Below are 454,184 nucleotides of genomic sequence, written 5' to 3'. Positions count from 1 at the left end.
CCTGGCGGCGGGTGTCGGGGTCGAGCTGCCAGATCGCGGCGGCCGACAGCACGCTGCCCTGCGAGTGCCCGGACAGCACGAGCCTGCCGCCGGTCTGCTGGGTCCAGCAGCCGATGCGCCAGGCCAGGTCGGGCACGGCGCGCTCGCTGTAGCAGGGCGGCGCGAAGGGGTGCGCCGCGCGCGGCCAGAAGGTGCCCACGTCCCACAGGATGCCGATGGTGCGCCGGGCCGAGGCGTCCTTGTACGCGCGGCGCCCCCAGGCCAGGAAGGCGAGGAACGCTATGCCGATGAGCCAGGAGCCGAGCGCCTGCACGGTCTCGGCGAAGCCGTCCACCAGCGCGGGCGACCCGTTGGCCGCGCGCCCCGGCACCTCGCCGGTGAGCCACGCGCCGAGCACGGCGAACCCGCCGAGCAGCAGCGTGACCACCGCGAACAGCCACACCAGCCGGCCCGCCGAGTCGGTGAGCCCGGCCCGCGCGATGCTCCCGGCGATGCGCCGGGTCCTGCCCGGGTCGAAGACCCGCACCTCGGGATAGCCGCGCTCCACGTCGGGGGCGATGGCGCGGGCGCGGCGCATGGTGCGGTACGCGAGGAAGCACACCGCCAGCAGCACGACGCCCAGCAGTACGGGGATGGCCGAGGCCTGCCAGGTGAGCACCACCGGCGGCCCGTCGATGCTGCCGGTGCCCGAGCCGGGGGACCCTGGACCGTCCAGCCAGTCCGCGACCCGCTGGGCCACGCCGCCGGACATCACGCCGCCCAGCGCGCAGGCCAGTATCGCCACCGCCGCCGAGCCGAGGCCGCGCAGCGCGGTGCGCGGCACGGGGCGCCGGTGGAACATCAGCAGACCGAGCACGGCGATCCCCGTCACCAGCGCGCCCTGGAGCACGGCGAGCACGCCGAACGTCTCGTCGCCCGGCAGTTCGCCGCCCGCCGAGATCCAGCCGGGCCGCGACCACATGGCGTGCAGCACGGCCAGGAGCAGCACGCCGACGGAGGCGCCGGGCAGCACGCTGACCGCCAACTTGTCGACGGCGTCGTCCGGTTCGCTCTCCTTGCGGCCGCGCCGGCACACCACGTACAGCACGCAGCCCGCGCCCGCGACGACCAGGCACTCCACGAGCCAGCCGGCCACGTCCAGCGCGGCGCTGCCGCCCGGCTTGCGGTCCTGCCGGGTGGCGGCCGCCGCCAGCGCGGCCGCGACGGTGAGGAACCCGGCGGCGGTGTGCGCCGCGCGCAGTCGCGCCACCAGCCGCTTCCCGTACCAGAACCCGGGCAGGCACAGCGCCGGGCGGCGGGCGGCCGCCGCGTCGTCCTCGTCCACCGGGTGCTGGAGCGGCGGCTGCGACTCGTACGCGCACCAGCTCCGGTGCGAGAGCCACCACAGCAGCACCGTCAGCGCGGCCGGGAGCACGGCGGCCAGGGCGAGCCTGCGCCCGGGCTGGCTCCACCAGCCGCCGTGGCCCGCGCCGTCGGCGGCCATGAAGTGCAGCCACCCCCGGTCGGCGAAGCACGCCGTGCTGCCCGCGCACTGCCAGGCGACCAGGTCGAGGGCGACCTCGCAGGCGGCGGCGACCAGCAGCACGGTGAGGCTGAGCGCGATGATCCTGACCAGCACGCCGTGCGCGCGCACGAGGAGTTGGCGCCCGTCGGCAGCGGGGCGTGTCCAGTGCGCGAGGTTGGCGACCATGAACGGCAGCAGGATCAGCCACAGCGCGCGGGCGCCGTTGCCCGAGGTCAGATTGGACCAGGAGTACGCCTCGGGCACCGGCTCCCTGCGGTAGTCCTCGGGCCGCTCCTCGGCGTCCTCGTCGCCGGTGCGCCGGTAGACGGCGGCGGTGCAGTCGCCGCTGATGCGCTTCGGGAAGGGGTCGTCCAGCATCTCGGCGGGCGTGGTGCCGCCGACGCCGTGCACGAGGAGTTCGAGGTTCACGCCGGGAGGCGGACCGGGATCCGAGGTGCCGTCACCGTCCTTGCCCTGTACGGGGGTTGCGGTGCCTCGTACGGGGGCCGCGGCGCTGCTCCGGGCGTCCGGGGCGGCGGCCGCGGTGTCCGGCGAAGCCTCCCCTTCCGCGGCGTGCTCGGTGTGCGGGGCGTGCTCGCCCCGCGTGTGCTCCTGCGGCATGGTGCTCTCCCCCGGTGCCCGATCCTCCGGCCGCACCCAGCATCCAGGCTGGGGCGGCCTCCGCGCATCCCCGCGTACCGAAGCGGGGCCATTTGCGGGGAAAACCTGCCCGTCCTGCGCTGTCGGAACCTCGTGCGAGGATGAACGCGAAGGCCAGGGGCGGTAACCGCGGTACGAAGGGACGACAGCGCGGTGGGCGACAATCAGAACCTGCTCGCGGAGCAGCGGCGGGCCCTCATCCTCGACGAGGTGCGGCGGCACGGCGGCGCCCGGGTCAACGAGCTGACCCGCAAGCTCAACGTCTCGGACATGACGGTCCGCAGGGACCTGGACGCGCTCGCACGCCAGGGCGCTCTGGAGAAGGTGCACGGCGGCGCGGTCCCGGTGGCCGAGGCCAGCACCCACGAGCCGGGCTTCGAGGCCAAGTCCTCACTGGAGCCCACGGCCAAGGAGGACATCGCGCGCACGGCCGCGGCCCTGGTCCAGCCCGGCAGCGCCATCGCGCTGTCCGGCGGCACCACCACGTATGCGCTGGCCAGGCAGCTCACCGACGTCGCCGACCTCACGGTGGTCACCAACTCGGTGCGGGTGGCCGACGTGTTCCACTCGGCGCAGCGCGCGGCGGCCGGGTCCCGCGCCGCGCGGCCCGGCGCCGCGACGGTGGTGCTGACCGGCGGCGTGCGCACGCCCTCGGACTCGCTGGTGGGCCCGGTCGCGGACGCGGCGATCAGATCGCTCCACTTCGACGTGCTCTTCCTCGGCGTGCACGGCATATCGGTCGAGGCGGGCCTGTCCACGCCCAATCTCGCCGAGGCGGAGACCAACCGGCGCTTCGTGGGCTCGGCCCGGCGGGTCGTGGTGGTCGCCGACCACACCAAGTGGGGCACGGTGGGCCTCAGTTCGTTCGCCACCCTGGCGCAGGTGGACACCCTGGTCACGGACGGCGGCCTGCCGGACGGGGCCCGCGCCGAGATGGAGGAGCAGCTCCCCGCGCTGCTGGTCGCGGGCGAGCCGGACCCGTCGGAGTACGCCGCTGAGGAGCACGAAGCGGGCGAGACCGGGGCTTCCGGGACGCCGGGAGAGGGCGCGGACGGGGGCGCGGGCGCAGACAACTGAGGGGCGCGCGGCTAGGGTGTGCGCCCGTCCGCGACCCTGTGCCGCACGTCCGTCCTCAGGAGGAGACCCGATGGTGCGCCGACTGCGTCCCGTGGAGCTGGAGTTCGCCGACACCGCTCCGGTGCGGCTGGCGTTCACCGCCACGCTGCGCTCCAGCCCGGAGGAGGTGTACGTGGCACTGGCCGAGGAGGTGGAGAACACCCCGCGCTGGTTCTCCGCCGTGGCCGAGGCCGTGCCCACGGGCGGCGGCCGCGGCCGCGACGTGAAGCTGCGCGGCGGCGTCCGCTTCTCCGAGACGGTGCTGGCCGCGCTCGCCGTGCAGCGCTATGCGTACCGCATCGACACCGCCAACGTCCCCGGCGTCACCGCCATGCTGGAGGACTGGCGGCTGGCGCCCGACGGCCTCGGCGGCACCCTGGTGCGCTGGACGATGGCGGTCGACGGCGGCCTGCCGGTGCGGCTCGTGCTGCGGCTGGCCAGGCCGGGCGTGGGCCGCTCCTTCCACGACGCGATGCGCGCGCTCGACGCGTACCTGGGCGCCCCGGACACCAGCCGCAGCGGCGGCAGTGGCACCGGCACCGGCACCGCCTCGTAACCGCTATTCGGCGACCGGCTCCGAGGCCGGTGCGCCCGGCCACCGCCCCGTACCCAGGAAGGTCTCGATGGCCTGCGCGTACGGGGCGATGTCGAGGCCCTGCTCGGCCAGCCAGGAATCCGCGTAGTACTTGTCGAGATAGCGGTCGCCCGCGTCGCCGACGAGGGTCACCACGCTGCCCGTGCGGCCCTGTTCGACCATCTCGCCGACGATCTTCAGCGCGCTCCACAGCGCGGTGCCCGTGGAGCCCCCGGCCTTCCGCCCGGTCGCCTTCTCCAGCGCGCGTACGGCCGCGACGCTCGCCGCGTCCGGCACCTTCATCATCCGGTCGACGGCCGAGGTGATGAAGCTGGGCTCCATGCGCGGCCGTCCGATGCCCTCGATGCGCGAGCCGCGCTCGCCGCTGGCGTCCGGATCGCCCTGCACCCAGCCGTCGAAGAGGCAGGAGTTCTCCGGGTCGGGCACGCAGACGCGGGTGTCGTACTGCATGTAGTGCACGTACCGGGCGATGGTCGCCGAGGTGCCGCCCGTGCCTGCCGCGGCGACGATCCACGCGGGCTCGGGAAAGCGTTCGAGCCGCAGCTGCTGGTAGATGCTCTCCGCGATGTTGTTGTTCCCCCGCCAGTCGGTGGCCCGTTCCGCGTACGTGAACTGGTCCATGTAGTGGCCCCCCGACTCCGCGGCGAGCGCGGCGGCGACCTCGTACACCGTCCGCGGATCGTCGACCAGGTGGCAGCGGCCGCCGTGGAACTCGATCAGCCGCGTCTTCTCACTGCTCGTCGTCCGCGGCATCACCGCGATGAACGGCACCCCGATCAGCTTCGCGAAGTACGCCTCGCTCACCGCCGTGGACCCCGAGGACGCCTCGATCACCGGCCTGCCGGGGCGCACCCAGCCGTTGCACAGCCCGTACAGGAACAGCGAGCGCGCCAGCCGGTGCTTGAGGCTGCCCGTCGGGTGCGTCGACTCGTCCTTCAGATACAGGTCGATCCCCCACTGTTCGGGCAGCGGGAAGTTCAGCAGGTGGGTGTCGGCGCTGCGGTTGCTGTCCGCCTGCACCTTGCGCACGGCGTCCTTGAGCCAGGAGCGGTACGCGGGGTCGCTGCGGTCCACGTCGACGGTCGGTACGGCGGAGGCGGGAGAGGTGACGGCCTGGGTGATGGCGGGCTGTGCGCCGGGCGTGCTGCTCACCCCGCGATCATAGGCAGCACATTCGCGCAGTTCGGGGCCTCTGGTCGGCGGCGCGCCTTGCGTGCACACTGCGGACAGGGACTAGGGCGGCCGCACGGGGGTACTTCGGCTGCGATGCGCTGGTGGGAGGTAGACCGTGGCGGAGCCGGAATTCGATGCGGCCGGTGTGCGGATACGGCGGATGCTGCGCTCGCTCACGCGGGGCGGGCACGTGCTGGTGCAGGACGGCCGTCTCGTACTGAGGACCAGTTACGGCAGCGAGATCGACAGCGCGCCGCTGGACGAGGTGCGGCTCAGCGGCTACGGGGCCAGGGACGCGGCGCTGGCCAGCCTGCGCGGCACCCGCTATGTGCTCCAGTTCGGACTGGGCCACCGCGAGGGCCTGTTCAGCGCGGTGCGCACGGCCCGCGCGAAGACCGCGGCCGACCGCGGCACCTTCGGACACTGAGCCGGCGCCTCCGGGCACGGGGCCTGCACATCGGGGAACCGCGCCCGCCCATTCGAACACCGGGTCCGCACCCGCCGCCGCTCCGCGCGCAGCGGGTGGCCCGTTTGCGCGCCTCCGCGGGCCACTTCGCGCCGCACGCGTTACATATGTGGCACCTTTCACGTTTCTCGCCTTCCGGGCCATGATCAGGGGAGCCGCCGTGACCGGTCGTTCCACGCTTCCGAGCCGGCACTGCGCCGTGGAGTTCCAGGCGCTGCCGTCCCGCATCGGACAGATCAGAAGGATCGTGGCCGCCCAACTCCGCTATTGGCGGCTCGATCCGCTCATCGACCCCGCGGCCCTCGGACTGGGCGAACTGCTGGCGAACGTCCACCAGCACACCGGCGCCGACAAGCAGTGCACCGTCGAACTGGTCTACCTCTGGGAGCGCTTGACCGTCTCCGTGCGCGACCACGACCCGCACCTTCCGCAGGTGCGCGTCGCCGATTCGCTGGCGGGCAGCGGGCGCGGCCTCGCCCTGGTGGCCGCGGTCAGCGCGAGCTGGGGCATGCGCGCGCACCACGACGGCTCGGGAAAGGTCGTGTGGTTCACCCTGCCCGCACCGCCGCTGGCGGAGATGCCGGGGGTGGCGGCGGTCGCGGGGGCGGCGAGCGTGGCTGGCGCTTCGGGGGTGGGCGGCACGGCGGGGGTGGCCGCCGCTTCCGGAGTGGCCAGCACGACGGGGGTGGCCGCCGCTTCCGGAGTGGCCGATGCACCCGGAGTGCCCGGAGCGGCTTCGGTGACGGAACGTCACCGGGCGGGTTCTGGCGACGCCCTGACCGCCGATCCGGTGACGTCTCCGGTCACGCACTGCTGACGCCGCGGCCCGGGCGCTGGGAGCCGGAAGCCGGGCGCCCGAGCGCCGCAGGCCGGCCCCGCGCACGGGGCCGGCCGTCTCAGAAGCGGATCTCCACCCCGATGTGCGGGCGCCTGCCGCGCCGCAGCAGCGCGCCGCCGGAGTCCACGACGCGGAACTGCCACCCGTACTTGCGGGCCATCGCCCTCCGCACCCGCGGCAGTTCGCCCTCCATCAGCCGCGCCGTGCCCTCCACCGGCTCGGCGCCCTCGGCGACCCGGCCGCGCGCGTCACACCGGGTGACGGTCACCCGGCCGTCGTTGCGCAGCCGCTTCACCTTGCCGCTGTCGGCGCGCGTCCACACCAGGAGCGCCCCGCCGTCCTCCACGGCCCACACCGGCGTCGCCACCGGAGTGCCGTTCCTGCGATGGGTGACGAGGCTGACGTACCGGCCGCCGGCCAGCTCTTCGGGAACCATGCCCCGAGCGTACGGCCGCTCCCTCACGCCCCGCCGTCCTTGCGGTCCCGCGCGCTCTCGTTCAGCACGGAGAAGCGGCGCCAGTACTCGTCCTCGTCGATCTCACCGGCCGCGAACCGCCGGTCCAGCACCGCGAGCGGACTCTCCTGCCCGCGCGCCGCCCCGGGTCCGCCCCCGGCATACCCCGGCTGCCACGGCGCCGCCCCGCCGAACGGGCCCCCGCGCCGCCCGCGCCACACCGTACGCCGCAGCAGGAACAGCGCCCCGCCGATGACCAACACCCAGGCCAGGGGCGCGAACAGAATCCACGGCCCGGGCCCGCCGCCGTCCCAGTGCGCCAACATGTTCATGAGAGATCAACTCCTCGATGGTCCCGACCAGTTACCCCTGGTCCTGCCACCGAGAGTCACCCGAGGAGGGCCGCCGGGTCGTCGTACGGGGGACGACGGTGCGGGTACGCCGGGGGGAGTAGGCGGGGCGGCGTACGGAGCACCGCTCCCGTTCCGGAGCACCGCTCACCGACTGGAGCGGCGCACACGAGCCGGAGCGCTGCTCATCAAGCGGAGCGCTGCTCACGCGGCGGAGCGGCGCTCGCAAACCAGAGCACCGCTCACGGGCTGGAGCGCCGCGCACAGACGGGAGCACTGCTCGCCAAGCGGAGCGCTGCTCACGCGGCGGAGCACCGCACACACTCCAGAGCACCGCTCACGAAGCAGCGCACCGCTCATGGCCCACCGCAACCGCTCACGCCCCGCCCAACGCCCCCAACGGATCATCCAGCACCGGCTGCCAGGCCAGCTCGGCCGCGCCGACCAGGCCGTTGTGGTTCAGTTCCGCGCCGACGACCGGCACGCTGCCGCTCTGGCCCCAGAGGCTGTCGTCGGCGACCACGGACCGCAGCCGCTCCCCCTCGGTCTCGACCAGCGCGCGGTGGAGGCCGATCAGCACGATGCGGTCGGGGTTGAGGATGTTCACGAGCCCCGCGAGCCCGTGGCCGAGGCGGTCCACGAGGGTGCCGACGGCGCCGCGTACCGACGCGTCCTGCGGATACCGGCCGCTGATCAGCGCCTTCGCCTGGTCCAGCAGCGAACCCTCGGGCCCCGGCTTCTCCCCCGCCGCCTCCAGGAAGGCCAGCGGGTCCGCCTCCACGTCCAGGCAGCCGCGGCTGCCGCAGTGGCAGGGCCGCCCGCCCGGGTCGACGGTCAGGTGCCCCACCTCCAGCGCGAGCCCCGAACTCCCGGTGTGCAGGCGCCCGTCCAGCACCAGCGCGCCGCCCACGCCGCGGTGCCCCGTACCCACGACCAGCAGATGGCGTGCGCCGCGGCCCGCGCCGTGACGGTGCTCGGCGAGGGCGGCGAGGTTGACGTCGTTGGCGGTGTAGCCGACCGCGGGGCTCACGCCGTCGGGCCCGGTGACGCCCGCGTCGGCGAGGCAGCGGGTGAAGATCTCGCGTACCGGTTCGCCCACGTTCCACGCCAGGTGGATGGGGTTGAGAGCAGTGCCCTCTGGCTCCGCGACGGCGGACGGCACGGCGAGCCCCGCGCCCACGCACCGGCGCCCCGTCTCGCGCAGCAGCCGCGCCCCTTCGGCCACCAACTCGCCCAGCACGCCCTCGGGTTCGGGCGGCACCGTGCCGCAGCCCGGCGCCGTGGCCACCACCCGTCCGCCGAGTCCGACCAGCGCCGCGCGGAACCCGTCCGCATGCACCTGCGCCGCCAGCACCACGGGCCCGTCCTCGCGTACGGACAGCCGGTGCGAGGGCCGCCCCTGCGCGCCGACCGAGGCCGTCGGCCGGGAGTCCACGGTGATCAGCCCCAGGGATTCCAGCTCGGCGGCGACGGCGCCTGCGGTCGCCCGGGTCACGCCGAGTTCCGAGGTCAGCACGGCGCGGGTGGGCGCGTGCCCGGTGTGGATGAGTTCCAGTGCCGGACCGAGGGCCGTACGGCCCCTCTCCGGCCTTGTTGTACGCGTCGGGGTCACCGTCCTATTCTCGCTTTGTGCCGACACTGAACAAAATACGGTCGGCGCTGGCCGGTGCAACGGGGCGCGGCAGCGGTGTCCAACTCCCGTCCCACGATCCGGTACTGCGCCGCCTCCGCCTCGCCCTGACCGCCTTCTTCGCCCTGGACGGCTTCCTCTTCGCCGGCTGGGTCGTCCGCATCCCCGCCATCAAGGCGCAGACCGGCGCCTCCCCGAGCGCGCTCGGCCTGGCCCTGCTCGGCGTCTCCGCCGGCGGGCTCGTCACCATGATGCTCACCGGACGCCTCTGCCACCGCTTCGGCAACCATCCCGTGACCGTCGCCTCCGGCATCCTCCTCTCCCTCAGCATCGCCCTTCCCCCGCAGGCCCATTCGGCCCTCGCGCTCGGCCTCGTGCTGCTCGTGTTCGGCGCCGCGTACGGCGGCATCAACGTCGCCATGAACGCCGCCGCCGTCGACCTCGTCGCCGCCCTGCGCAGGCCCGTGATGCCCGGCTTCCACGCCGCGTTCAGCCTCGGCGGCATGATCGGCGCGGGCGTCGGCGGCCTGCTGGCAGGGCATCTCTCTCCGGCCCGACACCTGTCGCTGCTGACCGTGGCCGGTCTCCTGCTCACCGCGGTGGCCGCACCGACGCTGCTGCGGCACCGCAGCCCGTTCGCCGGGATCCCGGAGACCGAGCGCCGCACGGAGGAACGGCCCCACAGCCGTACGATGACCGGCCGCGCCCGCACCCTCGTACTGATCCTGGGCTCCATCGCCCTCTGCACGGCGTACGGGGAAGGCGCCCTCGCCGACTGGAGCGCCCTCCACCTCTCCGGCGACCTGGGCGCGAGCGCCGGGGTCGCGGCCGCAGGGTACTCGGTGTTCGCCCTGGCCATGACCCTCGGCCGGCTCTCCGGCACCGCCCTCCTCGAACGCCTGGGCCCGTCCCGCACCCTGATCACGGGCGGCGCCATGGCCGCCGCCGGCATGCTGCTGGGCGCCCTGGGCCCGAACGTCGGCCTCGTCCTCACCGGCTTCGTCATCACCGGCCTCGGCCTCGCGAACGTCTTCCCCGTCGCCATCGCCCGCGCCGGCGCCCTCGCGGGCCCGGGCGGCGTCGCCGCCGCCTCCACCCTCGGCTACGGCGGCATCCTCCTGGGCCCGGTCGCCATCGGCTTCCTCGCGGACTGGTTCTCCCTGCCTCTGGCCCTGACCACGGTCGCGGCACTCTCGGCGATGGCAGCGGCGGTGGCATTCCTGGTGCGGAGGGCGGCGTTGGCGGAGGGGTGAGGGGAGCGGTGCTCCGGGGTGTGAGCAGCGCTCTGAGGGTGGAGCGGTGCTCTGCGTCGTGAGCAGTGCTCCGCGCTGGGAGCGCTGGTCCATGGCGTGAGCGGTGCTCTCCGTCGTGAGCGGTGCTCCGAGGTGCGAGCACCGCTCCGAAACGGGAGCACTGTGCCAAGCTGCGAGCACTGCTCCACAGCGTGAGCGCCGCTCCAGGCCGCGAGCACCGCTCCCGACTCAGCGCACCGCTCCCCCCGCCCACACTCACCTCAACGTGAGCTCCTTCTTCAGCTCCGCGTCCGCGCTGTCGCCCGCGTAGACCTCGAACACGCCCGGTTCCACGACCAGTTCGCCCTCCGGCGCGTTGGTGTGGAAGCCGAGGTCCTCCGCGCCGAGCTCGAACCGGAGCGTGCGCTTCTCGCCGGGCTTCAACGTCACCCGTTCGAAGCCCCGCAGCCTCCGCACCGGCTGCGCGATGCTGGCCACGACGTCCCGCACATAGAGCTGTACGACCTGGTCACCGGCGCGCCGCCCGGTGTTCTCCACCCGCACGGTGGCGCGGATCTTCTCCTTGCCCTCGCGTACGCCCTCCGCGCTCGCGGTCTCCTTGTCGAGGGCGAGCCCGGAGATGCGGAACGTGGTGTAGCTGAGGCCGTGCCCGAAGGGGAAGAGCGGGCCGTGCGGCAGGTCGAGGTACTTGGAGGTGTACTTCTCCTCCTTCTTGTACGGGCGCCCGGTGTTCTCGTGCGCGTAGTACAGCGGCAGCTGACCCACCGCGCGCGGGAAGGTCGCGGGCAGCTTGCCGCCCGGGTTGACCTGGCCGAACAGCACGTCGGCCACGGCGTTCCCGGACTCCAGGCCCAGGTGCCAGGCGTTGAGCAGCGCCGGCGCGTGCGCGGCGGGATCGGTCAGCACCAGCGGCCGCCCGGCCATCACCACGACCACGAACGGCTTGCCGGTGGCGGCGATTCGGCGGATCAGTTCCTCCTGGACGCCGGGCAGCCTGATGTCGCTGCGGGCCGCCGCCTCGCCGCTCTGCTCCGCCTTCTCGCCGACCACGACCACCGTCTTCTCGGCCGCGCGCGCCGCCGCGACGGCCCGCGCGATGCCGCCGGTGTCCTCGCCGTCGATCTCGCAGCCGCGCGCGTGCGTGACCTTCGCGCCCGGCGCCGCCTTCTTGATCCCCTCCAGCACCGACACCGCGGGGATCTTCGTCGCCATCGGCAGCGACCAGGTGCCGTGCGGCTCCTTGCGGTCGTCGGCGAGCGGGCCGACCACGGCGATGGAGCCCGCACCCGTGTCGAAGGGCAGTGTGTCCTTGTCGTTCTTGAGCAGCACCGCGCAGCGCGCCGCCGCCTCGCGCGCCCGCTTGCGCGCCCCCTCGGTGGGCTCGCCGATCTGCGCCTTCTCGTCCGCGTACGGGTTCTCGAAGAGCCCCAGCCGCACCTTCACCCGAAGGATGCGGGTGACCGCGTCGTCCAGCCGCTTCCGGTCGATCTTGCCCTGTTCCAGCAGCTTCTTGCCGTGCTCGGCGTAGGTGGTGCTGACCATCTCCATGTCGACGCCCGCGCCGAGCGCCAGCCGCGCCGCGTCCGCGCCCCCGGCGGCGACCCCGTGTGGAATCAACTCCTGTACGCCGTTGTAGTCGCCGACCACGAAGCCGTCGAAGCCCAGCTCCTCGTGCAGGATCTCGGTGAGGGTGTGCCGGTTGGCGTGCGCGGGAACGCCGTTGACCGTGTTGAACGAGGCCATCACCGTGGCCACCCCCGCCTCCACGGCCGCCCGGAACGGCGGCAGCGCGACATCGCGCAGCCGTCTCTCGGAGAGGTCCACGGTGTTGTAGTCCCGGCCGCCCTCGGGGAAGCCGTAGCCGACGAAGTGCTTGGCGCAGGCGGCCAGCCGGTCCTTCGCCGCGTAGTCGGCACCCTGGTAGCCGCGCACCTTCGCGGATGCCAACTCCGCGGTCAGGTACGGGTCTTCGCCGTTGCCCTCGGCCACCCGGCCCCAGCGCGGTTCGTGGCTGACGTCGGCCATCGGCGCGAACGTCCAGTGCACTCCCCACGAGCGCCCCTCCTTCGCGCTCACCTCGGCGTCGGCCGTCACCACGCCGGGATCGAAGCTCGCGCCCTGGGCCAGCGGTACGGGGAAGTTGGTGAGGAACCCGTGGATCACGTCCAGCCCGAAGATGAGCGGTATCCCGAGCCGCGACTCCTCAACGGCTATCCGCTGGAGGTCGTTGCACTCCTTCGCACCCGCGATGTTGAGCACCGATCCGAGGCGGCCCCGCGCCGCGGCCTCGCGCGCCTTCTTGTTCTGCCCGTCACCGGGACCCGTCGCCGGGTTCCAGGTCATCTGCTGGAGCTGCCCGAACTTCTCCTCCACCGTCATCCGGCCCAGCAGCCCGCGTACCTTGCGCTCGGTCTTCGGGTCCCGCTTCTTCGGGGTACGCGGGGTCCGTTCGGCCGTGCGCGCCGCGGAGGCGGCGGTTTGCCCCGCTTCCGCCGCGTACGCGGTGCCGGCCGCGGCCCCCGGCAGAACGGCGCCGGACGAGGCGAGGACCGCGGCCCCCGCCGATGCCTTGAACACACTGCGACGGCTGACGTTCCCGGCCACGTGAGTCTCCTTTGACAGGTGCCTGAGGCGTCTTGAGTGAGCGCAGTCAATCCCCGTGTGCAGAGTGCGGTCAAGAGGTGAACACGCGGTAGATGTACGGACTTTGGCGCGGCAACGCGCCTTCATGTCCTGAACCAGACGGCCGCCCTCGCCCCCGAACCGTCCCTGCGTCGGCGGTGTACGTCCGCGCCGCGGCGGGGAAACCCGCAGCAGGCGTGCCCACGGGAGGGAACATGCCCCAGCACCGAACCGGCCCGAGCACTCAGGCCGAACGCGACGCCACCACCGTCGAGATGGTCTACGCCCTGGTCACCGGCCTGGCCCTGGCGGGACCCGCCTTTCTCGCGATCCTCCTGTTCCCCCGCCTGACCGGCCTCCCGCCGGGCCCCCTCTGGCCGAAGGCGGCACTGTGGACGGCCGCGCTGATCTTCACCGCCCGCGTCGTCCACGTACTCCGCCGCTGGCATCGCGTACGGCGAGAACACGGGCCCTGGGACGATGAGTCGTGAGGCGTACGGAGTAGGCGACGGAACGTGAGTCGTCAGGCGTACGGAGTGACCGGCGGGGCGTGAGTGGCGGGACGCGAGTGGCCAGCGGGACGTGGGTGACGGGTTCCGGTCAGCCGAGCCAACCGGGGCGCACGAGCCCCGACTCGTACGCCAACACCACCAGTTGAGCGCGGTCGCGCGCCCCCAGCTTCACCATCGTGCGGCTGACGTGCGTCTTCGCGGTGAGCGGCGAGACCACCAGCCGCCGGGCGATCTCCTCGTTGGAGAGGCCCAGGCCGACGAGGGCCATCACTTCCCGTTCGCGCTCGGTCAGTTCGGCCAGGCCCGCCGCGGCGGCCGGCTCCTTGGAGCGCGCGGCGAACTCGGCGATCAGCCGCCGCGTCACCCCCGGGGACAGCAGCGCGTCGCCGCCGACCACCGTCCGCACGGCGCGCACCAGCTCCTCCGGTTCGGTGTCCTTGACCAGGAACCCGGACGCCCCGGAACGCAGCGCCTCGAAGACGTACTCGTCCCACTCGAAAGTGGTCAGCATGACCACCCTGACCTCCGGGAGCGCCGGGTCCTCCGTGATGCTGCGGGTGGCGGCGAGGCCGTCGACCAGCGGCATGCGGATGTCCATCAGCACGAGGTCGGGAACGAGCCGGCGCACCAGTTCCAGCGCCTCTTCCCCGTCCGCCGCCTCGCCCACGACCGCGATGCCGTCCTGTGCGTCGAGCAACGCCCGGAACCCGGCCCGCACCAATCCCTGATCATCGGCCAGCACCACCCGGATCACGACGCCTCCCCCGCCTCACCTGCGGCTTCAGCGCCGGAACCGCTCCCGTTCCGGCGCGCGTCCCGGCCAGGGCACGGCTCCGCTTGCGCGCCCGAGCCCGGACTCATACCCGTTTCCCCAACCGGTTCCGTGCCCGGCGACGTCAGCGGCAAGCGCGCCATGATCCGGTACCCGCCGTCGCCACGTGGCCCCGCCTCCACGCCGCCGCCCAGCGCGGAGGCCCGCTCACGCATGCCGACCAGCCCGTTCCCGCCACCCGTTGGCCCCTCACCGTGCGCGGGCCCGTCGTCCTCGACGACGAGCACCAACTCCGATCCTGCGTACCGCAGTTGAACCTCCGCGGTACGCGCCGCCGAGTGCCGCACCACATTCGTCAGCGCCTCCTGCACGATGCGGAACGCCGCGAGATCCGCGCCCGGCGGCAGCGGCACGCGGTCGCCGTCCACCGAGGTCCGCACCCTGAGCCCGGCGTCCGCCGCCTGCGCGGCGAGCTCGGGCAGGCTGTCCAGCCCCGGGGCGGGCGCGCGGGGCGCCTCACCGGGCGCCCGCAACGAGTCGAGCACGTGCCGCACCTCTCCGAGTACTTCCTTGCTCGCCGCCTTGATCGTGGTCAACGCCGTACGGGCCTGCGCCGGATCGGTGTCCAGCAGCGCGAGCCCCACCCCCGCCTGAACGTTGATCACCGAAATGCTGTGCGCCAGCACATCGTGCAGCTCGCGCGCGATGCGCAGCCGCTCCTCGTCCGCCCTGCGGCGCTCCACCGCCTCCCACTCGGCGCGGCGCCTGAACCTCATCTCCCTGCGGGATCTGACCAGTTCCCCCACGGCCACGATGACCAGCACCCATGCGGCGACGGCGATTTCGGAGCCCCACCCCTCCGGCCCGTCACCCGCCGGCGGCAGCCACGGATACAGCCAATGCCGCACCGCCATCTGCCCTGCCCACAACAGCCCCGCCGCGGCCCACGCCGCGACCCGGCAACCGGCGGCCAGAGCGGCGACGCAGGCGACGGCCACGCTCAGGAAGACCGGCCCGTACGGGTAACCGGCGGCGAGATACACCAGCACGACCGCCGCGGTACCCAGGACCACCGTGCGCGGGTAACGGTGCCGCAGCACCAACAGCAACGGCCCCGCCACCACCAACGCCAGCGCGAACGCGTCCAACGGCTGCCGCACGCCGGCCTGCCGCACCGCGGCCATGTGCGTACCGCCGAGCTGCAACGCCAACACCAGTACCGACGACACCACCGGCCACCGCCGCCCGGCACCGCCCCGCCCCAACTGGCCCCAGGGCGGCGACCCCTGGCCCCGATGCGCCGACGATCTCGTACCGGAAGACGCGCTCGGCGAAGAGAACCCGGAGGAGGCCACAGCACCCGGCCGGCACGGAGAACCGCCCCTCCACCGCGGCAACCCACCGTGCAAGCGGAACCAGGAGCCGGGAGACATACCGTCACGCTAGCCCCGTACCAAGCCGTACGAGTCACCCGAGAGCAGTGCTCACACATACTCCCCGAGGAGTACGCGCCGACCCCGCCCCCTCATCACGGCGGGCCTCACTCGGCCGAGCGCTCCACCAGCCCCACGCTCCGCGCGAGCCCGACCACGGCGTGCTCGAAGAACGCGTCGCGCGAGCCGATCACGTTCTCGAACTGCCCGAAGAGCTCAAAACTCACCAGCCCGAACAACTGCGCCCACGCAGCCACCATTTCGACCCCCGAAGTGGCCGGCAACTCCACCCCGAGCCCCTCCAGCAGCCGCGCCGCGTCCCCCTGCAACTCCCCGGCCGTGGCCTCCCCCGCCGCGGTCTCCAGGAGCACGCCCTCGGCCTGCGCGTCCTTGAGCACCGCCAGCATCGCCAGCCCCACGCGTGCGGCGGGCCCGGTCGTCGACTCGGGCGCCGTGTACCCGGGCACGGGCGAACCGTAGATCAGCGCATACTCATGCGGATTCCCCAACGCCCACTTCCGCACCGCCCGGCAGATCTCCTGCCACCGCGCCACATGCGAGTCTCCTTGCGACTCGGACCGCTTCAAGGCCCGCTCGGCCTCGGCCCCGACGGCGTCGTAGGCGTCGATGATCAACGCGGTGAGGAGTGAATCCCGGTTGGGGAAGTACCGGTACAACGCCGAGGACACCATGCCGAGCTTCCGCGCGACGGCACGCAGCGACAGCTTCGCCGCCCCCTCCTCGGCAAGCTGATGCCGGGCCTCGTTCTTGATCGCGACGGCGACTTCACCGTGGGCCCGTGCCCTGGCCCCCTGGAGCTTGCTCATGCGCAGCAGTCTGGCAGGCCGCGCGAGCAGCGACCAAGAGTGAGAGCGGGGATCTCGTTTGTGAGCACTGCTCTCGAAGTGGAGCGACGGCCCGATTGAGGTGCAGTGATCCGGAGCGAGAGCACTGCTCTCGTTTTGGAGCACTGCTCTTGCCTCGGGCCGCGCGGAGTGCAATGGTGGACGTACGCGAGAGCAGTGCTCTCGTTTGAGATCACCGATCACGATGTAGATCAGTGATCACGAGTACCGACAGCGGCACCACTCAGCACGAAGCGAACGCTCCACGGCGCGGGCGCCGCGCCGGGCTCCCCGGACGGCAAAGCGTCATATGGCTACAGCGACATAGCGCCCCAGCCGCGCCGCACCAACCGTCACCCTGCTTCCACCGACCCGAAGGACCGCCACCGATGTCCACCGAACACGGCGCACCGCAGCAACAGCACGTTCTCCGTCCCGGCTGGCTCACTCGCAACGTCCTCAACCGCGCCGTCGGCTGGCTCTCCCGGCGCGGGGTGTCCCTCGCGGGAGCGCGGGAGTTGTGGGTGCGCGGCCGCAAGAGCGGCGAGTGGCGGCGTACTCCCGTGAATCCGCTGCTCCACGAGGGCGCCCAGTACCTCGTCGCGGCTCGCGGCAATGTGCAGTGGACCCACAACATGCGCGCGGCCGGCGGCGGTGAACTCCGGCTCGGCAAGCGGACGGAACCCTTCACCGCCGTGGAGGTACCGGACGCCGAGAAGCCCGACATCCTGCGCGCCTACCTCGCCAAGTGGGGCTGGGAGGCGGGGGCGTTCTTCGAGGGCGTCGACGCGAAGGCGTCGCGCGAGGAGCTGGCGGCCGCCGCGCCGCGTCACCCCGTCTTCCGGATCACGCCGACGAAGGCGTCCAGCTGACGAAGGCGCCCTGCTGACGTACGCGAGCAACTCCCGCGTGCACCGTCGCAGTTGAACACCCCAGGTCACAGCCCTGCACGGCGCCGTTGTCAGTGGCGGGTGGCAGCATTCCGGTCATGACGCCACCGATCCCGGAGAGTTGGGAGCGCGTCGAGCGATGGCTCGCCGCGCACGCGCCCGCCACCCACTCCGCCCTGCTGCCGCCCGCGACGCCCGATGAGGTCGTCGCGGCGGAACGGGCGATAGGCATGGCGTTCCCGGAGCCGCTGGTGGAGTCGCTGCAGCGGCACAACGGTACGGATCGCGGGAGCCTTCCCGGTCTGCTGCCGCCGTTCTGGTCGCTGCTCGGTACCGAGGAGATGGCCGAGACCTGGCGGATGCGCACCAGGATCTACGAGGAGTCCACGCCGGAGCATGAACGGGCCGAGGAAGAGGCCGAATCCGAGGCCGCTCTGGGGCCGTGGTGGCACAGACAGTGGATACCGTTCGCGGAGGACGGCGGCGGGGACGAACTGGTCCTGGACCAGCGCCCCACCGCCCCGCTCCCCGGCCGCATCGGCAGAGCCGATCACGAGCAGGGCTGCCGCTTCCTGCCGCATCCCATGTGGGAGTCGCTGCCCGCACTCTTCGCCGCTACCGCCACCGCCCTGGAGACCGGTGAGGCCGTGGGCTCGTACGAACCGTTCGTCACCGCAGACGGGGAGCTGGACTGGGACATACCCTGACCGCCCCGCGCCCGCACCCGTGGTCCCCGTACGGGGCGATGGGCCCACCGCCCCGCGTACCGCTGCCTGTCGCTACGTACCGCTGCGGTCCAGCGTGTTCAGGGCCCGGCGGGCCATCGGGCTGGTGCGGACGATGTCCGCGAGCGAGGAGACGCCGCGGGTGAAGTCGGCGAAGACGTTCCAGGCCGGCCGGAAGCCGCTTATCGCCGCGTGCAGCAGGCCGGGGCGGCGGGTGAAGACCCCCATCATGCGGCGTCCGACGCCCATCTCGACGCCCAGTCCCGCCTTGATGGCGAAGGCGTAGTTGAGGGCCTGGCGCCGTGCGTCCACCGCGTCGTTCGCCTCAGCGACGCGTACCGCCCACTCCCCCGCCAGCCTGCCCGACCGCAGCGCGAAGGAGATGCCCTCCCGGGTCCACGGCTCCAGCATTCCGGCGGCGTCTCCGCAGACCAGCACGCGTCCGCGCGACAGCGGCGAGTCCTCGGTGCGGCAGCGGGTCAAGTGGCCGGAGGAGATGCTCGGTTCGAAGCCGGAGAGGCCGAGCCGGGCGATGAAGTCCTCCAGGTAACGCTTCGTCGCCGCTCCTTCGCCCCGCTCGGAGATCACGCCGACGGTGAGGGTGTCGCCCTTGGGGAAGACCCAGCCGTAACTGCCGGGCAGCGGGCCCCAGTCGATGAGCACGCGGCCCGCCCAGTCGTCGGCGACGCTGCGCGGTACCGGGATCTCGGCCTCCAGCCCCAGGTCGACCTGGTCCAGCTTGACCCCGACGTGCGCGCCGATGCGGCTCGCGCTGCCGTCGGCGCCGACCACGGCGTGCGCGAGTACGGTCTCGCCGCTGTTCAGCACCACGGCCGCGGTGCGCCGGTCGGGTACGGAGCTGCCGTGCTGCTCGACGCGGGAGACGGTGACGCCGGTACGCACCTGCGCGCCCGCCTTCTCCGCGTGCTCGACCAGCTGCTGGTCGAATTCCGGCCTGTTGATCAGCCCGAACAGCATCCGGCGCGAACGCCGGGTGCGGGCGAAGCGCCCGTTCAGCGAGAAGGTCACGGCGTGCACCCGGTCCCGCAGCGGGAGTTCGAAACCAGGCGGCAGCGCGTCCCGCGAGGGACCTATGATCCCGCCGCCGCAGGTCTTGTACCTCGGCAGCTCCGCCTTCTCCAGGAGCAGCACGCTCCGCCCGGCGGACGCCGCGGCCTGGGCGGCAGAGGCGCCGGCAGGGCCCGCGCCCACGACGACGACGTCCCAGACCTCCGGCTCGGCGCCGCCGTCTCCGGCCCCGCCGGTCTCGGTGCGCTCCTCCGCGTCCCCGGCGTCCGCCGCGTTCCGCTCCGCACCCCGGTCATCGCCCCCGGCTGCGTATTCGCTGCTCACGATGTGCTTCCGCTCCCGCTCTCCCGCTCGCTTGGCTTGGCCGTCCGAATCCTACGGCTCGCCCGTTGCGCGAACCGCTGTGGGAGGATCGTCGGCGTCCTTCGTACGCATCTGTCCCGCACACGGCACACACGACGGCGACGCACGGCGGCACACATCGCGGGTGTGCACCGTCCGCTCGCCGCAGTGGTGACCGCCCCGGAGCGGAGCACCGCTCTGCGAACAGAGCACTGCACCGCGAGCAGAGCACCGCTCCATGAGTGGAGCATCGCTCTCTCCGTGGAGCAGTGCTCCGTGAGCAGAGCAGCGCTCCGTGGCCGGAGCCTCGCTCCGCGACAGGAGCACCGCCCAGTGAGTGGAGCACCGCTCTGCGACCAGAGCAGCGCTCCACGACCGGAGCAGTGCTCCGCAATGGGCGCACTGCTCCGCGTCGCCCGTGGAGTGCCGGGTGTCGGGTTCAGCCGCGTACGTCCGTCCAACGTCGTGTCTTACAGGAGCGTTCCCATGCCGACCGTCGCCGAGGCCGTCGCCGCCCTCATGCCCCGCGCCCGGGAGGAGCTGGCCGAACTGGTCGGTTACCGCTCGGTCGCTGACGCGGAGCAGTTCCCGCGCAGCGAGTGCGAGGGTGCGGCCCAATGGGTCGCCGACGCGCTGCGCGCCGAGGGTTTCGAGGACGTCGCGCTGCTGGACACCCCCGACGGCACGCAGTCCGTGTACGGCGTGCTGCCTGGTCCTGAGGGTGCGCCGACCGTGCTGCTGTACGCGCACTACGACGTACAGCCGCCGCTGGACGAGAGTGCGTGGGTCACTCCGCCGTTCACGCTCACCGAGCGCGAGGACGGGCGCTGGTACGGGCGCGGGGCGGCGGACTGCAAGGGCGGTCTGGTCATGCACCTGCTGGCGCTCCGTGCGCTGAAGGAGACCGGCGGGATCCCGGTGACCGTGAAGGTGATCGCGGAGGGCTCGGAGGAGCAGGGCACCAGCGGTCTCGAGCAGTATGCGGAGGAGCACCCCGAGCTGCTCACCGCCGACACCATCGTGATCGGCGACGCGGGCAACTTCCGTGTGGGCCTGCCGACGGTGACCGCGACGCTGCGCGGCATGGCGATGCTCCGGGTGAACGTGCGGACCCTCGAAGGGAATCTGCACTCCGGCCAGTTCGGCGGCGCTGCCCCGGACGCGCTGGCGGCGCTGATCCGTACTCTCGACTCGCTCCGCGGTCCCGACGGCGGCACCGTGATCGACGGTCTCGAGAGCAGTGCTCACTGGGACGGTCTGCAGTACGCGGAGGGCGACTTCCGCCGGGACGCGAAGGTGCTGGACGGGGTGGAGCTGACCGGTTCCGGGTCGGTCGCCGACCGCATCTGGGCGCGGCCCGCAGTGACGGTTCTGGGCATCGACTGCCCGCCGGTGGTCGGCGCTACGCCGTCGGTGCAGGCGGGGGCGCGGGCGCTGGTGAGCCTGCGGGTTCCGCCGGGCGCCGACGCGGCGAAGGCCGCCGAGCTGCTGACCTCGCACCTGGAGGCGCACGTTCCGTGGGGTGCGCGGATCGAGGTGGAGAAGGTGGGCCAGGGCCAGCCGTTCCGCGCGGACACCGGAAGCCCGGCGTACGCGGCGATGGCGGAGGCCATGCGGGAGGCGTACGACGGCGAGGAGATGCAGGTCGCGGGGCAGGGCGGGTCCATTCCGCTCTGCAACACGCTCGCGTCGCTGTACCCGCACGCCGAGATCCTGCTGACGGGTCTGAGCGAGCCGGAGGCGCAGATCCACGCGGTCAACGAGAGTGTGTCGCCGCAGGAGTTGGAGCGCATGTCCGTTGCGGAAGCACTGTTCCTGCGCGCCTACGCCCGCATGGACTGAGCGCGTACTGAACCGGGCGGCGGCACGGCGCACGCCGCCGCCCGCCGCGCGCCCCGCCATGCGAGGGCGCCCCTTCGCCTCTTCGTCGCGCGCGCACGGGTCAGGAGAGGTACCCCTCCACCTCGGATGCGGGCCGTACGGCGGCCTCTTCCGGATCCTCGCCGTATTCGATCTTGGCGTTGCGCTGCCGCAACAGGTCCCAGCACTGGTCGAGTTCGCGTTCCAGCGCGTCGAGCCTGAGCCGGTCGGTGGACGAGGCGTCGAGGTCGTCCTCGGCGAGCTGCTCGCGCAGCCTGCGTTCCTCGTCGACCAGCTCCGTCACGTGGTCCAGGATGCGCCGCCGCCCGCCGGTGGCGGCGTCGCCGGTCTTCTCGGAGTCCACTGGTGTGCACCTCCTTGTGCCCCTGCCCTCCCTCCACCGTAGGGAGGGCGCCGCGGCCTCGCGATCCGGCCGCACCGAGCCCGGGGAACACGCCGATTCCGGCAGGGAGCACGCCGCTTCCGCGCCGCAGGAGGTCAGCCCACCGGGACGCCCGCCTCCAGGTACAGCGGGCGTCCCGCCCCGCGGGCGCGCAGTGCGCAGCGCAGCCGCTCCAGCCGTACGGGGGGCAGCAGCCCGGCGGCCTCGTTCTCGGTGACGAAGCGCCAGTCGCGCAACTCGGCTCCGGGGAGCAGCAGTTCGCCGGCCTCGGCCGAGCCGAGGTGACCGCCGTCGAACAGCAGCCGCAGGCCGCCGTAGCCGGGCGGGTGCGGGGGCTCCCAGTCGGCGACCAGCAGGCGGGGTTCCCGCTCCAGCCGCAGGCCGAGTTCCTCGGCGACCTCGCGCACCCCGGCGCGGGCCGGCGCCTCGCCCGGCTCCACGACGCCGCCCGGGAACTCCCAGCCGGGCTTGTACGTGGGATCGACCAGCAGCACCCTGTCCCGCTCGTCGAAGAGCAGCACGCCCGCGGCCACCGTCTCCGCGGTCGGCTCGGGGGTCTGCACGATGTCCACCGTCCCGGCGCCCTCGCGTATCGCCTCGGCCAGCCGCTCGGCGGTCTGCCGCGGGGTGGCCCCGGAAGCGTCCACGGTGTGCGCCTCGGCGGTGATCCAGTCCAGGGCCGCGCGGTACGGCGGGATGTGTCCCAGGCACCAGGTGCGTACCGACTCCCCCTCGGCGGCGGCCCGTTGCTCTATCCGCTCGTGCAGGATCGTTTCATCGGCGTGCAGCAGGAGATGCCGTACCTCGATCCTGCGGGCCGCGAGGGCGCCGAAGATCTCGTCGCGGTATTCCTGCCGCAGCAGCGTCATCGGTACGACGAGCGGCCCCGGCACCTCGGTGAGCAGGGCCGCCGCGGTGTCGGCCACGAGACGCCGCCAGGCGGGCAGGTCCTGGAAGTCGTCGACCTGGCTGAGGCGTTCCTTGGGGAGCATCGCTCTCAGGCCCGCGCCGATCAGTTCGGGGTCGAAGAGCGTGCTGCCCGGCAGGAGTTCCAGCAGTTCCTCCGCCGCCGTGGTCTTGCCCGCTCCGAACGCTCCGTTCAGCCACACGATCACGGTCAGTTCCCCCTCTTCCGCCGTCGCCCCCGTTCACGTGCCCGCTCAACCCTGCCACGGAAACGCGCCGGGTAGCCTCCGTCGCAATCGGACGGGCAGCGCCGCGAACTGCTGTGACGGGCGGCAGACGGCGGCAGGAGAGGGAACCGAGAGGCGGGGCGTATGCGCCCGGCGTACGCCCCGACCGGCCCGGATTCGGCTGGAGGAGCCGGGCGCGGGGCTGTCCGATTGCAGCGCCTCGCGGTGCACGGTGGCGGCCCGACGGGCAACGCGGCGGGATCCGGCGTGGAGCCGGGGCGGAGCCGTCGCCCTTCCCGGCCCGAGCGGGTCAGCCTGTCGCGGCGTGGTCCGGGTGCCAGGCCGGGTCCCTGCCCGTCACGCCGAGCAGCCGGTCGAAGGTCGGGGCGTCAGCGGGTATCGGCAGCTCCTCTCCGAACACCCCCATCTTCCGCCCGGTGGGAGCGAGTTCGGCGAAGGTGGGTGTCACCTCGGCGACAGCGTCCTCGTCGGGGGTGAAGGGCTGTCCGGTGGCGCGCGCCAGATCCCAGGCGTGCACTGTCAGATCTCCCAGCACCATGTGGGCCACGGTGCGCTGCGGCAGACCCATGCCGCCCGATATGCCCTCCAGCGCGTCCGGAGCCGACCATGCGCGGGCCAGCATCTCCGTCTCGGCGCCGAAGCGCCCGCGCCAGTCCCCTTCCAGGTAGTCAGGGGTCACGGAGAAGTCCACTGCCTCCTTCGCCGCGAGCGACTGGAAGCCGACCACCACGTGGAAGAGGTGGTTGAGCAGGGCGCGCACGTCGTACGCACCGCACGGTGTCGCCGACACCAACTGGGCGTCGCGCACGCCCCGTACGACCGGGTCCGCGGCGCGGGCCGCGGCGGTCAGCAGCCCCGGGATTCGGGAGTCCTCGTTCACCATGCCCGGAACGCTACGGAGCGGCAGCGGCACGGCGATTGAAGAAACGCGACAGACCTCGAAGCCGCGGGCCCGGCGATCACGGACCCCGCAATCAGGCCTCGCAATCACAGACCCCGCAATCGCGGATCCCACAGCCACGCGACGCGAACCACACCCGCCCGGAGGCAACCCCGGCGCAGGCGCGGAAAATCGGCCGAAGCCGCATCCCCGCAGGTCAACCCCCATTGTCAGTGGCCGCCCGTAGTGTCCTTCGCATGGAACGGGCAAAGCGGGGCCCCATGAGCGGGCCGATGCGGGGGCCGCGGCGCGATACGCGGGGCATCGTGGATGCGGCAGGGCTGCTGGCGCGGGTGCGCTTCCGGCGGAGGCTGCCGGAGAGCGCGGCACTGCGCCCCTATGTGGAGCACTACTGGCTGATCGACTGGGAGTTGGAGGAGCCCTACGTCACCAGGGTGCTGCCGCACCCTTCGGTGAATGCCGTCTTCTCCGACCTGGACGGCGCGGGCCCGGTGGGCGAGGTCGCCGGCGTCGGGCGCGGACTGTTCTCGATACGGCTGGCGGGGCGGGGGCGGGTGTCGGGGGTGCAGTTCCGCCCCGGTGGCTTCCACCCGTTCCTCAGGCCGCCGAGTCCGGTGTCCGGACTGACCGACCGCCATGTGCCGTTCGGCGAGATCTTCACCGGCACGGCGCCCGACACCCCGGCCAGGGTGCTCGCCCCCGGCGACGAGGGGGCACGCATCGCGGCGCTGGACGGAGTGCTGCGTGAGCTGCTGGCCGCCGGGGCCGGGCCCGACCGCCGAGTGCCGTATGTGATCGGGCTGTTGGACCGCATACGACACGACAGGTCGGTGTGCCGTGTCGCGGACCTCGCCCGCAGGGAGGGGCTGTCGGTGCGGGGGCTGCAACGGCTGTTCGCGGAGTACGTGGGAGTGGGGCCGAAGTGGGTGATCCTCCGCTACCGGCTCCAGGAGGCTCTCGAACGGGCCGCGCCCGGACACAAGGTGGACTGGGCGCGACTGGCGGCCGACCTGGGCTACAGCGACCAGTCCCACCTGATACGGGACTTCACCAGCACGGTCGGCACAGCTCCCTCCGACTACGCCGCCTGCGCGGGCCCCGCACCGCACGTCACACGGAACGCGACACCGGGGCTCACGCGGACCGCGACACCGGGCACCACACCCGGGACCGCAGCCGCCAGCGCAACCGCAACCGCTTCCTGAGCCCGGGCAGACCCGCCCCGGCCCGGAAGCCCGAAGCAAGACGCAGGACACAGATCTCGGGGCTCAGTTCTCAGGACTCAGGGCCAGGTCTCAGAGCTCAAGGCCCAGGCCTCAGGCCTCAGGCCTCAGGACCAGAACGCAACCAAGACCAGAACGGAGCACTCAACCGAACGACTCAACAGCCCAGCTTCAGGAATCCACCGCGTCGAGGCAGATCGCCGCCGCCCCCACGAGCCCCGCATCGGTACCGGTCTGGGCCGGGGCGAGTTCCAGCCCCCGCACGAAGGAGAGCGTCGCGTACTCGTCGAGCGCGGCCCGCAGCGGAGCGAACAGCACCTCGCCCGCGTTGCCGACCCCGCCTCCGATCACGGCGATCTCGATCTCGACCAGCGTGGCCGTCGCGGCGATGCCGGCGGCCAGGGCGCGGGCCGCGCGCTCGAAGGACGCCGCCGCAGCGGAGTCGCCGTTCCGGGCCGCGGCGGCGACGGCCGCGGCGCTGGTGTCCCCGTCCGGGCCCGGCCGCCAGCCGTGGTCCAGGGCGCGGCGCGCGATGTTGGGGCCGCTCGCGATGCGTTCCACGCAGCCGCGGCCGCCGCAGGGGCAGAGGTCGCCGTCCATCTCGACGCTGATGTGGCCGATGTGTCCGGCGTTGCCGGTGGGGCCGGTGAAGGGCTTGCCGCCCAGGACGAGCCCGCCGCCGACGCCGGTGGAGACGACCATGCACAGGGCGCCGTTGCGGCCCCGTGCCGCGCCGTGCCAGTGCTCGGCCGCGGTCATGGCGACGCCGTCGCCGACGAGGGTGACGGGGAGCGCGCCGGTGTGGTCGCGCACCCCGGCGACCAGGGGGTAGTCGCGCCAGCCGGGGATGTTGACCGGGTTGACGGTGCCGGCCTTCGCGTCGACGGGGCCCGCGCTGCCGATGCCGACGGCCCGTACGCGGGGCCACTCGGGGGCGGCGGTGAGCTCGTCGAGCACCTCGCCGACGGCGCCCATGACCTGGTCGCCCGGGGCTTCCCGCGGGGTGGGGCGGCGGGAGCGGACGAGGAGTTCGCCCGTGCCGTCGACCAGGGCACCAGCGATCTTGGTTCCGCCGATGTCCAGGGCGGCGACGAGGTCGGTACGCATGGTCGTAGGGTCTCCTGAGGACGGGCCGTCCGCTCCCCCGGTGGGAGCGGAACACCGGGCGCTCACGCACGGGTACCCACCCAGGGGATCTCCTCCGTGCGGCAAGGCCCCAGCATGCCCCTCCCTGACAACGTTGTCCAGCCGCGTGCCCTCCGGGCTATGCTGCTGCGTGCGCCCCGCGCCCGGCCCGGTGTCCCGCAGCCGTCCGGCAGGGGCTGCCGCCGTTCCGCCCGTAGCTTTCCGATCCCGTAGCGTTCCGTCCGCGCCTGCCCGCCGCTCGTTCGTACGACAAGGACTGGTCTTCGTGGCCGATACCGCCCGCCCCGTCACGCGCCGCACTCCCGAGCACCGGTACGGCAACCGGCCCACGATGAAGGACGTCGCCGCACGGGCCGGCGTCGGGCTCAAGACCGTCTCCCGCGTGGTGAACGGGGAGGCCGGGGTGTCGCCGGACACCGAGCGGCGGGTGCAGGAGGCGATCACGGCGCTCGGCTTCCGGCGGAACGACAGCGCGCGGGTGCTGCGCAAGGGCCGTACCGCCAGCATCGGGCTGGTGCTGGAGGACCTGGCCGACCCCTTCTACGCGCCGCTCAGCCGCGCCGTCGAGGAGGTCGCGCGGGCGCACGGCGCGCTGTTGATCAACGGGTCGAGCACCGAGGACCCGGAGCGGGAGCGGGAGTTGGTGCTCGCGCTGTGCGCGCGGCGGGTCGACGGGCTGATCGTGGTGCCGGCCAGCGAGGACCACCGCTATCTGGAGCCGGAGATCGCGGCGGGCGTGGCCACGGTGTTCGTGGACAGGCCGCCGGGGCGGATCGACGCGGACCTGGTGCTCTCCGACAGCTTCGCCGGGGCCCGCGAGGGCGTGGCGCATCTGATCGCGCAGGGGCACAGGCGGATCGGGTTCATCGGTGACCGCGCCGGGATCCACACGGCGGCGGAGCGGCTGCGCGGTTACCGGGCCGCCATGGAGGACGCGGGGCTGCCGGTCCACGCGTCGTGGGTGGCGACGGGTCCGACCGATCCGGAGCGGGTGCGGGCCGACGCCGGGCGGCTGTTGTCGGGGGACGAGCCGGTGACGGCGCTGTTCGCGGGCAACAACCGGGTGACGGTGACCCTGGTGCGGGTGCTCGCGGAGAGCGCGGAGCGGCGGGCGCCCGTGGCGCTGGTCGGGTTCGACGACTTCGAGCTGGCCGATCTGCTGTCGCCTCCGGTGACCGTCGTGGCGCAGGATCCGGCGGGGCTGGGGCGTACGGCCGCCGACCTGCTCTTCCGCCGGCTGGACGGCGCCGCGGACGCGCCCCGCAGGATGGCGCTGCCGACCCGTCTCATCCCGCGCGGCTCGGGCGAAGTGCCGCCCGCCGGATGAGGGTTGGGCGCGGGCCCCGTACGGCGGAGGCGGTCAGCAGACCGGGAGGCCCGGGACCGGCTGGTCGTTCTCGCCGCCCTTGAGGTAGACGTCGCTGATGAAGACGCCGGTGTTGCCGTTGTCGTCGTCGGTCTTCGCCCACCACACGTTGGTCCAGCGGTCGCTGGTCTCGCGCTGCGGCAACTTGGCCTGGCAGTAGAAGTAGTTGGTGCCCTTCTTGAGGGTGCCGACGGGTTTGTGGGCGGCGTCGTACGAGGTCACGGACTGCCACACCTCGCAGTTGTGCTTCCCGCCGCCGGCCGGGCGGCATCCCCCTGCGGCCGGACCGGCCCGGTGGCCGGTGTCCGGGGGACTGCCGCCGGGCCGCGGTGCACCGCTGGGGGCGCCGGAGGGAGTGGAGGTGTGTTCGCCGCTGTCGGGGGCGAGGACCGCGTACGCCGTACCGGCACCCGCCAGGGCCGCGACGGCGACGGCCGCGGCCAGCAGCATCCGGCGCTTCCCGCGGCGCCCCTCCCCCGGGGCGGCCCCGGGGATGGCCCCGGACGCGGGCCGGCCGGACGGCCCGCCGACGGAGCCGCCAAGGGGACCGCCGGTACCCGGATCACCGGTGACCGGACCGCCGGCAAGCGGATCACCGGCGACCGGACCGCCGACGGTCGAAGCGTCGGCCCGAGCCCCGGCCCCGGCGCGCGGGCCGGTCTCGGGCAACTCCGTTGCCGGGTGCGGGGCTTGCTGCGGAACGGGCGGCGGCCCGAAGACCCCGGCCTGCCCCGAGGCCGAATCCGCACCTGGGGACGAAGCCGAAGCCGGCCCCCGGCCCGGCCCCACCCCCTCACCAGGAACGAAGCCCGCCCCGCGCCCCAGCCGGACCGTGTCGGGCGAGTGCGGCAGCGGCGTACCGGCGGCGACGGCGGAGAGGAGGGCCGCCGCGCGCTCGGCCCCGGGGCGGTGCGCGGGGTCCTTGTGCAGGAGCTCGGCGAGGGCGTGGCCGAGGGGCCCGGCGCGGCGCGGTGCGGGCAGCGGGTCGGAGACGATCGCGGTGAGGGTGGACCAGGTGGAGGTGCGGCGGAACGGGGAGACGCCCTCGACCGTTGCGTAAAGGGTCGCGCCGAGCGCCCAGACGTCGGTGCCGGGGCCGGGGGGTTCGCCGCGTGCCTGCTCGGGGGCCAGGTAGTCGAGGGATCCGACGAGTTCGCCGCTCGCGGTGAGCCGGGTGGCGGCGCCGTCGTCGGGGTCGTCGACGGCGGCGATGCCGAAGTCGGTGAGGACGACGCGGTCGGGTCCGGCGAGGAGGATGTTGCCCGGCTTGACGTCGCGGTGCAGGACGCCGGCGCGGTGCGCGGCGGCGAGCGCGTCCAGCACGCGGGCGCCGACGGCGGCCGCCTCGGCGTGCCCGAGGGGGCCGCGGTCGCGGAGGAGGTCGTCGAGCGAGGGGCCCTCGATCAGTTCCATGACGATGACGGGGCGGCCCTCGTGCTGGTCGATGTCGTGCACGGCGATCACGCCGGAGTGCCGTACGCGGGCTGCGGCGCGGGCCTCGCGCTGCATCCTGGTGCGCAGGTCGGCGAGTTCGGGGCCGCCCGCGTCGGTGAAGGTGCGCAGTTCCTTGACGGCGACGTCGCGGCCGAGGCGTTCGTCGCGTGCGCGCCAGACCACGCCCATGCCGCCGCGGCCGAGCCGCGCGGTCACCCGGTAGCGGCCCGCGAGGAGCCTGCCCGTGCCGTCGCCCGCCGGCCCCTGCGCTCCCGGCTCCCCCGTGTGCTCCCCCGGTGTGTGCACTGCGTTCCCCTCGTCGGCTCGTCGGCTGTGTACGGCCGTTCGTCGCCTGTGACCGGGCACAGCCTACGGGGGTGCGGAGGCGCGCGTGACCACCGCGGGACCGGGTCGTGGGGTTCTGCGCGGCATCTTCACGGGCGTACGCCGGGGGCGGGCGGCGCACGCGAACGGCGACGCCCGGGCCCCTGCGCGGGGCCCGGGCGTCACACGGGAAAAGCGGGAAAGAGGGGCCGGCGGAGCCCCGGGAGGTCAGGCCGTGGGGCGGCCCGCGAGATTGTCCAGGTCGGCGCGGGTCATGCCGGAGAGCTTGGCGACCTCGCCGACGGCGAGGGCGCCGCAGTCGATGCCGCGCAGCAGGTAGTTGCTGAGCGCCTTGGCGGTGGCGGGCTCGTCCATGACGTCGCCGCCGGCCGCGCCCACGTAGGCGGCGAGGCGGGCGGCGGCCTGCTCGAAGCCCTCGCGGTAGAAGGCGTACACGGCGGCGTAGCGGGTGGGCAGGTGGCCCGGGTGCATGTCCCAGCCCTGGTAGTAGGCGCGGCGCAGGGAGCGGCGCACCAGGTCGTGGTGGAGCTTCCAGGCGCGGTGCACGTTCTCGCGGGAGCCGACGGGGAGGACGTTGGTGGAGCCGTCGGACAGCCGGACCCCCGTACCGGCGGCCGCGACCTGCATGACGGCCTTCGCGTAGTCGGCCGCGGGGTGGTCCATGGCCTGGTAGGCGGCGCTGACGCCGCAGGAGGCGCTGTAGTCGAAGGTGCCGTAGTGCAGCGAGGTGGCGCGGCCCTGGGCGGCCTCGATCATGGGCGCGACGGTGGCGCGGCCGTCGGCGCCGAGGATGGACTGGGTGGTCTCGACCTGGATCTCGAAGCCGATGCGGCCGTTCTCCAGGCCGCGGGCCTTCTCGAACTCCTCGCACAGCCGCACCATCGCGAGGACCTGCTCGGGGTAGGTGACCTTGGGCAGGGTGAGGGTCAGCCCGTCCGGGAGGCCGCCGGCCTCCATCAGCCCGGTGAGGAAGATGTCGAGGGTGCGGATGCCGCGGTCGCGGACGGCGGCCTCCATGCACTTCATGCGGATGCCCATGTACGCGGGCGAGCCGGGCTGTCCGCAGGCGGCGGCGACCAGGCGCGCGGCCTTCGCGGCCGCCGCGTCCTCCTCGGCGTCGGGGCGGGCGCCGTAGCCGTCCTCGAAGTCGATGCGCAGGTCCTCGACGGGCTCGCTGCGCAGCTTGTCGCGTACGCGGTCGTAGACGGCGCCGGCGAGCTCGCCGTCCATGCCGGTGGCGGCGGCCAGCGAGGCGGCGTCGGGGGCGTGCTCGCCGAGCAGCGCGAGCGCCTGGTCGCCCCACTCGCGGACGGTGTCCTCGGTGACCACGTCGCCGGGGACGTAGACGGTGTGCACCGGCTGCCGGGTGCCGGGGTCTCCCGGGTACCTCCTGGCGAGCTCGGCGTCGACGGGGGCCAGGCTCGCCCCGATGTCCTCGCGGACGTGGTGCGCGAGGGACGTCGTCACCGTCTGCTGCTCGTTCACGCTGCACTCTCCTTGCTCGTGGGGGCCGTTGCGCCGGCCGTTCGGCGGCCGGTCCGGCCGCCCTGCGACGGATTCGCGGAACATCCCGGTTTTCCGTTCCCCGGAATCCATCATTCGCATAGCGAAGTTATCCGTGCCGCTTTCCCCGGTCAACACCCCTTTTCCGCCGGAGGCCGTGACATACGCCCGCAGGCCCGCGAACCCCTCGTACGCAGGGCCGCGAAGCTTCCGTACGAGCGCCGGCGAGGCCCCCGTACGCACACCGCCCCCGCACACCAGCAGGTGCGCGGGGGCGGGGCGGTGGACCGGAGGGCCGAGGACGGCGTGCGGGTCAGCCCTTGCGGGTCTTGACCTCTTCGGTCAGGGCGGGCAGGACCTCGAAGAGGTCGCCGACGATGCCGTAGTCGACGAGGTCGAAGATCGGCGCCTCGGCGTCCTTGTTGACCGCGACGATGGTCTTGGAGGTCTGCATGCCGGCCCGGTGCTGGATCGCGCCGGAGATGCCGGCGGCGACGTAGAGCTGCGGGGAGACCGACTTGCCGGTCTGGCCGACCTGGTTGGAGTGCGGGTACCAGCCGGCGTCGACGGCGGCGCGGGAGGCGCCGACGGCCGCGCCGAGCGAGTCGGCGAGGGACTCGATGACGTGGAAGTTCTCCGCGCCGTTCACGCCGCGACCTCCGGAGACCACGATCGCGGCCTCGGTCAGCTCGGGACGGCCGGTCGACTCGCGGGCCGCGCGGGAGACCACCTTGGTGCCCTGGGCCAGCTCGCCGAAGGAGACGGAGAGCTGCTCGACCGTACCGGCGGCCTGGGCGGCCTCCGGAGCTGCCGAGTTGGGCTTGACGGTGATCACCGGGGTGCCGTTGGTGACGCGGGACTTGGTGGTGTACGCGGCGGCGAACACCGACTGCGAGGCGACCGGGCCCTCGTCGCCGGGCTCCAGGTCCACCGCGTCGGTGATGATGCCGGAGCCGATGCGCACCGCGAGGCGGGCGGCGATCTCCTTGCCCTCGGAAGAGGAGGGGACCAGCACGGCGGCCGGGGACACCTGGTCGTAGGCGGCCTGCAGGGCGTCCACCTTCGGCACGACGAGGTAGTCGGCGAACTCGGGCGCGTCGGCGGCCAGCACCTTCGTGGCGCCGTACTCGCCGAGGGTCTTGGCGGCCTCGTCGGCGCCCGGGCCCAGGTGCACGGCGACCGGCTCGCCCACGCGGCGGGCGAGGGTCAGCAGCTCGAGGGTGGGCTTGCGGACTGCTCCGTCCACGTGGTCGACGTAGACAAGGACTTCAGCCATGGTTCTTCTCCTGCCGGGAAAATGGGAGCGGTTGCGCGGGCGTGACTACCTGCGGGATCAGATGAACTTCTGGCCCGCGAGGTACTCGGCGAGCTGCTTGCCGCCCTCGCCCTCGTCCTTGACGACCGTGCCGGCGGTGCGCGCCGGGCGCTCGTTCGCCTCGTCGACCCTGGTCCAGGCGCCCTCGAGGCCGAAGTCGTCGCCGTCCAGGTCCAGGTCGTCCAGGTCCAGGGACTCCACCGGCTTCTTCTTGGCGGCCATGATCCCCTTGAAGGAGGGGTAACGGGCCTCGCCGGACTGGTCGGTGACCGAGACGACGGCCGGCAGCGCGGCCTCCAGGTGCTCGGTCGCGGTGTCGCCGTCGCGGCGGCCGTTGACCTTGCCGTCGGTGACGGACACCTCGGAGAGCAGGGTCACCTGCGGCACGCCCAGGCGCTCGGCGAGGATCGCCGGGAGCACGCCCATGGTGCCGTCGGTGGAGGCCATGCCGCAGACGACCAGGTCGTAACCGGTCTTCTCGATGGCCTTGGCGAGCACCAGCGAGGTGCCCATGGCGTCGGTGCCGTGCAGGTCGTCGTCCTCGACGTGCACCGCCTTGTCCGCGCCCATCGACAGCGCCTTGCGCAGCGCGTCCTTGGCGTCGTCGGGGCCGACGGTGAGCACGGTGATCTCCGCGTCGTCGGCCTCGTCGGAAATCTGCAGCGCCTGCTCCACCGCGTACTCGTCGAGCTCCGAGAGCAGGCCGTCGACCGACTCGCGGTCCGTGGTCAGGTCATCGGCGAAGTGCCGGTCGCCGGTGGCGTCGGGCACGTACTTCACAGGGACAACGATCCTCAAGGTCACGCCGGCTCTCCTACGCATCGTCCTACGGCTCCGGTCCCCGGGGGACCGCTGCTTTGCCGTCCACAATATTACTCGTCAGTACACTCGGCTCGTTCCCCGGTTTCAAGGCCGGTGAACTGTGACCTTGCCAACGCGCGGAAAACCTGCTGAGTGCCCGGGCCGCCCGTGTGCCGCCGACCCTGCGGCCACTCAATCACGCAGCGCGTTGAAGCGCCCACGGTGATACAGCAACGGCCGTGCGCCGTCGGTCGATTCGCCCTCGCTGACCTCGGCCAGCACGACGCGGTGGTCCCCCGCCGGCACCCGCGCCACGACCTTGCACACCAGCCACGCGACGGTGTCCTCCAGTACGGGCACGCCGTGCGGTCCGGTGCGCCAGCGCGTGGGCGGGGCGAAGCGGTCGGCGCCGCTGCGCGCGAAGGTGGCGGCCAGCTCGCGCTGCTCCTCGCCGAGCAGGTGGACGCCCACGTACTCGGCCTCGGCCAGCGTGGGCCAGCTCGAGGAACCGGTGCCGATCCCGAAGGACAGCAGCGGCGGCTCGGCGGCGACGGAGGAGAGCGAGGTGGCGGTGAAGCCCACGGGTTTCCCGGCCGGCGCGGCGGCCTGCGACCCCGGCTGCGCGCCGGTCCGTACGCCGCCCGCCGCGGTGATCACCGCGACGCCCGCGGCGTGCTGGCGGAACACCGCGCGCAGCAGGCCGCCGCGCGGGTCCGCCTCGGTCTTCACGGGGCTCTCTGCTGTGCTCACCGGCTGCTCCCTGGCCACATAGCGTCACCCTGACGATACGGATCACTCTGCGTCAAGCCCGCTGCGCAGGATGCGAGGGGGCTCACGCCGTGCGGCATGTGGGCGGCCCGCGCCGATATGCGCAGGGGCGATGCGTGTACGGGGCACGCCTCGGCCGAGCCGCGTACGGGGTCCGCCGCCCCCGCATCCCGTACGGGCACATCCCGTACGGGGCTCACGCGACCGCCTCGCCCAGCGCGGCGATCACATCCGCCTTGCGGGGCTGGCCCGTCGCGCGGCGCACGACCCGGCCCCCGGCGTCGAGGACGAACACGGTGGGGGTGCTCTCGATGCGCAGCGCGCGCACCAGGGCGAGGTGCTCCTCGGCGTCCACCTCCACGTGCCGTACGCCCTCGACCATGGCGCTCACCTCGGCGAGGGTGCGGCGGGTCGCGCGGCAGGGCTGGCAGAAGGCGCTGGAGAACTGCACCAGCGTCGCCCGCTCCCCCAGCCGGTCGGCGCCGATGTCCCCGGCGGCGATCCGCTCCCCGCCGTCGCTGTGCGTGTGCACCCTCAACCTCCGTCGTGCTCTTCGCCGTTCATGCCGTGCTCTTGGCAGCTCAGGCCGTGCCTTCGCGGTTCATGCCGTACGGGACGGCGTACGAGTCGGCCTCCGCGCGCGGGCGCCCGTGCCCGCTCCTGTGCAGCGTTCGCGTGCGCGCCGTGATTCCCGGCGGCGTGCGCACGGAGCCCAAGGTCACGTGATGAGGATCTCCCCATCGGGGACGCCGGGAGGTAGCGCTCCGGCGGGCGGGTCGGGAACCATCTGCGGAAGCCCGAAGTTACGGATGCGTAAGTCCTGTGCGCCTGGCACGGCCGCGGCGCGCGAACGGGCAACCGGCGGGAGGACCCTCCGGGCGACGAGAGGAAGGGACTCCGAGATGGCTGAGCTCGTGTATCCACCGGTGATCGGGCTGGCCCGCACCTGGTTCAAGGCGCTGGACCTGCGCTTCGACATGCACGGCACGGAGCATGTGCCGCACAAGGGCGGCGCGGTCCTGGTGAGCAACCACATCAGTTATCTGGACTTCATCTTCACCGGCCTCGCCGCCCGCCCCGCCAAGCGCCTGGTGCGCTTCATGGCCAAGGACTCGGTGTTCCGGCACAAGGTGTCGGGCCCGCTGATGCGCGCCATGAAGCACATCCCGGTGGACCGCTCGCAGGGGGAGAACGCCTACAAGCACGCGCTGAAGGCGCTCCGTTCCGGGGAGATCATCGGGGTGTTCCCCGAGGCGACCATCTCCCGGTCGTTCGCGCTCAAGGAGTTCAAGACCGGCGCGGCCAGACTCGCGCAGGAGGCCGGGGTGCCGCTGGTGCCCATGGCCCTGTGGGGCACCCAGCGGCTGTGGACCAAGGGCCACAAGCGGGACTTCGGCCGGCACCACATACCGATCGGCATCCGCGTCGGCGAGGCCCTGCGGCCCGCGCGCGACGAGCCGGCGCCCGCCGTCACCGAGCGGCTGCGCGAGCGGGTGCAGGAGCTGCTGGAGTCGGCGCAGCGCGCGTATCCGGTGTGCACGAAGTCCGAGGGCGAGCGCCCCTGGTGGCTGCCCGCGCACCTGGGCGGCAGCGCCCCGACCCCGCACCAGGCCCAACTGCTGGACGCGGGGCGGTAGTCGGGGCGGAGCCCGGCTCTGCGAGAGGTCTGCGAGAAGGCGGGCTGTTGAACGGCCTCAGCCAGCGCCCATCTCCTCGCGGAGGGCGGAGACGAAGCCGTCGACGTCCTCCTCCGTGGTGTCGAAGGAGCACATCCAGCGCACGTCCCCTGCCGCCTCGTCCCAGAAGTAGAAGCGGTAGCGCTTCATCAGGCGCTCGCTGACCTCGTTGGGGAGGCGGGCGAAGACCGCGTTGGCCTCGACGGGGTGCAGGATCTCCACGCCGTCGACCGTCTTCACGCCCTCGGCCAGGCGCTGCGCCATGGAGTTGGCGTGCCGCGCGCTGCGCAGCCACAGGTCCCCGGCGAGCAGGGCCTCCAACTGCACCGAGATGAAGCGCATCTTGGAGGCGAGCTGCATGGACAGCTTGCGCAGGTGCTTCATCGCGGGGGTGAGGTCGGGGTCGAGGACGACGACGGCCTCGCCGAAGAGCATGCCGTTCTTGGTGCCGCCGAAGGAGAGGATGTCCACCCCGGCCGCGTAGGTGAAGGCGCGCAGCGGCACGTCCAGCGCGGCGGCCGCGTTGGCGATGCGGGCGCCGTCCATGTGCACCTTCATGCCGTGCGCGTGGGCGTGCTCGCAGATCGCCCGGATCTCCTCGACGGTGTAGAGGGTGCCGAGCTCGGTGTTCTGGGCGAGCGAGACGACCTGCGGCATCGCGCGGTGCTCGTCGTCCCAGCCGAAGGCCTCCCGGTCGATGAGCTCGGGGGTGAGCTTGCCGTCCGGTGTGGGCACGGTCAGCAGCTTGAGCCCGCCGACCCGCTCCGGGGCCCCGCACTCGTCGACGTGGATGTGCGCGGTGTCCGCGCAGATCACCGCGCCGCGGCGGTCGGTGAGCGCCTGGAGCGAGACGACGTTGGCGCCGGTGCCGTTGAAGACCGGATACACCTCGGCGTAGGGGCCGAAGTGGCTGCGTATCAGGTCCCGCAGGTGCTCGGTGTAGGCGTCGCCGCCGTACGCGGTCTGGTGGCCGCCGTTGGCGAGGGCCAGGGCCTCCAGGATCTCCGGGTGCGTGCCCGCGTAGTTGTCGCTGGCGAAGCCCCGCACCCCGGGGTCGTGCCGGCGCCTGGCGTCGGTGGCGGCGGGTCCCCCGGCCTTCAGGGCTTGGCCATTTCGGTGTTGTGCGTCTCGGGCTTGGGCGTCAGCCACAGGCGGTTTCCGTTCACTTCCTCGGTGGGCTTGCTCCACGTGCCGGCGATGGCCTCGGCCAGATCCTTCACATCGGTGAATCCGGCGAACTTGGCGTTCGGCCTGTCCGCGCGCATCTGGTCGTTCACCAGCGCCTTCACCACCAGGATCGCAGCGGCTGCGGGCGGGCGGCCCTCGCCCCCGGCCTTGCGGAAGGCGTCGCCGAGGGCCAGCGTCCACGCCTCGGCCGCGGCCTTGGAGGCGGCGTACGCGGCGTTCCCCGCGGTGGGCTTGGAGGCGCCCGCCGCGGAGATGAGCAGGTAGCGGCCGTTTCCGCTGCGCTCCAGCGGGCCCTGGAAGGCGAGCGAGGTGTGCTGCGCGGTGCGGATCAGGAGCTTGTGCAGGGTGTCCCAGTCGGCCAGGTCGGTCTCGGCGAACTTCGCCGAGCCGCGCCAGCCGCCCACCAGGTGCACAAGCCCGTCGACGCGCCCGAACTCCTTCTCCGTACGCTCGGCCCAGGCCCGCGTCGCCGCCACGTCGAGCAGGTCGACGGTGTCCCCGACGACGGTGGCGCCGCCGTGTGCGAAGCGCGCCGCGTCCACGGACTCCGCCAGGCGCGCGGGGTCCGCGTCCGAGGCGATGACGGTGGCGCCCTCCTCGGCGAGCTTCATCAAGGCCGCCTGGCCCGCGGGGCCCCCGGCCCCGGCGACGGCGATCACGGCGCCCTCCAGGCGGCCCTTGCCGTTGCCCTGGTAGCCCTTTGCTGTCGTGCTGGTCATGTCGGTCATCTCCTCGTGCTCCGTACGCGCTTCCCTACCCGGCGGGCCCGGGCCGCAGCCCTGCCCCGCGGTCTCAGGCCGCGGCCGTCACCGGGCTGTCGGCCGTGATGCCCCGGGTGGAGGCGATCACCGTGCGGAGCTTCTTCGCGAGTGCCTCGTAGAACATGCTCAGCGGAAATTCGTCGGGCAGCACCTCATCCACCAGTTTCCGCGGCGGCAGCGAGGTGTCCAGGGCGTCGGGGCCCTTCGCCCAGACCGATCCGGGGTGCGGGGCGATGTAGGAGGAGACCAGTTCGTACGCCTTGAACCAGTGCACCAGCTTGGGGCGGTCGATCCCGGCGCGGTACAGCGTCTCGATCTCCTCGCGGAGCGCGACGGTCATCTCGCGGGCCCGCTCCCAGTCGATGCTGAGGGTGTTGTCGGTCCAGCGCAGCGCGTCGTGCTGGTGCAGGTACGCGAAGAGGAGCTGGCCGCCCAGGCCGTCGTAGTTGCGGTTGCGCTCGCCGGTGACGGGGAAGCGGAACATCCGCTCCAGCAGCACCGCGTACTGCACGTCGCGGCCCTGCGGGTAGCCGTCGGCCTCCAGCCTCACCGCCTCGTGGAAGGCGGTCAGGTCGCAGCGCAGCTCCTCCAGGCCGTACATCCAGAACGGCTGGCGCTGCTTGATCATGAACGGGTCGAAGGGCAGGTCGCCGTGGCTGTGGGTGCGGTCGTGGACCATGTCCCAGAGCACGAAGGTCTCCTGTACGCGCTGCTGGTCCTCCAGCATCTCGCGCGCCGAGGCGGGGAGTTCGAGTCCCATGATGTCGGCCGCCGCGTTGACCACCCGGCGGAAGCGCGCGGCCTCCCGGTCGCAGAAGATGCCGCCCCAGGAGAAGCGGGCCGGCGCCTCGCGCACCGCGATGGTCTCCGGGAAGAGCACGGCCGAGTTGGTGTCGTAGCCGGAGGTGAAGTCCTCGAAGGCGATGCCGCAGAACAGCGGGTTGTCGAAGCGCGTGCGCTCCAGCTCGGCCAGCCACTCCGGCCACACCATGCGCAGCACGACCGCCTCCAGATTGCGGTCCGGGTTGCCGTTCTGCGTGTACATGGGGAAGACGACCAGGTGCTGGAGCCCGTCCTCGCGCCGCTGCGCGGGCTGGAAGGCGAGCAGCGAGTCGAGGAAGTCGGGCACGCCGAAGCCGCTCTCGGCCCAGCGGCGCAGGTCCTGCTGGAGCGCCTCGTGGTACGCGGCGTCGTGCGGCAGCAGCGGGGCGAGCTCGGCGACGGCCTCGCACACCCGGTCCAGCTCGGCGCGGAGCGCCTGGCGGGTGGGCGCGCCCTCCGCCTCGAAGTCCACGGAGCCGTCCTTGGACTGCGCGGGGCGGATGGCCTCGACGGCCTCCTTGAGCGTGCGCCAGGCGGGGTGCTCGACGACACGCTTGCCGATGACACGGGACGAACTCGGCTCGATAACGCCTACCGGCGGAAGATTTTCCGTCATCACTACCCCTCCACAGGAGAACCTCGCGTGCCAGAACCGTAGCCATACGAGGTTCCCCCGCTCAAGGGGAGATCACGGGAAATTATCCGTCGGTTTCCCGGTCATCACCGGCAATCTTCCTGTCCTTTACGGTCGCGGCGATCGTCTGTCCGACGTACCTCTGGGCCTCGGCGGACTCCTCCAGCAGCTCGGGGAACCCGAAGAAGCCGTGGAACATCCCGGGGAAACGGCTCTCTTCGACCGGCACCCCCGCCTCCCTGAGCCGGTCCGCGTACGCCCGCCCCTCGTCGCACAGCGGATCGCAGCCGGCGGTCACGACGTGCGCCGGAGGCAGCCCGCGCAGATCGGCCCTGAGCGGGGCGGCGTACGGGTGCGCCGGGTCGCCGTCCGGGCCGAGGTACTGCTCCTGGAACCAGCGCAGGGCGCGCCGCGTGAGGTAGTACCCCTCCCCGTTGGCCCGGCGCGACGCGGTGTCCTCGCGGGTGTCGGTCACGGGGTAGATCAGCACCTGGAGCGCCGGTGCGGGACCGCCGCGGTCGCGGGCCATCAGCGCCGCGACGGCCGCGAGGTTGCCGCCCGCGCTGTCCCCCGCGACGACCAGGGCGCGCGGGTCGCCGCCGAGCGCTCCCACCTGGCCGGCGGCCCAGCACAGCGCGGCGTACGCGTCCTCGGCCGGCGCCGGGAAGCGGGCCTCGGGCGCGAGCCGGTACGCGACGGAGACCACCACGGCGCCGGACTCCCGGCACAGCGCGCGGGCCGCGCGGTCGTGGGTGTCCAGGCCGCACAGCACGAAGCCGCCGCCGTGGAAGAACACGACGGTGGGGCGCGGGAGCCGGGCCTCCGCTCGCGCGCGCTCCGGCCGGTAGATGCGTACGGGCAGGTCGGGGGCGCCCTCGGGCCCGGGTATCGCGGTGTCGGCGACCTCGCCGACCGGCGGCGGGTCGGCGGGCCGCTCCGGCGCGGACGCCAGGATGCGGCGGGCCTCGGCCGCGTCCGTGACCTCGCCGCCCACGTCGGGGAACGCGTCGGTGAGCGCGGCCATGACGGCGTACGCGGCCGGGGACATCCGTTGCCGGGGCTCGTCGACGGCGGTCACGGACGGCCCCCTCCCCGGGCGGGAAGTGCTCCTTCGGCAGCGGACCGCACCCCTTGCGGCCTGCCCGGATCCTCGTCGCGGAAGTGCGGGATGACCTTCTCCCCCCACTGCCTGATCGTCTCCATGCACGCCTCCTGCGGCACGGTGCCCATCTGGATCAGGCACATGACCTCGTCGGCGCCCGCCTCCCGCAGCCGCTCGACGTACGCGATGGCGTCCTCCGCGCCGCCGTACGCGTGCTCGGCGCGGAACGTGGCGGTGGAGTTGGCGCTGACCGGGATGTTCTGCTCGTGCAGCCGCGCAGTCACCTGCTCGGCGGCCTTGCGCATCTCCTCCGCCTCGTCGGCGCCCTCGACCACGGCCTCGTCGGGGACGCCGCCGCCCCCGTACCAGTGGCTGATCGCCTGCGCGAAGAACCGCTGACCGCGCACGCCCACCTGCCGCGCGCGCTCCGCGTCGTCCAGCACGATCGTCGGGCACAGCACCGAGAAGTGGTCGTTGACCTCGGTGGACACGAAACGGTCGGCCCCGCGCCCGTCCCGCGCGGCGTCGTACGCGGTCCGCATCTCGGCCACCGAGTCCGGTCCTGCGAATCCCATCACCAGCGCACCCACCCCCAGCTCGGCCGCCTGCCGCAGCGTCTCGGCGCGGCTGCACGCCAGATACAGCGGCGGGTGCGGCGCCTGCGCGGGGCGCGGCAGGACCGGGTGCGGGTCGATGTCGAGGAGGTCCCCGTGGTGTTCGAGCTCGTCCTTCTGCCAGGCGGCGCCGATGATCCGCAGCGCCTCCTCGACCTCCTGAGCGGTGCGCTCCCTGTCCACCCCGCACAGCGAGGTCTCCTGCAGCGTGCCGCCGCGCCCCGCGCCCAGGTCGAGCCGCCCGCCGGAGAGCAGGTCGAGGGTGGCGGCGCGCTCGGCGACCCGCGCCGGGTGGTTGAAGTGGAACGGCATGCAGACGACGCCGTGCCCGATGCGTATGGTGCTGGTCCGCGCGGCGACCCAGGTCAGGAAGATTTCCGGGGCGCTCATGTGCGCGTACCACTTGAGGGAGTGATGCTCGACGGCCCAGATCCGGTCGAACCCCATCCGCTCGGCGTACACGGCCTGTTCGACGCTGTCGCGGAAGAGCCGGTGCTCGCGCTCGACCGTCGGGTCGGCGAGCTGCGCCTCGAAGATCATGGAGAACTTCACGCCTGACAACACCTCCTGGCGATGTCCCAACTCGGTGTTCCTATTTGAAATATGACTAGTAGTCAGGTCGAGAGAAGGCAAGACATGCGACGCCAGCGCTCCGAGCGCACCGAGGAACCGCGCCCGCCGGCCGAGCGGCTCCCGCCGACCGCCTGGGCCGTGCTCGGACTGCTCTCCTTTCCCGGCGAGCGCACCGGGTACGAGCTGAAGAAGTGGGCCGACTCCTCGCTGCGGTTCTTCTACTGGTCGCCCGCGATCAGCCAGATCTACGCCGAACTGCGCAGGCTGGAGGGCCTGGGGTACGCCGCGTCGCGCCGCGCCGACCCCGAGGAGCCGCGCGCCAAGCGCCGGTACGCGATCACCGCGGAGGGCCGCGCGGCGCTGGCGCGCTGGGCGGAGGAGGACGACCCCGGCCCTCCGGTGCTCAAGCACCCGCTGGTGCTGCGGATCTGGCTCGGCCACCTCTCGGACCCCGAGCTGCTGCGTACGCGGATACGCGCGCACATCGACCGCACCCGCGGGGAACTCCGCGAGGTGCGCGAGGCGTTGGACCGTGCGGCGGAGGGCGAGGCGTGGGCGCACCCGCGCGTCGCGCTGCGCTGGAGCGAGCGCCAGCACGCGGCCGAGCTGGAGCTGGCCGAGGCGATGCTGGAGGACCTGGACGCGTTGGAGGGCGAGCCGCCGTCAGCCCTGCGGGACGGCACACCCACCGAAGGGTGAGGGAACGCGTCGGCGCGTCACACCGGCGCTATGACAACGCCCATGAGTTTCAAGGGAGTTGTCATCGCAGCCTTGATCACAGGCTTCGTCCTGGGCGTGGCCAACACGTCCCGCGCCGCCGACACCCGCGCCCACGCCGTGGGCGCCTCCCCCGCCCAAGCTGTGGGCAGTCGTTCCGCAGGGGCGGAACGGGCGGGCACAGCGGACCGCAGCCCCGGGCACCCACGCCCCCACGCGCCCGCGGGGCAGACACGGCCGCAGGCCACCGCACATCCACCCGCCGTTCACCAGCCCCCGCAACACGCCGGATAGTGTCTCCCCACGCGCCCACAACAAGACCCGCACGAAAGCGAGCCACCCTTGTCACTCCTCACCGTCGGCCACCGCGGCGTCATGGGGGTCGAGCCCGAGAACACCCTGCGCTCCTTCGTACGCGCCGAACGCGAAGGACTCCCCTTCATCGAGCTGGACCTGCACCTGAGCAAGGACGGCGCGCTGGTCGTCATGCACGACGCCGACGTGGACCGCACCACCGACGGCAAGGGCCCGATCGGCGACTTCACCCTCGCCGAGCTGCGCGAACTCGACGCGGGCGAGGGCGAGCGCATCCCCGTCTTCGAGGAGGTGCTGGACGCCGTCTCGGCCCCGCTCCAGGCGGAGATCAAGGACCGCGCGGCGGCGCGCGTGCTGGCCGGCGTGATCGAGGAGCGCGGGCTGCACGAGCGGATCACCGTCATCTCGTTCCACGACGAGGCCCTGCGCGAGACCCGTTCGCTGCTGCCCGACATCCCCCTCGTACTCGTCGCGGGCAAGTCCTCGCCGAGCGTGCCCGACCGCGCTCAGGAGGTGGGCGCGGGGATGGTCTCCTGCGAGCTCAAGCACCTCACCGAGGAGATCGTCGGCCGCTGCCACGAGGCCGGGATCAAGGTCATCAGCTGGACAGTCAACACCGAGGACGAGCTGGCCCGCGCCCGCGAGCTGGGCCTGGACGGCGTGGTCACGGACATGCCGGAGATCCACCGCGCCGCGTCGGCGACCGCCTGAGCGGCACGGCCCGGCCGCCCCGGCGGTTCAGTCCCGTCAGCCCAGCCGCTTGACCAGCAGCTCGAAGGCCAGATCGTCGCGCTGCGGGATGCCGAAGCGCTCGTCGCCGTACGGGAACGGGATCAGCTCCCCCGTGCGTACGTAGCCGCGGCGCTCGTACCAGGCGATCAGGTCATCGCGCTGCCGGATCACCGTCATGTGCATCTCGGGCAGGCCCCACTCCTCGCGCGCGACGCGCTCCGCCTCGGCCAGCACCCGCTTGCCGAGGCCGCCGCCCTGCGCGGTGGGGCGCACCGCGAACGTGCCGAAGTAGGCGTGTTCCCCGCGGTGTTCGATCTGGCAGCAGGCGACCGTCTCGCCGTCCAGCTCGGCCACCAGCAGGCGCCCGTGCGGCGCGCTCACCACGGCGGCGATCCCCTCGGGATCGGTGCGCTGCCCCTCCAGCAGGTCCGCCTCGGTGGTCCAGCCGGCCCGGCTAGCGTCGCCACGGTACGCCGATTCGACGAGCGCGACGAGTGCGGGGATGTCCTCCTCGTCCGCCGCGCGAAAGGCGGGGACCGCGGTGGCGGAGGGGGTCGGGAGCTGCGCGTTGTCCATGGTGAGCGAGGGTAACCCGGCTTCCTGTGACGCCGGTCCCGGGCCTCGTTCCCCGCCTGCGGCTCTCGTACCACGCCTGCGGCTCTCGTACCGCGCCTGCGACTAGGGTCCGGAGCATGGTGAACGTACTGAGCAGCAGGGTTCTGCTGACGCCCACCGACCCCGAGCGGTCCAGGGCGTTCTACGGAGAGAAGCTGGGCCTCTCGGTGTACCGGGAGTTCGGCGAGGGCCCCGAGCGCGGCACCGTCTACTTCCTCGGCGGCGGGCTGCTGGAGGTCTCGGGCCGCGCGGAGGAGCCGCCCGCGCCGGGCATGCGGCTGTGGATCCAGGTCCCCGACGCACAGCAGGCGCACGGGGAGCTCGCGGGCGCCGGTGTGGACGTCCTGCGGCCGCCGAAGAAGGAGCCCTGGGGCCTGATCGAGATGTGGATCGCGGACCCCGACGGGGTGCGGATCTGCGTGGTGGAGGTGCCGGGCGACCACCCGATGCGCTACCGCCCCACCGTCTGAGCCGCACCCTCGGAAAGCCCCCGCACCGGTCCCGTGGCCGGCCGTACGCCGCCGCCGTGACCAGCGGTGCGCCCTCGCCGTGCCGCCGTTGCGCGGGCGCGCGCCCCGCCGCCACGCGACCGGTGCTCCCCCGTTGCGCCCGTGCGCTCCCGTGTGCGGAGCGGAGGCGGGCATTCTCCCCTCGGAGACGAACGCGGGGAGGTTGGCGATGCACGGCCCGGCGACGGTCGGCTGGCTCCTGGTGGCGCTCTGTGCGCTGACCGGCGTCTCCTGTCTGCTGCGGGCGAGGGGGGCGGTGGCCCCGCAGCGGAGGGCGGCCGGGAGCGAGGCCCTCATGGGTTTCGGTATGGCGGTGATGGCAGTGCCCGCCACACCGGTACGGACCGCGCCCCCGGCCGTGTTCGCCGCACTGTTCGCCGCCGCTGCCGCATGGGAGCTGGTGCTCGCCCGCGAGCACTTCTCCACGCGGCGGGGATCCGGGCACCACATGCACCACCTGCACCACGCGCTCGGCGCGCTGGCCATGGTCTACATGGCGCTGGCGATGCCCGGCGCAGGCGCAGGGCACCACCACGCAACGACCATGGAAACGGCGGGAGTTCCCCTGCTCACGGGCGCGCTGCTGGCGTACTTCGCGGCGTACGTCCTGGGTACGGGGGCGAGGCTGATGACCCCTGGCGGGGCCGTGCCGGGAGCGGGCGGCACAGCGTCGGCCCCGGACACCCGCCCCGGCACCGGCCGCGTACGGGACGAACCGGCGTTCGCGCTGGCCTGCCGACTGGCCATGGGGACCGGCATGTTCGCGATGCTGGTGACGCTCTGACCCCCGCACAGGAGCGACAGGCTCCCGCTCCTGTGCGGAGGTGAGAGCGGAACCGGCGCAACGGGGCCGGCGAACGGGGCCGGCTGAGCGGAACCGGCGGAACAGCACCAGCGGAACGAGCCCGGCAAGGGCACACGAAGACCGACTCGGGGGGGCCGGGGGGGGGCAGGCCTGGTACCGGTTGGGGCAACACCAGGGTGGCTTACGTCACTTCTGCGCGAAGAGGCGTACCGCCCGGCAGCGCGGGCCTCATAGTGTGGCGCCCATGATGGTCCCCCTGGCACTGATGCTTCTGGCCGGGCTGGCCGCCGCCGTCGCACCCCGGGTGCTCACCCGCTCCTCCTGGCCCGACCGCGAGCCCGTGCTCGGCCTCTGGGTGTGGCAGTGCGTCGTCGCGGGCGTGCTGCTGTGCTGCGTACTGGCCATGGCCCTGTCTGCCGCCGTCGCCTGGCAGGCCGTGGGGGAACACGTCTTCGCGCCCGCGCCCCGCGGCGTGATGGAGGCGTACGCGCCCGGGACGCACGGTCGCTGGGCCGGCGCCCTCGCGGTGCTGCTGGCCTGCGGCGGCGCGTGGACCGGCGCGATGCTGCTGCGCGAGGTGCGGGACGCGCGCACGCGGCGGCGGATGCGCCGCGCCGAACTCCGCGCACGCTCGCCCCGCCTGCCCGGCGAGGAGCCCGCCTCGGAGGAGCGTCTGGTGGTCCTGGAGGGCGCGCGCCCCGACGCCTGGTGGCTGCCGGGCGGCGCGCCCCAGCTCGTGATCACGACGGCCGCGCTGCGGCGGCTCAAGGGGCGGCAGCTCGACGCCCTGGTCGAGCACGAACAGGGCCACGCGCGTGCCCGCCACGACTGGCTGCTGCACTGCTCCTCGGCGCTGGCGGCCGGGTTTCCCCGGGTGCCGGTGTTCGCCGCGTTCCGCGACCAGGTGCACCGGCTGGTGGAGCTGGCGGCCGACGACGTGGCCTCGCGGCGGTACGGGCGTCTGACGTTCGCCCTCGCGCTGGTCGAACTGAACGAGGACCGCGGCGTGTTCGGCCCCTGCCCCTCACCCCTGGCCCAGGTGCCGCAGCGCGTGCACCGGCTGCTCGCGCCCGCGCCGCGGCTCCCCGTGGGACGGCGGCTGCGGATGACGGCGTGCGCCGCGCTGGTCCCGGTGGTCCCGCTGCTGGTCACCTTCATCCCGGGGCTCTCGGCGCTGCACTGAGAGCAGTGCACTCCGTTGGGAGCGCTGCACTCCGTTGAGAGCGCCGCTCCGCGCTGAGAGCAGCGCACTCCATTGGGAGCGCTGCTCCCCGCTGAGAGCAGTGCACTGGGCTGAGAACGCCGCACTTCGCCGAGAGCGTTGCTCCGCACTGAGAGCGCTGCTCTGAGCCGAGAGCACTCCTCCGCAATGAGAGCACTGCTCCGCACAGAGAACACTGCACTCCGCCGAGAGCATTGCTCCGTGCTGAGAGCGCTGCTCTGAGCCGAGAGCGCTGCGCTGCCCACTCCCGGAAGGCAGCCACACCCGCGGGCCGCACACTAGGATCACCGCATGCCCGGCCCAACTCCCCCACGTGCCGCGCCCCTCCTTCTCGCCGCGCTCCCCCTCGCAGCACTGTCCGCGTTCGTGCTCCTCTGCGCCGCCGCCGGATGGCAGCCGCTCATGGAGCTGGACCGCACCGTCGCCGTGCGCCTGCACGAAGAGGCCCTCGCGCACCCGGGGTGGACCCGTACCCACCGGGTGCTCACCGACTGGGTGTGGGACCCGCTGACCGTGCGGCTGCTGCTCGCGGCCGCCGCGCTCTGGCTGCTCACGCGCGGCGAATGGCCCCTCGTGCTGTGGATCGCCGCAACGGCCCTGGTGGCGGCGGGAGTTCAGCAGGGGCTCAAGGCCGCGCTCGGGCGCGACCGCCCGCGCTGGAGCCAGCCCGTCGACTCCGCGCACTATGCGGCGCTGCCCTCGGGGCACGCCATGACCGCCGCCTTCGGCTGCGTACTCCTGCTGTGGCTGGCGCACCGCGCCGGGCTCTCCGCCCGCGTGCGACGGCTCGCGCTGGCCGCCGCCTGCGTCTCGGTCGCGGGGGTCAGCCTCACCCGCGTATGGCTCGGCGTGCACTGGGTGAGCGACACGGTGGCCGGCGCCCTGCTCGGCACCGCGCTGGCGCTCGCGGCGGCCGCCGGGGGCAACGCCCTTGCCGCGCGTCGGCATTGGCAGGCGCACAGCGATCCCGGCAGTATCCGGGCATGACGATCAAGGGCGTGCTCTTCGACTTCTCCGGAACGCTGATGCACATCGAACCGGCCGAACACTGGCTGCGCGCCGCGCTGGAGCGCACCGGACTCACCCTGCCCGAGGGCGAATTGGCCCGGTACGCGCAGGAGCTGGAGGAGGCGGGCGCGCTCCCCGGCGGCTCCACCCCGGCCCATCTGCCGCCGGACCTGCGCGAGTTGTGGGAGGTGCGGGACCGCGACGCGCGCCGCCACCGCGAGCTGTACACCGGGCTCGCCCGCCGGGTCGCGCTCCCCGACCCCGCGCTGTACGACGCGCTCTACGACCGCCACAAGCTGCCGGACGCCTGGGAGCCCTACCCGGACGCGCGCGCCGTGCTGGAGGAGCTGCACCTGCGCGGCGTTCCCGCGGCCGTGGTCAGCAACATCGGCTGGGACCTGCGCCCCGTCTTCCGCGCGCACGGTCTCGCTCCGTACGTACGGGACTACGTGCTCTCCTACGAGCTCCACGTGCAGAAACCCGAGCCGGAGATCTTCCGCGCCGGGTGCGCGGCGCTCGGCCTCGGGCCCGAGCAGGTCCTGATGGTCGGCGACAACGCCCGCGCCGACGGCGGCGCCACCGCGCTGGGCTGCGCCTTCCACGAGGTGCCGCCGCTGCGGCCGCAGGAGCGCCCTTCGGCACTGCGCCCGGTGCTCTCACTGGTGCCCTGAGCCGCCGCCCGGCCGCCCGGCCGCTCGGCAGCCGGTCCCGGCAGGCCGGTCTGGGCGATCCCCCGCATCGCCCAGCAAAAACATGTCGCCGCAGGTCACGTGCTATGCAAGGCGCGGGGGGTCAGCAAAATGCCAGCATCAGCACGGAGTCAGCACCTTGGCCACCACTCTCGCCCGCGGCATGGGAACCTTCTTCAAGAAGTGCGACTGCACGAAGCCCACCAAGTGCCCGCACCCCTACACCATCCGGTACCGGGACGCTACCGGCAAACAGCGCGAAGAAGGCGGATACAGGAATCAGGACGCCTCGAAGGACCGCCTCATAGAACTTCACGACGAGCGCAAGAACACTCCGGCTGACGTTGCGGAGCAACGTCAGGAACTCGGTGGCATGCGCTTCGACAAGTTCGCCGAGTCCTGGCTGGGCAAGCAGCGCCACCTCGCCGACGGGTCGCTGCGCGTCATCCTCCCGGCCCTGGAGGGCTGGATCCACCCGCGTCTGGGAAGCCGGCGGGTCAACACCTTCACGCCGCGCGTGGTCGACGAGTTCCTCCTCGACCTGGAGCGGGAAGGCGCCAGCGAAGCTACGCAGAATCGTTCCTTCAAGGTCCTCAAGCGCGTGCTCATCTCCGCATACGAGCAGGGCGCGACACACGGGGATCCGATGCGCGGGGTCGTTGAGCCGCAATACGACCCCGAACGCCCGATCATCCCGACATACGAGGAGAAGCAGCACCTCCGCGACAACGGCGATGAAGACATACGACTCGTCATGGACGTGATGTCGGGATGCGGGGCACGCACGGCCGAAGCCTGCGCCGTCAACATCCACAACATCGTGGCCGACGACGTCTACCGAGTGACGGAACAGATACACAACAAGCGGGTGGAGCGAGCACCGCTCAAGCACCGGAAAGCGGGAGACTTCCGCGAGACTCCGCTGCCGGCCCAGACCCGGAACTCGATCCTCGCCTACTACGAGAGGAACGGGGCAGACGAGGACGGCTTCCTGCTGCGGACTCTCCACGGGAACTACTGGAGCCACGACATCACCCGGTACAGGTGGCTCAAGGCCCGCAAGGCATCTGGCGTCTCAGCCGACATGCGGCTGTACGCGATGCGCCACTACTTCGCCTCCAACTGCCTGTCACGGGGGATCCCGATCACCGACGTCGCCGAGTGGATGGGCCACAAGTCCATCGAGGTCACATTCAAGCTCTACCGACACCTCATGCCGGGTTCCATCACGAGGGCCGCCCTGGTGTTGAACGAAGGTCTGTGACTCGCACCGCAACGTCAACTGTGCTGCACCCTGCCGCGTGCAACCGGCCAACGGTTCCGGTACCGACCCGCGGCATTATCAGCGAATCCCGGCCAAGCCAAACCGTCAGCCGCGTGGACACTCTCCCTCGTCCACCTGCTCGACCCGAGGATCGCCCGTGACAGCACAGTTCATGAACGCCAAGCAGACCGCCGAGTACCTGAACATGTCGATCACCTGGGTGTATCGAGACGCACCAACCGCGGGGCTTGTGCCCTACAAGTTCGGCCAAGGACGCAACGCCAAACTGCAGTTCAGGATTGCCGATGTGCAGATGTGGGCGCGGCAACAGAAGCTCACCTGACAAAGAGCTACTTCAGCCACCAAGCAGGCCCGGGGCGACGTTTGCCGTCTCAGGCAGCAGCCGGCAAGTGGAGCGCAGCGAGGACAAACGGACAGCGTGCCCTGCCCGGCTGCTCGGCTGGGCAGGGCACGCCGTCCGTACTGTCAGGGTCGCCGCTTCAAGCTCTTACAGTGGAGTAAGCGCAAGTCCCGCCTTCCAATTTCGATGCGCCAACTATTAAGCAGTGCCGTCACGAGCCAGCGCTCGACGCGTGCGGAAAGATCACCCCACCCCAGCACGACCTCCTAAATGATCTTGAGGTGCCCACAGGCACGGCTGGGCGGTGTGCGGCCCACTGAACCTATCCGCCCGTAGCAAAGTAGCTTCTTGGCCAAAACCAACCTGAAGCACGACAGCAAGGCATCTGCCGACCCAGCAGTCGTCGGATCACCTCCGCCTGCGCAGAGAACACAACGACCGCGTCCCCACCGAGTTTGTGGCCGCCGGTTTACCTCCACCTGCGCGGAGAGCGCCCGGCGATCTGCTTTGCGGGCACGAACAGCAGCGGAACACCTCCGCCTGCGCAGAGAGCGCGCGGCTCACTGCACTACGAGGTCGGTGAAGAACGGATCACCTCCGCCTGCGCGGAGAGCACGCAATCGCCTTGCCCCACTTCGTGCCGGTGATCGGATCACCTCCGCCTGCGCGGAGAGCACCGCGACCAACGCGTCCACGTCCACCGCCAGCCCGGATCACCTCCGCCTGCGCGAAGAGCACGCGGGCGTCGCGGTGCGCGGCGTGGATCGCGGCGGATCACCTCCGCCTGCGCGGAGAGCACGCCTATCACAGCCGGGTCGAGCGCTCGAAGAACGGATCACCTCCGCCTGCGCGGAGAGCACGACACCCGCAGCAGCCTGCCGAGTTCGCTGTGCGGATCATCTCCGCCTGCGCGGAGAGCACTCCACGTAGCAGATCGACGGCGGGCCCTCGCTCGGATCACCTCCGCCTGCGCGGAGAGCACGTCCTCTCCCCGCTCCAGGCGCAGGAAGAGGTCGGATCACCTCCGCCTGCGCGGAGAGCACGTGCAGGTGAGGGTGAGGCGCTGCGCGAGAAGCGGATCACCTCCGCCTGCGCGGAGAGCACGCAGGCGCATGCTGCTCAGCCCACGCCGTGGCCGGATCACCTCCGCCTGCGCGGAGAGCACATCGCAGGCCACCGGCTTTCTTCCCTGGCCCACGGATCACCTCCGCCTGCGCGGAGAGCACAGGTGGTGGAGAAGGCGCTTGTCGCTGAGGGCCGGATCACCTCCGCCTGCGCGGAGAGCACGGGGGTGGCTTGAGCCTGTGGCGCTCCCCCTTCTGGATCACCTCCGCCTGCGCGGAGAGCACCCCGCCCTCCAGGAGTCCGTGCGTGACCGCAGCGGATCACCTCCGCCTGCGCGGAGAGCACTACATCGGCGCCGTCCGGGTCGCCCCGAACAACGGATCACCTCCGCCTGCGCGGAGAGCACACCGGGCCCTTGCCGGGCTGCCGCTGAGGCGGCGGATCACCTCCGCCTGCGCGGAGAGCACGCCGCCGTCACCCGCCGATCGCGCCGAACGCCGGATCACCTCCGCCTGCGCGGAGAGCACGTAGAAGCCGCCCTCTGCCTGTTCGTCGGCGCCGGATCACCTCCGCCTGCGCGGAGAGCACCGCAGCATCATTTCCCGGAAGGCGCGAAAATCCGGATCACCTCCGCCTGCGCGGAGAGCACCTCACCCGCAAGTAAGCAACAGCTCGCAGGATCGGATCACCTCCGCCTGCGCGGAGAGCACGAACACCGGTCTGCTGGAGCCTGGCGCACCACCGGATCACCTCCGCCTGCGCGGAGAGCACCAACTGAATCACGACCTCGGTGAGGCCTTCTACGGATCACCTCCGCCTGCGCGGAGAGCACGCATGAACGGGACCGCGGACCGAACGGACCGGCGGATCACCTCCGCCTGCGCGGAGAGCACGCCGACCTGCGACGACAGATCGACGCAAAGGACGGATCACCTCCGCCTGCGCGGAGAGCACCAGCCGTGCCGACCCGCCAGCGCGTCAGCCTGCGGATCACCTCCGCCTGCGCGGAGAGCACGGAACGTTCAGGCAGACCACGTATGAGGAGTTCGGATCACCTCCGCCTGCGCGGAGAGCACCTCCAGGGTGGCCCGGTGCGCGCGGGCGCTGTCGGATCACCTCCGCCTGCGCGGAGAGCACCTGTAACCCGGAACAATGCCACCGTTGGCAAACGGATCACCTCCGCCTGCGCGGAGAGCACCCCTCCTCGCTCAGCGCCGCCTCCAGCAGCTCCGGATCACCTCCGCCTGCGCGGAGAGCACATCGCCGAGAGCGCGTCAGCGCCCTGGTTGTTCGGATCACCTCCGCCTGCGCGGAGAGCACGCCGCCGCCGGAATCGAGCTGACCGCCGACGACGGATCACCTCCGCCTGCGCGGAGAGCACACCTCGCCGCCGTCGCCGGACTGAGCAGGCATCGGATCACCTCCGCCTGCGCGGAGAGCACGGCACATCCGCGCGGGTGAGTGGTCGCTGCGCTGGATCACCTCCGCCTGCGCGGAGAGCACGACCCGAAGCAGGGCCAGGATCTCGGCGAGATCGGATCACCTCCGCCTGCGCGGAGAGCACTGGGCCCGCTCCCTGCGCAAGGCTGACCCGTCCGGATCACCTCCGCCTGCGCGGAGAGCACGGGGGTCGGAGCAAGTTAGTGGGCAAGGTGACCGGATCACCTCCGCCTGCGCGGAGAGCACCCGGCCCGGGTCCGCATCCGCTACCCCGCGCACGGATCACCTCCGCCTGCGCGGAGAGCACTGCCGCTCTTCCGCGCTCACGTCCTCGGTGACCGGATCACCTCCGCCTGCGCGGAGAGCACATTCGTGGCGGTGGCACAGCACACCTTTGGCACGGATCACCTCCGCCTGCGCGGAGAGCACACTTCCCGACCTGCACTTCTACAAGCCCTTTGCCATGTTGTTATCAACCTCCCGGGCAGCCAGCAGTCCAGCCGCCTCAACGTGCCGCGTGCTACCAGTTATCACATTTCCTCCAGTAACTTCTGCAAGATCCTGGTCTGTTCGTTGTCAGTGCTGGATGCTCTGATGGGCGCGTTACCGAGAGCGCTAGTGGGGGATCAGTGCGTGGGGTTGCAGGTGTTGAGGTTGATTGTCGGCTCTGGGGCAAGGAATCGGGGCTGGTTCGGCAGTACCCCGTGGTGTGCCATCTGGTGGATACCGCTGCGGTGGCCGGCGCGGTGTGGGACGCGCTGCTGCGGCAGGGGGGAGCCGACAGCCTGGCGGAGCAGGCTGGGTTAGGGCCGGACGATCTGCGGGAGTCCGTGTGCTTCTGGGGCGGCTTACACGACGTAGGGAAGATCAGCCCTGACTTTCAGCAGAAAGTTCCGCGCCTCTACCAGCAGTTGAGCCAGGCAGATCCCTCCTACAGCACGATGGCGTATGAGCGCCCCGAGATCCATCACAGCGAAGCGTCCCAGTGGGCGCTCACGCCTCTGCTGGTGGAACTCGGATACGCCACGGGGAAGTCGGCCCGGCGCCACGCGGCGCATCAGGTGGCGCAGATGCTGGGTGGGCATCACGGGCACTTCTGGCCCGCGATGGGGAGAGGTGAGCTGGCACAACCGCGGCGTGTTCGGCCTCGGCTCGGCACGGGCGTGTGGGAGGAGCAGTGCCATCGGCATGTATCCGTTCTGCACCGGCTGACGGGCGCCAATCCGCTCACCCGGATGTTGCCGACCACGGTGTCCGTGCAGATCTCGGGGCTGATCGTGGTGGCCGACTGGCTGGCGAGCCAGGAGCCGTTCATCAGTGCACGTCAGCCACCAGATCATTGGGACCCCACGTTCGCGGAGCTGGAGGCGCACTGGGAGCGCGCGGCGGCGGACGCGCCCAAGTTGGTGCGGGATGCCGGGTTAGGGCAGGCCCGGTGGGTTGAAGGTGTGTCGTTCGGCAAGCGGTTCGGGTTCGAGCCGAATCCTCTGCAGGCGTCGCTGGCAGCCGAGTTGCCGTCCTTGGTGAAGGGGCCGGGGCTGCTGTTGGTGACCGCGCCGGCGGGCGACGGCAAGACCGAGGCCGCGCTGGAAGCGGCCAACCTGATGGCGAAAGCGTCGAGAGCGGCCGGTATGGGGTTCTCGCTGCCGACCATGGCGACGGCGGATGCGATGTATGAGCGCGTAAAGACGTACGCGCACCGTGCCTTGGAAGAGGATGCCTCGCTGACCCGCGTACACAGCATGGCCTGGTTGGCGGAGGAGTCCGATGGGGAGGCTGCCGCGAAGGTCGCAGGTGCTGGGCGGACGGTGTCCGATGAGGACTCCTCGGTGGAAGCCTCGACCTGGCTGCACGGAACCCGTCGTGGCCTGCTGGCTCCCCTCAGCGTCTTCACCATCGACCAGGGGCTGACCGCCGTTCTGCCGGTGCGGCACAACGCGCTGCGGTTGCTGGCGCTCTCGCGCAAGGTCCTGGTCGTCGATGAAGCACACGCTTATGGGCCGTGGATGCATGCCCTGCTGATCCGGTTGCTGGAGTGGCTCGGAGCTCTCGGGGCGCCGGTGGTGGTGCTGTCGGCGACGCTCACGGGCAAGGTGTCCCGGTCCCTGGTCGCCGCGTACCTGCGCGGGTGTCAGCCCCACGCGGAGGCGCTCCCCGCGGCGGACGCACATGAGATCAGCTATCCCAGATGGCTGTGGGCCGGCGCGGACGGCACGGTCAGTCGGCCGCGCTCGGTGCGCAGCCAGCGTCAACACCGGCTGCGTATCCGAAGCGAGCCGGTGCGCCGGGGTGTTGCGGTGTCGGAACCTGAGCACCGTTCGGCCGTGATCAAGCGGCTGCTGGAGCCGGCCGTCTCCGGCGGCGGATGCGTGCTGGTGTGCTGCACGACGGTCGCGGAAGCGCAGGAGACCTGGCGGGAGTTGAGGGAGTGGTTCCAGGCACGGGAAGCGGAAGGGGAGCGCGTACCGCAGCTCCACCTGCTGCACTCGCGCTACCGGGCCGCAGACCGCGCAAGGCTCACGAAGAGCTGTGAGTCGGCCTTCCGCAAGGAAGGGCCACGGCCGCCTGAGGGCGCCGTGCTGGTGGCCACCCAGGTCGTCGAGCAGTCCTTGGACCTCGACTTCGACCTGGTGGTCAGCGACCTCGCCCCGATGGCGCAGCTCCTCCAACGCGCCGGCCGCTGCCAGCGCCACCGCCTGCACGAGGAGGTACCGGACCCGCATGCCTCCTTGCGACCGGCCTGGATCGCCGCGGACTCGCCGGGCGGAGAGCACGTGGTCGACATGGTCGTCCTGGACCCGGTCGGTGAGGACGGCACTTTCGAGCGGCCTGCATGCTGGGGCGCGGTGTACGACGAGGGTCTCCTGCGGCGCACCAGCGCGCTGCTCGCCGGGCAGGCCGGCGGGACCGTTCGCGTCCCCGAGGATGTGCAGGGCCTCGTCGAAGCGGTGTACGCCGAGGACTTCGCGCGCCTGACAGGCATGTCCGAGGCGGAGGAACGGGCGCTGGTGACGGTGGACGCGGAGCGGCTGGCGGACGAGGCCACGGAGGCGCAGTTGGCCGCCATGGTGCGCATTCCTGCTCCTGCGGACCTGGGCAACGATCTTCACCGACTGAGCGTGACCTCGGTCCCGGTTGACGAGTCGCTGATCGCGACGCGGCTGGGCGCCGACTCGGCGCGGCTGGTGTGCGTGTACGAGCAGCCGGGAAGCCGATGGACGCTGGATGAGGCGGGCTCCGTACCGGTGCCGGGCTTGGACGACCGAGCCGTTGTGACCGCTGCCGCCGCCCGGACCATCGCCGCATCCGTGATCCCAGTGCCGGGAAGCTGGGTCGGCGAGGGCGCCGAGCTGATGGATCTCCCCGACGCCTGGCGCGCGAATTCCACACTGCGCGGCTGGTCGCTTCTGCCCATGAAGCGGGACAGCGAGGGTCGTTGGCGCGGTCGGCTGCGGCCAGGACTGGTCGGGTACGGCCATTCGGGTCTCTTACCGATGTCCGATTCCGCGGAAGGCTAGCGTCGTCCGTCTCGCAAGCCGTCACCCTCGCTCTCGCGAGGATCTCAAGGCGTCGCGCTGACCGACGTCCGCGGCTCACCCCCGCATCTGCGAGGACAGCGTGAGCGTACCCGTCCCACCGTGCTTCTCACCGTACGGAAGGCACACGTACATGCCTGCGAACCCCCGATATCTCCTGACCACCGAGCCGTGGATCGGCGTCCGCTGGATATCCGCGGCCTCCGGGCCTCCGGCGCTCGGCTTACGCGACGTCCTGGCCCGCTCCCATGAGATCGCCGCCCTCACCGTGGCTCCGCCGCCCGCCCTGGCAGCGCTGTATCGGATCCTCTACGCCGTCACCGCACGCGTCGCCGGCCTCGATGAGGCCTGGGACGGCCGGGACGACTGGCTGAACCGGCGCGAGGACGTGCTGGAGAACGGCATCGACCCACAGCGGGTGGACGACTACTTCGCACCGCGCGCGGAACGCTTCGACCTCTTCGGCCCGCGCCCGTTCCTCCAGGACCCGCGGCTGGCGGAGGAGTGCTCGAAGACTGCTGGCGTGAACAAGCTGATCTACGGCCGCGCGGCGGGCAACAACCAGGTCTGGTTCGGGCACCACCGGGACGCCAGCCCGCACCGGCCCTCCTCCCCCGAAGCCGCGCTGAACTTGCTGATCTGGCTCTACTACGGGCCCTCCGGCCGCTGCGCCACCCGCACGGTCAGCGCCACCAGCGCAGCCGACGTCTCCGCCGGACCGCTGCGCACCAGCCTCTCCTACCACCCCGAAGGCACCAGCCTCCTCGAAACTCTGCTCGCCGGTCTGACGCCACCGGAGAGCACCGTGCGGCGCGATGACGACCTGTGCCCGTGGGAGCTCGAAGACCTGCCGAACCCGCTCAAGCCGCGGTCCGAGGCCACCGGCATCTGCGGGCGCCTGACCGGAGGCTGGCAGCACGCGCTACTCCTGGTCCCCGACAGCGACGGTCAGAAGGTCCAGGACGCCTACATCACCTGGGCCCGCCGCACGAAGGCTCCGAGGACCGACGACACCTACCTGATCTGGCAGACGAGCCAGCAGAACAACAACTACCCGCGCCCCGCCGACTCGGGCCGCGCCCTGTGGCGAGACCTCGACGCACTCCTGCTCACCGAGACCAGCGGCTCCAGCAAGCCACAGCGCCCCGCCGTACTCGCCAGCACCGCCGAACTGGAGGAGATCCTCGACCGGTTGGCCCTGCGCGCCCTGGGTTTCGAGCAGGACGGGAAGACCAAGGACGTCCAGTTCGTCTCGGCGGTCACGCCCGCCGTCCTGGGAGCCATCGAGGAACGTGAGCCCGCCACCGCCCGCAGCATCGGCGACCTCCGCAAGACCGGCGAGCTCTACGGAAACCGCCTGGTGTGGGCCGTGAAGCGTGCCTGGGCTGCCCTCACCGACACCTCGACGGCCGACTGCGCATGGTCCGAGCAGGCCAAGGCGCTGTACTGGCCGGACGCAGAAGAGCAGTTCTGGGCCCGCGTACGCGACCGGAACTTCGAGGGGGCCTGGCGCGACTTCCGCCGCCTGGCCGAGGTCCACTTCGACGCCGTCACCCGCGACGCCCCGCTGACCCCTCGCGCCGCGAAGGCCGTGGAGAGCGCCCGTCTGGAGCTGTACGGCGGTCGCGCCAAGCGGAAGCCCGCCGCCACGGCGCGCTGACGCCGACCGCGGTCTCCCTCACTCACCCCCATCTCGAAGGGATGGACTCCCATGCCTGACCCCGCCACACCCACCGCGCCCGCCTCCGCTGCCCGGGCTCCCTCCGACGCCTACCGGCACGCCGAGAAGTTCGTGAACTGGGTGTACGACCAGTGCGAGGACCCGGGACGCCGGGCAGCCCTGCGAAGTGGCCTCGGTCATCCGCTGGACAAGTGCCGGCGCATGCACGCGGTCATCGCCCACCGCGTCCCCCGGCAGTACGGCGAGCCCACCGAGCGCGCCTACTACGCGATCGCCGCCATGGTCGCCTCGCTCCCGCCCGCCGCACGCCGAAGTACGGCAGCCGGAAAGCCGGCACAGGCTGACACCGCCCGGAACCTCGGCCGCTGTCTCGCCGACAGTCAGGTGCGGCAGACCACGGCGGAAGCGCGCCTGAGTCTGCTGTCCCGGCAGAGCCTGGCCGGTCTTCACCGCCACCTGCCGCCCACCGTACGGATGTTGGCCGACCGCCCCGGGGCCGTCGACTTCGCCCAGCTGCTGTTGGACCTCATCCGCTGGGACAAGCGCCGGGACCAGGTTGCTCGTTCCTGGCTTCAGACGTACTACCGCGCGGCCTTCGAGGCGGAGCGCAAGGCCGCACAGGAAGCCGACGAGGGCGAGGCACCGTCCGCTCCCGCCCACGACGCGGACAGCGGCACCGCCGAACCCGCCAACTGACCACCGACAGCCGATTCTCGGAGCACTTCCCTCAGCCAAAGGAGCACCACCGCCATGACCGCCATCGCCGGCCGCTTCATCGAAGCGCACATCATCCAGGCCGTGCCGTACGCCAACCTCAACCGCGACGACACCAACTCCGTCAAGACCGTCGAGTTCGGCGCCGCCAACCGCACCCGGGTCAGCAGCCAGTCGTGGAAGCGCGCCATGCGCGTACGCCTGCAACGGCACCTGGGCGAGGAGGCCATGCGCACCCGCCGCCTCGCCAGCCGCATAGAGCGCCACCTGGTCGACGACCGCGGCTGGCCGCAGGAGTTGGCCTCCCGCGCGGGCCAGCACATCGTGGTCGCCAGCAGCATCGACGCCGAGCCGCCCAGGAGGGAGGAGGGCGACACCGCCTGGACGACCACCGCCATGGTCTACGTCCCCGACACCGCGGTAGCCGAGCTCGCCGACCTCGCCGAGGAGCACCGCGAGGCCCTGGAAAACGCCAAGGGCAGCAAGACCCTCAAGCAGAAGGACGCGCTCGTCCCCACCGACAAGGTCGATAACGTCCTGCGCTCGCGGAACGGCGTGATCAACCTCTTCGGCAGGATGCTCGCCCAGGTCGGCGAGGCCAAGGTCGACGGCGCCGTTCAGGTCGCGCACGCCTTCACCACGCACAGCACCGACACTGAGATCGACTACTTCAGCGCCGTCGACGACGTCACCGCCGACTGGGCGGACACCACCGGCAGCGCCCACATGGGCCACGCCGAACACAGCGCCGGCGTCTTCTACCGCTACGTCGTCCTCGACCTCGACGACCTGCTGCACAACCTCGGGGGTGACATGGACGCCGCACGCCGCCTCGCCACCGGCTTCCTCGAAGCCGCCCTGCTGTCCCTGCCGCAGGCCAAGAAGAACAACACCGCCGCCCACACCATCCCCGAGCTGGTGCACGTGGCCGTTCGCAGCGACCGCCCCGTCTCCTACGCCTCCGCCTTCGAACAGCCCGTCCGGCACGGACGGGATGGCGGCCACACCGCCCCCTCCATCAAGGCGCTCGCCGAATACGCCGACGCCGTACAGCGCGTGCTGGGCGGCGACCACGCCCTCTACAGCGCCCACACCTCCCTCGTCACCAAGGACATCACCGGCCTCGGCGACCACATCGACTCCTTCGAGGACCTCACCTGCGGCGCCGTCGACGCGGCCCTCACCCCCGCGCCCGCGGAGCAGCCAGCATGAACGACAACTCCTCCCCGCAACAGCGCGGCTTCCTGATACAGCTCGCCGCCCCGCTCCAGTCCTGGGGCGAACGCTCCCGCTTCGTCCACCAGCGGGACACCGCCGCAGCACCCACCCGCTCCGGCCTGATCGGCATGCTGGCCGCCGCACACGGCCGCCAACGCGAGGAACCGTGCGAGGACTTGGCTCCCTTACGTTTCACCGTGCGCCTCGACCGCCGCGGCACCCACCTGCGGGACCTGCACACCGTCGGCGGCGGCATGCCCCGTCACCTCACCGTGGCCACCGCCGAGGACAAGCGCCGCAGCGGTGACAAGGCGACCCTGCTCTCCCACCGCTTCTACCTCCAGGACGCGGTCTTCACCGTCGCCGTCACCAGCGACGACACCGCCCTCCTGGAGCGGTGCGCGGCCCGGCTGCGCAGGCCGCGGTGGGCGCCCTACCTCGGACGACGGTCCTGTCCGCCCAGTGGCCCGCTGGTGCTCACGAAGGTCACCGCGGACGCCGCCACCCACCTGCTCCACCTCCCCCTCGCCCGTACGGCGCCGCGGCCGGGCTCGAGACAGCAGGACTCCACGGTCTCCGTCGAGTTCACCACTGACGCCCCGCTCAGCAGCCTGCTGCTCGAGTCCTGCGGCCAGGGGGAGACGGTTGCCGGAGAGGCCCAGGACGACCCGATCTCCTACTTGCCGCTGGATCGCCGCTACCGCACGCGTCCGGTGCACCGCAGCACTCTCCACCGCCCCGCCGGCCAGTGCGGCGGCCTCGGCACCGACTACCTCAACCGCCTCAGTACCTACCTCACCGACAACGAACTGGGGGTGTCCTCTTCATGAGCCCCGCCCTGTGGGTCACACAGATCCTCCCGGACACCCGGGCCAGCAACGACGCGCAACGCGACGTCGAGAACGCCGTCGACCTGCACCGCAGCGTGATGCGCCTCTTTCCCGACGGCCTCGGCGACACCGCCCGCCAGACCGCCAGCGTCCTCTTCCGCCTGGACGAAGGCCCCGCAGGACACCAGATCCTCATCCAGAGCGCCGTCGAACCCGACCTCACCCGCCTGTCTCCCGGCTACGGGAAGGCGCGTACGAAGGAACTCACCCCGCTGCTGGCCGCATTGCGGCCCGGAGCGCTCGTCCACTACCGGATCACGGCCAACGCCACCCGGAAGCTCGGCAAGAACACCACCGCCGGCCGCCCCAAACAGCTCGTCCCGCTGCACGGGCAGGAAGCCGAGGAGTGGTGGCTCCGCCAGGCCGAACGCGCCGGGCTGCAACCGCGCACCGTCCAGAACACCGCGCTGAGCGACGCCACCGGCCGCCGCCAGGGCCAGCACCGCATCACCCACGCCCGGACCCGCTTCGACGGCCTGGCCGAAGTCCACGACGTCGAAGCGCTGACCGAGCAGATCGCCACCGGCATCGGCCGCGGCAAGTCCTACGGGTGCGGCCTCCTCAGCGTCGCACCCGCCCGGTGAACCACCGCGCGTACGGCCAGGCGCGTCGCCGCCTGGCCGTACCCACCGCCGCCATGCTGCCGCGGGTCGGCGACAGCCTCTCGTTCCTCTACCTGGACATCGCCCGCGTCGTGCAGGACGACACAGGAGTCGACGCCGTCGTGGAGACCCCCGACGGAGAACAGCGCATCCCCCTGCCCACCGCCGCCCTCAGCTGCCTGCTCCTCGGCCCCGGCGTCTCCATCACCACCCGCGCCCTGACCACACTCGCCCGTCACCGCACGACCGTCATCTGCACAGGAAGCGCCGGAGTGCGCTGCTACAGCAGCACCACCCCCGACGCACAGCCCAGCACCTGGCTTGAGACCCAAGCCGCCGCATGGGCATCGCCCGAGAGCCGCGCCCAAGTCGCCCATCGCATGTACCGGATGCGCTTCGGAGACACCGCACCGGCCGACTCCACCATCGCCCAGCTCCGCGGTCTCGAAGGCCAGCGGATGAAGGGCTTCTACCGCACGCTCGCCGCCCAGAACGGCCTACGCCCCTTCAAACGCTCCTACGACCCCGCCGACTGGGACAGCCAAGACCCCGTCAACCAGGCCCTCTCAGCGGCCAACACCTGCCTGTACGGCATCACCCACGCCGCGCTCGCCGCCATCGGCTGCTCCCCAGGGCTGGGCTTCGTCCACAGCGGTACATCCCACGCCTTCGTCTACGACATCGCCGACCTCTACAAGAGCGAACTGACACTCCCACTCGCCTTCTCACTCCACCGCTCCACCGACCCCGAAGGCGACGCACGCCGCTCGTTCCGCGACAACCTGCGGCTCTTCAAACTCCTCCCGCGCATCGTCGCCGACATCCAGAACCTTCTGGAACCCGGCGCGGGCGCGACCCCGGACGATGTCGAAGAAGCCACCGAAGAACTGGTCCACCTCTGGGACCCCAGCGCCGGCCTCCTCGGCGGAGGCGTCAACTACGGCCGCGAGGAGGACTGAGCGATGGCGACCATGACCGTCATCGGCACCACCGCCGTCCCAGACCACGTACGAGGCGCCCTCAGCCGCTGGATGACCGAGACCATGCCCGGCCTCTACGTCGGCACCCTCTCGGGCCGCGTCCGCCACGAACTCTGGGAAGCGGTATCCGCAACGGTGGGCTCCGGCGCCGCGGTACTTCTCCACCCCCAGGCGAACGAGCAGGGCTATGAGATCCGGACCGCGGGCGAACGCAGGCGCCGCCCCATTGACTTGGACGGTTTGGTCCTGGTCGCCATGAATCCCATGGAGGTCGATAACGAAACGGCAAAGGGGGTGTAGGAGCGCAGGTCGGGAAGGGTGCTCTCCGCGCAGGCGGAGGTGTTCCGGGTCCGAGCGTGTTCCGGTTCTGATCCGGTGGGTGCTCTCCGCGCAGGCGGAGGTGTTCCGTTCCCCTCGGTGAACGCGCGCACATCCGCCGTGTGCTCTCCGCGCAGGCGGAGGTGTTCCGAGTCCCGCACTGAAGACGTAGAGACCAACTCAGTGCTCTCCGCGCAGGCGGAGGTGTTCCGGTGCCGCCGGAGGTTTTTCGGGGGGTTGGCCGGTGCTCTCCGCGCAGGCGGAGGTGTTCCGGCGACCGAGGACCAGGCGCAGGCCCTCGGCGTGTGCTCTCCGCGCAGGCGGAGGTGTTCCGGTCAACCTCCGCAAGCGTCAGCGACCGGCGCCGTGCTCTCCGCGCAGGCGGAGGTGTTCCGAATCCGTGATCCAACGAGCCCCGGAGGGCAGCGTGCTCTCCGCGCAGGCGGAGGTGTTCCGGTGCGTTCGGTGAGCGCGTCGGACTCGATCAGGTGCTCTCCGCGCAGGCGGAGGTGTTCCGTCCGCGGAGCAGGAGTCGGTGCTGGAGGGCTGGTGCTCTCCGCGCAGGCGGAGGTGTTCCGCCCGGCGTGGCCCTGGCCGCCGCCGCAGGCGAGTGCTCTCCGCGCAGGCGGAGGTGTTCCGCCCGGCGTGGCCCTGGCCGCCGCCGCAGGCGAGTGCTCTCCGCGCAGGCGGAGGTGTTCCGGTCACGCTGTGGTGGTCCTGGAGCGGGCCCACGTGCTCTCCGCGCAGGCGGAGGTGTTCCGGAGCACACCATGGCCCGCCAGGCACTCACCGAGTGCTCTCCGCGCAGGCGGAGGTGTTCCGGCCGCGATCGTCGCCGAGCAGCACCGGGTGTGGTGCTCTCCGCGCAGGCGGAGGTGTTCCGCCGAGTTCGCCCCGTGCGGGCCGGACGGGCAGGTGCTCTCCGCGCAGGCGGAGGTGTTCCGTCCTCCATCGTCCTTTCGATGCGTCTTACGATGTGCTCTCCGCGCAGGCGGAGGTGTTCCGATGCGTCCATAGGTCAAGTTCTTGTATGGATTGTGCTCTCCGCGCAGGCGGAGGTGTTCCGTCGGGCCGCCTGCGGGCGAGTAGCCGAGGAAGGTGCTCTCCGCGCAGGCGGAGGTGTTCCGGCGGAGCAGGCTCTCGCGGCCGCGGGCATGGGGTGCTCTCCGCGCAGGCGGAGGTGTTCCGGCGACCTCGCGCGCGGTGTCGACGAGGCCCTGGTGCTCTCCGCGCAGGCGGAGGTGTTCCGCCGGGCACGAAGGCGACGCCGAAGGGCCACCGGTGCTCTCCGCGCAGGCGGAGGTGTTCCGCACCGGGGGGCGTGTTGCCAGGGGTTGAATGTGTGCTCTCCGCGCAGGCGGAGGTGTTCCGTGGGACGAGTGGCCGCGCTGGCTGCGGGAGATGTGCTCTCCGCGCAGGCGGAGGTGTTCCGGTGGCGATCCTACGTAGCGCCTTCTCGTCCAGGTGCTCTCCGCGCAGGCGGAGGTGTTCCGCAATCGCGGCTGCGGCCAGCGGACCGTGGGCAGTGCTCTCCGCGCAGGCGGAGGTGTTCCGCCATGCTGGACGTGGTGGAGGACCAGCCTGCGGTGCTCTCCGCGCAGGCGGAGGTGTTCCGCAGACCCTCCCCCGCCCCAGCCTGCGTTTTTCGTGCTCTCCGCGCAGGCGGAGGTGTTCCGTCTGGGATGTGCGCGGTTCCATCGATGTGCCGGTGCTCTCCGCGCAGGCGGAGGTGTTCCGCTGTATTTCACGCTGGTCGGTGCCGTCTTCTAGCGCTCTCCGCGCAGGCGGAGGTGTTCCGTGACCTTGTTCGGCTCAACCTTGGGCGGCTGCGTGCTCTCCGCGCAGGCGGAGGTGTTCCGTCGCCAGCCGAGCCCACGGCACGTACCACGCCGTGCTCTCCGCGCAGGCGGAGGTGTTCCGTTGATCCGGACTGACGGCTCGATTTGTCGGCTGTGCTCTCCGCGCAGGCGGAGGTGTTCCGGGACTCCAGGCGCAGCAGGACAAGATCGAGGCGTGCTCTCCGCGCAGGCGGAGGTGTTCCGGTGACGGTCACCGACACGTGCAGGAACTCCGTGTGCTCTCCGCGCAGGCGGAGGTGTTCCGTGCGCTCCCGGGCGGGAGCTGTAAGGGCTCTAGTGCTCTCCGCGCAGGCGGAGGTGTTCCGACGCTCATCTTCGACTCCGTATCGAGCATCTAGTGCTCTCCGCGCAGGCGGAGGTGTTCCGGCGGCCGGGGCCATTTTTTCGGTGACGCCGAGGTGCTCTCCGCGCAGGCGGAGGTGTTCCGGACACCGGGCGCATCACCGCCCCCGGCATCTCGTGCTCTCCGCGCAGGCGGAGGTGTTCCGGTCCGGTTGCGGTACAGCGCGCCCCCGGCCTCGTGCTCTCCGCGCAGGCGGAGGTGTTCCCTGGACTACCAGAACGACGTGCGGCCGATGGTCGTGCTCTCCGCGCAGGCGGAGGTGTTCCGGTCCGGTTGCGGTACAGCGCGCCCCCGGCCTCGTGCTCTCCGCACAGGCGGAGGTGTTCCGCTCAACCGCTGCCCCGAGTTCGGAACCGGGGAGTGCTCTCCGCGTAGGCGGAGGTGTTCCCGTGGTGGAATCCAATTACCGATCTTTTCCGGCGGTGCTCTCCGCGCAGGCGGAGGTGTTCCGCCGAGGGTGAGCCCGTCGTCTTCGATGTGGATGTGCTCTCCGCGCAGGCGGAGGTGTTCCGCTGCTCGACACCGCGGCCACCGTCCGCTTCTTGTGCTCTCCGCGCAGGCGGAGGTGTTCCGCTCGGCTTGAACCACCCGGCCTCTTTGGCGGCGTGCTCTCCGCGCAGGCGGAGGTGTTCCGCGGTCCATTCACAACATCATCCCTCTCCTCATGTGCGCTCCGCGCAGGCGGAGGTGATCCGCGATGCCGGACGCCACGGTGACTGTGAAGGCCGTGCTCTCCGCGCAGGCGGAGGTGTTCCGACCCCGGACACAGGGCCCGCGAAGCCCGATCCGTGCTCTCCGCGCAGGCAGAGGTGTTCCAACGGCTCGTTCGACGACGTGCTGGTCCCATTCGGTGCTCTCCGCGCAGGCGGAGGTGATCCGTGGAGGAACAGGTCGTGGCGCTGATACTCCGGGTGCTCTCCGCTCAGATGGGGTCATCACCAGTCCTGGTGGCTCCGCAACACGCGGGACTCATATCGCCGGTCATGCCAGCGTCGGGGCCCTTATCGGCCCTGGAGGACTCCAATCCATGGACCATGGTGCTGGCAGTCGTAACCGAGTTTGGTGAACAACGCCCGAGCACCCAGAGACGCGTACCACTTGCACACCACCGTTACCCGTGTACCGACCCACCCGTCACGCACCCGGGGAAGGGAAGCTGGCCGCTCCTCCCTCTGGCCGGAATACGTTCCCAGAGATTCCGATTGTGCTGGGGCAGGAACAGCGCACGAGCGGGGAGAGGCATGAGCGACCTGAAGGTCTTCCGGGTCAGAGAGGGCCGGGCGACGGAGATTCCGGGGGCTTCGGTGGCGGTGGAGCGGGAGCTGCAGTCGCTGATCGAGGCCAACATGGAGGCGATGCTCGGGATCCGGTTCCTGGCCACGGAGTACCGGACCGGTCGGCACCGGGGGCGGGTGGATTCGCTCGGGCTGGATGAGAGCGGCACTCCGGTGATCGTGGAGTACAAGCGCTCGCGGGATCAGAACGTCATCAGCCAGGCGCTGTCGTACCTGGTGTGGCTGCGGGATCACCACCACGAGTTCGAGCGGCTGGTGGCCGACCGGCTCGGGCCGGAGGCGGCCAGGACGGTGGACTGGAGCAACCCGCGGTTGGTGTGCGTGGCGGGGGAGTTCACCTATCACGACACGGTGGCGGTGGAGGAGATCGGTCGCCGGATCGATTTGGTCTCCTACCGGGTCTTCGATGACGTCCTCACGCTGCAGGTAGTCGCCTCCGTCGCCGGGGCCGGAGGGGCTTCCTCGCGGCCGAAGGCTGCGGCGGCGTCACAGAAGGCGGACCCGGTGCCGGCGGTGGGCGTGCAGCAGCGGCTGGAGGGGGCTCCGGCGAAGGTGCAGGAGCTGTTCGCCGCGGTCGATGAGCGGCTGTTGCTGCCGGAGGGGGCGTGGATGGAGCCGCAGCAGCATTACCTGAACTACCGGCGGTTGCAGAAGTTCGCCTCGGTGCGGGTGCTGCCGCGCAAGGAGGTCGTGGCGGTGAATCTGAAGCTGAACCCGAAAAAAGTCCAGTTGGAGAAGGGGTTCACCCGGGACGTGACCGGGATCGGCCGTCTCGGGATCCCGGGGGTCGAGGTGAGCCTGCGCTCGCACGCCGACCTGGAGCGCGCCGAGGAGCTGATCCGGCGGAGCATCGCCGCTTCCTGACCACCGCACGCGAAGGGGCGGTCGCATCCCCGTATCGGGGTGGGCGACCGCCCCTTCGTGCGTTCTGTCCTCTTCTACTGCCTCTCGCCACGGGGGTCACTCCTCGGGTCCGGCGAGGTCGAAGTCGTCCTGGGTCAGCTCGTCGGCCATACGCTGTTCGGCGATCTGCGCGTAGTGGTCGGACAGTTCGATGCCGACGAACTGCCGCCCCTCGCGCAGCGCGGCGACTCCGGTGGAGCCGGAGCCGGTGAAGGGGTCGAGGACGGTGCCGGCGGGCGGGCAGATCTTCACCAGTTCCTGCATGACCTCGACGGGCTTCTGTGTGATGTGCACCCGGTCCTTGCGCGGCTGGCTGGCGGCGTAGAGGCCGGGGAGGTAGACGGGGTTGCGCTCGGCGTCGACCGCTCCCTTAGTGCCCCAGACGATGTACTCACAGGACTGCTTGAGGCGGCCCTTCTGCGGGCGGGAAACCGGCTTGTGCCAGGAGGCGATGCCCCGGAAGGTCCAGCCGGCCGCCTGCAGCGCATCGCTAGTGGTCGAGAGCTGGCGCCAGTCGGAGAAGACCAGCGCGGTGCCGGACTCGACGGTGGCCCGGTAGGACTCGGTCAGCAGCAGCGTCAGCCAGTACCCGTAGGAGCGCTGGTCGCGGTTCTCGCCGGGGAAGTTGGCGAGGTTGTGCTCGGCGTCCGCGGCGGTGTACTTCGCCCGCGCGGTGCGGCCGGTGCGCTCGGCGCTGGTACGTCCGCCGGAATTGTAGGGCGGGTCGGTGATGAGGGCGTCGACGCTGTCGTCCGGAAGGCGGGACAGGACGCTCAGCGCATCGCCTCGGTACAGGGTGTAGGGCATAACGGGGGTTCTCTCTCAGGAAGCGGTGCACGCCCGGACGGCCCAACCGGGCAGGGGCGTGTCAGGGAATTGCTCGCCGAATTGCCCTCGGTGTTCGGGGACTTTGGGGTCGATGCGCGCTGAAGGGTAGTGCGGGGTTCCGGCCGCACCAAGCCAGCAGCGGCCCTTCGTGCGGCGCCTAGGTCGGCTCGTTTGGTGCGGCCGGAATTCGTCTCTACAGTCTCGGCCACGCTCATCGGGAAGGAGCCCCCTCCGTCCCGGTTGAGCTGTGCTGATGTGTGTTTTCCCGTCCAACGGGCGGGGTGTGTCAGCGTTTTGCCTACCGTCTCCTGACTGGGGAAAGGCGTCTGTGGAATGTGGCGCGTGAGATTACCAGCGCGGCTTGCTGCCGCTCTTTACTGAAGCGGAACGGTGGCCGGGATGAGCAGGTCCCGGCCACCTGACCGCCGCCCCACGGGGATTTCGGATTCTTGACCGGCGCGGTGCCGGTGGCCTTTTCGACGAGAGCGCCCGCAGCGCGCCGCCTACGCACAAGGAGTTGCCGATGCGGCATCCCCTGGCACGCCCGGCGCCATGGCCGGGCCCGCGATACGCCCCTCGTCCCGCGTCCGTGCCGGGCTCGTGAACAAGACCGTGCTGCTCGTCGGCGCAGTGGTGTGCGCGCCGATGCTGCTGATCGCGCCCCTGACGATGGCAATTGCTGGTGCGCACAGCGCCGAGTCGGCCTGTAAAAGACGATGCGGGCGGCGGCGTTGACGCTGCGGCGGTCGGCAAGCAGGTGCGCTCGATCCTCGACGGCGGCAAGGCCGGTTCGGTTCGCGTCTCCGGTCTCGATGCCCCGAAGGAGCAGGTTCCAAATGCGAAGAAGATCCAGGCCACTGGTGTCGCGCTGAAGGTTCCGGCCCGGGGGCAGGTGGTCGCGCTGGCCACGGCCCTGCAGGAGTCGGGGCTGCGGAACCTGTCCTACGGCGACCGGGACAGCAGTTGCCCCTGGCCGGCTGGGTGAGCGGAGCGGCTACGCCGCCGGGCGGTAGCTGACCACCCTGCACTGCCTGCCTCCCCAGAAGTCCCCCGAGCCCTGCGAGAAGTCGCTAGCCTTGCCGCACTTGACGGTAGCGTTCGGGTAAGAATCGTTGCCGCCGGAGCTCGTTTCCTGCATCGCCTCATGAGCGTTGAACGTGGTCGGGGCGTATTCGCTTGATTCCGGCCACGCGGGACCGCCGCTGCAATGCAGACCGTTCATCAAGCCCTTTTGGTTCACGATGACCGTTTTGCAGTTCACTGTGCGTTCTGCGGCAGCGGCGGGGGTGGTGGTGAGGGCGATGCCGCTGGCGGCGAGAGCGAGGGTGGCTGTGATGGTGGCAGTGCGCTTGATGTTCACGGGGTTCCTTTTCGCATTGGCTGGTCGCAGGGCAGCGAGTCCAGCGCGTGTGGCGTCGACACCCTGTTGACGTGATGCGGCGAGCTGCTGGCCGGCATCGAGTCCGGGATTCACCCGGGGCCAGGGGAAGTTCAGTGACGTCGCGGACTCCCCCAGGAGTGGAGGCCCGGATTTGGGGAGCTTGTTCCTGTTCCTTGGGTGATCTCCTTCCCACTGGAGCGGCACCGGGTGTGCCGTCTCGCCGGAGGGGTTGCCCGCCCAGCCGGGAGCCTCCTCAATTCTTCGGGAGAAACCGCACGTTCGGGTGATTCCTCTTCCAGGCTCGGGGGTGCCTCTATGTCTTTCGTCAAGGCGCCCGGGTTCGGTTTGGGATGGTTTGACTTGCTGGGGTCATGCGGCGAGTTCGACGTCCTTGGGGACGCGGGGTTCGTAGAAGGTGCCGTCGCGGAGCATGGCGAACAGGACGCTGATGCGTTGGCGGGCGAGGCGGAGGAGGGCTTGGGCGTGGGTCTTGCCGCGGGCTCGCTGGCGGTCGTAGTAGGCGCGGGAGGCCGGGTCGGCGTTCATGCAGGCGAAGGCGGAGAGGAACATCGCCCGTTTGAGCTGCCGGTTTCCGCCTCGGGGTGCGTGTTCGCCGTGGATGGAGGTGCCCGACGACTTGGTGGTCGGGGCCAGTCCGGCGTAGGAGGCGAGGCGGGCGGCGGTGGGGAAGCTGGTGCCGTCGCCGACGGAGACCAGCCAGACAGCGGCGGTCCTGACGCCGACGCCGGGCATCGACGTCAGGACCGGGGAAGAGGGTGAGCCTCCAGCAGGGCGTTGATCTGGGCTTCCATCGCCCGGCGCTGGGTGTGGACGGCGGCGAGCGAGGCGGCCAGCGAGGGCACGAAGATGTCGAGGGTGCCGGTCCCCGGGACCACGACGGTCTGCTCGTCCAGTGCGTCGAAGACATCGTCGATCAGCCGCTGGGCCATGCGCGGGGCTTCGGGCGGATCAGCTCCACGAGTCTGCGGCGGCCGGCTTTGCGCAGGGCGGACGGGGAGCCGTAACGCTCCAGCAGCCAGGTGACGGCCTGGTGGTCGAGGCGAGGGCCCAGGACACGCTCCAGCGAGGGATGGAACTGGGTGAGCAGGCCGCGTATCCGGTTGCTGGTGCGGGTGGCCTCGGCGGCGAGGTCCTGGTCGAAGCCGACGAGGACGGTGAGGTGGGCGATGATCTTGTCGGTCAGTTCCAGCGAGCGCAGGGCGTGCGGCATCGTGCGGGCCGCGTCCGCGATCACCGCGGCGTCCTTCGCGTCGGTCTTGGCCTCGCCCGGGTAGAGGTCGGCGATCCGGCGCATGGCGAGTCCGGGGAGGTAGGCGACCTTGCAGTCCGCGTCGCGGGCGACGGTCAGCGGGAGGGCTCCGACCGAGGCGGGCTGGTCCACGATCACCAGGAGGGTGCCGAACTTCGCGGTCAGCTTGTCGAAGACGGCCCGCAGCTTCGGCTCGCTGTTGGGCAGCTGCTTGTCGAAGACCCTTTTGCCGGCCGGGGTCAGCCCGTGCCCGTGGTGAGCACTCTTGCCGACGTCCAGGCCGAGGAACACGCCCACGTCTTCGATCTCGAACATCGCGTCCTTCCCAGGGGTGTTGACGGTGCCGGCCTCGGCAGTGGTGTCGTACCCGCGCATCCACGTTATGCAGACCTGCCATCCGAGAGCTGTCCGGCATTGCGCCGGACCGGGTGGCGGCCGGACCTCTGATCAGCGTCTCCGACGGCACCTCCCGGGCCCGGTGACACCCCCCAGGCCATGCCTTCGACAGGGAGCAACAGTCATGCCGGGCACGGAGGCCAGCGGTCCCGTTGCAGGACCGCGGAAAACATAACGGGGCGTGCTTGGCTGGGACGTTGGGGAAGCGACACGGGGGACGACGGGCAACGTGCCGTACGACGAGCCTCTACCGTGCCAGTCCCATCACGCCTTCCTGGCCCAGTAATCCGTCAGCATCTCGCCCGGCCATGCGGGCTCGTGGACCTCCCCGCGCGGCCCCATCTCCGCGAACCAGGGCGACAGGTCGTAGATCTTCGTTCCGACCACGGCGTCCAGGTCGGTCACGTGCAGCCTGAGCCCGTCGGCCTTCAGCAGCCGCGGGAAGCTCTGGGCCAGTTGGTTGGGCCGACGGTGGTTGCGGTGTGCGAAGGTTCCGGTCGCCGGCCACTGCGGGTTCCCGCGCGGGCTGCGGGCGTGGTACTCGACGTCGTCGGGTGATGCCTGGTCGAAGTGCCATACGACGACCAGGTGGGAGAACTCCTCCAGGCCCTGCACGGAGTCGAGGGGGAACTGCTCGTCGAGCTGGATGACCGACTCGACGCCTCCCCAGTAGTCGTCAGCGACCTCGGTACGGCCTGCGACAACTTCCCCGATCGGCTTGATCTCCATAACCATGGCCCGGCCCTTCGGTTGAGTCTCGATGACGCGGATGATCAATCTACTTGGGCCAGGTACGCGGCTGCACGGGCGTCGAGCACGCCCAGTGCGGGGATGCCGCGCTTGCGGTAGGGCGACAGAAGCTGCCGCATGTCCACGACCGTCTGACGGGCGCGTCCCGAGTAGATCCCGTCCTCCATCGCGTCCAGGACGGTCGTCCACGTGGCACAGGCTTCTTCGACGCTGCCCTGTGCGATCTGCGCGGCGCCCATGTATCCGAGCGTGACCGCGTGCGTGCGCCGGAAGGCAGCTCCGCGGGTCCGTACGGAGCGGCGGAACTCCTTGATTGCGCGCTGGTGGTCCCCGAGGTCCCGGACGGTGCACGCGGTCTCGTGCGCGAGCGACGCCTCGCCGAAGAAGAAGGTCCGGTCCGGCTCCCTGATCCCGTCGTGGGCGTTCGACAGGTCGTCCTCGGCGCGAAGCAGCGCCTTCGCCGCCTGCTGCTTGTGGCCGTTCGCCGCGAGAGTGCGGGCGTACACCACGCCGAGGAGTGCCCTCTCGCGGGGTGTGGCCGCCGCGTACCGCTCGCCGTGCACCGAAGCCTGCGCGATCTGGAGGGCGTCACGGCGGAAGCCCAAGTCGAGCGCCTGGTGCGCCATAGCGCGCAGGATGTGCCCGCTCAGGGGCGCGTCGCCGGAGCGGGCCGCGAGCTTCACCGCGGTGTTGAAGCGGCGGAGCGCGACGGCGTGCTCGCTGTTGTCGAAGGCCATCCAGCCGGACACGTAGGCGAGTTCGGCCGAGGCGGAGAACATCGCGCGCCGGGTCGCGTCGTCGGCGAAGCCGCCCCTAAGGAAGTCGTGGGCATCGTGCTTGAGGTACTCGTCCACCGCCCGCCGGCCGTGGCCGCCGCCGCGCCGCTGGTCCATGCGCGAGAAGGCCAGGGTCAGCTCTCGTACCGTCTCGACGTCTCCGTGTCCGACACGCTTGCCCGTGGACGGCTCCTCCGTCGGCGGCCTGGACATCTCTTCCCACCAGGTTTCGTCCGGCAGGAGCAAAGCCGCCGCGGAGTAGACGCCACTCGCCAGCAGGCCACGCCGGTCCGTGTCCACTCCGCTCTCCAAGTCAGTCAGCGCGATCAAGGGATCGACGCGCCAGTCCAGCGCCCCCTGCGCTGGTGAGGTGGAAGCTGCGAACCCGGCCTCTTCCGGCGTGATCTCACGCTTCAGCCGGCGGGACAGCGCCTGGCACAAGATAGCTGGCGCGACTCCTGTCGGCCGGACGCCCGCCACCCACATGCTCATGTGAGAGCGGCCGACCGTGGAGTTCTCCAGCACCTTGCCGTTCAGCGTCTCAGCGGCGACCCGGTTGTACGCGGCAGCCGCCTGTGCCCGTGACCAGTCAGCTTCCAGGAAGAGCTGGGCCAGCCGCTCGTTCCTCTGTCGCGCCATCTTGCTTCCCTGCCAGCGAACTGATCTTTGACCACGTTGACCGACCCGTCCCGGATCGTCGCGGCCGGCGAGTACCGCTCCAACGTAGAGCTGAACTGCTCGCGGACGCAGCGGAGATGACTGAGCATCGCCCCTGCGAGCGGTCAGGCGGTCGGACGGATCATCACGGTGAGGCGGGGTGAGGCCGGAGACGGCTGGCTGTGACCGATGTCCGCGTACCCCCACGACCGATACAGGTCGTGGACCTTCCCGTCCCCGGCTGCTTCGTTGACCATGAGCGTCACGTGCGGCTCGTCACGGCCTGCGAGGAGCGCGTCGTGGATGTTCCGCGCTACTCCGGTGCCGCGCCACGCGGGGGAAACGCCGATCTCCTTCAGCGCCAGGGCTGCACGCGCCGTGTACTTCTCCTCCGGCGGCGGGCTGGTGCGCTGCCAGTACCGGTCGCCTTCCTTGATGGTGTTGCCGTAGGCGTAGCCCACCGGTTGCTCGCCGTCGTAGGCGAGCACTGCCTGGAAGCCGGGTTCGGCGCCGTGCCGGTCCAGCCGCTCGCCGAAGGAGGAAACCGCGTAGTTGGCCAAGTGCAACAGCGGTGCCCGTACTTCGGCATACACATTGAGCAGGTCGGCGCGGACGGCGTCCAGTTCGGTGAAGGAGCGGAGGTCGATGGCGGGTGCCGAGGTCATGCGTGGGGCCTCCAGGCGGCGGTGTGCTCGGTCCAGGTACTCGCGCTGGTGCTGCCCGGGGCGGTGGCTCGCAGGGCAGCACCGAACTCCTGAAGCATGCGCGATACACGGGCGTGATGGGTAGCCGCCTCCTTCGTCACGTTCATGGCGGTGGCGGTGGCGGTTTCGACGTCGCCCTGGGCGAGCTGCGCCTGTGCAAGGCGGCTCGTGGCGATGGCGCGTGAGCGCTGCATATGTCGCCGGAGTACGGCCAGGCATCGGTGCGCGTGGTACTCGGCGGTGGACCAGTCGCCTGCGGCGAGGTGGGCGGTCAGGGCGAGCGAGTGGAGCTCTGCCTCGTCGTAGAAGGCGGTGAGCCATACCGGCCGGGACTCGTCTCGAGCCGCTCGGCTCATGGCTTCATGCGCTTGATCGAAGGTGCGGGGCAAGCTTCGCCGCTCGTGGGCGACGCCTTGGATGGCCATCTGACGGGCCATGCCGAGCGAGGCGAACATCGGGTCGCGTCGGGTGATGTGCAGGTTCCGCGCGACGTCGTTGGCAGCTCGCGCATCGGCCGGGCGCCCCATGTGCCGGTAGAGGCTGCCGGCGTGCGACCAGATGCGGAACTTGATGGTCTGGTCGCCGGAGAGCTCGGCCAGGGCCTGGGCTTCCCGCATGTGGGCGATGGCGTCTTGGAAGCGGCGGCCGTCGATGGCAGCCCACATCGCCGACGAGCGGAACGAGGCCGCGGTGGCGTACAGATGGCTCCGAACTCGCTGGGTGGCGCTTCCGGAGTTCTGGAGGTTCAGAGCAGAGTCGGCCAGGTCTACGGCCCGCTTCTCGATGTCCAGCTGTCCGCCGCGCTGGTGATCGCTGGCGACCACAGCGGCGAACTTCTCTTGCAGACGTCCGACATCGCTCATGCCGATCCTGCGCGTCGAGGCGCCTGCCGGTGCGGCGGCAGCCACGGCCGCCGAGACAGTTCCGGCGACGAGGGTGCGGCGGTACATGGGGTCCTCCTGCGGTGGGGCTGCCGTGGGTGAGGAGCGGCCCCGTGGCACGAACCCTAAGTCGACGGCGGACAACCCCGAGATGTCCTCCAGGACCCTTCGCGTCGCCGTGTTGGGCCATCGGACCCGCCCGGATCGCCACTCCCGGACGTGACGGCCGTCGTACGTCCCGGGTCTGCCGGTGAGGTCCTCAAGGGCTGAATTAACGGCCCTGGCCAGGCTGTTGGCGCTGTGCTGATGGTTTTCCATCCACGCTTCAAGAGCCTCGTTGCGCGTGGTGCCCATGACCGCACCGTAGACCGTCGCGCACGCACAGCAAGGTAAAGGAGTTACCAAAACCCCCTAGGTCGCACATCGCGGTTCTCTGCTTGGCCCCCTAACCAGCCGCTGTTGGGGCGGAGTTATCTGTTCCACGAGACGCCGGGCTGCTCGCGCACCCCTCGCAGACCGTCGTGACGGTGCGCACGAGAGCGAGCCGACGACGAACCACAAACGATCTTTGACCACCTTGACCACCTCCAAGCCCTTGTCCCCATGCCGATTGCACCGGCTAAGCGGTTCGCTCTTGTAGGTAGGCCAACTCCACGACGGGCGGGAGTACCCCACATGAACTCCTCCACTGGCAGCTCCAGTGCCGTGTGCCCGACCGACGTCAGCCAGCGTCGGCGACGGGCCGCAGGTGCCGTGCGCCACGAGAAGGCCGTGCACCGCGCGCTGCCCTGGACCGTCCACCTGGGAGGCTCCCGATGACCTCGGCCACAGCAGCAGTCGCACCAGTTGCGGCGCAGCCGCTGCCGCAGACGTCGCGCGCCTTCGAGGTGGCCTTCGCCCCGGCCCGGCCCCGGGTCGGGCACATGCGCCGGATCACCAGGGCGTACCTGGGTCTGTGGGATGTGGCCAGCCCGGTAGCCGAGGATGTGGTGCTCGCCGTCTCCGAGTTGGTGACCAACGCCGTCGAGCACGGCTGGGGAGACGTCGCCCTGCGAGTGCAGCACACCGACGAAACGCTGCGCGTCACGGTCACCGACGGAAGCCCGGCCCCGGCCAACCTGCGTTCCGCCGACGACGACGACGATTCCGGCCGCGGTCTGCTCCTCGTCGCCGTCCTCGCGCACAAGTGGGGCATCGGCGACAACGGCAGGACCACCTGGTGCGAGTTCCGCGCTCCTGCGAGTAGGCCGTGATGATCGCGACCAAGCGCGAGAGCGCGGCGGTGATGGCCGGGCAATGCTCCGCCGACGAAATGACGGCCGGCATGGTTCTCTTCGGCCTGCGTCGCTCCCTCACCCGAGAGGCCGTAACCGACGAGCTTTATGACGACCTGGACGCCGGTCTCGGCGAGGGGGCGAGGCCCGCCGCGGACGAAGTCGCGGCCATCGCCGACCGGTTGCGGACGGCCACGACGGCGCTCGTGCAGATCGTGCCCCACCTCGTTGTGCCGTACCCGGTCGACGAAATACGGCGCGTGATCAACCTGAGCAGTTCAGCAGCCGGCACCAGACCAGGCCCGCGGGCATCTCGTCCGTTTCGCCCTGGCCATCCTCGCGCTCCTCGACCTGATGGGGGATGCCGCCGCATGACGCGCTCGATCGCGCCCCTCCGAGGTCGCCGAAACGGTCGGGGCTCTTCACGAGCACCGGACCGCGCAACCGTGGGCTGCGTCGCCTTCGGCCTGCTCCTGCTCCTGCTCATCTCCACAACGCTCGTCGCCGACGAGGTTCCGTGGTCGCGCTGACCATGAAGGGAAGCACCGTGCAAAGCCCAACCAGCTCCACACGCGCCGCCGTTGGTAGCTGCTGCCTCGGGGAGTCGTACCGGTTCCGCGAGTACGCCTTCGTCCGAGACGACGAGCCCGACGCCGAACCCACGATGTTCGCGGTGCAGTGCTGCGTGTGCCGCGAGCAAAGCGAGTTCAGCGAAGACCCCGAGGACGGGTCGAGTTGGGGCCTCGACCACCTCGAAACCACCCGTAAGCACTTCACGTACCGGCTGCTGCGCACCACGCCCGTACGGGCCGCACCCGGAGCCTGGCTGTGAAGCCGCCACGCACGTGTCGTGCACTCCATCCCGGCCGACGACGCTCTACGTGCCCGCCTCGGACTGCCCTAACTCCCCCAAAGCCCCCGCCCCTTGTCGCGGTCGACACGTCGAGGCTCCCCCGAATCTCGGCCTCCCGCGGCATGGGGCGGGCACCACCCGACCCCGACCAGAAGGAGAGCAACGTGCACCACGACACCGATTTCGTCAGCCCGCCGGCACTTCGCCTCGGGTGCCTGGCACTGATCACTTCTCCGGCGGGGGTGCTCCTCGTAGAGAAGCGGTACAAGGAGGGGCCCGAGGCATGGGGGCTGCCCGGCGGCTGCGCCCACCTGAACGAGGAACCCCGCGAAGCAGTGCGGCGTGAGGTCCACGAGGAGACCAGCTTCGACGTCAAGCCCGACGCCCTGCTGGTCATCCACTGGATGCCGGCCACCGGCACGGCGTCAGCGGGCATCAACGTGGTCTTCGACTGTGGGGATCTGTCCCACGACCTTCCCCCACGGCTGCCCGCCGAAGAACTCAGCTCATACCGCTACGTACCCGAGGCCGAGCTCGATTCTGTCGCGGCCCCCTACACGGCGTGGCGCGTCCGAGCCGCGCTCGCCGCCCGCGCCGGTGACGCCGTCGAGTACCTCACCGGACACCCCTCCCACTGACCGGCCCTCGCTCACCGGAGCCACAGCCATGCCACAGAAGCGCCCTGAGCCCGGAAGTCACCAGCAGTGGGCACAGCACCACGCCCAACAAGGCGGGAACGACCACCGCAACAGCGGCATCAGCGCACGCTACGAAATGCGCAAATCCAACGTCGAGGGCAAGAAAGCCATGAAAGAGAACAAGGAGAAGAACGCGAAGGCGAAGAAGAAGCGATGAGGCTCCGGCGACCGCGGCCACGGCCGCCGGAGCAGAGCGCCGTCAGACCAAAACCCATCGACCTGAGAAGACGCAATGAGCGACTTTATCGACTGCCTAAAGCTGTGGCTCGGGGAACCCTCCCGCCGCGCGCTCCGCGCCCTGGGACAACGTCTCAACGCGCTGCTGTCCCGGCCCACACCACCCACCGCCCACGAGGTGCTGCCCGCCCCGCCTCCGCCTACCTACGCACGCCGCCCGCTGCCGCCGCACCTACGCGCACAACAGCAGCCCATCAACGGACACACCCTCGACATGCTGCGTCCGTACGTACGCGAGCGGCACACCACCGCGGCCACGGCGCGGGAGTCTGCGTGATCTGCCCGCTGTGTACGCACGACATGGAGCAGCTCAGCGGCGACGTCTTCGAGTGCGAGGGCGACGCCGTGCTCTTGTGCCTGCGCACGTCGCCCCAGGGGCGACGCCTGGCCCTGATCGTGCCGGACGAGCAGACCGCACGCGCGGCCAAGCAGAACTCGCTGTGTCCTCGCCACGATCACGGACACGTCCGCCGCAGACCCGCACCGCCTGTTTCCACGCACACGGGTTGGGGCGCCCCCACGCTCCTGCGCCCCAGATAGGGCGCAGGTCGTAACCCCCGGGGCCCCGCCGGTTGAAGAGGACAGCACCGTCCGGGCCCCGGGCACCACTTCCCGACGCACAGAGCGGCATGTGCACCACCGGGCTGGCGACGGGATGCGGAGAAGTCACGCAAGGGCCAACGAGAAGGGAGGAACGTCATGGAACTCGATGTTTGCGAGCCGGACGATACCTACGCCGCTCCCGTGCTGGTGGAGCTGGACACGGTTCCCAACATCACCTTCGGCAAGTACGCCGAGGACACCCAGGACCAGGACCGCTACTTCGAGTAACGCGCCAAGCGGGGCCCCGGGGTGCCCGGGACCCCGCCCCGCCCTTCTGCCGGAAGGTGACGACATGCCGCTCACCATCAGTAGCCATGCACCAGACGCACCTGGTCACCCCCTGTGGTCTGCTGACGAACCCCCGCTCGTCACCGGGACAGGCGAGACCTGTCGGTTGGTGAACGACGGCCCGCTTCGCCTTGTTGTCGCCGGGCACTGCTATGCCCACGACCACGAACTGCGCCGAGCGCTCACAGCAGTTCGTGACCACGACTGGGCGGCCCTGACGGTCTGGCCTGGCAGCTACTGGGTCGTCGCGGACGACGGCGAAACCACTGCCGTGCTCACGGATCTCGCCGCAACGCGCCCCGTGTACTACGCCAGCGGCTCTCGCACAGCCTGGTCAACTTCAGCCAGCTCCCTGGCGCACCGCCTGGATGCAGGAGTGGACTACTCCTCCCTCGCCGCCCGTTTGATCTGCCCCACAGTCCCGGAGATCTGCGGCCAGAGCACCACGTTCCTCGGCATACAGCGGCTACCCGGAGGCCACGCACTGACGATCAGCCGCAACGGTGGCAGGCGCATCGTTGCCTACGAGCGGCGCCGCACCCTGCCGTTCGACCAGGCCGCCAGTGAACTGCGGGAGAGCCTGCTCGAAGCGGTTCGGCGCCGAACGGACTCCACCCCGCATGTCACCGCGGACTTCTCCGGCGGGCTGGACTCCACCAGTATCGCCCTGCTCGCTCTGCGAAGCGGTTCGAAGCTGGTGGCCGTGAACCACCACCCCGAGGGCGTCAGCGACAACGACGATTTCGTGTACGCCCAACGGGCCGCCGCCGACCAACCCGGGCTCACACTCCGTACGGTTGGCGACAACACGGGGCTCTTCTTCGATGACCTGGACTCGGCTCCCTCCACCGACCAGCCCTTTCCGGACGCCGCGCGATGGCGGATGCGCTTCGCCTACCAGCGTCACTGCGCCGAGGAGGGCAGCGAGCTGCATCTGACCGGCTCTGGTGGAGACACGCTGCTGACCGCCTCCCCGTACTACCTGGCCGACCTGACGGGAGCAGGTCTCCGACATTTCCTGGAGCACTGCCGGATGCGCGCCCGGCTCCGCCACTTCCCCGTGCACACCGTGGCGACCACCGCCGCGCTCACCTCCCGCACGAGCAACGCGACAGCCCTTCACCAACTGGCCCGAGACCTCGCGGCCGGCATCCCTGTACCGCCGCCGCACCGCGCCGCCAAGGAGAGCCTGGGCTGGATGCGGCTGTCCGGTGCCCGTTCCTGGCTGACTCCTGATGCCCGCCACCACCTCAGCCGGAAGTTCGAGGAGGCCGCCCGGGAGAGCGCCGTGCCCCGGAGTGAAACGAGCCGTCATCGACATCTGGCCGAACTCCACGAGTTCGGCTCCTGGGAAGCCGAGCTGCGCACGCAAGCTCAGGGCATGGGCATCCCGCACCACGCACCGCTGCTGGACACGACGGTCGTCCGAGCAGCCCTCGCCGTACCGGTGGCGGAGCACGCTTCTGTCACGGCGCAGAAGCCTCTGCTGGGCACGGCCCTGAGCGGACTCGTTCCTGAGTGGCTGCTCCAACGCACCACCAAAGGCGCGTACTTCGGAAACGCGTACACCGGCCTGCGTCGCAACGCCGACGCGGTGAGGGAGCTCTTGCTCGACAGTCGCCTCGCGGCCGAAGGCTGGATCAACGCCGACACCGTACTCGCCGAGGTCGACCGGCTCACCGCCGGAGCGGCCGGAAAATGGGCCGCCCTGGAAGCGGTCGTCACCACGGAGCTGTGGCTGCGCCAGCACGCGGACTCCGGAGGCGCCCATGCGTGACCTGACACCGTCCCCCACGGTCTACGCCACAGTGACCGAGCGAGGGGCGATGCTGCTCGACATCCGCCGGCGAGGTCGCTGGTACGCGCTGTCTGCGTCCGGAGCACTGTGGTGGCGACACCTGGAGGCCGGTCTCACCGTCGATGAAGCCGCCGCCCGAGTAGCCGAACAGTACGGAGTATCCGCGGAACGAGTGCAGAAGGACATGCACCAGCTCGCGCACGACCTGCGTAACCGCAAGATACTTCGACCCACACGCAGGGGGCGGCAGCGGTGAGCATTCCCATGGCAACGCCATCGGGCCAGCACTCCCGGCCTGCCCTTCCGGACGCGTTGTCCGCCCTCCTGGCAGTCATGGTCGCCGTGACGCTGGTGAAGGTCTCCCCCTTGCGTGCGACGCTCGCGATCGTCGGGTTCCTCAAGCGAACCACGCGCCGGACAGCCCGCGTCAGCGACGCCCGAACAGCGGTCGCAGCCCGGGACTGGGCCGTGCGGTACTTCCCTGGCCGCGCCGCCTGCATGGAACGTTCCCTTGCCGCTTTCCTGGTCTGCCGCGCGAGGGGACGGGCGGTGGACTGGTGCCTGGGCTGCCGTTTCGACCCCTGCGAAGCCCACGCCTGGATCGAGACGGAAGGCGAGGCCATCGGCGAACCCGTCAGCCCCGACCGCCCCCTGTACGTAACCATTCGAGTCTGAGGAAGGCCCACAACCCGTGACAGCAACAACCGAGGACCTGGTCGCCCAGGCCACCCACGAACTGCCCCCCGCTCTCTTTCACGGAGAGGACGGCCGCGCGGTTCGCCCCTGCACTCCGCCGGAGACGACCACCCGCCATCTCCGGATGCTCGACCTCGCGCCTGGGCAGCGCGTCCTGGATATCGGGCTGGGCTCTGGCTACTCCGCGGCGCTGACCGAACGCATCACCGGACCCAACGGGCGGGTCATCGCGATGGAGATGAACGCCGAACTGGCCGAGCGCGCCAGCGTGCTGTTCACCGAGAACGGTCTCGATGTAGACGTCCGGGTCGGAGACGGCATGTTCGGGTGCCCGGAGGAAGCGCCGTTCGACCGGATCCTCGTCGGCGCCACACCGCCGCACATCCCGGCCGCCTGGCTCGAACAGCTCCGTCCGGGAGGCGTGCTCCTGTGCGGGGTACGGATCTCCCCGCTGCCCGGCGCCTATGCCATCGCACGCATCACGGTGGACGAGCACAGCAATCCCGACCAGGTCGAGGCGCATTCCGGGGGCTACACCCCCATGACCACGGACGTGAAGCACACCGTGGACTCGTACTTCGAAGACGGCACATTCCTGAGCACCCTGGCACCCCGGTCAGAGGCGGAGCATCGGGCACTGGCCCACGCCTTGACCGATCAGCCTCACACGGAGCCGTCCCAAGTAGGGGGCCAGGAAGCCTTTCTCCACTTCAAGAACTGGCTCATCGCCGAAGAGCCAGACGGGCTGATGGAGGCAAGTACCCGACACGGCCCCGGGATCGGCCTGGGACACCTGGACGAAACAGGCGCTGCGGCGGCGTATGTGACGCCAGACCTCCTGGTGACTGACCATGAGAGGTCCGAGTCGGCTCGAACTTTGCGCGACCTTGTCGACCACTGGCACAGCCAGGGGGCCCCCGAGACGAGCAGCTTGTGCGCAGCCCTCAACCGCTACGACGAGGCATGGAGGATCTCCGTGACGAGGTGATCTCCCCCTGGTATCAGGGGAAGACGCTGCCGCAGATCACCCTCCGACCGGCGCCGTACATCCGTCCGGAGCCGCCACCACCGACGTCGTCCACGTTGGCGGCACCTCGGCACGGATGCGCCAGCTCATCGGGTCAGGGTCGGTCGAGGCGGAGTCGTCGGGCGACGTCCCGGAGCGGGCGGTTGTGGGTCCAGGCGTGCAGGCGCAGGTGCAGAAGTGCCTGGTCGATGGTCACCCCCAGTTGGAGGGTGAGCATGCCGGCGGCCTGGTGGACCTCGGCCCGGTGCAGGTCCAGCACGGGGTCGGGGCTCGGGGGCTGGGTGAGGGTGGCGGTGGGGGTTTGCAGCAGGAGGTCCAGGGCCACGCGGGCGAAGGCGTGGACGTCACCGACCTGCTCGGGCGGGAAGGAGCCGGGTTCCCTGCGGCAGCCGGTGAGCACGCCGACGACGGCCGCCCCCAGACGCAGCGGGGCAGCGATGATGCCGCGCACGGCCGTGTCGTGGGCGGCGGGAGCGAGGACGGGCCAGCGCTCGTAGCTGGCGGTGAGATCGGAGGCGCTGACAGTGTGGCCGGTGTGCGCGGCTTCCGGGGTGGGGCCCTCGCCGAGGGTGTACTGCAAGTCGTCCACGGCTGCTCCGAGTTGGTTGGCGGGGTCGGCCCACAGCAGTTCCAGGGAGCCGCTCGCGGAGAGCATGCTGAGGGTGACGGCATCCACGCGCAGAAGCGGTGCGATGGTGGCCGCCGAGGCGGCGGACAGGTCATGGCCGGTGCGTGCGGAGTCGTTCAGGCCGCTGAGGACGGCGGCCAACTCGTTTGTTGGCATGAGGGACACCCCCCCGGGCGTCGGAGTACGGGGCCCGGGACCCGCACGGGGCTGCATCAGGGTGACCTGTCGAGTGCGGCTGGAGGGTTGCCTCGCGCGATTTGGGTGGCCAGTTCGGTCAGGTGCTGCTGGTGGGAGCGTGCGTGGCCGCGAAGGCGGGTGAAGGCCTGGTCCACCTCGACGTCGAAGCGCTCGGCGAGTATTCCTTTGGCCTGCTCGATGACCAGGCGGCTCTCCAACGCCGTCCGCAGCTGGCTGACCACCTTCTCCCGCGAGCGCAGCTCGTGCTGCTGGGCGAAGGCGGAGCTGGTGGTGCTGGCCAGGACCCGGGCCAGGCGCAGGTCCCGTGCGCTGAGGTAGGGCGGGGTGGACATGAGCAGATTGGCGGCGCCCAGGGGCAGGTGCGGGGTGTGCAGCATCACCGCGGCCACCGCGGTGATGCCGGCCTCGCGGGCGCGGGGTACGAAGCGCGGCCACCGCTGATACCCCGTCAGGAAAGTCAGCATCGAGTCAGCATGAGTCCTGCCAGACCTGGTTTCAGCCGACCACACATGCACCGCGCAAAGATTACGAGATACGCACTCTGACCAGCTAAAATGCTGGCCACAAGCCTAGGCCGCAACAGAGCCCTGAGCCGGTCTGGGCGATCCCCCGCGTCGCCCAGACCGGCGGTCGCAGTGGGCACTCGCCGGTACCGACGGGTAGGCCCGAAGCCGGACTGTGTGTAGTGCCCGAGGCCGGGCTGTGTGCGACTGCCCGGGGCCGAGCTGCGTATATTGGCTGTGGGCCAGTCAACGCAGGAGTACAGCATGTCCCCTCGAAGCGCCTCGGTCAATGAAGAGTTGCGCCGCCGATCGCGCGAGCGCCTGCTCCAGGCGACCGTCGATCTCGTCGGCGAGCGCGGTTACGAGGCGACCACGCTCGGGGACATCGCTGACCGCGCAGGCAGCGCCCGCGGCCTGATCTCGTACTACTTCCCGGGCAAGCGGCAGCTCTTCCAGTCTGCCGTCCACCGGCTGATGCATCTGACCCTGGACGAGGCGCTGCACCGCGCGCCCCTGCCCGAAGGCCCGGAGGCGGGGCAGGAGTCGCTGGCCCGCGCGATCGACGCGGTACTGGGCCTCGCGCGGGACCGCCCCGTACTGATGCGGGCGCACATGGCCGGGATACTCCACGCCGAGCAGGGCTTCGTGCAGTGCGACGAGCAGCAGCGGCTGGCACACCTGCTGAGCAGCACGGTCACGCGGTACGGCTCCCCCGACCCGGAGACCGACTACCGGCTGCTGCGCGCGCTGCTGATGGGCGCGGTGGTCGGGGTGCTGCTGCCGGGCGCGCCGATGCCGGTGGAGCGGCTGCGGGCCGAGCTGTTCGCGCGGTACGGACTGCGCTGGGAGCTGGGCATGCCTCCGGCCTCCCCGCCGGAACGCCCTGGCAAGAACGCCGGAACGGTCGGCCGCAGCCGCGAACTGCCAGGTCAGCGCGAGCGGCTGGAGGACGCGGAGAGCGGCGCTCCGGAGGGCCCGGCGGCAGGCGGCCCGGCGGAAGGTCCGGCGGATGGAGCGGACGCGGTGGCAGACGGTCCGGCGGATGGAGTGACCGGGAGCGCGCGGTCGGACGAGGGTGCTCCCGGGCGCTGACCTCACGCTCCTGCGCGGGGCCGCCGGAGACCGCGCCCCCCGCAGCACGCCCGGCGGCTCCGGATCCTCCCGCGGCGTGCCGCGCGGTGCCATCCTGGAAGGCCACCGGCCCTCCGCGGGAAGGAGCACGCCGTGCCATCCGCGCCCACGCCTCCACTGCGCGTCGCCGTCGTCGGATCGGGCCCCAGCGGTGTGTACGCCGCGCAGGGGCTGGTGGAGCGCGGGGGTGAGCTCGGGGTCCCTGTCGAGGTGGACGTGCTGGACCGGCTGCCGTGCCCGTACGGGCTCGTGCGGTACGGCGTCGCGCCCGACCACGAGAAGATCAAGTCCCTGCAGCGGAACCTGCGCGGGGTGCTGGAGCTCCCCGGCGTGAGGTTCCTCGGCAATGTGCAGGTCGGCGAGGGCGGGGTGCCGCCCGCACGGCTGCTGGAGCTCTACCACGCGGTGGTCTACTGCGTCGGCGCGGCCACCGACCGGCGGCTGGGCATCCCCGGCGAGGAGCTGCGCGGCAGCCACTCGGCGACCGAGTTCGTGTCCTGGTACAGCGCGCACCCCGATGCAGCGCGCACCTCGTTCGGCCTGGACGCGCGGCAGGCGGTGGTGATCGGCGTCGGCAACGTGGCGGTGGACGTCGCCCGCGTCCTGGCAAGGGGCGCCGACGACATGGTCCCGACCGACATGCCGGCCCGCGCTCTGGACAGCCTCGCACGGAGCACTGTCACCGAGGTCACGATGGTGGGGCGGCGGGGCCCCTCGCAGGCCAAGTTCACCACCAAGGAGCTGCGCGAACTGGGCGCGCTCCGGGAGGCGGCGGTGGACGTCCGGGAGGACGAACTCGCCCTGGACCCCGGATATGTGGACCCCTCAGGGCTGTCGGGGCCCGCGCGCAGGAATGTGGGGGTGCTGCGCGAGTGGGCGGCCTCAGCCGAGTGCGGCGGCTGGGGCGGCGCTCACGGAGGCTCCGCGCGTCGCCTCGCGCTGCGGTTCTTCCTGCGCCCCGTGGAGATCCTCGACGACGGCCGCGGCGCCGTCGCCGGCGTCCGCTTCGAGCGCACGCTGCCCGAGGAGGGCCCGGACGGCCCCGGCTCGGGCGGTACGGGCGGCGTACGGGGCACGGGAACGTACGAGGACGTGCCCGCACAGCTCGTGCTGCGCTCGGTCGGCTACCGCGGAGTGCCGTTGCAGGGGCTCCCGTTCGACCCGCGCACGGGCACGGTGCCGCACGCCGGGGGGCGGGTGCTGCGGGACGGCGCGCCCTCGCCCGGCGAATACGTGGCGGGCTGGATCAAGCGCGGGCCGACCGGAGTGATCGGCACCAACCGCCCGTGCTCCAAGGAGACCGTGAGCTCGCTCCTCGCGGACGCGCCCGAGCTCATGCGCGCGGCGGGTCCGCTGGAGCGCGATCCGCTGCCGGCCCTGGAGGCGCTGAACGGCGCACGCGGCGGACCGCCCGTGGACTGGGCCGGCTGGCTCGGCATCGAGGAGGCGGAGGCGGCGCTCGGCCGCGGCCTCTCCCGCAACACGGTCAAGATCCCGGACTGGGAGGGGCTGCTCACCGCGGCGGCGGCCGGAGCGCGCAGCTAGCGTCCGACGCGGGGGGGCGCCTCCATGCCGTGTGACCTGCGGCGATGCCGTCTCCAGGGCGATTGTCAGTGGCGGGGTGCAGACTTTCGCTTACTCGGACAATGACGTCTCGGAGGCGGTGACCGCAAATGTCGGACGTACTACTCGCGGTGGGCACGCGGAAGGGCCTGTTCCTGGCCCGCAGGCCGGTGGGCGAACGGGCCCGCGACGGCTGGGAGTTCACAGGCCCCCACTTCAACGCGCAGGCCGTGTATTCGGTCGGCATCGACACCCGCCGCCCCGGCGCCCCGCGCCTGCTGGCCGGAGGGGACAGCGCGCACTGGGGTCCCTCGGTGTTCCACTCCGACGACCTGGGCGCGACGTGGACCGAGCCGGGCCGCGCCGCGGTGAAGTTCCCCCAGGACACCGGGACTTCACTGGAGCGCGTATGGCAGCTCCAGCCGAGCGGGGCCGACGAGCCGGACGTGGTGTATGCGGGCACCGAGCCCGGCGCGCTGTTCCGCTCCGAGGACGGCGGGGAGAGCTTTGCGCTGGTCCGGGAGCTGTGGGAGCACCCGACCCGCACCGAGTGGGTGCCCGGCGGAGGCGGCCTCGGGCTGCACACGGTGCTGGTCGACCCGCGCGACTCGCGGGCGGTCACGGTGGCGGTCTCCACCGGCGGGGCCTACCGCACCGGCGACGGCGGCAAGAGCTGGGAGCCGTGCAACCGCGGGGTGCAGGCGGCGTTCCTCCCGGAGAGCATGCGCTTCCCGGATTACGGCCAGTGCGTGCACAAGGTCGCCCGCGACGCCGAGGACCCCGACCGCCTCTATCTCCAGAACCACTGGGGTGTGTATCGCTCCGACGACAACGCCACTTCCTGGACGTCGATCGGCGACTCCCTGCCCTCCGACTTCGGCTTCCCCGTGGCCGCCCATCCGCGCCGCGGCGGAGTCGCCTACATCTTCCCGCTCAACGCCGACTCGGACCGGGTGCCGGCCGGGCACCGCTGCCGGGTGCACCGCACCGAGGACGCGGGCACCACGTGGGAGCCGCTGGGCACCGGCCTCCCGGAGAGCGCGCACTACGGACCGGTGCTGCGGGACGCGCTGTGGACGGACGACGCCGACCCCGCGGGCATCTACTTCGGCAATCGCAACGGCGAGGTCTTCGCCAGCGCCGACGAGGGCGAGAGCTGGCGGCAGCTCGCCGGACACCTGCCGGACGTGCTCTGCGTACGGGCGGCGGTGGTCGACTGAGGACGCCTTCACGGAACGGCGGCCCCGGGGCGGCGGGGAGCGCACAGGAAAGCGGCGGGAACGGACAGGAGAACGGGCAGGAGAGGAGGCGCGGAGGGTACGAGGCGATCGCGGCCGGAGACGGGCGGGGACGGCGCGTGGGCACCGCGCCTGAGCCAGTAGAGTGACCGGCCGTGGCTGCACGACCGTTGAACGAAATCGTCGAACCGGGCTGGGCCAAGGCCCTGGAGCCCGTTGCCGAACGCATCGCCTCGATGGGCGACTTCCTGCGCGCGGAGATCGCGGCGGGCAGAACCTACCTGCCCGCCGGGGAGAACGTGCTGCGCGCCTTCCAGCAGCCCTTCGACGAGGTGCGGGTCCTCGTCGTCGGGCAGGACCCGTACCCGGCACCGGGTCATGCGGTGGGCCTCTCGTTCTCCGTCGCGCCCGAAGTGCGCCCGCTTCCCGGCAGCTTGGAGAACATCTTCCGGGAGATGCACAACGACCTGGGCCTGCCCCGCCCGTCCAACGGCGACCTGACGCCGTGGACCCGGCAGGGCGTGCTGCTGCTCAACAGGTCGCTGACGGTGGCGCCGCGCAAACCGGCCGCGCACCGCGGCAAGGGCTGGGAGGAGGTCACCGAGCAGGCGATCAAGGCGCTGGCCGCCCGCGGCAAGCCGCTGGTCTCGGTGCTGTGGGGGCGGGACGCGCGCAACCTGCGCCCCATGCTGAGCAGTTACCCGGCCGTGGAGTCCTCGCACCCCTCGCCGATGTCGGCGGACCGCGGGTTCTTCGGCTCGCGCCCGTTCAGCAAGGTCAACGAGCTGCTGGCGCAGCAGGGCGCGCCGCCGGTGGACTGGCGCCTGCCATGACCGCGCACCGCCCCGGCGGCGGCGCCGGCGGTCCCGGCGCCTGGGTGCTGGGCGTCGACTCCGGCGGCTCGGGCCTGCGGCTGGCGCTGGCACGCGCGGGGGCCGGGCCCTCGGAGCCGCCCGTGGAGTGCGGCTCGGTCGCGCTGACCGAGCCGGTGCGCACCGGTCCCGCGGGCATCGAGGCCGCGCACATGCTGGAGCAGGTGGTGCCCGCCGCCCGCGCGCTGCTGGAGGCTGCGGGGGCCGGAGAGCCGAGCGCCGCGTGCGTCGGCGCCGCGGGAATGGCGGCACTCGGTGACGATCTCCGGGCGGCCCTTCCCGGCGCGCTGGCGCGGGAGCTGGGGGTGCGGCGTACGGCTCTGGCGGCGGACGCGGTCACCGCGTACGTGGGGGCGCTCGGCGAGCGGCCCGGCGCCGTGCTGGCCCTGGGCACCGGCATGATCGCGCTCGGCACGGACCTGCGGGAGTGGCGGCGGGCCGACGGCTGGGGGCACCTGCTCGGCGACTGCGGCAGCGGCGCGTGGATCGGGCGGGCCGGTCTGGAGGCGGCGCTGCGCGCGTACGACGGGCGCGAGGGCGGTTCGGCGGCGCTGCGGGAGCGGGCCGAGGCGGTGTTCGGGGCGCCGCTGAGCGGGCTGCCCGCGCAGGTGTATCCGCGGGACGACCGTGCGGCGGTGCTGGCCTCGTTCGCGCCGGAGGTCGCACGGTGCGCGGAGGGCGGCGGGGAGGCGGGGGCTTCCGACACAGGTACGGGGCCCGATCCCGTGGCCGTCGGCATTCTGGCGACGGCGGCCAGGGAGATCGCGGTGAGCGCGGCGGCGGTTTGCCCGCGCGAAGAGGTTGGAGGGGTTCAGCCCGCGGTCGCGGCGACCGGCGGTCTGCTGCGCCTCGGGGACGCACTGCGCGCGCCGCTGGAACGGGAGTTGGCTGCGCTGCTCCCCGGGGTGCCCAGGGTGGCGGCCGAGGGCGATCCGCTGCACGGCGCCCTGGTGGTCGCCGCGCGGCTGTCGCAGGGGGCGCTGCGGCTGCCGGACGGTTCCGGTCTGCTGAGCGTCCATTGACGGGACCGCACAGAAGCGCCCGTTCGACGCGCGGTGCGAAGCGGACATTCCCGGACTGCTCTCCCCCGCGAGAAGTATGGAATGCGTCAAGGCATTAGCATGCGGGCGCATGAGCTCCCCCACTGGGCCGGACAATGGCCTGCCCGTACGAATGCCACGGCCACGCCAGCCCGGACGGCACCGCCGGCCGGAGCCTGTCGTCGCCCCTGAGAACGCACCGGCGCTGGTGCTGGCGGTCCCCGGCGCCCCCTCCTCCGCCACCCGCGGCATCGCCGAGGAGACGCTGAGCATAGCCCGCTCCGAGCTGCCGGGCCTGGACGCCCGCATCGGCTTCGTCGAGGGCGGGGACGAGGAGTTCCCCGCGCTGGACGCCGTGCTCGGCCGGGCGACCTCCGAGCGTGCCGCCGCCGTCTCGCAGGACGCGGCCGGCACCGGTGAAGCGCAGGCCGAGGACGGTCCGACGGCCGTCGTCGTGCCGCTGCTGGCCGGGCCCGACGCCGCGAGCGTCCGGCAGATCCGCCAGATCGTGCTGAACAGCGGTCCCGGCGCCGAGCTGACCGACGTCCTGGGCCCGCACCCGCTGCTCGCCGAGGGCGTGCACGTGAAGCTGTCCGAGGCCGGGCTCGCCCGCGCGGACCGCGCCCGCCTGTTCACGGTCGCAACGGCCGCGGACGGGATCGTGCTCGCGGCCGTCGGCGGCGAGGAGGCCGTGCAGGCCGCCGGGATCACCGGCATGCTGCTCGCGGCCCGGCTCGCCGTGCCGGTGCTCGCCGCGGGGCTCGACGAGGAGGGCGCGATCGCGCGCACCGCGGACCAGCTCCGCGAGTCGGGTTCGCAGCACCTCGCGGTCGCCCCGTGCCTGATCGGCCCCGAGGTGCCGGAGGGCCTGCTGGAGGCGGCTGCGCAGGAGGCGGGCTGCTCCACGGCCGAGCCGCTCGGCGCGTACCCGGCGGTCGGCAAGCTCGTGGCCTCCACCTACGCGGCCAAGCTGGGCATCGCGCAGTCGCAGTCCCAGCAGGGCATGCCGGTGCGCTGACGCACCCCGGCCGCACGGGCGGCGCGCTGTCGCGGTCCCCGCGCACAGGCGCCGCCCGGCCGCGCACCCTCACCTCGTACGACGCGGCCCGTACGCCCCGTTCCGCGCGCCTCAGTCCGCACGCCTCAGTCCGTACGACACAGCCCGCACGGCTCAGTCCGCTCGGCTCGTACGCCTCAGCCCGTGAACACCACGCAGGACGCGGCGGGAGCGGTCACCGAACCGGCGCGGCGCGGCGCCCCCGTGTCCGCGTCGAGGGCGAACCAGGTGACGTCGCCGGAGCGCTCGTTCGCCGCGTACAGCCAGCGGCCCGTGGGGTGCAGGGCCAGCGCGCGCGGCCAGTGGCCGCCGCAGGGGACGCTGTCCGTCAACCGCGGCAGTCCTTCGCCCTTTCCGCTCTCCGGCAGGGCGAACGTGGAGATGCTGTCGTGTCCGCGGTTCGCCACCCACAGGAACCGGCCGTCGCCGGACACCACGATCCCCGACGGGAAGTTGGCCTCGCCGGGCTCGCCCTCGGGCAGTGCCGGGACCGAGCCGGCCGGCTCCAGTACGCCGTCGGCCGCGTCCCAACGCAGCGCCGTGATGGTGGAGTCCAGCTCGTTCGTCAGGTACGCGCGGGTGCCGTCCGGGTGGAAGACCAGGTGCCGCGGCCCCGAACCAGGCGTCAGCGCGACCTCGCGGTGGAGCCGGAGTTCCTGCTGGTCACCGCCCAGTTCGTAGATCCACGCCGAGTCGGTGCCCAGGTCGGCGCAGAGCAGCCAGCGGCCCGAGGGGTCGGGCACGACGGCGTGCGCGTGCGGGCCCTCCTGCCGCTCCTTGTCCGGCCCCGAGCCCTCGTGCTGGTGGGTGGCGGCCTGCGTACCGAGGCTGCCGTCGGCGCGTACGGGGAGGGAAGTGACGTTCCCCGAGGTGTAGTTGGCGATGAACAGCCGTCCCCCGGCGAGCGCCAGGTGGGTCGGCGCGTCGCCGTGCACGGGCACCGGCGCGCCCAGCAGTTCCGGGCGCCCCTCCTCGCCCGTGCCGCTCAGCGAGAATGCCGCGGCGGCGCCCGATTCGGTCTCGCTGACGGCGTACAGGAGGCCGTCGCCCATGGCCAGGTAGGAGGGGTCGGGCACGGCGGTCTCCGTATGGTGCCGCGGGGTGAGCGCGCCCGTGGCGGGGTCTGCGTGCGCCGCCGTGACGCCGCGGCCGCCGGCCGAGGTGAAGGAGCCGATGAAGGCCCCGTTGGTCAAGGCCCCGTACGCGTGCTGTCCGCTCTCGTCGCTCACCGCAGTGCGTCCCTTCGCCGACGTGTCCTCGTCCGTCGTGGCCCGTGACAGCAGGGCCGCTGCGCGCGACGTTAGCAGCGCGTTCCCCGGCCGCGTGCTCCCGCGCGCGGGAGCACGCGGAGGCGGTCACGCGGCGGTGAGCGGCGCCCCCGGTTCGCTGTGCACGGGCGCGGCGAGCGCGCCCAACGCCGTTTCCAGCCCGTGCAGATGGGCCAGCGCGCGCTCGTGCGCCGGGTGCCCCTCGGCGCGGTGGGCGGCGGTTCGGTGAGCGGCGGACCGGTGGGCGGCGGCGCCCGGTGCCTCCGCGAGACGCGCCGCGGCTTCCCTCCGTACGCCGTCGCCGCGCAGGCCCTGCGGGGAGACGAGGCCGTGCACCGCGGCCTCCACGCGTTCGCAGGCGGCGGTGAGCCGCGCGTCGTGCGAGGCGTACGGGTCGGCGGCGACGCCGGCGAGGCCGCGCACCTGGCGCGCGCAGTCGTCGAGCAGCGCGAGCACCGTGCGGGCCCTGGCCTTGCGGGCGCGCAGCGGGCTGAGCGGGTGCACCAGCGGGGCGAGGGACATGCGCACGCGGCCGAGGAGCAGTTCGAGTTCGGCGATGCGCGGCGCGGGATCGGCGCTCTCGTCCCCGGCGATGCGCCGGGCGGCCTCGCGGGTGCAGTCGTGCACGCAGTGCACCGCGCGCCGTATCCACGCGTCGGTGGCCTGGTGCGTGGTGACCGGCAGCACCACGGCCACGGCCAGCACGGCGCCGAGCGCGCCCACGGCGGTCTCCTGGATCCGCAGCGCGAGCAGCCCCGGGTGCAGCACGCCGAGCAGCCCGTACAGCACGCCGACCAGGACGGTCACGAAGAACATCATCCAGCTGTAGGAGAGCGGCGCGCTGTAGAAGATCCCGAAGACGCAGACCGCGGCGACCGCGGCCGTCGGCCAGGTCGCGCCGTCCAGCGGCACCGCGATGAGCAGCCCGGCGGCGATGCCGGTGACGGTGCCCAGGACCCTGCGGAAGCCGCGTACGAGGGTCTCGCCGCGGGACGCGGTGTTCACGAAGATCCACCAGGTGGCGCCGACCGCCCAGTACCAGCGGTCGGGCGAGAGCAGCTGGCCCGCGGCGAGCGCGAGCGCGGAGGCCGCCGTGACCTGCCAGGCCAGCCGCGTGCTGGGCCTGCGCAGGCCGCTCGCCGCCTGCGGCGCGGGCTGCGCGGGCGGCGGGGTGCGGCGCTCGATGGGCCAGAGCGCGAAGCGCACGAGCGCGGCGGCGGCGAGCGCCAGTGCCGAGGCGGCGTACAGGAGCGGCAGTTGGGCCGGGGTGGAGTGCAGGAACTGGGCGGCGAAGAAGTTCATGAACGCGTAGATGCCGAGCGCGTTGCCGCGCGGGCCCCACCGCCTGGCGTACGCGCCGCAGAAGACGACCAGCAGGAACGCGGCGTCCCGCGCGGGCGCGTACCCGTGCAGCGCTGCCGCCAGCGCCAGCGCGGGAAAACCGGCCGCGGGGAACAGCGCGGTGCTGAGCGCCTGCCCGCGCACGGTGGGATCGGCGACGGTGAACAGCGCGAGCAGCGCCACGAGCCCCGCGGTGATCACCGCGTCCAGGGGCATCCCGGCGAGGGCCGCGGCGGTGACCGCGAGGCCGATGCCGAGCACGGCGCGGGTGGCCACGCGCAGCCGCAGCCGCCCCGGGTCCGGCGCGATGAACACCTTCTTCAGCACTGCTCAACCCCTCCCGACGTACGTGCACGATCTGGAACGAACCATGACGAGACCGGCAAGACCGTAATGACCGCTCAATCCCTTGATGACCGGCATGGGCCGACATGAAAAAGGCGCCGCGGAAGCTCCGCAGCGCCATCGACCCCGGCAAGTGTACCGCTATCCGGAATCGCGCCCCGGAAACCGGATTCGATCACCTCCTTCGCCGCCCCGGTCCGCCGTCTTGGCACCCTGGTGACCATGAACGACTCCCCCGCTCCCGCCGCCGTCCTCTTCGACCTCGACGGCACCCTGGTCGACAGCGAGCCCAATTACTACGAGGCGACCCGCAGGGTGCTCGCGCTGCACGGCGCCGACGGCTTCACCTGGGAGGACCACACGCGGTTCATCGGGATCGGCACCCGCGAGACGCTGGAGACGCTGCGGCGGGAGCGCTCCCTCGCGGCCTCGCTGGAGGAGCTGCTGCACGAGAAGAACCGCAGCTACCTGGAGCTGGCCCGCACCCGCACCGAGGTCTTCCCGCAGATGCGGACGCTGGTGGAGCTGCTGGGCGCGGGCGGGCATCCGATGGCGGTGGCCTCGGGGTCCTCCCGCGCGGCGATCGAGGCCGTGCTCTCGGGCACCGGGCTCGACGGCGCGCTGCGCACGACGGTCTCCGCCGAGGAGGTCGGCGCGGGCAAGCCGGAGCCCGACGTGTTCCTGGAGGCGGCGGCCCGGCTCGGCGTGGAGCCCGGGCGCTGCGTGGTCCTGGAGGACTCCCCGCCCGGCGCGGAGGCCGCGCGCCGCGCCGGCATGCGGTGCGTGGCGGTGCCGTACGTGCCGGACACGGTCGGCGACCCGGCGTTCGCCTCGGCCGGGCTCTTCATCGAGGCGGGGCAGAGCGGGGTGGACGCGCGGCGCGTGTACGAGTGGATCGCGGGGGTCTCGGGGGCCTGAGCTGGGGGTTCGCTTCTCGGCTGGCGTACGGGGCGGCGTACGGAAGCAGCGGTACGGGAGCAGTCGTACGCGCGCGGGCCCGCTCTAGCGGCGGCGGGGCTTTCCCGGCCTGCCGCCGGGCCTGCCGGGCTTGGCGCCCTTGCCGGCGCGTGCGCCGCCGCCCGCGCCCTTGCCGCGCGCGGGCTTGCCCTGGGCGGGCTTGCCCTGCGTGGACTTCCGCGCGCCGCCCTGCTCCTGCTTGCCCGGCTGCTTCCCCTTGGTCTTGGAGGGGTTCGTCTTCGCTTGGCCGGCCTTCGGCCGGGCGGCAGCGGCTCCCGCGCGGCCGCGGGTGCTGTTGACCGTGCGGCCGCGGACGATGCCGATGAAGTCCTCGACGTGGTCCGTGGTCCTGTCCTCGCGCCAGGCGAGCGCGACGCCGGACTGCGGGGCGTCCGTGACGGGGCGGTACGTCAGGTCGCGGCGGTGGTGGAGGCGGGCCAGCGACTGCGGGACCACGAGCAGGCCGATCCCCGCGGCCACCAGCTCGATCGCGTCGCCGGTCGTGGCCGGCCGCTCGAAGGCGGGCTCGCCGGGCGGGCTCTCCCAGCCGAGGGTGTCGTCGAGCGGGTGCAGCACGACCTCGTCGTCCAGGTCCTCGCAGGTCACCTCGTCCGCGGCGGTCACCAGATGGTCCTTGGGGACCACCACGACCGTGGTCTCGGTGTAGAGCGGGATCGCGCTGAACACCGTGCGGTCGACCGGCAGCCGCACCAGCCCCGCGTCGGCGCCGCCCTCCTCCAGCACGCCCGGCGCCTCGGCCGCCGGCAGGGAGAGCAGCTCCAGCGGGGTGCCGGGCAGCCGCTCGTTCCAGATCCGCGCCCACTTGCCGGGCGTCACGCCCGGGACATAGGCGAGCCGGAACGACGGGGAAACCTCCGGTTCAGTCACCCCTCAAGGCTAACGGTCCGCGGCGACACCCCTGGTCGGAGGCCGGTCGGGGCCGGCCGGGGCCCTGCCGGCGCGTGGTCGGCGGCACCGCGCACGGTCGATACCCTGGATGTCATGACGTCGCAGCAGAACACCCAGACGATGAAGCCCGCGACCGCGGCGAAGAAGCTGGGCGTGTACCTCCCCGCCACCCCCGCCGAATTCCAGGAGGGCGTCGTCTCGCGCGCCGAGCTGAACGCGCTCCAGTCCGATCCGCCCGAGTGGCTGCGCGAACTGCGCCGCAACGGCCCGCACCCGCGCCCCGTCGCCGCCGACAAGCTCGGCATCTCCAATTCGGGTCTCACCCGGAACGGATTCACCGAGCCGCTCACCACCGAGCAGATCGAGGCGCTCAAGGCGGAGCAGCCCGAATGGCTGCGGCAGGAGCGCGCCACCCAGGCCGAGGTCCGCAAGGAGACGGTCCGCCTCAAGGAGAAGCGCAAGGAGAAGCAGCGCGAGCAGGAGGCGGAGGACGCGGACGGTTCACGCCCGCGCCCCTGACGCCCGATTCCTCATTCCGTGCGGCCGCGCTCCTGCGAGGCCGCACGGCAGCTTTCCGCTCCCTTGCATTTCCTCATCGCGGCCAGCCTGTCGTGGAGGGCCGCGCGCTGTTTCTCCGTGAGGGAGTCGGCGCGGTTCTCCAGCTGGTACGGGTCGGAGTCCAGCGCGTAGAACTCCCTCTCCCCGTCGGCGTATTCGACGTACAGCGCGTCCGCCGTCCTGAGCGCCTCATAGCTCGGCGGGTCGCCGGTGTTGCGGGGCGCCGCATCCGGGTCCCCCTTCTTCACCGAGGAATGCCGGTGCTCGACGAGCACCGCGTCCCTCCAGTCCTTCTCCCGTTGTCCGCGCAGCAGTCCGGCGAGGCTCTGCCCGTCGGCTTCGGTATCCGGCTTCAGGCCCGCGAGGTCCTTGAAGGTCGGAGCGAGATCGGTGTTCTCCGCGAATTCCGATACGCGCCCGCCGGCCGGGACACCGGGCCCCGTCACCGTCATCGGCACCCGGATATCGGTGTCGTACGCGGTCTGCTTGCCCTGCCGCAGACGGTGTTCGCCCATGTGGAACCCGTTGTCCGAGCCGAACATGACGTACGTGTCGTCCGCCAGCCCCTTCTTCTCCAGCTGGTCCCTGAGGCGCCCGATCATCGCGTCCACGGCCTGCACGGAGCGGACACGCTTGGCATGGGTGCGGTCCATCCGCTTCTTCTCCGTCGCGTTGAGCGGCGTCAGGTCCCGCTGCCATTCCGGCGCGTTCTCTGTGGCCTTGTCGTACGCGGGAGTGCGCGGCGCCTTGAGCCCGGGGAACTTGCCCTTGTCCCGGGGCGCCGGAGTGGCGGGCCCGTGCGGGGCGAAGGTCGACATCTGGAGCATGAACGGCTTCTTCTTGCGGGCCGAATCGTCCACGAAGGACGTCGCCTTACGGGAGAGGACGTCCGTCAGATAGTCCTCGGGGTCGTTCCCGTAGTGCTTCACGCGGCCGTTCTCGTTGAGGTCGTAGTTGTATTCCGAGTACGCGTCACCGGCCACGTCCCACTCGTTCCAGCCGGACGGCACGGACCCCCGCTTCTTCGCCTCCGGCTGGTAGCCGTTGAGGTACTTCCCCATGAACCCCGTGCGGTATCCGGCCTTCTGGAGCGCGGGCGCGTAGCACTCCTTCTCGTTGCCGTTCTTGAGGAACGCCTTGTAGCCGCCGTCGTCTCCCCCGTTGGTGAACACCCCGGTGTTGTGCGGGTATTCGCCCGTCAGGATCGACGAACGCGAGGGGCAGCACAGCGAATCCGTGGCGAAGAAGTTCGGGAGTTCCGTTCCCTCTTTCTGCATCTGCCGCACGTGCGGCATGTACTTCACGAGGTCGGCCGACAAGTCGTCGGTCAGTACGTACACGATGTTCGGCTTGTGCTGCCCTCCCGCCGTGCTGCGCGCGGCCGTCGAGGTGGCTCCCGACGCGTCGTCGTCCGGCCATGCCGAACACGAACTCAGCAGCGCACAGAGCAGAGCCGCGCAGAGTGCGGCGACGAGTGTGCGATGGCGCATGACGCTCCTTCCTTCCGTTTCGCGGCGCGATTCACCGGAAGGTAGAGAGCGTCTTTGTGATTTCCTTGTGGGCCGCCCCGCGCACCGCGAACCGCAGCTCGACCCGCGTACCCCGGCCACCCGGCCCGTCCCCGATGCGCAACTCCGCGCCGTGCAGCGCGGCCTGCTGCGCGACGAGGGTGAGCCCCAGTCCTGAACCGCTGCTCCCGGGCCCGCGCCGGAACCGCTCCAGAACACGGGGCCGCAGGTCGGCAGGGATGCCGGGCCCCTCGTCATCGACCCGGAGCACCAGGCACTCCGGGTCCTCCCCGGCGCTCAGCGACACGCGCACCCGAGCCTCACCGCCCCCCGAAGCACCGCCGTCCGGACTGCCGGTGTCCGAACCCCCGCCGCCCGGACTGCGCCCGTGCGCCAGGGAGTTGGCGAGGAGGTTGTCCAGCAGGGTGCGGAGGCCCGGTTCCCAGCCGTGCACCACCGCGCGCCCCGGAGCGGCTTCGATCGTGAGGGAGGCGCCGGGGGCGCGGCGGCGCGCGTCGGCGACGGCGGCCTCGGCGACCTCGGCCAGGTCCACGTCGGACAGCGCCCCGTCCTCCACGAGTTCGCCCCGGCCCAGTTCGCGCAGCATCACCAACAGGCCGAGCATCCGCTCGTGTTCATGGCGCAGCTCCTCCGCGACCTCGCGCAGCTCCTCGGGGTCCAGGTCGGGGTGCTCGGCGAGGATGTCGAGGTTGGTGCGCATGCTCATCATGGGCGTGCGCAGCTCGTGCCCGGCGGCCGAGGCGAAGGTGCGCGCCGTCTCCAGCGCCTCGCCCGTACGGGCCACCTGCTCGTCGTAGCGGGCCAGCACCGTGGTCAGGGTCGCGGCCAGGTCGTCCACCTCGCTGATCCCGGTCGGGGTGTGGGTGAGCCGCGCGCTGCCCCGGTGCGGGTCGAGGCCGCCGGCCCGCCGCTGCAGGCTGCGCAGCGGGCGGCCGGCCCGGGAGGCGGCGGCCCAGGCGAGCAGCGCGGACACCGGCGCCGCGGCCAGCGCGACGCCGAGCACCCGGCCGCGCACCGAGGCGATCTGCTCCCGGCCGGCCGAGTCCGGCAGGAACAGCCACAGCCGCCCGTGCACCCCGGGGTGCGGCCCGTTCAGCGGCCGGGACAGCACCCGCCAGCTCTTCCCCTCCTCTCCGCCGCCGTTTCCCTGCGTCCCCTCGTCCGTTCCCTTCTCCCGCACGGTGACCGGCTGCGGCGCCGTACGCGGCAGCCGTACGCGCTCGTCCGGCTGCGGGCCGCCGGACACGGCCCCGTACGGGCCCTGCACGCGGACGCCCACGTCCAGCGCCGCGCCGAACATCTCGCGCTCGCGCCGCTGCGCCGCCACGGGCTTGCCGTCGGCGGTGACGCGCAGCAGCCTGCGCGCGTCCTGGCTCACGCTCCTGGCCCGTTCCCGCAGATGGGCGTCCTGCCCGTCGTGCAGGTCCTGGGCCACGAGCAGTTGGATCAGCCAGCCGCAGGCGAGCACGAGCAGCGGCACGCCGAGCCCGGCGGCGAGGGCGATGCGGGTGGACAGCTTCACGACCACGCCCCCGCACCGGCACCCGCACTCGCACCCGCGTCGGCGCCGGAGTCCGACGCCCCGCCCCCACGGGCGTGTTCCTCCTCATCGCGCAGTACGAAGCCGACTCCGCGGACCGTGTGCACGAGCCGGGCCCGCCCGCCCGTCTCGGTCTTGCGCCGCAGATAGCTCACGAACGTGTCCACCGCGTCGCTGCGCACCTCGGCGTCGTACCCCCACACCAGCTCCAGCAGCCGGTCGCGGCCCAGGACGATCCCGGCGTTCCTCGCGAGCACCTCCAGCAGCGAGAACTCGCGGGGTGTGAGGTCGAGTTCCCGCCCGTCCAGGAGCGCTCGGCGCTCGGCGGGGCGCAGGGTCAGCCCACCGGCGCGCACCGCGGCGGCGCGCGCGTCCTGCTGCCCGGCCTCGGCGGGGCGGCGGCGGAGCAGCGCGTTCAGGCGGAGCACGAGTTCCTGGAGCGCGAACGGTTTGACCAGGTAGTCGTCGCCCCCGGCCTGGAGTCCGGCGATCCGGTCGGCGGTCTCGTCGAGCGCGGAGAGCATCAGCACCGGTACGTCGTCCGCCTCGTCGCGCAGGGTCCTGCACACCTCGATCCCGCTGACGTCGGGCAGCGAGACGTCGAGCACGACCGCGTCCACGCGGCGGCGCCGCACCTCCTCCAGCGCCCGCATGCCGCATGCGGCGACCTCCACGGAGAACCGGTTCAGCCGCAGTCCCCTGCGCAGCGACCGCAGGATCGCGGCGTCGTCGTCCACGACGAGCACCCGCCGCCCGCCGATCGCCCCCTCATGTCCGCTCCCCTCATCGCCGCTCCCCTGGCCGGCCCCCTCGTGACCGGCCCTCGCGCGCGGTGCCATGCGCCCTCCCTGCCCTCGTCGCGTCCGTGCTCACGGAGGGGGACGACACGACACCGCCCCACGGCTCCCGTGCGGGTGCCGTGGGGCGGATGTGCGGGGGCGGGCGCGTACGGCCGCCCGGGGCGGCGCGGGCTCAGGCCACGGGCGCCGGGTACGTCGGGTACTCCACCCCGGACACGTACTGCACGACGCGCACGACCTGGCAGGAGTAGCCGAACTCGTTGTCGTACCAGAGGTAGAGGATCGCGTTGTCGCCGTCGACCTTGGTGGCGCCGGCGTCGACGATCGAGGCGTGGCGCGAGCCGATGAAGTCGTTGGAGACCGCGTCCGGCGCGCTGGTGAAGTCGATCTGCCGCTTGAGCGGCGAGGTCAGCGACACGTCGCGGAGGTGGTCGAGGACGTCCTCGCGGGTGGTCTCGCGCTCCAGCTGGAGGTTGAGGATCGCGATGGAGACGTCGGGGACCGGGACGCGGATCGAGCTGCCGGTGATCTTCGCGTCGAGGTCCGGCAGCGCCTTGGCCACGGCGGAGGCGGCGCCGGTCTCGGTGATGACCATGTTGAGCGGCGCGGAACGGCCGCGGCGCTCGGACTTGTGGTAATTGTCCAGCAGGTTCTGGTCGTTGGTGAACGAGTGGACAGTCTCCACGTGCCCGCGCAGCACCCCGTACTCGTCGGCCATCGCCTTCAGCGGCGGCACGATCGCGTTGGTGGTGCAGGAGGCGCAGGAGAGGATCTGCTCGTCCGGCTTGATGGTGTCGTGGTTGACGCCGTGGACGATGTTGGGGACGTCGCCCTTGCCGGGTGCGGTCAGCACCACCTTGTCGATACCGGGGCGCAGGTGCTCCGAAAGGCCCTTGCGATCGCGCCACTTGCCGGTGTTGTCGATGAGGATGGCGTCCTTGATGCCGTACGCGGTGTAGTCGACCTCCGAGGGGTCGCTCGCGTAGATCACCTTGATCTCGTTGCCGTTGGCGTTGATCGTGCTGTTCGCCTCGTCAACGGTGATCGTGCCCTGGAACTGGCCGTGGATGGAGTCCCGGCGCAGCAGCGAGGCGCGCTTGACGATGTCCTGGTCGCCACCGCCCCGTACGACGATGGCGCGCAGTCGCAGGCCGTTGCCGGAGCCGGCCTTCTCGATGAGCAGGCGGGCGACCAGGCGGCCGATGCGGCCGAAGCCGTAGAGGACGACGTCGCGGCCGTCCTGGCACTCGATCTTGTTGGCGCCGGTGGCGCCGGCCACGGCCTCGGCGGTGAACTCCTCGGCCGACAGGCCGCGGTCATCGGCTCGGTGCGCCTCCGCGAGCAGGCCGATGTCGATCTGGGAGGGGCCGATGTCCAGGGTGGTGAGCGCCTTCAGGAACGGCAGGGTCTCGGTGACAGAGAGCTCCTCGCCGGCTATCTGGCGCGCGAAGCGGTGGGTCTTCAGGATGCTGACCACCGACTTGTTCACCAGGGAGCGGCTGTGCAGCAGGACGGTGACGTCCCGCTCGCGGTGCAGCTTCCCGATGAGCGGGATCATCGACTCCGCGATCTCCTCGCGGTTCTTCCAGTTGGTGAACGAGTCGTCGTTGACAGTCACAGGGCAGACACATCTTTCGAGCTAGGCGGTGCTCACATGTTAACCGCACGAGATGTCTGATCGATCAGGCGGCTCGGGGCTTCCGGTTTCCGGGCGCTGACCAGGGCGAACGCGTTCCCGGGAAGGCCCGTGCCGCGCTGGCCCCGCTCCCCGGCCCCGCTCCCCGCCCGCCGCCTCGACCCCCGTTGTCAGTGGCTCCGCCTAGCGTGAGCACCATGACCGTCCTCGAGATCCCCCAGCGCCGCGCCCGGCTCGGACTGCGGCACCGGCTCGCCCCCTCGGCACGCGCGGCGCGGACCGAGGAGGCCGCGGCCCCGCTGCTCGGGCTGCACGCGACCGACTCGCCGAGCGTGCTGCTCTCCGCCCTGGCCAGGCTGAGATCGCCGTCGGTGGGCGATGTGGAGCGCGCGTTGTACGAGGACCGGGGCCTGGTGCGGATGCACTGCATGCGGCGCACGCTCTTCGCCGTGCCCCGCGAGCTGGTGCCGGTGCTGGAGGCGTCCACGGCGCGGGAGATCGCCGCGCGGGAGCGGCGCGCCCTGCTCAAGGAGCTCGCCGGTGCCGAACCCGCCTGGGACGAGGCCCGCTTGGACGCCGCGGCCCGCAAGGCGGAGGCGCTCCTCGCCGAGCGCGGCGAGCTGCCCCTGCGCGAACTGACCGCCGCCGTCCCGGAGTTGTCCGCCACCCTGGTCGTCGCCCCGGGGAAGAAGTACGCCTCGCGGGTGAGCGTCGGCAGCCGGGTGGTGCGCCTGCTGGCCATGGAGGGCCGCATCCGCCGCGGCACTCCGGTGGGCGGCTGGACGGCGGGCTCCTTCCGCTGGTTCGTGCCGGACGGCCCGGAGGGCAGGGCCGAATCGTCGGCCGAGGGGGTACGGGACGATCCGCGGGCCGCGAAGGCGGAGGTGGTGCGGCGCTGGCTGGACGCGTTCGGGCCCGGCACCGAGGCCGACCTCAAGTGGTGGACGGGCTGGCCGGTGCGGGACGTGCGCACCGCCGTCGCCGACCTCGGCACGGAGCTGGACACCGTGGAGCTGGAGACCGCGCCGGGCCGGCGCACCGCGGGCTGGGTGCGGGCCGGCGACACCGAGCCCGTCGCTGAGCCCGAGCCCTGGGCCGCGCTGCTGCCCGCGCTCGACCCGAGCACCATGGGCTGGCGCGACCGCGACTGGTATCTCGACCCCGGCCACGTGCCGCAGCTCTTCGACACGATCGGGAACGCGGGGCCCACCGTGTGGTGGAACGGCGAGATCATCGGCGGCTGGGCCCAGCGCGCCGACGGCGAGATCGTGTGGCGCCTGCTCGCCGACCGGGGCGCGGAGGCCGAGGCCGCGGTGGCGGCGGAGGCGGACCGGCTGAGCGGACTGCTCGGAGAGCTGCGGGTGCAGCCCCAGTTCCCCAACCCGCTCGGGGCGGAGCTGGCGGGGACGGGGGCGAGGGTGCGGTGAGTGGGGCGGCGCCTGGGGTGGGGTGGCGCCTGGAGTGGGGGTGAGGGCGCCGTCGGGGCAGGCTTGGCGCATGCGTCGCGGCGGGGGCAGGTCCAGTGCATGCGCCGGTCCGGCTCGCGGAGAGGCCGCGCCACGTGGTGCTCGCGGAGAGGCCGCGCCACACGGTGTTGCGCGGCGCGGCCTCCTTGCCCGTTCTCCTCGTGCGGGTCAGGGCGTCGAGGAGCGCCCCGCCTCGGGATCGGCCGGTCCCGGCCAGTACGCCGGATAGGCGCCGGCGGGCTGCCTTCCGCCCTCCGGTCCGGCGCCGACCAGCCCCGCCGCGTCGGCGAACGCGCCGCTCGGCGGCGGGGTCACGGACTCGACCCCGTCCTCCGACCCGGCGGCCTCCACGACCCGGGGCTCGGCGACCGGTGCCTCCACGAGGGCCGGCTCGGTGAAGCCGGCCTCCGCTTCCCCGGGACCGCCCGCCATGACCCGCTCCATCGGCGCCCCGGTGAACAGGTCACGGAAGGCCACGGCCTCCCCGTACTCCCCCACCAGCCGCTGCGAGTTCTCCTGCGCGAAGCACACACCGGCCTCCCGCATCGACGTGCCCTCGCCGTCGGCCCGGGTCATGAGGTCCCGGACCAGCGGGCGGATCTGCGCGGAGAGGCGGCTGCACGCGCCGGCGGGGCTGACCACCTCGCCGAGGATGACCCACCAGGCCCCGGCGGCCGCACCGGTGTTGGCGATGAAGTCGGGGACGACCGCGACCCCGCGCTCCAGCAGCCGCCGCTCGGCCTCCGGGGTGGTGGGCACGTTCGCCGCCTCCACCACGAGACTGCCGCGGACGCGCTCGCAGTTCTCCTCGGTGATCGCGTACGAGACGGCCGCGGGCACCAGCACGTCCGCCTCCTGGTCCAGCCAGGCGTCGCCGGGGAGTTCCGCGTCGTCCTCGCGCAGCGCCGAACGGTCGATGACCCCGCTCGTGGTGCGCGCCGCGAGCAGAGCCTCCACGTCGAGGCCGCGCTCGGTGTTGAGGATGAGGCCCTGCACGTCGGTGATGCCGACGATCTTCACCCCGGCCCGCGCGAGGTACAGCGCCGTGGAGCCGCCCATCGCGCCGAAGCCCTGGACGACCGCGCGGGCCGACGGGGCCCCGATGCCCCGGTGCTCCAGTGCGGCGAGGGCCGCCTCGGCCACGCCGAAGCCCCCCACCAGTTCCGACAGTTTCAGCCCCTCCGTACGCGTGGCGAAGGCCTGCCGGATGCGTGCCCGCACATCGGCCTCCGCGGGCGAGCGCACCACCGCGGCGTGGAAGGAGGTGTCGCCGAGGCCGACCCGCGCGAAGGACTGATCGAGGCGTTCCTGCTGGGTGCCGAGGTCGCCCGCGGTCACCCAGAAGCGCTCCAGCATCGGCGTGACCGCCTGCAGGAAACGCTCGCGCACCCCGTCGGCGCGGGGATCGGCGGAATCGAAGTCGATTCCGCCCTTGGCGCCGCCGACGTGAATTCCGAACGCGCCCATCTTCAGGGTCATCTCGCGGGCGAGTTCGCTCACCTCACCCAGGGTGCAGCCGGGGCGCATGCGGAGACCGCCGGTCGCGATGCCGGTCACGAGCTGGTCGATCACGACGTACCCGCGTGCCGAGGTCTGGGAGTCACGCCAGGTGACCTGCAGGAAAGGTTCATGCTCAAGAACCTGCAACGGCGTCTGGACAGCAATTTGCGTCACTTGGCACTCACCCTTTCCGGTCTCCGATAGGCGCGTTCACATACGCGCAGTACTCACACCGGCCTGACCTGGAGGCACCGACGGACTCACCACTCGAGAACCGCACGGCGAATTCCCGCCAATTAAGGGGGAAGCCGGGCGCCTCTCGGGGAGAGACGGACGGTACGAAGTACGGGCAGGACGGAATACGCCCGCCGGGGGCGTTCGCTGTGTCACTTCGAGAGGCAATTCACGGGAATACGCAGAGAACGCATGTGATTGCGTCTGCGTAGCAGCCACTGTGAGACCACGGACACCCCTTGTCAAGGCGGACGTTGGGGCGGGTCCACGCGGGTTTCCGACCCCCGCGCTCCTAATTCGAACACAAGGAAAATGGGGATCCGCGCACCGTGTTTCGCGCAGGTGACGCGGGAAGGCCGGACGCCCGTATTCCGGACGCCTTCGAGGCGCTCGTTCCGGGAAAGGAGCGCCCCGGCGCGACTCACCCCGGAAACCTGAGCCGCGCCTTCCGCTCGGAGTTACTCATCGGTCGTCTCCGCCGGTGTTCGTATCCGCGGCTTCCGGGTTCCGGCGGCGAAGCGGATGAACGCCGGGCCGGAGAACGGCCGGAGACCGATCACGGCCGTCACCGTGTCTACGGCGTCTACGACGCCCCGGCGCCTCCGGAACCTATGCGCCGCGCCCCGCACGGCACTTCATCAGCGGCTGGATGCGCGTGCCGAAGTTCTCGATTCCTTCGACGAAGTCGTCGAAGACGAGCATGATGCCGTCGGTTCCGGGCACTGCGGCGACCTCGTCCAGCATCCGCGCGACGGTCTCGTACGAGCCGACGAGCGTGCCCATGTTGAGGTTCACGGCGCCCTCGGGTGCCGCGATGGTCCGGGCGGTGGCCGAGGCGTCGTCCGTCGCGTCCGCGTCCGTCTCCCCCGCCATGTACGCGAGCGCGGCGTGGTCGGCGTTGTCGTGGTAGTCCTGCCACTTGGCGCGGGCGGCCTCGTCGGTCTCGTCGGCGATGACCATGAACAGGGTCATGGCGCCGACGTCGCGGCCGCTCTCCCGCGCGGCGCCGGCGAGCGCCTCGGTGGTGTCCGTGAGCGCGAGCGGCGTGTTCACGCCGCGGCCCAGGACGAAGTTGTAGTCGGCGTGCTCGGCCGCGAAGGCCATGCCGGTGCTGCTCTGACCTGCGGCGACGATGTCTATATGGCCGTTGGCCGGCCGCGGCGAGAGCACGCAGTCGTCCATCTCGTAGAAGTCGCCCTTGAAGTCGCTGACGCCCTCGCTCCACAGCTCCTTCATCACGGTGACGTACTCGGCGGCCCGGTCGTAGCGGTTGCCGAAGTGCTCGTCGCCGGGCCACAGGCCCATCTGCGCGTACTCGCCGGGAGCCCAGCCGGTGACGATGTTGACGCCGAACCGCCCCGGAGCGATGGAGTCGACCGTGGCCGCCATGCGCGCGACGATCGCCGGCGGCAGCGCGAGGATCGGCGTCGACGCGTACAGCCTGATCCGCTCGGTCACCGCGGCGAGCCCCGCCATCAGCGTGAACGACTCGGCGCAGTGGTCCCAGAACTCCGTCTCGCCGCCGAAGCCCTTCAGCTTGATCATCGACAGCGCGAAGTCGAGCCCGTGCTCCTCGGCCTTCTGCACCACGGTCTTGTTCAGCTCGAAGGTCGGCATGTACTGCGGCGAGCTCTTCGATATGAGCCAGCCGTTGTTGCCGATGGGGATGAAGACGCCGATGTCCATGCCGCTCCTCAACAGGGGTCACTCAGTCCGCCGGGAGACGCCTCCCGCGCCCGCGCCGTACGGTCGCACGGCGGCCAAGATCATAAAGGCCCTGGTTGACGGGCGGTCAGGAGGGCGGACCCGTCGTGTGACATGGGTGTTCGCGGGGCCCGGCCGCGACGGCCGGGCCCCGGGAGTGCCGGACGGAGCGGGGATCAGGAGCAGGATTCAGGAGCAGCGCCAGACGGCGGGGAATCGGGGGTAGGTGGTGCCGACCGGGGCGTTCGCGCCGCCCAGCGTCCCGTCGTCGCCGAGGGTGTAGAACTGGCCGTCGCCCTTGACGGTCGTCAGGGTGGAGGCGCCCTGCCACAGCTTGGCGGAGTGGGACTTGGCCGAGGAGCCGAGAATCAGACCGGTGCTGTTGACGTCGCTGGTCCCATAGCCGTCGGGCAGCCGGCTGGGGCGGCCGTCCTTGCCCCATGCGACGGCGAAACGGCCGAAGTCAGCGGTCTGGCCGTCACCCACCACCGTGCCGCCGGAGATCGACGAGATGGTGGAGTTCGTCGCCCCGGCCGGCATCGCGAGGGCCTTGGCGACTCCGCCCTTCCAGAGGTAGGCGCGAGTGGTTCCCTCGACGTCGGACACCGCCGTCACCGCGACCGTGCCGTCCGTGTCGACACCCTCGACGCGGCTGCCGACGGGGAACCCCGCCGGCTGGGTCACGGTCCCCGGCTTGTCGGCGGGCCAGAAGTAGGCCGTGCGGTGATTGGGGTCGTCGCCGTAGATGTCCCCGTTCGCGGTGATCGCCCGCGCCACGACGTCGTGTGCGCCCTCGGGCACCGGCAGCCGCTCCAGCTTGCCGTTGCTGGAACGGAACGGGAAGTTGTTCCCCATCGGCCAGCCCTCGCTGGACCCGGTGAGCTTCCAGCCGTATCCGACCACGGTGCCGGAGGCGTTCATGTCGTTGACGCCCAGGATGTAGTCGGCGTCAGGGACGGTCCCGAGGTCGGTGACCTTGCCGTCCGACCAGAGGGCCGCGTGCTTCTTCGTAGTACGGCCGGAGACCGGATACTCGATCTCCCCCGCGAAGAGGTCCGTACCTGCCGTCGCTGTGACGGCACCGGCGGTGGCACCGCTCGGCACGGGCATCTGGCTGGGCCGATAGGCGCAGGTCTGCGTCGCCGCGCCCGCCGAGGGGGCGAGGCCGATGAGTCCGGTGACGGCCAGTGCGGTGGTGGCCAGCGTGGCGGCGGCCGCTCGGGCGAAGCGTCTCTTGTAGCGCATGACTTCCTCCGTGAAGGTGGGGAACTACCCGCCGCGGAGGCTTCGCGCCCGGCCCATATTTCGTCTCTCCCCATGCCGTCGCACCTGTACGAAGCCCCATACGCCGCCCCGCAGGCCCGCGCGCCTCCCTCCGTACGAAGGGAACGGACCGGCGCCGCCGCTCGGCGCGAACGGCAAAGGGGAGGGCGGGCAGCCGAGGCTGCCCGCCCTCCCCCTCATGGCAGGTGTCAGTCGGTCATCGCGACCAGGATCCGCCGCGGCCCGGTGAAGGGGCGGCGTCCGTGGGCGACCAGGACGTTGTCGATCAGGAGCACGTCACCGGCGTGCCAGTCGACGTTCACCGCGTTGTCCAGACCGCGGTCGCGCACCTGGATGACGTACTCGTCCGGAATCGGCCGCCCGTCGGCGAAGGCGACGGACTGCGGCAGCTCTTCGACCGGCATGATCTGCGCCAGTGCCTTCGCGGTCTCGTCGCCGAGGGCCGCCGGGTGCCCCTGGTCGGACTGGTTGAACCAGCCCTCGGTGCCGGTCTCCGGGTGCCGCAGGGTCGAGGGGCCGCCGTGGGAGACCCGCAGCGTGCCGTCCGTGCGCCAGCTCCACTCGGAGCCGGCGTCCTTCAGACACGCCTCGGCCTCGTCGCGGTCGTCGGTCTCGAAGGTGTCCTGCCAGCTCTTGCCCAGGCCCTTGCCGCCGTGCAGGTTCTGCGAGTACCGCACGCCGCCCTGGTAGGCCTCGCGCACCTCGTCGTCGAGGGAGTTCAGCCACAGTTCGGCATCGAGGACCGGGGTGGCGCCGCCGGTCTCCGGAGCGACGTCGCAGAAGAACATCAGCCGGGTCGGCCAACTCGGCGCGTACGACATCTCGTTGTGCAGCCGTCGCCGAGCTCCTCCAGGTACGCGACGAGGCCCTCCGGCGTCGCGGGTGCGCCCGCATCCGACGGCCTGATCTCAAGTGGCGTCCAGGCGCCGTGTGCTTGCATGTACGGGGGTCCTTCCAGGGTTGACGCGGTACTGCGGGACGGCGTCAGCCGATCGCGCTCGCGGGCAGGTACGAGGCGAAGGTCGGGGTGGCGAAGAAGGCCCGGTAGGAGCCCGCCGCCCACAGGGAGCCGTCGGGGGCGCCGCTGAGCGACGACACGCTGCTGATGTCCTCGTAGTCGGTCTTGGGGTCGAACGGTGACGCGATGGTGTCCCAAGAGCGGCCGTTCCAGCGCAGCACACCCGAGTGGCCGCTCCGCTGCTCCAGGCTCAGGCCCGCGTACAGCTTGCCGCCCGCCCAGGTGAGCTCGGTGACGCCGTACACCTTGGGGAGCTTCACCTCGGCGCTGGTGTCCCAGGAGCTGCCGGTCCAGCGCAGCACCTTCGTGCCGGCCGCGGCCCACACCTCACCTGAGGCGTTCGCGGTGATCTCTGATACCCCTCCGGTGCCTGCGGGGAGCGGCACCTCCTTCCAGGAGCTGCCGTTCCAGCGCATCACGATGCCGCGGCAGCGGCTGGTGTCCTGGCCCTCGCAAGTCTCGCCGGACGCCCAGACGTCGGTGCTCGACACGGCGTGGATGTTGCCCAGAAGGGTGCGGCCGCCCTTCGCCTGAGGCAGCTTGGTGATCTTCCAGTCAGTGCCGTCCCAGCGGCCGATGACGCCCGCCTGGGTCGGTGTGGTGGTAGTCCACTGGGTCTCGCCAGCCGCCCACACCTCCTTGGCGGAGAGCGCCTTGACGGAGTTGAACGCCACGGTCTTGTCGGCCGGGGAGCGGTCCTCCCAAGCGGTGCCGTTCCAGTGATTGGCGATGGTGGGCGTGGCCGCCATGCTGCCGATGACCCAGAGGTCCTTGGCAGAGGTGGCTGTCCACCGGTCGTCCCCGTAGGTGTCGAGCGACTGCGTCTTCCGCGGGAGGGGAATCTGCTTCCAGGCGGTGCCCTCGCGCTGCCAGTACGTGGAGAACTCGCCGGACCCCGGGTCGCCCTGCGGGAAGTAGCCACCGCGGGCGAAGACGGTGCCGTCGGCGGCCGGCAGGAAGGCGTCCATCCAGTTGTTGCTGTTCGGGTCCGGAACGGGTTGCCACCCTCCGGCCGCCGTGGCGGGCGCCACGGCGATGCCGACGGCCACACCGGTACCGGTGAGCACTACGGCCGCCCGACGCAGCCAGGATCTGGCGCGCGTACGGCGGTGGGCTTGGTTGCTGCTGCTCACTGTGCACTCCAAGAGACAGGGCCGGTCAGGCATGACCCGAACGGCCGTGATGAAGGGGGTGGTTCGGGATTGCGGCGGCAGGGGCTGCACGGCACGACGTCCGTACCGAAGGCGCCGAGCCTCCCGGCGACGCATGAGCCGACCCGGCCGAGGCCGGTCACGCCGGGCTCGGTGGGGAATTCCCCGGCGGGGACCACCACGGGGCCACGGAAACGCAGCGGCTCGGCCACCCGGCTGTTCTGGGGCATCGCACGCTCCGTATGAGTCGGACACCGGCTCCGGCCAGCCCCCGGCGCGGTCCCGGCACGGAGGCGCCGGACCGGAGGCTGGCCCAGTCTCGGAGCGGGCGCCATATTTGCCCTATACCGCCCCGTGGAGGCCCGCTGCGGTGGGCCAGGATGCGTGAGGCGTTCGGCCTGACCTCCGCGTTCGGCGAGATCCACAGCACGTGCCCGGCCAGGTCGGTCACGGCCCGCAGGTTCACGCCGTGGCGACAGTGATTGCGCGGACGCACCAGAGCGACGAGCGGGCATCGGTGCGGCTCGGCCGACGGTGAGGGTGCACAGCGCGAGGGCGACAGCGCTGCGCGACTGTGCGATGTCGCTCCCGGCGGGCTCGGCGGGCCCGGCGCCCACGATCGCGCGGGACCGAGGGGCCGGGGGGCACGCTGCCGCGCCGATGCCTGGAAGGGTGAACGGCCGCGTCGGGAACATCTCGCCCGGCCGACGCGGTTGCATCGGCCGAGGGGCCGGTGCCGCGGGCGGGGAGTACGGAGGCCATGAGGTCGTCCGTGCCGCCAGGATCCGGGCCCCGGGGTCGCGGCACGTCCACCGCGTACTCGCACCAGACATGTTTCCGCAGGAGGAACCCTTCATGACCGACCGACCCTTGACGCTCATGGCCGTGCACGCCCACCCCGACGACGAGGCCACCAGTACCGGAGGGGTCCTCGCGCGGTACGCGGCGGAAGGCGTACGCACGGTTCTCGTGACGTGTACCGACGGCGGTTGCGGTGACGGACCGGAGGGCGTCAAGCCGGGCGATCCCGGGCACGACCCGGCGTCCGTCGTCTCGATGCGCCGTAAAGAACTGGAGAAGAGCTGCGACGTTCTGAAGGTCAGCGACCTGGAGACGCTGGACTACGCCGACTCCGGGATGATCGGCTGGCCGAGCAACGAGGCCCCCGGATCCTTCTGGCAGACGCCCGTGGAGGAAGGCGCCGCCCGACTCGCCGATCTCATGCGGCACTACCAGCCCGATGTGGTCGTCACCTATGACGAGAACGGTTTCTACGGCCACCCCGACCACATCCAGGCCCACCGCATCACCATGACGGCGCTGGAGATGACCGGGCTGACGCCGAAGGTGTACTGGACGACGATGCCCCGCTCGGGCATGCGGCGGTTCGGCGAGATCATGCGCGAGCTCGGCGAGGACATGCCGGAGCCGGACCCTGCCGAGGAGGCCGCGATGGCCGAGATCGGCCTCCCCGACGACGAGATCACCACGTGGGTGGACACCACCGCGTTCAGCGACCAGAAGTTCGACTCCCTGGCCGCGCACGCCAGTCAGGGCGAGAACATCTTCTTCCTCAAGATGGGCAAGGAGCGGTTCGGCGAGCTGATGGGCATGGAGACCTTCGTACGGGTCAAGGACGCCACCGGCGCGCCCGTACCCGAGAACGACCTCTTCGCCGGCCTGCGCTGACCCGCTCGCCCTGGCTGAGGTTCTTGCGCGTGGGTGTCGCCGTTGGTGTCCGGGACCTCCGTCCGAGGGGCGCCCACCCCGGCTTCCCGTGGAAGCCGGGGTGGGCAGACCTCTCTCCTCCTCGCGGCCGCCGCTCCTCGCGGCTACGGCGCCATCTCGTACGTTCCGGACAACGCCTCGACGCGTGCCCAGACGCGTGCCGAGCGGGCCTCGTCGGCGACGGGGCGCCGGACCGCCTCCAGGGCCCAGCGCTGCTGTTCGGCGGTGGCGGAGTCCTTGCCGTGCAGCTCGACGGCGTGCGCGGAGAAGTCGCGGATCAGCACGCCGAAGAGCTCGTCGAGCACATCGTGTTCGAGGCCGGTCAGACGGGCCTGCTCCAGGATCAGCTGTCCGTGCACGACCAGGGCGAACAGCTGGCCGACGGCGAGCAGAAGGTCGAGGTCGCGGCTCTGCTCCTGGTCAGGCGCGGCGGTGGTGACGAAGTCGCACAGGGCGTCCGCCTGTTCGCGGAAGCGGGCGACGTTGGGCATGTCGGCGTACGCGTCGTACGCGGTGCGCCAGTCGTGGAAGCGGATGGAGCCCAGGCCACGAGCCGCGCCCTGCCGGAAGAGGAAGTCGTCGTCGGCCGCGTCCAGGCGGGTCGGTACGGGCTCGTACTCGGCCGTGTTGAGGAGGTGGTTGCCCATGAACTTGAGGATCAGCGCCAGGTTGACGTGGACCGTGCCCTCCAGCTTCGGCAGGCCGCGGATCTCGACGGCCGCCTGCGCGAAGTAGTTGTCCTTCTCGAAGCCCTTGGCGGCGATGACGTCCCACATCAGGTCGATGACCTTCTCGCCCTCGGTGGTCACCTTCATCTTCGTCATCGGGTTGAAGAGCAGGTAGCGGCGGTCGTCGGGTCCCGCCGAGCGGAAGTAGTCGACGGCGCGGTCGCTGAACAGCTTCATCCCGACGAGGCGGACGTACGCGTCGGTCAGCTCCCGGCGCACATGCGGGAAGGCGGTGACGGGGTTGCCGTAGAGGACACGGTTGTGCGCGTGGGTGACGGCCTCGTACATCGCGTGCTCGCAGATGCCGATCGAGGCGGTGCACAGGTTGAACTTGCCGATGTTGACGGTGTTGAGGGCGGCGTCGAAGGCGGCACGGCCGGTGTGCAGCACGTCGTCGGGACCGACGGGGTAATTGTCGAGCCGGAACTCGCTGACGTACTTGGAGGAGTCGACGACGTTCTTCACCAGCTCGTACGCCTCGTGGCGGCTGTCGGCGGCGAAGAAGACATAGCCCTCGGGCCCCTCGACATCGGTGCGGCGGCCGAAGACGGAGACAAGGCCGGCGGCGTTGCCGTTGCCGATGTAGTACTTCGAGCCACTGGCCCGGAAACCGCCGTTGCCGTCGGATTCGAGGAGCATGTCGGTGGAGTAGATGTCAGCGCCGTGGCTCTTTTCGGACAGGCCGAACGCGAACACCTCACCCTGGGCGAGGAGTTCGGCCGCCCGCGTACGGGCAGCGGCGTTGTCGCTCTGCCAGACCGGGCCGAGCCCCAGGATCGTGACCTGCCACGCGTACCAGTAGTCGAGCCCGTAGAAGCCGAAGATCTCGTTGAGGGCGGCGATCCTGGCCGTGTCCCACCGCATGTCCCCCTGCTCCGCCGCCTGCCCGCCGGCGGCGGCGGAGGCGACAGTGGCAGGAGTGAGGAAGGTGGCGAACAGCCCTTCCTTCGCCGCGAATTCGAGGAAATCCGCCAGCCAGGCGCGGGAGCGGTAGTCCTCGATCAGACGGCGCTTGCCGCGGTTCTCGAACCAGTCGACGGTGGCGCGCAGCAGCCTGCGGGTCTCGGGGTCGAAGTGGGTCGGATCGTACGTACGCGGGTTGAACAGCAGCGGGTCAGCCATGGGTGTGCACCTCTCCGGCTCGGGAATTGACATGCTCGGGAGTTGACATGGGGAAAGGGAAAGCTCGGGCGGACCGCGGGGCGGCGCCCCCGCCGGGGCGCCTGTACGCGGGACCGGTTCAGCGCTCGGCGGCGAGCCGGTGCAGCGTGGCGAGCACGTCGTCCAGCCAGTCGAGCGTCATGCGCTCGTACGCGATGCCGCCGCGCAGCACGACGTGTTGGAGCTGCTGCCCGGCGTCGGATGTTCCGGGGGCGTCGGGGCCGGTGAAATCGCGCCGCTCCCCCGCGAGGTAGTGCGCGAGCCGGCTCTCGTGCGCCCGGCGGTGCCGCTCCACCTCGCGGATCAGCGCGGCCGGGTCGTCGAAGGCCGCGCCGCGGATCTTCACGGCGAGCTCGTGCCGGACGCTCTCCGGCTCGATCGGCTCGTGCAGCCACTGGGAGAGGGCGGCCCGGCCGGGGGCGGCGACGGAGTACTCCCTCTTGTCGGGCCGGGCCTGTTGCGTCACCTCGCGAGCGTCGATCCAGCCGTCGCTCTCCATGCGCTTGAGCACGCGGTAGATCTGTTGATGGGTGGCGGTCCAGAAGTAACCGATCGAGCGGTCGAAACGCCGGGCCAGCTCGTAGCCGGAGCCCGGCTTCTCCAGCAGCGAGACGAGAATCGCGTGGTCAAGCGCCATGCCCGCATCCTCTATGCAACTTGTTGCATAGCCAAGCGGAGCCGGCCGGCTGAGACACAGCTCACCCCGGCCGACGGCGCTCGGCTCCCCTCACCCCAGGAAGCTGAGCCGCACCTTCCGCTCCGGGTTGTCCCCGTTGGTGTCGACCAGGCACACGGACTGCCAGGTGCCCAGTTCCAGGCGGCCGCCGATCACGGGGAGGGTCGCGTGCGGCGGGACGATCGCCGGGAGTACGTGGTCGCGGCCGTGGCCCGGGCTGCCGTGCCGGTGCCGCCAGCGGTCGTCGGCGGGGAGCAGGTCGCGCAGCGCCGCGAGCAGGTCGTCGTCGCTGCCGGCGCCGGTCTCGAGGATCGCGATCCCGGCTGTGGCGTGCGGGACGAACACGTTGAGCAGGCCGTCGCGGCCGTTCGCCGCGCGGCCGAGGAACTGCTCGCACTCGCGGGTCAGGTCGGCGACGGTCTCGCCGGAGCCGGTCGTGATCCGGAGTACGTGGGTCTGGAGTGCGTCGGTCATGCCCCCATCCTCTCTGCCGCGCGGGTCCGGGCGCGCCCGGGAAGGCACGGCGCTGCGCGATGGTTAGTAGAAACATGAACGATGTTGCGGTGGTGGTCATCGGTGCGGGACAGGCCGGCCTCTCGGCCGCGTACCACCTGCGGCGTACGGGATTCGTGCCCTGGCGCGACTTCGTCGTGCTGGACCACGCGCCGGAGCCCGGCGGCGCCTGGCAGCACCGGTGGCCGACGCTCACCTACGGCCGGGTGCACGGCATGCACGCGCTGCCCGGCATGGAGCTGACCGGCGCCGATCCCGAAGCGCCGTCCTCGGAGGTGATCGGCGGCTACTTCGCGCGCTACGAACGGGCCTTCGCGCTTCCCGTACGCCGTCCCGTGCACGTCAGCGGCGTACGGGAGGCCGGCGACGGGCTCGCGTACGGGGACGGACCCGCGAGCGGGGGCGGGCGGCTGCTCGTGGAGAGCGACGCCGGTACGTGGCGGACGCGGGCCGTGATCAGTGCGACCGGCACCTGGGACCGCCCGTTCTGGCCGCGCGTACCGGGCCAGGAGGCGTTCGGCGGGCGGCAGTTGCACACCGCGCAGTACCCGGGCCCGCACGCGGACGCCTTCGAGGGCAAGCGGGTCGTGGTCGTCGGCGGCGGCACCTCGGCGGTGCAGCATCTGCTGGAGGTCGCCGAGGTCGCGGCGGACACCGCGTGGGTCACGCGCAGGCCACCGGTGTTCCGCGAGGGCCCCTTCGACGAGGAACAGGGCAGGGCCGCCGTGGCCATGGCCGAGGAGCGGGTGCGGCAGGGGCTGCCGCCGCGCAGCGTGGTGTCCGTGACGGGGCTGCCGATGACCGAGGCCATGCGCAGGGCGCGGGAGCGCGGGGTGCTGGAGCGGCTGCCGATGTTCGAGCGCCTGGTGCCGGACGGTGTGGTCTGGGCCGACGGCACGCGCTGGCGCGCGGACACCGTCCTGTGGGCGACCGGCTTCCGGCCGGTGACCGCGCATCTCGCCCCGCTGCGGCTGCGCGAGGCGGGCGGCGGCATCCGGCTGGAGGGCACGCGCGCGGAACGGGACCCGCGCGTGCATCTGGTCGGCTACGGCCCCTCGGCCAGCACGATCGGGGCGAACCGCGCGGGCCGCGCCGCCGTGCGGGACATCCGCGCGCTCCTCAACTCCCGTGAACCGTACGGCAGTTGTCCGGGAACGGGCGAACACGGGAGCGGAAATTCGCCCGAACGTATGGCCGTTGCGGAGAAAGTTGCGCGGTAACTGTGTGCTGACAGATGCTTACGGGGCGCAAGCGGCGGGCTGCAGACCGCAGTTGGCGCCTCCCCCTCATGTCCCTTGAGGGCCGGAGTGTTGTCCCACACTGACCATGCAAGGAGAACGCACCACCATGGACCTCATCACCAACGCCCTGGCAGCCGTCGTCCACTTCGTGGGCCTGCTCGTCTGAGGCATTGAGCCACTGAGGCACTGAGGCGTCACGCGAAGACGCCAGGGCGCATGTCCCCCGGCGCCGACCCTCCCCGTCCCACGGAGGGTCGGCGCCGTCGCCTTGTGCGGAGCACCGCTCACGAAGCAGAGCACTGCTCCAACTACGGAGCACCGCTCACGACCCAGAGCACCGCTCCACGCTTGGAGCATCGCTCCCAGGGCAGAGCACCGCTCCCGTTGCGGAGCACCGCTCCCAGACCAGAGCACTGCTCGCGACCCAGAGCACCGCTCCACCCCCGGAGCACCGCTCCATGCAACGCCCCTCAATCCCTCCGCGCCATGCTCGAATCCCGTACCACCAACTCCGGCTGGAGCACGATGCGTTGGTGCTGGTGGCGGTCCGCGTCCTCGCCCGTCTCCTCGATGAGGAGGTCGGCGGCCGCGCGGCCCATGCGGTAGGCGGGCTGGCGCACCGAGGTGAGGGGCACGGCCGCCGCCGCGGCGAACTGGATGTCGTCGTAGCCGACCAGCGCCATGTCCTCCGGGACCCGCACCCCGGCCCCGTACAGCGCCTGGAGCACGCCCAGCGCGAGCAGGTCGTTCGCGCAGAAGACCGCGGTCGGGCGGGGTGACATGCCCAGCAGCCTGGCCCCCGCGTCGCGCCCCGCCGGCACGTCGGTGCGCTCGGCCTCCACCTGGCGCAGCCCCTCCTCGCCGAGACCCGCCTCGCGGAGCGCGTGCAGGATGCCGGTGCGCCGGTCGCGGCACTGGTTCAGGTGCATGGGGCCGCTGACGTACACGATGTCGCGGTGGCCCTGTTCCACCAGGTGGCGACCGGCGAAGGCGCCGCCGGCCACGTCGTCAACCGAGACCGAGCAGCCCTCGGCGCTGGGCGCGACCCGGTCGACCGAGACGTGCGCGATGCCGTGCCGGCGGAAGTCGGCCAGGTTGTCGCCGCTGCTGTCGGTGGGGGTGATGAGCACGCCGCGTACCCGCTGCTCGGCGAAGAGGGAGAGGTACTCGGCCTCCTCCGCCGGACTCTGCGCGCTGTTGCACAGCATCACGCCGAGGCCGGCGTCCCTGGCGGCCCGTTCGGCGCCCGAGGCCACGTCGACGAAGAAGGGGTTGGCCATGTCCAGCACCAGCAGCGCGATGATCCGGCTGCGCCCGGCGCGGAGCTGGCGCGCCGACTCGCTGCGTACGTAGCCGAGCTGCCGGATGACGGCCTGCACCCGGTCGCGGGTCACCTCGGCCACCATCTCCGGCCTGTTGATGACGTTGGAGACGGTGCCGACCGAGACCCCGGCCGCCCGTGCGACGTCCTTGATGCCCACCATGCTTGCCACGACGGCACATGCTACGCAGCCGCGCACCGCGGCGACGACGGCGACCGGGGGCCGACCGGCCACGACGCGTGCGCGGGCGGCGCCTTCACCGGGTGCGGGCGCGGTTCAGCGCGCCGCCTCGGGGGCCGGTGCGGGGGCCTCCGCCTCCTCGCGGCGCCACCCGTACCGCTCCTCGATCTCCTCCAGCGTGCGGCCCCGGTTGTCCGGCCCCCACAGCACCCCGATCACGCCGCTGACCAGCAGGAAGCCCATGAGGATCAGGGCCAGGTTCTGGAACCCGGTCGCGGTGATCACCGGCACGAAGAAGCTCCAGAAGCCGAGCGCGATGCGGACGACCGCGAACACCAGGCCCTGCGCCGAGCTGCGCAGCCGCGCGGGGAACAGCTCGGAGGACCAGAGCTGGAAGAAGTGCTGGGCGCTGAAGCTCATGCCGATGTTGACGAGCAGGATGTACGCGAGCGCCGTACCGGTGTCTAGAGCCATCAGCGCGATCACCGCGAAGCCCGCGAGCTGCACCAGGATGCTGATGCCGAACAGGGCCCGCCGGTTCACGCGGTCGGCGAGGAGCATGAAGACGGCTCCTGTGCCCAGCACCTGGACGCCCCAGCCCAGTACCGACAGTCCCACGCTCATGGCGTCCGACTGCGAGCCGAAGGTCTTGAGGAGGTAGGGCTGGTAGAAGCCGTTGGTGCCGGCCATGAGGTTCCAGAAGAGGTACACGCCGGTGCACACCGCGATCGCCTTCACCGAGCGGCGGTGCAGCAACTCCCGCATCTGCCCGAGGAATCCGGGCTCGCCGCCGGCCGCGGGACCGGATCCGGCGCCGACCCCGGACCCGGTCCCTGCCCCTGCGCTCCCCTCCGCCCGCGCCGCCCGCGCCGACTCCCACCGCGCCGACTCCGCGATCGAGCGGCGCCCCAGATACGTCAGCGCCGCGAGCACCAGCAGGTGCAGGAAGACCAGCCGTACGCCGAGCATCCCCAGCGGCTGCACCAGCAGGCCGAGGGTGAGCACCACCATCGGGCCCGTGCTCCACAGCAGTTGCATGACGCCGCCGGTCGCGCCGCGTTTGTCGTCCCTGGCGGTCTCGCTCATCATCGACCAGCTCGCCGGGACGTCGCTGCCCACGGCCAGCCCGACGATCACGTACCCGACGAAGAGCATCCAGCCGCTGACCGCACCGATCAGCCAGAGCGTGCCGAACATGTAGACCAGCAGGTTGCTGGTGAACACGCGCTTGCGGCCGTACCTGTCGCACAGGTAGCCGCCGACCAGCGCGCCGATGCCGGCCGAGATCGCGTTGGAGCTGATCGCCCCGAGCAGGCCGACGGCGGTGCCGCCGAGGCCGAACTCCTGGGCCCACAGAGCCAGTCCGGCGGATCCGGCGACGATCGACCCCGCGTCGATGTAGCCGCCGAGCCCGGAGACCAGCGTGGTGCGCCGCCGCATGCGGGCGGACGGCGCGGTGACGGATGCGCTCATCGGGAACTCCCGGGAGGAGGAGGGGGAGGTACGGGAGCCGGCTGGGCGGAGACGCTAGAGCGCTCCGTTGAAACGTGTCAATGACTTGAACGCGACCCTCTCGTACGGCATCAGACCGCCAACAGCCCGAAGCCTCCGGAGGGTTGACGCTCCCCCACGCCCCGCATAGCGTCCCGCATGAATCGATTCATCAGGGAGGCTTCCATGCCATCGCCCCAGGTCCCGGCGGCGCAGGCCGCAGCGGTGAAGGCCGCGCTGAGGACGCAGCGCATCGAGACCCCGTCGTGGGCCTTCGGCAACTCCGGCACCCGCTTCAAGGTCTTCGCCCAGCCGGGTGTCCCGCGTACCCCGCAGGAGAAGCTGGACGATGCTGCGCGGGTGCACGAGCACACCGGGGCCGCGCCCGCCGTGGCGCTGCACATCCCCTGGGACCGGGTGGAGGACTACGCCGCGCTCGCCGCGTACGCCAAGGAGCGCGGGCTCGACATCGGCACCGTCAACGCGAACGTCTTCCAGGACGACGACTACAAGCTGGGCTCGGTCGCCCACCCCGACGCCTCCGTACGCCGCAAGGCGCTGGACCACCTGCTGGAGTGCGTGGACGTCATGGACGCCACCGGGTCGCGCGATCTGAAGCTGTGGTTCGCGGACGGCACCAACTACCCGGGCCAGGACGACATCAGGGCGCGCCAGGACCGGCTGGCGGAGGCGCTGTCGGAGGTGTACGCGCGGCTGGGCGCGGGGCAGCGGATGCTGCTGGAGTACAAGTTCTTCGAGCCGGCCTTCTACTCCACGGACGTGCCCGACTGGGGCACCGCGTACGCGCACTGCCTCAAGCTGGGCGAGAAGGCGCAGGTGGTGGTGGACACCGGGCACCACGCGCCGGGCACCAACATCGAGTTCATCGTGGCGCTGCTGCTGCGCGAGGGGAAGCTCGGCGGCTTCGACTTCAACTCCCGCTTCTACGCGGACGACGACCTGATGGCGGGCGCGGCCGATCCCTTCCAGCTCTTCCGGCTGATGTACGAGGTGGTGCGGGGCGGTGGGTACGGGGAGCACACCGCGTTCATGCTCGACCAGTGCCACAACATCGAGCCGAAGATCCCCGCGGTGATCCGCTCGGTGATGAACGTGCAGGAGGCGACGGCGAAGGCGCTGCTCGTGGACCGCGAGGAGCTGGCGGCCGCGCAGCGCGAGGGCGATGTGCTGGGCGCGAACGCGGTGCTGATGGACGCGTACGGCACCGATGTGCGGCCCTTGTTGGCCGAGGTGCGCGAGGAGATGGGCGCCGCCGCCGACCCGCTGGCGGCGTACCGGGCCTCGGGCTGGGCCGAGCGGATCGTCGCGGAGCGCAAGGGCGGGCGGCAGGCCGGATGGGGAGCGTGAGCGCGATGGGCGACGGTACGCGCGAGGAGGCGCTGAACGCGCAGGTCAGGGCCCTGTTGGAGCGTTCGCACCGGCTCGGTGCCGATCCGCGGAATACCAATTACGCGGGCGGCAACACCTCGGCGAAGGGCGCCGCCGTCGACCCGGTGACCGGGCGGGACTGCGAGCTGCTGTGGGTGAAGGGTTCGGGCGGTGACCTGGGAACGCTCACCGAGGGCGGGCTCGCGGCGCTGCGGCTGGACCGGCTGCGGGCGCTGCGCGAGGTGTACCCGGGGGTGGAGCGCGAGGACGAGATGGCCGGCGCCTTCGACTTCTGTCTGCACGGGAAGGGCGGGGCCGCGCCGTCCATCGACACCGCGATGCACGGTCTGGTGGGGGCGGCCCATGTGGACCATCTGCACCCGGACTCGGGGATCGCGCTGGCCTGCGCCGCGGACGGCGAGAAGCTGACGGCCGAGTGCTTCGGGGACGCGGTGGTGTGGGTGCCGTGGCGGCGGCCCGGCTTCCAACTGGGCCTGGACATCGCGGCGGTGAAGGAGGCGAACCCCCGGGCGATCGGCTGCGTTCTCGGTGGCCACGGCATCACGGCGTGGGGCGACACCAGCGAGGAGTGCGAGCGCAATTCGCTGTTCATCATCCGCACCGCGGAGTCCTTCCTCGCCGAGCGCGGCGGGGAGGAGCCCTTCGGTCCCGTACGGGAGGAGTGGCGTCCGCTTCCGGAGGCGGAGCGGCGGGCGCGCGCGGCGCACCTCGCGCCTGTCGTGCGGGGGTTGGCCTCGACCGACAAGGCGCAGGTCGGGCACTTCACCGACTCCCATGCCGTGCTGGACTTCCTCTCCCGTACGGAGCATCCGCGGCTGGCGGCGCTGGGGACCTCGTGCCCCGACCACTTCCTGCGGACGAAGGTGCGGCCGATGGTCGTGGACCTGCCGGCGGACGCGCCGCTGGAGGACGTGGTCGCGCGGCTGCGGGAGCTGCATGCGGCGTACCGGGAGGAGTACCGCGACTACTACGACAGGCACGCGTCGCCGGACTCCCCCGCGATGCGGGGCGCCGACCCGGCGGTGGTCCTGGTTCCCGGGGTGGGCATGTTCACCTTCGGGAAGGACAAGCAGACGGCTCGGGTCGCGGGCGAGTTCTACGTGAACGCGGTCAACGTGATGCGCGGCGCGGAGGCGGTCTCCTCGTACGCCCCGATCGGTGAGTCGGAGAAGTTCCGCATCGAGTACTGGGAGCTGGAGGAGGCCAAGCTGCGGCGTATGCCGGCGCCGCGGCCGCTCGCGGCGCGGGTGGCGCTGGTGACCGGCGCGGGCTCCGGGATCGGCCGCGCGGTCGCGCACCGGCTGGCCGCCGAGGGCGCGTGCGTGGTCGTCGCGGATGTGAACGCGGAGAGCGCGGGCACGGTGGCCGAGGAACTGGGCGGGCCGGACACGGCAGTTGCGGTCACCGCGGACGTGACCGACGAATCCCAGGTCGCGGCGGCACTCCGTGAGGCCGCGCTGGCCTTCGGCGGGGTGGACCTGCTGGTCAACAACGCGGGGATCTCCCTCTCCCGCCCCCTGCTGGAGACCACCGCCGAGGACTGGGACCGGCAGCACTCGATCATGGCCCGCGGCTCCTTCCTGATGTCGCGGGAGGCGGCGCGGGTGATGACGGCGCAGGGCATGGGCGGGGACATCGTGTACGTGGTGTCGAAGAACGGCGTGTTCGCGGGCCCGAACAACATCGCGTACGGCGCGGCGAAGGCGGACCAGGCGCACCAGGTGCGGCTGCTCGCGGCGGAGCTGGGCGAGCACGGCATCCGCGTGAACGGGGTCAACCCCGACGGCGTGGTACGGGGTTCCGGGATCTTCGCCGGCGGCTGGGGCGCGCAGCGGGCGGCGGTGTACGGGGTGCGGGAGGAGGAGTTGGGCGCGTACTACGCGCAACGCACCCTGCTGAAGCGCGAGATCCTCCCGGAGCACGTGGCCAACGCGGTCTTCGCCCTCACCGCCGGCGACCTGTCCCACACGACGGGCTTGCACGTGCCGGTGGACGCGGGGGTGGCGGCGGCGTTCTTGAGGTGAGCGACCGGGCAGCCCCTGTCCCCCTGCGACAGGGCAACACGTGTTCCGCCGCAGCGGAAGGCGACCACGGCGTAAGCCGTCGGCGGTCACGGCGCAAAGCCCCCACCGGACGCGCCCCACCACAGGCAGCCGCAGGCGCGGAGCGTCGGAGGCAGCCCCGCACGTCACAAGGGGCAAGCGACCACCCACCCGCCTCCCGCCGCGGCGGGAGGCGACCGCATCGGCAGCCGTCGGCGGTCGGTGGCCGAGCTGCGGCGCGCCCGCAGAAAGAAGGTGCGCGCGACGCGCACCCGGACGAAGTCGAGTCAGGAGTGGAGACGGCGTGGAACGTCGTACGAACCCTCATCGGTTCGCGGCTGTGGACCTCGGGGCGTCGAGCGGACGCGTGATGGTGGGGCACGTGGCGCCCCACACGCTGGAGTTGGAAGAAACGCACCGCTTCCCCAACCGCCCGGTCAGAGCAGGCGGCACCCTCCACTGGGACATCCTCGCGCTCTACGCCGGCGTGCTCGACGGGCTTCGCGCGGCGGGCCCCGAACCACTCGGCGCCGTGGGGATCGACTCGTGGGCCGTCGACTACGGACTCCTCGACGCCCGCGGCGCACTCCTCGGCAACCCGGTCCACTACCGCGACACCCGCACCGAGGGCGTGGACGCCCGGGTCGCGGAGGAGTTCGGCGCGCGCGAGCTGTACGCCGCGACCGGCATCCAGCGCATGCCGATCAACACCCTGTACCAGCTCAGGGCCGCGCACGGCACACCCCAACTCGACGCCGCACAGCGCCTGTTGATGATCCCGGACCTCATCTCGTACTGGCTCACCGGCGTACAGGGCACGGAGCTGACGAACGCCTCCACGACCCAGCTCGTCGACCCCCGCACCCGGCGCTGGTCGGAGCGCACAGCGGAACCCCTGGGCATCGACCTGTCGCTGTTCCCTCCCCTGCGGCAGCCCGGCGAGGCAGCCGGGCACCTGCTGCCCGAGGTGCTGGAGGAGACCGGGATGCGCGGTCCGGTGCCGGTGACCGCGGTGGGCTCGCACGACACGGCCTCCGCCGTCGCCGCCGTACCCGCCGAGGGCACCCGCTTCGCGTACATCGCGACCGGCACATGGTCACTCGCGGGCCTCGAACTCGACGCACCGGTGCTCACGGAGGAGAGCAGGCGCGCCAACTTCACCAACGAGCTGGGCGTGGACGGCACGGTCCGCTACCTGCGCAACATCACGGGCCTGTGGCTCCTTCAGGAGTGCCTGCGCGAATGGGGCGGCCGGCACACGCTGGACGCCCTGCTGCGGGAGGCCGCCGCGCTGCCGCCGCTGCGCTCGGTGGTGGACGCGGAGGACCCCGCGTTCCTGCCGCCGGGCGGGATGCCGCGGCGCATCGCCGAGTTCTGCCGCCGCCGCGGCCGGCCGGAACCCCGTACGGAGGCGGAGACGGTCCGCTGCGTACTGGACTCCCTCGCGCTGGCGCACCGCCGCGCGATCACCGAGGCGCAGCGGCTCGCGGGCCGGGACGTGGACGCCGTGCACATCGTCGGCGGCGGCGCGCACAACGCCCTGCTCTGCCGGCTCACGGCCGACGCCTGCGGGCTCCCGGTGGTGGCGGGCCCGGCGGAGGCCGCGGCCTTCGGCAACGTACTGATCCAGGCGCGGGCGCACGGCGCGCTCCACGGCGATCTCGCGGACCTGCGTGCGCTGGTGCGGGACACACAGCCGCTGGGCAAGTACGCTCCCACCGGCGATCATGGAAGCCCGGCCGCCTGGGCACGCGCCGCGGCGGCGGCCGGAGAGCCGGGCGGCGCTGGGGAGTTGGAGGTCCTGTGCGGGTAGCGCTCTTCGTGACCTGCGTGAACGACACGCTCTATCCGCGTACCGGGCGCGCGGTGGTCGCCATGCTGGAGCGGCTCGGCGTCGAGGTGGACTTTCCGCAGGCGCAGACGTGCTGCGGCCAGCCGCAGTTCAACACCGGGTACAGGAAAGAGACGGAACCCCTGGTGCGCCGCTATGCCGAGACGTTCGGCGGCTACGACTACATCGTGGCCCCCTCCGGGTCGTGCGTGGCGATGGTGCGGGACAACTACCCTCGCATCGACCGCGAGGGCACGGCGGACGTGGTGGCGCGGACGTACGAGCTGACCGAGTTCCTGACCGACGTGCTGGGCGTGACCGACGTGGGCGCCTACTACCCGCACACGGTCACGTACCACCCGACCTGCCACGGGCTGCGGATGCTCGGGCTCGGCGAACGCCCTCGGCGGCTGCTGGAGGCGGTCAAGGGGCTGGAGCTGCGGGAGCTGGAGGGCGCCGAGGAGTGCTGCGGCTTCGGCGGCACCTTCGCGGTCAAGAACCCGGACGTGTCGGCCGCGATGGGCGCCGACAAGGCCCGGCACATCGAGGAGTCCGGAGCGGGCGCGGTGTGCACGGCCGACAACTCCTGCCTCATGCACATCGGCGGGACCCTCTCCCGCCGCGGCTCCGCTGTGCGCCCCGTGCACATCGCGGAGATCCTGGCGAGCACCGAGGAGGCCGTGCTGTGAGCGGTACGTATCTGGGCATGCCCGCGTTCCCCGAGGCGGCGGCGAAGGCCACCAGGGACCCGCAGCTCCGCGGCAACCTCCAGCACGCCACGCACACCATCCGCGCCAAGCGCGCGCAGGCGGTCGGCGAACTCCCCGACTGGCAGGCGCTCCGCGCCTCGGGCGCCGCGCTCAAGGAGCGCACGCTGCGCCATCTGGACGTCTACCTGGAGCAGTTGGAGTCCGCCGTGACCGCCGCGGGCGGCCATGTGCACTGGGCCGCCGACGCCGAGGAGGCCAACCGGATCGTCGCGAACCTCGTACGGGAGACAGGCGAGAGCGAGGTCGTCAAGGTCAAGTCGATGGCCACCCAGGAGATCGGCCTGAACGACGCGCTCGCGCGCGAGGGCGTCCACGCGTACGAGACCGACCTGGCCGAGCTCATCGTCCAGCTCGGCGACGACCTCCCCTCGCACATCCTGGTACCGGCGATCCACCGCAACCGCGACCAGATCCGCGACATCTTCCGCCGCGAGATGGGCCGTTGGGGCCGCGCGGCGCCCGAGGACCTGAGCGACGATCCGCGGCAGCTCGCCGAGGCGGCGCGGCTGCACCTGCGCGAGAAGTTCCTGAACGCGAAGGTCGGCATCTCCGGCGCCAACTTCATGGTCGCCGACAGCGGCACCCTCGTGGTCGTCGAGTCGGAGGGCAACGGCCGGATGTGCCTGACCCTCCCGGAGACCCTGATCTCCGTCGTCGGCATCGAGAAGGTCGTGCCCACCTGGCAGGACCTGGAGGTGTTCCTCCAGCTCCTCCCCCGCTCCTCGACGGCCGAGCGGATGAACCCCTACACCTCCACCTGGACCGGCACCACGGACGGCGACGGCCCGCAGACCTTCCACCTGGTGCTGCTCGACAACGGCCGCACCGACGCGCTGGCCGACACCGTGGGCCGCCAGGCGCTGCGCTGCATCCGCTGCTCGGCCTGCCTCAACGTCTGCCCCGTGTACGAGCGGGCCGGGGGCCACGCCTACGGCTCGGCCTATCCGGGCCCGATCGGCGCGATCCTCACGCCCCAACTGCGGGGTACGCAGACCGAGCTGGACGCCTCGCTGCCGTACGCCTCCTCGCTGTGCGGAGCGTGTTACGAGGTGTGCCCCGTGGCCATCGACATCCCCGAGGTGCTGGTGCACCTGCGCCAGCGCGTCGTGGAGGGCGGCCCGGCGACCGTGCGCGGGCAGCGGACCGTGATCCGCCCGGCGAAGGGGCACGCGGCCGAGCGCGCCGCGATCCGCGCCTCCCGCTGGGCACTGGACCACCCTGGGGTGCTGCGTACGGGCCAGCGGGCCGCCGGAAAGGCGCGGCGGCTGGTGCCCAGGCGGCTGCCCGGACCCGGCAGGGCGTGGACGGACAGCAGGGATGTGCCGGAGGTGCCGGAGGAGTCGTTCCGCGACTGGTGGCGGCGCACGCGGGGCACCGGCGGCGAGGGAACCGGCGGCAGAGGCACCGGCGGCGGCACTGGCGGCGAGGACGGCAACGGCCGTACGGGAGGCGGGAAATGAGCAGCCGCGACGTGGTGCTGAACCGGGTGCGCCGGGCCCTCGCCGACGTGCCCCGCGAGGAGCGCGCCGAGGACCACGCGGTGCCCCGCGACTACCTCCCGGTGCACGGCGAGCGCACCCCCGCGCAGACGGCCGGCCTGCTCGCGGAGAATCTGGCCGATTACCGCGCCGTGGTCCACCGCACGAGCACCGCACAACTCCCCCATCTGCTGGGGCAGTTGCTGAGCGAACGCGGCGCACGCAGCGTGCTCCTGCCGGAGGGGCTGCCCGGCGAATGGCTCACCGACCTGCCCGGTGACCTCGAACGGCTCCCCGACTCCCTCGAGTACGGGCCGCACGACCTGGACGCCGTGGACAGCGTGCTGACCGGGTGCGCCGTGGCCATCGCCGAGACCGGCACCGTGGTGCTCGACGCGGGCCCGGGCCAGGGGAGGCGCCGCGTCACCCTCGTACCCGACCACCACATCTGCGTCGTGCGGGTGCCGGAGCAGGTCGCGGGCTCGGTCCCCGAAGGGCTCGCGCGGCTCGACCCGGCGCACCCGCTGACCTGGATCTCGGGGCCCTCGGCCACCAGCGACATCGAACTGGACCGCGTGGAGGGCGTGCACGGCCCGCGCACCCTGGAGGTCGTGCTGGCCGGCGAGTGACGCCGGCCGCGATGCTGACCGGGCCCCGTGCGCCACGGTGGACGGCGCACGGGGCCCGGCGGCCTCACGGCGGGGATCTTCGGAGTACGGAGGTGCGGCGCGCCCTCAGGGGTGCGGTCCGCCGCGCGGCCCGGGGCCGTCCGGCGGGCAGAGCATTCGCTCCACCCGGGCGCGCAGCGACTCCCCGCCGCCGTTCTCGGTCACGGCGCCGATCAGCGCGGCCGCCAGGTCCCGCAGCTTCACGTTGGTGTTCTGCGAGCCCCAGCGCAGCAGCGTCCACGCCGCGTCGGCGTCTATCCCGTACACCGCCATGAGCACGCCGCGCGCCTGGTCGATGGCCTCCTGGCTGCGCCGGGCCGCGGTGATGCTGCGGTCCGAGTGCTCCTTGATGTCGCGCGCGACCGGCTCCGTCAGGTCGATGAAGAAGCCGCGCACGGCGGCGACTTGGCCGTCCTCGACGCGCTGCCCGTCACCCGCCACCACGACGCGCCGCTCGCGGCCGGCGACGTCCAGCAGCCGGTGATACAGGCTGAACGGGTCGCCCTGCTCAAGGCCCCACCGGAAGACGCTGGCCGCCCGCGCCTTGTCCTGCGGATGCAGGTGGGACATCAACAACTCGGTACTGGGCTCGACTTCGCCCGGTTTGAGGCCGCACAACCGGTAGACCTCATCGGACCACCACCATCTGCCCTCGGCCACCAGATAGCGGTAAACACCCACCGGCTGCCCGGTCTCGCCGGACGGCAGCCTTGTCTGCTCGCGCATGGACTCCTACCCCTGGACGCTGCGCCCCGGGGCAGATGACGAAGGGAGGTGTGGACACTCCCCCTGCCCGAGGGCACGACGAAACAGGCACGGACGCCCACTGCCAGACACCCAAGCCAACTGAACCAACTCGGAGATCACACGCTGCCAGACACCCGAGGTGCTGTCCACTTCGCCGACAGTACGAAGTTGCTGCTCAGCCACGTGCAAGGGCACATGCAGCGGCACATGCGCGCGGTTTGTGCGGGGCGCGGCGAGGGCACCCGGGACCCTGCCGCGGCACCTCTGCGGCGCCCTGCGCGCGGACCGCCGGCAGCGGTACACCGGCAGGGCAGCGGAAGGGAGAGACATGTCGTCACCGTCCCCGCAGACCCGTGCCGGGTCTCCCGAACTCCGCACCGCCTCCGGTGAACTCGCCGAGGCGCTGCTGTTCGCCGAGTCGGTCGAGGAGGCGCTCCAGCACGTCGCGGAGACCGGCGCCCGCACCGTGGGGGACGGCGTCCTGTGCAGCGTCACGCTGCGCCGCGAGGGCAGGCTGACCACAGCGGGCTCCTCGGCCCGGCTCGCCGAGCTGCTGGACGAGACGCAGTACGGCCTGAAGGACGGGCCCTGCGTGCAGGCCATGGACGAGCGCACCGCGGTGTACGCGGAGGACCTGGAGCACGAGGGGCGCTGGGACGAATACCCCGCGGCCGCACGCGAGTTCGGGGTCGCGGCGGTGTACTCCCACCCCCTGGCCGTCGAGGTGGACAGCGTCGGCGCGCTGAACTTCTACGCCTTCCGCACCGATGTGCTGGACGCGGAGCGGCGGAGGGTGTGCGACGGCCTCGCGGAGAACGCCTCGCTGCTCCTCCAGGCCACGATGCGCAATGTGGACCGGGCAGCGCTGGCCGACCAGATCCACGACGCGCTGCGCCACCGCTCGTACATCGACCAGGCCGTCGGCATCGTGATGGCGCGCCAACGCGTGGACGCCGAGGCCGCGTTCGCCGTGCTGCGGCGCAACTCCCAGCAGCGGAACGTGAAGCTGCGCACCGTCGCGCTGCGGATCATCGAGTCCGCGACGGGACGCCCGGCCAAGCCGCTGGGCGCCTTCCGCAAGCCGGGCGATCCGCCGGCCGACGCCTGAGGACGACGCCTGAGGCCGACGCCTGAGGAACGGGGCACGGTACGGGGTCTGGCACGAGGTCCGGTACGGGGTCCCGTACGGGGTACGGCCCCTGGAAATACGGTTGCACCGTGCAGCTAGTGTTGCCCGCACGAGCCCGCAGGTCCCGTATTCCCCAGGGAGGCAGCCATGGCCCCGTCCGCCGCTTCCGGCGAACCGTCCTTCTCCGCGTCCGGGGACGGCCCCCCGGTCGCCGCGCTGGAGGGCGTCGGCGTGCGCCGCTACACCACGGGCCAGGTGATCCTCGACGGCATCGACTGGAGCGTGCGCGCCGGGGAGCACTGGGCGCTGCTGGGCGCGAACGGCGCGGGCAAGACGACGCTGCTCAAGATGGTCGGCGCGACGATGTTCCCCACCACGGGCACGGTGTCGGTGCTGGGGCACACCCTGGGCAGGGTGGATGTGCGGGAGCTGCGCGCCCACATCGGCCATGTGTCCGGTGCGCAGCGGGTCCCGCAGGACGCGACCGGGCTCACCGTGGTGCTCACGGGCGCCACCGGTACGGTGCAGCCGCTCTGGAAGAAGTACGACGAGGCCACCAGGGAGCGGGCGCGCGCGCTGCTGGCCGAGCTCCAGTGCAAGGAGCTGGCCGACCGCGAGTACGGGGTGTGCAGCGGGGGCCAGCGTGCGCGGCTGCTGATCGCCCGCGCGCTGATGCCCGATCCCTCGCTGCTGCTCCTGGACGAGCCGTTCAACGCGCTGGACCTGCCCTCGCGCGAGGACCTCATCGACACGCTGCGGGAGCTGGCCGCCGGGCCCCGCGGGCTCTCCACGGTGACCGTCACCCACCACCTGGAGGAGCTCCCGCCCACCACGAGCCACGCCCTCCTCCTCCGCGAGGGCCGCGTCCAGTCGGCGGGCCCGGCGGAGGAGGTCTTGACCAGCACCTCCTTGACCGAGTGCTTCGGCCGCCCGATCGAGGTGTCCCGTCACGAGGGGCGCTGGCAGGCGCGGTCCGCGCTCTAGCGCCTGTCGGGCTTTCCGATTGCGCAGCACCTGTTGAGCTTTCCGATTGCGCAGCGCCTGTTGAGCTTTCCGCTCTGACCGCCGGCCGGGCCCGCTTCTGGCTGCTTCCCGCCGCGGCGGGATTCGGGTGGGTGGTTGCGCCCGACTTGTGAGTTACGGCCCGCCCTCCGACGCTCCGCGCCTGCGGGCGGGCCTTCTCCGGTCTGCGGCGTCCCCGGAGAGTCGCGTACGAGCCGTCACGCCTGGTCTGTGGGCCCGCGCCCCGCGTGGGTTCGCGCCTCACCAGGGCACCCGGGCCCCATGACAAGCACCAAACGCAAGAACGCCCTCGCCACGTACAACGCCAAGCGCCGCTTCCAGAAGACCCGCGAACCCAAAGGTGAGCAGGCCTCGGAAGAAGGCTTCCGCTTCGTCGTCCAGATCCACGCCGCCACCACCACCCACTTCGACTTCCGCCTGGAGGCCGACGGCGTGCTCAAGTCCTGGTCCGTGCCGAAGGGCCCCTCCACCGACCCCCAGGACAAGCGCCTGGCGATGCCCACGGAGGACCACCCGCTGGAGTACCGCGATTTCGAGGGCGTCATCCCGGAGGGCGAGTACGGCGCCGGCACCGTGATCGTGTGGGACGAGGGCACGTACCGCCCCCTCTCCCACGACCGCGACGGCGACCCCGTACCCCTCGCCGAAGCCCTGGAGAAGGGCCACGCCAGCTTCTGGCTGGACGGCTCCAAGCTGCGCGGCGGCTACGCCCTCACCCGCTTCCGCAGCGGCGACGGATCCGGCGGCGGCAACGACCGCGAGGCCTGGCTCCTCGTGAAGGAGGACGACGCCCGCGCGGGCGGCCGCGGCGCCCCCGACCCGGCCCGCGCCCGCTCGGCCCACACCGGCCGCACCCTCAAGCGCGTGGCCGAGGAGGAGGGCGGGGACGAGAAGCAGCGGAAGGGGAAGGGCCGGAAGCAGCCCACGAAGGGACCGAAGGGCTCGAAGGGATCCTCCTCATGACCCGCACCGGCGACCTCCTCGCCTCCCTCCCCGCGCACCACCAGCGCCTCGTCCGCGAAGCCCCCTCCGGCGCCCGGCTCGCCGAACGCCCCATGCTCGCCGAGCTGAGCGACCGCAGGGACTTCTCCTCCGGCGGCTGGATCTTCGAGCGGAAGCTGGACGGCGTACGCACCCTGGCCGTTCGCGAGGGCGAAAGGACCCGCCTGCTCTCGCGCAACGGGATCGCGCAGAACGGCACCTACCCCGAGATCGCCGAGGCCCTGGCGGCGCAGGACTGCGCGGACTTCACCGTGGACGGCGAGGTGGTGGCCTTCTCGCACGGCCGCACCGACTTCGCCAGACTCCAGCAGCGCATGCAGCTCACCGACCCGGACAAGGCGCGCGCGAGCGGGGTCGCCGTCACCTACTACGTGTTCGACCTGCTGCGCCTGGACGGCTGGGACCTGACGCGCCTCCCCCTGCGCACCCGCAAATCCCTGCTGCGCGCGGCCCTCGGTTTCGGGCAGCCGCTCCGCTTCACCCCGCACCGCAACCAGGGCGGGCAGCAGGAACTCGACGCGGCCTGCGCACGCGGCTGGGAGGGCCTGATCGCCAAGCGCGCCGAGGGCCGCTACCGGGCCGGCAGGTCCCCCGACTGGCTGAAGCTCAAGTGCGAGGGCGGCCAGGAGCTCGTGATCGGCGGCTTCACCGAGCCGGCCGGCAGCCGCATCGGCTTCGGCGCCCTCCTGGTGGGCTATTACGAGGAGGGGGGACGGTTCCGGTACGCGGGCAAGGTCGGCACCGGCTACGACCAGAAGACCCTGCGCGCCCTCCGCTCCCGCCTCGACGGCCTGGAGACGGACCGCTCCCCCTTCGCCGACCGGGTGCGCGAACGCGGCGCCCACTGGACCGAGCCGGCCCTCGTGGCGCAGATCGGCTTCACCGAGTGGACCCGCGACGGCATGCTGCGCCACCCCCGCTACCTGGGCCTGCGCGAGGACAAGAAGCCGCGCGACGTCGTACGCGAGGTGCCGCGCGAGCGCGCGGGCTCCGGCGGCTGAACGGGGCGTCCGGAAGCCGGAGTTGTCCGCACCGCGCCCCACCACGCCCCCGCCGCGTCCCCAACGCACCCTCACGTCCCGCTCTGTGCCCCATACAGAGGAAAAAACCCTATTGCCCGCTTTCCCTCTCCGTACTTTCTGTGAAGCTGAAGACGCTCGTGGTGATCGTCCCCTGCACAGGAGTACCCCGTGGTTCTGTCCATCTCCGGCGTCGTGCTGCTCGGCGTGATCGTCTTCCTCTTCTTCCGCAAGGACGGCCTGAAGCCCTCCCACGCGATCATCTGCGCGCTGTTCGGCTTCTACCTCGCCGGCACCGCCATCGCGCCCAGCATCAAGGCGGGCGGCGAGAGCCTGGCCAGCCTGCTGGGCGGCCTCAAGTTCTGACCGTCGCTCGTCCCTGAGGAGGCAGCATTGGGGCTCTGGCCGCTTCCCCGCACCGGCCTGGCACCCGGGGGAACGCGCTGGTCGCAGGCGCGCGACCTGTTCCGCACGGGGGCCGTCGGCGCCCGTGACGTCTTCTTCCCGCTGCTCGTGCTGGGCCGCGGCGCCGGGCGCCTGACGCTGCTGGCCAAGGAGACGTGGGCCCGCACACCCAAGGAGCGGCGTGGTCCCGCGCTGCTGCTGGGCGCGGCCTGCCTCCTGGTGCTCGGGCTCACTCCGTACGGGCCCGCCGTCGGCACGATCGCGCTGGTGGTGGCCGCCGCCTGGCAGGGCTGGGAGCGCGCGGAGGCCCCGGCCGAGGAGGAGGACCCGGGGCCTGGGCCCGAGCAGACGGCCCGGCTCCAGGCGGTGTACGAGGCGCTGGTGCCGTACTTCGCCGTGCCCGAGGACTCGGCCGCCGAGCCGCTGTACGCGCCGGGCGGGGACTGGACGCGGGCGCTGGAGGAGTTCGAGTTCACCGACGAGGGGCGCATCCGGCGGCTGCGGCTGCGCTACCCGGCCTCCTTCCGCGACGGCGAGCAGGCCGAACGGCTGCGCGTGGAGCGGCTGTTGAGCGGCAAGTCGGGCCGCGGCAGGGAGTACCGCTTCGACTGGGACGAGGAGCGCAACCGGCTGGAGGTCACCGTGCTCGGCCCCCTGCCCGCCGGGGTGAGCGCGCAGCGCTTCGTGACCGGGCCCGGCGAGGTCCTGCTCGGCTTCACCGACGCGGCCGACGTGCACCGCACCGTTCCCGTGCTGGTCGACGGCGCCCCGGTCGACCTCCCCCCGGTGCTCTGGCGCACCGGCAGGCGCTCGACGGAGCCGCACCTGCTGGCCATGGGCACGCCGGGCGGCGGCACCAGTTCGCTCCTCCGCTCGATCGCCCTCCAGGCGCTGGAGCACGGCGACGTGGCGGTCGTGGACGGCGGCGGCGCGGGCGAGTTCGCCTGCCTCGCGGGCCGCGCCGGGGTGCTCGCGGTGGAGTCCTCGCTGGTGGGAGCGCTGGCCACGCTGGAGTGGGCAGTACGCGAGACCGAGCGGCGGCTCCTGGAGGCGAGCCGGGCCCGGCAGGCGGGCGAGCAGCCGGCCGACCACGTACGCCGCCCGCTCTGGCTGCTGATCGACCGCCCCTCGGTGCTGAGCCAGCTCGCCGCGGCCGAGGGCAGGAGGGACCCGCAGGACCTGCTCCAGGTGCCGCTGCGGCACGGCCGCGCCGCGGGGGTGACGGTGGCGGTGGCCGAACAGTTCGAGGGCGCGGACGGCCTGGGCGAGGCGGTGCGCGCGTACACCAGGGCCCGCGCCGTGCTGGGCGCTGTCACCCCCGAGGAGGCGCGCGCGGTACTGGGCGAGGCCCCCCAGTCCGCCCCCGCCGACGACGTCTCCCCAGGCCGCGGCTTCGCCCGCCTGGGCCAGGGCCCGGTCCTGCGCATGCGCTCCCCCGCGACCCCCGACCCGTACGACGAGGCGGCAACGGCCCACGAACGCCAGGCGGTAATGGACCTCCTGCCCCCGCGTACGCACTGAGCGGCGAGCCGTCACTCACAAGCCGGGCACAACCACCCACCCGAATCCCGCCGCAGCGGCAAGCAACCACCCACGCAAGTGGCCGGCGGTGCTCGAGTGTCCGCAGGTCGCCGCAGACCGGAGAAGGCCCGCCCGCAGGCGCGGAGCGTCGGAGGGCGGGCCGCAACTCACAAGTCGGGCGCAACCATCCACCCGAATCCCGCCGCAGCGGGAGGCGACCCACAGCGATCCGGACCGGCGGTCAAGGCGCAAGCCGCCAAGCACACTTGGGGCGAAGCCCCAAGAGAAGGGGCCGCAGGCCAACGGGCAGCCACCAGCGCAGAGCAACCACTCACGCGACGTACGTGCGCGGCTCCTCAACCCCCCGCACGAGCCCCGCCGCCGAGGCCAGCCGCCCCGCCGCCTCCCGCGCCAGCGACTCGCCGATGGTGAACGGCAGCCGTACGAAGCCCTCGAAGGCGCCGTCCACCCCGAACCGCGGCCCGGACGGCACCCGCACCCCCAGCCGCTCCCCCGCCTCCGCGAGCCGCGAGCCCGAGAGGCCGCCGGTGCGGGTCCACAGCGTGAGGCCGCCCGAGGGCACGGTGAACTCCCAGTCGGGCAGGTGCTCCCGTACGGCCTCGACGAGACCGTCCCGGTTGGCGCGGGCACGCTCGCGCCGCACCTTCAGCGCCGCGTCCCAGCCGCCGCCCGTCATCAGGTCGGCCACCGCGAGCTGCTCCAGCACGGGGCTGCCCAGGTCGGCGTACGCGCGCGCGGCCACCAGCGCGCGGATGATCTCCGGCGCGGCGCGCACCCACCCGATCCGCAGCCCCGCCCAGATCGACTTGGACACCGAGCCCACGGTGATCACGGTCGCGCCGCCGGGGTCGAACGAGGCCACGGGGCGCGGCAGTTCCGCGCTGCCGGGCTCGGCGTCCAGCGGCAGGTCGGCCATGGTCTCGTCGGCGACCAGCACGGTCCCCGAGGCCCGCGCGGCCGACACCAGCTCGCGCCGCTGCCCGTCGGGCACCAGCGCGCCGGTCGGGTTGTGGAAGTCGGGAACGGTGTACGCCATGGCCGGCGCCGCGTCCCGCAGCACCCGCCGCCACGCGGGAAGGTCCCACCCCGCGAGCCCCTCGGCCATCGGCACGGGCACGAGCCGCGCCCCGGCGTCCCGCAGCAGGTGGAGGATGTTGGCGTACGAGGGGTGCTCCACCGCGACGCGCTCCCCGTGCGGCGCGTGCAGCCGGGTCAGCGCGGCCGCCGCGCCCATCGCGCCGGTGGTGATCATGATCTGCTCGGGCATGGTCGGCACCCCGCGCGCGGTGTAGCGGTCCGCGACGGCCTCGCGGAGCGCGGGCAGCCCTGCGGGGTAGTCGCCGTGGGTGTGCGCGTAGGGGGGCAGGGCGCCCAGCGCGTTGCCGAAGGCGGTGGACAGATGCGGCTCGGGCGCCGGCAGCGCCGCACAGCCCAGGTCGATCATGCTGCCCGCGGTCTCCGGGGGCAGCGGGTCCAGGCCGCGGGTGGGCAGCGGATTGCCGGCCGGCACGGCGGTCCAGCTCCCCGAGCCGCGCCGGGACTCCAGGAAGCCGTCGGCCCGCAGCGCCTCGTACGCGGCGGCCACGGTGGTGCGCGAGACGTGCAGCGCGGAGGCGAGTTCGCGCTCGGCCGGCAGCCGCGTGCCGACCGGCACCCGGCCCTCCAGGATCAGCAGCCGCACGCCGTCGGCCAGCGACCTGTAGGCCGGAACCCTGCGCGCCGGGCGGGACTTCGCGGCCCCGGCGGGCACCCCGTCGACCCCGGCGCCCTCCTCCTCGGGGCGCTGCGAGGACAGCAGGCGGGCGAGCTGCGCCGCCCCCATCACCGAGATCCACTGAGACATCGCCGGGGTCCACCTCTCCGTGATTGGCCCTCGTAACGCCGGTTGGCCTGCCACAGACTGGCACGCCATGCCGGATTGGCGCCAGGAGAGGCGGCGGAACGTGACACAAGAGGAAACCGGACACCCAGCGGAAGACCCGGCCGGGGAACGGCACTTGGGAGAATCCGCGCGGCGAGGCAGACAGCCGCGCACGCCGCGGGGCCGCAGACTCCCGCGCAGACTCGTCCAGCTCTACGCGGGCCTCCTCCTGTACGGCGCGAGCGCGGCCCTCATGGTCCGCGCCGACCTGGGGCTCGGCCCGTGGGACGTGTTCCACCAGGGCGTCGCGCGGCACACCGGGCTCTCCATCGGCATCGTGTCGATCATCGTGGGCGCGCTGGTCCTGCTCCTGTGGTGGCCGCTGCGGGAGCGGCCAGGGCTCGGGACGGTCTCCAACGTGCTGCTGGTAGGCCTGTCCCTGGACGCCACGCTCGCCCTCGTACCGGCGCCGGACTCGCTGTGGCTGCGGGGCCCGATGACGGCCGCGGGCATCGCGCTGAACGGCGCGGCCACCGGCCTCTACATCTCGGCCCGCTTCGGCTCGGGCCCGCGCGACGGCCTGATGACGGGGCTGCACCGGGTGACGGGGCGCTCGATACGGCTGGCCCGCACGGGGATCGAGATCGCGGTGCTCGCCTGCGGCTTCCTGCTCGGCGGTTCGGTGGGCGCCGGTACGGTCGGCTACGCGCTCGCGATCGGCCCGCTGTCGCAGCTCTCCCTGCGCCTCTTCGCGATACCGGGGTACGCGGCCGTGACCGCGGGTGATGAGGGGGACGGGGCCGGCGCGGAGCGCGGAACCCCAGGCGGGGATCCCCGCGAGGAGTCCGGCGGCGCCCCGGGGAAGGCCAGGCCGAGGGCTCAAACAGGCCCCGGATTTAACGCCGGAGGCGGTGGCCCGCTAGGGTAACCCCTTGGCCCCGCCGGGTGGACCGTTACTGCACGCCTCAGAGATGCGAACGCAGGGTGACATCTCCCGCTAGCTGTGACAAACAGGACACCCGTGGGTACCGCATATTCGACGAAGCGGCGGCACAACGGAAGGCGGCGGCGCACAGCGTCACCCCAGGGGGCGGCGATGGGCGTCGGTGAAGTCAGCGGCGCACAACGTCACCAATCAGTGGGCGGTGGCGAGTGTCAGGTGGGCGCATGTCCCGATACGGGAATCTTCACCCCCGACCGGACGTTGACCGGATGACGACGACAGCGACACCTGTCCTGTGGGCGACAAGCCCGGGAGGCACGATTCATGAGTGAGCGAGCTCTGCGCGGCACGCGACTCGTGGTGACCAGCTACGAGACCGACCGCGGCATCGACCTGGCACCGCGCCAGGCCGTGGAGTACGCATGCGAGAACGGCCATCGGTTCGAGATGCCGTTCTCGGTGGAGGCCGAGATTCCGACCGAGTGGGAGTGCAAGGTGTGCGGCGCCGTTGCCCTCCTGGTCGACGGAGAGGGGCCCGAGGAGAAGAAGGGCAAGCCCGCGCGTACGCACTGGGACATGCTCATGGAGCGGCGTACGCGTGAGGAGCTGGAGGAGGTGCTGGCCGAACGGCTGGCCGTTCTCCGCTCCGGCACGATGAATCTCGCCATCCACCCGCGTGACGGCGAGAACGACAAGAAGAAGTCCGCCTGACGGCACGCACCGGGCCGCGCTCCGGCGCGGAAGCGGAGCGCCGGCCCGTGGGACGGCATCGCGAGCCCGTAAGACGGTGAGCAGCGAGAAGGGCCCGTGACCTGTGGTCACGGGCCCTCTCGTCGTGCCTTCCCGCGCCCCTCGGGCCCCTCTCGGGATCCTCGACCGCGGGCGCCTCACTGCTTGGGCGGCTCGTCCTCGCGCACGACCTCGCCCTGCACGACCTTGCCGTCCTGCTGGTGGATGCGGAACTGCTCCTCCATGGTGCGCGCCTGCTCATACGCCTCGCCGAGGGAGCCGGGCTCGAAGCCCTTCGCCGCCTTGCGGCCCACGGCGCCGCGCGCCGCGCGGGTCAGCAGCCGCGAGGTGGGCGGGAAGAGGAGCAGCAGCCCCGCGGCGTCGGAGACCAGCCCGGGCACCATCAGCAGCAGACCGCCGAGCATCGCCTGCGCGTTGCCGCCCCTGCGGCCCTGCTCACCGGCCTTGCCCGCGGCCTGGTCCGGGTCGCCCCCTGCGGCCTGTGCCTGGGCGCGCTGCACATTGTCCGAAAGCTGACGCCAGGCGCGGCGCCCCGCGCGCTTGATCGCCACGGCGCCCAGCACGAACCCGGCGGCGATCAGCAGGAAGACGGTCATCCCGCCGGCCGCCTCGGCGACCAGCGTGAACAGCCAGATCTCCAGCACCACCCAGGCGGCGACGGCCAGCGGCAGGAAGGTGCGGAGCCGCGAGCGGCGCGGGGCACCGCCCGCCGGTCCGCTGCCGCCCTCGCCGGCGGACTGCCCGCGGTCGCGAGCGGGCTCGTACGGGTACGGTGCGCGCGTCGTCATGCCTCAAGTGTGCCTGCGGCCGAGAAGTTTCTTCACCCGGCCCTCGACGCCCCAGGCGGTGACGCGCCACAGTGCCTCGGCGACGATGTCCCGGCTCATCTTGGAGTCGCCGCGCTCGCGCTCCACGAAGGTGATGGGGACCTCGACCACGCGGTAGCCGGCGTGCACGGCGCGGCGGGCGAGGTCGACCTGGAAGCAGTAGCCCTGCGAGGCGACGGCCTCCATGCCCAGGCCCTCCAGGGTCGCGGCGCGGAAGGCGCGGTAGCCGCCGGTGACGTCCCGGATCGGCACGTCCAGCAGCAGCCGCGAGTAGGTGCTGCCGCCGCGGGAGAGGAACTGGCGCGAGCGCGGCCAGTTCACGATCCGCCCGCCGGGCACCCAGCGCGAGCCCAGCACCAGGTCGGCGCCCCGGAGCGCGGTCAGCAGCCGGGGCAGCTCCTCGGGCTGGTGGGATCCGTCGGCGTCCATCTCGACCAGGACGTCGTAGCCCCGCTCGATGCCCCAGCGGAAGCCGGCGAGATAGGCGGCGCCGAGGCCCTCCTTGCCCTGCCGGTGCAGCACGTGGACCTGCTCGTCCTCGGCGGCGAGCTCGTCGGCGATCTTGCCGGTGCCGTCCGGGCTGTTGTCGTCGGCGACCAGGACGTGCGCCTCGGGGACGGCCGAACGCACCCGCGTCACCACGGGCTTGATGTTGTCGGCCTCGTTGTACGTCGGGACGATCACCAGGGGCGTGCCGAGCGGTCCGTGCTCCGGGCGCTGCTGCTGTCCGCCGTCCGTCACTGCTGCTGCCCCTCACTCCCCGGCGCCTCCGGGGTCCCCGTCCGCCGTGTCCTGCGGCCGGCCAGCCATGCTCCGCCGCAGGACAGGATGCCCACGATAGCGAGCGTCCACTCGGGAGCCGCGCCGACGCGGTCGGCCACGGTGATGTCGTCCCGCAGCGGCAGCCTGGCGCTCAGCACGTCCCGCGTGAACTCCTTCGTACGCTGGTGCACCGTCCCGTCCGGGCCGACCACCGCGCTGATCCCGCTGGTCGCCGCGGTGACCACGGCCCGCCCGTGCTCCACGGCGCGCAGCTTCGACATCACGAGCTGCTGCTCGGGCTGGCCGGTCCGCCCGTACGTGGCGTTGTTGGTCTGCACGACGAGGGCGCGCGCTCCGGCGTTCACCGTCTCCCGGGGGATCTCGTCGTACGCCACCTCGAAGCAGATCACGTCGCCCAGCCGCGCGGGCCCGGTCTGCAGGACGCCGGTGTGCTGCCCGGGGTAGAAGTCGCGGGGCACGCGCTGGAGGCGGGTGATGACCTTGCTGAGCTCGGCGCGGAAGGGCACGTACTCGCCGAAGGGCACCGGATGCTGCTTCGTGTACGAGGCCCCGGGACCCTTCTTGGGGTCCCACACGATGCCCTGGTTGAGCACGTAGCCCTGCGAGCCCGGCTTGTCGACCAGGGCGCCGACCAGCACGGGTACGCCGATGGCCCTGACCGCCTCGTCGATGCGCTCGCGCGCCTCGGGGTACTGGTAGGGGTCCAGGTCCGAGGAGTTCTCCGGCCAGATGACCAGGTCCGGCTTCTCGGCCTTGCCCTCCCGCACCTTCTTCGCCAGGTCCAGGGTGGCGTCGACGTGGTTGTTGAGGATCTTCATGGGGCGGCCCAGGAAGTCCATGCCGGCCTGCTCCACGTCGCCCTGCACGACGGCGATGTCCGCGTGGTCGTCGGCCTGGGTCGGCACGGGTACGGCGAAGCCCGCGGCGGTGACGACGGCGGCGAGCACGAGGGGGCCTGCCGTACGGGTCAGGGCCTTGCGGCCGGTGTGCGGGCGGTCCGCGGACTCGGCGTCCGTGTGCGGCTCGCGGTCCGCGTGCGGCCCGCCGCCCGCGTGCGGGCGGTCCGCGGTCTCGGCCTCCGTGTGCGGCCCGCCATCCGTGTGCCGCTCGCCGTCCGTGCGCCGCCGGTCCGCGCGCAGGTGCCACGCGGCGAGGGCCGTCGCGGCGAGCAGCGTGCCGGTGAGGGCGACGGCGAAGGTCACCAGCGGGGCGCCGCCGAGCGCGGCGAGCGGCGTGTAGGGGGAACCGGTGTTCGCGAACGCGAGCCTCCCCCACGGGAATCCGCCGAACGGCACCCGGTCCCTGGCCCACTCCTCGGCCACCCACAGGCAGGCACCCCACAGCGGCCACAGCGGCAGCCGCTGGACGACGCTCAGCGCGGCGCCGAGCGCGGCGAGGAACAGCGCCTGGAGGAAGGCCAGGCCCAACACGGCGTCCCAGCCGACCACATGGAGCCACTTGAGCAGCACCACGAAGAAGGGCCAGCCGAACGCGAGGCCGAGCCAGGCGCCGCCGCGCTTGCTGCGGCCCCGGGTGAGGAGGGCCAGCGCCGCGACGGCGAGGAGGGAGAGCGGCCACACGCCGTACGGCGGGAAGGCGAGGGCGAGCGCGACGCCGGCGAGCGCGGCGGCGCCGGTACGGCGCGCGAGCGCGGCGCGGCGGCGGCGCGGTCCCGGCGTCGCGGCGGGGGCGGCGGGGGCGTCCGCCGGGGCTGTGGTGTCGGAGCCCGTAGCCAAGGGGGCCTTCCTCCAGGTCAAGCAATAGTGCCCTGACGGTACAACGCCCCCGTACGAAACCGCCCCCGCACCCCACGACCACGGCACGACCGCTGCCCGCGCTCTAAGGTGTGGTGGCCGCGTGCCGCGCCGCCTCCCCCTCCACTGAGGTGTGGGCGTGCGTTCCGCCGGGGCGGAACGGGCGGGCACACCGGGACCGCACCCGCGAAGGGAACGCACCCCCGCACCCAGCCCACGCGCTCGCCGCGAGCGTTCACGGGGCTGCGCCCCGGACCCCGTCAGGTGCGTGGTCGCGCAGGAGCAGGGGGCGCAAGTCCGGTTGTGCCCACCCGTTCCGCCCCGACGGAACGACTGCCCACAACCTCGTGGGGGGGGCGCCCAGCCGGGACTGCAGCACGCGACCTCGTATGGGGCACGGGGTGGGCAAAGCCCCAAGCTTGACCGTCACACACCACCTCGTGCGGGGCGCGGGGTGGGCAAAGCCCCAAGCTTGACCGTCACTCACAGCCCTGTGGGACGGGCGGGCATGGAGACCAGCCCGCAACCTGGCGCGGAGGCCCGGGCGAAGCCCCAGGCTGAGCGCAGCCTGCAAGCTCGTGCGCGGGTGGCGAGTGGGCGCGGCGTGCACAGGAGGCGCGGCCGCGCGCAAGAGGTGCGGCCGCGCAGAAGGAGGAGGGTGCGGGTAGGGGCCCGGGTGCTCTTCGGGCCGGCCTGGGAACCGCTGGCTGCGGGTCGACCGAGAGCCGTTGTCTACTGAGCGTCCGGGCCCCACCCGGGTCGCACCTGCCGGCCGGCGAAACCTTCCGCCCCCGTGCCGCGGGCGCTGGACCTGGCTCCCAGCGGTGGTGAACCGGTGCGGCACACCACCCCATGGCCCAGCGGCGTTCGACGACTGCGCGGAGTTCTGACCGGTCGGACGTCCTGTGGTGGACCCGGCCGAACCTACCCGCCCAGTGGCGTCGGCTGTCAACAGCCCTGTGGCCTGCGGCGTTTCACGAAATCAGCAGGTCAGTGCGGAGGGCAGGGCGGGGCCGCGACAAGCCGAGGGGACGTCGTTCGGCGTATGGAGAGCGCCCCGGATCACTCGTTCGGCCGCGCGTACACGGTGCGCCCGCCCACCATCGTCCGCAGGCAGAGCGGGAGTTGACGGCCCGGTGTCAGGTCGGGCAGCCCGGGCGTGCCGGAGCGCGGGTCGGTGGACCAGTTGGCGACCCGGGAATCCGGTGTCTGTACGACGAGTTCGCCGGTGTGCCAGAACGCGAGGTCGGCGGGCGCGCCCGGCGCCAGCACCCCCGCGTCGTCCCGCCCGATGGCCCGCCAGCCGCCCCGGGTGTGCGCGGTGAAGGCGCCCCGTACGGAGATCCGGTGCTCGGGCGTGCGGTGGAATGCGGCGGCGCGCAGCGTGCCCCACGGGTCGAGCGGGGTGACCGGGCTGTCGGAGCCGAGGGCCATGGGCACGCCGGCGCGCTGAAGTGCCGCGTACGGGTTGAGGGTTCGGGCGCGCTCGCGGCCCAGGCGTTCCGCGTACATGCCGTCCTCCCCTCCCCACGCGGCGTCGAAGGCGGGCTGCACGGAGGCGGTGAGGGCGAATTCGGCGAAGGCCGCGACGGTGCCGGGCTCCAGCATCTCGGCGTGCTCCACGCGGTGCCGGGCCGCGCGGACACGGTCGGTGCCGACCCGTTCGGCGGCGGCCCGGACGCCGTCCGTCACGGCGCGCAGCGCGCCGTCGCCGATGGCGTGGAACCCGGCCTGGATGCCCGCCTCGGTGCAGGCGGCGACGTGCGCGGCGATGGCGTCGGCGTCGAGGTAGGCGGTGCCGGTGTGGCCCGCGTCGGCGTACGGGCCGCACAGGTGTGCGGTGTGCGAGCCGAGGGAGCCGTCGGTGAAGAGGTCGCCGGCCGCGCCCAGCGCGCCGAGTTCGCGGATGCGACCGGCCTCCTTGGGGTCCGTGAGGGGCTCGGCCCAATAGCCGTACACCCGCGGCCCGTTGCCCTCGGCGGCGAGCGCGAACAGCTCGGCGAGGTCGTCCTCGCTGGAGATGTCGGGGCCCGCGCACTCGTGCAGCGCGCCGATGCCGACGGAGGCCGCGTGCGCGAGCGCCGCGCGCTGGGCCTCGGCGCGCTGGGCGCCGCTGAGGCTCCCGAAGGCGGCGGCGCGCACGGCGTGGTGCGCGTCCCGGGTGAGCGGCTGCCCGTCCTCGTAGCCGTCCTTCGAGGTCACACCGGGCACCTGGTCCAGCAGCGCGGTGGTGGCCAGGGCCGAGTGGACGTCGACGCGGCTGAGGTAGAGGGGGCGGCCCCCGGCGGCCTCGTCGAGTTCGGCGCGGCTCGGATGGCGGCGCTCGGGCCAGCCTGCGGTGTCCCACCCGGTGCCGAGCAGGACGCGGTCGGAGGGGCGGGACGAGGCGTACGAACGCACCCGGTCCAGTGCCTCGGCGAGGCTGCGGGCGCCGGACAGGTCGAGCCCGGTGAGCGCGAGGCCGGTGGACGTGGTGTGCACGTGCGCATCAGTGAACGCCGGGGTGACGAGCGCGCCGTCCAGGTGCACCACCTCGTCGACGCCGTCGGCGAAGGAGTCGGCCGCGCCCTCCGAGCCGACCCAGGCGACGCTGTCGCCCTCCACCACGAGGGCCGTGGCGAACGGGTCGGCGGGGCTGTGCACCTCGCCGCCGCGGAACAGCGTGGTGCGGGGCCGGCTCTGGTCGGGGGCGGTGCGCTCACTCATGGGACAAGTTTCCCGCTCCGCGCCCCGGGTCCTGTGAGCGGGGTCAGATGCGCGGCGGCCGTGCCTCGTACGGGGTCGAGAGCACCACCGTCGTGCGGGTGGAGACGCCGGCCAGCGAGCGGATGCGGGCGAGCAGGTGCTCGAGCTCGATGGGAGTGGCGACGCGGACCTTGAGGATGTAGTTCTCGTCCCCGGCGACGCTGTGGCAGGCCTCGATCTCCGGGACCTCGGCGAGCCGGTCGGCGATGTCGTCCGGCGCGCTGGGGTCGAAGGGTTTGACGGAGATGAACGCGGTGAGCGCCAGGTCGATGGCCTCGGGGTCCACCAGCGCGGCATAGCCGCGGATCACGCCGCGCTGTTCCAGGCGGCGGACGCGCTGGTGCACGGCCGAGGTGGACAGGCCGGTGGCCTTGCCCAGGTCGGTGTAGCTCATCCGCCCGTCCTTGACGAGCAGTTCCACGATCTGTCGGTCGAGATCCTCCACGGCGCAGAAACCTACAGGGGTTTCCGGCGCTCGGCACAACCGGTGCGGGATGCCGTACGGGCGCGCCGTACGGGCCGCGGCGCTCAGACCGCGGCCAGCGCCACCTCGGTCGACTTGAGCAGCGCGGTGACCGGGGTGCCGGCCGCCAGGCCGAGGTCGGCGACGGCGTCCCTGGTGACGGCCGAGGTCAGCTCGCCGCCGTCCACGGAGACGCGGACCGCGGCCATCGCGCCGCCGGTGTCCACGGAGGCGACCGTGCCGGGGAGGCGGTTGCGGATGCTCAGCCCCTCGACGGCCCCGGTGGCGAGGGACACCTCGGTGGACTTCACGAGGACCCGTACCGACGAGCCCTCGGCGAGGCCCAGGTCGCGCGCGGACTCCAGGGTGATCGCCGCGGTGATCTGCTGCCCGCCGGAGAGGCGGACCAGGACGGTCGCCATGACCGCGCCGGACCGCACGCCCGTGACGGTGCCGGGGAGCTGGTTGCGGATGCTGAGGCGGGAGCCGGAGGCGGAATCGGGGGCGGATCCTGAGCCGGCGTCGGGGCGGGGGTTCATGGGGCACCTCAAGTACGGGGTGGAGGGCGGATGTTCGGGACGGGGCGGCGGGAGCGGCGTGCTCCCACACGCGGGAGCGCGCCCTAAATGCCCGGCTTTACCCGCGTAAGCCTAGTGGCCGGACGGGCGTGGCCGGCGCGGCGCGCAAGGGCCTTGCCGCTGACGCCTCTTGGGCGTTCCTCCAGCGGTGACCGGCGAGTCCGGCAATTGCCATGTCGCATCGCCCAAGACGCTTGCACCTGCGAGGACGGCGGCCGTAACTTGTCGCAAATGCAGTCCTACACAATCGGGCAGGCGGCGCGGCTGCTGGGCGTCAGCCCGGACACCGCGCGCCGCTGGGCGGACGCCGGCCGGGTCGCGACCCACCGCGACGAGAGCGGGCGCCGCCTGATCGACGGCCGGGACCTGGCCGCCTTCTCCGTGGAGCTCGGCCAGGGCGGGCAGGGCGCCGAGGAGGAGGACGTCTCCTACACCTCGGCGCGCAACGCCTTCCCCGGCATCGTCACCGCCGTACGGCTCGGCGACGTGGCGGCCCAGGTGGAGATCCAGGCGGGCCCGCACCGGCTGGTGTCCCTGCTGACCAGGGAGGCCGTCGAGGAGCTCGGGCTGGAGGTCGGCACGCAGGCCACCGCCCGCGTGAAGTCGACCAACGTGCACATCGACCGCGCCTGACCGCCCCGGCTCCGGCCCGTACACCGGGTTCCGGCCCCACCAGGGCTTCCGGCCCGTACGACGGCGCCGGCCTCCGCCCCCGTACGCCGGCCCCGTCCCGTACGCCGGCTGTCCCCGCACCCGCGGTGCCGTCCGTCCGCGGCGCCGCCGCCCTTCCGCAAGCGACGCCCCACCGCACCTCCGGCGGCGCGCGCCGCCCGCACACCAGGAGTCCCACCGATGCCCACGTTCCTCACCCGCCGCCGTACCGCCGCCGCCGTCGCCGCGACCGCCCTGCTCCTCCCCCTCACCGCCTGCGGCGGGGGCGAGAAGGACAAGGGCGCGGGCGAGGGCGGCAAGACGCAGCTCACCGTGCTCGGCGCGTCCTCGCTGACCGACGTGTTCAAGACGGCGGGGGCCGCGTACGAGAAGAAGCACCCGGACGTGAAGCTGAAGTTCTCCTTCGCCGGGTCGCAGGAGCTGGCCGCGCACGTCAAGCAGGGCGCCCCCGCCGACGCGCTGGTCACGGCCGACACCAAGACCATGGACGGTCTGAAGTCCGACACCGGCAAGCCCTCGGTGATCGCCAAGAACCGGCTGGTCATCGTCACCGGCAAGGGCAACCCGAAGAAGATCGAGGACCTGAAGGACCTGGGCGCCGACAGCAAGAAGAAGCCCAAGGTCGTGCTGGCGGCGCCGGAGGTCCCGGTGGGCCGCTACACCCAGCAGGTGCTGGACAAGCAGAAGATCAAGGTGAAGCCGGTCTCCGAGGAGCCGAACGTGCGGGCCGTGCTCAGCAAGGTCGAGCTGGGCGAGGCGGACGCGGGCGTCGTCTACCGCACGGACGCGGAGACGGCGACCAAGAAGACCGAGTCGGTACGCATCCCCGACGACCAGAACAACGTCGCCTCGTACCCCGCGGCCACCCTCAAGCAGTCGGAACACGCCAAGCAGGCGGACGCGTTCGTGAAGTGGCTCGGCACGCCCGAGGCGCAGAAGATCCTCCGGGACGCGGGCTTCCAGAAGCCGTGAGCGGTGGCGCGGTGCCGCACCGGCCCTGAGCGCCTGCGCGGCACCGCGCCCCACCGTGGCACCACCGCGAGCACACGACGGGATCCCCGATGCGAAACACCCTGCGCCAGCGCGTACCCCGCACCCCCGTTCCCGGCGCGCGGGCGCCCGTGGCGCTGGCCGTTCCCGCGCTGCTGGCCGTGGCGTTCCTGCTGCTGCCGCTCGCCGGGATCCTGGCCCGCACCTCGTGGGGCGAGCTGGGCGCGCATCTGACCAGCCCCGGGGTCACCGAGGCGCTGCGGCTCTCGCTGCTGACCTCGCTCTGGGCGCTGGGGCTCTCGCTGCTGCTCGGGGTGCCGCTGGCGTGGCTGCTGGCACGCGTGGACTTCCCCGGCAAGACGCTGGTGCGGTCCCTGGTGCTGCTGCCCATGGTGCTGCCGCCGACCGTGGGCGGCGTCGCGCTGCTGCTCGGCTTCGGGCGGCGCGGGCTGCTGGGACCGTGGCTGGAGGACACCTTCGGGATCGTGCTCCCCTTCCACACGTCGGGCGCCGTGCTGGCCGCGACCTTCGTCGCGATGCCCTTCCTGGTGATCAGCCTGGAGGGCACCCTCGCCGGGTTGCGTCCCGCCTACGAGGAGACCGCGGGCTCCCTGGGGGCGTCTCCCGTACGGGTCTTCCGCACCGTCACGCTGCCGCTGGTGGCGCCGGGGCTCGCCGCGGGCGCGGCGCTGACCTGGGCGCGGGCGCTGGGCGAGTTCGGCGCGACGATCACCTTCGCGGGGAACCTCCCCGGCACCACCCAGACCCTGCCGCTCCAGGTCTACCTGCTGCTCCAGGACGACCCCGAGGCCGCGACCTCGCTGTCCCTGCTGCTGCTCGCCGTGGCGATGGCCGTGCTGGTGTGCCTGCGGGGGCGGTGGGCCGGGGCTGCGGGGCGCGCGCCCGGGGCCGGGCGGCGGCGGTCGGCGGGGGCCGCGGCCGATGAGGCCGGGGACCCGGGCGCCGGTTCCGGTGTCGCGGGGCCGCACGAGCCCGAGCCGGCGGACGTACCCGGGGACGTGCCCGGTCCTGGGGAGCGGTGGGCGCTGCACGCCGAGGTGAGCGGCTTCAACGAGCTGACCCTCGACGCGGATCCCGGCACCACGCTCGCCGTGGTCGGGCCCAACGGCGCGGGCAAGACCACGCTGCTGCGCGCGCTGCTCGGGCTCACCACGCGGTCCCGCGCCCGACTCCGGCTCGGGGAACGGGAGGTGACGTCCCTTCCCCCGCACCGCAGGGGCGTCGCGTGGGTTCCGCAGGACGGCGCGCTCTTCCCCCATCTGAACGCGCTGTCCAACACGGCGTACGGGCTGCGCGCACAGGGCACGCCGCGTGCGGCCGCGCGCCGGGAGGCGCAGGCGTGGCTGGACCGGCTCGGCGTGGGGCACCTGGCGCACCGGCGGCCCGCGCAGCTCTCCGGCGGGCAGGCCCAACGGGTCGCGCTGGCACGCGCGTTGGCGGCGCGGCCGCGGCTGCTGCTGCTCGACGAGCCGCTGGCCGCGCTGGACCAGACGACGCGGGCGAAGGTACGGCACACGCTGCGGCGGCACCTGGAGGGACTCGGCGGGGTGTGCCTGCTGGTCACCCACGATCCGGTGGAGGCGGTGTCGCTCGCCGACCGCGTGCTGGTGCTGGACGGGGGCCGCACCCTTCAGGACGCGCCGCCGGCCGAGGTGGCGCGGCATCCGCGTTCGCCGTGGGTGGCGCGGATGCTGGGCAGCAATGCGCTGACCGGGCACGGCACTTCGGGTGGTTCGCTCGATCTGGACGACGGGGGGACGCTGCTCGTCGCCGACCCCGTGGAGGAGGGGGCGCGGCTCCTGTCCGTCGTGCCGCCCGAGGCGGTGTCGGTGCACCGGGAGCGGCCGGCGGGCAGTCCGCGCAATGTGTGGCCCGGCACGGTACGGGAGATCACCGCGTCGGGGAGCAGGCTGCGGCTGCTGGTCGCCGTGGCGCGGGGCCCCGTCCTGGTCGCCGAGATCACCGCCGCCGCGGCGGCCGAACTGGCCCTGGAGGAGGGCAGCTCGGTCTACACGAGCATCAAGGCGACGGAAGTGACGCTGGTCGCGTTGTAGGCGCCGCACCCGCAACCACCCTGCCGGCGGGGTCACGGCAGGAAGCACGGGGCGTACGCGCCCCGCGCACCGTGTGTGAGGAAGGCCACACACATGCATCCGTGTGCATAGGAGTGCGGCGATTATGCGCGAGACGCGGAGGGAAGTGCTTGCTGTGGCCGGGCGCACGATCCCGGCCGGTTCACCCGAGGGGGATTGCATGCGCACCGAAAAGCAGTCCGGGAAGCAGTCCGGCCGAAACAGGGAGCGGGACATTCAGGACGCCCTTGAGGCTCAGGAAGCGGAAGAGCCCGACGAACCCGAAGCGCTGGAGGCGCTGGAGATCGAGTCGTACGACATCTACCGGGTGAACTGCCCGGACTGTGCCCAGCCCATCGCGCTGCTGGCCGAGGAGGAGCACCTCCCGCAGCACGCGCTGTGCGCCACGCCGTGGAACCCGTTCGGCCCCGTGGTCTGCCGCGGCTCGGGCCGCCCGGCCGCCGAGGCCGCCCCGCTGGATGTGGCAGACGGTCAGGAGGCCGATGTGGCCGACCTGTTGACGCTTCCCGAGGGCCTGGACTGGCGGATGCAGCCGTTCTCGCACGCGGGCGGCTTCGCCCCGGACCCCGTGCGCCCGCCGCGTGCCGCACGCCGCCGGATCGCCGCGCGGCAGGGATAGGCCGCACCGCAGGACGGACAGTCGGCCGGGTAGCACGGCCGGCCCGTTGAGCCCCCGGCCCGCCGGGGGCCTCACCTCATCGACGACGGCCCGCGGGTACCGGTGTCACCAGTACCCGCCTCACCAGTACCGGCCGTCCAGCATCGCCTCCAGCGAGGCCCGATGCATGATCAAGTCGTCCGGATCCTCCGGGACTTGGGCCTCGCCGAAGTGGATCCGGCGGCCCGCTATCCGCAGCATCACGACGGCGTGCCGCAGCGCCGCGTACAGCGTGTGGAAGTCCATCGCGCGCGGCGTGCGGCCGGTCAGCGCGGCGTAACGGCATTCCACCGCGTCCCGGCGCAGCAGCTCCGGAAGCCCCCGCTGCCCCATGCTCTCGGTCAGGTCCTGGAAGAACCGGTGCAGGTAGACCATCCAGGCGAGGTCCAGTTCGGGCGGCCCGAGCGTCGCCATCTCCCAGTCGAGCACCGCGACGGGCGCGAAGCCTCCGCCCGCCTCCTCGCCGCCCGCCGCATCCCCGTACACGACGTTCCCGATCCGCGCGTCGCCCCAGCACAGGACCGGATCGCCCTCCTCCGCCGGCCAGTTGGCCTCGAGCCACGCGAAGGCGCGCTCGATCAGGGGTGAGCGCGGGCCCTCCCGTACGACCCACTCGTAGTAGGCGCGCTGTTCCGCGACGTGCCGCCGCAGCAGGCTGCCGGTGCCGGGAGGTGCGAGGAACTCGGCCTCGCGCGCGGGCACTTGGGTGTGCAGGCGTACCAGCAGGCCGACGCTCGCCTCCTCCAGCCGCGCCCGCTCGGCCTCGCTCGCGGAGTGCAGCCAGTTGCCCTCGTACGTGTAGGGCATGATGTCCGGCGGCACGCGCCCGTGCACGCGCTCCATCACGAAGAAGGGCGCGCCCAGCACCCGTTCGTCCTCCTCCAGCCACAGCACCCGGGGCACCGGGAGGTCGCTGCGCTCCGCGACGAGGCGCAGGGTGCGGTACTGGCGGGCCATGTCGTACGAGGGGAAGACGGTGTACGCGGCCGGGTCGGCGGCCAGCCGCAGCGCGCACCCGCTCACCGGCGCCTCCGGGTGGCCGAGCCCGAACAGCACGGTCTCGCTGGACATGCCGTTGCTCTCGGGGATGTCGGGGTCCAGCGCGCGGGCCCCCGGCAGCTTCCGGTCGAGCCACGCGTCGAGGCGGCGGGCGAGCTCGTGCGGGTCGCGGGTGCTGGTACGGGGCCGAGGGGCTGTCGTCACCGGCTCTCCTCCTCCGCCGGGGCCACCGAGTCGTACCCCGTGAAGCCGCTCGGGTCGTGCCGCCCGAAGCTGCCGTGCTCGAACAAGCCGTATCCGGTGCGCCCTTCGAGGGTGCAGCGGGCCGCGTGGTCGGTGACGCCGTACGCGGCGCGGGGGTGCGCGGCGGGATCCGACAGGTCGTAGGCGCGGCGGTCGGTCCAGCCGTGGCCGCGCCAGGTGCCGTGCTGCCAGTCGGCGGGGTCGGCCGGCGGATATCCCGCGCCGATCGCGAGGGGTACGGAGGTGAGGGTCTCCACGCCGAGTTCGAGGGGTTTGCGGTCGGGGCGGGTGAGGTGCACGACGGCGCGTTCGGGGTGGCGGGTGCCGGGGCGGTAGCCGATCTCCGGGTGCGGCCAGCCGAGTTGGGTGTCGCGGCGGCCCTCGCGTACCTCCACGGCGTCGGAGAGCGTGCGGTGCCCGTCGGCGTCCTCCTGGACGATCACCATGAGGAAGCGGTCGTCGAAGCGGACCGGGCACCAGACCCAGTGGAAGCCCTCGGGCGGTTCCTCGGCGGCGCGCCCGCCGTCCTCGCCGGGGATCGGGCGGGTGCCCCAGCTCCGGTCCCGGGTGCCGGTCCACTCCCCCGCCGTCACCGGGATCTCCGTACCGCCCGCGCGTATCCGCCCGCCGACCGTGCCCGCCTGCACGAAGCGGCGGCCCTCCAGGATCAGCCGGTCGCCGCGGCGCTGGGTGTGGTGCGGCTCCCACAGGGGCGGGAAGGCGGCGTCCCAACTGAGGTCGAAGGAGAGCGAGTCGGGCCCGTCGGGGTCCTCGGGGTCGGGGGCGCACTCCAGGCGGAAGCGGCGCAGCGGCTCCTCGACGGTGATCCGCAGCGGCCCGGTCTCCATCCGCATCCGGTCCTCACCGAGCGCGTCCGAGGCGCGCACGGCCAGCAGCCGGTCGCCGGTGCGCAGGACGGCGTACGCGTCGATGACGCCGGTGTTGGGGTACACCCCGAGCCCGGCGATCAGCAGGAACCGTCCCGCGTGGTCGAAGAGATGGAAGATGCACCGGTCGTAGGCGTTCCGGTCGCCGGTGGCGACGTGCCGCATCGACAGCGGCACCTGGTGCACGGGGTACTCGTCCAGCGCGACGGGGCGCTCGTCCACGGCCACGGCTGCCTCCTGGAGGTCGGGCGGAGCGAGGGGCATGTGACGGTACGTCAGGGAGCGTGCGGGGGCCAGGGATGCGGCGCGTCCGCCGGCCGGTCTTCGGGGGAGCGGCTTGTTCGTTTCGCGGCTCGGCCCGGTGGGGGCCAGGGATGCGGGCCTGCGGGGGCGTAAACCGGTTGCCGGGTCGCGTACGGCGGCCGAGGCTCGGGGCATGGGTGACGGAGCGGCGGGCGTGGCGGCGGATGTGGCGGTGGTGGGCCTCGGGCGGCGCGGGCTGCAGCTCGCGCGGTGGTGCGCGCGGGTCGGGCTGCGGGTGGCGTGGCTGTGCGAGCGGGACGGTGCGGCGCTGGAGCGCGCCTCCGCCGAGTTCCCCGGGGCGCGTACGGCGCGGGACTGGCCGGAACTGTTCGCCCCGGCGGAGCGCGGCGAGCTCGGCGGCGTGGTGCTGGCCAACGACTTCGACGCGCACGCCGCGCCCTCGATCGCCTTCCTGGACCGCGGCGTCCATGTGCTGAGCGAGTGCGCCGCGTGCGCGGACGCGGAGGAGGGCGGACGCCTGCTGGCCGCCGTCGCGCGCTCGACGGCGAGCTGGTCCTTCGCGGAGAACTACGTGGCGCACCCGCACGTGCGGCTCATCGCCTCCGCACTGGCGGCGGGCGAGGCCGGGGCGCCGCGGCTCCTGGAGTGCGACTACCTGCACGGACTGTCGGAGGCGGCGCTGCGGGACATGACAGGGGACCCCGGGCACTGGCGCGGCCGGATCGGACCCACCGCGTACTGCACCCACACCGTCACCCCGGTGCTGGACGTCACGGGCGCCCGGCCCGTCGAGGTCACGACGCACCCCGTGGACGGCGGCGAGCGGCCCGCGGCCGTGGTCATGGCGCTGCGGCTGTCCGGCGGCGAACTCGCCCTGCTCCGCCAGACCTTCCTCCAGGGCGAACCCGACAGCCACTGGTCGTGGCTGTCCGTGCGCGGTACACGCGGCCTGGTCGAGTCGGTGCGCGCGCCGGGCGCCGGCGCCTGGTCGGTGCGGGTGCGCAACGAGCCGTGGGCGCACGGGGGTTCGCTGCGCGACGAGGTGCGTACGCCGCCGGAGCTGCGGCTCGGGGGCGCGCCCGTGGAGCGGATGGAGGAGGGCACCGCGCTGCTCGTCGACGCCTTCCGGCGCAGCGTGACGGAGGGCGCTCCCCCGCGCGTACCGGCGGGGACGGCGGTGGCGGCGACGCTGGTGGGGCCGGCCGCGGCGGAGTCGCTGGCGCGGGGGTCGGTGCCGGTGCGGGTTCCGGAGGCCGCGGTGTCGGCGCGCGGCTGACGGGCACGGGGCCGGGGCGTCGGCACACGGCCCGGGGCGCCGACGCGCAGCCGACGGTCACGTTATGGGCGCGCGCACCAGGGGACCCGTTCGCGTGGGAGGTGATGAGCCGTGCCGAATCCCGGTGACAGCAGCCGCGAGGAGGAGCCCGAGGAGCAGGTGTCAGCCGAGCAGACGCACTCGGGTGCCGAGGTGCCCGGCGAGGGCGAGGCGGCGGACAACGTCCGCGAGGCGCTGCGTCCCAAGGACCCCGACGAGGAGGTCGAGGACGCGCTCGGCGCCCCGCCCGAACCGCCCGGCGAGGACGAGCGGGACTCGGCCGGCGACCAGCCGGGCGAGCCCCCGGACTGACGGGAGGCCCACCATGGCCACGCAGCAGAAGCAGACGAAGTCGCAGTCGCAGAACCGCAAGCAGCAGCAGAGCGCCGAGACCATCGCCGGGCGGCTGCTGCGCCGGCACGGGACCACGTACGCGGCCGAGGCCGGCATCACGCTGAAGAACACGCCGCAGCCGCTGTACCGGCTGCTCGTGCTCTCGATGCTGCTCTCGGCGCGCATCCGCGCCGACATCGCGGTCGCGGCGTCCCGCGCGCTGTCCGATGCCGGCATGAAGGACGCCCGCTCCATGTGCGACGCCACCTGGCAGCAGCGGGTGGACGCGCTCGGCGAGGGCGGCTACCGGCGCTACGACGAGCGCACCGCGACGATGCTCGGGCAGGGCGCCGAGCTGCTGCTCGACTCGTACGGCGGCGACCTGCGCAAACTGCGCGAGGACCCGGCGCCGCACAAGCGGATCGGGGAGGTGCCCGGCATCGGGCCCACCGGCGTGTCGATCTTCCTGCGCGAAGTGCAGGACGTGTGGCCGGAGTTCAGGCCGCACATCGACAAGAAGGCGCAGCAGGGCGCGCAGAAGCTGGGCCTGCCCACGAGCGAGAGGTCCCTGGCGAACCTGGTGCCGCCCGAGGACACGGCCCGCTTCGCCGCCGCGCTCGTACGCGCGGCCCTGCACTCCGAGGTCGTGGACGACGTACGGGGCTGAGCAGCCGGTGAGGGGGCACGGCGCGCGGCGGCGGAGCAGAGCGGCCCCGCCGCCGCGTCCTCGCGAGGCCCTTCTCGCGAAGCCCTCCTCACGAGGCCCTTCCCGCGAAGTCCCTCACGGGCGCGCGGCCCTCAGTGCCGCTCGGGCCCCAACAGGTTGCGGGCGACCACCATGCGCTGGATCTGGTTGGTGCCCTCCACGATCTGGAGGACCTTGGCCTCGCGCATGTACCGCTCGGTGGGGAAGTCGGCGGTGTAGCCGTAGCCGCCGAGGAGCTGGACCGCGTCGGTGGTGACCCGCATCGCCGTGTCGGTGCAGAACAGCTTCGCCATCGCGGCCTGCTGCGCGAACGGCCGCCCCGCGTCCCGCAGCCGCGCGGCCTCCAGCAGCAGCGAGCGTCCCGCGGCGATCTGGGTGGCCATGTCGGCGAGCATGAAGCGCAGCCCCTGGAAGTCGGCCAGCGGGCGGCCGAACTGCTCGCGCCCCTGCACATATCCGTGCGCCTCGTCGAGTGCCGCCTGCGCCAGGCCCACCGCGCACGCGGCGATGCCGAGCCGCCCGGAGTCCAGCGCGGACAGCGCGACGCTGAAGCCCTGCCCCTCCTCCCCGATGCGGCGTGCGTCCGGCACCCGTACGCCGTCGAAGTGGAGCTGCGCCGTGGGCGAGCCCTTGAGGCCCATCTTCCGCTCGGGCGGCGCCGCGGTCAGGCCCTCGGCGTCCCCCGGGACCAGGAACGCGGTGATCCCGGACGCGCCCTCGCCGCCGGTGCGGGCCAGCACCGTGTAGAAGTCCGCGATCCCGCCGTGGGTGATCCACGCCTTGGTGCCGGAGAGCACCCAGTCGTCGCCGTCCCGCACCGCGCGGGTGCGCAGCGCCGCGGCGTCGGAGCCCGAGGTGGGCTCGGACAGGCAGTACGCGCCGAGGAGTTCGCCGCCGAGCATGGCGGGCAGGTGCTCGGCGCGCTGCTCCTTGCCGCCGAACGCCGCGAGCGCGTGGCAGGCCAGCGAGTGCACGCTCACGCCGAGCCCGACGGTGAGCCGCGCGGCGGCCAGTTCCTCCAGCACCTGCACGTACACCTCGTACGGCTGCTCGCCGCCGCCGTACTCCTCCTCGTACGGGAGGCCGAGCAGTCCCGAGCGGGACAGCAGCGCGAAGATCTCGCGCGGGAAGTGCCCCTTCTCCTCGCCCTCGGCGGCGGTCGGGGCGATCTCGCGCTGGGCGAGGTCGCGCACCAGGTTCAGCAGATCCCTGGCCTCCTCGGTGAGCAGTCGGCGCTCCACCGGGCGCGGGCCGTACTCGGTCATGCGGCGCTCTCCTTCTTCCGGGCGCTGCGGCCGCGTCGCCGGGGTGGGGCGGCTCGGCCGTCGTGTCGCTGCCGTTGCCGCGATGCTGCCGCGCCGGGTCACGGCGGCGGCCGACCTGCGGCGGTGGCGTCGGTGAGTATGCCCGATCGGCGGTGTGCCGTCACCGGAGAGCGGGGTTCCGCGACCGAGACGTGACCGCGCGAGAGCACTGCTCCGGGTGGGGGCGAGCGACGGGAGAGCACTGCTCCAACGGGCGCCGGAATGGCCGGAATTGCTGCTTCCCTCGCGGAGCACCGCTCTCCTCATTTTGGTGCAGACCATTGACGTACTGGTCTAGTCCTTCTAGGTTCCAGCGGCATCGCACGGCATGCACCGCTCCATTCGTCCCCCACACCACGAGGAGACCCATGCCCAGATCCGGTACCTCCGGCAGACAGGGCCGCTCCGGCGGCCCGGCCTCCCCACGGCGCGCGGCTGCCCGGCGAGGGCGCGGGCCGCTCGCCCTGCTGGCCGCCGCCGTCACCGGCGTGCTGGCCGCGGGCCTGCTCGCCACCGGCGCCTTCGCCGGCGAGAGCGGGAGCAGTGCTCACGCGGCGGAGCAGCAGCCGCGCGCCGCGGCGGGCAAGGTGGTCGGCTACTTCACCAACTGGGGTGTCTACCAGCGCAATTACCACGTCAAGAACATCGAGACCTCCGGCTCGGCCGGGAAGCTGACGCACATCAACTACGCCTTCGGCAACGTCCAGGGCGGCAAGTGCACGGTGGGCGACGGCTACGCGGACTACGAGAAGGCGTACACCGCCGACCAGTCCGTGGACGGCAAGGCCGACACCTGGGACCAGCCGCTGCGCGGCAACTTCAACCAGCTGCTCAAGCTGAAGAAGAAGCACCCGAACCTAAAGGTCCTGTGGTCCTTCGGCGGCTGGACCTGGTCCGGCGGCTTCACCGAGGCGGCCAAGAACCCGGCCGCCTTCGCCGAGTCCTGCCACGCGCTGCTGAACGACAAGCGCTGGGCCGGGCTGTTCGACGGCATCGACATCGACTGGGAGTACCCCAACGCCTGCGGCCTGACCTGCGACACCAGCGGCCGGGACACGTACGCGAAGCTGATGAAGGCGGTGCGCGCGAAGTTCGGCGGCAAGCTGGTGACCTCCGCGATCCCGGCCGACGCCTCGAAGGGCGGCAAGCTGGACGCGACGGACTACAAGACGGCGGCCCAGTATGTGGACTGGTACAACCCGATGACGTACGACTACTTCGGCGCCTGGGACGCGAAGGGCCCCACCGCCCCGCACTCGCCGCTGACCTCGTACAACGGCATTCCCAAGGAGGGGTACGACACCACCGCCACCATCCAGAAGCTCAAGGGCATGGGCATTCCCTCCACCAAGCTGCTGCTCGGCCTCGGCTTCTACGGGCGCGGCTGGAACGGCGTGACCCAGGCGGCCCCCGGCGGCAGCGCGAGCGGTCCGGCGCCGGGCAAGTACGAGCAGGGCATCGAGGACTACAAGGATCTCAAGGGCCGCTGCCCCGCGAACGGCAAGGTCGGCGGCACCGCGTACGCGCACTGCGGCCAGCAGTGGTGGAGCTACGACACCCCGCAGACCATCGGCGAGAAGACCGGCTGGGCCGCGCAGCAGGGCCTCGGCGGCAGCTTCTTCTGGGAGCTGAGCGGCGACACAGCGAACGGTGAGCTGATCAAGTCCATCAAGTGAGAACCCTCAGGTGAGAACCATCGGGTAGCGGGCCTTCGGGGGTCCCGCGGGGCTCCGCAGAGGTCACGGAGCCCCCAGGGAGGGTCCGGGCCGGGCGGCGCGCGGGGTGCGCCGCCCGGCCGTTCCGTTTCCGGGGCCGTTCCCGGGCCGTTCCCGGGAACGGCCGTCGGGGCCGCTGTCGTACGTCGCTAGAAGCCCAGGTCGCAGCAGGCGTCGCGGCGCAGGCGGCGGCTCGTCTCGCGCCACGCGCCCGCCGCGCGGGCCTCCGCTTCCTTCGGTTCGGGGTAGGAATCGACCAACTCCCGCTGGGTGACCGGCAGCCCGCCGCGCAGCACCGAGGACGTCCGTACGAGGGTGTCGAAGTCGGCGAAGGGGTCGCCGTCCACCACCGTGAGATCGGCGAGCCTGCCCTCCTCGACGGTGCCCAGGTCGCGTTCGGCGCCGAACACCCTGGCGGGCAGCACCGTGGCGGTGCGCAGCGCGGCGGCCGGCGAGAGCCCGGCGCGGTGCAGGCCGCGCAGCGCCATGTGCAGGTGGAGGCCCGGCGGCACGATGGGCGCGTCGGTGCCGAGCGCCACGAGCCCGCCGGCGGCGAGCACCCTGCGGTAGAACCCCGTCTCCCGGTCCAGCGTGGCCAGTTGGTCCGCGCTCGGCGGCTTCGCGGCCAGCTCGTTCACCGCCTGCCTGTCCCAGGGCGGGAGGATGCGGGTGACGCGGGGGTCCTTGGCGAGCTCGGGCTGCGCGCCGACCAGCGGCGCTGCGGTGAACGGGGTCGCGATCAGCCGGAATCCCAGGCCGCGGCCGGTGTAGATCTCCTCGACGTCCTGCTCGACCCGCCCCGTCGCGGTCGTCGCGTGCCCGAACTCCAGACGCTGCGTGGCCTGCAGATGCGAGGTCAGGTCCTGCCCGAGCTGGATGCCGGGCGAACAAAGGTGCCCGCCCGTGCGCACCCCCAGCTCCTCGTGCGCGAAGCGCGCGGCCTCCGCCATGATCCAGCCCGGCGCGCGCACGTACGTCTTCACGAAGTCCCAGTCCAGCGCCCTGCCGCGGTCGAGGCTGCGGCGGAGTCCGGCGCGGGTGCGGTGCGCGCGTCCCATGCTGTACGCGACCCGGGCGCCGTCCAGCAGTTCCCCGGTGACCAGCATGCGCGGCCCGGCGAGGCCGCCGTCGGCCAACGCCTCGCGGAGCCGGGCCTGTTCGTACGCGAATCCGCCGAGCGAGACGTTGGTGGTGATGCCGTACGCGAGCATCGCGGCGCCGATCCTGGCGCCGTAGACGTTGTGCCAGGGATGCATGTGGCTGTCCCACAGTCCCGGGAGCACCGTGGCGTGGGAGGCGTCGACGCGGCGGGCCGCGGGCCGTCCGGCGCGGTGCCGGGCCACCTCGGTGATGCGGCCGTCGCGCACCAGGACGTCCACGTCCTCGCGGGGGTGCTCGCCGTGGCCGTCCCACAGGCGTCCGGCGTGGACGACGGTGTCGCGTGTACGAGACCTGCGGTATTCGAGGGGGAACCGGATCGTGCGGGTGCGGCCCGGGCTGCCGTCGCCGCCGATCTCGGTCATGCGGAGAGCACCGCTCGCAAGGTGGAGCAGTGCTCTCGAATCGCCGGACCAGGAGGGGTGGTCGGCCGCGCCCTCGGTGAGCTGCCGCGGCTCGCCGTCCGGGGTGCCGTCCTTGCGCACGGGGAGCAGCCACAGCGCGGACTCGGCGACGAACGCCATCCACCGGCCGTCCGGCGACCACACGGGGCCGGCGTCGTAGCGGTCGGAGAGCGAGAGGTGCGGTGCCGGGGCGTGCAGCCGGTCCTTTCCGGTGGCCGTATCCACGACGCGGATGTGGTTGTAGCCCTCGCGGAAGCGGTTGTTGAGCCGGTTGCGGTCGCACAGCGCGAGATGCCGGCCGTCCGGCGACCAGCTCGGCCTGCCGGGCAGCCCGCCGGTGCCCATCGGCTTGGCGAGGGTCCGCTCCGCGCCGCTCGCCAGGTCCCGTACCAGCAGATTCCCCGTCAGATCCAGGCAGGCCAGCCGCTCGCCGTCCGGCGAGAGCACCGGGAAGACCCGGCCGCCCTTCGCCAGCACGGTCTCCTCGCCGGTGCGCACATCGCGGCGGCGCACCGCCAGGAGGCCGTCCTCGGTACCCCTGTCATCGGAGTAGAGCAGTGCTCTCCCGTCCGGTGTCCAGGTCGGCCCGTACAGATAGCGGGTGCGCTCGGACCGCACCAGCTTGCGGGGGCGGCCGCGGCCCGAAGTGTCCGCGACCCAGAGCGCGTTGAGCGCGGCGAAGGCCACCCGGCGCCCGTCGGGCGAGAGCACCGGCAGATGCACGCCGCGCACCGGCCGCGCGCCGTCCGGCTGGAACGCGTAGTCCTTCACCCTGTAGCGGGGCCGGTCGAGCGGCAGCGTGCCGTGGAACGGCAGGGTCTCGGCCCCGCCCGGGCGCTCCGGGTCGAGCACCCGGAACCGCCCGCCCACCGTCAGCAGCAGCCGCTCGCCCTTGCCGTCGGCGCCGCGTACCCAGCGAGGGGGCACCGGCTGCACGTCGCCCTCGACGCGCACCGGTTCGCCGTCCACCAGGAGGGTGCAGCTCGCCGCGGGCGCGTCGGTGGTGCGCAGCAGCGCGAGCCGTCCAGAGGGCGCCACCGCGGGCGTCATGAGCTGCGCCTTCGCGGTCTCGGTGTATTCGGTGCGCACCTCGCCCCGCCCGTCGGCCGGCACGGAGGCGAGGGTGCGCGCGCTGAGCTTCGGCCCCTCTGGACCTGCGCCGGGTGTGCCGCGCACGAACAGCAGCCGCCTGCCGTCCGCCGACCACGCCGGGTCGAAGTCCTCCCAGGGCCCGTCCTGGTGGGGGCCGTCCTGCCCCGGCAGCCCCGTCACGCGCGTGAGCCGGCCGGTGCGCACGTCCAGCACCCAGATCCGGTACGGGCTGCCCGTAACCGGGTCGCCGCCCCGTTCGGAGGCGAAGGCGATCCGCGCGCCGTCCGGCGACCACGCCGGGCCGCGGTCGTCCCAGGGCCCGTCGGTACGCTGCCGCAGCCCGCCGCCGTCCGGGCGCAGCGTCCAGATGTGGAAGCCGCCGCCCTTGTACGCGCACACCGCGAGGGTCCTGCCGTCCGGGGAGAACTGCGGGCGCGTGGGCTCCAGTTCGGGGCTGGTCAGCGGGGTGGCGGGGCCTCCGCCACGGGGGAAGGACCAGAGCGTGTTCTGCACCTCGGCCACCACGCGGTCGCCGGACGGCGCCAGGGTGGCCGCGCCGTTGGTCGCCGCCGTGAACGAGAGCGAGGCACCGCGCGCCCCGGCCGCCGCGGCACGCTCCAACCCGGGCAGCACGCCGGTCGCGGCGCCCGTTGCGGCCACGGCGGTGACGGCGGTGGCTGACTGGAGGAGACGGCGCCGGGAGAGAGCGGTGCTCTGGGGTGTGAGCGGTGCTCTGGTGGTGGGGTCGGCAGTGGGGTCGGCTGTGGGGTCGCCGGTGGATTCGGGGCGGGGCTCGCGCTCGGGGCCGGCTTCGCCGGCGGGAGCGGCAGCGGAGGTGTGCTCGGAGTCGGGTCTGCCGTACGGGGCCAACGATCCTCCCGGTGCTGAGGAGTTGCACGGAACGGAACATGACGGACGAGCCGGCCGATCCTCCCACGAGATGCCGCGTACAGGTCAATGGCGCGCGGTGTGCGGGTACCGGAGTGGAGGGACGTGGTGCTGGTCGGTGCCGGCCGCGTGCTGCTGGTCGGCACGGTGACGGCTGGCTCCGCGCGGCGATCGCGTGACGCCGGCCGGCGCCGCACCGCCCCGTACCGCGTGGCGCTGGTGGACCGTGGGCCGCCGCCGAGGAGAGGGTGACGGGGTCGTTCCGTCCCGTACGCACCACGGACCCGAGGAGCAGCACCGCATGAAGACCACCACACTCGGCGCCACGGACCTGAAGGTCTCCCGCATCGCCTACGGAACCTGGCAGCTCGGCGGCGAATGGGGCTCCTTCGACGAGGACGCGGCCGTCGCGGCGATCCGGCACGCCAGGGAACTCGGCGTCACCTTCTTCGACACCGCGCAGGCCTACGGCTTCGGCGCCTCGGAGGAACTGCTCGGCAAGGCCCTGCGCCCCGAACTCGACCACGACAGGGACAGCGTCGTCCTCGCCACCAAGGGCGGGGTTCGCCCGGACGGCGGCGGCCGCGACGCCTCGCCGGCCTTCCTGCGCGACGGGGTGGAGAAGAGCCTGCGCGCGCTGGGCGTGGACACCATCGACCTGTACCAGGTGCACTGGCCCGACCCGAAGGTCCCGCAGGCCGAGACCGCGGGCGCGCTCCAGGAGATGGTGGACGAGGGCAAGATCCGCTACGTCGGCGTCTCCAACTACGACGTGGAGCAGATGCGGGAGTTCGCCGCGGTGCGCCCCGTCGACACCCTCCAGCCCCCGTACCACCTCTTCCGCCGCGGCATCGAGAACGAGGTACTCCCCTACACCCGCGAGCACCGCATCGGCGTCCTCGCCTACAGCCCCCTCGCCAGCGGCCTGCTGACCGGCCGTTTCGACGAGAACACGACGTTCGAGGACAGCGACTGGCGCAGCAAGGCCACGGCCTTCACCGGCGAGGCGCTGCGCCGGAACCTGAGCGTGGTGCGCCGGCTGGAGGAGTTCGCCGCGGCCCGCGGGTACGGGGTGAGCCAGCTCGCCATCGCGTGGGTGCTGGCCCGCGTCGAGGTGGCCATCGTGGGCGCCCGCAGCGCCGCGAACATCGAGGCCAGCGCCCGGGCCGCCGACATCGCCCTGACCGAGGACGAGGTCACCGAACTCGACCGCCTCGCCGACGAGGGCGTCCCGATCGAGGGGGCGAGCCCGGAGGGGGTGGCTTAGCGGAGGAGCGGTGCTCCGGGATCGGAGCGGTGCTCTGCGAGGGGAGCGCTGCTCTTAGAGCGGATCAGCGCTCCGGGGGCGGAGCAGCGCTCCCGAACCAGAGCACCGCTCTACGGCCAGAGCGACGCTCCGCGACCGGAGCAGTGCTCTCAATCCAGCGCACCGCTCTCCCCCACCACGGCCCGGCTCAGTTCAGCGTTTCCGGGTCGGGGCCGACCCGCTCGCCTGTCTCCAGCTCCGCCAGTGCGGCCATGTCGGCCTCGTCCAGGGTGAAGCCGAACACGTCCAGGTTCTCCTTGATCCGGGACGGGGTGACCGACTTGGGGATCACGACGTTGCCGAGTTCGATGTGCCAGCGCAGCACCACCTGGGCGGGGCTGCGGCCGTGCTTCTCCGCCGCCTTGAGCACCGCGGGGTCGTCCAGCACGCCGTTGTTGCGGCCCAGCGGGGACCAGGCCTCGGTGGCGATGCCGTGCTCGGCGTCGAACGCGCGCAGCTCGGCCTGCTGGAGGCGGGGGTGCAGTTCGATCTGGTTCAGCGCGGGGACCACGCCGGTCTCCTCGAACAGCCGCCGCAGGTGCGCGGAGTGGAAGTTGGACACTCCGATGGCCTTCGCGCGGCCCTCCTCGTGGATGCGCTCCAGGGCGCGCCAGGTCTCCACGTACAGGTCGCGGCCGGGGGCGGGCCAGTGGATCAGGTACAGGTCCACGTAGTCCGTGCCCAGCCGGGCGAGGGAGTCGTCGAAGGCGCGCAGTGCCGCGTCGTGGCCCTGGTCGGTGTTCCACAGCTTGGTGGTGAGGAAGATCTCCTCGCGCGGGATGCCGGAGGCGGCGACGGCCTGGCCGGTGCCGCGCTCGTTCTCGTACAGCGAGGCCGTGTCGATGCTGCGGTAGCCGGCCTCCAGGGCCGTGCCGACGGCGGTCCTCGCCTCCTCGTCGGGTACCTGGTAGACGCCGAAGCCGAGTTGGGGCATGGTGCGGCCGTTGTTGAGCGTGATGGCGGGAACAGTGCTCACCGTTGTGTTCCTCGTTCTCTCTTTCGGTGGTGCCGTCTGCCCCCGCCACCCTAGATCTCCGCTGCGTACGCCGCCCTGGCGCCCGCCGCTCCGCCGCCGCGTGGAAGAATGCGGTGCTCACGACCATCGCCGGGCGGCGGAGGTCAGGAAGCCGGTGCGAATCCGGAACGGTCCCGCCACTGTGACCGCGGCGCCGGGGGCTCACCCCGCGGCGCCACGGGAGTCAGACACTGCGCCGCCGCCTCAGCACCGACCAGGGGACGCGGATTCCCCCGGAGGAGGCACGCCATGTCATGGGCACCCGCAGCCCAGTGCAGACGCAGCAGCGACACCCGCGCGCCCGAGCACAGGCCCCGGACACGGCGCCCCCGAATAGGCCGTACGCTGCGCGTTTTCGCCGCGCTCGCCGTGCTGGCCCCGCTCGCCGCGTGCGGCGGCGCGAGCAGCGGCAGCGACAAGGGGGAGAACGGGGCGACCCCGGAGGGCTTCCCGTACACGGTCACGAACTGCGGTGTGAAGACCACCTACCAGCGGCCTCCCGAGCGCGTGGTGACCCTCAACCAGCACACCACCGAGATCATGCTGGCGCTGGGCCTGCAGAAGAAGCTGGTCGGCACGGCGTACCTCGACGACAAGGTCCTGCCGCAGTACGCCAAGGCGTACAAGGGCGTGAAGGTGCTCAGCAAGAAGTACCCGTCGCTGGAGACGCTGCTCGGCGCCAACCCGGACTTCGTGTACGGGGGTTACACCAGCGCCTTCGACCGCACCGAGGGCCGGGACCGCGCCTCGCTGAAGAAGAGCGGCGTGAACACCCGTCTCAATGTGGAGCAGTGCTCTCATGGCGCGGTCGGCGTGGCCCAGCTCCGCGAGGAGATCCGCGAGACGGCCCGTACCTTCGGCGTACCGGAGCGCGGCGAGAAGCTCCTGGCGCACTACGACCGGCAGCTGGCCGGGGTGAAGCGGCACCTGGACGGCAAGCGCAGCCCCTCGGTCTTCGTGTACGACAGCGGGGACAGCTCCGCGTTCACCGCGGGCGGCGCGGGCATCGGCAACGACATCGTGAAGCGCGCGGGCGGCCGGAACGTCTTCGCCGGCATCGGCAAGCCCTTCTCCGACGTCTCATGGGAGAAGGTGGTGCAGCGCAAGCCCGAGGTCATCGTCATCTACGACTACGGCGGCACCCCGCTGAAGGAGAAGAAGCGGAAGCTGCTCACGGATCCGGTGCTGAAGGACGTCCCGGCGGTGAAGCACAAGCGGTTCGCCGTGCTGCCGCTGTCCTCGGCCGTGCTGGGCGTACGGATGCCCGACGCGGTGGACGACCTGGCGCGCCAGATACACCCCGACGCGTTCGGCAAGGGCGCTGACGGCGATCCCTCCGCCCCGAACACGCCCTCCCCCGACGGGAAGCACACGGGCGATTCCGACTCCGCCTCGAACAAGGGGAGTTGAGCTTCGTGCCGCTGAAGACCCCGCGCAGGCCCACGGTGGCGGGCGCAGGGGCGGTGACGCATGCCGCGGCGGGTTCCGCCGTGCCGTCGCGCCGCCGCTTCCCCCTCGCCGTGGCCGTACTCCTCGCCGTGCTCGCCGCGGCGATGCTCGCCTCCCTCGCGCTGGGCGCCGTGACGGTGCCCGCAGGCGACGTCCTGCGGATCGTCACGGGCGAGGCGCCGCCAGGCCCCTTCACCACGATCGTCCGGGACGTGCGGTTGCCGCGCGTCCTGCTCGCGGCGGTCGTCGGCGCGGGCCTCGCGGTCGTCGGAGCAGTGCTCCAGGCCCTCGTACGCAATCCCCTCGCCGACCCCTTCCTGCTCGGCATCTCCTCGGGCGCCTCGACGGGCGCGGCCCTGGTGGTCGTGCTCGGCGTCGGCGCGGGCGCGGTGAGCATGCCGGCGGGCGCCTTCGCCGGTTCGCTGGTGGCGCTGGTCGCGGTGTACGCGATGGCGCGCCGGGGCGGAACGATGACCACGGGGCGGCTGGTGCTCGCGGGGGTGGCGGTGCAGTACATCCTGTCCGCGCTCACCAGCCTGATGCTGGTCACTTCGGCGCGCGCGGAACACATGCGGGAGATCCTGTTCTGGACCCTGGGCGGCCTGGGCCAGGCACGCTGGGACAGCCTGCCGCTGCCCGCGGTGACGCTGCTCGCCGGCCTCGTCCTGCTGGTGCTCCTGGCCAGACCGCTGGACCTGCTGCTGGCCGGTGAGGAGGGCGCGACCGTGCTGGGCCTGGACACGGGCCGGTTCCGCGCCGCGGCGTTCCTGCTCGCTTCGCTGGTCACCGCGGTACTGGTGTCGGTCAGCGGAGCCATCGGCTTCGTGGGCCTGATGGTGCCGCACGCCGCGCGCATGGTGGTCGGCGCGGGGCACCGCGCGCTGCTGCCGGTCACCGCGCTGGGCGGCGCGGCCTTCCTCGTCCTGGCCGACCTCGCGGCCCGCACCGTCGCCGCCCCGCAGGAGATCCCCGTCGGCGTGCTGACCGCGCTGACCGGGGGCCCGTTCTTCCTGTGGCTGCTGCGCCGCAGCACCCGTACGGAGGGGATCGCATGACGCATACCAGTGAGCAGCACTTCAGTGAGCACCGCTTCAGTGAGCAGCGCTCCGGAACCGGAGCAGGCGTCACAACCGAGAGCACCGCTCCCGCCGCCGCACCCCGCGCGGACACCCGCCCCGCTCCCTCCGCCGAACTCTCCGTCGAGAACGTCACGTTCCGCACCCGCGAGGGCCGCGCCCTCGTGGACTCCGTGTCGCTGCACGCGCGCGCCGGGCAGACCGTGGGCGTGGTCGGCCCCAACGGCAGCGGCAAGACGACCCTGCTCCGCTGCGTCTACGGGACCCTGGCCCCGGCCGGCGGCCGCATGCTGCTGGACGGCGAGGACCTGACGGCGCTCGGCCCCAAGAGGCGGGCGCAGCGGGTGGCGACGGTGCCGCAGGAGGGCGGCGACGGCTTCGGCCTGACGGTGCGGGAGATCGTCGCCATGGGCCGCTCCCCGCACAAGCGCTTCTGGGAGACCGACGGCGCGGAGGACGCGGAACTCGTACGGGACGCCCTCGCCCACGTCGGCGCCGACTCCCTCGCCGAGCGCCGCTTCGGCGACCTCTCCGGCGGCGAACGCCAACGCACCCTGGTCGCCCGCGCGCTGGCCCAGCAGCCGGCCCTGCTGGTCCTGGACGAACCGACCAACCACCTGGACGTCCGCTACCAGTGGGAGGTCCTCTCCCTGGTACGGAATCTGGGCACCACCAACCTGATCGCCCTCCACGACCTCAACCTGGCCGCGTACTACTGCGACCTGCTCTACGTCCTCGACGCCGGCCGCCTGGTCGCCTCGGGCCCGCCCGCCGAGGTGCTCACCGAGGAGCTGCTCGCCGAGGTGTACGGGGTCGGTGCCGAGGTGACACAGCACCCCCTCACCCAGGCCCCCACGGTGGTGTACCTCCCGCCGGGGATCACGCCGCGCGCGACGAGCACCGCAGATGCGGCGGCCCGGGGAGGTGAGAGCACTGCTCCGTGACCAGAGCACCGCTTCCGGGGCGCAGCACCGCTCCGAAGTGGAAGCGCTGCTCCAGTCGTTGGCCGCTGCTCACGGCCCCCGCTATCGCCTCCTGCCCGGCCCTCCTCCGCCGGGCGAGGCCGGTGCGTGGCTGCGGGCCGACCGGCTGTTCTCCCCCGACTCCCCGGAGCTGGTCCGCCTGTTGGACAGCGAGTATCACGGGAGCGGGCACCGCACGGAGCATGCCGCCGCGCTGACGCTGATCGCGGTGTATGCGGGCTGGGTGACGGCGGCGGGGGTTCTGCAGTGGGCGCTGGACGGCAGGGTTCTGGATCTGCGTCCGGAGAATGTGCTGGTACGCCCCGCGGGGCCGGAGGGGCACGGCATCGCGGGGGTGCGGATGTATGCGCCGCGGCTGGTGGAGCCGGGCCGGGCCTCGGTGCACGCGACGGTGCTGGGCGGTCATCTACTGCCGCTGGCCGAGGCGTTGCACCGGCGGACCCGCGCGGGGCTGCGGCAGTTGCGCGGCGGGGTGGCCCACGGGTGTGCGACGGCGCTGTGTGCTTCGGCGGCGCCGGTGGAGGAAATGGCCGTGCGGTGGAGGGAGTTCGCCGGGGATGCGCCCGGCGGGCTGGCGGGGCTGGGGGACGTGGAGCGGGTCACCCGTTCAAGCCCGTCGCCGGGGCGCACGTCCCGACTGGTCTATCTGCGGCGTACCTGCTGCCTCTTCTACACCAGCGCCGAGGCGGTGCGGTGCGCGAGTTGCTGCCTCACGCCGCGCGAGGAGCGGCTGCGCGCGTACGCCGCACGCACCTGAGCGCGCAGCGCGAAGCCACCACGGCGCGACAGGAGATGACAGCGCCAAGCCACCACAGCGCAACCGGACATCACAGCGCCAAGCCACCACAGCGCAACGCGACATCACAGCGCCACGCCACCACAGCGCAACGCGACATCACAGCGCGAAGCAGAAAAGCGGAAGCCACCGCAGCACGCGGCCGCCGCGCCCGCCCTTCGGCCCGGACCTCCCGGCTACTCCGGCCAGGGCGAATCCCGTACGACCTCGACGAAGTCGCCGCGTACGAAGCCCGGCAGGAAGTGGTGGAGCACATCGGCCTTGACGTTGCCGAAGGTGGTCTCCGGCTTGGGCGCCGTGCCCTCGGTGAAGGCCTCCAGGATGCGCCGCTTGAAGTCGGGGCGCGGGTGCAGGGCCGTGACCTCGGCGCGGTCGGTGTCGCTGATGTCGTCGTATCCGATGCCCAGCACGTCGTACTCGACACCGGCGGTGACCAGCGCGACCTCGGGTTCCATGAACTCGGGGATGCCCGGCGTGGTGTGCAGCGCGATGGCGGTCCACACGCGCCGCACGCTGTCCTCGGGCACTCCGCGTGCCTGAAGAAAGGCGCGCGCCTCGTCGGCGCTGTCCACCTCGAAGCGCCGCCCGCTGTCGTGGAAGCGCTCCCCCAGTCCCAGATCGTGGAACATCGCGCCCACGTAGAGGAGTTCGGGGTCGTAGCTGAGCCCCCGGTTGCGGCCCTGGAGGCTGGCGAACCAGTAGACCCGGCGCGAGTGGTGGTAGATCAGGTCGCTGGTGGTGTCCCGCACGAGTTCGGTGGCCTCGGCGGCCAGTCTGGTGTCGGGCACGGACACTCCGGCGGCGACGGCTGTCGCCTCCGGCTTCTCCGGCGCCGGCTGCCTGTGAGGCGTCTCCTGCTGTGGCACGAAGGCTCCTTCGTCCTCTCCGCGTACGGGACCGGCAGTCACACTGCCGCCCCGGAGCGGGAAGGACAAGGAGCCTTCGCGCGTGCGTGCCGCCCGCCGCCCCGCGTACGTACGGGCTGGTGATCCCCCGTACGGGCGGGGCGGCGGGCGGCACGCGTCGCCGGGATTCCGCGCCTCGGGCGGAACCGCGTCTCGAGCGAGGCGGCACCTCGGACGAGGCGGCGCCTCGAGCGAGACCGCGCCCCGGACGAGGCCGTAGGCGGCGCCTCAGGCGGCGGAGTTGAGCGCCGCGGCGGTGCGCACGACGCGCTCGGCCTGGATGCGGGCCGCGGTGCGGGTGGTGTCGTCGACGGGGTTGTTGCCCTGCGCGTCGACGTGCGAGGTGCCGTACGGGTTGCCGTCGGCGAACTTGGCCTGGTCGGTGTAGCCGGGGGCGACGAGGATGCCGCCGAAGTGGTGCACCGAGTTGTAGAGCGCGAGCAGCGTGGACTCCTGGCCGCCGTGCTGCGTGGCGGAGCTGGCGAAGCCGGAGTAGACCTTGTCGGCCAGCTTGCCCTGCGCCCACAGGCCGCCGAGCTGGTCGATGAACTGCTTGAGCTGCGAGGCGATGTTGCCGAAGCGGGTCGGCGAGCCGAAGATCACGGCGTCCGCCCACTCGATGTCCTCGGGGGTGGCGTCCGCGATGTGGGCGCTGGCGCGGACGTTCTCGGCCCACGCGGGGTTGGAGTCGATGGCGGCCTGCGGGGCCAGCTCGGCGGCCTTGCGGAGGCGCACCTCGGCGCCGGCCTTCTCGGCGGCCTGCGCGAGCTCCTTGGCGATCTCGGTGTTGACGCCGGTCGAGGAGTAGTAGACGACGGCGAGCTTCACTGCGGGGGCGGGGGCGTTCATGTCGTCGGTCTCCGATCCGTTGCCTGCGGTGTTGCGGTTGCGGCTGAAGATGCCCATGTCTGGTGTTCCTTGTTCACGGGTCCCGGTGCTGCGGCGGCGGCCTCTGGGAGGGACCGGCCGCGACCGGATTTAGTTGAACCGTAAACCACATCGACGCAGTAGTCCAATGCTCAACAACATTCACCGCCGTCGCAGCCGCTCACGCGCGCCGGGATGCGGCGGGGACGCGCCGGTCGCAGCCTGGGGACATGACCCCTCCGATAGTCGTGCACCCGCCCTCGCCCGGCGGCGGGCGGCAGGTCACGGCGCACGCAGAGAATCTGGGAATCGCCCACAGCGTGCGGGAGGTCGAGGAGTTCCTGCGGCGGGCCGGACTCCCGCAGGAGCGGATCCAGCTCGACGACCCGTACCTGATCGAATGGCGCGGCGGCGGTCCCGGCATCTGGACAGCGGAGAGCTGACCAGCATCGACGGCCGTTACGCAGGCGGCGCGCGCCGGTCACCTCCGGGCCGCGCCGCTCGTCGGTACGACCCGGAGGGGCGAGTCACCGTAACGCCGCGGTCACGGACAGTGCTATCGGTGAATCGGCCATACACCGTATGAAACCCAGCCATCACCGCGATCCCCGCCATCCCTCTCCGAACCGGAGAAATGGGCGCGGCCAGGGGTGCCACGGGAGGGCGGGGTTCCCGTGGGGACGCCGAGCGCCTAGCGTCGCCGCGTGACCGAGCTGCTGCACCTCACCGAGCGCGAACTGTGGGACGCCGCCCGAGAGAAGGGCACCTACGAGATCTCGACCCGCGGCCGGACCCTCCAGGAGGTCGGCTTCATCCATGCCTCGCTGCGGCACCAACTCCCGGGCGTGGCACGGAGGTTGTACGGGGACGGCGCGGGTCCCGGCGAGCTCGTGGTGCTCGTGATCGACAGCGAGCTGCTGCCCGTGCCGGTCGTCTACGAGCCGCCCGCGCCCGGCCTGGAGGACTTTCCGCACCTCTACGGCCCGCTGCCGGTGGAGGCTGTCGTACGGGTCGAGCCCTGGAACCCCGGCGCCGACCCGTAAGGGCACCCGTAGGGGCACCCCGTACACACGGATCCGGCTCCGGACGCGAATCCCCGAGTGCGGCTGCCTCGGGGTCGTCCGGAGCCGGATGGCGGTGCCCGGCCGGCCGGGCCGGTGCTGCGGCCGGTCAGAGCACCTTCGCGCCGCCGTTCCCCTGTGCGGAACGGGGCCGGTGCGCGGCGTTGGAGCGCCGCGACTGCGGCGGGCGGGTCAGCGCGAGCTGCCCCATGTACTGGGAGAAGCAGGCCAGCGCGGCGAGCGGCGGCAGTGCCGCGACCGCGACGCCGACCAGCGTCTTGGGCGCCTCGCTGACGCACAGGCCGACGGCCAGCGCGGCGCAGAGCACCACGAGCGCCCAGGCCCGCAGCGCGCGCTTCCGGTGGAGGGTGGCGCGCAGGATCGTGAAGTACGCGACCAGCCACGGCGCGAACAGCAGCAGCGGCCAGCACTCGGCGACGCCCGGCGTGGACGCCTCGGAGGCCGCCTCCTCAAGACGCCCGTAGGAGACGACCGCCCCGAAGATGCTGACCGAGATGACGACCAGCGTGGTCAGGCAGGCGAGTACGAAACTGGTGGTCTTGAGCCAGTTCTCCTTGGACAGGAGCCGCGGCGGGCGGCGGTGCGACTGCGGCTGCCCCCTGGACTGCGAGGGAATGCCGGGCGCCGGTTCGGCCGAGGCCGCGAGGAGCACGGTGAGCTCGTCGTCCAGATTCAGCACCTCATCCGCGGGGTCCACCTCGCCCTGCGGAACCGCGTCCCGGAATTCGCCGGTGAGCGGCACGTAAACGGATGTTGCATCCCCCTCGCTAGACATTTCCCACGCTTTCGCTGTTCATGGAGCCCGATCGGTTCAGTCGATGGTGAAAACCATCCTGGATGTCCTGGATCTCACCGTAAAAGGAATCGAGGAGATCCGCGCAGATACCCTTTGCGGCGGGAGCCGGCTGTGCGGTGCTCGCCGCGTATTCTCTTTTCTCGTCGCACGGTCCGGCGTCCGCCGGGGTGCGGCCCTGTCTCTGCGTCACCCCCGGTCAACGACGTCAGCACTGGCCCGCGTTTCCCTCCAGACGGGTGAGCGGGCGACTCGTACGACGTGACAAGGGCCGAGCCGAACCGGTTCTTCATATGGTGTAAGAGGGCCGCTCAGGTCAATAAGCCCCTTGTCGTATCCGCGGGAAGGCCCACGAAAGCGCGGGCGCCCGGTGTGCATCGCCGGGCGCCGGGGAGCCGGCTCGCGGCTGATATCCCCCGTAAGGCCGCGAACAAACCCTTTCCCTATTTCCCCATCAGCCGCGACGCGTCGTGCACAGCCCGCTTTCCCACGCCCACGCCGCGATCTCCACGCGGTTCCGCGCGGCGAGTTTGCGCTGCACATTGCCGAGGTGGGTCTTGACGGTGGAGAGGGTCACGTAAAGCTCGGCGGCGATTTCGTCGTTGGTGCGGCCACGGGCCACGAGGCGTACGACGTCGCGCTCCCGTTCCGTCAGGGGCTCGGAGGGGGCCGCGGCCCCGGAGGCGGCGGGCTGCTGCTCCTGCCGCGACGGCGGCGACGGCTGCTGCTGCGGCTCGGACATGTGCTGGAGCAGGCGCACCGTGATGGCGGGCGAGATCATCGAGGTGCCCTTGGCCGCGGCCCGCACCGCCTCGGTGAGCAGCGCCGGCGAACCGTCCTTGAGCAGGAACCCGCAGGCGCCGTTGCGCAGCGCCCGGTACACGTACTCGTCGAGGTCGAAGGTCGTGGCGATCAGCACGTGCAGCGGGCCGGCGACGCCGGGCCCTGCCAGCTCCCTGGTGGCCTCCAGGCCGTCGAGCTCCGGCATGCGGATGTCGAGGAGGCAGACGTCGGGGCGGTGTGCGCGGGCCAGTTCGACCGCGGTCGCGCCGTCGGCCGCCTCGGCGACGACCTCGATGTCCGGCTGGGAGTCGAGGATCATGCGGTAGGCGGACCGGATCATCTCCTGGTCGTCGGCCATGAGCACCCGGATCGTCATGCCGTCCATGATGGCAGCGCCCCCTCCGCCGGGGTCCGCGCCGGGGTGCGCCGTGCGGTCGTCGCCCGGCACTACGCGGCAGGGTCCGTCGCCTGCGCCTCGCGCAGCGGGAGTCGAGCGGTGACCTGCCAGCCGCTCGCCTCGCTGGGGCCGGCACCGAGGGTGCCCCCGACCGCCTCGACGCGTTCGGTGAGGCCGAGCAGCCCGAACCCCTCCCTGCCCTTAGGGGATTCCGTACGGGACTCGGCCGATCCCGTACGGGATTCCGCTTGACCCGTACGGGATTCCGCCCGCCCCCTACGGGATTCCGCCTGCCCCGTACGGGACTCGCCCCACCCCGTACGGGCATCCCGCTCCGCCGCGCGGCCGTCGTCGGTGACGGTGATCTCCATGCGGTCGCGTTCGCCGGGGCACAGGCGTACGTCCACGTCGACGCGGCCCACGCCGGCGCCGTGCTTGCGGACGTTGGTGAGGGCCTCCTGCACCACGCGGTGGGCGGTCGTGGTGATCTCGGGCGGCAGGGCGCGGTCCTCCAGTCGCGGATCGAGGGTGAGTTCGGCGGCGGGACCGCCTCTGGAGAACTCCGCGACCAGGGGGCGCAGCCTCCCGAGCGTGCCGCCCGGCCGGGTGTCGGCCCCGGCGTCGGGCGTGCGCAGCACGGAGACCATGCTGCGCATGGAGTCCATGGCCTCGGAGCCCGCGCCCTCGATGCGGGCGAGCATGGCGTCCAGGTCGGCGGGGGCCGGGGCGTTGCCGGAGGCGGTGGCGAAGCGTACGGCCTTGGTCTGCGCGACGATCGCGGTGACGTGGTGCGCCACGAAGTCGTGCAGCTCGCGGGCGTACTCCAGGCGCTGGTCCTGCCGGTCGGCGAGCATCTGCCGCTCCCGCACGGTGTCCAGGAGCCGCAGATACAGGCCCAGGACGAGGGCCAGGATCGCGGCGGCCAGGATGAGCGGGGCGAGGAAGGTGCCGGCGGCGCTCCACTCGCTCTCCCGGAGCCGCAGCAGGAGCATCCCGGCGTCCAGGGCAGCGGCGAAGGCGGCGAACGCGGCGCCCAGCAGCGGCAGTTGGCGCACCGAGCGCGTGACGAGGAGCAGCAGCACGCACATCTCGGTCATGCCCGGCGTGGTCGCGGGCCGGTGCACGGCCTGCGTCATGGCGGCGCTGACCGCGAAGGAGACGGTGAGCGCCGCGGCCAGGACGCGCGGGAAGTACGGCCGCGGCGCGGCGAGTGCCGCGGCGCACAGCGCCCCCGAGACCACGAGCACCGCGGCGACCGGGAGGTCGCCCGCCTCCCCGGCCTCGGCGACGAGCAGCGCGAGGACCGCGGCGGGGGCCAGGCCGAGCAGCGGGCGGCGGAGGGCGGGAGGGAGCGCGAGACGGTCCCGGAACGTACGGATCATGGGACTTCACGGTACGGCGGCGCGGCCCCGTACACCTCGGCCGTTCGGCCGACCCGGCCGCCGGTGAGGACGCTTCCCGGCCCTCACCGGCCCACTCCGGTCGGCAGTTCGGCTGATCCGCGAGGGGCCGCTCGCGGACGAGGATCGGGGCGCGGCTCCCGAGCGGGCCGCGGCACGCACGCGGCGGCACGCCGCGCACCCGCCCCAACTCCCGTGGAAGTCGGCCATGTTCGTCACCGCCCTGCGCTCCCTGCGCGCCCACCGCGTCCGGTTCCTGCTGCCCGCCCTGGCCGTCGTGCTCGGGGTGGCGTTCACCTCGGGTTCGCTGCTCTACACCCAGTCGGTGCGCGCCGCGCTCGCCGAGGCGCGGTCCGCCGCGCAGCCCGACGTGTCGGTGGCGGTCCAGCGGGATGAGGGCGGCGCGTCCTCCCAGAACACCCCGGGGGGCGCCGCATCCTCCCCGCCCGCGCTCGACAAGCGGCTGCTGGATCGGCTGCGCACGGTGCCGGGGGCGGCTGCCGTACGGGGTTCGGCCGAGGGAGCCGCCTTCGTCGTCGGCCGGGACGGCGAGCTGACCGGGCCCCGCGAGAAGGCGGCCGGCGCCGGCTACACCGCGTCGGAGGACGGCGCGGACGCGCGGTATCCGCTGTCCGCGGGGCGCGGCCCCCGCACCGCCGGCGAGATCGCGCTCGACGCGCGGACCGCGCGGCGCACCGGCCACGCGGTCGGCGACCGCGTACGGGTCGTCGTGGGCGGCGAGGCCCGCACCGCCCGGCTGGTCGGCACCGTCACCGCGCACGATCCGCGGCTGGTGTCGGGCGGCACGCTGACGCTGTTCGACGCCGCGACGGCCGAGCGGTACTTCGCGGGCGGAGCCGGTACGTACACCGCCCTCACGCTCACCGCGGAACGCGGCACCTCCGATGCCCGACTCGCCCGCAGCGCACAGTCCGTACTCCCGGACGGGCTGCGGGCCGTCACCCGGAAGGCGCTCGACGCGGAGGCCGGGGCGGGCGCGGGCGGCGAGCAGGACAAGATGGCCACCGTGCTGCTGAGCTTCGGCGCTGTGGCGCTGTTCGTCGCCACCTTCCTCGTCGCCAACACCTTCAGCATGCTCAGCGCGGCGCGCGCCAGGGAGCACGCGCTGCTGCGGGCCGTCGGCGCGGGCCGCTCGTACGTGCTGCGGCTGGTGCTCACCGAGGCCCTGATCGTCGGCGCGGTGTCGGCGGCGTGCGGCCATCTGCTGGGCATGGGGGTGGCGGGCGTGCTGGCCCGGCTGTTCGGGGCGACGGGGGCCGGGGAAACGGGCGTTCCGCTGCGCTTCCTCGCGCCGGAGCCGCTCGCCGCCGCCTTCGGCGTCGGCATCGTGGTCAGTGCGCTCGCCGCGTACCTTCCGGCCCGCAAGGCCGCGCGCGTCCCGCCCGTCGCGGCGCTGCGCGGCGGGGAGCCGCCGGCGCCCGCCCCGCTGCGGCGGCGCAATGCGGCGGGCGCGGCCGTCACCGCGCTCGGGGTGCTGCTCACGGCCGCGGCGTCGGGCTCCGACGACCCGGGCGTCGTCATGATGGCCGGTGCCGTGCTGATGACCGGGCTCATCCTGCTCACCCCGGCGATCGCGCTCGGCGCGACCCGGCTGCTGCGCCGCCCGCTGACCCGGGTCGCGGGGGTGCACGGCACGCTCGCCGTGGAGAACGCGCGCCGCAACCCGCGCCGCACGGCGGCCACTTCGGCCACCCTCATGATCGGCCTCGCGCTGGTCAGCGCCGCGACGGTCGCGGCCGGCTCGCTGGGGCGCGCCGCATCGGACGAGGCGCGCCGGTCGATGGTCTCCGACCTGCGGGTCACCCCGGTCGACTTCGCGGAGATCGGCGCGGGCACGGCGGAGCGCATCGCGAGGCTGCCCGGCGCCGAGGCGGTCACGCCCACGGTGAGCACGCTGGTGAAGCTGCGGGGCGGCGGGGCGGAGCACGGGGCGGGCGGCGACTCCGGGGGCGGCTTCCTGGACGCGACGGCGGTCAACCCCCGTACGGTCGCCCGCGTGGCCCACCTCCGCACCGTGGAAGGCGACTTGGGGCGCCTCGGCCACGGCGTCGCCGTCACCCGCGAGGAGGCCAGGGCGCACGGCTGGCACGTGGGCTCCCGCGTGAAGGGGACCGTCGAGGGCACGGGTACGCGGATCGGCCTGCCGGTCGTCGCGGTCTACGAGGGGCCCGAGGCGCTGGGCCCCGCGCTGCTCCCGGTGGGCGCGCTCCCCCGTACCTACGCCGGCCCCTCCGAACAGGGCCCGACCCTCGACTCCGTCCTGGTCAAGACCCAGGCGGGCCGCACGGCCGACGTCCAGGACGAGATCCGGCGCGCGCTCGACAACCCCGCGCTGCTGGTCCAGGACCGCGCCGACGCCGGTACGGAGGCGGCGCGCCCCTTCACGCCGCTGCTGAACATCGTGTACGCGCTGCTCAGCGTCGCCGTCCTGATCGGCTCCCTCGGCGTGGTCAACACCATGGCGATGGCGGTGCTGGAACGCGTCAGGGAACTCGGCATCCTCCGCGCCATCGGCCTCGACCGGAAGCGGATCGCGGCCGTACTCCGCCTCGAATCCCTCCTGATCTCCCTGCTGGGCGCGGCCCTCGGCGTCACGTCCGGCACGCTCCTGGGAGCGGCGGCCGTGGCCGGGCAGGACGGCGCTCCCCTCACCGTCCCGTGGGCGAGGCTGGCGCTCTTCTTCGCGCTCGCCGCGACGATCGGCGTGCTGGCGGCGGCATGGCCGGGCAGGCAGGCGGCGCGTGTGCCGCTGGTGCGCGCGGTGCAGGCGGACACGGATTAGGGGTGGTGCCGGGGCGGGTCAGGGCTGGTGTCGGGGCGGGGATTCGGGCGCCCTACCGGTCCCCCGCCCCGCTCCGTACTGTGCTGCCGGTGGACTCCTACGCTGACTTAGCGCGGTACTACGACCTCATCATGACGACCGGTTACTACGACTACGAGGCGTACGCACAGGCCCTGTCGGCCCGCTTCGGCCCCGGCGACGAGGTGCTGGAGGTCGGCGTGGGCACCGGGCTGGTCTGCGAACGCCTCCTCGGGCACGGTGCGGCCGGGCCGCGGCTCACCGGCGTCGACCACACAGGCGACATGGTGGCCCTGGCGCGGGAACGGCTCGGCGACCGGGTGCGGCTGGCCGTGCGGGACATCCTGGACCTGGCGTGGCCGGAGCGGTTCGACGCGGCCTACTCGGTGGGCGGCGTCTGGTATCACGTGCCGGACGGCGACGGCATCGCCCTCGGCAGCCACCTCCTCGACGAGGAGGACAACGTCAGGGGGCTGAGCAACCTCGCCGCCGCGCTCCGCCCGGGCGCCGCGTTCCTGATCGCCGTACAGCCGGCCCACCGCCCCTACGACCGGCCCCTGCCCGGAGGACTGCGCTACGAGCAGCGCGTCCAGTCCGACGGGCCCGGCCTCTACACCAAGGACTATTACGTGCACCGCCAGGACGGCACCACAGCGGCCCACCAGCGAAGCCCCTTCCGCCTCTTCCCCCGCGAACACGCCGAGGACCTGCTGAAGCAAAGCGGCTTCAGCCCCGGGGGCCCCGAGACCACGACCGCCGATGCACTGCTCCGCACGTACATCCGCGTCTGACCGCACACACACGGGGCCCCGGCCTTCACCCCGTGCCGGAGCCACTCCCCCAACACGGGGCAGCCTCAGAGCACTCCCACATCCCTCAACACCCGCTCCTGCGCCGCGTTGATCTCCAGCGGGAAGTACAGGTAGCAGACGCCGCCCGTGCCGGAGACGACCTTGCCGTCGGCGTTCTTGCGCTTGGTGCGGAGCCAGATGTTCTCGAACTCGCGGCGCTTGTAGACGCGGCGTACCGCCTTGTTGCTCGGTGAGGCCGGGTCGTTGGCGATGACGTCGCCGCTCTTCGTGAAGCCGATGACCGTCATCAGGTGGCCGGCCGTGCCGTAACCGGCGCCGGTGAGCTCGGACTTGACGAAGGACTGGGACGTTATGACCGGGATGCGCGCGGCGATCAGCCGTTCCGCGTCGTCGAGGCTGCCCAGCCGGGTGACCACCGCCTGCATGTCCCGGTAGGTCGCGGCGTACGCGGCGTTGAAGGGCCAGTTGCCGCAGCCGTCGTACTGGTAGTCGAAGGTGTAGCGGGCCGCGTGGCACACCTGCGGGTCCTCGTAGGAGGGGTTGACCCAGGCGAGGTCGGCCGCGGTCGGCTTGCGGCCCCAGGACTCGATGATCATCTGCGAGGAGGTGGGGCTGCACCAGGCCTCGCCGCCGTTGTCGTACTCGGGGTACTGGCCCTTGTGGATCTCCTGCGAATAGCGCGGCACGGTGAGCTCGACGCCGCGCGCCGCACCGGGCTTGGAGGCCGGAACGGTGAAGCGGTCGGGGACGTCGGAGGTCATCGCGCCCAGCCGCCAGACCGTGGGGGTCGCGCCGCCGCCGGGCGCGCGGAGCAGCGTCACCCGCAGCCGGTACGTCCGCAGCCGCAGCCCGCTCGCGAGGTCGTCGATGGCGAAGGTGTCGGTGGAGATGCTGCTCTTGCCGTCCTTCTGCCCGTCGACGGAGGTGCGCCGCGGCACGTCCTTGCCGTCGCCCGAGGTCCAGATGCCCATGGTGTACCAGGGCGTCTTCGCCCCGTCGGAGTAGGCGCCGCTCAGCTCGACCTTGATCCAGGTGCCGGCGGGGGTGTGCGCGTTCCAGGACGCGATCAGCTCCCCCGCGGGTACGGAGGGCGTCTGTTCGCGGGAGGTCCAGGTGGCGTACTCCCACCGGTCGGTGCGCTTGGTGTGCGGGTCGCGGTATTCGGTCGTGCCCGCCGGTGTGCCGATCACGATCCCGGCGCGGCCGTTGTTCACCGCGCGGGTGCCGGAGTGCTCGCCCGACTGCCAGTCGCCGCGGCTGCTCCAGGCGTGGAAGGAGACGTGCGCGGGGCCGCGGCCGCCGGCGCCGCGCTCACCGCCGTGTTCCGGCATGCCTTCTGACCTGCCGGAACGCCCCGGACCTCCGGCCGCGAACGCCGGGGCAGCCGCGGTGCCCGCCGCCACCGCGACGGCGGCGGCCAGCACGGTGCGGCGGGTGGCGGATCTGTGATTCATGGCGAGCTCCCCGAGTCGGATGTCCCGCGGGCGCCAGCCGGAACGCGGGGCCCGGCGCGCACGGATACGAAGCTGGTTGGCGGGGGCAGGTGCACGTCACGCACACCGCCGTCCCCCAACTATCCCCGCTGCGGGGCCTGCGCGAACAGAGCCGCGCGCCCTCGGCGTGCCCCGCGCGCCCACCCGCGCCACCGGTGCCGGGATCCCGCGCGGGTCCGTGCGCGGGGGCGCCGTACGCTGGGCCGCGATGTCTCCCGCCCGGCCCCACCGGCCCGCCGCACCAGCCGCCTCCTCGGAAACCGCGGCACCCTCAGCATCCCCCGAAACCTGCGAACCCTCCGGAACCTGCGAACCCTCCGCACCCCCGGCGCCGGAGGGGACGCCCCCGCACACCGGCACGTCTCCCGGACTCCGTAGGGAATCCGGGCCCGGAAACGTACGTGCGCTGGCCGCGCTGCTGAGCGTGCTGCCGCCGTCGCTCGGCCCCGTACGGCTGGTCGGCGTCGACGGGCACGCGGGGTCAGGGAAGTCGACGTTCGCCGACCGGCTGGCGTCCGCGCTCGGCGGCGCCCCCGTGCTCCGCCTGGACGACCTGGCCAGCCACGACGCGCTGTTCGGCTGGACGGAGCGGCTGCGCGGGCAGGTGCTGGAGCCGCTGGGGCGGGGCGAGCCCGCGCGGTACGAGGTCTACGACTGGGTGCGCCGCGGCTACCTCGCCGAGGGGGTGCTCCCGCCCGCCCCCGTCGTACTCCTGGAGGGCGTCGGCGCAGGTCGGAGCGGTGTGCGGCCGCATCTGGCATGCCTGCTGTGGATGGACATGGACCGCGAGACGGCGCACGCGCGGGGCATGCGGCGGGACGGGCCTCAGTTGCGGGAGTTCTGGGACGGCTGGACGCACGCCGAGCGTACGCATTTTGCCGAGGACCCCTCCTCTGCTCATGCGAATTTTCTGGTGCGGGAGTGCCCCGAGTGCACCGAGGGGTACGAGATCCGGGAGGGACCGGAGAGGCACCCCTGAGCGCCCCTGAATCTCACCCTGAGTGACCTGCCGCGCTGCGCACCGCGACGCCCAACACCCCGCCGTCCAGAGCCGCTTGACCCGGCACCCGTACAGGAATTACGTTTCCAACAAGCGGTCTGCACAGGCCGCATGGACGCGAAGCCCCCGGTTGTTCCCCCGTGACCGGGGGCTTCGTTCTGCCCCGACGCGGCCCCCGCGGCGCCGCCGCGGACACCGGCGACGGCCGCACGCTCACCGAGGGTCACCGCCGGGGCCCCGCCCGTCCCGCCGCGAGCGCCCGCCCCTTCCGCACCCTGCCGCACGGCGCCCCGCCGCGCGCCCGCAAGGGGCCCGCCGCGCTCTTCGGCGCCGGAGGATGCGCAGGTACGATGCGAACCGGTGCGGGGAGCCGGGCGGGCGCACTCCGGCGCGGCCCAACTCCCGGCCCGGGCAGGGAGGTTCGTTCCGCCCGGGACCCGGGGTAGCCGTAGGGGTAGCGGGACCGGAAACCGCGGTAAGCCGTGGGAAAGGGGCGGGCGGCCGTCGGCACTGGACGGGGGGACGTTTCGTGGGAGACGTGATGGACTTCGGCAGGCAGGACACCCCGGGCCTGCACGCCCCGGCCGACCTCGCCTGGCTGCGCGGCGTGGACGCCTACACGGTGGGCGGATACGCGCAGGCCGAGGAGGAGTTCCGCACCGCCGTGCGGCTCGACGCGGGCATGGCGGACGCCTGGCTGGGCCTGCACGCGCTGCGCGCGGACACCGCGACCGCGCTGCTGCGGATGTACCACGCGCGGGACCGCTTCGGCGAGCAGCGCGCCCGGCACGGCCGCACCCTCAACTCCTGGTATTGGCTGGGCTGGTGGGTGCAGCCGGTGCTGGAGACCGAGCGGGACCTGTTACTGGCCCACGCCTCGCACTGGCTGGACGGCCGGCACGTCGCGGAGCTGGACCGCGCGCTCGCCGACTGCCCGCCGGTGGACACCGACGCGCAGGTGCGCTTCCTGCACGCGTGCCGCGCCTATCTCGCCAAGGACTGGGAGCGCCTGGTCGCGCACACCGAGCCGCTGGTGGGCGACCCGCTGCTGGGCATCGAGGCGGGCCTGTTCGCGGGCATGGCGCGGGTGCGCCTGGAGATGTACGGGCAGGCCGAGCCGCTGCTGGCGGCCGCGCTCATGCGGTGCCGCAGCGAGCAGCCGCAGCGCAAGGAGCTGCGCTACTGGCTGGCCCGCGCCCGCGAGGGCACAGGACGCAGCGCCGCGGCGCTGCCGCTGTATCGCGCCGTCCACCGCATCGACCCCGCCTTCATGGACACCGCGGCCCGGCTGACCACGATCGCCGAGGGCGACGGTCCCGGGGACGCGGGCGACCTGGCGGCCGCGGTGACGGTGGGCACCGGGCCCGGCACCCGCGGCGGCCCCGACGGCCGCGACTCCGGCCTGGACGAGGCGGGTACGGGGCCGGGCTCAGGGACGGGTACGGGTTCCGGTACGGGGACGGGCGCGGGCAACGGTGCGGGGTCAGGGCCGGACTCGGCGCAGGACGGGCCGGCCGGTCCGGGGTATCCGCAGGGGTTCCCCGGCGACGGTTTCGAGGGCCTGGACGGGCTGGGCGACGCCACGGAGGGCTCCGACCCCGAGGTGGACCCCTCGGCCGACACGCTCCGGCTGGAGGACACCGGGGACCCGGCGGAGCCGCCCCGGCTGGACGCCGACGCGCTCCGCGCCCGGCAGGTGCCGCGCGCCGACGGCGGCGACCGCGCGCTGGCCGGGCCCTCCGACCCTGCGCTGCTGGCCCAGGCGCTGGACGAGCTGGAGCGGATGGTCGGCCTGGAGCCGGTGAAGCGGCAGGTGCGGGCCCTGTCGGCGCAGTTGCACATGGCGCGGCTGCGGGCCAGGCAGGGGCTGCCCGTGCAGCCGCCGAAGCGGCACTTCGTCTTCTCCGGGCCCTCGGGCACCGGCAAGACGACCGTCGCGCGGATACTCGGCCGCGCCTTCTACGCCCTCGGTCTGCTCGGCGGCGACCACCTGGTGGAGGCCCAACGGGCCGACCTGGTGGGCGAGTTCCTCGGGCAGACGGCGGTGAAGGCGAACGAGCTGATCGACTCGGCGCTGGGCGGCGTGCTGTTCGTGGACGAGGCGTATGCGCTGTCCAACAGCGGTTACAGCAAGGGCGACGCGTACGGCGACGAGGCGCTGCAGGTGCTCCTCAAGCGCGCCGAGGACAACAGGGACCGGCTCGTGGTGATCCTCGCGGGCTACCCCGAGGGCATGGACCGGCTGCTCGCCGCCAACCCGGGGCTCTCCTCCCGCTTCACCACCCGCGTCGACTTCCCCAGCTACCGCCCGCTCGAACTCACCGCCATAGGCGAGGCGCTGGCGGCCGAGAGCGGCGATGTGTGGGACGAGGAGGCGCTGGAGGAGCTGCGCAGCATCAGCGGGCACGTGGTGGACCAGGGCTGGATCGACGAGCTGGGCAACGGCCGCTTCCTGCGCACCCTGTACGAGAAGAGCTGCGCCTACCGCGACCTGCGCCTCTCCGGCTATCCGGGCCCGCCCTCGCGCGACGAGCTGGCGACCCTGCGCCTCCCCGACCTGATGCAGGCGTACGGAGAGGTGCTCTCGGGCCGCAACCCCATGGACCCGCCGGGGTCCTGAGACGCCGCCCCTGGGGGATGTGCCGTCCCCTAAGGGGCGTGGCCTGAGGTGACATCCCCTACGGGGTGAGCGCCTTGTGGGCGGGGTCGCGTACCTCGCCCACCAGCATCTCCAGTACGTCTTCGAGCGCCGCGACGCCCCGTACCCTGCCCGTCTCGTCGGCCACCGCCGCCAGGTGGCAGGCGGAGGCGCGCATCGCGGAGAGCGCGTCGTCCAGCGGGAGCGCCGCGCGCAGCGTGGCCATCCGGCGCCACAGGTGCGCGGGGACGGCGCTCTCGTCGTCGTCGAGGTCGAGCACGTCCTTCACGTGCAGATAGCCCAGGAAGGAGCCGGCGCCGCGCTGCTCGGGCGCGCAGACGGGGAAGCGCGAGTAGCCGGTCTTGACGGTGAGTTCGGCGATCTCGCGCGGGGTGGCGGCCGGGCTGACGGTGACCAGTTCGCCGCGGTCCACGAGCACGTCGGCGAGGGTGCGGGAGCCGAGCCGCAGCGCGCCCGAGAGGCTCTGCTGCTCCTCGTGGTCGAGCAGCCCGGCCTGCCGCGAGTCGGCGACGATGCGGGTGAGCTGCTCGCTGGTGAAGACGGTCTCCACCTCGTCCTTGGGCTCGACCCGCAGCGCCCGCAGCACGAGCGCCGCGGCCGCGCCGAACGCGGCGATCACCGGCCGGGTCACCCGCGCGAAGGCCACCAGCGGCGGGCCCAGCCACAGGGCCGCGCGCTCGGGTGCGGCCATCGCGAGGTTCTTGGGCACCATTTCGCCGATGACGAGGTGGAAGAAGACCACCACGGCGAGCGCCACCGCGTACCCGGCGGGGTGCACCAGCGCCTCCGGCAGCCGGATGACCTGGAACAGCGGCTCCAGGAGGTGCGCGATCACCGGCTCGGCGACGGCGCCGAGGGTCAACGAGCAGATCGTGATGCCGAATTGGGCCGCCGCCATCATCCGCGGCAGGCTCTCCAGGCCCTCCAGCACCCGCCGGGCGCGTGCGGCGGTGCCCCGGGTGTGCGGTCCTGCCGCGAGGGGTTCGATCTGGCTGCGGCGTACCGAGACCAGGGCGAACTCGGCGCCGACGAAGTAGCCGTTGCCCAGCACCAGCAGCGCGGCGAACAGCAGTTGCAGCAGGCTCATCGGACCCACGCCTCCTCCGTGGCCGTCGCGGGCGAAGGCACCGCGGCCGGTGCGCGCGCTATCCGCACCCGCTCGGCCCTGTGGTGAGCGACCAGCCGCACCCGGAGCTGCCACGCGTCGGTCCCGTCGGGCCCCGCGGCGAGCCGCACGGTGTCGCCCGCGACGGGGATGCGCCCGAGCAGGTCGGCGACGAGCCCGGCGACGGTCTCGTACGGGCCTCCGGTGGCGTCCAGGCCGATGCGGTGCAGCGCGTCCACCCGGCAGCCGCCGTCCGCCTCCCAGGCGGGGCGCCCGTCGGACTCCGGTGCCACGGGCGCGAGTTGGGGCGCTCCGTTGGTCCCGTACGCGCCCCAGGTGCCCCAGGCGCCCATCTCCTCGTCGTGCTCGTCCCTGACCTCGCCGATCAGCTCCTCGACGATGTCCTCCAGGGTGACGACGCCCGCGGTGCCCCCGTACTCGTCGACGACGACGGCCATCGGCTGCTCGCTGCGCAGTCGCTCCAGCAGCGGCCGTACGGCGAGGCTGCCGGGCACCAGCAGCGGCGGGCGGGCGATCTCCCCGGCGGACACCCGCAGCCGCTCGTGCACCGGCACGGCGAGCGCGTCCTTGAGGTGCACGACGCCGGTGATCTCATCGAGCCGCTCGGGGTAGACGGGGAAGCGCGAGAGGCCGGTGGCGCGGGTGAGGTTGACGACGTCCTCGGCTGTGGCGGCGGTCTGGAGCGCGCACACCCGCACCCGCGGCGTCATCACGTGCTGCGCGGTCAGCCCGCCCAGCGAGAGCGTGCGCACGAACAGGTCGGCTGTGTCCTCCTCCAGGGCCCCGGCGCGGGCCGAGTGCCGGGCGAGGGAGACCAGTTCGCCGGGGCCGCGCGCGGAGTCCAGCTCGTCGGCCGGCTGCACGCCCAGGGCCCGTACGACGCGGTTGGCGACCGCGTTGAGCAGGGCGATCACGGGGCGCAGGGTGCGCGCGAACAGGCGCTGCGGGCGGGCCACGAAGCGGGCGACGGCCATCGGTCTGGACACCGCCCAGTTCTTCGGCACGAGTTCGCCGAGGACCATCTGCACGGCGGAGGCGGTGAACATGCCCACCACGACGGCGACTCCGCCCACCGCGCCCGGGGGCAGCCCGGTCGCGGTGAGCGGGGCGTGCAGCAGGTGCGCGAGCGCCGGTTCGGAGAGCATGCCGACGACCAGCGAGGTGAGGGTGATGCCCAGCTGGGTGCCGGAGAGCTGGAAGGAGAGCTCGCGCAGCGCGGCGGCCACCTCGCGGGCGCGGCGGTCGCCCTGGGCCGCGGCACGCTCCGCCTCGGGGCGCTCGACGGTGACGAGGCCGAACTCGGCGGCCACGAAGAAGCCGTTGGCGAGGATCAGCAGGAAGGCCGCGGCGAGCAGCAGCAGAGAGAGGGTCACGGGGCTTCACCCCGGCGGCGCCGATGAGGGCCGGACGCTCCGTCCATCGCGGGGAGGGGTCACTCCTCGGGTCGCAGGGTCCCGCCGTGCGGGGTGCGGGCGGGGTGCGGCGGTGCGCCGCGGCACCAGCGTACTGAGTTGTCCCGGGCGGCCAACCCCGGGCGGGCGGCCGCGCTATGGTGCCCCGCCCGCGCGCGGACGCGCGTGACGGGGCAGACGGTGACGTAGGAGAGGTACGCCGTACGGGGCCGGGACCCGGCGGTGCTCAGCCCTCGGCGGCGTTGCCGTAGCGCTCGGCCAGCGCCCGCAGCGCGCGGGCGTCCGCGATGGCCTGCTCCTTGGCGATGCCGGGCTGGATGCCCATGGCGGGCAGGCTCGTGCCGTCGGCGAGGTCGAGGTACACCCAGGGGTCGCCGGGACGCAGATTGACCTTCAGCACCTCCGCCCAATCGAGACGGCGCGTGGTGGTGAGGTTGACGACGGTCACGCCCTGCTCGTCGGCCGTGACGTGCGGGCGGCTGAGCAGCCCGAGCACTCCGAGGAACAGGAACGCCGTGACCACGAAGCTGGCCCGCTCCCCCAGCCCCGCCTTCGGCAGCAGCACGGCGAGCGCCGCGACGACGACGAAGACGGCGACGCCGACGGAGAGCAGCACCACGCGGGTGCGGGTCGGCCGGAAGGTGACGGGGAGGGCGGGCCGCCCTGCGGAGTCTGCGGATTCAGCGGTCACGGTCGGTCCCGTACGAAGAGGCTGGCGGTCGCGGTCCTGGCCGGCCGTCAGAGGCGGCAGGCGTGGATGCCGGTGGTGAGGATGGCGCGGGCGCCCAGCGCGTACAGGTCGTCCATGATCCGCTGGGCCTCCTTCGTCTTCACCATGGAGCGCACCGCGACCCAGCCCTGGTCGTGCAGCGGCGAGACGGTCGGCGACTCCAGGCCCGGGGTGAGCCCGACGGCCTTCTCCAGGTGCTCGGCGCGGATGTCGTAGTCCATCATCACGTACTCCCGCGCGACGAGGACGCCCTGCATGCGGCGCAGGAACTGCTGCACCTTGGGGTCGTCCTGGTCGGCGTCCCTGCCGCGGATGACCACGGCCTCGGAGTGCAGGATCGGCTCGCTGATGATGTCGAGGCCGGCGTTGCGCAGGGTGGTGCCGGTCTCCACGACGTCCGCGATGATCTCGGCGACGCCGAGCTGGATGGCGGTCTCCACGGCGCCGTCCAGGTGCACGACGGAGGCGTCCACGCCCTTGTCCTTCAGGTGCTGGGAGACCAGCCCGGAGAAGGAGGTGGCGACGGTCTTGCCGCCGAACTCGCTCACGTCCTTCGCGGTGCCGGGCAGCGTCGCGTAGCGGAACGTGGAGGAGGCGAAGCCGAGTTGGAGGATCTCCTCGGCCTGCGCGCCGGAGTCCAGCAGCAGGTCGCGCCCGGTGATGCCGATGTCGAGCTTGCCGGAGCCGACGTACACGGCGATGTCGCGGGGGCGGAGGAAGAAGAACTCGACCTCGTTCTCGCTGTCCACGAGGACGAGCTCGCGGCGGTCCTTGCGCTGCCGGTAGCCCGCCTCATGGAGCATCGCCGACGCAGGCTCGGACAGTGAACCCTTGTTGGGGACGGCGATGCGCAGCATGGGGTGAGCTTCCTTCGTTCGCGGGGATTGCGGTGTACGGAAAACGCGGCGGGCGGTGACGCCCGACAGGACGAGCGGTGCCGCTCAGAGGTGAGCGTATACGTCGTCGAGGGAGATGCCGCGGGCGACCATCAGCACCTGGAGGTGGTACAGGAGCTGCGAGATCTCCTCGGCGGTGCGGTCCTCGCCCTCGTACTCGGCTGCCATCCACACCTCGGCCGCCTCCTCGACGACCTTCTTGCCGATGGAGTGCACGCCCTGGCCGACCAGTTCGGCGGTGCGGGAGGTGATGGGGTCGCCTGAGGCGGCCTTCTGCTGGAGCTCGCCGAAGAGCTCCTCGAATGTCTTCTGGGCCATGGTGCTCCAACCCTACGTGGTCGCCGGCGGCCGCTAACGCCAGGGTTCGGCCACGGTACGCAGGGTGGTGGCGGTGGCCACGGCCGCGGTGACCGCCTCGTGGCCCTTGTCCTCGCTGGAGCCCTCGATGCCCGCGCGGTCCAGGGCCTGCTCCTCGGTGTCGCAGGTCAGGACGCCGAAGCCGATGGGCACCCCGGTGTCGACCGACACCTGGGTGAGGCCCTGGGTGACGCCCTGGCACACGTAGTCGAAGTGCGGGGTGCCGCCGCGGATGACCACGCCGAGGGCCACGATCGCGTCGTATCCGCGGTCGGCGAGGACCTTGGCGACCACGGGCAGCTCGTAGCTGCCCGGGACGCGCAGCAGCGTCGGCTCGTCGATGCCCAGCTCGCGCAGCGCGCGCAGCGAGCCGTCGACGAGGCCGTCCATCACCTGCTCGTGCCACTGCGCGGCGATGACCGCGATCCGCAGGTCGCCGCAGTTCTTGATGGAGAGTTCGGGTGCGCCCTTGCCGCTCACGTCGGTTGTGCCTCTCGTGCGTACTGCGGTGCCCGCAGTGGTTGTCGGGGGTACGGGTGGATCGCTGGATCACATGGGGGTTCAGTATCGGTGCGGTGCGGTCACTGGCTGCCGCAGGCCGAGGTGTGTCCGTCGTCCAGCCAGGGCAGCTCGTGCCCCATACGGTCGCGCTTGGTACGCAGGTAGCGGATGTTGTGCTCGCCCGCCTGCACGGGCATCGGCTCGCGCCCGGTGACCCGCAGCCCGTGCCGCTCCAGCGCCTCGGACTTCTCCGGGTTGTTGGTCAGCAGCCGCAGCGAGCGCACCCCCAGGTCGCCGAGGATCTGCGCGGCGGCCGCGTAGTCCCTGGCGTCGGCGGGGAGGCCCAGCTCCAGGTTGGCGTCGAGGGTGTCGCGGCCGCGCTCCTGGAGCTCGTACGCGCGCAGCTTGGAGAGCAGCCCGATGCCGCGGCCCTCGTGTCCGCGCAGGTAGAGGACCACGCCGCGGCCCTCCTCCTGCACGCGCTCCATCGAGGCGTGCAGCTGGGGCCCGCAGTCGCAGCGCTGCGAGGCGAAGACGTCGCCGGTCAGGCACTCGGAGTGGACCCGTACGAGGACGTCCTCGCCGTCGCCGAGGTCCCCGGCGGCCAGCGCGATGTGCTCGACGCCGTCGGCGGTGGAGCGGTAGCCGTACGCGCGGAAGTCGCCGTACTGGGTGGGCAGCCGGGTGCTGGCCTCGCGGCGCACGGTGGGCTCGGCGAGGGTGCGGTAGGCGATCAGGTCCTCGATCGAGATGATCGCCAGGCCGTGCTTGCGCGCGAAGGGCACCAGCTCGGGCAGGCGCAGCATGGTGCCGTCCTCGCCCGCGATCTCCACGATCGCCGCGGCCGGCCGCAGCCCCGCCATCCGCGCCAGGTCCACGCCGGCCTCGGTGTGCCCGGGGCGCGCCAGCACGCCGCCGTCCTTCGCCCGCAGCGGGAAGGCGTGACCGGGGCGTACGAAGTCGGCGGGGCGCGACGCGGGGTCGGCCAGCAGCCGGATGGTCGCGGCGCGGTCGGCGGCGGAGATGCCGGTGGTCACGCCGTGCTCTCCGGTGGCGTCCACGGAGACGGTGAAGGCGGTGCCCATGGACTCGGTGTTCTTCTCCACCATCTGCGGCAACTGGAGCCGGTCGATGTCGGAGGACTCCATGGGCGTGCAGATCAGCCCGCGGCACTCGCTCATCATGAACGCGACCACCTCGGGCGTGATGGTCTCGGCGGCGACGACGAGGTCGCCCTCGTTCTCCCGGCTCTCGTCGTCGACGACCACGACGGGGCGGCCCGCCGCGATGTCCGCCAGCGCCCGCTCGACGGGGTCGAGGGCCAGGTCCTCGCCGGGCGCCTCCGGGGGCAGCTCCCCGGCCGTGGCGTGCCAGTTGCCGTGCAGCGCGGTCATGCTGCTGCTCCTTCCGGTACGGGCTCCTGCGCGGAGCCCTGGGCGGCGTCGATGCGGGAGCGCAGCCACCAGGCGCGCAGCCCCCACAGGACGAGGCCGAGGTAGACGACGTACACGAGCCCGGAGAAGGCGAGCCCGCTGGCGAAGGCGAGCGGGACGCCGACCAGGTCGACGAGGAGCCAGGCGAACCAGAACTCCACGAGTCCGCGTGCCTGCGCCACCATCGCGGCGAGCGTGCCGACGAAGATGTACGCGTCAGGCCACGGGTTCCAGGAGAGCGCGGGGACCAGCGCGAACAGGCCGCCCACGGCGAGGGTGCCGAGCGCGGTGCCCGCGGCGAGCAGCCCGCGCTCGCGCCAGGTGGCGAAGCGCACGGCGACCGAGCCGTCCTGCGCCTGCCGGGTGCCCCGGGTCCACTGCCGCCAGCCCCACAGGGCGACGACGATCACCAGGAGCTGCTTGCCGACGCCGCCGGCGAGGTGCGCCGAGGCGTACGCGCTGATCAGCACGAGTCCGGAGAGCAGCTGGGTGGGCCAGGTGAGCACGGAGCGCCGCCAGCCGAGCGCGAGGGCGATCAGGCCGACGGTGTTGCCTATCGCGTCCGACCAGATGACGTGCTGGCCGAAGGCGGTGAAGGCCTCGGCGTTGAGCCAGTCGAAGGCGGTCACCTCGCCGCCTCTCCGGTGCGGCCGAGCAGCCGCTCCACGTACTTGGCGAGCACGTCGGCCTCCAGGTTGACCCGGTCGCCCGGCTGCTTGGTGCCGAGCGTGGTCAGGTCGAGGGTGGTGGGGATGAGGCTGACGGTGAGGAAGTCGTCGCCGGCCTCCACGACGGTCAGCGAGACGCCGTCGATGGTGATGGAGCCCTTCTCGACGACGTATTTGGCCAGCTCGGGCGGGACCTGCACGCGTACGGTGCCGTCGGCCGTGCGCTCGGTCAGCGTGCCGGTGCCGTCCACGTGGCCCTGCACGAGGTGGCCGTCGAGGCGGCCGCCCAGCGCCATGGGGCGCTCCAGGTTGACCCGGGAGCCCACGTCGAGGTCGCCGAGGCTGGAGCGGGACAGGGTCTCGGCGATGACGTCGGCGGTGAACTCGCCGCCGCCCACCTCGGTGACCGTGAGGCACACGCCGTTCACGGCGATGGAGTCGCCGTGCTTCGCGTCGGCGGTGACCTTGGGGCCGCGCAGCCGGAAGCGCGCCGATCCCTCCAGCCTCTCGACGGCGGTGACCTCGCCCAGCTCTTCGATGATTCCGGTGAACACTCAGGACTCCTCGGTGGCGGTGGTGGAGTGGGCCGCGGCGGCGGGACGGGCCGCGTCGGCGGGGACCGCGGTGATCCGCAGGTCGGGCCCGATACGCACGGAATCGTTCACATGCAGCCGCAACGCCTGCGTGATGGTGCTGATTCCGGCGGGGCCGAGCGCGGCCGGACCCTCTCCCAGCAGTACGGGGGCGATGTAGCCGGTCACGCGGTCCACGGCGCGGGCCGCGACGAAGGCTCCGGCGAGGGTGGGCCCGCCCTCCAGCAGGACGGCGAGCACGCCGCGCTCGTGCAGGGCCTCCAGCAGCGCGGGGATGTCCAGCCCCGGCCCCTCGGCCGCGCGCGGGAGGCGCACGACCTCGGCGTCGTCCTCCAGGTGTGCGGCGTCGGCGTCCTCGGCAACGGCGATGAGGGTGGGCGCGATGTCGTCCAGTACGCGGGCGCCGGGCTGTACGGCGGTGGCGGAGGCGTCCACCACCACGCGGAGGGGCTGGACGGCGCCGGGCACGTCGCGCACCGCGAGGTGCGGGTCGTCGGCGCGGGCCGTGCCCGCTCCGACCACGACGGCGTCGTGCCGGGCGCGCAGGCGGTGCACGTCGGCGCGGGCCTCGGGGCCCGTGATCCACCGGCTGGAGCCGTCGGCCGCGGCAGTACGCCCGTCCAGGGTGGCCGCGTACTTCCAGGTCACGAGGGGGCGACCGCGGGTGACCGAGGCCAGCCACGCGGCGTTGACGGCGGCGGCCTCGTCGGCGAGCAGCCCGTTCTCAGTGTCGACGCCGGCCTCGGCGAGGGTGCGGGCGCCGCCGCCCGCTGTCGGATTGGGGTCGGCGAGCGCGTAGACGACGCGGGCGACCCCGGCGTCGATCAGGGCGCGGGAACAGGGGCCCGTGCGGCCCGTGTGGTTGCACGGCTCCAGGGTGACGACGGCGGTGCCGCCGCGTGCGTCCTCGCCGGCCTCGGCGAGCGCGTGCACCTCGGCGTGCGGGCCGCCGGCGCGCTGGTGCCAGCCCTCGCCGACGGCGCGGCCCGCGCTGTCGAGGATCACGCAGCCCACGACGGGATTGGGGCTGGTGGAGCCCTGGCCGCGGTCGGCCAGTTCGACGGCGCGACGCATGGCGGCCTCTTCGGCCGGTACGGGGGCGCTGGCCGCCGGAGCGGGTGCGGCGTTGCTGGCCACCGGGTCCTCCTGCCTCTTCGGGCACGGACTCCGGGGCGCTTTCGGGAACTCGCGGGGTACGGGTGGGGGCTGGGCCGCCGGTGAGCTTCTCGCTCCGCGGGTGCCGCCCTCTGGGGAACGGTCACCTCCGGCCGGCCGGGAACCCTCCCGGCCCGCCGCGCACTGCCTCCCATCCGGACTTTCACCGTCGGTCCAGGAGTTTCACCTGGTCAACCGCTCGCTGGCTGCGAACGGGTCGCGGACTGTAACCGCCGGTTCGGACTTTCACCGACCCCGGAGTGCGCTGCGTTCTGATCTGCGCCCAGTCTGCCACGCCGACCGGAAGATGATGCAGCCGGTCTTTGTGCCCTGGCTCACAGGGGCGCGACGGGCGCCCGTCATATCGGGCCTTGAGCGCAGTGTGCGCAAACCATTGACCTACTGGTCCAGACCAATTAACTTCTGGCGCACCTCCGAGGAGCACGGCCCGCGGCAGCGGGCCCCGCACGGCAGTTCGGCCTTCTTCCTTCATCCACTCCGTACGGAGGTTCCGTCGTGTCTCTGCGATTACCCCTGTTCGCCACCGCCGCCGCCACCGCCGCGGGGCTCGTCCTCGGCGCGCCGGCGGCCGTGCCCTCCCAGGCCGCGCCCGCTCCCGCGGCCGCGCAGGACCAGTCCGCCTGCCGCCCGGACGGCCTCTACACCACGCCCGGCGTGGACGTCCCGTACTGCACCGCGTACGACGCCGACGGGCGGGAGAAGCTCGCGAACGGGCAGAAGCGCCGCACCATCGGCTACTTCACCGGCTGGCGCACAGGCAAGGACGGGCAGCCCGCCTATCTCGCCTCCGACATTCCGTGGGACAAGGTCACCCACCTCAACTACGCCTTCGCGCACGTGGGGAAGGACAACCGGATATCGGTTGGGGCGGACGGCGAGAAGAATCCGGCCACCGGGATGACCTGGCCCGGCGTCGCGGGTGCCGAAATGGATCCGGCCCTGCCCTACAAGGGCCACTTCAACCTGCTCAACAAGTTCAAGAAGCAGCACCCGGACGTCAAGACGCTGATCTCCGTGGGCGGCTGGGCCGAGACCGGCGGGTATTTCGGCGAGGACGGCAAGCGGGTCGACTCCGGCGGCTTCTACTCGATGGCCACCAACGCCGACGGCTCGGTCAACGCCGCAGGCATCGACGCCTTCGCCGATTCCGCCGTGGACTTCGTGCGGAAGTACGGGTTCAACGGCGTGGACATCGACTACGAGTACCCGACCAGCATGAAGGACGCGGGCAACCCGCTGGACTGGCCGCTCGCCAACGGCCGCAGAGCGGGCCTGGTCAAGGGCTACGCGACCCTCATGAAGGCACTCCGCGAAAAGCTGGACAGGGCAGGAGCCGCCGACGGCCGGCACTATCTGCTGTCCGTCGCCGCGCCCTCCTCCGGATATCTGCTGCGCGGCATGGAGACGTACCAGGTGCAGAAGTACCTGGACTACGTGAACATCATGAGCTACGACCTCCACGGCGCGTGGAACGAGCATGTCGGCCCGAACGCGGCGCTGTTCGACGACGGAAAGGACAGCGAACTCGCGGGCGCGGGGGTCTACACGACGTCCCAGTACGGCGGAATCGGCTATCTCAACACCGACTGGGCCTACCACTACTTCCGCGGCTCCATGCCCGCAGGACGCATCAACATCGGACTCCCCTATTACACAAGGGGGTTCAAGAATGTGACCGGCGGAACGGACGGGCTGTGGGGCAGGGCCCCGGCCACGGAATGCCCCGCGGGGTCCGGGCTCACCAAGTGCGGTGACGGCGCCGTCGGCATCGACAACCTGTGGCACGACAAGGACACGAACGGCAAGGAGTCACCGGCCGGTTCGAATCCGATGTGGCACGCGAAGAATCTGGAGAAGGGCGTCGTCGGCGACTACGCGAAGCAGTACGGATTCCCCGCCGACACCAAGCTGACCGGCACCTACGCGCGCAAGTACGACGCGACGCTCAAGTCCCCGTGGCTGTGGAACGCGGAGAAGAAGGTGTTCCTCTCCACCGAGGACGAGCAGTCGGTGGGCGCCAAGGCCGACTACGTCGCCGACCGCGGCATCGGCGGCGCGATGATCTGGGAGCTGGCCGGCGACTACGAGTGGAACGCCGCCAAGGGCCAGTACGACCAGGGCGACACGCTCACCTCGCTGATGCACGACAAGTTCAGCGCGGCATCCCCGTACGGAGCGAAGCGGGCCACCATCGCCATGCCGGACAAGGCGGTCGACATCGGCGTGGACTTCGGGCAGTTCCCGCTGGGCGACAGCAACTACCCCATCAGCCCGAAGCTGAAGATCACCAACAGGACGAGGACGACGCTGCCCGGCGGCACGGAGTTCCAGTTCGACTACGGCACCTCGGCGCCGGGCAACGCCAGGGACCAGTCCGGGTTCGGCGCCCGCGTCATCCGCAGCGACCACTCGGCGCCGAACAACATCGGCGGCCTGAAGGGCGATTACCACCGGGTCTCGCTGAAGCTGCCCTCCTGGCAGTCGCTGGCCCCCGGCGCCTCGGTCGACCTGGACTTCGTCTACTACCTGCCGGTCTCCACGCCCTCCAACTGGACGGTCACGATCGGCGGCACCACGTACGCGCTCGCCGGCGACCACGCTCGCGGCACGACCGTGGTGGAGCCCGGCGACGGCTCCGGCTCGACCACCGGCGGCACCACGGGCGGCACGACGACCGGCGGCACGACGACCGGCGGTACGAGCACCGGCGGGACCAGCACAGGCGGGACCAGCACAGGAGGCACGGGTACCGGCGGTACCACGACGGGCGGCACCACCACGGGAGGCACCGTGACAGGCGGCACGAGCAGCGGGACGACGACCGGCACGACCACCGGGACCACCGGCGGCACCACCACCGGCGGCCAGTGCTCCGTCGCCGAGTGGGACAGGGCGAAGGCGTACTCCGGCGGCAGCCAGGTCGCCTGGCAGTCCCGCCTGTGGAAGGCGAAGTGGTGGACCCAGGGCGAGGAGCCGGGCACCACGGGAGAGTGGGGCGTGTGGCAGGAGACCGGCACCTGCTGACCGCTCCCCCTTCCCCTTACGGGGCGCCCCTCCACCCCTGGGGCGCCCCCTAAGGCCGCTGCCCCACCCCCGTCAGCAGCTCGCGCACCCGGCCGCCGCCCGGTGCCCGGCGCGCGAGGGTGGGGGTCTCCCCCTCCCGTACGTTCCGCAGTCCGGCGAGGAACTCGCCCACCGCGTCCTCGGCCGACCAGCGCGGTGACCAGCCCAGTTCGCGGCGCGCACGCGAGGTGTCCATCAGCGGCAGCCGCAGCACCGCGTCGAACAACTGCGGCGAGGCGGGCAGCAGATGGGCGTGCCACCCGGCGGCCAGCACGGACCGCACGGTGCGCGCCGGCAGCCGCAGCACCCGCGCGCCGTCCAGCAGCCGGGACAGCACGGCCGCGTCGATCACCGGCTCCGCCGCGAGGTTGTACGGGCCGTGCGCGCGCCCGTCGGTCGCCGCCGTGCAGTAGGCGGCCGCCGCGTCGTCCGCGTGCAGCGCCTGGAAGCGCAGTCCGGGGAGGTCGGGCACGGCCGGTACGACGCCGGGCCGCACCAGCCGCCCCGGCACGAACGGGCCCGCGAACAGCCGCCGTTGCTCGGCAGCGGCCTCCTGCTGGAAGAGGAAGCCGGGCCGCATGCGCACGACCCGCATGTCGGGGTGCTCGCGCTCGTACGCGTCCAGGCAGCGCTCCAGGTACGCCTTCTCGCGGGTGTACGCGGCCTCGGGCCAGCCGTCGGTCGGCCAGTCCTCGGTGACCTCGCGGTCCTTGGGGCCCGGCGAATAGGCGCCGACCGAGGACGCGTACACCAGCGCGGGCACGCCCGCCTCGGCCGCGGCGCGGAACACCCGGAGGCTGCCGAGCACGTTGGTGCGCCAAGTGACGGAGGGCGCGTGGGTCGGCTGGAACAGCCAGGCCAGGTGGATCACCGCGTCGGCGCCGCGGAAGAGCGCGGCGAGGTCGGCCGAACCGCCCATGGCCCCGTCGCTCTCGCCCGTGATGTCGGCGCTCACCCACGTCGTCTTGGCGGGCGTCCACTCACGCGGCACCCGGCGCGCGAGCCCGAGGACCGAGCCGACCCGGGGCTCGGCGGCCAGTGCCCGCAGCACGCTGGTGCCCGCGTTGCCGGTGGCGCCGACCACCACGATCCGCAGGCCGTTCCCGGTACGGCCGGTGTCGCCGCCGGTGTCGCCGCCGTCGTGCGCCGCGGGCGGTCCTGGAGTGGCCGGATGGGACATGGCGGTGCCTCCGTTCCTGGTACTGCGGTAACCCGTCCCGCGCGTGCGCGGTGCCGCGCCCCGGGTTACCGCCCGGCTCACGCGGAAACGGCCCCCTCCGTACGCGTCCCCGTACGGGATCCCCTACGGGGACGCGCGTCGGCCGCGCCGGCGCGGGGAAGGGAACGCCGGACGGGCGTGCGACCGCGCACACGGGGAGGGGCCGGGATGCGGACACCGCGGGACGATGTGGCGCGGGCGCGGATCGCCGTCGCGGTGGTCTTCGCGGTGCACGGCACGGCGAGCGGCACCTTCGCCACCCGCGTCCCCTGGATCCGCGACCACCTGGAGCTCGGCCCCGGCGCGCTGGGCTTCGCGCTGGTCTTCATGACGGCGGGCGCGACGGCCGCGATGCCGCTGGCCGACGGCGTCACGCGGCGGCTCGGCCCGCGCCGTTCGCTGACCGTGCTCTCGCTGGGCTGCTGCCTCGGCCTCGTACTGCCGCCGCCGGCCCCGGCGTTGGGCGCGCTCTGCGCCGCGCTGTTCCTGTACGGGTGCGGGCTCGGCCTGCTGGACGTGGCGATGAACGCGCACGGCGTGCGGGTCGAGGAGCGCATGGGCCGCTCGGTCATGTCCGGGCTGCACGGGATGTGGAGCGTGGGCGCGCTCCTGGGCGGCCTGCTCGGCGCGCTGGCGGCGCACGCGGAAGTGGACGCGCGCCTCCACTTCGCCCTGCTCGCCCCCGTACTGGCGGCGGTGGCGGCGACGGCCGCGCGGTGGGCACCGGACGTACGGGACTCGGATGTACGGGAGCCGGATGTACGGGAGCCGGATGTACGGGAGCCGGATGTACAGGATGCGGCGGAGGTTCCCGGCGGGAAGCAGGCGCGGGGGCTCGCGCGCCGCCTCGCCTCCCTCGTCGCGCTGCCAGGACGCGGCGCGCTCGCCATCGGGCTCGTCGGCTTCTGCGCGGTCTTCGCCGAGGGCGCCTCGATGGACTGGTCCGGCATCTACCTGCGCGAACTCACCGGCGCAGGACCCGGGTTGGCGGCCTCCGCCTACACCGCCTTCGCGTGCACGATGGCGGCGGCGCGGCTCACCGGCGACGCGGCGGTGCGGCGCTTCGGCCCCGTACGCACCGTGCGGGTGTGCGGAGCGCTCGCCGCTTCCGGCGGCGCGCTGGTGGTCGCGGCCCGCACTCCCCCGGCCGCGGTCGCGGGCTTCGCGCTGATCGGGGTCGGCATCGCGGTGGTGGTCCCGCTGTGCTTCGCGGCGGCGGGCCGCGCGACCGACGCCGGCGCCGGGCCGCGTACGGGCGAGGGCGGCGCCGAGCCCCGTACGGGCGACGGCGGGGGCTCGGCCGCGCGGGCGATCGCCGGCGTGGCCACCCTCGCGTACGCGTCCGGGCTCGCGGCGCCCGCGGCGGTGGGCTGGATCGCCCAGGTCACCTCGCTCTCGGTGTCCTTCGCGCTGGTCACGGCCCTGCTGCTCGGGCTCGTCCTCGGCGCGGGCGCACTGCGTGCGGGGCCGCGCACCGGACGGCGCTCAGGACCCCGTACCGGACCGCGTACCGGCCCCCGCACCGCTCGGCGGCGTGCCCGGAAGCGCGAGGCGGGACCGTGTCCGGCGCGCTCAGCGGGGCGCGCTTACGATATTGCGGACCGTTGACCTGCGGCCTCCCTCCCCCGGCCGCCCCTCGCACGGCAGCGGCCCCTCTACCGAGATCTGGAGCACGACATGAGCGGCGGCGGCCTGGGCCTGCGCTGGAGAGTCCACGGAGACGGCCGGGTGCCGCGTCCCGGCGCCGTGGTGCGCCCCGACGAGCGGCTGTCCTGGCCGCGCACGGCGGGGCTGGGCGCGCAGCACGTGGTCGCGATGTTCGGGGCGTCCTTCGTGGCGCCGCTGCTCATGGGCCTGGACCCGAATCTCGCGATCATGATGTCCGGGATCGCGACCATGATGTTCCTGCTGCTCACCCGCGGAAAGGTGCCCAGCTACCTGGGGTGCAGCCTCTCCTTCGTCGGGGTCGCGGCCGTGGTGCGCGCGCAGGGCGGCGGCAGCGCGGCGGTCACCGGCGCCGTGCTGGTGGTCGGCGTGGCGCTGGGCCTGGTGGGGCTCGCGGTGCGGCAGTTCGGCGCGCGGATCATCCACGCCGCGATGCCGCCGGTGGTGACCGGCGCCGTGGTGATGCTCATCGGCTTCAACCTGGCGCCGGTGACGGCCAAGACGTACTTCCCGCAGGACCAGTGGACCGCCCTGCTCACCATGCTCTTCACCGGGCTGGCCGTGGTCTGCCTGCGGGGCTTCTGGTCGCGGATCGCGATCTTCCTCGGCCTCGTCTTCGGGTACGCCGTCTCCTGGCTCTCGGACGCCGTGCTCGGCAAGATCCACTCGCCGGACGGCAGCGGGAAGACCGTGGACCACTGGCGGCTCGACCTCTCCGGCGTACGGGACGCGTCCTGGGTCGGACTGCCCGACTTCCACGCACCGGCCTTCCACTGGTCGGCCGTGCTGGTCGCGCTGCCCGTGCTCATCGCACTGATCGCGGAGAACGCCGGGCACGTGAAGGCGGTCGGCGAGATGACCGGCGACCCGCTGGACGACAAGCTGGGCACGGCCATCGCGGCCGACGGCGCTGGCACGGTGCTCTCCACCGCCGTGGGCGGCCCCGCCACCACCACGTACAGCGAGAACATCGGCGTCATGGCCGCCACCCGCGTCTACTCGACCGCCGCCTACTGGGCCGCCGCGGTCTTCGCGCTGCTCTTCGGCCTGTGCCCGAAGTTCGGCGCGGTGGTCGGCGCGATCCCGGGCGGCGTGCTCGGCGGGATCACCGTGATCCTGTACGGGATGATCGGGCTGCTCGGTGCGCAGATCTGGACCAACAGCGGCGTGGACCTGCGCAATCCGCTGAACCTGGTGCCCACGGCCGCGGGCATCATCATCGGCGTCGGCGGCGTGACGCTGAAGTTCACCGACACCTTCGAGCTCAACGGCATCGCGCTCGGCACCATCGTGGTGCTCACCGGCTACCACGTGCTGCGCGCGCTGGCGCCCGCGCACATGCGGGAGCAGGAGCCGCTGCTGGACGAGGGCACGAGCGGGTACGACCCGGACGAGGAGGCCGGGGGCGAGGAGGCCGAAGGCGAGGCCGGCTCCCCCGGTCACGGCGGTGGCGACACACGGTGACGCGCGCCGTCCCCCGTCCGTGGGCCCGGCGGGCCCGGTTCCGGGCGGTGCGGCGGGGGCGGTGTCAGGCTGCGGTGCATGACGTCAGCCGAGCAGGCTCCCGAACGGGAGCGGCATGCCGCGGATGTGGGCGAGATCGTGGGGCGCATGGCCGCGCTCGGCGCCGGGCTGCCGGAGCGTGACGGTGTCGCGGTCTTCAACCGCGTGTACCTGTCGGTGACGCGCGAGCTGGAACGGCGCCTCGCCGCGCACTGGTTCGGGAACGCGGGCGCGGCGGCCGAGCTGGGCTCGCGCTTCGCCCGCTTCTACCTGGACGCGGTGCGGGCCTGGGACCGGGGCGGCAGGGTCAGCGCGTGCTGGCTGCCGCTGTTCCAGTTGCGGGCACACCCCGGGGTGCGCCCCCTGCAGTACGCGCTGTCGGGGATCAACGCGCACATCGGGCACGACCTGCCGCTCGCGCTGGTGGAGACGTGCCGGGCGCGCGGGTGCGAACCGGAGTCGCTGGAGGGCGACTTCGAGCGGATCGGCGAGCTGCTGACCGGTCTCGAGGAGCGGATCAGGGAGGACCTGATGCCGGGGCCCGACCTGCTGGACGTCGCCGATCCGCTCACCCACCTCGTCGGCTGCTGGAGCCTGGAGCAGGCGCGGGAGGGGGCGTGGGGGGCGTTCCGCGCGCTGTGGGGGTTGCGGGGGCTTCCCGAGCTGGCCGAATCCTTCGCCGGGCGGTTGGACGCGACGGTGGGGCTGGCGGGGCGGTTTCTGTTGACGCCGCTGCCTTGACGCGCCGCGCGCGGGCGCGGCTTGCGTACGCGCGCGGCCCCGCGCGTAGCCGAAATGCGGCGGTCTCGTGAAGGCGGCATTGTCAGCCGTCGCCGGATCGCCTTGCATGGGCCTGATCCGCGGAGTCTGGCGCGGAAGGCGGATGTTGATGGAGGAGCGATGGCACTGCGACTCGGCCTCGGACTGCCGCAGACCGGCACCTACGACCTGACCCGCGATGTGACCGCGGCGGCCCGCGCCGCGGAGGAGACCGGCTACGACAGCGTGTGGGTGCTGGAGCGGATCATGCGCCCCGAACAGCCGGTGGACGACATGTACCTGATCCCCGGCATGCCGTGGGCCGACTACTTCCGCGCCGTCGCCGACCCCCTGGTGACCCTCTCCATGGCCGCGGCCGTCACCGAACGCGTGCGGCTCGGCACCTCCGTGCTCGTCGGCCCCCTGCACCAGCCGTTCCTGCTCGCGCGGTCGCTGGGCAGCCTGGACGCGGCCAGCGGCGGCAGGGTTGTCGCGGGGCTCGGCACGGGCTGGTCGCGCGACGAGTACGCCGCGGCCGGCGCCGACCACCAGGGCAGGGGCCCCGCGCTGGACGAGCTCCTCGACGTGTGCGACCGGGTGTGGGGGCGCGACCCGGTCCCCGCGTACGAGGGCAAGCGCACCCGCTTCAACCCCGCGGCGATCGGCCCCAAGCCCGCGCACCGCATCCCGGTGCTGCTGGCCGGCGGCAACGACCGCGCGCTGCGGCGGCTCGCCAGGCGCGCCGACGGCTGGCTGCCCTCGTTCGTGACGAACGAGCAGGTGGCGCAGATCAAGGGCAGGATCGCGACGCTGGCCGCCGAGTACGGGCGCGCCGACCACCGGTTCACCGTCACGGTGCGCGCCGCCGTGCAGCTCGCCGAGAAGCCGGTCGACGGCGAGCGGATGACGTACACGGGCAGCCTGGAGCAGATCGTGGACGACCTGCGCGGCGCGGCCGCCGTCGGCGTCGACGAGGTGCTGCTGGACGCGCAGACCGACTCGGCCGACGCGACGGAACTGCTGGAGAAGGCGCGGCTGCTCTACACGGCGGCGAGGGAAGCGGGCGTGTAGCAGCGGGTCCCGGGTTCTCGCGCAGAACGAGAACCCGGGACCCGCCAACCGGCCTCAGCCCTCCGGCGGTTCAGTCCTCCGGCGGTTCAGTCCTCCGGCAGTTCCACCGGCGCGATCGCCTCGTACACGTCCCCCGGGCCCGGGTTGGAGGCGTCGGTGCCGCCGCCGAGCTGGTGCATCACGCCCCACACGGCGTTGAGCGCGGTCTGCACGGCGCCCTCGGCCCAGCCCGCCGTCCAGGAGATGTCGTCCCCGGCGAGGAAGAGTCCGCGCCGGTCGGCGGGCAGCGTGTCCTGCATGAAGTGGGTGAACAGGCGCCGCTGGTAGCGGTAGTGCCCGGGCAGGTTCGCCTTGAACGCGCCCATGAAGTACGGCTCGTTCTCCCAGGACACGGTGACCGGGTTGCCGGTGATGTGCTTGCGGATGTCGACGCCGGGATAGATCTCGCCGAGCGACTTGAGCATGACCTCCATCCGCTCGTTGGCGTCCAGCGGCAGCCACTTGAGGCTGTCGTCGCACCAGGTGTAGGAGAGGCAGATGCTCGCCGGGCGGTCCGGGCCGCCCTCGTCCAGCAGGTAGGTGCCGCGCGTCATGCGGTCGGTGAGCGTCATGCTCATCGTGTCCCGGCCGGTGGCAGGGTCCTTATCCAGCCAGAACGGGCGGTCCACCGGGACGAACAGCTTGCTGGACTCCATGTAGTGGGTCCGCTCGACGGCCGTCCAGTGGTCGATGGGCAGCAGCGCGTCGTCGCACTCGATCTTGCTGAGCAGCATCCAGGACTGCGCCGTGAACACGGCCGCCTTGTACGTGCGGATGTCGCCGTCCGCGTCGGTGACCGTGATCCGGTTGCCGGCCGTGCGGTGCAGCCGGGTCACAGCTCCGCGCGGCGCGCCGTCCACGTGCAGGTCGGCGAGGGAGGTGCCCTGCGCCCAGTAGGTGATCTTCTCGGGCGCGCGCTCCCACATCCGCAGCGGGAGCTGCTGGCTGCCGCCCACGACGGAGCGGTGGTCGTCGTCGGCGCCGGTGTAGACGACCCGCAGGATCTCCAGGATGGAGTTGGGGAAGTCGGTGTCCCAGCCGCCGGTGCCGAAGCCGACCTGCCCGAAGATCTCCCGGTGCCGGAAGGAGGCGAAGGCCGGGGAGTCGCAGAGGAAGCCGTAGAAAGTCTGGTTGTCCAGCTTCTCGACCAGCGGGGCCCACAGTTCGCGGATGCGGTCCACGTCCCGCTCGCGTATCGCGCGCTGCATGGCGGCGAAGTCGGCGCCCTCCTCAAGGCACGCGTTCCACGCCTCCATGACCTGGTGGTAGACCTCCGGCAGGTCCTCCAGCTTCTCCGCGTAGCTCGGCTCGCCCTTGAGGTCCACGACCGTCGAGGGGGTGTCGGGCGCGAGCGGGTTGGGGAACGGCGTGGTCTCCAGGCCGTTCATGTCGATGTAGTGCTGGAGCGCCGTGGAGGACGGCGGGAAGCGCATGGCGCCCATCTCGGCCGCCAGGCCGTCCTGTTCGGCGGTGGTCTCCGCGCCGTCAAAGCGGGTGGTGCGCAGCCGCCCGCCGAGCTGGTCGGCCTCGTACACGACGGGCCTGAGGCCCATCTTCATCAGCTCGTACGCGGTGACCAGCCCGGACAGGCCGCCGCCGATCACCGCGACCTCGGTGCCGTGCTCGGTGGCCGGCACGGAGCCGAGCCCCGCGGGGTGCGCCAGATAGTCGTCGTAGGCGAACGGGAAGTCGGGGCCGAACATGGTGACGGGCGGGGCCTCTTGGGCCTCGGCGTGCTGTTCGTCGTGGACGGCGGACGGCACGGTGGACGTCATGGCGCGCTGTTCTCCTTGCGGAAAGGGGTGGTGCGGTGAGGGTGGTACGAGGGATGCCCGGCCGGTCAGGCGTGGAGGGCTCAGGCGCAGAGGGCTCAGACGTAGAGCTCCGGGCGGCGGTCGGCCAGGTACGGGTTGGCCTCGCGTGACCGCTTCAGCGCCTCCGGGTCGGCGTCGGCGACGAGCAGTTCCTCTTCGCGGCCGCCGCGGGCCGGCTCCTCGCCGTCCGGCGTCGCGAGCACGCTGAGCCCCGCGAAGTCGAACTCGCCCTCGGGGCCCGTGCGGTTGGCGTACGCGATGAAGAGCCCGCTCTCCCAGGCGCGGGCCGGCACCAGGCTGCGGGGCACGAAGTCGTACGGGCGCATCAGCGCGGTGGGCACGGCCAGCAGCTCCGTACCGGCGAGCGCGTGCGCCCGCACCGCCTCGGGGAACTCGACGTCGTAGCAGATCAGCAGCCCGACGCGGACGCCGTCGAGCTCGGCCTGCACGACGAGCTCGTCGCCGGGGGCGAAGTGCTCGGTCTCGTAGCCGCCGTACAGATGGGTCTTGCGGTACGTCGCGAGGCGGCTGCCGTCGGGGCCCGTGAGCTGCACGGAGTTGAAGACCCGCGCGCCGTCCCGCTCGGGGAAGCCGTACGCGATCGCGAGGCCGTGCCGTGCGGCGATGTCCGCGACCTGCTCGGCGCAGCGTCCGTCGGCTGGCTCGGCGAGCTCGTGGACGCGCTCGCCCAACGCGTAGCCGGTCAGCGAGAGTTCGGGCGTCACGAGGAGCCGCGCGCCGCGGGACGCGGCGCGCGCGGCGATGCCGTCGAGGCCGGCGAGCCCGGCGGGACCCTGGTACAGGGCGGTGCGGAACGGCGTCGTGAAGCGCGGCATGGGACCTCGGGCAGGGGTGATCAAGGCGTGTTCTGGGGGACGTTGAGACAGTACGTTTCGGCGCGAGCGGGCGACAAGACGCGGATGTTGCGGGTCGGGGCCCTGTTTGTTGCGCGTCTGCGCGCAGGAACGGCGATCCGTTGCGCCTCGGTCACCCGTCCGGAACCTCAAGGGAGCCATAAGGGGCCCTGAAGATCATCTGTCGTGGGGCCGCGGGCGGCGCGGCGGCGCACATGATGTGCGGTGCCCGGAACACCCCGACCCCCTGGAGGCCCCCGATGCCCCCTGCCCGCACGCGCCGCTGCTGCCCCGGATGCGGAGCCGACCTGGGCGCCGGGGAACGGGAGTCGTGCGGCTGCGCCGGACCCTTCCCCACCGAGCGGTTCGACCCCATGCACATCCGCCCCTACCTGGCGGTCGGCGACGGCGAGGAGGCCGCGGTGCCGCCGCCGGAGGACCGCGCCATGCCGGAGCCCGAGCTCGCGGGCCCGGTGTGCGCGGCCGGGGACGAGCGCCTGCCGCCCCGCGCCGGTGCCAGGAGACGGCCCCGTACGCGGCGTACGCACCACCGCCCCGCGCTCGCGGCGCTCGCCGCCCTGGCAACCGTCGCTGCGCTGGGCGGCGTACTGCTCGCGACCCATCGCGAGCCCGTGAGGGAACAGGCGCTCCCCCAGGCGCCGGGCCCCGCCCCGGCGACGGAGCCGCACGGGCCGCACGCCTCGGAGTCCCCGCGCGCCGATCGCGGCGGGGACCGCGAGGCCGCGCGCTCCTCGGAGCGGCCGCGGCATAGCTGGCACAAGCGGGACCGCCGCGAGGAGCGAGAGCGGCGGGAGGAGCGGGAGCGCCGGGAGGCCGCGGAGCGGCAGGACGCCCCGGACCGCCCGGAGGCCCCGGCCGCCGCGCTGCCCACCGCGCGGCTCCAGGTCGGCGACCGCGGCGCCGACGTCGACGCGCTGCAGCGGCGCCTCAAGCAGGTGGGGTTCCTCGACCCGGACACCCCGGAGAACGGCTTCTTCTCCACCACCGTCCAGGAGGCCGTGTTCCGCTATCAGGTGGCGCGCGATGTGCACGACGGCATCGACGGCGTGTACGGGCCCAACACCCGCAGGGCGCTGGCCGGTTCGTAAGGCCGCTGACCCGGGCGTGGCTCAGCCAGGGGAGCCCGAGGAGTAGCGGCGCAGCAGCGGCGAGAGCACCAGCACGGACTTGGTGCGCTCCACGAAGGGCTCCCCCGCGATCCGCTCCAGCACCCGCTCGAAGTGCCGCATGTCGGAGGCGAAGACCTGCACCAGCGCGTCGGCGTCCCCGGTGACGGTGGAGGCCGAGGCGACCTCGGGGTAGCGGCTGAGGGCGCGGTGTATGTCCTCCGGCGAGGTCTTGGAGCGGCAGTACATCTCGATGTAGCCCTCGGTCTCCCAGCCGAGCGCGGCGGGGTCGACCCGCACCGTGAAGCCGGTGATGGCGCCCTGCTCCCGCAGCCGGTCCACCCGGCGCTTGACCGCGGGCGCCGAGAGGCCCACCTCGGCGCCGATGTCGGCATAGGTGCGGCGGGCGTCCTCGGCGAGGGCGTGGACGATCCGTTCATCGAGTTCGTTCAGCGACACGCCCCAGTACACCATGTGCGGGTGCGCACCCACCCGCCGAGGTGCGCCCGGCGCCGGGGTCCCTAACTGCGCCATAAGTCCAGCTCAACGGGGCCGAAGGGGGCCGTTCCCCGGGAGTCGTCGCGGCTAGGTTCATGCACCGGCCACCGCAACCCCCACACTCCGGAGGACCCCCATGCCGCACCTCTCGCACCGCGCAGCGGCCCTCGCCGCAGGGGCCGCGCTCGCCGCCTCGGCCGTGCCCGCCGCCACCGCCCGGGCGGCCGACGGCGGAGACGGGGGAGACCACCACGTCGCGGGGAAGCGGCGGGTCGCCGTGGCGATGGTCGACTTCACCGACAGCAGGCTGAGCGCGCCGGAGAAGTTCCGGAAGACCCTGGAATCGCGCTACTTCGGCAAGAGCGGCTCACTCGACGCCTACTACGGCGCCGTCTCGCGCGGCACGGCCCGCTTCGTACCCGCTGACCAGGGAAACACGGTCACGGGGCCGCTCCGCCTCCCCATGTCCGTGAAGGGGTGTGACACGGCGAAGATGGAGAAGCTCACCAAAGAGCAGCTCGCCGAGCGGGGTGTGGGCGAGGACGACTACGACCACCTCTCGATCGTCTTCCCCGCGAAGGACGCCGGGTGCGGCTGGGCCGGCCTGGCCGGCGTGCAGGGCGGTACGAGCTGGATGCCGGACGACATGTCGCTCGACGGCCTGGTCCACGAGATCGGTCACAACCTCGGGTTCAGCCACCACATGCGCCTCGACTGCCCCGCGAGCGGGAAGCTGGAGGGCTGCCGGGAGACCGGGGACACCAGCGGCAAGACGCCCATGGGCGGCGGGGGCGCGGCTGCCGGGCCGGCCTCGCCGGAGATGGCGCACGTCGGCTGGTTCGGCAAGGGCCAGCGGGTACGCGCCTCCGGCTCCGGTACGTACGCGCTGCGCCCCCTGCACGGCGGCGGGAACGGGACCCGCGCCGTCGAGGTCCCGCTGACCGGCGGCGACAGCCTGATGCTCGAACTGCGCGCGGCGAACCCGGACAAGGGCCTCGACAAGAAGGTCAAGGGCGTCTTCGCGTACCGGGTGAAGGACGGCGACTACACCAAGTCCACGCTGGTGGACACCGGTTCGGGCGGCTCGGGCGACTCCTCCGGCACGCTCGGCGCGCTCCGCTCCGGGGACGCCGTGACCTCGGGCGGCACGCGGGTGAGCGTGGCCTCCGTACGGGACGGCTCAGCGTCGGTACGGGTGAGCGGCGCGGCGGCCGCGCAGTCCGCCGGCAGCGAGTCCGCCGGCGCCGAGGGGGCGCACCCGCAGGGCGGGCGGGCGCGGCTCGCCGAGACCGGCGGCGGGTCCTCGCGGGACGGCTCGGTGCCGCTGACCGCCGGGGGCGCCGTGCTGCTCGCCGCGGGCGCGGGCTCGCTGGCGTACGGGGCGAGGCGGCGGCGCGCGCGGGGCGCCCACCGGGGTTGAAGCCGGGCGCCCACCGGACGTGAGCCGGGGCGGAACGCACGACGGCGGGGCCGGTCCGCGAAGGACCGGCCCCGCCGTCGTGTGTGTGCCCTGTGCCGCTACGCGTCGGCGGTCGCCGGCTCGCCGCCCTCGCCCGGGCCGCCCTCGCCGCCGTGGCCGGGGTCGTCGTTGAGGCGGGAGCGCCGGATGCCGTACCCGAAGTACACGGCGAGCCCCGCCGCCATCCAGACGCCGAACACGATCCAGGTGGGCGTGTCCAGGCTGCCCATCATCCACAGGCACAGCCCGAAGCCGATCAGCGGGAAGACCGGCACGAGCGGCACGCGGAAGGTGCGCCGCATGTGCGGGCGGGTGCGCCGCAGCACCAGCACCGCGATGTTGACCAGCGCGAACGCGAACAGGGTGCCGATGCTCGTGGCGTCGGCGAGGCTGCCCAGCGGGACGGCGGCCGCGAGCAGCCCGCAGAACAGCGAGACGATCACGGTGTTCGCGCGCGGCACGCCGGTGCGCGCGTTGACCTTGGAGAACACCTTCGGCATGAGCCCGTCGCGGGACATCGCGAAGAGCACGCGGGTCTGCCCGTACAGCACGGTCAGCACCACCGAGGCGATGGCGATCACCGCGCCGAAGGCCAGCACCACCGGCCAGAAGCCCTGGCCCGTGACGCCGTGCAGGATGCCGGCCAGCGCGGCCTCGGTGCCCTTGAACTTCTGCCAGGGCAGGGCGCCGACGGCGACGGCGGCGACCAGGCAGTAGAGCAGGGTGACGATGCCGAGCGAGAGCAGGATGGCGCGCGGCAGGTCGCGCTGCGCGTCCTTCGCCTCCTCGCCCGCCGTGGAGGCGGCGTCGAAGCCGATGTACGAGAAGAAGAGCGTGGCGCCGGCGGCGCTCACCCCGGCCATGCCCAGCGGCATGAAGGGCGTGTAGTTCCCGGCCCTGATGCCGGTGAAGGCGACCGCGCAGAACAGCAGCAGCGCGGCGATCTTGATGGTCACCATGATGGCGTTGGCGCGGGCGCTCTCCTTGGCGCCGCCCAGCAGGAACACCATGGCGAGCAGCACGACCAGCAGCGCGGGCAGGTTGAAGAGCCCGCCGTCGCCCGGCGGCGCCGCGACCGCCTCGGGGATGGTGATGCCGAGCGTGCCGTGCAGCAGTTCGTTGAGGTACTGCCCCCAGCCCACCGCGACGGCGGCCACCGAGACCCCGTACTCCAGGAGCAGGCACCAGCCGCACACCCAGGCCACCAGCTCGCCGAGGGTGGCGTAGGCGTAGGAGTAGGAGGAGCCGGAGACCGGGATGGTGCCGGCCAGCTCGGCGTAGGAGAGCGCGGAGAAGAGCGCGGTGAGCCCGGCGATGAGGAAGGAGACGATCACCGCGGGGCCCGCGTCGGGCACGGCCTCGCCCAGCACCACGAAGATGCCGGTGCCCAGGGTCGCGCCGACGCTCAGCGTGGTGAGCTGCCACAGGCCCAGCGACCTGCGCAGCGAGCCGCCCGCGCCCTGGCCGCCCTCGGCCACCAGGCGCTCCACGGGTTTCCGGCGCAGCGGCCTGGCCACGCGGCCTCCGCCTCCCGGCTCCGAAGCGGGCGGTGGGGTGGACGGGGCGGCGCCATGGTCCAGCACGTGCGGTCTCCTTGCTCGTACAGCGCCGCACAGCACCGTGCGGCGGTCTTACCGGTGAGCGGCCCCGGGCCCCGGCCGCGAGGGCGGGGGCGGCCGGGGCCGGGAGCGTCAGCGCGAGGATCGTCGCGGTGGGGTCGCGAGGAAGATCTCAGTGATCGCGTATGACGCATGACTGTACGAGCAGCGCACAGCGCCGGGTAACGGGGGGTTGTTGCGTGTGCCCGTCGATCCGTTGCGCGGATCGCCCCGGAGCGCAAGATCCTTTACGTCGCGGGGACCGCCCGCGCCCACATCCCGTCGTCCGTGAGATAGCCGTCGATCCTCAATCCCGCCTGTTCCAGGGCGTGTTGGAAGTCCTCGCGGGACAGCCAGCGGGAGTAGAAGGTCTGCGTCCAGCGTTCGCCGCCGCGCTCGTAGCCGACCACGTTGCGGACGACCCCTTCGCCGAGGTTTTCCACCTCTTCGACCGAGACGACCGTCCCGCTCTCGTCCGTACGCAGAAGGCCCGGCTTGCGCCGTTCGGGGTGGTGGTCGCTCTCCCGCTGGAGGACCACGCAGCCGTCCGCGGCGACATGCCGGGCACATGCGAGCAGAAGCCGCGAACGGCCCTCCGGATCGGCCGTGTTGATCAGGAACGAGGTCAGGGTCACCACGTCGAAGCGCTCCCCCAGGTCCAGGTCCTCGATGCCGCTCAGCACCGTGCGGACGCCGGGCGCCCGCTCCGCCGCGCGCTCCAGCATCCCCGCCGACTCGTCCACGGCGGTCACCTCGAAGCCGCGCGCCACGAGCGGCCCGGTCATCCGGCCCGCGCCCGCGCCGAGCTCCAGCAGGGTGCGCGCGCCCGGACCCGCGGCGGCCGCGATGACCTCGGGTTCTCCGCTGTCCTTCAGCCCCGCGTACATCTCCACCGCGCAGCCGTCCGGGGTGATCTCCCCGCGCCCGGTGCCGGTGTGCTCCTCCCGTTTGAATGCCGTCATGGGCCGATCCGAGCACAGAAAACGGGCCGCGGGGAGGGTGAGGACGGCGTTCCGTCCGCACCGGGCCCGCGGCCCGTGCTGAGTGCTGGGTTGCTGGGTGTCAGCCGGGTGTCACCGGCTCGCGCGCTGTGTCACCAGCTCGCGTACGGCGTCACCAGCTCGCGTGGAGCGGCTTGGTCACCAGCTCGCGTGGAGCGGCTTGCCCTCCGCGTACCCGCTGGCGCTCTGCACGCCGATCACGGCGTGCTCGGCGAACTCCTCCAGGGAGCCCGCGCCGGCGTAGGTGCAGGAGGAGCGGACGCCCGCGATGATCGAGTCGATCACGTCCTCGACGCCGGGCCGGGCCGGGTCGATGAACATCCGCGAGGTCGAGATGCCCTCCTCGAACAGGGCCTTGCGGGCGCGGTCGTACGCCGACTCGTCGCTGGTGCGGTTGCGCACGGCGCGGGCCGAGGCCATGCCGAAGGACTCCTTGTAGAGCCGCCCGTCGGCGGTCTGCTGGAGGTCGCCGGGCGACTCCTGGGTGCCGGCGAACCAGGAGCCCACCATCACGTTCGAGGCGCCGGCCGCGAGGGCCATCGCCACGTCGCGCGGGTGCCGCACGCCGCCATCGGCCCACACGTGCTTGCCGTACTTGCGCGCCTCCTCGGCGCACTCCAGCACCGCGGAGAACTGCGGGCGGCCCACGCCGGTCATCATCCGCGTGGTGCACATCGCGCCCGGACCCACACCGACCTTGATGATGTCGGCGCCCGCCTCGATGAGGTCCTTCACGCCCTCGGCCGCGACGATGTTGCCCGCCACGACCGGGACCTGCGGGTCCAGGGCCCGTACGGCCTTGAGCGCGTCGATCATGCGCTCCTGGTGGCCGTGCGCGGTGTCCACGACGAGGGTGTCCACGCCGGCGGCGAGCAGCGCCTTGGCGCGGCCCGCGACGTCGCCGTTGATGCCGACGGCGGCCGCGATGCGCAGCTTGCCGTCCGCGTCGACGGCCGGCGTGTAGAGGGTGGCCCGGAGGGCGCCCTTGCGCGTGAGGATGCCGACGAGCCTCCCGTCGCCGTCCACGGCGGGGGCGAGCTTGCGGTGCGCCGCGTCCAGCCGGTTGAAGGCCTCGCGCGGGTCGATGTCCGCGTCCAGGACCAGCAGCTCGCGGGACATCACCTCGGAGAGCTGGGTGAAGCGGTCGACCCCGGTCAGGTCCGACTCGGTCACCACGCCCACCGGCTTGCCCTCCACGGTGACGACGCCCGCGCCGTGTGCCCGCTTGGGCAGCAGCGAGAGCGCGTCGGCGACGGTCTGGGTGGGGGCGAGGGTGATGGGGGTGTCCAGCACGAGGTGGCGCTGCTTCACCCAGTGGATGACGTCGGTGACGACATCGAGGGGGATGTCCTGGGGGATCACCACGAGCCCGCCGCGGCGGGCCACGGTCTCGGCCATCCGGCGTCCGGCGATGGCGGTCATGTTGGCCACCACCAGCGGGATCGTGGTGCCGGTCCCGTCCGGGGTGGAGAGGTCCACGCCCTGCCGGGAACCCACCGCCGAGCGGTTGGGCACCATGAAGACGTCGTCGTACGTGAGGTCGTACGGGGGCCGCTGCTCATTCAGAAAACGCACGTACTTGAGTCTCCCACGCCAGGCCACCGACACGAGAACGTACGTTCCACCAGAGGGGCGGCCGCCCGCCTCGTACGATCCCACGGCCCACTGCCGTGGAACGCGCCCGCAGCGGCTGGCGGGCCCCGTGCGAGACCCGCGCCGGAACGCCCCCGCCGCGGCAGCCGTCGCAGAGCTGGGGCGGAGGTGCTGAGCGGCGCTGGTGTGCGGGGAACTCTCAGCGTGTGGTCGGCGTTACGGAGAGTGCGAAGACTCTAGGCAGAGGTGGGAGGCGGCGGTAGGTTGCGCCGTCTCGCGGCACCGCGGGTGTGCCGCAGGGGGATGGACGCAGGACGAGGGGGCGCGGAAGTGCGGGACTTCGGGCTTCCACCGCTGGTGGACCCGATCCGCTCGGGTGGTCTGGCGGACGCGGTGTTCGAGAACGCCGCGCGGGACCCCGGCATGCCGCAGTGCGCGGTGCGCGAGCGGGACGGCGGCTGGCGGGAGATGACCGCGGGTGCCTTCGGCGACGAGGTCCTCGCCCTGGCCAGGGGCCTGCTGGCCTCCGGCGTCGGCTTCGGCGACCGCGTCGCGGTGATGTCCCGCACCCGCTACGAGTGGACGCTGTTCGCGCACGCCCTGTGGTCGCTGGGCGCCCAGGTGGTCTCCGTGTATCCGACCTCCTCGGCCGCGCAGCTGCGCCGGGTGCTCGGCGATTCGGGCGCGAGCGCCGTGGTGGTGGAGAGCGAGGACCACGCCATGACCCTCGGCACGGCCTGCGACGACCTGCCCGCGCTGCGCAGGCTGTGGCAGCTCGACGCGGACTGCCTCGGCGAGCTGCGCGCCGCGGGCCGCGACGTCCCGGACGACGCGGTGCACCGGCTTCGGCACGCCGTGACCCCCGGCAGCACGGCGGCCGTCGTGCACACCTCGGGCACGACGGGCGAGCCGCGCGGCTGCGCCGTGCCGCACTCGGCGCTCGCCTTCGAGACCGACACGCTGCTGGCCGGCTGGCGGCACCTGATGGCCGCGCAGGACGAGCAGCCCTCGCTCCTCAACTTCCTGCCCATGTGCCACGTCTACGGACTGATGGTCTCGGTGCTGTCGGTGCGCGGCGGCATCCTGCTCGGCCACCAGCCGGAGACCACCCCGGACGAACTCCTCACCGCCCTGCGCTCGTTCCGCCCCACCTGCGTCTTCGCCGTCCCGTATCTCTTCGAGAAGCTGTACGGGAAGGCGCGCTCCGCCGCGGCGCGCGCCGGCCACCTGCGCGGCTTCGAGCGCGCCGAGGAGGTCTCCGAGCTGTACGCACGCGCCGTCGAGGACCACGCGCTGGGCCACGGCCCCGGCCCGGGGCCCCGGCTGCGCGCCAAGCACGCGCTGCACGACCGCCTGGTGCACCGGCGGCTGCGCGAGGCGCTGGGCGGGCGGGCGCGCCATGTGGTCTCCGGAGGTTCGCCGCTCAGTCGCAGGATGGGGCTGCTGTTCGCGGGCGCGGGGATCACGGTGTACGACGGCTACGGACTCACCGAGACCACAGCCGCCGTGACCGCGCAGCCGCCGGGACGGCCGAAGTTCGGGACGGTGGGCCGCCCGATGCCGGGGGCCTCGCTGCACCTCGCAGAGGACGGCGAGATCTGGGTGAGCGGCGCCATGCTGTTCTCCGGGTACACCGACGGCGGCGCCGACGGCCCGCGCGACGGGTGGCTGGCGACCGGCGACACCGGCGAGTTCGACGAGGACGGCTATCTCGTCATCACCGGGCGCAAGAAGGACGTGATCATCACCAGCGGGGGCAACACCGTCTCCCCCGCCGTCCTGGAGGAGCGCCTGCGCGCCCACCCGCTCATCTCGCAGGCCCTGGTCGTGGGCGACGGCAAGCCCTTCGTGGGCGCGCTCATCGCCCTGGACCCGGACGAGCTGGCGCAGTGGGACGGCGCCGTCCCCGACGAGATCGAGCGCCAGATCGGCCGCGCCGTGATGGCCGCCAACGCCTCGGTCTCGCGCTCCGAGCAAATCCGCGCCTTCCGCATCCTGCGCCGCGACTTCACCGACCACCCCGAGCTGCTCACCCCGTCCCTCAAGCTGCGCCGGGACGCCGCGGCCAGGCACTTCGCCACCGAGATAAGGGCGTTGTACGAGCGGTAGGACACCGTACGAGGACAAGGCACCGTACGAGCGCGAGGGCACCGTGCGAGTGCGAGGGCACCGTGCGAGTGCGAGGGCCGCGTACGGGCGCGAAGGCCGCGCACGGGCGGCTGGACGTCGTACGGGCGACCAGGCGCCGTACGCGTGCCGAGCACCCCGCACATCCCGCGCGGCACGCCCCGCGCGGGCCGCACCGTAACAGCGTCCGGCGTGCCGGTGCCGCTCTTTGTCAGGGGATGACGAAGGGCCGCCAGCCGTGCCCCGTAAGGCAATAGCGTCCCTGCGCATTCCGGAGGCGCGTGTGGCCTCCGGCCCGTTTTCCGGGATTCCGGGAGGGAGCAGGCGTGCGGTCCGTCATCGGCAGGTATCTCGTCTCGGGGCGCGCGATCGGCACGGCGCTGGTCGTGATCGCCCTGGTGGCGACGCTGACCGCGCTGCTGCTGCCGGCGCAGACGTTCACCGGCAACATCTCGGCCACGGCGGCAAGGGAGGGCTGGCAGGACGACGGGGGCGGCACCGTCAGCACCCCGTACGGCCCGCTGTCCCCGCTGGACCGCGACTTCGTACGGAAGGTGCGGCTGGCCGGGCTGTGGGAGCTGCCCGCGGGGCGGCAGGCGCAGGAGCGCGGCGGCCGCGCCTCGGTGCGCGAGGCGGGCGACCACCTCGTGTCCGGGCACACCGAGCTGGACCGGCTCGTGGTGCAGGACGCGCGCTCGCTCGGCGTGACGCTGCCCAACCAGCCCAACGCCCAACAGCAGGGGTTCCTCGCCCAGTTGGAGACGGCGCGCGGCGGCGCGTACGACCGGCTCTTCGCGAACCTGCTGCGCCGCGCGCACGGCAAGGTCTTCGGCCTGATCGGCCTCGTACGCGACCGCACCAGGAACGCGATGGTCCGCTCGCTCGCCACCCGCGCGAACGCCGTGGTCCTGGACCACATCACGGTCCTGGAGAGCACCGGGCTCGTCGACTTCGACGCCCTCCACCCGGACCGGAACTGACCGCCTCCGAACGGACCGGATCAGGCCCGACCCGGCCCGAGACGCAGAAAGGCAGCGCGACATGACAAGGCAGGCCCACAAACGCTCGCGCCTCACCAGCACGCCAGCGGCGATCGCCGCGGCGGTGGTCCTCGGCGCGACCGGCATCACGGCGCTGGCCGTGAACGCCTCGGCGGGACCCGGCGGCCCGCGCACCGCTGAGCAGGCGGAGCAACCGGGGCCCGCAGCGGCCGCGTCCACCGTCGCCTGCCCCGATGTCGGGCTGCGGCTCGACCGGGTGCCCCGGGGCGCGCGCACCGAGGTGGCCGAGGGGCTGGCGGCGCTGGACCGGCAGGTCGCGGGCGCCTACGAGAAGGTGAGCGGGGGCGGCGGGGGCCACGTCCACGGCGGCTCGGGAGGGGGCGCCGGCACCGGCTCCGGCGCGGACCCCGGCGCCGTGCTGGCGGCGTTACGGCAGCAGCGCGAGCGCACCATAGGCGGCATCGAGGACGCCGTCGCGAAGAACGGCGCGCCGCGGCCGAGCGGTCTGAGCGGGATGAGCGCGTGCGGGATGCGGCAGGACGGGACGGCCCGTACGACGGCTGACGCCACCCCTTCTGGTGGCGGCGGGCAACAAGGACAGCAGGGCCGGCAGCCGCAGCAAGGCGGCCCCGTCGCCGGGGACTTCGTGGACATCCGGCAGGTCCAGCCGAACGTGCGGAAGCCGCAGGACCAGCGGGGCGCCTCGAAGGGCACCTTCACCTCCTCCTGCGGCCGCAACGAGAACGGTCACTTCAACTCCGACAACGTCATCGTCGCGCCGGGCGTCAGCAACGGCGCGCACCACCTGCACGACTACGTGGGCAACACCTCCACCGACGCCTTCTCCACCGACCAGAGCCTGGCCGCCGCGGGCACCACCTGCACAGACGGCGACAAGTCCACGCACTACTGGCCCGTACTGCGGGCGCTGGACGGCAAGTCGGACGCCGGGGCGCACGACGGGAACGTCGGCTCCGTGCTGCGGCCAGCGAGCGTCACCCTGACCCTCAAGGGCAGCCCGGCGGGCAAGGTGACCGCGATGCCGCGCTTCCTGCGCATCATCACCGGCGACGCGAAGGCGTTCACCAACGGCGTCGCGAACGCCAACGCCTCCTGGAGCTGCGAGGGCTTCGAGAACAGGCAGCTCAAGGACGAGTACCCGCTCTGCCCCCGGGGCAGCAGGGTCGTGCGCACCTTCGCCTTCCAGAGCTGCTGGGACGGCAAGGACACCGACAGCGGCAACCACCGCACCCACGTGGCCTTCGCCCGCGAGGACGGCACGTGCCCCGACGGCTTCCGCGCGATCCCGCAGCTGCGGCAGCGCATCACGTACGACGTACCGCGGCGGGGCGTGCCGGCGCAGACCCCGTTCGCGGTGGACAGCTTCCCCGAACAGCTCCACAAGCCGGTCACCGACCACGGCGACTTCATCAACGTGATGTCGGACGCCCTGATGAGGAAGGCGGTGACCTGCATCAACAGCGGGCGCAAGTGCGGCTGACGGCGCGGGCCGCCCACGGGGGAGGGCCCCGGCGCACGGTTCCGGATCCGTGCGCCGGGGCCCTCCGGCTGCCCGGCCCCGGGGGGCCCGCTCAACACCCGCGGCTCAACTCCCGCGGCCTCAGAGCCCGTTCACGCGCGCCTCGTGGGCCACGCCGAGCGGGAGCGTTCCCGCGCCGGTCACCAGGGCGCGGGCGCGGCGCCCCGCGCGTGAGCGGCGGCGGCGCACCTCGGCCAGCAGGCGCCTGCCGCGCAGGGTCATCTCCATCTCGAAGCGGGTGCGCGGGTCGCGCAGCGAGGGTCCGAAGAGCTTCTCGATCTGGCGCAGCCTGTACCGCACCGTCTGCGGATGCACCTGCAGCGTCCGCGCGGCCTCCGGCGCCCCGCCGCCCTCCAGCCAGGCGAGCAGGGTCACTTCGAGCCGTTCGCTCTGCCGCGGGGTCAGCCCGTCCAGCGGCGCGAGCCAGCGCGCCGCGAGCGCGCGGGTCAGCGACTCGTCCTGGAGCAGCAGCAGCCGCGAGAGGTGGTCGTCCACGAACTGCACCCGGGCCTCGCCCCGCCCGGCGCCCGCCGCCCCCTCGTTCTCCTCGGGCGCGATCTCCAGCAGCCGCCTGGCCCACCGCAGCGAGGAGGCGGCGTCGTTGAGCGGTACGACGTGTCCGACGGCCGCCCTCCGCCCGCGCAGCAACCCCTCAAGGGCGGCCGTCCCCTCGTACTCCCCGGGGTCGGGCACCAGCAGGCACACCTCCCCGTCGAAGGGGCCGACCAGGGCGTTCCCCAGCGCGGCGGCGAGCTGCGGCACCTCGCAGGGCGAGGCCAGCGCGACCGCCCGTACGGTGTCGGGCAGCGGCCAGCGCGCGGCCCTGGACAGCTCGGACAGCGACAGCGGCGAGGAGGCGCGCTCATCGATGAGCGCGGTGAACAGCTGGCGCCGCGCCCTGTCGATCGGCACGGCGGGGGCGAGCGCGGCGGCGGGCAGCGGCAGCGCGGGCGGCGCGGCACGGACCGCGCCCTCGGGCCCCCGGCCGTCCCCCTGGGAGGCGGCCTCCCCGCCGGACACGCCGCACCGCTTGTATCCGAGCGAGGACAACAGCGCCTGTTCCAGCGCCCATTGGAGGTCGTCCCGCTCGATGTCCTGCGCCTTCAGGATGGCGGGCAGGGCCGGAATGCTCTGCTCCAGCTCCACCGCGACCCGGCCGGCGAGCGAGGGGAGTTCCTTTCTCAGCACCCGGGTCCACTCCCCTCGCGGACGTGACCAGATGCGGTTCAGAAGGTCGCACATCTCTACCTCGTTCCTGCCGGCGCGTGCCCGCCGGCACGGGGTGTACGGGCCCGCGGTCGGACGGTCCCCCTGCTTCCCCTGGGGTGGGCATCATCCGCAGCCGTGCTGTGCGGCGGGGACGGCAGTACGGGAATTTGTCACAGCGCGATAAATCCTGGAGGGCTCTGCCCGTATTCGGCGATGCTTCTGGGCCTCCGGCCGCCGCGCACCGACCGCACAGACCACCGACCACCGCGCGGGACCGGCCGCCCCTCGCCGCCAGGTGCCCTCGCCCCGGCGCGTGCCGCGGCGGCCAGGCCGCCGTCACGGAAGCACCGGTGCCCCGATGCCCGAGCACACCCCCCACCGCAACGACCCCGCACGCCCCGAAGGGCCCGCCGCGGGCGCCGCCTCGCGCTCGCACCGCTACCGGCTCCCCGTACGCGCCTGCCCCGCGCGCCGCCAGGCCGCCTTCGGGCTCGGCACCGCGCTGGCGCTGTTCCTGTGCGTCAGCCGCGGTTCGCTGGGCCGCTTCTGGGCGTTCCTCGACTTCGGCGCGGGGGTGCTCGCGCTGGTCGCGCTGACCGCCACCGTGCTGTGGGGGCTCGCCGCCACCGACCGTACGGTGCTCGGCCCCGGACACCGGCTGATCGCGCAGGCCGTGCACCGCGGCACGGCCGTCGCGGGCCTCGGCTTCCTGGCGCTGCACATCTGGGTGAAGGTCGCCGAGGGCTCGACGGGCGCGGCCGCCACCGCCGTCCCGTTCACCGACCCGGCGCGCCCGCTGCTCGTCGGGCTGGGCTCGCTGGCCGGCTACCTGTTCCTCGCCGTGTCCGTCACCGGCGCGGTGCGCGGCGCCTTCGCGCGCAGCGGGCGCTCCCGCTGGTGGCGCGCGCTGCACATGGGCGCGTACGCGGCCTGGGGCATGGCCCTGGTGCACGGCCTCAAGGCAGGGCGCGCGGCGAGCCTCTGGGTGACCGCGAGCTATGTGCTGTGCCTGGCCGCGGTCGCCGGTGTGCTCGCGCTGCGGCTCGCTCCCGCACGGAACACGCCCGGCGCCCGCGACACCGCCCGCGCTCCCGCACCGCCCCGTACGCCGCGTACGCGTCCGCTCCGCATGACCCGCATGACCCGCATGACCCGCATGACCCGCATGCCTCGTCCGCCGCGCGCCCTGCGGCTGCCGCGCCTGCCGCGTCCGCGGCGGGTCCCGCGCGTCCCGCGTGCGTACCGCACTCCGGAAGGAAAGCAGCAGTGACCTCCGTCGTCCCCGCCTTACGCACCGAAGCCCCACGCCCCGAAGCCTTACGCACCGAACCGGCCGCCCCGCCCGGCGCCCCCGCAGGCCCGGGAGACCAACAGGCCCCGCGGCTGGCCGTGTTCGGGCTGCCGCGGCTGCTCGCCGGGCTGGGCGAGGGGGTACGCCTCGACCGGGTCGGCCACCTCACGGTGCACGGCTCCCTCCCCCACCTGCCGCCGGGCGAACTGGCCGAGCTCGCCGAGAACATCGCGCTGCGCGGCCGCGGCGGCGCCGGTTTCCCGTTCGCGCGGAAGCTGCGCGCGGTGTACGCGGCCGCGGCCCGGCACCACGCGGGAGGCCGGCAGGGAAACGGGGGCCGCGGCACCGGCGGTCGGGGGAACGGCGGTCGCGGCAACGGCGTACGGAGCAACGGCGGGCGGGCCAGGCCGGAGCGGCACACCGCCGTGGTCGTCAACGCCACCGAGGGCGAACCGGCCTGCCTCAAGGACACCGCGCTGCTGCTCTACGCACCCCATCTCGTCCTGGACGGCGCCCTGTTGGCGGCCCGGGAGCTGGGCGCCGGCGAGATACGCGTCGGGGTCACCCGCGAGGACACCGAGCGCTCGGTACGCGCCGCCGCAGCCGAACGCGGCCCCGAGGGCGTGCGCACGCGCGTCACCCGGCTCCCCGAGCGCTTCGTCACGGGCGAGTCGTCCGCGCTGGTCAACGGCCTGAACCAGCTCCCGCCGCTGCCCTCGGGCCGGGGCGTGCGCAGCAGCGAGAGCGGCCTGTACGGGCTGCCGACCCTGCTCTCCAACGCCGAGACCTTCGCGCAGCTCGCGGTCGCGGCCCGGCTCGGGGCGCTGGAGTACCGCACCGCCGGGCTGCCCGACGAGCCGGGCACCGCGCTGCTCACCCTCGCGGGCGGCCGCGTGCTGGAGGTCCCCTACGGGGTGCCGCTGCCGCATGTCCTGGGCATCTGCGGGCTGCACCCCGGACAGGGCGTACTCGTCGGCGGCTATCACGGCACCTGGCTCGGCCCGCAGTCCGCCTGGCGGGCCAGGGTCTCCCGCGAGTCCCTGGAAGGGTTCGGCGCGACGCTGGGGGCGGGCGCCGTGCTGCCGCTCCCCGAGGACACCTGCCCGGCGGGCGAGGCGGTACGGGTGGCGCACTGGCTCGCGGCGGAGAGCGCGGGACAGTGCGGCCCGTGCGTCCTGGGGCTGCCCGCGCTGGCCGGAGCGCTGGCCGAAGTGGCAGCGGGCGGCGGGCAGTCGGGCCTGGAGGCGGTACGGGAGCGTGCCGCGGCGGTGGTGGGGCGCGGCGCGTGCGGGCATCCGGACGGCACGGCGCGCTTCGTGGCCTCGGCGCTCTCGGCGTTCCCCGGAGAGTTCACCGAGCACGCGCTGGGGCGGGGCTGCGGACGGCCCGTACGGGGTGTGCTGCCGCTTCCCGGAGCCGGGGCACACTCCGGGCCCGCGACGACGGGCGGCCCGGCGACGGACGGCGCGGTACCGGCCGGCCCCGGCGCCCCTCCCCCGCCCCGGGAGCGGCTGGTCGTGAACTGGACCCTGTGTCAGGGCCACGGGCTCTGCGCCGGCGTGCTCCCCGAGGCGATCACCCTGGACGAGGACGGCTACCCCACGCGGGGCAGCAACGAGGTGCCCGCGCACCTGCGCCGGGACGCGCAGCGTGCGGTACGCCGCTGTCCCGCGCTGGCACTGCGGCTGGAGGACTGAGCCGGGGCGGGGGGCGCCTTGTGAGCTGGCAATCGATGTCCGGGCCGGTGGCGGGCCATAGCGGAAGGCCCCGTACACCCCGCTGATAACGTTTGCCCACGCCCGGCCGTCCGGCCCTCCACCCGTCGGCGGCGGCGTTGACCTTCGCAGCACCGCATCAGCCAGAGGAACCCGTACATGCCCATCCCCAAGGCAGAACTCCACCTCCACATCGAAGGCACCCTCGAGCCCGAGCTCGCCTTCGAACTGGCCGCACGCAACGGGGTCGAGCTGCCCTTCGCCACCGTGGACGAGCTGCGCGCCGCCTACTCCTTCACCGGCCTCCAGTCCTTCCTGGACCTCTACTACCGGATGATGTCGGTGCTCCGCACCGAGCAGGACTTCGCCGACCTCGCGGACGCCTATCTGGCCCGCGCCGCCGAGCAGGGCGTGCGGCACGCGGAGATCTTCTTCGACCCGCAGGCGCACACCGAGCGCGGCGTCGGCATCGACGTGGTGATCAACGGCCTGTGCCGCGCGCTCGACGTCTCCGAGGAGCGGCACGGCGTCAGCACCGGGCTCATCCTGTGCTTCCTGCGCCACCTGCCGGCCGAGCAGGCCATGGAAACGCTGCGCAGCGCCGAGCCGTACCTGCACAAGATCACCGCGGTGGGCCTGGACTCCAGCGAGGCGGGCTTCCCGCCGGAGCTGTTCACCGAGGTGTTCGCCGAGGCGCGCGCGCACGGGCTGCGGTGTGTGGCGCACGCGGGCGAGGAGGGGCCCGCCGAGTACATCAGGTCGGCGCTGGACGAGCTCCGGGTGGAGCGCATCGACCACGGGATCCGCTGCCTGGAGGACCCCGAGCTGGTGGCCCGGCTGCGTGATGAGCGGATGCCGCTGACCGTGTGCCCCTTCTCCAACGTCCGCCTCCAGGTCGTCGACGACCTCGCCGACCACCCGCTGCCGAAGATGCTGGCCGAGGGCCTGATGGTGACGGTCAACTCGGACGATCCGGCGTACTTCGGCGGCTACGCCGACGACAACTTCCGCGGCGTCGCCGAGGCCCTCTCCCTCACCCCCGAGGACCTCCGCACGCTGGCCGAGAACTCCTTCAACGCGGCGTTCCTCCCGCCCCAGCTCCGAGAGAAGTACCTGACAGACCTCAAGACCCACACCGCCTGACCATCCCTCAACGCCCGCAGCCCACACAGGGTTTGCGGGCGTTGCTGTGCCCGACCGGGGCATTGCCCACCCACCACTTCCTGCACGAGCACTCCCGTACGGGGTTGCGGGCCGCAGGCCCGGCTGGCCGCTCCCCCCCCCCCCGAGGTTGTGGGCAGTCGTTCCGCTGGGGCGGAACGGGTGGGCACAACCGGACTTGCGCCCCCTGCTCCCGCGCAACCACCCACCCAACGGGGCCCGGGGCGCAGCCCCGTGAACGCCCGCGCCGAGCGCGTGCGTCGGGTGCGGGGTGGGGTCGGCCTCGCGGCTGGCGGTTCCGGTGTGCCCGCCCGTTCCGCCCCGAGCGGAACGCACGCCCACACCTAGGAGCGGGGGGGCGGCAAGGCGCGCAGCGGCCGCGCGGCGCCACCACACCCGCGCCACGGGGGCACCCCATACGTACGCAAGCCCACCCCCGTTCACCCCTTAGCACGTTCGGACAATCCCCCACCCCCTCCTCCCGCCCCGGCACAGACTGCCGAACCACCCCACCAGCAGGAGGAGTCATGAACGTGCCCCACCGCCCCCTCCCCCTCGCGGCCGCCGCCGCATGCGTTCTGCTCGCCACGGCCTGCGGCTACGGCGGCGGCAGCGGCCAGCACGACCAGAGCGTCCGCCCCGCAGGCGACGCCAGCAACGCGGACAACGGCTACGGCACCGGCTACGGCACCGGCTCGACCCCCCAGAAGACCGCCGCCATCCTCACCACCCGCACCGACCCCCGCCTCGGCAAGCTCGTCACCGACGACGACGGCCGCACCCTCTACCGCTTCGACAAGGACACCGCGCACCCGCCCGCCTCACACTGCGCGGGCTCCTGCGCCTCCGCCTGGCCCCCCGTACCGGCGAAGAACGCCGAGCCCGCGCACGGCATCGCGCCCGAAGCCCTCGGCAAGGTCCGCCGCAAGGACGGGAGTTGGCAGCTCACCCTCGGCGGCTGGCCCGTGTACCGCTACGCCGAGGACACCGCGCCCGGCGACACCAAGGGCGAGGGCGTGGGCGGCACCTGGCACGCCCTCTCCCCCACCGGCGCCAAGGCCAAGGCGGGAGCCCCGGCCAAACCCACCGCGCAGTTGAGCGCGGTGGACAACCCGGCCCTCGGCAGGATCCTCGCCGACGCCGAGGGCCGCACCCTCTACCGCTTCGACAAGGACTCCGCCTGGCCCATGAGGTCCCGCTGCACGGACGCCTGCCTCAACACCTGGAAACCCGCGGCCCCGGTGGACGAGTCCAAGCTCAGCGGGGTGACGAGGAAGGCGGTCGGCACGTACCGAAGGGCCGACGGGACACGGCAGTTGACGATCGACTGCTGGCCGGTCTACTGGTTCACCGGCGACACGCGCCCCGGCGAGACCCGCGGCCAGAACAAGATGGGCCTCTGGCACGCCGTCACCCCGGCAGGCAAGAAGGCCAAGGGCAACGGCACCGGCACCCCGTCCGAAGGCACGGGCAACGCCATGACCGGCGGCGGTACGGCGTACTCGAGCGGAACCACGTACTGACGCCGGCCCCGGGCAGCCCTCACCCGGCCTTCACCCGGAAAGCTGCGACGAAGACGAGGACGGCGAGGACTCCGCCGACTCCCTCCCCTGCGGCACGGCGCCCGCCCCGTCGCCACCGCCCGCCCGCTTCTCCTCGCGCCGCGACCGCGACAGCAGACGGCGCCCGCCTTCCACGGCGGGCGCCGTCCAGCGCGCGGCGAGCGGTCCCGCTATGACCATCAGCAGGACGTACGCGGTGGCCAGCGGGCCGATCTGCGGCTCGGCGCTCACCGCGAGCCCGGCGATCACGATGGAGAACTCGCCGCGCGCCACCAGTGCGCCGCCGGCCCGCAGCCGCCCCCGCGAACTGACGCCCGCGCGGCGCGCCGCGTACCAGCCCGTCACGATCTTCGTCACCACGGTCACGACACACAGCAGCGCGGCCGGCAGCAGCACCGGCGGGATGTCCACGGGGTTGGTGTGCAGCCCGAAGAACACGAAGAAGATCGCGGCGAACAGGTCCCGCAGCGGCGTCATCAGCGCACGCGCGCTCTTCGCGGTCTCCCCGGACAGCGCGATGCCCACCAGGAACGCGCCCACGGCCGCCGACACCTGGAGCTTCTGCGCGATGCCCGCCACCAGCAGGGTCAGCCCGAGGACGACCAGCAGCAGCATCTCCGGTACGTCGGAGCTCACGGCGCGGCTGATGATCCGTCCGTGCCGCAGCGCGGCGTACAGCACCAGGCCCACCGTGCCCAGCGCGATCACCAGCGTGACGCTCCCGCCCGCGACGCCGACGCCCGCCAACAGGGCGGTCAGCAGCGGCAGATAGACCGCCATGGAGAGGTCCTCCATGACGAGGACGCCCAGGATCACGGGCGTCTCCTTGTTGCCCAGCCGCCCCAGGTCGGTGAGGACCTTGGCGATGACGCCCGAGGAGGAGATCCACGTGACACCGCCGAGCGCCACGCACGCCGCGGGGCCGAACCCGAGCAGCACGCCCGCGACCGCGCCCGGCACCGCGTTCAGCAGGAAGTCCACGATGCCGGACGGGTATTGGGTCTTGAGGCTGGTGACCAGCTCGGACGCGCTGTACTCCAGGCCGAGCAGCAGGAGGAGGAGGAGCACCCCGATCTCGGAGCCGACTTCGATGAACTCCTCGCTGGCGTTCAGCGGGAAGAGGCCGCCCTGCCCGAACGCGAGCCCGCCCAGCAGGTAGAGCGGGATCGGCGACATTCCGATGCGCCCGGCGAAGCGGCCGACCAGGCCCAGGCCGAGGATCACGGCGCCAAGTTCGATCAGGAGGACGGTGGAGTCGTGCACGTTGCTGGACCTGCCCCTTCTCTGCGGCGCCGGCCCCCGGTGGGGCGCCCTAGACGCCGCTGATGATACGGGTCAGCTCATCCACGCCTTCACGGGTCCCCACCACGACCAGCGAATCGTCCGCCTCCAGACGGAAGTCGGGGGTCGGCGAGGGCACCGGTCCGGTACGCCGCAGAACCGCCACGATCGACGCTCCGGTGAGGGTGCGCGCCTTGGTGTCGCCCAACGGCCGCCCGCGGTACGGGGATTGCTTGGTGACCGCGATGTGCTCCGTCACCAGGTCGATGTCCAGGTCCCCTGTGCCCAGGCTGTCCACCGCCTCGTTGCGCGAGGGCTCCAGCAGGTCGGCCAGCGAGGCCGCCTCGTCGGAGTCCAGCGGGACGGTGGCCTGGCAGGCGTCCGGATCGTCCGGCCTATAGAAGCCGAGGAAGCGCCGGCCGTCCTGATGCGCGACGACGGAGATGTGCCGCCCCGCTCGGGTGGCGATGTCGTACTGGGTGCCGACTCCCGGCAGCGGGGTGCGCTGCGTGCTCATGGCTCCCTGTCCCTCCTCGGACGCTGTGCGCGGTTCTGCGGCCGCGGTTTTCCCCGCGCAAAGGTTCCGCCCGGGGCCCACGCGGGGCACCGGGCGTTCAACGGCGGGGGTTCCGGCCGCAGATGAGCGTAACGTGCCCGCTCCCGCGCCCTCTCACGCCCCGGGGAACCGGGGGTTCCGCCTCTCCGGAGCCGGGCTCCCACAGGGCCGCTCCCGCGGAGCCGAGCCCCCGCGGGCCCCGCCGGGGCGCTCAGGCCCCGTCGGGATCCGCGCGCTCCAGCGCGGGCTTGGGCCCCGGCTGGAACTCCTGGAGCAGATAGTCGGCGGCCGCCGTGTCCGTCACCAGGCTGGTGACCAGCCCGGAGCGCAGCACCGCGCCGATCGCCGCCGCCTTGCGCTGGCCCCCCGCGATGGCGACCACCTCGGGGACCCGGCGCAGCCGCTCGGCCTCCACGGTGATGCACCGCTCCCCCAGGTCCCGCCCGATCCTGCGGCCCTCGGCGTCGAAGAGGTGCGCCGACATCTCGGCGGCCACGCCCAGCGAGGAGTAGTGCTCGCGCTCCTCGTCGCTGAGCATGTCGTGCACCGTGGAGATGCCCGGCTCCCAGGAGCCGATGGACACCGCGGCCACGGTCACCTTGTCGAAGTACTCGAAGGCGCGGGCGATCCCGGTCTGGCTGCGCAGCGCGGCCGCCGTACCGGAGTCGGGGAGCAGCATCGGGGCGTAGATGGGGTGCGCCTCGCCGCCCGCGACCTCGGCGGCGCGGCGCACCGCCTCGACCGAGCCGCGGTCGGCCGTGCCCGCGTCGTACACGCCGGTGAGCTGGACCACCGTGCAGGGCGGCAACTGCCGCAGCGCGGCGGCCATGTGGATGGTGGAGCGTCCCCAGGCGAGGCCGAGCACGTCCCCGTCGGTGACCAGTTCGCCGAGCAGGTCGGCGGCGACCTCGCCGAGGTTCTCCGGGTCGGCGCCGTCGTCCTCGTTGGACGGCTCGGCCGGCGACTCGACGACCACGACGTGCCGCAGTCCGTACCGGGCGCGCAGCGCGTCGGAGCGCTCGGCGTCCAGCTCCGCAGGGACCCGGATGTCGATCCGCACCAGGTCGCGTTCGAGGGCGGTCTCCAGGACCCTGGCCACCTTGAAGCGGCTCACGCCGAACTCGTCGGCGATCTGGATCTTGGACTTCCCCTCGAGGTAGAAGCGGCGTGCCATCGCCGCCGCCTGCATGAGCTCGGCGGGTCCCATTCGCGTGGTCCGACCCGACGACACCGCACTCACCTCACTGTCTTGCGTTCATGCGCCGCAGCGCTGGGCGTTCATCCTCGCAGATCCGGCGTGTCCCCGGCCCCCATCGTGCACGGTGCACACATGGTGCGCGCGAGTGCGGCACGGGGTGCGCGCGGCTGCGGTCAGTGGGCGCATCCCGCGCGCCGTCCCGCCTCCTCCGCCTGCTTGCGCAGCGAGCGTACGGCCGCAGCGGGGTCATCGGCCCCGTACACGGCGGAACCCGCGACGAAGACGTCGGCGCCCGCCTCGGCGCACTGCTCGATGGTCGAGGCCGAGACCCCGCCGTCCACCTGGAGTCCCATGCTCAGGCCGTGCTTGTCGATCAGTGCGCGGGTGCGGCGGATCTTGGGCAGCATGATGTCCAGGAAGGACTGCCCTCCGAAGCCCGGCTCCACGGTCATGATCAGCAGCATGTCGAGCTCGGGCAGCAGGTCCTCGTACGGCTCGATGGGCGTGGCCGGCTTGAGCGCCATCGCGGCGCGGCCGCCCTTGGCCTTGATCTCCCGCGCGGTGCGCACCGGAGCCGCGGCGGCCTCCGCGTGGAAGGTGACCGAGGAGGCGCCCGCCTCCACATACAGCGGGGCCCAGCGCTCCGGGTCCTCGATCATCAGGTGGCAGTCCAGCGGAATGTCCGTGGCCTTGTGCAGCGCCTCGACGACGGGGGCTCCGAGGGTGAGGTTGGGGACGAAGTGGTTGTCCATCACGTCCACGTGGAGCCCGTCAGCGCCCTCCACGGCGCGCGCCTCCTCGGCGAGGCGCGCGAAGTCGGCGGACAGGATGCTGGGGTTGATCTGAGGCATGGCTCCAGTATCTCGCTTCGTCGGGGAACGGTCGGTGAACGGTGGGGGACGGTACGCAGCCGGCGCCGCCTCCGCGGGGCGCGGGACCCGCGCGGTCTCCGGCGCGGTCAGCCGCCGGGCCGCCGCAGCAGCGCCAGGTACATCGCGTCGGTGCCGTGCAGATGCGGCCAGAGCTGTACGTCGGGGCCCTCGCCCAGGTCCGTGACGCCGCTCAACAGGGGCCGCGCGTCGAGGAGTTCAGCGCCGGTCTCCTTGCGCAGGTCGTCGACCACGGCGCGGGTCTCGGCCAGGTGCGGCGAGCAGGTCGCGTACCCCACGACCCCGCCGGGACGCACCGAGGCCAGCGCCTCGCGCAGCAGCCCGCGCTGGAGCGGCGCGAAGCCGTCCAGGTCCTCGGGCCTGCGCCGCCAGCGCGCCTCGGGCCGCCGGCGCAGCGCGCCGAGCCCCGTGCACGGGACGTCGACCAGCACGCGGTCGAGACTGCCGGGCCGCCAGGCCGGACGGGTGCCGTCGGCGGTGACCACCTGGTACGGGCCCGGGTTGCCGGCGAGCGAGCGGGCGACCAGCTCAGCGCGGTGCGGCTGCTTCTCGGCCGCCAGCAGCGCCGCGCCCCGTTCCGCGGCCAGCGCGCCGAGCAGCGCCGCCTTGCCGCCGGGCCCGGCGCAGCCGTCCAGCCACCGCTCGTCGGGGCCCTCCAGCGGCGCGTCGGCCAGCGCCATCGCCACGAGCTGGCTGCCCTCGTCCTGCACACCGGCGCGGCCCTCGCGCACGGCGTCCAGCGCTCCGGGCTCGCCGCCCTCGGCCATCCGCACCGCGTACGGCGACCAGCGCCCGGGCTCGGCCTCGCCGGTCAGCAGCTCCTCGGTGGTGGCCCGCCCGGGCCGCGCTACCAGGGTCACCCGGGGCCGCTCGTTGTCGGCGGAGAGCAGCGCCTCGATGTCCTCGCGGCCGCCGCCCAGCGCGTCCCACAGCGCGCCGACCACCCAGCGCGGATGCGCGTACCGGATGGCCAGATGTTCCTCGGGGTCCTCCTCGTACGGCGGGGTCACGCGCTCCAGCCAGCCGTCCAGGTCGTCCCGCGAGATCTTGCGCAGCACCGCGTTCACGAACTTGGCCCGCCCCTCGCCGACCACGGCCCGCGCCAGGTCGACGGTCGCGGACACGGCGGCGTGCGTGGGGATGCGGGTGCCGAGCAACTGGTGGGCGCCGAGCGTCAGTACGTCCAGCACGGGCGGGTCGATGTCGCGCACGGGCCGGTCGGTGCACTCGGCGATGACCGCGTCATAGGTGCCCTGCCAGCGCAGCGAGCCGTAGACCAGCTCGGTCGCGAGGGCCGCGTCGCGCGCGTCGAGCCGCCCCTTGTCCCGCTCCTTGCGCAGCAGCGGGGGGAGTACGAGGTTGGCGTACGCGTCCCGCTCGTCCACGGCGCGCAGCACGTCGAAGGCGAGCCCGCGCACGGGGTCCTTGCGGGGACGGTTCCTGCGCGCGTTGGGGGGCGCGCCACGGCGCGGCTGACCGCTCACTGCTGCCTGCTCACGACTGGTTGCTCACTGCTCAAGGTGCTCCGCTCAAAAGATGACGTTCCCCAGCGTACGCCCCGGTCCGCGGGCGTTTCGCGGCGCCCGTGCACCGGGGTGCGGGCACGCGCCACGCGGAGGTCACGCCGGGTCGGCGCCCAGCACCTCGCCCTCCGCGACCCGCACGCCGCGGGCCCAATCCGCCGCCGGCATCGGCTTCTTGCCCTGCGGCTGCACCCATTCGAGGGCCACGGGGTGCGAACCGGTGCCCACGTGAACGGAGTTCTTGCCCGCGACGACCTCGCCGGGCCCGGGCAGCGCGCCCTCGTACCCGGGGGCGAGCGAGAGCGTCCGCACCTTCAGGCGCTGGCCGCGGAACGTCGTCCAGGCGCCCGGCGCCGGGGTGCACCCGCGCACCAGCCGGTCCACCCGCAGCGCGGGCGCCGACCAGTCGATCCGCGCGTCGTCCACGGTGAGCTTCGGCGCGATGGACACGCCCTCCTCGGGCTGCGGCACCGCCTGGAGCGAACCGTCCTCGATCCCGTCCATCGTGGCCTTGAGCAGCCCGGACCCGGCGAACGCCAGCCGCGTCAGCAGGTCGCCGCTGGTGTCCGTGGGCCGCACCTCCTCGGTCAGCACCCCGTACACCGGCCCCGAGTCGAGGCCCTCCTCGATCTGGAAGGTGGTCGCGCCCGTCATCTCGTCGCCCGCGATCAGCGCGTGCTGCACCGGCGCCGCACCGCGCCACGCGGGCAGCAGCGAGAAGTGCAGGTTGACCCAGCCGTGCCGCGGAACGTCCAGCGCGACGCGGGGCAGCAGCGCCCCGTACGCGACGACCGGGCAGCAGTCGGGGGCGATCTCGCGGAGCCGGGCGAGGAAGTCCTCGTCCTTCGGCTTGGCGGGCTTGAGCACCTCGACGCCCTCCTCCTCCGCGCGCTGCGCGACGGGGCTGGGGACCAGGTGGCGGCCGCGCCCCGCGCGGGCGTCGGGCCGGGTGACGACGGCCGCCACCTCGTGCTGCTCCGAGGCGAGCAGGGCGTCGAGTGCGGGTACGGCGACCTCGGGGGTGCCGGCGAAGACGAGCCTCATCGGTGGCGAACTACCTCTCACGAAGCCGCGGTCGGCGGCGGCTGCACCCGCGCGGCGGCGCCTGGCCGCGCCGGCAACTGGGGCCTGGGAAAACGCCAGTTTACGGTCCGTCACGCCGTCGCGCCCGAGGGGGCGTACGCCGTGGTGCGCGCCCCAGGAACGGCCCCTCACACGCCCCCATACCGTGACCAGAGGGACCGTTATGCCGTTGGTCAAGGGAGATTGACCGAATCGGGCCGCTCGACGGCCCCGACCGTCATGGACGTCATAGACGTCACAGACCTTTTATTCGCCGGTTCGAGAGGCTTGTTCATGGCCGACCACGCAACCCACGACGCCCAGGCGAGGGCCAGCCTGCATCTGCTGGTGCGGGACATCGAGCGGGTCCGGCGGCAGGTGGACGCGCTGCGCACGCTCACCGCCCAGCTCGGCAACGTCTACCGCCCGCGGCGCACCGGCCCGTCAGCGGGCTTCGTCGTCTACGGACGCGCGCCAGCCCCGACCGTGCGGCTCGCGCAGGAGCTGCGGGACAGCGTCGAGACCCTGGTGACAGCCGCCGTGGACTTCGACCGCTCGCTCGGCTTCTCCTGGGACGCGGTCGGCTCCGCGCTGGGCGTCACCAAGCAGGCGGTGCACCGCCGCTACGGATCACGCCGCGGTACGGTCCGGGAGCCCGTGCACGAGGGCGAGGAGTCCGTCACCCCGCACGAGGGCACCCCGACGACCCCGGCGCCGCGCGCCCCTTCGGGACTGCCGCAGCCGCCCTCCGTCCCGGCGGCCCGCTCGGTGCCGGGCCGGGCCCCGGCGCCCGCGCCCTCCTCACCGGCCGCCCCCGCCGAGCGCCCCGCGCCCGAGCGGGAGCCCCGACCGGGGGTCTTCCCCGGTCCCCGCAACGGCTGACCCCTCCACGGCCGTTGCCCCGCCGCCCGGCACGCCCCCTCGACGGGCGTCCGGGCGGCGGTTCTGTTTCCGGGCCGGTGGCCTCTGCTTCCGCGCCGACGGTCGCGGGCGTCCGTCGGTCCGGCTCGGGCTTCATCACGGCAGCTCGGCCCCCGCCCGCCGCCCCGGCCCGCGCGGCAGCGCGACCGCTCAGCCGATGTCCGGCGGGTCGATCCGGATGTGCACCGCCGGGCCCTCCCTCCGTGTGAGGCGGGCGACCTGGGCCGTCTTGAGCGCCGAGGCCAGCGCGGCGCCCCTGCCCTGCGGCACCCGTACGAGCGCGCGCTCCCACGTCTCCCCCGGCGGCGGGTCGCCCGTCCTGCGCGGACGCCCGGCCTCCGGTACGCGCATCGGCACCGGGCCCAGGACCTCGGCCTCCGGCGGCAGTTCGGCCCCGGCCCTGTCCAGCAGCTCGGCCACGGCCTCGGGCGGCCCGGAAACGGCGGCCATCCGCGACACCGGGGGGAAGCCCAGCTCGGCGCGCTCCGCCAGCTCCCGCACCGCGAACCCCGCCGGGTCCCAGCGCACCAGCGCCTGCACGGGGCGCTGGTGCGGCTCGGCGACGACCACGACGGTGCCGCCCCAGGGCTCCGCGCCCTGCCCCCGTACCAGCGCCGACGCGCTCAGCCAGCGGCGCAGCGCCTCCTCGCCCGCGCGCAGGTCGGGCCGCCCGAGCAGCGCCCAGGCGTCGAGCAGCAGCGCGGCCGCGTACCCCTCGCCCTCGGCGACCGGCTCGGCGCCCGGCGTGGAGACCACGATCGCGGGGCGGTCGGGAACGGACTCCAGCACATGGTCGCGCCCCGAGGTGCGCACCGGCACCGAGGGGAACGCGCGTCCGAGCTCCTCCGCCGTACGCCGCGCCCCGAACACCTGGCCGCGCAGCCGGAAGCCGCCGCACTCCTGGCAGTGCCACTCCGGCTCGTGCCGCGCGCACCAGCCGCACGTCAACTCGCCCTCGGGGCCCGAGGCTTCGAGCGGCCCCGCGCAGTGCCGGCAGCGGGCCGGGGCGCGGCAGCGCTCGCAGGCCAGCCGCGGTACGTAGCCCCGGCGCGGCACCTGGACCAGCACCGGACCGTGCTCCAGCGCGTCGCGCGCGGTGCGCCAGGCGATGCTGGGCAGCCGGGCGCTGTGCGCGGCCGCGTCCCGCTCCTCGTCGCGCTCGACGAGCGTGCGCACCGCGGGCGCCGCCGTGCGCAGCGTCTCCCTGCCCGCCGCCAGCGGCCCGGCCCACCCCGTCTCCACGAGCTGGGCCGCCTCGACGGTGCACCCGTGCCCGCCGAGCAGGAACCCCGCGTGCTCGGTGACGGCACGCTGGAGCAGCACCTCGCGGGCGTGCGGCTGGGGCGCGTGGTCGTCGCTGTGCGCCGCGTCGCCGTCCTCCCAGATCGCGGCGAGCCCCAGGTCCCGCACGGGCGCGAACATCGCGGCGCGGGTGCCGACCACGGCCCGTACGGAGCCGCGGCTGACCGCGAGCCAGCGGGCGTACCGCGGCTCGGGCCCCGAATCGGCGGTCAGCAGCACGTGCCGGCCCGTGCCGATGAGCTCGGTGAGCGCGGCGTCCACGCGCTGCGCTGCCCGCCCGTCGGGCAGCACGGCGAGCGCCCCGCGCCCGGCGGCGAGGGCCGCGGCCATCGCGCGCGCGAGCTCCTCGGGCCACCCGGGCCCCGGCACCGCGGTCCACACGGCGCGCGGGCTCTCCCCGCGCGCCAGGGAGTCGAGGAAGGCGGGACCCTGCGCATACCGTTCCCAGCCGCCGGGCTCCGGCGCCGCGGGCGCGGGCTGCGGGGGCGGCGAGGCCCGCTTCTCGGCCCGCGCCACGCGCGGCGGCACGGCTAGCTGTACGACGTCGGCCAGCGATCCCGCGTACCGGTCGGCCACCGCGCGGCACAGCTTCAACAGCTCGGGCGACAGCACGCGTTCGGGCGAGAGCACCTGCGCGAGAGGGGCCAGCGCGCCGGAGAAGTCGCTCTCCTCGCACCGCTCCACGATGAACCCGTTGATGAGCCGCCCGCCCTCGCGGCGCCCCTCCTTCTCCCCCGCGCCGAACCGCACCCGCACCCGCACCCCGGGCTGGGCCTCCTCGTCCATGGCGGCGGGCACCGCGTAGTCGAAATACCGGTCGAGGTGCAGCACGCCCTTGTCCACGAGCACCCGCGCCACGGGCCGTGTCTCCGCGAGGGCCGCGCCCCGCCACGTACGCGGCTTCGCCTTGGGCGCCTTCCGCCGCCGCACGGTCTCCCGGATCAACGCGAGCTGCTCCGGCTCCCCCTCCACCTGCCCGTTGTCGCTGCACACAGCACAAGTCTTAACAGACCCCACCGACAGCCCCGCACCGCAAGGGTCCGCCGGAGGAAGGCACTCTCGACACCCGCTCCACGGAGGGAGAGGGTGCGGCTGTCCCCAGAGAGGAGCCGGACCCGTTGAACGAACCCACGGCGGATATGCTCGACCGGGAACAGCTGGAGCAACTGCACGCCGCCACCCTCAAGGCCTCGGAAGCGTGCCTGGAGCTGAAAAAGCTGTGCGCGGCCGTCCTCGTCCCACTGGAAGCACTGGTGGCGGCGTTCAACGACAGGAAACCAAGTCTCTCCTTGTTCGCCGCCGGGATCCTCGTCATAGCGGCGTTCTGGATAGCCGACAGCTTCAGCTATTTCTACCAACGGAAACTGAGGGGATCGATGCACCACATCTGGCAGAGGCGCGCCCAGCGCTGCGCTGAGCATTACCCCCACGTCCCGGCCCCGGGCGAAGTCTCCCCGGCCCGCGCGGCGTTCAACGCCTCGATGGTCTACTACCTGGCGCTCGGCACGCTGGTCTGCATCGCGGCCGCGTGCTACTCGCTGGGCTGGTCGGGCTGAGGCAGGCGCGCAGTGCGAGTGTTCGTCAGCTATGCACGGGCGGAGAATCCCCGCGGCCGACTCCTCGCCATCAAGCGTGCGTTGTCCTCTCTGGGACAGGTGTACATCGACGATCTCGAGGAGCACGACCCCGGCGCCGACAGGACCGCGACCGTCATGAACGCGCTCACTCGCGCCGACCTCTTCGTCGCGGTCCATTCGCGGAGTTATCTGCGGACTGAATGGACACGTCTGGAATTCCACAAGGCGCAGGAATCCGGAAGGGAAATGCGCGCCCTCATGCCTGACATGTCATGCGTGAACAGCGACTCCGCAAGCTGGCCGTGGCCTGCACAGGAAGCCGCCGAAGGCTCCAAGTCCGGGGCGCCCAGCGGCACTTGACCGCCAGCCCCCTCACACCCTCACTCCCCCAAAGCCCCCCGCACCACCCCCGCCACCTCCTCCGCCCGCTCCGCGCTCTCGTAGCGCCCCCTCGGCCAGAGGAAGCCGCGGAGGCCGTCCTTTCGGTTTCGGGGGATCACGTGGAAGTGGAGGTGGGGGACGGACTGGCTGATGGTGTTGTTGGCCAGTACCAGGGAGCCGGCCGACTCCATGCCGCGCTGCACCGCGCCGGTCAGCCGTTGTACGCGGGCGAAGAACGGGGCGACCTCGCCGGGCGGCAGATCCACAAGCGTCTCGGCGTGCTCCCGGGGGACGACCAGGACGTGGCCGGGGAAGAGCGGGCGGGTGTCGAGGAAAGCGACCGCGTGCTCGTCCTCGTACACCCGGTACGCGTTCGCGCGGCCCGCGACGATCTCGCAGAAGACACATGGCGCAGCATTCACGGCACCAGTGAAACCCCTCACCCGGCCCCGCGGCACCCGCACACGGCAAGCCCGCACAACTCGACAGACCCGCACACGAAGAGCCCGCGCAACGGCCGAGGCCCGGCCTCCCCGCCGTGACGGGGAGGCCGGGCCTCGGCTAAGCGTGCGCGGAGGACGCGAGGACGGACGGGCTGGTATCCGTCACGCGCCACCGCCGCAGCGGACTGCTCAGAGGCCGACGGCCTTCTTCAGCGCGTCGACGCGGTCGGTCCGCTCCCAGGTGAAGTCCGGCAGCTCACGGCCGAAGTGGCCGTACGCGGCGGTCTGGGAGTAGATCGGGCGCAGCAGGTCCAGGTCGCGGAGGATCGCGGCCGGGCGGAGGTCGAAGACGTCCGAGATGGCCTGCTCGATCTTGGCCACGTCGACCTTGGCGGTGCCGAAGGTCTCGACGAAGAGACCGACCGGCTCGGCCTTGCCGATCGCGTAGGCGACCTGCACCTCGCAGCGGCTCGCGAGGCCGGCGGCGACCACGTTCTTGGCGACCCAGCGCATCGCGTACGCGGCGGAGCGGTCGACCTTGGACGGGTCCTTGCCGGAGAATGCACCGCCACCGTGGCGGGCCATGCCGCCGTAGGTGTCGATGATGATCTTGCGACCGGTGAGGCCGGCGTCGCCCATCGGGCCGCCGATCTCGAAGCGGCCGGTCGGGTTGATCAGCAGGCGGTAGCCCTCGGTCTCGAGCTTGAGGCCGTCCTCCTCGAGGAGGCGCTTGAGCTCGGGCTCCACGACGTACTCGCGGATGTCGGGCGCGAGCAGCGAGTCGAGGTCGATGTCCGCGGCGTGCTGCGAGGACACCACGACGGTGTCCAGGCGGACCGGCTTGTCACCGTCGTACTCGATGGTGACCTGGGTCTTGCCGTCGGGGCGCAGGTAGGGAATGGTCCCGTTCTTGCGGACGGCGGACAGGCGCTCGGAGAGGCGCTGCGCGAGGGTGATCGGCAGCGGCATGTAGACCGAGGTGTCGTCGCAGGCGTAGCCGAACATCAGGCCCTGGTCGCCCGCGCCCTGCTTGTCGAGCTCGTCGTCGTCGCCCTCGACGCGCTTCTCGTAGGCGGTGTCGACGCCCTGCGCGATGTCGGGCGACTGCGCGCCGATGGACTCGGAAACGCCGCAGGAGGCGCCGTCGAAGCCCTTCTTGGAGGAGTCGTAACCGATCTCCAGGATCTTGTTGCGCACGATCTTGGAAATAGGCGCGTAGGCCTGCGTCGTCACCTCACCGGCCACGTGCACAAGGCCGGTGGTGATCATGGTCTCGACGGCGACCCGGGACTTCGGGTCCTCCTTCAGAAGCGCGTCGAGAATCGCGTCACTGACCTGGTCAGCGATCTTGTCAGGGTGACCCTCGGTCACAGATTCCGAGGTGAACAAGCGGCGGGACACATCGCTCCCTGTGGTTGCAGCGGCTGCTGGCTGAACAAAGGCGGACCGGCGTTGGGATCGCGGTCAGCCCTGCCCCGTAGGCCCGACCCGTGGGGTCCGGCTGCGGGGGCCTGACTCAACGGCTTCCCGATCACGGTCCGCCGCCAGTTTATCCATCTCCACCCGCATCCAATCACGTCCGCCCTCGGCTTGGCAGGGGTACGACCTGCGCATCCCGCGCCAGCTCCGCACGAAGCCGACACGGATTCCACAACGAAGCGCGCTCAGGAAGGGTGATTTGTCCGGATCTTGCGGACAGCAATTTTTCAGAACCCGATCCCGCGCAAAGCCAGGTCAGCGGGGGTCAGGAGGTCGCCAGACGACCCGAGACGAGATCCCAGACGGTGTCGGCGAGCGCCTCCTTCGGACCGTGCGGCACGGCCGTCTCGGATCCATCAGAACCGATGACGAGCGCTTCGTTCTCTTCCGACCCGAAAGTCTTGCTTTCGCCCACTTCGTTGACGACGAGGAAGTCGCAGCCCTTGCGCTCGAGCTTGGCCCGCCCGTTCGCCAGCACGTCGTTCGTCTCGGCCGCGAAGCCGACGATGACCTGCCCGGGATTGGGGCGTTCCGCTGAGATACCCGCGAGGATGTCCGGATTCCGTACGAGAGCGACGGGTTCGGGCTCCGTGCCGTCCTTCTTCTTGATCTTCCCGGTGGCGTACTCGGCGGGCCGGAAGTCCGCCACGGCCGCGGCCATCACCACCGCGTCCGCGTCCGCCGCGGCCTTCGTCACCGCCTCCTGGAGCTGTACGGCGGTGCCGACCCGCACCACGTCCGTACCGGCGGGAGCGGGCAGCTCGCTGTTCGCGGTCACCAGCGTGACCCGGGCGCCGCGCGCCACGGCGGTGCGCGCCAGCGCGTAGCCCTGCCGCCCCGTGGAGCGGTTGCCGAGGAAACGGACGGGATCCAGCGGCTCGCGGGTGCCCCCGGCGCTGACCACCACGTGCCGCCCGGCGAGGTCGGCGGCCGCGCCCTCGCCGCCCCGGGCCAGCACCCTGCGGCAGGTCTCGAAGATCGCGTCGGGCTCCGGGAAGCGGCCCTTGCCGGTGTCCACGCCGGTCAGCCGCCCCACATCGGGCTCGATGACCACTGCGCCGCGGCGGCGCAGCGTGGCGACGTTCTCCTGGGTGGCCTGGTGCTCCCACATCTCGGTGTGCATCGCCGGGGCGAAGACCACGGGACATCGGGCGGTCAGGAGCGTGTTGGTGAGCAGGTCGTCGGCCAGCCCGTGCGCGGCCTTGGCCAGCATGTCCGCGGTGGCGGGGGCGACGACCACCAGGTCGGCGTGCTGCCCGATGCGCACGTGCGGGACCTCGTGCACCTGCTCCCACACGTCCGTCGAGACGGGCTTGCCGGAGAGCGCGGCCCAGGTCGGGGCGCCCACGAAGTGCAGCGCCGACTCGGTGGGCACGACCTGTACGTCGTGTCCGCCCTCGGTCAGCCGCCGCAGCAGCTCGCACGCCTTGTAGGCGGCGATGCCGCCGCTGACCCCCAGAACGACCCGCGGCTTCTCCGTACGGCGCACGGCCTGCTGCTCCATCGCTGGCTCGCCTCTCCCCTGGTGTTCGGTTTCCTTCACATGACACACCACGGGCCCGGCAGTCGCGCTGCCGGGCCCGTGGTGTGTGCGGTGCTGGGTGCGCCTGGCGGTCTGCCTACTGCAGGCCGGCCGGGGCGGCGGGGGCGACCGGCGGGGCCTCGACGGCCTCCGAGGTCAGCAGGCCCGCGTTGATCTCGCGCAGCGCGATCGAGAGCGGCTTCTCGTGGACGTGGGTGTCCACCAGCGGACCCACGTACTCGAGCAGGCCCTCACCGAGCTGCGAGTAGTACGCGTTGATCTGGCGCGCGCGCTTGGCGGCGTAGATCACCAGGCTGTACTTCGAGTCGGTGGCCTCGAGCAGCTCATCAATCGGCGGGTTGATGATGCCCTCGGGCGTCGTGATGGAAGAGGACACGCTCTGCCTTCCGGAGGGTGGGGTCGAGATCTGTGCGGGGGATCGCGGCGGTTCGGGGAGAAGAGATCCGGGAACCTGAGCCGTAATCCGCTCAGATCGTGATGATCAATTGATTCGCATCAAGGCTAGCAGTTCGGCGCTGACACCCTCGACGGAGGTGTTGACAAGAGTGGTGTCGAACTCCGACTCGGCCGCCAGCTCGATCCGGGCGGCGGCGAGCCGGGACTCGATCACCTCGGGGGCCTCGGTGCCCCGCCCGGTGAGGCGGCGCACCAGCTCCTCCCAGCTCGGCGGCGCGAGGAAGACGAGCTGCGCCTCCGGCATGGCCTCCTTGACGAGCCGGGCGCCCTGGAGGTCGATCTCCAGCAGGACCGGTTCGCCGCGGTCCAGGCGCTCCTGGACGGCCTGGCGCGGGGTGCCGTAGCGGTTGCCGGCGAACTCGGCCCACTCCAGCAGCTCGCCATTGGCGATCAGCTTGTCGAATTCCTCGTCGTCCACGAAGAAGTACTGCACTCCGTGGGTCTCGCCCGGACGCGGTTTGCGGGTCGTGGCGGAGACCGAGAGCCATACCTCGGGGTGTGCCTTGCGCATGTGCGCGACGACCGTGCTCTTGCCGACCCCCGAAGGGCCGGAGAGCACGGTCAGACGCGGTGTGCCAACCGGGGGTTCGGGGGTTTCCCCCCGGGAGACTGCGGTACTCATGCAGCGATTATCCCGGTTATGGAGAGTGCCCTGCCACCACGGGTCGGCGGGCCGTTCCCGCGGGCCACGGGCCGCCGACTCATCCGGCGGACGCACCGCGGATCACGCCTTGGCGCTGTTTCCGAACTCGCGCTCCAGGGCGGCGATTTGGTTGGAGCCGAGGCCGCGCACCCGGCGGCTCTCGGAGATCCCGAGCCGCTCCATGATCTGCTTGGCGCGGACCTTGCCGACGCCGGGGAGCGATTCGAGCAGGGCGGAGACCTTCATCTTGCCGATGACGTCGTTCTCCTGGCCCTGCTTGATGACCTCGTGGAGGGAAGCGCCGGAGTGCTTCAGCCGGTTCTTGACCTCGGCGCGCTCCCGGCGAGCCGCGGCGGCCTTTTCGAGCGCGGCTGCGCGCTGTTCAGGGGTAAGGGGCGGAAGAGCCACGCCTACGTCACCTCGGATGTCGAACTGTCGGATATGGATCGGGAGGAACCTAGTAGCCCCGCACCCTGCGGAGCAACGAGCAACGCAGCCAGTCGCGGTGCTCTCGACGGAGACTAGCGGGCATGAGGCCCGTAGTCAGCGAGAACAAGCGAAAAGTCCTGGTCAGACTCCGCTGACAGCGACATTTACGGACATACCGGCGAGGATTTTCCGGTTTCCGCTTCCGCCGCGGACTTCCCCACGGGCCGGTGCACGGCGTCGTACGGAGTGCCGTACCGTCGTCCGTACTGCCGTGCGTGCGGCCCCCGTTGCGTAGTCAGCCCTCCACCGCCGCGCGCACACCGTCCGCGAACCGCCGCGCGGAATCGCGCATGCCGCCAACATCCGGGCCGTGCTTGAGGATTCCGCGGCTGACGCTCGGCACGACCTGCCGCACCGCGTCGCCGAACACCGCGGGCAGGTCGGCGGGGGTCGCGCCCTGGGCGCCGATCCCCGGCGCGAGCAGCGGGCCGTTGATGTCCAGGCGTACGTCGAGGTCCCGCAGCACCCCGCCGAGTGTGGCGCCCACCACGGCGCCGAACGACCCCATGGGGCGGGCTCCCCCGTTCGCGTCCGCGAGGTGGTCCAGGACGGTGGCCGCCACGCTGCGTCCGCTCTCCGTGCGCACGGCGTGCTGCACCTCGGCGCCCTCCTTGTTGGAGGTGAGCGCGAGCGCGAAGAGGCCGCAGCCGTGCTCCCGCGCGCGCTCGGCGGCGGGCTCCAGCGAGCCGAAGCCGAGGTAGGGGCTGACCGTGAGCGCGTCGGAGAAGAGCGGCGAGGAGGGGTGCAGGAAGGCGTCGGCGTAGGCGGCCATGGTGGAGCCGATGTCGCCGCGCTTGGCGTCCATCAGCACCAGCGCGCCCGCGGCGCGCGCCTCCTCCACCGTGCGCTCCAGCACGGCGACGCCGCGCGAGCCGAAGCGCTCGAAGAAGGCGGCCTGCGGCTTGAGCACGGCGACCTCGCCGGCCAGCGCCTCGACGGTCGTACGGGCGAAGCGCTCCAGGCCCGCGACGTCGTCGCCCAGGCCCCAGTCGGCGAGGAGCGAGGCGTGCGGGTCGATGCCGACGCAGAGGGGGCCGCGCTCGTCCATGGAGCGGCGCAGGCGCGCGCCGAAGGGCTCGGGAGCGCTCGCTTCGGGGGAGGTCACGGGGCGGTCACCTTCCTGTGCTCGGCGCCGACGGCCTCGGCGAGGGTGGCGTACGGGCTGGCCGCAAGGCGCGCGGCGAGGCCCTTGTGCACGGCGCGGGACCAGAACGGGCCCTCGTAGATGAACGCGCTGTAGCCCTGGACGAGGGTGGCCCCGGCGAGGATGCGCTGCCAGGCGTCCTCGGCGTTCTCGATGCCGCCGACGCCGATCAGGGTGAGGCGGTCGCCGACGCGCGCGTACAGGCGTCGCAGCACGTCGAGGGAGCGCTGCTTCAGGGGCGCGCCGGACAGGCCGCCGTTCTCCTCCAGGACGGCGGGGTCGGCGACCAGGCCCATGCCCTCGCGGGCGATCGTGGTGTTGGTGGCGATGATCCCGTCGAGGCCGAGTTCCACGGCGAGGTCGGCGACCGCGTCCACGTCCTCGTCGGCGAGGTCCGGGGCGATCTTGACCAGGAGCGGGACGCGGCGCCCTGTCACGGTGCGGTCCGCTGCTTCCCGTACGGCGGTCAGCAGGGGGCGCAGGGACTCGGTGGCCTGGAGATTCCGCAGTCCGGGTGTGTTGGGCGAGGAGACGTTGACGACCAGGTAGTCGGCGTGCTCGGCGAGGCGCTCGGTGGAGGTGACGTAGTCGCCGACCGCCTCGGCCTCCGGGACGATCTTTGTCTTGCCGATGTTGACGCCGACGGTCGTGGGGAACACCGGGCTGCGCTCGGCGAGCCGGTGCGCGACCGCGGCCGAGCCCGGGTTGTTGAAGCCCATGCGGTTGATCAGCGCGCGGTCGCCGACCAGGCGGAACAGGCGCTTGCGCGGGTTGCCGGGCTGCGGGTGCGCGGTGACCGTGCCGATCTCCACGTGGTCGAAGCCGAGCATCGCCATGCCGTCGATGCCCTCGGCGGCCTTGTCGAACCCGGCGGCCAGGCCGAAGGGCCCGTGCATGCGGCGGCCCAGCGCCTCGACGCGCAGCTCCTTGTACCGGGGCGCGAGCAGGGCGGCGACGAACGTGCGCAGCACGGGGACGCGGGCGGCCCACCTGATCCAGGAGAAGGCCAGGCGGTGCGCCCGCTCGGGGTCGAGCCGCCGGAAGACGGTGCGGAAGAAGAGGGAGTACATGCGTGTGTGGGCCTTCTGCTGGAAGGTGCGGTCCATGGGCGGAGACTGTCGCTCGTACGCCCTTCGGGCGTGTCCTCGAGCGCCGGACGAGCTGATCCCCCAGCCCGTCCGGCGCTCGGAAGGCCCGTCAGCCCTCGCGGGCCGCGGTCAGGCGCTCGGCGTGCGCCTGGAGCGACTTCACATCGACGTCGCCGCGCGAGAGCGCGTCGACGCCCTGCACCGCGGCCGCCAGCGCCTGGACCGTGGTCAGGCACGGGACCGCGCGGGCCACGGCTGCGGTGCGGATGTCGTAGCCGTCGAGCCGGCCGCCCTCGGTGCCGTACGGGGTGTTGACGATCAGGTCGACCTGGCCGTCGTGGATGAGCTGGACGACGGTCTTCTCGCCCTGCGGACCCTCGCCCTCGCTCTGCTTGCGCACCACCGTGGCGTTGATGCCGTTGCGCTTGAGAACCTCCGCGGTGCCCGAGGTGGCCAGCAGCTCGAAGCCCATGGCGATGAGCTCGCGCGCCGGGAAGATCAGCGCGCGCTTGTCGCGGTTGGCGACCGAGACGAAGGCCCTGCCCTTGGTGGGCAGCGCGCCGTAGGCGGCGGCCTGGGACTTGGCGTACGAGGTGCCGAACACCGAGTCGATGCCCATGACTTCGCCGGTGGAGCGCATCTCCGGGCCGAGCACGGTGTCCACGCCGCGGCCCTGCACATCGCGGAAGCGTGTCCAGGGCAGGACCGCCTCCTTGACCGAGATCGGCGCGTCCATGGGCAGGTCGCCGCCGTCGCCCGACTTCGGCAGCATGCCCTCCTCGCGCAGCTCAGCGACGGTCGCGCCCAGCGAGATGCGGGCCGCGGCCTTTGCGAGCGGGACGGCCGTGGCCTTGGAGGTGAACGGGACGGTGCGGGACGCGCGCGGGTTGGCCTCCAGCACGTACAGGATGTCCCCGGCCATGGCGAACTGGATGTTGATCAGCCCGCGCACGCCCACACCCTTGGCGATGCCCTCGGTCGAGGCGCGCAGCCGCTTGATGTCGTGGCCGCCGAGGGTGATCGGGGGCAGCGCGCACGCCGAGTCGCCGGAGTGGATGCCGGCCTCCTCGATGTGCTCCATCACGCCGCCGAGGTAGAGCTCCTCGCCGTCGTACAGGGCGTCCACGTCGATCTCGATCGCGTCGTCCAGGAAGCGGTCGATCAGCACCGGGTGCTTGTCGATCAGGCCCGCGTGCCGGGTCAGGTAGGACTCCAGCGCCTGCTCGTCGTAGACGATCTCCATGCCGCGCCCGCCGAGCACGTACGAGGGCCGCACCATCACCGGGTAGTTGATCTCCGCGGCGATGCCCTTGGCCTGCTCGAAGGAGTACGCGGTGCCGTACTTCGGCGCGGGCAGCCCGGCCTCCTCCAGGACCCGGCCGAAGGCGCCGCGCTCCTCGGCGAGGTTGATCGCCTCGGGCGAGGTGCCCACGATCGGCACGCCGTTGTCCTTGAGGTCCTGCGCGAGCCCGAGCGGGGTCTGGCCGCCGAGCTGCACGACGACCCCGGCGACGGGCCCGGCCGCCTGCTCGGCGTGCACGATCTCCAGCACGTCCTCCAGGGTGAGCGGCTCGAAGTAGAGCCGGTCGGAGGTGTCGTAGTCGGTGGAGACGGTCTCGGGGTTGCAGTTGACCATGACGGTCTCGTAGCCGGCGTCGCTCAGCGCGAAGGAGGCGTGCACGCAGGAGTAGTCGAACTCGATGCCCTGGCCGATGCGGTTCGGGCCCGAGCCGAGGATGATCACCGCGGGCTTCTCGCGCGGCGCGACCTCGGTCTCCTCGTCGTAGGAGGAGTAGAAGTACGGGGTCTTCGCGGCGAATTCGGCGGCGCAGGTGTCCACCGTCTTGTACACCGGGCGCACCCCGAGGGCGTGCCTGACCTCGCGTACGACGTCCTCGCGGAGCGAGCGCAGGCCGGCGATCTGGGCGTCCGAGAAGCCGTAGCGCTTGGCCTCCGCCAGCAGCTCGGGGCTGAGCTCGGAGGCCGCGGCGATCTCGTCGGCGACCTCCTTGATCAGGAAGAGCTGGTCGGTGAACCACGGGTCGATGTGCGTCGCGTCGAAGACCTCCTGCGGGGTGGCGCCCGCGCGGATGGCCTGCATGACGGTCTGCACGCGGCCGTCGGTGGGGCGCTTCGACTCCTCCAGCAGCGCGGCCTTGTCGCCGGGCGTGCCGGTGAAGTCGAAGGAGCTGCCCTTCTTCTCCAGGGAGCGCAGCGCCTTCTGGAAGGCCTCGGGGAAGTTGCGGCCGATGGCCATGGCCTCGCCGACCGACTTCATGGTGGTGGTCAGCGTGTTGTCGGCGGCCGGGAACTTCTCGAAGGCGAAGCGCGGCGCCTTGACCACGACGTAGTCGAGGGTGGGCTCGAACGACGCCGGGGTCTGCTCGGTGATGTCGTTCGGGATCTCGTCCAGCGTGTAGCCCACGGCGAGCTTCGCGGCGATCTTCGCGATGGGGAAGCCGGTGGCCTTGGAGGCGAGCGCCGAGGACCGCGAGACGCGCGGGTTCATCTCGATGACGACCACGCGGCCGTCCTTCGGGTTCACCGCGAACTGGATGTTGCAGCCGCCGGTGTCCACGCCGACCTCGCGGATCACGGCGATGCCGATGTCGCGGAGCACCTGGTACTCGCGGTCGGTGAGGGTCATCGCGGGCGCGACGGTGATGGAGTCGCCGGTGTGCACGCCCATCGGGTCGAAGTTCTCGATGGAGCAGACGACCACGACGTTGTCGTTCTTGTCGCGCATCAGCTCCAGCTCGTACTCCTTCCACCCGAGGATGGACTCCTCCAGGAGCACCTCGGTGGTGGGCGAGAGCGTGAGGCCGGTGCTGGCCATGCGGCGCAGCTCGTCCTCGTCGTGCGCGAAGCCCGAGCCCGCGCCGCCCATGGTGAAGGAGGGGCGGACGACCACGGGGTAGCCGCCGAGCTCCTCGACGCCCTTCATGACGTCGTCCATGGAGTGGCAGATGTAGGAGCGGGCCGACTCGCCGTGACCGATCTTCTTCCGGACCTCTTCGACCACGTCCTTGAACTGGTCGCGGTCCTCGCCCTTGTTGATCGCCTCGACGTTGGCGCCGATCAGCTCGACGCCGTACTCCGCGAGGGTGCCCGCGTCGTGCAGCGAGATCGCCGTGTTCAGCGCGGTCTGGCCGCCGAGGGTGGGCAGCAGCGCGTCGGGGCGCTCCTTGGCGATGATCTTCTCGACGAACTCCGGGGTGATCGGCTCGACGTAGGTGGCGTCGGCGATCTCCGGGTCGGTCATGATCGTGGCCGGGTTGGAGTTGACCAGGATCACCCGCAGGCCCTCGGCCTTGAGGACCCGGCAGGCCTGGGTGCCGGAGTAGTCGAACTCGGCCGCCTGGCCGATGACGATCGGCCCGGACCCGATGACCAGGACGGACTGGATATCGGTGCGCTTAGGCACGCTGGGCCTCCATGAGCTGTACGAAGCGGTCGAAGAGGTACGCGGCGTCGTGCGGACCGGCCGCCGCTTCGGGGTGGTACTGGACGCTGAAGGCGGGCTGGTCGAGGAGCTGGAGCCCCTCCACCACGCTGTCGTTGAGGCACACGTGGGAGACCTCGGCCCGGCCGTACGGGGTGGCGCTGGCGCCGTCGAGCGGGGCGTCCACGGCGAAGCCGTGGTTGTGCGCGGTGACCTCGACCTTGCCGGTCGTGCGGTCCTGGACCGGCTGGTTGATGCCGCGGTGGCCGTACTTGAGCTTGAAGGTGCCGAAGCCCAGCGCGCGCCCGAGGATCTGGTTGCCGAAGCAGATGCCGAACAGCGGCGTCTTCTTCTCCAGCACGCCCTTCATCAGCGCGACGGGGTGCTCGGCGGTCGCCGGGTCGCCGGGTCCGTTGGAGAAGAACACGCCGTCGGGCTGCACGGCGTAGATGTCCTCCAGCGAGGCGTTCGCCGGGAGCACGTGCACCTCGATGCCGCGCTCGGCCATGCGGTGCGGGGTCATGCCCTTGATCCCGAGGTCCACGGCGGCGACGGTGAAGCGCTTCTCGCCGATGGCCGGGACCACGTACGCCTCGTCCGTCGCCACCTCGCCGCACAGGTCGGCGCCCTTCATCTCGGGCGCGGCCTTCACCTTGGCGAGCAGGGCCGCCTCATCCGCAAGTGCGTCACCGGAGAAGATCCCGACCCGCATCGCCCCGCGCTCGCGCAGGTGCCGGGTCAGCGCGCGGGTGTCCACGCCGCTGATGCCCACGACGCCCTGGGCGTCGAGCTCCTCGTCGAGGGTGCGCACCGAGCGCCAGTTGGAGGGGATCCGTGCGGGGTCGCGTACGACGTAGCCGGACACCCAGATCCGCTCGGACTCGGGGTCCTCGTCGTTCACGCCGGTGTTGCCGATGTGCGGGGCCGTCATCACGACGACCTGGCGGTGGTACGAGGGGTCGGTCAGGGTCTCCTGGTAGCCGGTCATGCCGGTGGAGAACACGGCCTCGCCGAAGGTCTCCCCCACCGCGCCGTAGGCACGGCCGCGGAAGGTGCGGCCGTCCTCCAGGACAAGGACTGCTGGAGCCTTCGCGGCTCCCCTGGCGGAGGTCGTCATCGTGCGCCTTCCTGATCGTGCTGCTTCTCGTGGATGGGGGTGGGGCCGGGGTTTTCGCCGGAGACGCCGTCGGAGTCTTCGGAGGCGCCGGCCAGGGCGTTGATCCGCTCGACCCATTCGGGGTGCTCGGCAGCCTTGTCGGAGCGGAAGCCGGAGTCGAGCGCGCGCCCGCCGTGCTCCCAGGTGATCACCAGGAGCCCGCCCTCGGTGAGGACCTTGCCGGCGATCCCGGTCTCCAGGCGCGCTCCGCGCAGCTTCCCGGCGGGGACGAAGAAGTCGGAGGCGCCGGGCCGTACGACGCCGACGCCCTCCTCCGTGAGGGTCACCTCGGCGCGGCTGCGCACCCCGAGGCCGTGCGCCACGATCCGGTCCAGCCACTGACCCGCGCTGGTGGAGCCGTGGTACCGGCCGGTGAGGGTGAGCAGCGCGAGACCTGGGTCGGCCGGCGCCTGGGGCAGCTCGGGCAGGTCGCCCTGGAGGGTGCCGCGCCACTTCCAGCCCTGGCGCATCAGCCAGTACAGCAGCGCGATGAAGAGCAGGAGCCCTACGACCCAGCCGGCCCGGGCCGCCCAGTCGGTGACCTCCTGGGACCGCTGCTGTGCGGCGAGTTGGTACAGGTGCGGGGAGTTCAGAGAGATCACGCCAAGTTTCCGTTCACGACCGTCGCCCGGCCCCGCAGGAAGGTGTGGGTGATGCGCCCCGGCAGCTCGCGGCCCTTGTACGGGGTGTTGCCGCTGCGCGAGGCGAAGCCCGCGGGGTCCACGTGACCACGGTAAGCCGCGTCGCTGAGGACCAGGTTGGCGGGCTCACCCGGGGCGATGGGCCGCCCCTGCGCGCCGAGCCGGCCGATCGCGGCGGGCCGGTGCGACATGCGGTCGGCCACCTGCGCCCAGTCCAGCAGGCCGGTGTCGACCATGGTGTGCTGCACGACCGAGAGCGCCGTCTCCAGGCCGACCATGCCCATGGCCGCCGCGCCCCACTCGCAGTCCTTGTCCTCGTGCGGGTGCGGCGCGTGGTCGGTGGCGACGCAGTCGATGGTGCCGTCGGCCAGCGCCTCGCGGAGCGCCATGACGTCGGCCTCCGTGCGCAGCGGCGGGTTGACCTTGTAGACCGGGTCGTAGCTGCGGACGAGCTCGTCGGTCAGCAGCAGGTGGTGCGGGGTGACCTCTGCCGTGACGTTCCAGCCCTTGGACTTGGCCCAGCGGACGATCTCCACCGAGCCCGCCGTGGAGAGGTGGCAGATGTGCAGCCGGGAGCCGACGTGCGCGGCGAGCAGCACGTCCCGGGCGATGATCGACTCCTCGGCGACCGCGGGCCAGCCGCCCAGGCCCAGCTCGGCCGAGACGATGCCCTCGTTCATCTGGGCGCCCTCGGTCAGCCGCGGCTCCTGCGCGTGCTGCGCGACCACGCCGTCGAAGGCCTTCACGTACTCCAGGGCCCGCCGCATGATCACGGCGTCGTCCACGCACTTGCCGTCGTCGGAGAAGACCAGCACCCCGGCGGCCGAGTCGTGCATCGCGCCCAGCTCCGCGAGCTGCTTGCCCTCCAGGCCCACGGTCACGGCGCCGACCGGCTGCACGTCGCAGTAGCCGTGCTCCTTGCCGAGCCGCCAGACCTGCTCGACCACGCCGGCCGTGTCGGCGACCGGGAAGGTGTTGGCCATCGCGTGTACGGAGGTGTAGCCGCCCTTGGCCGCCGCGCGGGTGCCGGTGAGCACCGTCTCGGAGTCCTCGCGGCCGGGCTCGCGCAGGTGGGTGTGCAGGTCGACCAGGCCCGGGAGCAGGATCTGCCCTTCGGCCTCGACCACGTGCGCGTCCCCGGCGTCGAGCCCGGCGCCGACCTGGGCGATCGTCCCGCCCTCGATCAGCACGTCCTGCGGCTCCCCGCCCAGCGGCCTCGCGCCGCGGATCAGTGTCTTGCCGGGCGTCTTGTCGGTCTCGCTCATGTCAGTCGTTCTCCTCGGTACGGGCGGCGGCGGGGACGGAGACGGCGGGTTCGGCGCCGCCCAGCAGCAGGTACATCACGGCCATGCGGATGCTCACGCCGTTGGCCACCTGCTCCACGGCGGTGCACCGCGGCGAGTCGGCGACCTCGGCGGTGATCTCCATGCCGCGGTTCATCGGCCCGGGGTGCATGACGATCGAATGCTCGGGCATCCGCGCCATCCGCTCGCCGTCCAGGCCGTACCGGCGGGCGTATTCGCGCTCAGTGGGGAAGAAGGCCGCGTTCATCCGCTCCCGCTGCACCCGGAGCATCATCACGGCGTCGGACTTGGCGAGTACCGCGTCCAGGTCGTAGCTCACCTCGCAGGGCCAGGTCTCGACACCGACCGGCACCAGCGTGGGCGGCGCGACCAGGGTGACCTCGGCGCCCAGGGTGCTCAGCAGGTGCACGTTGGAGCGGGCGACCCGGCTGTGCAGGATGTCGCCGACGATCGTGACGTGCCGCCCCGCGAGGTCCCGGCCCTCCTCGCCCACCAGGCGGCGGCGCATGGTGAACGCGTCCAGCAGCGCCTGCGTGGGGTGCTCGTGCGTGCCGTCGCCGGCGTTGACCACCGAACCGCCGATCCACCCGGAGGTGGCCAGCCTGTGCGGGGCGCCGGACTGGCCGTGCCGGATGACCACGGCGTCGGCGCCCATGGCCTCCAGGGTCAGCGCGGTGTCCTTGAGGGACTCGCCCTTGGAGACCGAGGAGCCCTTGGCGGAGAAGTTGATGACGTCGGCCGACAGCCGCTTGGCCGCCGCCTCGAAGGAGATCCGGGTGCGCGTGGAGTCCTCGAAGAAGAGGTTCACGACGGTGCGCCCGCGCAGCGTGGGGAGCTTCTTGATCGGCCGGTCGGCGAAGCGTGCCATCTCCTCGGCGGTGTCGAGGATCAGGACGGCGTCGTCGTGGGTGAGGTCGGCGGCCGAGATGAGATGACGCTTCATCTGCTCTTGCCTGTGCCTTCCGTGCTGGTGTGGCGGGATGGAGTTCTCCCGCGGTACGTGCCGCGGGTGCGGGCATGCGGGGGCGCTGCGGGACCCACGGGTCCCGGGGTGCCCGGGGGAGCCGCTTACTGACCGGCCTGCGCGGGGCGGGTGGTGTCGCGGCCGGTGTCCTCGCGCTCGCCGAGCAGCACGCCGTCGTGCCCGTCCTCCTCGGCGAGCTGCACCTTGACCGTCTCGCGCAGCGAGGTGGGCAGGTTCTTGCCGACGTAGTCGGCGCGGATGGGGAGTTCGCGGTGCCCGCGGTCGACCAGCACGGCGAGCTGCACCGCGCGCGGCCTGCCGATGTCACCCAGCGCATCCAGTGCGGCACGGATCGTGCGGCCGGAGAAGAGCACGTCGTCGACCAGCACGACCAGCCGTCCGTCGACCCCGTCGCCGGGGATCTCGGTGCGGGCCAGGGTGCGAGCGGGACCGAGACGGAGATCGTCCCGGTACATCGTGATGTCGAGGGAGCCGACCGCGGCGGGCTGCCCGGTGATATCGGCGAGCTTGTCCGCCAGACGGCGGGCGAGATGCACCCCGCGGGTGGGGATGCCGAGGAGCACCACGTCGTCGGCGCCCTTGGCGCGTTCGACGATCTCGTGGGCGATGCGGGTGAGCACGCGCGCGATGTCCGGAGCCTCCAGCACGGGGCGGGCTTCGGACCGGGAGCGGGCGCTGCCGCTGTCCATAGTGGCCATGAAAAGGGGACCCCCTTCCCCGCCTCACGGGACGGGCGTTAAAGGACGTCTGAGCTGTCGACCGACAACCGTACCAGGACGGTCACCGCCAGCTCCGAGGGGGCTTACGGGTGGGGCTGGTGGGGCCGGATCCCGCTCGGCTTGACGCGGCACATTACGCTGCGTAACATCACAGTGAGTTACGAAGCACGCGGCCCAGCCGCATGCGTCCCAGCGTCCGGGGAGCCTTATGTCCAGCGAATACGCCAAACAGCTCGGGGCCAAGCTCCGCGCCATCCGCACCCAGCAGGGCCTCTCTCTCCACGGTGTCGAGGAGAAGTCCCAGGGCCGCTGGAAGGCGGTCGTGGTCGGCTCGTACGAGCGCGGCGACCGCGCCGTGACCGTGCAGCGTCTCGCCGAGCTGGCGGACTTCTACGGCGTGCCGGTGCAGGAGCTCCTGCCGGGCACGACGCCGGGCGGCGCGGCCGAGCCGCCGCCGAAGCTGGTCCTCGACCTCGAGCGGCTGGCCCACGTGCCGGCCGAGAAGGCGGGCCCGCTCCAGCGGTATGCGGCCACCATCCAGTCGCAGCGCGGCGACTACAACGGCAAGGTCCTCTCGATCCGCCAGGACGACCTGCGCACCCTCGCGGTGATCTACGACCAGTCGCCCTCGGTCCTGACCGAGCAGCTCATCAGCTGGGGCGTCCTCGACGCGGACGCCCGCCGCGCCGTCGCCCACGAGGACGCGTAGCGGCCTGCCGGCCGCGAGCCACCGAAGAAACGTACCGCCGCCCTCGTACGGAGCCCGCCCGGGTCCCGTGCGGGGGCGGCATTGTCTTTGCGCCCAATTCCCGAGCCCCGTACGAGAGTTCACGTACCCCGTACGGGAGTCGGGTGACCGCACAGAAACGCCTTGGGCCCCGCGCGAGTGCGGGGCCCAAGGCGTGAAGCGCCGGTCCTACCGGCGGAGGGACGGCTTGAGGTCCTTCAGGCGGGCCAGCAGGCCGTTGACGAACGACGGGGACTCGTCGGTGGAGAACTCCCGCGCGAGCTGCACCGCCTCGTCGATCACCACCGCCTCCGGGGTGTCCTCCGACCAGATCAGCTCGTAGGCGCCGAGCCGCAGGATGCAGCGGTCGACCACCGGCATCCGGTCCAGGGTCCAGCCCACCGCGTACTGCGAGATGAGCTCGTCGATGCGCGGCGCGTTGGCCGCATACCCCTCGATGAGCTCGACCGCGTACTCGTTGACCGGGGGCTGCCTGGGGTCCTCCCTGGCGTGCGCGAGCCAGGAGTCCAGGACGTCGGTGACCCGCGCGTCCCGCTGGTCCGCCTCGAAAATGATCTGGAAGGCACGCTTCCGTGCCTTGCTGCGGGCAGACACGGTTAGCCGCTCACCCGGCCGAGGTACTCGCCGGTGCGGGTGTCGACCTTGATCTTCTCGCCGGTCGTGATGAACAGCGGGACCTGGATCGTGTAGCCCGTCTCCAGCTCGGCGGGCTTGGAGCCGCCGGTGGAGCGGTCGCCCTGCACGCCGGGCTCGGTGTGCTGGATGGTCAGCTCGACGGCGGCCTGGAGCTCGACGTTGAGCACCTCGCCCTCGTGCATGGCCACCGTCGCGTCGAAGCCCTCGACGAGGTAGTTCGCCGCGTCGCCGACCGTCTTGCGGTCGACGTGGAGCTGGTCGAAGGTCTGCATGTCCATGAAGACGAACATCTCGCCGTCCATGTACGAGAACTGCATGGTGCGTCGGTCCACGGTGGCCGTCTCGACCTTCGTGCCCGCGTTGAACGTCTTGTCGACGATCTTGCCGGACAGGACGTTCTTCAGCTTCGTACGGACGAACGCGGGGCCCTTGCCGGGCTTGACGTGCTGGAACTCGACAACGGACCAGAGCTGGTCGCCGTCGAGCTTGAGCACCATGCCGTTCTTGAGGTCGTTCGTGGATGCCACGGTCGCGGAATCTCCTGAGACTGCTGCTGCGGAACCAAGGACGTGCCGCCCGCGCACCCGTGAGGGGCTAGAGAGCGAGCAGCTCCTTGGTCGTGATGGTGAGTAGCTCGGGTCCGCCGTCCGCCGCGGGGCGGACGACGAGTGTGTCGTCGATCCGGACGCCGCCCCGGCCCGGGAGGTGGACCCCCGGTTCGACGGTGACCGGCACACAAGGGTCCAGTTTACCCATGGCGGCAGGAGACAGCCGAGGGTCCTCACCGATTTCCAGTCCCACCCCGTGGCCCGTGGCCGTGCCCAGGGACTCCGCGTACCCCGCCGAGTCCAGCACCTGCCGCGCCGCGCGGTCCACATCGCGGCAGGCGGCGCCGGGCAGCAGCGCCTCGCGGGCCGCGCGCTGCGCGCCGAAGACCAGCTCGTACAGCTCGATCTGCCAGTCGTCGGGAGCGGTGCCGATGACGAAGGTGCGGCCGATCTGGCAGCGGTAGCCGCGGTAGTTGGCGCCCAGGCGCACCGAGAGGAAATCGCCCTCCTCCACGCGCCGGTCGGTGGGCAGATGACCGGGAATCCCCGAATTGCCGCCCGTGCCCACGGAGGTGGGGAAGGCGGGGCCCTCGGCGCCGTGGTCGATCAGGCGCCGCTCCAGCTCCAGCGACAGATGCCGCTCGGTGCGGCCGACCAGGATGGACTCCAGCAGCTCGCCGAGCGCCTGGTCGGTGATCTCGGCGGCGATGCGCAGCGCGGAGATCTCCTCCTCGTCCTTGATCACCCGCTGCTGCTCGACCCCGCCGCCGAGCCCGGTGAGGCGTACCCGGGGCGCCACGGAGCCCAGCGCCCTGTGCCTGGCCACCGTCAGATGGTGCTCCTCGACGGCGAGGCAGTGCGCGCCCGCGCGCTGCGCGAGGTCGGCCGCGACCACCGCCGCGTCCCCGTCGGGCGCGGCGACCTGGGCCGCGCGCAGCTCGTCCCCCGGGTACGAGCCCCCCGTCGAGGGCGCGTCGGCGCGGGCCGAGACGAGCGTGTCCTCCCCCTCGGGGCCGAGCAGCAGCGCGCCGTCGAGCGGGCGCCGGCCGGTCAGATAGTGGATGTTCGCGGGGCGGGAGACCAGGACGGCGTCGGCGGGCCCGCCCTCGGCCGTGCCCGCGGCGCAGCGCTCGCGGAGCCGGTTCCTGCGGGCCACATGCACGTCTGACATAGGGCCGAGGGTACGTAGCGGGGGCGCCGGCGGCCGGTACGGGAGGGCCGAGCGGGCGACGGGGTGTGTCGCGCGGGGGCCACGCGGTCAGGAGCAGCGCCGGCCGGTGCGGGTCCGCGCGCTCACCAGGCGGGCGGGCTGGCCAGGCTGCGGGCCACCACGTCGTCGAGCATCCGCGCCGTGGTGGCCACGTCCTGGCGGGAGTTGTCGATGATCGGGAGCCCGGATCCGTACCACCCCGCCATCCGCCCGTGGATCGCGGCGACCTCCTCGTCGCTGAGGCGGCGGTTGCCCGAGCGCTCGGCGTTCCGCTCCAGCACGACGTCGAGCCCGGGGAGCAGGACGACGGGGATCATGCCGGGGCCGACGTGCCGCTTCCAGCCGCCCAGGCCGACGACGGGCCGGTCGGGGAAGACCGCGTCGTCGAGCACGCAGGAGATCCCGTTGGCGAGGAAGTTGCGCGCCGCGAAGCCGCAGGTGCGGCGGGCCAGGCGGTACTGCGCCTCGGAGTGGTCGTTCCACCCCGCCTGCGGGTCTGCGAAGCCCGAGCGCACCCACTCGCGTACGTCGTCGAGGCTGATGTGCGCGGTGGGAACGGCGCGGTGCGCGGCCCAGTGCCGGGCCACGGTGGTCTTGCCCGCGCCGGCCGGGCCGATCAGCAGGACCGCCACCGCGGCGCGGGTGGCGTCGAGTTGGGCCGGGTCCTCGGCCGGTGCCGGTATCTCCACCGGGGTGCCGCTGGGCAGCCTGATGTGCCCGGTCGTCTCCGAGGGCCCCGGGGCCTGGCCGGGCGGCGGAGGCGGGACCGAACCGCCCTGCGCGGGGTGCTGCGCCGGATGCTGCGCGGGCTGTGCCGGATGCCCGGGCTGCTGCCGGCCCGGGTGCGCGGGCTGGGAGGGCTGCGCGTGCGGCGGCCCCGCGGGCGCGGGCGGCGGCGCGGCGGGCTGCGGCGGGGCCTGCGGGATCGGGGGCGGCTGGGCGGGGCCCGTGCCGTGGCCGTACGGGGGCTGGGCTGAGGCGCTCCAGCCGGGGGGCGGCGGCAGTGCCGGGAGCTGCGGGAGCGTCCGGCTGTAGCCCCGGCGTCCGTGGGGGACGGGCTGCTGCGCCCCGTACTCCTGCATCCGGCTCCCCACTCCGTCCCCTCGCGCCCGCGGTGGCCCGCGCGGCGCGCCGCTGCTCTGCCTGTGGTCGTCCGAGAGTAACGGACAGTACCCTCACCGGGTCCACGGGACGGCAACGGACGGGCGGCGCGAGAGGTGCCCGACTGCCGCGGGGCGGGCGGGTGTTGGGCTGGTCACGGGGGTGGAGTGGGAGCTTCCCCGGGCGCACGCGAAGCCATGTGCGGTACGCGGACGAAGCGGCGCAAGGCACGCAGCGTGGCGGGTGCGCGAAGCAGCGCCCCGGCCCTCATCGGGGGCCGGGGCGCAACCTCGTACGGGAACCGGAGATCAGTCGGCGATCTCGGCGTGGGCCGCGAGCAGCATCGCCGGGTCAGGGCCCTCCAGGACCGAGGGCTTGGCGAGGCCGTTGAGGACGATGAAGCGCAGCAGATCGCCGCGGGTCTTCTTGTCGACCTTCATGGTCTCCAGCAGCTTGGGCCACTGGTCGCCGCGGTAGGTGACCGGCAGCCCGACGGAACGGAGCACCGCGCGGTGCCGCTCGGCCGTCTCCTCGTCCAGGCGCCCGGCGATCCGCCCCAGCTCGGCGGCGAAGACCATGCCGACGGAGACCGCGGCGCCGTGCCGCCAGTTGTAGCGCTCGTTCTTCTCGATGGCGTGCGCGAGGGTGTGCCCGTAGTTGAGGATCTCGCGGCGCCCGGCCTCCTTGAGGTCGCCGGAGACCACCTCGGCCTTCACCCGGATCGCGCGCTCGATCAGCTCGGCGGTGTGCGGCCCCCCGGGGCTGCGCGCCCCCTCGGGGTCGGACTCGATCAGCTCCAGGATGCCCGGGTCGGCGATGAAGCCCGCCTTGATGACCTCGGCGAGCCCGCCCACGTAGTCGTGCACGCCCAGGGACTCCAGCGCGGCCAGGTCGCACAGCACGCCGGCCGGCGGGTGGAAGGCGCCCACCAGGTTCTTGCCCTCGGCGGTGTTGATGCCGGTCTTGCCTCCGACCGCGGCGTCGACCATGCCGAGCACGGTGGTGGGCACGGCGATCCAGCGCACCCCGCGCAGCCAGGTGGCCGCGACGAAGCCCGCCACGTCGGTGGTGGCCCCTCCCCCGACGCCGACGATCACGTCGCTGCGGGTGAACCCGGTCTGGCCCAGGGCCTTCCAGCAGTACTGGGCGACCTCCGCTGTCTTGGACTCCTCCGCGTTCGGGAGCTGGATCGCGATGGCCTCGTACCCCTGCGCGGCGAGGTCGTCGCGCAGCACGTCGCCGGTGGAGGCCAGCGCCTCCGGGTGGAGCACCGCGACGCGCTTGGCCTGGCTGCCGACCAACGACCCGAGGTCGCCCAGGAGTCGGTGTCCCACCAGCACGTCGTACGGTGCGGTCCCGTCCGTGCCGCCCACGGTGATGCGGGTCGGCGCTGCGGGCTCGGTGGACTCGGCGGTCATGACTGCTTCAGCTCCAGAGCTTCGAGGATTTCGTCCGCGATGTCGTCGGGCGTGCGCTGCTCGGTGTCCACCACGGCGCGGGCCACCTGCACGTACAGCGGGCGGCGCTCGTCCATCAGCTTCCGCCACTGCTGCCGGGGGTTGATCATCAGCAGCGGGCGCGGCGCGTCCAGGCCGACCCGCTTGACCGCCTCGGCCACCCCCATCTCCAGGAAGATCACGGGGTGCCCGGCGAGCAGCTCCCGGGTCTCCTCGGCGAGGACCGCGCCGCCGCCCAGGGCCAGCACCCCGTCGTGCTCGGCGAGTGCGGTGCGCACCGCGTCCCGCTCCAGGGCGCGGAAGTGCTCCTCGCCCTCCTCCAGGAAGATGTCCGAGATCGGCTTGCCCGCCGTGGCCACGATGTCGGCGTCGGTGTCCCGGCAGGTGAGGCCGAGCCGGGCGGCCAGCGCCTCGCCCACGGTGGTCTTGCCCACGCCCATCGGGCCGACCAGCACCACCGCCGGGCCCATCAGCGGATCTCCAGGTTGTCCAGGTAGCCGGTGACGTTGCGGCGGGTCTCGGGCACGCTGTCGCCGCCGAACTTCTCCGCCACCGCGTCCGCCAGCACCAGCGCCACCATGGCCTCGGCCACGATCCCGGCAGCCGGCACCGCGCACACGTCCGAGCGCTGGTGGTGGGCCGCGGTGGCCTCGCCGGTGGCCACGTCCACGGTGGCCAGCGCGCGCGGCACGGTCGCGATCGGCTTCATCGCGGCCCGCACCCGCAGGAGTTCACCGGTGGAGAGCCCGCCCTCGGTGCCGCCCGAGCGGCCCGACGTACGCCGGATGCCCTCGTCGGTCGAATGGATCTCGTCGTGCGCCTGCGATCCGGGCACCCGCGCCAGGTCGAAGCCGTCGCCCAGCTCCACGCCCTTGATCGCCTGGATGCCCATCAGCGCGCCGGCGAGACGCGCGTCCAGCTTGCGGTCCCAGTGCACGTGCGAGCCCAGGCCCACCGGCACGCCGTGCGCCACGACCTCGACCACGCCGCCCAGGGTGTCGCCGTCCTTGTGCGCCTGGTCGATCTGCTCGACCATCGCCGCGCTCGCGTCCGCGTCCAGGCAGCGCACCGGGTCAGCGTCCAGGGCCTCGACATCGCCGGGCTGCGGCACCCGTCCGTACGGAGCCTTCGCGGCGCCCAGCTCCACCACGTGCGAGACCAGCTCGATCCCGGCGGTCTCCTTCAGGTAGGAGCGGGCCACCGTGCCCAGCGCCACCCGCGCGGCGGTCTCCCGCGCGCTCGCGCGCTCCAGCACGGGGCGGGCCTCGTCGAACCCGTACTTCTGCATCCCGGCCAGGTCCGCGTGCCCGGGGCGGGGCCGGGTCAGCGGCGCGTTGCGCGCGAGCCCGTCCAGCTCGTCCTGCGGGACCGGGTCACCGGACATGACCTTCTCCCACTTGGGCCACTCGGTGTTCCCCACCATGATCGCGACCGGGGAGCCGAGGGTCAGCCCGTGCCGTACGCCGCCGAGGAAGGTGACCTCGTCGCGCTCGAACTTCATCCGGGCACCGCGCCCATAGCCCAGCCGCCGCCGCGCCAGCTCATCGGCCACCATCTCCGTGGTGACCGGGACGCCGGCGGGAAGACCCTCCAGCGTCGCCACGAGTGCGGGGCCGTGCGACTCCCCCGCCGTCAGCCAGCGCAACCTGCTCAACGGTGCTCCTCGAATCCGCGCGCTTCAGCGCCCATGTGCCTGTACCGGCATGTTCCGGTGCCGCCGATCCTCCCATGTCCGCGCGCCGTGCCCTGCGGCGGTCCACCACACGGACGGGAACGGAACGGGGCACTGCGGAGGGGTACGGGGCAGGCTCGGGAACCTCAGTGCACCCGCTCGCGCAGCGCCCGCTCCCCCGCCGCGCGCATCGCCGCGACCGGCGCGGGCCCGCGCCCCGTCATCTGCTCGACCTGGAACACGGCCTGATGCACCAGCAGGTCGAGCCCGTTGGCGACCGGCGCCCCGCGCTCCTGCCAGGCGGCGGCGAGCCGCGTGGGCCACGGGTCGTAGAGCACGTCGAAGAGGGTGCCTGGCCGCTCGGGCACGGCCCCGGCCAGCGCGTCCGTCGAACCGGCTGGTGTCGTCGCGATCACCAGCGGCGCGCTCAGCGCCTCGGCCGCCTCGGCCCACGCGGCGGTGCGCAGCCGCACCCCCAGCCGCTCGGCCCAGCCGTGCATCTCGCGCGCCCGCTCCTCGCTGCGTACGTACGCGGTGACCTCGCCCTCGCACACCCGGGCCAGCGCCGCCAGGGCCGAGGAGGCGGTGGCGCCCGCGCCGAGCACCGCGGCGCTCTCCACCCGCGTCACGCCGCGCTCCTCCAGCGCCGCGACCATGCCGGGGATGTCGGTGTTGTCGCCGAGCCGCCGTCCGTCCTCGGCGAAGACCACGGTGTTCACGGCCTCCACGGAGGCGGCCGCTGCGCTGATCTCGTCCAGCAGCGGGATCACGGCGCGCTTGAGCGGCATGGTGAGGGAGAGCCCGGCCCACGGTTCGCCGCCCTCGCGCTCGCGGAGGAGCCCCGCGAAGAAGTCCGCGAGCCCGGCCTCGTCCACCTCGTACCTGCCGTACGACCACCCGCCCAGGCCCAGCTCCGCATAGGCCGCTGCGTGCAGTTCGGGCGAGAGCGAATGGGCGATGGGCGAGCCGAGCACCGCGGCGCGCCCGCTCTCGCGCGGGGACCTGGGGGCTCGGCCGGTGGGCTGCTGGGGCATCAGCCGCCGTTCTCCTCACATGAATCCGGCACGCGGCGCGCTGCCGCGCCGCGTGCCCTCTGCTGCTGACTGCGTACTGCTCGCTGCGTACCGCCGACTTCCGTCGGGGCTGGGGGCTACTGCTGCTGGCGCTGTTCCCGGTTGAACTCCTGCACGTTCCTGTCGTGCTGCGCCTTGCTGGCGGTGAACCGGGTGTCACCGGCCTTGACCGTCACGAAGTAGAGCCAGTTGCCCTTGGTCGGCTTGAGCGCCGCCTCGATCGCCTGGTGGCCGGGGTTGTCGATCGGCCCGGGCGGCAGGCCCTTGTGCTTGTAGGTGTTGTACGGCGAGTCGAGCTGGGTGTCCCCTGTGCTGGTGTTCAGGGTCGAGCGGCCCAGCGCGTAGTTGATCGTCGAGTCGAAGCCGAGCGCCATGTTCTGGTCGATGCGGTTGTAGATGACCCGCGAGACCTTGCCGAACTCGTCCTTCTGCTGGGCCTCGGCCTGAATCAGCGAGGCCACCGTGATGATCTTCCGGGGCGAGGTGCCGTGCTTCTTCGCCGCCGCCTCCAGGCCGACCCGCGCGTACTCGGCCTCGGCGCGCTTGACCATCTGCCGCAGCACGTCGGCCGGCTTGGCGTTCTTGCCGACGCTGTACTTTGACGGGAAGAGGAAGCCCTCCGGCTTCCCGTGCGCCCACTCCGGCAGGCCCAGGTCGGCGGTCTTCGCCGTCTTCTCCGTGGTGCCCCCGGAGACGCCGATCTTCTTGTCGATGAGCTGGTACACGGCCTTGGCCCGCAGGCCCTCGGCGACGATGAGGCCGTTCTGACTGGAGGGGTCCAGCATCAGGTCGACGGCGCTGGCCCCCGACATCTCCTTGCGGAGCGTGTACGTGCCCGGGTGGATGCCCTGCGCCTTCTTGTTGGCGTTCGCCGCCTCGACGAAGGCGCCGCCGCTCTTCACCACGCCCTTGTTCTCCAGCACGGTGCCCATGTCGGCGAGCGCCGCGCCGTCCGGGATGTCCACCTGCACCTCGCCGGTGCCCGAGCCCTCGTAGTCGGGCGCGGGCGCGAAGTGCGAGGCGTAGAACTGCCAGCCGAACCAGCCGACGGCGCCGACCCCGCCCGCGATCACCAGCGAGACGAACAGGCAGGCGCAGCCGTTCTTCTTTTTCTTGGTGTCGCCCCTGCGGGTCCGGCCGTCCTTGCGCCCCTTCTTGCCGGGCCGCTCGCGCTCGTCCTCCTCCTCGGCCGCGCCGGAGAAGAAGGCGCTCTCGCCCTGGTCGGGCCCCGGGTCCCAGCCGGTCTCCGGGTCGGGTCCAGGACCCGCGTACTCCTGCGGCCCGGGCGGCACCGGGGCCTGATGCTCCCTCAGGTGCTGCGGCTGCGGCGGCGGATAGGCCTGCTCGGTGGCGTAGCCGTCCGGATAGCCCGCGTCGGTGACCGGGCCCTGGTAGACGGGCATCTCCGCGGTCCCGTACGGATCGACGGGCGGCATCCCGTACGGGTCGGTGGCGGCCGGTCCGCCGTACTGCGCCTGCGCGACGTACTCCGCGCCGCCCGGCTGCCCGGCGCCGAACGCCGGGTCGTAGCCGCCCTGGACGTAACCGCCCTGCGCGCCGCCCCAGCCGCCGTAGGGATCCTGCTGCTGGCCGTACTGCGCCGGGTACTGCTGAGGGGGGTACTGCTGCTGCCCCGGGTGCGGGTCGTACTGCTGCTGGCCGACCTGCTGGGGGTCCCAGTCACCGCCCTGGTAGGCGGCGGGCTGGCCGCCGTCCCATCCCTGCTCCCCGTACAGCGGGTCCTCGGGATGCCACGGTTGGGAGCCGGGTCCCCGGCCGTACTCAGTCATCGATCCCCTTGTGCCGCGAGGCGGCAGCCGGTCGCGTCGCGAGGCGCGGCGTCCGTGCCACCCGCCTGTGCGATCCGCGTTCGGACCGCTGCCGTGTCGCGCGGAACGTTACCGCACCGCGATCAGACAACCACCTCGACGCACTGCCCCGGAGCGGCCCCGGACACCCGTTCGGTCTCCAGGGCGCTCTGCAGGATGACCACGGCCGCTGCCTGGTCGATGCGGGACCGGCCCTTCTTGGAGCTGACTCCCGAGGCCCGCATCGACTGCGCCGCTGTGACGGTGCTCATGCGCTCGTCGACCAGCCGAACCGGCACAGGTGTGATCTTTTTCGCCAATTCCTCGGCGAATCCGCGCACTTTGGCCGCGGCCGGGCCCTCGCCCCCCTTGAGGGAGCGCGGGAGCCCGACCACCACCTCGATCGGCTCGTACTCCTCGACCAGCGCGGTGAGACGCCGGTGCGCGGCGGGCAGGTCGCGCCCGGGCACCGTCTCGACCGGAGTGGCCAGGAGCCCGTCGGGGTCGCTGCTCGCGACCCCGATCCGGGCGTCGCCGACGTCGACCGCCAGCCGCCTGCCGCGCCGCATCAGCGGGCCTCGGCGACCAGTCGCTCGACGGCCGCGATGGCCTCGGGCACGGCCTCGGCGTTCTGCCCGCCGCCCTGCGCGACGTCCGGCTTGCCGCCGCCACCGCCGCCGAGCGCCTTCGCGGCCGTACGCACCAGGTCGCCGGCCTTCAGGCCGCGGTCGCGCGCGTGGTCGTTGGTGGCGATGACGGTCAGCGGGCGCCCGTTGGTCACGGTGAACAGGGCGACCACGGCGGGCCGCCCGCCCGTGATGCGCTGCCGCACGTCCAGCACCAGGGTGCGCAGGTCGTCCGCGGTCGTGCCGTCCGGCACCTTGGCCGCGGCCAGCGCGATGCCGTGCACGTCCTTGGCGTCCTCGGCGATGCCGGCGGCGGCCTGGAGCACCTTCTCGGCGCGGAAGCGCTCGATCTCCTTCTCGGCGTCCCGCAGCTTGGTGAGCATCCCGGACACCTTCTCCGGCAGCTCCTCGGGGCGGCCCTTGATCAGCTCGCTGAGCTGGGAGACCACGGTGTGCTCGCGCGCGAGGAACTTGTAGGCGTCCACGCCGACCAGCGCCTCGACGCGGCGCACGCCGGAGCCGATGGAGGACTCGCCGAGCAGCTTGACCAGGCCGAGCTGCGCGGTGTTGTGCACGTGGGTGCCGCCGCACAGCTCCTTGGAGAAGTCGCCGATGGTCACGACGCGCACGGTGTCGCCGTACTTCTCGCCGAACTCGGCGAGCGCGCCCTGCTTGCGGGCCTCGTCGATGCCCATGTACTCGGACTGCACGTCGAGTTCGCGGCTGAGCACCTCGTTGATGCGCTGCTCCACGTCGGTGAGCACACCGCCGGGCACGGCCGAGGGCGAGCCGAAGTCGAAGCGGAAGCGGCCCGGCGAGTTCTCCGAACCGGCCTGCGCGGCCGTCGGGCCCAGCGCGTCGCGCAGCGCCTGGTGGGTGAGGTGGGTCGCGCTGTGCGCGCGGGCGATGGACCGGCGCCGGGTCACGTCGATCTCGGCGTACGCGGAGGCGCCGACGGTCACCTCGCCGACCTGGACGACGCCCTTGTGCACGCTCACGCCGGGCACCGGCTGCTGCACGTCGCGGACCTCGATCACGGCGCCGCTGTCCAGCCTGATCTTGCCGGTGTCGGCGAGCTGGCCGCCACCCTCGGCGTAGAAGGGGGTGCGGTCGAGCACGACCTCGACCTCGTCGCCCTCGTGGGCGGCGGGCGAGGTGACGCCGTCCACCAGCAGGCCGACGACCGCGGCCTCGTTCTCCGTACGGGCGTAGCCGGTGAAGTCGGTGGCGCCCGTGGAGTCGGCGATCTCGCGGTAGGCGGAGAGGTCGGCGTGGCCCTGCTTCTTGGCCTTGGCGTCGGCCTTCGCGCGCTCCCGCTGCTCCTTCATGAGCCGCCGGAAGCCCTCCTCGTCCACGGAGAGGCCCTGCTCGGCCGCCATCTCCAGGGTGAGGTCGATCGGGAAGCCCCAGGTGTCGTGGAGCAGGAACGCCTTGTCGCCGGGCAGCACGGAGGAGCCGGCGGTGCGGGTCTCCTCGACGGCCGTGTCCAGGATGTTGGTGCCGGCCTTGAGGGTCTTGAGGAAGGCGGCCTCCTCGGCGAGGGCGACCGTCTCGATGCGCTTGCGGTCCTCCTCCAGCTCCGGGTACTGCGGGGCCATCGCCTTGATGACGGTGTCCGTCAGCTCGGCCACGGTGGGCCCGGTGGCGCCGAGAATGCGCATGTTGCGGATGGCGCGGCGCATGATGCGGCGCAGCACATAGCCGCGGCCCTCGTTGCCGGGGGTGACGCCGTCGCCGATGAGCATGATCGACGTACGGATGTGGTCGCCGACGACGCGGAGCGAGACGTCCTGCTCCTCGGTGTCGCCGTAGCGCACGCCGGCGAGCTCGCCCGCCTTGTCGATGATCATGCGCGAGGTGTCGATCTCGTACATGTTGTGCACGCCCTGCAGGATCATCGCCAGGCGCTCGAGGCCGAGCCCGGTGTCGATGTTCTTGCTGGGCAGCTCGCCGAGGATCGGGAAGTCGGTCTTGGACTCGCCGGGGCCGCGCTCGTACTGCATGAAGACCAGGTTCCAGATCTCCACGTAGCGCTCGTCGTTGACGGCCGGGCCGCCCTCGGCGCCGAACTCGGGGCCGCGGTCGTAGTTGATCTCGGCGCACGGGCCGCAGGGGCCCGGGACGCCCATGGACCAGTAGTTCTCCTCCATGCCCAGGCGCTGGATGCGCTCGGCGGGCACGCCGACGACGTCGCGGAAGATGCGCTCGGCCTCGTCGTCCTGCTCGTAGACGGTGACCCAGAGCTTCTCGGCGTCCAGGCCGTAGCCGCCGTCCTCCACGGAGGAGGTCAGCAGCTCCCAGGCGAACTTGGCGGCGCCCTCCTTGAAGTAGTCGCCGAAGGAGAAGTTGCCGCACATCTGGAAGAAGGTGCCGTGCCGCGTGGTCTTGCCGACCTCTTCGATGTCCGGCGTGCGCACGCACTTCTGCACGCTGGTGGCGCGGTTGTACGGCGGCTTGACCTCGCCCAGGAAGTAGGGCTTGAAGGGGACCATGCCCGCGGGGACCAGAAGCAGCGTCGGGTCGTCCGCGATCAGCGACGCCGACGGCACGACGGTGTGCCCCCGCTCCTCGAAGAAGCGCAGCCAGCGGCGGCGGATTTCAGCCGACTCCATCAGTGGTCCTCATTCCGGTCGTAGTCGTGGACATAGGTGTGGGTGCCCAGTTCGGCCCTGCCGGGCTGGGCGGGGAGCTGCGAGCGCTCGGGCGGAGCCTGCGCGGTCAGGCCCAGCGCGTCCTTCAACTCGGTCTCGCGCTGGGACATTCCGGCGCGTACGTCGAGTGCGAAGTGCTTCAGCCTGTGGCCGCCCTCGACGGCCTTGTCCGCGGCCCGCACGGCGAGCGCGTCGGGTGCGAGTGCGCGGATCTTGCGCTGGACCTTGGTGGTGGCCCACACGCCGGCGGCGGCGCCGGTGGTGAACCAGAAGGCGCGGCGGAACATGGTGCGGATCAGCCCTTTCCGCGCTTGCGGCCTGTGCGGCTCTTCCGGGAGGCGGGGACCGTGCGGCTCACCACGACGCGGCGCGAGGGCACCGATTCGGCGGGCGCTCCCGCCTGCTTGCGGCCGAGCGCCCTGCGCACTCCGTAGCCGAACGCGGCGACCTTCACCAGCGGACCGCCGAAGGCGGTGGAGACGGTGGAGGAGAGCGCCGAGGCGTTGGAGGTGACCTCCTGGACATCGGTCGCGATGGCGTCCACCCGGTCGAGCTGGGACTGCGCGGACCGCACGGTCGCCGACGCCTCTCCCAGCAGGGGGACCGCCTGCTCCGTCACGCCCGTCACCAGCTTGGTCGCCGCCTTGAGCGTCTGCGCGAGCCTCACCAGCACCACGGCGAGGAACGACACCAGGATCGCCCAGAAGACGGCCACCAGGAGACCGGCCACTTCTCCACCGGACACGCTGCACCGCTTCTTTCGGATTGGTCTTGGGTCTAGGGTCTCGGGTCTTGATCGGCCGCCCTGCGACGGCCCCGGCCTCCGGTACGCGTCGGAACCGGCCGCCGACTGCCGCGCGGACCGGCTCCGTTCACCGCTGCCGGAGCGGCAGGTACCGACCTTATCGCGCCGCGCCCGCGCGCCCGTACCCGATTCCCACCGGGGCGCCGCACGCGCCGGACGCCGTCCGCGCGGGTCCGTGCGCGGGCCGCGCGCAGGCCCGGGCGCGGGCCCCGGAGGGCGCGATTGTACGGTGTGCGCACCGGCAAGTACGCTCCGTGTCTCATGGGACCCTCTGAGCGCTCCGGTTCCACGGAACAGGACCCCACCGCGGACTCGCGCACCCCGGGAAATCTGCCCGCTTCTCTGAATCGCTTCATCGGCCGCGAGGCCGAACTGGCCCGCCTCTGCGCCGCGTTGGAGGCCGAACGGCTGGTGACCGTCACCGGCGTGGGCGGCGTCGGCAAGTCCCGGCTCGTGCTGCACGCCGCCGAACGCGTGCAGGATCGCTTCTTCGACGGTGTCTGGCTGGTCGACCTCTCCGCGCTGCGGGACGAGGGCCTGCTGGACTACGCCGTGGCCGAGGCCCTGGGCCTCTCGGACAGCTCGGGGCGGTCCCCGCGCACCGTGGTCCAGCGGCACCTGCGCGACAAGCGGGCACTGCTCGTGCTGGACGGCTGCGAGCATCTGGCCGCCGAATGCGCGGAGTTGACCGACACGCTGCTGCGCGGCGCCCCGGGGCTGCGGGTGCTGGCCGCGGGCCGCCGCCCGCTGGAGCTCGTCGGGGAGCGGCTGCACACGCTGGCGCCGATGCCCGCCGACGAGGCCGTCGCGCTGTTCACCGAGCGCGCCGTGGCCGTGCTGCCGGACTTCACGGTCTCGGGCGCGGCGGACCGGGGCGCGGTCGCCGAGCTGTGCAGGAGGCTGGACGGCATCCCGCTGGCCCTCGAACTGGCGGCGGCGCAGCTCCGCGCGCTGTCCGTCGAGCAGATCGCGCACCGGCTCGATGACCGCTTCCGGCTGCTGACCGGGCAGAGCAGGAACGCCGTGCCGCGCCACCAGACGCTGCGCACCGCGATCGGCTGGAGCCACGAGCTGTGCTCGGACCCCGAGCGGCTGCTGTGGGCGCGGCTCTCGGTGTTCTCCGGCGACTTCGACCTGGAGGCCGCCGAGTACCTGTGCTCCGGCGGCCCCGAGCTGCCCGTGGAGGAGGTCCTGCCGGTCCTCGCGCAGCTCGTGGCCCAGTCGGTGGTCGTACGGGACGGCCGCGAGGGACCCTCGGGCCAGGCGCGGTACCACCTGCTGGACACGGTCCGCGAGTACGGCGCGCAGTGGCTGGAGGAGCTCGGCGAGAGCGAGCGGCTCAGGCGCCGGCACCGCGACTGGTATCTGGGGCTGGCCACCTGGTGCGAGCTGGACTGGTTCAGCCCGCAGCAGGCGGAGGTCGCGGCCCGTCTGGAACAGGAGCTGCCCAATCTCCGGCAGGCGCTGGAGCACAGCCTCGTCTGCCCGGAGGAGGCGCACCTGGGCCAGTACCTGGCGGGCACGCTCTGGTTCTTCTGGATCGGCTGCGGGCGCCTCACCGAGGGGCAGCTGTGGCTGGACCGCGCGCTGGCGATGGAGGGCGAGCAGCCCGAGGCGCGGGCCAAGGCGCTGTGGGTCTCCGGTCTCGCCTCGGTCGTGCGCGGGGACACCGTGTCCGCGCTCGGCACCCTGCACGAGTGCCTGGAGCTGGCCGGCGAGGAGGGCGACGAGACGGCGGCGGCGTACGCCACGCAGATGCTGGGCTGCCTCGCCGTGGTCGGCGACGACATGGCGCGCGGCAAGGCGCTGCTCGGCGACGCGCTGGACCGCTTCCGCGCGCTGGGCGAGCTGAACACGCTGGTGATCCTCGCCCAGGTCGAACTGGCCATGGCGCACGCCTTCGACGGCGAGCTCGACCAGGCCCTGGCGCTCGGCGAGGAGGCCCGCGACATCGCCGCGGAGAGCGGCGAGCGGTGGGCGCTCTCGTATGCGCTGTACGTGCTCGCGTACACGTGCATGGGCCGCGGGGAGCCGGAGCGCGCGCGGCGGCTGAGCGTGGAGTGCCTGGCCATCAAGCGGGAGCTGCACGACGTGCTCGGCATGGCGATGGCACTGGAGCACCTGGCCCCGCTGACCGCCGAGCACGAACCGGCCCGCGCGGCCGAGATGCTCGGCGCGGCGGTGACCGGCTGGCGCACGGTCGGCACCCGCCGCTTCGGCTCCCGGTACTTCGCGAGTGCGAGCGCCGGGTGCAGGGAGCGGGTGCGCGAGGCGCTGGGCGAGGAGGCGTACGAGCGCGCCTACCGGCGGGGCGTGGAGACCGGCCTGACCGCGCTGGTCACCCGCGAGATCAGCGAGTGCTTCGCGGACGCCGCGCACCGGCTGGGCCCGGAGGCCCCTGCGGGGGCGCAGCAGCGCGGCCGTTCCACGCGCGGTTCGGCGGGGCGGCTGCCCGAGCAGCACGCGGACTCGGGCGACCCCAGGGAGCCCGCAGCGCCGCCGCCCGCGGGCGGGGAGAGCGGCGGCGGCACGGGCTGAGCGCCGGGCTCACGAGGACCGTCGCGAAGGCCCCGTACGGGAGTGGGGTTTCCCGTACGGGGCCTTCGCGTGTGGAAATGCCGAGGGGCACGGCCCCCGGGTGCGGCAACGCGGCCGGGCCACCTCATCAGCGGGTGCTGAGGGTGGCCTACAAGGCGTCGCGCGCCTGCGCGGGTCAGAAGACCCGCGGAAACCCGGGGAGGTCCGTGCCCCGTGCCGGACGAACCGGCGTGCCGGCCGAAGCCGGCGAAGATGCCGGAGGATTCCGGCGGATGCGGCTCAGCGAGCGTAGTACTCGATGACGAGCTGCTCGTCGCACTGCACCGGAATTTCCTTCCGGTTCGGCTTCCGGTCCAGGCGGAACGCGAGGGCCTGGAGGTTGACCTCCAGGTAACGCGGGGTCTCGCCGTCGGGCGCATAGCCACCCTCGCGGGCGACCTGGAAGGGGTGCTTGTTGCGGCTGCGCTCGCGCACCATGATCACGTCGTCGGGACGCACGCGGAAGGACGGCTTGTCGACCTTCCGGTCGTTCACCGAGATGTGACCGTGCACGACCATCTGACGGGCCTGGTAGATGGTCCGGGCGATGCCGGAGCGGAGCACCAGGGCGTCGAGGCGCAGCTCCAGGTCGACGACGAGCGCCTCGGAGGTCTTGCCCTCCGCCTTGCGGGCGCTCTCGTACGCCTTCCGCATCTGGCTCTCGCTGATGTCGTACTGCGCGCGCAGACGCTGCTTCTCGAGCAGACGGACCTTGTAGTCACTGTTCTGCTTGCGGCCGCGGCCGTGCTCACCCGGGGGGTAGGGACGCTGCTCGAAGTACTTGACGGCCTTCGGGGTCAGCGCGATGCCGAGGGCACGCGACTTCTTGACCTTGGGACGCGACTGGTTCACGTTGAACGGACCTCCGTGTAAGTTAGGTGAGCCTTACCTTAGTCGAGGAGATCGCATGTTTCGACCTGGGATTCCCCTGCCCGGCACGGATGCCGAGGGGGATCAGCCGCGTCCCGTGGAAGACGCCCGGCAACCGACCGCTGCCGAGCGCGTACGAACCCTCGTGCAGTCCAGCGTATCTGCGTCGCTGACCATTCCGGGAACCGACGTCCCACAGGCGACCCCCGACCCGCTCGGCGCCGGAAACCCGGAGGCACGTGCCGTGACCCCCGAGGGAGACGTGCTGTTGCTGGTTCCGGCCGCCTCACCAGCGGCTCGGGCAGCCGCCTACGCGCAGGACGACGACGTCACAGCCGTGATGGAAGTCACGGACGTCGCCCCCGTCGCGGTCCCCCACAGGGTGCGCGGACGGGCCTGGGTCGCGGGCTGGCTCACGCCCGTGCGGAACGGGGACAGGCCGAAATGCGAGCGCCTCATCGCCGAGCAGTGCCCCGAGCAGCCCGCTCCCGACGTCCCGTGGATGCTGCTGCGCCTGGAGGTCGGCGAGGCGTACGTCGACGATCTGTGGGGCGAGGAGCAGGTGGAGCCCGAGGAGTTCGCGGCGGCCGAGCCCGATCCGCTGGCCCGGCACGAGGCGGAGCTGCTCCAGCACCTGTCGGCCGCGCACGACGGGCAGGTGCGCAGCCTGTGCTCGCTGCTGGGGGACGAGGACGCCGTGTGCGGGGTCCGCGACCAGGTGGTGCCGCTGGCGCTGGACCGGCACGGGATGCGGGTGCGCTTCTGCGGCCGGGCGCAGTGCTTCGACGCGCGCTTCGAATTCCCCGAACCGGTGGGCGACGTGGCCCAGTTGAGGCGCGCCATGCACGCGCTCTTCGAGGCCGCGGCCGAGGAGGGGTGAGGAGCCGGGCGCGGGAGACCGCCCGCGCGAGTGCCGGCACGGAAACTGTCCGCTTACGGACCACGGCCCGCACCCGCGTACGAGACCGGAGCCCGGCGGAGCGCACCGCACCGCATTCCGCCGGGCTCCCGCCCTACTCCGCCGGGCTCTCGCCCCGCAGCCGGGCCCGCACGCGCTCGGCGACCTCCGCGTAGCGCGCCTCGGCCCCGTACCTCGTGGGCTCGTAGTAGCGCTTGCCGTGGATCTCGTCCGGGGCGTACTGCTGCGCGGCGATGCCGCCCGGGAGGTCGTGCGGATACTGATAGCCCTGGCCGTGGCCGAGCTTCTGAGAGCCCTTGTAGTGGCTGTCGCGCAGATGGGGCGGGACCGGACCCGCCTTGCCCGCGCGCACGTCCGCGAGGGCGGCGTCGATCGCCATGTACGCCGCGTTGGACTTGGGCGCGAGGGCCAGCGCCACGGTGCACTGGCCGAGCGTGATCCGCGCCTCCGGGAAACCGATCATGGCCACGGCCTGCGCGGTCGCCACGGCGGTCTGCAGCGCGCTCGGGTCGGCCATCCCGATGTCCTCGCTCGCGGAGATCATCAGGCGCCTGGCGATGAACCGCGGGTCCTCCCCCGCCTCGATCATGCGCGCCAGATAGTGCAGCGCGGCGTCCACGTCGGAGCCGCGGATGGACTTGATGAGGGCGCTGGCGACGTCGTAGTGCTGGTCGCCGTCGCGGTCGTACTTCACCGCGGCCCGGTCGACCGCCTCCTCCAGCGTGCCGAGGGAGATCTCCTTCTCCCCCTTGGCGAGCGCGGAGCCCGCGCCCGCCTCCAGCGCCGTGAGCGCCCGCCGCGCGTCGCCCCCGGCGATCCTCAGCAGGTGCTCCTCGCCCTCCTCAGGGAGCGACACAGCGCCGTTGAGACCCCGCTCCTCCTCGACCGCGCGGCGCAGCAGGTCGCGGATGTCCTCGTCGGTCAGCGGCTCCAGGGTGAGCAGCAGCGAGCGGGAGAGGAGCGGGGAGATCACCGAGAAGTACGGATTCTCGGTGGTGGCGGCGATGAGGGTGACCCAGCGATTCTCCACAGCGGGAAGCAGGGAGTCCTGCTGGGCCTTGCTGAAGCGGTGGATCTCGTCGAGGAAGAGGACCGTGTCCTTGCCATACGCGCCGGAGGAGCGCTTGGCGCCCTCGATGACGGAGCGCACCTCCTTCACGCCAGCGGTGATCGCGGAGAGCTCCACGAAGCGCGCGTCGGTGGCCTGGCTGACGACATACGCCAGGGTCGTCTTGCCGATGCCGGGCGGGCCCCAGAGCAGCACCGAGGAGGCGCCGGCCGGGCCCTTGCCGCCCTCCCCCACCAGGCGGCGCAACGGCGAGCCCGGGCGCAGCAGATGCTGCTGCCCCACGACCTCGTCGAGGGTGCGCGGACGCATCCGCACGGCCAGGGGGCTGGCCGAGGGGTCCTGGCCCTGACGGTCCTCGGCGGCTGCGGTGAACAGGTCGGGTTCCACGCCGGAAACCCTAAGTCAGACCACTGACAACCGAAGCGGGCCGGGGATCACACCCCGGCCCGCGGCCCCGTGTTCGGCTCCGAAGTCGGCTCCGGGCTCGGCTCCAGCTCAGGCGGCCGACCGCCTCAGCTCGTCCAGAAGTTCCACCAGCGGGTCAGGATCAGCATGCCGATGATGCCCATGTGCAGCACCGGCATCACCCACGGGAACTCCTCGAAGAACCCGCGCACCCCGCGCGGCGTCGGCAGGAAACCATTCTTCACGTTGTGCGCCGTCACGTACCAGAACATGACGATGGTGGCCGCCCACGCGAGGCAGCACCACAGGCAGAGGGCGTTGATGTTGTACAGCGACTGGTACATCAGCCAGGTGCAGAAGCCGACGCCGAAGAGGGTGCCGGCGTTGAAGGTGAGCCAATACCAGCGCGGGAAGCGGGCGCCGGTCAGCAGGGTCACGCCCACGCAGACCACGATCGCGTAGGCGACCAGGCCGATCATGGGGTTCGGCGCGCCGAAGGCGGCCGCCTGGTCGCTCTTCATGACGCTGCCGCAGGAGACCACCGGGTTCATGCTGCACCCGGGCTTGAAGTTGGGGTCCTCCAGCAGCTTGAACTTGTCGAGCGTGATCACCCAGGAGGCCAGGATGCCGGCGGCCGCCGTGACGATCAGCATCCACGCGAAGGCGCGCCCCGTGCCGGCCGAGGCTCTGACGGTGGCCGCCGGGCCTGAGCCTGTACGTGTCTCGTCCCTCGGTGCCGTGGTCGCCATAGCCCTGCTCGTCCTGTCGTCTCGGTCCTCCGCACGGGCCGCGCAGCCGCGCCCTGCGGAAACATGAATGGTCCCTGGTGCCGCCAATTGTGCACCAGGGACCACTTTCTCAGCCGTGAATCACCCGAGCCGGGACCGCACTTCGGCCACCACACGATCGAGTGCCACCGGGTCCTGCTCCCCGCTCTCCAGGTCCTTGAGCTGGGCCACACCCTCGGCGAGGTCGCGCTCGCCGATGAGCAGCGCGAAGCGCGCGCCGGAGCGGTTGGCGGACTTCATCGCGTTCTTCATGCCCTTGCCGCCGTACGCGAGGTCGGCGGCGACGCCCGCGCGGCGCAGCTCCGTCACGGCGCCGAAGACCGCGCTCCGCGCCTCCTCGCCGATCGGGACGGCGAACACGTCGGTGGCTGAGGGCACTTCGAGCTCCACGCCCTCGGCCTCCAGCGCCAGCACCGTACGGTCGACGCCCAGCGCCCAGCCCACGGACGGCAGCGCGGGGCCGCCGATCATCTCGGAGAGGCCGTCGTAGCGGCCGCCGCCGCCCACGGCGGACTGCGAGCCGAGGCCGTCGTGGACGAACTCGAAGGTGGTGCGGGTGTAGTAGTCCAGCCCGCGCACGAGCTTCGGGTCGTCCTCGTACGCGACGCCCGCCGCGGTCAGGAGCTCGCGCACCTGCTCGTGGTACGCCTTGCAGTCCTCGCACAGGTGGTCGCGCATCATGGGCGCGCCGGTGAGCTGGCTCTGGACGCTCTCGCGCTTGTCGTCGAGGACCCGCAGCGGGTTGATGTCGATGCGCTTGCGGGTGTCCTCGTCGAGGTCGAGGCCGCGCAGGAAGTCCTGGAGCGCGGCACGGTAGACCGGCCTGCACTCCTTGTCGCCCAGCGAGTTGAGCAGGATGCGGAAGTCCTTCAGGCCCAGCGAGCGGTACGCGTCGTGCGCCAGGATGATCAACTCGGCGTCCAGCTGCGGGTCCTCGGCCCCGATGGCCTCGGCGCCGACCTGCGAGAAGTGCCGGTAGCGGCCCTTCTGCGCGCGCTCATAGCGGTAGTAGGAGCCCGAATACCAGAGCTTGACCGGCAGGTTGCCGCTCTTGTGGAGGTTCGCCTCCAGGGCGGCGCGCAGCACGGAGGCGGTGCCCTCGGGGCGCAGCGCGAGCTCGTCGCCGCCCTTGGTGGTGAGGGTGTACATCTCCTTGGTCACGATGTCGGTGGACTCCCCGACACCGCGCGCGAACAGCTCGACGTTCTCGAAGCCGGGGGTCTCGACATAGCCGTACCCGGCGCGGCGCAGCGGCGCCGACAGCCCCTCGCGCACGGCGAGGAAGCCGGCGGAGCGCGGCGGGATCAGGTCGTAGGTGCCCTTGGGGGCCTTGAAGGTGCTCACGGAAACTTCGTCACATTCCTCGTCGCGGGGCGGCGTCGGCGTCCGCCGCTCCCGGGCCTGCGGCCACCTGCCGCATGAACGGATTGGTGGCGCGCTCCTGGCCGATGGTGGTCTGGGGGCCGTGCCCTGACAGCACCACGGTCTCGTCCCGCAGCGGCAGGCACACGCGCGCCAGCGACTGCAGGAGTTCGGCGTGGTCGCCGCCCGGCAGGTCGGAGCGTCCTACGGAGCCGGCGAACAGCAGGTCGCCCGAGAAGAAGACAGGCGGGACATCCGCCTGTTCGGGCATCCCGAAGGTCACCGACCCCTTGGTATGGCCCGGCGCGTGCGCCACGTCGAATTCGAGCCCCGCCAGCTCCAGCTTCGCCCCGTCGGTGAGCGTCTGTACGTCGTCCGGCTCGCCGACCGTGAGCTCGCCCATGAGCGGCTGCCCGATGCTGCGGCCGAGGGCCTTCTCGGGGTCGCTCATCATGTAGCGGTCCTCGGGGTGGATCCAGGCGGGCACGTCATGCGCCCCGCACACGGGCACCACGGAGGCGACATGGTCGATATGGCCATGAGTGAGGATCACCGCTACCGGCTTGAGCCGGTGCTTGGCGACGGCCTCCTGGACGCCCTCGGCGGCCTGGTGGCCCGGATCGATGATCACGCACTCCTCACCCGCGCCCGGGGCGACCAGATAACAATTGGTCCCCCAGGCCCCGGCGGGGAACCCGGCAACGAGCACGATCGTCCTTCAGTCGTCCGACAGTAGGGGTACGGCGGTTCTGCGAGGTCACAGCCTACCGGCGGCGGTCCGGGCGCGGCGAACCCGTTCCCGGCGCCCGCACCGCGCTCCCGCGCCCGCACACGGCGCCGTGCCCGGCACACCGCTCCGGCCTCGGAGGAGGGCCCGTGGAGAGAACGAGAGACCGCAGGAAGCGGCTGGCCCGCGAGAAGTTCGAGCGCAGGCGGCAGCGGGAGGCGGAGCGCCGCCGCAGGTTCCGCGCGCGCGGCATCGCACTCGCCGCCGTGCTGGCCCTGCTGGCCGCCGCCTGCGCCGTGTACGCCGCGACGGGCGGCTTCGGCGCGTAGCCGGCACACCCGCGTACGGGCGCCTCGTCCGACTCCCCTGCCGTGTGCGGCACTTGGCCGCCGTGCCCGGCCGCGTACGGACGGCGGGAGCGGGCGCGCGGCGCGGGAAGGGCGGGGCCGGCGGGAACACGGCGCCGGCTTCCGGAGTTGTCGCCGTCCGGGCGGTGCCGCGCGAGCCCTGACCGGGTGCGACCGGCGCGGCGTGTGTCCGGGCGAGCACCGCGTACGAACCAGAAATTTCGCCCCGGCCGGATGCGGACAGCGGTGCCACCGGTCGCCTATGTTGGCCTAGACGAGAACTGTGGACGATGCCGGGGGCCCGCGGACCGCACAGCACAAGGCTGTGGCGGGCCGCCGCGACCCCTCACGAGCATCATGTGGAGGAGGCGCTGTGAGCAGCGACCCGTGGGGCCGCGTCGACGAGGCGGGGACCGTGTACGTGCGTACGGCGGACGGCGAGAAGGTCGTCGGCTCGTGGCAGGCGGGCTCCCCCGAAGAGGCGCTCGCCTACTTCAAGCGCAAGTACGAGGGCCTGGTCGTGGAGATCGGCCTCCTCGAACGCCGCCTGAAGAGCACCGACCTGTCCGCCAAGGACGCCATGACCGCCATCGGCCACCTGCGGGAACAGGTGGACGAGCACCACGCGGTCGGCGACCTGGACGCGCTGCGCGCGCGGCTGGACAAGCTGGTCGAGGCGGTCGAGCAGCGCCGCGAGGAGCGCAAGGTCCAGAAGGCCAAGCAGTCGGAGGAGGCCAGGGGTGCCAAGCAGGAGCTGGTCGCCGAGGCCGAGGAGCTGGCGCAGAGCGAGCAGTGGCGCGCGGCGGGCGAGCGGCTGCGGGCCCTGGTGGAGACCTGGAAGGGCCTGCCCCGCCTGGACCGCAAGACCGACGACGAGCTGTGGCACCGCTTCTCGCACGCCCGCTCGGCGTTCTCCAAGCGCCGCAAGGCGCACTTCGCGCAGCTGGACGCGCAGCGCGAGGAGGCGCGCAAGCGCAAGGAGAAGCTGGTCGCCGAGGCCGAGGCGCTCTCCGACTCGCGCGACTGGGGCCCGACGGCCGCCAAGTACCGCGAGCTGATGCAGGAGTGGAAGGCCGCGGGCCGCGCCCAGCGGGAGTACGAGGACGATCTGTGGCGGCGCTTCCGCGGCGCCCAGGACGTCTTCTTCCAGGCGCGCGGCGAGGTGTTCGCGGAGCGCGACGCCGAGCAGCGGGAGAATCTGACGCTCAAGGAGGAGCTGGCCGCCGAGGCGGAGAAGCTGCTCCCGGTCACCGACCTCAAGTCGGCCCGCGGCGCGTTCCGTTCGATCAACGAGCGCTGGGACGCGATCGGCCACGTGCCGCGCGACTCCAAGGCGAAGATCGAGGGCCGGATGCACGCGGTGGAGCGCGCGATCCAGGAGGCCGAGGAGGCCGAGTGGCGCCGCACCAACCCGGAGGCGCGGGCCCGCGCAGCGGGTCTCACCGGCCAGCTCCAGGACGCGGTGGACAAGCTGCGCGCGCAGGCCGAGCAGGCGCGTTCGGCGGGCAACACCGCGAAGGCGGAGAAGCTGGAGAAGGAGCTCGCGGGGCGCCAGCAGCTTCTGGACCAGGCGCTGAAGGGCCTGGAGGAGTTCGGCGGCTGACACCCCGCCGCATGTGTGTGGCATGAGTTGAGCCCCGGCGCCAGGCGCCGGGGCTCAACTCATATGCGGCTGAGGGTGTTTCAGGCGGGCTTCAGGAGGGCCTGCGTGCCGAGGTCACCCGGTAGACGTCGTAGACGCCCTCGACTCCCCTGACCGCCTTGAGGACGTGGCCCAGGTGCTTCGGGTCGCCCATCTCGAAGGTGAAGCGGGAGGTGGCCACCCGGTCACGGGAGGTCTGCACCGCGGCGGACAGGATGTTGACGTGCTGGTCGGACAGGACCCGCGTGACGTCGGAGAGCAGCCGCGAGCGGTCCAGCGCCTCGACCTGGATGGCGACCAGGAACACCGATGACTGGGTGGGCGCCCACTCGACCTCCAGGATCCGCTCGGGCTCCTTGGACAACGAGTCGATGTTCACGCAGTCGTTGCGGTGCACGGAGACGCCGTTGCCCCGCGTCACGAAGCCGATGATGGGGTCGCCCGGCACCGGCGTACAGCAGCGGGCCAGCTTGACCCACACGTCGTCGACGCCCTTGACGATCACTCCGGGATCGGTGTGCGCGCGCCGCTTGGTGCGCTTGCGCGCCGGGGGCGAGGTCTCGGCCAGGTCCTCGTTGGCCGCCTCCTCGCCGCCGAGCGCCTGCACGAGCTTCTGTACGACGCTCTGCGCGGTGACATGGCCCTCGCCGATCGCCGCGTACAGCGCGGAGATGTCCGGATAGCGCATCTCGTGCGCGAGCGTGACCAGCGAGTCGCCGGTGAGGATGCGCTGGATCGGCAGGTTCTGCTTGCGCATGGCCCGCGCGATGGCGTCCTTGCCCTGCTCGATGGCCTCGTCGCGGCGCTCGCGGGTGAACCAGGCGCGGATCTTGTTGCGTGCGCGCGGCGACTTCACGAAGCCGAGCCAGTCGCGGGAGGGGCCCGCACCGGGCGCCTTGGAGGTGAAGACCTCCACCGTGTCGCCGTTGTCGAGGGTCGACTCCAGCGGCACGAGGCGGCCGTTGACCCGCGCCCCTATCGTGCGGTGGCCGACCTCGGTGTGCACCGCGTACGCGAAGTCCACCGGCGTGGCCCCCGCGGGCAGCGCTATGACGTCGCCCTTCGGCGTGAAGACGAAGACCTCGTTGCGCGAGAGGTCGAAGCGCAGCGACTCCAGGAACTCGCCCGGGTCCTCGGTCTCCTTCTGCCAGTCGAGCAACTGCCGCAGCCAGGACATGTCGTTGACATGGTCCTTGTCCTTCTCCTTGCCGCTGCCCTTGGGCGCGTCGGTGCGCACCTTGGAGGCGCCGGCCACGGCCTGCTGCTTGTACTTCCAGTGCGCGGCGATGCCGTACTCCGCGCGCCGGTGCATGTCGAAGGTGCGGATCTGGAGCTCGACGGGCTTGCCACCAGGGCCGATCACCGTGGTGTGCAGCGACTGGTACATGTTGAACTTCGGCATCGCGATGTAGTCCTTGAACCGCCCCGGAACGGGATTCCAGCGGGCGTGCACGGTGCCGAGTGCCGCATAGCAGTCGCGGACGGTGTCCACCAGGACGCGGATGCCGACCAGGTCGTAGATCTCCGCGAAGTCCCGGCCGCGGACGATCATCTTCTGGTAGACGCTGTAGTAGTGCTTGGGCCGTCCGGTGACGGTGGCCTTGATCCGCGCGGCGCGCAGGTCGGCCTGCACCTCGTCGGTGACCACGGCCAGATACTCGTCCCGCTTGGGGGCGCGCTCCGCGACCAGCCGCACGATCTCGTCGTACATCTTGGGGTAGAGGATCGCGAACGCGAGGTCCTCCAGCTCCCACTTGATGGTGTTCATGCCCAGCCGGTGGGCCAGCGGGGCGAAGATCTCCAGGGTCTCGCGGGCCTTCTGCTCCTGCTTCTCGCGGCGCAGATAGCGCATGGTGCGCATGTTGTGCAGCCGGTCGGCGAGCTTGATGACCAGCACCCGGGGGTCCTTGGCCATCGCGACGACCATCTTGCGCACGGTCTCGGCCTGCGCGGCCTCGCCGAACTTGACCTTGTCCAGCTTGGTGACGCCGTCCACCAGGAGGGCGACCTGGTCGCCGAAGTCCCGCCGGAGGGTGTCGAGTCCGTACTCGGTGTCCTCGACGGTGTCGTGCAGCAGGCCCGCCATCAGCGTCGCCGGGTCCATGCCCAGCTCGGCCAGGATGGTGGTGACCGCGAGCGGATGCGTGATGTACGGATCGCCGCTCTTGCGCTTCTGGCCGCGGTGCCAGCGCTCGGCGACCTGGTACGCGCGCTCGATCTGGCGCAGCGTGGAGGACTCGATCTTCGGGTCGTTGCTGCGCACTATCCGCAGCAGCGGCTCCAGCACCGGGTTGAACGGGCTGGAGCGCTGGACCCCGAGGCGCGCGAGACGGGCCCGCACGCGGTTGGAGGACCCGGAGCGCCCCGAGACGCCGGACACGGCGCGGGCCGGCGCGACCCGCTCGCGGGCCGCGGCGGCGGAAGCGGAGCCCGAGCCGGAACCCGAGCCCGTGGCGGAGGCGGTCGCGGAGTCCGTCCCCGGACCGCCGCCCTTGCCGTCGGAGCCCTTGCCATCGGGACCCTTGCCGTCGGAGCCGTGCGCGCCCGAGCCGTTGGTGGCGGGATCTGCGGGGGTGGAGCCGGTGCGGGAGGCGCCACCGCGGGAGTCGCGGGACGTCGCGTCCCCGGCCGCCGCGGCGGAACCGGTGCGGCCTTTCTCCTGGCGCTGGGCGGCGCTCAGCGGCTGGGCCTCGTCTGGCAAGAGCACTCCTCGTTGGACCCCAGGTCGGACTGCCATGGTATCGACATCGGCCATGGCCATGGCGTCGACCGGGTTTCCGGCCGTTATACGACGGCCACCCCGCGCAACGCACGGGGTGGCCGCTCTATGCCCGCCGGGGGTCTTCCCCCTGGGGCTTCACACCGTGACCAGCGCCTCCAGCGGCGCACCGTCCAGGGCGCCGGAGACCCTGCCGCGGCCCGGCAGGAAGCCGAGCTCCATCAGCACGGCCAGGCCCGCGACCTGTGCGCCGGCCCGCCGGATGAGCTGGAGCGACGCCTCGGCCGTGCCGCCGGTGGCGAGCACGTCGTCGATGACCAGCACGCGGTCGCCCGGCGCCAGGTCCTCGGCGTGCAGCTCTATCTCGGCGCTGCCGTACTCCAGGTCGTAGGACTGCGACAGGGTGGCGCCCGGCAGCTTGCCCGCCTTGCGCACCGGCAGGAAGCCGACGCCGGCGCGGACCGCGGCGGGCGCGGCCAGGATGAAGCCGCGCGCCTCCAGACCGGCCACCTTGGTGGCCCCGTACCGCTCGCACAGCTCCGCCAGCACGCCGGTCAGCGCGCCGAACGCGACCGGGTCGGCCAGCAGCGGCGTGATGTCCTTGAACGTCACGCCCCGCTGCGGATAGTCGGGCACGTCCCGGATGCGGCTGACCAGGAGCTGCCGCACCTCCTCGGTCACGGGTCCGTCCTGACCCGCGGCCTGACTGCCGGTCTCCACCGAGCTCACCCGGCTCACCTGCGCTTTCCTGAAGAGCCGCGGTCGCTGCGGCTGCGCGAGACGGGCTGGCGGCGCGGTCCGCGGGTGGCGCCCGCGCCCGCCGTCGCCGCGCCCTCGGGAGCCTCGTCCTCGGGCTCCTCCTCGTCCTCGTACCGCTCGTCGTCGCCGTACGTGGTGTACGAGGGAGCGTGGCCGCCCTCGGTGCCCTCCTCCTTGGCGCGCTTGGCCAGCACCCGGCGCTTGAGCGCCTTCATCTGGGGCTCGCGCTCCTTGAAGTCGGCCACCAGCGGGGTGGCGATGAAGATCGAGGAGTACGCGCCGGCCGCGAGGCCCACGAAGAGGGAGAGCGCGATGTCGTTCAGCATGCCGCCGCCGAGCATCCCGCCGCCGATGAACAGCAGGCCCGCCACCGGCAGCAGCGCCACCACGGTGGTGTTGATCGAGCGGACCAGGGTGCCGTTGATCGAGCGGTTGGCGATCTCGCTGTAGGTGCGCCGGGTCTGCTTGGTGACGTTCTTGGACGCTTCCTTGAGGCCGTCGAAGACGACGACCGTGTCATAGAGCGAATAACCCAGAATCGTCAGCAGACCGATCACCGTGCCGGGTGTCACCTCGAAGCCCACCAGCGCATAGACGCCGACGGTGATCGTGATGTCGTGGATCAGCGCGATGAGGGCCGCCAGTGCCATGCGCCACTCGAAGGCGATGGCCAGATAGATGACCACCAGCACCATGAAGATGCCCAGGCCCAGCCAGGCCTTGTTCGCGATCTCCTTGCCCCAGCTCGGGCCGACGAGCTGGGTGTCGATCTTGTTGGCGTCGACCTTGAGGTCCTGGGCGATCTGCTCCTTGACCCCGGCCGAGGTCTTGGTGCTCACGCCGGAGACCTGGATGCGCATCTTGCCGCCGCCGGTCTGCTGGACGATGGCCTGATGGCCCGACGCCTTCTCCGCGATGTGCGTGGTCTGCTCCACGGACGCGGAGGTCTTGGGCGTGGTGAGGACGGCGCCGCCCTCGAACTCGATGCCCATGTTGAGGCCGCGCACCGCGAGGCCGACGATCGCCGTGATGGTGATCAGGATGGAGACGCCGTACCACAGCTTGCGGTGGCCGATGAAGTCGTAGCCGACCTCACCGCGGTAGAGCTTGGCGCCGATGCTTCCGAGCCGCGACATCTCAGGCCTCCTTCGGGTCGGAACCGGCGGTGGGGCGGCCGCGGCCGCGGCGCAGCGGCGGCTTCGCGCCGAGCCGCTTGGGGTCGAGCCCCGACCAGGGGTGGCCGCTGGCGAAGAACTTCTTGCCCGCGAGGATCGTCATCAGCGGCTTGGTGAAGAAGAACACCACGACGACGTCGAGCGCGGTGGTCAGGCCCAGCGTGAACGCGAAGCCCTGCACCTTGCCGACCGTGACGGCGAACAGCACCGCGGCGGACAGGAACGACACGAAATCGGACACCAGGATGGTGCGCCGGGCGCGCGGCCAGGCACGGGCCACCGCGGGCCGCAGGGTGCGGCCCTCTCTCACTTCGTCACGGATGCGTTCGAAGTAGACGATGAAGGAGTCCGCGGTGATGCCGAGCGCAACGATCGCACCACACACCGCCGGCAGGTTGAGGGCGAAGCCCATCGCCGGACCGAGCAAGGTCATGATCGTGTACGTGAGGATCGCGGAGACCAGCAGGCTGAGGATCGCGATGAAGGACAGCCCGCGGTAGTACGCGATGAGGTAGACGATCACCAGCGCGAGGCCGATGGCGCCCGCCACGAGACCGGCGTGCAGCTGGTCGCTGCCGAGCGCCGGGGTCACCGTGGTGACGTCGGACTTCTCGAAGGTCAGCGGCAGCGCGCCGTAGGAGAGGACGTTCGCCAGCTCCTCGGCGGACTCCTGGGTGAAGCTGCCGGAGATCTCGGCGCTGGAGCTCAGCTTCGACTGGACGGACGGGGCGGAGACCACCGAGCCGTCCATCACGATGGCGAACTGGTTCTGCGGCTGCTGCTTCTTCATCAGCTTGCCGGTGATGTTGCTGAACTGCTGCGAACCGGTGTCGTCGAAGTTCATGTTGACGATCCACTGGCCGCGCTGCGGGTCCATGGTCGCCTTGGCGCTCTTGACGTGCTTGCCCTGCACCGCCGTCGGGCCGAGGACGTACTTGGCCTTGAGCTTCTGGTCGCAGGCGACGACCGGGTCCTCCGGCTTGGCGTTCGCGGCCTTCGTGCCGGCCTGCCCCTTGGCCTTCTTGGTGCTGCAGTCGAGCTGCTGGAGCTCCTTGTTGAGCTTCGGCGAGACTCCGGGGGCCGCGGGCTGCTGCGGCTGCGACGGCGGCTGGGTCGGCTGCTGCTTGCCGCCCTCGCCGGGCTTCGGCGTGGGATCGGCGGCCGGGTGCGCCTTGACGCCGTCGGTGACGGCGCGGCCCTGCGGAGCCGAAGAGCCCTTCTCCTGCTTCTCCTTGGAACCCGTCCCGGTGGACGGGGAGGAGCCGGGCTTCTGCGGCTGGCTGGTGGAGGGGGCGGCGGTCAGCACCGGGCGGAAGGCCAACTCGGCCGTCGTACCGACCTGTTGCTCCGCCTGCTTGGAGTTGGTCCCCTTGGGGATGTTGGCAACGATGTGGTCGCTGCCCTGGGTCTGGACCTCCGCCTCGGACACGCCCAGACCGTTCACCCGCTGATTGATGATGCTCACAGCGGTGGCCATGTTGGTCGGGTTGATCGCGTTCGGCTTACCCGGCTGGTTCTTGGCCGCCAGCGTGATGCTCGTACCGCCCGCGAGGTCGATACCGAGGCGCGGCGTCTTGGTGCCGGAGACGAACATCCCTCCGACAAGGGCGGCCATGACGATTGCGATCAGCGTCAGGGAGCGCCATGGCTTCCCCTGGGCGCCCGGGGCCCTGCGGCCCTTTTTCGGTGCTGCCACCTTCTCGTCTCTCCCTGTCCAACCGCCGGTGCCGGCCTAGGACTCGGGCCGGACACCACGCGGCGCGCAAAGTGGTCTGCGGACGTGCTTCGCCGCCGGGTCGGGTCAAGACCCGGCGGCGCCGACCTTACTTGGCGTCGGATTCACCGTCCCGCTTGGCGTCCTTGGAGTCGGCGGAGTCCGCCTCATCCTGCGAAGTCTCCTTCTCCGCGGGCGTGTCGGCGTCCTCGTCCCCGGAGGACTTGGTGAAGTCCGGCTTGCCGCCGGCGGGCTCGTCCTCGGGCTCGGCCTCGGTCAGGGAGGAGGCGTCGTCCGGCACCACGGGGGCGTCGGCGCTCTTGAGGTCCTCGGCGCCGCCGTTGAGGATGCGGTCGAACTCGGCGGACTCGAGGACCGCGCCGATGGCGTTCTTGGCGAACAGCGAGTGCACGCCCGGGGCCACCTCGAGGAGGACGGTGTCGTCCCGCACCTCCTTGACGGTGGCGTACATGCCTCCGATCGTGCGCACCCCCGTGCCCGGCTGCATCGACTCGCGCATGTTCGCGGCCTGAGCCTGCTTCTTCTTGGCGGAGCGCGTCATCAGGAACATGGCCCCGATGAGCACGATGAACGGGAGGAGAGTCACGACATTATTCACGGCGGAAGAGTTTCCTTCGCACGACCGCGGACTGCGGCCTGGTCTTCGGGGTAAGGGGCAAGCCGTCCTGGACGGATGGCGTCGGCGGAGTCTAAGCGAGCTCTCGCCACTGCAACAACGTCAAGCATGGCACTGGGGTTCCTGACCCGTCTCGCCTCCGCGCCGCCGAATTCCGCCGGTCACAATCCAAAAAGACCGGCTTGTCCGGAACCTCCCGTTCCGCCGGGGCCCTTCGACTGCGGCGGTACGAGGTCCATGTGCGCCCACGCGGCGGGTGTGGCGACCCGGCCGCGCGGAGTGCGCGCCAGCAGCCCCTCCCGTACGAGGAAGGGCTCGGCCACCTCCTCGACCGTCTCGCGCTCCTCCCCCACCGCGACCGCGAGGGTGGACAGGCCCACGGGGCCGCCGCCGAACAGCTTGAGCAGCGAGCCCAGCACCGCGCGGTCAAGACGGTCGAGGCCGCGGCCGTCCACCTCGTACACGTCCAGAGCACGCGCGGCGATCTCGCGGTTGATTTCGCCGTCGGCCTTGACCTGCGCGTAGTCCCTGACCCTGCGCAGCAGGCGGTTGGCGATGCGCGGGGTGCCGCGGGACCGCCCGGCGATCTCGGAGGCGCCCTCGGCGTCGATCCGTACGTCCAGCAGCCCCGCGGAGCGGTGGATCACCTGCTCCAGCTCGGCGGGCTCGTAGAACTCCATGTGCCCGGTGAAGCCGAAGCGGTCGCGCAGCGGAGGCGGCAGCAGGCCCGCCCTGGTGGTGGCGCCTACCAGCGTGAAGGGCGGCAGCTCCAGGGGGATGGCGGTGGCCCCTGGACCCTTGCCGACGATCACGTCGACGCGGAAGTCCTCCATCGCCATGTACAGCATCTCCTCGGCGGGCCGGGACATCCGGTGGATCTCGTCGAGGAAGAGCACCTCGCCCTCCTGGAGCGAGGAGAGGATCGAGGCGAGGTCGCCCGCGTGCTGGATGGCGGGCCCCGAAGTGATCCGGATCGGGGCGCCCATCTCGCTCGCGACGATCATCGCGAGGGTGGTCTTGCCCAGCCCCGGCGCACCGGAGAGCAGCACGTGATCGGCGGTGCCGCTGCGCTGGCGGGCCGCCTGGAGCACCAGGCCGAGCTGCTCGCGGACCTTGGGCTGGCCGACGAAGTCGCCGAGCTCCTTGGGGCGCAGCGCGGCCTCGACCGCGCTGTCCTCGCCGTCCGCCTCGGCGCCGACGAGCCGCCCGTCGGCCTCCGCTTCCTCGGCGGTCCCCTCGTCCCTGGTCATCTCGTGCGCCTCCCGGCGTGGCTTGGTACGTGGCTGCGCGGCGGCCCGGACGGGCGGCTCAGCGCGCCTTGTTGAGTGTCTGGAGCGCGGCGCGCAGGAGCTGCGGCACCGGCGGTTCGGCGCCCTCGGCCGCCGCGGCCTCGGCCTGCGGCGCCACCGCCGAGACGGCCTCGTCGGCCTCGCGGGTCGCGTATCCCAGGCCCAGCAGCGCGGAGTGGAGCTGATCGCGCCAGCCCGCGCTCACGGCGGTGCCCACGCCCTGCGCCGCGGAGTGCGCGCCCGTGCCCAGCGGCTCGCCGAGCCGGTCCTTGAGCTCCAGCAGGAGCTTCTGCGCGCCCTTCTTGCCGATGCCGGGGACCGCGGTGAGGGCCTTCTCGTCGCCGGAGGAGACGGCCTGGCGCAGCGCGTCGGGCGCGTGCACCGCGAGCATGGCCTGGGCGAGCCGGGGCCCGACGCCGCTGGCGGTCTGGAGGAGCTCGAACACCTGCCGCTCGTCGTCGTCCGCGAAGCCGTACAGCGTCAGCGAGTCCTCCCTGACCACCAGCGACGTGGCCAGCCGCGCGTCCTGCCCGGTCCGCAGCTCGGCGAGGGTGCCCGGGGTGCACTGCACGGACATGCCGACGCCGCCCACCTCGATCACCGCGGAGTCGGGGGCGAGCGCGGCGACGGGGCCGCTGACGAACGCGATCATCGGTTGCCCTTTCTGGAGGGTGCGGGCCCGGAGGCGGAGGGCTTGGAGGCGGACGGCTTGGAGGCGGAGGGGCGCGGGGCCTTCCCTGCGGCGGGCCGGCCCTTGCCGGTGGCGCCCGCCGTGCGGGAGGGCTGCTGAGCGGCGTGCGCCGCGTGCAGTTGCTGGAGCTTGGTGAGGCGCTGCTGCGCGGGGGCGCGCCAGATGTGGCAGATGGCCAGCGCGAGCGCGTCGGCCGCGTCGGCCGGCTTGGGCGGCGAAGTGAGCCGCAGGAGCCGGGCGACCATGGTGCCGACCTGGTCCTTCTCGGCGCGGCCCGTGCCGGTGACGGCGGCCTTCACCTCGCTCGGCGTGTGCAGCGCGACGGGCAGCCCGCGGCGCGCGGCGCACAGCATGGCCACGGCGCTGGCCTGCGCGGTGCCCATCACCGTGCTGACGTTGTGCTGGCTGAACACCCGCTCCACGGCGACCGCTTCGGGCTCGTGGGAGTCCAGCCACTCGTCCATGCCGCGCTCGATCAGCACCAGCCGCTCGGCGATCTCGGCGTCCGCGGGCGTACGGATCACGCCGACTCCCGCCATGGTCAGCGGGCGCCCCGCGGTGCCCTCCACGACGCCGATGCCGCAGCGGGTCAGGCCCGGGTCGACCCCCAGCACACGCACCGCTTCCCTCCCCTGCCCGCCGCGCGGGCGCCGCTCACCTCGGTCAACTGTTCCTGTGTTCCTGCAGGTTAGCGGCCACTGCCGACAACAGGCCGACGGGGACACGCCCCGCCGGCCTGTGGAGAGAAGGCTCGCAGCTCACATCGCCGGGAAATCCCCGCCGGGGAGAGTCCCTCAGGCGTCGACCTTCGCCATGATCTCGTCCGATACGTCGAAGTTGGCCCAGACGTTCTGCACGTCGTCGCTGTCCTCGAGGACGTCGATGAGCTTGAAGGTCTTGCGCGCGCCCTCCTCGTCCAGCGGCACCTGCACGCTGGGGAGGAAGCTGTTCTCGGCCGAGTCGTACTCGATGCCCGCGTCGACGAGCGCGGTGCGCACGTCCACCAGGTCGGTCGCCTCGCTGATCACCTCGAAGCTCTCGCCGAGGTCGTTGACCTCCTCGGCGCCCGCCTCCAGGACGGCGCCCAGCACGTCGTCCTCGCTCAGGCCGGTCTCGCCCTTGGGGACGATCACGACGCCCTTGCGGTTGAAGAGGTACGCGACCGAGCCGGGGTCGCCCATGGAGCCGCCGTTGCGGGTCATGGCGACGCGGACGTCGGAGGCCGCGCGGTTGCGGTTGTCCGTGAGGCACTCGATCAGGAACGCGACACCGTTGGGGCCGTAGCCCTCGTACATGATGGTCTCGTATTCCTTGCCGCCCGCCTCGAGACCGGCGCCGCGCTTGACCGCGCTGTCGATGTTCTTGTTGGGGACCGAGCTCTTCTTCGCCTTCTGGATGGCGTCGTAGAGGGTCGGGTTCGCGGTCGGGTCGGCGCCGCCCATGCGGGACGCGACCTCGATGTTCTTGATCAGCTTCGCGAAGAGCTTGCCGCGCTTTGCATCGATCACGGCCTTCTTGTGCTTGGTGGTTGCCCACTTAGAGTGGCCGGACAAGGCTGCGCTCCTTCAAAGTCACCAACAGATTCGACGCGGAGATCCTACATCCAGCAACTCAGCGTGCTGACGCGACTATCTCCGCGAACAGCGCGTGCACCCGGTGGTCGCCTGTCAGTTCCGGGTGGAACGAGGTGGCGAGCAGATTCCCCTGGCGCACCGCCACCGGGTGCCCATCGTAGGAGGCCAGTACCTCGGTGCGGGCACCGGTCGACTCCACCCAGGGTGCGCGGATGAAGACCCCGCGCACGGGTCCGCCGGGCACTCCGGCCAGGTCGAGGTCGGCCTCGAAGGACTCGTTCTGCCGCCCGAACGCGTTGCGGCGCACGATCATGTCGAGGCCGCCCACGGTCTCCTGGCCCGAGCGCGGGTCCAGGATCTTGTCGGCGAGCATGATCATGCCCGCGCAGGAACCGTAGGCCGGCATCCCGCCGCGCACCCGGGCGCGCAGCGGCTCCAGCAGGCCGAAGGCCGCGCAGAGCTTGGACATCGTGGTGGATTCGCCGCCGGGGATCACCAGCCCCTGCACGGCCTCCAGCTCCTCGGGCCGGCGCACCTGCCGCGCCTCGGCTCCGGCCGCCTCGAGCGCGGCGAAGTGTTCGCGCACGTCGCCCTGCAGGGCGAGCACGCCTACGACGGGTGCGTCATCTGTGGTGGTCTGGCTGGACACTCGGGACTGCCTCTCCTGCGTACCGCGTACGGGCGGCCCGTGCGCGCTGCACGGGCCGCCCCCTCACAACGTCCGGTTCACCAGCCGCGGCCGGCGTAGCGCTCGCTCTCCGGGAGGGTGTCGCAGTTGATGCCGACCATGGCCTCGCCCAGGCCGCGGGAGACATCGGCGATGATCTTCGGGTCGTCGTAGAAGGTGGTGGCCTTCACGATGGCGGCGGCGCGCTTGGCCGGGTCGCCGGACTTGAAGATGCCGGAGCCCACGAACACGCCCTCGGCGCCGAGCTGGCGCATCAGCGCGGCGTCCGCGGGGGTGGCCACGCCGCCGGCGGAGAACAGCACGACCGGGAGCTTGCCGAGCTGCGCGACCTCCTTGACCAGCTCGTACGGGGCACGCAGCTCCTTGGCGGCGGCGTACAGCTCGTTGTTGTCGAGGACGGTGAGCTTGCCGATCTCGTTCTTGATCTGCCGCATGTGGCGGACCGCCTCGACGACGTTGCCGGTGCCGGCCTCGCCCTTGGAGCGGATCATGGCCGCGCCCTCGGCGATGCGGCGCAGGGCCTCGCCCAGGTTGGTGGCGCCGCAGACGAAGGGGGTCGTGAAGGCGAACTTGTCGCTGTGGTTGACCTCGTCGGCCGGGGTCAGCACCTCGGACTCGTCGATGTAGTCCACGCCGAGCGCCTGGAGGATCTGGGCCTCGACCTGGTGGCCGATGCGGGACTTGGCCATCACCGGGATGGAGACCGCGTTGATGATGCCGTCGATCATGTCCGGGTCGGACATCCGGGCCACGCCGCCGTCCTTGCGGATGTCGGCGGGGACGCGCTCCAGGGCCATCACCGCGACGGCGCCGGCGTCCTCGGCGATCTTCGCCTCCTCCGGAGTGACGACGTCCATGATCACGCCGCCCTTGAGCTGCTCGGCCATGCCGCGCTTGACGCGCGCTGTGCCGGTCTCCGGGGTGGCGGCGGACGGAGTTGCGGGGGACGTGTCGGACACGGTGCGACCTCACTCGACGGAAGCGTTGTAAGAGGGCCCCTGGAGGGGCCACTGCAAAGGTCGCCGAGGTCGCCACCCTGGGAAAAGGGCCAATTCCCTCCCGGTGGCTCCTCCAAGGCAAGCCACCACAGGAGCGGACCGCGGCGCGAAGCGTCGCGGGGAGCGCTCGCAAGGCACGAGGGGGAAGCAACCACCCACCCCCATCCCGCCGCAGCGGAAGGCGACCGGAAGCGGGCCCGACCGGCGGTCACAGCGCAAAGCACCCAGAAAGCGCCTCCTAGTCCCGCAGGGCGAGCTCCTCCGGCGGCTCGTCGTCCATCTCGAACGCGAGGGGGAACTCCGCGTGCCCCGCGAGCCGGAACCACCGCACCTTGCGGTGCCGCCGCAGCGCACGCGCGGCCCGCACCGCGTCGTTGTGGAAGCGCCGCGCCATGGGCACCCGGCGCACGGCGGCCGCGAGTTCGGCCGCCGTCTCCTCGCCGCCCGGCGCCTGGCGCACCGCGTCCACCTGCGTACGCTCGGCGAACACGGCGCGCAGCGCCTGGCTCAACTCGCTCTCGGCGACCTCGCGTTGCTCCTCCTCGGCCTGCCGCGCGTCGTGCGCCGCCTGGTAGAGCACGATCGAAGCGGCCGGGTCGAGCACGCCCGAGGTGGCCAGCTCCTGCGCGATGGAGGCGCGGCGCAGCAGCTGGGCGTCCATCGCGGCCTTGGCGGCGTCGATCCGCGCGTGCAGCCGGTCCAGGCGGCCCGCCGTCCAGCTCAGGTAGACGCCGATCAGCAGCACCGCGACGGCGAGCAGGATCAGGGTGGTCGTGGTGGGCATCGGTACGGGGCTCCGTAGAAGTTACGTAGGCGGAAGGCGACCCACAGCCAGAAGCGAGGAATCACGCAAAGAGGACCAGAAGCTCATCGGCGAATCGGCGGCGAAGCCGCCAAAGCCGCCTAGTCGCGCGCCAGCCGCAACCGCGCCCGCAGCCCCGTGCGTTCGTCGGGGGCGACCGAGGCCGCGCCGTCCGCCACGGTCTCGTACACCGCGAGGATGTCCGCGCCCACGGTGGACCAGTCGAAGCGGCGTACATGGCGCGAGCCGCGTTCGCGCAGCTCCGCGAGGCGCTCGGGCTCGCCGAGGAGCCGCGCCGCGGTGTCGGCGAGCGCGCCCGCGTCCTCGTTGGCGAACAGCTCGCCCGCCTCGCCCTGGTCCAGCACCTGCACGAACGCGTCCAGGTCGCTGGCCAGCACCGGGGCTCCGGCCGACATGGCCTCGACGAGGATGATGCCGAAGGACTCGCCGCCGGTGTTGGGCGCCACGTACAGGTCCACGCTGCGCAGCAGGCGGGCCTTGTCCTCGTCGCTGACCATGCCGAGGAACTCGACGTTGTCGCGGACCTCCTCGGGCAGGCTCTCCCGCGCCTCGTCCTCGTCGCCGCGCCCCGCGACCAGCAGCCGGGTGCCCGGCTGCTTCTTGACGATCTCGGGGAACGCGCGCAGCAGCACGGGAAGTCCCTTGCGGGGCTCGTCGATCCGGCCGATGAAGCCGATCGTGCGGGCGCCCTCGCGGCCCTGCCACTCCTCGCGCGGCTCGGCGCCCGAGAAGAAGCCCACGTCCACGCCGTTCGGGATCACCACCGCGTCCCCGCCCAGGTGCTCGACCAGGGTGCGGCGCGCGTACTCGCTGACCGCGATGCGGGCGCTGATCTTCTCCAGCGCCGGCTGGAGGATCGGATACGCCGCGATCATCGCGCGGGAGCGCGGGTTGGAGGTGTGGAAGGTCGCCACGATCGGGCCCTGCGCCGCCCAGCAGGTGAGCAGCGCCAGCGAGGGCGTACCGGGCTCGTGGATGTGCAGGACGTCGAAGTTGCCGTCGTGCACCCAGCGGCGCACCCGCGCCGCCGACAGGAAGCCGAAGTTGAGGCGCGCGACGGAGCCGTTGTAGGGCACGGGCACGGCGCGGCCGGCGGAGACCACGTACGGCGGCAGCGGGGTCTCGTCGTCGGACGGCGCGAGGACGGAGACCTCGTGGCCGCGCCGGAGCAGATGCTCCGCCAGGTCGCGGACGTGGAACTGGACGCCCCCCGGAACGTCCCAGGAGTACGGGCAGACGATGCCGATCCTCACGCGGTGCCCCCCTTGTCGGGCCGTCTCGCGCCCGCTCCCCCGGCTCGCGAGTCCAGATCGGCGAGCCACAGGCGCTGCAACATGTGCCAGTCCTGCGGGTGCTCGGCGATGCCCGCGCCGAACGCGTCGGCCATGGACTGGGTGACGGCCGACGTCTTCTCCTTACGGCTGCCCGATTCCGGGACCTCGACGGCGGGGTGCACCCGCGCCTTCATCACGGGCGATTCGTCGTACCAGAGGGTGACGGGCAGCAGTGCGGCCCCGGTCTGCTGGGCCAGCATGGCCGGTCCCGCCGGCATGCGCGCCACGTCTCCGAAGAAGTTCACCTCCACGCCGGAGGAGGACAGGTCGCGGTCGGCGACCAGACATACGAGCCCGCCCGCGCGCAGCCGCCGGGCCAGGGTGCCGAAGGCGGAGGCCCCGGCGTGCGGCAGCACCTCCATGCCCAGGCTCTCGCGGTAGGCGACGAACCTGTCGTACAGCGACTCCGGTTTCAGCCGTTCCTGGACGGTGGTGAAGGGGAGCTTGAGCTCGGCGGTGACCCAGGCGCCCGCGAGGTCCCAGTTGGCCAGGTGCGGCAGCGCGATGATCGCGCCGCGCCCGGAGTCGACGGCGTCGGTGATGAGCTCGGCGCCCTCGACCGTCACGCCGCTGCGGATGCGCTGCTCGCTCCAGGTGGGGAGCCGGAAGGACTCCATCCAGTAGCGCATGTAGGAGCGCATGCCCGCCCGGGACAGCTCGGAGAGCTGGGCGGGCGTGGCGTGCGGCACCACGCGGCGCAGGTTGGTCTCCAGGCGCCGTACGCCGGTGCCGCGGCGGCGCCAGGCGGTGTCGGCGACGGTGCGGCCGAGCTGCTGCGCCGCGGGCTCGGGCAGCTTCTTCACTCCGGCCCAGCCCGCGCCGTACAGCGCGTCGGTGAGCCGGTCCTGTGCGGTGCTCATGCGGCTCCCTCCGCCTCTGCGGCCTCCCGGCGCACGGTCACCACGCGCTGTCCGAGGGTGATGAAGCTGCCGATCGCCACCACCCACAGGGCGATGGGCAGCAGGATCTCGATGTAGGGCACCCCGAACTTCGCGAAGCCGGCGAAGCCGGTCAGCACCAGTGTGATCACGAGCCGTTCGGAGCGCTCGACCAGGCCGTTGACGTTCACCGGCAGGCCGATGCTCTCGCCGCGCGCCTTGGTGTAGGAGACGACCTGGCCGCTGGCGAGGCAGAAGATGGCGACCGCGCACATCAGCACGCTGTCGCCGCTGCCCGCGTACCAGAGCGCGATGCCGCCGAAGACCGCGGCGTCGGCCACCCGGTCGAGGGTGGAGTCGAGGAAGGCGCCCCACTTGCTGGACCGTCCGAGCTGGCGCGCCATGTTGCCGTCCACCAGGTCGGAGAACACGAACAGCGTGATGACGACGGTGCCCCAGAAGAACTCACCCAGCGGGTAGAAGACCAGCGCGCCCGCCACCACACCGCCGGTGCCGATCAGCGTGACGGTGTCGGGGCTCACTCCCCAGCGCAGCAGCATCGCCGCGAAGGGGGTGAAGACACGCGTGAAGAAAGCACGCGCGTACTTGTTCAGCATGGTCGTCCCACGGGTCGAAAACGGGCCGGTGACGGTGCGGTCACCGGCGGGCCCATCGTAGCCAGGCGGCCCGCGCCGGCAGCGAACGGATCGCTGGGCGCGGGCCGCACCGGGCGTGCCGGGGCGTTACCGGTGGTGACGCTCCACGGGCCCGCGCGGTTGTCACCGGTCGTCGCCGGTGGCCGCCCGCGCCACCCGGGTCACGGCCCGCACCTCCCGCGGGCCCGCGCCACCCGTGCCTCCCGGGTGCTCGGCCCGCCGCCGGCCCGCCGTCAGCCCGCCGCGTACACGTCCTCCGTGTAGCGCCCCTCGGCCGTGAGCTCCTGGAGCCACTGCTCGGCGTGCTCCTCGGTGCTCTCCGGGTGCCGCTCGCGGTAGAGCGCCCGGAGCGCCGCGCGCACCCCGGGGGCCATGCGGGAGCCGTCGCCGCAGACGTACACCCGCGCGCCCTGTTCGAGGAGGCCCCACACCATGCGCCCGTCAGCGGCGATCTGGTGCTGGACGAAGCGCACGCCGTTCCGGGGCTCTTCGCTGTAGGCGGGCCGCACGCTCACCGCGCCGGCGCGCTCGGCCGCGCGCAGCTCGTCGCGGTGCAGGAAGTCGTCGTCCGGGCCGTCGCAGCCGAAGAAGAGGAGCGCGGGCGCGAGTTCGGCGCCCTCCTCGCGGAGCGCCCTGCGGTCGGCGACGGCCCCGCGGAAGGGCGCGAGCCCGGTGCCGGCCGCGACCATGATCAGCGGGGTGTCCGCTGCGTGCGGCACCCGGAACGCCGCGCGGCACGGCTGCACCCGCGCCCACACCGTGTCCCCGGGTGCGAGGCGCGCGAGGTGTCCCGAGCTGGTGCCCGCGTACGTTCCCCTGCCCGACCGCGCGGGGGCCTCCAGCACCGAGACCATCAGCTCGGCGTGGCCCGGCGAGGTGCGCGGCGTCGAGGACACCGAGTAGTGCCGGGTGCGGAGCTGCGGGAAGAGCCCCAGCAGCCGCGCCCAGTCCAGGGATTCGCGCAGCGCCGGGTGGTCCTCGATCAGGTCCAGCAGTGTCCGGTGGTCGGCGGCGAGCGCGTCCGGGTCCCCGGCCAGCGCCTCCAGCGCGGCGCGCTCCGGCGGGCACGGGTTGGCCGCGGCCAGCTCCGCGACCTGCGACGCCGTGGGCCGCTCCTGCAACTCCAGGTGCCGGCCGAGCAGTTCGCGCACGCTCAGCGGCCGGTCGACGGGCAGCGCGTTGCGCCCGCTCGCGCGGATGTCCAGGACCGTGTCGAGGTCGGCTCCCAGGACCTTCGCGGCGCGCTCCACCAGCTCGGGCGCGTTCTCCGGGAGGACGGCCAGGTGGTCCGCCGTGCGGTAGGCGGTGCCCTCCGGCAGCTCCAGGCGCAGCAGCCGCTTGCGGCGCGGATAGCCGGGCGCGGTCAGGTCGCGCGCCTCGGTCACGGTCATGGGTACGAGGCCGTGCCGCGCCGCGAGGGCGTCCCGCTCATCGCCGCCCGCGCGCTCGGTGACGGTGTAGACGGGCCCCTCGTCCTGCGCCGGAGCGGGAGCGCCCACCGCGTCGGGGTCCCCGTACGCGCGCAGCAGCGCCGCGCGGAAGTCGGCGGTGAAGCCGCGCACCGCGCCCTCCAGGTCGCCGGAGGCGTCCGCCTCGCCGCGCGGCAGCAGCCGCTCGCCGCCCAGCTCGGCGAGGCGGTCGTCGAGCAGCGTGGGAACCCGCTGGTAGGTGGCGGCCCAGGTGCGGTCGCCGACCCCGAGCACGGCGTACGGGACCCCGTCGGCCGCCCCGCCGTCCGCGCCCTCCAGCCAGCGCACGAAGGCGGCCGCGTCGTCGGTTGGCCTGCCGTTGTACGAGGCGGCGACGAGCAGCACGGGCCGGTCGCCCGGCAGTCCGCCCGCGTACGCGTCGAGCGGCGCCGTCTCGGTGGCGCAGCCCGCCTCCTCCGCGGCCCCCGCGAGGCGCTCGGCGAACTCCCTGCACGTCCCGTAGTTGCTGCCGTGCAGCACCAGCAGACCGGTCCCCGGGAGCACCCGTACGGGAAGGCCCTGATCCGCCTCCGGGGTCTCCCCCTCCGCCGGGCTCGCGGGGCCCACCGGCAGCGTGGCCAGCGCGCCGCGCACCGCCGCGCGGTCCTCGGGGGTGCGGCGGGTGAGCGCGAGGGTGAAGCCCTCGGGCTTGAGGGTCAGGGTCTCCTTGATGCGCAGTCGGTAGTCCGCGTGGTCGCCGAGCCGGTAGCGGTGCACCAGCATGCCGAGCAGCATGGTCGCCTCGTGCAGCGCGAACTGCCGGCCGATGCAGGCCCGTTCACCGGTGCCGAAGGGTTTGTACGCGTGCACCGGGCGGGCCTCCTCGGCCTCCGGGGCGAAGCGCGCCGGGTCGAACTCCTCCGGGCTCTCGCCCCACAGCGCCGCCCTGTGCAGCATCGTCGTCTGCACCAGCACGGCCTGCCCGGCGCGCAGCGGGATGCGCCCGCCCAGCAGGGTGTCCTCGCGCGCCTGGCGTCCGAAGCCGGGCGCCGTGGGCCACAGCCGCAGCGCCTCGTGCAGCACCTGCCGGGTCCAGCGCAGCTTCGCGACGTCCTCGAAGGACGGCTCGGGCCGCTCCGTGTCGCCCCACAGCGCGTCCGCCTCGCGCTGAACGAGACGCAGCACCAGAGGGTTCTTGACCAGGTAGTAGAGCGCGAACGACAGGGCGCTGGAGGTCGTCTCGTGCCCCGCGATCAGGAAGGTGATGACCTGGTTGCGGATGTTGGCGTGGTCCAGGGTGCGGCCGTCGGCGGGGTGCGGGGCGTTCAGCATCAGCCCGAGCAGGTCGTCCTGCGGGCCGCCGCCTCCCTCCGTACGGGCCGCCTCCGCCGTACGGGCCGCCTCCGCCGTACGGGCCGCGACCACCTCGTCCACCACCGAGGCCAGGTAGTCCGCGTCCGCGCGGAAGGCGGCGTCCTCCGCCGCGAAGTCGCCGTCAGGGGCGCGGCCCAGCCGGTTCATGCTCCACTCCAGGCAGCGCACCATCGCGGACACGAAGGGGTGCGGCTCGTCCCGGCCGAAGGACCCGAAGTCGTAGCCGAATCCCGCCAGTCCGATGGTGTCCAGGGTCATCCGCGTCATGTCCTCGGACACCTCGACGGGCACGCCGCCGGCGGCCCGCGCGTCCCAGGACTCCAGCACCCGGTGCGCGACCTCCAGCATCACCGGGTGGTACGTGCGCATCGAGCCCAGCGCGAAGGCGGGCATCAGGATGTCGTGCGCCCTGGCCCAGTTGGGCTCGTCGTTGTACGCGGTGAAGAGCCCGTCGGCGGCGAACTCCCGCACGTTCTCCAGCGCCGGGCCGACCGCCTTCGCGAAGCGCTCCTCGTCGCACAGCTCGTCCACCAGCTCCGGGTCGCTCACGAACAGCGCGTCGCGCCCGTGCAGCCGCCGCACGAAGGCGCCGCCGTGCTCTCTGGCCAGCGCCATGCCCTGCTGCACGGGGGTCGCGGTGGGCCCGGTGGCGGAGATGTCGACGACGGGAACGGCCCCGCCGTGCGTCTCCTCCTCGGTACGGACGCTGGCATCGCTCATCGCCGAACTGCCTTCCTGCAAGGGGTGATCGGGCCCGCGCGGCCCTCCCCCACAGCGTCACCCCCGCCGCCCCCGCTCCGGGCGCACGGCACTACATGATTGTGTAGTAACCGGCGGACACACCGACCTTGTGCGGGCACCCCCGCGATGCCCTGCGCGCCCTTGCCCCCGCCCGACCCCTCTTGACCTGTACGCACGGAGGTGCCCTTGCCCGCGCCATGGCCGTACGGAGAGACCGGTGACACCCGCGAGGACGCGGTGCTCTGGCGCAACCGCTTCCTGCTGGTCTTCGACCGCGTGCAGAGCCCCCTCGCGCTGTGCTGCCTCGACGGCACGATCCTGCACGCCAACCCCGCGATGGCCGCGGAGTGGGGCAGCACGCCCGGACAGCTCCCGGGCCGCAACGCGCTGGAGCTGTTCAGGCCGCGCGAGACCGGACAGCTCGAACGCCTCACCGAGGCCCTGCGCCTGGGCCGCCGCTCCCGCTACCCGCTCGCCGTCCGCTGGCACACGGGGCGCACGGGCCCGAAGACCGGTCCCGACCCGGGCTCGGGCACCGACTCCCACCCCCACGCGGGACAGCGGCAGGGCGAGCTGACCGTCGACCCCGTCAGCGAGGCCGCGTACGAACGCCCCTCCCTGCTCCTCCAGTTGCGGGTGCGCGAGCCCGCCGAATCCGCCAACACCCCGCGCACGCCCGCCGCCTCCCCCGTCGAGGCCCGCATCCTCGCCCTCGCCGCGGCGGGCGAGACCACCCCTGCCGTCGCCGCCGCCGTCGGCCTCACCGCCGACGGCGTCAACTACCACCTGACCCGGCTCTCCCGCCGCTGGCAGCTCAAGGGCCGCACCGCGCTGGTCGCCCGCGCCTACGCGCTCGGCGTCCTCGACCCCGCCGCCTGGCCCCCGCGCCCGGGACCCGCGGGAGGCGCGACGGGGGACGGCTGAGACCCCGCGCCGCCCACCGGCCGCCCGCGGTGCGATGTATGGACGCCTCATGGCAGCGGTGGAAAGCTCGGAGGAACCGCGAATTTCGCAACAGGGCCGCACGAGCCCCGCCCCGCAGAGCACTCCCCGAGGGCGCCGCAGACCGGCCCGTCCGAGAACGGCGAAGCCGAACATCCCGTACGCACCGAACGGAAGGCGGGACACATGGGCGACAAGGCGAGCAGCACGCAATCCGGAGCCGCCGGCAGGGCAGCCGCGGCCGACCACCCGTCCTCGCTGCGGAACGTGGTGCTGGTCGGCCACAGCGGCTCGGGCAAGACCACCCTGGTCGAGGCCCTCGCGCAGACCGCGGGCGCGACGCAGCGCGCGGGCCGGGTCGAGGAGGGCGGCTCGCTGTCCGACTACGACGAGATCGAGCACCGCCAGCAGCGCTCCGTACAGCTCTCGCTCGTCCCCGTCGGCTGGGACGGCGTCAAGATCAACCTGCTGGACACACCCGGCTATGCCGACTTCGTCGGCGAGCTGAGGGCCGGTCTGCGCGCGGCGGACGCGGCCCTCTTCGTCATCTCGGCCGCGGACGGCGCGGACGGCGCGACCAAGCTCGTCTGGGACGAGTGCGCCGCCGTCGGCATGCCGCGCGCCATCGTGATCACCCATCTCGACGCCGCGCGCGCCGACTTCCGCGAGATGACCGAGGTCTGCCGCCAGACCTTCGGCGGCGACGACCCGGACGCCGTCATCCCTCTCTACCTCCCGCTGCACGGCACCCCGGGCGCCGACGGCCACGCCCCCGTCGAGGGCCTGATCGGCCTGCTCTCCCAGCGCCTGTACGACTACTCCTCGGGCTCCCGCGCCGAACGGGCCCCCGACGACGGCCGCCTCCCCCTCATCGAGGAGGCACGCAACCGGCTCATCGAGGGCATCATCGCCGAGAGCGAGGACGAGACCCTCATGGACCGCTACCTCGGCGGCGAGGAGTGCGACCTCAAGACCCTCATCGCCGACATGGAGAAGGCCGTCGCACGCGGCGTCTTCCACCCCGTGCTGGCCGCGGCCCCCGCACCCGAGGGCGGCAAACAGGGCCTGGGCACCGTGGAGTTGCTGGAGCTCATCACCGGCGGCTTCCCCACACCGCAGGAGCGGGAGATCCCCGAGGTGACCACGCCGCAGGGCAAGCCGCGCCCCGCGCTCGCCTGCGACCCGGCGGGACCCCTCGCAGCCGAGGTGGTCAAGACCTCCTCCGACCCCTACGTGGGACGGGTCTCCATGGTCAGGGTCTTCTCCGGGACGCTGCGCCCCGACGAGACCGTGCACGTCTCCGGGCACGGCCTGGAGGACCGCGGACACGAGGACCACGACGTGGACGAGCGCGTCGGCGCGCTCTCCGAGCCCTTCGGCAAGCAGCAGCGCCCCCTCGCCAAGGCCATCGCGGGCGACCTCGCCTGCGTCGCCAAGCTCAACCGCGCCGAGACCGGCGACACCCTCTCCGCCAAGGACGACCCGCTGCTCATGGAGCCCTGGTCGATGCCCGACCCGCTGCTCCCCGTCGCCATACAGGCGCACAGCAAGGCCGACGAGGACAAGCTCTCGCAGGGCCTGTCCCGGCTGGTCGCCGAGGACCCCACGATGCGCCTCGAGCAGAACCAGGACACCCACCAGCTCGTCCTGTGGTGCCTGGGCGAGGCCCACGTCGACGTCGCCCTCGAACGCCTGCGCAGCCGCTACGGCGTACGCGTGGACACCGTCCCGCACAAGGTGTCCCTCCGCGAGACCTTCGCCGAGCAGTCCTCGGGGCGCGGACGGCACGTCAAGCAGTCCGGCGGACACGGCCAGTTCGCCATCTGCGAGATCACCGTGGAACCCCTCCCCGAGGGCTCCGGGATCGAGTTCGTCGACAAGGTCGTGGGCGGCGCCGTGCCCCGCCAGTTCATCCCCTCCGTGGAGAAGGGCGTGCGCGCACAGGCCGCCAAGGGGCTCGCGACCGGCTACCCCCTGGTGGACATCCGGGTCACCCTGCACGACGGGAAGGCGCACTCCGTCGACTCCTCCGACGCCGCCTTCCAGACCGCCGGGGCGCTCGCCCTCCGCGAGTGCGCCGACGGCGCCCGGCTCCACCTGCTCGAACCGGTCGCCGAACTCTCCGTGCTGGTCGCCGACGACTACGTGGGAACGGTCATGAGCGACCTGTCGGGACGCCGCGGCCGGGTCTCCGGAACCGAACAGATCGCCGGAGGGAACACCCTGGTCCGCGCCCAGATCCCGGAGATCGAGATCAGCCGCTACGCGGTCGACCTCCGCTCGCTCTCGCACGGCACGGGCCGCTTCAGCCGCACGTACGCCCGCCACGAGCCCATGCCGCAGCAGCTCGCGGCCAGGATCCTGGAAGCGGCGGATGACGCCGGCTAGCCGGCACTACCCTGGAGGAACACGCCGCCCGGCAGCGGAAACCGGGCAAGGACTGGTACAAGAGGTGTGCCGGCCACGGCAGTTGGGCAGTGGCTGCGGGGCAGTCGTGCATGCCGGACTCCCCTTGGCCGGCGCACACGCACCAGTGCACAGGGAAGTGGGGGCTCAGTGGCCGGATTCGACGATCGCAGCGGCGTGGAGGCGGCGGCCGACTTCCGGCCGGGCGCCCAGGTCCCGCTGTCCGGTGCGGGCGGCCAGACCGCCGCGACCCAGGCCCTCGCCTCGGCCGCGTACCGGGACGGCCCGGTCACCGCCCTGGTGGAGGCCAACCCGGAGGCCGGGGTCAAGAAGCCCTGGCTCTCCCTCTTCGAACCCAATCTCGGCGAGGCCTTCTCGCGCGCCGTCCAGGTCCGCCTGCTCGGCGGCGCGCGCAAGGCCCTCATCCAGTCCTTCGGCATCGAGCCGCAGACCGTCGTCGAGCACTGCCTCGCGGCCAACCGCGTGCGCAAGGACCGCGACCTGCGGCTGACCATCCTCATGGCCGTCTTCGGCCTCGCCTTCCTGCCCGGCGTGCTGCTCTGGCTCCTCGCCTTCCAGCTCCGCCGCGCCATCGCCGGCTCCCAGGACAAGCGGGCCGGCGCGCTCGGCATGGCGGCCATGCTCGCCGTCGCCGGGCTCGCCGTGCTCATCGTGGTCAAGCTCCCGGTCACCGGCGTCCTCGGGATCTACCTGCGGGCCATGCTCATCGCCCCGGTCCTCGGCTGGCTGTGGGCGAAACGCATCTGCGAGAAGTACGCCAAGGACCTGCGCGCCCGCTGGGAGTCCCTGCTCGGCGGCGGTGGCGGCGTCGGCGCCAAGATCCCCGAGGCGGTCCCCCAGGACCCCAACGACGCGGGCGCCGAGCGCATCCGCCTCGGCCTCGCCAAGCTCGGCGCCGAGCAGGCCAGCAACCTCGTCTACTACGCGGGCCCCAAGGGCATATTGGGCATGGGCACCCGCTGGGGCAGCTGGCAGCTCGCCGAGGAGCTGATCCCCAAGGACCCCGAGGGCGACATCGACGGCTTCCGCAGCTGGGACGTGATCCGCGCGATCCACGACCAGCTCCGCCTCCTGGAGCGCGGCCCCCTGCACACCGGCGGCTTCCCTCCCCCCTCCATCCGGCACTGGGTGGTCTCCCCCATCCCCGAGGGAGCCAAGGGAGTCAGCCGCCCCGAGGGCCAGGAGGTCGAGGGGTATCAGATCAAGGAATTCGAGATCCAGCGGATCTGCAACGAGCAGCAGTTCGGCAGCGGAAACCGCCACTACCTCGGCGTCCAGTTCGTCCTCTGGGACGGCCAGCTCGTCATAACGCTCCTGATCACCGTCACCGTCCTGCACCACACCCTGCGCATCGAGATCACCGGACACGCCCTCGGCCCGGTGCACGGCCTGTTCACCACCAAGCCCTCGCCGAAGACCAAGGAGGTCTCCAAGAGCGTCAAGTTCTGGGAGACCAAGTCCGTCTCGCTGCCGCTCGTCGAGCCCCGCGAGGTGGTGCGGCTCGCCGTGCGCGCCCCCTTCACCTGGTTCCCGCCGGTGCTGGACTTCCTGGGCGGCAAGCTGTCCCTGCCCGAGCCCTTCGGGCTGCGCCACGCCTGGGCCGACAAGCCCTGGCGGCACCGCTTCATGGCGGACGACGCGCTGCGCGCCGCGACCCCGGTGCTGCGGGTGGTGCACGACGCCGCGATCCGCGTGCTGGACCAGCACGGCTGCGACACCGAGAAGTTCGGCTCCCGGTCCTCGGTGCTCAGCGGCATGGTGCAGGGCGCCGAGCCGCGGAAGGCGGACGCGTACGACGCCTGAGTGCTCATCCGCGTACGACGTACGAACGCACCGTGGCCCGGCGCACACGCGCCGGGCCACGGGTCTGTCTGCGTGTCTCCGCCTGCTTCAGCCCTGCGGCCAGGCGGCGGCCAGCATGCTGCGGGTGTCCGCGAGGAGCTGCGGCAGCACCTTGGTGTGGCCGATGACCGGCATGAAATTGGTGTCACCGCCCCAGCGGGGCACCACGTGCTGGTGCAGGTGAGCGGCGATCCCGGCGCCCGCGACGGAGCCTTGGTTGAGGCCGATGTTGAACCCGTGTGCCCCCGAGGCGGTGCGCAGCGCGGTCATGGCCTGCTTGGTGAACTCCGCGAGCTCCAGCGTCTCCTCGGGGGTCAGGTCCGTGTAGTCGGCGACGTGCCGGTACGGGACGGACATGAGGTGGCCGCCGTTGTACGGGTAGAGGTTCAGCACCGCGAAGACGTGCTCGCCCCGCTGGATCACGAGCCCGTCCTCGTCGCTCTTCGACGGGATGGTGCAGAAGGGGCAGCCGTCGTCCTGCTCGGGGCCGCTCGGTTTGTTCTCGCCCTGGATGTAGGCCATCCGGTGCGGCGTCCACAGCCGCTGGAAGGCGTCCGGCGTCCCGACCCCGATCTGCTGCTCCGGCTCGCTCGTCATGACGGCCAGCTTAAGCGCCGTCCGCCGCAGGACACGAAGAGGGGCGGCCCTTGATCGGACCGCCCCTCTTCCGTACGGATTCCCGGCGGAATTCCGCTACGGGACCGTCACACCTGCTCGCGGCGCTCGACGACCTCGACCAGCTTCCTGATCGCCTCGTCCTTCGGGATCCCGTTCTCCTGCGAGCCGTCCCGGTACCGGAAGCTCACCGCGCCGTTCGCGATGTCCTCGTCTCCGGCGATGATCATGAACGGAATCTTGCTGCGCTGAGCATTGCGGATCTTCTTCTGCATCCGGTCAGACGACGAGTCCACCTCGACCCGCAGCCCCTGGGCCTTCGCGTCGCGCGCGAACTGCTCCAGGTACGGCACGTGGTCGTCGCCGATCGGGATGCCGACCGCCTGCACGGGGGCGAGCCACGCCGGGAACGCGCCCGCGTAGTGCTCCAGCAGCACGGCGAAGAAGCGCTCGATGGAGCCGAACAGCGCGCGGTGCAGCATGACCGGCTGCTGCCGGGAGCCGTCCGCCGCGGTGTACTCGAGCCCGAACCGCTCCGGCTGGTTGAAGTCGACCTGGATCGTCGACATCTGCCAGGACCGGCCGATCGCGTCCTTCGCCTGCACGGAGATCTTCGGCCCGTAGAAGGCCGCGCCGCCCGGGTCGGGCACCAGCGGCAGCCCCTGCTTCTCGGCCGCCTGGCGCAGCGCGTCGGTGGCCTCCTCCCACGCCTCGTCCCCGCCGATGAACTTGTCCGACTCGGGGTCCCGGGTGGAAAGCTCCAGCTCGAACTCGGTCAGGCCGTAGTCCCGCAGCAGGTCGAGGACGAAGGTGAGCAGGTTGTCCAGCTCGCCCGCCATCTGGTCCTTGGTGCAGTAGATGTGCGAGTCGTCCTGGGTGAAGCCCCGCGAGCGGGTCAGCCCGTGCACCACACCGGACTTCTCGTACCGGTACACCGTGCCGAACTCGAAGAGGCGCAGGGGCAATTCGCGGTACGAGCGTCCGCGCGCCTTGAAGACCAGGTTGTGCATCGGGCAGTTCATCGCCTTGAGGCGGTAGTTCTGCTCGTCGAATTCCAGCGGCGGGAACATGTTGTCCCCGTAGTTCGGCAGGTGCCCCGAGATCTCGAAGAGCTTCTCCTTCGAGATGTGCGGGGTGTTCACGAACTCGTAGCCCGCGTCCTCGTGCCGCTTGCGCGAGTAGTCCTCCATCACCTTGCGGACGACGCCGCCCTTGGGGTGGAAGACCGCGAGCCCGGGGCCGATCTCCTCGGGGAAGGAGAACAGGTCCAGCTCGTTGCCCAGCTTCCTGTGGTCGCGCTTCTCGGCCTCGGCGAGGAACTCCAGATACGCCTTGAGCTCGTCCTTGGTCGGCCACGCTGTGCCGTAGATCCGCTGGAGCTGCTTGTTCTTCTCACTGCCCCGCCAGTACGCGGCGGCCGAACGCATCAGCTTGAACGCCGGGATGGTGCGGGTCGTGGGCAGGTGCGGGCCCCGGCACAAGTCCTTCCAGCACAGCTCGCCGGACTTCGCGTCCACGTTGTCGTAGATGGTCAGCTCGCCGCCGCCGACCTCGGCCGAGGCGCCCTCGGCCGCGTCGGCCGCGTTGCCCTTGAGCCCGATCAGCTCCAGCTTGTACGGCTCGGCCGCCAGCTCCTCGCGGGCGTCGTCGTCGGTGATCACCCGGCGCTCGAAGCGCTGCCCCTGCTTCTGGATCTGCTGCATCTTCTTCTCGATGCGCTTCAGGTCCTCGGGGGTGAAGGGCTCCTCGACGTCGAAGTCGTAGTAGAAGCCGTCCTTCACGGGCGGGCCGATGCCGAGCTTCGCGTCGGGGAACAGCTCCTGCACGGCCTGCGCCATCACGTGCGCGGTGGAGTGCCGCAGGATGTCCAGACCGTCCTCGCTGGTGATGTCCACCGGCTCGACCGCGTCACCGTCGGCGACCTCGTACGCGAGGTCCTTGAGCTCGCCCGCGACCCGCGCGGCGACCACGGAGCGCTCGCCGTCGAAGAGAGCGGCCGCCGTAGTGCCCGTCGTCACCACGCGCTCTTCCCGCTCGGAATCGCGTTGGATGGTCACACGGACATCAGACACCGGTCTCTCCTGACTGAAGCTTCTGGAATGCGCCGACGACGATCGTTCAGCGCCTCCGGAATCGTACCGAGCCCGCGCCCCGCGGCGCGAAACGGTTACCGGGACTCCGTACGCCGCTCCGCCTCACCCCTCCCGCTGCACCCCGCCCAGCGCGCTCCCGAAGCCGTCCAGCCCCTCCCCCAGCGCCGCGAGCAGCCGCTCCCGCGCCCCGCCGTCGGCCGGGACCGGGACGGGGGCCACCCCGTGCGCGCCGGTCAGCCGCCGGAATCCGCCGCGGCTCTCCAGCCGCCCGCCGATGCTGATCGGCAGCCCGGACAGGTGCGCGTACGCCGCGATCCGGTACGCCTCCTCGTCCAGCCCCGCGCGCACCTGCGCCACCTCGGCCCCCGCGAGCACCCGCAGCCGTACGGCGCCGGGCCCGGCGGGAGCGGAGCGCCGCAGCCGCACCACGGCGCCGGTCAGCCGCACGGACACGGAGGGCTCCTCGCGCACATACCGCTGAGCCGCCTGCTGCAGCGCGGGCAGATCCCCCGGCGTGAACACCACGGGCTCGGGCCGCGGCGGGCACCCCTCCGGCGCTCCGGCCTGCCGCGACCAGCCGAGCGTGATGCGCACCCCCTCGGTGCCGTGCACCAGCTCCCGTACGGCCTCGGCCAGTTCGTGGCAGGCGCCGGCGGGTACGGCGCGGTCGAAGGGCGTGTGGGTGCCGCTGGAGCGGTGCGCGGTGACGGCGTGCCGCAGCGCGTGCAGGCCCTGGTAGAGCGCGACGGTGCCGTCCTGCCTGATGGCGGCCGGGAGGTGCGCGGCGAGCGCGCGCCCTCCGGCGGCGGCCGCCGGCTGCCCGGACAGCTCGTCGAATTCGGCCCGTTGGAGATAGGACTCGGCGTGCCCGGCGTAGCGCGCCCCGTAGAAGCCGGCCCGGCTGCGGGCGGCGAGCGCGCCGGCCCTGAGCATGGCGGCCGCCGCGTGGTGGAGTCTCTGGCGCGCGTTCCACACGGCGGTCCTGTTCCCGGCGGGCATCTGGCGCCACCAGTGGATTCCGTCGCTGTGGCCGTTGCTGTGGGCGTCGGTACGCACGTCGCTCCGCATGGGCGCCTCGTCCCCTCCCGCTCCCTTCCCCTCTCCTGACCCGGTGAACTCGCCTGCAAACCGGCCCGGTTGAAGCGCGCGGAGGCACGGACGGAGCACGGGCGGAAGGGAGCGGGAGACGGGCGCGGCGCACACGAAGAAGGGGCCGGTCCCGTGGACCGGCCCCTTCCGGAGGGTGGGCGATACTGGGTTCGAACCAGTGACCTCTTCGGTGTGAACGAAGCGCTCTCCCGCTGAGCTAATCGCCCCTCGCGTGTGTCCGGCGCTCTCGTCGCCGCGGCACGTGCAGAACAATACAGTGCCGCTCACCCATCATCCAAACTCCTTGTCGTTCCGCCGCCGTCCCGGCTCAGGAGCAGCCGCAGTCCGCGCTGTCCTGAGCGCATCATCAGGGCGTGGTTGGCGAGGAAGAGCGGCCGCCCCGGCAGCGCCAGCAGCCGCAGCAGCGGCTTGCGCACCTCGACCTGCTGCTCGTAAAGCACGCTGCTGCCGCGGCTGTTGGGCAGGATCGTCCAGCGCGCCCAGCCCTCCAGGTCGCCGCTCATGGCGATCTCCAGCACCCGGGTGCCGGGATCGCGGCGTACGGCGTGTGCGGTGACGGTGAGGTCGTACGGCAGCACCGACCTGAAGCGGGCCCGCCCGTGCTCCTCGCCCAGCCCGGTCACCTCGCGCACCTGCGGCCACCAGCTCGGGTATTCGGCGGCGCGCTCCAGCACGTCGTAGACCCGGGAGGGCGCGGCGGGCACCCGCCACAGACTCCGGAAGCGGTAGTGGTGCCGCCCCCTGACAGTGCCTCTCATGCACCCGACGCTACGACACGGGACCGCGCACGTCGCCCCGGAGGCCGCACGTTTCCCGCGCGCTCAATTCCCGCACACGGCGGGGCCGTTGAACCGGAATGCGGCCGTCATCGCGCATAGGGACCCGCGTCGGCGCACAAAAAGAACCGGCCCCGGGAATTCCCGGGGCCGGTTTGCCGGTGGGCGATACTGGGTTCGAACCAGTGACCTCTTCGGTGTGAACGAAGCGCTCTCCCGCTGAGCTAATCGCCCGGCGCGCGGACAACATTACCGCATGTCAGAGGGTGCTCATGACCGCGCCTTGAGCTCCTCCTTACGGGCGGCCTTCCTGGCGGCCCGCTCGGCCCGGCGCTTCTTGACCCACTCCGTCCACTCCTGGAGCTTCAGCTTGGTCCAGCGCAGCACGCGCTGCGCCCAGGGGAACTCGGTGGCCCAGACCCCGATGCCCGCGAAGATCACCAGCCATCCGGGGCCGGGAAGCGGCAGCATGATCACGCCGCCCACCACGATGGCCAGCCCGATCAGGAAGATCACGACCTGCCAGCTCAGGTGCAGCGGCCTCGACGCCTTGATGAACCGCGGCGCCCGGGAGCCCAGCGGCTTCTCGCTACTCTCCGCACTCATGTGAGCCAAGGTACCCGAACCGCTCTCCGTCACCGGAATGGCCGTACTACACAAATGCATCCTCGGCCGAATGAAGGACTGCATCTCTCCCAAATCGGTCAGAGGGGTTTACAACCGACGCGTAGGTGGCATCTCGATTTCGCCGACGTGCGAATCCCCGAGCGCACACTGAGCGAAAGGCCCTGGCGCTTATGAACACCACGGTCAGCTGCGAGCTGCACCTGCGCCTCGTTGTTTCGAGCGAGTCGTCACTGCCTGTACCCGCGGGCCTGCGGTACGACACGGCCGACCCGTACGCCGTGCATGCCACCTTCCACACCGGTGCCGAGGAGACCGTGGAGTGGGTCTTCGCCCGCGATCTCCTGGCCGAGGGGCTGCACCGGCCCACCGGCACCGGAGACGTCCGGGTCTGGCCATCCCGCAGTCACGGTCAAGGAGTCGTCTGTATCGCCCTCAGTTCCCCCGAGGGCGAAGCACTGCTTGAGGCACCGGCCCGTGCCCTGGAGTCGTTCCTCAAGCGCACCGACGCGGCCGTGCCGCCCGGCACGGAACACCGACACTTCGATCTCGACGCGGAGCTCTCACACATCCTCGCGGAGAGCTGAGGGACTCCGGCCCGCCACTGCCGTCCGGCTCGGGGCGACGGCAGCGGCGCGGTGGCCGGCCACCGGCTACGGCGGCGCCGTTCCCGCATCACTGGTGCGGGAACGGCGCCGTCGCGTGCGCAGGCGACTAAGCTCGGGCGCCCGGAACCTATGGCTGCCAGGAGCGAGCTGTGCAGATCAATCACGACACCCGGTGCGCGCTCGACGATGTGGTCGACCTGCTGAACACGGAGGCCGACGGGGAGGACAGCCCGGACACCCTGGTCTCGCTGCCGGACCTGGTGGCCTACGTGGAGCGCAACGACGTGAGCGGGGTCGGCGAGGTCACCGAGGCGGATCTGCGCGCCGTACGGGCCGTGCGCGAGCGCTTCGCGCGCCTCTTCGCCGCCGAGGACGACCGTACGGCGGCCGAGCTGATCAACGCGCTGGTGGCCGAGGCGGGGACGACCCCGCAGCTCACCGACCACGACGGCTACGACTGGCACGTGCACTACTTCGCGCCGGACGCCTCGCTGGCCCAGCACCTGGCGGCGGACGGCGGCATGGCCCTGGCGTTCCTGGTGGTGGCCGGGGAGCGGGACCGGCTGCGGCGGTGCGGGGCGCCGGACTGCGGCCGCGCCTTCGTGGACCTGTCCCGCAACCGCTCCCGGCGCTACTGCGACAGCCGCACCTGCGGCAACAGGCTGCACGTGGCGGCCTACCGGGCGCGGCAGCGGGAGTCCTCGGCGCAGAGCTGAGCGGGCGCTGAGCGGGCCTCACGAGAACGTACGCGGCGCCCCTGCGCGCGGCTCAGAGGAACAGCAGGTCGTGGGCGCCCGTGACGGCGAGCAGGACGGCGATCACCGCGAGGAAGAGCATCAGCGGGGGCTGGGAGAGGGCGAAGAGGCAGCCGCGGGCCTCCGGGTCCGGGAGGGGCAGCGGGGCGGGCGGCGCGGGCGCGGGCTCGGGAAACTCGAGCGGGGTGTTCGGCGTCGTGTCCATCTCGTCGTGATGATGACGCAGCCGGCAGCCCCGAAGCGCTCAACACACCCTCGGCGGGGCGGAGTTCCCCACATCTCGTGGTTCCGCCGGAACGGGCTGGACCCGCGGCCCCGGCCGTGCCCTCGGGAGCTTTTCCGCCCGAAGGCGGCCTCAGATGCCGTGCTTCTTGAGGATGGCCTCGATGTCGGAGAAATCGTCCGGATCGCCCTTGGACGCCGGGGCGGACGAGGCGTCCTGCTGCGCCGGCTTGCTCCTGCCGAGCGCCGGGGCCGAGGCTCCGGGCGCGGCGGGCTGCTGCGGCGCGGCCCCGGCGGCGCGGCGCTCCTTGCGGGAGGGGCGGCCGGAGCGCCGGGAGGCGGCGCGGGAGACCACCCACAGCACGACGGCGACGGCGAGGACGCCGAAGCCCGCCCAGACGGTGGGCTTGAGGACGAGGTCGGAGGCCCAGCCGCCGACCGCCCTGCCGATCTTGCCGCCGAGGCCGATCAGGCCGGCCATCGCCAGGCCGACCGGCAGCAGCGCGTACGCCGCGATGCGGGTGGCGGCGGTGTACCGGCGGCGGTAGGCCGTCAGGAAGGCGACGGCCAGGCCCGCCGCTGAGAGCGCGGCGCAGACGGTCGTGGTGAGCATGTCTCCATCGTGCACCGTGCGGGGTGGCGCGGGCCATGCCCGCACGCCCGTATCCGGGAGATCTCAGGGTGGGGGCTCCTCCCCGGGGCTGAGAGACTGTCGGTCATGAACGACTCCCCCTCGACTCCCGCCTCGCCGGCCCCGTCCCCCTCCTCGACCCCTCCGGTGCTGGACTACTGGTGCGAGCTCCAGTGCCCCGACTGCCACCGCGCGCAGGACGACATCCGCGCCCTGCGCGAGCGGTACGGGACGGCGCTGGAGATCCGGCTGCGGCACTTCCCCCTGGACAAGCACAAGTACGCGTACGCCGCGGCCCAGGCCGCCGAGGAGGCGTACATGCAGGGCAAGGGCGACACCTTCGTCGAGGCCGTGCTGGAGCGCACGCACGAGCTGGCGGAGCGCGGCGAGCAGGTCCTGCTGGAGGTCGCGGGCGAGCTGGGGCTGCGGACCGCCGAGTTCGAGACGGCGCTGATCGACGGCCGGCACCTGCTGATGGTGGACGCCGACCACGCCGAGGGCACGGCGCTCGGCGTCAAGGGCACGCCCACGTATCTGATCGGCGGCGAGCTGCTGGACGGCAGCCGGAGCCAGGACGGGCTGCGGGAGCGCATCGAGGAGATCGCGGACGGTCTGCTGGGCCGCTGAGGCCCGGCGGGCGCCCGGGGGGGCTGGCCCGCGTCAGAGGAGCGTTTTGTACAGGTGGTGCTCGACGGTCCGGTAGCCGAGGGAGGAGTAGAGGCCGAGGGCCGGGACGTTGTCGCTGTGCACGTTGAGCCCGAGCACCCGGGAGCCCGCGGCGTGCGCCTCGCGCTCGGCCGCCAGCAGCAGGGTGCGGCCGTGCCCCTCGCCGCGCCGCTCCTCGGCGGTCTCGACCCCGTACACCCAGGCGTCCGCGTCCTCCCTCGGCGCGGAGGCGGGGGTGACCCAGAGGGTGCCGACGGGCTCGCCCTCGTGTTCCAGCACGCGCAGCGCGGCACCGGCAGTTGACGGGCCGTCAGGCAGATGGCTGCGGTGTGCCGCCGCGGCCTGCGCCGCCGCTTCCTCCCGCGTTACGCCGCGCGCGGTGAGCAGCCGGATCTGGACGTCCCGGTCGCGGCTGCGCCACACGTCGAACTCGGCGTCCGTCATCGTGCGTACGACGCTTCCCCGCGGCAGCTCCGGCGGCTCCCCCGTCAGGTCCTTCAGCATGTTGCGGCTGCGGGGCAGGTAGCCCAGGGCCTCGGCGAGCCGCTGCGCGGGCACGGCGCCCTCGGCGACCGAGGCCTCCACGCGGCGGCAGCCCCACCCGCGCAGCACCTCCTCGGCGGCCAGCGCGGCGACCGTGCCGCGGCCCCTGCGGCGCTCACCCCGGTCAACGGACAGCCGGACGATGCGCCCGGCGACGGGCCCCGCGCGGCCGTCGGTGGAGAGCTCGACGAGGCCGACGGGGCGGCTGTTGACGCAGATGTCGTACGCGCGGGTGCGAGCACCGTCCGCACGGCGTTCCTCGGGCCCGCTCGGGCGCAGCGTGGTGGTCACCGCACGAGTGTCACCGGCGGCGCCGCCGCGCGTCACGCGATTTGCGAAGCGCTCGCGGGCCGGTGCTCACGGATCCATGTCGGCGGCGGCGCGCTCCTCGAAGGCGCGCATCGCCTTGGTCGTCACCGGGCCCGGCGCCGAGGGGAGCCGGCGTCCGTCGACGCGGTGCACGGCCTGCACGTCGCGCAGCGTGGAGGTGAGGAAGACCTCCTCGGCGCGGTCCAGCACGTCCAGCGGCAGCGCGGTCTCGCGGGCGCCGGTCCACTCGACGGCCAGGGCGCGGGTGATCCCGGCCAGGCAGCCCGAGTCGAGCGGCGGGGTGTGCAGTTCGCCGTCGAGCACCACGAAGACGTTGGAGCCCGTGCCCTCGCACAGCTCCCCGCGGGTGTTGGCGAACAGCGCCTCGGTCGCGGCCTCTTGGCGTGCGCGCGCGAGGGCGACCACGTTCTCCGCGTACGAGGTGGACTTGAGGCCCGCGAGGGCGCCGCGCTCGTTGCGGGTCCACGGGACGGTGATCACGGAGGTGCTGTCGGGGCGCCGGGCCGCCTTGCCGAGCGCGACCACGAGGGTGGTGCCGGCCTCGCCGCGGTCCGAACCGAGCGGCGAGAGCCCGCCGGTGTAGGTGATCCGCAGGCGTCCGCGCTCCATCGGGTTGGCCTCGATCACGGCGGCGCAGGCGCGCCGCGCCTCGTCCAGGTCCGGCTCGGGGAGCCCGAGGCCGGCGGCCGAGCGCGTCAGCCTGTCCAGGTGGCGGGTGAGGGCGAAGGGGCGCCCCTCGATGGTCTTCACGGTCTCGAACACGCCGTCGCCGACGGTCAGTCCGTGATCGAGCACGGAGACGCGGGCGCTCTCCGCGTCCTGGAGCCCGCCGTCGACCCAGATCCTCACTGCGGTGTCCTTCCGCCGTCCTGCGTGGTGTGCGTCCCGTGCGTGGCCGCCGCCGCGGCGGCGCGGTCCGCCTCGTACGTTCCCGACGCTACCGCGAGCAGTCTGGACGCCTTGAGTTCGGTCTCGGCCCACTCGCCCTCGGGGTCGGAGCCCCAGGTGATGCCCGCTCCGGTGCCGAAGCGCAGCGCGGGTCCGCCGGGCACGTCCCGCTCGATCCAGAAGGTACGGATGCCGACCGCCAGCTCTCCGGTGCCGCGGTCCGCGTCGACCCAGCCGACGCCGCCGCAGTACGGGCCGCGCGGCGCGGTCTCCAGGTCGCCGATGATGCGCAGCGCGCTCGACTTGGGCGCCCCGGTGACCGAACCGGGCGGGAAGGTGTGCTCCAGCAGCGCGGGCCAGCCGCTGCCGGCGGGGAGCTCGCCGCTGACCGTGGAGACGAGGTGCACGAGCCCGGGGTGCTGCTCGATCGCGCAGAGCGCGGGGACGGTGACGGATCCTGTGGCGCAGACCCTGCCGAGGTCGTTGCGGACGAGGTCCACGATCATCACGTTCTCGGCGTGGTCCTTCTCCAGCAGCTCCTCGGCGGTGCGCGCTGTGCCCTTGATGGGGCCCGAGGAGACGGTGGGCCCGTCGCGGCGCACATACAGCTCGGGCGAGGCGGTGGCGACCTCGACGCCGTGCGCGGGAAGCCGGACGGTGCCCGCGTACGGGGCGGGGTTTCCGCTGGCCAGCAGGGCAGTGAGGTGGTCGATGTCGGAGTGCGCCGGGTCGGGGTCGGGGAGCGGCGCGCTGAGCACCCGGCACAGATTGGCCTGGTACACCTCGCCGCGGGCGATGTGCTCGCGTATCCGGCGCACGCCCTCGGTGTATCCGGCGCGGTCCAGCGAGCTGGTCCAGGCGTCCCGCGCCGGACCGCGCCAGCGCACGCCGGGTGCGGACGGGGCGGGGGCGGGCCGTACGTCGCCGAAGCGCGCGCACATCAGGCCGCCCTCGAAGTCGGCGACCACCGCCCACCAGCCCGCCGATTCCAGGGCGGCCGGGTCGCTGGTGACGTCGCGCAGGTCGGTGGCGAGCAGTCCTCCGAACCTGGCGAGCGGGGCTGTGTCGTACACGCTGACGAGTCTATTGGTGCCCGGGGGCGGCCGGTTGGGGGGAGCCTCGGGACTGCCCTGGGAGGACGTCGAAGGGTGGTCGCGCCGTCGCGCAGCGGACACTTCGCGGCCACGCTGCGGAAACGGAATTTGAGCTGAGACCGGAATCCGATAGAGTTCAACACGTCGCCGGGACGCAGCAGCGCCCCGGACACACGACACAAGCGGACGTAGCTCAGTTGGTAGAGCGCAACCTTGCCAAGGTTGAGGTCGCGAGTTCGAGCCTCGTCGTCCGCTCAGAGTGGGGGTCTTCGGATCCTTGCCCTGGTGGAGTGGCCGAGAGGCGAGGCAACGGCCTGCAAAGCCGTCTACACGGGTTCAAATCCCGTCTCCACCTCTCCGGACGATTAGCTCAGCGGGAGAGCGCTTCCCTGACACGGAAGAGGTCACTGGTTCAATCCCAGTATCGTCCACTGGTCCGCAAGGACCCTGCGCGGTTAGCTCAGCGGGAGAGCGCTTCCCTGACACGGAAGAGGTCACTGGTTCAATCCCAGTACCGCGCACGCGAGGCCCCTCCGGGGGCCTTCGATATGAGAGATCCCGGACGATTAGCTCAGCGGGAGAGCGCTTCCCTGACACGGAAGAGGTCACTGGTTCAATCCCAGTATCGTCCACGCCACTTCGGGGCCCCGGCCGTCAACGACGGCCGGGGCCCCGTTCGTTGTGTTCTGAAGCGGCACGAGTCCTGGGGAAACGCGAGGGCCGGGCGGCTCCCCAACCGCCCGGCCCCGATGCCGTCCGCCGCACCCCCGTCCCCACGGGGCTGTGAGCCGGATGTCCCCGGCCCGGGCCGCTCTCCCGGGCCCCGGGGCGCCGCTCAGCGCCCCAGCATTCCGGCCACGGACGACGCCTGTGTGATCAGCACCTGCACCGCGCCGAAGGCGACGAAGAGGATCACTGCCAGCGGGATGACCATGGCCGCGGCGACCAGCGGGTGCCGGCGGCCGCCGGGCCGGGTACCGAAAGCGGCGATCGCCGCAGCCAGCCTTCCGTGCTCCCGCGCCGCGGTGCGCCCTGCTGTGTGCGCCATGGTCCGCTCCCCGTCTTCTGTGTGGCGCGGCGGGCGGGTGACCTCGGGGGACGAGAGTTTCGCCCGCCGCTTGACCTCCACACTAGGCGCGCGCGTGTGCACCGACGTCATGCCGTCGTACCGACTGCGGGGCCTCCCCCAGGAGGACCCCCGCTCCGCGCATCTACTCCCCAGGGTGGAGTCCGGGCGCTCCCTCTCAGGGGTGTCCCTGAGAGGGTCCCGGGCGCGGCGGCGGGAGCCCTGCTCAGCGCGCGGGCTGCGGGCCCTCCTCCTCCCGCGGCACGGGGTGCTCGACCAGGGCCAGGACGCGGTTGGCCATGAAGCGCGCGGTGCGCACCACGGAACCGCTCCTGGTGACTTCGCTCACTTCGACCACCCCGCGCCGGACCTGTGTCTCCACCCTGCGGCCCGCCCGTGAGGCGGTCACCTCGTATCTGCGGGTGGTGTCTCCGGCATCGACCACTATCTCCACCCAGTCGCCCTTCACTCCGTCAATCCCCCTTCCCCTGCGGGGTCTTGGTGTCCGTGAGGGCCGAACACGCGCGGCATGTCCGCTTCCCTGACCCCGTTTCACCAGGGTCGCACCAGGGACTGACAATCCGTCCGGCGCCGCGCGTGCGGCCTGTCGTCGCGACGCGGCGGCAGTCCGTAAGCTGTGCCTCGTCAGACGGACCGGCAACGGAAGGGGCCTCCTCGCCGGAGGTGGGGCCTCCCACCGGAGGTAGGGGAACGACATGGCGATGATGCGGCTCCGACGCGAGGACCCGCGTGTCGTCGGCGCGTTCAGGCTGCACCGGCGCCTGGGGGCCGGCGGTATGGGCGTGGTCTACCTCGGCTCCGACCGCCGCGGGCAGCGGGTCGCGCTGAAGGTGATCCGCCCGGATCTGGCGGAGGACCAGGAGTTCCGCTCGCGGTTCGCGCGCGAGGTGTCGGCAGCCCGGCGGATTCGCGGCGGCTGCACGGCGCGCCTGGTGGCCGCGGATCTGGAGGCGGACCGTCCGTGGTTCGCCACCCAGTATGTGCCGGGTCCCTCGCTCCACGACAAGGTCAGCGAGGGCGGCCCGCTGCCGCCCTCGCAGGTCGCCTCGATCGGCGCCGCGTTGGCCGAGGGCCTGGTGGCGGTGCACGAGGCCGGTGTGGTGCACCGCGACCTCAAGCCGTCCAACATCCTGCTCTCCCCCAAGGGCCCGCGCATCATCGACTTCGGCATCGCGTGGGCGACGGGGGCGAGCACCCTGACCCATGTGGGGACCGCCGTGGGCTCGCCCGGGTTCCTGGCGCCGGAGCAGGTGCGCGGGGCTCATGTGACGCCCGCGACCGATGTGTTCGCGCTCGGTGCCACGCTGGTGTATGCGGCGACCGCCGACTCCCCCTTCGGCCAGGGCAGTTCCGATGTGATGCTGTACCGCGTGGTGCACGAGGAGCCCGAGCTGCGGGCCGTGCACGCCGCGCTGGCGCCGCTGCTGCACGCGTGCCTGGTGAAGGACCCCGAGGAGCGGCCGAGCACGCTGCAACTCTCGCTGCGGCTCAAGGAGATCGCCGCGCGCGAGGCACGCGGGCTCCCCGAGCCGTCCAGCGGCGGATCTTCCTCCGGCGGCGGTGCGGCCGCCAGGACCGGCCCCGGCACCGGGACGGACCGTTCCTCCGCCCAGCGGCGCGCCGAGGAGCAGCACACGGAGCGGCAGACGGCGCGCCGCGGCGAGCGGGAGCGCGCCGGCGGCCCGGCCTCCTCGCCGCGCGCCTCCTCGCCCCGTACGGGTTCCGGCGCGGGGAAGGGGCAGAGCCGTCCCTCGGGGAAGCGGCCGCCGGTGCGGAGCGGCACCGGGTCCCGTACGGGATCGCGGCCCGGCTCCCGTACGGGTACGGGGCGGCGTCCCGGGCCCGACCGGCGCCTGATGCGGCAGCGGCTCGTGGTGTTCGTGGTGGTCACGCTGCTCGTGGCGCTCGGCATCGCGGCGGCGCAGGGCTGCCAGGGCCCGGCGAAGGGCATGGGCGGAGGTCATGTGCGCGTGCACGGCGCCTCGGCGGTGCATCTGACGCAGCAGCCGTACGAGGGCACGGAGTAGGGCGGTCCCCCGCTGAGGGCCGGCCCTCAGAGCCGCCTCTCAGGGATGTCCCTCGGGGTGCGCCAAGACGGCTGTCGGCAGCGGCTGTTGGAATCTCGGGGTGATCCCGTACGGGATGCCGTACGGGATGCCGTACGGGACCTCGTACGAAACCCCGTAAGGGACCTCGTGCCGGACCCCCTAAGGGCTCAGCGTGTCACCGCGTAGAAGGCGACCGCTGCCGCTGCCGCGACGTTGAGGGAGTCGACGTCGTGGGCCATCGGGATGCGGACCCACTCGTCGGCCGCGCGCAGGGCGCGGGCCGAGAGTCCGGTGCCCTCGGCGCCGAGCATCAGGGCCGTACGGGGCAGGTCGTCCGTGACGGCGTCCTCGATCGGCACGGCCTTGGGGTCGGGGGTGAGCGCGAGGAGGCTGAAGCCCGCGTCGCGTACCGGGTCCAGCGCGTGCGGCCAGCTCTCCAGGCGGGCGTAGGGCACGGCGAAGACGGCGCCCATGGAGACCTTCACGGAGCGCCGGTAGAGCGGGTCGGCGCAGTCGGGCGTGAGCAGCACCGCGTCCATGCCGAGGGCCGCGGCGCTGCGGAAGACGGCGCCGATGTTGGTGTGGTCGTTGACTGTCTCCAGCACCGCCACCCGGCGCGCGGTGCCCAGGAGTTCGCCGGGTGTGGGCAGCGTCTTGCGCTGCATGGAGGCGAGGGCGCCGCGGTGCACGTGGTAGCCGGTGACCCGCTCGGCGAGCTCGGGGCTCACGGCGTACACCGGGGCCGGGACCTCGTCGATGACGTCCCGCATCACATCGACCCACTTGGAGGAGAGCAGCATCGAGCGCATCTCGTAACCGGCGTGCAGGGCGCGGCGGATGACCTTCTCGCCCTCGGCGATGAACAGGCCCTCGGCTGGCTCCCTGGTCCGTCGGAGCTCGACGTCGGTCAGCCCGGTGAAGTCACTCAGCCGCGGGTCTTCGGGGTCGGTGACGGTGATGAGGTCGGCCACGGGTGGATACTGCCCTCTCCGGCGTGAACTTCCAATGCTCTTCCAACGCCTGTGTTACCGGCGGGTGTTGCCGCCGGGGCCCGCGTCCTTACGAGGCGTCCGGGGCCGGTGTCAGGGCGGTAGGCGTGCCCGCGGCGACCACGTCGCCGATCACGATGACGGCGGGCGGGCGCACGGCCTCGGCCTTCGCCCGCTCCCGTACGGTGCCGAGCGTGGCGTCCACCCGGCGCTCGGTGGCCATGGTGCCCTCCTGCAGTATCGCGACCGGGGTGTCGGCCGGGCGCCCGTGCCGTACGAGGGTGTCGGCGATGGCGCCGATGTTCTCCACGGCCATCAGGAGGACGAGGGTGCCGGTCAGCCGGGCCAGCGCGGGCCAGTCCACGAGGGAGCGCTCGTCGTCGGGCGCGACGTGTCCGGAGAGCACCGTGAACTCGTGGGCCACCCCGCGGTGGGTGACCGGGATGCCCGCGGTGGCGGGGACGCTGATCGCGCTGGTGATGCCGGGGACCACGGTGACCGGGATGCCCTCGGCGGCGAGCTGCTGCGCCTCCTCCATGCCGCGCCCGAACACGTACGGGTCGCCGCCCTTGAGGCGCACGACGGAGCGGCCGGCCCTGGCGTGCTCGACCAGCGCGTCGTTGATCTTCTCCTGGGCCATCGCGCGGCCGTACGGGATCTTCGCGGCGTCGATCACCTCGACGTGCGGCGGGAGTTCGTCCAGCAGCTCGCGCGGGCCGAGCCGGTCGGCGACCACCACATCGGCGGCGGCCAGCAGCCTGCGCCCGCGCACGGTGATCAGGTCGGGGTCGCCGGGGCCGCCGCCGACCAGGGCGACGCTGCCGACGCGTCCGGTCTCCTCGTCCTGCGGGCGGATGCGCTGGCGCGGGGCGCTGAGGCGGCCGTCCTGGAGCTGTTCCACCACGGCGTCCCGGAGCGCCGCCGCACGGCGCGGGTCGCGGCCCTGCGCGCCCTCGGTGAGCACGGCGACGGTCACGTCGTCGCTGCGGCCCGTTGCCGGGGTCCAGGCGCTGGCCGCCTCGGCGTCGTCGCTGCGCACGCACCACACGCGGCGGGACTCGGCCTCGGCGGAGACGGCGTCGTTGGTGGCCGGGTCGTCGGTGCCGACCAGGGCGTACCAGGCGCCTTCGAGGTCGCCCTCCGCGTACCGCCGCCGCTCCCAGGCGAACTCGCCCGCCTCCGCCATGGCCTCGACGGCCGGGGTGGTCTCCGGGGAGATCAGGGTGATGTCGGCGCCGGCAGCCAGCAGCGCGGGGAGCCTGCGCTGCGCGACGGTGCCGCCGCCGACCACGACGACCCGGCGCCCCGCGAGGCGGAGGCCCACGGGGTAGGCGGGGTGCTCGGTCCCGCGCTGCTGGTCGGTCTGCGGTGTCTGCGGCGTCGGCGTCTGGCTCATCGGGCGTGCGGCTCCTTGTGCGCGGGGGCCGCTGCGGCGGTGGAGCGGCGGGGACTGTTCGATTGCGGACGCCGCGCGGCGCGGGGCGTTCACGGCGTTCACATGGTGTTGCCGGACACTTTAGGCGGCCGGTGCGCGGGGTGCTGTTTCGAAGATCACGGATTCACATGGCGCGGGCCGGTCATACGTGGTCCGCACGAGGGCGGACCGGTGCGCTTCACGAGGGCGGGACCGGTACGACTCCGGTCCCGCCCTGTCGGCCCGTACGGGGCTTCAGCCCTTCTCGGTCACTCCGGCCGAGTCGAACGTGGCGACCTCGTGCATGGCGCGCGCCGCGCTCTGCACCATCGGGAGCGCCAGCAGCGCGCCCGTACCCTCGCCGAGGCGCAGGTCCAGGTCGACCAGCGGGCGCAGGCCCAGCTTGGTGAGCGCGGCGACGTGGCCCGGCTCGGCGCTGCGGTGGCCCGCGATGCAGGCGGCCAGCGCCTCGGGGGCCAGGGCGCGGGCGACCAGCGCGGCCGCCCCGGCGCTCACGCCGTCCAGGATCACCGGCGTACGCAGCGAGGCGCCGCCCAGGATCAGGCCGACCAGCGCGGCGTGCTCCAGGCCGCCGACGGCGGAGAGCAGGCCGATGGCGTCGGCCGGGTCGGGCTTGTGGAAGTCGAGGGCGCGGCGCACCACCTCGACCTTCCGCGAGTGCGTCTCGTCGTTGATGCCGGTGCCGCGCCCGGTGACCTCGGCCGGGTCGGTGCCGGTGCAGGCCGAGATCAGCGCGGCGGACGCGGTGGTGTTGGCGATGCCCATCTCGCCGGTGAGCAGCGCCTTGTTGCCGGCCGTGACCAGGTCGCGGGCTGTCTCGATGCCGACCTCGATCGCCTGCTTGACCTCCTCGCGGGTGAGCGCGGGCCCGGTCGTCATGTCGGCTGTGCCCGCGCGCACCTTGCGCGGCAACAGGCCAGGGGTGGCGGGGAGTTCGCCCGCGACGCCCACGTCCACGACGCAGACCTCGGCGCCGACCTGGTTGGCGAAGGCGTTGCACACGGCGCCGCCGCCCAGGAAGTTGGCGACCATCTGGCCGGTGACCTCCTGCGGCCACGGGGTCACGCCCTGCCCGTGCACGCCGTGGTCGCCGGCGAACACCGCGACGGCCGCGGGCTCCGGCACCGGCGGCGGGCACTGCCGGGACAGGCCGCAGAGCTGCGCCGAGATGATCTCCAGCATGCCGAGGGCCCCGGCCGGCTTGGTCATCCGCTTCTGCCGCTCCCACGCCTCGCCGAGCGCCTTGGCGTCCAGCGGGCGGATGGCGTCCACCGTGTCGGCGAGCAGGTCGTGCGGGTCGGCGCCGGGCAGCACGCGGCGGCCGTACGACTCCTCGTGCACGACCCAGGAGAGCGGGCGGCGCTTGGACCAGCCCGCCTGCATCAGCTCGGGCTCGGGCGGGAACTCGTCGACGTAACCGACGCAGAGGTACGCCACGACCTCCAGGTGCTCGGGGAGTTCGAGCGAGCGGACCATCTCGCGCTCGTCGAAGAAGCTGACCCAGCCGACGCCGAGGCCCTCGGCGCGGGCGGCGAGCCAGAGGTTCTCCACGGCGAGCGCCGACGAATACGGGGCCATCTGCGGCTGGGTGTGCCGACCGAGGGTGTGCCGACCGCCGCGGGTGGGGTCGGCGGTGACCACGATGTTGACCGGGGTGTCGAGGATGGCCTCGATCTTCAGTTCCTTGAACTGCTTGGCCCGCGCCTTCGGCAGCGACTTCGCGTACGCCTCGCGCTGGCGGGTGGCCAGCTCGTGCATCGCGCGCCGGGTCTCCTCGGAGCGGATCACCACGAAGTCCCAGGGCTGCGAGTGGCCCACGCTGGGCGCGGTGTGCGCGGCCTCCAGAACGCGGAGCAGCACCTCGTGCGGGATGGGGTCGGGCCGGAAGCCGTTCCTGATGTCGCGCCGCTCGCGCATGAGCCGGTGCACCGCTTCGCGCTCGGCCTCGGCGAAGCCGGGGGCTGGGTCGGTGGTGGGGAGCGGGCGCGGCTCGGGGGCCGCGGTCGCGTCGGGGTCGGCGTCGGCGTCGACGGGGTCGGCCGTCGCGTCGGCTTCGGGGTCGGTGTCGGCGGACTCCGCCGTGGGCTCGGGCGCCTCGCCGGAGTCTGCGGGCTCTGCGGACTCGGCGGATTCGGCGGGAGCATCGGCCTCGGCCGATTCCGTGGGCTCCGGCGTCGTGCCGGTCTCCGCCGTGCCGGAGTCGCCGGTCTGGCCGGACTCGTTGGCCTGGCCGTTCTCGCCGGCCTCCAGGGTGCCGGTCTGCTCCGAGGGCTCCGCGGGCTGTGCGGGTGCCTCGTCCTGGGCGGTCACGGCTTCGGGGGTCTCGCCCCCGGGCGTCTCCGCTGCGGGTGCCTCCGCGGTCGCCTGCTGCGGTACCGCGGTGCCGGCGGGCGTTTCGCCGGGGGTGGCTGCCGCTGCGGGAGCCTCGTTCTGGGTCGCCTCGTTCCGGTCCACGTCTTCCTGGGCCGCCTCGCCTTGTGCCGATTCGCCCTGGGGCGTGTCTTCCTGGGGCGCCGCCTCGCTCTGCGCCGTTTCCTGCTGGGGAGCCGCTGCTTCGTGTGCTGCGGGCTCGTGCGCCGCCGCCTCGTCCGTCGTGTCGGAGGGGGTGGCGGCCGCGTCTGCTGCCGTGGATCCGCCCTCGTCGGCGGGCTGTTCCGCCGTGGTGCCGGCGGAGTCTGCCGCGGCTTCCGCGTGCTCCTCGCCGGAGGGTTTCTCCTCGGGGGCCGCGCTCTCGCCGTCGGCGGGCCGCGTGTCCTCCGGTGCGGCGGGTACGTCCTCGCCGCCCGCGGTCGCGGCGTTCTCCGGCTCCGCGCTCGGCGACTCCGTGCTGCCGGGCGCCGTGTTGCCGGCGTCCGCGTGCTCGGAGTTCACGTGCCCGGAGTTCGCTTCCTCGGAGCTCGTGTTCTCGTCGGCGGACCGCTCCTCCGGGGTCTCCCCCGCTGCCTCTTCCGAGGAGGCCGGCGCCGACTCCTGTGCTGCCTCGGTCACTTCGGCCGCGGGGGTCCCGCCGTCGCCGACACCGTCGGGGGACGGCACGGCTTCGCCGGCCGAGCCGTCCTCGACTATCGGTACGGGATCCACGCCCTCAGCGGGCACCTCCCGCTGAGCGGCGTCCCCTTCGGGCGCCTCGGCGGCCGGCTCCTGCTCCGGAGCCTCGGCCTCCGTACCCTCGGCGGCCGGAGCGGCGTCAGCGGCACCGGCGTCCGCCTCGGAGCCGGCGTCGGTGTCGGTGTCGGTGTCTGCGGGGGCATTGGCGTGGGCGCCGCCCTCGGCGTCGGCCGAAGTCCCGGCGGGTGCCTCGGAGTCCGACGGGGCCGCGGGCTCCTCGGCCGGGGCCGCGTGCGCGCCGCTCAGCTCGGCCGCCACCGCGGCGGACACCTCGTCGGCCGAAGCCTCGGTGGCCGGGGAGCCGGTGGCCGCGCCGGCCTCCGTACCCTCGGCGGCCGCCTCGCCCGCGGTCGTACCGGCACCCTGCGCGGGCGCCTCCTCAACGGGCGCCTCCTGCACGGCCGTCTGCACCGCGGCGTCAGCCTCCGTCACCTGCGCCGACTGCTCGGCCTGCGGCGACTGCTCGGCATCGGCAGGGACCTGCCCGGCTTCCGCGGAGACCTGCTCGGCGTCGGCCGCCGGAGCCTCCCCCGCCTCGGCCGGGAGCTGCCCCGCCTCGGCCGCGCCCTGCTCAGCGCCGACCGCACCCTGCTCGAGACCGGCCGGCCCCTGCTCGGTCTCGGTCGCCACCAGTCCGGCGTCGGCCGAAACCTGCGCGCCCTCGGCCGGGCTCTGCTCGCCCCCGCCCGGGACCTGTTCGGCCTCCGGCGCGGGCATGGGACCTGCCGTACCGGGCGCCGGCTGCTGCGCGGGCATCGCGCCCGCACCCGCATCCGCCGGCACGCCCGCATCCGCCGACTCGGCCGTGTCCGTCTGGGCGACCGTTTCTGCAGGGGAGAACCGCTGCTCCGCGGCGTTCCACTCTTCGCGCTGCTGCGGGAGTTCGCCGAGCTGCGGGCCCGGCAGGGGGCCCGGGTCCTGCGGCGCGCCGTCCAGGTATTCGGGACCGCCGGCGGGCGGCGCCCCGGGCTGCGGCGTCTGGGCCGGAGCGGGCGCGGGGCCGCGGTCGGAGAGCGGGCGCACGGTGCCGGACTGCTCGGGCACGGGCGGGCCCAGGTGCAGCGGGCGGCGCGGGGTGTGGCCCGAGGAGTCGGGGCCCGGTGCCGACTGCTGGGGCGTGCGCACCGCGCCGTAGTCGATGGCGCCGGAGTCGCGGCCGTCGGTCTCGTGCGCGCCCGGGGTGTGGGCGTGCCGCCCCTGCTGCGGCATCGGCCCGCCGTACGGCTGCGCCTGCTGGGGCTGCGGGGCCTGCTGCGACTGCTGTGCCTGCTCGGGCTGCTGCGCCTCAGCGGCCTGCGCGGGCTGCGGGACCTGCTGTGCCTGCGGAACCTGCTGCGGCTGCGGCTGGGGTTGGGCCTGTGCCTCGGGGAACTGCTGCGGCTGCTGACCCTGCTGGGACTGCTGGGGCTGCTGCCGGGTGGCCTGGTGGCCGCCCTGCTGGGGCTGGAGCTCGCCCCACGCGCCGTGCGCGCCGGGCATCAGCAGTTCGTCGTCGCCCTCGGCGGGCTCAACGGTCTCGACGGTCTCGGGGAAGGTGTAGGTGCCGGGGACCGGAGCGCCAGGGTGCCCGTGGCCCTCCGGCTGCGCGCCTGCGTTCTCCGGCTGTCCCTCGCCAGGGACCTGGCCGGTGTCAGTCATGCGTACCCCTCGCCCATCGTTCGTGCTCCTGCCAACGCGGTCCGCTGCGTGCCTCCGCTGCGCCATCCGGACAGCGACGGCACCAACTGGAAAAAGGGACGAACCGTCAACACCGAACGGCGGCACAGCGATCCATCAGCCTACCCGTCGTGGAGTGCCGCGCAGGCCACGGGTGGGCGACAAACCGCAGTTCGTCGGGGTTCGTCACGCAGCGAATCACACGCGGATCAGAGAGATTCAGATCCGGACACCGGAGAGCAGGAAAACAACGGCGCGTTCACTTTCCACCCAGTCACCGGAGTTGTCCCCGGTGTCCAGTTCGACGGTCTGGAGCAGGGCGCACTCGACCGCGTACCCCCCGTCGGCGAGGGCGCGCCCCAGGGTCTCGGCCTCGTCGCGGGTGGCCGCGTGCGTGACGATCCGGCCGGGTCTGCGGTCGGCGACGGCGGCGACCGTGCGCACTCCCCCGCCCCCGACGCGTACGACGTCCGGCTCGGGCAGGTCCTCCAGGACCTGGGGCGCGGCGCCGTGCACCGTCTGGAGCTGGACCCCGAAGCGGCGCGCGGTCGCGCCGATCCTGGCGCAGCCGTCCAGGTCCTGGTCGACGGCGATGACGGCGGCGCCGAAGCGCGCGGCCTCGACGGCGAAGGCGCCGGTGCCCGCTCCGATGTCCCACACGAGGTCGCCCGTGCGCGGTCCGAGGCGGGCGAGTTGGGAGGCGCGCAGCGTGGGCGACTCCCCCGGCCTGGTGCGGAGCCTGAGGACCATGGTGTCGTCGCCGCCCGCGTCGGGGATGGCGTACCGGGCGTACTCGGCGGCCGACAGCGCCCAGCCGCGCGGCTCCCGCGGATACCAGGGCTCGCTGCCGGAGAGCCAGCCGGTCTCGCGGCCCGCGGGGTGCCGCTCGGCGGTGCGCACGCCGGGGCCCCCGCCGCCCGCGACGATCACGACGTTGGGGTCGCGCCAGCCGTGGTCCTGGACCTTGTCCGAGGTGATGACGGTGATCTCCTCGGTGTCGGTGCCCAGCGCCTCGCAGATGACGAAGGTGCGGTGCACGGGCCCGAGCAGCAGCGCGAGTTCGGCCGGTCCTGCGCCGGGCGAGGTGAGTACGGCGACCTTCGGGTAGGCCCGGCAGACGTTGACGGCGCGGCGCAGGGTGCGGGAGGTGGCGGTGACCACGCGGGCGTCGTCCCAGGGCATCCCGGCGCGCGCGAAGGCGGCGGCCACCGAGGAGACGGCGGGGACGACCTCCACCTCGAGGCCGTACTCCGGGGCGCGCAGGGTGCGGACGACGCCGAAGAAGCCGGGGTCGCCGTCGGCGAGGACGACCGCGCTGCCGCGGTGCCGCGCGATGCGCCGCGCGGCGACGGCGACGCTGCCGAGGCGTACGCGTTCGGCGCCCGCCGGCAGGTCGGGGAGCTCCAGGTGGTGTGCGGCGCCCGCGACGAGCGTGGCGGCGCCGAGGGCTGACCGGGCGGCGTCGGTGAGCGGCGAGCCGTCCCAGCCGATCACGGTGACACGGTCGGCCATCGGCTGAACTCTCCAGGGCGGATCGCTGGTCGGGGGCTCACCGAGAGTACCCCCGCGACCCGATGGTCCGGACCGCGGCTCCCGTTGTGCCCGTTTTGCGGGCGCTTGCCGGGGCTTTCGGGTGCTTGCCGGAGCTTTCGGGTGCTTGCCGGGCGGCTGCGGGCGGTGCGTCAGTCCCAGTCCGGGTACGCCGCGTAGCCGCCGGCCTCGGTGAGCTGCTCGCTCACCCCGTCCAGGTCCTCGGGCAGCAGGCTCCACACGATGAGGTCGGTGCGGATGTCGGCCCAGCCGCCGTCCTCGGTGCGGGTGCGCGCTATCCACGCGTTGCGCAGCACGCCCTCGCTGATGCAGCCGAGCTTCTGCGCGACCTGCTGCGCTGCGGTGTTGTCGGCCGCCGTGCGCAGCTCCAGGCGCTCGAACTTCCGGTCGTGGAAGAGCCATTGGGAGAGCGCGAGCATGAACTCGGAGGCGTAGCCCTCGCCGCGCGCCCAGCGGGCGGTGACGTAGGAGGCCTCGGTGGCGAGGATGCGCCAGTCGGTGCGGGCGAGTTCGACGACGCCGACAAGGCGCTGGGTGAGGAACTCGGTGACGGCGAGCACGATCCCCTCGCCTCTCGCGCGCACGCCGGGCGCGCGGCGCAGGACGAAGTCCCGGGCCTCGGCCTCGGTGTAGGGGTGGGGCACGGACGTCCACGCGGTGACCATGTCGTCGGCCATCATCTCGACGAGCGAGGGGATGTCCGCCTCCTCGAACGGGCGCAGCACGAGGCGGTCCGTGCTGATCGAGATGTCCGGGAAGGAGGAAGTCATGCGCCGCTCCGTACGGGGGTCGGGGGCCTGTGGGGGTCGGGAAGCTGTGCACAGCATGCAGCATCGGCCGGACATCACGAAGCGCCGGGCCCCCTTCGCGAGGGGCGCCCGGCGCTGCGAAACGACTTGTCGACACGGTGACTTGAGCCGCTCAGGACCCAACTTCCGCTGTACGGCGGCGAGGTGTGCCGTACGGCGGTGTGCCGCGCGGCGTCAGTCCTTGACCGGCCCGAAGGAGGGCACGATGCCGCCATCGTACTTCTTCTCGATGAACTTCTTGACCTCGTCCGACTGCAGGAGCTTCGCGAGCTTCCTCACCCGCGGGTCGTCCTGGTTGCCGTCCTTGACCGCGAGGAAGTTGGTGAAGTCGTTGTCCTTCTCCTTCTCCACGGCGAGGGCGTCCTTGTTCGGGCTGAGGTGGGCCTCCAGCGCGAAGTTGCCGTTGATGACCGCGGCGTCCACGTCGGTGAGCGAGCGCGGCACCGAGGGCGCCTCGATCTCCTCGAACTTGAGGCCCTTGCGGTCGGCGATGTCGTCGAGCGAGGCCCCCTGTCCTGCGCCGGGCTTCAGCTTGATCAGGCCGGTGCGGTCGAGGAGCTGGAGGGCGCGGCCCTCGTTCACGGAGTCGTTGGGCACCGCGACGGTCTGGCCGCTCTTGATCTGCTTGAGGCTCTTGACCTTCTTGGAGTAGAGGGCCAGCGGCTCCAGCTCGACGTTGGCGACCGGCCTGATGTGGGTGCCGTTCTTCTTGTTGAAGTCGTCGAGGTAGGGCTTGTGCTGGAAGAAGTTGGCGTCGACCTCGCCGGACTCGGTGGCGTTGTTGGGCACCACGAAGTCGCTGTACTCCTGCACGTCCAGCTCCAGGCCCGCCTTCTTGGCCAGGTGGTCGCGGACGTACTCCAGGATCTCGGCGTGCGGGACAGGCGAGGCCGCGACGGTGAGCTTCTTGTCGTCGCCCTGCGCGCTGAGCCCGTACCCGAGCAGCCCGAGCGGCACCACGATGGCGGCGCCGAGGGCGACGCCCCGCTTTCCGCCGAGCTTGCCGAGGCGCCCGGCGGGCTGCGCGGAGCGGTCCTTGCGGGTGAGGCCGCGGACCACGAGGTCGCCGATGAGCTGTACGAGGGTGACGAGCACGATCAGCAGCACCACGGTGGCGATCATGACGCTGGTCTCGAAGCGCTGGTAACCGTGGTTCAGGGCGACCTGGCCGAGCCCGCCGCCGTTCACGATGCCGGCCATCGCGGAGTAGCCGATCAGCACGATGACGGTGGTGGTGAGGCCCGCGATCAGGGAGGGCAGGGACTGCGGGAGCAGAACCTTGCGTACGACGGTGCGCACGTTGCCGCCCATGGACTGCACGGCCTCGACCAGACCGTGGTCGACCTCGCGCACGGAGGTCTCCACCAGCCGCGCGAAGAACGGGATCGCGCCGACCGAGAGCGGTACGACGGCGGCCGTCGGGCCGATGAAGCTGCCGACCAGCAGCCGGGTGAACGGGATCAGCGCGATCATCAGGACCACGAAGGGCAGCGAGCGGCCGATGTTCACGACGGCGCCGACGGCCTTGTTCACCGCGGCGTTCTGCAGCAGGCCGCCGCGGTCGGTGAGGACGAGGACGAGGCCCAGCGGCAGTCCGCCGATCACGGCGATCAGGCTGGAGAGGCCGACCATGTACAGGGTCTGCAGCGTCCCGTTGGTCAGCAACGGCTGTATCTCGGACCAGCTCACTTGGCGGCCTCCTTCACCGGCTCGGGCGCGGCGGCCGCCGCGGCGTCGGACCCGGCCCCGGCGACCTCGACGGTCAGGCCCTGCTCGCGCAGGTAGCCGATGGGCACGACGTTGTCGTCGTAGGTGCCGGGAAGCTGGATGCGCATCCGGCCGACCTGGCGGCCCGCGACGGTGTCCATCGCGGCGCCGAGGATCGAGACGTCCACGTTGTACGTCCTCGCGAGCTGGGAGATGACCGGCTCGGAGGTGTTCTCGCCGTGGAAGGTGATGTCCACGACCGTGCGGCCGTCCACGGAGCCGTCGGCGCCGACCGGGAACAGCTCGCGGGCGAGCTCGGACCCCGGGGTGGCCAGCAGCTCGGAGAGGGTGCCGGACTCCACGAAGCGGCCCGCCTTCATCAGCGCGGCCGAGTCGCAGACCTCCTTGACCACCTCCATCTCGTGGGTGATCAGCAGCACGGTGAGGCCGAGCTCGCGGTTCAGCTCGCGCAGCAGCTCCAGCACGGAGCGGGTGGTCTCCGGGTCGAGCGCCGAGGTGGCCTCGTCGGAGAGCAGCACCTTCGGGTCGCCGGCGAGGGCACGCGCGATGCCGACCCGCTGCTTCTGGCCGCCGGAGAGCTGCGCCGGGTAGGAGCGCGCCTTGTCGGCGAGTCCGACCAGGTCCAGGAGCTCGAGCGCCTTGCGGGAGCGCTCCTTCCCTGAGTGGCCGAGGATCTCCAGCGGGAGCTCGACGTTGTCCTGCACGCTCCGCGAGGAGAGCAGGTTGAAGTGCTGGAAGACCATGCCGATGCGGCTGCGCGCGGCGCGCAGCTCGGCCCCGGCGCGCTGGGCTCCCTTGGACTCGTTGCGCACGAGCGCGGTGAGGTCCTGGCCGTCGACGGTGACCGTGCCGGAGGTGGGGCGTTCCAGCAGGTTCACGCAGCGGATCAGGGAGGACTTCCCGGCGCCGCTCTGTCCGACGACGCCGAAGACCTCGCCCTCGCGGACGTGCAGATCGACGCCGTCGAGGGCGGTGATCTCCCGGTCTCGGGTGCGGTAGACCTTCGTGAGGTCCGTTGTCGTAATCACAGGATCACTGGGTTTCCGTCACTGTGGGGACTGTTGGCGCGCGGCCCGGCTGCTGTGCGCAGCCGTCGTACCGCGCTGGGCGGAAGGTTCAGGTCAAAGTTCCGGGCGCAGCCGCACACACGCGCCGGGGAGGCGGGCGGTGCGGGGTGCTGCGCTCAGGGGCGAGCGCGGGCCAGGGGCTCGCTTCGGGGCGCGAGCCGGCCGCGGCTGCTCAGGCAGGGGCCCTCAGCGGGCACACATTCGCCGGCAGCGGCAGGGCGTGCGAGGTGCGGCTTTGAGGGCGGCAGGGCACAGACAGCGAGCGCCGGGCGTTGCCATCGCCTCGGGCGCGAAGATGCGGTCGCTCGTCCTGTGCATGCTGATCAGTAAACCAAAGGGAAAGCCGTTGCCGAAGCCCGGTGTCCAGTTCGGCGTCCGCATGGTGGACGCCGGGCCTCGCGCCCCGTGCGTACGACGGGGCTCAGGCGCCCGCGGTGATCTCGATGCCGTCCGCCGTGACCTGGGCGGTCACTCCGGAGAGATCGTCCACGACCGCGTCGGCGCTCAGCTCGTCCGCGGTGTGCGTTGTGGCCAAGGCCACTGTCCACATTCCGGCCGCGCGCCCGGACCGCAGCCCTGCGGGGGCGTCCTCGAAGACGACGCAGCGGGCCGGGTCCACGCCGAGCTTTCGGGCGGCGAGCAGGTACGGCTCCGGGTCGGGCTTCCCGTGGGTGATGTCGTCGGCGGCTATGACCAGCGGCGCCTCGATGCCGAGGTGGGCCAGCCGCGCCTCGGCCAGCGGGCGGGTCGCCGAGGTCACCACGGCCCAGCCGCCCTCCGGCAGGGAGGCCAGCAGCTCGGCGGTGCCGGGCAGGGACACGACGCCGCCGTTGGGCACGTCCTCGATCTCCAGGCGCTCGATGTGCGCCAGCGCCTCGGGGACGCGCTCCTCGGGGAGCACGTCGCGGATGATGTCGGCGGCCGTGCGCCCGTGCAGTTCGACCTGCGCGAACTCCTCGGCGGGTATGCCGTTCTCCTCGGCCCAGCGGGTCCAGCAGCGGTCCACGGAGCCCAGCGAGGAGATGAGCGTCCCGTCGTTGTCGAAAAGCAGCGCGTCGGCCTCAATGTTCATGAGAGGGAAGGGTACGGCGCATACGGAATCGGCGGCTCCGCGCGGGGGCCCAGGCAAAGGGGACCTTCGTCCCCTCATAGACTCGCCCCATGCTCACGCCCCTGACGGTCGCCCTCGCCGTGGCCGCGCTCGCGCTGGCCGCCTGGTGCGGCTGGGCGGCGTACCGCGATCAGCCCACCAAGGACTGGCACTTCATCGGCATGGCCGTGGTGTCCGTGCTCGCGCTGGCGCAGACCGTGATCGGGATCGTGGCACTGGTACGCGGCGAGAAGCCGGACGAGGGCGCCGTGATCTTCATCAGCTACCTGCTGGGTGCGCTGGCCTGCGTACCGGTGGTGGGCCTGATCTCGCTCACCGAGCGCACCAAGTGGGGCTCGCTGATCGTGGTGGCCGGCGCGGTGGTGCTGGCGGTGCTGCAGGTGCGGCTGTACGACATCTGGGGAGGCGGAGCGGGTGCTTGAGAAGGACGCGGCGGCGGGGAGCGGTCCCGCGCGGCAGGGCATCAACACCGGCCCGGGGAAGCTGCTGGTCACGCTGTACGGCATCGTCACCGTCGGCGCGCTGTCCCGCTCGGTCTACCAGGTCACGACGCGCTTCCACGAGGCACCGCTGGCGTACGTGCTCTCCGCCGTGGCCGCCGTGGTGTACACCTTCATCACCCTCTGCCTGGTCAAGGGCGGCGAGGGCGCACGCTTCACGGCCCGGATCTGCTGCGGTCTTGAACTGATCGGCGTGCTGACCGTGGGCACCTGGACGCTGGTCGACTCCTCCGCGTTCCCCGACAGCACGGTGTGGTCGGACTACGGAATGGGCTACCTGTTCATCCCGGTGATCCTGCCGGTGACGGGGCTGCTGTGGCTGCGGCGCTCTCGTACAGAGGGCTGACCCCGCGTCCCCGGCCGGGGGTACGGGGGTTGCCCCCGGAAGAAGGCAGCATCCCGGTGATCCTGCCCGTGACGGGGCTGCTGTGGCTGCGGCGCTCCCGTACGGAGAGCTGAGCAGCAACCACAGCAGCCGAACGACCGTCAGGCGCTCGTCGCGTACGCGCTCTCGGCGACCGCCTCCTTGGCCATGGCGATCAGCGTCACCTGGCGGTCCTTCTCCGTGCCGACCGGCGCGTAGCCGCTCTTGCGGTAGAGGCGCAGATTGCCCTCGCTGCGGTTGCCGGTGAGCAGGTGGAAGCGCTTGGCCGAGCGGTCCTCGGACGCGCTGCGCTCTATGGCGGCCAGCAGCCGCCCGCCGAGCCCGTGCCCCTGGAGCCGCGGGTGTACGCAGAGCCTGCTGATCCGCGCGGTGCCCTGCTCGTCGACGGCGGCCCGCACCGAGCCGACCACCTCGTCACCCAGCCGGGCCACGAGCACGCATCCCGCGGCCAGTTCGCCGCGCAGCGCGTCGAGCGTCTGGGTCAGCGGTGCGATCGCGTAGTCGCCGTACTCCTGCGCCTCGGTCTGGAAGCACAGGTACTGCAGCTTCAGAATCTGCTCGGCGTCCCGCTCGTCCGCCGCTGAGATGGTCACGCTCATGCCCATGTGCGCACGCCTCCCACTCCGTGTGCGCCCGCGGCGGGAGATGACAGAGGGTGGCCCCGCCCGCGGGCTGTCTGCCCTGAAAGCGCCGATTGCTTACCGCACCATTCCCCCGAGTTCAGCCGGAGCAACCTCCGCCGTCAGCATTCTGCGCAGGCAGCCCAGGCAACGGGAACGCACCGGACCCACGCTGCCCTGTGAGATTCCCAACTCGCGCGCCACCTCCGGATATGTGGGGTCACGCCGGGAGAGCAGCGCGCCGAGCACGGCGGGGCAGCGCCCGGGCAGCCGCCCGATGGCGCCGGTCAGCGCGCGGCTGCGCTCCGCCGTGAGCAGCCGGTCCTCGGTGGGGTGCGGCATGTGGGCGCGGTCCAACTCCCACTGCGGCAGCGGCAGTTCGTACGGGCTCCCGCTCCTGGCCTCCCGCGCCTCGGCCCGTACGGCGGCGAGCACCCAGCTCGCGGGGTCGGGCGGCGGGCCCGCGGCACGTGACTGCTCCAGCCAGCGCAGCCACACGCCCTGGCTGAGGTCGGACTCCTCGGTGCCGGTGGCGGCCGCCTCGGCGGCGCACTCCGCGGCGAGCAGCCGCCCCAGCCGGGCGGGGATCGCCTGAGCTTCTGTCATGTCCGGCGCGACGCCCGGGCGCCACGGGCCGGTTTCCGTGCGGGGCAGGGGTCACGCCGTCGGGTGATCCCGGCCCCGTACGGGAACCGCGCGGGCCATCGCGCCGTCAGGGAACGGCCGCGGGGTCTCAGTCCCTGAACTCCTCCGCGGCGAGCAGCGCCGAGTCCGGCATGTCGGAGAAGAGCGCGTCGATGCCGGTGGAGAGGTACATCTTCAGCGCGCCGAAGGCGTCGCCGAACGCGTTGGGGTCCTCGCCGCGGCGGAAGTTCTTCGGCAGGAAGCTGTTCTCGTTCCGCAGCGTGTACGGGTGCACCAGCAGCCCGGCCTCGTGCGCGTCCTTCACCACGGCGCTCGGCTCGGTCGCGTTGCCGTCCTTGTCGCGCGGGACGATCACGTCCAGCACGGGGCCGATGCCTGCGGCGAACCGGGAGATCCAGCGCAGCCCCTCCGGCGTGACCAGGTCCTTCACGGTGCGCTTGTCGCCCGCCTCGGTGAAGTCCCAGGGGCGGGTGTCCAGCGCGTCCATCAGGAAGATGCCCGGGTTGTCCACGAGCTTGTCCAGCTTCTGGATGCTGCTGGGCTCGAAGGACTGGAGGAAGACGGGCGAATCGCGACGGTGCAGGCCGTGCTTGCGCAGGATGGCCGCGAGCTTCGGCTCCAGTTCGAGACCCGCCTTGCGGAAGTAGGTGGGGTGCTTGGTCTCCACGTACAGCCAGACCTTCCGGCCCCGCCTGCGGCCCTCGCGCTCGGCCCAGCGCAGCACCTCCTCGAAGGTCGGCACGTCCCAGCGGCCGTCGTAGAGGGTGTTGTGCTGGCGCTGCTTCGGGATGCGCTCCTTGGCGCGCAGCGTCTTGAGCTCGGCGAGCGTGAAGTCCTCGGTGAACCAGCCGGTCAGCTTCACCCCGTCGACCGTCTTGGTCGTCTTCCGGTCGGCGAACTCCGGGTGTCCGGAGACGTCCGTCGTGGCGGTGATGTCGTTCTCGTGCCGGCAGACGAGGTGGCCGTCCTTCGTCGGTACGACATCCTGCTCGATGATGTCCGCGCCCATGTCGAGGGCGAGTTGGTAGGAGCCCAGGGTGTGCTCGGGGCGGTAGCCGCTGGCGCCGCGGTGGCCGATGACCGCGGGCACCGGCAGTCCGCGCGGCCCCCGCGGGTGCGAGTCCCCGGCGCCGCCGCCCTTGTCCGCGGCGTACGCGCCGCTCAGCGAGCCGCCGCCGAGCGCGACGCCGGCGCCTGCCGCCGCCGCCCCGAGCAGGGTTCTCCGTCCCGGATGCCGCTTCTCTGCCATGCGTACTCCTCGCTCGCTCCGTCGTGGCCCGCGCGGGAGACAAGATCACCCCCGCCGGGACCCGCATCGTAAGCGGACCTTCGTTCGGGCCGGGAGGCAGCCGCGGGACATCGGCCCGAACTCAGGGGGAACCCGGAGTGACGCGGCCCACGTGGGACGGCGCCGTACGCCGTGCCCGCGGCGGCCGCGTCCGAGGTGAGCGGCCGTCCCGCCGGGCGGCATCCGACGCAAGGCGGATGTTATGCACGTCAAACCTGCGTATCGGGACGATGAACCCGGTGTGCGACCCGCCGGTAGCGGCGAGTATCGTCCCCACCTGCGCACTCGGGTGCGCGTCACCGTCACCGACCGGAGGATTCCGTTGTCCCGTTTCCTGCTGATCAAGGCTTTGCTCGGCCCGCTGCTGCGCGTGCTGTTCCGCCCGCAGGTCGAGGGAGTGGAGCGCATCCCGGGCTCCGGGCCCGTGATCCTCGCGGGAAACCATCTGACCTTCATCGACTCGATGATCCTGCCGCTCGTGACCCACCGTCAGGTGTACTTCATCGGCAAGGACGAGTACGTGACGGGCAAGGGCCTCAAGGGGCGGCTCATGGCGTGGTTCTTCACCGGGGTCGGCATGATCCCGGTGGACCGCGACGGCGGGCGCGGCGGGGTCGCCGCGCTCTCGACGGGGCGCCGGATCCTGGAGCAGGGCAACATCTTCGGCATCTACCCCGAGGGCACCCGCTCCCCCGACGGGCGCCTGTACCGGGGCCGCACGGGCATCGCCCGGCTCGCGCTGATGACCGGCGCGCCGGTGGTGCCGTTCGCGATGGTCGGCACCGACGCGGTGCAGCCGGGCGGCAAGGGCCTGCCGAGGATCGGCCGGGGCCGCCGCATCGAGGTCCACTTCGGCGAGCCGCTGGACTTCTCCCGCTACGAGGGCATGGACCGCGACCGCTATGTGCTGCGCGCCGTGACCGACGAGGTCATGAGCGAGGTCATGCGGTTGTCGGGGCAGGAGTACGTGGACATCTACGCGACGAAGGCCAAGGCTGCTTGACGCGCCTTTGCCGTCTGGCGAAGAGCGACCGCCGTCGCCGCTGGGCCGGCTGTCTCGTGTCGGTGTAACGCCCCGTTGGGTGACGGGAGTTGCGCCGCGTTGAGACCGCCGGTCCGTTTTCGTGTGGGCGCTTTTCGCTGCGGCGGGTGTGGGTGTGTGGTCTCGTCCGTCCCGTGCGTTGCGGGCCGCCCTGCGACGCTCCGCGCCTCCGGGCGGCCCTCCGGCTGGACTGTGGCCGAGGGCCTTGCGGTTCAGTCCTCCTCCGGGACCTCGCCCAGTTTCTGGTTGCGCAGCAAGTACCACGCCGCCGCCGATGCCGTCAGCAGGATCAGCGCTCCGGCGCCCGACGCCACGCGCAGGCCGCCGGTGAAGGCGTCCTGGGCGACCGTCAGGAGTTCCGTTCCCAGGCGTGGGGGCAGGGTTTCCGCCGCGTGGGCCGCGCCGCCGATCGAGTCGTGGGCCGCGGCCGACACCCGGGCCGGTACGCCGTCCGGCGTGGTGAACTCGCGGTAGAAGCCGTTCACGACCGAGCCGAGCAGCGCGATGCCGAGGGCCGCGCCCAGCTCGTACGCCGTCTCCGAGACCGCCGAGGCCGCGCCCGCCTGCTCCTTCGGCACGCTGGAGAGGATCACGTCGGCCGTCACCGTGAACGCGAGCCCTGCGCCGACGCCGACCACGAACAGCACGCTCCCCAGCAGCCAGTACCCGGTCGTGGTCTGCAACGTGACACACGCCGCGAGGGCCAGGCCCACCGCGGCGAGCCCGCCCGACACGGCGCCCCGTACCGAGAAGCGGCGCGCGATCCTCCCCGCCACCAGGCCCGTGGTCACCGCGCCCAGCGCGGCGGGCAGTTCGGCGAGGCCCGCCTCGAACGGCGTGCGCCCCTGCACCAGTTGCAGGAACTGGGACAGGAAGAAGACCAGCCCGGAGAGCCCGAGGATGGTCAGCAGGTCGGCGATGATCGCGCCGGAGAACCCGGGGTTGCGGAACAGCCGCATGTCCAGCAGCGGGTCGGCGAGCCGCAGTTGCCGGCGCACGAACCAGGTCATCGCCGCCGCGCCGAGCACCGCGGCGGCCAGGATGTCCCAGCGGGGACCGTAGGCGGCGAGCTCCTTCACCGCGTACACCAGGGCGATGATGCCGACCATCGAGAGGCCGACGCTGCGCAGGTCCCAGGGGCCCGGGTTCGGATTGCGGGACTCCGGCAGGAGCTTGGCGCCGACCAGCACGAGCAGCGCCATCACCGGCAGGTTGATCAGGAAGACGCTGCCCCACCAGAAGTGCTCCAGCAGGAAGCCGCCCACGACGGGACCGACCGCCGCGCCGGCCGAGGCCATCGCGCCCCAGATGCCCACCGCGAGGCTGCGCTCGCGCGGGTCGTGGAAGATGTTGCGGATCAGCGCGAGCGTGGAGGGCATCAGGGTCGCGCCCGCGACGCCGAGCAGCGCGCGCCACACGATCATCGAGGCCGGGCTGCCCGCGTACGCGGTGAGCGCGGACACGATGCCGAACACCACGGACCCGGTGAGCAGCAGCTTCTTGCGCCCGACGCGGTCGCCGAGGCTGCCCATGGAGACCAGCAGGCCCGCGATGACGAACGAGTAGACGTCGCCGATCCACAGGAGCTGGGTGCTGGAGGGCTCCAGATCCTCGCTGAGGTACGGGGTCGCCAGGCCGAGCACCGTGGCGTCGACGCCCACCAGCAGCACGGCCAGCACCAGCACCGCGAGCGCCAGCCAGCGCGCGCGGGCCGAGGGGGCGTGTGGGGAGGAGGGGGCGACGGGTGTGCGGGTGCTCATCGTTCTTCCGGAGTGGTCGAAGGAGTTGAAGGGGCCGAAGGCGTTGAAGGGGTCGATGGGGGTGAAGGGGCCGGGGAGGTCGGAGGGCCCGGGCGGGCGTGCGTACCGCTGGAGGCATCCGTACCGCGGCGTGCGCCGCCCAGCAGCAGCTCGGCGGCCATCCGGGCGGCGTCGCGCGCCGCGACCCTGCCGTCCTGCACGGCCCACGCGGCGCCGCCGATCAGCGCGTACAGCGCCTCGGTCAGCCACGCCGAGGTGAGGTCGATGCGGAACTCGCCCTGCTCCTGGCCGCGCCGGAAGAGGGCGCCGATGCGCTCGTCGATGCGCTCCCAGCCCTCGTGGACCTCGCCGGGCTCGAAGAGCTGGTTCTCGGTGAGGAGGAAGGCGAGGAAGTCGGCGACGGGCTGCACCTCGGTGATCAGGCGGCGCACCGCGTCCTCGGCGCCGCCCTCCTCGACGCGCGCGGCGTCCAGCACGTCGTTGAGCCGCCGGATGCCGAGCTCCTCCAGGGCGCGGACCAGCGCCTCCCGGCCCGCGAACAGGCGGTGCAGGGTGGCGCGGCTGATGCCCGCGTACCTGGCGATCTCGTCGGTGGACGCGGTGGGCTTCTTGGTCAGCAGCTCCGCGGCCCGCGCGAGTATGAGGTCCCGGTCCATGAGACCAGGCTAGTTCATATGAGACAGAGTCGTCTCACGAGGCCCGCCCGGCCGCCTCCGAGTGCCCCCGGGCCCCGCGGACACACCTGCGCCCCGGGGTCCGGAGACCCCGGGGCGCAGGACACGGGTATGCGGCGTCAGGCACGTGTGGGTACGCGGTGACGCGCGGCGTCAGTCACGCCAGGCGCAACTCCCCGCCGTCGCCCCCTGCTTGATCAGCTCCTCGGCCTTCTCCGACGGCAGCACCCCGGTGTTCCCCTTCACGCACACCGCGGCGCGGTCCGCGTACCCGGCGACGTCCAGGAGCACCTGGTCCCAGTGCCGGTACTGCACGTCGTGCCCGGTGTCGGCGTACGAGCGGACCGTGGGCCTCTGTGCGAACGCCCTGTTCCACAGCGCCTGGGTGGCGGGCGGCACGGTGGTGTCCTTCTTGCCGGTGTAGACGTACACGGGCTTGTCGAACTTCTTCAGGTCGGGGCCCGGACGCTGGCAGTACAGGTTCTGCTCGTGCACCTGCGGCGCCGGGTCGCCCTTCTGTCCGCGCAGGTAGTAGGTCCGCGCGCCGTCCTCCTCGGCGTTCTCGGTGAAGCCGGGGATCTTGTGCACGGGGCTGCTCTTGTCGAAGCCCCACCACTTGCGCGGGTCGGTGATCTGCCCGGCGACCTGCTTGCGCTGCTGTTTCTCGGGCAGGCCGCAGAACTTCGCGTCGTTCGGCCCGTACGGGGGCAGCGCGGCGGCCAGGTGCAGCGCGGAGACGCGCCCGGGGTGGTCGGCGGCGAGGTGCGCGGCGTAGGGGCCGCCGCCCGAAATGGCGATGACCGGGGCCTTCTTGATGCCGAGCCGGTCGAGGACGGCCTGCACGTCGTCGCTGTAGTCGTGGAAGCCGAGCTTGCCGTCGTACTCCGTACCACCGAAGCCGTTGCGCTCGACGGAGATGAGCCGGACGCCGAGATTCTGGCGGGTCGTGCGCAGGTACTCGGTCATGCCGGAGGCGCGCGCCGTCGTGCCGGTGCCGCCCATGAAGAGAACGGGCCTGGCCCCCTTCTCGCCCGTGTCGCTGTAGTGCACGGTGCGGCCGTCGCGCTTGACCTGGTGGACCGGCGGGCCGAGCGAGTCGAAGCTGTTCTGCACGACCGGCTTCGGCTTCTTCTCGCCGACGGCCGCCGTGGCGCCGAACGCGCCCGCTCCTCCCGCGAGGACCGCGGTGGTCAGGACGAGACCCAGGGTGGCTTTGGAGCCCTTCTTCATCTTCTGTTCTCCAGGTGTTGCTCGGGGGCCACCGGCACCTTCCCCGGAACTCCGTTGGCATGCACACCAATTGATCTGCACGGACTTGCACTGAGACGCGCGAAAGGTCCGGTTTCCCGCGCGTACGGGGGTACGCGCGGGAAACCGGACCCGGTCCGCTGGACGGGCGTTCAGCTCATCGGCGGCGTGATGCTCCGCTCCTCGGCCCATTTGTGCTGGCCGGCGAGATCGGCCTTCACCTCGGCGAGCTGCGCGGCGACCGCCGAGGGCGCGGTGCCGCCCCGGCCGTCGCGGGAGGCGAGCGCGCCGGGCACGTTGAGCACGGTGCGCACCTCGGGGGTCAGATGCGGCGAGATCTGGGCGAACTGTGCGTCCGTGAGCTGGTCGAGCTCGATGCCCTCGCGCTCGCAGACCTGCACGCACTCCCCCGCGACCTCGTGCGCGACGCGGAAGGGCACGCCCTGCCGCACAAGCCACTCGGCGATGTCCGTGGCGAGCGAGAACCCGGCCGGCGCCAGCTCCTCCATGCGCTCCCGGTTGACGGTCAGCGTGGCCATCATGCCGGTGAACGCCGGGAGCAGGATCTCCAGTTGGTCGCAGGAGTCGAAGACCGGCTCCTTGTCCTCCTGGAGGTCCCGGTTGTACGCGAGCGGGAGCGCCTTGAGCGTGGTCATCAGCCCGGTGAGGTTGCCGATCAGCCGGCCCGACTTGCCGCGCGCCAGCTCGGCGATGTCCGGGTTCTTCTTCTGCGGCATGATCGAGCTGCCGGTGGAGAACGCGTCGTGCAGCGTCACGAAGGAGAACTCCTTCGTGTTCCAGATGATGACCTCTTCGGCGATCTTGGAGAGGTCGACCCCGATCATCGCGGTGATGAAGGCGAACTCGGCGACGAAGTCCCGGGACGCCGTCCCGTCGATGGAGTTGCCCGAGGAGCCACGCTCGAAGCCCAGCTCGGCGGCGACCGCCTCCGGGTCGAGCCCCAGCGAGGACCCGGCCAGCGCGCCCGAGCCGTACGGGGAGACCGCGGTGCGCTCGTCCCACTGCCGCAGCCGCTCCGCGTCGCGGCCCAGGGCCTGCGCGTGGGCGAGCACGTGGTGCGCGAAGAGCACAGGCTGCGCGTGCTGGAGGTGGGTGCGGCCCGGCATCGCCACGTCCGGATACGCCTCGGCGAGAGAGACCAGCGCGTCCTGGAGTTCGGCGAGGAGCCCGCCCAGGATGCGCGCGTGGTCCCGCAGATACATCCGGAACAACGTCGCGACCTGGTCGTTCCGCGAGCGCCCCGCGCGCAGCTTGCCGCCGAGGTCCTGGCCGAGCCGCTCCAGCAGCCCGCGCTCCAGCGCGGTGTGCACGTCCTCGTCCGCGACGGTCCCGGTGAAGGTGCCCTCGCGTACGTCGGACTCCAGCCGGTCCAGGCCCGCGATCATGCGCCCGAGCTCGTCCTCGGTGAGCAGTCCGGCCTTGTGCAGTACCCGGGCGTGCGCGCGGGATCCGGCGATGTCGTACGGGGCGAGCCGCCAGTCGAAGTGGACGGAGGCCGACAGCTTCTCCAGGGCGGCCGAGGGGCCGTCGGCGAACCGGCCGCCCCAGAGCCGCACGTCCTGATTGGTGTCGTCGCTCACTGTGCCTGGTCCCGCTTGGCCGCGATCTTGCTGCTCATGCCGAAGATCTCGATGAAGCCCTTCGACATCGACTGGTCGAAGGTGTCGCCGGTGTCGTACGTGGCCAGGTTGAAGTCGTAGAGCGACTGGTCGGACTTCCGGCCGGTGACGACCGCGCGGCCGCCGTGCAGGGTCATCCGGATGTCGCCGGTGACGTGCTCGTTGGCCTCGTTGATGAAGCCGTCGAGCGCGCGCTTGAGCGGGGAGAACCACAGGCCGTCGTAGACCATCTCGGTCCACCGCTGCTCGACCTGCCGCTTGTAGCGGGCGAGCTCGCGCTCGACGGTGACGTTCTCCAGCTCCTGGTGCGCGGTGATCAGCGCGATGCCGCCCGGGGACTCGTACACCTCGCGGGACTTGATGCCCACGAGCCGGTCCTCGACCATGTCGATCCGGCCGATGCCCTGGGCGCCGGCCCGCTCGTTGAGCTGCTGGATCGCCTGGAGCACGGTGACCGGCTTGCCGTCGATCGCGACCGGCACGCCCTCCTTGAAGGAGATGACCACCTCGTCGGCCTCCCGCGGGGTGGCCGGGTTCTCGCTGTACTCGTAGACGTCCTCGATCGGGGCGTTCCAGATGTCCTCCAGGAAGCCGGTCTCCACCGCGCGCCCGAAGACGTTCTGGTCGATGGAGTACGGCGACTTCTTGGTGGTCGCGATGGGCAGGCCCTTCTCCTCGCAGAAGGCGATGGCCTTGTCCCGGGTCATGGCGTAGTCCCGGACCGGCGCGATGCACTTCAGGTCGGGCGCGAGGGAGGAGATGCCCGCCTCGAACCGCACCTGGTCGTTGCCCTTGCCGGTGCAGCCGTGCGCGACGGTGCTCGCGCCGTGCTTGCGGGCCGCGGCCACCAGGTGCTTGACGATGGTCGGCCGGGAGAGCGCCGAGACCAGCGGATAGCGGTCCATGTAGAGCGCGTTGGCCTTGATCGCCGGGAGGCAGTACTCCTCGGCGAACTCGTCCTTGGCATCCGCGACCTCGGCCTCGACCGCACCGCAGTCGAGCGCGCGCTTGCGGATGACGTCCAGGTCCTCGCCGCCCTGGCCGACATCCACGGCGACGGCGACGACCTCGGCCCCGGTCTCCTCGGCGATCCAGCCGATGCAGACGGAGGTGTCCAGGCCGCCGGAGTAGGCGAGTACGACGCGCTCGGTCACGGGGTTCTCCTTACGATGCATACGCTGATGGGTATAAGTATGCACTCCACTGCATGCTTCGTCAACGCGGTCCCCGGGGGGCACAGGCGCGCTCAGGGGCGCTCAGGAGTCCGCGTCGCGCGCGCCCTGCTCATGCAGCAGCTCCACGAGCACGCTCACATGGCTGTGCCCGACATCCTTGGTCGCCGTGAGCAGCGTGAGGGTGCCGCCGTCGCCGGCCCGCGCGTACAGGGTGCGCAGCGCCAGGTCGCCCTCCTCGGTGGACAGTTCGGCGCGGTAGCGCTCCGCGAACTCCTCGTACTTCTCCGGGTCGTGGCGGTACCACTTGCGCAGCTCGTCGGAGGGGGCCACCTCCTTGTCCCACTCGTCGAGGCGCGCGTCCGCCTTCGACAGTCCGCGCGGCCACAGCTTGTCGACCAGCACCCGCACGCCGTCGGCCGCCGGGTCCGGAGCCTCGTACACCCGCTTCGTGCGCACCTTCGGCGCCCTGCCGCCCTTGCGCTCGCTCTTCTCGGCCATGCCCCCAGCGTGCGGCGGCCGACGGCACGACGCACACCGGATGCGGGCGCTTTCCCTCACGGGGTTCGGCACGGGATTCCGTACGGGGATCGGCGCGGTTTCCCGTACGGGGATCGGCGCGGGATTCCGTACGGGGTCCGGCCCGGCGTTCCCTGCGGGGTCCGGCTCGGGGTCCTCTGCGGAGCCCGGCTCGGGGTTCCCTGCGGGGCCCGTGCGGGCCGGATGACGAGACGCGCTTGCGTGGGCGTGGGCCGGAGGCGTTGTATCGCGCGGTGCGATCCGAACAGACGAACAGCGACAGAGCCGAGTCCACGCGGGCGGAGGCGGAGGCGGAAGCGCCGGACGGCGGCGACGAGCGGGCCGCGCGGCGCGCGGTGACGGTCTTCCCCGTACTCGTCCTCCTCGCGGGAGCCCTGGGCCTGCTGGCCCCCGGCACCTTCGAGGGCGGCGCCGACGCGGTGCCCTATCTCCTCGGCGTGGTCATGTTCTGCATGGGCATCACCATGACGCCGCGGGACTTCCAGGGCGTCGCGAAGCGGCCGTGGGCGGTCGCGCTGGGTCTGGTCGCGCACTACGTGATCATGCCGGGGCTCGGCTGGCTGGTCGCGCACCTGCTGCATCTGCCGCCGCAGCTCGCCGCGGGCGTGATCCTGGTCGGCTGCGCGCCGAGCGGTACGGCCTCCAACGTCGTCACCTATCTCGCGCGGGGCGACGTGGCCCTGTCGGTGTCCGTCGCCACCGTGTCCACGGTCGTGGCCCCGCTGGTCACACCGCCGCTGACGCTGCTGCTGGCCGGGGAGTACCTGCCGGTGGACGCGGCCTCCATGGTCGGCGACATCCTCAAGACGGTGCTGCTCCCCGTGCTCGCCGGTCTCGTCGTGCGGCTGGTCGCGGGGCGCTGGGTGACCAGGGCGCTGCCCGTGCTGCCGTGGCTCTCCGCGCTCACCATCGCGGTGATCGTCGCGGTCGTGGTGGCGGGCAGCGCGGACGCGATCAAGGGCGCCGCTGGTCTCGTGCTGCTCGCCGTGGTGCTGCACAACGGGCTCGGGCTCGCGCTGGGCTACGGCGCGGGCAAGGTCGGGCGCCTGGGGAAGCCGGCCAGCCGCGCGATGGCCTTCGAGGTCGGCATGCAGAACTCCGGCCTCGCCGCGTCCCTGGCCACGGCCCACTTCAGCCCGCTGGCCGCGCTCCCCGCCGCGGTCTTCTCGGTCTGGCACAACGTCTCGGGCGCGATCGCGGCGGCATGGATGGCCCGCCGGTCGTCGCGCGCGGGTTGATCCGCCGCACACGGGGTTGAGCAGCCCCGCGTTGGTTCTCTCGCAACCCTGAGCGGTCACCAGGCAGCGCCCCCTCTCCGCCGCGCACCTCCTCCTGCCGTGGCGTGGAACACCCCTGCCCGCCGCAGCGAGGCGCAGGCGGAGCGCCACCGGCCGGCGGCCGGCGCGCGACGCGCGGCCACCGCCGACCGCCACCGCTGGGCGACTTCCCGCTGCGGCGGGCAGGGGTTACCGGCGCCGTCGCGCCACGGCAGGGGGCGGTGCCACGGCACGGAGCGGTGGCCCGTCCTCGCAGCCGGGGGAAAAGCCCACGCGGGCCGCGTGTCCCACCTACGATCAGGTGCATGTCGCGCCAACACCCCCACACACCCAGCACGTTGGCCATACCGGGCACCGCACTCGCCCTGGTCCTCACCCTCACCTCCTGCGGTGGCGGGAGCACGTCCGCCACCGACAGCACCGGTAAGAAGCTGGAGAAACCCTCGCTCACCGTCGCGGGGCTCCCCCTCACCGACGGCGCTCCCCTGCACATCGCGCAGGAGCGCGGGCTGTTCAAGAAGGAAGGGCTGGACGTGCGCATCCAGCCCGTGCAGCAGAGCATCCAGGCGCTGCCCGCACTCGCCAAGGGCCAGGTGGACGTGGTCTCCTCGGCGAACTACGTGACCATCCTCCAGGCCGCGGAGAAGCACACGCTGGAGCCGCGCATCCTGGCCGACGGCGCCACGGTCGCCCCGCACATGATGGACGTACTGGCCCTCCCGGACTCGGGGATCAAGGACGCGAAGGACCTCAAGGGCAAGAAGGTCTCCGTCAACATCCTCAACAACATCCAGTCGCTCACCCTGAACAGCATCCTGGACGAGCAGAAGGCCGGCAGGCCCTCGTACCGGCAGATCCCCTTCCCGCAGATGGGCGTCGCCCTGGAGAAGGGGCGGGTGGACGCGGTGCACGCCTCCGAACCCTTCGCCACCGACATCAAGGAGAAGCTCGGGGCCAGGACGGTCCAGGACGGCGGGGCCCCGCCCGCGAAGGGGCTGCCGGTCAGCGGGTATGTGAGCACCGCGAAGTTCGCCGAGCGGAATCCCCGTACGGCAGCCGCCTTCCGGCGCGCTATCGAGAAGGCGCAGGCCATCGCGGCCAAGGACCGCAAGGCTGTGGAGAAGGTCCTGCCCTCGTACGCGAAGATCCCGCCGGACCGGGCCCGCGCCATCGCGCTGCCGGACTATCCGACGGCCACCGACCCGGCGCGGCTGGACAAGCTGGGCGAACTGATGGCGGACCAGGGCCTGTTGAAGAAGCAGCCGGACACGGCGAAGCTGCTGCCCCGGCCCGCGATGTGACCCCGGCATGACCACGCCCACGCGGAAGCCCCCGGGCCGCCGGGAGCGGCTGCTGCTCGGCGCGGGCGGCGTGCTGGTGGCCTTCGGCGCGTGCGAGGCGCTGGGGCGGTCCGGGATCGTGCGGCGCGAGTATCTGCCGCCCGCCTCCGACGTGGTGGCGCGGGCCGCTGAGTTGGGGGGCGACCCGCTGTTCCTCCAGGGGCTGCTGGCGACGCTCGGCGCATGGGCCGGCGGGCTCGCGCTGGCCTGCGCCCTCGCCGTACCGGCCGGACTGCTGCTCGGCAGCGTGCCGTGGGTGAACGCGGCGGTGCGCGCGATCGTCGAGTTCCTGCGGCCCGTGCCGTCCGTCGCGCTGATCCCGCTGGTGTCGCTGCTGCTCGGCAGCGGCGCCCAGATGAAGATCACGCTGATCGCGTACGCGTCCGTCTGGCCGGTGCTGTTCAACACCGTGTACGGACTCGGCGAGACCGATCCGGTGGCCCGGGAGACCCTGCGCGCCTTCGGCTTCGGGCGCGTGCAGGTGCTGCTGCGCGCGGGGCTGCCGCAGGCCGCGCCGTTCATCGCGGCCGGGGTGCGGATCTCCGCCGCCGTCGCGCTGATCCTGGCCGTGGCCAGCGAGATCCTGGCCGGGTTCGGCGAGGGCCTGGGCATCTTCATCGCGCAGGCCGGCAACGCGACCGACGGCGCCCGCGACGTGCTGGCCGGTGTGGTGTGGGCGGGCGCACTGGGCCTGCTGGTCAACTTCGCGCTGGGCGCGGCCGAACGCCGCGCGTTCCCGTGGGCGCCGGAACACCGCGCGCGAGCCGCGCGGAAGACCTCACGGGTGCCCGCGTGATCCGCCGGTTCGCGCTCCGCTGGGGCGTGCTCGCGGCCGCCGTCGCGGTGTGGGAGTTCGTCGCGCGGCGGCACGGCAGCGTGTTCTTCCCGCCGCCGTCACGGATCGCCCGCCATGCGTACGAGCTGTGGTTCTCCGGACCTCCCGCGCGCCTCTTCCTCACCGATGCGGCGGTCGGCAACGTGCTGCCCAGCCTCGGCCGCATGGCCGCCGGATTCGCGCTCGCCTCGGCCGCCGGGATCGCGCTCGGGATCGCGCTGGGGCGCTCGCCCCGGGTGTACGCGGCCTGCGATCCGGTCCTCCAGTTCGCCAGGGCGGTGCCGCCGCCCGCGCTGGTGCCGGTGTTCGTGGTGCTCTTCGACTTCGGTACGCCGATGCAGCTCGCCTCCATCGTGTTCAGCGCGGTGTGGCCCGTGCTGGTCAACTCCGCCGAGGGCGCGCGGGGCGTGGACCCGCTGCGCCTTGAGGTGGCGGCGGCGCTGCGGATGACGGCGGCCGCGCGGGTGCGGCTGCTGATCCTGCCCGCCGCGCTGCCCAGGATCTTCGCGGGGCTGCGGCTGAGCCTGTCGCTCTCGCTGATCCTGATGGTCTTCTCGGAGCTGCTGCCGGGTACGGCCGACGGCATCGGCTTCACGCTGACCGACGCCCAGACCCGTTCGGACCTGCTGACCGTGTGGGCCGCGATGGTGCTGCTGGGCGCGCTGGGACATCTGCTCAACTCCGTACTGCTCGCCGTCGAACGGCGCACGCCCGCGCTCCGTGCCCGGCCGGGAGGGATCTGAAGTGACCGCGCAGAACACCCCGTTGAACACCCCCATATCGCAAATTCCGCCGACCGTGCGGGAAGCCGTCGTGGAGCTGTGCCGGAGCACCGGCATGACCACCGTGTTCGGCAATCCGGGCTCCACCGAGCTGCGGATGTTCCGCGACTGGCCCGGGGACTTCCGCTATGTGCTCGGGCTCCAGGAGTCCACCGCCGTGGCCACGGCCGCCGGGTACGCGCTCGGCACAGGCCGCGCCCCGCTGGTCAGCCTCCACTCGGCGGGCGGCGTCGGGCACTCGCTGGGCGCGGTCTTCAATGCGTACCGCGACCGCGTGCCGCTGGTCATCGTCGCCGGTCAGCAGTCCAGGGCGCTGCTCCAGCTCCGCCCCTTCCTCGGCGCCGACGAGCCCGCCAGCTTCCCCCGGCCCTATGTGAAGTGGAGCCTCCAGCCCGCGCGGGCCGAGGACGTGCCCGCCGCGCTGGCCGAGGCGCACAGGCTCGCCATGACGCACCCGCGGGGGCCCGTGTTCCTCTCCGTGCCCGAGGACGACTGGGACCGCCCGGGCGAGGTGCCCGCGCCGCGCACCGTGCACGACGGCTTCAGCGCGGACCCCGAGGCGCTCGCCGCGCTGGGGCGGCGCCTGGACGCGTGCGAGCGCCCCGCGCTCGTGGTCGGCCCCGGGGTGTCGGACGAGCGGGTCGATGACGCGGTACGGGAGTTGGCCGAGCGCACCCGCGCCGCGGTGTGGATCAGCCCGATGTCGGGGCGCTCGGGCTTTCCCGAGGACCACCCGTACTTCCAGGGCTTCCTGCCGCCCGTGCCGGGACAGCTCGCGCGCCAACTCGCCCCGTACGACGTGGTGGTGGCGCTCGGCGCCCCGCTGTTCACGTACCACGTGCACGCGGAGGGAGCCCATCTGGAGGCCGGCACGGAGCTGTTCCACCTGGACTGCGACCCGGAGCAGGCGGCCTGGCTGCCCACGGGCACCAGCCTGATCACGACCCTGAGCCCGGCGCTGCGCACCCTGAACGGGCTGGTCAAGCAGTCCGACCGGCCCGCGCCCGGGAGCCGCGTCCTCCCCTCCCCCGCCCCGCGCCGCACCACCGGGGCCGCAGGCCCGGCGCCCATCACCCCCGAGCAGGTCATGGACGCGCTGCGGCAGCGGATGCCGTACGGGGCCGTGCTGGTGGAGGAGGCGCCCAGCCACCGGGACGCCCTGCACGCGCGGCTTCCCGTCACGGTCCCCGGCGGCTTCCTCACCACCGGGAGCGGCGCGCTCGGCTGGGGCCTGCCGCTCGCGGTGGGCCGCGCCCTGGCCGCCGCCGAACACGAAGGGAGCGAGCGCGTGGTGTGCGTGCTCGGCGACGGCTCCGCGCTCTACTCGGTGCAGGCGCTGTGGACGGCGGCCCGGCACCGCGCGCCGGTCAGCTACGTCCTGCTGGACAACGAGGGCTACGGCGCGGTGCAGGCGCTGGGCCGCCGCATCGGCCTGGACGCGGTGCCCGGCACGGACATCGGCGGCATCGACTTCGCGGCGCTGGCCCTCTCCATGGGCTGCCCCGCCGAACGGGCGGCCGAGGCCGGCGAGTTGGACGCCGCGCTCGACCGCGTACTGGCGCAGGACGGCCCGACCGGACCGCGCCTGCTGCACGTACGCGTGGCCCCCGGCGAGGACACGCTCTACGAGGGCGGGGAGGAGTGAGCCGGGTGCTGCTGGAGTTCGACGGGGTCAGCCACCGGTACGGCGGCCCCGGCTCGCCCGACGTCCTGCGGGACATCGGTCTGTCCGTGCCCGAGGGCCAGTTGCTGAGCATCGTGGGGCCCTCGGGCTGCGGCAAGTCCACGCTGCTGCGCTGCGCCGCGGGCCTGCTCACGCCGTACGCGGGCGAAGTGCGGCTCGGCGGGCGCGCGGTGACCGGGGTGCCCGACCGGCTCGGCGTGGTGTTCCAGGACTACGCGCGGTCGCTGTTCCCCTGGCTGAGCGTCCGGGACAACGTGGCCGTGCCCCTGCTGCGTACGGGGACCGGACGTGCGGCGCGGCGCGCCGAGGCCGCGCGGATGCTGGAGCTCGTGGGGCTTCCGGAGGTGGCCCGGCGCTATCCGTGGCAGTTGTCCGGCGGGATGCAGCAGCGCGTGGCGCTGGCCCGCGCGCTGGTGTGCCGGCCCGAACTGCTGCTGATGGACGAGCCGTTCGGCTCCCTCGACGCGCAGGCGCGCGAGGACCTGGAGGACCTGCTGCTGCGCGTGCACCGCGCCGAGGGCGCCACGATCCTGCTGGTCACCCACGACATCGACGAGAGCGTGTACGTGGGCGACCGTGTCGCGGTCCTCTCCCCCGGGCCGGGCCGCGTACGGGCCGACCTGGAGGTGCCGCTGCCGCCCGACCGCGACCAGATCACCACCAGGGCGCACCCCTCCTTCGTGGAGCTGCGCGCCGAGGTGGGGCGGGCGGTGCGGGCGGCTGCGCCGCGGGACGGCGACGGGCCGCGGGGCGACGCGAGCGGCGATGGAGCGCGGGGTGACGCGGGCGCGCCGGGCGGCGGAGGGCCGCTCAGCGCTCGTTCTGCGCCAGATTGAGCAGGTGGTCGGCGAGCGACTGTCCGCCGTCGGGTTCGCGGCTGATCAGGAGCAGGGTGTCGTCGCCCGCGATGGTGCCCAGGATGGCGTGCAGCTCGGCCTGGTCGATCGCGGAGGCGAGGAACTGGGCCGCGCCCGGCGGGGTGCGCAGCACCACCAGGTTCGCCGAGGCCTCGGCGGCGATGAGGAGTTCGCCGGCGAGGCGCCGCATCCGCGCCTCCTTCGCCGATTCGCCGAGCGGCGCCTGCGGGGTGCGGAAGCCGCCCTCGCTGGGAACCGCGTAGATGAGCTCGCCGCCGGTGTTGCGGATCTTCACGGCGCCGAGCTCGTCCAGGTCGCGGGAGAGCGTGGCCTGGGTGACGGTCAGCCCGTCGTCGGCGAGCAGGCGCGCGAGCTGGCTCTGGGAGCGCACCGGCTCGCGGTTGAGGATGTCCACGATCCTCCGGTGCCGCGCCGTCCGCGTCTGCGGCACGGCGGGACCCCCCGGCTGCGTCCCGTTGGCCTGCTCCTGCTCGCTCATCGCCCCGGTTCCCCTTCGGCTCGTGATTCTGCGCAGGCGGCGTCGAGGATTCCGGGCAGGGCCCGCAGAAGGGCGTCCGTCTCGTCCTCGCCGGCGATCAGCGGCGGTGCGAGCCGGATGACGTCCGGGGCGACCGCGTTCACCAGGAATCCCGCATCCTGGGCCGCCTGCTGAGCCCGCGCTGCGACGGGCTCGGTCAGGAGGATACCCAGCAGCAGCCCGGCGCCGCGTACGCCCTTCACAACAGGGTGGCCCAGGGCCGTGATTCCGTCCCGCAGCCGGGCCCCGGTGCGCTTCACGTGGGAGAGCAGGTCCTCGTTCGCGATGGTCTCCAGCACCGCGAGGCCCGCGGCGCAGGAGACCGGATTGCCGCCGAAGGTCGTGCCGTGCTGTCCGGGCGTGAACAGCTTCGCAGCGTCCCCGAAGGCGAGGGTCGCGCCGATGGGCAGCCCGCCGCCGAGGCCCTTGGCCAGGGTGATCACATCCGGCTGCACGCCCTCGGCCTGGCACGCGAACCAGTGCCCCGTGCGCCCGATGCCGGTCTGCACCTCGTCCAGCACGAGCAGCGTGCCGGTGGCCTCGGTGATCTCGCGGGCGGCGGCGAGGTAGCCCTCGGGCGGCGCGATAACGCCGTTCTCGCCCTGCAGCGGCTCGACGATGAACAGCGCGGTCTCCTCGGTGACCGCGGCGCGCAGCGCCTCCACGTCCCCGTACGGAACGTGCGTCACCTCGCCCGGCAGCGGCGCGAAGGGCTCCTGCTTGCCGGGCTGCCCGGTGAGCGCGAGGGCGCCCATGGTGCGGCCGTGGAAGCCGCCCTCGGTGGCGACCATGTGCGTGCGCCCGGTGCGGCGGCCCAGCTTGAACGCGGTCTCGTTGGCCTCGGCGCCGGAGTTGGAGAACAGCACCCGCCCCTCGGGCCGCCCGGCCAGCTCCAGCAGCCGCTCGGCGAGCGCGACGGGCGGCTCGGCGATGAACAGGTTGGAGGTGTGCGCCAGCGTGGCCACCTGGTCGGAGACGGCGCGGACGACGGCGGGGTGCCCGGTGCCCAGCGCGTTCACGGCGATGCCGCCCACGAAGTCGAGGTACTCGTTGCCCTCGGCGTCCCACAGCCGGCAGCCCTCGCCGTGCGTGAGGGGGATGCGCGGGGTGCCGTAGTTGTCCATCATGGCGCCCTGCCAGCGCGTGGCGAACGCCGCGTTGCCCGTGGTCCCCTGCGGGTTTCCGGTCCCGGTGCTCATGCGCTGAGCTTCCCCTCGTTCGTCGCGCCCACGGCGTCCGCGGCGTCTGCAGTATCGGCGGCGTCGGGCACGACCATCGTGCCGATGCCCTCGTCGGTGAAGATCTCCAGCAGGATCGAGTGCTGTACGCGGCCGTCCAGCACCCGCGCGTTGCCCACGCCGTTGCGCACCGCGTAGAGGCAGCCGCGCATCTTGGGCACCATGCCGCTGGCCAGGTCGGGCAGCAGCCGCTCCAGCTCGCTCGCGGTGAGCCGGCTGATCACGTCGTCGCTGTGCGGCCAGTCCTCGTACAGCCCCTCGACGTCGGTCAGGACCATCAGCGTCTCCGCGCCGAGCCCGGCGGCGAGCGCGGCCGCCGCCGTGTCCGCGTTGACGTTGTAGACGTGGTCGTCGTCGGCGCTGCGGGCGATGGAGGAGACGACCGGGATGCGGCCGTCGTCCAGCAGGGCCTGTATGGCGCCGGTGTCCACGGACGCGATCTCGCCGACCCGGCCGATGTCCACCCGCTCGCCGTCCACCGTCGCGTAGTGCTTGGTGGCGGCCATGATGTGCGCGTCCTCGCCGGTCATGCCGACGGCCAGCGGGCCGTGCTGGTTGAGCAGGTTCACGAGCTCGCGCTGCACCTGTCCTGCCAGCACCATCCGTACGACGTCCATGGTCTCGTCGGTGGTGACCCGCAGCCCGGAGGTGAACTCCGAGGCGAGGCCGAGCCGTTCGAGCTGCCGGCTGATCTGCGGGCCGCCGCCGTGTACGACGACGGGGCGCAGGCCCGCGTGCCGCAGGAACACCACGTCCTGCGCGAAGGCGGCCTTCAGCTCCTCGTCGACCATGGCGTTGCCGCCGAACTTGATCACCACGGTCTTGCCGTGATGCCTCGTCAGCCAGGGCAGCGCCTCGATGAGGGTCTGCGCCTTGGGGAGGGCGGTGTGCCGCCGGGTGCCCTTGGGGTTGCCCATCTCACCGCTCGTGTCGTCGCTCATGAGCTGTACGCGCTGTTCTCGTGGACGTAGTCGGCGGTCAGGTCGTTGGTCCACACGACAGCCGACTCGGTGCCGGCCGCCAGGTCGGCGGTGATCTCGACCTGCCGGTAGCGCATGTCCACGCCCTCGCGGTCCTCGCCCACCGAGCCCTTCCTGCACACCCACACGCCGTTGATGGCCACGTTCAGCTCGTCGGGGTCGAAGGTGGCCGAGGTGGTGCCGATCGCGGAGAGCACCCGGCCCCAGTTGGGGTCCTCGCCGTGCACGGCGCACTTGAGGAGGTTGTTGCGCGCGATGGTGCGGCCCACCGTCACCGCCTCGTCCTCGCTCGCGGCGTTGACCACCTCGATGCGGATGTCCTTGCTGGCGCCCTCGGCGTCCCGGATGAGCTGCTGCCCCAGGTCGTCGCAGACCTTCCGCACGGCCTCGGCGAACTCGGCCTCGTCCGGCGCCACGTCGCTCGCGCCCGAGGCGAGCAGCAGCACCGTGTCGTTGGTGGACATGCAGCCGTCCGAGTCGACCCGGTCGAAGGTCGTGCGGGTGGCCTCGCGCAGCACCCGGTCCAGCCCCGCTGAGTCCACGTCGGCGTCCGTGGTGATCACGACCAGCATGGTGGCCAGCCCCGGCGCGAGCATGCCCGCGCCCTTGGCCATGCCGCCCACGGTCCAGCCCGCCGGGCTCTCCGCGACCGAGGTCTTGTGCACCGTGTCGGTGGTCTTGATGGCGAGCGCGGCCTTCTCCCCGCCGTGCGCGGAGAGCTGCCCCGCGGCCTTGTCGATGCCGCCCAGCACCTTGTCCATGGGCAGGAGTTCGCCGATCAGGCCGGTGGAGCAGACCGCGACCTCGCCCGCGCTCTGGCCCAGGGCCTCGGCGGCCTTCTCCGCGGTGGCGTGGGTGTCCTGGAAGCCCTTCGGCCCCGTACAGGCGTTGGCGCCGCCGGAGTTGAGCACCACGGAGGTGACCGCTCCGCCCTTGAGCACCTGCTCGGACCACAGGACCGGGGCGGCCTTCACGCGGTTCGCCGTGAACACGCCCGCCGCGGCGCGGCGCGGCCCCTCGTTGACCACCAGCGCGAGGTCAGGTCCGCCGCTGTCCTTGATTCCCGCGGCGATGCCCGCCGCGGTGAATCCCTTCGCCGCTGTCACGCTCACGGTGCGACTCCGATCGTGGAAAGCCCGGTGGCCTCGTCGAGGCCCAGGGCGATGTTCATGCTCTGCACCGCGCCGCCCGCGGTGCCCTTGGTCAGGTTGTCGATGGCGCTGATGACGACCGCGCGTCCGGCGTCCGCGTCGTAGGCGACCTGCAGATGTACGGAGTTGGAGCCGTACACCGAGGAGGTGGCCGGCCACTGGCCCTCGGGCAGCAGGGTCACGAACGGCTCGTCCTGGTACGCCTTCTCGTACGCGGCGCGCAGCTCGGCCGCGCCCACGCCGGGCAGCGCCTTCGCGCTGCAGGTGGCGAGGATGCCGCGGGACATGGGCGCGAGGGTCGGCGTGAAGGAGACGGACACCCGGTCCCCCGCGGCTGCGCTGAGGTTCTGCACCATCTCGGGGGTGTGCCGGTGCACGCCGCCCACGCCGTACGGGCTCATCGAGCCCATGACCTCGCTGCCCAGCAGGTGCGGCTTGAGCGACTTGCCCGCGCCGGAGGTGCCGGTGGCGGCGACCACCACGGCCTCGTGCTCCACCAGCCCCGCGGCGTACGCGGGGACGAGGGCGAGCGACACCGCGGTCGGGTAGCAGCCGGGGACCGCGACGCGCCGGGACCCCCGCAGCGCGTCCCTGGCCCCCGGCAGCTCCGGAAGCCCGTACGGCCAACTGCCCGCGTGCGGGCTGCCGTAGAACTTCTCCCAGTCCGCCGCGTCGGTGAGCCGGAAGTCCGCGCCGCAGTCCACGACCAGCACTCCGTCACCCAGCTCGGCCGCGACTCCGGCGGACTGCCCGTGCGGCAGCGCGAGGAAGACCACGTCGTGCCCGCGCAGCGCGTCGGCTGTGGTCTCCTCCAGCACGCGGTCGGCGAAGGCGGCGAGGTGGGGCTGCAGCGCGCCGAGGCGCTGCCCCGCGTTGGAGTGCCCGGTCAGCGCGCCGACCTCGGCCTCCGGGTGCCCGGCCAGCAGCCGCAGCACCTCACCCCCGGCGTATCCGCTCGCCCCTGCCACTGCCACACGCACTGCCATCGAAGCCTCCTCGTCGATGGCATGACTATACGTATCGCAGTAGCTTTATGCAACGGCATCCCGAGAGGCCCCAGGAGCCCCGGGGCTCACCCCGCCCGCGTTGACATGCAGCCGCGCGGTTGCCATTTTTGATTAGGCAGCCATTTGGCTGCATGTATGGGACCGCGCCGGGCGGCGCGTGCGTATCCGGGATGGCGAAGAGATGGACGAGGTCTTCAGGGCGCTGGCCGACCCCGGCCGCCGCCGGCTGCTGGACAGTCTGAACGCGCGGAACGGGCAGCGCCTCCGGGAGCTGTGCGACGAGCTCGACATGGCCAGGCAGTCGGTCAGCAAGCACCTCGCGGTGCTGGAGGCGGCGAATCTGGTCACCACGGTCCGCAGCGGCCGGGAGAAGCTGCACTACCTCAACGCCGAGCCCATCAACGCCATCGCCGAGCGCTGGATCCGCCAGTACGACCGCGAACGGGCCGGCGCGCTCGCCGACCTGAAACGAGCATTGGAGCAACCCCCCATGTCCGAGGACACGAGCGGGACCGCCCCCGGGGACACCGGCGACGGCACGGAGTTCGTCTACACCACGTACATCGCCACCACCCCCATGCGGCTCTGGGAGGCGCTCACCGAGCCGGCCTTCACCCGGCGCTACTGGGGCGTGGCCTTCGAGACCGACTGGCGGCCCGGTTCGCCGCTCGTCTGGAACGAGGCGGGCAGCGGGCCCATCGAGCACCCCGAGCAGGTGGTGCTGGAGGCCGAGCCCGGCAAGCGGCTGTCCTACACCTGGCACACCTTCACCCGGCAGTGGGCCGAGTCCGTCGGGCTCGACGAGGAGCTGCGCGCGAAGCTCGCGGCCGAGCCGCGCTCGCAGGTCACCTTCGACATCGAGCCGGTCGGCGAGGGCGGCGAGATGGTCAAGCTCACCGTGGTGCACGGCGGCTTCGGGCCCGACAGCACCGTGCGCGAGATGTGCAGCGGGGGCTGGCCCGCGATCATCTCCAGCCTCAAGTCCCTGCTGGAGACGGGCGAGCCGCTGCCGGAGGGCTGAGCCGACGCGGCGCCCCTGCCGCGTCCACCGGCTCCGGGGGGGGAGCCCCCTTCTCAACGTCCCCGCCGCGCCCTACTGTCCGGGGCATGGCCACCGCAGCCTCTCTCTTCGCCCCGCGGTCACCCGGCTTCGTCGCCGATCCCTATCCGGCGTTCGCCGCACTGCGCGAGCGTGGCCGCGTCCACTTCAACGAGCCGACCCGGCAGTGGCTGATCCCGCACCACGCGGACGTCGCGGCACTGCTGAGGGACCGGCGCCTCGGCCGCACCTACCGGCACCGCTTCGCGCACGAGGACTTCGGGCGTACGGCGCCGCCCGCGGCACACGAGCCGTTCCACACCCTCAACGACAACGGGATGCTGGACCAGGAACCGCCCGACCACACGCGGGTGCGGCGCCTGGTCTCCACGGCGTTCACCCCGCGCAGGGCCGAGCGGCTGCGCCCGTACGTGGAAGGACTGGCCGCGGAGCTGGCCGACGGACTGCTCGCCGCGGGCGGCGGCGATCTGGTCGCCGACTTCGCCGAGCCGTTCCCCGTCGCGGTGATCGCCGAGCTGCTCGGCGTGCCCGCGGCCGACCGCCCGCTGCTGCGCCCCTGGTCGGCCGCCATCTGCGGGATGTACGAGCTCAACCCCGGCGAGGAGACGGCCGAACGCGCCGTGACCGCCTCCCGCGAATTCTCGGACTACCTGCGGGAGTTGATCGCCGCGCGCCGCGAAGCGCCCGGCGACGACCTGGTCAGCGCCCTGATCGCCGCGCACGACGAGGGCGAGCGGCTGTCGGAGCAGGAGATGGTGTCCACCTGCGCGCTGCTCCTCAACGCGGGCCACGAGGCCACCGTGCACTCGATCACCACCGGCTGGTGGCACCTCCAGCATCACCCGGACCAGCTCGCCGCCCTGCGCGCCGACCCGGACCTGATGCCCTCGGCCGTCGAGGAGCTGCTGCGCTACGACACCCCGCTCCAGCTCTTCGAGCGCTGGGTGCTGGAGGACATCGAGGTGGGCGGCGTACGGATTCCGCGCGGCGAGGAGGTGGCCATGCTGTTCGGCTCGGCCAACCGCGACCCCGCGGCCTTCGACGGCCCGGAACGCCTCGACCTCGCCCGCCCCGTCAACCCGCACCTCTCCTTCAGCGCGGGCATCCACTACTGCCTGGGCGCGCCCCTGGCCCGGGTCGAACTCGCCGCCGCCTTCGACACCCTGATCCGCCGGACCGCTCACCTGCGCCCGGTCTCCGGCACCCCGCGCTGGCGCCCCAACTTCGTGATCCGCGGGATGGAGCGGCTGCCGGTCACCTGCTGACCACCACTCACCGGGCGCCCGCGCCGCAGCTCACCGGGCGCCCGCGCCCGCGGCGAGGTAGTCCCCGAAGGTCACCGTGCCGACCGCGCGGTCCGGGCACAGATTGACACCGCGCCGGAAGGCCGCTGCCGCCTTGCCCGGCAGCGGAAGGGGTACGTAGCGGCCCCGCGCACCCGTGGCGCGCTGTGCCATCGCGGTCAGTTCGCCCAGCGTGTAGATCTCGGGCCCGCCCATGTCCGGAACCCGGCCCGCGGGCGGCCCCTGCGCCAGCTCCGCGAGCCTGGCGGCCACTTCGGACACCTCGACGGGCTGGAAGCGGAACCCCTTCGCCCCCACCACGACCGGCAGCCGCCGCTGGGCGCTGACCAGCCCCGCGAGCAGGTCGTGGAACTGGGTGGCCCGCAGGACGGTCCACGGGAGGGGCGAGGTCGCGATGAGGCGCTCGGCCGCGTACTTCGCGCGGTAGTAGAAGAACGGGTTCCGGTCCACGCCCACGATGGAGATGTAGACCAGGTGCGGCAGCGCGGCCCCGCCGCGCCGCGCCGCGCTCTCCGCCGCCTCGATCAGCCGCCGGGTGCAGGCCACCTCGTGCCGGGGCGAGGTCGCGCAGTGCACGATCACCGAGACGCCCTCGACGGCGGCGTCGAGGCCCTGCCCCGTGGTGAGGTCGGCGACGGCCCACGCGTACGGCCGCTCGTCCTCCGCGCGCCGCGGCCGCCGGCTCATCACCCGTACCGCGGCGCCGTCGGCCAGCAGCCGGTCCACGAGCGGCCGTCCCAGCGTGCCCGTGCCGCCCGTGACAAGAACGGTCCCCTCGGCCATGGCCCCTCCTCGCGGGAAGACGACTCAGGACAGCTTGCCACCGGAGGGCCGCCGCGGCCCGTGGCGGAGCGCCCGCTTGCCTTGGAGCGCGCTCCAAGTCGTAGCTTCACTGCGTACGGAAGACGTACGGAAACCCGCCCCGCCGCACCCCGGAGAAGACCATGACCTCCTCGCTCCCCACCCGCCGCCTCGGCGCCCTCGAAGTCTCCGCGCAGGGGCTCGGCTGCATGGGCATGAGCCACGGCTACGGCAGCTCGGACGACGCGCAGTCGGTCGCGACGCTGCACCGCGCCCTCGACCTCGGCGTGACCCTCCTGGACACCTCCGACTTCTACGGCGCGGGCCACAACGAGGAGCTGATCGGCCGCGCCCTGGCGGAGCCCCGGCACCGCGAACGCGCCGTGCTGGCCACCAAGTTCGGCTTCGCCAACGCGCTCGGCGAGCCCACCGCGATCCGCGGCGACGCGGCGTACGTGCGCCAGGCGTGCGAGGCCTCGCTGCGCCGACTCGGCGTCGACCACATCGACCTCTACTACCAGCACCGGGTCGACCCCGAGGTGCCGATCGAGGAGACCGTCGGCGCCATGGCGGAGCTGGTACGCGAGGGCAAGGTCCGGCACCTGGGGCTCTCGGAGGCGGGCGCCGAGACCATCCGCCGGGCCCACGCGGTGCACCCCATCGCCGCGCTGCAGAGCGAGTGGTCGCTGTGGACGCGGGACCTGGAGGACGGGATCGCGCCGCTGTGCCGGGAGCTGGGCATCGGCCTCGTACCGTTCTCGCCGCTCGGCCGCGGCTTCCTCACCGGCCGCTACACCAGCGTCGACGGGCTGGCCGAGGGCGACATGCGCCGCAACCAGCCGCGCTTCGCCGACGGCAACCTGGAGCGCAACCTCGCCATCGTGGAGCGCCTCGACGCGCTCGCGGCGGAGAAGGGCGTGACCGCCGGGCAGCTCGCGCTCGCCTGGGTGCAGCACCGGGGCGAGGACGTGGTGCCCATCCCCGGCACGCGCCGCGAGAAGTACCTCGCCGAGAACCTCGCGGCCCTGGACATCGCCCTCACCCCCGAGGAGCTGGCGGGCATCGAGTCGGCCGCGCCCCGCGAGGACGTCGCGGGCGACCGCTACGACGCCAACAGCGCCGCGTACGTGGGCCGTTGATCCGGCGGGGGGGGGCTCACCCCTCCAGGCTCAGGCTCCAGTCACCCGGCCGCCCGGTGAGGGTCGCCGTGGAGAGCGGCTGGACGTCGAGGTGCCAGTACGCGTGCGGCGGCGCGCTCAGCGCGTAGCAGAGCGCCGCGCGCACCACCGAGGGCTCGGCGACCGCGACGGCCCAGCCGTCATCGCCGACGGGCCGGGTGTCGAGCCAGCCGCCGATGCGCCGTATGAAGGCGAGCAGGGTCTCCCCGCCGTGCGGCGCGGCGCGCGGATCGGCGAGCCACTGGCTCACCGCTGCCGACTCGGACTCGGCGACCTCCGGCAGCGTGCGGCCCTGCCAGCGGCCCATGTCGCAGTCGCGCAGGGCCGGTTGGGCCAGCGGGGTCAGGCCCAGCACCTCGCCGGTGTCCCGGCAGCGCGGCGCGGGCGAGCAGTAGCGCAGCTCGGCGGCCGCCAGATGCGCGTACGCGGGCACCTTGCGGCGCACCGCGTCCCAGCCCACCGGGTCCAGCGGCCGCTCGTCGCCGAAGCGCACGTCGAGCACGGCGGAACTCAGGGCGGCGGCGACCAGCGTGACGCGTGAGCGCATTGAGGGATCGTAGAGCGCATACGCCCCCGTGTTCGATAGTCGGCGGAGAAATCGGTGCGGGCCCTGGACGCCCGTACGGGGACGGGGCGCCCGCACCGCTCCGCGCTGGACACCCCTGGCCTGCCCGTACGCCGTTTCCGCGCCGCGTCCACGTACCGTCTACGCCCTCCCGTAGATCTCCTCGTACGCGGTACGCAGGCGGCGCACCCCCTCGGCCACGTCCTGCTCGGCCGCCGCGGGCGCGAAGGTGATCCGCAGGTGCGGGGCCGGGGGTTCGGCGGGGAAGTACGGGGCGCCGGGCGCGACGGCGACCCCGGCCCGCATCGCGGCGGCGACGAGCACGCGCTCCTCCACGCCCTCGGGGAGCCGCACCCACAGGTGGTAGCCGCCGCGGGGCGCGTGCGCCAGGTGCAGCGCGGGCAGTTCACGGGCCAGCGCGGTGAGCATGACCTCGCGCCGCTGCCGCAACTTGCCCGCGACGGCGCGCAGATGGCGGCCCCAGGAGGGCGAGCCGACGAGTTCGAGCGCGGCCTCCTGGAGAGGGCGCGGCACGAAGAAGCTGTCCACGACCTGCACCGCGCGCAGCCGCTCCAGCACGGGCCCGCGCGCGGCGAGCGCGCCCACGCGCAGGCTGGGCGAGGCGGGCTTGGTGAGCGAGCGCACGTGCACCACCACGCCGTCCGGGTCCTCGGCGCGCAGCGCGGGCGGCAGCGGCCCGGCGTCCTCGTGCCCGAGGTGGCGGGCGAAGTCGTCCTCGACCACGAAGGCGCCCGACTCCCGCGCCACGCGCAGCACTTCGGCGCGCCGCTCGGCCGACAGCACGGCGCCCGTCGGATTCTGGAAGAGCGGCTGGCACACGAAGACCCGCGCCCCGCTCCCCCGGAACGCCGCCTCCAGCAGCTCGGGCCGCACCCCCTCGGCGTCCACCGGTACGGGCACGGGGCGCAGCCCCGAGGCGCGGGCGGCCGCCAACGTGCCGGGATAGGCGGGCGATTCGACCAGCACGGCCGCGCCCGGCGCCGCGAGCGCCCGCAGCGCGGTGGTCAGCGCGCTCTGGCCGCCCGCCGTGATCAGTACGTCGGAGGCGTGCACCGCGCCGGAGTGACCGCCGATCTCCCGCGCGAACCAGCCGCGCAGCTCCCCCACACCCTCAACGGGCGGCCTGCCCCAGGCGCCCGGGCGCCGCGCGGCCCGCGCCATCGCGGCGGCCAGTGCGCGCTCGGGGCGCCAGCTCTCCGGCAGATAGCCGCCGTTCAGCTCGATCACGCCGGGCGGCGGAACGGTGAGCGTGGCGCTCACCCCCTGCGCGTCCACGCTGCGCGGCACCTGGTCGCCCGACGGGTCGGCGCTCAGCGCCACCTCCTGCCACGAGGTGTCGCCCGCGGGCGTCCGCTCCGGGTGCGGCTCGGCGCGGTAGGCCCCCGAGCCCGGGCGGGTGACCACGAGGCCCTCGGCGGTGAGGGTGGAGAGCGCGCGGGAGACGGTGACCGGGCTGACCCGGTACCGCTCCACGAGCGCGCGACTCGACGGCAGCTTCTCTCCCGGGGAGTAGCGGTCGAGATCCCGCCGGAGAGCGGTGGCCAATTCACCCACACTGCTACGCTGTTGCATGACAGCACAGGATAGCGCTACCGATCAGACACCGATAGCGGTTCCCCTCCCGGAGAGCGGGAAGGCACCTCGTACGGAGCGCGCCACGGCTCCCGAGGGCTCTCCCGGGGGCTCCTCCGCGACCCCGCGCGGCGGTCTGCTCGCCGCCGCCCTCGGCGTCGTCTGCTTCTCCCTCACCTTCCCCGGCACGGCCTGGGCCCTGGAGGGCTTCGGCCCCTGGACCTCGGTCACCCTGCGCACCGTGACCGCCGCCGCGGCCGCCGCCGTCCTGCTCGCGGTGCTGCGGGTGCCGGTGCCCGCGCGCCGCCACTGGCCGGGGCTGGCCGTGGCCGCCTCCGGCGTCGTGGCCGGCTTCCCCGTGCTGACCACCCTCGCGCTGGAGACCTCCAGCACCTCGCACGCCGCCGTGGTGGTGGGCCTGCTCCCGCTGACCACCGCCGTCTACTCCTCGCTGCGCACCGGGGCGCGCCCGTCCCCCGCGTTCTGGGCCGTCGCGCTCGCGGGCGCCGCCGTGGTGGTGGCCTTCGCCCTGTACGAGAGCGGCGGCGCTCCCACCAGGGCCGACCTCTACCTCGGCGGGGCGCTGCTGGTGTGCGCAGCGGGCTACGCGGAGGGCGGCCGCCTCGCCCGCGAACTCACCGGTCTCGAGGTGATCGGCTGGGCCCTCATCGGCAGCCTGCCGCTCGCCGTCCCCGCCGCGGCGCTGGCCCTGTGGGCCGAGCCCGTGCACGTCACCCCGCACGCGGTCGCGGGCCTGCTGTGGGTGTCCCTCGGCTCCACGCTCCTGGGGCTGCTGCTCTGGTACCGGGGCCTGGGCACCGCCGGCGTGGCCCGCGCCGGGCAGGTCCAGCTCGCGCAGCCGCTGCTCACCCTGGTGTGGTCGGTGCTGCTGCTCGGCGAGCGCCTGTCCCCCGCGGCGCCGCCCGCCGCGCTCGCCGTGCTGGTGGTCATCGTCCTCGTACAGCGCACCAAGGCCTGACAGGGCGCGAAAGGGGTCAACCCCGGCGGCCCGCCGTAGACTTGCCGCACGGCTCGATACGCCGTACCCATGGGAGTACGGCACTTCCGACCTGCACCTGCACCCTGCGGACAGGAGGGCAGTCCTGATGCGAGCGAATACGGGCGACCATCTGCTGATGCACGGCCGGGTCGTCGGACAGCACGACCGTGTCGCGGAGATCGTCGAGGTTCTGGGGCCCGACGGCGAGCCGCCGTACCGGGTGCGCTTCGAGGACGGCCACGAGACGGTCATGTCCCCGGGCCCCGACACCGTCATCAAGGAGCCGCACACCCGCGGGGAGCCGTAAGCGCGAGCGCGCGCCCACGGCACCTCGGAGGACGGCCGCCGCCCCGCGTACGGGGTGGCGGCCGTCCTGTGTGTGGGGGGCCGGTGCGCGTGGGCCGGTGTGCGGGGTTCGCGTACGGCTTGTGTACGGGATTGCGTGCGGGCTCGCGTTCGCGGGCCCGGCGGGTTCCCGTACGGCGCCTCGTACGCCCCATGGGGCACACTCCACACCCGCTCCACACGCCGGTGCGACCCGGAGGTAACGTCTGGCGTCGGGGCGGCAGAACCCGTGCGGCGACGGCGCCGCGGCGGGGCCGCCGGGACCGAGGACCAGCGAAAGGCACGAGGTGACGGACTCTATTGCCGACGTGGAACGCGTCGGAGTGGTGGGAGCCGGCCAGATGGGTTCGGGCATTGCCGAGGTGTGTGCGCGGGCCGGACTGGAAGTCATGGTCGCCGAGACCAACGGCGAAGCACTGGAGCTGGGCCGCACCCGGCTGGTGAACTCGCTGGACAAGGCGGCCGAGCGCGGCAAGCTCACCCGCGAGGAGAGCGACGCGGCGCTGAACCGGCTCAGCTTCACCACCGACCTCGGCGACTTCGCCGACCGCGATCTGGTGATCGAGGCGGTCATCGAGAACGAGCAGGTCAAGACCGAGATCTTCCAGGTTCTCGACCAGGTGGTGACCCGGCAGGACGCGATCCTGGCCTCCAACACCTCCTCCATCCCGCTGGTGAAGCTGGCCGTCGCGACCTCCCGTCCCGACCAGGTCATCGGCATCCACTTCTTCAACCCGGCGCCCGTGCAGCAGCTCGTCGAGCTGATCCCCGCGCTGACCACGGGGGACGAGACGATCAAGCGCGCCGAGGCGGCCATCGGCGGCATCCTGGGCAAGCACACCATCCGCGCCCAGGACCGCTCGGGCTTCGTGGTGAACGCGCTGCTGATCCCGTACCTGCTCTCCGCTGTCCGGATGTTCGAGTCCGGCATCGCGAGCCGCGAGGACATCGACAACGGCATGGAGATGGGCTGCGCCCACCCCATGGGCCCGCTCAAGCTCTCCGACCTGATCGGCCTGGACACGGTCGTCTCGGTGGCAGAGTCGATGTACGCCGAGTTCAAGGAGCCCCTGTACGCGGCGCCCCCGCTCCTCCAGCGCATGGTCGAGGCAGGCCGCCTGGGCCGAAAGACAGGCGCAGGCTTCTACGCCTACAACTGAGCCCCCGGCTCGATCCCGGGCCCCGACAACCTGCTGCACGCAGGCGGTTGGGGCCCTTTTTCATGCCCGGACGCCGGCCCGCGCACACTGATTGAATACGAAACAGTCACGAATCGAGCATGGGCCCCGCTCGCCCCTTTCCTTGGCAATTCCGGCGTATAGCATCCTGCTTCGCTCTTATCCCAAGGGGGGATCTGCCATGACAAACCAGCAACAGCCGCCATTTCAGCCGCAACAGCCGTATCAGCAGCAGTACCCGCAGCAGCCTCAACAGCCGTTCGGGCAGGCTCCGTTCCAGCAGCAGCCCTTCCCGCCGCAGCCGCCGCAGAAGAAGTCGGGCGCGGGCAAGAAGGTGGGGCTCGGGTGTCTCGGCGTCGTCGCCGTGTGCGTCCTGATCGGGATCGGCAGCGCGGCGATGTCCGGCGGCGGCGAGGACGGCGATGCCACCGCCTCCACGTCGGAGGCGAAGGACGCCGGTCAGAAGGCCGAGAAGCAGAGCCAGGCGGACCAGTTCAAGGCGTACGTGAGCAAGAACGGCTCTCCCGCCGAGAAGAAGGCCGTCGCGCACGTGACCAAGGTGCAGGGTGCCGGCGAGCAGAACGACGTGCTCGACGCCGCCGACATCTACACCGACTACGCGGGCGGCCTCACCGGCGCGCACACCGGCGAAGGCAAGCTCCTCGCCTCGGCCTTCGCCGACTGGAAGGACAGCGAGAACGGCCTGGTCACGGTCTACGACAAGGACGGCGAGATCCTGTCCAACGGCAACTTCTGACGGGCGCGCGCCGGCCCGCCCTCAGCTCACCGTCGCCGTTCTGTCCGGGGCGGTGCACGGCGAAGGGGGCGGGGTGTGGGCCGGCGGATTCTCGTTGCGCAGGAGGAGCAGGGCAGCGTCGTCCGTGAAGTGATCGCCCGTGTGGGCGCGCAGGGCCGTTCGTACGGAGGCGATCACGGCCGCGGGGCAGGGCGCGGAAGCCAGGGCCGCGCGGAGCGTGGCGGCCAGGTCGAAGTACGTGCCGCGCGCGTCCCTCGCGTCCTCGGCCCCGTCGGTGTGCAGGAACAGCGCGTCGCCCGGCGGCAGATGGAGGCGCAGCGGCGCGGGGAGCGCGGCGGGGAGCGGGAAGAGGCCGAGCGGCGGCAGCGGTTCGGCCTCGGAGGCCGTGCCGCCGACGCTCGCGCCGCCGTCCGCCGAGAGGCGGTAGGGCCACGGGTGGCCGCAGTTGTGCGCGGCGACGGTGCCGTTCTCGCGGGCCTCCAGCAGCAGGACGGTGACGAAGTCCTCCGACACCGCCTCGTCGGCGCCCGTCCCATCCGCCCCCGCCCCGTACGACCCCGCGCCCCGCACCCGCAGATGGCGCCCCAGCCCGCGCTCCAGCCGGCGGAGCAGACCGTCGAGCTCGGCCTCGTCGTGCGCGGCCTCGCGGAAGGTGCCGAGCACCGCCGACACGGTGTCCAGCGCCGCCAAGCCGTGCCCGCGCACATCGCCCATGATCACCCGCACCCCGAACGGCGTGGCCACCGCGTCGTACAGATCACCGCCCACCTCGGCGCCCCGGGTGGCCGAGAGCTGGCCGGCGGCGACCGCGTACCCCTCCAGGCGCGCGGGCGGCGGACGCAGCAGGACCTCCTGCGCTGCGGTGGCGACCTCGCGCGCCCGGCTCAGCTCGCGGGTGAGGCTGCTGCGCCGTCGCGCGGCGAGATAGCTGGCGACGACGACGCAGAGGATCGCGGCGCAGGTGCCGAATCTGCTGCCCGTACCGATGTCGGCCGAGTCGCTGTGGAGCCAACTGACGTGCCCGGCCAGCGGGTTGAGCGGATAGAGCGCGAACAGGGCGCACGCGCCGCCGAACACCACCCCGCGCCGATGCCCCGTACCCGCGCAGGAGACGGCCGGCGTCGCGGCCAGCAGCGGGACCAGATTGACGTGCAGCGGCACCACATAGACCCAGGTCAGGATCGCGAGGACCCACAGCACGGGGGCCGCGAAGGGCAATGCCCTGCGGGCCGCGCACCCCCCGTGACCGCTTCCCGCCATCGCGCCGAGCCCCGTTCCCTCTACATCGCCGACCGTGACGATGGTGACCGAGCCATGGCCCAAGCCTCTGCCCGTCGTGGCCCCGCTCACCCGAATGAGTGAGCAGGGAACAGTGATCGGGGAACGGCACCCCGGAACGCACGAAGCGCGCGGCACCACGCCGCGCGCTCCGCACTCGTACGAGGCCGACGGCCGCTCTCGCAGCCGACACCCGCTCAGGCAGCTCAGGCCCCCCGCAGCACCGCCCCGGTCCGCTCGACAGCGGAGGCCACCGCGGCGTCGCGGGCCGCGCTCGCCTCGTCCGCCTTCAGCGTCCGGTCGGGCGCGCGGAAGCGCAGTGCGTACGCCAGGGACTTGCGGCCCTCGCCCACCTGCTCGCCGGTGAAGACGTCGAACAGCCGCAGCGATTCGAGGAGTTCACCCGCGCCGGCACGCAGCGCCGACTCCACGTCGGCGGCGGGCACCGAGGTGTCGACGATCAGCGCGACGTCCTGCGTGGCCACCGGGAACGTGGACACGTGCGGGCCCTCCACGACCCCGCCGCCCGCGCGCTCCACCACGTCGAGGTCGAGCTCCATCGCGGAGGTCCGCTCCGGCAGGCCGAGGGCCTTGAGCACCCGCGGGTGCAGCTCGCCCGCGTGGCCCGCGAGGGTGCGCTCGCCGTCGACCGTGACGTACAGCGCGGCGCAGCGGCCCGGGTGCCACGGCGCGTACTGCGCGCTCTCCACCGTGAGCTCGGTCCGCGCCTGGCGCGCGACGGTGCGCGCGGCCTCGACGGCGTCGGCCCATCCCGCGGTGCGGCCCTCGCCCCACCAGCCGGCGCGCTCACGGGAGCCGGAGAGCACCGCTGCGGCGTACCGCGGCTGCTCGGGGAGCGCGGCGTCCATCGCCGCGATCTCCTCGTCGGTCGGGCGGCCCTCGACGCTGAGCCGCACCGGGTCCTTCTCCTCGCCGGTCGGCAGGAAGACCAGGCCGGTCTCGAAGAGGGCGAGGCCGCCGTCGGCGCTGCCCCGGCCGTCGTTCCGCCGCAGCGCGCCGAGCAGGCCGGGCAGCAGCGTGGTGCGCAGCGCCGGCTCCTCGTCGGAGAGCGGGTTGACCAGCTTGACCGTACGGCGGCGCCGGTCGCCCGCGTCCAGCCCGAAGGCGTCCCACGAGGCGTCCCCGATGAAGGGGTAGTTGAGCACCTCGGTGTACCCGGTGCCGGCCAGCGCGCGGCCGACCCTGCGGTGCAGCCGCTGCCGCTCGGTCAGGCCGCGCCCGGCGGGGGGCTTGGGCAGCGTGGAGGGCAGGTTCTCATAGCCCTCAAGACGGATGACCTCCTCCGCGAGGTCGTTGATCTCGCGGAGGTCGGGCCGCCAGGACGGCACCGTCACGGTCAGCTCGTCCTGCCCGTACACATCGCAGCCCACGGCCTGGAGGCGGCGCACGACGGTCTCCCTGCCGTACGCCACGCCCGCGACCTTGTCCGGGTGGTCGGCGGCCATCTTGACCGTGTGCGGCCCGGACGGCGCGGTCACCTCGGTGACCCCGGCCTCGGCCGTGCCGCCCGCGAGCAGCACCAGCAGGTCGACGGTGCGCTGCGCGGCGGCAGCGGCGGCCTGCGGGTCGACGCCGCGCTCGAAGCGCCGGGACGCCTCGGAGCCGAGCCGGTGCCTGCGGGCCGTACGCGCGACCGAGACCGAGTCGAAGTGCGCGGCCTCCACCACGATGTCGGTGGTCCCGCGCCACTCCCCGGTCTCGGGGTCCTGCACGGGGTCGGCGATCTCGCTGTTGGCCCCGCCCATGACGCCGGCCAGGCCGATCGGGCCCGCGTTGTCCGCGATGACCAGGTCCTCGGCGTCCAGCGCGCGCTCGGTGCCCTCCAGGGTGGTGAGCTTCTCGCCCTGCTCGGCGCGGCGGACCGTGATCGGGCCGTCGATGCGGCTCTGGTCGTAGGCGTGCAGCGGCGAACCGAGCTCCAGCATCACGTAGTTGGTGATGTCCACCGGCAGCGAGACCGGGCGCATCCCGGCCTTCTGCAGGCGCCGCTGGAGCCAGATCGGCGACTTCGCGTCGGGGCGCAGCCCGGTGACGGTGCGCGCCGTGAAGCGGTCGCAGCCGCGCGGGTCGGCGACCTTGACCGGGTAGCCGAAGGAGTTCGGCGCGGGCACGTCCAGCAGCGCCGGGTCGCGGAGCTGGAGCCCGTACGCGGTGGCCGTCTCGCGGGCGATGCCGCGCATGGACAGGCAGTACCCGCGGTCGGGCGTGACGGCGATGTCCAGCACCTCGTCGACGAGCTCCAGCAGCTCGATCGCGTCGGTGCCGGCCTCGTGCTCGGGCGGGAGCACGATGATGCCGTCATGGTCGTCGCCCATGCCCAGCTCGGCCGCCGAGCAGATCATGCCCTCGGAGACCTTGCCGTAGGTCTTGCGCGCGGAGATCTTGAAGTCCCCGGGCAGCACGGCGCCGGGCAGGACCACGACGACCTTGTCGCCGACGGCGAAGTTCCGCGCGCCGCAGACGATGTTCTGCGGCTCGCCGGTGCCGTTGGCCTGGCCGACGTCCACCTGGCAGTAGCGGATCGGCTTCTTGAACTCGGTCAGCTCCTCGATGGCGAGCACCTGGCCGACCACGAGCGGGCCCTTGAGCCCCGCCCCGAGCTGCTCGACCGTCTCGACCTCGAGTCCGGCGGCGATCAGCTTCGCCTGGACGTCGCGGCCGGTCTCCCCCTCCGGCAGGTCCACGTACCCCCGGAGCCACGAAAGCGGCGCCCGCATCAGATCTCCATCCCGAACGGCCGGGTGAAGCGCACGTCACCCTCGACCATGTCTCGCATGTCCTCGACGTTGTGGCGGAACATCAGCATCCGCTCGATGCCGAACCCGAAGGCGAACCCGCTGTAGCGCGCGGGGTCCACCCCGCAGGCCGTCAGCACGCGCGGGTTGACCATTCCGCAGCCGCCCAGCTCGATCCAGCCCTCGCTGGAGCAGGTGCGGCAGGGCCGCTCCGGGTCGCCGACGGAGGCGCCGCGGCAGGCGAAGCAGACCATGTCCATCTCGGCGGACGGCTCGGTGAAGGGGAAGTACGAGGGCCGCAGCCGGGTCTCCAGGCCCTCGCCGAACAGCGCCCGCACCATGTGGTCGAGCGTGCCCTTGAGGTCCGTCATGGTCAGGCCCTCGTCGATCGCGAGCAGCTCGACCTGGGTGAAGACCGGGGTGTGCGTGGCGTCCAGCTCGTCGGTGCGGTAGACCCGCCCCGGGCAGATCACGTACACCGGCAGCTCGCGCTCCAGCAGGGAGCGGATCTGCACCGGCGAGGTGTGAGTGCGCAGCACCACGCCGCTGTCCTCCTCCTGCTTGCCCTCCTGGGGGCTCTGCACGAAGAAGGTGTCCTGCATGGAGCGCGCCGGGTGGTCGGGGCCGAGGTTGAGCGCGTCGAAGTTGAACCACTCCGTCTCCGCCTCGGGGCCCTCGGCGACCTCGTACCCCATCGCGACGAAGACGTCCTCGATGCGCTCGGAGAGCGTGGTCAGCGGGTGGCGGGCGCCTGCCGGGGTGCGGTCGTACGGCAGCGTGACGTCCACCGCCTCCTCGACCAGCACCCGCTCGTCGCGCTCCCGCTCCAGCTCCTCCTGGCGCAGCTTGAGCGCCTTGCTCACGGCGCCGCGTGCCTGGCCGACGCGCTTGCCGGCCTCGGCCTTGGCGTGCGGCGGGAGGGCTCCGATCTCACGGTTGGCGAGGGCCAGCGGGGAACGGTCGCCCGCGTGGGCCGCCTTCACCTCGCGCAGCGCCTCGAGATCCGCCGCGCCGGCGATGGCGGAGATCGCCTCGTCCTTGGCCCGGTCGATCTCTTCCGGTTTCAGTGCCTCGACCTCAACTGGGTCGTACGACTTATTGGGTGCCGACATCTCTTCCCGTGCTTCCGATTGGCTTGGCTGCGCGCCCTGCTCACACGTCCCGGCGCCCGGCCGGTGGTGCCGGACGATGCTGCGTGGTGCGATGCGAAAGGTGCCAAAGGTCGAGTCTAAAGGGACGCGTGGATTCCCTTGCACGGCCCTTGCGCGGGGCCCTGCGCGCGGGCGGAACAGGGCGCCCGTTGCGCCGCCCGCGGCCGCCGGTGAAGCCCGTGAGCGCCGCTCAGGCCATGAAGGCCGGTGCGCTCACGGGCAGGGTAAATCGGAACCTGGCGCCGCCGGCGCCGGGTGCGCGGTCCACCGTGATGGTGCCGCCGTGCGCCTCGACGATGCCCTTGACGATGTAGAGCCCCAGGCCCGTGCCGCCGCGCTTGCTGCCCCGCCAGAAGCGGGTGAAGACGCGGGTCATGGACTCCTCGGGGATGCCGGGCCCCTCATCGCTCACGGTCACCGCCGTCCCCTCGTCGCCGTTGCGCGTGGGTGCCGGGGCCACCTCGATGGTGACGGTGCCCTCGCCGTGCCGCACCGCGTTCTCCAGCAGGTTGCCGAGCACCTGGTCGATCTTGTCGGGGTCGGCCCACAGCTCGGGCAGTCCGTCGGCGATGTGCGTAGCGAACCGCCCGGCGGGCTGTCCGGCCGCCACGTGCGCCTCGACGTGTCGGGCCACCGCGGCGGCCAGATCGACGAGCTGGCGGCGCACCTCCAGGCGCCCCGAGTCGATCCGGGAGATGTCCAGGAGCTCGGCTATGAGCCGGGTCACGCGGTTCGCGTCCGCGTCCACGGTCTCCAGCATCAGCCGCTTCTGGTCGTCGTTGAACCGTTCCCACTTCGCGAGCAGCGTCGCGGTGAACCCCTTCACCGACGTCAGCGGCGACCGCAGCTCGTGCGCCACGGTCGCGATCAGCTCCGCGTGCCCGCGCTCGGTGCGGCGCCGCGCCTCGGTGCCCCGCAGCCCGACCACGAGCCGCTGCACGGGCCCGCAGGGCCGGGAGCGCACATAGCGCGCGGAGACCAGCACCTCGCGGCCGCCGGGCAGCAGCAGATTGCGCTCGGGCTGCCCGGTGCGGGTGGCCAGGCCGCCGTACGGATCGGTGAGCCGCCACCAGCGCTGGCCCTCCAGGTCCTCCAGGGGCAGCGCGCCGTCGATGGGGCGGCCCAGTGCCTCTTCGGGGGTACGGCCCGTGATGCGCGCGGCGGCGGCGTTGAAGCAGATGACCCTGCCGGTGCTGTCGGCCACCACGAGGCCGTCGGGAAGGTCGTCGGGGCCGATGCCCAGATCGCCGGGGTGGGGCGTCAACTCGCCCTGCTGCGGCGGGAGTCCGGCGAGCGCCTCGGCTCCGCCGGGTGCGGGGACGCGGCCTCCGGGCGGGCAGGGGGCGGCGGTGGGCAACCCGTGTGCACGCGCGTCGCTCGTGCCGACATCCATGCCCGTCGCACCCCCTTTTCGGGCTCCGCTCCCCCGGGCAGGACACCCTACTAGCTCGGGGTGACGGAACGGCACCCTCCACCGGAGCGCTGGGCACGGGCCGATGCATAGAGGCAAACGGCGGCAGCGGTGGCGAGGTTGAGGCTCTCCGCGGCGCCGTGAATCGGAACGCGCACCACCGCATCCGTGAGTGCGCGGGTCTCCTCCGGCAGCCCCCACGCCTCGTTGCCGAACACCCAGGCGGTGGGCGCCCCCATCCGCCCGGCGTCCAGCTCCTCGTCGAGGTCGCCCTCGCCCGCGCCGTCGGCGGCCAGCACCCGCACCCCGGCCTCGCCGAGCCCCCGCACGGCCTCCTCCACCGGCACCCCCACCACGACGGGCAGGTGGAACACCGAACCCACCGAAGCCCGCACCGACTTGGGGTTGTAGAGGTCCACCGAGGCGTCGGTGAGCAGCACGGCCTCGGCGCCCGCCGCGTCGGCGCAGCGCAGCACCGTACCGGCGTTCCCCGGGTCGCGTACGTTGGCGAGCACGGCCACCAGGCGGGGCCGCTCGGACAGCACCTCGCCCAGCGGGCGGTCGACGAACCGGCAGACCCCGACGAGCCCCTGCGGCGTGACGGTCTGCGCCAGCGAGGCGACGGTCGCCTCGTCCGCGAAGTGCACCCGCGCCTCCGCCCCGTACGCCGCCTCGACGATCTCCGGGTGCCGCTCGGCCGCCTCGACCGTCGCGAACAGCTCCAGCAGCGCGGGCCCCTCGGCGTCCCGGAAGCGCGCGGCCTCGCGCACCGCCTGCGGTCCCTCGGCCAGGAAGCGCCGCTCCTTGGCGCGGAAGTTCCGGCGCAGCAGCCGCCTGGCGGCGGCGACGCGGGCTGAGCGCGGGGAGATCAGTTCGGGGGTGGCCATGGGCGGTCGGCTCGCTCCTGGTTCGGTACGCGTGCGTACGGCAGGCGGGTGGACGAACGGGCGTCGGAACATGCGAAGGACCCGCAGGCCAGGCTGCGGGTCCTCACGTCACGCGCGGGGAAGAGCCGGTCAGGCGGCCTTCGGGGCGTTGACGTCGCTCGGCAGAGCCTTCTGCGCGACCTCGACGAGCGCGGTGAACGCGGCGGCGTCGTTGACCGCGAGCTCGGCCAGCATCTTGCGGTCGACCTCGACGTTGGCGGCCTTCAGACCCTGGACGAAGCGGTTGTAGGTGATGCCGTTCGCACGGGCGGCGGCGTTGATCCGCTGGATCCAGAGCTGGCGGAAGTCGCCCTTGCGCTTCTTGCGGTCGTTGTAGTTGTAGACGTAGGAGTGGGTGACCTGCTCCTTCGCCTTGCGGTACAGACGCGAACGCTGGCCGCGGTAGCCGCTGGCCTGGTCGAGGATCGTCCGGCGCTTCTTCTGTGCGTTGACTGCCCGCTTGACGCGTGCCACTTGATAACTCCTTGTAGGCGGGGGCCGGAGGCGCGCTGCGCGCTACGGCCCGGAACGAATGGGGTCCCGGTCGTGCGGGGTCTTACTTGCCGAGAAGCCTCTTCATCTTCTTGGCGTCTGCCGGGGCCATCTCGGTCTTGCCCTCAAGGCGACGCGTCAGCGTCGACGGCTTGTGCTCGAGAAGGTGGCGGCGACCGGCACGCTGGCGCATCACCTTGCCGGAGCCGGTGACCTTGAAGCGCTTGCGGGCACCACTGTGCGTCTTGTTCTTCGGCATGTCGCCGTTCTCTCCTCGTCGATGGGTCCCGGCACGGCTCGCCCGGAAGCGGGCATGCCGGAACTCACGGTGGTTCGGTTGGTTTCCCGGGGCGGGGTGCCCCCGGAGGGGGCTCACGCCTCGGCGGGCTCCTCGGCCGGCTCCTCAGCAGCGGTCTCGCCCTGCTGACGGGCCTCCTTGCGAGCAGCCTGGGCCTCGCGGGCCTCGGCCATCGCCTCGGTCTTCTTCTTGTGCGGACCGAGAACCATGATCATGTTCCGGCCGTCCTGCTTCGGGTTGGACTCGATGAAGCCGAGGTCGGAGACATCGTCCGCGAGCCGCTGCAGCAGCCGGAAGCCCAGCTCCGGGCGGGACTGCTCACGACCGCGGAACATGATCGTGATCTTGACCTTGTCACCCTGCTTGAGGAACCGGACGACATGACCCTTCTTGGTGTCGTAGTCGTGCGGATCGATCTTCGGCCGGAGCTTCATCTCCTTGATGACCGTGTGCGCCTGGTTCTTGCGCGCTTCACGGGCCTTCATGGCCGACTCGTACTTGAACTTTCCGTAGTCCATGAGCTTGCAGACCGGCGGACGTGCGTTCGCCGCCACCTCGACCAGGTCGAGGTCGTACTCCTGCGCAAGCTCCAGGGCCTTGGCAAGCGGCACGATGCCGACCTGCTCGCCACTGGGACCGACGAGTCGCACCTCGGGGACGCGAATCCGGTCGTTGATGCGGGGCTCGGCGCTGATGGGGCCTCCTCGGGTGCACCGCGCGGCCATCTGGCGAACGGCCGCACATGAGTCTGTTAATGGTGACCACCGAGCCGGACGCGAAAAACGCCCCGGACGGGACACATGCGGGGCTCCAATCGATCCGGAGCACCGACGCGTAACCGCGGGGCGCAGCCTGACCAGTGACCCGCGGCCCCACGGGGCCGTCAGGTGGGAAGTCGGAGCCTCCACTTGTGGGCCTTCGACGGGATCGCGCGGGAGAGCGCGGCTGTCTCAGGCCGGTCGATGTACCAGCATACCAGGGCCGGGGACCAGTCCCCACGGGCATGACGCCACCGGCCGGGGCATAGGCTGGGGCGCATGAGCGACGCCGCACCCTCCGGCCACTCCGGCCCCTCCGACACCACCGAGTCCGCAGCACCCTCGCAGGCAGCGGCGCCCGACTTCGACGGCATGACCCGCGACATCGCGGACGTACCCGCGGTCGAGGTCATCACCACCGTAGCCGTCCACCTGATGAGCTCCGCCGCGGTCAACCTCGGGCTGGCCGAGGAGGGCGAGCAGCACAAGGACCTGGACGAGGCGCGGAAGCTGATCACCGCGCTGGCGGGTCTTGTCACCGCGGGCGCCACCGAGATCGGCTCGTACCACGCGGCGCCGCTGCGCGACGGGCTCAAGTCGCTGCAGCTCGCCTTCCGCGAGGCCTCCGTTGTGCCGGACGAGCCGGGGCAGGGCCCCGGCGAGAAGTACACCGGGCCCGTGCACGGCTGACCGCCGCACCGCCCCTCCGACGTCCGAGGTTCCCGAGCCCGCTCAGCGCTTCGCCTGGGCGGGCTCCGCGTTGGCGAGGGCGTCCTCCGCCGGCACCTGCGGGTGCGTGAGCCGGTGCAGGCCCGCGGCCAGTACGCCGCCGACCAGCGGCGCGAGGATGAACAGCCAGATCTGCGCCAGTGCGTCGGCGCCCGCGAAGAGCGCGGGGCCGATGCTGCGCGCCGGGTTCACCGAGGTGCCGGTGAGCGGGATGCCGACGAGGTGGACGACCGCGAGGGCCATGCCGATGGGCAGGCCGTCGAAGCCGACCACGGCCACCTTGTGGGTGACCGACAGCACCACGTAGACCAGCATCGCGGTGAGCAGGATCTCGGCGACGAAGGCGCCGAAGGCGTTGATGTGCACGGTGGAGCGGTCGCCGAAGCCGTTGGAGCCGAAGGCGCCGTCCGTCTGCAGGCCCGGCACCTGCTTGGCGACCAGGAACAGCAGCAGGGCGCCGATGATCCCGCCGACGACCTGGGAGATCCAGTAGCGCACGGCGGTGTTCAGGTTCATGCGGCCGGCGACGACCATGCCGAGGGTCACGGCCGGGTTCACATGGCAGCCCGAGATGGGGCCGATCGCGTAGGCGAGGGCCAGCAGGGTGAAGCCGAAGGCGAGGGCGACGCCGAGGGTGCCGATGTAGGTCATGCCCAGCACGGCGGAGCCGACGGCGATGAAGACCAGCGCGGCCGTGCCGACCAGCTCGGCGGCGTACGGCTGCGGGCGGCTCTCCGCGTCGAAGAGCAGCGAGGCGGCCTCCGCCTTCCGGTCGCTCATCGACTTCTTGGGGTCGTTGGTGTCCGACGACTGGGACGTCATGGGTCCTCCCGTGGCGCGTGATGCTCACGTGGGTACGTGGCCGAGTGTCCGCCGCGGGTGGGCGGGACGCACGTCAGCGAGCGGGAGGCTCCGGTACGAGGCGGATCAGCGCAGGTAGAAGGCGTTCTCCGGGAGCCGGGTCTCGGGCGGGAGCAGGGCCAGGGACAGGCCGCGCTCCAGGCGGGAGCGCAGCGCCTCGTTCTCGGCGAGCGCGGTGGCGAGGCGGCGCACGGTGCCGCGCGCGTCCGCCTCGGGTACGAGGGCGAGCGCGAGGGTGGCGTCCGCGTCGGAGCCGCCCGGCGCGAGGTGGGCGCCCGCGACGTCAGGCTCGGCGGCCAGCATGCCGTGCAGCGCCTCGGTGACGGCGGGGTCGGTGAGCGGGCTGGTGCGGTTGCGGCCCTCGGCGAGCGCGTACAGGGCTGGGCCCGTGAGCTGGTACGGGACCGGGCCGGCGAGGTCGAGGACCAGGGTGTCGGCGCCCTCGTGGGCCAGGGCCTGGAGCGCCTGGTGCAGCGGGACGGCGACCGGGCGGGCGTCCTCGCGCCAGCGGGCGAGCGCGTCCGTGGAGGTGAACGCCGGCAGGGCCTTGCGGCCGCCGGGGGCCGTGAGGGTGGGGACCGCCATGTCGCTGCTCTTCTCGCGGCGCAGGCCGGTCTCCTCGTCGGTCTCCTCCTCGCCGAGCACGGCGACCACGGGGACCAGGAGGCGGGCCGTGCGGAGGGCCGTGAGGACGCGTTTCTCGGCCGCGTCGTCGTCCTGGTTCGCGTTCCAGGTGGTCAGGGCTTCGGCGAGAGCGGGGTCGGCGGAGCCGTCGTCCTCGGCGAAGGGGGAGTCGGGGATGTTCTTGAGCGCCACGTGGGTGAGCGTACCGGCGCGTGCGTGGTTGGCCGGGTTCGGGTCGGGGCTTCGCCCCTGACCCTGGATTCGGGGCTTCGCCCCGGGCCCCTTGGGTGCGTGGCTGGGCGGGTGCGAAGGCTTACGTTCCGGTGTGCCCACCCGTTCCGCCCCTTGCGGAACGACTGCCCACACCTCGGTGCGGGGGGGGGCGGGAGGCAGGCCGCGGTCAGCGGAGCTTGGTGCGGTGCAGTGCTACCGCTGCCGCGATCAGCAGTGTCCCCGTCACCGCTGCCACCAAGGCCGGCCAGGCGCTGTCCGGGCCCGGGCCCTTTCCGAAGTACTGGGTCTTGTAGTGGAGTTGGGCGGGGGCCTGGGCCCTCGGCTTCATGTGGGCGCCCACCTCTATCGCGGCCGAGGCGTCCACCACTCCGGTGCCCAGCGCGTCGCTGCGGCCGCCCTCGGGGGTGTGCGCCGCGGTCTCCGCGAGGAGCTGCTTGATCTGGGCCGGGCTCAGGTCGGGGTGGGCCGCGCGCACCAGGGCCGCTGTCCCCGAGGCGACGGCGGCCGCCGCGCTGGTGCCCCAGCCCTCGTAGTAGCGCCGGTCCGGGTCGGCGATCAGCACGTCCTTGCCGGGGGCGGCGAGCGTGGCGTACCAGCGGCGGGTCGAAAAGGAGGCGCGCGCGCCGTACTTGTCGACCGCGGCGACCGCGATCACGCCCGGATAGGCCGCCGGGTAGGAGATGTGGTCGCCCTTCTCGCCGCCGTTGCCCGAGGAGGCGATCACCACGGCGCCCTTGCGGAGCGCGTAGCGGACCGCGGCGTCCTCGCGCGCCTCGGGGTGCGCGGAGGAACTGTCGTCGCCCAGCGAGAGGTTGATGACGTCGGCGCCGTGGTCGGCGGCCCAGCGGATGCCCTGCGCCAGGGCGCTGCCGCGCTTCTCGCGCGCCTTCTCGCGCTGCGGGTCGCTCTCCTCCAGGAGCACCCGTACGGGGAGGATGCTGGCCTCGGGCGCGATGCCCATCACTCCGGCCTTGCCTCCCTTGCCGTGCCCGTGGCCTGCGACGATGCCCGCCATCGCGGTGCCGTGCCGCGCCCAGGGCCGGTCACCCTTCTTGGCGCCCATGCGGACGAAGTCCTTGCCCTTCTCGGCATTGCCCTTGATGTCGGGGTGCGAGGTGTCGACGCCGGTGTCGAGTACGGCGACGGTGACGCCCTTGCCCTTGGTGGTCTTCCAGGCGTCCCGCGCGTTCACGGCGTCCAGCGCCCACTGCTGCTTCTGTACGCCCTCGCCCTCCGCGTACGCGGTGCCGGCCGTGGCGGTGAGCGGGGCGACGGTGAGCAGCGGGGCGGCGAGGAGTACGAGCGCGCGCTGGGCCGCGCGGCGTGCCGCGGCACGCGAACGGGGGCGCGGGCGGGGGCTGTTCACCTGTCCTCACTTCCGGATGCGGGGTTCGTCCGCGCGCGCAGGCCGCGTTCGACGAGCTCGGCTATGCCGCGGGCGTCGTGGCCCAGGCCGGCCTGCGCCGCGGCGGAGTTCTCGCCGCGCTCGGTCGCCTCGGCCGCCGCCTGCGGGTCGCTGACCACGCGCCCGTCGGCGAACCCGGTGACCGAGTAGACGACGACGGGCGCCTCGGACATCGGGCGGATGCTCCAGCTCGCGCGCTGCGCGTCGCCGAAGTCGGCCGCGAGGGTGCCCCGCGCGGCGTACGGGCGGGGCATCAGGTCGCTGCGCCGGCCCAGGTCCTCGCGCGTGAAGCGCTGCCGCAGCGCGCGCATGCGGGCCTCGTCGGCGCGCGTGAACAGCAGGCCCACGGTGGTGACACTGGTGCTGGTCTCGTCCGCGTACGTGGCCCGCACCAGACGCTGGCAGCCGACCGGCGAGAGCGCCTCGGCGAGCAGCGGGTCGAAGGCGTGGGTGCAGGTGCTGTCCGGCGCGACGGCGACCCGCACCCAGCGGCGGTCGGCGCCGCCCGGGCCCGCGCCCGTGCCGTTGAGGGTGCGCGGGAAGAGCTGGTCGACGGGGAGGGTCTCCCACATGCCGCGGATGTGGTCGAAGTCGCCCTCGGCCGCGGCCTCCTTGGACTCGGCCGACATCCAGGCACCGACCCCGGCGCCGCCCAGCAGCCCTATGCCCAGGACGAGGCAGGCCGCCATGGCGACGGCGCGCGGCGCGGGCCGTTGCCGCAGGGCCGCGGCGAAGCCGCCGGTGTGGCGCGTGGCGTCCTGCGCGGGGTCGGGGGTGACGCCTGGTGGCGTGCCGGGCGCGGTGCCGGGCGCCGCGAACCGGCCCGTGTCGCCGAACGCGGGGAACTGCCCGGTGTCGCCGGGCGCGGGCGGCACGGGAGGCACCGGCGGCGTGGACGGAGGCGCCGTCGGCGGCGGCGTGGGGCCGGACGGCGTTGTGGCTCCGGGCGGCGGCGTGGCGGGCGGCAACGGCTGGGCCCTGACGCCCGGTTCGCCTCCGGGGCGGCGCGGCGGGAAGGAGGGGTACGGACCGCCGGGCGGCGCACCGTCGCCCCGCCGCGCCTCGTTCCCCTGCTGCGGTACGCGGGGCCGCGCCGGGGACTGGGGCTGGGACTGGTTCTGGGCCCCGGACTGCTGCGCGGGCTGCGGCGGTGCGGGGCGGCGCGGGTCCTGGGGCGGGCCGGGCGTGCCGTACGCGGGGGTCTTCCGTTCCGCCTCGCGCGGCGCGGAGGACGTACGCGACGTGCTCGACGCACGCGAAGCTTGCCCGGAATGAGGCGGGTTGGGGTCCTGTCCACCCTGCGGGGAAGCGGGGGGCTGCGCGCCGGAGTCCGCGCCCCGGTCCTTGTCCGTGCCCGTGGCGTGCGGCATGGGAGGGGTGGGGCCTTCTTTCCTGGGGGCGGTGGACGGGGCGTCCTGCCGCGCGGGTTTCTCGGCGGGGGCCTCGGAGGAATCGGGCGCATCCGAGGACTTCGGCGACTTCGAGGACTTCGGCGACTTCGGAGAATCCGCGGGCTCCGGAGCGGAGCCGGTGCTCTCGCCCTCACCGGAGCCGGAGCCAGAGCCGGAGGCGCCACTCGTGGCGGAAGCCGCAGACGCGCCCGAACCCCTCGCAGCACCCCGCGTGTTCGAGTCGCCCCCACCCGTGGCGGGCGGGCGCGAAGGGAGCGGCGGCGCCGCGGGGCGGGGAGGGTGGGCCGGTGGCGGGGGCACATGCGTGCGGTCGGCGTCAGTGCTCATCCGCGCCCCTCCCCCGCGCAGGGCCACCCCACACGAATGCCTTACGGGGCAGGCCGGTTCGTATCGGACAAACACGCCGCCGGCCGGTCGCACAGCGTGCGGCGTCACTCTACGGTGCGAACGGCCCCGCACGGCAACCCGAGCGAATCCCCCGCCCGAATCCCCCGCCGGAGAGTCCGCGGCGAAGGGGTGTGCCGGTGAGCGGGGGTCTGGCAAGCTGCCGACGTGTTCGACTCCAGCATCGATCTCGCCGCCGACCGGGCCCGTTACGACCGGGCCACCGCCCATGCCGAGGCGCCGCTCGCCGTGGTGGACCTCGCCGCCTTCGACGCCAACGCGGACGCCGTGGTGCGCCGCGCGGGCGGCAAGCCGGTGCGGATCGCCTCCAAGTCGGTGCGCTGCCGCGCCCTGCTGGAGCGCGCGCTGGCGCGGCCCGGCTTCAACGGGGTGATGAGCTACACGCTCGCCGAGTCGCTGTGGCTCGCGCGCTGCGGGGTGGAGGACGTGCTGCTCGCGTACCCGTCGGCCGACCGCTCCTCGTACGCGGAGCTGGCCTCTGACCCCAAGCTGGCCCGCGCGGTGACCGTGATGGTGGACGATCCCGCGCAGCTCGCGCTGATCGACGCGGCGCGCGACGGCGGCACCGAGGAGATCAGGGTGTGCCTGGAGCTGGACACCTCGCTGCGGCTGCTGGGCGGCCGCGTACGCATCGGTGCCCGGCGGTCCCCGCTGCACTCCCCCGCGCAGGTCGCCGAGATGGCCAGGTCGGTGGCGCGCAGGCCGGGGTTCCGGCTGGTGGGGCTGATGGCGTACGAGGCCCATGTGGCCGGTGTGGGCGACGCGGTGCCCGGCAGCCCGCTCAGGTCGGGCGGCGTGCGGCTGATGCAGGCGGCGGCGCGGCGCGAACTGGCGGCGCGGCGGGCCTCCGTGGTGCGCGCGGTGCGGCAGGTGGCCCCCGACCTGGAGTTCGTGAACGGGGGCGGCACAGGGAGCGTGCAGCACACGGCGGCCGAGGAGGCGGTGACCGAAGTGGCGGCGGGCTCCGGGCTGTTCGTGCCGCACCTCTTCGACAACTACCGCTCGTTCACGTCCCGTCCGGCCGCGCTCTTCGCGCTGCCCGTGGTGCGCCGGCCCGGCGTGGGCGTGGTCACGGTGCTCGGCGGCGGCTATCCGGCCTCGGGTGCGGCGGGGCGCGACCGGCTGCCGCGCCCGTATCTGCCGGCGGGTCTGAGGTTCGATCCGCAGGAGGGCGCGGGCGAGGTGCAGACCCCGCTGCTGGGCCCTCCGGCCGACGACCTGCTCGTGGGCGACAAGGTGTGGTTCCGCCACGCGAAGGCGGGCGAACTGTGCGAGCGCTTCGCGCAGTTGCGGCTCGTCGAGGACGACAGGGTGACCGGCACGGTGCCGACGTACCGGGGCGAAGGGCACACCTTCCTCTAGCCGCGCCGGACCCGTACCGCCTCACGGCGAGGGCCTGCGGCGACCCCCTCACAGCAACAGCAGCAGCGTGCCCACCAGGATGGCCGCGGCGAGGATGGCCGCTCCGGCGATCCCCGCCACCCTGGGCCCCCGCACCCCGGCGGGTGTGCGCGTGTGCACCGACCAGGCGGCGCCGTCCCACCAGCGCTGACTGCCGGGGGCGCCGGGGTCGGGGTACCAGCCGGGCGGCGGGGGCATGCTCATGCAGGGGAGCGTACGGGACCCCTCGGAGGTCAGCCGTGGACGGTGTCCTTCTGGTCCCGGACGACCGAGCCGTCAGCGCGGTGCATCGGCTGCTCCGAACCGTCGGGAGCCGTCCAGCCCTTGGTGGCGCAGGGGTAGCTGCCCTTCATGCGGGGCTTGGGCTCGATGAACATCGGGTTGACCACCCAGCGGCCGTCGGCGTTGTCGTACGCGCGGCACATCAGCTCGGTCTCGTTGCGGTTGAGCACCTCGTGCGCGCCGGTCGCGTCGGAGACGAAGGTGACGTCGGTGTCCGCGTCGCCGCCGCCGATCGCGATGCGGTGCGCGGGGTCCTGCTTCTTCCAGGCGTCGGCGCCGTGGATGCCGAAGACGTCCTCGTTGAGGCGGCAGCGCTTGCCGTCCCGGTACGGGATGGCCTCGCCCTGGCCGTCCGCCACGTCGCCGCAGCCCTGCGTGCGGGTGGTCATGCGGCCCTGCTTGTCCGTGATGCTGCGGATGGCGAGGGTGTGGTCGCGGTCGAAGCCGAGGGCCGGGGACCATGCCTCGGTGACCGGCTCGGAGCCGGCGGAGACGATGTAGACGTCGAAGCCTGCCGCGCGCAGGGTGCGCACGAGGTCCTTCTGCTGCTCGTAGTAGCGCACGTACGCGGGCACGGTGTGGGTGCCGACCTTGCGCTTGCTGCCGATGGGGGCCTTCAGCGCCTCGGTGCGCGCGATCGAGGCGTACGTACGGACCTCGTCCTCGGTGTGGCCCGCGAAAAGCTGGGGAATCCAGGCGTATTCGGGCACCGTGCGGCGGTGGTTCCACTCGCCCTCGAAGGCGTCGTCGCCCGCCATGGTCTTGGCCTCGCTGCGGATCTCCATGATCTCGTCGGTGCAGCGGGTGTTGTCCGAGGTGTTCAGCGGCTCGCCCACGGGGACGTCGGTGCCGCACGCCTTGGTGAGGGCGCGGGCCGCGTCCTTGGTCATCCACTTGCTGGTCTTCTGCCAGTGGGCCGGGCGGAGGATCTTGTCGTGCCGGAGCGCCCAGGTCAGGGTGGCGTCGGTGATGTCGTTCTTGGTCATCGTGTTGTCCCAGTCGAACGCGGCGACCGGGCGGTCCTCGCCCCGCGAGAAGGAGTGCGAGCACGTGCCGCGCTCGTCGATGACGCGCTGGAGCCTGTCGCGGTTGTCGCCGTGCCACTTCAGGTGGTGCGAGAGCTGGGGGCAGTGGGCGTCGTGCGCGGGGGCCCGGTCCTGCGCGGGCTGACCCGCGGCGACAGCGGTGCCCGGGGCCAGCGCCGCGGCGGCGGCCAGCGCGGTGACGAGGGCGGTTCTGCTGCGCATGGAGGTCCTCTCTCCTGGCGGATCACGTGCGAGGGGCCGGCGCCGCGTGCGGCACCGGCCCATACATGTTTGTACATGTGCACGCTACAACGCGGTAGGTGTGGGCTACAGCGGTGTCACGTACGCGTTCGCGATGCCGCCGTCGACCAGGAACTCGGAGGCGTTCACGAACGACGCGTCGTCGCTGGCCAGGAACGCGACAGCGGCCGCGATCTCCTCGGGCTCGGCGAAGCGGCCCACCGGCACGTGCACCAGGCGGCGCTGGGCACGCTCCGGGTCCTTGGCGAACAGCTCCTTGAGCAGCGGGGTGTTGACCGGGCCCGGGCACAGCGCGTTGACCCTGATCCCCTCGCGCGCGAACTGCACGCCCAGCTCCCGCGACATCGCCAGCACCCCGCCCTTGGACGCGGTGTAGCTGATCTGCGAGGTGGCCGCGCCCATCACGGCCACGAAGGACGCGGTGTTGATGATCGAGCCGCGGCCCTGCTCCCGCATGTACGGGAGCGCGGCCTTGCAGCACAGGTAGACCGAGCTGAGGTTGACCCGCTGCACCCGGTCCCAGGCGTCGATCCCGGTGTCCAGGATGGAGTCGTCGTCGGGCGGCGAGATTCCCGCGTTGTTGAAGGCCACGTCCACCGAGCCGTACGTCTCGTACGCCGTGCGGAACAGGGCCTCGACCTGCTCCTTGTCGGTCACGTCCGTCTCCACGAACAGGCCGCCCGTTTCCTCTGCGGCGGCCTTTCCGCGCTCGGTGTCCACGTCGGCGCAGACCACGTTCGCGCCCTCGGAGGCGAGGCGGCGGGCCGCGGCGAGCCCGATGCCGCTGCCCGCGCCGGTGATCACGGCGGTGCGTCCGGGGAGGCGGCGGCAGATGACGTCCTGCGGGGTGCTGGTCACGGCTGCTCCTCTGTGCTGGCGGTGCTGGGTGCGGTGCTGTTCGGCGCTTCGGTGCTGATGAACACGTTCTTGGTCTCGGTGAAGGCGGAGAGCGCGTCCGGGCCCAGTTCGCGGCCGAGGCCGGACTGCTTGTAGCCGCCGAACGGGGTCGAATAGCGCACGCTGGCATGGGAGTTGACGGACAGGTTGCCCGCCGCGACGGCCTGCGCGACGCGCAGCGCGCGCCCCGAGTCGCGGGTCCAGAGCGATCCGGAGAGCCCGTAGTCGGTGGCGTTCGCGAGCCGTACGGCCTCCTCCTCGTCCTCGAAGGGCAGGACCACGGCCACAGGGCCGAAGATCTCCTGCACGGCGGCGCGGTCGTCCGGCTTGCCCTCCAGCACGGTGGCCGGATACCAGTACCCGGGCCCCTCGGGAACGGTCCCGCGCAGCAGCGCCGGAGCGTCCTCGGTCACGAATCCCCGTACCCGCTCCCGCTGCTGGGCCGAGATCAGCGGCCCCATGGCGGTGTCCTCGTCGGCCGGGTCGCCGGCGCGGAAGGCGTGCAGCGCGGGCTCCAGCAGCTCCAGGAAGCGGTCGTAGGCGGAGCGCTGCACCAGGATGCGGCTGCGCGCGCAGCAGTCCTGGCCCGTGTTGTCGAGGAAGGAGGCGGGCGCCTGGGCCGCGGCGAGCTCCAGGTCGGCGTCGGCGAAGACGATGTTGGGGCTCTTGCCGCCGAGTTCGAGGGTCACCCGCTTCACGGTGTCGGCGCAGCGGGCCATGATCTGCTTGCCCACGGCGGTCGAACCGGTGAAGACGACCTTGGCGACGCCGGGGTGGTCCACCAGCGCGGCGCCGGCCACCGGGCCCTCCCCCGGCAGCACCTGGAACAGGCCCTCGGGCAGGCCCGCCTCCCGCCCCAGTTCGGCGAGGCGGAGCGCGGTGAGCGGGGTGGTCTCGGCGGGCTTGAGGAGTACGGCGTTGCCCGCGGCGAGTGCGGGGGCGGTGCCCCATGCGGAGATCGGCATGGGGAAGTTCCACGGCGCGATGACCGCGACGACGCCGAGGGGTTCGGCGAAGGTGAGGTTCACGCCGCCGGCGACCGGGATCTGGCTGCCGGTCAGCCGCTCGACGCCGCCCGCCGCGTACTCCAGCAGGTCGCGCGCGTTGGCGGCCTCGCCCCGCGCGTTGCCGACGGGGTGGCCCGCCTCGCGGACCTCCAACTGGGCGAGCTCTTCCAGGTGTTGGTCCACCGCGTCCGCGAAGCGGCGCAGCAGCCGCGCACGGTCGGCGGGCGCGAGCGCGGCCCACTCGCGCTGGGCGGCCGCTGCCCGTACGACGGCGGCGTCCACCTCGGCGGGGGTCGCGGCGGGGACGGTGGTGATCAGTTCCTCGGTGGCCGGGTTGACGACGGGGAGCCCGGCGGGCTCCCGTTCGGCGTGCGGGTGCGGCAAGGGATGTCCTCGTTCGCTCGGTACGGGGCGTTGTGCGGGGAGAGCGCGCCTCTACATGCGCTCGAAGGACCGGAAGCGCTCCCAGTCCGTCACGGCGGTGTCGTACGCCTGCTGCTCGATGCGCGCCATGTTGCCGTAGTGCGCGACGACCTCCTCGCCGAAGGCTTCGCGGGCCAGGGCGCTGCGCTCCCACAGCTCAGCCGCGTCCCGCAGGCTGCCCGGTACGTGGGCGGCCTCGCCGGTGTAGGCGTTGCCGGTACACGCCTCGGGCAGCTCCAACTCGCGCTCGATCCCGTGCAGTCCGGCGGCGATCATTCCGGCGACGGCGAGGTAGGGGTTGACGTCGCCGCCCGGTACGCGGTTCTCCAGGCGGTGCGCGGGGCCGTGGCCGACGACGCGGTAGGCGCAGGTGCGGTTGTCCGGGCCCCAGGCGACCGCGGTGGGCGCGAAGGAGCCCGGCTGGAAGCGCTTGTAGGAGTTGATGTTCGGCGCGTACAGGAGGGTGAGTTCGCGCAGCGCGGCGAGCTGTCCGGCCAGGAAGTGCCGCATCAGCGGGGACATGCCGTACGGGTCCTCGTGGCCCTCGTCGGCCAGCACCGGGCGGCCCGCCTCGTCCCGCAGCGAGAGGTGGATGTGGCAGGAGTTGCCCTCCCGCTCGTCGTACTTGGACATGAAGGTGAGCGCCCTGCCCTCCTGGGAGGCGATCTCCTTCGCGCCGTTCTTGTAGACGACGTGCTGGTCGCAGGTGGTGAGCGCGTCGTCGTAGCGGAACGCGATCTCCTGCTGCCCGAGGTTGCACTCGCCCTTGGCCGACTCGACCGTCATGCCGGCCGCGCCCATCTCGTTGCGGATGCGGCGCAGCAGGGGCTCGACGCGGCCGGTGCCGAGGATGGAGTAGTCGGTGTTGTACTGGTTCACCGGTGTCAGCGCCCGGTAGCCGCCGTCCCAGGCCTGTTCGTAGGTGTCCTGGAAGACCATGAACTCCAGCTCGGTGCCCGCGTACGCGCTCCAGCCGCGCTCGGCGAGGCGGCCGAGCTGGCGCTGCAGTATCTGCCGGGGCGAGGCGGCGACCGGCGAGCCGTCGTGCCAGGCCAGGTCGGCGTTGAGCATCGCGGTACCCGGGTTCCACGGGACGCGGCGCAGGGTGCCGGGGTCGCCGTGCATGGCGAAGTCCCCGTAGCCGCGCTCCCAGGAGGACATCTCGTAGCCGCCGACGGTGTTCAGTTCGACGTCGACGGCGAGCAGGTAGTTGCAGCCCTCCGCACCGCCGTCCAGTACCTCGTCGAGGAAGAAGGGCGCGGCGAACCGCTTTCCCTGGAGGCGGCCCTGCATGTCGGTGAAGGCGAGCACAACGGTGTCGATCTCGCCCGCGTCGACGAGTCTGCGCAGTTCGTCGACGGAGAGCGGGGGCGTGCGGTCTGCCACGGTAGGTCTCCTGCCTCCTGTCGGTCCGCGGGAAGCCATAAGGTAGTCCCGCGAACCATTGGCAGGGAAGGGCGCGCGCAGAATGCGCCGGAAGAGGGCCGGATGCGGGCTGCCGGAGGGCCGGATGCGCGCCGGACACGGGCCGGAAGAGGGTGTGATGAGCGACAACCGCAGCGACTACCGCGCGGCGGACGACGACCGCGTCGCCACGGTGCTGCGCCCGGTGCACGCGGGCAACGGCTTCGAGCAGGCGCTGGAGCAGATACTCCGGGTCATCCGGCTGGGCCTCGTACCGGTCGGCGAGCGCCTGCCGTCCGAGCGGGAGCTGTCCGAGCGGCTGGGCATCAGCCGGGTGACGCTGCGCGAGGTGCTCAAGGTGCTCACCGAGCAGGGCCTGGTGGAGAGCCGCCGCGGGCGGTACGGGGGCACCTTCGTACGGAGCGCCGTGGCGGGCGATCCGGTGGCCGCCGACGAGGTGGAGGACGCGCTGCGGTTCCGCGAGGTGCTGGAGGCCGGCGCGGCCGAACTGGTCGCGGCGCGCGGCCTGTCCGACGACGAGGCCAAGCGGCTGCGGGCCGCGCTGGACGCCACCGGCGACGCGGCGCCTGACGACTACCGGCGGCACGACACGCTCTTCCACCTCGCGCTGGTGGAGCTCGCCGGTTCGCCCTCGCTGACCGAGCAGTACGCCTCCGTACGGGCCCGGGTGAACGATCTCCTGGGCCGCATCCCGCTGCTCGTGCGGAATCTGGAGCACGCGCAGGCGCAGCACTCCGCGCTGGTCGACGCGGTGCTGGAGGGCGACCCCGAGGGCGCGCGGAAGCTGATGAGGGAGCACTGCGCGGGGACGGCGGCGCTGCTGCGGGGGTTCCTGACCTGAGCGCGGGAAGCGCGGCGGCCGCCCTCCGCGTAACGGCCCTTTTACGTCGCGGGGGTTGCGCGGGCACGTGCGGCGGCACAAAGGTATGGCGGCACACCAATGCCCCCTGGCAGGAGTGGCCATGACAGAAAAGACCGATGCGGCGCGAGGCGGCTCCCCCTCCCCCTCCGCCCCTTCCTCCGACGACGCGTATCTGGAGCGGCGCACGCTGCGCCGGGGCAGCGCGGGCTGGCTGCTGCTGACCGGGCTCGGGGTGGCGTACGTCGTCTCGGGCGACTACGCGGGCTGGAACTTCGGCCTCGCACAAGGGGGGTTCGGCGGGCTGGCGATCGCCACCGTGCTGATGGGCACGATGTACGCCTGCCTGGTCTTCTCGCTGGCCGAGCTCTCCTCCGTACTCCCCACGGCCGGCGGCGGCTACGGCTTCGCGCGGCGCGCGCTGGGCACCTGGGGCGGCTTCCTGACGGGGACCGCGATCCTGATCGAGTACGTCCTCGCGCCCGCCGCGATCTCCGTCTTCATCGGCGGGTACGTGGAATCCCTCGGCCTGTTCGGGCTGGAGTCCGGCTGGCCGGTCTACCTGGCCTGCTTCGTGGTCTTCATCGGCATCCATCTGTGGGGCGTGGGCGAGGCGCTGCGGTTCAGCTTCGTGGTGACGGGGATCGCGGTGGCGGCGCTGCTGGTGTTCGCGGTGGGCGCGCTGAGCTCCTTCGATCCGGGGTCGCTCACCGATGTGCCGGTGGACCGGGGCGCGTTCGGGTCCTCCTCCTGGCTTCCCCTGGGCCTGCTGGGGATCTGGGCGGCGTTCCCGTTCGGCATGTGGTTCTTCCTCGGGGTGGAGGGGGTGCCGCTGGCGGCCGAGGAGACCCGCGATCCGGCGCGGACGCTGCCGCGCGCGATGGCGTTGGCCATCGGGATCCTGGTGCTGCTGGCCCTGCTGACGCTGCTGCCCGCGGCGGGGGCCGGCGGCGCGAGCGCGATCAAGGACGCGGACAATCCGCTGGTCGCGGCGTTGCAGGCGGCCTCGGGCGGGCATCCGACGACGCTCAGCAGGATCGTCAACTACGCGGGCCTGGCCGGGCTCGTGGCCTCCTTCTTCTCCCTGATCTTCGCCGGTTCGCGGCAGCTCTTCGCGCTCTCCCGGGCCGGCTATCTGCCCCGCTTCCTCTCCCTCACCAGCCGCCGGAAGGCGCCGTACCTGGGGCTGCTGGTGCCGGGCGCGCTCGGCTTCACGCTGGCCGCCGCGTCCGGGGACGGGGCGCGGATGCTGAACATCGCGGTGTTCGGCGCGTCCATCTCGTACGTGCTGATGTCGCTCTCGCACATCGTGCTGCGCCGCCGCGAACCGGGGCTGCACCGGCCGTACCGTACGCCGGGCGGCGTGCTGACCTCCTCGGTCGCGTTCGTGCTCGCGTGCGCGGCGGTGGTCGCGACCTTCCTGGTCGACCCGGTGGCGGCGGGCATCGCGCTGGGGTTGTACGTGGTGGCGGTCGGCTACTTCGCGCTCTACAGCAGGCACCGGCTGGTGGCGGCGGCGCCGGAGGAGGAGTTCGCCGCGCTGGCCGAGGCGGAGGCGGAGCTGGAACGTGAGTGAGAGGCAGGGCGCTGTGGGCAAGCCGTTGATCGGTGTGAGCACGTATCTGGAGGACAGCGCGCGGTGGGGTGTGTGGGACCTGCCCGCCGCGCTGCTGCCCGCCGGGTATCACCAACTGGTGCAGCGGGCGGGCGGGTTGGCAGCGCTGCTGCCGCCGGACGCGCCGGAGGAGGCGTCCGCGGCGGTCTCGCGCGTCGACGGGCTGGTCATCGCGGGCGGCCCCGATGTGGATCCGGCGTGTTACGGGGCCGAGCGCGCCCCCGAGACGGGACCGCCGGCGCCGGCCCGCGACGCGTGGGAACTGGCGCTGATCGACGCGGCGCTGCGGCGGGGAGTGCCGGTGCTGGGGATCTGTCGCGGGATGCAGTTGCTCAATGTGGCGCGGGGTGGGTCGCTGGTGCAGCACCTCGCTTCGGTGGACGAACACCGCGGTACGCCGGGGGTGTTCGCGTCCCATGTGGTGAAGCCGGTCCCCGGCACGCGCCTCGCCTCGATTCTGTCGGACCCGCTTCCCGTTCCCACCTTCCACCACCAGGCGGTGGACAAGGTCGGCCACGACCTGCGGGTATGCGCGTACGCGGAGGACGGCACGGTGGAGGGCGTCGAGGCGGAGGGCGCCGCTTTCGTGTTGGGCGTCGAATGGCACCCGGAGGCGGGCGAGGACTTGCGCGTGATGCGAGCGCTGGTAGAGGCCGCCGCCAGCTAGCCTCCACCAAGGTGTGGGCGCTGCGCGCCGCGCCGCCTCCCCCCCACTCCGGTGTGGGCGTGCGTTCCTCCCCCAGCTACCGCTGGGAGGTGCCCCCTGGGGCGGAACGGGCGGGCACACCGGAACCGCCAGCCGCGAGGCCCCCGCAACCCCGCACCCAAGTCCTGCGCTCGCCGCGAGCGTTCACGGGGCTGCGCCCCGAACCCCCGTTTGCAGCGTGGTTGCGCAGGAGCAGGGGGCGCGAGTCCAGTTGAGCCCACCCTCCCCCAAGCTCTCCGGCTCCGCTCCGAGCAGGGAGGTACCCCCTCGCCCCGACGGAACAACTGCCCACAACCTCGCGGGGCGGCAGGAGCACGCCGGTCGGGATGCTCGCTCGACGCGAGGCCGACGGAAGCGCTCCGCGGTCAGCCAGAGAGCTCGCCGGACTTCACACCGGCGATGAAGCCCGCGAACGAGCCGGCGGGAAAGGCCAGGACGGGACCCGCCGGGACCTTGCTGTCACGGACCGGGACGACACCTGTCGCCGCGGCCGACGCAGGCGACCACTCCAGACAGTTGCCGCCCTCCGCGCTGCTGTAGCTCGACTTGACCCACTGGGTCGGCCCGGTCTTCACGACAGTGTCTCCATCTGCTCAACGATCAGGCGCGCGCTCTCCCTTGGGGAAAGTACGGACGGAAGCGCTCCGTGGTCAGCCGGAGAGCCTGCCGGACCTCACACCGGCGATGAAGCCCGCGAACGAGCCGGCGGGAAAGGCCAGGACGGGACCCGCCGGGACCTTGCTGTCACGGACCGGGACGACACCTGTCGCCGCGGCCGACGCAGGCGACCACTCCAGACAGTTGCCGCCGTCTTGGCTGCTGTAGGTCGACTTGACCCAGGAGTGGTCTGCGGGCGGGGTCACTATGCCTCCATGAGCTCTCTGATCATCTGGGCGGACGCGTCACGCGACAGCGCGGAAGCCGTGAGGACATCGTAAGACCGCGACAAGTGCCGGACGTCTGCCGGTTCTTCGATGATGGCACCAGACCGGACCCCCTCGGTGTAGACGACCGTAGCGCCGTCCGCAGTGGTCAGGATCGACATGGCGCCGTCCATGAGCCCGTGGGTGCCCGCTGACAACGGCAGGACCTGGAGAACCGTGGTCGGCCTGGCGGTGTGTTCCAAGAGCGACGCCAACTGCTCTCGCATGACCGCTTCGTCTCCCACCTTCCGGCGGATGACCGACTCGCAGACGATCACAGAAGTGTCCGGCGGCGAGCCGCCCTCGAGCATCTTCTGCCGCGCCATGCGGTTTCCGACCCTGGTGGCCAGCTCCTTGTCGCTGGCTCGCGGGTCGCCCTCGCGGAAGAGGGCCCAAGCGTAGGCCGGAGTCTGGAGCAAGCCCGGTACGACCGTGGGAGACCACTCCGCGATCGCGACTGCCCGGGGCTCGAGTTCGATCCGCCGCCGTGCGTGCGCGGGGAAGGACTGGGCGGTGATCTCCGCATGCAGCCGCTTGAACTTCCCGTCCGTTGCGAAGACTTGGTCCAGAAGCGGAGGGAGCGCCGGAGGAATCGGGCCCTCGCACCGCTCCACCCTCGAGATCGTGCTCTTCGAAGTCCGCGTCATCCGGGCCAGGTCGCCCTGCGTCAGCGCCCTCTCCGGATACAGCTCGCGGGCGCTCCTGCACTCCTCCGCGAACCGGCGGCGCGGGTCCTCCTCGTCTTCCGGAACACCGCTGCCTCCCACCTCTGCGCTCACAACTCCCCCTGCCCGCGCGCCTGGTCACGCGTCGTGACACGTCCGTTTTTAGCGGTCAGCGGCCCGTGCATATGCCACCAGGCCCAAATCCCAGGTTGGGCGCCAAAACGCTCCCAAGCGTAGCGAGCCATGCCCCACCCTTGTGACCAGTCGACCGCACAGCGTGAGCGCGCGGTCGCGACTGCCCGGCGCACGCCGGAGGGAACGAGACCCAACGAGCAGCGGGAGATGGAGACATGAGCGATCCGGCCGAGGCCAACGCGACGCAGGCGAACGAGACAGAGGCGGACGAGGCCATGAACGAGCTTGGCAGCGCCCTGCGCCTGAACGGCATCACCTTGCCGAGCATGCGGGTATGCCCGACCGTGCTCACCGGCTCTCCGCCGCTGGTGGACATCGGCTCGGTGAACATCGAGACGGTACGGAGACTGACCGAGGCACTGCGCGAAGCGGCTGGTGGTGGCCGTGCTGCCGGCGCGTGAGCTGCTGCCGGTGAAGGGCTGCGACGTCTGTCTGCGGCTGGCCCTGGACCTGGCCGACGCCAAGGCCGCCATGAACGGCGGCCGGGTGGCCGACATCGCGCCGCGATTCCGGAGACACCTCAAGGAGCCGCACGAGGCCACCTGACCTGACGGACAAGGACGAGCCGGTCAGTGTGCCCTGGTCAGGCTCAGCAAATCGCGGGCCGGCCCCGCAGGCCGGTGGGCGTGGGGCCACACCGCGCGGAGCTCGCGGTGCAAGGGAGCCGAGGCCAGGGGGACCTCCAGGAGGCGGCGGGCCGAGAGCTCCTCGCTCACCGCCAGCTCGCTCAAGACCGCAGGACCCGCCCCGCTCACCACCGACGCCTTCACCGCCGTCGTGGACGACAGCTCGAGAAGGGGCGGCGCCAAAGCCCCGTAAGCGGCCTCCAAGACCTGCCGCGTACCCGACCCCTCCTCGCGCAGGATCAGCGGCGTACCGGCGACCTCCTCGGCGGAGAGCGGCGCGCGCCGCCGCGCCCACGGATGACCCGGCGCGACCACCAGCAGCAGCCGGTCGTGTGCGACGACCACGCCATCCAGGCCGGACGGCGTGTCCAGGCCCTCGACGAAACCGAGGTCGGCCTCCCGCGCGCGCAGCCGCTCGGCGACCTCGGCCGAGTTGCCGGCCAGCAACTGCACGGCGGTGCCCGGACGTTCGGAGCGCAGCGCGATCAGCCACCCCGGCAGCAGGTACTCGGCGATCGTCAGGCTCGCCGCCACCCGCAGCCGCGAGTCGCGGCGGTCGCGCAGCGCGCTCGCCCCCGCGTCGAACGCCTCGGCCGCCTCCACCACGCGCCGCGCCCAGTCCGCGACCAGCGCGCCGGGCTCGGTCAGCCGGGAGCCGCGCGGCGAACGGTCCAGCAGCGCCACGCCCAACTGCCGCTCCATCGACCGCACCCGCCCGCTGGCCGCGGGCTGGGTGATGCCCAGTTCGCGCGCGGCCCGCCCGAGGCTGCCCAACCGCGCGACGGCCAGCAGCAGTTCGAGCCCGGCGAGGTCCGGCACCCGGTCGGCCAGTCGCGGCACGGGCCCGCCGTTCGCGCCGCCGTCTCCCACACCGCTCACCCCGCGCTCACCCACTCTGCTCGTCGGCCACCAGCACATGATCGGCGATGCCGACGATCAGCACCCTGGTACCGGGCTCCAGCGCGCGCCAGCGGTGCTCGACGCCGCCCGCGCAGTAGAGGGTGTCGCCGCGTTCGAGCCGGTACACGGAGTCGCCGGCCTCCACCTCGGCCGCGCCGTCGGCCACGTACATGACCTCGTCGTTCGGATGCCGGTAGACGCGCTGCCCGTCGTGCGCGCCGGTGAACTCCAGCGCGTGGAGCTGGTGCCGGCCGCGCACCAACGGCCGCATCCGCCCCTCAGCGGGCCCCTCAGCCGACGCGTCGCCGTCCCTCTCCTCCACCGCTGCGGAATCCGCCCGTACGACGTCGACCGGGCGCGGTCCGGCCGAGGCCGCGAGGAGCTGGACGGCCGTGGTCTCCAGCGCGTCCGCGATGCGCTGGAGCGAGCTCATGCTCGGGCGGGCGCGGCCGTTCTCGACCTGGCTGAGGAAGGGCACGGAGAGGCCCGAGCGCGCGGCCACCGAGGCGAGGGTCAGCTCCAGGGCGCGGCGCCTGCGCCGGATGCCGGGCCCGACGGCGGGCGCGTCCCCGTCCTGCGGCTGACCCACTTCGCTCTCCCTGTGCGTGCGGTGACCGGCGTCGGCTTCATGAGCTCTTAACAGTTCAGCCGTGGTCCCGAGCCTATCGCGGTGCTTAAGGTCTTCGACGTCATCAAAGAAAGTTTGACAACGACAGCAACAACGACAGCGACAGCCAGTGACGGGAGCAGCAGCACATGGGAGCCGTGGACCAGAATCTCCGCCGACGCCGGGGCACGGGACTGATCGCGCTGGACGAGGACGCCTCGTACGGCGGCTACACCCTCTTCGCGCCGCTGACCGGCACCGGCGAGGTGTATCTGACCGACATACGCGGCGAGGTCGTGCACGAGTGGCACTTCCCCGTCCGCCCCGGCAGGCACGCGCGCATCCTGCCCAACGGCAACCTCGCCTACAACGGCGTACTGCCCGACGAGCCCGCGCTGTTCCCCATGTGGCACAAGTACCGCGGCGGGATCATGCAGGAGGTCACGGCCGACGGCGAGGTCGTGCGCGAGCACCGGGACAGGTGGCAGCACCACGACGCCAACCACCTGGGGGACGGGCGGATCCTGTACGCCGCGCTGGAGCCGCTGACCGGGGCCGACGCCGCTGCCGTACGAGGCGGGGTGCCGGGCTCGGAGCCGGACGGGACGGTGTGGGCGGACACCATCAAGGAGGTGGACGCGGACGGCCGCACGACCTGGGAGTGGCGGGTGGCCGAGCACCTGGACCGGGGCGGGTTCCCGCTGCACCCGGACTACTCGCGCGAGCACTATCCGCTGGTCAACTCCGTCGCCGAGCTGCGCGACGGGAACATCCTCGCCAGCCTGCGCAGCGCCTCGGCTGTGATCGTCATCAGCCGGGAGACGGGCGAGGTGGTCTGGCGTACGGAGCCCGGCACCGTCTCCCAGCAGCACCACCCCACCGAGCTGGAGAACGGCAACTTCCTGGTCTTCGACAACGGCGTCTTCCGGCCGGGCTGGGACGTCCCGTTCTCGCGCGTGATCGAGGTCGAGCGGGCGAGCGGGAAGATCGCGTGGGAGTACCACGACCCGGCGCGCGAGGCGTTCTTCGCGCCGTTCATGGGCAGCGCGCAGCGCCTGCCGAACGGCAACACGCTGGTAACCGACTCCCCCGCAGGGCGGCTCTTCGAGATCACCGCGGACGGCTATCTGTGCTGGGAGTACGTGGTCCCCTACTTCGGCGGCTACCGCGAGGCCGAGGTGCGCAGGCTCTTCCCCGCCGAGCCGAACGCGGTCTTCCGCGCCTACCGCTACTCCGCCGCCGAGCTCCCCTGGCTGGACACCTCCGGCACGTCAGGACCGCCCCGCGTCGTGCGCATACCGAAGGGATGACCCCGGCATGCCGTCCTCTCCCACCCCGGCGCCCTCCGCCGAGCCGGGCGCTGAAAGCCCAACCGCCGCCCCCGTACCACCCGTCGACCAGCGGCTCCCCCTCGTACGCCTCCTGCCGCTGGCCTTCCAGCACCTGCTGGCCGGCGTCGCGGCGCCGGTGTCCTCCGTCGCGCTGATCTCCGCCACCCTGCGGCTGCCGCCCGGGCGCACGGCGGCCCTGCTCAGCGCGACGCTGGTGCTCTGCGGGCTGGGCGCGCTGCTCCAGTCGCTGGGCGTACGGGCGCTCCGGGTCGGTGCGCGGCTGCCGTTCCTGATGCTGCCCGGCGGCGCGGCGGTGGCCGTCTTCCTCCAGATCGCCGAGGCGCACGGAGCGGCGACGGCCTCCGGTTCGGTGCTGATCGCGGCGGTGTTCCTGCTGCTGGTGCTGCCGTTCTACGGGCGGCTGCTGCGCTTCTTCCCTCCGCTGGTCATGGGCACCACCGTGGTGCTGATCGGCGTCAACATGGTCAAGATCACGGTGCCGCTGCTGGCCACGGGCCCCGGGCTCGCGTTCGGCACGCTCGGCGTGACCGCGCTGTTCTTCCTCGTGCTGCGCGGCGTGTGGCGGCAGATGTCGGTGCTGTTCGGAATGGCGGGCGGCACGGCGCTGGCGGCGCTGAGCGGCACGGGCTTCGACATGCGGGGCGGCGAAGGTGCGGGGCTGCCCGCCGTCTTCCCGTACGGGACCCCGCACTTCGACCTGCTGGCCGCGGTCCCCCTGCTCGTGTTCGCGCTCGCCTCGCTGGCCGAGGCGACCGGGCAGACGGTGCTCAACAGCGAGGTGGTGGGCCGCACTCCTGATCCGGTACGCGATGTGCCCCGCACCGCGCGGGCCGACGCCGTCCTCTCGCTCGGCGCCGGCGTGTTCGGCACCTCCCTCATGGTGACCAGCGCGGAGAACATCGGGATCGTCCAACTGACGCGGGTGCGCTCCCGGTTCGTGACCGCGGGCGCCGGGGCGCTGCTGATCGTGTGCGGGCTGCTCACGCCGCTGACCCGGGCGCTGGCCGCGATACCCGAGCCGGTGGTGGGCGCCGCGGGGCTCGTCATCTACGCGGTGATCGCGGTCATGGGCATCGGCATGCTGAGCCGCGTGGACCTGCGCGCGGGCTCCAACGGCACGGTGGTCGCGCTGGCGCTCTGCGCGGGGCTGCTGCCGATCATGGCGCCGACGATGTACGCGGGCCTGCCCTCCTGGGCGGGGACCCTGTTCGGCAGCGGGGTGGCCTCGGGGGCGCTGGCGGCGGTCGTGCTGGCGGCGCTCTTCGGCAGGTTCGGTCCGCGCCCTGACCCGGACGACAGTCCGGCCCCTGAACCCGCTCGCGCCTCCCCCACCAGCGCCGATGCCGACACCCCACCCCATAAGCCCGCCCTATGAGCACATAGCGCGGTGGTCCCTGGCAGCGCGCCCGTACGCGGGCGAAGGTGCTGCACATGACGACCGCAGCACCTTCCGCCTCCGGGCCCTCGGCTTCCGCGCCTCCGACGTCCTCGACATCCCGTACCGACGCGTCCTCCGCACCGCTCCCCCGGGGCCTGCCCCGGCTCTCGGTGCGGGACCTCGGGCCCAACTGGTACGCCGCCGTGATGGGCACCGCGATCCTCGCCACCGGGGGCAGCGCCCTCCCGCTGCCGATACCCGCGCCCGTGCTCACCGCCGTCTGGGCCCTGTCGGCCGCGCTGCTCGCGGTGCTGGGCGCGGCCCGTACGGCGCACTGGTTCCGGCACACCGACCGGGCGCGGGAGCACCTGCTCGACCCGGCGGTGGCGCCCTTCTACGGGTGCCTGGCGATGGCCGAACTGGCCGTCGGCGGTGCCGCGTCGGCGGTCGGCGTGCCGGGGGCAGTCGTGATCGACGCGGTGCTGTGGGCGCTGGGCACCGCGACCGGCGTGCTGGCCGCGACCGCCGTGCCCTTCCTGATGGTGGCCCGGCACCGCGTCGAACCGGGCACGGCCTCGCCTGTGTGGCTGCTGCCGGTGGTCGCGCCCATGGTGTCGGCTGCGGTCGGCGCCCCGCTGATCCCCCATCTGCCCGCGGGCCAGGCGCGGCTGGCGATGGAGCTGGGCTGCCTGGCGCTGTTCGGCATGAGCCTGCTGGCGACGCTGCTCGTGCTGCCGCCGGTGTTCACCTCCCTGGTGCACAACGGCCCGCCCGCGACCGCCCTCACGCCCACGCTGTTCCTGGTCCTGGGCCCGCTCGGCCAGTCGACCACGGCGCTCGGCAACCTCGCGGACGCGGCGCCGGGCACCTTCGCCTCGGCCTCCGTGCTGTACGGGGTGCCGGTGCTGGGCTTCGCGCTCCTGTGGCTGGCGCTGGCCGCGGCCCTGGTGGTGCGGGCGCGGGCCCAGGGGATGAGGTTCGCGATGACGTGGTGGGCGTTCACCTTCCCCATCGGCACGTGCGTGACCGGCGCCGCAACGCTCGGGCGGCACACCGGGCTTGAGGCACTGGGCTGGCTCGCGGTGCTGCTCTACGCGCTGCTGGCCGTCGCGTGGCTGTCGGCGGCCGCCGGCACCGTGCGCGGGCTGTTCAGCGGAGCGCTGCTCGCAGCGCCGCGCACAGCTGCTGCGGCGCGGAGCTGAGCGAGGGCCCGTACCAGGTCAGATGGCGGCCGCTGAGCAGCGCTGCGGGCAGCCCGGGGAACGCCTCGGGGCCGTCGTCCTGCGTGAAGCGGTACGGCTCGTCGGGCAGCGCCACCAGATCGGCGCGGCCCGGCGCGGCCAGCTCCTCCAAGGGGATGCGCGGATACCGCTCGGCATGCTCCTCGTACACATTGCGCACCCCGAGGTGGGCGAGCACGGCCCCCGCGAACGTGTCGCGGCCCAGCACCATCCACGGCCTGCGCCAGATCGGCACGACGGCCCGCACGTCGAACTCGGCCCGCGCATCGCGCCACGCGTCCTCGGCCTCGTCCAGCCAGGCGGGGCGCGGGAGCCCGCAGCCACTGGTCAGCATCCTGTCGAGTTCGGTGAACGCCTCGGGCAGCGAGCGGATCTGCGTGACCAGCACCTCGGCCCCGGAGGCGCGCAGGGCCTCCAGGTCGGCCGGGCGGTTCTCCTCCTCGTTGGCCAGCACCAGGTCGGGGGCGAGCGCCGCGATCCGCTCCAGGTCCGGATTCTTGGTGCCGCGTACGCGGGCGACGTCGAGGTCCGCGGGGTGGCTGCACCAGTCCGTGGCCCCGACGAGCAGTCCGGGCGCGGTGGCGGCGACGGCCTCGGTGAGCGAGGGAACGAGGGACACAACGCGCTGTACGGTGCCGGTGGTTGGCATACCGGCACCGTACATCGGCTCAGAAAGTCGTGTGGCGGTCGTCGTGGAACATAACTCCCCCGAGTTGAATTGACGAATGATTTCCGCATGCCGCCGCCGCGCGGCGGAAGAGAAATAGAGCACCCCGAAAGCAGGCGTCTGGAGCCCGCTCACTCCCAGGTCAGAGCGCTTCGACCTCGTTGAATCCCATGGAAACCCCCGTTCTCGCCGCCCGCCTCCCCGTACCGGGCGGCGCGTTTTCCTGCACGTTCTAAAAGGTACGGGCGGCATGTGTGCGCCGTCATCCGAATTTCCGCGCGGGGAAATGGAGTTGCCCGCTTCCGCCCTGCTCAGGCGCGCTCGGGTGTTGCGGCGGGCGCCCCGTGTCGGGCTAGGGTGGCCGACGCAGCCGGTTCGCCCCGCCCGCCAGGCGGGGGGACGCAAGAGGGAATCCGGTGGGAAACCGGAACTGCCCCGCAGCGGTGAGCGGGAACGACCGCCGTCAAAGGCACTGGGCGCACGGCGCCCGGGAAGCGACGGCCAGTAGGAGCCCGGTGGCAGCAGCCACGAGGGCGTGCCCGCGAGTCCGAATACCTGCCGCTGCCCGTGCGTCCGCAGCCTGGCGGCCGTGCGGCTCATCGACGAGGACTCGCGAAGGAGAGTTCCGTGACCGACGTACGCACGTCACGTGTGTCCCGGGTGCACGCCACCTCGCACGGCTATCCGCGGCAGGGCGCACACCGCCGGCTCAAGAAGGCCGTCGAGGGCTACTGGCACGGCGACGTCTCCCGACCCCAGCTCCTGGAGGCCGCGGCCGAGCTGCGCGCCGAGGCCCGCGCCGAACAGGCCGCTGCGGGCATCGAGGAGATCCCCACGGGCCACTTCTCGCTCTACGACCACGTGCTGGACACCGCGTGGATGACCGGCGCGATCCCGGAGCGGCACCGCAAGGCCACCGAGGGGCTCGGCGAGCTGGACGCGTACTTCGCGATGGCCCGCGGCACGGCCGAGGCCGAACCACTGGAGATGACCAAGTGGTTCGACACCAACTACCACTACCTGGTCCCTGAGTTGAGCGCGGACAGCACCTTCGCGCCGGACTCGCGCAAGCAGGCGCAGGAGTTCACCGAGGCACGCCGCGAGGGGCGCGGCGCGCGGCCCGTCCTCCTCGGCCCGGTCACCTTCCTCCTGCTGTCCAAGCCCGCCCCGGGCACCGACCCCGACTTCGACCCGCTGACGCTGCTGGACCGGCTGCTCCCGGTGTACGCCTCCGTGCTGGCCGACCTGCGCGCGGCCGGCGCCGGATGGGTGCAGCTCGATGAGCCCGCGCTGGTGCAGGAGCAGCCCGAGGCGGTGCTCAACGCCGCGTCCCGCGCCTACCGGGAGCTGTGCGCCGCGGCCGACCGCCCGAAGCTGCTGGTCGCCTCGTACTTCGACCGGCTCGGCGACGCACTGCGGGTGCTCGCGGACTCCCCCGTCGAGGGCCTGGCCATGGACTTCACAGGTCCCGCAGCCGCCAACCTGGAGGCGCTGGCGCACACCGGCGGGCTGCCGGGCCGGCGCCTGATCGCCGGGGTGGTCGACGGGCGCAACGTGTGGGCGGCCGATCTGGAACGGCTCACCGGCCAGTTGGCCACCCTGCTGGGCCTCGCAGGGCAGCTCGACGTGGCCCCGTCCTGCTCGCTGCTGCACGTGCCGCTCGACGTGACCCTGGAGCGTGATCTGGACCCGCAGGTGGCGCGCTGGCTGGCCTTCGCGCGCCAGAAGTGCGCCGAAGTCGCCCTGCTCGCCAAGGCGTTGACCGAGGGCCGCGGCGCGGTGAGCGGGGAGCTCTCGGCGCGCAGGGCGGCGCTGTCCTCCCGCGCCGGCTCCTCCCTCGTACGCGATGCCGCGGTACGCGCCCGTACGGAGGCCGTGACCGGCGAGGACTCCCGCCGGGCGCAGTCGTACCCGGAGCGGGCAGCCGCGCAGCGTGCCCGGCTGCGGCTGCCGCCGCTGCCGACGACCACGATCGGCTCGTTCCCGCAGACCGGCTCGCTGCGGCGGGCGCGCGCGGGGCTGCGCAAGGGCGAGCTGACGCGGGCCGAGTACGACGCGCGGATCGCCGAGGAGATCCGCGAGGTGATCTCCGTGCAGGAGGACGCGGGCCTGGACGTGCTGGTGCACGGGGAGCCCGAGCGCAACGACATGGTGCAGTTCTTCGCGGAACGGCTCTCGGGCTATCTGGCCACGCAGCACGGCTGGGTGCAGTCGTACGGCACGCGTTACGTCCGCCCGCCCATCCTCGCGGGCGACGTCTCGCGGCCCGGGCCGATGACGCTGGAGTGGACCCGCTTCGCGCAGTCCCTCACCGACAAGCCGGTGAAGGGCATGCTGACCGGCCCGGTGACGATGCTGTCCTGGTCCTTCGTGCGCGACGACCAGCCGCTCGCGGAGACGGCGCGGCAGGTGGCGCTCGCGCTGCGGGACGAGGTCGCCGACCTGGAGGCGGCGGGCACGGCCGTGATCCAGGTGGACGAGCCGGCGCTGCGGGAGCTGCTGCCGCTGCGCGCCGCGGCCAGGCCCGCCTATCTGGAGTGGGCCACCGAGGCGTTCCGGCTGGCCACTTCGGGCGTCCGCGCCGACACCCAGATCCACACGCACATGTGCTACGCGGAGTTCGGCGAGATCCTCGGCGGGATCGAGGCGCTGGACGCCGACGTGATCAGCCTGGAGGCGGCGCGCTCGCACATGGCCGTCGCCGCCGAGCTGTCGGAGTCCGGCTATCCGCGGGAGGCCGGGCCCGGCGTGTACGACATCCACTCGCCCCGTGTACCGGGCACGGAGGAGATTGCCGGGCTGCTGCGCCGGGCACTCGCCGCCGTACCGCGGGACCGGCTGTGGGTGAACCCGGACTGCGGTTTGAAGACCCGCTCCACGGAGCAGGTCGAAGAAGCGCTGTCCCACATGACGGAGGCGGCCAGGGCGGTGAGGGCCGGCCTCGACTGACGCAACGCCCACGCGCACGGACTCCCCGGGCGTCGCGAACACCCCCTGGCGCAGACCGCGTTGGCCGCGGCTCTGCGCCAGGGGGTGCCCCGTGCGCAGCGCGTTGTCGGACCCGTACGGCATCATCGGGCCGTGACTTCGACGAATTCGGCGGCTCCCGCCGCGCGGCAGCGTCTGATGCTGCTGGACACCGCCTCGCTCTATTTCCGCGCCTATTTCGGTGTGCCCGAGTCCGTGAAGGCCCCGGACGGCACCCCGGTCAACGCGGTGCGCGGACTGCTGGACTTCATCGCGCGCCTGGTGCGCGACCACCGCCCCGACTCCCTCGTGGCCTGCATGGACGCCGACTGGCGACCGCAGTGGCGAGTGGACCTGATCCCCTCCTACAAGGCGCACAGGGTCGCCGAGGAGGTCCCCGGGGGCGCGGACGCCGAGGAGGTGCCGGACACCCTCGCGCCGCAGGTCCCGGTGATCGAGGAGGTGCTCGACGCGCTGGGCATCGCGCGTGTGGGCGCCGAGGGGTACGAGGCCGACGACGTGATCGGCACCCTCAGCACCCGCGCCGCGGGACCGGTCGACATCGTGACCGGGGACCGCGACCTGTTCCAGCTCATCGACGACGCGCGCGGGGTGCGCGTGCTGTATCCGCTCAAGGGCGTCGGCAATCTGGACGTGTTCGACGGCGCCGCGCTGCACGCCAAGTACGGCGTGGACGGCGACGGTTACGCGGACCTCGCGCTGCTGCGCGGCGACCCCAGCGACGGGCTGCCCGGCGTCCCCGGCATCGGCGAGAAGACCGCGGCCAAGCTGCTGGACACCTACGGCGACCTGTCCGGGATCGTGGCGGCCGCCGCGGACCCCGCGTCGAAGCTGACGCCCGCGCAGCGCAAGAAGCTCACCGAGGCCGGCGCCTATCTGGAGGCCGCGCCGAAGGTGGTGCGGGTCGCGCGGGACGTGGAGCTGCCCGGTTTCGAGGCGGCGCTGCCGCGGGAACCCCGTGACCCCAAGGCGCTCAACGCCCTCGACGAGCGCTGGGGACTCGGCGGATCTCTCGACCGCCTCCTCTCCGCTCTTACGGCATAAGCTGTTAGGTTAGGTTCACCTAACCGACATCGCGCCCGCGGTGCCGGGTCCACCCCCCACCCCCTTCGACCCAGGGAGGCCACCGTGGCAGACCGCCGTCAGGCCCGCAGGAAGCCCCAGCTCCACCGCGCGCAGGTGGTACGCACCGAGCGGCTCACCCCGCACATGGTGCGGGTCGTCGTGGGCGGCGAGGGCCTCGCGGATTTCCCGGCGGGCGAGTACACGGACCATTACGTCAAGATCCTCTTCCCGCTGGAGGGCGTCGCCTACCCCGAGCCCTTCGACATCGAGCAGGTGCGCGCCGAGATGCCGCGCGACCAGTGGCCGGTGCAGCGCACGTACACGGTCCGGCACTTCGACGCCGCCGCGCGCGAGATGTGGCTGGACTTCGTCGTGCACGGGGACGAGGGCGTGGCGGGTCCGTGGGCGCGCAACGTCCGCCCCGGCGAGGAGGTCCTCTTCCTCGGCCCCGGCGGCGCGTACGCGCCCTCGGCCGAGGCCGACTGGCACCTGCTGGCGGGCGACGAGAGCGCGCTGCCCGCGATCGCCGCCGCGCTGGAGGCCGTCCCGGAGAACGGCGCACCGGTGCACGCCGTGATCGAGGTGGCGGGCCCCGAGGAGGAGCAGAAGCTGACCGTTCCGGCCGGCGTCGAGGTGCGCTGGCTGCACCGCGGCGAGGACCCGGTGGGGCGTCAGCTCATCGACGCCGTACGGTCGCTGGACTTCCCCGAGGGTCGCGTCCAGGCGTTCGTGCACGGCGAGGCGGGCTTCGTGAAGGAGCTCCGCCGCCACCTCCGCCTGGAGCGCGGCATCGACCGCGACCAGCTCTCCATCTCCGGCTACTGGCGCCTCGGCCACAACGAGGACGGCTGGCAGGCCTCGAAGAAGGACTGGAACGCGGCGGTGGAAGCGGAGCAGGAGCAGGCAGCGTAAGAGGGCGCGGGGGGCTGGCGCCCCCCGCCGGGAGGCGTGGGCCCCGGAACTCCGGGGCTTTGCCCACCCCATCGAGGGTGTGGGCAGTCGTTCCGCGGGGCGGAACGGGTGGGCACACCGGAACCGCCAGCCGCGAGGCCCACCCACCCCGCTCCCAACGCTCGCGCCCCCGCGACCGCTCACCGCTCCAATTGCCCCACCGGGCAACCCCGCGCAGCGTTCACAGGGTTACACCGCACAACCCCACTCCCCCGCGGCAGCTCCCCCACGTAATCCGACCCATACCGAGCCGCCATCCCCGGCGAGGGAAAATCGGTGCTCACCATCTGCGCCCCCGCAGCAAGCGCATCACGCAACATCGACGTATCCCCCGACGCGGCCTGATCGAGCGGCACATCGGCCCGCGTCCGCACGAAGTACCCCCGCCTCACGAGGTCCTGGATCGCCGCCCGGTTCGCCCCCGTCGGATCATTCGACTCCACGAACGCCGCATCATCCCGCCCAGGCCGCGAGTTCGTGAACAACACGCGCCCCTGCAGACTCTCCCGCCCACCCGCGCGATACGCGTCCTGCAGTTTCTGGTCGTTGTTGTCCATCAGGAACATGGTCTTGCCGCGCGCCGCCGACACCCGCGGCCACCCGTACCGCAGCACCGACTGCTCCAGCGTCCTCCCCGGCCGCCGTACGTCGTCCGGCGTGACCATCCCCTCCTCGGGGAACACCGACCGGATCTCCGCGTCCAGCGCGTCCAGCATCTTCGTGTCCCACGGCGGCGACTTGGCCCCGCCCGCCTGCTCAAGACGCGGATCGGTCTGCTTGAGCTCCAGCAGCACCGGCACGGGAGCGTGCCCGGGCCGGGAGTCGGACCACTTCTTCACCTGCCCGAGACAGCCCCGCAGCGTCGTACAGGTCGTGTTGTAGTCGAAGTCCGCCCAGTGCAGCACCTTGAAGCCCGGCTTCTTCACCTCCGGGTCCGTGAGCGGCGGCAGCCCCGCCTTCTTGCGGATCAGCGGGTCCGCGTACAGGCCGCCCCGGGGATCGGGGAAGACGTCCAGCTCGATGCCGCGCACCCGCTGCCGCTCGAACTGGTGCGGCAGCGAGGAGTGGCTGTAGAGCAGATTCCGGTAGCCGGGGTCGTAGAGGCCCATCAGCCGCTGCTCCTCCAGCGACGCCTCGCGGTGGTAGCTGTTGTGCGTGGCCATGGCCTGGAGCTGGTTCATGCGCAGTGACCGCGCCGGGTCGGCCGCCCGCTCCACGTGGTCGGGGTGCGGACGCTCCTGCGCCGCGTGGGCCGCCTGCGTCGCCGTGGGGACCGCGGCGGCGGTGAGCACTCCGGCGAGCGCCGTCACCGCCGCCGCCCAGCGGCGCAGGCGTGATCTGTCACGCGGACCGGTGCGGGCGGTGCCCGCGCTGTCTGTGGGGGTGTGCAGGCGCACGTGTGCCTCCTGAGAGGGGACGACTACGGGGGAACAAACTGTCGATACCCATGGGCAAAGGTCAACAGCACCCAGTCCGGGAGAAGTTGAACGAACCCTTCCGCGCCGACGCGCCCGCGACCGCACGCCCGACCCCCACCGCGCCGCGTTCGCCCCGCCTCCCCCGCATCGTCACAGTGGCGCCATCGGCCCTTCCGCCCGCCCCGTTCTCCTTGGAACACTCCTCGCGCTCGTATCCTGCGCACCACACCTTCCGCGTCCACCTTTCTACGTACGGAGAGGCCACCCCCCATGGCAGACGTCAGCAGAAGGCGGTTCCTGCAACTGACCGGCGGCGCGGCCGCGTTCGGCACGCTCTCGTGGAGCATCGCGCGCGCCGCCTCGCTCCCCGCGCTCGGCAGCTCGGGCAGCATCGAGGACGTGGAGCACATCGTCGTGCTGATGCAGGAGAACCGGTCCTTCGACCACTACTTCGGCTCGCTGCGCGGCGTACGCGGCTTCGGCGACCCGCGCCCCGCCACCCTGCCCAGCGGCAGATCCGTATGGCACCAGTCGGACGGCACGCGCGAGATACTGCCCTTCCGCCCGGACGCCGACAACCTCGGGCTCCAGTTCATCCAGGACCTGAACCACGACTGGGCCGGCACCCACAAGGCGTTCAACCAGGGCCGCTACGACCAGTGGATTCCCGCCAAGTCGGCGACCACGATGGCCTATCTGACCCGCGAGGACATCCCGTTCCACTACGCGCTGGCCGACACCTTCACCGTGTGCGACGCGTACCACTGCTCGTTCCTGGGCTCGACCGACCCGAACCGCTACTACATGTGGACCGGCTACACCGGCAACGACGGCACCGGCGGCGGACCCGAGCTCGGCAACGCGGAGAAGGGCTACGGCTGGACCACCTACCCCGAGCGCTTGGAGAAGGCCGGGGTCTCCTGGAAGATCTACCAGGACATCGGCGACGGCCTGGACGCGGCGGGCAAGTGGGGCTGGATCGACGACGCGTACCGCGGCACCTACGGCGACAACTCCCTGCTCTACTTCAACAACTACCGCAACGCGAAGGCCGGGGACCCGCTCTACGACAAGGCCCGCACCGGCACGAACGTCAAGGGCGGGGACGGCCTCTTCGACGGGCTCAAGGGCGATGTGCAGGCCGGGAAGCTGCCGCAGATCTCCTGGGTCGTGTGCCCCGAGGCGTACACCGAGCACCCCAACTGGCCCGCGAACTACGGCGCCTGGTACATCTCCCGCGTCCTGGACGCGCTCACCTCCGATCCCGAGGTGTGGGGCCGCACCGCACTTCTGATCACTTACGACGAGAACGACGGCTTCTTCGACCACATCGTGCCGCCCTTCCCTCCGACCGACGCCAACCAGGGCCTGTCCACCGTGGACGTGAAGCCCGATCTGTACGCGGGCGGGAACGGCTACGAGGCGGGCCCCTACGGGCTCGGCATGCGCGTGCCGATGCTGGTGGTCTCGCCCTGGAGCAAGGGCGGGTACGTCTGCTCCGAGGTCTTCGACCACACCTCCATCCTGCGGTTCATGGAGCGGCGCTTCGGGGTGCGCGAGGAGAACGTCTCGCCCTGGCGCCGGGCCATCTGCGGCGACCTGACCTCGGCCTTCGACTTCGGCCGCAGCGACGCCGAGCCCGCGGAGCTGCCCTCGACCGACGCGTACGAGCCGCCGGACCGCAAACGGCACCCCGACTACGTGCCGAAGCCGCCGGCCGACCCGTCGATGCCGCGCCAGGAGTCCGGCACCCGCCCGACCAGGCCGCTCCCGTACGCGCCCGCCGTGGACGGCACGGGCGACCCCGGCAAGGGCACCTTCACGCTCTCCTTCGGCGGCGGCCCCGACGCCGGCGCGCAGTTCACCGTGGCGGCGGGCAACCGCTCCGACGGCCCCTGGACCTACACGGCCGAGGCCGGAAAGCGCATCTCCGACACCTGGAACACGGCCTATTCGCAGGGCAGCTACGACCTCTCGGTCCACGGCCCGAACGGCTTCCTCCGCACCTACCACGGCCCCGGCAAGACCCCCGGCCCCGAGGTGCGGGCCCGCCACAACGCGTCCACGGGAAACCTGGACCTGACCTTGACCAACAAGGGCGCCTCCGACTGCAGCGTGACTCTGACCAACGCGTACGGGGGCGGCTCCAAGACCTTGACGGTCCGCCGGGGCGCGACGGTCAAGCACACCGTGGACCTGACCAAGACGAAGCGCTGGTACGACGTAAAGCTGACGTCAGACCACGACAAGAGCTACCTACGCCGCCTGGCAGGCCACGTAGAAACAGGCGCCCCGGGAGTAAGCGACCCGGCCTTGGGCTAGCAGCAGGCTTACGGGCTCCGCCCGCCACCGCCCCCACTGAGGTGTGGACAGTCGTTCCGCAGGGGCGGAACGGGTGGGCACACCGGAACGCAAGCCCGCAGCCCCACGCCCCCACACGCGAACGGGGCCCGGCCCGCACACACGGACCGGGCCCCTCACGCGTGAGCGAAGCCCTCACCCCACACTGCTGTACGCGACAACCCCCCGCCGCATAGCCTCCGTAGCCCTCCGCGCATTCTTCCCAACGGTCCCCTCAGGCGGCGCCGCAGCAGCAATCTGCCCCAACACATCCACACACTGCTTGCACCACCGCACGAAGTCCCCCGCCGGCATGTCCGCCTCCCGCAGCACCGAGTCGAGACCGTGCCCCTCGGCCCACCGGTACGCGGCCCAGGCGAAGCCGAGGTCGGGCTCGCGCTGCCCCACGCCCTCGCTCTGGTGGATGCGGTGCTGCTCCTCCAGGTCGTCCAGGCGCCCCCAGATGCGCACCATCTCGTCCAGCGCCGTGTGCGCCCGGCCCCCCGGCAGCTTCGGCGGCAGCGCGTCGTCGTCCCGCCGCGACTCGTACACCAACGCCGAGGCGCAGGCCGCGAGTTCGGCGGGCGGCAGGCCCTCCCACACGCCCTCGCGCAGGCACTCGGAGGCCAGCAGGTCCAGCTCGCCGTAGAGCCGGGCCAGCCGCCGCCCGTCCTCGGTGATCACGTCGCCGTGCAGATAGTCCAGGTCGGTGAGCACCCCGCAGACCCGGTCGAAGGTCCGCGCGATGGTGTTGGTGCGGCCCTCGATCTTGCGCTCGAGCTGCCGGGTGTCCCGCTTGAGCCGGTGATAGCGCTCGGCCCAGCGCGCGTGGTCCTCCCGCTGGTCGCACCCGTGGCAGGGGTGCGCACGCAACTCGGCGCGCAGCCGCGCCACTTCGGTGTCGTCGGCGGCCTCCGCGCGCTTCTTGCGGTGCCGCGTCGGCGTGTGGTGCCCGGCCTTCGTACGCAGCGCGGACGCCAGATCGCGGCGGGACTGCGGGCTGCGCGGGTTGAAGGACTTGGGAATCCGCATCTTCTCCAGCGGCTCGACCGGCACCGGGAAGTCGACCGCGTTCAACCGCTTGACCTGGCGGTCCGCCGTGAGCACCAGCGGCCGCGGACCCTCCTGGTGCTGCTCCCAGCCGCGCCTGCTGCCCGGGCTGCGGCCCGGCGCCGTACCCGGGTCGATCACCAGGGCCAGGCCGGCGAACTTGCCGGTGGGCACGTGGATCACATCGCCCGGCTTCAGCTTCTCCATCGAGTCGATCGCCTGCGCACGGCGCTGCGCCGCGCCCTGCTTGGCGAGCTCGGTCTCCCGGTCCTTGAGCTCCCTGCGCAGCCGCGCGTACTCCTCGAAGTCGCCCAGGTGGCAGGTCATGGAGGCCCGATAGCCCTCAAGCCCCTCCTCGTTCTTCTGCACCTGGCGGGAGATGCCGACCACCGAGCGGTCCGCCTGGAACTGCGCGAAGGACGTCTCCAGCAGCTCCCTGGACCTGTGCCGCCCGAACTGGCCGACGAGATTGACCGCCATGTTGTACGAGGGCTTGAAGGAGGAGCGCAGAGGATACGTACGCGTGCCGGCGAGGCCCGCGAGCGCCGCCGGATCCATGCCGCGCTGCCACAGCACCACCGCGTGGCCCTCGATGTCGATGCCGCGCCGCCCGGCGCGCCCGGTGAGCTGCGTGAACTCGCCCGGCGTGATGTCGGCGTGCTGCTCGCCGTTCCACTTGACGAGCTTCTCCAGCACCACGGAGCGCGCGGGCATGTTGATGCCGAGCGCCAGGGTCTCGGTGGCGAACACGGCCTTGACCAGACCGCGGACGAACAGCTCCTCCACGACCTCCTTGAAGGTCGGCAGCATGCCCGCGTGGTGCGCGGCGATGCCCCGCTCCAGGCCCTCCAGCCACTCGAAATAGCCGAGGACGTGCAGGTCCTCGTCGGGGATGTCCTTGGTGCGCTCCTCGACGATCTCGCGGACCTTGGCGCGGCCCGCGTTGTCGTTGAGCCGGAGCCCCGAATAGAGGCACTGCTGCACGGCCGCCTCGCAGCCGGCCCGGCTGAAGATGAAGGTGATGGCGGGCAGCAGGCCCTCGGAGTCCAGCCTGTCGATGACCTCGGGCCGTCCGGGCGTCCAGATGCGGGACCGCTGCCTGCGCTCGCGCTCCCGGTCGGCCTCCCGCTTGGGACGGCCCCTGCGGCGGTCGCGGGGGCCGCCGCCCACCCGGCTGTTCTCCATCCGGGCCATGCGCATCAGGTCGGGGTTGACCTCGCGCTTGCCCGCCTGGCTGCCGGACTGCGCGCCGGACTTCTCCTCGAAGAGGTCGTACATCCGCCGCCCGGCCAGCACGTGCTGCCACAGCGGCACCGGGCGGTGCTCGGAGACGATCACCTCGGTGTCCCCGCGCACGGTGTCCAGCCAGTCGCCGAACTCCTCGGCGTTGGAGACCGTCGCGGACAGCGAGACGAGGTTGACCGAATCGGGGAGGTGGATGATCACCTCCTCCCAGACGGCGCCGCGGAAGCGGTCGGAGAGATAGTGCACCTCGTCCATCACGACATAGCCGAGGCCGTTGAGGGTCTGCGAACCGGCATAGAGCATGTTCCGCAGGACCTCGGTGGTCATCACGACGACCGGGGCCTCGGAATTCACCGTGTTGTCGCCGGTGAGCAGGCCCACCTTGTCGGCGCCGTGCCGTTTCACCAGGTCGTTGAACTTCTGGTTGGACAGGGCCTTGATGGGCGTGGTGTAGAAGCACTTGCGGCCCCGCGTGAGGGCCAGGTGGACGGCGAACTCGCCCACGATCGTCTTCCCGGAGCCGGTGGGCGCGGCCACCAGCACGCCCTTGTCGGCCTCCAGGGCTTGGCACGCCTCGACCTGGAATGCGTCGAGATCGAAGTCGTACAGGTCACGGAAGGGGGCGAGAGCGGTGGCGTTCTCGGCCGCGCGGTGCCGCGCCGCCGCATAACGCTCCGCTGGGGACAGGTCCTCGGTCATCGTGTCTACGAGCCTACCGGCCGCCCCTGACAGAGCTCACGATCTTCGGCGGGCCCGGGGTGCGGCAACGGGCGTAGACACTCCGCCCCGCCCGCACACGTGGCGGGCCGGTCCCTTTCCGGAACCGGCCCGCCACGTGGTGTAACGCGCGTGTCAGGTGAGCGTGGGCGTCGGGTGAGCGTGGTGCGGGGAGGTCAGGTGGCGTCGTCCATGTCGGTGCGCTGGGAGCCGCGCTGCCGCACGACCTGGGCCCCGTCCTCGTCGCCGAGCTGCCCGGCGGGCTCCAACTCGGCGTCGGCGTGCTCGATTTCGCTGGCCTCGTCGTCGGCCGGGCCGAGCGCCTCGCGGCGGCCCTTCCTGCGGTCGTGCAGCAGGGCGATGGCCACGGCCGCGGCGTACAGCAGCCAGATCGGCGCGGCCAGCGAGATCATCGTCAGCGGGTCGGTGCTGGGCGTGGCGATCGCGGCGAACACCGTGATGCCCATGATCATGCCGCGCCACCAGCCGGCCATCCTGCGGCCGCTGAGGATCCCGCCGAAGTTCAACAGGACCAGCAGCAGCGGCATTTCGAAGGAGAGCCCGAAGACCACGACCATGCGCGTGATCAGGTCGAGCAGGTCGTCCAGCGGCAGCAGGTTGTTGACGTCGGACGGGGTGAAGTCCAGCAGCACCTTGGCGGTGGTGGGCAGGACGCTGTACGCGAAGTAGGCGCCGGCGAGGAAGAGCGGGAAACCGGCGGCGACGAAGCTCAGCCCGTACTTCTTCTCGTGCTTGTGCAGGCCCGGCGCGACGAAGCCCCAGAGCTGGTACAGCCACACCGGCGAGGCGAGCGCGACACCGGCCATCAACGACACCTTCAGCGCGAGCGTGAACGGCGTCAGCAGGCCGTTGATGGTGATCTGCGCGCAGGTCGTGCCCTCTTTCGCCTGCGCGAGATCGGTGAAGGAGTGCTTGCAGCCGACCGATTCGAAGACCGGCTTGGTGAAGAGCTCGATGATGTCGCTGTAGAAAAAGGCGGCGACGATGGTGACGACCGCGATCGCCAGGAGTGCTTTCGCGAGACGGTTGCGCAGCTCCCGCAGATGCTCGACCAGGGGCATCCGCCCCTCGGGATCCTTCACCGTCTTACGGCTGGGCTTGCGCACCCCACGTCCTTGTCTCGTCGGCGGCGAGAATTGCCTGGGCGGTCGGTTTTCGGCTGCGGCCCGCCGTCCTGGAACCCCCGGCTCCGGAACGGCCGCGGTCTCAGTTCTGCGCGGTGTGTCCGCCGGGCTCGTTCACCGGGCGGGCGCTCGCGGTGTCGCCGGGGGCGGCCTTGATGGTGCGCGGGGCGGACTGCGCCTGGTCCTGCGGCTCAGCGGACTGCGTGGATTCCGCCGTGCCCTCGTCGCCGCCGTCCTTCTTCATCTGCTTCGCCTCGCTCTTCAGAATGCGCGCGGAGCGGCCCAGCGAACGGGCCATGTCCGGCAGCTTCTTCGCGCCGAACAGCAGAATGACGACAACAAGGATGAGGATGAGCTCGGGAGCACCGATCTTTCCACCGAACATTTCGCTACCTTCTCACGGAGACGGCTGGGGCTGTGACGCAGGACCTGAGCCGGTTCAGAACTTCGCGCTACCCGTGGATCGTAACCCTGTGCGGTGAACGCGGGGCAATCCCCGTGCGTACTCGCGGTTGCGGGCCGGCCCGCCGCCGGCCCCTCGCCGACGGCGCTCCGGAAAGCCTACCGCCGAGCCTTCCTGCGCAGGAGGGCGCCGTACGGACCGCGCCGCGACCGTTCCTCTCAGCCCTGTTCCCCGCCGCCCGGACCGCGTCCGGCGCGCGAGGCGAGCGGCGCCGCGGCGCGCTCCAGATTCTGCGCGGCGAGCGTGATGCGTTCCGAACTGTCGCCCACCGCATGGGAGAAGCGGCGCACCTCCACGCCGACGCGTACCGCGAGCACCCCGAGCACGGCGATGCCGCAGAAGGCGAGGGTGAGAAAGACCATGGGCCAGAGCATGGGGAGGAGCCTAGTAGCCACCCCCGCCGGCTCCCGAACCGCGCCCCACCACCGCCCGCGACCTGCTCGTACGAGGTCCCGTACGAGGCCCCGTACAAGAGCCGGCCGGCTCAGACCTCGCCGTAGGCGGCCAGCGCCCGGCGCGCCGCCTCCCGCGCGCTGTCGGCCAGTTCGCGGGGCGCGGTGATCCGTCCGTCCTGCCCGAGCCGCAGCGCGAGGCGCCGCAGCGAGGCCGGGTCGGGGGCGCGCAGGGTGATCCGCAGGCCGCCGTCGGGCAGCTCCTCGGCGCTGTCGTGCGGGTAGTACTCGGCGACCCAGCGCCCTCCGGGCCCCACCTCGACGACCACCTCGGGATCGGTCTCCGCGGGCTGCACCAGCCCCTCGCTCAGGTCCCGCAGCTCCACGGGCGGCGGGTCGGCGGCCTCGTCCAGCAGTTTGATCTCCGCGACCCGGTCGAGCCGGAAGGTGCGCCGCGCCTCGGAGAGCCTGCACCAGGCCTCGACGTACGTGTGCCCCACCGCGAACAGCCGGATCGGGTCCACCTCGCGCTCGGTCAGCTCGTCGCGCGCGGGCGAGTAGTAGCGCAGCCAGATCCTGCGGCGCTCGGCGATGGCGCGGTCCACGTCGGCGAAGACGCCGCCCTCCGACTCGAAGGTGACCGAGAGCCGGGAGCTCGCGCCGGCGTTCTCCCCCGCCGCCTCCTCCAGCTTCGCCGTGGCGCGGCGCAGCGCGTCGCGGTCGGACTCCCGCAGCCCCGGCAGCGTGGCCACCGCGCGCGCAGCGACCAGCAGCGCCGTGGCCTCGTCGGCGGCCAGGCGCAGGGGCTGCGCGGTGTCGGCGCCGAGCGTGTCGGCGTTGCGCCACCAGATCCGCTCGCCGTCGGTGTCGATCTCCAGCAGATCGCCGCCGCGGAAGCTGGTGCCGCACATGGGCAGCACGTTGAGGTCGGAGATCAGCTCGTCGCCTGTGATCCCGAAGGCGCGGGCCACCTCGTCGACCCGGGCGCCCGGGCGGTCCCGCAGATAGGTGACCAGCGACAGCATCCTGCGGGTCTGGTCGATGGCGTTCGCAGCCACGGCGGTCCTCTCCCCCTCAGCCCTTGGCGACGGCGCGCAGCCGGTCCACCACGTCGGCCCGCAGCTCGGCGGGCTCCAGCACCACGACGTCGGGCCCGAACTCCACCAGCCAGGCGTCCAGTCCGTGCCCGTACGGGATCTCCAGCTCCTCCCAGCCCGACCACTCGCCGCCCAGCTCCCGCGCCTCGGTGGCGCGGGACCGCAGCGGATAGCCGGACCCCGCGCGCAGCCGGATGCGGGCGCTGCTGGACGCGCTCTCCCCCGCCCAGCGCTCCACCGTGTCGCGCACGGTCACCACGTCGGGCACCGGCGCGGTGAAGGCCCCGGACTTGGAGCTCACCTTGCCCGTGATGCGGGACAGCCGGAACACGCGCTCCGCCTGCCGCTCCCTGTCGTACCCGGCGAGATACCAGTGGCCGCGCCAGCACTCCAGCGTCCACGGCTCGACCTGGCGGCGCTCGGCGCGCGCGGCGTTGGACTTCCTGTAGTCGAACTGCACCGGGCGCCGGTCGCGGCAGGCGAGCATGAGCGGCTCGAACGCGGCCTCGCGGGCGGGGATATGGGGCTCCAGCGTGCTGTGCGGCTGCGCGCCTGCACCGGATTCCGCGCCCGACGCGTCGGCCTGCTGGGGCAGACCGCCGGCGGCGCGCAGCTTCTGCAGGGCCCCGCTGGCGGCCCCTGCGAGCCGCGCCTGCTGCCAGACCCGCGCCGCGAGGTTGAGGGCGGTCGCCTCCTCGGCGTCGAGCTGGACCGGGGGGAGGCGGTTGCTGTCACGGCGGGCCATGTAGCCCACCTCGCCCTCGAGGTTCTCCACGGTGTCGATGACCAGGCCGAGCTCGCGCAGATCGTCCTTGTCGCGCTCGAACATCCGGGAGTAGGACTCCTCGCTCCCGGCCTCCAGGTACGCCTCGATCGAGTCGTGCAGCTCGCGCTTGGTCAGCGGACGCTGGGCACCCAGCAGGCACAGTGCCAGATTCATCAGCCGCTCGGCCTTGGCGATCGCCATGGGAACCTCTGCCCTCTGTCATCCCGCTCTGCTGCCCTGCGCGGACGCTGTGCACCACCCCGCGTGAACGCCGCGGTGCCCGGGGCAGGCCGCCCCGTACGCCTCCGGCTCCGCGCCCCGTCGGCCCAGCACACGTCCCCGATGCCGCACCGGCTGTTGACCGTACCGCCCGGCGCGGCTCCGGCAAAAGCGGAGGGCCCCGCCTCACAGGCGGGGCCCTCTCAGGCTCTGCGCGGCGCGCGCCAGGGGGCGCGGCCCGGACCGGAACGGTCCAGATCGGAGCGGCTCAGACCGACACCAGGTCGCAGACGAAGATCAGCGACTCGTTCGGCTTGATGCGGCCGCCGCCCGCGCCGGTCTCGCCGTAGGCGAGGTGCGGCGGGATGGTCAGCCGGCGCCGGCCGCCGACCCTCATGCCCTGCACGCCCCGGTCCCAGCCGGGGATGACCTGGCCGGAACCGAGCTGGAACTGCAGCGGACGCCCACGGTTCCAGCTGGCGTCGAACTCCTCGCCGGAGGAGAAGGAGACGCCCACGTAGTGAACCGAGACGTTGTCCCCGGCCTTGGCCTCCTCGCCGTCGCCCTCCCACAGGTCGACGATCTCCAGGTCGGCCGGCGGCTCGCCCTCGGGGAAGTCGACCTCGGGCTTGTCGATGCCTCTCACGTGCAGCTCCTACGGAATCAATCTTGATCGGAAACCGCGCCAGTCTCCCAGACGGCGGCCGGTGCCGGTGCCCGGGTTCCCGGGCACCGGCGGGGCGGCGACGGGTCCGGGTCAGACCTTGCCGACGATGTCCACGACGAACACCAGGGTGTTCTTGGCCAGCGGGTTCTGCTGCTGTCCCGGCTGCGCCTGGGTGGCGCCGTACGCCTCCTTCGGCGGGGCGACGAGCAGCACGCGGTCACCGACCTTCTTGCCGGCCAGCGCCTTGTCCCAGCCCGGGATCACGGACTTGGTGCCGATCTGGAAGCCGGTCGCGCCGCCGTGGTCCCAGGAGGAGTCGAACTTCTTGCCGTCCTCCCACTTCACGCCGGTGTACTGCGCGACCAGGCCCTCACCGGTCTTCACCTCGGGGCCCTTGCCCTTGATCAGGGTCTGCTGCTCCAGCTTCTCGGGCGGCTTCTGGCCCTTCGGAACGGTGATCTTGGCGGCCTTCTTGTCCTTGGCCTCGACCTGCGGCAGACCGCTCTTGACCTCGGCCTGGTCGCCCTTGGCCTCGGCCTTGGGGTCGACCTTGGAGGCGGCGGCCACGTCCAGCACCCAGATCATGCCGGTGTTCGGCTTCATGCCGGTCTGCGCGGCCTGCTGCGCGCCCAGGAGCTCCTTCGCGGTGCCCTCGACCTGCACGCGGCTGCCGGGCTTCTTGCCGATCAGCGCGTTGGTGACCGGCGCGGGCAGCATCTGCTGCTGGGCCCCGAGCTTGGTCACCATCTGGGTGTGCGAGCCGTCCTTGGCCTTGCCGTTCTTCGCGTTCCAGGTGCTGATCAGGTCCTGGCCCTTGCCCTCCTTGTCCCCGGTCATCTTGCCGAGCACGTCGAAGCGCACGAAGTCGCCCTTGGCCGCGGCCTTCCCCTTGCCCTCATCGAGAGTCTTGACGGAGACCTTCTTCGGCGGCTTGGCGTCCTTGGCCAGCGTGACCTTCGGCTTGTCCCCCGGCTTGCCGGAGACCTCGTTCTTGCCCGGGTCGTCGCCGCCGCAGGCCGCGGTCATCAGCAGGGCGGGAACGACCAGCGCCGCAGCGGTGCGGCGGGCGTACTTCTTCGCAATCATCAGTCCAACTCGGGATCGAGGGGCCAGGGTCCCGCCAACCCTACGACCCCGCCCGGGCCTCCACGCCACCCACGACACGGTGACTTCTCCCGCTCGCACAGCCGGGAACCCGAGCGCCCGTTCCCGCGTCACGCGCCCGTACGTGCACAGGCCCGGGCCCCGCACACGACAGGACCCGGGCCGTACGGGACCGTGCTCGGCATCCCGTACGGGGCCCGGGCCCCTGTCGCACTCCGTCACGACCCGCCAGGTCACATCCCGGCGATCAGCTTCTCCACCCGCTCGTCGACCGAGCGGAACGGGTCCTTGCACAGCACGGTGCGCTGCGCCTGGTCGTTCAGCTTCAGGTGGACCCAGTCCACCGTGAAGTCCCTGCGCTGCTCCTGGGCGCGCCGGATGAAGTCGCCGCGCAGCCGTGCGCGGGTGGTCTGCGGCGGCACCGACTTGCCCTCGAAGATCTTGAGGTCGTTGCAGATCCGCTCCGCCTGCCCCTGCCGCTCCAGCAGGTAGTACAGGCCGCGGCGCCGGTGGATGTCGTGGTACGCGAGATCTATCTGGGCGATGCGCGGGTGCGACATGGTGATGTTGTTCTTCGCCCGGTACCGGTCGATGAGCTGGTACTTCATGACCCAGTCGATCTCGGTGTTGACCTTGTCCAGCTCCTGGGTGCGGACCGCCTCCAGGGTGCGGCCCCACAGCTCCAGCACCTGCTCCACGCGGCCGCTGCGGATGCCGCGGCGGTCGCAGAAGTCCAGCGCCTTCTCGTAGTACTCCTGCTGCACCTCCAGCGCGGACGCCTCGCGGCCGCTGGCCAGGCGCACCTTGCGCTGCCCGGTGATGTCGTGGCTGACCTCGCGGATCGCCCTGATCGGGTTCTCCAGGGTCAGGTCGCGCATCACCGTGCCCGCCTCGATCATGCGCAGCACCAGGTCGGTGGCGCCGACCTTGAGCAGCATCGTGGTCTCGGACATGTTCGAGTCGCCGACGATCACGTGCAGGCGGCGGTACCGCTCCGCGTCCGCGTGCGGCTCGTCCCGGGTGTTGATGATCGGCCGGGAGCGCGTCGTCGCCGAGGAGACGCCCTCCCAGATGTGCTCGGCACGCTGACTCACGCAGTACACCGCACCGCGCGGGGTCTGCAGCACCTTGCCGGCGCCGCACACCAGCTGCCTGGTCACCAGGAACGGGATCAGGACGTCCGCGAGGCGGGAGAACTCCCCGTGCCGGGCCACCAGGTAGTTCTCATGGCAGCCGTAGGAGTTGCCGGCCGAGTCGGTGTTGTTCTTGAAGAGATAGACGTCGCCCGCGATCCCCTCCTCGTGCAGGCGGCGCTCGGCGTCGACCAGCAGGCCCTCGAGAATGCGCTCGCCCGACTTGTCGTGGGTGACCAGCTCGGTCACGTTGTCGCACTCGGGAGTCGCGTACTCCGGGTGCGAGCCCACGTCCAGATACAGGCGTGCGCCGTTCCGCAGGAACACATTGCTGCTGCGGCCCCATGACACGACACGGCGGAAGAGGTACCGCGCCACTTCGTCGGGGGACAGACGGCGCTGTCCCCTAAACGTGCATGTGACGCCGTACTCGTTCTCCAGCCCGAAGATTCGGCGGTCCATGACTGAACATTACGCCTGATGCCCTGATCTGAAACCGGGTTCGGGGGCACCGTTCCGATCATTTTCCCACCGTGCGACCGGGACTGACGTGCCGCCAGAACCGCCGGGCGCCGGCGGGAGCACCCGCACCGTCAGCAGCAGCACGCCCAGCGCCGCCGCACCGCCAGCGCCCGCGAGCGCGAACCCCGCCGCGGCACCGTGCCGTTCGACCACGGGACCCACCAGCGCCGTGCCGGCGGCCGTCCCCACACCGAACGTGGTCACCAGCCACGAGAACGCCTCCGTCACCGTGCCCGCCGGCGCGTGCCGGTCCACGACCACGAACGAACAGGCCAGCGCCGGCGCCAGGAACAGCCCCGCCACCACCGTCAGCGCCGTCATCGCGGGCACGCCCGGCACCAGCACCAGCGGCACGTAGCAGACGGCCAGCGCCGCCACCAGCCACCGCAGCCGCCGCTCGGCCGGGCCACGCCACCGCCGCGCCCCGTACGCGACTCCGCCGACGAGCGCGCCCGCGCCCAGCCCCGAGAGCAGGTACGTGGAGATCAGGCTGTCGCCGTGGGCGTCCGCGTACCGCACGGCCGCGACCGCGATCGTGCCCAGCGCGATGCCCACGAAGAAGAACGTGCCCAGCACCGCCAGCAGCCCCCGCGAGCGCAGCGCGCCCAGCCAGTGCGCCTCCCGCGGCTCCGAGCGCCAGCCGCGCGAGGGCGGCGACACCACAACCGACAGCGCCCCGGCCACCCCCAGCGCCGCCAGCACCAGCAGCGCGGCCGCCTCGCTCCACGCCGCCACCAGCAGCGTGACCAGCAACGGGCCCACGGCGAACATCACTTCCTGCGCCACCGCGTCCAGCGCGTACGCCGCCTGCACCAGCTCGCCGCGCCCCGCGCCCCTCAGCACGACGGGCCACAGCGCCCGCAGACCGCCCTCCAGCGGCGGCGTGCTCACCCCCGCGACGCACACCGCGACGGCGGCCGCCGCGACCGGCTCACGGCCCACCACGACGAACAGCACGAGCCCCAGCGCCGAGACCACTGCGGCGGGCAGCATCACCCGCGGCTGCCCGTACAGGTCCACCAGCCGCCCCAGCAGCGGCTGTCCCGCGGCCGTCGCGAGTCCGTACGCGGCCGAGAGCACCCCGGCCAGCGTGTAACTCCCGCCCTCCGCGCGGACGAAGAGCACCATCGCCAGCGGCCCCGCCGCGTTCGGCAGCCGCCCCACCAGCGTCCCCGCCAGCAGCCGCACCGCGTGCCGCGCGCCCAGCAGCCGCGCATACCCCGTACCGGCAGACCTCGCCGCACTCACCGGCCCGGCTCCTCTCCCCCACAGGGCGCCGCACCCGCACCCCCGCCCGCACTCGCACCGCCGGGGCCCGATACGCGTATGGCGCCGTACGCGGTCTGCGTACGGCGCCATACGTACCACGCACCACGGGCGCGGGTCGCGCGCTTATCGGCCGCCCGCCGGGCGGCCGACCGCCGCCCGGCACACGGTCATTCGCCGCTCTCCTCCTCGGAGGACGAGGACGAACCGGAACCCGCATCGGAGTCGCTGTCCGAGGAAGCGGCCGAGGACGAGCCCTCGCCCTCCTCCAGCAGCCGGGACAGCTTCTGCCCCAGCACCCGCTTGAACTTCCGCTTCTGCGGCCGGGCGCGGTCCAGCACCGCGACCTCCAGCTGCTCGGCGGTCAGCTCCCGCTCCCCGCCGTTGTTGTCCCGCGCGAGCGACTGCACGGCCAGCTTGAGCGCCTCCGAGAGCGACATGTCGTCACGGTGACGCTGGTCGAGATAGCTGCTGATCTGCTCCGCGTTGCCGCCGACCGCGACCGAGCCGTGCTCGTCCACGATCGAGCCGTCGTGCGGCAGCCGGTAGATCTGGTCGTCCTCCGGGGCAGGCCCCACCTCGGCGACGATCAGCTCGACCTCGTACGGCTTCTCCGCGTTGGAGGAGAAGATCGTGCCCAGCGTCTGCGCGTACACGTTCGCGAGGCCGCGTGCGGTCACGTCCTCGCGGTCGTACGTGTAACCGCGCAGGTCCGCGTAGCGGACGCCGCCGATGCGGAGATTCTCGAACTCGTTGTACTTGCCGACCGCGGCGAAGGCGATGCGGTCATAGATCTCACTGACCTTGTGCAGCGCGCGCGAGGGGTTCTCGGCGACGAACACGATGCCGTCGGCGAACTGCAGCACGACCACGCTCCGGCCCCGCGCGATGCCCTTGCGGGCATACTCCGCACGGTCCGCCATGGCCTGCTGGGGTGAGACATAGAACGGCGTCGACACCGGCTATCCGTCCCTTCCTGTCTGAGTTGCGTCCCTGGAGCCCGGCCTCAAGAGACCGGCGCCTGGGGGCCGTTGGGGGTCTGGAGCCGGCCTTCGTACACCGCGCGGGCGATCTCGGAGACCTCGTCCTCGGACAGCTTCCGGAAACCGTCCTCGGTGATCACCGTGACGATCGGGAAGATCTGCCGGGTCAGATCGGGACCGCCCGTCGCCGAATCGTCGTCCGCGGCGTCATACAGCGCCTGCAGCACCACCGAGGCCGCCTGCCGCTCCGACAGCTCCTCGCGGTGCAGCTTCTTCAGCGAGCCGCGCGCGAACACCGAACCCGAACCGACGGCCGCGAAGCCCAGCTCCTCGGACCGTCCGCCGGTCACGTCGTAGGAGAAGATCCGGCCCTTCTCCCTGTCCACGTCGAAGCCCGCGAACAGCGGCACCACGGCGAGGCCCTGCAGGGCCATGCCGAGGTTGCTGCGGATCATCGTGGACAGCCTGTTCGCCTTGCCCTCCAGGGAGAGCGTCGAGCCCTCGACCTTCTCGAAGTGCTCCAGCTCCAGCTGGAAGAGCTTCACCATCTCCACGGCCAGACCCGCCGTGCCGGCGATGCCCACCGCCGAGTGCTCGTCGGCCGGGAACACCTTCTCGATGTCCCGCTGCGCGATCACGTTCCCCATCGTCGCCCGCCGGTCACCGGCCAGCACGACGCCCCCGGAGAAGGTCGCCGCGACGATGGTCGTGCCGTGCGGTGCCTGCACCGCGCCCTCGACGGGCGGCAGCGGCCGGTTGCCCGGCAGCTGGTCCGGCGCGTGGTCGGAGAGGAAATCCATGAACGACGAAGAGCCCGGCGTCAGGAAGGCAGCTGGCAGACGCCCGGTGCTACGAGTGTTGGCTTCCACACGTTTCCTTCCAGATAGCTGATGGCCCGCCTCATGATTTCGGGCCGCTCCTTGAACTGCCCCAGCGCCGCATCAAAGCTGAAGCACAATACGCCACGGACCTTACCCGTCTCATGATCGTGATCCACATGTTCCGCGGAAGCGGAAAGGCGGACTCCCCACGGAGAGGCGGAAGTTGGACGACCCGGGCGCCCCCGGGGGTGCTCGGCGAGCACCCCCGGAAAGGCGCCCGGGGACCGCCGTGTGCTTACTCGCCGCCCTTTTGGACGAACGAGCGTACGAAATCCTCCGCGTTCTCCTCCAGGACGTCGTCGATCTCGTCCAGGACGGAGTCCACGTCGTCCGACAGCGCCTCCTGGCGTTCCTTGAGGTCCTCGGAGACCTGAGCGTCCTGCTCCTGCTCCTCGGTCTCCTCGGTCTGGCGCGTGGCCTTCTGCTGGCCGCCGCCGGTGTCCTTGGTCGCCATTTCCCTCACCCCGCTCGGTTCGGTGTACGCGAGACGTACAAGATCAGACCCTACAAGCAGGGACTGACACAGGCCCTTCACTTCTTCCAACGTCCGGAAGCCACCGGGATGATTCCCGCCCCCGGCGCCTTCTCAACGCTCAACTGACCCTCGGCCACTGCGCGCTCACCGGCCGCGTACGGCATCCGGCCGACGCGACGGCGCTGCGCAGCGCAGCGGCCCCTCGACCGCCCCTCAGCCGCCGCTCAGCACCTTCACCAGCTCCTCGGCTGACCGGCAGCGGTCCAGCAGCTCCTTGACGTGGTTGCGGGTGCCGCGGAGCGGCTCCAGGGTGGGTACACGCTGGAGCGAGTCCCGCCCCGGCAGGTCGAAGATGACCGAGTCCCACGAGGCCGCCGCCACGTCGTCCGCGTACTGCTCCAGGCAGCGGCCGCGGAAGTAGGCCCGGGTGTCCTCGGGCGGCTTGGCCGCGGCACGGCGCACGTCCTCCTCGGAGAGCAGCCGCTGGATCTTGCCGCGCTCGGCGAGACGGTTGTAGAGCCCCTTGTCGGGCCGTACGTCGGCGTACTGGAGGTCCACCAGGTGCAGCCGGGGCGCGTCCCACTCGACGCTGTCCCGCTTGCGGTAGCCCTCCATGAGCTCGCGCTTGGCGATCCAGTCGAGCTCGCCCGACAGGCTCATGGGGTCGTTCTCGAGCTTGTTGAGCGTGCTCTCCCAGCGGGCGAGGACGTCCGTGGTCTGCTCGTCCGCGTCGGAGCCCCAGCGCTCCTCCACGTACTTGCGCGCCAGCTCGCAGTACTCCATCTGGAGCTGTACGGCGGTGAGCGTACGCCCGCTGCGCAGCGTGATCAGCCGCTGCAGTGAGGGGTCGTGCGAGACCTGGTGCAGGGTCCGTACGGGCTGGTCGACCGCGAGATCGACCGTGATGAAGCCGTCCTCGATCATGGAAAGCACGAGGGCCGTGGTGCCCAGCTTGAGGTAGGTCGACACCTCGGAGAGGTTGGCATCGCCGATGATCACGTGCAGCCTGCGGTACTTCTCCGCGTCCGCGTGCGGCTCGTCGCGGGTGTTGATGATGGGCCGCTTCAGGGTGGTCTCCAGGCCCACCTCGACCTCGAAGTAGTCGGCGCGCTGGCTGATCTGGAAGCCGTGCTCGCTGCCGTCCTGGCCGAGCCCGACGCGTCCGGCGCCGCAGACCACCTGGCGGGAGATGAAGAACGGCGTGAGGTGCCGCACGATGTCGGAGAACGGGGTCTCCCGCTTCATCAGGTAGTTCTCGTGGGTGCCGTAGGAGGCGCCCTTGTTGTCGGTGTTGTTCTTGTAGAGGTGGATCGGCTGGGCACCGGGGACCTCGGCCGCGCGCTCCGCGGCCTCGGCCATGATCCGCTCGCCGGCCTTGTCCCAGAGCACGGCGTCCATGGGGTTGGTGACCTCGGGGGCGCTGTACTCGGGGTGGGCGTGGTCGACGTAGAGCCGGGCGCCGTTGGTGAGGATGACGTTGGCGAGGCCGATGTCCTCGTCGGTGAGCTGGCTGGAGTCGGCTGCCTCGCGCGCCAGGTCGAAGCCGCGGGCGTCCCGCAGCGGGTTCTCCTCCTCGAAGTCCCAGCGGGCGCGCCGCGCCCGGTGCATCGCAGCCGCATAGGCGTTGACGACCTGGGACGAGGTGAGCATGGCATTGGCGTTGGGGTGACCGGGCACGGAGATGCCGTACTCGGTCTCGATGCCCATTACGCGCCGTACGGTCATGCGGCCCTCCTTGCCCGGCGACGGCCCGTCATCGGGCCCTCGCTCAAGTCCCGCTGCGCATCCGGCCCGTGTGCGGTCCCCTCTCCCGCACTGCGCTTGGCGGCGGTACGGAAGAGCCTAGAACGACCGGGCTGAAGTGGGGAGATCACCTGGCGGACTTCCTTGAGGCTGCTGGAAACAATCCGGCTGCGGACTCCCGCCCTCCCCTGCAGCGGCGGGGAGGTGCGGGACTTCCGCAGCCGGACCGTGATGCGATTACAGGTACTGACCGGTGTTGGCCACCGTGTCGATGGAGCGGCCGGTGTCCGCGCCCTGCTTGCCGGTGACGAGCGTGCGGATGTAGACGATCCGCTCGCCCTTCTTGCCGGAGATGCGGGCCCAGTCGTCCGGGTTGGTGGTGTTGGGCAGGTCCTCGTTCTCCTTGAACTCATCCACGCAGGCGGCGAGCAGGTGGGAGACGCGGAGGCCCTTCTGGTTGTGGTCGAGGAAGGCCTTGATGGCCATCTTCTTGGCCCGGCCCACGATGTTCTCGATCATGGCGCCGGAGTTGAAGTCCTTGAAGTACAGGACCTCCTTGTCACCGTTGGCGTAGGTGACCTCCAGGAAGCGGTTCTCCTCGGACTCGGCGTACATCTGCTCCACGACGGACTGGATCATCGCGTCGCACGCCGCCTCGGCGTTGCCGCCGTGCTCCGCCACGTCGTCCGCGTGCAGCGGGAGCTCGGGGGTCAGGTACTTGGAGAAGATGTCCTTGGCCGCCTCGGCGTCCGGACGCTCGATCTTGATCTTCACATCGAGCCGCCCGGGGCGGAGGATCGCCGGGTCGATCATGTCCTCGCGGTTGGAGGCGCCGACCACCACGACGTTCTCCAGGCCCTCCACGCCGTCGATCTCGGAGAGCAGCTGCGGGACGATGGTGTTCTCCACGTCCGAGCTGACGCCCGAGCCGCGGGTGCGGAAGAGCGAGTCCATCTCGTCGAAGAAGACGATGACGGGCGTGCCCTCGCTCGCCTTCTCGCGGGCCCGCTGGAAGACCAGGCGGATGTGCCGCTCGGTCTCGCCGACGTACTTGTTGAGCAGCTCGGGGCCCTTGATGTTGAGGAAGTAGCTCTTCCCCTGGGGCTTGCCCGTCACCTCGGCGACCTTCTTGGCCAGCGAGTTGGCGACGGCCTTGGCGATCAGCGTCTTGCCGCAGCCGGGCGGCCCGTAGAGCAGGACGCCCTTGGGCGGCCGGAGTTCGTGCTCCTTGAAGAGGTCGGGGTAGAGGTAGGGGAGCTCGACCGCGTCGCGGATGAGCTCGATCTGCCCGCCCAGGCCACCGATCCTTGTGTAGTCGATGTCCGGGACCTCTTCGAGGACGAGCTCCTCGACCTCGCTCTTCGGTACGACCTCGTAGACGTACCCGGAGCGGGAGTCGAGCAGGAGGGCGTCCCCGGCACGGAGCGTGATGCCCTCTTCCAGCAGCGGCTCGGCGAGCCGCACCACGCGCTCCTCGTCGGTGTGCCCCACCACCAGGGCGCGCTCGCCGTCCTCAAGGACCTCCTTGAGGGTGACGATGTCCCCGGCGCTCTCGAACTCCATGGCCTCGACCACGTTGAGCGCCTCGTTGAGCATGACTTCCTGGCCACGCCGGAGTTCTTCCAGCTCGACGTTGGGGCTGACGTTCACCCGGAGCTTGCGGCCTCCGGTGAAGATGTCGGCCGTGCCGTCCTCGTTGGCCTGCAGGAAGACGCCGAAGCCGGAGGGCGGCTGGGCGAGCCGGTCAACCTCCTCCTTGAGCGCCACGATCTGGTCGCGGGCCTCGCGAAGGGTGTTGGAGAGCCGTTCGTTCTGTGCGGAAACGCCGGCCAGGTTGGTCTGCAGCTCGACGATCCGCTCCTCGAGAATCCGAGTGTGGCGCGGAGAGTCGGCGAGCTTGCGGCGCAGGACGGCGATTTCCTGCTCTAGATAGGCAATCTGCCCGTTCGGGTCCTCGGACCCCCGACCGGGCCGGATGCCGCGGTTAGTGTCGTCGTCGTGGGCTGCCACGGTCCTCACCTCCTCCAAGGGGAGCTGGACGCTTCCAGACCCTACCTGGGCCGGTGCAGGTTGAAACCCCTAGATCACAAAGACGTAGGGGTGTGTCTGATCTTCACCCTCACGCACTCCCTCACGCCTGGGAATACCCACCCATCAACATCGGAAAAGCCGCCGGTTGTATCGTCGCTACGGTCAACACCCGTCGTGGGTGGCCTTATTTCGGGAGCTGCCCAGCGGTCTCACGGCGGTAGGGCAAGCAGTTACGGCTTTCACAAGCGCGGCCTCGCCCGGAGGTGCGGCGCGGAACGGCAGGGGCACGCGATGAGCACCGGCAGCGGCGAGAACGGGGCGCTGGAGGTCTGGATCGACCAGGACCTGTGCACCGGCGACGGGATCTGCGCGCAGTATGCGCCCGAGGTGTTCGAGCTGGACATCGACGGTCTGGCCTATGTGAAGGACTCCTCCGACGAGCTCCTCCAGGACGCGGGCGCGACCACGCCCGTGCCGCTGCCGCTGCTCGACGACGTGGTGGATTCGGCCAAGGAGTGCCCGGGCGACTGCATCCACGTACGCAGGGTCGCCGACCGTGTCGAGGTGTACGGCCCGGACGCCGGCTAGCGCCCGGGCCCCGCGTGCTCAGACCGCGGTCGCGCCGCCCGCGACGGCCGCGGGCACGAGGGTGAACTTGCCTGCCTGCCATACCCACTTGACCTTGCGCTCGCGGTCGGGGCAGCAGCGCGGCACCTGCTCGGAGGAGTAGCCGAGGAGGGTGGCCGAAACGGTGCGGCCGTGCACGGCGAAGTCCTTCACGCTCATCTGCTCGCCTGTGGGTACCAGGGTCTCGGTGATCCGGGGCGCGGCGCCGGGCTCCTTGGCGGGGGCGAGCACGAAGACGCCGCTGGGCGGTGTGCCCATGCCGGTGTCGCAGCGGACCACGGCCACGGTCTCCGTACGCCCGTCGCCGTCGAAGTCCGCCGAACCGCGGTCCGTGATCCGCACATTGACCCCGGGCCCCGAGGTGCCGGTGGACGGGCCCTTCCCACAGTCGACCGGGTAGGTGGCGCGTTCCGGATCGGGCGGCGGGCCGTCAGGCGCGGCCGCTGCGGTGGTGCGCGCCGTGGCGTCGGGGGGCTGTACGAGGGCGGCGCCGCCGACGACGGCGGCGAGGGCGACAGCGGTCGCGGCCCAGTGCACAGCGCGGGTACGGGTACGGGTCTGCGGCAGTTCCGTCACGCCGGAGGGCTCCTGTGGGACATGGGAGGCATGTGCTGGAGGGCACCGAGTGGTGCCGGAGGGGGATGCTCAGCATCGTGCCATATGTCACACCGACCGGAAACGGCCGGGGCGTTTCGGCGGCGTCAACTCCCCGCAAAAATCCGCCGCCGCCCGGTTCCGCTGTGCGGAACCGGGCGGCGGCGGTGCGGTATCGCGGGCTCGTGCCCCTACGGTGCGGCGCGTAGCCGGGGCGGCTCAACGGCCGCCGGACGCACGCGCGTTGGTGCGGCGCCGGCCGGCGGCGGGGCTGCTCAGCCCTTGGCGCGGCCGCCGGACTGGCTGCCGGGGCCGGTGTAGTCCTCGCCGTACGCGCCCTTGGCGGGACGGCGGCGGCGCAGCGGGGGCTCGACGCCGTCGGCGAGGCGGCGGGCGGTGAGCAGGAAGCCGGTGTGGCCGATCATGCGGTGGTCGGGGCGGACGGCGAGGCCCTCGACGTGCCAGTTGCGGACCATGGTCTCCCAGGCCTGCGGCTCGTTGAAGGTGCCGTGCTCGCGGATCTCCTCGACCATGCGGGCCATCTGGGTCGTGGTGGCCACGTAGCAGCAGACGATGCCGCCGGGGACGAGGGCCTTGGAGACGGCCTCCAGGCACTCCCACGGGGCGAGCATGTCGAGGATGACGCGGTCGACCTCGGTGTCGGTCAGGTTGTCCTGGAGGTCGCCGACGGTGAGCGTCCACGCGGGGTGCGGCTCGCCGAAGTAGCGCTCGACGTTCTGCCGGGCGATCTGGGCGAAGTCGTCCCGCCGCTCATAGCTGTGCAGCATCCCCTGGTCGCCGATGGCGCGCAGCAGGAAGGAGCTGAGCGATCCCGAGCCCACGCCGGCCTCGACGACCCGCGCGCCGGGGAAGATGTCGGCGTGCGCCAGGATCTGCCCCGCGTCCTTGGGGTAGACCACCGCGGCTCCGCGCGGCATGGACAGGACGTAGTCGGGGAGCAGGGGGCGCAGCGCGAGGTAGGCGACGTTTCCCGTGGTACGGACGACACTGCCCTCGGGGGCGCCGATCAGCTCGTCGTGGGGGAAGGCTCCCTTGTGGGTGTGGAAGCTCTTCCCCTCTTCGAGCGTGATCGTGTAGTGGCGACCCTTGGGGTCGGTGAGCTGGACCTGGTCCCCGACCTTGAAGAGGCCGCGGCGGCGGGCGGCACCGGTCGGTTCGGACATGCGGACAGCCTAACGGGTTACGGGGAAGGCTCTGTGCACTGGGCCGATGCGGCCGCCGGCGTACGGGGTCCGGGCGGGCCCGAGCCGGGCGGCCCGGGCCGGGGAGTCACGCCGAGGGCTTGGCCATGGCGGCGACGAAGGCGCGCTCGACGTCGCCGGTGGAGAGCACCCCGTAGATCTCACCGGTCTCCTCGACCACGAGGTACTCGGTGGCCGGGGTGGCCCGCAGGTGGTCGAGGAGCTCCTCGCCGGAGAGCTCCGCCGGCACCCGCATGCCCTCCTTGAGGTCCTGCGCCAGCGTGGAGACGGCGACCCAGGGGCGGCGGTGCTCGGGTACGCCGGCGATGGCCGCCTCGCGTACGAGGGAGAGCGGGTCGCCCTTGCCGTCGACGACGACGAGGGCGCGCGCTCCCGCCTCGTTGGCCCGGCGCAGGGCTTCGGAGAGCGGGGTGTCGGCGTTCACCGGGACCGCGCGGCGGGTCAAAGCGCGGGCGTTGAGCTGCGGCAGGCTCTCGCGGAGCCGGGCCATGCGCAGGCTGTTGCCGGCGCCGGTCCAGATGATCGCGGCCAGGATCGCGGCGAGCAGCGCGTCGGTGAGCGAGTCGACGCCGCTGATGCCGTCCTCGCTGAGGCCGCCGGCGTGGGTGGCCAGGGGCAGGCCGATCAGCACGGCGACGGCGAGCGCGCGGCCCGTCCAGGCGGCGAAGACGGTGCCGGACATGGGCCGCCCGGTGATCTTCCACACGACGGCCCGCAGCATCCGTCCGCCGTCCAGGGGCAGGCCCGGCAGCAGGTTGAAGACGGCCACGATGAGGTTGGAGATCATCAGGCCCGCGAGGAGCACGCCAGGGACCGTGCCGGGCTCGACGGCCCGCATCCCCGCGTAGAACACCGCGGCCAGCACGAGCGAGAGCAGCGGCCCGACGAAGGCGAGCACGAACTCCCTGCCGGGCGTCTCGGACTCCTTCTCGATCTCCGATACGCCGCCGAAGAACTGGAGCTGGATGCGCCGCACCGGCAGCTTGAAGCGCAGCGCGGCGACGGTGTGCGCGAGCTCGTGCACCAGCACGGAGGCGTAGAAGGCCACGGCGAAGAACAGCGCGATGAGGTAGCGGGCCATGCCCAGGTGCGGCAGCACCCGGTCGAGCTGACCGCCGAAGACCCAGGTGATCAGCGCCGCGACGAGGAACCAGCTCGGCGCCACATACACCGGTACGCCGAAGGGCCGCCCCATCAGGATGCCGCCGCCTGTGGGGCGGGTGCGGGGGCGGTCGGAGGGGGTGGAGGCGCCGGCGGGCTTCGTCCGCTGCGGATCGGGCTTCCTGAGCAGCTCGGGCGTCGGCTGCGGCTCGGGCTTCGACTCCGGGTCCGGCGTCGGGCCCGGCTCCGACTCCGGCGCCGGGTCCGACTTCGGCTCCGGAGTCGGGCCCGACTCCGCGTCCGGCTTCGGCTCGGCGTCGGCGGCGTCGTCCGTACCGGCCGCGGTGTCCGCTCCGCTCTCGGCGGGCTCGTCGCGGGGCTCCCGGTCATCCCGCGGCCCCCGCTCCGGGGTGCGCCGGACCGCGTCGGCGCGGGACCCGTCCCGGGCCCCGTCGCCGCCTGCCAGCTCGTCGCCGCCCGCTCGCGGCTCGCCGTCGTTGTCCGTGTCCGACACGGGTTCCCCTCTGCTGCATCCGTCGCACCCGCCCTGCGCGGCTCCCATGATCATGCCGTGCGCGGGGGTGTCCGTCGATGGTATGCGCCCGGTGTCAGCGGCGGGTCTTAGGGTCGTACACCATGGGAACTCCGGCCTCCTCTCCTGCCTCGTCACACGACGCCGCCTCCTCGCCGGGCGACGCCGCGCACGACACCGCTCCGCAAGGCGCCACGGCACATGACGGCGCCGCACACGACACCACCGCACACGGCGCCACCGCACATGGCACCCCCGCCCCGCACGGGGCGCGGAAGACCCCGCAGCGGGTGTCCCCGCCCAGAGCGCTCTCGCCCTCGCGGGCCGGCGACTTCATGCAGTGCCCGTTGCTGTACCGGTTCCGGGTCATCGACAAGCTGCCGGAGAAACCCTCGGCCGCCGCCACCCGCGGCACCGTCGTGCACGCCGTGCTGGAGCGGCTGTTCGACGCGCCGGCGGGGCAGCGCAGCGCGGAGCGCGCCAGGTCCCTGGTGGCGGGCGAGTGGGAGCGGCTGCTGGCCAAGCGCCCCGAGCTCGCGACCCTGTTCACCGAGGAGGGCCCGGAGGCCGAGCCCGAGGAGCACGCTGAGCCCGACCCCGCGCGGCTGGCCCAATGGCTCGCCGAGGCCGAGGAGTTGGTGCAGCGCTGGTTCACGCTGGAGGACCCGACGCGTCTGGAGCCCGCCGAGCGCGAGCTGTTCGTCGAGGCGAAGCTGGAGTCCGGGCTGCGGCTGCGCGGCATCATCGACCGGGTCGACATCGCGCCGACCGGCGAGGTGCGCATCGTGGACTACAAGACGGGCAAGGCCCCGCCCCCCGAGTACCGCGACGGGCCCCTGTTCCAGATGAAGTTCTACGCGCTGGTGCTGTGGCGGCTGCGCGGCGTGCTGCCGCGCCGCCTCCAGCTCGTGTTCCTGGGCGGCTCCGGGGAGGTGCTGACGTACGACCCGGTCGAGGCCGACCTGCGGACCGTGGAGCGGAAGCTGCTCGCGCTCTGGGAAGCGATCATGAAGGCGACCGAGAGCGGCGACTGGCGGCCCAAGCCGAGCAAGCTGTGCGGCTGGTGCGACCACCAGGCGCACTGCCCCGAGTTCGGCGGCACTCCCCCGCCGTATCCGCTCACCATCCAGCCGCGGCTGCCCGAGCCCCGCGAGGAGTCCGGCGCCGCGGCCCCCGGCGAGGGCGAGGGCGGGTCAGAGACACCGGCCACAGACGGTTAGGCAAGAATGGGGACCCGCGTCCCCGTCGCGCTCCGCGCGCACCGCGCATCCGCCGCAACAACCCGCCGCACCGCTCGCTTCCTGGAGGAGATTCCGTGGCTGTCCGTGTCCTGCTGGTCGATGACCAGCCGCTGCTGCGCACCGGATTCCGGATGATTCTGGAGGCCGAGCAGGACATCGCCGTCGTCGGCGAGGCCGGGGACGGCGTGCAGGCGCTCGACCAGGTGCGCGCGCTCCAGCCCGACGTGGTGCTGATGGACATCCGGATGCCGCGCATGGACGGCGTCGAGGCCACCCGCCGCATCACGGGCCCCGGCAAGGACGGCCCGGCGAAGGTGCTGGTGCTCACCACCTTCGACCTGGACGAATACGTGGTGGAGGCGCTGCGCGCCGGCGCCAGCGGCTTCCTGCTCAAGGACGCGCCGGCCGGCGAGCTGGTGCAGGCGATCCGGGTGGTCGCCGCCGGCGAGGCGATGCTCGCGCCCAGCATCACCCGCCGCCTGCTGGACAAGTACGCGGGCAAGCTCCCCTCCGGCGAGGAGCCGGTCCCCGACACGCTGCACCAGCTCACCGAGCGCGAGGTGGAGGTGCTGAAGCTGGTGGCGCGCGGGCTGTCCAACGCCGAGATCGCCGCGGACCTCTTCGTCAGCGAGACCACCGTGAAGACGCACGTCGGGCACGTGCTGACCAAGCTGGGCCTGCGCGACAGGGTGCAGGCCGCCGTCTATGCGTACGAGAGCGGCCTGGTCCGCCCCGGCGCCCCGTAGACGGCCCCCGCACGCCGTGGACATCAGCCGTACGTCGTACGGCACCCACGGCGGCAGACGTACGAGGGCCCGGCACACACGCGGTGTGCCGGGCCCTCGTACGTGACCTGAGGGGTCGCGGGGGTCAGCCGCCCACGCCGCGGCCCAGCTCCCAGAGCTGGAGCACGGAGTTGGAGTTGAGCGCCCACTCGACGCCCGTGATGTCGTCGCGGGCGGCGATGTACTGCTTGCCCTGCCACAGCGGCAGCACCGGCACCTCGTCGGCGACGATGTCCTGCGCGCGGCCGAAGCTGGACGCGGTGGCGGGCCTGTCGGCCTTCTGCCGCGTCTTGGGGATGAGCTGGTCGCGGATCTCGTCGTTCGCGTACGGGGTGTTCAGCACGTTGTTCTTCTCGAAGAACGGCGCGATGAAGTTGTCCGCGTCGGGGAAGTCGGGGAACCAGCCGAAGCCGTACGCCTGGTAGGCGCCCTTGCTCGCCGCCGGGCGGAACTTCTTCCACGGCACGCCCTTGGTCCGCACGTCGAAGAGCCCGGTGTCGTTGAGCTGCTTCTTGAGCTCCGCGAACTCCTTCTGCGTGGCCGCGCCGTAGTGGTCGCTGGTGTACGCGAGGGTCATCTTGACCGGGGTGTCCACGCCGGCCGAGCGCAGGATGCGGCGGGCCTTCTGGACGCTGGGCTCGCCGTACTTGTTGAAGAACGAGTTGGTGTGGCCCGGGAGTTGGCTCGGCACGATGGAGTACAGCGCCTCGGAGGTGCGCGCGTACACGTCCCGCACGAGCTGGTTGCGGTCGACGATCTGGGCCATGGCCTGGCGGACGGCCTTCTTTCCCGCGACGGAGTCGTCGGTGTCGAAGGCCAGGTAGCGGATCTCCTGCCCGGGCTGCTCGACCAGCTCGATGTGGTCGTCCTCGGGCGTCTGGAGCTTCTCCACCTGCTCCGGGGATATGGAGCGGTTCATCAGGTCGATCCTGCCGGCCTGGAGCGCCTGCTCCATGTCCTCCGAGGTCTTGTAGAACCTCAGCCGGATCTTGTCGTTCTTCACCTTCAGCCCGCCCGCGTACTGCGGATTGCGGGACAGCTCCGCCTTGTCGGCGTCCGGGTCGAACGCGTCCAGCTTGTACGGGCCCGAGCCGTGCACCTCGAAGCCGTGCACGAAGCTCTTCGCCGGGTAGCTCTGGCTGTCCACGATCGAGGCGGCCGGGGTGGCGAGCTTGTACGGGAAGGTCGCGTCGGGCCGCTTGAGGTGGAAGACGACCTCCTTGTCGCTGGTCGCCTCGACCTTGTCGACGTTGGTGAGCAGCGAGGCCGGGCCGTTGGAGAAGTTGATGCCCAGCACGCGCTTGATGGAGAACTCGACGTCCTTCGCATCCAGCTTGTGCCCGTTGGAGAAGCGCTGGCCGTCCTTCAGCGTGCAGCGGTACTGCTCGTTCTGCTGGTCGGTGAAGCCGCAGCGCTTGGCCGCGTCCATCGTCGGCTCGGTGCCGGAGCGCGGCAGCCGCAGCAGCGTCTGGAAGGTGTTGCGCATGATGTTCCACGCGCTCACGTCGTACGAGGCCGCGGGGTCGAAGGGGGCCGGATTGTCCCTGGTGACCGCGAAGTTGTCGGTCGTGCCGACGACGATGGGCTTCCCCTCTGCGCCCTCGTCCGCTCCGCTGCCGCAGGCGGTCAGCAGCGGCGCGATCAGCCCGGCGAGCGCGGGCAGCACCAGGATCTTGCGGTTCATGGTCGGCGGTCTCCCTCGTCCGGCCTGGGTCTGCTGCTTGGGTCGAAAGGCCGGAAAGCAGACGTTACTGCGTTCGAGGGGAGGAGAACGGCACGGTCCCCCGCGGTACGGGGGCACCACGGGGGACCCTACGGCGTTACGACCGGTAGCCGATCATCCAGATCCGTTATGCGAACCTGAGAACGTAAGCGACACCGGCGAATCAAAGGGGACACAACGGCGGGCGAATGTGTCGCCGCGTCACGTCATCGGCACGCAGCGGCAGTTCCCCGCGCGCGGGCGATTGTGAGCAACATCACCGGCGGTTCGGGGGTGTCGGCGCGGGTCTCTCAGCGGGCCGGCGTGCCCACAAGGGTCCGCAGGAAGCCGAGGTCCACGTCGTGCAGCGACTCCACGACGGTGCGGCCGTCGCCGGGGCCGATGGGCGCGAGGGAGGGCACGGCCACCACGCGGCACCCGGCGGCCTCGGCGGCCGCCACGCCGGTCGCGGTGTCCTCCAGCACGGCGCAGCGCGCGGGGTCGGCGCCCAGCCGCGCGGCGGCGGTCAGATACGGCTCGGGGTGCGGCTTGGTGTGCTCCACCTCGTCGCCCGCGACCGAGAACGCGAAGTGCTCGGCGCCGAGGGTCTCCAGGGTGCGGTCGACGACCGCCCTGTGCGAGGCGGACACCAGCGCGGCGGGCACCCCGTGCGCGGTCAGCTCGGTGAGCAGCCTGCGAGCCCCGGGCATCAGCCGCACGCCGGCGGCGAGGCGGTCGAGGAACGCGGCGTTGAGCAGTCCCGCCGTCTCCTCGATGGTGATGCGGGCGCCGGTGGCCTCGATGAGGAAGCCGGCGCTGCGGCTCATGGGGCCGCCGACCACGATGTGCCGCCACTCGTCCCGCAGCGTGTGGCCCAGCCCGGCGAAGACCTCCACCTCGGCGTCCCACCAGGTGTTCTCGGTGTCCACGAGGGTGCCGTCCATGTCCAGGAGCACGGCCTGGAGCCGGGAGCCCTCGGCCGTCAGTGTGCTGAGCGCTGAGACGGAGCTCGTCATCCGCGTACGCCTCCTCAGGGACGAGAAGGCCGGCCCCCCGCGATCCGAAGACCCCGGACGACCGGCCTGTACCGGACCGAACAGTGTACGTCCTCGCTCCGCGGCGGGCGCCGCGCGAAGGCTCACCACTGCGTGGCGGCTGCTCCCCGGGCCCCGGAAGATCTTTCCCGCCGCAGCGGAAAGCCGCCCAGCGAACGCCGTCGGCGGTGACAGCACGGCCTGCGCTGTCACCGCCGATACGAAACGCTCCGCTCACCCGCCGCTGCGGCGGATGAAAGATCCGACGGCGAGCCCGTCACCGGTAAGGGAAAGCTCCCCGGGCGGTACCCCGGGAGGGGGCGCCCAGCGCCCCCTCCCGCGGCGGATCAGCCGTCAGGCGTTACCGCGCATTGAAGTAGTTCGCCTCCGGGTGGTGGATGACGATGGCGTCGGTGGACTGTTCCGGGTGGAGCTGGAACTCCTCGGAGAGCTCGACGCCGATGCGCTCCGGCTGGAGGAGGTCGGCGATCTTCGCGCGGTCCTCCAGGTTCGGGCACGCGCCGTAGCCGAGCGAGAAGCGCGCGCCGCGGTACTTCACGTCGAACATGCCCTGCATGTCCAGCGGGTCGTCGTTCGCCACGTCCAGCTCGGAGCGGACCCGCGCGTGCCAGTACTCGGCCAGCGCCTCGGCGAGCTGTACGGAGACGCCGTGCAGCTCCATGTAGTCGCGGTAGTTGTTGTTCGCGAACAGCTCGGCCGCGTACTCGTCGACCTTGGAGCCGATGGTGACGACCTGGAGGCCGACCACGTCGGTCTCGCCGCTGTCCTCGGGACGGAAGTAGTCGGCGAGGCACAGCCGCCGCCCGCGGCGCTGGCGCGGGAAGGTGAAGCGGGTGCGCTCGCTGCCGTCCTCGTTGAGGATGATCAGGTCGTCGCCCTTGGAGACGCAGGGGTAGTAGCCGTAGATGACGGCCGCCTCCAGGAGGTTCTTGGCCTGGAGGTCGTCCAGCACACCGCGCAGCCGCGGCCGCCCCTCGGTCTCCACCAGCTCCTCGTACGAGGGGCCCTCGCCCTTGCGGGACTCCTTGAGGCCCCACTGGCCCTTGAACAGCGCGCCCTCGTCGATCCAGGACGAGTAGTCCTTGAGGTTCAGCCCCTTGATCACGCGGCTGCCCCAGAAGGGCGGCTCGGGGATCGGGTTGTCGACGGCGACGTCCGAGCGGATGGAGCCGTCGTTGACCTCGGCCTCGGGGATCTCGATGTCCCGCTTGGGCACCCGGCGCTGCTTCAGCGGCGGCAGCTCGGCGCCGGGGACGCCGCGCTTGATGCCCATGAGCGCGTCCATCAGGCTCAGGCCCTCGAAGGCGTCCTTGGCGTAGCGGACCTCGCCCTCGTACACCTCGTGCAGGTCCTGCTCCACGTACGCCCTGGTGAGCGCGGCTCCGCCGAGGATGACCGGGAAGTCCGAGGCCATCTTGCGGGAGTTCAGCTCCTCCAGGTTCTCCTTCATGATCACCGTGGACTTCACCAGCAGGCCCGACATCCCGATGACGTCCGCCTTGTTCTCCTCGGCGGCCTCCAGGATCGCGGAGACGGGCTGCTTGATGCCCAGGTTGACCACGTTGTAGCCGTTGTTGGAGAGGATGATGTCCACGAGGTTCTTGCCGATGTCGTGGACGTCGCCGCGGACGGTGGCGAGCACGATGGTGCCCTTGCCCTCCTCGTCCTCCTTCTTCTCCATGTGCGGCTCGAGGTAGGCGACCGCCGACTTCATGATCTCGGCGGACTGGAGCACGAACGGGAGCTGCATCTGGCCCGAGCCGAAGAGCTCACCGACGACCTTCATGCCCGCCAGCAGCGTGTCGTTGACGATGTCCAGCGCGGGGCGCTCGGCGAGCGCCGCGTCCAGGTCGTCCTCCAGGCCGTTCTTCTCGCCGTCGATGACGCGGCGCTGCAGGCGCTCGTCCAGCGGCAGCGCGGCCAGCTCCTCGGCCTTGCCGGCCTTCATCGACTTCATGTCGACGCCCTCGAAGAGGGAGAGCAGCTTCTGCAGCGGGTCGTAGCCCTCTTCGCGCCGGTCGTAGATCAGGTCGAGCGCCGTCTTGACCTGCTCCTCCTCCAGCCGCGCGATCGGCAGGATCTTGGAGGCGTGGACGATCGCCGAGTCCAGGCCCGCCTTCACGCACTCGTCCAGGAACACGGAGTTGAGCGTGACGCGCGCGGCCGGGTTGAGGCCGAAGGAGATGTTGGAGAGGCCGAGCGTGGTCTGCACGTCCGGGTGCCGCTCCTTGAGCATCCGGATGGCCTCGATGGTGTTGATCCCGTCCTTGCGGGACTCCTCCTGACCGGTGCAGATGGTGAAGGTCAGGGTGTCGATGAGGATGTCCGACTCGGCGATGCCGTAGTTCGTGGTCAGGTCCTCGATGATCCGCTCGGCGATGCGGACCTTGTCCTCGGCCGTACGCGCCTGGCCGTCCTCGTCGATGGTGAGGGCCATCAGCGCGGCGCCGTACTCGCGCGCGAGCGTGGCGACCTTGGCGAAGCGGGAGTCGGGGCCCGCGCCGTCCTCGTAGTTCACCGAGTTGATGACCGCGCGGCCGCCGAGGCACTCCAGGCCGGCCTGGATGACGTCGACCTCGGTGGAGTCCAGCACGATCGGCAGGGTGGCCGCGGTGGCGAACCGGCTGGCCAGCTCCCGCATGTCGGCGACGCCGTCGCGGCCCACGTAGTCGACGCACAGGTCGAGCATGTGCGCGCCCTCGCGGATCTGGTCGCGGGCCATCTCCACGCAGTCGTCCCAGCGGCCGTCGAGCATGGCCTCGCGGAACTTCTTGGAGCCGTTGGCGTTGGTGCGCTCACCGATCGCCATGTGCGAGTTGTCCTGGCGGAAGGGCACCGACTGGTACAGCGAGGCGGCGCTCGGCTCGTGCTGCGGGTTGCGCTGGGCGGGCGTCGCGCCGCGCACCCGCTCCACGAGCTGGCGCAGGTGCTCGGGCGTCGTGCCGCAGCAGCCGCCGACGAGGGAGAGGCCGTAGTCGCGCACGAAGGTCTCGTGCGCGTCGGCCAGCTCCTCGGGGGTGAGCGGGTAGTGCGCGCCGTCCTTGCCCAGGACCGGGAGACCGGCGTTCGGCATGCAGGAGATCGGAATCTGCGCGTGCTGCGCGAGGTAGCGCAGGTGCTCGCTCATCTCGGCGGGGCCGGTCGCGCAGTTGAGGCCGATCATGTCGATGCCCAGCGGCTCCAGCGCGGTCAGCGCCGCGCCGATCTCCGAGCCGAGCAGCATGGTGCCGGTGGTCTCCACGGTGACCGAGCAGATCAGCGGCAGGTTGGAGCCGATGGCGTCCTGCGCGCGGCGGGCGCCGATCAGGGCCGCCTTGGTCTGCAGCAGGTCCTGGGTGGTCTCCACGAGCAGCGCGTCGGCGCCGCCCGCGATCATGCCCTCGGCGTTGGTCTGGTACGCGTCACGCAGCGTGGCGTACGGGGCGTGGCCGAGGGTGGGCAGCTTGGTGCCGGGGCCCATGGAGCCCAGCACCCAGCGCTGCCGGCCGTCCTTCGCCTCGTACTCGTCCGCGACGCCGCGCGCGATGGCGACGCCCTTCTCGGAGAGCTCGAAGTTCCGGTCGGTGATGTCGTACTCCTTCAGCGCCGCGAAGTTGGCGCCGAAGGTGTTGGTCTCCACGCAGTCCACGCCGGCGTCGAAGAACTCGGCGTGGACGTTGCGGATGATGTCGGGACGGGTGACGTTGAGGATCTCGTTGCAGCCCTCGAGCTGCTGGAAGTCGTCGAGGCTCGGGTCCTGCGCCTGGATCATGGTGCCCATCGCACCGTCGGCGACGACCACCCTTTCGGCGAGTGCCGCCCTGAGGGCGTCCGCACGCGGGTACTTGGCGGAGGACGTGCTGCTCGGCGAGGCCATGAAGGTTGCTCCCTAGGAGTGCGACGACTGTCGGCTATGCGGCTCCGCCGGTCCTCTGTGGCGAAGCGCACGACGTCAGCGTATCGGTCCTGCACAAGTCCCCGAGGGGCCCGTCCGCTGGCCGGACGGCGGGATGGCCGGTTGTCGACGCTTTCGTCCGGGCTGTTCCGCACCCGGCTTCCACGCCCCGGCGTCAGGCGATAGCGTTCGGCATTGTCGAACTGTCTTCGAGGCTTCTCCGGAAGCAGGTCAGGAGGTACGCGATGGCGCGGACCATCCAGTCGCTGGAGCGTGCCGCCGCCGTGCTGCGACTGCTGGCGGGCGGCGAGCGGCGGCTCGGCCTGTCCGACATCGCGGCCGCGCTCGACCTGCCGAAGGGCACGGCGCACGGGTTGATCCGCACCCTCCAGCAGGAGGGCTTCGTGGAGCAGGAGACCGCGACCGGCAAGTACCAGCTCGGCGCCGAGCTGCTGCGCCTGGGCACCAGCTACCTGGACGTGCACGAGCTGCGCGCCCGCGCCCTGGTGTGGGCGGACGACCTGGCGCGCTCCTCCAACGAGAGCGTCTACCTGGGCGTGCTCCACCAGCAGGGCGTGCTGATCGTGCACCACGTGTTCCGCCCCGACGACAGCCGCCAGGTGCTGGAGGTGGGCGCGATGCAGCCCCTGCACAGCACCGCGCTGGGGAAGGTGCTCTGCGCCTTCGACCCGGTGGCGCACAGCCAGGTCGCCGACGCGGAGCTGGCCTCCTTCACGGAGCGCACCGTGACCGTCCCCGAGGAGCTGGAGGAGCTGGTCGAGGTGACCGCCTCGCGGGGCTGGGGCGCGGACGTGGAGGAGACCTGGGAGGGGCTGGCCTCGGTGGCGGCGCCGGTGCGGGACCGGCGGGGCATGCCGGTCGGCGCGGTCGGGGTGACCGGCGCCGTGGAGCGGGTCTGCGAGGACGGGGAGCTCAAGCCTCCGCTGGTGGCAGCGGTGCGGGACTGCGCACGCGCGGTCTCGCGCGATCTGGGGGCCAGGCGTTTCTGACAGACCACAGCACTGACAGACCACGGCCTCGTACGGGGTAGGCAGCGGCGTACTCCGCCGTGCGGAACTCACGCACCGCACGCATCATGCGACCCAGCGGAGTGCTGTGTCACATCCCCTTGACGAGTTCTGTACTCAGGAGAAAACTGCCGTTCGGCGGTCGACATTGTCGAACACCGGACGGGACCCGGTCCGCCCCACACATCTGGACAAGGACAAAGGAGTCGCGGGTGTCCAGCTCCGACATTTTCTTCGGCGAAACCATCGGGACCGCCGTCCTGGTGCTGCTCGGCGGCGGCGTCTGCGCCGCCGTCAACCTCCGCCGCTCCAAGGCGTTCCAGGCCGGCTGGGTCGCGATCGCCTTCGGCTGGGGCTTCGCGGTGCTCACCGGCGCGTACATCGCGCAGATCTCGGGCGCGCACCTGAACCCCGCGGTCACGCTGGGCCTGGCCATCAAGGGCGAGGCGCACGGCGGCATCGCGTGGGACCAGCTTCCGCTGTACTGGGCGAGCCAGCTGCTCGGCGCCATGATCGGCGCCGTTCTGGTGTGGGCCGCGTACGCGGGGCAGTTCAAGGCGCAGCTCACCGAGCCCGAGACGGCTCCGGTGCGGTACGAGAACCCGGGGCCCGTGCACGGTGTCTTCTTCACCTCCCCGGAGATCCGCAACGCGGCGCAGAACCTCGCCACCGAGACCATCGCCACCTTCGTGCTGGTGCTGGCCATCCTCACGCAGAGCAACACCAAGGGTGTCGCCATGTCCGGCATCGGGGCGCTGCTGACCGCGCTGGTCGTGGTCGGCCTCGGTCTCTCCCTCGGCGGACCGACGGGGTACGCCATCAACCCGGTGCGCGACCTCGGCCCGCGCATCGTGCACGCGCTGCTGCCGCTGCCCAACAAGGGCGGTTCCGACTGGGGTTACGCATGGATCCCGATCGTCGGTCCGCTGCTGGGCGGGGCCATCGCGGGCGGCGTCTTCCAGGTGGCGTTCGCCTGACCGGCGCAGCAGGCGCGTACCCGGGGGGCGAAGCGGAAACGGCCCCCTCACACCGAACTTCTTGGAGCAGCAACATGAGCGACACCCACTCCGGCCCCTTCATCGCGGCCATCGACCAGGGCACGACGTCCAGCCGGTGCATCGTCTTCGACAAGGACGGGCGCATCGTCTCGGTCGACCAGAAGGAGCACGAGCAGATCTTCCCCAAGCCGGGGTGGGTCGAGCACGACCCGGCCGAGATCTGGACGAACGTCCAGCAGGTGGTGGCCGGTGCCCTGGACAAGGCGGGCATCACCAAGGACGACGTGAAGGCGCTGGGCATCACCAACCAGCGCGAGACCACGATGCTGTGGGACAAGAACACCGGCGAGCCGGTCCACAACGCGATCGTGTGGCAGGACACCAGAACCGACGGGCTCTGCCGTGAGCTGGGGCGAAATGTCGGCCAGGACCGGTTCCGGCGCGAGACGGGCCTCCCCCTCGCCTCGTACTTCGCGGGCCCGAAGATCCGGTGGCTGCTGGACAACGTGGACGGGCTGCGCGAGCGCGCCGAGAACGGCGAGCTGCTGTTCGGCACCATGGACTCCTGGGTCATCTGGAACCTCACCGGCGGCGTGAACGGCGGCAGGCACGTCACCGACGTCACCAACGCCTCCCGCACGATGCTGATGAACCTCGGCACGATGCAGTGGGACGAGCGCATCTGCGCCTCCATCGGCGTGCCCACCGCCGTCCTGCCGGAGATCCGCTCCTCCGCCGAGGTCTACGGCGAGGCCGTCGGCGACCTGGCGGGCGTGCCGGTCGCCTCCGCGCTCGGCGACCAGCAGGCCGCGCTGTTCGGCCAGACCTGCTTCGACAAGGGCGAGGCCAAGTCCACGTACGGCACAGGAACCTTCCTGCTGCTGAACACCGGCGAGGAGTCGGTGAACTCCTACAACGGGCTGCTCACCACCGTCGGCTACCAGATCGGCGACAAGAAGCCGGTCTTCGCGCTCGAGGGCTCCATCGCGGTCACCGGCTCGCTCGTGCAGTGGATGCGCGACCAGATGGGCCTGATCAACTCGGCCGCCGAGATCGAGACGCTGGCCAGCTCGGTCGAGGACAACGGCGGCGCGTACTTCGTGCCCGCCTTCTCCGGTCTCTTCGCCCCGTACTGGCGCTCCGACGCGCGCGGTGTGATCGCCGGGCTGACGCGGTACGTGACCAAGGCGCACCTCGCGCGCGCCGTTCTGGAGGCGACCGCCTGGCAGACCCGGGAGATCGTCGACGCCATGCAGAAGGACTCAGGCGTCGAGCTGACCTCCCTGAAGGTCGATGGCGGCATGACCTCCAACAATCTGCTGATGCAGACCATCTCGGACTTTCTGGACGCCCCCGTCGTCCGTCCGCTGGTCGCCGAGACCACCTGCCTGGGCGCCGCGTACGCGGCCGGGCTCGCGGTCGGCTTCTGGTCGGACACCGACGAGCTCCGGAGGAACTGGAAGCGGGCGTCGGAGTGGACGCCTCGCATGGAAGCGGACGTTCGCGACCGCGAGTACAAGAGCTGGCTCAAGGCCGTACAGCGGACCATGGGCTGGATCGAAGAGGAGAACTGATACCCATGACATCCCTGCAGAGCGTCCCCACCACCCTCGGGACGCACCCGGCTGCCGGCACCACCCCCGGCCGCGCCGAGGCCAGAGAGCAGCTCGCGAACGCGACGTACGACCTGCTGGTCATCGGCGGCGGCATCCTGGGCACCTCGGTGGCCTGGCATGCGGCGCAGTCGGGGCTGCGGGTCGCGATGGTGGACGCGGGCGACTTCGCCGGCGCCACCTCCTCCGCGTCGTCCAAGCTGGTGCACGGCGGTCTGCGTTACCTCCAGACCGGTGCGGTCAAGCTGGTCGCGGAGAACCACCACGAGCGCCGGGTGCTGGCCAAGGACGTGGCCCCGCACCTGGTCAACCCGCTCACGTTCTACCTGCCCGTCTACAAGGGCGGCCCGCACGGCGCGGCCAAGCTGGGCGCCGGCGTCTTCGCCTACAGCGCGCTGTCCGCGTTCGGCGACGGCGTGGGCCGGGTCATCTCGCCGGCCAAGGCCCAGGCCGACAACCCGGCGCTGCGCACCGAGAACCTGAAGGCCGTCGCGGTCTACGGCGACCACCAGATGAACGACTCGCGGGTCGCCATCATGACGGTGCGCGCCGCGGTCGAGTCGGGCGCCACGGTGCTCAACCACGCCGAGGTGACCGGCCTGCGCTTCCACAACGGGCAGGTCTCGGGCGCCGAGCTCAAGGACCGTACGGACGGCACCGAGTTCGGCGTGAACGCGCGCGTGGTGCTGAACGCCACGGGCCCGTGGGTCGACCACCTGCGCAAGATGGAGGACTCCGGGTCCGCCCCCTCCATCCGCCTGTCCAAGGGCGCGCACCTGGTGCTCAAGCGGAAGTCGCCGTGGGGCGCCGCGATGGCCACCCCGATCGACAAGTACCGCATCACCTTCGCGCTGCCGTGGGAGGACCAGCTCCTGCTGGGCACCACGGACGAGAAGTACGAGGGCGACCCCGGCGAGGTCTCGGCGACCGAGGCCGACGTCCAGCAGATCCTGGACGAGGCGGCGTTCTCGGTGCGCGACGAGCACCTGGACCGCGACCTGATCAACTACGCGTTCGCCGGCCTGCGCGTGCTGCCGGGCGGCCCCGGCGGCGTGGAGTCGGCCAAGCGCGAGACGGTGGTCAGCGAGGGCCGCGGCGGGATGCTGTCCGTCGCGGGCGGCAAGTGGACCACGTACCGGCACATCGGCCGGACCGTGCTCGACAAGCTCGCGAAGGAGCACGGCGGGGCGCTCGCCGAGGACATGGCGCCGGTCGGCGACCTGGTCCGGCGCACCCCGCTGCCCGGCATCGCCAACCCGAACGCGGTGGCGCACCGGCTGCTGGTGGACCGCGAACCGGGCGTGCGCATGGACCCGCTGACGGCCCGTCAGCTCGCCACCCACTACGGCTCGCTCTCCTTCGACATCGCCCGCCTCGTGAACGAGGACCCGGCGCTGGGTGAGCGCATCCACCCCGATGGCCCGGAGATCTGGGCGCAGGTCGTCTACGCGCGCGACCACGAGTGGGCCGAGACCGCCGAGGACGTGCTGCGCCGCCGCACCACCCTGATGGTGCGCGGCCTGGACACCGACGAGGTCCGCGACGGCGTGGAGAAGCTCCTGTCCCAGCGCAAGAGCTGACCCCCTCCCCCGCAAAACCGAAGGGCGCGCCCCGGGACCCCCACCCCGGAGCGCGCCCTTCCTGCGTGCGCGGGCGTTCAGCCCGTCGCCAGTGCCGTCACCCCGCCCCCGTGATCCCGTACACCCGCGCCGCGTTGCCGCCGAAGACCGCGGCTCGTTCGGTGGGGGTCAGGTCGGTCGTGGTGGCTTCTGCCAGGGCGTGTACGGCGGTGTAGTCGGCGGACAGGGTGCATACCGGCCAGTCGGAGCCGTACAGGAGGCGGTCGGGGCCGAAGGTGTCCAGGGCGTGGCGGGCGTACGGGAGGACCGTTGCCGGGGTCCAGGTGTGCCATGCGGCCTCTGTGACCAGGCCCGAGAGTTTGCAGACGACGTTGGGCAGCGCCGCCAGCTCGCGTACGAGGCGTGCCCACGGCTCCCAGCCGCCCTCCGCGATCGGCGGCTTCGCGGCGTGGTCGAGCACGAAGCGGAGGCCGGGCAGCGCGCGGGCCGTGGCCACGGCCGCCGGCAACTCGCGCGGCGTGACCAGCAGTTCGTAGACCAGCCCGGCGTCGGCGAGCGCGGCGAGCCCGCGGCGTACGTCGGCGCGGCACAGCCACGCGGGGTCGGGCTCGTCCTGCACCTGGTGCCGTACGCCGGCGAGCCCGGGCGGCGGCGGGGGTTCGCCGGGGGCGCCGAGGCGAGTGAGGTCGGCCCAGCCGACGACGGCGGCCACGCGCGCCGAGTGCCGCGCGTGAGCGAGGAGTTCACGGGTCTCCTCTTCCGAAGGGGCCGCCTGCACCACGACCGTCGCGCCGATCCCGTACGCGTCCAGGTGCGGGGCGAGGTCGACCTCGGTCCACGTGCGGCGGATGGGGTCCGCCCAGGGACCGTCCATCCACGGCAGCTCGCGGCGCGAGGTGTCCCACAGATGGTGGTGGGCGTCGACGCGCGGCACGCGCTCTCCGGTCACCGGACCTCCCCGCACGACGACCCGTACGGCTCCCCGCACGACGCCCCGCGCGGCATCCCGTACGGCAGCGGCAGATCCCCGTCCAGCAGGCCCTCGGCGACCAGCTCGTGCCACAGCGCGTCCGGCACCGGGCGGCCGGACATCCTGATGTTGTCCTCCACTTCCTCCGGCGTGCCCGCTCCCACAACGGCCGAGGCCACCGCGGAGTGCCCGAAGGGAAAGCGCAGCGCGGCGGCGCGCAGCGGCACACCGTGGCGCCCGCACACGGCCGCGACGCGGCGGGCGCGCTCCAGCAGCGCGGGCGGCGCCGGGCGGTAGTCGTAGTGCGCTCCGGGCCGGGGGTCGGCGAGCAGCCCGGAGTTGTAGACACCGCCGGCCACCACCCGGGTGCCGCGGCGCGCGCACTCCGGCAGCAGGTCGTCGTACGCGGTGCGCTCCAGCAGCGTCCAGCGCCCCGCACACAGGACGACGTCGGGCGCGAACTCGGCGACCAGGCGCGCCAGTACGCCGCTGAGGTTCATGCCGAAGCCGATGTGCCGCACCATGCCCTCGTCGCGCAGCGCGGCGAGGGCCGGATAGCCGGTCTCGCGGACCTCGCGCACGTGGTTCTCCACGTCGTGCAGATACACGATGTCGGCATGGTCGGTACCGAGGCGACGCAGCGACTCCTCGAGCCCGCGCCGTACGCCGTCCCGGCTGAAGTCCCAGAAGCGGGCCCGCGCGGGGGTCCCGGCGAAGCCGCAGTCCTCGGGCGGTTCGCCGGGGGCGAGCGGCCGCAGCCTGCGTCCCGCCTTGGTGGAGAGCAGATAGCCGTCCCTGGGCACACCGGACAGCGCGCGGCCCAGCCGCTCCTCGGAGAGGCCGACGCCGTAGTGCGGCGCGGTGTCCAGCAGGCGGCAGCCGCCCTCCAGCGCGGCGTGCACGATCCGGTGCGCGCGTTCCTCGGGCATCGGCGAGCCGAGATTGCCGAGCTGCGCGCACCCGAGCCCGAGCGCGGGCAGTACCGGTCCCGCCTCCGTACACAGCGGCCCCGGCGGCCGTTCCCCGCTCATTCCGGCCGCATCCGCAGCCCGTCCATCCCGCCGTCCACCGCCAGCGAGGTGCCGGTGACCGCGGAGGAGCGCGGGCTCGCCAAGTACGCGACGGCCTCGGCGACTTCGCCGGCGGTCACCAGCCGCCCGGTCGGCTGCCGCGCCTCCAGCGCGGCGCGCTCAGCCACCGGATCGGGCGCCTGATCCAGGAGCCGCGCGACCCACGGGGTGTCGGCCGTGCCGGGGCTGACGCAGTTCACCCGCACCCCCTCGCGGAGGTGGTCGGCGGCCATCGCGCGGGTCAGCGACAGCACGGCGCCCTTGCTCGCGCTGTAGGCGGCGCGCTGCGGCAGCCCCGCGGTGGTCGCGATCGAGGAGGTGTACGTGATCGAGACGCCGCCCGGCGCCCCGGCGGCCGCGGCGCGCAGATGGGGCAGCGCCGCGCGGGCCGTGCGCACCAGGCCGAGCACGTTGACGTCGAGCAGCCGCAGCCACTCCGCGTCCCCGGTGTCCTCCACGGTGCCGACCGCGCCGATACCGGCGTTGCCCACCAGCGTGTGCAGGCCGCCCAGTTCGCGTGCCGCGCGGTCGACGGCGGAGCGCACCGCCTCGCCGTCGGCCACATCGGCCTTCAGCGGCAGGGTCCCCTCGGGCGCCCCCGAGAGGTCGCGGTCCAGCACCGCGACACGGGCACCGCGCGCGAGCAGCAGCCAGGACACCGCGGCCCCGATCCCCGACGCACCCCCGGTGACCAGAGCCGACATACCGGCGAACTCGGCCTCGTACGCAGCCGGTCGAGGCCCCACGGCGGGCTCGGAAGCGGCCCCGGAAGCGGACCCGGAGACGGGCCCTCCCCCGCTCAACGGACCGCTCCCGCACGCCGCGCGCTCCACACCGGCCCGTACGGATAGCGGTACTCGGCCAGCGTCTCGGGCCGCATCCGCGCGGAGAAGCCGGGCGCCTCCGGGGCGCGGTAGCGGCCGTTCTCCACCACGGCGGGGTCGGTGAAGTGCTCGTGCAGATGGTCCACGTACTCGATCACCCGGTTCTGCCTGCTGCCGGAGACGGCCACGAAGTCGAACATCGCCAGGTGCTGCACGAGCTCGCACAGCCCCACTCCCCCGGCGTGCGGGCACACCGGCACCCCGAATTTGGCGGCGAGCAGCAGGATCGCCAGGTTCTCGTTGACCCCGGACACCCGCGCCGCGTCGATCTGCACGTAGTCCACGGCGCCGGCCTGGAGGAGCTGCTTGAACACCACGCGGTTGGCCGCGTGTTCGCCGGTCGCCACCGGCACCGGCTGGCCCGAGCGCACCGCCGCGTGCCCCAGCACGTCGTCGGGGTGCACCGGCTCCTCGATCCAGTGCGGGTCGTACGGAGCGAGCCCGGCCATCCACCGCACCGCCTCGCCGACATCCCAGTGCTGGTTGGCGTCCACCGCGATCCGCACGCCGGGGCCGACCGCCTCGCGCGCCAGCCGCATCCGCCGCGCGTCGTCCTCCGGATCCCCGCCGACCTTCAGCTTGACCATGCCGAATCCGTCCCGTACGGCCTGTCCGGCGAGGCGCACCAGCTTCTCGTCGTCGTATCCGAGCCAGCCGGGCGAGGTGGTGTACGCGGGATAGCCCTCGGCGCGCAGCAGCTCCGCCCGCTCGGCGCGGCCCGGCTCGGCGGCGCGCAGGATCTCCAGCGCCTCGTCGGGGGTGAGCGCGTCCTGGATGTGCCGGAAGTCCACGAGGTCCACGAGCCGTTCGGGGCTCAGCGAGGCCAGGTGCTCCCACAGCGGGCGGCCCGCGCGCTTGGCTGCCAGGTCCCATGCGGCGTTCACCACGGCGCCCGCCGCCATGTGCGTGACGCCCTTCTCGGGGCCGAGCCAGCGCAGTTGCGAATCGCGGGTCAGCTCGCGGTGGAAGGCGCCCGGATCGCCGGTGACCTCCTCCAGGGTGCGGCCCTCGACGAAGGGGCGCAGCGCCTCCATGGCGGCGACGACGATCTCGTTGCCGCGCCCGATCGTGAAGCAGAAGCCGTGTCCCTCGTGGCCCCCGGGCTCGTCGGTGCGCAGCACCGCGTAGGCGGCGGAGTAGTCGGGGTCGGGGTTCATCGCGTCCGAGCCGTCGAGCTGCTCGGAGGTGGGGAAGCGGATGTCGTGCAGTTCGAAGCCGGTCACGCGGTACATCGGACCTTTCGCCACTTCTGCCATGGGGTCGATGTATAACCGCGCCGTTTCCCCGGAGTCCATAGGTGTGCACGGCCCGTACGCGGCCGAGACCGAGGTGTCCCGGGGCGCCGTACGCGCTGGTCCGCCGCCTGCGTACGGCGCTGTCCGACGCGCCGCCGGGAGGGGCGCGGGAGGTCCGCATCCGACGCGTCCGAGGGCTGCGGCGGGCACCGTGTCACGCCGTAGGCTAGGGGGCTGCACGGCGCGCCCTGAGGAGAGGGGCGCGCGAGAAGAACGGCAGCCGGTGCGGGGCGCGGCGCTCCCGCCGGCCGGAAGGAGGCGCTGGGTGATCGAGCTTGAGGGGGTTCCCGAGCTCGTGGACCCGGTCATGGTGGCCGCGTTCGAGGGGTGGAACGACGCCGGCGACGCAGCCTCCACGGCGGTCGGACACCTGGAGAAGGAGTGGAAGGGCGAGGTGTTCGCTGCGCTGGACGCCGAGGACTACTACGACTTCCAGGTCAACAGGCCGCAGGTGTGGCTGGACAACGGCGTACGCAAGGTCACATGGCCGACCACGCGCCTGGCGGTGGTCCGCGTCGACGACGCCGACGGCAAGGGGAACCCGCGCGATCTGGTGCTGGTGCGCGGGATCGAGCCGAGCATGCGGTGGCGCTCGTTCTGCAACGAAATCCTCGGCTTCGCGCACGAGTTGGGCGTCGAGATGGTGGTGGCGCTGGGCTCCCTGCTGGGCGACACCCCGCACACCCGCCCCGTCCCCGTCACGGGCGTCACCTCGGACCCGGACCTGGCCCGCACCATGAACCTGGAGGAGTCCAAGTACGAGGGCCCCACCGGCATCGTCGGCATCCTCCAGGAGGCGTGCGCGCACGCCGGGGTGCCCGCGGTGAGCCTGTGGGCCGCGGTCCCGCACTACGTGTCGCAGCCGCCCAATCCGAAGGCCACGCTCGCGCTGATCAACCGCCTGGAGGACCTGCTCGGCCTCCGGGTGCCGCAGGGCGAGCTCCCGGAGGACGCGCGCGCCTGGCAGGTGGGCGTCGACCAGCTCGCCGCCGAGGACTCCGAGGTGGCCGAGTACGTGCAGTCGCTGGAGGAGGCGCGGGACACCGCCGAGCTGCCCGAGGCGTCAGGAGAGGCGATCGCAAAGGAGTTCGAGCGCTATCTCCGCCGCCGCGACGCACCGGGCGACGCGGCGCCCCCGTACTTCCGCCCCAAGCCCCCGCCGGACCAGGACCCGGACGAGGAGTGACGGCGACAGCCGAGTTCCTGTGTACGTGAAACGGCCCCGGCCCCCAAGGAGGGGAGCCGGGGCCGTTTCACGGCGGGAGAGGCCTTACAGCGCGACGCCCAGCAGCGCGTCCACCGTGCGCGAGACCAGGCCCGGCGCGCCCTCGTCGTCGCCGCCCGCGCGCTCCTGCTCGGCGGCCCAGGCGTCCACGGCGCGCAGCGCCGCGGGCGAGTCGAGGTCGTCGGCGAGCGCGGCGCGCACCGACTCCAGCATGCCCTCGGCGGCGGGGCCGTCGGGCCGGGAGACGGCCGAACGCCAGAGCTCCAGGCGGGACTTGGCCTCCTCCAGGTGCGCCTCGGTGTACTCCCAGTCGTCCCTGTAGTGGTTGGCGAGCAGACAGAGCCGGATCGCGGCGGGGTCCACGCCCTCCTTGCGCAGCCCGGAGACGAACACCAGGTTGCCCTTGGACTTGGACATCTTCTCGCCGTCGAGGCCGACCATCCCGGCGTGCACATAGCTCTGCGCGAACGGGAACTCGGCGGTCAGCGCCTGCGCGTGCGAGGCGCCCATCTCGTGGTGCGGGAAGGCCAGGTCGGAGCCGCCGCCCTGCACGTCGAAGCCCATGCCCAGGTGCTGGAGCGCGATGGCCACGCACTCGATGTGCCAGCCGGGGCGGCCCTCCCCGAGCGAGGCGCCGTCCCAGGAGGGCTCGCCCTCGCGCACGGCCGACCACAGCAGCGGGTCGAGCGGGTTCTTCTTGCCGGGGCGCTCCGGGTCGCCGCCGCGCTCGGCCGACAGCAGGCGCATCGTTTCCGCGTCCAGCCGGGAGACCGCGCCGAAGTGCGGGTCGGCGTCCACCGAGAAGTACACGTCGCCGTCGAGGTCGTAGGCGGCGCCCAGCTCGCGCAACCGCTCCACCATGGGAACGATCCACGGGATGGACTCCACCGCGCCGACGAAGTGCTCGGGCGGCAGCATCCGCAGGGCCGTCATGTCCTCGCGGAACAGGGCGGTTTCGCGCTCGGCGAGCGCCTCCCAGTCCTCACCGGTCTCGTTCGCCCGCTCCAGGAGGGGGTCGTCGACGTCGGTGACGTTCTGTATGTACTGCACCTGCCGCTTGGTGTCGAGCCACACGCGCTGCACGAGGTCGAACGCGTTGTAGGTCGCCGCGTGACCGAGGTGGGTCGCGTCGTACGGGGTGATGCCGCAGACGTATATGCGGGCGACGGGACCGGGCGCGAGGGTGACGCGGCCGCCGGTCGCGGTGTCGTGGATCGCGAGGTCGCGGCCCTGACCAGGCAGGGCGGGGACCTCGGAAGCGGGCCAGGCATGCATGCATCGAGCCTAACCCGGACCGCAGTTCCGTAATCGGACGAGTGCGCGCACAGTCCGTACAGGCGATGCGAGATATCAGACAGGCGGCCAGGGAATAGCGGGCCAGTCGCCGCTCGGCATGGGGTGCTTCCCGGTGCTGAGCATCGCCTCGGTCCGCTTGCGTACGGCGTCCAGCTCGGCCCCCGTGATCAGCTCCGACAGCCGTTCCGCCAGCTCACCGCCCTCCGCGAGCCCCGCGGCCAGACGGCGCAGCACCCCGCTCGCCTCGGCGGTCAGCTCCTCGCCGGCCCAGCCCCACAGGAGGGTGCGCAGCTTGTCGTCGGCGTTGAAGGTGACCCCGTGGTCGATGGCCCACAGCCGCCCCTCCGCGTCGGTGAGCAGATGGCCGCCCTTGCGGTCGCCGTTGTTGATGACCGCGTCGAGCACCGCGAGCCGCCGCAGCCGCTCGTCGTCCGCGTGCACCAGCAGCGCCGTGCGGCCCTCGCCGACCTCGGCGAACGCCACCGGCTTCCAGCCCTCACCGGGTTCGCCCTCGACGAGCGCGAGCAACTGGGGCTGTTCCGGAGCGGGTTGGTCCTCACCGTCGGCTTCCCCGGGCTCGGGCTCCGGCTCCTCGATCCAGAGCTGGACCATGCCCTCCCCGTACGGCCCGTCCCGCAGCACGGTCGGGGGCACCAGGTCCCAGCCGGCGGCCCGCGACACCTCGTACGCGGCGACCTCGCGCTGCGCCAGCGTCCCGTCGGGGAAGTCCCACAGCGGACGCTCGCCGGCCACCGGCTTGTACACGCAGTCCAGGGCGCGGCCCTCGTGCTCGGCGGTGCAGTACAGCACCGCGTTCGAGGCGCCGCCGATCCTCCCCCGTACGGTCAGCTCCCCCCGCGAGAGCACCCGGAGGACCTCGTCGGTCGCACCGGTGCCGCTCATTCTTCGCCGCGCCGGTATCCGTTCTGGCGGGGGCACACATGGCCCTCCGGGTCCAGCGGGAGGCTGCACAGCGGGCACGGCGGGCGGCCCGCGTTCACCACCTCCAGCGCGCGCTTGGCGAAGTTGCGCGCCATGGTGCCGCTGAGGCGGACCCGCAGCATGGGCGGGCCGTTCTCGTCGTCCTGGAGCAGCCGCTCCTCGGCCTCCGCCAGGTCCTCGTCGGAGTCGGCCTCCATCTCGACGATGGCCTGCGCCTCGACGACCATGCACTCGCCGTCGCCGTCCCAGGCCAGGGCCATGGTGCCGACCCGGAACTCCTCCTCGACGGGGGACTCGAGCGGTGCCATGTCGTCGATCTCGGACGGGGCCACGGCGGGCACCGGGGCATTGCCGCCGGAGCGCCGGACCACCTCGTCCAGCAGCTCGTCGATGCGCTCCGCGAGGGCCTCCACCTGTGCCTTCTCCAGGGCGACGCTGGTGGTGCGGCCCGCGGCTGACGCCTGGAGATAGAAGGTGCGCCGCCCGGGCAGACCGACCGTGCCGGCGACGAATCGGTCCGGCTGGTCGTAGTGGAACACCTGACGGGACACGTCCTGCTCCGTTGAGTCGTCGACTTCTCGGTCAATGGGCACCCTACTGCCCGGGCCGATCATCGCGCTTACACGCCGCCCCCCACAGCGGCGTTGCCCTGCGCGTCCCCGCCGGAGCCCTGCGCGCCGCCGTCCCCGCCGGCCGCTCCGTCCGCCGCACCGCCGGCCTCTCCCGACCGCTCCCCCGCGGCCTCCTCCGGCGGGGCCAGCGAACCAAGCTCCCCGGTGTCGCCGAGCCGCAGCAGGAAGGGCCGCAGCGGGGTGTAGCGGATCGCGGTGACCGAGCAGGGGCCCACGGAGATCCGCTGGAACAGGTCGAGGTGCATGCCCAGCGCGTCGGCCACGATCGCCTTGATGATGTCGCCGTGCGAGCACATCAGATAGGCCGCGTTCTCGCCGTGCTCGGCCGCGACGCGCGCGTTCCAGTCCCGTACGGCCTCCACCGCGCGGTTCTGCATCCCGCGCATCGACTCACCGCCCGGGAAGGCGGCCGCCGAGGGGTGCTGCTGCACGGTGGTCATCAGCGGCTCCTCGCCCAGCTCGGAGAGCTTGCGGCCGCTCCAGTCGCCGTAGTCGCACTCGCCGATCCGCTCGTCCTGGTGCGGCACGGCCAGCTCGGGCCGCGCGTACGCCAGCGGCGCGAGGGTCTCGCGGCAGCGCTGCAGCGGGCTGCTGACGGCGGTGGCCAGCGGTACGGAGGCGAGCCGCTCGGGCAGCCCCTCGGCCTGCGTCCTGCCGTGCTCGTCGAGCGCGACACCGGGGGTCCAGCCGGCGAGCAGCCCCTCGGTGTTGGCCGTGGAGCGTCCGTGCCGTACGAGGATCAGCGTGGGCATGCCCGCCACCCTAGGTCAGCCTCCACGGACGCGGCACAGCGGTTGTGTCCCGCGCCCCGCGGGGTACCTTGCGACAGGTGATCGTCGATTGCGCCATCTACCGGGAGGGCGTCCGCACCGAGGGCCCGTCCGACTTCGCGGCCGCGCTGAACGAGGCGCGGCAGGCCGGCGACGCCTTCCTGTGGATCGGCCTGCACGAGCCGACCGAGACCGAATTCAACCGGGTGACCAGCGAATTCGGCCTGCACCCGCTGGCCGTCGAGGACGCGCTGCACGCCCACCAGCGGCCCAAGCTGGAGATCTACGACGACTCGCTCTTCCTGGTGCTGAAGCCGACCTCGTACGACGAGGAGACCCAGGCGGTGACGGCCGACGAGCTGATGGTGTTCGTCGGCGACTGCTTCGTGGTGACCGTGCGGCACGGCGCGGCCAACCCGCTGGGCAGCGTGCGCAGGCGTCTGGAGGAGGACCCCGAGGTGCTGCGGCACGGCCCGACCGCGGTGATGTACGGGGTGAGCGACGCGGTCGTGGACCACTACCTGGAGGTGGTCACCGACCTCCACGACGACCTGGAGGCGCTGGAGGAGGCGGTGTTCGCGCCGTCCAGGGCGGGCCACGGGATCGCCAACCGGATCTACGAGTTCAAGCGGCAGGTGCTGGAGTTCCGCCGGGCCACGGGGCCGCTGGCCGAGCCGATGGCGCGGCTCTCGGGCGCGGGCATCCCCTTCGTCGACGACCGCTCGCGGCCGTTCTTCCGCGATGTCGGCGACCATCTGACCCGGGTGAACGAGCAGGTGGAGGCCCTGGACAGGCTGCTGTCCGACATCCTCTCGGCCGACCTGGCGCAGATGGGCGTGCAGCAGAACGACGACATGCGCAAGATCTCCGCGTGGGCCGCCATGTTCGCCATCCCGACCGCCATTGCCGGGGTGTACGGGATGAACTTCGACCACATGCCGGAGCTCCACTGGCAGTGGAGCTACCCCGTGGTCCTGGCCGTGATCGCGGGGCTGTGCGTGGGCCTGTACCGCTGGTTCAAGAAGCGCGGCTGGCTGTAGACCCGGGCGCGGCGCGGACCCGGGCGCCCGGGCTCAGGCGAATTCGGGGGCCGAACCGGCCGGACCGCCCAGCGCGTTGCGGTGCTCCGGCATCCGCAGCACGGTCAGCTTCCGCCAGCCGCCGAGCCGCTCGATCACGTACATGGCGTGGATGCCGAGCGTGAGGGCCGCCAGCTTGGGGCGTGACCAGCGCAGGATGCGGGCCATGCGGGACATGACCGCGAGGCTCACGTCGCGGTAGGTGCGCAGCTCCACGCGGACGCTCTCGCGCAGGAGCTGCCGGATCTCGTTCTCGTGCCCCTCACGGGAGAGCCGGAGCAGTTCCTCGTGGCAGTAGGCGAGGTGGTTCTCCTCGTCCTGGCAGATCATCCGCACCGCGCGGCCGATCTCCGGGTGGTCCATGAAGTGCTTGCGCAGCATCTCCATCTGCTCCGCCGCCCGCTGCTCGGTGATCCGGCTGTGCGCGAGGTAGGCCAGCACGTCGTGCTCGGTGAGCTGCTCGTCGCGGCGCAGCTTCTCGTGCGCGAGGCCGATGCCCAGGCCCTCCAGCAGCATCGTGTAGTCGGCGTCCTCGGGGACCTCGGCGGGTTCGAGCCCGCGCTTCTGGAGCAGCGCGTTGAAGATCCGGCCGTGCTTGTCCTCGTCCCAGCCGTGCCGGGCGACCTTGGGCGCGAGGGCGCGCTGCGAGTCGGGCAGCAGCGCCGCGATCCGCCCGTTCTCCCAGCCGCCCTGGGCCTCCCCCGCGGCGGCGATGGAGCAGAAGAGCCGGAACGACTCGTCGTTGTCGATGATCTCCTGGAACAGGCTTCGGGCCGACAGCATGACTGCACCTCCGTACGCGACATCCGCGAAGAATGAGTCAAATGCCGTGGCCACCGGCGGGCAACAGGGCCGCCCCGCATCTGCGCCGAACGATGGAGCGCGTTGGTGCCGCCGGGGCGTAACCACCGGCGTAGACGGGGCGTTGTGCACCGTGACGGCCGTGGCGGGGAAGACCCCGAGCCCCCACCACGGCCGCAATAATGCCCTCAGCCCCCTGGGCGGGCGCCCCTCAGGACTCCGCGAGCCCGGCCCGCTCCACGGCCTCCACGCCCGCGCGCAGCGAGGTCAGCCGCTCCTCCAGGGAGAAGCCCGCGGGCGCCAGCGACAGCGTGGTCACCCCGGCCTCCGCGTACGCCTGCATGCGGTCGGCGATGCGCTCGACCGGGCCGAGCAGCGTGGTGGAGTCGATGAGCTCGTGCGGGACGGCGGCCGCCGCGCCCTCCTTGTCCTTCGCCAGGTACTTGTCCTGGATCTCGGCGGCCTCCTTCTCGTACCCCATGCGCTGCGCGAGCCGGTTGTAGAAGTTCTGCTTGCGGCTGCCCATGCCGCCCACGTACAGCGCCGTGTACGGGCGGAACTGGTTGGCCAGCGCCGCCGGGTCGTCCCCGACCGCCATCGGCACGGTCGGTACGACGTCGAAGCCGGTCATGTCCTTGCCCGCCTTCTCCCGCCCGGCGCGCAGGTGCCGCAGCGTGGTGTCCTCGGCGTGCTCGGGCGAGAAGAAGATCAGCAGCGCGCCGTCCGCGATCTCGCCGGTCTGCTCCAGGTTCTTGGGGCCGATCGCGGCGATGTAGAGCGGGATCTCGTCGCGTACGGGGTGCACGGTCATCTTGATCGGCTTGCCGGGCCCGTCCGGCAGCGGCAGCGTCCAGTGCTCGCCCTCGTGCGCCAGCCGCTCCCGGGACATGGCCTTGCGGATGATCTCCACGTACTCGCGGGTGCGGGCCAGCGGCTTGTCGAACTTCACCCCGTACCAGCCCTCGGAGACCTGCGGGCCCGAGACGCCGAGGCCGAGCCGGAAGCGGCCGCCGCTCAGGGTGTCCAGGGTGGCCGCCGTCATGGCGGTCATCGCGGGCGCGCGGGCCGGGATCTGGAAGATCGCGGAGCCCACGTCGATGCTCTCGGTCTGGGCCGCGACCCAGGTCAGCACGGTGGCGGCGTCGGATCCGTACGCCTCGGCCGCCCAGCACACGTCGTACCCGAGCCGGTCGGCCTCCTGGGCGACCGCGAGGTTGTCCGCGTCCATCCCGGCGCCCCAGTAGCCGAGGTTGATCCCGAGTCGCATGGCGCGTCCCCTTACTGATCAGTAACGTCCCTGTCGCCGGGACTCTAGCGCGGGGCCGCAAGTAACCTCAACGGCCATGGAGCAACGCCATCTCGGCCATACGGGGCTGCGCGTGTCCCGTCTCGGACTCGGCACGCTGACCTGGGCGCGGGACACCGGGGAGCACGAAGCGGCCGAGCTGCTGAAGACCTTCTGGGAGGCCGGCGGCACCCTGGTGGACACCGCCGACGTCTATGCGGACGGCGGCTCCGAGTACCTCCTGGGCAGGCTGCTGAGCGGGCTGGTCCCGCGCCGCGACCTCGTCGTCGCCACCAAGGCGGGCTGCGTGCCCGACGCGCGCCGCCGCTTCGACTGCTCGCGCGGCCACCTGCTGGACGCGCTCGACGCCTCGCTGGACCGGCTCGGCACCGACTACGTCGACCTGTGGCAGGTGCACGCCTTCGACCCGCTCACCCCGCTCGACGAGACCCTCCAGGCGCTGGACATCGCGGTGGCCTCGGGCCGGGCCCGCTATGTCGGGGTGTCCAACTTCAGCGGCTGGCAGCTCGCCAAGGCCGCCGCCTGGCAGCTCGGCGCCCCGGGTGTGCGGACGAGGCTCTCCAGCACGCAGATGGAGTACTCGCTGCTCCAGCGCGGCGTGGAGCGCGAAGTGCTGCCCGCGGCGCAGGACTTGGGGCTCGGGCTGCTGCCCTCGTCGCCGCTGGGCCGCGGGGTGCTCACCGGCAAGTACAGGAACGGGGCGCCGCCGGGCTCGCGGGGCGCGTCCGAGACCATGGGGGCTTTCGTCTCCCCGTATCTGGACGAGGAGGCGGAACGGATCACCGACGCGGTCACCACGGCGGCCGACGGCCTGGCCGTCACCCCGCTCCAGGTGGCACTCGCCTGGGTGCGCGACCGGCCGGCAGTGGCCGCCCCGCTCCTCGGCGCGCGGACGTCGCAGCAGCTCACGGAGGCATTGTCAGTGGAGGGGCTTAGTCTTCCAGACGAAATCCGCCGGGCGCTGGACGACGTGTCGGCTCCGGTGCACCGCTATCCCGACCACGACTGGAGCGAGCTGTGACGAACGACAAGGCAGCGGAACTCCTCGCGGCCGTGCGCGCGGTGGAGAGCGGCGAGGCATCCGCTGCCTCCTTCTTCACCGCGCCGCAGCAGGCCCCCGCGCCCCGCGCCGCCGAGCGCCCCGCCGCCACCCCTGCGCCGCGCCCCGAGGACGCCGGGCCCGTCCCGGTCCCCGAGGACGTGCCCGCGCTGCTGGCCGAGGGCGGCGCCCCCGGCGAGCTGGCCCCGCAGGTCGCCGAGGCGCTCGGCGCGCAGGCGGCCGAGGTGCTGCGCGCCGACCCGTGGCAGCTCCTCGCGGTGCGGGAGGTGCGCCCCGAGCAGGCCGACGGCTTCGCGCGTGCGCTGCTCGGCGAGGAGTGCGGACCGGAGGACGGGCGCCGGGTGCGGGCCATGGCGGTGCGCGTGCTGGAGGACGCCGCGCGCAAGGGGCACACGGTCCTGGAGCCCGGCGCTCTGACCAAGGCCCTTGAGCAGTACGGCGTCCCCGACCCCGAGGAGGCGGTGCGCGGCGCGGTGGACGAGGGCGCCGTGCTGGTCTTCGAGGACGCGCTGGAGGAGGGCGGTGCGGGAGCGTCGGGCGCGGGGGCGTCGGGCGCAGGCGCTGCGGGCACGGGCGCTGCGGCCCCCGCCGCCGGGGACGCGGGCGAGGGCGAGGACGCCGAGGAGGAGCGGCCCGTACGCATGTCGATGGGCCTCGACCGCTATGCCCTGGCCGAGGAGACCGTCGCCGACGGCCTGGCCCGCCTCACCAGCACCTTCCGCGTACCGGAGGAGGCAGGAGCGGCACAGCAGGCCGAGGAAGGCGCGGCGACCGAGGAGGGCGCGGGCGAGGACCCCTCGGAGGCCGCCGACGCTCAAGAGGGCGCCCAGGAGGGCGGCGCCCCGCCCGCGCCGACCGCCGAAGCCTGGGAGGAGGCCGCACAGGCAGCCCCCTCCCCCTCCGCCGCCGAGCTGATCCGCGCGGCCGCCGGACACGGACTGGTCGCGCACACCGGCGGCGAGGCAGCGCGCGCCGAGCCGGCCGCGCTGGTCGCCGCGGCACGGGGGCTGGGCCTGCGCGCGTACGCCGCGGCGCACACGGAGAACGGACGGCTGCGCCTGGCACGCCAGTTGGGCGACGGCGGCGAGGAGGCCGTGCTCACCGTCGCCGGACTGCTCGCGGGGCGCGAGGGCCCGGCACGCGGTGAGTACGGCGCATGGGAGCTGGACGTCCTGACCGTGTGCGACGCCCCGCAGCTCGACGCCGAGACCGCCGCGGCCCTCGTCGAGTCGCTGCCCGACGGCGCGCGGCTGGTGCTCAGCGGCGACCCGCAGGTGCTCGGCTCGGCGGGCCCCGGGCGGGTGTTCGCCGACGTGCTGGCGGCCCGCACCTGCCCGGTCCTCGCCTCCCGTACGCCGGATCCGGGACCGGTCGGCGAGCTGGTCTCCGGCATCGGCATCGGCGAGCTCCAGCAGGTCGAGGCGCCCGGCAAGGAGGTCGTGATCGTCCCGGTGCGCGATCCGGGCGAGGCGGTGCACCGCACCGTGCAGCTCGTCGCCGACTCGGTGCCCCGCGCCATCGGCGTCCCCTCCGAGCGCACCCAGGTGGTGACCGTCGGCCACGGAGGCCCCGCCGGCACCCGCGCCCTCAACGCCGCGCTCAAGGAGCGGATCAACCCGGGCCCCGGGCGCTTCGGCGGCTTCGACCCCGGCGACAGGGTGGCCCACTCCCCCGCTCCCGGGCGCACCGCGCTGGGCTCCGTGGTCTCCGCCGACGAGACGGGGCTCCAACTGAACTGCGCGGGGCGGCAGCTGACCGTCCCCAAGAAGCGGGTGGCGCAGACCGTGCGGCACGGCTGGGCGGTGACGGCCCATCAGGCGGCCGGCTCCCGCTGGCCCGCCGCCGTCGTCGTGCTGCCCGGCGACGCGGCCCCGGGGCTCACCCGCGAGTGGGTCTACACCGCCTTCGGCCGCGGCGAGCGCCATCTGTCCGTGGTGCACGGCGTGGAGGACGCGCTGCCCCGCGCCGTGCAGTCGGCCCATGTGCCCGAGCGCAGCACCCGGCTGCGCGGCCTGCTGGCCCAGGCGGCACGCGAGGCGGCAGCACCGGCGGCGGAGACGGCGGGCCCGGCGGCATGAGCCGCGCGGGGCCCGGGGGTCGAGCCCCGGGCCCCGCAGGGATCTCCTGTGACGGCCCGTTGCTTACGGGACGCCGCCGTGCCGGTCCTCGTCGTCCAGCAGCTCCTCGTCGTCGAAGGCGGAGCTCACGTCGAAGCGGCACACCACCTGCTCGGGATCCGCCTGGTCGAAGGGCGCCGTCAGCCACTCCCCCGGCTCGCTCGGCTCCTCCGAGGCCACCACCCACAGCGTGGAGTCTCCCTCTTCGAGGCCGAACTCCTTGTGCCGGGTGGCGATCTCGTCCGGCTCGTACTCCCCGAACAGCACGCCCAGCGCCGCGTACACGCTGCTGCCCGCCGAGGACCCCGCGATCCCGTCGTCGTCCGCCGACTCCGGGTCCAGGTCGGTGACCCGCTGCGCCTGGGTCAGCATCCGCTGCGGGTGCGCCACCGTGTAGTCCCTGCGGATCAGGACGGTCAGCGCATGGGGCTCGTCGGGCCCCGCGTACGGCGGCATCGCCTCGCTGCCGGGGCCCGGGATCTCGAAGGGCGTGACCTCGTCATAGGCCTCGTACAGCAGCTCGTCGTAGCGCTCGCCCGCGGCGGCCAGCGCGTCGAAGGCCGCATAGACGGCGGCGTCGGCCTCCGCGCCGTTCCGGGCGGCCTGCTCGTCGTCCGCAGCGTCCTCAGCCGCCCCGGCCCGCCGTTCGACGGCCTCGAGATGGCGGTCCAGCGCGGCCTTGACCGCGTCGGCGGCGGCACGTACGTCGGCAGCGGTGGGCTGCGCAGCATCAGACATAGTGCAGACGCTATCCGCAGAGGGCCGCTGCCCGCACAATAGATGCGATGCCGGAATACGAATTTCGTGATGTGTACGTCCCTCGCGGTACTTCGCGCAGAGCCGCGACCAAGCTCCTGACGGAGCACGCCGAGTACGGGCACTGGGAGTTGGCCCGCACCCGCCTCTATCCGGACGGAAGCCGGAGGGTGCGGCTGCGGCGCCGCATCATCCGCCAGCTGCGCGCCACATGGTGACGGCGGAGCGGGCCCCTCCGCGGGGCCCGCTCCGCCGTCGCTCGCGTATCCGGCGCGCCGCTCAGTGGCGCGCGGCCGCCTGCATCCTGCGGCCGCGCCGGTAGAGCACGTAGCCGCCGACGAGCAGGCCGGCGCCCAGCGGCGCCATGTACTGCACGCCGAAGTCGGAGCCGGTCTCCGCCAGCTGCGGCCCCGCGCTCCGCGCCGGAGCCTGCGCGGGCTCCGCACGGACCGGCTCGGAGCCGCGCACCTCGGCGGGCCGGTGCTGCGGCGAGCCGCCGCCCTCCGGCGCCGGCCCCTGCTGCGGGTCGGAGGCGTGCTCCGCTCCGCCGCCGTTGGGCGCGGGGCCACCGCCGCCGCTCGGGTCCGGCGCCGGACTCCCGCCGCCCCCGCGGTCCTCGCCCGCACCGCTGCCGGGCGAGGAGTGCCCACCGCCCCCGTGCTCCGGCGAGTGCCCCGAACCCTGCCCGTTCGGCGCGCCGCCGCGGTCCTGCCCGGGGCCGCCGGTCTCGGCCGAGCCGCCGTTCTCGCAGCCGTTCCCGGAGGCCGGGTTGAGTGCCGCGATCACGTTCGCGGTGTTGCCGCAGGCGTTCACCGGCACATCGAGCGGCGCCTCCAGGGAGTTGCCCGACAGCACGCCGGGCGAGCCCGTCGACCCCCCTTCGGCGCCGGAGTCGGCCTGTGCCATGCCGCCGGACATGGCGAGCACGCCACTGGCCGCGACAACGGTGAGCAGGCCCTTCTTGGTGACCTGTCGCATGGTTCGATCCCCTGCCTTGCCTTCTGCCTTGCTGGTGGGCGAGTGCTGTGCGAAAGAACGCTGATCGCAACGCCCCGAGAGACCCGACGGCCCCGGAGCGCGGATGCGCGCTCCGGGGCCGTAAGGCGATGTCCTCACGCGGTGACGGCGGTCGTCAGCCGTTCGCGCAGGTGTTGCCGAAGGCGGGGTTCAGCAGCCCGACGACGTTGATCGAGTTGCCGCACGCGTTGATCGGGATGTGGACCGGGATCTGGGCGTTGTTGCCCGAGATGACGCCGGGGGACCCCACGGCAGCGCCCTGCGCGCCCGAGTCGGCAACGGCCATGCCCGCGCCAGCGAGCACGAGGCCACCGGTGGCAGCCGCAGCAGCGACAACCTTCTTGATCATTGTTCCTCCTCATTGGCAATGCGATCCCAGCCGCGGACCGCACACCGTGTAACGAGGAAGAGCGAACGGGGGCTACGTGTACGGCGCCAACTTCACCCGTCCGGTCAGCGGGGCACGGATGATCGAAACCTGATGTTCCGTTTCCGCGGTTGACGCGCGGACGGACCGTACGCACGAAGGCCTATCGGCTCGTACGACCGCCCGCGCGGCGACCGCGCACCAGGGGGCACCCGGCCGGGCGCTCAGCTCTGCTCAGCTCTGGTCGAGGAAGCGGTCCAGCACGCGCGTGCCGAACTTCAGCCCGTCCACCGGCACCCGCTCGTCGACGCCGTGGAACATCCCGGCGAAGTCCAGCTCCGGCGGCAGCTTCAGCGGCGCGAACCCGAAGCAGCGGATCCCGAGATCGTCGAAGGACTTGGCGTCGGTGCCGCCGGACAGCATGTACGGCACCGCCTTCGCGATCGGGTCCTCGGCCTGGAGCGAGGACTGCATCGCGTTCACCAGCGCGCCGTCGAAGCCGGTCTCCAGCGCCTTGTCGGCGTGCACGTCCTCGCGGCGTACGCGGGGGCCGAGGAGCCGGTCCAGGTCGGCCAGGAACTCCTCCTCGTACCCCGGCAGGAAGCGGCCGTCGACGTGGGCCGTGGCCTGGCCCGGGATGACGTTGACCTTGTAGCCGGCGCCGAGCTGGGTGGGGGCCGCTGTGTTGTTCAGCGTGGCACCGATGATCTTCGCGATGCCGCCGAGCTTGGCGAGGGTCTCCTCCATGTTCTCCGGGTCGAGCTCGACGCCGAGCGCGTCGGACAGCTCGTCCAGGAAGGAGCGCACGGTCTTCGTCACGCGCACCGGCCACTTGTGCCGGCCCAGCCGCCCGACGGCCTCGCACAGCTCGGTGATCGCGTTGTCGTCGTTGGTCATCGACCCGTGCCCGGCGGTGCCGTCCACGGTGAGCCGCATCCAGTGCATGCCCTTCTGCGCCGTCTCGACCAGATACAGCCGCAGGTTGTCGTTGACCGTGAAGGAGAAGCCGCCGACCTCGCCGATGGCCTCGGTCACGCCCTCGAACACGTCCCGGTGGTTGTCCACGAGGTGCCGCGCCCCGTACACACCCCCGGCCTCCTCGTCCGCCAGGAACGCGAGGACCACGTCACGCGGAGGCTTCCGCCCGCTGCGCATGCGCTCGCGCACCACGGCGAGCGTCATCGCGTCCATGTCCTTCATGTCGACGGCGCCGCGCCCCCAGACGCAGTCGTCGACGATCTCCCCGGAGAAGGGGTGGTGCGTCCAGTCGTCGGCGTTCGCCGGTACGACGTCGGTGTGCCCGTGGATGAGCAGCGCGGGGCGGGAGCTGTCCTCGCCCTCGATGCGCGCGACGGTCGAGGCGCGTCCGGGCCGGGACTCGATGATCTGCGGCTCGATCCCCACCTCGGCCAGCTTCTCCGCCACGTACTCGGCGGCACGGCGCTCGCCCGGCCCGTCCTGGTCAGGACCGTAGTTGCTGGTGTCGATCCGGATGAGATCGCGGCAGAGATCGACAACCTCACTCTCGGCGTTCACGCCCGCACTGTCCGACGCCGGATTCGACTGGCTCACGCTGCCTCCTCGTATCGCGTTCTCGTCGCCCCATCCTCCCGCTTCCCCCCGCCCGCCCCAAGGCCAGGTCGACGTGATCGAGCACCCCTCACAGGGTGCTAAAGTTGTGTACGTCGCCGCGGCCGAGACCGCGGGGCCACCACGTCGGGGTGGCGGAATGGCAGACGCGCTAGCTTGAGGTGCTAGTGCCCTTTACAGGGCGTGGGGGTTCAAGTCCCCCTCCCGACACGACCACTACGCCAACGGGTGGTGTGGGGCGCGCGTCGGGCCACAACCCCCGGGGGGTGTGTTTTTTTGTTTGGGGCCGCCCCAACAGCCGGGAGACCCCGCCCGTGTGC

At 72.5% G+C, this 454,184-nt stretch carries 394 protein-coding genes, 8 tRNA genes, 7 pseudogenes, 2 CRISPR repeat arrays and 3 riboswitches (1 of these 414 running past the window's edge); of the genes and pseudogenes, 165 read left to right on the top strand and 244 right to left on the bottom strand.

Translation table 11 applies throughout. The annotated features are described in order from the left end of the window. Window positions 1–2,125: the 5' portion of a hypothetical protein gene (locus ABEE00_RS09785; protein ID WP_451918527.1), read on the bottom strand. Its footprint begins 434 nt before the window's first position; 2,125 of the gene's 2,559 nt are visible here — the first part of the coding sequence; the start codon lies at window positions 2,123–2,125; its stop codon lies off the left edge, out of view. 192 nt (window positions 2,126–2,317) lie between these two features. Here ABEE00_RS09785 and ABEE00_RS09780 point away from each other — a divergent pair, with 192 nt between their 5' ends. Together ABEE00_RS09780 and ABEE00_RS09775 are read left to right on the top strand one after the other, a co-directional pair. Further along, window positions 2,318–3,241 carry a DeoR/GlpR family DNA-binding transcription regulator gene (locus ABEE00_RS09780; RefSeq protein ID WP_345744908.1) on the top strand — a complete coding sequence of 308 codons (924 nt, stop codon included), beginning with the start codon at window positions 2,318–2,320 and terminating at the stop codon, window positions 3,239–3,241. Window positions 3,242–3,311: 70 nt separating this feature from the next. Continuing rightward, a complete protein-coding gene (locus tag ABEE00_RS09775; RefSeq protein WP_345744907.1) occupies window positions 3,312–3,836 on the top strand; it encodes an SRPBCC family protein in 525 nt (174 codons plus the stop codon). Between the two features lie 3 nt (window positions 3,837–3,839). Here ABEE00_RS09775 and ABEE00_RS09770 read toward each other — a convergent pair whose 3' ends face one another. After that, complete coding sequence (locus ABEE00_RS09770; RefSeq protein ID WP_345744992.1) at window positions 3,840–4,997, bottom strand: PLP-dependent cysteine synthase family protein; 1,158 nt, start codon at window positions 4,995–4,997, stop codon at window positions 3,840–3,842. 166 nt (window positions 4,998–5,163) lie between these two features. On the opposite strand from ABEE00_RS09770, the gene ABEE00_RS09765 reads away from it, so the two are divergent. After that, window positions 5,164–5,475 carry a hypothetical protein gene (locus ABEE00_RS09765; RefSeq protein ID WP_345744906.1) on the top strand — a complete coding sequence of 104 codons (312 nt, stop codon included), beginning with the start codon at window positions 5,164–5,166 and terminating at the stop codon, window positions 5,473–5,475. 181 nt (window positions 5,476–5,656) lie between these two features. Next, on the top strand, window positions 5,657–6,331 hold the full coding sequence (locus ABEE00_RS09760; RefSeq protein WP_345744905.1) for an ATP-binding protein: 675 nt from the start codon (window positions 5,657–5,659) through the stop codon (window positions 6,329–6,331). Window positions 6,332–6,410: 79 nt separating this feature from the next. Here the strand turns inward: ABEE00_RS09760 and ABEE00_RS09755 are convergent, their stop codons facing one another. The 3 genes from ABEE00_RS09755 to ABEE00_RS09745 all read right to left on the bottom strand — a co-directional run bounded on the left by ABEE00_RS09755 (window position 6,411) and on the right by ABEE00_RS09745 (window position 8,768). After that, window positions 6,411–6,788, bottom strand: coding sequence for a PPOX class F420-dependent oxidoreductase (locus ABEE00_RS09755; RefSeq protein WP_345744904.1), 378 nt, complete (start codon window positions 6,786–6,788; stop codon window positions 6,411–6,413). A 23-nt stretch (window positions 6,789–6,811) separates the two neighbouring features. Beyond that, the gene (locus ABEE00_RS09750) at window positions 6,812–7,138 is read right to left on the bottom strand and encodes an SHOCT domain-containing protein (protein WP_345744903.1); all 327 of its coding nucleotides are present in this window, start codon (window positions 7,136–7,138) and stop codon (window positions 6,812–6,814) included. 394 nt (window positions 7,139–7,532) lie between these two features. After that, on the bottom strand, window positions 7,533–8,768 hold the full coding sequence (locus tag ABEE00_RS09745; protein WP_345744902.1) for an ROK family protein: 1,236 nt from the start codon (window positions 8,766–8,768) through the stop codon (window positions 7,533–7,535). A 17-nt stretch (window positions 8,769–8,785) separates the two neighbouring features. Here ABEE00_RS09745 and ABEE00_RS09740 point away from each other — a divergent pair, with 17 nt between their 5' ends. Next, window positions 8,786–10,039, top strand: a complete 1,254-nt coding sequence (locus tag ABEE00_RS09740) for an MFS transporter (RefSeq protein ID WP_345744901.1) — start codon at window positions 8,786–8,788, stop codon at window positions 10,037–10,039. Between the two features lie 255 nt (window positions 10,040–10,294). On the opposite strand, the gene ABEE00_RS09735 is transcribed toward ABEE00_RS09740, so the two are convergent. Then, entirely contained in the window at window positions 10,295–12,418 is a 2,124-nt protein-coding gene (locus ABEE00_RS09735; RefSeq protein ID WP_345744991.1) for a glycoside hydrolase family 3 N-terminal domain-containing protein, read from the bottom strand. A gap of 458 nt (window positions 12,419–12,876) precedes the next feature. Here ABEE00_RS09735 and ABEE00_RS09730 point away from each other — a divergent pair, with 458 nt between their 5' ends. After that, window positions 12,877–13,152, top strand: a complete 276-nt coding sequence (locus ABEE00_RS09730) for a DUF6332 family protein (protein WP_345744900.1) — start codon at window positions 12,877–12,879, stop codon at window positions 13,150–13,152. Between the two features lie 109 nt (window positions 13,153–13,261). Here the strand turns inward: ABEE00_RS09730 and ABEE00_RS09725 are convergent, their stop codons facing one another. The 3 genes from ABEE00_RS09725 to ABEE00_RS09715 form a co-directional block, all read right to left on the bottom strand. Then, window positions 13,262–13,927: a response regulator transcription factor gene (locus tag ABEE00_RS09725; RefSeq protein ID WP_345744899.1), complete on the bottom strand. Its 666-nt coding sequence runs from the start codon at window positions 13,925–13,927 to the stop codon at window positions 13,262–13,264. Continuing rightward, entirely contained in the window at window positions 13,924–15,378 is a 1,455-nt protein-coding gene (locus ABEE00_RS09720) for a sensor histidine kinase (protein WP_451918526.1), read from the bottom strand. The genes ABEE00_RS09725 and ABEE00_RS09720 overlap by 4 nt, the downstream gene beginning before the upstream one ends. 107 nt (window positions 15,379–15,485) lie before the next feature. Then, entirely contained in the window at window positions 15,486–16,205 is a 720-nt protein-coding gene (locus tag ABEE00_RS09715) for a TetR/AcrR family transcriptional regulator (RefSeq protein ID WP_345744897.1), read from the bottom strand. A 407-nt stretch (window positions 16,206–16,612) separates the two neighbouring features. On the opposite strand from ABEE00_RS09715, the gene ABEE00_RS09710 reads away from it, so the two are divergent. Further along, window positions 16,613–17,095: a nitroreductase family deazaflavin-dependent oxidoreductase gene (locus ABEE00_RS09710; RefSeq protein ID WP_345744896.1), complete on the top strand. Its 483-nt coding sequence runs from the start codon at window positions 16,613–16,615 to the stop codon at window positions 17,093–17,095. Between the two features lie 116 nt (window positions 17,096–17,211). Beyond that, on the top strand, window positions 17,212–17,820 hold the full coding sequence (locus ABEE00_RS09705; RefSeq protein ID WP_345744895.1) for an SMI1/KNR4 family protein: 609 nt from the start codon (window positions 17,212–17,214) through the stop codon (window positions 17,818–17,820). A gap of 72 nt (window positions 17,821–17,892) precedes the next feature. Here the strand turns inward: ABEE00_RS09705 and ABEE00_RS09700 are convergent, their stop codons facing one another. Next, window positions 17,893–19,191 (bottom strand): geranylgeranyl reductase family protein, encoded by a 1,299-nt coding sequence (locus ABEE00_RS09700; RefSeq protein WP_345744894.1) that lies wholly within the window; start codon window positions 19,189–19,191, stop codon window positions 17,893–17,895. Between the two features lie 504 nt (window positions 19,192–19,695). On the opposite strand from ABEE00_RS09700, the gene ABEE00_RS09695 reads away from it, so the two are divergent. Then, window positions 19,696–21,051, top strand: a complete 1,356-nt coding sequence (locus tag ABEE00_RS09695) for a dipeptidase (protein WP_345744893.1) — start codon at window positions 19,696–19,698, stop codon at window positions 21,049–21,051. A gap of 100 nt (window positions 21,052–21,151) precedes the next feature. On the opposite strand, the gene ABEE00_RS09690 is transcribed toward ABEE00_RS09695, so the two are convergent. The 3 genes from ABEE00_RS09690 to ABEE00_RS09680 form a co-directional block, all read right to left on the bottom strand. Continuing rightward, a complete protein-coding gene (locus ABEE00_RS09690; RefSeq protein ID WP_345744892.1) occupies window positions 21,152–21,433 on the bottom strand; it encodes a DUF2630 family protein in 282 nt (93 codons plus the stop codon). Between the two features lie 134 nt (window positions 21,434–21,567). Beyond that, window positions 21,568–22,587, bottom strand: a complete 1,020-nt coding sequence (locus ABEE00_RS09685; RefSeq protein WP_345744891.1) for an NUDIX hydrolase — start codon at window positions 22,585–22,587, stop codon at window positions 21,568–21,570. 328 nt (window positions 22,588–22,915) lie between these two features. Next, a complete protein-coding gene (locus tag ABEE00_RS09680) occupies window positions 22,916–23,509 on the bottom strand; it encodes a TIGR03086 family metal-binding protein (protein ID WP_345744890.1) in 594 nt (197 codons plus the stop codon). A 290-nt stretch (window positions 23,510–23,799) separates the two neighbouring features. Here ABEE00_RS09680 and ABEE00_RS09675 point away from each other — a divergent pair, with 290 nt between their 5' ends. After that, complete coding sequence (locus ABEE00_RS09675; RefSeq protein ID WP_345744990.1) at window positions 23,800–24,732, top strand: helix-turn-helix transcriptional regulator; 933 nt, start codon at window positions 23,800–23,802, stop codon at window positions 24,730–24,732. Window positions 24,733–24,921: 189 nt separating this feature from the next. Here the strand turns inward: ABEE00_RS09675 and ABEE00_RS09670 are convergent, their stop codons facing one another. After that, complete coding sequence (locus ABEE00_RS09670; protein WP_345744889.1) at window positions 24,922–25,857, bottom strand: ROK family protein; 936 nt, start codon at window positions 25,855–25,857, stop codon at window positions 24,922–24,924. Window positions 25,858–26,161: 304 nt separating this feature from the next. Here ABEE00_RS09670 and ABEE00_RS09665 point away from each other — a divergent pair, with 304 nt between their 5' ends. Further along, a complete protein-coding gene (locus ABEE00_RS09665; RefSeq protein WP_345744888.1) occupies window positions 26,162–27,223 on the top strand; it encodes a LacI family DNA-binding transcriptional regulator in 1,062 nt (353 codons plus the stop codon). A 33-nt stretch (window positions 27,224–27,256) separates the two neighbouring features. Here the strand turns inward: ABEE00_RS09665 and ABEE00_RS09660 are convergent, their stop codons facing one another. The 6 genes from ABEE00_RS09660 to ABEE00_RS09635 all read right to left on the bottom strand — a co-directional run bounded on the left by ABEE00_RS09660 (window position 27,257) and on the right by ABEE00_RS09635 (window position 33,960). Then, a complete protein-coding gene (locus ABEE00_RS09660) occupies window positions 27,257–29,002 on the bottom strand; it encodes a serine/threonine-protein kinase (protein ID WP_345744887.1) in 1,746 nt (581 codons plus the stop codon). 246 nt (window positions 29,003–29,248) lie between these two features. Further along, entirely contained in the window at window positions 29,249–30,526 is a 1,278-nt protein-coding gene (locus ABEE00_RS09655; protein WP_345744886.1) for a DUF6986 family protein, read from the bottom strand. Window positions 30,527–30,857: 331 nt separating this feature from the next. After that, window positions 30,858–31,820, bottom strand: a complete 963-nt coding sequence (locus ABEE00_RS09650; RefSeq protein ID WP_345744885.1) for an electron transfer flavoprotein subunit alpha/FixB family protein — start codon at window positions 31,818–31,820, stop codon at window positions 30,858–30,860. A gap of 57 nt (window positions 31,821–31,877) precedes the next feature. Further along, on the bottom strand, window positions 31,878–32,663 hold the full coding sequence (locus ABEE00_RS09645; protein WP_345744884.1) for an electron transfer flavoprotein subunit beta/FixA family protein: 786 nt from the start codon (window positions 32,661–32,663) through the stop codon (window positions 31,878–31,880). Between the two features lie 189 nt (window positions 32,664–32,852). Beyond that, entirely contained in the window at window positions 32,853–33,410 is a 558-nt protein-coding gene (locus tag ABEE00_RS09640) for a flavin reductase family protein (RefSeq protein WP_345744883.1), read from the bottom strand. Between the two features lie 214 nt (window positions 33,411–33,624). Further along, complete coding sequence (locus ABEE00_RS09635; RefSeq protein ID WP_345744882.1) at window positions 33,625–33,960, bottom strand: TlpA family protein disulfide reductase; 336 nt, start codon at window positions 33,958–33,960, stop codon at window positions 33,625–33,627. A 370-nt stretch (window positions 33,961–34,330) separates the two neighbouring features. Here ABEE00_RS09635 and ABEE00_RS09630 point away from each other — a divergent pair, with 370 nt between their 5' ends. Further along, window positions 34,331–35,065 (top strand): lysophospholipid acyltransferase family protein, encoded by a 735-nt coding sequence (locus tag ABEE00_RS09630; RefSeq protein ID WP_345744881.1) that lies wholly within the window; start codon window positions 34,331–34,333, stop codon window positions 35,063–35,065. A 57-nt stretch (window positions 35,066–35,122) separates the two neighbouring features. Here ABEE00_RS09630 and ABEE00_RS09625 read toward each other — a convergent pair whose 3' ends face one another. The 5 genes from ABEE00_RS09625 to ABEE00_RS09605 form a co-directional block, all read right to left on the bottom strand. After that, complete coding sequence (locus tag ABEE00_RS09625; RefSeq protein WP_345744989.1) at window positions 35,123–36,205, bottom strand: threonine aldolase family protein; 1,083 nt, start codon at window positions 36,203–36,205, stop codon at window positions 35,123–35,125. After that, window positions 36,202–37,020, bottom strand: a complete 819-nt coding sequence (locus ABEE00_RS09620) for an SDR family NAD(P)-dependent oxidoreductase (protein ID WP_451918525.1) — start codon at window positions 37,018–37,020, stop codon at window positions 36,202–36,204. Before ABEE00_RS09620 ends, ABEE00_RS09625 begins: the two co-directional genes overlap by 4 nt. 64 nt (window positions 37,021–37,084) lie before the next feature. Next, on the bottom strand, window positions 37,085–38,491 hold the full coding sequence (locus ABEE00_RS09615) for a DUF6421 family protein (RefSeq protein ID WP_345744879.1): 1,407 nt from the start codon (window positions 38,489–38,491) through the stop codon (window positions 37,085–37,087). A gap of 82 nt (window positions 38,492–38,573) precedes the next feature. Next, window positions 38,574–39,587 (bottom strand): alpha/beta hydrolase, encoded by a 1,014-nt coding sequence (locus ABEE00_RS09610; protein ID WP_345744878.1) that lies wholly within the window; start codon window positions 39,585–39,587, stop codon window positions 38,574–38,576. Further along, window positions 39,584–40,777, bottom strand: a complete 1,194-nt coding sequence (locus ABEE00_RS09605) for an LLM class flavin-dependent oxidoreductase (RefSeq protein ID WP_345744877.1) — start codon at window positions 40,775–40,777, stop codon at window positions 39,584–39,586. The genes ABEE00_RS09610 and ABEE00_RS09605 overlap by 4 nt, the downstream gene beginning before the upstream one ends. A gap of 84 nt (window positions 40,778–40,861) precedes the next feature. Between ABEE00_RS09605 and ABEE00_RS09600 the strand changes: the two genes are divergently transcribed. Together ABEE00_RS09600 and ABEE00_RS09595 are read left to right on the top strand one after the other, a co-directional pair. After that, window positions 40,862–41,497 (top strand): PadR family transcriptional regulator, encoded by a 636-nt coding sequence (locus ABEE00_RS09600; RefSeq protein ID WP_345744876.1) that lies wholly within the window; start codon window positions 40,862–40,864, stop codon window positions 41,495–41,497. Window positions 41,498–41,857: 360 nt separating this feature from the next. Further along, window positions 41,858–42,541, top strand: a complete 684-nt coding sequence (locus tag ABEE00_RS09595; RefSeq protein WP_345744875.1) for a glycerophosphodiester phosphodiesterase — start codon at window positions 41,858–41,860, stop codon at window positions 42,539–42,541. Window positions 42,542–42,577: 36 nt separating this feature from the next. Here the strand turns inward: ABEE00_RS09595 and ABEE00_RS09590 are convergent, their stop codons facing one another. Next, window positions 42,578–43,138 (bottom strand): GNAT family N-acetyltransferase, encoded by a 561-nt coding sequence (locus ABEE00_RS09590; RefSeq protein WP_345744874.1) that lies wholly within the window; start codon window positions 43,136–43,138, stop codon window positions 42,578–42,580. 116 nt (window positions 43,139–43,254) lie between these two features. On the opposite strand from ABEE00_RS09590, the gene ABEE00_RS09585 reads away from it, so the two are divergent. The 16 genes from ABEE00_RS09585 (at window position 43,255) to ABEE00_RS09510 (ending at window position 65,840) form a co-directional block, all read left to right on the top strand. After that, window positions 43,255–43,647, top strand: coding sequence for a VOC family protein (locus ABEE00_RS09585; protein WP_345744873.1), 393 nt, complete (start codon window positions 43,255–43,257; stop codon window positions 43,645–43,647). A gap of 208 nt (window positions 43,648–43,855) precedes the next feature. Next, on the top strand, window positions 43,856–44,470 hold the full coding sequence (locus tag ABEE00_RS09580) for a DUF5134 domain-containing protein (RefSeq protein ID WP_345744872.1): 615 nt from the start codon (window positions 43,856–43,858) through the stop codon (window positions 44,468–44,470). A 265-nt stretch (window positions 44,471–44,735) separates the two neighbouring features. Beyond that, complete coding sequence (locus ABEE00_RS09575; protein ID WP_345744871.1) at window positions 44,736–45,674, top strand: M56 family metallopeptidase; 939 nt, start codon at window positions 44,736–44,738, stop codon at window positions 45,672–45,674. 330 nt (window positions 45,675–46,004) lie between these two features. After that, the gene (locus ABEE00_RS09570; protein ID WP_345744870.1) at window positions 46,005–46,700 is read left to right on the top strand and encodes a phosphatase PAP2 family protein; all 696 of its coding nucleotides are present in this window, start codon (window positions 46,005–46,007) and stop codon (window positions 46,698–46,700) included. After that, entirely contained in the window at window positions 46,697–47,392 is a 696-nt protein-coding gene (locus ABEE00_RS09565; protein WP_345744869.1) for an HAD family hydrolase, read from the top strand. The genes ABEE00_RS09570 and ABEE00_RS09565 overlap by 4 nt, the downstream gene beginning before the upstream one ends. A 157-nt stretch (window positions 47,393–47,549) precedes the next feature. Next, entirely contained in the window at window positions 47,550–48,674 is a 1,125-nt protein-coding gene (locus tag ABEE00_RS09560) for a tyrosine-type recombinase/integrase (protein ID WP_345744868.1), read from the top strand. A gap of 157 nt (window positions 48,675–48,831) precedes the next feature. Continuing rightward, window positions 48,832–49,017 carry a hypothetical protein gene (locus ABEE00_RS09555; RefSeq protein ID WP_345744867.1) on the top strand — a complete coding sequence of 62 codons (186 nt, stop codon included), beginning with the start codon at window positions 48,832–48,834 and terminating at the stop codon, window positions 49,015–49,017. A gap of 422 nt (window positions 49,018–49,439) precedes the next feature. After that, window positions 49,440–51,969: a CRISPR direct-repeat array (repeat unit 29 nt; unit sequence CGGATCACCTCCGCCTGCGCGGAGAGCAC). Between the two features lie 200 nt (window positions 51,970–52,169). After that, on the top strand, window positions 52,170–55,058 hold the full coding sequence (cas3, locus tag ABEE00_RS09550) for a CRISPR-associated helicase Cas3' (protein ID WP_345744866.1): 2,889 nt from the start codon (window positions 52,170–52,172) through the stop codon (window positions 55,056–55,058). 151 nt (window positions 55,059–55,209) lie between these two features. Beyond that, window positions 55,210–56,736 carry a type I-E CRISPR-associated protein Cse1/CasA gene (gene casA, locus ABEE00_RS09545; protein ID WP_345744865.1) on the top strand — a complete coding sequence of 509 codons (1,527 nt, stop codon included), beginning with the start codon at window positions 55,210–55,212 and terminating at the stop codon, window positions 56,734–56,736. Between the two features lie 51 nt (window positions 56,737–56,787). Further along, a complete protein-coding gene (gene casB, locus ABEE00_RS09540) occupies window positions 56,788–57,453 on the top strand; it encodes a type I-E CRISPR-associated protein Cse2/CasB (RefSeq protein ID WP_345744864.1) in 666 nt (221 codons plus the stop codon). A 54-nt stretch (window positions 57,454–57,507) separates the two neighbouring features. Further along, on the top strand, window positions 57,508–58,683 hold the full coding sequence (gene cas7e / locus ABEE00_RS09535) for a type I-E CRISPR-associated protein Cas7/Cse4/CasC (protein ID WP_345744863.1): 1,176 nt from the start codon (window positions 57,508–57,510) through the stop codon (window positions 58,681–58,683). Beyond that, window positions 58,680–59,519 carry a type I-E CRISPR-associated protein Cas5/CasD gene (cas5e, locus tag ABEE00_RS09530; protein ID WP_345744862.1) on the top strand — a complete coding sequence of 280 codons (840 nt, stop codon included), beginning with the start codon at window positions 58,680–58,682 and terminating at the stop codon, window positions 59,517–59,519. The genes cas7e and cas5e overlap by 4 nt, the downstream gene beginning before the upstream one ends. Continuing rightward, window positions 59,516–60,163, top strand: coding sequence for a type I-E CRISPR-associated protein Cas6/Cse3/CasE (cas6e, locus tag ABEE00_RS09525; protein ID WP_345744861.1), 648 nt, complete (start codon window positions 59,516–59,518; stop codon window positions 60,161–60,163). The genes cas5e and cas6e overlap by 4 nt, the downstream gene beginning before the upstream one ends. 53 nt (window positions 60,164–60,216) lie before the next feature. After that, window positions 60,217–61,140, top strand: coding sequence for a type I-E CRISPR-associated endonuclease Cas1e (gene cas1e / locus ABEE00_RS09520; protein ID WP_345744988.1), 924 nt, complete (start codon window positions 60,217–60,219; stop codon window positions 61,138–61,140). Window positions 61,141–61,143: 3 nt separating this feature from the next. Then, window positions 61,144–61,461, top strand: a complete 318-nt coding sequence (gene cas2e / locus ABEE00_RS09515; protein WP_345744860.1) for a type I-E CRISPR-associated endoribonuclease Cas2e — start codon at window positions 61,144–61,146, stop codon at window positions 61,459–61,461. A gap of 18 nt (window positions 61,462–61,479) precedes the next feature. Then, window positions 61,480–64,560: direct repeats of the CRISPR family, unit length 29 nt; unit sequence GTGCTCTCCGCGCAGGCGGAGGTGTTCCG. Between the two features lie 362 nt (window positions 64,561–64,922). Then, the gene (locus ABEE00_RS09510) at window positions 64,923–65,840 is read left to right on the top strand and encodes a DUF5655 domain-containing protein (protein WP_345744859.1); all 918 of its coding nucleotides are present in this window, start codon (window positions 64,923–64,925) and stop codon (window positions 65,838–65,840) included. A gap of 96 nt (window positions 65,841–65,936) precedes the next feature. Here the strand turns inward: ABEE00_RS09510 and ABEE00_RS09505 are convergent, their stop codons facing one another. Then, window positions 65,937–66,686 carry a DNA-methyltransferase gene (locus ABEE00_RS09505; RefSeq protein WP_345744858.1) on the bottom strand — a complete coding sequence of 250 codons (750 nt, stop codon included), beginning with the start codon at window positions 66,684–66,686 and terminating at the stop codon, window positions 65,937–65,939. Between the two features lie 621 nt (window positions 66,687–67,307). Here ABEE00_RS09505 and ABEE00_RS09500 point away from each other — a divergent pair. Then, window positions 67,308–67,668 (top strand): annotated as a pseudogene (locus ABEE00_RS09500) (C40 family peptidase); the annotation flags it as partial. Window positions 67,669–67,701: 33 nt separating this feature from the next. Here ABEE00_RS09500 and ABEE00_RS09495 read toward each other — a convergent pair. The 6 genes and pseudogenes from ABEE00_RS09495 to ABEE00_RS09470 all read right to left on the bottom strand — a co-directional run bounded on the left by ABEE00_RS09495 (window position 67,702) and on the right by ABEE00_RS09470 (window position 73,591). Continuing rightward, entirely contained in the window at window positions 67,702–68,067 is a 366-nt protein-coding gene (locus ABEE00_RS09495) for a hypothetical protein (RefSeq protein WP_345744856.1), read from the bottom strand. A gap of 390 nt (window positions 68,068–68,457) precedes the next feature. Then, window positions 68,458–69,673, bottom strand: a pseudogene (locus ABEE00_RS09490) (IS110 family RNA-guided transposase). 345 nt (window positions 69,674–70,018) lie between these two features. Continuing rightward, the gene (locus ABEE00_RS09485; RefSeq protein WP_345744855.1) at window positions 70,019–70,489 is read right to left on the bottom strand and encodes a TrmO family methyltransferase domain-containing protein; all 471 of its coding nucleotides are present in this window, start codon (window positions 70,487–70,489) and stop codon (window positions 70,019–70,021) included. Window positions 70,490–70,527: 38 nt separating this feature from the next. Next, window positions 70,528–71,919, bottom strand: coding sequence for an NsdA family TPR-like regulatory protein (locus ABEE00_RS09480; protein WP_345744854.1), 1,392 nt, complete (start codon window positions 71,917–71,919; stop codon window positions 70,528–70,530). Window positions 71,920–72,062: 143 nt separating this feature from the next. Beyond that, on the bottom strand, window positions 72,063–72,602 hold the full coding sequence (locus ABEE00_RS09475) for a GNAT family N-acetyltransferase (RefSeq protein WP_345744853.1): 540 nt from the start codon (window positions 72,600–72,602) through the stop codon (window positions 72,063–72,065). Continuing rightward, a complete protein-coding gene (locus ABEE00_RS09470) occupies window positions 72,599–73,591 on the bottom strand; it encodes an NsdA family TPR-like regulatory protein (RefSeq protein ID WP_345744852.1) in 993 nt (330 codons plus the stop codon). Before ABEE00_RS09470 ends, ABEE00_RS09475 begins: the two co-directional genes overlap by 4 nt. Before the next feature lie 746 nt (window positions 73,592–74,337). On the opposite strand from ABEE00_RS09470, the gene ABEE00_RS09465 reads away from it, so the two are divergent. The 12 genes from ABEE00_RS09465 (at window position 74,338) to ABEE00_RS09415 (ending at window position 80,957) form a co-directional block, all read left to right on the top strand. Then, window positions 74,338–74,775 (top strand): ATP-binding protein, encoded by a 438-nt coding sequence (locus ABEE00_RS09465; protein ID WP_345744851.1) that lies wholly within the window; start codon window positions 74,338–74,340, stop codon window positions 74,773–74,775. After that, window positions 74,775–75,326: a hypothetical protein gene (locus tag ABEE00_RS09460; RefSeq protein WP_345744850.1), complete on the top strand. Its 552-nt coding sequence runs from the start codon at window positions 74,775–74,777 to the stop codon at window positions 75,324–75,326. Before ABEE00_RS09465 ends, ABEE00_RS09460 begins: the two co-directional genes overlap by 1 nt. A 17-nt stretch (window positions 75,327–75,343) precedes the next feature. After that, a complete protein-coding gene (locus tag ABEE00_RS09455) occupies window positions 75,344–75,628 on the top strand; it encodes a DUF7848 domain-containing protein (protein WP_345744849.1) in 285 nt (94 codons plus the stop codon). 185 nt (window positions 75,629–75,813) lie between these two features. Beyond that, on the top strand, window positions 75,814–76,287 hold the full coding sequence (locus ABEE00_RS09450; protein WP_345744848.1) for an NUDIX hydrolase: 474 nt from the start codon (window positions 75,814–75,816) through the stop codon (window positions 76,285–76,287). Between the two features lie 28 nt (window positions 76,288–76,315). Next, window positions 76,316–76,504, top strand: coding sequence for a hypothetical protein (locus tag ABEE00_RS09445; protein ID WP_345744847.1), 189 nt, complete (start codon window positions 76,316–76,318; stop codon window positions 76,502–76,504). A 75-nt stretch (window positions 76,505–76,579) separates the two neighbouring features. Continuing rightward, window positions 76,580–76,861 (top strand): hypothetical protein, encoded by a 282-nt coding sequence (locus tag ABEE00_RS09440; protein WP_345744846.1) that lies wholly within the window; start codon window positions 76,580–76,582, stop codon window positions 76,859–76,861. After that, on the top strand, window positions 76,858–77,124 hold the full coding sequence (locus tag ABEE00_RS09435) for a hypothetical protein (protein ID WP_345744845.1): 267 nt from the start codon (window positions 76,858–76,860) through the stop codon (window positions 77,122–77,124). The genes ABEE00_RS09440 and ABEE00_RS09435 overlap by 4 nt, the downstream gene beginning before the upstream one ends. 159 nt (window positions 77,125–77,283) lie before the next feature. After that, on the top strand, window positions 77,284–77,415 hold the full coding sequence (locus ABEE00_RS09430) for a hypothetical protein (RefSeq protein WP_345744844.1): 132 nt from the start codon (window positions 77,284–77,286) through the stop codon (window positions 77,413–77,415). Between the two features lie 64 nt (window positions 77,416–77,479). Next, window positions 77,480–79,252, top strand: coding sequence for an albusnodin/ikarugamycin family macrolactam cyclase (locus ABEE00_RS09425; protein ID WP_345744843.1), 1,773 nt, complete (start codon window positions 77,480–77,482; stop codon window positions 79,250–79,252). Beyond that, entirely contained in the window at window positions 79,245–79,529 is a 285-nt protein-coding gene (locus ABEE00_RS35800) for a PqqD family protein (protein ID WP_451918524.1), read from the top strand. The genes ABEE00_RS09425 and ABEE00_RS35800 overlap by 8 nt, the downstream gene beginning before the upstream one ends. Beyond that, the gene (locus tag ABEE00_RS09420) at window positions 79,526–79,948 is read left to right on the top strand and encodes a lasso peptide biosynthesis B2 protein (RefSeq protein ID WP_345744842.1); all 423 of its coding nucleotides are present in this window, start codon (window positions 79,526–79,528) and stop codon (window positions 79,946–79,948) included. Before ABEE00_RS35800 ends, ABEE00_RS09420 begins: the two co-directional genes overlap by 4 nt. Window positions 79,949–79,964: 16 nt before the next feature. Further along, entirely contained in the window at window positions 79,965–80,957 is a 993-nt protein-coding gene (locus ABEE00_RS09415; protein WP_345744841.1) for a methyltransferase domain-containing protein, read from the top strand. Between the two features lie 133 nt (window positions 80,958–81,090). Here the strand turns inward: ABEE00_RS09415 and ABEE00_RS09410 are convergent, their stop codons facing one another. Continuing rightward, the gene (locus ABEE00_RS09410; RefSeq protein WP_345744840.1) at window positions 81,091–81,780 is read right to left on the bottom strand and encodes a GAF and ANTAR domain-containing protein; all 690 of its coding nucleotides are present in this window, start codon (window positions 81,778–81,780) and stop codon (window positions 81,091–81,093) included. Between the two features lie 56 nt (window positions 81,781–81,836). Further along, window positions 81,837–82,286: an ANTAR domain-containing protein gene (locus tag ABEE00_RS09405; RefSeq protein WP_345744839.1), complete on the bottom strand. Its 450-nt coding sequence runs from the start codon at window positions 82,284–82,286 to the stop codon at window positions 81,837–81,839. Between the two features lie 303 nt (window positions 82,287–82,589). Here ABEE00_RS09405 and ABEE00_RS09400 point away from each other — a divergent pair. From ABEE00_RS09400 to ABEE00_RS09375, 6 genes and pseudogenes are all read left to right on the top strand, one after another. Beyond that, window positions 82,590–83,225, top strand: a pseudogene (locus tag ABEE00_RS09400) (TetR/AcrR family transcriptional regulator); the annotation flags it as partial. A 324-nt stretch (window positions 83,226–83,549) separates the two neighbouring features. Next, window positions 83,550–85,001 carry an FAD-dependent oxidoreductase gene (locus tag ABEE00_RS09395; protein WP_345744837.1) on the top strand — a complete coding sequence of 484 codons (1,452 nt, stop codon included), beginning with the start codon at window positions 83,550–83,552 and terminating at the stop codon, window positions 84,999–85,001. Window positions 85,002–85,129: 128 nt separating this feature from the next. Next, the gene (locus ABEE00_RS09390) at window positions 85,130–86,239 is read left to right on the top strand and encodes a WD40/YVTN/BNR-like repeat-containing protein (protein ID WP_345744836.1); all 1,110 of its coding nucleotides are present in this window, start codon (window positions 85,130–85,132) and stop codon (window positions 86,237–86,239) included. A 173-nt stretch (window positions 86,240–86,412) separates the two neighbouring features. Then, window positions 86,413–87,090 (top strand): uracil-DNA glycosylase, encoded by a 678-nt coding sequence (locus ABEE00_RS09385; protein WP_345744835.1) that lies wholly within the window; start codon window positions 86,413–86,415, stop codon window positions 87,088–87,090. Beyond that, window positions 87,087–88,151: an N-acetylglucosamine kinase gene (locus tag ABEE00_RS09380; RefSeq protein WP_345744834.1), complete on the top strand. Its 1,065-nt coding sequence runs from the start codon at window positions 87,087–87,089 to the stop codon at window positions 88,149–88,151. The genes ABEE00_RS09385 and ABEE00_RS09380 overlap by 4 nt, the downstream gene beginning before the upstream one ends. Window positions 88,152–88,302: 151 nt before the next feature. After that, window positions 88,303–89,187: a sirohydrochlorin chelatase gene (locus ABEE00_RS09375; RefSeq protein WP_345744833.1), complete on the top strand. Its 885-nt coding sequence runs from the start codon at window positions 88,303–88,305 to the stop codon at window positions 89,185–89,187. Window positions 89,188–89,363: 176 nt separating this feature from the next. On the opposite strand, the gene ABEE00_RS09370 is transcribed toward ABEE00_RS09375, so the two are convergent. Both ABEE00_RS09370 and ABEE00_RS09365 read right to left on the bottom strand, forming a co-directional pair. Next, on the bottom strand, window positions 89,364–90,455 hold the full coding sequence (locus ABEE00_RS09370; RefSeq protein ID WP_345744832.1) for a lactonase family protein: 1,092 nt from the start codon (window positions 90,453–90,455) through the stop codon (window positions 89,364–89,366). Window positions 90,456–90,581: 126 nt separating this feature from the next. Continuing rightward, entirely contained in the window at window positions 90,582–92,159 is a 1,578-nt protein-coding gene (locus ABEE00_RS09365; RefSeq protein ID WP_345744987.1) for an FUSC family protein, read from the bottom strand. 243 nt (window positions 92,160–92,402) lie between these two features. Here ABEE00_RS09365 and ABEE00_RS09360 point away from each other — a divergent pair, with 243 nt between their 5' ends. Then, the gene (locus tag ABEE00_RS09360; RefSeq protein ID WP_345744831.1) at window positions 92,403–93,098 is read left to right on the top strand and encodes an HAD family hydrolase; all 696 of its coding nucleotides are present in this window, start codon (window positions 92,403–92,405) and stop codon (window positions 93,096–93,098) included. An 84-nt stretch (window positions 93,099–93,182) separates the two neighbouring features. Here the strand turns inward: ABEE00_RS09360 and ABEE00_RS09355 are convergent, their stop codons facing one another. Beyond that, entirely contained in the window at window positions 93,183–94,025 is an 843-nt protein-coding gene (locus ABEE00_RS09355; RefSeq protein WP_345744830.1) for a LysR family substrate-binding domain-containing protein, read from the bottom strand. A 114-nt stretch (window positions 94,026–94,139) separates the two neighbouring features. On the opposite strand from ABEE00_RS09355, the gene ABEE00_RS09350 reads away from it, so the two are divergent. Next, window positions 94,140–94,565: a DUF5997 family protein gene (locus tag ABEE00_RS09350; RefSeq protein WP_345744829.1), complete on the top strand. Its 426-nt coding sequence runs from the start codon at window positions 94,140–94,142 to the stop codon at window positions 94,563–94,565. A gap of 11 nt (window positions 94,566–94,576) precedes the next feature. Here ABEE00_RS09350 and ABEE00_RS09345 read toward each other — a convergent pair whose 3' ends face one another. The 4 genes from ABEE00_RS09345 to ABEE00_RS09330 form a co-directional block, all read right to left on the bottom strand. Next, on the bottom strand, window positions 94,577–96,094 hold the full coding sequence (locus ABEE00_RS09345) for a sulfatase family protein (protein ID WP_345744828.1): 1,518 nt from the start codon (window positions 96,092–96,094) through the stop codon (window positions 94,577–94,579). A 31-nt stretch (window positions 96,095–96,125) separates the two neighbouring features. Continuing rightward, on the bottom strand, window positions 96,126–97,655 hold the full coding sequence (locus ABEE00_RS09340) for a sensor histidine kinase (RefSeq protein WP_345744827.1): 1,530 nt from the start codon (window positions 97,653–97,655) through the stop codon (window positions 96,126–96,128). Then, the gene (locus tag ABEE00_RS09335) at window positions 97,652–98,512 is read right to left on the bottom strand and encodes a response regulator transcription factor (protein ID WP_345744826.1); all 861 of its coding nucleotides are present in this window, start codon (window positions 98,510–98,512) and stop codon (window positions 97,652–97,654) included. Before ABEE00_RS09335 ends, ABEE00_RS09340 begins: the two co-directional genes overlap by 4 nt. Window positions 98,513–98,645: 133 nt before the next feature. Continuing rightward, complete coding sequence (locus ABEE00_RS09330) at window positions 98,646–100,091, bottom strand: glyceraldehyde-3-phosphate dehydrogenase (protein ID WP_345744825.1); 1,446 nt, start codon at window positions 100,089–100,091, stop codon at window positions 98,646–98,648. Window positions 100,092–100,306: 215 nt separating this feature from the next. Here ABEE00_RS09330 and ABEE00_RS09325 point away from each other — a divergent pair, with 215 nt between their 5' ends. Beyond that, window positions 100,307–101,536 carry a winged helix DNA-binding domain-containing protein gene (locus ABEE00_RS09325; protein ID WP_345744824.1) on the top strand — a complete coding sequence of 410 codons (1,230 nt, stop codon included), beginning with the start codon at window positions 100,307–100,309 and terminating at the stop codon, window positions 101,534–101,536. A 207-nt stretch (window positions 101,537–101,743) separates the two neighbouring features. On the opposite strand, the gene ABEE00_RS09320 is transcribed toward ABEE00_RS09325, so the two are convergent. From ABEE00_RS09320 to ABEE00_RS09300, 5 genes are all read right to left on the bottom strand, one after another. Then, on the bottom strand, window positions 101,744–103,249 hold the full coding sequence (locus tag ABEE00_RS09320; protein WP_345744823.1) for a Glu/Leu/Phe/Val dehydrogenase dimerization domain-containing protein: 1,506 nt from the start codon (window positions 103,247–103,249) through the stop codon (window positions 101,744–101,746). Between the two features lie 669 nt (window positions 103,250–103,918). Further along, window positions 103,919–104,995 (bottom strand): pyrimidine utilization protein A, encoded by a 1,077-nt coding sequence (gene rutA / locus ABEE00_RS09315; RefSeq protein WP_345744822.1) that lies wholly within the window; start codon window positions 104,993–104,995, stop codon window positions 103,919–103,921. 207 nt (window positions 104,996–105,202) lie between these two features. Continuing rightward, a complete protein-coding gene (locus tag ABEE00_RS09310; protein ID WP_345744821.1) occupies window positions 105,203–106,258 on the bottom strand; it encodes a hypothetical protein in 1,056 nt (351 codons plus the stop codon). Window positions 106,259–106,485: 227 nt separating this feature from the next. Further along, complete coding sequence (locus ABEE00_RS09305; protein ID WP_451918536.1) at window positions 106,486–107,130, bottom strand: TauD/TfdA family dioxygenase; 645 nt, start codon at window positions 107,128–107,130, stop codon at window positions 106,486–106,488. A 151-nt stretch (window positions 107,131–107,281) separates the two neighbouring features. Next, complete coding sequence (locus ABEE00_RS09300) at window positions 107,282–108,448, bottom strand: hypothetical protein (protein WP_345744819.1); 1,167 nt, start codon at window positions 108,446–108,448, stop codon at window positions 107,282–107,284. 873 nt (window positions 108,449–109,321) lie between these two features. On the opposite strand from ABEE00_RS09300, the gene ABEE00_RS09295 reads away from it, so the two are divergent. Continuing rightward, a complete protein-coding gene (locus ABEE00_RS09295) occupies window positions 109,322–110,155 on the top strand; it encodes a PIG-L family deacetylase (protein ID WP_345744818.1) in 834 nt (277 codons plus the stop codon). A 143-nt stretch (window positions 110,156–110,298) separates the two neighbouring features. Here the strand turns inward: ABEE00_RS09295 and ABEE00_RS09290 are convergent, their stop codons facing one another. From ABEE00_RS09290 to ABEE00_RS09280, 3 genes are all read right to left on the bottom strand, one after another. Then, window positions 110,299–112,044 (bottom strand): acyl-CoA dehydrogenase family protein, encoded by a 1,746-nt coding sequence (locus ABEE00_RS09290; protein WP_345744817.1) that lies wholly within the window; start codon window positions 112,042–112,044, stop codon window positions 110,299–110,301. Window positions 112,045–112,162: 118 nt separating this feature from the next. Further along, window positions 112,163–112,720 (bottom strand): PadR family transcriptional regulator, encoded by a 558-nt coding sequence (locus ABEE00_RS09285; RefSeq protein WP_345744816.1) that lies wholly within the window; start codon window positions 112,718–112,720, stop codon window positions 112,163–112,165. A 90-nt stretch (window positions 112,721–112,810) separates the two neighbouring features. Beyond that, a complete protein-coding gene (locus tag ABEE00_RS09280) occupies window positions 112,811–113,233 on the bottom strand; it encodes a YjbQ family protein (RefSeq protein ID WP_345744815.1) in 423 nt (140 codons plus the stop codon). Window positions 113,234–113,307: 74 nt separating this feature from the next. On the opposite strand from ABEE00_RS09280, the gene ABEE00_RS09275 reads away from it, so the two are divergent. Further along, window positions 113,308–114,492: an NAD(P)-binding domain-containing protein gene (locus ABEE00_RS09275; protein ID WP_345744814.1), complete on the top strand. Its 1,185-nt coding sequence runs from the start codon at window positions 113,308–113,310 to the stop codon at window positions 114,490–114,492. Window positions 114,493–114,983: 491 nt separating this feature from the next. Here the strand turns inward: ABEE00_RS09275 and ABEE00_RS09270 are convergent, their stop codons facing one another. Together ABEE00_RS09270 and ABEE00_RS09265 are read right to left on the bottom strand one after the other, a co-directional pair. Continuing rightward, window positions 114,984–115,997, bottom strand: coding sequence for a LacI family DNA-binding transcriptional regulator (locus ABEE00_RS09270; RefSeq protein WP_345744986.1), 1,014 nt, complete (start codon window positions 115,995–115,997; stop codon window positions 114,984–114,986). 114 nt (window positions 115,998–116,111) lie between these two features. Next, on the bottom strand, window positions 116,112–117,488 hold the full coding sequence (locus tag ABEE00_RS09265) for an MFS transporter (RefSeq protein WP_345744813.1): 1,377 nt from the start codon (window positions 117,486–117,488) through the stop codon (window positions 116,112–116,114). Between the two features lie 204 nt (window positions 117,489–117,692). Between ABEE00_RS09265 and rhaI the strand changes: the two genes are divergently transcribed. From rhaI to ABEE00_RS09235, 6 genes are all read left to right on the top strand, one after another. Further along, a complete protein-coding gene (gene rhaI, locus ABEE00_RS09260; protein WP_345744812.1) occupies window positions 117,693–118,874 on the top strand; it encodes an L-rhamnose isomerase in 1,182 nt (393 codons plus the stop codon). A 5-nt stretch (window positions 118,875–118,879) separates the two neighbouring features. Further along, window positions 118,880–120,940, top strand: a complete 2,061-nt coding sequence (locus ABEE00_RS09255; protein WP_345744811.1) for a bifunctional aldolase/short-chain dehydrogenase — start codon at window positions 118,880–118,882, stop codon at window positions 120,938–120,940. Window positions 120,941–121,262: 322 nt separating this feature from the next. Further along, the gene (locus tag ABEE00_RS09250; RefSeq protein ID WP_345744810.1) at window positions 121,263–122,771 is read left to right on the top strand and encodes a rhamnulokinase; all 1,509 of its coding nucleotides are present in this window, start codon (window positions 121,263–121,265) and stop codon (window positions 122,769–122,771) included. After that, window positions 122,762–123,478, top strand: a complete 717-nt coding sequence (locus tag ABEE00_RS09245) for a (Fe-S)-binding protein (protein WP_345744809.1) — start codon at window positions 122,762–122,764, stop codon at window positions 123,476–123,478. Before ABEE00_RS09250 ends, ABEE00_RS09245 begins: the two co-directional genes overlap by 10 nt. After that, a complete protein-coding gene (locus tag ABEE00_RS09240) occupies window positions 123,475–125,019 on the top strand; it encodes a lactate utilization protein B (protein WP_345744808.1) in 1,545 nt (514 codons plus the stop codon). Before ABEE00_RS09245 ends, ABEE00_RS09240 begins: the two co-directional genes overlap by 4 nt. Then, window positions 125,016–125,666, top strand: coding sequence for a LutC/YkgG family protein (locus tag ABEE00_RS09235; protein WP_345744807.1), 651 nt, complete (start codon window positions 125,016–125,018; stop codon window positions 125,664–125,666). Before ABEE00_RS09240 ends, ABEE00_RS09235 begins: the two co-directional genes overlap by 4 nt. A gap of 105 nt (window positions 125,667–125,771) precedes the next feature. On the opposite strand, the gene ABEE00_RS09230 is transcribed toward ABEE00_RS09235, so the two are convergent. After that, a complete protein-coding gene (locus ABEE00_RS09230) occupies window positions 125,772–126,431 on the bottom strand; it encodes a PAS and ANTAR domain-containing protein (protein ID WP_345744806.1) in 660 nt (219 codons plus the stop codon). 349 nt (window positions 126,432–126,780) lie between these two features. On the opposite strand from ABEE00_RS09230, the gene ABEE00_RS09225 reads away from it, so the two are divergent. The 6 genes from ABEE00_RS09225 to ABEE00_RS09200 all read left to right on the top strand — a co-directional run bounded on the left by ABEE00_RS09225 (window position 126,781) and on the right by ABEE00_RS09200 (window position 132,551). Beyond that, the gene (locus ABEE00_RS09225; RefSeq protein WP_345744805.1) at window positions 126,781–127,560 is read left to right on the top strand and encodes a GAF and ANTAR domain-containing protein; all 780 of its coding nucleotides are present in this window, start codon (window positions 126,781–126,783) and stop codon (window positions 127,558–127,560) included. A 168-nt stretch (window positions 127,561–127,728) separates the two neighbouring features. After that, entirely contained in the window at window positions 127,729–128,565 is an 837-nt protein-coding gene (locus tag ABEE00_RS09220) for an ABC transporter ATP-binding protein (RefSeq protein WP_345744804.1), read from the top strand. A gap of 300 nt (window positions 128,566–128,865) precedes the next feature. Further along, on the top strand, window positions 128,866–129,567 hold the full coding sequence (locus ABEE00_RS09215; RefSeq protein ID WP_345744803.1) for a DNA polymerase ligase N-terminal domain-containing protein: 702 nt from the start codon (window positions 128,866–128,868) through the stop codon (window positions 129,565–129,567). After that, a complete protein-coding gene (gene ligD, locus ABEE00_RS09210) occupies window positions 129,564–130,607 on the top strand; it encodes a non-homologous end-joining DNA ligase (protein ID WP_345744802.1) in 1,044 nt (347 codons plus the stop codon). The genes ABEE00_RS09215 and ligD overlap by 4 nt, the downstream gene beginning before the upstream one ends. Window positions 130,608–130,796: 189 nt before the next feature. After that, window positions 130,797–130,991 carry a hypothetical protein gene (locus ABEE00_RS09205; RefSeq protein WP_345744801.1) on the top strand — a complete coding sequence of 65 codons (195 nt, stop codon included), beginning with the start codon at window positions 130,797–130,799 and terminating at the stop codon, window positions 130,989–130,991. Window positions 130,992–131,018: 27 nt separating this feature from the next. Further along, on the top strand, window positions 131,019–132,551 hold the full coding sequence (locus tag ABEE00_RS09200; RefSeq protein ID WP_345744800.1) for a hypothetical protein: 1,533 nt from the start codon (window positions 131,019–131,021) through the stop codon (window positions 132,549–132,551). Between the two features lie 331 nt (window positions 132,552–132,882). On the opposite strand, the gene yczR is transcribed toward ABEE00_RS09200, so the two are convergent. Next, window positions 132,883–134,415 carry a MocR-like transcription factor YczR gene (gene yczR / locus ABEE00_RS09195; RefSeq protein WP_345744799.1) on the bottom strand — a complete coding sequence of 511 codons (1,533 nt, stop codon included), beginning with the start codon at window positions 134,413–134,415 and terminating at the stop codon, window positions 132,883–132,885. A gap of 154 nt (window positions 134,416–134,569) precedes the next feature. Here yczR and yczE point away from each other — a divergent pair, with 154 nt between their 5' ends. Then, window positions 134,570–135,361, top strand: a complete 792-nt coding sequence (gene yczE / locus ABEE00_RS09190) for a membrane protein YczE (protein ID WP_451918535.1) — start codon at window positions 134,570–134,572, stop codon at window positions 135,359–135,361. A gap of 339 nt (window positions 135,362–135,700) precedes the next feature. Continuing rightward, entirely contained in the window at window positions 135,701–136,087 is a 387-nt protein-coding gene (locus tag ABEE00_RS09185; protein ID WP_345744798.1) for an RNA polymerase-binding protein RbpA, read from the top strand. 176 nt (window positions 136,088–136,263) lie between these two features. Here ABEE00_RS09185 and fxsA read toward each other — a convergent pair whose 3' ends face one another. The 6 genes from fxsA to ABEE00_RS09155 form a co-directional block, all read right to left on the bottom strand. Further along, the gene (gene fxsA, locus ABEE00_RS09180) at window positions 136,264–136,914 is read right to left on the bottom strand and encodes an FxsA family membrane protein (protein ID WP_345744797.1); all 651 of its coding nucleotides are present in this window, start codon (window positions 136,912–136,914) and stop codon (window positions 136,264–136,266) included. A gap of 3 nt (window positions 136,915–136,917) precedes the next feature. Further along, a complete protein-coding gene (locus ABEE00_RS09175) occupies window positions 136,918–137,694 on the bottom strand; it encodes a polyprenol monophosphomannose synthase (RefSeq protein WP_345744796.1) in 777 nt (258 codons plus the stop codon). Next, entirely contained in the window at window positions 137,691–139,472 is a 1,782-nt protein-coding gene (lnt, locus tag ABEE00_RS09170) for an apolipoprotein N-acyltransferase (protein ID WP_345744795.1), read from the bottom strand. The genes ABEE00_RS09175 and lnt overlap by 4 nt, the downstream gene beginning before the upstream one ends. A 1,080-nt stretch (window positions 139,473–140,552) precedes the next feature. Then, entirely contained in the window at window positions 140,553–142,196 is a 1,644-nt protein-coding gene (locus ABEE00_RS09165) for an amidohydrolase (protein ID WP_345744794.1), read from the bottom strand. 43 nt (window positions 142,197–142,239) lie between these two features. After that, entirely contained in the window at window positions 142,240–142,680 is a 441-nt protein-coding gene (locus ABEE00_RS09160; RefSeq protein ID WP_345744793.1) for an Lrp/AsnC family transcriptional regulator, read from the bottom strand. An 83-nt stretch (window positions 142,681–142,763) separates the two neighbouring features. Continuing rightward, window positions 142,764–143,237, bottom strand: coding sequence for a TOBE domain-containing protein (locus ABEE00_RS09155; RefSeq protein ID WP_345744792.1), 474 nt, complete (start codon window positions 143,235–143,237; stop codon window positions 142,764–142,766). A gap of 270 nt (window positions 143,238–143,507) precedes the next feature. Between ABEE00_RS09155 and ABEE00_RS09150 the strand changes: the two genes are divergently transcribed. The 4 genes from ABEE00_RS09150 (at window position 143,508) to ABEE00_RS09135 (ending at window position 147,671) form a co-directional block, all read left to right on the top strand. Then, entirely contained in the window at window positions 143,508–143,909 is a 402-nt protein-coding gene (locus ABEE00_RS09150) for a TOBE domain-containing protein (RefSeq protein ID WP_345744791.1), read from the top strand. A 219-nt stretch (window positions 143,910–144,128) separates the two neighbouring features. Next, complete coding sequence (modA, locus tag ABEE00_RS09145; protein ID WP_345744790.1) at window positions 144,129–144,920, top strand: molybdate ABC transporter substrate-binding protein; 792 nt, start codon at window positions 144,129–144,131, stop codon at window positions 144,918–144,920. A gap of 89 nt (window positions 144,921–145,009) precedes the next feature. Beyond that, entirely contained in the window at window positions 145,010–147,013 is a 2,004-nt protein-coding gene (locus tag ABEE00_RS09140; RefSeq protein WP_345744789.1) for an ABC transporter permease, read from the top strand. A 199-nt stretch (window positions 147,014–147,212) separates the two neighbouring features. After that, complete coding sequence (locus tag ABEE00_RS09135) at window positions 147,213–147,671, top strand: hypothetical protein (protein WP_345744788.1); 459 nt, start codon at window positions 147,213–147,215, stop codon at window positions 147,669–147,671. 120 nt (window positions 147,672–147,791) lie between these two features. Here the strand turns inward: ABEE00_RS09135 and ABEE00_RS09130 are convergent, their stop codons facing one another. Next, the gene (locus tag ABEE00_RS09130) at window positions 147,792–148,913 is read right to left on the bottom strand and encodes a phosphotransferase family protein (RefSeq protein WP_345744787.1); all 1,122 of its coding nucleotides are present in this window, start codon (window positions 148,911–148,913) and stop codon (window positions 147,792–147,794) included. Continuing rightward, the gene (locus tag ABEE00_RS09125) at window positions 148,910–150,103 is read right to left on the bottom strand and encodes an Rv3169 family protein (protein WP_345744786.1); all 1,194 of its coding nucleotides are present in this window, start codon (window positions 150,101–150,103) and stop codon (window positions 148,910–148,912) included. Before ABEE00_RS09125 ends, ABEE00_RS09130 begins: the two co-directional genes overlap by 4 nt. A 172-nt stretch (window positions 150,104–150,275) precedes the next feature. On the opposite strand from ABEE00_RS09125, the gene ABEE00_RS09120 reads away from it, so the two are divergent. From ABEE00_RS09120 to ABEE00_RS09110, 3 genes are all read left to right on the top strand, one after another. After that, entirely contained in the window at window positions 150,276–151,379 is a 1,104-nt protein-coding gene (locus tag ABEE00_RS09120; protein WP_345744785.1) for a Gfo/Idh/MocA family protein, read from the top strand. A gap of 111 nt (window positions 151,380–151,490) precedes the next feature. Next, the gene (locus tag ABEE00_RS09115; protein ID WP_345744784.1) at window positions 151,491–151,730 is read left to right on the top strand and encodes a hypothetical protein; all 240 of its coding nucleotides are present in this window, start codon (window positions 151,491–151,493) and stop codon (window positions 151,728–151,730) included. A 13-nt stretch (window positions 151,731–151,743) separates the two neighbouring features. Beyond that, the gene (locus ABEE00_RS09110) at window positions 151,744–152,418 is read left to right on the top strand and encodes an HhH-GDP family DNA glycosylase (RefSeq protein WP_345744783.1); all 675 of its coding nucleotides are present in this window, start codon (window positions 151,744–151,746) and stop codon (window positions 152,416–152,418) included. A 131-nt stretch (window positions 152,419–152,549) separates the two neighbouring features. Here the strand turns inward: ABEE00_RS09110 and ABEE00_RS09105 are convergent, their stop codons facing one another. Next, on the bottom strand, window positions 152,550–153,722 hold the full coding sequence (locus ABEE00_RS09105; protein WP_345744782.1) for an acyl-CoA dehydrogenase family protein: 1,173 nt from the start codon (window positions 153,720–153,722) through the stop codon (window positions 152,550–152,552). 407 nt (window positions 153,723–154,129) lie between these two features. On the opposite strand from ABEE00_RS09105, the gene ABEE00_RS09100 reads away from it, so the two are divergent. Further along, window positions 154,130–155,437: a glycoside hydrolase family 18 protein gene (locus ABEE00_RS09100; RefSeq protein ID WP_345744781.1), complete on the top strand. Its 1,308-nt coding sequence runs from the start codon at window positions 154,130–154,132 to the stop codon at window positions 155,435–155,437. Window positions 155,438–155,625: 188 nt separating this feature from the next. On the opposite strand, the gene ABEE00_RS09095 is transcribed toward ABEE00_RS09100, so the two are convergent. Then, window positions 155,626–159,000: an amidohydrolase family protein gene (locus ABEE00_RS09095; RefSeq protein ID WP_451918523.1), complete on the bottom strand. Its 3,375-nt coding sequence runs from the start codon at window positions 158,998–159,000 to the stop codon at window positions 155,626–155,628. Window positions 159,001–159,319: 319 nt separating this feature from the next. On the opposite strand from ABEE00_RS09095, the gene ABEE00_RS09090 reads away from it, so the two are divergent. Next, a complete protein-coding gene (locus ABEE00_RS09090; RefSeq protein ID WP_345744780.1) occupies window positions 159,320–160,285 on the top strand; it encodes an aldo/keto reductase in 966 nt (321 codons plus the stop codon). Window positions 160,286–160,472: 187 nt separating this feature from the next. Here the strand turns inward: ABEE00_RS09090 and ABEE00_RS09085 are convergent, their stop codons facing one another. Next, window positions 160,473–161,300 carry an aldo/keto reductase gene (locus tag ABEE00_RS09085; RefSeq protein ID WP_345744779.1) on the bottom strand — a complete coding sequence of 276 codons (828 nt, stop codon included), beginning with the start codon at window positions 161,298–161,300 and terminating at the stop codon, window positions 160,473–160,475. A 144-nt stretch (window positions 161,301–161,444) separates the two neighbouring features. Continuing rightward, window positions 161,445–161,533, top strand: a riboswitch (cobalamin riboswitch). A 55-nt stretch (window positions 161,534–161,588) separates the two neighbouring features. On the opposite strand from ABEE00_RS09085, the gene ABEE00_RS09080 reads away from it, so the two are divergent. The 4 genes from ABEE00_RS09080 to ABEE00_RS09065 all read left to right on the top strand — a co-directional run bounded on the left by ABEE00_RS09080 (window position 161,589) and on the right by ABEE00_RS09065 (window position 165,604). Next, window positions 161,589–162,749, top strand: coding sequence for an ABC transporter substrate-binding protein (locus ABEE00_RS09080; protein WP_345744778.1), 1,161 nt, complete (start codon window positions 161,589–161,591; stop codon window positions 162,747–162,749). 143 nt (window positions 162,750–162,892) lie between these two features. Then, on the top strand, window positions 162,893–163,843 hold the full coding sequence (locus ABEE00_RS09075) for a FecCD family ABC transporter permease (protein WP_345744983.1): 951 nt from the start codon (window positions 162,893–162,895) through the stop codon (window positions 163,841–163,843). Further along, window positions 163,840–164,808, top strand: coding sequence for an ABC transporter ATP-binding protein (locus tag ABEE00_RS09070; protein WP_345744777.1), 969 nt, complete (start codon window positions 163,840–163,842; stop codon window positions 164,806–164,808). The genes ABEE00_RS09075 and ABEE00_RS09070 overlap by 4 nt, the downstream gene beginning before the upstream one ends. Continuing rightward, complete coding sequence (locus ABEE00_RS09065; RefSeq protein WP_345744776.1) at window positions 164,789–165,604, top strand: (2Fe-2S)-binding protein; 816 nt, start codon at window positions 164,789–164,791, stop codon at window positions 165,602–165,604. The genes ABEE00_RS09070 and ABEE00_RS09065 overlap by 20 nt, the downstream gene beginning before the upstream one ends. 215 nt (window positions 165,605–165,819) lie before the next feature. On the opposite strand, the gene ABEE00_RS09060 is transcribed toward ABEE00_RS09065, so the two are convergent. Both ABEE00_RS09060 and wrbA read right to left on the bottom strand, forming a co-directional pair. After that, window positions 165,820–166,437, bottom strand: coding sequence for an HD domain-containing protein (locus tag ABEE00_RS09060; RefSeq protein ID WP_345744982.1), 618 nt, complete (start codon window positions 166,435–166,437; stop codon window positions 165,820–165,822). 339 nt (window positions 166,438–166,776) lie between these two features. Further along, window positions 166,777–167,397 (bottom strand): NAD(P)H:quinone oxidoreductase, encoded by a 621-nt coding sequence (gene wrbA / locus ABEE00_RS09055; protein ID WP_345744981.1) that lies wholly within the window; start codon window positions 167,395–167,397, stop codon window positions 166,777–166,779. Window positions 167,398–167,645: 248 nt separating this feature from the next. On the opposite strand from wrbA, the gene ABEE00_RS09050 reads away from it, so the two are divergent. Both ABEE00_RS09050 and ABEE00_RS09045 read left to right on the top strand, forming a co-directional pair. After that, the gene (locus ABEE00_RS09050; RefSeq protein ID WP_345744775.1) at window positions 167,646–167,858 is read left to right on the top strand and encodes a hypothetical protein; all 213 of its coding nucleotides are present in this window, start codon (window positions 167,646–167,648) and stop codon (window positions 167,856–167,858) included. Window positions 167,859–168,119: 261 nt separating this feature from the next. Further along, window positions 168,120–168,458 (top strand): DUF952 domain-containing protein, encoded by a 339-nt coding sequence (locus ABEE00_RS09045; RefSeq protein WP_345744774.1) that lies wholly within the window; start codon window positions 168,120–168,122, stop codon window positions 168,456–168,458. A 127-nt stretch (window positions 168,459–168,585) separates the two neighbouring features. Here the strand turns inward: ABEE00_RS09045 and ABEE00_RS09040 are convergent, their stop codons facing one another. From ABEE00_RS09040 to ABEE00_RS09030, 3 genes are all read right to left on the bottom strand, one after another. Further along, window positions 168,586–169,239, bottom strand: coding sequence for a DUF2637 domain-containing protein (locus tag ABEE00_RS09040; protein ID WP_345744773.1), 654 nt, complete (start codon window positions 169,237–169,239; stop codon window positions 168,586–168,588). A gap of 505 nt (window positions 169,240–169,744) precedes the next feature. Beyond that, entirely contained in the window at window positions 169,745–170,449 is a 705-nt protein-coding gene (locus tag ABEE00_RS09035; RefSeq protein WP_345744772.1) for a response regulator transcription factor, read from the bottom strand. A 71-nt stretch (window positions 170,450–170,520) separates the two neighbouring features. Continuing rightward, window positions 170,521–171,852, bottom strand: a complete 1,332-nt coding sequence (locus ABEE00_RS09030; RefSeq protein WP_345744771.1) for a sensor histidine kinase — start codon at window positions 171,850–171,852, stop codon at window positions 170,521–170,523. A 226-nt stretch (window positions 171,853–172,078) separates the two neighbouring features. On the opposite strand from ABEE00_RS09030, the gene ABEE00_RS09025 reads away from it, so the two are divergent. Both ABEE00_RS09025 and ABEE00_RS09020 read left to right on the top strand, forming a co-directional pair. After that, the gene (locus ABEE00_RS09025) at window positions 172,079–174,673 is read left to right on the top strand and encodes an ABC transporter permease (RefSeq protein ID WP_345744770.1); all 2,595 of its coding nucleotides are present in this window, start codon (window positions 172,079–172,081) and stop codon (window positions 174,671–174,673) included. Between the two features lie 89 nt (window positions 174,674–174,762). Next, a complete protein-coding gene (locus ABEE00_RS09020; RefSeq protein ID WP_345744769.1) occupies window positions 174,763–175,482 on the top strand; it encodes a class I SAM-dependent methyltransferase in 720 nt (239 codons plus the stop codon). Window positions 175,483–175,547: 65 nt separating this feature from the next. On the opposite strand, the gene ABEE00_RS09015 is transcribed toward ABEE00_RS09020, so the two are convergent. Continuing rightward, window positions 175,548–176,957 carry a peptidase C39 family protein gene (locus ABEE00_RS09015; RefSeq protein ID WP_345744768.1) on the bottom strand — a complete coding sequence of 470 codons (1,410 nt, stop codon included), beginning with the start codon at window positions 176,955–176,957 and terminating at the stop codon, window positions 175,548–175,550. A 463-nt stretch (window positions 176,958–177,420) separates the two neighbouring features. Between ABEE00_RS09015 and ABEE00_RS09010 the strand changes: the two genes are divergently transcribed. Together ABEE00_RS09010 and ABEE00_RS09005 are read left to right on the top strand one after the other, a co-directional pair. After that, window positions 177,421–177,975, top strand: coding sequence for a uridine kinase family protein (locus ABEE00_RS09010; protein WP_345744767.1), 555 nt, complete (start codon window positions 177,421–177,423; stop codon window positions 177,973–177,975). Window positions 177,976–178,537: 562 nt separating this feature from the next. After that, complete coding sequence (locus ABEE00_RS09005) at window positions 178,538–180,616, top strand: AAA family ATPase (protein ID WP_345744766.1); 2,079 nt, start codon at window positions 178,538–178,540, stop codon at window positions 180,614–180,616. A 58-nt stretch (window positions 180,617–180,674) separates the two neighbouring features. Here the strand turns inward: ABEE00_RS09005 and ABEE00_RS09000 are convergent, their stop codons facing one another. The 10 genes from ABEE00_RS09000 to ribD all read right to left on the bottom strand — a co-directional run bounded on the left by ABEE00_RS09000 (window position 180,675) and on the right by ribD (window position 189,445). Continuing rightward, a complete protein-coding gene (locus tag ABEE00_RS09000) occupies window positions 180,675–181,742 on the bottom strand; it encodes a hemolysin family protein (RefSeq protein ID WP_345744765.1) in 1,068 nt (355 codons plus the stop codon). After that, complete coding sequence (locus ABEE00_RS08995; RefSeq protein ID WP_345744764.1) at window positions 181,739–183,154, bottom strand: hemolysin family protein; 1,416 nt, start codon at window positions 183,152–183,154, stop codon at window positions 181,739–181,741. Before ABEE00_RS08995 ends, ABEE00_RS09000 begins: the two co-directional genes overlap by 4 nt. Window positions 183,155–183,419: 265 nt before the next feature. Continuing rightward, window positions 183,420–183,884 (bottom strand): PH domain-containing protein, encoded by a 465-nt coding sequence (locus tag ABEE00_RS08990; protein WP_345744763.1) that lies wholly within the window; start codon window positions 183,882–183,884, stop codon window positions 183,420–183,422. A 47-nt stretch (window positions 183,885–183,931) separates the two neighbouring features. Beyond that, on the bottom strand, window positions 183,932–184,780 hold the full coding sequence (gene hisG, locus ABEE00_RS08985; RefSeq protein WP_345744762.1) for an ATP phosphoribosyltransferase: 849 nt from the start codon (window positions 184,778–184,780) through the stop codon (window positions 183,932–183,934). 84 nt (window positions 184,781–184,864) lie between these two features. After that, window positions 184,865–185,137: a phosphoribosyl-ATP diphosphatase gene (locus tag ABEE00_RS08980; RefSeq protein ID WP_345744761.1), complete on the bottom strand. Its 273-nt coding sequence runs from the start codon at window positions 185,135–185,137 to the stop codon at window positions 184,865–184,867. A 33-nt stretch (window positions 185,138–185,170) separates the two neighbouring features. Next, entirely contained in the window at window positions 185,171–185,656 is a 486-nt protein-coding gene (ribH, locus tag ABEE00_RS08975) for a 6,7-dimethyl-8-ribityllumazine synthase (RefSeq protein ID WP_345744760.1), read from the bottom strand. A gap of 101 nt (window positions 185,657–185,757) precedes the next feature. Continuing rightward, the gene (locus ABEE00_RS08970; protein ID WP_345744759.1) at window positions 185,758–187,071 is read right to left on the bottom strand and encodes a bifunctional 3,4-dihydroxy-2-butanone-4-phosphate synthase/GTP cyclohydrolase II; all 1,314 of its coding nucleotides are present in this window, start codon (window positions 187,069–187,071) and stop codon (window positions 185,758–185,760) included. Continuing rightward, window positions 187,068–187,739 (bottom strand): nicotinamide mononucleotide transporter family protein, encoded by a 672-nt coding sequence (locus tag ABEE00_RS08965; protein WP_345744758.1) that lies wholly within the window; start codon window positions 187,737–187,739, stop codon window positions 187,068–187,070. The genes ABEE00_RS08970 and ABEE00_RS08965 overlap by 4 nt, the downstream gene beginning before the upstream one ends. Further along, window positions 187,736–188,332 carry a riboflavin synthase gene (locus ABEE00_RS08960; RefSeq protein ID WP_345744757.1) on the bottom strand — a complete coding sequence of 199 codons (597 nt, stop codon included), beginning with the start codon at window positions 188,330–188,332 and terminating at the stop codon, window positions 187,736–187,738. The genes ABEE00_RS08965 and ABEE00_RS08960 overlap by 4 nt, the downstream gene beginning before the upstream one ends. Continuing rightward, window positions 188,333–189,445, bottom strand: a complete 1,113-nt coding sequence (ribD, locus tag ABEE00_RS08955) for a bifunctional diaminohydroxyphosphoribosylaminopyrimidine deaminase/5-amino-6-(5-phosphoribosylamino)uracil reductase RibD (protein ID WP_345744980.1) — start codon at window positions 189,443–189,445, stop codon at window positions 188,333–188,335. Between the two features lie 218 nt (window positions 189,446–189,663). Further along, window positions 189,664–189,794: riboswitch (FMN riboswitch) on the bottom strand. Between the two features lie 254 nt (window positions 189,795–190,048). On the opposite strand from ribD, the gene ABEE00_RS08950 reads away from it, so the two are divergent. Continuing rightward, window positions 190,049–192,571 (top strand): chitinase C-terminal domain-containing protein, encoded by a 2,523-nt coding sequence (locus tag ABEE00_RS08950; protein WP_451918534.1) that lies wholly within the window; start codon window positions 190,049–190,051, stop codon window positions 192,569–192,571. Window positions 192,572–192,620: 49 nt separating this feature from the next. On the opposite strand, the gene ABEE00_RS08945 is transcribed toward ABEE00_RS08950, so the two are convergent. Continuing rightward, window positions 192,621–193,790 carry an NAD-dependent epimerase/dehydratase family protein gene (locus ABEE00_RS08945; RefSeq protein ID WP_345744756.1) on the bottom strand — a complete coding sequence of 390 codons (1,170 nt, stop codon included), beginning with the start codon at window positions 193,788–193,790 and terminating at the stop codon, window positions 192,621–192,623. 207 nt (window positions 193,791–193,997) lie between these two features. Between ABEE00_RS08945 and ABEE00_RS08940 the strand changes: the two genes are divergently transcribed. The 4 genes from ABEE00_RS08940 to ABEE00_RS08925 all read left to right on the top strand — a co-directional run bounded on the left by ABEE00_RS08940 (window position 193,998) and on the right by ABEE00_RS08925 (window position 198,827). Continuing rightward, window positions 193,998–195,437, top strand: coding sequence for an MFS transporter (locus tag ABEE00_RS08940; RefSeq protein WP_345744755.1), 1,440 nt, complete (start codon window positions 193,998–194,000; stop codon window positions 195,435–195,437). Window positions 195,438–195,506: 69 nt separating this feature from the next. Continuing rightward, complete coding sequence (locus ABEE00_RS08935) at window positions 195,507–196,958, top strand: uracil-xanthine permease family protein (RefSeq protein ID WP_345744754.1); 1,452 nt, start codon at window positions 195,507–195,509, stop codon at window positions 196,956–196,958. A gap of 78 nt (window positions 196,959–197,036) precedes the next feature. Beyond that, on the top strand, window positions 197,037–197,738 hold the full coding sequence (locus tag ABEE00_RS08930) for a DUF5995 family protein (protein WP_345744753.1): 702 nt from the start codon (window positions 197,037–197,039) through the stop codon (window positions 197,736–197,738). Window positions 197,739–197,897: 159 nt separating this feature from the next. Further along, complete coding sequence (locus ABEE00_RS08925) at window positions 197,898–198,827, top strand: TIGR03619 family F420-dependent LLM class oxidoreductase (protein ID WP_345744752.1); 930 nt, start codon at window positions 197,898–197,900, stop codon at window positions 198,825–198,827. An 86-nt stretch (window positions 198,828–198,913) separates the two neighbouring features. Here the strand turns inward: ABEE00_RS08925 and ABEE00_RS08920 are convergent, their stop codons facing one another. Continuing rightward, on the bottom strand, window positions 198,914–200,641 hold the full coding sequence (locus ABEE00_RS08920) for a flavin monoamine oxidase family protein (protein ID WP_345744751.1): 1,728 nt from the start codon (window positions 200,639–200,641) through the stop codon (window positions 198,914–198,916). Window positions 200,642–200,736: 95 nt separating this feature from the next. Beyond that, entirely contained in the window at window positions 200,737–201,516 is a 780-nt protein-coding gene (locus ABEE00_RS08915; RefSeq protein ID WP_345744750.1) for a carbon-nitrogen hydrolase family protein, read from the bottom strand. 278 nt (window positions 201,517–201,794) lie between these two features. Between ABEE00_RS08915 and ABEE00_RS08910 the strand changes: the two genes are divergently transcribed. Beyond that, a complete protein-coding gene (locus tag ABEE00_RS08910; protein WP_345744749.1) occupies window positions 201,795–202,643 on the top strand; it encodes a peptidoglycan-binding domain-containing protein in 849 nt (282 codons plus the stop codon). 21 nt (window positions 202,644–202,664) lie between these two features. Here the strand turns inward: ABEE00_RS08910 and ABEE00_RS08905 are convergent, their stop codons facing one another. After that, window positions 202,665–203,120: an Lrp/AsnC family transcriptional regulator gene (locus ABEE00_RS08905; RefSeq protein WP_345744748.1), complete on the bottom strand. Its 456-nt coding sequence runs from the start codon at window positions 203,118–203,120 to the stop codon at window positions 202,665–202,667. A 175-nt stretch (window positions 203,121–203,295) separates the two neighbouring features. Here ABEE00_RS08905 and ABEE00_RS08900 point away from each other — a divergent pair, with 175 nt between their 5' ends. Next, window positions 203,296–204,579 carry a metallopeptidase domain-containing protein gene (locus tag ABEE00_RS08900; protein ID WP_345744747.1) on the top strand — a complete coding sequence of 428 codons (1,284 nt, stop codon included), beginning with the start codon at window positions 203,296–203,298 and terminating at the stop codon, window positions 204,577–204,579. Window positions 204,580–204,677: 98 nt separating this feature from the next. Here the strand turns inward: ABEE00_RS08900 and ABEE00_RS08895 are convergent, their stop codons facing one another. The 3 genes from ABEE00_RS08895 to ABEE00_RS08885 form a co-directional block, all read right to left on the bottom strand. Beyond that, the gene (locus tag ABEE00_RS08895) at window positions 204,678–206,201 is read right to left on the bottom strand and encodes an amino acid permease (RefSeq protein WP_345744746.1); all 1,524 of its coding nucleotides are present in this window, start codon (window positions 206,199–206,201) and stop codon (window positions 204,678–204,680) included. Window positions 206,202–206,464: 263 nt separating this feature from the next. Further along, the gene (locus ABEE00_RS08890; protein ID WP_345744745.1) at window positions 206,465–207,178 is read right to left on the bottom strand and encodes a class I SAM-dependent methyltransferase; all 714 of its coding nucleotides are present in this window, start codon (window positions 207,176–207,178) and stop codon (window positions 206,465–206,467) included. A gap of 177 nt (window positions 207,179–207,355) precedes the next feature. After that, complete coding sequence (locus ABEE00_RS08885) at window positions 207,356–208,792, bottom strand: GuaB1 family IMP dehydrogenase-related protein (protein WP_345744744.1); 1,437 nt, start codon at window positions 208,790–208,792, stop codon at window positions 207,356–207,358. A gap of 321 nt (window positions 208,793–209,113) precedes the next feature. Between ABEE00_RS08885 and ABEE00_RS08880 the strand changes: the two genes are divergently transcribed. The 3 genes from ABEE00_RS08880 (at window position 209,114) to ABEE00_RS08870 (ending at window position 213,439) form a co-directional block, all read left to right on the top strand. Further along, window positions 209,114–210,919, top strand: coding sequence for an AMP-dependent synthetase/ligase (locus ABEE00_RS08880; RefSeq protein WP_345744743.1), 1,806 nt, complete (start codon window positions 209,114–209,116; stop codon window positions 210,917–210,919). 344 nt (window positions 210,920–211,263) lie between these two features. Beyond that, window positions 211,264–211,917 carry a DUF4142 domain-containing protein gene (locus ABEE00_RS08875; protein WP_345744742.1) on the top strand — a complete coding sequence of 218 codons (654 nt, stop codon included), beginning with the start codon at window positions 211,264–211,266 and terminating at the stop codon, window positions 211,915–211,917. 61 nt (window positions 211,918–211,978) lie between these two features. After that, window positions 211,979–213,439: a DUF1996 domain-containing protein gene (locus tag ABEE00_RS08870; RefSeq protein WP_345744741.1), complete on the top strand. Its 1,461-nt coding sequence runs from the start codon at window positions 211,979–211,981 to the stop codon at window positions 213,437–213,439. A 120-nt stretch (window positions 213,440–213,559) separates the two neighbouring features. Here ABEE00_RS08870 and ABEE00_RS08865 read toward each other — a convergent pair whose 3' ends face one another. Beyond that, a complete protein-coding gene (locus tag ABEE00_RS08865) occupies window positions 213,560–214,666 on the bottom strand; it encodes a PucR family transcriptional regulator (RefSeq protein WP_345744740.1) in 1,107 nt (368 codons plus the stop codon). Between the two features lie 379 nt (window positions 214,667–215,045). Between ABEE00_RS08865 and ABEE00_RS08860 the strand changes: the two genes are divergently transcribed. The 4 genes from ABEE00_RS08860 (at window position 215,046) to ABEE00_RS08845 (ending at window position 220,377) form a co-directional block, all read left to right on the top strand. Next, complete coding sequence (locus ABEE00_RS08860) at window positions 215,046–215,957, top strand: hypothetical protein (protein WP_345744739.1); 912 nt, start codon at window positions 215,046–215,048, stop codon at window positions 215,955–215,957. A 137-nt stretch (window positions 215,958–216,094) separates the two neighbouring features. Then, window positions 216,095–217,675 carry an NADH-ubiquinone oxidoreductase-F iron-sulfur binding region domain-containing protein gene (locus ABEE00_RS08855; RefSeq protein WP_451918533.1) on the top strand — a complete coding sequence of 527 codons (1,581 nt, stop codon included), beginning with the start codon at window positions 216,095–216,097 and terminating at the stop codon, window positions 217,673–217,675. 177 nt (window positions 217,676–217,852) lie between these two features. Continuing rightward, complete coding sequence (locus tag ABEE00_RS08850; protein ID WP_345744737.1) at window positions 217,853–218,836, top strand: adenosine deaminase; 984 nt, start codon at window positions 217,853–217,855, stop codon at window positions 218,834–218,836. Between the two features lie 545 nt (window positions 218,837–219,381). Beyond that, entirely contained in the window at window positions 219,382–220,377 is a 996-nt protein-coding gene (locus ABEE00_RS08845; RefSeq protein ID WP_345744736.1) for an SCO0930 family lipoprotein, read from the top strand. Window positions 220,378–220,407: 30 nt separating this feature from the next. Here the strand turns inward: ABEE00_RS08845 and ABEE00_RS08840 are convergent, their stop codons facing one another. The 6 genes from ABEE00_RS08840 to fmt all read right to left on the bottom strand — a co-directional run bounded on the left by ABEE00_RS08840 (window position 220,408) and on the right by fmt (window position 226,908). Continuing rightward, window positions 220,408–221,679: a cation:proton antiporter gene (locus ABEE00_RS08840; protein ID WP_345744735.1), complete on the bottom strand. Its 1,272-nt coding sequence runs from the start codon at window positions 221,677–221,679 to the stop codon at window positions 220,408–220,410. Between the two features lie 49 nt (window positions 221,680–221,728). Next, entirely contained in the window at window positions 221,729–222,214 is a 486-nt protein-coding gene (locus tag ABEE00_RS08835; protein WP_345744734.1) for a cation:proton antiporter regulatory subunit, read from the bottom strand. Between the two features lie 250 nt (window positions 222,215–222,464). Continuing rightward, window positions 222,465–223,460 carry a sugar-binding transcriptional regulator gene (locus ABEE00_RS08830; protein ID WP_345744733.1) on the bottom strand — a complete coding sequence of 332 codons (996 nt, stop codon included), beginning with the start codon at window positions 223,458–223,460 and terminating at the stop codon, window positions 222,465–222,467. Window positions 223,461–223,624: 164 nt separating this feature from the next. Further along, window positions 223,625–224,302, bottom strand: a complete 678-nt coding sequence (gene rpe / locus ABEE00_RS08825; protein WP_345744732.1) for a ribulose-phosphate 3-epimerase — start codon at window positions 224,300–224,302, stop codon at window positions 223,625–223,627. A gap of 107 nt (window positions 224,303–224,409) precedes the next feature. Next, window positions 224,410–225,825 (bottom strand): RsmB/NOP family class I SAM-dependent RNA methyltransferase, encoded by a 1,416-nt coding sequence (locus ABEE00_RS08820; RefSeq protein WP_345744731.1) that lies wholly within the window; start codon window positions 225,823–225,825, stop codon window positions 224,410–224,412. 135 nt (window positions 225,826–225,960) lie between these two features. Further along, window positions 225,961–226,908 (bottom strand): methionyl-tRNA formyltransferase, encoded by a 948-nt coding sequence (gene fmt / locus ABEE00_RS08815; protein WP_345744730.1) that lies wholly within the window; start codon window positions 226,906–226,908, stop codon window positions 225,961–225,963. Window positions 226,909–227,220: 312 nt separating this feature from the next. Between fmt and ABEE00_RS08810 the strand changes: the two genes are divergently transcribed. Further along, complete coding sequence (locus ABEE00_RS08810; protein WP_345744729.1) at window positions 227,221–227,808, top strand: hypothetical protein; 588 nt, start codon at window positions 227,221–227,223, stop codon at window positions 227,806–227,808. Window positions 227,809–227,997: 189 nt separating this feature from the next. Here the strand turns inward: ABEE00_RS08810 and ABEE00_RS08805 are convergent, their stop codons facing one another. Beyond that, window positions 227,998–230,142, bottom strand: a complete 2,145-nt coding sequence (locus ABEE00_RS08805; protein WP_345744728.1) for a primosomal protein N' — start codon at window positions 230,140–230,142, stop codon at window positions 227,998–228,000. A 125-nt stretch (window positions 230,143–230,267) separates the two neighbouring features. Between ABEE00_RS08805 and ABEE00_RS08800 the strand changes: the two genes are divergently transcribed. Together ABEE00_RS08800 and ABEE00_RS08795 are read left to right on the top strand one after the other, a co-directional pair. Then, window positions 230,268–230,705 (top strand): hypothetical protein, encoded by a 438-nt coding sequence (locus tag ABEE00_RS08800; protein WP_345744727.1) that lies wholly within the window; start codon window positions 230,268–230,270, stop codon window positions 230,703–230,705. 18 nt (window positions 230,706–230,723) lie between these two features. Further along, complete coding sequence (locus ABEE00_RS08795; RefSeq protein WP_345744726.1) at window positions 230,724–231,086, top strand: toll/interleukin-1 receptor domain-containing protein; 363 nt, start codon at window positions 230,724–230,726, stop codon at window positions 231,084–231,086. A 20-nt stretch (window positions 231,087–231,106) separates the two neighbouring features. Here the strand turns inward: ABEE00_RS08795 and ABEE00_RS08790 are convergent, their stop codons facing one another. From ABEE00_RS08790 to pyrR, 14 genes are all read right to left on the bottom strand, one after another. Next, window positions 231,107–231,529 carry an HIT family protein gene (locus tag ABEE00_RS08790; protein WP_345744725.1) on the bottom strand — a complete coding sequence of 141 codons (423 nt, stop codon included), beginning with the start codon at window positions 231,527–231,529 and terminating at the stop codon, window positions 231,107–231,109. A gap of 210 nt (window positions 231,530–231,739) precedes the next feature. Beyond that, a complete protein-coding gene (gene metK, locus ABEE00_RS08785) occupies window positions 231,740–232,951 on the bottom strand; it encodes a methionine adenosyltransferase (protein WP_345744724.1) in 1,212 nt (403 codons plus the stop codon). Window positions 232,952–233,294: 343 nt separating this feature from the next. Next, window positions 233,295–234,533, bottom strand: coding sequence for a bifunctional phosphopantothenoylcysteine decarboxylase/phosphopantothenate--cysteine ligase CoaBC (gene coaBC, locus ABEE00_RS08780; protein ID WP_345744723.1), 1,239 nt, complete (start codon window positions 234,531–234,533; stop codon window positions 233,295–233,297). A 115-nt stretch (window positions 234,534–234,648) separates the two neighbouring features. After that, on the bottom strand, window positions 234,649–234,948 hold the full coding sequence (rpoZ, locus tag ABEE00_RS08775; RefSeq protein WP_345744722.1) for a DNA-directed RNA polymerase subunit omega: 300 nt from the start codon (window positions 234,946–234,948) through the stop codon (window positions 234,649–234,651). A 105-nt stretch (window positions 234,949–235,053) separates the two neighbouring features. Continuing rightward, window positions 235,054–235,650, bottom strand: a complete 597-nt coding sequence (gene gmk, locus ABEE00_RS08770) for a guanylate kinase (RefSeq protein WP_345744721.1) — start codon at window positions 235,648–235,650, stop codon at window positions 235,054–235,056. Between the two features lie 102 nt (window positions 235,651–235,752). Beyond that, the gene (locus ABEE00_RS08765; RefSeq protein ID WP_345744720.1) at window positions 235,753–236,079 is read right to left on the bottom strand and encodes an integration host factor; all 327 of its coding nucleotides are present in this window, start codon (window positions 236,077–236,079) and stop codon (window positions 235,753–235,755) included. Between the two features lie 316 nt (window positions 236,080–236,395). After that, window positions 236,396–237,265, bottom strand: a complete 870-nt coding sequence (gene pyrF / locus ABEE00_RS08760; RefSeq protein WP_345744719.1) for an orotidine-5'-phosphate decarboxylase — start codon at window positions 237,263–237,265, stop codon at window positions 236,396–236,398. Beyond that, the gene (locus ABEE00_RS08755; protein ID WP_345744978.1) at window positions 237,262–238,374 is read right to left on the bottom strand and encodes a quinone-dependent dihydroorotate dehydrogenase; all 1,113 of its coding nucleotides are present in this window, start codon (window positions 238,372–238,374) and stop codon (window positions 237,262–237,264) included. The genes pyrF and ABEE00_RS08755 overlap by 4 nt, the downstream gene beginning before the upstream one ends. 127 nt (window positions 238,375–238,501) lie before the next feature. After that, the gene (gene carB, locus ABEE00_RS08750; protein ID WP_345744718.1) at window positions 238,502–241,816 is read right to left on the bottom strand and encodes a carbamoyl-phosphate synthase large subunit; all 3,315 of its coding nucleotides are present in this window, start codon (window positions 241,814–241,816) and stop codon (window positions 238,502–238,504) included. Next, window positions 241,809–242,951, bottom strand: coding sequence for a glutamine-hydrolyzing carbamoyl-phosphate synthase small subunit (carA, locus tag ABEE00_RS08745; RefSeq protein WP_345744717.1), 1,143 nt, complete (start codon window positions 242,949–242,951; stop codon window positions 241,809–241,811). The genes carB and carA overlap by 8 nt, the downstream gene beginning before the upstream one ends. Beyond that, on the bottom strand, window positions 242,948–243,592 hold the full coding sequence (locus ABEE00_RS08740) for a PH-like domain-containing protein (RefSeq protein WP_345744716.1): 645 nt from the start codon (window positions 243,590–243,592) through the stop codon (window positions 242,948–242,950). The genes carA and ABEE00_RS08740 overlap by 4 nt, the downstream gene beginning before the upstream one ends. Next, window positions 243,589–244,896 carry a dihydroorotase gene (locus ABEE00_RS08735; protein ID WP_345744715.1) on the bottom strand — a complete coding sequence of 436 codons (1,308 nt, stop codon included), beginning with the start codon at window positions 244,894–244,896 and terminating at the stop codon, window positions 243,589–243,591. Before ABEE00_RS08735 ends, ABEE00_RS08740 begins: the two co-directional genes overlap by 4 nt. 1 nt (window position 244,897) lies before the next feature. Then, window positions 244,898–245,878, bottom strand: coding sequence for an aspartate carbamoyltransferase catalytic subunit (locus tag ABEE00_RS08730; RefSeq protein WP_345744714.1), 981 nt, complete (start codon window positions 245,876–245,878; stop codon window positions 244,898–244,900). Between the two features lie 125 nt (window positions 245,879–246,003). Beyond that, window positions 246,004–246,618 carry a bifunctional pyr operon transcriptional regulator/uracil phosphoribosyltransferase PyrR gene (pyrR, locus tag ABEE00_RS08725; RefSeq protein ID WP_451918522.1) on the bottom strand — a complete coding sequence of 205 codons (615 nt, stop codon included), beginning with the start codon at window positions 246,616–246,618 and terminating at the stop codon, window positions 246,004–246,006. Window positions 246,619–246,847: 229 nt separating this feature from the next. Here pyrR and bldD point away from each other — a divergent pair, with 229 nt between their 5' ends. Continuing rightward, window positions 246,848–247,348 (top strand): transcriptional regulator BldD, encoded by a 501-nt coding sequence (gene bldD, locus ABEE00_RS08720; RefSeq protein WP_028431622.1) that lies wholly within the window; start codon window positions 246,848–246,850, stop codon window positions 247,346–247,348. 207 nt (window positions 247,349–247,555) lie between these two features. On the opposite strand, the gene nusB is transcribed toward bldD, so the two are convergent. From nusB to ABEE00_RS08655, 13 genes are all read right to left on the bottom strand, one after another. After that, complete coding sequence (gene nusB, locus ABEE00_RS08715; RefSeq protein ID WP_345744713.1) at window positions 247,556–247,981, bottom strand: transcription antitermination factor NusB; 426 nt, start codon at window positions 247,979–247,981, stop codon at window positions 247,556–247,558. A gap of 2 nt (window positions 247,982–247,983) precedes the next feature. Then, on the bottom strand, window positions 247,984–248,550 hold the full coding sequence (efp, locus tag ABEE00_RS08710) for an elongation factor P (protein ID WP_345744712.1): 567 nt from the start codon (window positions 248,548–248,550) through the stop codon (window positions 247,984–247,986). A 67-nt stretch (window positions 248,551–248,617) separates the two neighbouring features. After that, a complete protein-coding gene (locus tag ABEE00_RS08705) occupies window positions 248,618–249,742 on the bottom strand; it encodes an aminopeptidase P family protein (RefSeq protein WP_345744711.1) in 1,125 nt (374 codons plus the stop codon). Between the two features lie 122 nt (window positions 249,743–249,864). After that, window positions 249,865–250,863, bottom strand: a complete 999-nt coding sequence (locus tag ABEE00_RS08700) for an AAA family ATPase (RefSeq protein ID WP_345744710.1) — start codon at window positions 250,861–250,863, stop codon at window positions 249,865–249,867. Window positions 250,864–251,190: 327 nt separating this feature from the next. Then, window positions 251,191–252,300: a 3-dehydroquinate synthase gene (gene aroB / locus ABEE00_RS08695; protein ID WP_345744709.1), complete on the bottom strand. Its 1,110-nt coding sequence runs from the start codon at window positions 252,298–252,300 to the stop codon at window positions 251,191–251,193. Next, entirely contained in the window at window positions 252,297–252,812 is a 516-nt protein-coding gene (locus tag ABEE00_RS08690; RefSeq protein ID WP_345744976.1) for a shikimate kinase, read from the bottom strand. Before ABEE00_RS08690 ends, aroB begins: the two co-directional genes overlap by 4 nt. Beyond that, complete coding sequence (aroC, locus tag ABEE00_RS08685; RefSeq protein WP_345744708.1) at window positions 252,809–253,993, bottom strand: chorismate synthase; 1,185 nt, start codon at window positions 253,991–253,993, stop codon at window positions 252,809–252,811. The genes ABEE00_RS08690 and aroC overlap by 4 nt, the downstream gene beginning before the upstream one ends. A gap of 164 nt (window positions 253,994–254,157) precedes the next feature. Then, window positions 254,158–255,045, bottom strand: a complete 888-nt coding sequence (locus ABEE00_RS08680; RefSeq protein WP_345744707.1) for a shikimate dehydrogenase — start codon at window positions 255,043–255,045, stop codon at window positions 254,158–254,160. A gap of 116 nt (window positions 255,046–255,161) precedes the next feature. Then, complete coding sequence (gene mltG, locus ABEE00_RS08675; protein ID WP_345744706.1) at window positions 255,162–256,874, bottom strand: endolytic transglycosylase MltG; 1,713 nt, start codon at window positions 256,872–256,874, stop codon at window positions 255,162–255,164. A gap of 122 nt (window positions 256,875–256,996) precedes the next feature. Then, window positions 256,997–257,461 carry a Holliday junction resolvase RuvX gene (gene ruvX / locus ABEE00_RS08670; protein WP_345744705.1) on the bottom strand — a complete coding sequence of 155 codons (465 nt, stop codon included), beginning with the start codon at window positions 257,459–257,461 and terminating at the stop codon, window positions 256,997–256,999. Then, entirely contained in the window at window positions 257,461–260,130 is a 2,670-nt protein-coding gene (gene alaS, locus ABEE00_RS08665) for an alanine--tRNA ligase (protein WP_345744704.1), read from the bottom strand. The genes ruvX and alaS overlap by 1 nt, the downstream gene beginning before the upstream one ends. After that, the gene (locus ABEE00_RS08660) at window positions 260,130–260,456 is read right to left on the bottom strand and encodes a DUF6167 family protein (protein ID WP_345744703.1); all 327 of its coding nucleotides are present in this window, start codon (window positions 260,454–260,456) and stop codon (window positions 260,130–260,132) included. The genes alaS and ABEE00_RS08660 overlap by 1 nt, the downstream gene beginning before the upstream one ends. 8 nt (window positions 260,457–260,464) lie before the next feature. Beyond that, window positions 260,465–260,914: a DUF948 domain-containing protein gene (locus ABEE00_RS08655; RefSeq protein ID WP_345744702.1), complete on the bottom strand. Its 450-nt coding sequence runs from the start codon at window positions 260,912–260,914 to the stop codon at window positions 260,465–260,467. Window positions 260,915–261,235: 321 nt separating this feature from the next. Between ABEE00_RS08655 and ABEE00_RS08650 the strand changes: the two genes are divergently transcribed. Next, window positions 261,236–263,512 carry an ATP-binding protein gene (locus ABEE00_RS08650; protein ID WP_345744701.1) on the top strand — a complete coding sequence of 759 codons (2,277 nt, stop codon included), beginning with the start codon at window positions 261,236–261,238 and terminating at the stop codon, window positions 263,510–263,512. Between the two features lie 279 nt (window positions 263,513–263,791). On the opposite strand, the gene rpsD is transcribed toward ABEE00_RS08650, so the two are convergent. After that, window positions 263,792–264,403, bottom strand: coding sequence for a 30S ribosomal protein S4 (rpsD, locus tag ABEE00_RS08645; RefSeq protein ID WP_345744700.1), 612 nt, complete (start codon window positions 264,401–264,403; stop codon window positions 263,792–263,794). 55 nt (window positions 264,404–264,458) lie between these two features. On the opposite strand from rpsD, the gene ABEE00_RS08640 reads away from it, so the two are divergent. Further along, a complete protein-coding gene (locus ABEE00_RS08640) occupies window positions 264,459–265,301 on the top strand; it encodes a DUF2470 domain-containing protein (protein ID WP_345744699.1) in 843 nt (280 codons plus the stop codon). A gap of 133 nt (window positions 265,302–265,434) precedes the next feature. Here the strand turns inward: ABEE00_RS08640 and ABEE00_RS08635 are convergent, their stop codons facing one another. From ABEE00_RS08635 to ABEE00_RS08620, 4 genes are all read right to left on the bottom strand, one after another. Further along, window positions 265,435–266,796, bottom strand: coding sequence for a replication-associated recombination protein A (locus tag ABEE00_RS08635; RefSeq protein ID WP_345744698.1), 1,362 nt, complete (start codon window positions 266,794–266,796; stop codon window positions 265,435–265,437). A 125-nt stretch (window positions 266,797–266,921) separates the two neighbouring features. Further along, complete coding sequence (locus tag ABEE00_RS08630; RefSeq protein ID WP_345744697.1) at window positions 266,922–267,563, bottom strand: vitamin K epoxide reductase family protein; 642 nt, start codon at window positions 267,561–267,563, stop codon at window positions 266,922–266,924. A gap of 120 nt (window positions 267,564–267,683) precedes the next feature. Continuing rightward, window positions 267,684–268,946 (bottom strand): histidine--tRNA ligase, encoded by a 1,263-nt coding sequence (gene hisS / locus ABEE00_RS08625; RefSeq protein WP_345744696.1) that lies wholly within the window; start codon window positions 268,944–268,946, stop codon window positions 267,684–267,686. A gap of 10 nt (window positions 268,947–268,956) precedes the next feature. Next, window positions 268,957–269,673 (bottom strand): MBL fold metallo-hydrolase, encoded by a 717-nt coding sequence (locus ABEE00_RS08620; RefSeq protein ID WP_345744695.1) that lies wholly within the window; start codon window positions 269,671–269,673, stop codon window positions 268,957–268,959. 167 nt (window positions 269,674–269,840) lie between these two features. Here ABEE00_RS08620 and ABEE00_RS08615 point away from each other — a divergent pair, with 167 nt between their 5' ends. Together ABEE00_RS08615 and ABEE00_RS08610 are read left to right on the top strand one after the other, a co-directional pair. Next, a complete protein-coding gene (locus tag ABEE00_RS08615) occupies window positions 269,841–270,020 on the top strand; it encodes a hypothetical protein (RefSeq protein ID WP_345744694.1) in 180 nt (59 codons plus the stop codon). A 391-nt stretch (window positions 270,021–270,411) separates the two neighbouring features. Next, window positions 270,412–271,641 carry a DUF349 domain-containing protein gene (locus ABEE00_RS08610; protein WP_345744693.1) on the top strand — a complete coding sequence of 410 codons (1,230 nt, stop codon included), beginning with the start codon at window positions 270,412–270,414 and terminating at the stop codon, window positions 271,639–271,641. A 91-nt stretch (window positions 271,642–271,732) separates the two neighbouring features. On the opposite strand, the gene ABEE00_RS08605 is transcribed toward ABEE00_RS08610, so the two are convergent. The 16 genes from ABEE00_RS08605 to ABEE00_RS08530 all read right to left on the bottom strand — a co-directional run bounded on the left by ABEE00_RS08605 (window position 271,733) and on the right by ABEE00_RS08530 (window position 291,118). Next, window positions 271,733–274,387: a RelA/SpoT family protein gene (locus ABEE00_RS08605; protein WP_451918521.1), complete on the bottom strand. Its 2,655-nt coding sequence runs from the start codon at window positions 274,385–274,387 to the stop codon at window positions 271,733–271,735. A gap of 150 nt (window positions 274,388–274,537) precedes the next feature. Then, the gene (locus ABEE00_RS08600) at window positions 274,538–275,080 is read right to left on the bottom strand and encodes an adenine phosphoribosyltransferase (RefSeq protein WP_345744975.1); all 543 of its coding nucleotides are present in this window, start codon (window positions 275,078–275,080) and stop codon (window positions 274,538–274,540) included. Between the two features lie 53 nt (window positions 275,081–275,133). Beyond that, window positions 275,134–276,294 (bottom strand): protein translocase subunit SecF, encoded by a 1,161-nt coding sequence (gene secF, locus ABEE00_RS08595; protein WP_345744691.1) that lies wholly within the window; start codon window positions 276,292–276,294, stop codon window positions 275,134–275,136. 1 nt (window position 276,295) lies between these two features. Beyond that, window positions 276,296–278,029 (bottom strand): protein translocase subunit SecD, encoded by a 1,734-nt coding sequence (gene secD, locus ABEE00_RS08590; RefSeq protein ID WP_345744690.1) that lies wholly within the window; start codon window positions 278,027–278,029, stop codon window positions 276,296–276,298. 127 nt (window positions 278,030–278,156) lie between these two features. After that, window positions 278,157–278,654: a preprotein translocase subunit YajC gene (gene yajC / locus ABEE00_RS08585; protein ID WP_345744689.1), complete on the bottom strand. Its 498-nt coding sequence runs from the start codon at window positions 278,652–278,654 to the stop codon at window positions 278,157–278,159. A 191-nt stretch (window positions 278,655–278,845) separates the two neighbouring features. Next, window positions 278,846–279,934, bottom strand: a complete 1,089-nt coding sequence (gene ruvB / locus ABEE00_RS08580) for a Holliday junction branch migration DNA helicase RuvB (protein ID WP_345744688.1) — start codon at window positions 279,932–279,934, stop codon at window positions 278,846–278,848. Between the two features lie 58 nt (window positions 279,935–279,992). After that, complete coding sequence (gene ruvA, locus ABEE00_RS08575; RefSeq protein ID WP_345744687.1) at window positions 279,993–280,625, bottom strand: Holliday junction branch migration protein RuvA; 633 nt, start codon at window positions 280,623–280,625, stop codon at window positions 279,993–279,995. Then, window positions 280,622–281,284: a crossover junction endodeoxyribonuclease RuvC gene (gene ruvC / locus ABEE00_RS08570; protein WP_345744686.1), complete on the bottom strand. Its 663-nt coding sequence runs from the start codon at window positions 281,282–281,284 to the stop codon at window positions 280,622–280,624. Before ruvC ends, ruvA begins: the two co-directional genes overlap by 4 nt. 174 nt (window positions 281,285–281,458) lie before the next feature. After that, window positions 281,459–282,217, bottom strand: coding sequence for a YebC/PmpR family DNA-binding transcriptional regulator (locus ABEE00_RS08565; RefSeq protein WP_345744685.1), 759 nt, complete (start codon window positions 282,215–282,217; stop codon window positions 281,459–281,461). 58 nt (window positions 282,218–282,275) lie between these two features. After that, window positions 282,276–282,887 carry a pyridoxal 5'-phosphate synthase glutaminase subunit PdxT gene (pdxT, locus tag ABEE00_RS08560; RefSeq protein WP_345744684.1) on the bottom strand — a complete coding sequence of 204 codons (612 nt, stop codon included), beginning with the start codon at window positions 282,885–282,887 and terminating at the stop codon, window positions 282,276–282,278. Between the two features lie 77 nt (window positions 282,888–282,964). Then, window positions 282,965–283,885, bottom strand: coding sequence for a pyridoxal 5'-phosphate synthase lyase subunit PdxS (gene pdxS / locus ABEE00_RS08555; RefSeq protein WP_345744683.1), 921 nt, complete (start codon window positions 283,883–283,885; stop codon window positions 282,965–282,967). Between the two features lie 277 nt (window positions 283,886–284,162). Continuing rightward, a complete protein-coding gene (locus ABEE00_RS08550) occupies window positions 284,163–284,708 on the bottom strand; it encodes a hypothetical protein (RefSeq protein ID WP_345744682.1) in 546 nt (181 codons plus the stop codon). A 119-nt stretch (window positions 284,709–284,827) separates the two neighbouring features. Next, window positions 284,828–286,000 carry a glycosyltransferase family 4 protein gene (locus tag ABEE00_RS08545; protein ID WP_345744681.1) on the bottom strand — a complete coding sequence of 391 codons (1,173 nt, stop codon included), beginning with the start codon at window positions 285,998–286,000 and terminating at the stop codon, window positions 284,828–284,830. After that, window positions 285,997–286,941 carry a phosphatidylinositol mannoside acyltransferase gene (locus tag ABEE00_RS08540; RefSeq protein ID WP_345744680.1) on the bottom strand — a complete coding sequence of 315 codons (945 nt, stop codon included), beginning with the start codon at window positions 286,939–286,941 and terminating at the stop codon, window positions 285,997–285,999. The genes ABEE00_RS08545 and ABEE00_RS08540 overlap by 4 nt, the downstream gene beginning before the upstream one ends. Beyond that, window positions 286,938–287,576, bottom strand: coding sequence for a phosphatidylinositol phosphate synthase (gene pgsA / locus ABEE00_RS08535; protein WP_345744679.1), 639 nt, complete (start codon window positions 287,574–287,576; stop codon window positions 286,938–286,940). The genes ABEE00_RS08540 and pgsA overlap by 4 nt, the downstream gene beginning before the upstream one ends. Before the next feature lie 272 nt (window positions 287,577–287,848). Beyond that, complete coding sequence (locus ABEE00_RS08530) at window positions 287,849–291,118, bottom strand: bifunctional cytochrome P450/NADPH--P450 reductase (protein WP_345744678.1); 3,270 nt, start codon at window positions 291,116–291,118, stop codon at window positions 287,849–287,851. Between the two features lie 207 nt (window positions 291,119–291,325). Here ABEE00_RS08530 and ABEE00_RS08525 point away from each other — a divergent pair, with 207 nt between their 5' ends. From ABEE00_RS08525 to ABEE00_RS08515, 3 genes are all read left to right on the top strand, one after another. Next, window positions 291,326–292,063 (top strand): LuxR C-terminal-related transcriptional regulator, encoded by a 738-nt coding sequence (locus ABEE00_RS08525; RefSeq protein ID WP_345744677.1) that lies wholly within the window; start codon window positions 291,326–291,328, stop codon window positions 292,061–292,063. 204 nt (window positions 292,064–292,267) lie between these two features. After that, window positions 292,268–294,469 (top strand): elongation factor G-like protein EF-G2, encoded by a 2,202-nt coding sequence (locus ABEE00_RS08520; protein WP_345744676.1) that lies wholly within the window; start codon window positions 292,268–292,270, stop codon window positions 294,467–294,469. A 168-nt stretch (window positions 294,470–294,637) separates the two neighbouring features. Then, complete coding sequence (locus ABEE00_RS08515; protein WP_345744675.1) at window positions 294,638–296,311, top strand: hypothetical protein; 1,674 nt, start codon at window positions 294,638–294,640, stop codon at window positions 296,309–296,311. Window positions 296,312–296,398: 87 nt separating this feature from the next. On the opposite strand, the gene ABEE00_RS08510 is transcribed toward ABEE00_RS08515, so the two are convergent. From ABEE00_RS08510 to ABEE00_RS08480, 7 genes and pseudogenes are all read right to left on the bottom strand, one after another. Beyond that, a complete protein-coding gene (locus ABEE00_RS08510) occupies window positions 296,399–296,947 on the bottom strand; it encodes an HIT family protein (RefSeq protein ID WP_345744674.1) in 549 nt (182 codons plus the stop codon). A gap of 107 nt (window positions 296,948–297,054) precedes the next feature. Beyond that, window positions 297,055–299,037, bottom strand: coding sequence for a threonine--tRNA ligase (gene thrS, locus ABEE00_RS08505; RefSeq protein ID WP_345744673.1), 1,983 nt, complete (start codon window positions 299,035–299,037; stop codon window positions 297,055–297,057). A gap of 123 nt (window positions 299,038–299,160) precedes the next feature. Further along, entirely contained in the window at window positions 299,161–300,126 is a 966-nt protein-coding gene (locus tag ABEE00_RS08500; protein WP_345744672.1) for a hypothetical protein, read from the bottom strand. Window positions 300,127–300,302: 176 nt separating this feature from the next. Continuing rightward, window positions 300,303–300,374 (bottom strand) — tRNA-Val (locus ABEE00_RS08495). Between the two features lie 57 nt (window positions 300,375–300,431). Further along, window positions 300,432–300,926 carry an SRPBCC family protein gene (locus ABEE00_RS08490; protein ID WP_345744671.1) on the bottom strand — a complete coding sequence of 165 codons (495 nt, stop codon included), beginning with the start codon at window positions 300,924–300,926 and terminating at the stop codon, window positions 300,432–300,434. A 180-nt stretch (window positions 300,927–301,106) separates the two neighbouring features. After that, window positions 301,107–301,178: transfer RNA gene (locus ABEE00_RS08485), tRNA-Val, on the bottom strand. An 84-nt stretch (window positions 301,179–301,262) separates the two neighbouring features. Continuing rightward, window positions 301,263–301,550 (bottom strand): annotated as a pseudogene (locus ABEE00_RS08480) (TIGR02611 family protein); the annotation flags it as partial. Window positions 301,551–301,741: 191 nt separating this feature from the next. Here ABEE00_RS08480 and ABEE00_RS08475 point away from each other — a divergent pair. Together ABEE00_RS08475 and ABEE00_RS08470 are read left to right on the top strand one after the other, a co-directional pair. Further along, entirely contained in the window at window positions 301,742–302,155 is a 414-nt protein-coding gene (locus tag ABEE00_RS08475; RefSeq protein ID WP_345744669.1) for an SsgA family sporulation/cell division regulator, read from the top strand. 170 nt (window positions 302,156–302,325) lie between these two features. After that, window positions 302,326–302,892 (top strand): CGNR zinc finger domain-containing protein, encoded by a 567-nt coding sequence (locus tag ABEE00_RS08470; protein WP_345744668.1) that lies wholly within the window; start codon window positions 302,326–302,328, stop codon window positions 302,890–302,892. Between the two features lie 52 nt (window positions 302,893–302,944). Here the strand turns inward: ABEE00_RS08470 and ABEE00_RS08465 are convergent, their stop codons facing one another. Further along, the gene (locus ABEE00_RS08465) at window positions 302,945–303,136 is read right to left on the bottom strand and encodes a hypothetical protein (protein WP_345744667.1); all 192 of its coding nucleotides are present in this window, start codon (window positions 303,134–303,136) and stop codon (window positions 302,945–302,947) included. Between the two features lie 150 nt (window positions 303,137–303,286). Then, window positions 303,287–303,766, bottom strand: coding sequence for a hypothetical protein (locus ABEE00_RS08460; protein ID WP_345744666.1), 480 nt, complete (start codon window positions 303,764–303,766; stop codon window positions 303,287–303,289). A 105-nt stretch (window positions 303,767–303,871) separates the two neighbouring features. Between ABEE00_RS08460 and ABEE00_RS08455 the strand changes: the two genes are divergently transcribed. Continuing rightward, window positions 303,872–304,411 carry a DsbA family protein gene (locus tag ABEE00_RS08455; protein WP_345744665.1) on the top strand — a complete coding sequence of 180 codons (540 nt, stop codon included), beginning with the start codon at window positions 303,872–303,874 and terminating at the stop codon, window positions 304,409–304,411. A 33-nt stretch (window positions 304,412–304,444) separates the two neighbouring features. Here the strand turns inward: ABEE00_RS08455 and ABEE00_RS08450 are convergent, their stop codons facing one another. The 3 genes from ABEE00_RS08450 to ABEE00_RS08440 all read right to left on the bottom strand — a co-directional run bounded on the left by ABEE00_RS08450 (window position 304,445) and on the right by ABEE00_RS08440 (window position 307,284). Then, window positions 304,445–305,284: a GNAT family N-acetyltransferase gene (locus ABEE00_RS08450; RefSeq protein ID WP_345744664.1), complete on the bottom strand. Its 840-nt coding sequence runs from the start codon at window positions 305,282–305,284 to the stop codon at window positions 304,445–304,447. Between the two features lie 66 nt (window positions 305,285–305,350). Then, window positions 305,351–306,172 (bottom strand): aminotransferase class IV, encoded by an 822-nt coding sequence (locus tag ABEE00_RS08445; RefSeq protein ID WP_345744663.1) that lies wholly within the window; start codon window positions 306,170–306,172, stop codon window positions 305,351–305,353. Beyond that, window positions 306,169–307,284: a chorismate-binding protein gene (locus tag ABEE00_RS08440; RefSeq protein WP_345744662.1), complete on the bottom strand. Its 1,116-nt coding sequence runs from the start codon at window positions 307,282–307,284 to the stop codon at window positions 306,169–306,171. The genes ABEE00_RS08445 and ABEE00_RS08440 overlap by 4 nt, the downstream gene beginning before the upstream one ends. Before the next feature lie 203 nt (window positions 307,285–307,487). On the opposite strand from ABEE00_RS08440, the gene ABEE00_RS08435 reads away from it, so the two are divergent. The 5 genes from ABEE00_RS08435 (at window position 307,488) to ABEE00_RS08415 (ending at window position 307,937) form a co-directional block, all read left to right on the top strand. Then, window positions 307,488–307,560: transfer RNA gene (locus ABEE00_RS08435), tRNA-Gly, on the top strand. Window positions 307,561–307,589: 29 nt separating this feature from the next. Beyond that, window positions 307,590–307,660 (top strand) — tRNA-Cys (locus ABEE00_RS08430). A gap of 4 nt (window positions 307,661–307,664) precedes the next feature. After that, window positions 307,665–307,736: transfer RNA gene (locus tag ABEE00_RS08425), tRNA-Val, on the top strand. 18 nt (window positions 307,737–307,754) lie between these two features. Further along, window positions 307,755–307,826, top strand: a tRNA-Val gene (locus ABEE00_RS08420). 39 nt (window positions 307,827–307,865) lie between these two features. Then, window positions 307,866–307,937 (top strand) — tRNA-Val (locus tag ABEE00_RS08415). Between the two features lie 203 nt (window positions 307,938–308,140). Here ABEE00_RS08415 and ABEE00_RS08410 read toward each other — a convergent pair. Together ABEE00_RS08410 and ABEE00_RS08405 are read right to left on the bottom strand one after the other, a co-directional pair. Beyond that, window positions 308,141–308,353 (bottom strand): hypothetical protein, encoded by a 213-nt coding sequence (locus tag ABEE00_RS08410; protein WP_345744661.1) that lies wholly within the window; start codon window positions 308,351–308,353, stop codon window positions 308,141–308,143. A 244-nt stretch (window positions 308,354–308,597) separates the two neighbouring features. Beyond that, a complete protein-coding gene (locus tag ABEE00_RS08405; protein WP_345744660.1) occupies window positions 308,598–308,840 on the bottom strand; it encodes a hypothetical protein in 243 nt (80 codons plus the stop codon). Window positions 308,841–309,087: 247 nt separating this feature from the next. On the opposite strand from ABEE00_RS08405, the gene ABEE00_RS08400 reads away from it, so the two are divergent. Then, window positions 309,088–310,419 (top strand): serine/threonine-protein kinase, encoded by a 1,332-nt coding sequence (locus ABEE00_RS08400; protein ID WP_345744659.1) that lies wholly within the window; start codon window positions 309,088–309,090, stop codon window positions 310,417–310,419. A gap of 188 nt (window positions 310,420–310,607) precedes the next feature. Here the strand turns inward: ABEE00_RS08400 and ABEE00_RS08395 are convergent, their stop codons facing one another. The 9 genes and pseudogenes from ABEE00_RS08395 to ABEE00_RS08355 all read right to left on the bottom strand — a co-directional run bounded on the left by ABEE00_RS08395 (window position 310,608) and on the right by ABEE00_RS08355 (window position 323,855). Next, window positions 310,608–311,411 (bottom strand): TrmH family RNA methyltransferase, encoded by an 804-nt coding sequence (locus ABEE00_RS08395; protein ID WP_345744658.1) that lies wholly within the window; start codon window positions 311,409–311,411, stop codon window positions 310,608–310,610. Window positions 311,412–311,499: 88 nt separating this feature from the next. After that, window positions 311,500–312,825, bottom strand: coding sequence for a uroporphyrinogen-III C-methyltransferase (cobA, locus tag ABEE00_RS08390; RefSeq protein WP_345744657.1), 1,326 nt, complete (start codon window positions 312,823–312,825; stop codon window positions 311,500–311,502). A 273-nt stretch (window positions 312,826–313,098) separates the two neighbouring features. Further along, window positions 313,099–317,610, bottom strand: a complete 4,512-nt coding sequence (gene cobT / locus ABEE00_RS08385; RefSeq protein WP_345744656.1) for a nicotinate-nucleotide--dimethylbenzimidazole phosphoribosyltransferase — start codon at window positions 317,608–317,610, stop codon at window positions 313,099–313,101. Between the two features lie 237 nt (window positions 317,611–317,847). Further along, on the bottom strand, window positions 317,848–319,140 hold the full coding sequence (gene cbiE / locus ABEE00_RS08380; protein WP_345744655.1) for a precorrin-6y C5,15-methyltransferase (decarboxylating) subunit CbiE: 1,293 nt from the start codon (window positions 319,138–319,140) through the stop codon (window positions 317,848–317,850). 170 nt (window positions 319,141–319,310) lie between these two features. Next, a complete protein-coding gene (locus ABEE00_RS08375) occupies window positions 319,311–319,949 on the bottom strand; it encodes a GNAT family N-acetyltransferase (protein WP_345744654.1) in 639 nt (212 codons plus the stop codon). Window positions 319,950–320,162: 213 nt separating this feature from the next. Then, window positions 320,163–320,951, bottom strand: coding sequence for a MetQ/NlpA family ABC transporter substrate-binding protein (locus ABEE00_RS08370; protein ID WP_451918532.1), 789 nt, complete (start codon window positions 320,949–320,951; stop codon window positions 320,163–320,165). Window positions 320,952–321,011: 60 nt separating this feature from the next. After that, window positions 321,012–321,677: pseudogene (locus ABEE00_RS08365) on the bottom strand (methionine ABC transporter permease); the annotation flags it as partial. Continuing rightward, window positions 321,674–322,744 carry a methionine ABC transporter ATP-binding protein gene (locus ABEE00_RS08360; RefSeq protein WP_345744653.1) on the bottom strand — a complete coding sequence of 357 codons (1,071 nt, stop codon included), beginning with the start codon at window positions 322,742–322,744 and terminating at the stop codon, window positions 321,674–321,676. The gene ABEE00_RS08360 and the pseudogene ABEE00_RS08365, both read right to left, overlap by 4 nt. 460 nt (window positions 322,745–323,204) lie before the next feature. After that, the gene (locus tag ABEE00_RS08355; RefSeq protein WP_345744652.1) at window positions 323,205–323,855 is read right to left on the bottom strand and encodes an HAD family hydrolase; all 651 of its coding nucleotides are present in this window, start codon (window positions 323,853–323,855) and stop codon (window positions 323,205–323,207) included. An 89-nt stretch (window positions 323,856–323,944) separates the two neighbouring features. Here ABEE00_RS08355 and ABEE00_RS08350 point away from each other — a divergent pair, with 89 nt between their 5' ends. Both ABEE00_RS08350 and ABEE00_RS08345 read left to right on the top strand, forming a co-directional pair. Further along, window positions 323,945–324,316 carry a hypothetical protein gene (locus ABEE00_RS08350; protein ID WP_345744651.1) on the top strand — a complete coding sequence of 124 codons (372 nt, stop codon included), beginning with the start codon at window positions 323,945–323,947 and terminating at the stop codon, window positions 324,314–324,316. Beyond that, window positions 324,309–324,740: a hypothetical protein gene (locus ABEE00_RS08345; RefSeq protein WP_345744650.1), complete on the top strand. Its 432-nt coding sequence runs from the start codon at window positions 324,309–324,311 to the stop codon at window positions 324,738–324,740. Before ABEE00_RS08350 ends, ABEE00_RS08345 begins: the two co-directional genes overlap by 8 nt. 140 nt (window positions 324,741–324,880) lie before the next feature. Here the strand turns inward: ABEE00_RS08345 and ABEE00_RS08340 are convergent, their stop codons facing one another. From ABEE00_RS08340 to ABEE00_RS08330, 3 genes are all read right to left on the bottom strand, one after another. Continuing rightward, a complete protein-coding gene (locus ABEE00_RS08340) occupies window positions 324,881–325,384 on the bottom strand; it encodes a GNAT family N-acetyltransferase (RefSeq protein WP_345744649.1) in 504 nt (167 codons plus the stop codon). A 93-nt stretch (window positions 325,385–325,477) separates the two neighbouring features. Continuing rightward, entirely contained in the window at window positions 325,478–326,005 is a 528-nt protein-coding gene (locus ABEE00_RS08335) for an RNA polymerase sigma factor (protein ID WP_345744648.1), read from the bottom strand. A gap of 127 nt (window positions 326,006–326,132) precedes the next feature. Beyond that, entirely contained in the window at window positions 326,133–327,293 is a 1,161-nt protein-coding gene (locus ABEE00_RS08330) for a glycerophosphodiester phosphodiesterase (RefSeq protein WP_345744647.1), read from the bottom strand. Between the two features lie 361 nt (window positions 327,294–327,654). On the opposite strand from ABEE00_RS08330, the gene ABEE00_RS08325 reads away from it, so the two are divergent. Then, a complete protein-coding gene (locus tag ABEE00_RS08325) occupies window positions 327,655–328,335 on the top strand; it encodes a lysophospholipid acyltransferase family protein (RefSeq protein ID WP_345744646.1) in 681 nt (226 codons plus the stop codon). A gap of 251 nt (window positions 328,336–328,586) precedes the next feature. Here ABEE00_RS08325 and ABEE00_RS08320 read toward each other — a convergent pair whose 3' ends face one another. From ABEE00_RS08320 to ABEE00_RS08295, 6 genes and pseudogenes are all read right to left on the bottom strand, one after another. Continuing rightward, entirely contained in the window at window positions 328,587–330,134 is a 1,548-nt protein-coding gene (locus tag ABEE00_RS08320; RefSeq protein ID WP_345744645.1) for an MFS transporter, read from the bottom strand. Window positions 330,135–330,250: 116 nt separating this feature from the next. Continuing rightward, window positions 330,251–330,790: pseudogene (locus tag ABEE00_RS08315) on the bottom strand (TetR/AcrR family transcriptional regulator); the annotation flags it as partial. A gap of 171 nt (window positions 330,791–330,961) precedes the next feature. Continuing rightward, window positions 330,962–332,038: an alpha/beta fold hydrolase gene (locus ABEE00_RS08310; RefSeq protein WP_345744644.1), complete on the bottom strand. Its 1,077-nt coding sequence runs from the start codon at window positions 332,036–332,038 to the stop codon at window positions 330,962–330,964. 170 nt (window positions 332,039–332,208) lie between these two features. Then, window positions 332,209–333,657 carry an argininosuccinate lyase gene (gene argH / locus ABEE00_RS08305; protein WP_345744643.1) on the bottom strand — a complete coding sequence of 483 codons (1,449 nt, stop codon included), beginning with the start codon at window positions 333,655–333,657 and terminating at the stop codon, window positions 332,209–332,211. Further along, window positions 333,654–334,850 (bottom strand): argininosuccinate synthase, encoded by a 1,197-nt coding sequence (locus ABEE00_RS08300; RefSeq protein ID WP_345744642.1) that lies wholly within the window; start codon window positions 334,848–334,850, stop codon window positions 333,654–333,656. Before ABEE00_RS08300 ends, argH begins: the two co-directional genes overlap by 4 nt. A 102-nt stretch (window positions 334,851–334,952) precedes the next feature. After that, window positions 334,953–335,369 (bottom strand): DUF488 domain-containing protein, encoded by a 417-nt coding sequence (locus ABEE00_RS08295; protein WP_345744641.1) that lies wholly within the window; start codon window positions 335,367–335,369, stop codon window positions 334,953–334,955. Window positions 335,370–335,641: 272 nt separating this feature from the next. On the opposite strand from ABEE00_RS08295, the gene ABEE00_RS08290 reads away from it, so the two are divergent. The 6 genes from ABEE00_RS08290 (at window position 335,642) to ABEE00_RS08265 (ending at window position 342,162) form a co-directional block, all read left to right on the top strand. Further along, a complete protein-coding gene (locus ABEE00_RS08290; protein ID WP_345744640.1) occupies window positions 335,642–336,646 on the top strand; it encodes a bile acid:sodium symporter family protein in 1,005 nt (334 codons plus the stop codon). Window positions 336,647–336,990: 344 nt separating this feature from the next. Continuing rightward, window positions 336,991–337,986 carry an ABC transporter substrate-binding protein gene (locus ABEE00_RS08285; protein ID WP_345744639.1) on the top strand — a complete coding sequence of 332 codons (996 nt, stop codon included), beginning with the start codon at window positions 336,991–336,993 and terminating at the stop codon, window positions 337,984–337,986. Window positions 337,987–337,993: 7 nt separating this feature from the next. Continuing rightward, entirely contained in the window at window positions 337,994–338,821 is an 828-nt protein-coding gene (locus tag ABEE00_RS08280; protein ID WP_345744638.1) for an ABC transporter permease, read from the top strand. Continuing rightward, complete coding sequence (locus ABEE00_RS08275; protein ID WP_345744637.1) at window positions 338,818–339,603, top strand: ABC transporter permease; 786 nt, start codon at window positions 338,818–338,820, stop codon at window positions 339,601–339,603. Before ABEE00_RS08280 ends, ABEE00_RS08275 begins: the two co-directional genes overlap by 4 nt. Window position 339,604: 1 nt before the next feature. Beyond that, window positions 339,605–341,287, top strand: coding sequence for a benzoylformate decarboxylase (mdlC, locus tag ABEE00_RS08270; RefSeq protein WP_345744636.1), 1,683 nt, complete (start codon window positions 339,605–339,607; stop codon window positions 341,285–341,287). A gap of 5 nt (window positions 341,288–341,292) precedes the next feature. Continuing rightward, the gene (locus ABEE00_RS08265) at window positions 341,293–342,162 is read left to right on the top strand and encodes an ABC transporter ATP-binding protein (RefSeq protein ID WP_345744973.1); all 870 of its coding nucleotides are present in this window, start codon (window positions 341,293–341,295) and stop codon (window positions 342,160–342,162) included. Here ABEE00_RS08265 and ABEE00_RS08260 read toward each other — a convergent pair. Genes ABEE00_RS08260 through argC form a run of 5 tightly spaced genes read right to left on the bottom strand, consistent with a single transcriptional unit; the run spans window position 342,137 to window position 347,076 of the window. After that, window positions 342,137–342,682, bottom strand: coding sequence for an arginine repressor (locus ABEE00_RS08260; protein ID WP_345744635.1), 546 nt, complete (start codon window positions 342,680–342,682; stop codon window positions 342,137–342,139). The two genes, ABEE00_RS08265 and ABEE00_RS08260, sit on opposite strands and share 26 nt — an antisense overlap. Beyond that, a complete protein-coding gene (locus ABEE00_RS08255) occupies window positions 342,679–343,920 on the bottom strand; it encodes an acetylornithine transaminase (protein ID WP_345744634.1) in 1,242 nt (413 codons plus the stop codon). The genes ABEE00_RS08260 and ABEE00_RS08255 overlap by 4 nt, the downstream gene beginning before the upstream one ends. Next, the gene (gene argB / locus ABEE00_RS08250; protein WP_345744633.1) at window positions 343,917–344,900 is read right to left on the bottom strand and encodes an acetylglutamate kinase; all 984 of its coding nucleotides are present in this window, start codon (window positions 344,898–344,900) and stop codon (window positions 343,917–343,919) included. The genes ABEE00_RS08255 and argB overlap by 4 nt, the downstream gene beginning before the upstream one ends. Then, entirely contained in the window at window positions 344,897–346,051 is a 1,155-nt protein-coding gene (argJ, locus tag ABEE00_RS08245) for a bifunctional glutamate N-acetyltransferase/amino-acid acetyltransferase ArgJ (protein WP_345744632.1), read from the bottom strand. Before argJ ends, argB begins: the two co-directional genes overlap by 4 nt. Next, window positions 346,048–347,076 carry an N-acetyl-gamma-glutamyl-phosphate reductase gene (argC, locus tag ABEE00_RS08240; RefSeq protein ID WP_345744631.1) on the bottom strand — a complete coding sequence of 343 codons (1,029 nt, stop codon included), beginning with the start codon at window positions 347,074–347,076 and terminating at the stop codon, window positions 346,048–346,050. The genes argJ and argC overlap by 4 nt, the downstream gene beginning before the upstream one ends. A gap of 202 nt (window positions 347,077–347,278) precedes the next feature. On the opposite strand from argC, the gene ABEE00_RS08235 reads away from it, so the two are divergent. Next, window positions 347,279–348,118, top strand: coding sequence for an ArsR/SmtB family transcription factor (locus tag ABEE00_RS08235; RefSeq protein WP_345744630.1), 840 nt, complete (start codon window positions 347,279–347,281; stop codon window positions 348,116–348,118). 86 nt (window positions 348,119–348,204) lie between these two features. Further along, the gene (locus ABEE00_RS08230) at window positions 348,205–349,422 is read left to right on the top strand and encodes a cytochrome P450 (RefSeq protein WP_345744629.1); all 1,218 of its coding nucleotides are present in this window, start codon (window positions 348,205–348,207) and stop codon (window positions 349,420–349,422) included. Between the two features lie 30 nt (window positions 349,423–349,452). Here the strand turns inward: ABEE00_RS08230 and ABEE00_RS08225 are convergent, their stop codons facing one another. After that, window positions 349,453–350,244, bottom strand: a complete 792-nt coding sequence (locus ABEE00_RS08225) for an SDR family oxidoreductase (protein ID WP_345744628.1) — start codon at window positions 350,242–350,244, stop codon at window positions 349,453–349,455. Between the two features lie 161 nt (window positions 350,245–350,405). Here ABEE00_RS08225 and ABEE00_RS08220 point away from each other — a divergent pair, with 161 nt between their 5' ends. Next, the gene (locus ABEE00_RS08220; protein WP_345744627.1) at window positions 350,406–351,401 is read left to right on the top strand and encodes an aldo/keto reductase; all 996 of its coding nucleotides are present in this window, start codon (window positions 350,406–350,408) and stop codon (window positions 351,399–351,401) included. Window positions 351,402–351,417: 16 nt separating this feature from the next. On the opposite strand, the gene ABEE00_RS08215 is transcribed toward ABEE00_RS08220, so the two are convergent. Together ABEE00_RS08215 and ABEE00_RS08210 are read right to left on the bottom strand one after the other, a co-directional pair. Continuing rightward, a complete protein-coding gene (locus ABEE00_RS08215; RefSeq protein WP_345744626.1) occupies window positions 351,418–351,987 on the bottom strand; it encodes a histidine phosphatase family protein in 570 nt (189 codons plus the stop codon). 159 nt (window positions 351,988–352,146) lie between these two features. Next, the gene (locus tag ABEE00_RS08210) at window positions 352,147–353,598 is read right to left on the bottom strand and encodes an aminotransferase-like domain-containing protein (RefSeq protein ID WP_345744625.1); all 1,452 of its coding nucleotides are present in this window, start codon (window positions 353,596–353,598) and stop codon (window positions 352,147–352,149) included. On the opposite strand from ABEE00_RS08210, the gene ABEE00_RS08205 reads away from it, so the two are divergent. The 4 genes from ABEE00_RS08205 (at window position 353,597) to ABEE00_RS08190 (ending at window position 356,878) form a co-directional block, all read left to right on the top strand. Further along, complete coding sequence (locus ABEE00_RS08205) at window positions 353,597–354,577, top strand: DMT family transporter (RefSeq protein WP_345744624.1); 981 nt, start codon at window positions 353,597–353,599, stop codon at window positions 354,575–354,577. The two genes, ABEE00_RS08210 and ABEE00_RS08205, sit on opposite strands and share 2 nt — an antisense overlap. A 127-nt stretch (window positions 354,578–354,704) precedes the next feature. After that, complete coding sequence (locus ABEE00_RS08200; RefSeq protein WP_345744623.1) at window positions 354,705–354,905, top strand: DUF1918 domain-containing protein; 201 nt, start codon at window positions 354,705–354,707, stop codon at window positions 354,903–354,905. A 337-nt stretch (window positions 354,906–355,242) separates the two neighbouring features. After that, window positions 355,243–356,103, top strand: coding sequence for a 3-hydroxybutyryl-CoA dehydrogenase (locus ABEE00_RS08195; RefSeq protein ID WP_345744972.1), 861 nt, complete (start codon window positions 355,243–355,245; stop codon window positions 356,101–356,103). Window positions 356,104–356,302: 199 nt separating this feature from the next. Beyond that, window positions 356,303–356,878, top strand: a complete 576-nt coding sequence (locus tag ABEE00_RS08190; protein ID WP_345744622.1) for a hypothetical protein — start codon at window positions 356,303–356,305, stop codon at window positions 356,876–356,878. Between the two features lie 21 nt (window positions 356,879–356,899). Here the strand turns inward: ABEE00_RS08190 and ABEE00_RS08185 are convergent, their stop codons facing one another. The 8 genes from ABEE00_RS08185 to infC form a co-directional block, all read right to left on the bottom strand. Beyond that, entirely contained in the window at window positions 356,900–358,201 is a 1,302-nt protein-coding gene (locus ABEE00_RS08185) for a PP2C family protein-serine/threonine phosphatase (RefSeq protein ID WP_345744621.1), read from the bottom strand. 161 nt (window positions 358,202–358,362) lie between these two features. Further along, window positions 358,363–360,894, bottom strand: coding sequence for a phenylalanine--tRNA ligase subunit beta (gene pheT / locus ABEE00_RS08180; protein WP_345744620.1), 2,532 nt, complete (start codon window positions 360,892–360,894; stop codon window positions 358,363–358,365). Further along, the gene (gene pheS, locus ABEE00_RS08175) at window positions 360,894–362,024 is read right to left on the bottom strand and encodes a phenylalanine--tRNA ligase subunit alpha (RefSeq protein ID WP_345744619.1); all 1,131 of its coding nucleotides are present in this window, start codon (window positions 362,022–362,024) and stop codon (window positions 360,894–360,896) included. The genes pheT and pheS overlap by 1 nt, the downstream gene beginning before the upstream one ends. 229 nt (window positions 362,025–362,253) lie before the next feature. Next, window positions 362,254–363,456: a sensor histidine kinase gene (locus ABEE00_RS08170; protein WP_345744618.1), complete on the bottom strand. Its 1,203-nt coding sequence runs from the start codon at window positions 363,454–363,456 to the stop codon at window positions 362,254–362,256. Between the two features lie 50 nt (window positions 363,457–363,506). Beyond that, window positions 363,507–364,361 carry a TrmH family RNA methyltransferase gene (locus ABEE00_RS08165; RefSeq protein WP_345744617.1) on the bottom strand — a complete coding sequence of 285 codons (855 nt, stop codon included), beginning with the start codon at window positions 364,359–364,361 and terminating at the stop codon, window positions 363,507–363,509. A 129-nt stretch (window positions 364,362–364,490) separates the two neighbouring features. Further along, window positions 364,491–364,874 (bottom strand): 50S ribosomal protein L20, encoded by a 384-nt coding sequence (gene rplT / locus ABEE00_RS08160; protein ID WP_345744616.1) that lies wholly within the window; start codon window positions 364,872–364,874, stop codon window positions 364,491–364,493. 82 nt (window positions 364,875–364,956) lie between these two features. After that, window positions 364,957–365,151, bottom strand: a complete 195-nt coding sequence (gene rpmI / locus ABEE00_RS08155; RefSeq protein WP_345744615.1) for a 50S ribosomal protein L35 — start codon at window positions 365,149–365,151, stop codon at window positions 364,957–364,959. 113 nt (window positions 365,152–365,264) lie between these two features. Then, the gene (infC, locus tag ABEE00_RS08150) at window positions 365,265–365,915 is read right to left on the bottom strand and encodes a translation initiation factor IF-3 (protein ID WP_345744614.1); all 651 of its coding nucleotides are present in this window, start codon (window positions 365,913–365,915) and stop codon (window positions 365,265–365,267) included. A 312-nt stretch (window positions 365,916–366,227) separates the two neighbouring features. Between infC and ABEE00_RS08145 the strand changes: the two genes are divergently transcribed. Then, window positions 366,228–366,638 carry a DUF1844 domain-containing protein gene (locus ABEE00_RS08145; RefSeq protein ID WP_345744613.1) on the top strand — a complete coding sequence of 137 codons (411 nt, stop codon included), beginning with the start codon at window positions 366,228–366,230 and terminating at the stop codon, window positions 366,636–366,638. A 42-nt stretch (window positions 366,639–366,680) separates the two neighbouring features. On the opposite strand, the gene ABEE00_RS08140 is transcribed toward ABEE00_RS08145, so the two are convergent. From ABEE00_RS08140 to ABEE00_RS08125, 4 genes are all read right to left on the bottom strand, one after another. Then, complete coding sequence (locus tag ABEE00_RS08140; RefSeq protein ID WP_451918520.1) at window positions 366,681–367,499, bottom strand: aquaporin; 819 nt, start codon at window positions 367,497–367,499, stop codon at window positions 366,681–366,683. 105 nt (window positions 367,500–367,604) lie between these two features. After that, window positions 367,605–368,354, bottom strand: a complete 750-nt coding sequence (locus ABEE00_RS08135) for an SseB family protein (RefSeq protein WP_345744612.1) — start codon at window positions 368,352–368,354, stop codon at window positions 367,605–367,607. 208 nt (window positions 368,355–368,562) lie between these two features. Continuing rightward, window positions 368,563–369,762: a type VII secretion-associated serine protease mycosin gene (mycP, locus tag ABEE00_RS08130; RefSeq protein WP_451918519.1), complete on the bottom strand. Its 1,200-nt coding sequence runs from the start codon at window positions 369,760–369,762 to the stop codon at window positions 368,563–368,565. Then, entirely contained in the window at window positions 369,759–370,676 is a 918-nt protein-coding gene (locus tag ABEE00_RS08125; RefSeq protein ID WP_345744611.1) for a hypothetical protein, read from the bottom strand. The genes mycP and ABEE00_RS08125 overlap by 4 nt, the downstream gene beginning before the upstream one ends. 16 nt (window positions 370,677–370,692) lie before the next feature. On the opposite strand from ABEE00_RS08125, the gene ABEE00_RS08120 reads away from it, so the two are divergent. Together ABEE00_RS08120 and ABEE00_RS08115 are read left to right on the top strand one after the other, a co-directional pair. Continuing rightward, window positions 370,693–371,076, top strand: coding sequence for a hypothetical protein (locus ABEE00_RS08120; RefSeq protein ID WP_345744610.1), 384 nt, complete (start codon window positions 370,693–370,695; stop codon window positions 371,074–371,076). Between the two features lie 689 nt (window positions 371,077–371,765). After that, window positions 371,766–372,980, top strand: coding sequence for an amino acid deaminase/aldolase (locus ABEE00_RS08115; protein ID WP_345744609.1), 1,215 nt, complete (start codon window positions 371,766–371,768; stop codon window positions 372,978–372,980). A 48-nt stretch (window positions 372,981–373,028) separates the two neighbouring features. Here the strand turns inward: ABEE00_RS08115 and ABEE00_RS08110 are convergent, their stop codons facing one another. The 5 genes from ABEE00_RS08110 to ABEE00_RS08090 form a co-directional block, all read right to left on the bottom strand. Further along, window positions 373,029–373,223: a DUF2510 domain-containing protein gene (locus tag ABEE00_RS08110; protein WP_345744608.1), complete on the bottom strand. Its 195-nt coding sequence runs from the start codon at window positions 373,221–373,223 to the stop codon at window positions 373,029–373,031. 29 nt (window positions 373,224–373,252) lie between these two features. After that, window positions 373,253–374,548, bottom strand: a complete 1,296-nt coding sequence (locus tag ABEE00_RS08105) for an HAD family hydrolase (protein WP_345744607.1) — start codon at window positions 374,546–374,548, stop codon at window positions 373,253–373,255. Window positions 374,549–374,653: 105 nt separating this feature from the next. Continuing rightward, complete coding sequence (locus ABEE00_RS08100; protein WP_345744606.1) at window positions 374,654–375,445, bottom strand: 3-oxoacyl-ACP reductase; 792 nt, start codon at window positions 375,443–375,445, stop codon at window positions 374,654–374,656. Next, the gene (locus ABEE00_RS08095) at window positions 375,442–376,875 is read right to left on the bottom strand and encodes an aldehyde dehydrogenase family protein (RefSeq protein WP_345744605.1); all 1,434 of its coding nucleotides are present in this window, start codon (window positions 376,873–376,875) and stop codon (window positions 375,442–375,444) included. Before ABEE00_RS08095 ends, ABEE00_RS08100 begins: the two co-directional genes overlap by 4 nt. 51 nt (window positions 376,876–376,926) lie before the next feature. After that, window positions 376,927–378,300, bottom strand: coding sequence for a glutamine synthetase family protein (locus ABEE00_RS08090; protein WP_345744604.1), 1,374 nt, complete (start codon window positions 378,298–378,300; stop codon window positions 376,927–376,929). A 157-nt stretch (window positions 378,301–378,457) separates the two neighbouring features. Here ABEE00_RS08090 and ABEE00_RS08085 point away from each other — a divergent pair, with 157 nt between their 5' ends. From ABEE00_RS08085 to ABEE00_RS08075, 3 genes are all read left to right on the top strand, one after another. After that, window positions 378,458–379,180 (top strand): FadR/GntR family transcriptional regulator, encoded by a 723-nt coding sequence (locus ABEE00_RS08085; protein ID WP_345744603.1) that lies wholly within the window; start codon window positions 378,458–378,460, stop codon window positions 379,178–379,180. 121 nt (window positions 379,181–379,301) lie between these two features. Then, a complete protein-coding gene (eat, locus tag ABEE00_RS08080; RefSeq protein WP_345744602.1) occupies window positions 379,302–380,774 on the top strand; it encodes an ethanolamine permease in 1,473 nt (490 codons plus the stop codon). Next, complete coding sequence (locus tag ABEE00_RS08075) at window positions 380,767–381,480, top strand: gamma-glutamyl-gamma-aminobutyrate hydrolase family protein (RefSeq protein ID WP_345744601.1); 714 nt, start codon at window positions 380,767–380,769, stop codon at window positions 381,478–381,480. The genes eat and ABEE00_RS08075 overlap by 8 nt, the downstream gene beginning before the upstream one ends. Before the next feature lie 404 nt (window positions 381,481–381,884). On the opposite strand, the gene ABEE00_RS08070 is transcribed toward ABEE00_RS08075, so the two are convergent. From ABEE00_RS08070 to ABEE00_RS08060, 3 genes are all read right to left on the bottom strand, one after another. Beyond that, window positions 381,885–382,094 (bottom strand): DUF397 domain-containing protein, encoded by a 210-nt coding sequence (locus ABEE00_RS08070; protein WP_345744600.1) that lies wholly within the window; start codon window positions 382,092–382,094, stop codon window positions 381,885–381,887. Window positions 382,095–382,169: 75 nt separating this feature from the next. Next, complete coding sequence (locus tag ABEE00_RS08065) at window positions 382,170–382,382, bottom strand: DUF397 domain-containing protein (protein ID WP_345744599.1); 213 nt, start codon at window positions 382,380–382,382, stop codon at window positions 382,170–382,172. Next, the gene (locus tag ABEE00_RS08060) at window positions 382,382–383,221 is read right to left on the bottom strand and encodes a helix-turn-helix domain-containing protein (protein WP_345744598.1); all 840 of its coding nucleotides are present in this window, start codon (window positions 383,219–383,221) and stop codon (window positions 382,382–382,384) included. Before ABEE00_RS08060 ends, ABEE00_RS08065 begins: the two co-directional genes overlap by 1 nt. Window positions 383,222–383,457: 236 nt before the next feature. Between ABEE00_RS08060 and ABEE00_RS08055 the strand changes: the two genes are divergently transcribed. Then, window positions 383,458–383,703 carry a hypothetical protein gene (locus tag ABEE00_RS08055; RefSeq protein ID WP_345744597.1) on the top strand — a complete coding sequence of 82 codons (246 nt, stop codon included), beginning with the start codon at window positions 383,458–383,460 and terminating at the stop codon, window positions 383,701–383,703. Then, window positions 383,687–383,848, top strand: coding sequence for a hypothetical protein (locus tag ABEE00_RS08050; protein ID WP_345744596.1), 162 nt, complete (start codon window positions 383,687–383,689; stop codon window positions 383,846–383,848). The genes ABEE00_RS08055 and ABEE00_RS08050 overlap by 17 nt, the downstream gene beginning before the upstream one ends. Before the next feature lie 23 nt (window positions 383,849–383,871). On the opposite strand, the gene ABEE00_RS08045 is transcribed toward ABEE00_RS08050, so the two are convergent. Both ABEE00_RS08045 and ABEE00_RS08040 read right to left on the bottom strand, forming a co-directional pair. Further along, window positions 383,872–384,846, bottom strand: a complete 975-nt coding sequence (locus ABEE00_RS08045; RefSeq protein WP_451918518.1) for a LysR family transcriptional regulator — start codon at window positions 384,844–384,846, stop codon at window positions 383,872–383,874. Next, window positions 384,815–385,417 carry a helix-turn-helix domain-containing protein gene (locus tag ABEE00_RS08040; RefSeq protein WP_345744594.1) on the bottom strand — a complete coding sequence of 201 codons (603 nt, stop codon included), beginning with the start codon at window positions 385,415–385,417 and terminating at the stop codon, window positions 384,815–384,817. Before ABEE00_RS08040 ends, ABEE00_RS08045 begins: the two co-directional genes overlap by 32 nt. A gap of 167 nt (window positions 385,418–385,584) precedes the next feature. Here ABEE00_RS08040 and ABEE00_RS08035 point away from each other — a divergent pair, with 167 nt between their 5' ends. The 3 genes from ABEE00_RS08035 to ABEE00_RS08025 are packed head-to-tail and all read left to right on the top strand — an operon-like array spanning window position 385,585 to window position 389,367. Next, window positions 385,585–386,745, top strand: coding sequence for an arylsulfotransferase family protein (locus ABEE00_RS08035; RefSeq protein ID WP_345744593.1), 1,161 nt, complete (start codon window positions 385,585–385,587; stop codon window positions 386,743–386,745). Window positions 386,746–386,752: 7 nt separating this feature from the next. Next, window positions 386,753–388,162: a uracil-xanthine permease family protein gene (locus tag ABEE00_RS08030; protein WP_345744592.1), complete on the top strand. Its 1,410-nt coding sequence runs from the start codon at window positions 386,753–386,755 to the stop codon at window positions 388,160–388,162. A gap of 56 nt (window positions 388,163–388,218) precedes the next feature. Further along, entirely contained in the window at window positions 388,219–389,367 is a 1,149-nt protein-coding gene (locus ABEE00_RS08025; RefSeq protein ID WP_345744591.1) for an SLAC1 family transporter, read from the top strand. Here the strand turns inward: ABEE00_RS08025 and ABEE00_RS08020 are convergent. Beyond that, entirely contained in the window at window positions 389,315–390,055 is a 741-nt protein-coding gene (locus tag ABEE00_RS08020; protein WP_345744590.1) for a helical backbone metal receptor, read from the bottom strand. The genes ABEE00_RS08025 and ABEE00_RS08020 overlap by 53 nt on opposite strands. A gap of 371 nt (window positions 390,056–390,426) precedes the next feature. Further along, a riboswitch (cobalamin riboswitch) is annotated at window positions 390,427–390,650 on the top strand. Between the two features lie 74 nt (window positions 390,651–390,724). On the opposite strand from ABEE00_RS08020, the gene metE reads away from it, so the two are divergent. The 3 genes from metE to ABEE00_RS08005 all read left to right on the top strand — a co-directional run bounded on the left by metE (window position 390,725) and on the right by ABEE00_RS08005 (window position 395,038). Then, a complete protein-coding gene (metE, locus tag ABEE00_RS08015) occupies window positions 390,725–393,022 on the top strand; it encodes a 5-methyltetrahydropteroyltriglutamate--homocysteine S-methyltransferase (protein WP_345744969.1) in 2,298 nt (765 codons plus the stop codon). 177 nt (window positions 393,023–393,199) lie between these two features. Beyond that, window positions 393,200–394,105, top strand: coding sequence for a 5'-3' exonuclease (locus ABEE00_RS08010; RefSeq protein WP_345744968.1), 906 nt, complete (start codon window positions 393,200–393,202; stop codon window positions 394,103–394,105). An 84-nt stretch (window positions 394,106–394,189) separates the two neighbouring features. After that, window positions 394,190–395,038, top strand: a complete 849-nt coding sequence (locus ABEE00_RS08005; RefSeq protein WP_345744589.1) for a siderophore-interacting protein — start codon at window positions 394,190–394,192, stop codon at window positions 395,036–395,038. 179 nt (window positions 395,039–395,217) lie between these two features. Here the strand turns inward: ABEE00_RS08005 and ABEE00_RS08000 are convergent, their stop codons facing one another. After that, window positions 395,218–396,474 carry a phosphatidylinositol-specific phospholipase C1-like protein gene (locus ABEE00_RS08000; RefSeq protein WP_345744588.1) on the bottom strand — a complete coding sequence of 419 codons (1,257 nt, stop codon included), beginning with the start codon at window positions 396,472–396,474 and terminating at the stop codon, window positions 395,218–395,220. Between the two features lie 291 nt (window positions 396,475–396,765). Between ABEE00_RS08000 and ABEE00_RS07995 the strand changes: the two genes are divergently transcribed. Next, entirely contained in the window at window positions 396,766–398,817 is a 2,052-nt protein-coding gene (locus ABEE00_RS07995; protein WP_345744587.1) for a phosphocholine-specific phospholipase C, read from the top strand. A gap of 174 nt (window positions 398,818–398,991) precedes the next feature. Here ABEE00_RS07995 and ABEE00_RS07990 read toward each other — a convergent pair whose 3' ends face one another. From ABEE00_RS07990 to arc, 16 genes and pseudogenes are all read right to left on the bottom strand, one after another. Further along, on the bottom strand, window positions 398,992–401,829 hold the full coding sequence (locus ABEE00_RS07990; protein WP_345744586.1) for a DEAD/DEAH box helicase: 2,838 nt from the start codon (window positions 401,827–401,829) through the stop codon (window positions 398,992–398,994). A gap of 194 nt (window positions 401,830–402,023) precedes the next feature. Beyond that, entirely contained in the window at window positions 402,024–402,929 is a 906-nt protein-coding gene (tatC, locus tag ABEE00_RS07985; protein WP_451918531.1) for a twin-arginine translocase subunit TatC, read from the bottom strand. Between the two features lie 145 nt (window positions 402,930–403,074). Next, the gene (tatA, locus tag ABEE00_RS07980) at window positions 403,075–403,377 is read right to left on the bottom strand and encodes a Sec-independent protein translocase subunit TatA (protein ID WP_345744584.1); all 303 of its coding nucleotides are present in this window, start codon (window positions 403,375–403,377) and stop codon (window positions 403,075–403,077) included. 236 nt (window positions 403,378–403,613) lie between these two features. Further along, window positions 403,614–403,829: a hypothetical protein gene (locus ABEE00_RS07975; RefSeq protein ID WP_345744583.1), complete on the bottom strand. Its 216-nt coding sequence runs from the start codon at window positions 403,827–403,829 to the stop codon at window positions 403,614–403,616. 110 nt (window positions 403,830–403,939) lie between these two features. Further along, a complete protein-coding gene (locus tag ABEE00_RS07970; RefSeq protein ID WP_345744582.1) occupies window positions 403,940–404,905 on the bottom strand; it encodes a helix-turn-helix transcriptional regulator in 966 nt (321 codons plus the stop codon). Between the two features lie 16 nt (window positions 404,906–404,921). Beyond that, window positions 404,922–405,911, bottom strand: coding sequence for a helix-turn-helix transcriptional regulator (locus tag ABEE00_RS07965; protein WP_345744581.1), 990 nt, complete (start codon window positions 405,909–405,911; stop codon window positions 404,922–404,924). Between the two features lie 286 nt (window positions 405,912–406,197). Beyond that, window positions 406,198–406,575, bottom strand: a complete 378-nt coding sequence (locus tag ABEE00_RS07960; protein ID WP_345744580.1) for an FKBP-type peptidyl-prolyl cis-trans isomerase — start codon at window positions 406,573–406,575, stop codon at window positions 406,198–406,200. A 111-nt stretch (window positions 406,576–406,686) separates the two neighbouring features. After that, the gene (locus tag ABEE00_RS07955; RefSeq protein WP_345744579.1) at window positions 406,687–407,682 is read right to left on the bottom strand and encodes an FKBP-type peptidyl-prolyl cis-trans isomerase; all 996 of its coding nucleotides are present in this window, start codon (window positions 407,680–407,682) and stop codon (window positions 406,687–406,689) included. 251 nt (window positions 407,683–407,933) lie between these two features. After that, window positions 407,934–409,295 carry a Pup--protein ligase gene (gene pafA / locus ABEE00_RS07950; RefSeq protein WP_345744578.1) on the bottom strand — a complete coding sequence of 454 codons (1,362 nt, stop codon included), beginning with the start codon at window positions 409,293–409,295 and terminating at the stop codon, window positions 407,934–407,936. 9 nt (window positions 409,296–409,304) lie between these two features. Continuing rightward, a complete protein-coding gene (locus ABEE00_RS07945; RefSeq protein WP_345744577.1) occupies window positions 409,305–410,603 on the bottom strand; it encodes an MFS transporter in 1,299 nt (432 codons plus the stop codon). Between the two features lie 188 nt (window positions 410,604–410,791). Beyond that, a complete protein-coding gene (gene prcA / locus ABEE00_RS07940) occupies window positions 410,792–411,580 on the bottom strand; it encodes a proteasome subunit alpha (protein ID WP_345744576.1) in 789 nt (262 codons plus the stop codon). 47 nt (window positions 411,581–411,627) lie between these two features. Continuing rightward, the gene (gene prcB, locus ABEE00_RS07935) at window positions 411,628–412,473 is read right to left on the bottom strand and encodes a proteasome subunit beta (protein ID WP_345744575.1); all 846 of its coding nucleotides are present in this window, start codon (window positions 412,471–412,473) and stop codon (window positions 411,628–411,630) included. Beyond that, window positions 412,425–412,622: pseudogene (locus tag ABEE00_RS07930) on the bottom strand (endonuclease domain-containing protein); the annotation flags it as partial. The gene prcB and the pseudogene ABEE00_RS07930, both read right to left, overlap by 49 nt. 98 nt (window positions 412,623–412,720) lie before the next feature. Further along, window positions 412,721–412,939: a ubiquitin-like protein Pup gene (locus ABEE00_RS07925; protein ID WP_345744574.1), complete on the bottom strand. Its 219-nt coding sequence runs from the start codon at window positions 412,937–412,939 to the stop codon at window positions 412,721–412,723. 234 nt (window positions 412,940–413,173) lie between these two features. Beyond that, window positions 413,174–414,685 carry a depupylase/deamidase Dop gene (gene dop, locus ABEE00_RS07920; protein WP_345744573.1) on the bottom strand — a complete coding sequence of 504 codons (1,512 nt, stop codon included), beginning with the start codon at window positions 414,683–414,685 and terminating at the stop codon, window positions 413,174–413,176. A 255-nt stretch (window positions 414,686–414,940) separates the two neighbouring features. Continuing rightward, complete coding sequence (gene arc, locus ABEE00_RS07915) at window positions 414,941–416,713, bottom strand: proteasome ATPase (protein WP_345744572.1); 1,773 nt, start codon at window positions 416,711–416,713, stop codon at window positions 414,941–414,943. 312 nt (window positions 416,714–417,025) lie between these two features. Between arc and ABEE00_RS07910 the strand changes: the two genes are divergently transcribed. Continuing rightward, window positions 417,026–417,322, top strand: a complete 297-nt coding sequence (locus ABEE00_RS07910) for a ferredoxin (RefSeq protein WP_345744571.1) — start codon at window positions 417,026–417,028, stop codon at window positions 417,320–417,322. 18 nt (window positions 417,323–417,340) lie between these two features. On the opposite strand, the gene ABEE00_RS07905 is transcribed toward ABEE00_RS07910, so the two are convergent. The 3 genes from ABEE00_RS07905 to ABEE00_RS07895 all read right to left on the bottom strand — a co-directional run bounded on the left by ABEE00_RS07905 (window position 417,341) and on the right by ABEE00_RS07895 (window position 420,793). Next, window positions 417,341–417,937, bottom strand: a complete 597-nt coding sequence (locus tag ABEE00_RS07905) for a hypothetical protein (RefSeq protein WP_345744570.1) — start codon at window positions 417,935–417,937, stop codon at window positions 417,341–417,343. A gap of 293 nt (window positions 417,938–418,230) precedes the next feature. Then, on the bottom strand, window positions 418,231–419,139 hold the full coding sequence (locus ABEE00_RS07900; RefSeq protein ID WP_345744569.1) for a tRNA (adenine-N1)-methyltransferase: 909 nt from the start codon (window positions 419,137–419,139) through the stop codon (window positions 418,231–418,233). A gap of 106 nt (window positions 419,140–419,245) precedes the next feature. After that, a complete protein-coding gene (locus ABEE00_RS07895; RefSeq protein ID WP_345744568.1) occupies window positions 419,246–420,793 on the bottom strand; it encodes a site-2 protease family protein in 1,548 nt (515 codons plus the stop codon). A 122-nt stretch (window positions 420,794–420,915) separates the two neighbouring features. Between ABEE00_RS07895 and ABEE00_RS07890 the strand changes: the two genes are divergently transcribed. Both ABEE00_RS07890 and ABEE00_RS07885 read left to right on the top strand, forming a co-directional pair. Further along, on the top strand, window positions 420,916–422,031 hold the full coding sequence (locus ABEE00_RS07890; RefSeq protein ID WP_345744567.1) for a RecB family exonuclease: 1,116 nt from the start codon (window positions 420,916–420,918) through the stop codon (window positions 422,029–422,031). A 95-nt stretch (window positions 422,032–422,126) separates the two neighbouring features. Next, window positions 422,127–422,798 carry a response regulator transcription factor gene (locus ABEE00_RS07885; protein ID WP_345744566.1) on the top strand — a complete coding sequence of 224 codons (672 nt, stop codon included), beginning with the start codon at window positions 422,127–422,129 and terminating at the stop codon, window positions 422,796–422,798. Window positions 422,799–422,922: 124 nt separating this feature from the next. Here ABEE00_RS07885 and ABEE00_RS07880 read toward each other — a convergent pair whose 3' ends face one another. From ABEE00_RS07880 to metH, 3 genes are all read right to left on the bottom strand, one after another. After that, on the bottom strand, window positions 422,923–424,521 hold the full coding sequence (locus ABEE00_RS07880) for an ABC transporter substrate-binding protein (protein WP_345744565.1): 1,599 nt from the start codon (window positions 424,519–424,521) through the stop codon (window positions 422,923–422,925). Window positions 424,522–424,850: 329 nt separating this feature from the next. After that, window positions 424,851–425,555, bottom strand: coding sequence for an HAD family hydrolase (locus ABEE00_RS07875; RefSeq protein WP_345744564.1), 705 nt, complete (start codon window positions 425,553–425,555; stop codon window positions 424,851–424,853). Between the two features lie 379 nt (window positions 425,556–425,934). Continuing rightward, window positions 425,935–429,450 (bottom strand): methionine synthase, encoded by a 3,516-nt coding sequence (gene metH, locus ABEE00_RS07870; RefSeq protein ID WP_345744563.1) that lies wholly within the window; start codon window positions 429,448–429,450, stop codon window positions 425,935–425,937. 263 nt (window positions 429,451–429,713) lie between these two features. On the opposite strand from metH, the gene ABEE00_RS07865 reads away from it, so the two are divergent. The 4 genes from ABEE00_RS07865 to ABEE00_RS07850 all read left to right on the top strand — a co-directional run bounded on the left by ABEE00_RS07865 (window position 429,714) and on the right by ABEE00_RS07850 (window position 434,687). Beyond that, complete coding sequence (locus ABEE00_RS07865; protein ID WP_345744562.1) at window positions 429,714–430,478, top strand: IclR family transcriptional regulator; 765 nt, start codon at window positions 429,714–429,716, stop codon at window positions 430,476–430,478. A 230-nt stretch (window positions 430,479–430,708) separates the two neighbouring features. Continuing rightward, window positions 430,709–431,473, top strand: coding sequence for an MIP/aquaporin family protein (locus tag ABEE00_RS07860; protein ID WP_345744561.1), 765 nt, complete (start codon window positions 430,709–430,711; stop codon window positions 431,471–431,473). A 74-nt stretch (window positions 431,474–431,547) separates the two neighbouring features. Further along, complete coding sequence (gene glpK / locus ABEE00_RS07855) at window positions 431,548–433,068, top strand: glycerol kinase GlpK (RefSeq protein ID WP_345744560.1); 1,521 nt, start codon at window positions 431,548–431,550, stop codon at window positions 433,066–433,068. Window positions 433,069–433,073: 5 nt separating this feature from the next. Then, window positions 433,074–434,687 (top strand): glycerol-3-phosphate dehydrogenase/oxidase, encoded by a 1,614-nt coding sequence (locus ABEE00_RS07850; protein WP_345744559.1) that lies wholly within the window; start codon window positions 433,074–433,076, stop codon window positions 434,685–434,687. A 97-nt stretch (window positions 434,688–434,784) separates the two neighbouring features. Here the strand turns inward: ABEE00_RS07850 and ABEE00_RS07845 are convergent, their stop codons facing one another. From ABEE00_RS07845 to ABEE00_RS07830, 4 genes are all read right to left on the bottom strand, one after another. Then, window positions 434,785–435,621 (bottom strand): amidohydrolase family protein, encoded by an 837-nt coding sequence (locus tag ABEE00_RS07845; protein WP_345744967.1) that lies wholly within the window; start codon window positions 435,619–435,621, stop codon window positions 434,785–434,787. 11 nt (window positions 435,622–435,632) lie between these two features. Then, window positions 435,633–436,688, bottom strand: a complete 1,056-nt coding sequence (locus ABEE00_RS07840) for an aldo/keto reductase (protein ID WP_345744558.1) — start codon at window positions 436,686–436,688, stop codon at window positions 435,633–435,635. After that, on the bottom strand, window positions 436,685–437,431 hold the full coding sequence (locus tag ABEE00_RS07835) for an SDR family NAD(P)-dependent oxidoreductase (RefSeq protein ID WP_345744966.1): 747 nt from the start codon (window positions 437,429–437,431) through the stop codon (window positions 436,685–436,687). The genes ABEE00_RS07840 and ABEE00_RS07835 overlap by 4 nt, the downstream gene beginning before the upstream one ends. Before the next feature lie 95 nt (window positions 437,432–437,526). After that, a complete protein-coding gene (locus ABEE00_RS07830; RefSeq protein WP_345744965.1) occupies window positions 437,527–438,843 on the bottom strand; it encodes an enolase C-terminal domain-like protein in 1,317 nt (438 codons plus the stop codon). Window positions 438,844–439,171: 328 nt separating this feature from the next. Here ABEE00_RS07830 and ABEE00_RS07825 point away from each other — a divergent pair, with 328 nt between their 5' ends. Further along, window positions 439,172–440,092 carry a PAC2 family protein gene (locus ABEE00_RS07825; RefSeq protein WP_345744557.1) on the top strand — a complete coding sequence of 307 codons (921 nt, stop codon included), beginning with the start codon at window positions 439,172–439,174 and terminating at the stop codon, window positions 440,090–440,092. An 84-nt stretch (window positions 440,093–440,176) separates the two neighbouring features. On the opposite strand, the gene mshC is transcribed toward ABEE00_RS07825, so the two are convergent. From mshC to ABEE00_RS07805, 4 genes are all read right to left on the bottom strand, one after another. After that, window positions 440,177–441,406, bottom strand: a complete 1,230-nt coding sequence (gene mshC / locus ABEE00_RS07820; RefSeq protein ID WP_345744556.1) for a cysteine--1-D-myo-inosityl 2-amino-2-deoxy-alpha-D-glucopyranoside ligase — start codon at window positions 441,404–441,406, stop codon at window positions 440,177–440,179. Between the two features lie 75 nt (window positions 441,407–441,481). Continuing rightward, window positions 441,482–442,366, bottom strand: coding sequence for an SCO1664 family protein (locus ABEE00_RS07815; RefSeq protein WP_451918517.1), 885 nt, complete (start codon window positions 442,364–442,366; stop codon window positions 441,482–441,484). Next, window positions 442,327–442,920, bottom strand: a complete 594-nt coding sequence (locus tag ABEE00_RS07810; protein WP_345744554.1) for a DUF3090 domain-containing protein — start codon at window positions 442,918–442,920, stop codon at window positions 442,327–442,329. The genes ABEE00_RS07815 and ABEE00_RS07810 overlap by 40 nt, the downstream gene beginning before the upstream one ends. Before the next feature lie 68 nt (window positions 442,921–442,988). Further along, window positions 442,989–443,753, bottom strand: a complete 765-nt coding sequence (locus ABEE00_RS07805) for a histidine phosphatase family protein (RefSeq protein WP_345744553.1) — start codon at window positions 443,751–443,753, stop codon at window positions 442,989–442,991. A 68-nt stretch (window positions 443,754–443,821) separates the two neighbouring features. On the opposite strand from ABEE00_RS07805, the gene corA reads away from it, so the two are divergent. Continuing rightward, a complete protein-coding gene (gene corA / locus ABEE00_RS07800) occupies window positions 443,822–444,811 on the top strand; it encodes a magnesium/cobalt transporter CorA (protein WP_345744552.1) in 990 nt (329 codons plus the stop codon). 33 nt (window positions 444,812–444,844) lie between these two features. On the opposite strand, the gene ABEE00_RS07795 is transcribed toward corA, so the two are convergent. Both ABEE00_RS07795 and ABEE00_RS07790 read right to left on the bottom strand, forming a co-directional pair. Beyond that, window positions 444,845–445,633 (bottom strand): ferritin-like domain-containing protein, encoded by a 789-nt coding sequence (locus ABEE00_RS07795; protein ID WP_345744551.1) that lies wholly within the window; start codon window positions 445,631–445,633, stop codon window positions 444,845–444,847. A 229-nt stretch (window positions 445,634–445,862) separates the two neighbouring features. Beyond that, window positions 445,863–446,918, bottom strand: a complete 1,056-nt coding sequence (locus tag ABEE00_RS07790; RefSeq protein WP_345744550.1) for an LLM class F420-dependent oxidoreductase — start codon at window positions 446,916–446,918, stop codon at window positions 445,863–445,865. Between the two features lie 76 nt (window positions 446,919–446,994). On the opposite strand from ABEE00_RS07790, the gene ABEE00_RS07785 reads away from it, so the two are divergent. Beyond that, the gene (locus tag ABEE00_RS07785; RefSeq protein ID WP_345744549.1) at window positions 446,995–447,978 is read left to right on the top strand and encodes an aldo/keto reductase; all 984 of its coding nucleotides are present in this window, start codon (window positions 446,995–446,997) and stop codon (window positions 447,976–447,978) included. Further along, window positions 447,975–450,095 (top strand): helix-hairpin-helix domain-containing protein, encoded by a 2,121-nt coding sequence (locus ABEE00_RS07780; protein WP_345744548.1) that lies wholly within the window; start codon window positions 447,975–447,977, stop codon window positions 450,093–450,095. Before ABEE00_RS07785 ends, ABEE00_RS07780 begins: the two co-directional genes overlap by 4 nt. A gap of 63 nt (window positions 450,096–450,158) precedes the next feature. On the opposite strand, the gene ABEE00_RS07775 is transcribed toward ABEE00_RS07780, so the two are convergent. Beyond that, window positions 450,159–450,872, bottom strand: coding sequence for a hypothetical protein (locus tag ABEE00_RS07775; RefSeq protein WP_345744547.1), 714 nt, complete (start codon window positions 450,870–450,872; stop codon window positions 450,159–450,161). A 47-nt stretch (window positions 450,873–450,919) separates the two neighbouring features. Between ABEE00_RS07775 and ABEE00_RS07770 the strand changes: the two genes are divergently transcribed. Further along, on the top strand, window positions 450,920–451,108 hold the full coding sequence (locus ABEE00_RS07770; protein WP_345744546.1) for a DUF5703 family protein: 189 nt from the start codon (window positions 450,920–450,922) through the stop codon (window positions 451,106–451,108). 61 nt (window positions 451,109–451,169) lie between these two features. On the opposite strand, the gene ABEE00_RS07765 is transcribed toward ABEE00_RS07770, so the two are convergent. The 3 genes from ABEE00_RS07765 to ABEE00_RS07755 form a co-directional block, all read right to left on the bottom strand. After that, window positions 451,170–451,868, bottom strand: coding sequence for a chaplin (locus ABEE00_RS07765; RefSeq protein WP_345744545.1), 699 nt, complete (start codon window positions 451,866–451,868; stop codon window positions 451,170–451,172). A 154-nt stretch (window positions 451,869–452,022) separates the two neighbouring features. Next, a complete protein-coding gene (locus ABEE00_RS07760) occupies window positions 452,023–452,256 on the bottom strand; it encodes a chaplin (protein WP_345744544.1) in 234 nt (77 codons plus the stop codon). A gap of 252 nt (window positions 452,257–452,508) precedes the next feature. Further along, window positions 452,509–453,846: a M20/M25/M40 family metallo-hydrolase gene (locus ABEE00_RS07755; protein ID WP_345744543.1), complete on the bottom strand. Its 1,338-nt coding sequence runs from the start codon at window positions 453,844–453,846 to the stop codon at window positions 452,509–452,511. 143 nt (window positions 453,847–453,989) lie between these two features. Here ABEE00_RS07755 and ABEE00_RS07750 point away from each other — a divergent pair. Beyond that, window positions 453,990–454,074, top strand: a tRNA-Leu gene (locus ABEE00_RS07750). Window positions 454,075–454,184 lie beyond the last annotated feature (110 nt).

The organism is Streptomyces odontomachicola (assembly GCF_039605595.1).
Classification (GTDB): domain Bacteria; phylum Actinomycetota; class Actinomycetes; order Streptomycetales; family Streptomycetaceae; genus Streptomyces.
This window is presented reverse-complemented; position numbering and strand designations above follow the sequence as displayed.

Excerpts from the sequence above, each read along its gene's own strand:
- ABEE00_RS08925 (WP_345744752.1), top strand. The coding sequence starts at position 197,898 with ATGGCACTGCGACTCGGCCTCGGACTGCCGCAGACCGGCACCTACGAC.
- ABEE00_RS09350 (WP_345744829.1), top strand. The coding sequence starts at position 94,140 with ATGACGTCGCAGCAGAACACCCAGACGATGAAGCCCGCGACCGCGGCG.
- ABEE00_RS08110 (WP_345744608.1), bottom strand. The coding sequence starts at position 373,223 with ATGAGCATGCCCCCGCCGCCCGGCTGGTACCCCGACCCCGGCGCCCCC.
- ABEE00_RS08465 (WP_345744667.1), bottom strand. The coding sequence starts at position 303,136 with ATGGACACGACGCCGAACACCCCGCTCGAGTTTCCCGAGCCCGCGCCC.
- ABEE00_RS09225 (WP_345744805.1), top strand. The coding sequence starts at position 126,781 with ATGTCGTCACCGTCCCCGCAGACCCGTGCCGGGTCTCCCGAACTCCGC.
- ABEE00_RS08810 (WP_345744729.1), top strand. The coding sequence starts at position 227,221 with ATGGCCGACCACGCAACCCACGACGCCCAGGCGAGGGCCAGCCTGCAT.
- ABEE00_RS08845 (WP_345744736.1), top strand. The coding sequence starts at position 219,382 with ATGAACGTGCCCCACCGCCCCCTCCCCCTCGCGGCCGCCGCCGCATGC.
- ABEE00_RS09255 (WP_345744811.1), top strand. The coding sequence starts at position 118,880 with ATGGGCGACGGTACGCGCGAGGAGGCGCTGAACGCGCAGGTCAGGGCC.
- ABEE00_RS08700 (WP_345744710.1), bottom strand. The coding sequence starts at position 250,863 with ATGCAGGAGTACGGGGCGCAGCAGCCCGTCCCCCACGGACGCCGGGGC.
- ABEE00_RS09325 (WP_345744824.1), top strand. The coding sequence starts at position 100,307 with ATGACCGTCCTCGAGATCCCCCAGCGCCGCGCCCGGCTCGGACTGCGG.
- ABEE00_RS08705 (WP_345744711.1), bottom strand. The coding sequence starts at position 249,742 with ATGTCAGACGTGCATGTGGCCCGCAGGAACCGGCTCCGCGAGCGCTGC.
- casA (WP_345744865.1), top strand. The coding sequence starts at position 55,210 with ATGCCTGCGAACCCCCGATATCTCCTGACCACCGAGCCGTGGATCGGC.
- mshC (WP_345744556.1), bottom strand. The coding sequence starts at position 441,406 with ATGCATGCCTGGCCCGCTTCCGAGGTCCCCGCCCTGCCTGGTCAGGGC.
- aroB (WP_345744709.1), bottom strand. The coding sequence starts at position 252,300 with ATGACCGCCGAGTCCACCGAGCCCGCAGCGCCGACCCGCATCACCGTG.
- ABEE00_RS08830 (WP_345744733.1), bottom strand. The coding sequence starts at position 223,460 with ATGGGACCCGCCGAGCTCATGCAGGCGGCGGCGATGGCACGCCGCTTC.
- ABEE00_RS08010 (WP_345744968.1), top strand. The coding sequence starts at position 393,200 with ATGCTGCTGGACACCGCCTCGCTCTATTTCCGCGCCTATTTCGGTGTG.
- eat (WP_345744602.1), top strand. The coding sequence starts at position 379,302 with ATGACAGAAAAGACCGATGCGGCGCGAGGCGGCTCCCCCTCCCCCTCC.
- ABEE00_RS07890 (WP_345744567.1), top strand. The coding sequence starts at position 420,916 with ATGGGAACTCCGGCCTCCTCTCCTGCCTCGTCACACGACGCCGCCTCC.
- cobT (WP_345744656.1), bottom strand. The coding sequence starts at position 317,610 with ATGACTGACACCGGCCAGGTCCCTGGCGAGGGACAGCCGGAGAACGCA.
- ABEE00_RS09670 (WP_345744889.1), bottom strand. The coding sequence starts at position 25,857 with ATGCGTACCGACCTCGTCGCCGCCCTGGACATCGGCGGAACCAAGATC.
- ABEE00_RS09755 (WP_345744904.1), bottom strand. The coding sequence starts at position 6,788 with ATGGTTCCCGAAGAGCTGGCCGGCGGCCGGTACGTCAGCCTCGTCACC.
- ABEE00_RS07835 (WP_345744966.1), bottom strand. The coding sequence starts at position 437,431 with ATGTCGGCTCTGGTCACCGGGGGTGCGTCGGGGATCGGGGCCGCGGTG.
- ABEE00_RS09485 (WP_345744855.1), bottom strand. The coding sequence starts at position 70,489 with ATGGTTATGGAGATCAAGCCGATCGGGGAAGTTGTCGCAGGCCGTACC.
- ABEE00_RS09235 (WP_345744807.1), top strand. The coding sequence starts at position 125,016 with ATGAGCAGCCGCGACGTGGTGCTGAACCGGGTGCGCCGGGCCCTCGCC.
- ABEE00_RS08660 (WP_345744703.1), bottom strand. The coding sequence starts at position 260,456 with ATGTTCCGCCGCGCCTTCTGGTTCACCACCGGCGCCGCCGCCGGCGTG.
- ABEE00_RS09680 (WP_345744890.1), bottom strand. The coding sequence starts at position 23,509 with ATGGTGAACGAGGACTCCCGAATCCCGGGGCTGCTGACCGCCGCGGCC.
- ABEE00_RS08225 (WP_345744628.1), bottom strand. The coding sequence starts at position 350,244 with ATGGCCGAGGGGACCGTTCTTGTCACGGGCGGCACGGGCACGCTGGGA.
- ABEE00_RS08890 (WP_345744745.1), bottom strand. The coding sequence starts at position 207,178 with ATGACGGCATTCAAACGGGAGGAGCACACCGGCACCGGGCGCGGGGAG.
- ABEE00_RS09090 (WP_345744780.1), top strand. The coding sequence starts at position 159,320 with ATGAAGACCACCACACTCGGCGCCACGGACCTGAAGGTCTCCCGCATC.
- ABEE00_RS07875 (WP_345744564.1), bottom strand. The coding sequence starts at position 425,555 with ATGACGAGCTCCGTCTCAGCGCTCAGCACACTGACGGCCGAGGGCTCC.
- ABEE00_RS09025 (WP_345744770.1), top strand. The coding sequence starts at position 172,079 with ATGTTCGTCACCGCCCTGCGCTCCCTGCGCGCCCACCGCGTCCGGTTC.
- cas5e (WP_345744862.1), top strand. The coding sequence starts at position 58,680 with ATGAACGACAACTCCTCCCCGCAACAGCGCGGCTTCCTGATACAGCTC.
- ABEE00_RS07900 (WP_345744569.1), bottom strand. The coding sequence starts at position 419,139 with ATGTCCGAACCGACCGGTGCCGCCCGCCGCCGCGGCCTCTTCAAGGTC.
- ABEE00_RS09000 (WP_345744765.1), bottom strand. The coding sequence starts at position 181,742 with ATGAGCCTGCTGCAACTGCTGTTCGCCGCGCTGCTGGTGCTGGGCAAC.
- ABEE00_RS09215 (WP_345744803.1), top strand. The coding sequence starts at position 128,866 with ATGACAAGCACCAAACGCAAGAACGCCCTCGCCACGTACAACGCCAAG.
- ABEE00_RS07785 (WP_345744549.1), top strand. The coding sequence starts at position 446,995 with ATGGAGCAACGCCATCTCGGCCATACGGGGCTGCGCGTGTCCCGTCTC.
- ABEE00_RS08500 (WP_345744672.1), bottom strand. The coding sequence starts at position 300,126 with ATGCGGAGCGACGTGCGTACCGACGCCCACAGCAACGGCCACAGCGAC.
- casB (WP_345744864.1), top strand. The coding sequence starts at position 56,788 with ATGCCTGACCCCGCCACACCCACCGCGCCCGCCTCCGCTGCCCGGGCT.
- ABEE00_RS08530 (WP_345744678.1), bottom strand. The coding sequence starts at position 291,118 with ATGAGCGATGCCAGCGTCCGTACCGAGGAGGAGACGCACGGCGGGGCC.
- mltG (WP_345744706.1), bottom strand. The coding sequence starts at position 256,874 with ATGACTGAGTACGGCCGGGGACCCGGCTCCCAACCGTGGCATCCCGAG.
- pafA (WP_345744578.1), bottom strand. The coding sequence starts at position 409,295 with ATGGACCGCCGAATCTTCGGGCTGGAGAACGAGTACGGCGTCACATGC.
- tatC (WP_451918531.1), bottom strand. The coding sequence starts at position 402,929 with ATGCCCCTGGTCGAGCATCTGCGGGAGCTGCGCAACCGTCTCGCGAAA.
- ABEE00_RS08200 (WP_345744623.1), top strand. The coding sequence starts at position 354,705 with ATGCGAGCGAATACGGGCGACCATCTGCTGATGCACGGCCGGGTCGTC.
- ABEE00_RS09465 (WP_345744851.1), top strand. The coding sequence starts at position 74,338 with ATGACCTCGGCCACAGCAGCAGTCGCACCAGTTGCGGCGCAGCCGCTG.
- ABEE00_RS08170 (WP_345744618.1), bottom strand. The coding sequence starts at position 363,456 with ATGGATGTCGGCACGAGCGACGCGCGTGCACACGGGTTGCCCACCGCC.
- ABEE00_RS08280 (WP_345744638.1), top strand. The coding sequence starts at position 337,994 with ATGACCACGCCCACGCGGAAGCCCCCGGGCCGCCGGGAGCGGCTGCTG.
- pheS (WP_345744619.1), bottom strand. The coding sequence starts at position 362,024 with ATGTCGGCACCCAATAAGTCGTACGACCCAGTTGAGGTCGAGGCACTG.
- ABEE00_RS08860 (WP_345744739.1), top strand. The coding sequence starts at position 215,046 with ATGCCCGAGCACACCCCCCACCGCAACGACCCCGCACGCCCCGAAGGG.
- ABEE00_RS09405 (WP_345744839.1), bottom strand. The coding sequence starts at position 82,286 with ATGCTGACTTTCCTGACGGGGTATCAGCGGTGGCCGCGCTTCGTACCC.
- ABEE00_RS09050 (WP_345744775.1), top strand. The coding sequence starts at position 167,646 with ATGACCCCTCCGATAGTCGTGCACCCGCCCTCGCCCGGCGGCGGGCGG.
- ABEE00_RS35800 (WP_451918524.1), top strand. The coding sequence starts at position 79,245 with ATGCGTGACCTGACACCGTCCCCCACGGTCTACGCCACAGTGACCGAG.
- ABEE00_RS08355 (WP_345744652.1), bottom strand. The coding sequence starts at position 323,855 with ATGAACATTGAGGCCGACGCGCTGCTTTTCGACAACGACGGGACGCTC.
- ABEE00_RS09565 (WP_345744869.1), top strand. The coding sequence starts at position 46,697 with ATGACGATCAAGGGCGTGCTCTTCGACTTCTCCGGAACGCTGATGCAC.
- ABEE00_RS08550 (WP_345744682.1), bottom strand. The coding sequence starts at position 284,708 with ATGCCCACCACGACCACCCTGATCCTGCTCGCCGTCGCGGTGCTGCTG.
- ABEE00_RS09230 (WP_345744806.1), bottom strand. The coding sequence starts at position 126,431 with ATGCGCGAGCAGACAAGGCTGCCGTCCGGCGAGACCGGGCAGCCGGTG.
- ABEE00_RS09265 (WP_345744813.1), bottom strand. The coding sequence starts at position 117,488 with ATGAGCGCATCCGTCACCGCGCCGTCCGCCCGCATGCGGCGGCGCACC.
- ABEE00_RS08735 (WP_345744715.1), bottom strand. The coding sequence starts at position 244,896 with ATGAGCGAGACCGACAAGACGCCCGGCAAGACACTGATCCGCGGCGCG.
- cas2e (WP_345744860.1), top strand. The coding sequence starts at position 61,144 with ATGGCGACCATGACCGTCATCGGCACCACCGCCGTCCCAGACCACGTA.
- ABEE00_RS08165 (WP_345744617.1), bottom strand. The coding sequence starts at position 364,361 with ATGGCCACCCCCGAACTGATCTCCCCGCGCTCAGCCCGCGTCGCCGCC.
- bldD (WP_028431622.1), top strand. The coding sequence starts at position 246,848 with ATGTCCAGCGAATACGCCAAACAGCTCGGGGCCAAGCTCCGCGCCATC.
- ABEE00_RS08350 (WP_345744651.1), top strand. The coding sequence starts at position 323,945 with ATGCTCACGCCCCTGACGGTCGCCCTCGCCGTGGCCGCGCTCGCGCTG.
- ABEE00_RS09165 (WP_345744794.1), bottom strand. The coding sequence starts at position 142,196 with ATGAGTGAGCGCACCGCCCCCGACCAGAGCCGGCCCCGCACCACGCTG.
- ABEE00_RS08945 (WP_345744756.1), bottom strand. The coding sequence starts at position 193,790 with ATGTCCCATCCGGCCACTCCAGGACCGCCCGCGGCGCACGACGGCGGC.
- ABEE00_RS08630 (WP_345744697.1), bottom strand. The coding sequence starts at position 267,563 with ATGGCGACCACGGCACCGAGGGACGAGACACGTACAGGCTCAGGCCCG.
- ABEE00_RS08235 (WP_345744630.1), top strand. The coding sequence starts at position 347,279 with ATGGACGAGGTCTTCAGGGCGCTGGCCGACCCCGGCCGCCGCCGGCTG.
- ABEE00_RS09125 (WP_345744786.1), bottom strand. The coding sequence starts at position 150,103 with ATGCCCCTCGCTCCGCCCGACCTCCAGGAGGCAGCCGTGGCCGTGGAC.
- ABEE00_RS09140 (WP_345744789.1), top strand. The coding sequence starts at position 145,010 with ATGCGAAACACCCTGCGCCAGCGCGTACCCCGCACCCCCGTTCCCGGC.
- ABEE00_RS07990 (WP_345744586.1), bottom strand. The coding sequence starts at position 401,829 with ATGACCGAGGACCTGTCCCCAGCGGAGCGTTATGCGGCGGCGCGGCAC.
- ABEE00_RS09620 (WP_451918525.1), bottom strand. The coding sequence starts at position 37,020 with ATGACCGACATGACCAGCACGACAGCAAAGGGCTACCAGGGCAACGGC.
- ABEE00_RS08490 (WP_345744671.1), bottom strand. The coding sequence starts at position 300,926 with ATGAGAGGCACTGTCAGGGGGCGGCACCACTACCGCTTCCGGAGTCTG.
- ABEE00_RS08915 (WP_345744750.1), bottom strand. The coding sequence starts at position 201,516 with ATGCCGCGCTTCACGACGCCGTTCCGCACCGCCCTGTACCAGGGTCCC.
- ABEE00_RS09120 (WP_345744785.1), top strand. The coding sequence starts at position 150,276 with ATGGGTGACGGAGCGGCGGGCGTGGCGGCGGATGTGGCGGTGGTGGGC.
- ABEE00_RS08295 (WP_345744641.1), bottom strand. The coding sequence starts at position 335,369 with ATGGCCGAGAAGAGCGAGCGCAAGGGCGGCAGGGCGCCGAAGGTGCGC.
- ABEE00_RS09760 (WP_345744905.1), top strand. The coding sequence starts at position 5,657 with ATGATCAGGGGAGCCGCCGTGACCGGTCGTTCCACGCTTCCGAGCCGG.
- ABEE00_RS09110 (WP_345744783.1), top strand. The coding sequence starts at position 151,744 with ATGGCCACGCAGCAGAAGCAGACGAAGTCGCAGTCGCAGAACCGCAAG.
- ABEE00_RS08900 (WP_345744747.1), top strand. The coding sequence starts at position 203,296 with ATGCCGCACCTCTCGCACCGCGCAGCGGCCCTCGCCGCAGGGGCCGCG.
- ABEE00_RS09155 (WP_345744792.1), bottom strand. The coding sequence starts at position 143,237 with ATGAACCCCCGCCCCGACGCCGGCTCAGGATCCGCCCCCGATTCCGCC.
- ABEE00_RS09425 (WP_345744843.1), top strand. The coding sequence starts at position 77,480 with ATGCCGCTCACCATCAGTAGCCATGCACCAGACGCACCTGGTCACCCC.
- ABEE00_RS08980 (WP_345744761.1), bottom strand. The coding sequence starts at position 185,137 with ATGGCCCAGAAGACATTCGAGGAGCTCTTCGGCGAGCTCCAGCAGAAG.
- ABEE00_RS09650 (WP_345744885.1), bottom strand. The coding sequence starts at position 31,820 with ATGGCTGAAGTCCTTGTCTACGTCGACCACGTGGACGGAGCAGTCCGC.
- ABEE00_RS08330 (WP_345744647.1), bottom strand. The coding sequence starts at position 327,293 with ATGGCAGAGAAGCGGCATCCGGGACGGAGAACCCTGCTCGGGGCGGCG.
- ABEE00_RS07775 (WP_345744547.1), bottom strand. The coding sequence starts at position 450,872 with ATGTCTGATGCTGCGCAGCCCACCGCTGCCGACGTACGTGCCGCCGCC.
- ABEE00_RS08020 (WP_345744590.1), bottom strand. The coding sequence starts at position 390,055 with ATGCCAACCACCGGCACCGTACAGCGCGTTGTGTCCCTCGTTCCCTCG.
- ABEE00_RS09080 (WP_345744778.1), top strand. The coding sequence starts at position 161,589 with ATGTCATGGGCACCCGCAGCCCAGTGCAGACGCAGCAGCGACACCCGC.
- rutA (WP_345744822.1), bottom strand. The coding sequence starts at position 104,995 with ATGGACATCGGCGTCTTCATCCCCATCGGCAACAACGGCTGGCTCATA.
- ABEE00_RS09775 (WP_345744907.1), top strand. The coding sequence starts at position 3,312 with ATGGTGCGCCGACTGCGTCCCGTGGAGCTGGAGTTCGCCGACACCGCT.
- ABEE00_RS09445 (WP_345744847.1), top strand. The coding sequence starts at position 76,316 with ATGCCACAGAAGCGCCCTGAGCCCGGAAGTCACCAGCAGTGGGCACAG.
- ABEE00_RS09720 (WP_451918526.1), bottom strand. The coding sequence starts at position 15,378 with ATGTCTCCCGGCTCCTGGTTCCGCTTGCACGGTGGGTTGCCGCGGTGG.
- ABEE00_RS08230 (WP_345744629.1), top strand. The coding sequence starts at position 348,205 with ATGGCCACCGCAGCCTCTCTCTTCGCCCCGCGGTCACCCGGCTTCGTC.
- ABEE00_RS08640 (WP_345744699.1), top strand. The coding sequence starts at position 264,459 with ATGTTTCGACCTGGGATTCCCCTGCCCGGCACGGATGCCGAGGGGGAT.
- coaBC (WP_345744723.1), bottom strand. The coding sequence starts at position 234,533 with ATGGAGCAGCAGGCCGTGCGCCGTACGGAGAAGCCGCGGGTCGTTCTG.
- ABEE00_RS09735 (WP_345744991.1), bottom strand. The coding sequence starts at position 12,418 with ATGACGGTGGAGGAGAAGTTCGGGCAGCTCCAGCAGATGACCTGGAAC.
- ABEE00_RS07975 (WP_345744583.1), bottom strand. The coding sequence starts at position 403,829 with ATGCTCTGGCCCATGGTCTTTCTCACCCTCGCCTTCTGCGGCATCGCC.
- ABEE00_RS08285 (WP_345744639.1), top strand. The coding sequence starts at position 336,991 with ATGTCGCGCCAACACCCCCACACACCCAGCACGTTGGCCATACCGGGC.
- dop (WP_345744573.1), bottom strand. The coding sequence starts at position 414,685 with ATGACCGTACGGCGCGTAATGGGCATCGAGACCGAGTACGGCATCTCC.
- yczR (WP_345744799.1), bottom strand. The coding sequence starts at position 134,415 with ATGTCTCAGTGGATCTCGGTGATGGGGGCGGCGCAGCTCGCCCGCCTG.
- ABEE00_RS09035 (WP_345744772.1), bottom strand. The coding sequence starts at position 170,449 with ATGACGATCCGGGTGCTCATGGCCGACGACCAGGAGATGATCCGGTCC.
- ABEE00_RS07830 (WP_345744965.1), bottom strand. The coding sequence starts at position 438,843 with ATGTACCGCGTGACCGGCTTCGAACTGCACGACATCCGCTTCCCCACC.
- ABEE00_RS08920 (WP_345744751.1), bottom strand. The coding sequence starts at position 200,641 with ATGACGTCCACCGTGCCGTCCGCCGTCCACGACGAACAGCACGCCGAG.
- ABEE00_RS08930 (WP_345744753.1), top strand. The coding sequence starts at position 197,037 with ATGACGTCAGCCGAGCAGGCTCCCGAACGGGAGCGGCATGCCGCGGAT.
- ABEE00_RS09585 (WP_345744873.1), top strand. The coding sequence starts at position 43,255 with ATGGTGAACGTACTGAGCAGCAGGGTTCTGCTGACGCCCACCGACCCC.
- alaS (WP_345744704.1), bottom strand. The coding sequence starts at position 260,130 with ATGGAGTCGGCTGAAATCCGCCGCCGCTGGCTGCGCTTCTTCGAGGAG.
- tatA (WP_345744584.1), bottom strand. The coding sequence starts at position 403,377 with ATGTTCGGTGGAAAGATCGGTGCTCCCGAGCTCATCCTCATCCTTGTT.
- ABEE00_RS07995 (WP_345744587.1), top strand. The coding sequence starts at position 396,766 with ATGGCAGACGTCAGCAGAAGGCGGTTCCTGCAACTGACCGGCGGCGCG.
- ABEE00_RS09705 (WP_345744895.1), top strand. The coding sequence starts at position 17,212 with ATGACGCCACCGATCCCGGAGAGTTGGGAGCGCGTCGAGCGATGGCTC.
- ABEE00_RS08870 (WP_345744741.1), top strand. The coding sequence starts at position 211,979 with ATGACAAGGCAGGCCCACAAACGCTCGCGCCTCACCAGCACGCCAGCG.
- ABEE00_RS09105 (WP_345744782.1), bottom strand. The coding sequence starts at position 153,722 with ATGACCGAGTACGGCCCGCGCCCGGTGGAGCGCCGACTGCTCACCGAG.
- ABEE00_RS08210 (WP_345744625.1), bottom strand. The coding sequence starts at position 353,598 with ATGCAACAGCGTAGCAGTGTGGGTGAATTGGCCACCGCTCTCCGGCGG.
- ABEE00_RS08215 (WP_345744626.1), bottom strand. The coding sequence starts at position 351,987 with ATGCGCTCACGCGTCACGCTGGTCGCCGCCGCCCTGAGTTCCGCCGTG.
- ABEE00_RS09335 (WP_345744826.1), bottom strand. The coding sequence starts at position 98,512 with ATGGCACCGCGCGCGAGGGCCGGTCACGAGGGGGCCGGCCAGGGGAGC.
- ABEE00_RS07910 (WP_345744571.1), top strand. The coding sequence starts at position 417,026 with ATGAGCACCGGCAGCGGCGAGAACGGGGCGCTGGAGGTCTGGATCGAC.
- hisG (WP_345744762.1), bottom strand. The coding sequence starts at position 184,780 with ATGCTGCGCATCGCCGTCCCCAACAAGGGTTCACTGTCCGAGCCTGCG.
- ABEE00_RS08835 (WP_345744734.1), bottom strand. The coding sequence starts at position 222,214 with ATGAGCACGCAGCGCACCCCGCTGCCGGGAGTCGGCACCCAGTACGAC.
- rhaI (WP_345744812.1), top strand. The coding sequence starts at position 117,693 with ATGCCATCGCCCCAGGTCCCGGCGGCGCAGGCCGCAGCGGTGAAGGCC.
- ABEE00_RS07805 (WP_345744553.1), bottom strand. The coding sequence starts at position 443,753 with ATGCCCACGCTGATCCTCGTACGGCACGGACGCTCCACGGCCAACACC.
- ABEE00_RS08460 (WP_345744666.1), bottom strand. The coding sequence starts at position 303,766 with ATGCTCACCACGACCGTCTGCGCCGCGCTCTCAGCGGCGGGCCTGGCC.
- ABEE00_RS09030 (WP_345744771.1), bottom strand. The coding sequence starts at position 171,852 with ATGATCCGTACGTTCCGGGACCGTCTCGCGCTCCCTCCCGCCCTCCGC.
- ABEE00_RS08455 (WP_345744665.1), top strand. The coding sequence starts at position 303,872 with ATGAACGACTCCCCCTCGACTCCCGCCTCGCCGGCCCCGTCCCCCTCC.
- secF (WP_345744691.1), bottom strand. The coding sequence starts at position 276,294 with ATGTCGCGGCTCGGAAGCATCGGCGCCAAGCTCTACCGCGGTGAGGTC.
- ABEE00_RS09710 (WP_345744896.1), top strand. The coding sequence starts at position 16,613 with ATGTCCACCGAACACGGCGCACCGCAGCAACAGCACGTTCTCCGTCCC.
- ABEE00_RS09480 (WP_345744854.1), bottom strand. The coding sequence starts at position 71,919 with ATGGCGCGACAGAGGAACGAGCGGCTGGCCCAGCTCTTCCTGGAAGCT.
- ABEE00_RS09475 (WP_345744853.1), bottom strand. The coding sequence starts at position 72,602 with ATGACCTCGGCACCCGCCATCGACCTCCGCTCCTTCACCGAACTGGAC.
- ABEE00_RS08970 (WP_345744759.1), bottom strand. The coding sequence starts at position 187,071 with ATGACCGCGCTGCACGGCAACTGGCACGCCACGGCCGGGGAGCTGCCC.
- ABEE00_RS08755 (WP_345744978.1), bottom strand. The coding sequence starts at position 238,374 with ATGTACTCCCTCTTCTTCCGCACCGTCTTCCGGCGGCTCGACCCCGAG.
- ABEE00_RS09220 (WP_345744804.1), top strand. The coding sequence starts at position 127,729 with ATGGCCCCGTCCGCCGCTTCCGGCGAACCGTCCTTCTCCGCGTCCGGG.
- ligD (WP_345744802.1), top strand. The coding sequence starts at position 129,564 with ATGACCCGCACCGGCGACCTCCTCGCCTCCCTCCCCGCGCACCACCAG.
- ABEE00_RS09390 (WP_345744836.1), top strand. The coding sequence starts at position 85,130 with ATGTCGGACGTACTACTCGCGGTGGGCACGCGGAAGGGCCTGTTCCTG.
- gmk (WP_345744721.1), bottom strand. The coding sequence starts at position 235,650 with ATGAGTACCGCAGTCTCCCGGGGGGAAACCCCCGAACCCCCGGTTGGC.
- ABEE00_RS08940 (WP_345744755.1), top strand. The coding sequence starts at position 193,998 with ATGCGGACACCGCGGGACGATGTGGCGCGGGCGCGGATCGCCGTCGCG.
- cas6e (WP_345744861.1), top strand. The coding sequence starts at position 59,516 with ATGAGCCCCGCCCTGTGGGTCACACAGATCCTCCCGGACACCCGGGCC.
- rpe (WP_345744732.1), bottom strand. The coding sequence starts at position 224,302 with ATGCCTCAGATCAACCCCAGCATCCTGTCCGCCGACTTCGCGCGCCTC.
- ABEE00_RS09430 (WP_345744844.1), top strand. The coding sequence starts at position 77,284 with ATGGAACTCGATGTTTGCGAGCCGGACGATACCTACGCCGCTCCCGTG.
- ABEE00_RS08320 (WP_345744645.1), bottom strand. The coding sequence starts at position 330,134 with ATGAGCACCCGCACACCCGTCGCCCCCTCCTCCCCACACGCCCCCTCG.
- ABEE00_RS09270 (WP_345744986.1), bottom strand. The coding sequence starts at position 115,997 with ATGGTGGGCATCAAGGACGTCGCACGGGCGGCCGGGGTCTCGGTCGGC.
- ABEE00_RS08650 (WP_345744701.1), top strand. The coding sequence starts at position 261,236 with ATGGGACCCTCTGAGCGCTCCGGTTCCACGGAACAGGACCCCACCGCG.
- ABEE00_RS09570 (WP_345744870.1), top strand. The coding sequence starts at position 46,005 with ATGCCCGGCCCAACTCCCCCACGTGCCGCGCCCCTCCTTCTCGCCGCG.
- ABEE00_RS08680 (WP_345744707.1), bottom strand. The coding sequence starts at position 255,045 with ATGCCCCAGCAGCCCACCGGCCGAGCCCCCAGGTCCCCGCGCGAGAGC.
- ABEE00_RS08410 (WP_345744661.1), bottom strand. The coding sequence starts at position 308,353 with ATGGCGCACACAGCAGGGCGCACCGCGGCGCGGGAGCACGGAAGGCTG.
- glpK (WP_345744560.1), top strand. The coding sequence starts at position 431,548 with ATGAGCGACACCCACTCCGGCCCCTTCATCGCGGCCATCGACCAGGGC.
- ABEE00_RS09185 (WP_345744798.1), top strand. The coding sequence starts at position 135,701 with ATGAGTGAGCGAGCTCTGCGCGGCACGCGACTCGTGGTGACCAGCTAC.
- ABEE00_RS09575 (WP_345744871.1), top strand. The coding sequence starts at position 44,736 with ATGATGGTCCCCCTGGCACTGATGCTTCTGGCCGGGCTGGCCGCCGCC.
- ABEE00_RS08220 (WP_345744627.1), top strand. The coding sequence starts at position 350,406 with ATGACCTCCTCGCTCCCCACCCGCCGCCTCGGCGCCCTCGAAGTCTCC.
- ABEE00_RS08145 (WP_345744613.1), top strand. The coding sequence starts at position 366,228 with ATGAGCGACGCCGCACCCTCCGGCCACTCCGGCCCCTCCGACACCACC.
- ruvA (WP_345744687.1), bottom strand. The coding sequence starts at position 280,625 with ATGATCGCGTTCGTCAGCGGCCCCGTCGCCGCGCTCGCCCCCGACTCC.
- ABEE00_RS09075 (WP_345744983.1), top strand. The coding sequence starts at position 162,893 with ATGCTCGCCTCCCTCGCGCTGGGCGCCGTGACGGTGCCCGCAGGCGAC.
- ruvB (WP_345744688.1), bottom strand. The coding sequence starts at position 279,934 with ATGACCAGGGACGAGGGGACCGCCGAGGAAGCGGAGGCCGACGGGCGG.
- ABEE00_RS09360 (WP_345744831.1), top strand. The coding sequence starts at position 92,403 with ATGAACGACTCCCCCGCTCCCGCCGCCGTCCTCTTCGACCTCGACGGC.
- ABEE00_RS09695 (WP_345744893.1), top strand. The coding sequence starts at position 19,696 with ATGCCGACCGTCGCCGAGGCCGTCGCCGCCCTCATGCCCCGCGCCCGG.
- ABEE00_RS08540 (WP_345744680.1), bottom strand. The coding sequence starts at position 286,941 with ATGAGCACCGCACAGGACCGGCTCACCGACGCGCTGTACGGCGCGGGC.
- ABEE00_RS08475 (WP_345744669.1), top strand. The coding sequence starts at position 301,742 with ATGAACACCACGGTCAGCTGCGAGCTGCACCTGCGCCTCGTTGTTTCG.
- ABEE00_RS09630 (WP_345744881.1), top strand. The coding sequence starts at position 34,331 with ATGGCTGAGCTCGTGTATCCACCGGTGATCGGGCTGGCCCGCACCTGG.
- ABEE00_RS08335 (WP_345744648.1), bottom strand. The coding sequence starts at position 326,005 with ATGACAGAAGCTCAGGCGATCCCCGCCCGGCTGGGGCGGCTGCTCGCC.
- ABEE00_RS09440 (WP_345744846.1), top strand. The coding sequence starts at position 76,580 with ATGAGCGACTTTATCGACTGCCTAAAGCTGTGGCTCGGGGAACCCTCC.
- ABEE00_RS09380 (WP_345744834.1), top strand. The coding sequence starts at position 87,087 with ATGACCGCGCACCGCCCCGGCGGCGGCGCCGGCGGTCCCGGCGCCTGG.
- pgsA (WP_345744679.1), bottom strand. The coding sequence starts at position 287,576 with ATGCTGAACAAGTACGCGCGTGCTTTCTTCACGCGTGTCTTCACCCCC.
- rpmI (WP_345744615.1), bottom strand. The coding sequence starts at position 365,151 with ATGCCGAAGAACAAGACGCACAGTGGTGCCCGCAAGCGCTTCAAGGTC.
- ABEE00_RS09285 (WP_345744816.1), bottom strand. The coding sequence starts at position 112,720 with ATGGCGCTTGACCACGCGATTCTCGTCTCGCTGCTGGAGAAGCCGGGC.
- ABEE00_RS08205 (WP_345744624.1), top strand. The coding sequence starts at position 353,597 with ATGACAGCACAGGATAGCGCTACCGATCAGACACCGATAGCGGTTCCC.
- ABEE00_RS09345 (WP_345744828.1), bottom strand. The coding sequence starts at position 96,094 with ATGCGCCATCGCACACTCGTCGCCGCACTCTGCGCGGCTCTGCTCTGT.
- ABEE00_RS07765 (WP_345744545.1), bottom strand. The coding sequence starts at position 451,868 with ATGCGACAGGTCACCAAGAAGGGCCTGCTCACCGTTGTCGCGGCCAGT.
- ABEE00_RS08260 (WP_345744635.1), bottom strand. The coding sequence starts at position 342,682 with ATGAGCGAGCAGGAGCAGGCCAACGGGACGCAGCCGGGGGGTCCCGCC.
- ABEE00_RS09470 (WP_345744852.1), bottom strand. The coding sequence starts at position 73,591 with ATGTACCGCCGCACCCTCGTCGCCGGAACTGTCTCGGCGGCCGTGGCT.
- ABEE00_RS07880 (WP_345744565.1), bottom strand. The coding sequence starts at position 424,521 with ATGAACCGCAAGATCCTGGTGCTGCCCGCGCTCGCCGGGCTGATCGCG.
- modA (WP_345744790.1), top strand. The coding sequence starts at position 144,129 with ATGCCCACGTTCCTCACCCGCCGCCGTACCGCCGCCGCCGTCGCCGCG.
- ABEE00_RS09675 (WP_345744990.1), top strand. The coding sequence starts at position 23,800 with ATGCGGGGGCCGCGGCGCGATACGCGGGGCATCGTGGATGCGGCAGGG.
- ABEE00_RS09615 (WP_345744879.1), bottom strand. The coding sequence starts at position 38,491 with ATGACGGAAAATCTTCCGCCGGTAGGCGTTATCGAGCCGAGTTCGTCC.
- ABEE00_RS09280 (WP_345744815.1), bottom strand. The coding sequence starts at position 113,233 with ATGACCGACGCACTCCAGACCCACGTACTCCGGATCACGACCGGCTCC.
- ABEE00_RS08255 (WP_345744634.1), bottom strand. The coding sequence starts at position 343,920 with ATGAGCACCGGGACCGGAAACCCGCAGGGGACCACGGGCAACGCGGCG.
- ABEE00_RS09135 (WP_345744788.1), top strand. The coding sequence starts at position 147,213 with ATGCGCACCGAAAAGCAGTCCGGGAAGCAGTCCGGCCGAAACAGGGAG.
- ABEE00_RS07840 (WP_345744558.1), bottom strand. The coding sequence starts at position 436,688 with ATGAGCGGGGAACGGCCGCCGGGGCCGCTGTGTACGGAGGCGGGACCG.
- ABEE00_RS08935 (WP_345744754.1), top strand. The coding sequence starts at position 195,507 with ATGAGCGGCGGCGGCCTGGGCCTGCGCTGGAGAGTCCACGGAGACGGC.
- ABEE00_RS09460 (WP_345744850.1), top strand. The coding sequence starts at position 74,775 with ATGATCGCGACCAAGCGCGAGAGCGCGGCGGTGATGGCCGGGCAATGC.
- fxsA (WP_345744797.1), bottom strand. The coding sequence starts at position 136,914 with ATGACGACGCGCGCACCGTACCCGTACGAGCCCGCTCGCGACCGCGGG.
- cas7e (WP_345744863.1), top strand. The coding sequence starts at position 57,508 with ATGACCGCCATCGCCGGCCGCTTCATCGAAGCGCACATCATCCAGGCC.
- ABEE00_RS07795 (WP_345744551.1), bottom strand. The coding sequence starts at position 445,633 with ATGCTGTCGGCCCGAAGCCTGTTCCAGGAGATCATCGACAACGACGAG.
- ABEE00_RS09100 (WP_345744781.1), top strand. The coding sequence starts at position 154,130 with ATGCCCAGATCCGGTACCTCCGGCAGACAGGGCCGCTCCGGCGGCCCG.
- ABEE00_RS09150 (WP_345744791.1), top strand. The coding sequence starts at position 143,508 with ATGCAGTCCTACACAATCGGGCAGGCGGCGCGGCTGCTGGGCGTCAGC.
- cas1e (WP_345744988.1), top strand. The coding sequence starts at position 60,217 with ATGCTGCCGCGGGTCGGCGACAGCCTCTCGTTCCTCTACCTGGACATC.
- ABEE00_RS09510 (WP_345744859.1), top strand. The coding sequence starts at position 64,923 with ATGAGCGACCTGAAGGTCTTCCGGGTCAGAGAGGGCCGGGCGACGGAG.
- ABEE00_RS09580 (WP_345744872.1), top strand. The coding sequence starts at position 43,856 with ATGCACGGCCCGGCGACGGTCGGCTGGCTCCTGGTGGCGCTCTGTGCG.
- ABEE00_RS09505 (WP_345744858.1), bottom strand. The coding sequence starts at position 66,686 with ATGCCCTACACCCTGTACCGAGGCGATGCGCTGAGCGTCCTGTCCCGC.
- ABEE00_RS09310 (WP_345744821.1), bottom strand. The coding sequence starts at position 106,258 with ATGCGCTACAAGAGACGCTTCGCCCGAGCGGCCGCCGCCACGCTGGCC.
- ABEE00_RS08030 (WP_345744592.1), top strand. The coding sequence starts at position 386,753 with ATGCCGTCCTCTCCCACCCCGGCGCCCTCCGCCGAGCCGGGCGCTGAA.
- fmt (WP_345744730.1), bottom strand. The coding sequence starts at position 226,908 with ATGAGGCTCGTCTTCGCCGGCACCCCCGAGGTCGCCGTACCCGCACTC.
- ABEE00_RS08510 (WP_345744674.1), bottom strand. The coding sequence starts at position 296,947 with ATGACGAGCGAGCCGGAGCAGCAGATCGGGGTCGGGACGCCGGACGCC.
- ABEE00_RS09715 (WP_345744897.1), bottom strand. The coding sequence starts at position 16,205 with ATGAGCAAGCTCCAGGGGGCCAGGGCACGGGCCCACGGTGAAGTCGCC.
- argC (WP_345744631.1), bottom strand. The coding sequence starts at position 347,076 with ATGGCAGTGCGTGTGGCAGTGGCAGGGGCGAGCGGATACGCCGGGGGT.
- infC (WP_345744614.1), bottom strand. The coding sequence starts at position 365,915 with ATGGCCGCGCGGTGCACCCGAGGAGGCCCCATCAGCGCCGAGCCCCGC.
- ABEE00_RS09015 (WP_345744768.1), bottom strand. The coding sequence starts at position 176,957 with ATGAATCACAGATCCGCCACCCGCCGCACCGTGCTGGCCGCCGCCGTC.
- ABEE00_RS09070 (WP_345744777.1), top strand. The coding sequence starts at position 163,840 with ATGACGCATACCAGTGAGCAGCACTTCAGTGAGCACCGCTTCAGTGAG.
- ABEE00_RS07925 (WP_345744574.1), bottom strand. The coding sequence starts at position 412,939 with ATGGCGACCAAGGACACCGGCGGCGGCCAGCAGAAGGCCACGCGCCAG.
- argB (WP_345744633.1), bottom strand. The coding sequence starts at position 344,900 with ATGAGCGACGACACGAGCGGTGAGATGGGCAACCCCAAGGGCACCCGG.
- ABEE00_RS09295 (WP_345744818.1), top strand. The coding sequence starts at position 109,322 with ATGACCGACCGACCCTTGACGCTCATGGCCGTGCACGCCCACCCCGAC.
- ABEE00_RS09750 (WP_345744903.1), bottom strand. The coding sequence starts at position 7,138 with ATGAACATGTTGGCGCACTGGGACGGCGGCGGGCCCGGGCCGTGGATT.
- ABEE00_RS09730 (WP_345744900.1), top strand. The coding sequence starts at position 12,877 with ATGCCCCAGCACCGAACCGGCCCGAGCACTCAGGCCGAACGCGACGCC.
- ABEE00_RS07760 (WP_345744544.1), bottom strand. The coding sequence starts at position 452,256 with ATGATCAAGAAGGTTGTCGCTGCTGCGGCTGCCACCGGTGGCCTCGTG.
- ABEE00_RS08140 (WP_451918520.1), bottom strand. The coding sequence starts at position 367,499 with ATGACGTCCCAGTCGTCGGACACCAACGACCCCAAGAAGTCGATGAGC.
- ABEE00_RS09590 (WP_345744874.1), bottom strand. The coding sequence starts at position 43,138 with ATGGACAACGCGCAGCTCCCGACCCCCTCCGCCACCGCGGTCCCCGCC.
- ABEE00_RS09600 (WP_345744876.1), top strand. The coding sequence starts at position 40,862 with ATGCGACGCCAGCGCTCCGAGCGCACCGAGGAACCGCGCCCGCCGGCC.
- cbiE (WP_345744655.1), bottom strand. The coding sequence starts at position 319,140 with ATGGCCGACCGTGTCACCGTGATCGGCTGGGACGGCTCGCCGCTCACC.
- ABEE00_RS08910 (WP_345744749.1), top strand. The coding sequence starts at position 201,795 with ATGCCCCCTGCCCGCACGCGCCGCTGCTGCCCCGGATGCGGAGCCGAC.
- ABEE00_RS08730 (WP_345744714.1), bottom strand. The coding sequence starts at position 245,878 with ATGAAGCGTCATCTCATCTCGGCCGCCGACCTCACCCACGACGACGCC.
- ABEE00_RS07955 (WP_345744579.1), bottom strand. The coding sequence starts at position 407,682 with ATGATTGCGAAGAAGTACGCCCGCCGCACCGCTGCGGCGCTGGTCGTT.
- ribD (WP_345744980.1), bottom strand. The coding sequence starts at position 189,445 with ATGCGTCGCGCCGTCGAACTGGCCGACCGCGGCCAGGGCTCCACCAGC.
- metH (WP_345744563.1), bottom strand. The coding sequence starts at position 429,450 with ATGGCCTCGCCGAGCAGCACGTCCTCCGCCAAGTACCCGCGTGCGGAC.
- carA (WP_345744717.1), bottom strand. The coding sequence starts at position 242,951 with ATGACGACCTCCGCCAGGGGAGCCGCGAAGGCTCCAGCAGTCCTTGTC.
- ABEE00_RS08190 (WP_345744622.1), top strand. The coding sequence starts at position 356,303 with ATGACAAACCAGCAACAGCCGCCATTTCAGCCGCAACAGCCGTATCAG.
- ABEE00_RS08880 (WP_345744743.1), top strand. The coding sequence starts at position 209,114 with ATGGACGCAGGACGAGGGGGCGCGGAAGTGCGGGACTTCGGGCTTCCA.
- pheT (WP_345744620.1), bottom strand. The coding sequence starts at position 360,894 with ATGCGGGCGCCGCTTTCGTGGCTCCGGGGGTACGTGGACCTGCCGGAG.
- ABEE00_RS08340 (WP_345744649.1), bottom strand. The coding sequence starts at position 325,384 with ATGGGCATGAGCGTGACCATCTCAGCGGCGGACGAGCGGGACGCCGAG.
- ABEE00_RS08375 (WP_345744654.1), bottom strand. The coding sequence starts at position 319,949 with ATGACTTCCTCCTTCCCGGACATCTCGATCAGCACGGACCGCCTCGTG.
- ABEE00_RS09375 (WP_345744833.1), top strand. The coding sequence starts at position 88,303 with ATGCCACGGCCACGCCAGCCCGGACGGCACCGCCGGCCGGAGCCTGTC.
- ABEE00_RS08400 (WP_345744659.1), top strand. The coding sequence starts at position 309,088 with ATGGCGATGATGCGGCTCCGACGCGAGGACCCGCGTGTCGTCGGCGCG.
- ABEE00_RS09410 (WP_345744840.1), bottom strand. The coding sequence starts at position 81,780 with ATGCCAACAAACGAGTTGGCCGCCGTCCTCAGCGGCCTGAACGACTCC.
- ABEE00_RS08520 (WP_345744676.1), top strand. The coding sequence starts at position 292,268 with ATGGGCGACAAGGCGAGCAGCACGCAATCCGGAGCCGCCGGCAGGGCA.
- ABEE00_RS08105 (WP_345744607.1), bottom strand. The coding sequence starts at position 374,548 with ATGCGCAGCAGAACCGCCCTCGTCACCGCGCTGGCCGCCGCCGCGGCG.
- ABEE00_RS08085 (WP_345744603.1), top strand. The coding sequence starts at position 378,458 with ATGAGCGACAACCGCAGCGACTACCGCGCGGCGGACGACGACCGCGTC.
- ABEE00_RS07770 (WP_345744546.1), top strand. The coding sequence starts at position 450,920 with ATGCCGGAATACGAATTTCGTGATGTGTACGTCCCTCGCGGTACTTCG.
- pyrR (WP_451918522.1), bottom strand. The coding sequence starts at position 246,618 with ATGGCCACTATGGACAGCGGCAGCGCCCGCTCCCGGTCCGAAGCCCGC.
- ABEE00_RS08850 (WP_345744737.1), top strand. The coding sequence starts at position 217,853 with ATGCCCATCCCCAAGGCAGAACTCCACCTCCACATCGAAGGCACCCTC.
- ABEE00_RS08045 (WP_451918518.1), bottom strand. The coding sequence starts at position 384,846 with ATGTGCTGGTGGCCGACGAGCAGAGTGGGTGAGCGCGGGGTGAGCGGT.
- ABEE00_RS08025 (WP_345744591.1), top strand. The coding sequence starts at position 388,219 with ATGACGACCGCAGCACCTTCCGCCTCCGGGCCCTCGGCTTCCGCGCCT.
- ABEE00_RS07865 (WP_345744562.1), top strand. The coding sequence starts at position 429,714 with ATGGCGCGGACCATCCAGTCGCTGGAGCGTGCCGCCGCCGTGCTGCGA.
- ABEE00_RS09005 (WP_345744766.1), top strand. The coding sequence starts at position 178,538 with ATGGACTTCGGCAGGCAGGACACCCCGGGCCTGCACGCCCCGGCCGAC.
- ABEE00_RS07965 (WP_345744581.1), bottom strand. The coding sequence starts at position 405,911 with ATGGCGATCGCCAAGGCCGAGCGGCTGATGAATCTGGCACTGTGCCTG.
- ruvX (WP_345744705.1), bottom strand. The coding sequence starts at position 257,461 with ATGCGGCGCGGCAGGCGGCTGGCGGTCGACGTCGGCGACGCCCGGATC.
- ABEE00_RS07850 (WP_345744559.1), top strand. The coding sequence starts at position 433,074 with ATGACATCCCTGCAGAGCGTCCCCACCACCCTCGGGACGCACCCGGCT.
- ABEE00_RS09290 (WP_345744817.1), bottom strand. The coding sequence starts at position 112,044 with ATGGCTGACCCGCTGCTGTTCAACCCGCGTACGTACGATCCGACCCAC.
- ABEE00_RS09275 (WP_345744814.1), top strand. The coding sequence starts at position 113,308 with ATGAACGATGTTGCGGTGGTGGTCATCGGTGCGGGACAGGCCGGCCTC.
- ABEE00_RS07790 (WP_345744550.1), bottom strand. The coding sequence starts at position 446,918 with ATGCGACTCGGGATCAACCTCGGCTACTGGGGCGCCGGGATGGACGCG.
- ABEE00_RS08310 (WP_345744644.1), bottom strand. The coding sequence starts at position 332,038 with ATGAAGAAGGGCTCCAAAGCCACCCTGGGTCTCGTCCTGACCACCGCG.
- ABEE00_RS08055 (WP_345744597.1), top strand. The coding sequence starts at position 383,458 with ATGAGCGATCCGGCCGAGGCCAACGCGACGCAGGCGAACGAGACAGAG.
- wrbA (WP_345744981.1), bottom strand. The coding sequence starts at position 167,397 with ATGAACGCCCCCGCCCCCGCAGTGAAGCTCGCCGTCGTCTACTACTCC.
- cobA (WP_345744657.1), bottom strand. The coding sequence starts at position 312,825 with ATGAGCCAGACGCCGACGCCGCAGACACCGCAGACCGACCAGCAGCGC.
- ABEE00_RS08035 (WP_345744593.1), top strand. The coding sequence starts at position 385,585 with ATGGGAGCCGTGGACCAGAATCTCCGCCGACGCCGGGGCACGGGACTG.